426 protein-coding genes and 9 tRNA genes (2 of these 435 only partly in view) are annotated in these 445,904 nt (G+C 72.9%); 190 read left to right on the forward strand and 245 right to left on the reverse strand.

Translation table 11 applies throughout. From position 1 onward, the window contains the following. Positions 1-634: the 3' portion of a hypothetical protein gene (locus MRBLML1_RS01895; protein ID WP_364510588.1), read on the forward strand. Its footprint begins 437 nt before the window's first position; only the last 634 of its 1,071 coding nucleotides appear in the window; the start codon falls outside the window, past its left edge; the stop codon is at positions 632-634. Here MRBLML1_RS01895 and MRBLML1_RS01900 read toward each other — a convergent pair. The 6 genes from MRBLML1_RS01900 to MRBLML1_RS01925 all read right to left on the reverse strand — a co-directional run bounded on the left by MRBLML1_RS01900 (position 631) and on the right by MRBLML1_RS01925 (position 4,871). After that, a complete protein-coding gene (locus MRBLML1_RS01900) occupies positions 631-2,829 on the reverse strand; it encodes a heavy metal translocating P-type ATPase (protein WP_364513094.1) in 2,199 nt (732 codons plus the stop codon). The two genes, MRBLML1_RS01895 and MRBLML1_RS01900, sit on opposite strands and share 4 nt — an antisense overlap. Positions 2,830-2,863: 34 nt before the next feature. Continuing rightward, positions 2,864-3,724 carry a hypothetical protein gene (locus tag MRBLML1_RS01905; protein ID WP_364510591.1) on the reverse strand — a complete coding sequence of 287 codons (861 nt, stop codon included), beginning with the start codon at positions 3,722-3,724 and terminating at the stop codon, positions 2,864-2,866. Next, positions 3,721-3,927 carry a heavy-metal-associated domain-containing protein gene (locus tag MRBLML1_RS01910; protein WP_364510593.1) on the reverse strand — a complete coding sequence of 69 codons (207 nt, stop codon included), beginning with the start codon at positions 3,925-3,927 and terminating at the stop codon, positions 3,721-3,723. Before MRBLML1_RS01910 ends, MRBLML1_RS01905 begins: the two co-directional genes overlap by 4 nt. Positions 3,928-3,953: 26 nt before the next feature. Then, positions 3,954-4,262 (reverse strand): metal-sensitive transcriptional regulator, encoded by a 309-nt coding sequence (locus MRBLML1_RS01915; protein ID WP_364510596.1) that lies wholly within the window; start codon positions 4,260-4,262, stop codon positions 3,954-3,956. Between the two features lie 90 nt (positions 4,263-4,352). Further along, a complete protein-coding gene (locus MRBLML1_RS01920; RefSeq protein WP_364510598.1) occupies positions 4,353-4,505 on the reverse strand; it encodes a hypothetical protein in 153 nt (50 codons plus the stop codon). Between the two features lie 162 nt (positions 4,506-4,667). Further along, positions 4,668-4,871 carry a cold-shock protein gene (locus tag MRBLML1_RS01925; RefSeq protein ID WP_038681651.1) on the reverse strand — a complete coding sequence of 68 codons (204 nt, stop codon included), beginning with the start codon at positions 4,869-4,871 and terminating at the stop codon, positions 4,668-4,670. 304 nt (positions 4,872-5,175) lie between these two features. On the opposite strand from MRBLML1_RS01925, the gene MRBLML1_RS01930 reads away from it, so the two are divergent. After that, the gene (locus MRBLML1_RS01930; protein ID WP_364510602.1) at positions 5,176-5,739 is read left to right on the forward strand and encodes a GrpB family protein; all 564 of its coding nucleotides are present in this window, start codon (positions 5,176-5,178) and stop codon (positions 5,737-5,739) included. Between the two features lie 4 nt (positions 5,740-5,743). Here MRBLML1_RS01930 and lepB (MRBLML1_RS01935) read toward each other — a convergent pair whose 3' ends face one another. Further along, positions 5,744-6,337, reverse strand: a complete 594-nt coding sequence (lepB, locus tag MRBLML1_RS01935; protein WP_364510605.1) for a signal peptidase I — start codon at positions 6,335-6,337, stop codon at positions 5,744-5,746. A gap of 79 nt (positions 6,338-6,416) precedes the next feature. Between lepB (MRBLML1_RS01935) and MRBLML1_RS01940 the strand changes: the two genes are divergently transcribed. After that, positions 6,417-6,489, forward strand: a tRNA-Lys gene (locus MRBLML1_RS01940). Here the strand turns inward: MRBLML1_RS01940 and MRBLML1_RS01945 are convergent. Continuing rightward, positions 6,487-6,894 (reverse strand): Fur family transcriptional regulator, encoded by a 408-nt coding sequence (locus tag MRBLML1_RS01945; RefSeq protein ID WP_364510608.1) that lies wholly within the window; start codon positions 6,892-6,894, stop codon positions 6,487-6,489. The genes MRBLML1_RS01940 and MRBLML1_RS01945 overlap by 3 nt on opposite strands. Before the next feature lie 136 nt (positions 6,895-7,030). Here MRBLML1_RS01945 and MRBLML1_RS01950 point away from each other — a divergent pair, with 136 nt between their 5' ends. Beyond that, positions 7,031-7,945: a hypothetical protein gene (locus MRBLML1_RS01950; RefSeq protein WP_364510611.1), complete on the forward strand. Its 915-nt coding sequence runs from the start codon at positions 7,031-7,033 to the stop codon at positions 7,943-7,945. On the opposite strand, the gene MRBLML1_RS01955 is transcribed toward MRBLML1_RS01950, so the two are convergent. Then, on the reverse strand, positions 7,932-8,447 hold the full coding sequence (locus MRBLML1_RS01955; RefSeq protein ID WP_364510614.1) for a GNAT family N-acetyltransferase: 516 nt from the start codon (positions 8,445-8,447) through the stop codon (positions 7,932-7,934). The two genes, MRBLML1_RS01950 and MRBLML1_RS01955, sit on opposite strands and share 14 nt — an antisense overlap. Before the next feature lie 49 nt (positions 8,448-8,496). On the opposite strand from MRBLML1_RS01955, the gene MRBLML1_RS01960 reads away from it, so the two are divergent. Next, a complete protein-coding gene (locus tag MRBLML1_RS01960) occupies positions 8,497-9,141 on the forward strand; it encodes a PaaI family thioesterase (protein WP_364510617.1) in 645 nt (214 codons plus the stop codon). Between the two features lie 3 nt (positions 9,142-9,144). On the opposite strand, the gene MRBLML1_RS01965 is transcribed toward MRBLML1_RS01960, so the two are convergent. Next, a complete protein-coding gene (locus tag MRBLML1_RS01965) occupies positions 9,145-10,638 on the reverse strand; it encodes an NAD(P)/FAD-dependent oxidoreductase (protein ID WP_364510620.1) in 1,494 nt (497 codons plus the stop codon). A gap of 270 nt (positions 10,639-10,908) precedes the next feature. Here MRBLML1_RS01965 and MRBLML1_RS01970 point away from each other — a divergent pair, with 270 nt between their 5' ends. The 3 genes from MRBLML1_RS01970 to MRBLML1_RS01980 are packed head-to-tail and all read left to right on the forward strand — an operon-like array spanning position 10,909 to position 12,617. Then, positions 10,909-11,889: an ATP-binding protein gene (locus tag MRBLML1_RS01970; protein ID WP_364510622.1), complete on the forward strand. Its 981-nt coding sequence runs from the start codon at positions 10,909-10,911 to the stop codon at positions 11,887-11,889. 9 nt (positions 11,890-11,898) lie between these two features. Beyond that, positions 11,899-12,291, forward strand: a complete 393-nt coding sequence (locus tag MRBLML1_RS01975; protein ID WP_364510624.1) for a fluoride efflux transporter FluC — start codon at positions 11,899-11,901, stop codon at positions 12,289-12,291. Next, complete coding sequence (locus MRBLML1_RS01980) at positions 12,288-12,617, forward strand: fluoride efflux transporter FluC (protein ID WP_364510627.1); 330 nt, start codon at positions 12,288-12,290, stop codon at positions 12,615-12,617. The genes MRBLML1_RS01975 and MRBLML1_RS01980 overlap by 4 nt, the downstream gene beginning before the upstream one ends. 8 nt (positions 12,618-12,625) lie before the next feature. Here MRBLML1_RS01980 and MRBLML1_RS01985 read toward each other — a convergent pair whose 3' ends face one another. Next, the gene (locus tag MRBLML1_RS01985; protein WP_364510630.1) at positions 12,626-12,982 is read right to left on the reverse strand and encodes a metallopeptidase family protein; all 357 of its coding nucleotides are present in this window, start codon (positions 12,980-12,982) and stop codon (positions 12,626-12,628) included. Positions 12,983-13,036: 54 nt separating this feature from the next. Here MRBLML1_RS01985 and MRBLML1_RS01990 point away from each other — a divergent pair, with 54 nt between their 5' ends. Further along, positions 13,037-13,447, forward strand: coding sequence for an RDD family protein (locus MRBLML1_RS01990; RefSeq protein WP_364510633.1), 411 nt, complete (start codon positions 13,037-13,039; stop codon positions 13,445-13,447). A 59-nt stretch (positions 13,448-13,506) separates the two neighbouring features. Here MRBLML1_RS01990 and MRBLML1_RS01995 read toward each other — a convergent pair. Further along, a tRNA-Asp gene (locus MRBLML1_RS01995) sits at positions 13,507-13,580 on the reverse strand. Positions 13,581-13,704: 124 nt separating this feature from the next. Between MRBLML1_RS01995 and MRBLML1_RS02000 the strand changes: the two genes are divergently transcribed. The 9 genes from MRBLML1_RS02000 (at position 13,705) to MRBLML1_RS02040 (ending at position 28,881) form a co-directional block, all read left to right on the forward strand. Then, a complete protein-coding gene (locus MRBLML1_RS02000; protein ID WP_364510636.1) occupies positions 13,705-14,571 on the forward strand; it encodes a hypothetical protein in 867 nt (288 codons plus the stop codon). Between the two features lie 44 nt (positions 14,572-14,615). Beyond that, positions 14,616-14,891, forward strand: a complete 276-nt coding sequence (locus MRBLML1_RS02005) for a WXG100 family type VII secretion target (RefSeq protein WP_364510639.1) — start codon at positions 14,616-14,618, stop codon at positions 14,889-14,891. A 181-nt stretch (positions 14,892-15,072) separates the two neighbouring features. Next, on the forward strand, positions 15,073-16,659 hold the full coding sequence (locus MRBLML1_RS02010; protein WP_364510642.1) for a peptidoglycan-binding protein: 1,587 nt from the start codon (positions 15,073-15,075) through the stop codon (positions 16,657-16,659). A gap of 44 nt (positions 16,660-16,703) precedes the next feature. Continuing rightward, the gene (locus MRBLML1_RS02015; protein ID WP_364510645.1) at positions 16,704-16,967 is read left to right on the forward strand and encodes a hypothetical protein; all 264 of its coding nucleotides are present in this window, start codon (positions 16,704-16,706) and stop codon (positions 16,965-16,967) included. An 87-nt stretch (positions 16,968-17,054) separates the two neighbouring features. Further along, positions 17,055-21,311 (forward strand): FtsK/SpoIIIE domain-containing protein, encoded by a 4,257-nt coding sequence (locus MRBLML1_RS02020; protein WP_364510648.1) that lies wholly within the window; start codon positions 17,055-17,057, stop codon positions 21,309-21,311. Positions 21,312-21,426: 115 nt separating this feature from the next. Beyond that, positions 21,427-24,567 (forward strand): hypothetical protein, encoded by a 3,141-nt coding sequence (locus MRBLML1_RS02025; RefSeq protein WP_364510650.1) that lies wholly within the window; start codon positions 21,427-21,429, stop codon positions 24,565-24,567. A 31-nt stretch (positions 24,568-24,598) separates the two neighbouring features. Then, positions 24,599-25,588: an AAA family ATPase gene (locus MRBLML1_RS02030; RefSeq protein WP_364510652.1), complete on the forward strand. Its 990-nt coding sequence runs from the start codon at positions 24,599-24,601 to the stop codon at positions 25,586-25,588. A 15-nt stretch (positions 25,589-25,603) separates the two neighbouring features. Continuing rightward, entirely contained in the window at positions 25,604-26,758 is a 1,155-nt protein-coding gene (locus MRBLML1_RS02035) for a DUF58 domain-containing protein (RefSeq protein WP_364510655.1), read from the forward strand. Further along, complete coding sequence (locus MRBLML1_RS02040; protein WP_364510658.1) at positions 26,755-28,881, forward strand: transglutaminase-like domain-containing protein; 2,127 nt, start codon at positions 26,755-26,757, stop codon at positions 28,879-28,881. The genes MRBLML1_RS02035 and MRBLML1_RS02040 overlap by 4 nt, the downstream gene beginning before the upstream one ends. Here MRBLML1_RS02040 and MRBLML1_RS02045 read toward each other — a convergent pair. Together MRBLML1_RS02045 and MRBLML1_RS02050 are read right to left on the reverse strand one after the other, a co-directional pair. After that, positions 28,820-30,448 carry a protein kinase domain-containing protein gene (locus tag MRBLML1_RS02045; RefSeq protein WP_364510660.1) on the reverse strand — a complete coding sequence of 543 codons (1,629 nt, stop codon included), beginning with the start codon at positions 30,446-30,448 and terminating at the stop codon, positions 28,820-28,822. The two genes, MRBLML1_RS02040 and MRBLML1_RS02045, sit on opposite strands and share 62 nt — an antisense overlap. A 34-nt stretch (positions 30,449-30,482) precedes the next feature. Further along, positions 30,483-30,555 (reverse strand) — tRNA-Glu (locus tag MRBLML1_RS02050). A 155-nt stretch (positions 30,556-30,710) separates the two neighbouring features. On the opposite strand from MRBLML1_RS02050, the gene MRBLML1_RS02055 reads away from it, so the two are divergent. Then, positions 30,711-30,787 (forward strand) — tRNA-Phe (locus MRBLML1_RS02055). Positions 30,788-30,836: 49 nt separating this feature from the next. On the opposite strand, the gene MRBLML1_RS02060 is transcribed toward MRBLML1_RS02055, so the two are convergent. The 3 genes from MRBLML1_RS02060 to MRBLML1_RS02070 form a co-directional block, all read right to left on the reverse strand. After that, positions 30,837-31,400, reverse strand: a complete 564-nt coding sequence (locus MRBLML1_RS02060) for a hypothetical protein (protein ID WP_364510663.1) — start codon at positions 31,398-31,400, stop codon at positions 30,837-30,839. 31 nt (positions 31,401-31,431) lie between these two features. Further along, positions 31,432-32,940 (reverse strand): hypothetical protein, encoded by a 1,509-nt coding sequence (locus MRBLML1_RS02065; RefSeq protein ID WP_364510666.1) that lies wholly within the window; start codon positions 32,938-32,940, stop codon positions 31,432-31,434. A gap of 96 nt (positions 32,941-33,036) precedes the next feature. Then, the gene (locus MRBLML1_RS02070; protein ID WP_364510668.1) at positions 33,037-33,939 is read right to left on the reverse strand and encodes a formylglycine-generating enzyme family protein; all 903 of its coding nucleotides are present in this window, start codon (positions 33,937-33,939) and stop codon (positions 33,037-33,039) included. Between the two features lie 80 nt (positions 33,940-34,019). Between MRBLML1_RS02070 and MRBLML1_RS02075 the strand changes: the two genes are divergently transcribed. Continuing rightward, a complete protein-coding gene (locus tag MRBLML1_RS02075) occupies positions 34,020-35,435 on the forward strand; it encodes a sulfatase-like hydrolase/transferase (protein WP_364510671.1) in 1,416 nt (471 codons plus the stop codon). Here MRBLML1_RS02075 and MRBLML1_RS02080 read toward each other — a convergent pair. Together MRBLML1_RS02080 and MRBLML1_RS02085 are read right to left on the reverse strand one after the other, a co-directional pair. Then, the gene (locus MRBLML1_RS02080) at positions 35,426-35,737 is read right to left on the reverse strand and encodes a hypothetical protein (protein WP_364510673.1); all 312 of its coding nucleotides are present in this window, start codon (positions 35,735-35,737) and stop codon (positions 35,426-35,428) included. The two genes, MRBLML1_RS02075 and MRBLML1_RS02080, sit on opposite strands and share 10 nt — an antisense overlap. Then, positions 35,734-36,345 carry a TetR/AcrR family transcriptional regulator gene (locus MRBLML1_RS02085; protein WP_364510676.1) on the reverse strand — a complete coding sequence of 204 codons (612 nt, stop codon included), beginning with the start codon at positions 36,343-36,345 and terminating at the stop codon, positions 35,734-35,736. The genes MRBLML1_RS02080 and MRBLML1_RS02085 overlap by 4 nt, the downstream gene beginning before the upstream one ends. A 78-nt stretch (positions 36,346-36,423) precedes the next feature. Here MRBLML1_RS02085 and MRBLML1_RS02090 point away from each other — a divergent pair, with 78 nt between their 5' ends. After that, complete coding sequence (locus MRBLML1_RS02090; RefSeq protein WP_364510679.1) at positions 36,424-37,179, forward strand: SDR family NAD(P)-dependent oxidoreductase; 756 nt, start codon at positions 36,424-36,426, stop codon at positions 37,177-37,179. A 34-nt stretch (positions 37,180-37,213) separates the two neighbouring features. After that, entirely contained in the window at positions 37,214-38,590 is a 1,377-nt protein-coding gene (locus MRBLML1_RS02095) for a hypothetical protein (protein WP_364510682.1), read from the forward strand. Positions 38,591-38,602: 12 nt separating this feature from the next. On the opposite strand, the gene MRBLML1_RS02100 is transcribed toward MRBLML1_RS02095, so the two are convergent. The 7 genes from MRBLML1_RS02100 to MRBLML1_RS02130 all read right to left on the reverse strand — a co-directional run bounded on the left by MRBLML1_RS02100 (position 38,603) and on the right by MRBLML1_RS02130 (position 45,317). Continuing rightward, positions 38,603-38,788: a DUF3073 domain-containing protein gene (locus tag MRBLML1_RS02100; protein WP_278258611.1), complete on the reverse strand. Its 186-nt coding sequence runs from the start codon at positions 38,786-38,788 to the stop codon at positions 38,603-38,605. A gap of 142 nt (positions 38,789-38,930) precedes the next feature. Then, entirely contained in the window at positions 38,931-39,992 is a 1,062-nt protein-coding gene (gene purM / locus MRBLML1_RS02105; RefSeq protein ID WP_364510685.1) for a phosphoribosylformylglycinamidine cyclo-ligase, read from the reverse strand. Positions 39,993-40,009: 17 nt separating this feature from the next. Then, complete coding sequence (gene purF / locus MRBLML1_RS02110) at positions 40,010-41,479, reverse strand: amidophosphoribosyltransferase (protein ID WP_364513096.1); 1,470 nt, start codon at positions 41,477-41,479, stop codon at positions 40,010-40,012. Between the two features lie 25 nt (positions 41,480-41,504). Then, positions 41,505-42,893, reverse strand: coding sequence for an FAD/NAD(P)-binding protein (locus MRBLML1_RS02115; protein ID WP_364510689.1), 1,389 nt, complete (start codon positions 42,891-42,893; stop codon positions 41,505-41,507). A 132-nt stretch (positions 42,894-43,025) separates the two neighbouring features. Next, on the reverse strand, positions 43,026-44,378 hold the full coding sequence (locus MRBLML1_RS02120; RefSeq protein ID WP_364510692.1) for a dipeptidase: 1,353 nt from the start codon (positions 44,376-44,378) through the stop codon (positions 43,026-43,028). Between the two features lie 10 nt (positions 44,379-44,388). Further along, on the reverse strand, positions 44,389-44,754 hold the full coding sequence (locus tag MRBLML1_RS02125) for a sterol carrier family protein (protein ID WP_364510695.1): 366 nt from the start codon (positions 44,752-44,754) through the stop codon (positions 44,389-44,391). Beyond that, positions 44,754-45,317, reverse strand: a complete 564-nt coding sequence (locus MRBLML1_RS02130; RefSeq protein WP_364510697.1) for a helix-turn-helix domain-containing protein — start codon at positions 45,315-45,317, stop codon at positions 44,754-44,756. Before MRBLML1_RS02130 ends, MRBLML1_RS02125 begins: the two co-directional genes overlap by 1 nt. A 97-nt stretch (positions 45,318-45,414) precedes the next feature. Here MRBLML1_RS02130 and MRBLML1_RS02135 point away from each other — a divergent pair, with 97 nt between their 5' ends. Further along, complete coding sequence (locus tag MRBLML1_RS02135; protein ID WP_364510700.1) at positions 45,415-46,668, forward strand: MFS transporter; 1,254 nt, start codon at positions 45,415-45,417, stop codon at positions 46,666-46,668. 17 nt (positions 46,669-46,685) lie between these two features. Beyond that, positions 46,686-47,732, forward strand: coding sequence for a hypothetical protein (locus MRBLML1_RS02140; protein ID WP_364510703.1), 1,047 nt, complete (start codon positions 46,686-46,688; stop codon positions 47,730-47,732). A gap of 1 nt (position 47,733) precedes the next feature. Here the strand turns inward: MRBLML1_RS02140 and purL are convergent, their stop codons facing one another. Beyond that, complete coding sequence (gene purL / locus MRBLML1_RS02145; protein WP_364510706.1) at positions 47,734-50,010, reverse strand: phosphoribosylformylglycinamidine synthase subunit PurL; 2,277 nt, start codon at positions 50,008-50,010, stop codon at positions 47,734-47,736. Between the two features lie 45 nt (positions 50,011-50,055). After that, positions 50,056-50,451 (reverse strand): cupin domain-containing protein, encoded by a 396-nt coding sequence (locus tag MRBLML1_RS02150; RefSeq protein WP_364510709.1) that lies wholly within the window; start codon positions 50,449-50,451, stop codon positions 50,056-50,058. A 246-nt stretch (positions 50,452-50,697) separates the two neighbouring features. On the opposite strand from MRBLML1_RS02150, the gene MRBLML1_RS02155 reads away from it, so the two are divergent. After that, on the forward strand, positions 50,698-52,065 hold the full coding sequence (locus MRBLML1_RS02155; RefSeq protein WP_364510711.1) for a glycoside hydrolase domain-containing protein: 1,368 nt from the start codon (positions 50,698-50,700) through the stop codon (positions 52,063-52,065). Positions 52,066-52,069: 4 nt separating this feature from the next. On the opposite strand, the gene MRBLML1_RS02160 is transcribed toward MRBLML1_RS02155, so the two are convergent. Then, a complete protein-coding gene (locus tag MRBLML1_RS02160) occupies positions 52,070-53,596 on the reverse strand; it encodes a PucR family transcriptional regulator (RefSeq protein ID WP_364510713.1) in 1,527 nt (508 codons plus the stop codon). Positions 53,597-53,708: 112 nt separating this feature from the next. On the opposite strand from MRBLML1_RS02160, the gene MRBLML1_RS02165 reads away from it, so the two are divergent. Then, complete coding sequence (locus MRBLML1_RS02165) at positions 53,709-54,167, forward strand: nucleoside deaminase (RefSeq protein WP_364510716.1); 459 nt, start codon at positions 53,709-53,711, stop codon at positions 54,165-54,167. Beyond that, positions 54,164-55,453: a cytosine permease gene (gene codB / locus MRBLML1_RS02170; protein ID WP_364510718.1), complete on the forward strand. Its 1,290-nt coding sequence runs from the start codon at positions 54,164-54,166 to the stop codon at positions 55,451-55,453. Before MRBLML1_RS02165 ends, codB begins: the two co-directional genes overlap by 4 nt. A 12-nt stretch (positions 55,454-55,465) precedes the next feature. Here codB and purQ read toward each other — a convergent pair whose 3' ends face one another. After that, positions 55,466-56,134, reverse strand: coding sequence for a phosphoribosylformylglycinamidine synthase subunit PurQ (gene purQ / locus MRBLML1_RS02175; RefSeq protein ID WP_364510721.1), 669 nt, complete (start codon positions 56,132-56,134; stop codon positions 55,466-55,468). After that, positions 56,131-56,376, reverse strand: a complete 246-nt coding sequence (purS, locus tag MRBLML1_RS02180) for a phosphoribosylformylglycinamidine synthase subunit PurS (protein ID WP_364510724.1) — start codon at positions 56,374-56,376, stop codon at positions 56,131-56,133. The genes purQ and purS overlap by 4 nt, the downstream gene beginning before the upstream one ends. A gap of 32 nt (positions 56,377-56,408) precedes the next feature. On the opposite strand from purS, the gene MRBLML1_RS02185 reads away from it, so the two are divergent. Together MRBLML1_RS02185 and MRBLML1_RS02190 are read left to right on the forward strand one after the other, a co-directional pair. Further along, positions 56,409-56,921: a general stress protein gene (locus MRBLML1_RS02185; RefSeq protein WP_364510727.1), complete on the forward strand. Its 513-nt coding sequence runs from the start codon at positions 56,409-56,411 to the stop codon at positions 56,919-56,921. Positions 56,922-56,926: 5 nt separating this feature from the next. Continuing rightward, complete coding sequence (locus MRBLML1_RS02190; RefSeq protein ID WP_364510729.1) at positions 56,927-57,361, forward strand: GNAT family N-acetyltransferase; 435 nt, start codon at positions 56,927-56,929, stop codon at positions 57,359-57,361. Between the two features lie 15 nt (positions 57,362-57,376). Here the strand turns inward: MRBLML1_RS02190 and MRBLML1_RS02195 are convergent, their stop codons facing one another. From MRBLML1_RS02195 to MRBLML1_RS02215, 5 genes are all read right to left on the reverse strand, one after another. Further along, complete coding sequence (locus tag MRBLML1_RS02195) at positions 57,377-58,048, reverse strand: hypothetical protein (RefSeq protein ID WP_364510731.1); 672 nt, start codon at positions 58,046-58,048, stop codon at positions 57,377-57,379. Continuing rightward, positions 58,035-59,825 (reverse strand): M91 family zinc metallopeptidase, encoded by a 1,791-nt coding sequence (locus tag MRBLML1_RS02200; RefSeq protein WP_364510734.1) that lies wholly within the window; start codon positions 59,823-59,825, stop codon positions 58,035-58,037. The genes MRBLML1_RS02195 and MRBLML1_RS02200 overlap by 14 nt, the downstream gene beginning before the upstream one ends. Further along, on the reverse strand, positions 59,825-60,205 hold the full coding sequence (locus tag MRBLML1_RS02205; protein ID WP_364510737.1) for a hypothetical protein: 381 nt from the start codon (positions 60,203-60,205) through the stop codon (positions 59,825-59,827). The genes MRBLML1_RS02200 and MRBLML1_RS02205 overlap by 1 nt, the downstream gene beginning before the upstream one ends. A 266-nt stretch (positions 60,206-60,471) precedes the next feature. After that, positions 60,472-62,028: a long-chain-fatty-acid--CoA ligase gene (locus MRBLML1_RS02210; protein WP_364510740.1), complete on the reverse strand. Its 1,557-nt coding sequence runs from the start codon at positions 62,026-62,028 to the stop codon at positions 60,472-60,474. Positions 62,029-62,072: 44 nt separating this feature from the next. Continuing rightward, positions 62,073-62,972, reverse strand: a complete 900-nt coding sequence (locus MRBLML1_RS02215) for a phosphoribosylaminoimidazolesuccinocarboxamide synthase (protein WP_364510743.1) — start codon at positions 62,970-62,972, stop codon at positions 62,073-62,075. A 72-nt stretch (positions 62,973-63,044) separates the two neighbouring features. Between MRBLML1_RS02215 and MRBLML1_RS02220 the strand changes: the two genes are divergently transcribed. Continuing rightward, on the forward strand, positions 63,045-64,013 hold the full coding sequence (locus MRBLML1_RS02220; RefSeq protein ID WP_364510746.1) for a sulfotransferase family protein: 969 nt from the start codon (positions 63,045-63,047) through the stop codon (positions 64,011-64,013). A 159-nt stretch (positions 64,014-64,172) separates the two neighbouring features. Here MRBLML1_RS02220 and MRBLML1_RS02225 read toward each other — a convergent pair whose 3' ends face one another. Continuing rightward, positions 64,173-65,066 carry a hypothetical protein gene (locus MRBLML1_RS02225; RefSeq protein WP_364510749.1) on the reverse strand — a complete coding sequence of 298 codons (894 nt, stop codon included), beginning with the start codon at positions 65,064-65,066 and terminating at the stop codon, positions 64,173-64,175. An 80-nt stretch (positions 65,067-65,146) separates the two neighbouring features. On the opposite strand from MRBLML1_RS02225, the gene MRBLML1_RS02230 reads away from it, so the two are divergent. Both MRBLML1_RS02230 and MRBLML1_RS02235 read left to right on the forward strand, forming a co-directional pair. Further along, positions 65,147-65,503, forward strand: a complete 357-nt coding sequence (locus MRBLML1_RS02230) for a hypothetical protein (protein ID WP_364510752.1) — start codon at positions 65,147-65,149, stop codon at positions 65,501-65,503. A 44-nt stretch (positions 65,504-65,547) separates the two neighbouring features. Further along, positions 65,548-65,865 carry an antibiotic biosynthesis monooxygenase family protein gene (locus tag MRBLML1_RS02235; RefSeq protein WP_364510754.1) on the forward strand — a complete coding sequence of 106 codons (318 nt, stop codon included), beginning with the start codon at positions 65,548-65,550 and terminating at the stop codon, positions 65,863-65,865. A 19-nt stretch (positions 65,866-65,884) separates the two neighbouring features. On the opposite strand, the gene MRBLML1_RS02240 is transcribed toward MRBLML1_RS02235, so the two are convergent. From MRBLML1_RS02240 to MRBLML1_RS02275, 8 genes are all read right to left on the reverse strand, one after another. Next, positions 65,885-66,361 (reverse strand): SRPBCC family protein, encoded by a 477-nt coding sequence (locus tag MRBLML1_RS02240; RefSeq protein WP_364510756.1) that lies wholly within the window; start codon positions 66,359-66,361, stop codon positions 65,885-65,887. Continuing rightward, the gene (gene purB, locus MRBLML1_RS02245; protein ID WP_364510759.1) at positions 66,289-67,707 is read right to left on the reverse strand and encodes an adenylosuccinate lyase; all 1,419 of its coding nucleotides are present in this window, start codon (positions 67,705-67,707) and stop codon (positions 66,289-66,291) included. Before purB ends, MRBLML1_RS02240 begins: the two co-directional genes overlap by 73 nt. 21 nt (positions 67,708-67,728) lie before the next feature. Continuing rightward, a complete protein-coding gene (locus MRBLML1_RS02250; protein WP_364510761.1) occupies positions 67,729-68,223 on the reverse strand; it encodes a GNAT family N-acetyltransferase in 495 nt (164 codons plus the stop codon). Next, positions 68,216-68,836: a hypothetical protein gene (locus MRBLML1_RS02255; protein WP_364510764.1), complete on the reverse strand. Its 621-nt coding sequence runs from the start codon at positions 68,834-68,836 to the stop codon at positions 68,216-68,218. The genes MRBLML1_RS02250 and MRBLML1_RS02255 overlap by 8 nt, the downstream gene beginning before the upstream one ends. A gap of 16 nt (positions 68,837-68,852) precedes the next feature. Beyond that, on the reverse strand, positions 68,853-69,344 hold the full coding sequence (locus MRBLML1_RS02260) for a GNAT family N-acetyltransferase (protein ID WP_364510767.1): 492 nt from the start codon (positions 69,342-69,344) through the stop codon (positions 68,853-68,855). Further along, positions 69,345-70,616, reverse strand: a complete 1,272-nt coding sequence (gene purD, locus MRBLML1_RS02265; protein ID WP_364510770.1) for a phosphoribosylamine--glycine ligase — start codon at positions 70,614-70,616, stop codon at positions 69,345-69,347. A gap of 28 nt (positions 70,617-70,644) precedes the next feature. After that, complete coding sequence (locus tag MRBLML1_RS02270) at positions 70,645-72,543, reverse strand: PAS domain S-box protein (protein ID WP_364510773.1); 1,899 nt, start codon at positions 72,541-72,543, stop codon at positions 70,645-70,647. A gap of 84 nt (positions 72,544-72,627) precedes the next feature. Further along, complete coding sequence (locus MRBLML1_RS02275; protein ID WP_364510776.1) at positions 72,628-73,911, reverse strand: adenylosuccinate synthase; 1,284 nt, start codon at positions 73,909-73,911, stop codon at positions 72,628-72,630. 193 nt (positions 73,912-74,104) lie between these two features. Here MRBLML1_RS02275 and MRBLML1_RS02280 point away from each other — a divergent pair, with 193 nt between their 5' ends. Then, positions 74,105-74,479, forward strand: a complete 375-nt coding sequence (locus MRBLML1_RS02280) for a nuclear transport factor 2 family protein (protein ID WP_364510780.1) — start codon at positions 74,105-74,107, stop codon at positions 74,477-74,479. On the opposite strand, the gene MRBLML1_RS02285 is transcribed toward MRBLML1_RS02280, so the two are convergent. Then, the gene (locus MRBLML1_RS02285) at positions 74,472-75,905 is read right to left on the reverse strand and encodes a carboxyl transferase domain-containing protein (RefSeq protein WP_364510782.1); all 1,434 of its coding nucleotides are present in this window, start codon (positions 75,903-75,905) and stop codon (positions 74,472-74,474) included. The genes MRBLML1_RS02280 and MRBLML1_RS02285 overlap by 8 nt on opposite strands. A 24-nt stretch (positions 75,906-75,929) precedes the next feature. On the opposite strand from MRBLML1_RS02285, the gene MRBLML1_RS02290 reads away from it, so the two are divergent. From MRBLML1_RS02290 to MRBLML1_RS02300, 3 genes are all read left to right on the forward strand, one after another. Beyond that, positions 75,930-76,826, forward strand: a complete 897-nt coding sequence (locus MRBLML1_RS02290; protein WP_364510785.1) for a diacylglycerol/lipid kinase family protein — start codon at positions 75,930-75,932, stop codon at positions 76,824-76,826. A 19-nt stretch (positions 76,827-76,845) separates the two neighbouring features. Beyond that, the gene (lysS, locus tag MRBLML1_RS02295) at positions 76,846-78,531 is read left to right on the forward strand and encodes a lysine--tRNA ligase (RefSeq protein ID WP_364510787.1); all 1,686 of its coding nucleotides are present in this window, start codon (positions 76,846-76,848) and stop codon (positions 78,529-78,531) included. Positions 78,532-78,613: 82 nt separating this feature from the next. Continuing rightward, the gene (locus tag MRBLML1_RS02300; protein ID WP_364510789.1) at positions 78,614-78,787 is read left to right on the forward strand and encodes a hypothetical protein; all 174 of its coding nucleotides are present in this window, start codon (positions 78,614-78,616) and stop codon (positions 78,785-78,787) included. 68 nt (positions 78,788-78,855) lie between these two features. On the opposite strand, the gene MRBLML1_RS02305 is transcribed toward MRBLML1_RS02300, so the two are convergent. Then, a complete protein-coding gene (locus MRBLML1_RS02305; RefSeq protein ID WP_364510792.1) occupies positions 78,856-79,947 on the reverse strand; it encodes an AbrB family transcriptional regulator in 1,092 nt (363 codons plus the stop codon). After that, positions 79,907-80,329, reverse strand: coding sequence for a DUF3151 domain-containing protein (locus tag MRBLML1_RS02310; RefSeq protein WP_364510794.1), 423 nt, complete (start codon positions 80,327-80,329; stop codon positions 79,907-79,909). The genes MRBLML1_RS02305 and MRBLML1_RS02310 overlap by 41 nt, the downstream gene beginning before the upstream one ends. Before the next feature lie 56 nt (positions 80,330-80,385). Here MRBLML1_RS02310 and MRBLML1_RS02315 point away from each other — a divergent pair, with 56 nt between their 5' ends. Further along, entirely contained in the window at positions 80,386-81,858 is a 1,473-nt protein-coding gene (locus MRBLML1_RS02315; RefSeq protein ID WP_364510797.1) for a DHA2 family efflux MFS transporter permease subunit, read from the forward strand. Here the strand turns inward: MRBLML1_RS02315 and MRBLML1_RS02320 are convergent. After that, positions 81,852-83,306: an MFS transporter gene (locus tag MRBLML1_RS02320; RefSeq protein ID WP_364510800.1), complete on the reverse strand. Its 1,455-nt coding sequence runs from the start codon at positions 83,304-83,306 to the stop codon at positions 81,852-81,854. The two genes, MRBLML1_RS02315 and MRBLML1_RS02320, sit on opposite strands and share 7 nt — an antisense overlap. A gap of 128 nt (positions 83,307-83,434) precedes the next feature. On the opposite strand from MRBLML1_RS02320, the gene MRBLML1_RS02325 reads away from it, so the two are divergent. Continuing rightward, complete coding sequence (locus tag MRBLML1_RS02325) at positions 83,435-84,277, forward strand: helix-turn-helix transcriptional regulator (RefSeq protein ID WP_364510802.1); 843 nt, start codon at positions 83,435-83,437, stop codon at positions 84,275-84,277. Positions 84,278-84,286: 9 nt separating this feature from the next. Here the strand turns inward: MRBLML1_RS02325 and ilvA are convergent, their stop codons facing one another. Together ilvA and fbaA are read right to left on the reverse strand one after the other, a co-directional pair. Further along, positions 84,287-85,573 (reverse strand): threonine ammonia-lyase IlvA, encoded by a 1,287-nt coding sequence (ilvA, locus tag MRBLML1_RS02330; protein WP_364510805.1) that lies wholly within the window; start codon positions 85,571-85,573, stop codon positions 84,287-84,289. A 2-nt stretch (positions 85,574-85,575) separates the two neighbouring features. Further along, positions 85,576-86,607, reverse strand: coding sequence for a class II fructose-bisphosphate aldolase (gene fbaA, locus MRBLML1_RS02335; RefSeq protein ID WP_364510808.1), 1,032 nt, complete (start codon positions 86,605-86,607; stop codon positions 85,576-85,578). 119 nt (positions 86,608-86,726) lie between these two features. Between fbaA and MRBLML1_RS02340 the strand changes: the two genes are divergently transcribed. Beyond that, complete coding sequence (locus MRBLML1_RS02340) at positions 86,727-87,572, forward strand: hypothetical protein (protein WP_364510811.1); 846 nt, start codon at positions 86,727-86,729, stop codon at positions 87,570-87,572. Further along, the gene (locus MRBLML1_RS02345; RefSeq protein ID WP_364510813.1) at positions 87,569-88,060 is read left to right on the forward strand and encodes a SigE family RNA polymerase sigma factor; all 492 of its coding nucleotides are present in this window, start codon (positions 87,569-87,571) and stop codon (positions 88,058-88,060) included. Before MRBLML1_RS02340 ends, MRBLML1_RS02345 begins: the two co-directional genes overlap by 4 nt. A 5-nt stretch (positions 88,061-88,065) precedes the next feature. Here MRBLML1_RS02345 and MRBLML1_RS02350 read toward each other — a convergent pair whose 3' ends face one another. Continuing rightward, entirely contained in the window at positions 88,066-88,707 is a 642-nt protein-coding gene (locus tag MRBLML1_RS02350; protein WP_364513099.1) for a TrmH family RNA methyltransferase, read from the reverse strand. A gap of 85 nt (positions 88,708-88,792) precedes the next feature. Here MRBLML1_RS02350 and MRBLML1_RS02355 point away from each other — a divergent pair, with 85 nt between their 5' ends. Together MRBLML1_RS02355 and MRBLML1_RS02360 are read left to right on the forward strand one after the other, a co-directional pair. After that, positions 88,793-89,527, forward strand: coding sequence for a DedA family protein (locus MRBLML1_RS02355; RefSeq protein ID WP_364510816.1), 735 nt, complete (start codon positions 88,793-88,795; stop codon positions 89,525-89,527). Positions 89,528-89,587: 60 nt separating this feature from the next. Continuing rightward, on the forward strand, positions 89,588-90,025 hold the full coding sequence (locus MRBLML1_RS02360; RefSeq protein WP_364510819.1) for a VOC family protein: 438 nt from the start codon (positions 89,588-89,590) through the stop codon (positions 90,023-90,025). Positions 90,026-90,055: 30 nt separating this feature from the next. On the opposite strand, the gene pyrE is transcribed toward MRBLML1_RS02360, so the two are convergent. Continuing rightward, positions 90,056-90,601 carry an orotate phosphoribosyltransferase gene (pyrE, locus tag MRBLML1_RS02365; RefSeq protein WP_364510822.1) on the reverse strand — a complete coding sequence of 182 codons (546 nt, stop codon included), beginning with the start codon at positions 90,599-90,601 and terminating at the stop codon, positions 90,056-90,058. Positions 90,602-90,634: 33 nt separating this feature from the next. On the opposite strand from pyrE, the gene MRBLML1_RS02370 reads away from it, so the two are divergent. After that, on the forward strand, positions 90,635-91,813 hold the full coding sequence (locus MRBLML1_RS02370; protein WP_414691227.1) for a pyridoxal phosphate-dependent aminotransferase: 1,179 nt from the start codon (positions 90,635-90,637) through the stop codon (positions 91,811-91,813). On the opposite strand, the gene MRBLML1_RS02375 is transcribed toward MRBLML1_RS02370, so the two are convergent. Together MRBLML1_RS02375 and clpB are read right to left on the reverse strand one after the other, a co-directional pair. Then, a complete protein-coding gene (locus MRBLML1_RS02375; RefSeq protein ID WP_364510827.1) occupies positions 91,803-92,837 on the reverse strand; it encodes a hypothetical protein in 1,035 nt (344 codons plus the stop codon). The genes MRBLML1_RS02370 and MRBLML1_RS02375 overlap by 11 nt on opposite strands. 52 nt (positions 92,838-92,889) lie before the next feature. After that, complete coding sequence (gene clpB, locus MRBLML1_RS02380) at positions 92,890-95,490, reverse strand: ATP-dependent chaperone ClpB (protein WP_364510830.1); 2,601 nt, start codon at positions 95,488-95,490, stop codon at positions 92,890-92,892. A gap of 123 nt (positions 95,491-95,613) precedes the next feature. On the opposite strand from clpB, the gene MRBLML1_RS02385 reads away from it, so the two are divergent. Beyond that, a complete protein-coding gene (locus MRBLML1_RS02385; protein WP_364510833.1) occupies positions 95,614-96,159 on the forward strand; it encodes a DapH/DapD/GlmU-related protein in 546 nt (181 codons plus the stop codon). A 5-nt stretch (positions 96,160-96,164) separates the two neighbouring features. Here MRBLML1_RS02385 and MRBLML1_RS02390 read toward each other — a convergent pair whose 3' ends face one another. The 3 genes from MRBLML1_RS02390 to lepB (MRBLML1_RS02400) form a co-directional block, all read right to left on the reverse strand. Further along, entirely contained in the window at positions 96,165-97,073 is a 909-nt protein-coding gene (locus tag MRBLML1_RS02390; protein ID WP_364510836.1) for an Abi-alpha family protein, read from the reverse strand. Positions 97,074-97,086: 13 nt separating this feature from the next. Next, positions 97,087-98,409: a hypothetical protein gene (locus MRBLML1_RS02395; protein WP_364510838.1), complete on the reverse strand. Its 1,323-nt coding sequence runs from the start codon at positions 98,407-98,409 to the stop codon at positions 97,087-97,089. Positions 98,410-98,521: 112 nt separating this feature from the next. Continuing rightward, positions 98,522-99,154 carry a signal peptidase I gene (gene lepB, locus MRBLML1_RS02400; protein WP_364510840.1) on the reverse strand — a complete coding sequence of 211 codons (633 nt, stop codon included), beginning with the start codon at positions 99,152-99,154 and terminating at the stop codon, positions 98,522-98,524. 249 nt (positions 99,155-99,403) lie between these two features. Between lepB (MRBLML1_RS02400) and MRBLML1_RS02405 the strand changes: the two genes are divergently transcribed. From MRBLML1_RS02405 to MRBLML1_RS02430, 6 genes are all read left to right on the forward strand, one after another. Then, the gene (locus MRBLML1_RS02405) at positions 99,404-99,961 is read left to right on the forward strand and encodes a DUF6230 family protein (RefSeq protein WP_364510843.1); all 558 of its coding nucleotides are present in this window, start codon (positions 99,404-99,406) and stop codon (positions 99,959-99,961) included. Between the two features lie 127 nt (positions 99,962-100,088). Next, complete coding sequence (locus MRBLML1_RS02410; RefSeq protein ID WP_364510844.1) at positions 100,089-100,586, forward strand: DUF6114 domain-containing protein; 498 nt, start codon at positions 100,089-100,091, stop codon at positions 100,584-100,586. After that, positions 100,583-101,398 (forward strand): DUF6230 family protein, encoded by an 816-nt coding sequence (locus MRBLML1_RS02415; RefSeq protein ID WP_364510846.1) that lies wholly within the window; start codon positions 100,583-100,585, stop codon positions 101,396-101,398. The genes MRBLML1_RS02410 and MRBLML1_RS02415 overlap by 4 nt, the downstream gene beginning before the upstream one ends. Next, positions 101,398-101,817 (forward strand): DUF6114 domain-containing protein, encoded by a 420-nt coding sequence (locus tag MRBLML1_RS02420; protein WP_364510848.1) that lies wholly within the window; start codon positions 101,398-101,400, stop codon positions 101,815-101,817. Before MRBLML1_RS02415 ends, MRBLML1_RS02420 begins: the two co-directional genes overlap by 1 nt. Next, positions 101,814-102,734 carry a hypothetical protein gene (locus MRBLML1_RS02425; protein ID WP_364510851.1) on the forward strand — a complete coding sequence of 307 codons (921 nt, stop codon included), beginning with the start codon at positions 101,814-101,816 and terminating at the stop codon, positions 102,732-102,734. The genes MRBLML1_RS02420 and MRBLML1_RS02425 overlap by 4 nt, the downstream gene beginning before the upstream one ends. Continuing rightward, a complete protein-coding gene (locus tag MRBLML1_RS02430) occupies positions 102,734-103,558 on the forward strand; it encodes a DUF6230 family protein (protein WP_364510853.1) in 825 nt (274 codons plus the stop codon). Before MRBLML1_RS02425 ends, MRBLML1_RS02430 begins: the two co-directional genes overlap by 1 nt. On the opposite strand, the gene MRBLML1_RS02435 is transcribed toward MRBLML1_RS02430, so the two are convergent. From MRBLML1_RS02435 to dnaK, 4 genes are read right to left on the reverse strand one after another with little or no spacing between them, the layout of a single operon-like run. Next, positions 103,546-103,980: a heat shock protein transcriptional repressor HspR gene (locus tag MRBLML1_RS02435; RefSeq protein WP_364510856.1), complete on the reverse strand. Its 435-nt coding sequence runs from the start codon at positions 103,978-103,980 to the stop codon at positions 103,546-103,548. The genes MRBLML1_RS02430 and MRBLML1_RS02435 overlap by 13 nt on opposite strands. Next, on the reverse strand, positions 103,980-105,155 hold the full coding sequence (gene dnaJ / locus MRBLML1_RS02440) for a molecular chaperone DnaJ (protein ID WP_364510859.1): 1,176 nt from the start codon (positions 105,153-105,155) through the stop codon (positions 103,980-103,982). The genes MRBLML1_RS02435 and dnaJ overlap by 1 nt, the downstream gene beginning before the upstream one ends. A 34-nt stretch (positions 105,156-105,189) precedes the next feature. Further along, positions 105,190-105,747: a nucleotide exchange factor GrpE gene (gene grpE / locus MRBLML1_RS02445; RefSeq protein WP_364510862.1), complete on the reverse strand. Its 558-nt coding sequence runs from the start codon at positions 105,745-105,747 to the stop codon at positions 105,190-105,192. Further along, positions 105,744-107,603, reverse strand: a complete 1,860-nt coding sequence (gene dnaK, locus MRBLML1_RS02450) for a molecular chaperone DnaK (RefSeq protein WP_364510865.1) — start codon at positions 107,601-107,603, stop codon at positions 105,744-105,746. Before dnaK ends, grpE begins: the two co-directional genes overlap by 4 nt. Positions 107,604-107,813: 210 nt before the next feature. On the opposite strand from dnaK, the gene MRBLML1_RS02455 reads away from it, so the two are divergent. Continuing rightward, the gene (locus MRBLML1_RS02455; protein ID WP_364510868.1) at positions 107,814-108,992 is read left to right on the forward strand and encodes a CaiB/BaiF CoA transferase family protein; all 1,179 of its coding nucleotides are present in this window, start codon (positions 107,814-107,816) and stop codon (positions 108,990-108,992) included. On the opposite strand, the gene MRBLML1_RS02460 is transcribed toward MRBLML1_RS02455, so the two are convergent. Continuing rightward, on the reverse strand, positions 108,993-109,613 hold the full coding sequence (locus tag MRBLML1_RS02460) for a winged helix-turn-helix domain-containing protein (RefSeq protein WP_364510871.1): 621 nt from the start codon (positions 109,611-109,613) through the stop codon (positions 108,993-108,995). A gap of 113 nt (positions 109,614-109,726) precedes the next feature. Between MRBLML1_RS02460 and MRBLML1_RS02465 the strand changes: the two genes are divergently transcribed. Then, on the forward strand, positions 109,727-111,079 hold the full coding sequence (locus MRBLML1_RS02465) for an SLC13 family permease (protein WP_364510874.1): 1,353 nt from the start codon (positions 109,727-109,729) through the stop codon (positions 111,077-111,079). A 15-nt stretch (positions 111,080-111,094) separates the two neighbouring features. Here the strand turns inward: MRBLML1_RS02465 and MRBLML1_RS02470 are convergent, their stop codons facing one another. From MRBLML1_RS02470 to MRBLML1_RS02480, 3 genes are read right to left on the reverse strand one after another with little or no spacing between them, the layout of a single operon-like run. Further along, entirely contained in the window at positions 111,095-111,706 is a 612-nt protein-coding gene (locus MRBLML1_RS02470; RefSeq protein WP_364510876.1) for a hypothetical protein, read from the reverse strand. Between the two features lie 30 nt (positions 111,707-111,736). Continuing rightward, positions 111,737-112,168, reverse strand: a complete 432-nt coding sequence (locus MRBLML1_RS02475; RefSeq protein ID WP_364510878.1) for a nuclear transport factor 2 family protein — start codon at positions 112,166-112,168, stop codon at positions 111,737-111,739. A 1-nt stretch (position 112,169) separates the two neighbouring features. Beyond that, on the reverse strand, positions 112,170-112,739 hold the full coding sequence (locus MRBLML1_RS02480) for a nitroreductase/quinone reductase family protein (RefSeq protein WP_364510881.1): 570 nt from the start codon (positions 112,737-112,739) through the stop codon (positions 112,170-112,172). A gap of 92 nt (positions 112,740-112,831) precedes the next feature. On the opposite strand from MRBLML1_RS02480, the gene MRBLML1_RS02485 reads away from it, so the two are divergent. Beyond that, a complete protein-coding gene (locus tag MRBLML1_RS02485) occupies positions 112,832-113,725 on the forward strand; it encodes a TIGR03619 family F420-dependent LLM class oxidoreductase (protein WP_364510884.1) in 894 nt (297 codons plus the stop codon). Beyond that, entirely contained in the window at positions 113,725-114,975 is a 1,251-nt protein-coding gene (locus tag MRBLML1_RS02490) for a hypothetical protein (RefSeq protein ID WP_364510887.1), read from the forward strand. Before MRBLML1_RS02485 ends, MRBLML1_RS02490 begins: the two co-directional genes overlap by 1 nt. 66 nt (positions 114,976-115,041) lie before the next feature. Here MRBLML1_RS02490 and MRBLML1_RS02495 read toward each other — a convergent pair whose 3' ends face one another. Then, entirely contained in the window at positions 115,042-115,890 is an 849-nt protein-coding gene (locus MRBLML1_RS02495; RefSeq protein WP_364510890.1) for an aldo/keto reductase, read from the reverse strand. Positions 115,891-115,994: 104 nt separating this feature from the next. On the opposite strand from MRBLML1_RS02495, the gene MRBLML1_RS02500 reads away from it, so the two are divergent. Both MRBLML1_RS02500 and MRBLML1_RS02505 read left to right on the forward strand, forming a co-directional pair. Beyond that, positions 115,995-116,789 carry an SDR family oxidoreductase gene (locus MRBLML1_RS02500; protein WP_364510893.1) on the forward strand — a complete coding sequence of 265 codons (795 nt, stop codon included), beginning with the start codon at positions 115,995-115,997 and terminating at the stop codon, positions 116,787-116,789. Beyond that, entirely contained in the window at positions 116,782-117,939 is a 1,158-nt protein-coding gene (locus MRBLML1_RS02505) for a sulfotransferase family protein (protein WP_364510896.1), read from the forward strand. Before MRBLML1_RS02500 ends, MRBLML1_RS02505 begins: the two co-directional genes overlap by 8 nt. A 15-nt stretch (positions 117,940-117,954) precedes the next feature. Here MRBLML1_RS02505 and MRBLML1_RS02510 read toward each other — a convergent pair whose 3' ends face one another. From MRBLML1_RS02510 to MRBLML1_RS02520, 3 genes are read right to left on the reverse strand one after another with little or no spacing between them, the layout of a single operon-like run. Further along, positions 117,955-118,326, reverse strand: a complete 372-nt coding sequence (locus MRBLML1_RS02510) for a VOC family protein (RefSeq protein WP_364510899.1) — start codon at positions 118,324-118,326, stop codon at positions 117,955-117,957. Positions 118,327-118,335: 9 nt separating this feature from the next. Beyond that, complete coding sequence (locus MRBLML1_RS02515; protein WP_364510902.1) at positions 118,336-118,953, reverse strand: hypothetical protein; 618 nt, start codon at positions 118,951-118,953, stop codon at positions 118,336-118,338. Then, positions 118,950-119,384, reverse strand: coding sequence for a MarR family winged helix-turn-helix transcriptional regulator (locus MRBLML1_RS02520; RefSeq protein ID WP_364510905.1), 435 nt, complete (start codon positions 119,382-119,384; stop codon positions 118,950-118,952). Before MRBLML1_RS02520 ends, MRBLML1_RS02515 begins: the two co-directional genes overlap by 4 nt. A 138-nt stretch (positions 119,385-119,522) precedes the next feature. Here MRBLML1_RS02520 and MRBLML1_RS02525 point away from each other — a divergent pair, with 138 nt between their 5' ends. Then, the gene (locus tag MRBLML1_RS02525) at positions 119,523-120,017 is read left to right on the forward strand and encodes a hypothetical protein (RefSeq protein ID WP_364510908.1); all 495 of its coding nucleotides are present in this window, start codon (positions 119,523-119,525) and stop codon (positions 120,015-120,017) included. Here the strand turns inward: MRBLML1_RS02525 and MRBLML1_RS02530 are convergent. From MRBLML1_RS02530 to MRBLML1_RS02540, 3 genes are all read right to left on the reverse strand, one after another. Then, positions 119,965-121,380, reverse strand: coding sequence for a cytochrome P450 (locus MRBLML1_RS02530; protein WP_364510911.1), 1,416 nt, complete (start codon positions 121,378-121,380; stop codon positions 119,965-119,967). The genes MRBLML1_RS02525 and MRBLML1_RS02530 overlap by 53 nt on opposite strands. A 40-nt stretch (positions 121,381-121,420) precedes the next feature. Further along, the gene (locus tag MRBLML1_RS02535) at positions 121,421-124,408 is read right to left on the reverse strand and encodes a helix-turn-helix transcriptional regulator (protein ID WP_364510914.1); all 2,988 of its coding nucleotides are present in this window, start codon (positions 124,406-124,408) and stop codon (positions 121,421-121,423) included. 79 nt (positions 124,409-124,487) lie between these two features. Further along, positions 124,488-124,643: a hypothetical protein gene (locus MRBLML1_RS02540; RefSeq protein WP_364510917.1), complete on the reverse strand. Its 156-nt coding sequence runs from the start codon at positions 124,641-124,643 to the stop codon at positions 124,488-124,490. A 114-nt stretch (positions 124,644-124,757) separates the two neighbouring features. Here MRBLML1_RS02540 and MRBLML1_RS02545 point away from each other — a divergent pair, with 114 nt between their 5' ends. Then, on the forward strand, positions 124,758-125,450 hold the full coding sequence (locus MRBLML1_RS02545; protein ID WP_364510920.1) for a nitroreductase family protein: 693 nt from the start codon (positions 124,758-124,760) through the stop codon (positions 125,448-125,450). Between the two features lie 11 nt (positions 125,451-125,461). Continuing rightward, on the forward strand, positions 125,462-127,402 hold the full coding sequence (locus MRBLML1_RS02550; RefSeq protein ID WP_364510923.1) for an ABC transporter ATP-binding protein: 1,941 nt from the start codon (positions 125,462-125,464) through the stop codon (positions 127,400-127,402). Positions 127,403-127,422: 20 nt separating this feature from the next. On the opposite strand, the gene MRBLML1_RS02555 is transcribed toward MRBLML1_RS02550, so the two are convergent. Continuing rightward, a complete protein-coding gene (locus MRBLML1_RS02555) occupies positions 127,423-128,076 on the reverse strand; it encodes a response regulator transcription factor (protein WP_364510926.1) in 654 nt (217 codons plus the stop codon). Continuing rightward, positions 128,073-129,026 (reverse strand): sensor histidine kinase, encoded by a 954-nt coding sequence (locus MRBLML1_RS02560; protein WP_364510929.1) that lies wholly within the window; start codon positions 129,024-129,026, stop codon positions 128,073-128,075. The genes MRBLML1_RS02555 and MRBLML1_RS02560 overlap by 4 nt, the downstream gene beginning before the upstream one ends. Positions 129,027-129,112: 86 nt before the next feature. Between MRBLML1_RS02560 and MRBLML1_RS02565 the strand changes: the two genes are divergently transcribed. The 3 genes from MRBLML1_RS02565 to MRBLML1_RS02575 are packed head-to-tail and all read left to right on the forward strand — an operon-like array spanning position 129,113 to position 131,197. Further along, positions 129,113-129,445, forward strand: coding sequence for a hypothetical protein (locus tag MRBLML1_RS02565; protein WP_364510932.1), 333 nt, complete (start codon positions 129,113-129,115; stop codon positions 129,443-129,445). Next, positions 129,432-129,908 carry a TrkA C-terminal domain-containing protein gene (locus MRBLML1_RS02570; protein ID WP_364510935.1) on the forward strand — a complete coding sequence of 159 codons (477 nt, stop codon included), beginning with the start codon at positions 129,432-129,434 and terminating at the stop codon, positions 129,906-129,908. Before MRBLML1_RS02565 ends, MRBLML1_RS02570 begins: the two co-directional genes overlap by 14 nt. Further along, on the forward strand, positions 129,905-131,197 hold the full coding sequence (locus MRBLML1_RS02575) for an ArsB/NhaD family transporter (protein WP_364510938.1): 1,293 nt from the start codon (positions 129,905-129,907) through the stop codon (positions 131,195-131,197). The genes MRBLML1_RS02570 and MRBLML1_RS02575 overlap by 4 nt, the downstream gene beginning before the upstream one ends. Here MRBLML1_RS02575 and MRBLML1_RS02580 read toward each other — a convergent pair. Further along, positions 131,182-133,161 (reverse strand): hypothetical protein, encoded by a 1,980-nt coding sequence (locus MRBLML1_RS02580; protein WP_364510941.1) that lies wholly within the window; start codon positions 133,159-133,161, stop codon positions 131,182-131,184. The genes MRBLML1_RS02575 and MRBLML1_RS02580 overlap by 16 nt on opposite strands. 107 nt (positions 133,162-133,268) lie before the next feature. Here MRBLML1_RS02580 and MRBLML1_RS02585 point away from each other — a divergent pair, with 107 nt between their 5' ends. The 7 genes from MRBLML1_RS02585 to MRBLML1_RS02615 all read left to right on the forward strand — a co-directional run bounded on the left by MRBLML1_RS02585 (position 133,269) and on the right by MRBLML1_RS02615 (position 137,958). Then, positions 133,269-133,775, forward strand: a complete 507-nt coding sequence (locus tag MRBLML1_RS02585) for a DUF1992 domain-containing protein (protein WP_364510944.1) — start codon at positions 133,269-133,271, stop codon at positions 133,773-133,775. A gap of 59 nt (positions 133,776-133,834) precedes the next feature. Further along, positions 133,835-134,929 (forward strand): HpcH/HpaI aldolase/citrate lyase family protein, encoded by a 1,095-nt coding sequence (locus MRBLML1_RS02590; protein ID WP_364510946.1) that lies wholly within the window; start codon positions 133,835-133,837, stop codon positions 134,927-134,929. Then, entirely contained in the window at positions 134,929-135,795 is an 867-nt protein-coding gene (locus MRBLML1_RS02595) for an HpcH/HpaI aldolase/citrate lyase family protein (RefSeq protein WP_364510949.1), read from the forward strand. Before MRBLML1_RS02590 ends, MRBLML1_RS02595 begins: the two co-directional genes overlap by 1 nt. A gap of 14 nt (positions 135,796-135,809) precedes the next feature. Next, entirely contained in the window at positions 135,810-136,118 is a 309-nt protein-coding gene (locus MRBLML1_RS02600) for a hypothetical protein (RefSeq protein WP_364510952.1), read from the forward strand. A gap of 28 nt (positions 136,119-136,146) precedes the next feature. Next, complete coding sequence (locus MRBLML1_RS02605; RefSeq protein WP_364510955.1) at positions 136,147-136,551, forward strand: secondary thiamine-phosphate synthase enzyme YjbQ; 405 nt, start codon at positions 136,147-136,149, stop codon at positions 136,549-136,551. A 70-nt stretch (positions 136,552-136,621) separates the two neighbouring features. Next, on the forward strand, positions 136,622-136,957 hold the full coding sequence (locus MRBLML1_RS02610; protein ID WP_364510958.1) for a PadR family transcriptional regulator: 336 nt from the start codon (positions 136,622-136,624) through the stop codon (positions 136,955-136,957). Continuing rightward, positions 136,954-137,958 carry a hypothetical protein gene (locus MRBLML1_RS02615; protein ID WP_364510960.1) on the forward strand — a complete coding sequence of 335 codons (1,005 nt, stop codon included), beginning with the start codon at positions 136,954-136,956 and terminating at the stop codon, positions 137,956-137,958. The genes MRBLML1_RS02610 and MRBLML1_RS02615 overlap by 4 nt, the downstream gene beginning before the upstream one ends. Here the strand turns inward: MRBLML1_RS02615 and MRBLML1_RS02620 are convergent. Both MRBLML1_RS02620 and MRBLML1_RS02625 read right to left on the reverse strand, forming a co-directional pair. Continuing rightward, a complete protein-coding gene (locus tag MRBLML1_RS02620) occupies positions 137,939-138,826 on the reverse strand; it encodes an SGNH/GDSL hydrolase family protein (protein WP_364510963.1) in 888 nt (295 codons plus the stop codon). The genes MRBLML1_RS02615 and MRBLML1_RS02620 overlap by 20 nt on opposite strands. Then, positions 138,823-140,013 (reverse strand): PucR family transcriptional regulator, encoded by a 1,191-nt coding sequence (locus tag MRBLML1_RS02625; protein ID WP_364510966.1) that lies wholly within the window; start codon positions 140,011-140,013, stop codon positions 138,823-138,825. The genes MRBLML1_RS02620 and MRBLML1_RS02625 overlap by 4 nt, the downstream gene beginning before the upstream one ends. An 85-nt stretch (positions 140,014-140,098) precedes the next feature. On the opposite strand from MRBLML1_RS02625, the gene MRBLML1_RS02630 reads away from it, so the two are divergent. The 4 genes from MRBLML1_RS02630 (at position 140,099) to MRBLML1_RS02645 (ending at position 143,757) form a co-directional block, all read left to right on the forward strand. Beyond that, positions 140,099-141,232: a ferredoxin reductase gene (locus tag MRBLML1_RS02630; protein WP_364510969.1), complete on the forward strand. Its 1,134-nt coding sequence runs from the start codon at positions 140,099-140,101 to the stop codon at positions 141,230-141,232. Between the two features lie 32 nt (positions 141,233-141,264). Beyond that, complete coding sequence (locus MRBLML1_RS02635) at positions 141,265-142,503, forward strand: fatty acid desaturase family protein (protein WP_364510972.1); 1,239 nt, start codon at positions 141,265-141,267, stop codon at positions 142,501-142,503. 39 nt (positions 142,504-142,542) lie between these two features. Further along, the gene (locus tag MRBLML1_RS02640; protein WP_364510975.1) at positions 142,543-143,337 is read left to right on the forward strand and encodes a crotonase/enoyl-CoA hydratase family protein; all 795 of its coding nucleotides are present in this window, start codon (positions 142,543-142,545) and stop codon (positions 143,335-143,337) included. A 276-nt stretch (positions 143,338-143,613) separates the two neighbouring features. Next, the gene (locus MRBLML1_RS02645; protein WP_364510978.1) at positions 143,614-143,757 is read left to right on the forward strand and encodes a hypothetical protein; all 144 of its coding nucleotides are present in this window, start codon (positions 143,614-143,616) and stop codon (positions 143,755-143,757) included. A 3-nt stretch (positions 143,758-143,760) separates the two neighbouring features. Here MRBLML1_RS02645 and MRBLML1_RS02650 read toward each other — a convergent pair whose 3' ends face one another. The 4 genes from MRBLML1_RS02650 to MRBLML1_RS02665 form a co-directional block, all read right to left on the reverse strand. Next, entirely contained in the window at positions 143,761-145,485 is a 1,725-nt protein-coding gene (locus MRBLML1_RS02650) for a hypothetical protein (protein WP_364510981.1), read from the reverse strand. A 138-nt stretch (positions 145,486-145,623) separates the two neighbouring features. Then, positions 145,624-146,553 (reverse strand): oxidoreductase, encoded by a 930-nt coding sequence (locus tag MRBLML1_RS02655; protein ID WP_364510984.1) that lies wholly within the window; start codon positions 146,551-146,553, stop codon positions 145,624-145,626. An 8-nt stretch (positions 146,554-146,561) separates the two neighbouring features. Beyond that, positions 146,562-147,377 (reverse strand): maleylpyruvate isomerase family mycothiol-dependent enzyme, encoded by an 816-nt coding sequence (locus tag MRBLML1_RS02660; protein WP_364510987.1) that lies wholly within the window; start codon positions 147,375-147,377, stop codon positions 146,562-146,564. Positions 147,378-147,387: 10 nt separating this feature from the next. Next, on the reverse strand, positions 147,388-148,167 hold the full coding sequence (locus tag MRBLML1_RS02665; RefSeq protein WP_364510990.1) for an SRPBCC domain-containing protein: 780 nt from the start codon (positions 148,165-148,167) through the stop codon (positions 147,388-147,390). A gap of 52 nt (positions 148,168-148,219) precedes the next feature. Between MRBLML1_RS02665 and MRBLML1_RS02670 the strand changes: the two genes are divergently transcribed. Beyond that, entirely contained in the window at positions 148,220-148,684 is a 465-nt protein-coding gene (locus MRBLML1_RS02670) for an SRPBCC family protein (RefSeq protein WP_364510993.1), read from the forward strand. 69 nt (positions 148,685-148,753) lie between these two features. On the opposite strand, the gene MRBLML1_RS02675 is transcribed toward MRBLML1_RS02670, so the two are convergent. Continuing rightward, on the reverse strand, positions 148,754-150,619 hold the full coding sequence (locus MRBLML1_RS02675; protein WP_364510996.1) for an acyl-CoA dehydrogenase: 1,866 nt from the start codon (positions 150,617-150,619) through the stop codon (positions 148,754-148,756). Positions 150,620-150,813: 194 nt separating this feature from the next. On the opposite strand from MRBLML1_RS02675, the gene MRBLML1_RS02680 reads away from it, so the two are divergent. Both MRBLML1_RS02680 and MRBLML1_RS02685 read left to right on the forward strand, forming a co-directional pair. Beyond that, positions 150,814-151,272, forward strand: a complete 459-nt coding sequence (locus MRBLML1_RS02680; protein WP_364510999.1) for an RrF2 family transcriptional regulator — start codon at positions 150,814-150,816, stop codon at positions 151,270-151,272. Positions 151,273-151,528: 256 nt separating this feature from the next. Beyond that, positions 151,529-154,141, forward strand: a complete 2,613-nt coding sequence (locus MRBLML1_RS02685; protein WP_364511002.1) for a hypothetical protein — start codon at positions 151,529-151,531, stop codon at positions 154,139-154,141. Between the two features lie 17 nt (positions 154,142-154,158). Here MRBLML1_RS02685 and MRBLML1_RS02690 read toward each other — a convergent pair whose 3' ends face one another. Beyond that, positions 154,159-154,827, reverse strand: coding sequence for a hypothetical protein (locus MRBLML1_RS02690; RefSeq protein WP_364511005.1), 669 nt, complete (start codon positions 154,825-154,827; stop codon positions 154,159-154,161). A 117-nt stretch (positions 154,828-154,944) separates the two neighbouring features. Between MRBLML1_RS02690 and MRBLML1_RS02695 the strand changes: the two genes are divergently transcribed. Further along, the gene (locus MRBLML1_RS02695) at positions 154,945-155,397 is read left to right on the forward strand and encodes a nuclear transport factor 2 family protein (protein WP_364511008.1); all 453 of its coding nucleotides are present in this window, start codon (positions 154,945-154,947) and stop codon (positions 155,395-155,397) included. Between the two features lie 83 nt (positions 155,398-155,480). Next, positions 155,481-155,969, forward strand: a complete 489-nt coding sequence (locus MRBLML1_RS02700) for an FBP domain-containing protein (protein ID WP_364511011.1) — start codon at positions 155,481-155,483, stop codon at positions 155,967-155,969. Between the two features lie 7 nt (positions 155,970-155,976). Here MRBLML1_RS02700 and MRBLML1_RS02705 read toward each other — a convergent pair whose 3' ends face one another. The 4 genes from MRBLML1_RS02705 to MRBLML1_RS02720 all read right to left on the reverse strand — a co-directional run bounded on the left by MRBLML1_RS02705 (position 155,977) and on the right by MRBLML1_RS02720 (position 158,246). After that, entirely contained in the window at positions 155,977-156,606 is a 630-nt protein-coding gene (locus MRBLML1_RS02705) for a DUF2461 domain-containing protein (RefSeq protein ID WP_364511013.1), read from the reverse strand. 35 nt (positions 156,607-156,641) lie between these two features. Continuing rightward, a complete protein-coding gene (locus MRBLML1_RS02710; RefSeq protein WP_364511016.1) occupies positions 156,642-157,340 on the reverse strand; it encodes a hypothetical protein in 699 nt (232 codons plus the stop codon). A 26-nt stretch (positions 157,341-157,366) separates the two neighbouring features. After that, positions 157,367-157,442: transfer RNA gene (locus MRBLML1_RS02715), tRNA-Gly, on the reverse strand. Between the two features lie 30 nt (positions 157,443-157,472). Next, complete coding sequence (locus MRBLML1_RS02720; RefSeq protein ID WP_364511018.1) at positions 157,473-158,246, reverse strand: SGNH/GDSL hydrolase family protein; 774 nt, start codon at positions 158,244-158,246, stop codon at positions 157,473-157,475. 64 nt (positions 158,247-158,310) lie between these two features. Here MRBLML1_RS02720 and dcd point away from each other — a divergent pair, with 64 nt between their 5' ends. Continuing rightward, complete coding sequence (dcd, locus tag MRBLML1_RS02725; protein ID WP_364511020.1) at positions 158,311-158,886, forward strand: dCTP deaminase; 576 nt, start codon at positions 158,311-158,313, stop codon at positions 158,884-158,886. A 34-nt stretch (positions 158,887-158,920) separates the two neighbouring features. Beyond that, on the forward strand, positions 158,921-159,907 hold the full coding sequence (locus MRBLML1_RS02730) for a siderophore-interacting protein (RefSeq protein WP_364511023.1): 987 nt from the start codon (positions 158,921-158,923) through the stop codon (positions 159,905-159,907). Positions 159,908-159,921: 14 nt separating this feature from the next. Here MRBLML1_RS02730 and MRBLML1_RS02735 read toward each other — a convergent pair whose 3' ends face one another. The 6 genes from MRBLML1_RS02735 to MRBLML1_RS02760 all read right to left on the reverse strand — a co-directional run bounded on the left by MRBLML1_RS02735 (position 159,922) and on the right by MRBLML1_RS02760 (position 171,138). Further along, a complete protein-coding gene (locus MRBLML1_RS02735; protein WP_364511025.1) occupies positions 159,922-161,784 on the reverse strand; it encodes a CocE/NonD family hydrolase in 1,863 nt (620 codons plus the stop codon). 30 nt (positions 161,785-161,814) lie between these two features. Further along, a complete protein-coding gene (locus tag MRBLML1_RS02740) occupies positions 161,815-162,651 on the reverse strand; it encodes a DUF4097 family beta strand repeat-containing protein (protein ID WP_364511028.1) in 837 nt (278 codons plus the stop codon). Between the two features lie 23 nt (positions 162,652-162,674). Next, entirely contained in the window at positions 162,675-163,208 is a 534-nt protein-coding gene (locus tag MRBLML1_RS02745) for a pilus assembly protein HicB (protein ID WP_364511031.1), read from the reverse strand. Between the two features lie 49 nt (positions 163,209-163,257). Beyond that, positions 163,258-164,886: an AMP-binding protein gene (locus MRBLML1_RS02750; RefSeq protein WP_364511034.1), complete on the reverse strand. Its 1,629-nt coding sequence runs from the start codon at positions 164,884-164,886 to the stop codon at positions 163,258-163,260. Positions 164,887-165,031: 145 nt separating this feature from the next. Then, entirely contained in the window at positions 165,032-168,442 is a 3,411-nt protein-coding gene (locus MRBLML1_RS02755) for a (Fe-S)-binding protein (RefSeq protein WP_364511037.1), read from the reverse strand. 185 nt (positions 168,443-168,627) lie between these two features. Then, on the reverse strand, positions 168,628-171,138 hold the full coding sequence (locus tag MRBLML1_RS02760; RefSeq protein WP_364511040.1) for a hypothetical protein: 2,511 nt from the start codon (positions 171,136-171,138) through the stop codon (positions 168,628-168,630). A gap of 110 nt (positions 171,139-171,248) precedes the next feature. Here MRBLML1_RS02760 and MRBLML1_RS02765 point away from each other — a divergent pair, with 110 nt between their 5' ends. Further along, complete coding sequence (locus tag MRBLML1_RS02765) at positions 171,249-172,709, forward strand: M1 family metallopeptidase (RefSeq protein WP_364511043.1); 1,461 nt, start codon at positions 171,249-171,251, stop codon at positions 172,707-172,709. A 55-nt stretch (positions 172,710-172,764) separates the two neighbouring features. Beyond that, positions 172,765-174,282 carry a hypothetical protein gene (locus MRBLML1_RS02770; RefSeq protein WP_364511046.1) on the forward strand — a complete coding sequence of 506 codons (1,518 nt, stop codon included), beginning with the start codon at positions 172,765-172,767 and terminating at the stop codon, positions 174,280-174,282. On the opposite strand, the gene MRBLML1_RS02775 is transcribed toward MRBLML1_RS02770, so the two are convergent. Then, a complete protein-coding gene (locus tag MRBLML1_RS02775) occupies positions 174,269-174,829 on the reverse strand; it encodes an RBBP9/YdeN family alpha/beta hydrolase (protein ID WP_364511048.1) in 561 nt (186 codons plus the stop codon). The two genes, MRBLML1_RS02770 and MRBLML1_RS02775, sit on opposite strands and share 14 nt — an antisense overlap. A gap of 55 nt (positions 174,830-174,884) precedes the next feature. Between MRBLML1_RS02775 and MRBLML1_RS02780 the strand changes: the two genes are divergently transcribed. Together MRBLML1_RS02780 and MRBLML1_RS02785 are read left to right on the forward strand one after the other, a co-directional pair. Next, positions 174,885-175,256, forward strand: coding sequence for a MerR family transcriptional regulator (locus MRBLML1_RS02780; protein WP_364511050.1), 372 nt, complete (start codon positions 174,885-174,887; stop codon positions 175,254-175,256). After that, positions 175,253-176,212, forward strand: coding sequence for a sensor domain-containing diguanylate cyclase (locus MRBLML1_RS02785; RefSeq protein WP_364511053.1), 960 nt, complete (start codon positions 175,253-175,255; stop codon positions 176,210-176,212). The genes MRBLML1_RS02780 and MRBLML1_RS02785 overlap by 4 nt, the downstream gene beginning before the upstream one ends. 41 nt (positions 176,213-176,253) lie before the next feature. Here MRBLML1_RS02785 and MRBLML1_RS02790 read toward each other — a convergent pair whose 3' ends face one another. The 8 genes from MRBLML1_RS02790 to MRBLML1_RS02825 form a co-directional block, all read right to left on the reverse strand. Beyond that, positions 176,254-177,606, reverse strand: a complete 1,353-nt coding sequence (locus tag MRBLML1_RS02790; RefSeq protein WP_364511056.1) for a dihydrolipoamide acetyltransferase family protein — start codon at positions 177,604-177,606, stop codon at positions 176,254-176,256. 10 nt (positions 177,607-177,616) lie between these two features. Continuing rightward, positions 177,617-178,594 carry an alpha-ketoacid dehydrogenase subunit beta gene (locus tag MRBLML1_RS02795; RefSeq protein WP_364511058.1) on the reverse strand — a complete coding sequence of 326 codons (978 nt, stop codon included), beginning with the start codon at positions 178,592-178,594 and terminating at the stop codon, positions 177,617-177,619. After that, a complete protein-coding gene (pdhA, locus tag MRBLML1_RS02800) occupies positions 178,591-179,724 on the reverse strand; it encodes a pyruvate dehydrogenase (acetyl-transferring) E1 component subunit alpha (protein WP_364511061.1) in 1,134 nt (377 codons plus the stop codon). The genes MRBLML1_RS02795 and pdhA overlap by 4 nt, the downstream gene beginning before the upstream one ends. A gap of 123 nt (positions 179,725-179,847) precedes the next feature. After that, positions 179,848-180,711, reverse strand: a complete 864-nt coding sequence (locus MRBLML1_RS02805; protein WP_364511064.1) for a hypothetical protein — start codon at positions 180,709-180,711, stop codon at positions 179,848-179,850. Between the two features lie 10 nt (positions 180,712-180,721). Further along, a complete protein-coding gene (locus MRBLML1_RS02810) occupies positions 180,722-181,612 on the reverse strand; it encodes a DUF2510 domain-containing protein (protein WP_364511067.1) in 891 nt (296 codons plus the stop codon). Between the two features lie 72 nt (positions 181,613-181,684). After that, a complete protein-coding gene (locus MRBLML1_RS02815; RefSeq protein ID WP_364511070.1) occupies positions 181,685-182,185 on the reverse strand; it encodes a hypothetical protein in 501 nt (166 codons plus the stop codon). Further along, on the reverse strand, positions 182,182-183,150 hold the full coding sequence (locus tag MRBLML1_RS02820) for a zinc-binding metallopeptidase family protein (protein WP_364511072.1): 969 nt from the start codon (positions 183,148-183,150) through the stop codon (positions 182,182-182,184). Before MRBLML1_RS02820 ends, MRBLML1_RS02815 begins: the two co-directional genes overlap by 4 nt. Positions 183,151-183,227: 77 nt before the next feature. After that, a complete protein-coding gene (locus MRBLML1_RS02825; protein ID WP_364511074.1) occupies positions 183,228-183,428 on the reverse strand; it encodes a hypothetical protein in 201 nt (66 codons plus the stop codon). A 108-nt stretch (positions 183,429-183,536) separates the two neighbouring features. Between MRBLML1_RS02825 and MRBLML1_RS02830 the strand changes: the two genes are divergently transcribed. Further along, the gene (locus MRBLML1_RS02830; protein WP_364511076.1) at positions 183,537-184,460 is read left to right on the forward strand and encodes a hypothetical protein; all 924 of its coding nucleotides are present in this window, start codon (positions 183,537-183,539) and stop codon (positions 184,458-184,460) included. A gap of 20 nt (positions 184,461-184,480) precedes the next feature. On the opposite strand, the gene MRBLML1_RS02835 is transcribed toward MRBLML1_RS02830, so the two are convergent. From MRBLML1_RS02835 to MRBLML1_RS02860, 6 genes are read right to left on the reverse strand one after another with little or no spacing between them, the layout of a single operon-like run. Next, on the reverse strand, positions 184,481-185,356 hold the full coding sequence (locus MRBLML1_RS02835; protein WP_364511078.1) for a transglutaminase family protein: 876 nt from the start codon (positions 185,354-185,356) through the stop codon (positions 184,481-184,483). Then, entirely contained in the window at positions 185,353-187,830 is a 2,478-nt protein-coding gene (locus MRBLML1_RS02840; RefSeq protein WP_364511081.1) for a circularly permuted type 2 ATP-grasp protein, read from the reverse strand. The genes MRBLML1_RS02835 and MRBLML1_RS02840 overlap by 4 nt, the downstream gene beginning before the upstream one ends. After that, a complete protein-coding gene (locus tag MRBLML1_RS02845; RefSeq protein ID WP_364511084.1) occupies positions 187,827-191,099 on the reverse strand; it encodes a DUF2126 domain-containing protein in 3,273 nt (1,090 codons plus the stop codon). Before MRBLML1_RS02845 ends, MRBLML1_RS02840 begins: the two co-directional genes overlap by 4 nt. A gap of 60 nt (positions 191,100-191,159) precedes the next feature. Then, on the reverse strand, positions 191,160-192,113 hold the full coding sequence (locus MRBLML1_RS02850) for a hypothetical protein (RefSeq protein WP_364511087.1): 954 nt from the start codon (positions 192,111-192,113) through the stop codon (positions 191,160-191,162). Next, complete coding sequence (locus MRBLML1_RS02855; protein WP_364511090.1) at positions 192,110-192,535, reverse strand: hypothetical protein; 426 nt, start codon at positions 192,533-192,535, stop codon at positions 192,110-192,112. Before MRBLML1_RS02855 ends, MRBLML1_RS02850 begins: the two co-directional genes overlap by 4 nt. Positions 192,536-192,583: 48 nt before the next feature. Continuing rightward, positions 192,584-193,495, reverse strand: a complete 912-nt coding sequence (locus tag MRBLML1_RS02860) for a dimethylarginine dimethylaminohydrolase family protein (protein WP_364511093.1) — start codon at positions 193,493-193,495, stop codon at positions 192,584-192,586. 82 nt (positions 193,496-193,577) lie between these two features. Here MRBLML1_RS02860 and MRBLML1_RS02865 point away from each other — a divergent pair, with 82 nt between their 5' ends. From MRBLML1_RS02865 to MRBLML1_RS02885, 5 genes are all read left to right on the forward strand, one after another. After that, positions 193,578-194,279 (forward strand): GntR family transcriptional regulator, encoded by a 702-nt coding sequence (locus MRBLML1_RS02865; RefSeq protein ID WP_364511096.1) that lies wholly within the window; start codon positions 193,578-193,580, stop codon positions 194,277-194,279. A 29-nt stretch (positions 194,280-194,308) separates the two neighbouring features. Then, positions 194,309-194,701, forward strand: a complete 393-nt coding sequence (locus MRBLML1_RS02870) for a phage holin family protein (protein WP_364511098.1) — start codon at positions 194,309-194,311, stop codon at positions 194,699-194,701. Further along, positions 194,701-195,198 carry a low molecular weight protein-tyrosine-phosphatase gene (locus MRBLML1_RS02875; protein ID WP_364511101.1) on the forward strand — a complete coding sequence of 166 codons (498 nt, stop codon included), beginning with the start codon at positions 194,701-194,703 and terminating at the stop codon, positions 195,196-195,198. The genes MRBLML1_RS02870 and MRBLML1_RS02875 overlap by 1 nt, the downstream gene beginning before the upstream one ends. Before the next feature lie 59 nt (positions 195,199-195,257). Next, on the forward strand, positions 195,258-196,112 hold the full coding sequence (locus MRBLML1_RS02880; RefSeq protein ID WP_364511104.1) for a 3-hydroxybutyryl-CoA dehydrogenase: 855 nt from the start codon (positions 195,258-195,260) through the stop codon (positions 196,110-196,112). A gap of 186 nt (positions 196,113-196,298) precedes the next feature. Further along, the gene (locus MRBLML1_RS02885; RefSeq protein ID WP_364511107.1) at positions 196,299-197,348 is read left to right on the forward strand and encodes a type IV toxin-antitoxin system AbiEi family antitoxin domain-containing protein; all 1,050 of its coding nucleotides are present in this window, start codon (positions 196,299-196,301) and stop codon (positions 197,346-197,348) included. A 126-nt stretch (positions 197,349-197,474) separates the two neighbouring features. Here MRBLML1_RS02885 and MRBLML1_RS02890 read toward each other — a convergent pair whose 3' ends face one another. Further along, complete coding sequence (locus tag MRBLML1_RS02890) at positions 197,475-197,978, reverse strand: MarR family winged helix-turn-helix transcriptional regulator (RefSeq protein WP_364511110.1); 504 nt, start codon at positions 197,976-197,978, stop codon at positions 197,475-197,477. An 88-nt stretch (positions 197,979-198,066) separates the two neighbouring features. On the opposite strand from MRBLML1_RS02890, the gene icmF reads away from it, so the two are divergent. The 3 genes from icmF to MRBLML1_RS02905 all read left to right on the forward strand — a co-directional run bounded on the left by icmF (position 198,067) and on the right by MRBLML1_RS02905 (position 203,027). Continuing rightward, entirely contained in the window at positions 198,067-201,252 is a 3,186-nt protein-coding gene (icmF, locus tag MRBLML1_RS02895; protein WP_364511113.1) for a fused isobutyryl-CoA mutase/GTPase IcmF, read from the forward strand. 103 nt (positions 201,253-201,355) lie between these two features. Further along, complete coding sequence (locus MRBLML1_RS02900) at positions 201,356-201,721, forward strand: YciI family protein (protein WP_364513102.1); 366 nt, start codon at positions 201,356-201,358, stop codon at positions 201,719-201,721. A 46-nt stretch (positions 201,722-201,767) separates the two neighbouring features. Continuing rightward, positions 201,768-203,027 carry an RNA polymerase sigma factor gene (locus tag MRBLML1_RS02905; protein ID WP_364511115.1) on the forward strand — a complete coding sequence of 420 codons (1,260 nt, stop codon included), beginning with the start codon at positions 201,768-201,770 and terminating at the stop codon, positions 203,025-203,027. Here the strand turns inward: MRBLML1_RS02905 and MRBLML1_RS02910 are convergent. Continuing rightward, positions 203,024-204,340, reverse strand: a complete 1,317-nt coding sequence (locus MRBLML1_RS02910; RefSeq protein WP_364511117.1) for an MFS transporter — start codon at positions 204,338-204,340, stop codon at positions 203,024-203,026. The genes MRBLML1_RS02905 and MRBLML1_RS02910 overlap by 4 nt on opposite strands. Before the next feature lie 255 nt (positions 204,341-204,595). Here MRBLML1_RS02910 and MRBLML1_RS02915 point away from each other — a divergent pair, with 255 nt between their 5' ends. The 7 genes from MRBLML1_RS02915 (at position 204,596) to MRBLML1_RS02945 (ending at position 209,264) form a co-directional block, all read left to right on the forward strand. After that, complete coding sequence (locus MRBLML1_RS02915; protein WP_364511119.1) at positions 204,596-205,093, forward strand: thioesterase family protein; 498 nt, start codon at positions 204,596-204,598, stop codon at positions 205,091-205,093. Positions 205,094-205,115: 22 nt separating this feature from the next. Beyond that, positions 205,116-205,862: a helical backbone metal receptor gene (locus tag MRBLML1_RS02920; RefSeq protein ID WP_364511122.1), complete on the forward strand. Its 747-nt coding sequence runs from the start codon at positions 205,116-205,118 to the stop codon at positions 205,860-205,862. 102 nt (positions 205,863-205,964) lie between these two features. Continuing rightward, positions 205,965-206,195 (forward strand): hypothetical protein, encoded by a 231-nt coding sequence (locus MRBLML1_RS02925; RefSeq protein WP_364511125.1) that lies wholly within the window; start codon positions 205,965-205,967, stop codon positions 206,193-206,195. Between the two features lie 49 nt (positions 206,196-206,244). Further along, the gene (locus tag MRBLML1_RS02930; RefSeq protein WP_364511127.1) at positions 206,245-207,462 is read left to right on the forward strand and encodes an AGE family epimerase/isomerase; all 1,218 of its coding nucleotides are present in this window, start codon (positions 206,245-206,247) and stop codon (positions 207,460-207,462) included. Further along, positions 207,459-208,385, forward strand: coding sequence for a PfkB family carbohydrate kinase (locus MRBLML1_RS02935; RefSeq protein ID WP_364511130.1), 927 nt, complete (start codon positions 207,459-207,461; stop codon positions 208,383-208,385). Before MRBLML1_RS02930 ends, MRBLML1_RS02935 begins: the two co-directional genes overlap by 4 nt. 11 nt (positions 208,386-208,396) lie before the next feature. Beyond that, the gene (locus tag MRBLML1_RS02940; protein ID WP_364511133.1) at positions 208,397-208,693 is read left to right on the forward strand and encodes a type II toxin-antitoxin system VapB family antitoxin; all 297 of its coding nucleotides are present in this window, start codon (positions 208,397-208,399) and stop codon (positions 208,691-208,693) included. A 4-nt stretch (positions 208,694-208,697) separates the two neighbouring features. Further along, complete coding sequence (locus tag MRBLML1_RS02945) at positions 208,698-209,264, forward strand: LytR C-terminal domain-containing protein (RefSeq protein ID WP_364511136.1); 567 nt, start codon at positions 208,698-208,700, stop codon at positions 209,262-209,264. On the opposite strand, the gene MRBLML1_RS02950 is transcribed toward MRBLML1_RS02945, so the two are convergent. Next, positions 209,261-210,766, reverse strand: a complete 1,506-nt coding sequence (locus MRBLML1_RS02950; protein WP_364511139.1) for a potassium/proton antiporter — start codon at positions 210,764-210,766, stop codon at positions 209,261-209,263. The two genes, MRBLML1_RS02945 and MRBLML1_RS02950, sit on opposite strands and share 4 nt — an antisense overlap. Before the next feature lie 68 nt (positions 210,767-210,834). On the opposite strand from MRBLML1_RS02950, the gene MRBLML1_RS02955 reads away from it, so the two are divergent. The 5 genes from MRBLML1_RS02955 to MRBLML1_RS02975 all read left to right on the forward strand — a co-directional run bounded on the left by MRBLML1_RS02955 (position 210,835) and on the right by MRBLML1_RS02975 (position 216,368). Beyond that, positions 210,835-212,313, forward strand: a complete 1,479-nt coding sequence (locus MRBLML1_RS02955) for an FAD-binding protein (RefSeq protein ID WP_364511142.1) — start codon at positions 210,835-210,837, stop codon at positions 212,311-212,313. Positions 212,314-212,440: 127 nt separating this feature from the next. After that, entirely contained in the window at positions 212,441-213,610 is a 1,170-nt protein-coding gene (locus tag MRBLML1_RS02960; protein ID WP_364511145.1) for a pyridoxal phosphate-dependent aminotransferase, read from the forward strand. A 1-nt stretch (position 213,611) separates the two neighbouring features. Further along, positions 213,612-214,109 (forward strand): putative T7SS-secreted protein, encoded by a 498-nt coding sequence (locus MRBLML1_RS02965; RefSeq protein WP_364511148.1) that lies wholly within the window; start codon positions 213,612-213,614, stop codon positions 214,107-214,109. Position 214,110: 1 nt separating this feature from the next. Continuing rightward, complete coding sequence (locus MRBLML1_RS02970; protein WP_364511151.1) at positions 214,111-215,034, forward strand: hypothetical protein; 924 nt, start codon at positions 214,111-214,113, stop codon at positions 215,032-215,034. Then, the gene (locus tag MRBLML1_RS02975; protein WP_364511154.1) at positions 215,031-216,368 is read left to right on the forward strand and encodes a hypothetical protein; all 1,338 of its coding nucleotides are present in this window, start codon (positions 215,031-215,033) and stop codon (positions 216,366-216,368) included. The genes MRBLML1_RS02970 and MRBLML1_RS02975 overlap by 4 nt, the downstream gene beginning before the upstream one ends. Here the strand turns inward: MRBLML1_RS02975 and MRBLML1_RS02980 are convergent. Next, a complete protein-coding gene (locus tag MRBLML1_RS02980; protein ID WP_364511157.1) occupies positions 216,350-217,672 on the reverse strand; it encodes an acyltransferase family protein in 1,323 nt (440 codons plus the stop codon). The genes MRBLML1_RS02975 and MRBLML1_RS02980 overlap by 19 nt on opposite strands. Positions 217,673-217,832: 160 nt before the next feature. On the opposite strand from MRBLML1_RS02980, the gene MRBLML1_RS02985 reads away from it, so the two are divergent. Genes MRBLML1_RS02985 through MRBLML1_RS03000 form a run of 4 tightly spaced genes read left to right on the forward strand, consistent with a single transcriptional unit; the run spans position 217,833 to position 222,708 of the window. Further along, complete coding sequence (locus MRBLML1_RS02985; protein WP_364511160.1) at positions 217,833-218,831, forward strand: AurF N-oxygenase family protein; 999 nt, start codon at positions 217,833-217,835, stop codon at positions 218,829-218,831. Between the two features lie 12 nt (positions 218,832-218,843). After that, the gene (locus MRBLML1_RS02990; RefSeq protein WP_364511163.1) at positions 218,844-220,517 is read left to right on the forward strand and encodes an FAD-dependent oxidoreductase; all 1,674 of its coding nucleotides are present in this window, start codon (positions 218,844-218,846) and stop codon (positions 220,515-220,517) included. Between the two features lie 20 nt (positions 220,518-220,537). Continuing rightward, entirely contained in the window at positions 220,538-221,251 is a 714-nt protein-coding gene (locus MRBLML1_RS02995; protein ID WP_364511166.1) for a TetR/AcrR family transcriptional regulator, read from the forward strand. Further along, positions 221,248-222,708 (forward strand): flavin-containing monooxygenase, encoded by a 1,461-nt coding sequence (locus MRBLML1_RS03000; protein WP_364511169.1) that lies wholly within the window; start codon positions 221,248-221,250, stop codon positions 222,706-222,708. The genes MRBLML1_RS02995 and MRBLML1_RS03000 overlap by 4 nt, the downstream gene beginning before the upstream one ends. On the opposite strand, the gene MRBLML1_RS03005 is transcribed toward MRBLML1_RS03000, so the two are convergent. From MRBLML1_RS03005 to MRBLML1_RS03020, 4 genes are read right to left on the reverse strand one after another with little or no spacing between them, the layout of a single operon-like run. Then, positions 222,705-223,682 carry a zinc-binding dehydrogenase gene (locus MRBLML1_RS03005; RefSeq protein WP_364511172.1) on the reverse strand — a complete coding sequence of 326 codons (978 nt, stop codon included), beginning with the start codon at positions 223,680-223,682 and terminating at the stop codon, positions 222,705-222,707. The genes MRBLML1_RS03000 and MRBLML1_RS03005 overlap by 4 nt on opposite strands. Before the next feature lie 36 nt (positions 223,683-223,718). Then, positions 223,719-224,048 (reverse strand): MerR family transcriptional regulator, encoded by a 330-nt coding sequence (locus MRBLML1_RS03010; RefSeq protein ID WP_364511174.1) that lies wholly within the window; start codon positions 224,046-224,048, stop codon positions 223,719-223,721. A 4-nt stretch (positions 224,049-224,052) separates the two neighbouring features. After that, a complete protein-coding gene (locus tag MRBLML1_RS03015) occupies positions 224,053-225,453 on the reverse strand; it encodes a vWA domain-containing protein (RefSeq protein ID WP_364511177.1) in 1,401 nt (466 codons plus the stop codon). 1 nt (position 225,454) lies between these two features. Beyond that, on the reverse strand, positions 225,455-226,333 hold the full coding sequence (locus MRBLML1_RS03020; RefSeq protein WP_364511180.1) for an AAA family ATPase: 879 nt from the start codon (positions 226,331-226,333) through the stop codon (positions 225,455-225,457). 145 nt (positions 226,334-226,478) lie between these two features. Here MRBLML1_RS03020 and MRBLML1_RS03025 point away from each other — a divergent pair, with 145 nt between their 5' ends. Next, positions 226,479-226,841 (forward strand): hypothetical protein, encoded by a 363-nt coding sequence (locus tag MRBLML1_RS03025; protein ID WP_364511182.1) that lies wholly within the window; start codon positions 226,479-226,481, stop codon positions 226,839-226,841. Between the two features lie 4 nt (positions 226,842-226,845). Here MRBLML1_RS03025 and MRBLML1_RS03030 read toward each other — a convergent pair whose 3' ends face one another. From MRBLML1_RS03030 to MRBLML1_RS03045, 4 genes are all read right to left on the reverse strand, one after another. Then, the gene (locus MRBLML1_RS03030; protein WP_364511185.1) at positions 226,846-227,733 is read right to left on the reverse strand and encodes an alpha/beta hydrolase; all 888 of its coding nucleotides are present in this window, start codon (positions 227,731-227,733) and stop codon (positions 226,846-226,848) included. Between the two features lie 95 nt (positions 227,734-227,828). Continuing rightward, positions 227,829-227,918 (reverse strand) — tRNA-Ser (locus tag MRBLML1_RS03035). Positions 227,919-227,975: 57 nt separating this feature from the next. Next, positions 227,976-228,698, reverse strand: a complete 723-nt coding sequence (locus MRBLML1_RS03040) for a hypothetical protein (protein ID WP_364511188.1) — start codon at positions 228,696-228,698, stop codon at positions 227,976-227,978. Between the two features lie 124 nt (positions 228,699-228,822). Further along, positions 228,823-229,509 (reverse strand): hypothetical protein, encoded by a 687-nt coding sequence (locus tag MRBLML1_RS03045; RefSeq protein WP_364511191.1) that lies wholly within the window; start codon positions 229,507-229,509, stop codon positions 228,823-228,825. Between the two features lie 172 nt (positions 229,510-229,681). On the opposite strand from MRBLML1_RS03045, the gene MRBLML1_RS03050 reads away from it, so the two are divergent. The 3 genes from MRBLML1_RS03050 (at position 229,682) to MRBLML1_RS03060 (ending at position 232,998) form a co-directional block, all read left to right on the forward strand. Then, the gene (locus MRBLML1_RS03050; RefSeq protein ID WP_364511194.1) at positions 229,682-230,884 is read left to right on the forward strand and encodes a GAF domain-containing protein; all 1,203 of its coding nucleotides are present in this window, start codon (positions 229,682-229,684) and stop codon (positions 230,882-230,884) included. A 126-nt stretch (positions 230,885-231,010) separates the two neighbouring features. Beyond that, positions 231,011-232,534: an aldehyde dehydrogenase family protein gene (locus MRBLML1_RS03055; protein WP_364511196.1), complete on the forward strand. Its 1,524-nt coding sequence runs from the start codon at positions 231,011-231,013 to the stop codon at positions 232,532-232,534. An 83-nt stretch (positions 232,535-232,617) separates the two neighbouring features. Continuing rightward, a complete protein-coding gene (locus MRBLML1_RS03060) occupies positions 232,618-232,998 on the forward strand; it encodes a DUF779 domain-containing protein (RefSeq protein WP_364511199.1) in 381 nt (126 codons plus the stop codon). Positions 232,999-233,081: 83 nt separating this feature from the next. On the opposite strand, the gene MRBLML1_RS03065 is transcribed toward MRBLML1_RS03060, so the two are convergent. The 4 genes from MRBLML1_RS03065 to MRBLML1_RS03080 are packed head-to-tail and all read right to left on the reverse strand — an operon-like array spanning position 233,082 to position 237,081. Further along, a complete protein-coding gene (locus MRBLML1_RS03065; RefSeq protein WP_364511202.1) occupies positions 233,082-233,930 on the reverse strand; it encodes an alpha/beta hydrolase in 849 nt (282 codons plus the stop codon). Further along, a complete protein-coding gene (locus tag MRBLML1_RS03070; protein WP_364511205.1) occupies positions 233,927-234,202 on the reverse strand; it encodes a hypothetical protein in 276 nt (91 codons plus the stop codon). The genes MRBLML1_RS03065 and MRBLML1_RS03070 overlap by 4 nt, the downstream gene beginning before the upstream one ends. A gap of 10 nt (positions 234,203-234,212) precedes the next feature. Beyond that, positions 234,213-235,913, reverse strand: a complete 1,701-nt coding sequence (locus MRBLML1_RS03075) for a sodium:solute symporter family protein (RefSeq protein WP_364511208.1) — start codon at positions 235,911-235,913, stop codon at positions 234,213-234,215. A gap of 10 nt (positions 235,914-235,923) precedes the next feature. Then, complete coding sequence (locus tag MRBLML1_RS03080; RefSeq protein WP_364511211.1) at positions 235,924-237,081, reverse strand: ROK family protein; 1,158 nt, start codon at positions 237,079-237,081, stop codon at positions 235,924-235,926. 87 nt (positions 237,082-237,168) lie between these two features. On the opposite strand from MRBLML1_RS03080, the gene zwf reads away from it, so the two are divergent. Genes zwf through eda form a run of 3 tightly spaced genes read left to right on the forward strand, consistent with a single transcriptional unit; the run spans position 237,169 to position 241,113 of the window. Then, complete coding sequence (zwf, locus tag MRBLML1_RS03085) at positions 237,169-238,659, forward strand: glucose-6-phosphate dehydrogenase (protein WP_364511214.1); 1,491 nt, start codon at positions 237,169-237,171, stop codon at positions 238,657-238,659. Then, positions 238,656-240,503: a phosphogluconate dehydratase gene (edd, locus tag MRBLML1_RS03090; protein WP_364511217.1), complete on the forward strand. Its 1,848-nt coding sequence runs from the start codon at positions 238,656-238,658 to the stop codon at positions 240,501-240,503. The genes zwf and edd overlap by 4 nt, the downstream gene beginning before the upstream one ends. Continuing rightward, positions 240,490-241,113 (forward strand): bifunctional 4-hydroxy-2-oxoglutarate aldolase/2-dehydro-3-deoxy-phosphogluconate aldolase, encoded by a 624-nt coding sequence (gene eda, locus MRBLML1_RS03095; RefSeq protein ID WP_364511221.1) that lies wholly within the window; start codon positions 240,490-240,492, stop codon positions 241,111-241,113. Before edd ends, eda begins: the two co-directional genes overlap by 14 nt. 26 nt (positions 241,114-241,139) lie before the next feature. Here eda and MRBLML1_RS03100 read toward each other — a convergent pair whose 3' ends face one another. The 3 genes from MRBLML1_RS03100 to MRBLML1_RS03110 all read right to left on the reverse strand — a co-directional run bounded on the left by MRBLML1_RS03100 (position 241,140) and on the right by MRBLML1_RS03110 (position 242,757). Beyond that, positions 241,140-241,715 (reverse strand): TIGR03086 family metal-binding protein, encoded by a 576-nt coding sequence (locus MRBLML1_RS03100; RefSeq protein ID WP_364511224.1) that lies wholly within the window; start codon positions 241,713-241,715, stop codon positions 241,140-241,142. Positions 241,716-241,819: 104 nt separating this feature from the next. Further along, on the reverse strand, positions 241,820-242,254 hold the full coding sequence (locus MRBLML1_RS03105) for a nucleoside deaminase (protein ID WP_364513105.1): 435 nt from the start codon (positions 242,252-242,254) through the stop codon (positions 241,820-241,822). 20 nt (positions 242,255-242,274) lie between these two features. Beyond that, the gene (locus MRBLML1_RS03110; RefSeq protein WP_364511227.1) at positions 242,275-242,757 is read right to left on the reverse strand and encodes a tRNA adenosine deaminase-associated protein; all 483 of its coding nucleotides are present in this window, start codon (positions 242,755-242,757) and stop codon (positions 242,275-242,277) included. Positions 242,758-242,828: 71 nt separating this feature from the next. On the opposite strand from MRBLML1_RS03110, the gene upp reads away from it, so the two are divergent. From upp to pntB, 3 genes are all read left to right on the forward strand, one after another. Continuing rightward, positions 242,829-243,473, forward strand: coding sequence for a uracil phosphoribosyltransferase (gene upp, locus MRBLML1_RS03115; protein WP_364511230.1), 645 nt, complete (start codon positions 242,829-242,831; stop codon positions 243,471-243,473). A 104-nt stretch (positions 243,474-243,577) separates the two neighbouring features. Continuing rightward, entirely contained in the window at positions 243,578-245,113 is a 1,536-nt protein-coding gene (locus tag MRBLML1_RS03120; RefSeq protein WP_364511233.1) for a Re/Si-specific NAD(P)(+) transhydrogenase subunit alpha, read from the forward strand. Between the two features lie 3 nt (positions 245,114-245,116). Beyond that, positions 245,117-246,535 (forward strand): Re/Si-specific NAD(P)(+) transhydrogenase subunit beta, encoded by a 1,419-nt coding sequence (gene pntB / locus MRBLML1_RS03125; protein WP_364511235.1) that lies wholly within the window; start codon positions 245,117-245,119, stop codon positions 246,533-246,535. Between the two features lie 133 nt (positions 246,536-246,668). Here pntB and thpR read toward each other — a convergent pair whose 3' ends face one another. From thpR to MRBLML1_RS03145, 4 genes are all read right to left on the reverse strand, one after another. Then, positions 246,669-247,247: an RNA 2',3'-cyclic phosphodiesterase gene (thpR, locus tag MRBLML1_RS03130; protein WP_364511238.1), complete on the reverse strand. Its 579-nt coding sequence runs from the start codon at positions 247,245-247,247 to the stop codon at positions 246,669-246,671. Then, positions 247,247-247,990, reverse strand: coding sequence for a VIT1/CCC1 transporter family protein (locus tag MRBLML1_RS03135; RefSeq protein ID WP_364511241.1), 744 nt, complete (start codon positions 247,988-247,990; stop codon positions 247,247-247,249). The genes thpR and MRBLML1_RS03135 overlap by 1 nt, the downstream gene beginning before the upstream one ends. 138 nt (positions 247,991-248,128) lie before the next feature. Then, positions 248,129-249,274 carry an acyl-CoA dehydrogenase family protein gene (locus MRBLML1_RS03140; protein WP_364511244.1) on the reverse strand — a complete coding sequence of 382 codons (1,146 nt, stop codon included), beginning with the start codon at positions 249,272-249,274 and terminating at the stop codon, positions 248,129-248,131. A gap of 39 nt (positions 249,275-249,313) precedes the next feature. After that, a complete protein-coding gene (locus MRBLML1_RS03145) occupies positions 249,314-250,786 on the reverse strand; it encodes an MDR family MFS transporter (RefSeq protein ID WP_364511246.1) in 1,473 nt (490 codons plus the stop codon). 58 nt (positions 250,787-250,844) lie between these two features. On the opposite strand from MRBLML1_RS03145, the gene MRBLML1_RS03150 reads away from it, so the two are divergent. The 3 genes from MRBLML1_RS03150 (at position 250,845) to MRBLML1_RS03160 (ending at position 253,389) form a co-directional block, all read left to right on the forward strand. Continuing rightward, entirely contained in the window at positions 250,845-251,474 is a 630-nt protein-coding gene (locus MRBLML1_RS03150; RefSeq protein ID WP_364511249.1) for a PadR family transcriptional regulator, read from the forward strand. A 155-nt stretch (positions 251,475-251,629) separates the two neighbouring features. After that, positions 251,630-252,640, forward strand: coding sequence for an ATP-binding cassette domain-containing protein (locus MRBLML1_RS03155; RefSeq protein ID WP_364513108.1), 1,011 nt, complete (start codon positions 251,630-251,632; stop codon positions 252,638-252,640). Then, positions 252,637-253,389, forward strand: coding sequence for an ABC transporter permease (locus MRBLML1_RS03160; RefSeq protein WP_364511252.1), 753 nt, complete (start codon positions 252,637-252,639; stop codon positions 253,387-253,389). The genes MRBLML1_RS03155 and MRBLML1_RS03160 overlap by 4 nt, the downstream gene beginning before the upstream one ends. On the opposite strand, the gene MRBLML1_RS03165 is transcribed toward MRBLML1_RS03160, so the two are convergent. After that, positions 253,386-255,137: a serine/threonine-protein kinase gene (locus MRBLML1_RS03165; RefSeq protein WP_364511254.1), complete on the reverse strand. Its 1,752-nt coding sequence runs from the start codon at positions 255,135-255,137 to the stop codon at positions 253,386-253,388. The genes MRBLML1_RS03160 and MRBLML1_RS03165 overlap by 4 nt on opposite strands. Positions 255,138-255,391: 254 nt before the next feature. On the opposite strand from MRBLML1_RS03165, the gene MRBLML1_RS03170 reads away from it, so the two are divergent. Then, positions 255,392-257,482, forward strand: coding sequence for a hypothetical protein (locus MRBLML1_RS03170; protein WP_364511257.1), 2,091 nt, complete (start codon positions 255,392-255,394; stop codon positions 257,480-257,482). Here the strand turns inward: MRBLML1_RS03170 and MRBLML1_RS03175 are convergent. After that, positions 257,445-258,074, reverse strand: coding sequence for a response regulator transcription factor (locus MRBLML1_RS03175; protein ID WP_364511260.1), 630 nt, complete (start codon positions 258,072-258,074; stop codon positions 257,445-257,447). The two genes, MRBLML1_RS03170 and MRBLML1_RS03175, sit on opposite strands and share 38 nt — an antisense overlap. Further along, on the reverse strand, positions 258,071-260,239 hold the full coding sequence (locus MRBLML1_RS03180; RefSeq protein WP_364511263.1) for an MMPL family transporter: 2,169 nt from the start codon (positions 260,237-260,239) through the stop codon (positions 258,071-258,073). Before MRBLML1_RS03180 ends, MRBLML1_RS03175 begins: the two co-directional genes overlap by 4 nt. A gap of 109 nt (positions 260,240-260,348) precedes the next feature. Here MRBLML1_RS03180 and MRBLML1_RS03185 point away from each other — a divergent pair, with 109 nt between their 5' ends. Continuing rightward, positions 260,349-261,110, forward strand: a complete 762-nt coding sequence (locus tag MRBLML1_RS03185; protein ID WP_364511266.1) for a TetR/AcrR family transcriptional regulator — start codon at positions 260,349-260,351, stop codon at positions 261,108-261,110. On the opposite strand, the gene MRBLML1_RS03190 is transcribed toward MRBLML1_RS03185, so the two are convergent. From MRBLML1_RS03190 to MRBLML1_RS03210, 5 genes are all read right to left on the reverse strand, one after another. Continuing rightward, entirely contained in the window at positions 261,107-261,838 is a 732-nt protein-coding gene (locus tag MRBLML1_RS03190) for a hypothetical protein (RefSeq protein ID WP_364511268.1), read from the reverse strand. The two genes, MRBLML1_RS03185 and MRBLML1_RS03190, sit on opposite strands and share 4 nt — an antisense overlap. 39 nt (positions 261,839-261,877) lie before the next feature. After that, entirely contained in the window at positions 261,878-262,570 is a 693-nt protein-coding gene (locus MRBLML1_RS03195; RefSeq protein ID WP_364511271.1) for an NAD-dependent deacylase, read from the reverse strand. Between the two features lie 70 nt (positions 262,571-262,640). Further along, positions 262,641-263,648: an ABC transporter substrate-binding protein gene (locus MRBLML1_RS03200; RefSeq protein WP_364511273.1), complete on the reverse strand. Its 1,008-nt coding sequence runs from the start codon at positions 263,646-263,648 to the stop codon at positions 262,641-262,643. Positions 263,649-263,717: 69 nt separating this feature from the next. Beyond that, a complete protein-coding gene (locus MRBLML1_RS03205) occupies positions 263,718-264,482 on the reverse strand; it encodes an amino acid ABC transporter ATP-binding protein (RefSeq protein WP_364511276.1) in 765 nt (254 codons plus the stop codon). Beyond that, the gene (locus MRBLML1_RS03210) at positions 264,479-265,453 is read right to left on the reverse strand and encodes an amino acid ABC transporter permease (protein WP_364511279.1); all 975 of its coding nucleotides are present in this window, start codon (positions 265,451-265,453) and stop codon (positions 264,479-264,481) included. The genes MRBLML1_RS03205 and MRBLML1_RS03210 overlap by 4 nt, the downstream gene beginning before the upstream one ends. A 35-nt stretch (positions 265,454-265,488) precedes the next feature. Between MRBLML1_RS03210 and MRBLML1_RS03215 the strand changes: the two genes are divergently transcribed. Further along, positions 265,489-266,238 (forward strand): GNAT family N-acetyltransferase, encoded by a 750-nt coding sequence (locus MRBLML1_RS03215; protein WP_364511282.1) that lies wholly within the window; start codon positions 265,489-265,491, stop codon positions 266,236-266,238. Between the two features lie 3 nt (positions 266,239-266,241). Here MRBLML1_RS03215 and MRBLML1_RS03220 read toward each other — a convergent pair whose 3' ends face one another. Continuing rightward, a complete protein-coding gene (locus tag MRBLML1_RS03220) occupies positions 266,242-266,958 on the reverse strand; it encodes a calcium-binding protein (protein ID WP_364511285.1) in 717 nt (238 codons plus the stop codon). 142 nt (positions 266,959-267,100) lie between these two features. On the opposite strand from MRBLML1_RS03220, the gene MRBLML1_RS03225 reads away from it, so the two are divergent. Both MRBLML1_RS03225 and MRBLML1_RS03230 read left to right on the forward strand, forming a co-directional pair. Continuing rightward, positions 267,101-268,030: a hypothetical protein gene (locus tag MRBLML1_RS03225; RefSeq protein ID WP_364511287.1), complete on the forward strand. Its 930-nt coding sequence runs from the start codon at positions 267,101-267,103 to the stop codon at positions 268,028-268,030. Between the two features lie 111 nt (positions 268,031-268,141). After that, positions 268,142-268,321: a hypothetical protein gene (locus tag MRBLML1_RS03230; RefSeq protein ID WP_364511290.1), complete on the forward strand. Its 180-nt coding sequence runs from the start codon at positions 268,142-268,144 to the stop codon at positions 268,319-268,321. A 12-nt stretch (positions 268,322-268,333) separates the two neighbouring features. Here MRBLML1_RS03230 and MRBLML1_RS03235 read toward each other — a convergent pair whose 3' ends face one another. The 8 genes from MRBLML1_RS03235 to MRBLML1_RS03270 all read right to left on the reverse strand — a co-directional run bounded on the left by MRBLML1_RS03235 (position 268,334) and on the right by MRBLML1_RS03270 (position 272,500). Beyond that, positions 268,334-268,801: a PPOX class F420-dependent oxidoreductase gene (locus MRBLML1_RS03235; RefSeq protein ID WP_364511292.1), complete on the reverse strand. Its 468-nt coding sequence runs from the start codon at positions 268,799-268,801 to the stop codon at positions 268,334-268,336. Positions 268,802-268,821: 20 nt separating this feature from the next. After that, complete coding sequence (locus MRBLML1_RS03240; RefSeq protein ID WP_364511295.1) at positions 268,822-269,358, reverse strand: hypothetical protein; 537 nt, start codon at positions 269,356-269,358, stop codon at positions 268,822-268,824. Continuing rightward, positions 269,355-269,615 carry a hypothetical protein gene (locus MRBLML1_RS03245; protein ID WP_364511298.1) on the reverse strand — a complete coding sequence of 87 codons (261 nt, stop codon included), beginning with the start codon at positions 269,613-269,615 and terminating at the stop codon, positions 269,355-269,357. The genes MRBLML1_RS03240 and MRBLML1_RS03245 overlap by 4 nt, the downstream gene beginning before the upstream one ends. Before the next feature lie 218 nt (positions 269,616-269,833). Then, positions 269,834-270,151 (reverse strand): hypothetical protein, encoded by a 318-nt coding sequence (locus MRBLML1_RS03250; RefSeq protein WP_364511301.1) that lies wholly within the window; start codon positions 270,149-270,151, stop codon positions 269,834-269,836. Between the two features lie 42 nt (positions 270,152-270,193). Beyond that, the gene (locus MRBLML1_RS03255) at positions 270,194-270,349 is read right to left on the reverse strand and encodes a hypothetical protein (RefSeq protein WP_364511303.1); all 156 of its coding nucleotides are present in this window, start codon (positions 270,347-270,349) and stop codon (positions 270,194-270,196) included. 22 nt (positions 270,350-270,371) lie between these two features. Beyond that, positions 270,372-271,199 carry a nucleotidyl transferase AbiEii/AbiGii toxin family protein gene (locus MRBLML1_RS03260; RefSeq protein WP_364511306.1) on the reverse strand — a complete coding sequence of 276 codons (828 nt, stop codon included), beginning with the start codon at positions 271,197-271,199 and terminating at the stop codon, positions 270,372-270,374. Next, positions 271,196-271,777 carry a type IV toxin-antitoxin system AbiEi family antitoxin domain-containing protein gene (locus MRBLML1_RS03265; RefSeq protein ID WP_364511309.1) on the reverse strand — a complete coding sequence of 194 codons (582 nt, stop codon included), beginning with the start codon at positions 271,775-271,777 and terminating at the stop codon, positions 271,196-271,198. Before MRBLML1_RS03265 ends, MRBLML1_RS03260 begins: the two co-directional genes overlap by 4 nt. Positions 271,778-271,816: 39 nt before the next feature. Further along, positions 271,817-272,500, reverse strand: a complete 684-nt coding sequence (locus MRBLML1_RS03270; RefSeq protein WP_364511312.1) for a hypothetical protein — start codon at positions 272,498-272,500, stop codon at positions 271,817-271,819. Between the two features lie 105 nt (positions 272,501-272,605). Here MRBLML1_RS03270 and MRBLML1_RS03275 point away from each other — a divergent pair, with 105 nt between their 5' ends. After that, positions 272,606-273,841, forward strand: a complete 1,236-nt coding sequence (locus tag MRBLML1_RS03275) for a hypothetical protein (protein ID WP_364511315.1) — start codon at positions 272,606-272,608, stop codon at positions 273,839-273,841. A 48-nt stretch (positions 273,842-273,889) separates the two neighbouring features. Continuing rightward, on the forward strand, positions 273,890-274,675 hold the full coding sequence (locus MRBLML1_RS03280) for a hypothetical protein (RefSeq protein ID WP_364511317.1): 786 nt from the start codon (positions 273,890-273,892) through the stop codon (positions 274,673-274,675). A gap of 20 nt (positions 274,676-274,695) precedes the next feature. Here the strand turns inward: MRBLML1_RS03280 and MRBLML1_RS03285 are convergent, their stop codons facing one another. From MRBLML1_RS03285 to MRBLML1_RS03295, 3 genes are all read right to left on the reverse strand, one after another. Continuing rightward, positions 274,696-275,499 (reverse strand): DUF6881 domain-containing protein, encoded by an 804-nt coding sequence (locus MRBLML1_RS03285; protein ID WP_364511320.1) that lies wholly within the window; start codon positions 275,497-275,499, stop codon positions 274,696-274,698. 194 nt (positions 275,500-275,693) lie between these two features. Next, the gene (locus tag MRBLML1_RS03290) at positions 275,694-276,206 is read right to left on the reverse strand and encodes a hypothetical protein (RefSeq protein WP_364511323.1); all 513 of its coding nucleotides are present in this window, start codon (positions 276,204-276,206) and stop codon (positions 275,694-275,696) included. Then, positions 276,203-276,682, reverse strand: a complete 480-nt coding sequence (locus MRBLML1_RS03295) for a hypothetical protein (RefSeq protein WP_364511326.1) — start codon at positions 276,680-276,682, stop codon at positions 276,203-276,205. The genes MRBLML1_RS03290 and MRBLML1_RS03295 overlap by 4 nt, the downstream gene beginning before the upstream one ends. Positions 276,683-277,026: 344 nt before the next feature. On the opposite strand from MRBLML1_RS03295, the gene MRBLML1_RS03300 reads away from it, so the two are divergent. Further along, positions 277,027-277,368, forward strand: a complete 342-nt coding sequence (locus MRBLML1_RS03300; protein WP_364511329.1) for a relaxase domain-containing protein — start codon at positions 277,027-277,029, stop codon at positions 277,366-277,368. On the opposite strand, the gene MRBLML1_RS03305 is transcribed toward MRBLML1_RS03300, so the two are convergent. Further along, on the reverse strand, positions 277,362-278,324 hold the full coding sequence (locus tag MRBLML1_RS03305; RefSeq protein WP_364511332.1) for a 1,4-dihydroxy-2-naphthoyl-CoA synthase: 963 nt from the start codon (positions 278,322-278,324) through the stop codon (positions 277,362-277,364). The two genes, MRBLML1_RS03300 and MRBLML1_RS03305, sit on opposite strands and share 7 nt — an antisense overlap. A 71-nt stretch (positions 278,325-278,395) precedes the next feature. Between MRBLML1_RS03305 and MRBLML1_RS03310 the strand changes: the two genes are divergently transcribed. From MRBLML1_RS03310 to MRBLML1_RS03320, 3 genes are read left to right on the forward strand one after another with little or no spacing between them, the layout of a single operon-like run. Beyond that, the gene (locus MRBLML1_RS03310) at positions 278,396-278,767 is read left to right on the forward strand and encodes a MerR family transcriptional regulator (RefSeq protein WP_364511335.1); all 372 of its coding nucleotides are present in this window, start codon (positions 278,396-278,398) and stop codon (positions 278,765-278,767) included. Next, positions 278,764-279,087: a thioredoxin family protein gene (locus tag MRBLML1_RS03315; RefSeq protein ID WP_364511337.1), complete on the forward strand. Its 324-nt coding sequence runs from the start codon at positions 278,764-278,766 to the stop codon at positions 279,085-279,087. The genes MRBLML1_RS03310 and MRBLML1_RS03315 overlap by 4 nt, the downstream gene beginning before the upstream one ends. Before the next feature lie 27 nt (positions 279,088-279,114). Beyond that, positions 279,115-279,561, forward strand: a complete 447-nt coding sequence (locus tag MRBLML1_RS03320) for a nitroreductase family deazaflavin-dependent oxidoreductase (RefSeq protein WP_364511340.1) — start codon at positions 279,115-279,117, stop codon at positions 279,559-279,561. A gap of 10 nt (positions 279,562-279,571) precedes the next feature. On the opposite strand, the gene MRBLML1_RS03325 is transcribed toward MRBLML1_RS03320, so the two are convergent. The 8 genes from MRBLML1_RS03325 to MRBLML1_RS03360 are packed head-to-tail and all read right to left on the reverse strand — an operon-like array spanning position 279,572 to position 291,264. Then, entirely contained in the window at positions 279,572-280,186 is a 615-nt protein-coding gene (locus MRBLML1_RS03325; RefSeq protein ID WP_364511343.1) for an ACT domain-containing protein, read from the reverse strand. A 55-nt stretch (positions 280,187-280,241) separates the two neighbouring features. Further along, positions 280,242-282,014 carry an exodeoxyribonuclease V subunit alpha gene (gene recD / locus MRBLML1_RS03330; protein ID WP_364511346.1) on the reverse strand — a complete coding sequence of 591 codons (1,773 nt, stop codon included), beginning with the start codon at positions 282,012-282,014 and terminating at the stop codon, positions 280,242-280,244. After that, the gene (locus MRBLML1_RS03335; RefSeq protein ID WP_364511349.1) at positions 282,011-285,337 is read right to left on the reverse strand and encodes a UvrD-helicase domain-containing protein; all 3,327 of its coding nucleotides are present in this window, start codon (positions 285,335-285,337) and stop codon (positions 282,011-282,013) included. The genes recD and MRBLML1_RS03335 overlap by 4 nt, the downstream gene beginning before the upstream one ends. Beyond that, positions 285,334-288,705 (reverse strand): exodeoxyribonuclease V subunit gamma, encoded by a 3,372-nt coding sequence (gene recC, locus MRBLML1_RS03340; protein ID WP_364511352.1) that lies wholly within the window; start codon positions 288,703-288,705, stop codon positions 285,334-285,336. The genes MRBLML1_RS03335 and recC overlap by 4 nt, the downstream gene beginning before the upstream one ends. A 49-nt stretch (positions 288,706-288,754) precedes the next feature. Further along, the gene (locus tag MRBLML1_RS03345; RefSeq protein ID WP_364511354.1) at positions 288,755-289,699 is read right to left on the reverse strand and encodes a patatin-like phospholipase family protein; all 945 of its coding nucleotides are present in this window, start codon (positions 289,697-289,699) and stop codon (positions 288,755-288,757) included. Next, positions 289,692-290,267, reverse strand: coding sequence for a sugar O-acetyltransferase (locus tag MRBLML1_RS03350; RefSeq protein WP_364511357.1), 576 nt, complete (start codon positions 290,265-290,267; stop codon positions 289,692-289,694). The genes MRBLML1_RS03345 and MRBLML1_RS03350 overlap by 8 nt, the downstream gene beginning before the upstream one ends. Next, complete coding sequence (locus MRBLML1_RS03355) at positions 290,264-290,764, reverse strand: PGPGW domain-containing protein (protein WP_364511360.1); 501 nt, start codon at positions 290,762-290,764, stop codon at positions 290,264-290,266. Before MRBLML1_RS03355 ends, MRBLML1_RS03350 begins: the two co-directional genes overlap by 4 nt. After that, positions 290,761-291,264, reverse strand: a complete 504-nt coding sequence (locus MRBLML1_RS03360; RefSeq protein WP_364511363.1) for a nuclear transport factor 2 family protein — start codon at positions 291,262-291,264, stop codon at positions 290,761-290,763. The genes MRBLML1_RS03355 and MRBLML1_RS03360 overlap by 4 nt, the downstream gene beginning before the upstream one ends. A gap of 47 nt (positions 291,265-291,311) precedes the next feature. On the opposite strand from MRBLML1_RS03360, the gene MRBLML1_RS03365 reads away from it, so the two are divergent. After that, complete coding sequence (locus tag MRBLML1_RS03365; RefSeq protein ID WP_364511365.1) at positions 291,312-292,880, forward strand: adenylate/guanylate cyclase domain-containing protein; 1,569 nt, start codon at positions 291,312-291,314, stop codon at positions 292,878-292,880. Positions 292,881-292,966: 86 nt separating this feature from the next. Here MRBLML1_RS03365 and MRBLML1_RS03370 read toward each other — a convergent pair whose 3' ends face one another. Together MRBLML1_RS03370 and MRBLML1_RS03375 are read right to left on the reverse strand one after the other, a co-directional pair. Continuing rightward, entirely contained in the window at positions 292,967-293,560 is a 594-nt protein-coding gene (locus tag MRBLML1_RS03370; protein WP_364511368.1) for a TetR/AcrR family transcriptional regulator, read from the reverse strand. Further along, entirely contained in the window at positions 293,557-296,565 is a 3,009-nt protein-coding gene (locus MRBLML1_RS03375) for an MMPL family transporter (RefSeq protein ID WP_364511371.1), read from the reverse strand. The genes MRBLML1_RS03370 and MRBLML1_RS03375 overlap by 4 nt, the downstream gene beginning before the upstream one ends. 91 nt (positions 296,566-296,656) lie before the next feature. Here MRBLML1_RS03375 and MRBLML1_RS03380 point away from each other — a divergent pair, with 91 nt between their 5' ends. Then, positions 296,657-298,384: an FAD-binding dehydrogenase gene (locus MRBLML1_RS03380; protein ID WP_364511373.1), complete on the forward strand. Its 1,728-nt coding sequence runs from the start codon at positions 296,657-296,659 to the stop codon at positions 298,382-298,384. Between the two features lie 180 nt (positions 298,385-298,564). Here MRBLML1_RS03380 and MRBLML1_RS03385 read toward each other — a convergent pair whose 3' ends face one another. Together MRBLML1_RS03385 and MRBLML1_RS03390 are read right to left on the reverse strand one after the other, a co-directional pair. Further along, positions 298,565-299,716: a zinc-binding dehydrogenase gene (locus MRBLML1_RS03385; protein ID WP_364511376.1), complete on the reverse strand. Its 1,152-nt coding sequence runs from the start codon at positions 299,714-299,716 to the stop codon at positions 298,565-298,567. A gap of 7 nt (positions 299,717-299,723) precedes the next feature. Next, positions 299,724-300,356 carry a lysophospholipid acyltransferase family protein gene (locus MRBLML1_RS03390; protein WP_364511379.1) on the reverse strand — a complete coding sequence of 211 codons (633 nt, stop codon included), beginning with the start codon at positions 300,354-300,356 and terminating at the stop codon, positions 299,724-299,726. A 64-nt stretch (positions 300,357-300,420) separates the two neighbouring features. Here MRBLML1_RS03390 and MRBLML1_RS03395 point away from each other — a divergent pair, with 64 nt between their 5' ends. Then, complete coding sequence (locus tag MRBLML1_RS03395; protein ID WP_364511382.1) at positions 300,421-300,984, forward strand: TetR/AcrR family transcriptional regulator; 564 nt, start codon at positions 300,421-300,423, stop codon at positions 300,982-300,984. A 17-nt stretch (positions 300,985-301,001) separates the two neighbouring features. Here the strand turns inward: MRBLML1_RS03395 and MRBLML1_RS03400 are convergent, their stop codons facing one another. Further along, positions 301,002-302,822 carry a phosphoenolpyruvate carboxykinase (GTP) gene (locus MRBLML1_RS03400; protein WP_364511384.1) on the reverse strand — a complete coding sequence of 607 codons (1,821 nt, stop codon included), beginning with the start codon at positions 302,820-302,822 and terminating at the stop codon, positions 301,002-301,004. Between the two features lie 254 nt (positions 302,823-303,076). On the opposite strand from MRBLML1_RS03400, the gene MRBLML1_RS03405 reads away from it, so the two are divergent. Then, positions 303,077-303,964: a hypothetical protein gene (locus MRBLML1_RS03405; protein ID WP_364511387.1), complete on the forward strand. Its 888-nt coding sequence runs from the start codon at positions 303,077-303,079 to the stop codon at positions 303,962-303,964. Positions 303,965-304,077: 113 nt separating this feature from the next. Here MRBLML1_RS03405 and MRBLML1_RS03410 read toward each other — a convergent pair whose 3' ends face one another. After that, positions 304,078-304,587 (reverse strand): Lrp/AsnC family transcriptional regulator, encoded by a 510-nt coding sequence (locus MRBLML1_RS03410; RefSeq protein ID WP_364511390.1) that lies wholly within the window; start codon positions 304,585-304,587, stop codon positions 304,078-304,080. A gap of 118 nt (positions 304,588-304,705) precedes the next feature. On the opposite strand from MRBLML1_RS03410, the gene hppD reads away from it, so the two are divergent. The 7 genes from hppD (at position 304,706) to MRBLML1_RS03445 (ending at position 312,936) form a co-directional block, all read left to right on the forward strand. Next, positions 304,706-305,911, forward strand: coding sequence for a 4-hydroxyphenylpyruvate dioxygenase (gene hppD / locus MRBLML1_RS03415; protein WP_364511393.1), 1,206 nt, complete (start codon positions 304,706-304,708; stop codon positions 305,909-305,911). Between the two features lie 31 nt (positions 305,912-305,942). Beyond that, positions 305,943-307,163 (forward strand): homogentisate 1,2-dioxygenase, encoded by a 1,221-nt coding sequence (locus tag MRBLML1_RS03420; protein WP_364511395.1) that lies wholly within the window; start codon positions 305,943-305,945, stop codon positions 307,161-307,163. After that, the gene (locus MRBLML1_RS03425) at positions 307,160-307,987 is read left to right on the forward strand and encodes a hypothetical protein (protein ID WP_364511398.1); all 828 of its coding nucleotides are present in this window, start codon (positions 307,160-307,162) and stop codon (positions 307,985-307,987) included. Before MRBLML1_RS03420 ends, MRBLML1_RS03425 begins: the two co-directional genes overlap by 4 nt. After that, a complete protein-coding gene (gene fahA, locus MRBLML1_RS03430; protein ID WP_364511401.1) occupies positions 307,987-309,150 on the forward strand; it encodes a fumarylacetoacetase in 1,164 nt (387 codons plus the stop codon). Before MRBLML1_RS03425 ends, fahA begins: the two co-directional genes overlap by 1 nt. Next, positions 309,147-310,385, forward strand: coding sequence for a Glu/Leu/Phe/Val dehydrogenase dimerization domain-containing protein (locus MRBLML1_RS03435; protein ID WP_364511404.1), 1,239 nt, complete (start codon positions 309,147-309,149; stop codon positions 310,383-310,385). The genes fahA and MRBLML1_RS03435 overlap by 4 nt, the downstream gene beginning before the upstream one ends. A 421-nt stretch (positions 310,386-310,806) precedes the next feature. Then, positions 310,807-311,859, forward strand: coding sequence for a hypothetical protein (locus tag MRBLML1_RS03440; RefSeq protein WP_364511407.1), 1,053 nt, complete (start codon positions 310,807-310,809; stop codon positions 311,857-311,859). A gap of 297 nt (positions 311,860-312,156) precedes the next feature. Next, the gene (locus MRBLML1_RS03445) at positions 312,157-312,936 is read left to right on the forward strand and encodes a helix-turn-helix domain-containing protein (RefSeq protein ID WP_364511410.1); all 780 of its coding nucleotides are present in this window, start codon (positions 312,157-312,159) and stop codon (positions 312,934-312,936) included. Between the two features lie 7 nt (positions 312,937-312,943). Here MRBLML1_RS03445 and MRBLML1_RS03450 read toward each other — a convergent pair whose 3' ends face one another. Beyond that, the gene (locus MRBLML1_RS03450) at positions 312,944-314,740 is read right to left on the reverse strand and encodes a sigma-70 family RNA polymerase sigma factor (RefSeq protein WP_364511413.1); all 1,797 of its coding nucleotides are present in this window, start codon (positions 314,738-314,740) and stop codon (positions 312,944-312,946) included. A gap of 238 nt (positions 314,741-314,978) precedes the next feature. Here MRBLML1_RS03450 and MRBLML1_RS03455 point away from each other — a divergent pair, with 238 nt between their 5' ends. Next, positions 314,979-315,962 (forward strand): helix-turn-helix domain-containing protein, encoded by a 984-nt coding sequence (locus MRBLML1_RS03455; protein ID WP_364511416.1) that lies wholly within the window; start codon positions 314,979-314,981, stop codon positions 315,960-315,962. An 85-nt stretch (positions 315,963-316,047) separates the two neighbouring features. Here MRBLML1_RS03455 and MRBLML1_RS03460 read toward each other — a convergent pair whose 3' ends face one another. Genes MRBLML1_RS03460 through MRBLML1_RS03470 form a run of 3 tightly spaced genes read right to left on the reverse strand, consistent with a single transcriptional unit; the run spans position 316,048 to position 319,057 of the window. Beyond that, positions 316,048-317,289: an acyl-CoA dehydrogenase family protein gene (locus tag MRBLML1_RS03460; RefSeq protein WP_364511419.1), complete on the reverse strand. Its 1,242-nt coding sequence runs from the start codon at positions 317,287-317,289 to the stop codon at positions 316,048-316,050. Continuing rightward, the gene (locus tag MRBLML1_RS03465) at positions 317,289-318,308 is read right to left on the reverse strand and encodes a phosphotransferase family protein (protein ID WP_364511422.1); all 1,020 of its coding nucleotides are present in this window, start codon (positions 318,306-318,308) and stop codon (positions 317,289-317,291) included. Before MRBLML1_RS03465 ends, MRBLML1_RS03460 begins: the two co-directional genes overlap by 1 nt. Continuing rightward, positions 318,305-319,057 (reverse strand): SDR family oxidoreductase, encoded by a 753-nt coding sequence (locus MRBLML1_RS03470; protein WP_364511425.1) that lies wholly within the window; start codon positions 319,055-319,057, stop codon positions 318,305-318,307. The genes MRBLML1_RS03465 and MRBLML1_RS03470 overlap by 4 nt, the downstream gene beginning before the upstream one ends. A 99-nt stretch (positions 319,058-319,156) precedes the next feature. On the opposite strand from MRBLML1_RS03470, the gene MRBLML1_RS03475 reads away from it, so the two are divergent. After that, a complete protein-coding gene (locus MRBLML1_RS03475) occupies positions 319,157-319,744 on the forward strand; it encodes a TetR family transcriptional regulator (RefSeq protein ID WP_364511428.1) in 588 nt (195 codons plus the stop codon). Here MRBLML1_RS03475 and MRBLML1_RS03480 read toward each other — a convergent pair. From MRBLML1_RS03480 to MRBLML1_RS03495, 4 genes are all read right to left on the reverse strand, one after another. Beyond that, positions 319,741-320,538 carry an endonuclease/exonuclease/phosphatase family protein gene (locus MRBLML1_RS03480; RefSeq protein WP_364511431.1) on the reverse strand — a complete coding sequence of 266 codons (798 nt, stop codon included), beginning with the start codon at positions 320,536-320,538 and terminating at the stop codon, positions 319,741-319,743. The genes MRBLML1_RS03475 and MRBLML1_RS03480 overlap by 4 nt on opposite strands. Before the next feature lie 26 nt (positions 320,539-320,564). Continuing rightward, on the reverse strand, positions 320,565-321,566 hold the full coding sequence (locus MRBLML1_RS03485; protein ID WP_364511434.1) for an NAD-dependent epimerase/dehydratase family protein: 1,002 nt from the start codon (positions 321,564-321,566) through the stop codon (positions 320,565-320,567). Next, entirely contained in the window at positions 321,563-322,063 is a 501-nt protein-coding gene (locus MRBLML1_RS03490) for a hypothetical protein (RefSeq protein ID WP_364511437.1), read from the reverse strand. The genes MRBLML1_RS03485 and MRBLML1_RS03490 overlap by 4 nt, the downstream gene beginning before the upstream one ends. Before the next feature lie 740 nt (positions 322,064-322,803). After that, positions 322,804-335,049 carry a Kelch repeat-containing protein gene (locus MRBLML1_RS03495; protein ID WP_364511440.1) on the reverse strand — a complete coding sequence of 4,082 codons (12,246 nt, stop codon included), beginning with the start codon at positions 335,047-335,049 and terminating at the stop codon, positions 322,804-322,806. A 216-nt stretch (positions 335,050-335,265) separates the two neighbouring features. Here MRBLML1_RS03495 and MRBLML1_RS03500 point away from each other — a divergent pair, with 216 nt between their 5' ends. Further along, a complete protein-coding gene (locus tag MRBLML1_RS03500; protein ID WP_364511443.1) occupies positions 335,266-335,619 on the forward strand; it encodes a hypothetical protein in 354 nt (117 codons plus the stop codon). Positions 335,620-335,631: 12 nt separating this feature from the next. Here the strand turns inward: MRBLML1_RS03500 and MRBLML1_RS03505 are convergent, their stop codons facing one another. The 7 genes from MRBLML1_RS03505 to MRBLML1_RS03535 all read right to left on the reverse strand — a co-directional run bounded on the left by MRBLML1_RS03505 (position 335,632) and on the right by MRBLML1_RS03535 (position 344,715). Next, positions 335,632-335,865 (reverse strand): hypothetical protein, encoded by a 234-nt coding sequence (locus MRBLML1_RS03505; protein WP_364511446.1) that lies wholly within the window; start codon positions 335,863-335,865, stop codon positions 335,632-335,634. 122 nt (positions 335,866-335,987) lie between these two features. Continuing rightward, complete coding sequence (locus MRBLML1_RS03510; protein ID WP_364511449.1) at positions 335,988-336,926, reverse strand: AraC family transcriptional regulator; 939 nt, start codon at positions 336,924-336,926, stop codon at positions 335,988-335,990. A 77-nt stretch (positions 336,927-337,003) separates the two neighbouring features. Beyond that, entirely contained in the window at positions 337,004-338,917 is a 1,914-nt protein-coding gene (locus tag MRBLML1_RS03515; RefSeq protein ID WP_364511455.1) for a glycosyltransferase, read from the reverse strand. A 1-nt stretch (position 338,918) separates the two neighbouring features. Beyond that, positions 338,919-340,580, reverse strand: a complete 1,662-nt coding sequence (locus MRBLML1_RS03520) for a hypothetical protein (protein ID WP_364511458.1) — start codon at positions 340,578-340,580, stop codon at positions 338,919-338,921. Beyond that, a complete protein-coding gene (locus tag MRBLML1_RS03525; RefSeq protein ID WP_364511461.1) occupies positions 340,564-342,510 on the reverse strand; it encodes a cellulose biosynthesis cyclic di-GMP-binding regulatory protein BcsB in 1,947 nt (648 codons plus the stop codon). Before MRBLML1_RS03525 ends, MRBLML1_RS03520 begins: the two co-directional genes overlap by 17 nt. 111 nt (positions 342,511-342,621) lie before the next feature. Then, positions 342,622-344,367: a pilus assembly protein TadG-related protein gene (locus MRBLML1_RS03530; RefSeq protein WP_364511464.1), complete on the reverse strand. Its 1,746-nt coding sequence runs from the start codon at positions 344,365-344,367 to the stop codon at positions 342,622-342,624. Between the two features lie 275 nt (positions 344,368-344,642). Next, a tRNA-Arg gene (locus MRBLML1_RS03535) sits at positions 344,643-344,715 on the reverse strand. 100 nt (positions 344,716-344,815) lie between these two features. Here MRBLML1_RS03535 and MRBLML1_RS03540 point away from each other — a divergent pair. After that, entirely contained in the window at positions 344,816-345,817 is a 1,002-nt protein-coding gene (locus MRBLML1_RS03540) for a LuxR family transcriptional regulator (RefSeq protein ID WP_364511467.1), read from the forward strand. Positions 345,818-345,874: 57 nt separating this feature from the next. Here the strand turns inward: MRBLML1_RS03540 and MRBLML1_RS03545 are convergent, their stop codons facing one another. From MRBLML1_RS03545 to MRBLML1_RS03575, 7 genes are all read right to left on the reverse strand, one after another. Then, positions 345,875-346,012 (reverse strand): hypothetical protein, encoded by a 138-nt coding sequence (locus MRBLML1_RS03545; protein WP_364511469.1) that lies wholly within the window; start codon positions 346,010-346,012, stop codon positions 345,875-345,877. A 191-nt stretch (positions 346,013-346,203) separates the two neighbouring features. Continuing rightward, a tRNA-Ser gene (locus tag MRBLML1_RS03550) sits at positions 346,204-346,294 on the reverse strand. Positions 346,295-346,375: 81 nt separating this feature from the next. Continuing rightward, positions 346,376-346,834 carry a hypothetical protein gene (locus MRBLML1_RS03555; protein WP_364511472.1) on the reverse strand — a complete coding sequence of 153 codons (459 nt, stop codon included), beginning with the start codon at positions 346,832-346,834 and terminating at the stop codon, positions 346,376-346,378. Between the two features lie 54 nt (positions 346,835-346,888). Next, a tRNA-Ser gene (locus tag MRBLML1_RS03560) sits at positions 346,889-346,973 on the reverse strand. A gap of 47 nt (positions 346,974-347,020) precedes the next feature. Beyond that, positions 347,021-347,254: a biotin/lipoyl-binding carrier protein gene (locus MRBLML1_RS03565; RefSeq protein ID WP_364511475.1), complete on the reverse strand. Its 234-nt coding sequence runs from the start codon at positions 347,252-347,254 to the stop codon at positions 347,021-347,023. A 46-nt stretch (positions 347,255-347,300) separates the two neighbouring features. After that, positions 347,301-348,329 carry a hypothetical protein gene (locus MRBLML1_RS03570; RefSeq protein ID WP_364511478.1) on the reverse strand — a complete coding sequence of 343 codons (1,029 nt, stop codon included), beginning with the start codon at positions 348,327-348,329 and terminating at the stop codon, positions 347,301-347,303. An 11-nt stretch (positions 348,330-348,340) separates the two neighbouring features. Further along, positions 348,341-349,132, reverse strand: a complete 792-nt coding sequence (locus tag MRBLML1_RS03575; RefSeq protein ID WP_364511481.1) for a carbon-nitrogen hydrolase family protein — start codon at positions 349,130-349,132, stop codon at positions 348,341-348,343. 38 nt (positions 349,133-349,170) lie between these two features. Between MRBLML1_RS03575 and mobA the strand changes: the two genes are divergently transcribed. From mobA to MRBLML1_RS03595, 4 genes are read left to right on the forward strand one after another with little or no spacing between them, the layout of a single operon-like run. Next, complete coding sequence (gene mobA / locus MRBLML1_RS03580) at positions 349,171-349,755, forward strand: molybdenum cofactor guanylyltransferase (protein ID WP_364511484.1); 585 nt, start codon at positions 349,171-349,173, stop codon at positions 349,753-349,755. 41 nt (positions 349,756-349,796) lie between these two features. Beyond that, the gene (locus MRBLML1_RS03585; RefSeq protein WP_364511487.1) at positions 349,797-350,120 is read left to right on the forward strand and encodes a DUF6457 domain-containing protein; all 324 of its coding nucleotides are present in this window, start codon (positions 349,797-349,799) and stop codon (positions 350,118-350,120) included. Between the two features lie 27 nt (positions 350,121-350,147). Further along, positions 350,148-351,125 (forward strand): NAD(P)H-quinone oxidoreductase, encoded by a 978-nt coding sequence (locus MRBLML1_RS03590; RefSeq protein WP_364511490.1) that lies wholly within the window; start codon positions 350,148-350,150, stop codon positions 351,123-351,125. 27 nt (positions 351,126-351,152) lie between these two features. After that, the gene (locus MRBLML1_RS03595; protein WP_364511493.1) at positions 351,153-351,743 is read left to right on the forward strand and encodes a bacterial proteasome activator family protein; all 591 of its coding nucleotides are present in this window, start codon (positions 351,153-351,155) and stop codon (positions 351,741-351,743) included. Positions 351,744-351,825: 82 nt separating this feature from the next. Here the strand turns inward: MRBLML1_RS03595 and MRBLML1_RS03600 are convergent, their stop codons facing one another. The 4 genes from MRBLML1_RS03600 to MRBLML1_RS03615 are packed head-to-tail and all read right to left on the reverse strand — an operon-like array spanning position 351,826 to position 355,636. After that, on the reverse strand, positions 351,826-352,494 hold the full coding sequence (locus MRBLML1_RS03600) for a hypothetical protein (protein WP_364511497.1): 669 nt from the start codon (positions 352,492-352,494) through the stop codon (positions 351,826-351,828). Then, positions 352,491-353,339 (reverse strand): HAD family hydrolase, encoded by an 849-nt coding sequence (locus MRBLML1_RS03605; protein WP_364511500.1) that lies wholly within the window; start codon positions 353,337-353,339, stop codon positions 352,491-352,493. The genes MRBLML1_RS03600 and MRBLML1_RS03605 overlap by 4 nt, the downstream gene beginning before the upstream one ends. Then, on the reverse strand, positions 353,336-354,616 hold the full coding sequence (gene serS / locus MRBLML1_RS03610) for a serine--tRNA ligase (protein WP_364511503.1): 1,281 nt from the start codon (positions 354,614-354,616) through the stop codon (positions 353,336-353,338). Before serS ends, MRBLML1_RS03605 begins: the two co-directional genes overlap by 4 nt. Before the next feature lie 24 nt (positions 354,617-354,640). After that, on the reverse strand, positions 354,641-355,636 hold the full coding sequence (locus tag MRBLML1_RS03615) for an aldo/keto reductase (protein WP_364511506.1): 996 nt from the start codon (positions 355,634-355,636) through the stop codon (positions 354,641-354,643). A gap of 46 nt (positions 355,637-355,682) precedes the next feature. Here MRBLML1_RS03615 and MRBLML1_RS03620 point away from each other — a divergent pair, with 46 nt between their 5' ends. Next, complete coding sequence (locus MRBLML1_RS03620; RefSeq protein ID WP_364511509.1) at positions 355,683-357,260, forward strand: diacylglycerol kinase family protein; 1,578 nt, start codon at positions 355,683-355,685, stop codon at positions 357,258-357,260. Here the strand turns inward: MRBLML1_RS03620 and MRBLML1_RS03625 are convergent. Further along, complete coding sequence (locus MRBLML1_RS03625) at positions 357,257-358,393, reverse strand: hypothetical protein (protein WP_364511512.1); 1,137 nt, start codon at positions 358,391-358,393, stop codon at positions 357,257-357,259. The two genes, MRBLML1_RS03620 and MRBLML1_RS03625, sit on opposite strands and share 4 nt — an antisense overlap. A 113-nt stretch (positions 358,394-358,506) precedes the next feature. Here MRBLML1_RS03625 and MRBLML1_RS03630 point away from each other — a divergent pair, with 113 nt between their 5' ends. Together MRBLML1_RS03630 and MRBLML1_RS03635 are read left to right on the forward strand one after the other, a co-directional pair. Next, positions 358,507-359,055: a hypothetical protein gene (locus MRBLML1_RS03630; RefSeq protein WP_364511515.1), complete on the forward strand. Its 549-nt coding sequence runs from the start codon at positions 358,507-358,509 to the stop codon at positions 359,053-359,055. A 28-nt stretch (positions 359,056-359,083) separates the two neighbouring features. Further along, positions 359,084-360,256: a hypothetical protein gene (locus tag MRBLML1_RS03635; protein WP_364511518.1), complete on the forward strand. Its 1,173-nt coding sequence runs from the start codon at positions 359,084-359,086 to the stop codon at positions 360,254-360,256. A 13-nt stretch (positions 360,257-360,269) separates the two neighbouring features. Here MRBLML1_RS03635 and MRBLML1_RS03640 read toward each other — a convergent pair whose 3' ends face one another. After that, positions 360,270-360,668, reverse strand: a complete 399-nt coding sequence (locus tag MRBLML1_RS03640) for a DUF4446 family protein (protein ID WP_364511521.1) — start codon at positions 360,666-360,668, stop codon at positions 360,270-360,272. A gap of 66 nt (positions 360,669-360,734) precedes the next feature. Here MRBLML1_RS03640 and MRBLML1_RS03645 point away from each other — a divergent pair, with 66 nt between their 5' ends. The 4 genes from MRBLML1_RS03645 (at position 360,735) to MRBLML1_RS03660 (ending at position 364,361) form a co-directional block, all read left to right on the forward strand. Then, entirely contained in the window at positions 360,735-361,565 is an 831-nt protein-coding gene (locus MRBLML1_RS03645; protein WP_364511524.1) for a prephenate dehydratase, read from the forward strand. A 35-nt stretch (positions 361,566-361,600) separates the two neighbouring features. Further along, positions 361,601-362,827, forward strand: coding sequence for an arginine deiminase (locus MRBLML1_RS03650; protein WP_414691203.1), 1,227 nt, complete (start codon positions 361,601-361,603; stop codon positions 362,825-362,827). Between the two features lie 127 nt (positions 362,828-362,954). Then, positions 362,955-363,326, forward strand: coding sequence for a Crp/Fnr family transcriptional regulator (locus MRBLML1_RS03655; RefSeq protein ID WP_364511527.1), 372 nt, complete (start codon positions 362,955-362,957; stop codon positions 363,324-363,326). 18 nt (positions 363,327-363,344) lie between these two features. Next, positions 363,345-364,361 carry an adenylate/guanylate cyclase domain-containing protein gene (locus MRBLML1_RS03660; RefSeq protein ID WP_364511530.1) on the forward strand — a complete coding sequence of 339 codons (1,017 nt, stop codon included), beginning with the start codon at positions 363,345-363,347 and terminating at the stop codon, positions 364,359-364,361. 124 nt (positions 364,362-364,485) lie between these two features. Here the strand turns inward: MRBLML1_RS03660 and MRBLML1_RS03665 are convergent, their stop codons facing one another. Together MRBLML1_RS03665 and MRBLML1_RS03670 are read right to left on the reverse strand one after the other, a co-directional pair. Further along, positions 364,486-365,427 (reverse strand): DUF5926 family protein, encoded by a 942-nt coding sequence (locus MRBLML1_RS03665; protein WP_364511533.1) that lies wholly within the window; start codon positions 365,425-365,427, stop codon positions 364,486-364,488. Positions 365,428-365,437: 10 nt separating this feature from the next. Further along, positions 365,438-366,232: a glycerophosphodiester phosphodiesterase gene (locus MRBLML1_RS03670; protein WP_364511536.1), complete on the reverse strand. Its 795-nt coding sequence runs from the start codon at positions 366,230-366,232 to the stop codon at positions 365,438-365,440. 100 nt (positions 366,233-366,332) lie between these two features. On the opposite strand from MRBLML1_RS03670, the gene MRBLML1_RS03675 reads away from it, so the two are divergent. After that, entirely contained in the window at positions 366,333-366,557 is a 225-nt protein-coding gene (locus MRBLML1_RS03675) for a PspC domain-containing protein (RefSeq protein ID WP_364511539.1), read from the forward strand. A 12-nt stretch (positions 366,558-366,569) separates the two neighbouring features. Then, positions 366,570-367,355 carry a putative protein N(5)-glutamine methyltransferase gene (locus MRBLML1_RS03680; protein ID WP_364511542.1) on the forward strand — a complete coding sequence of 262 codons (786 nt, stop codon included), beginning with the start codon at positions 366,570-366,572 and terminating at the stop codon, positions 367,353-367,355. Here MRBLML1_RS03680 and MRBLML1_RS03685 read toward each other — a convergent pair. After that, on the reverse strand, positions 367,327-368,892 hold the full coding sequence (locus tag MRBLML1_RS03685; RefSeq protein ID WP_364511545.1) for a serine/threonine-protein kinase: 1,566 nt from the start codon (positions 368,890-368,892) through the stop codon (positions 367,327-367,329). The genes MRBLML1_RS03680 and MRBLML1_RS03685 overlap by 29 nt on opposite strands. 53 nt (positions 368,893-368,945) lie before the next feature. On the opposite strand from MRBLML1_RS03685, the gene MRBLML1_RS03690 reads away from it, so the two are divergent. Next, on the forward strand, positions 368,946-369,494 hold the full coding sequence (locus tag MRBLML1_RS03690; protein WP_364511547.1) for an RNA polymerase sigma factor: 549 nt from the start codon (positions 368,946-368,948) through the stop codon (positions 369,492-369,494). 7 nt (positions 369,495-369,501) lie between these two features. Here MRBLML1_RS03690 and MRBLML1_RS03695 read toward each other — a convergent pair whose 3' ends face one another. The 4 genes from MRBLML1_RS03695 to MRBLML1_RS03710 are packed head-to-tail and all read right to left on the reverse strand — an operon-like array spanning position 369,502 to position 372,677. After that, positions 369,502-370,509 (reverse strand): hypothetical protein, encoded by a 1,008-nt coding sequence (locus MRBLML1_RS03695; RefSeq protein WP_364511550.1) that lies wholly within the window; start codon positions 370,507-370,509, stop codon positions 369,502-369,504. Next, positions 370,506-371,252, reverse strand: coding sequence for a hypothetical protein (locus MRBLML1_RS03700; protein ID WP_364511552.1), 747 nt, complete (start codon positions 371,250-371,252; stop codon positions 370,506-370,508). The genes MRBLML1_RS03695 and MRBLML1_RS03700 overlap by 4 nt, the downstream gene beginning before the upstream one ends. After that, positions 371,249-371,995, reverse strand: coding sequence for a transglutaminase domain-containing protein (locus MRBLML1_RS03705; protein ID WP_364511555.1), 747 nt, complete (start codon positions 371,993-371,995; stop codon positions 371,249-371,251). The genes MRBLML1_RS03700 and MRBLML1_RS03705 overlap by 4 nt, the downstream gene beginning before the upstream one ends. Positions 371,996-372,035: 40 nt before the next feature. Beyond that, positions 372,036-372,677 (reverse strand): TetR/AcrR family transcriptional regulator, encoded by a 642-nt coding sequence (locus MRBLML1_RS03710; RefSeq protein ID WP_364511558.1) that lies wholly within the window; start codon positions 372,675-372,677, stop codon positions 372,036-372,038. A 45-nt stretch (positions 372,678-372,722) separates the two neighbouring features. Here MRBLML1_RS03710 and MRBLML1_RS03715 point away from each other — a divergent pair, with 45 nt between their 5' ends. From MRBLML1_RS03715 to MRBLML1_RS03735, 5 genes are read left to right on the forward strand one after another with little or no spacing between them, the layout of a single operon-like run. Beyond that, a complete protein-coding gene (locus MRBLML1_RS03715; protein WP_364511561.1) occupies positions 372,723-373,724 on the forward strand; it encodes an alpha/beta hydrolase in 1,002 nt (333 codons plus the stop codon). After that, positions 373,724-374,551: an SDR family NAD(P)-dependent oxidoreductase gene (locus MRBLML1_RS03720; RefSeq protein ID WP_364511563.1), complete on the forward strand. Its 828-nt coding sequence runs from the start codon at positions 373,724-373,726 to the stop codon at positions 374,549-374,551. The genes MRBLML1_RS03715 and MRBLML1_RS03720 overlap by 1 nt, the downstream gene beginning before the upstream one ends. After that, a complete protein-coding gene (locus MRBLML1_RS03725) occupies positions 374,548-375,486 on the forward strand; it encodes a ferritin-like domain-containing protein (protein WP_364511566.1) in 939 nt (312 codons plus the stop codon). The genes MRBLML1_RS03720 and MRBLML1_RS03725 overlap by 4 nt, the downstream gene beginning before the upstream one ends. Next, complete coding sequence (locus MRBLML1_RS03730) at positions 375,483-375,986, forward strand: hypothetical protein (RefSeq protein ID WP_364511569.1); 504 nt, start codon at positions 375,483-375,485, stop codon at positions 375,984-375,986. The genes MRBLML1_RS03725 and MRBLML1_RS03730 overlap by 4 nt, the downstream gene beginning before the upstream one ends. Then, positions 375,983-377,509 carry a flavin-containing monooxygenase gene (locus MRBLML1_RS03735; protein ID WP_364511572.1) on the forward strand — a complete coding sequence of 509 codons (1,527 nt, stop codon included), beginning with the start codon at positions 375,983-375,985 and terminating at the stop codon, positions 377,507-377,509. The genes MRBLML1_RS03730 and MRBLML1_RS03735 overlap by 4 nt, the downstream gene beginning before the upstream one ends. Positions 377,510-377,529: 20 nt before the next feature. Here MRBLML1_RS03735 and MRBLML1_RS03740 read toward each other — a convergent pair whose 3' ends face one another. From MRBLML1_RS03740 to MRBLML1_RS03765, 6 genes are all read right to left on the reverse strand, one after another. Beyond that, a complete protein-coding gene (locus MRBLML1_RS03740; RefSeq protein WP_364511575.1) occupies positions 377,530-379,140 on the reverse strand; it encodes an ABC-F family ATP-binding cassette domain-containing protein in 1,611 nt (536 codons plus the stop codon). Positions 379,141-379,261: 121 nt separating this feature from the next. Further along, positions 379,262-379,885: a hypothetical protein gene (locus MRBLML1_RS03745; protein ID WP_364511578.1), complete on the reverse strand. Its 624-nt coding sequence runs from the start codon at positions 379,883-379,885 to the stop codon at positions 379,262-379,264. Positions 379,886-379,902: 17 nt separating this feature from the next. Then, complete coding sequence (locus MRBLML1_RS03750; protein ID WP_364511580.1) at positions 379,903-380,430, reverse strand: hypothetical protein; 528 nt, start codon at positions 380,428-380,430, stop codon at positions 379,903-379,905. Positions 380,431-380,445: 15 nt separating this feature from the next. Then, positions 380,446-381,639: an ATP-binding protein gene (locus MRBLML1_RS03755; RefSeq protein WP_364511583.1), complete on the reverse strand. Its 1,194-nt coding sequence runs from the start codon at positions 381,637-381,639 to the stop codon at positions 380,446-380,448. 59 nt (positions 381,640-381,698) lie between these two features. Continuing rightward, the gene (locus tag MRBLML1_RS03760) at positions 381,699-382,382 is read right to left on the reverse strand and encodes a hypothetical protein (protein ID WP_364511586.1); all 684 of its coding nucleotides are present in this window, start codon (positions 382,380-382,382) and stop codon (positions 381,699-381,701) included. A 10-nt stretch (positions 382,383-382,392) separates the two neighbouring features. Further along, positions 382,393-383,625, reverse strand: a complete 1,233-nt coding sequence (locus MRBLML1_RS03765; protein WP_364511589.1) for an LPXTG cell wall anchor domain-containing protein — start codon at positions 383,623-383,625, stop codon at positions 382,393-382,395. A 146-nt stretch (positions 383,626-383,771) separates the two neighbouring features. Between MRBLML1_RS03765 and MRBLML1_RS03770 the strand changes: the two genes are divergently transcribed. Both MRBLML1_RS03770 and MRBLML1_RS03775 read left to right on the forward strand, forming a co-directional pair. Beyond that, positions 383,772-384,650, forward strand: a complete 879-nt coding sequence (locus tag MRBLML1_RS03770; RefSeq protein ID WP_364511592.1) for an Fpg/Nei family DNA glycosylase — start codon at positions 383,772-383,774, stop codon at positions 384,648-384,650. A 19-nt stretch (positions 384,651-384,669) separates the two neighbouring features. Then, complete coding sequence (locus MRBLML1_RS03775) at positions 384,670-385,008, forward strand: rhodanese-like domain-containing protein (RefSeq protein WP_364511594.1); 339 nt, start codon at positions 384,670-384,672, stop codon at positions 385,006-385,008. Positions 385,009-385,075: 67 nt separating this feature from the next. On the opposite strand, the gene MRBLML1_RS03780 is transcribed toward MRBLML1_RS03775, so the two are convergent. From MRBLML1_RS03780 to MRBLML1_RS03790, 3 genes are all read right to left on the reverse strand, one after another. Next, positions 385,076-385,720, reverse strand: a complete 645-nt coding sequence (locus tag MRBLML1_RS03780) for a hypothetical protein (protein WP_364511597.1) — start codon at positions 385,718-385,720, stop codon at positions 385,076-385,078. A 169-nt stretch (positions 385,721-385,889) separates the two neighbouring features. Beyond that, positions 385,890-386,612: a leucyl/phenylalanyl-tRNA--protein transferase gene (gene aat, locus MRBLML1_RS03785; protein WP_364511600.1), complete on the reverse strand. Its 723-nt coding sequence runs from the start codon at positions 386,610-386,612 to the stop codon at positions 385,890-385,892. Then, positions 386,609-387,229 (reverse strand): hypothetical protein, encoded by a 621-nt coding sequence (locus MRBLML1_RS03790; protein ID WP_364511603.1) that lies wholly within the window; start codon positions 387,227-387,229, stop codon positions 386,609-386,611. Before MRBLML1_RS03790 ends, aat begins: the two co-directional genes overlap by 4 nt. Positions 387,230-387,263: 34 nt before the next feature. Between MRBLML1_RS03790 and MRBLML1_RS03795 the strand changes: the two genes are divergently transcribed. Continuing rightward, entirely contained in the window at positions 387,264-387,962 is a 699-nt protein-coding gene (locus MRBLML1_RS03795) for an EcsC family protein (RefSeq protein ID WP_364511607.1), read from the forward strand. Here MRBLML1_RS03795 and MRBLML1_RS03800 read toward each other — a convergent pair. The 5 genes from MRBLML1_RS03800 to MRBLML1_RS03820 are packed head-to-tail and all read right to left on the reverse strand — an operon-like array spanning position 387,923 to position 394,737. Then, a complete protein-coding gene (locus tag MRBLML1_RS03800; protein WP_364511610.1) occupies positions 387,923-389,152 on the reverse strand; it encodes a hypothetical protein in 1,230 nt (409 codons plus the stop codon). The two genes, MRBLML1_RS03795 and MRBLML1_RS03800, sit on opposite strands and share 40 nt — an antisense overlap. Further along, the gene (locus MRBLML1_RS03805; protein ID WP_364511612.1) at positions 389,149-390,306 is read right to left on the reverse strand and encodes a hypothetical protein; all 1,158 of its coding nucleotides are present in this window, start codon (positions 390,304-390,306) and stop codon (positions 389,149-389,151) included. Before MRBLML1_RS03805 ends, MRBLML1_RS03800 begins: the two co-directional genes overlap by 4 nt. Positions 390,307-390,351: 45 nt before the next feature. Further along, positions 390,352-391,299: a hydroxymethylglutaryl-CoA lyase gene (locus MRBLML1_RS03810; RefSeq protein ID WP_364511615.1), complete on the reverse strand. Its 948-nt coding sequence runs from the start codon at positions 391,297-391,299 to the stop codon at positions 390,352-390,354. Beyond that, positions 391,296-393,101: an acetyl/propionyl/methylcrotonyl-CoA carboxylase subunit alpha gene (locus MRBLML1_RS03815; RefSeq protein WP_364511618.1), complete on the reverse strand. Its 1,806-nt coding sequence runs from the start codon at positions 393,099-393,101 to the stop codon at positions 391,296-391,298. Before MRBLML1_RS03815 ends, MRBLML1_RS03810 begins: the two co-directional genes overlap by 4 nt. 7 nt (positions 393,102-393,108) lie before the next feature. After that, on the reverse strand, positions 393,109-394,737 hold the full coding sequence (locus tag MRBLML1_RS03820) for a carboxyl transferase domain-containing protein (protein WP_364511623.1): 1,629 nt from the start codon (positions 394,735-394,737) through the stop codon (positions 393,109-393,111). A 53-nt stretch (positions 394,738-394,790) separates the two neighbouring features. On the opposite strand from MRBLML1_RS03820, the gene MRBLML1_RS03825 reads away from it, so the two are divergent. Together MRBLML1_RS03825 and MRBLML1_RS03830 are read left to right on the forward strand one after the other, a co-directional pair. After that, positions 394,791-395,246 carry a hypothetical protein gene (locus MRBLML1_RS03825; RefSeq protein ID WP_364511625.1) on the forward strand — a complete coding sequence of 152 codons (456 nt, stop codon included), beginning with the start codon at positions 394,791-394,793 and terminating at the stop codon, positions 395,244-395,246. 20 nt (positions 395,247-395,266) lie between these two features. Continuing rightward, on the forward strand, positions 395,267-395,839 hold the full coding sequence (locus MRBLML1_RS03830; RefSeq protein WP_364511627.1) for a TetR/AcrR family transcriptional regulator: 573 nt from the start codon (positions 395,267-395,269) through the stop codon (positions 395,837-395,839). A gap of 23 nt (positions 395,840-395,862) precedes the next feature. On the opposite strand, the gene MRBLML1_RS03835 is transcribed toward MRBLML1_RS03830, so the two are convergent. Then, a complete protein-coding gene (locus MRBLML1_RS03835) occupies positions 395,863-397,497 on the reverse strand; it encodes an acyl-CoA dehydrogenase family protein (protein ID WP_364511629.1) in 1,635 nt (544 codons plus the stop codon). Further along, positions 397,494-398,525, reverse strand: a complete 1,032-nt coding sequence (locus MRBLML1_RS03840; protein WP_364511633.1) for a crotonase/enoyl-CoA hydratase family protein — start codon at positions 398,523-398,525, stop codon at positions 397,494-397,496. The genes MRBLML1_RS03835 and MRBLML1_RS03840 overlap by 4 nt, the downstream gene beginning before the upstream one ends. 63 nt (positions 398,526-398,588) lie before the next feature. Between MRBLML1_RS03840 and MRBLML1_RS03845 the strand changes: the two genes are divergently transcribed. Continuing rightward, positions 398,589-399,332, forward strand: a complete 744-nt coding sequence (locus tag MRBLML1_RS03845) for a PaaX family transcriptional regulator C-terminal domain-containing protein (RefSeq protein WP_364511635.1) — start codon at positions 398,589-398,591, stop codon at positions 399,330-399,332. Here MRBLML1_RS03845 and MRBLML1_RS03850 read toward each other — a convergent pair. Then, positions 399,290-399,880 (reverse strand): hypothetical protein, encoded by a 591-nt coding sequence (locus MRBLML1_RS03850; RefSeq protein ID WP_364511637.1) that lies wholly within the window; start codon positions 399,878-399,880, stop codon positions 399,290-399,292. The two genes, MRBLML1_RS03845 and MRBLML1_RS03850, sit on opposite strands and share 43 nt — an antisense overlap. Positions 399,881-399,953: 73 nt before the next feature. On the opposite strand from MRBLML1_RS03850, the gene MRBLML1_RS03855 reads away from it, so the two are divergent. After that, complete coding sequence (locus MRBLML1_RS03855; RefSeq protein ID WP_364511640.1) at positions 399,954-400,535, forward strand: TetR/AcrR family transcriptional regulator; 582 nt, start codon at positions 399,954-399,956, stop codon at positions 400,533-400,535. Here the strand turns inward: MRBLML1_RS03855 and MRBLML1_RS03860 are convergent. From MRBLML1_RS03860 to MRBLML1_RS03875, 4 genes are read right to left on the reverse strand one after another with little or no spacing between them, the layout of a single operon-like run. Continuing rightward, positions 400,519-401,193, reverse strand: coding sequence for an SWIM zinc finger family protein (locus MRBLML1_RS03860; RefSeq protein WP_364511643.1), 675 nt, complete (start codon positions 401,191-401,193; stop codon positions 400,519-400,521). The two genes, MRBLML1_RS03855 and MRBLML1_RS03860, sit on opposite strands and share 17 nt — an antisense overlap. Continuing rightward, on the reverse strand, positions 401,193-403,964 hold the full coding sequence (locus MRBLML1_RS03865) for a DEAD/DEAH box helicase (RefSeq protein ID WP_364511646.1): 2,772 nt from the start codon (positions 403,962-403,964) through the stop codon (positions 401,193-401,195). The genes MRBLML1_RS03860 and MRBLML1_RS03865 overlap by 1 nt, the downstream gene beginning before the upstream one ends. 21 nt (positions 403,965-403,985) lie before the next feature. Then, entirely contained in the window at positions 403,986-405,302 is a 1,317-nt protein-coding gene (locus tag MRBLML1_RS03870; protein WP_364511649.1) for a hypothetical protein, read from the reverse strand. A gap of 46 nt (positions 405,303-405,348) precedes the next feature. Then, positions 405,349-406,392, reverse strand: a complete 1,044-nt coding sequence (locus MRBLML1_RS03875; protein WP_364511652.1) for a hypothetical protein — start codon at positions 406,390-406,392, stop codon at positions 405,349-405,351. 115 nt (positions 406,393-406,507) lie between these two features. Between MRBLML1_RS03875 and MRBLML1_RS03880 the strand changes: the two genes are divergently transcribed. Then, positions 406,508-408,229, forward strand: a complete 1,722-nt coding sequence (locus tag MRBLML1_RS03880) for a hypothetical protein (protein ID WP_364511654.1) — start codon at positions 406,508-406,510, stop codon at positions 408,227-408,229. 112 nt (positions 408,230-408,341) lie between these two features. Here the strand turns inward: MRBLML1_RS03880 and MRBLML1_RS03885 are convergent, their stop codons facing one another. Both MRBLML1_RS03885 and MRBLML1_RS03890 read right to left on the reverse strand, forming a co-directional pair. Further along, the gene (locus MRBLML1_RS03885; protein WP_364511657.1) at positions 408,342-410,534 is read right to left on the reverse strand and encodes a RecQ family ATP-dependent DNA helicase; all 2,193 of its coding nucleotides are present in this window, start codon (positions 410,532-410,534) and stop codon (positions 408,342-408,344) included. Positions 410,535-410,719: 185 nt separating this feature from the next. Then, entirely contained in the window at positions 410,720-412,348 is a 1,629-nt protein-coding gene (locus tag MRBLML1_RS03890; protein ID WP_364511660.1) for a LuxR C-terminal-related transcriptional regulator, read from the reverse strand. A gap of 85 nt (positions 412,349-412,433) precedes the next feature. Here MRBLML1_RS03890 and MRBLML1_RS03895 point away from each other — a divergent pair, with 85 nt between their 5' ends. Further along, positions 412,434-412,982, forward strand: coding sequence for a hypothetical protein (locus tag MRBLML1_RS03895; RefSeq protein ID WP_364511663.1), 549 nt, complete (start codon positions 412,434-412,436; stop codon positions 412,980-412,982). A 12-nt stretch (positions 412,983-412,994) separates the two neighbouring features. Here MRBLML1_RS03895 and MRBLML1_RS03900 read toward each other — a convergent pair whose 3' ends face one another. Continuing rightward, on the reverse strand, positions 412,995-413,303 hold the full coding sequence (locus tag MRBLML1_RS03900; RefSeq protein WP_364511666.1) for a DUF2470 domain-containing protein: 309 nt from the start codon (positions 413,301-413,303) through the stop codon (positions 412,995-412,997). Beyond that, on the reverse strand, positions 413,300-415,249 hold the full coding sequence (locus tag MRBLML1_RS03905) for a M13 family metallopeptidase (protein WP_364511668.1): 1,950 nt from the start codon (positions 415,247-415,249) through the stop codon (positions 413,300-413,302). The genes MRBLML1_RS03900 and MRBLML1_RS03905 overlap by 4 nt, the downstream gene beginning before the upstream one ends. 139 nt (positions 415,250-415,388) lie before the next feature. On the opposite strand from MRBLML1_RS03905, the gene MRBLML1_RS03910 reads away from it, so the two are divergent. The 3 genes from MRBLML1_RS03910 (at position 415,389) to MRBLML1_RS03920 (ending at position 417,087) form a co-directional block, all read left to right on the forward strand. After that, complete coding sequence (locus tag MRBLML1_RS03910; protein WP_364511670.1) at positions 415,389-415,916, forward strand: CAP domain-containing protein; 528 nt, start codon at positions 415,389-415,391, stop codon at positions 415,914-415,916. A 123-nt stretch (positions 415,917-416,039) separates the two neighbouring features. Then, positions 416,040-416,558: a CAP domain-containing protein gene (locus tag MRBLML1_RS03915; protein WP_364511673.1), complete on the forward strand. Its 519-nt coding sequence runs from the start codon at positions 416,040-416,042 to the stop codon at positions 416,556-416,558. A gap of 7 nt (positions 416,559-416,565) precedes the next feature. After that, complete coding sequence (locus tag MRBLML1_RS03920; RefSeq protein WP_364511677.1) at positions 416,566-417,087, forward strand: CAP domain-containing protein; 522 nt, start codon at positions 416,566-416,568, stop codon at positions 417,085-417,087. On the opposite strand, the gene MRBLML1_RS03925 is transcribed toward MRBLML1_RS03920, so the two are convergent. Beyond that, entirely contained in the window at positions 417,084-418,046 is a 963-nt protein-coding gene (locus MRBLML1_RS03925) for an NADPH:quinone oxidoreductase family protein (RefSeq protein WP_364511680.1), read from the reverse strand. The genes MRBLML1_RS03920 and MRBLML1_RS03925 overlap by 4 nt on opposite strands. 58 nt (positions 418,047-418,104) lie before the next feature. Here MRBLML1_RS03925 and MRBLML1_RS03930 point away from each other — a divergent pair, with 58 nt between their 5' ends. Continuing rightward, on the forward strand, positions 418,105-418,983 hold the full coding sequence (locus MRBLML1_RS03930) for a hypothetical protein (RefSeq protein ID WP_364511682.1): 879 nt from the start codon (positions 418,105-418,107) through the stop codon (positions 418,981-418,983). A 39-nt stretch (positions 418,984-419,022) separates the two neighbouring features. After that, positions 419,023-420,513: a hypothetical protein gene (locus MRBLML1_RS03935; protein ID WP_364511685.1), complete on the forward strand. Its 1,491-nt coding sequence runs from the start codon at positions 419,023-419,025 to the stop codon at positions 420,511-420,513. On the opposite strand, the gene MRBLML1_RS03940 is transcribed toward MRBLML1_RS03935, so the two are convergent. Beyond that, complete coding sequence (locus MRBLML1_RS03940) at positions 420,514-421,875, reverse strand: GH1 family beta-glucosidase (protein WP_364511688.1); 1,362 nt, start codon at positions 421,873-421,875, stop codon at positions 420,514-420,516. Between the two features lie 79 nt (positions 421,876-421,954). Between MRBLML1_RS03940 and MRBLML1_RS03945 the strand changes: the two genes are divergently transcribed. After that, a complete protein-coding gene (locus MRBLML1_RS03945; protein WP_364511690.1) occupies positions 421,955-422,638 on the forward strand; it encodes a pirin family protein in 684 nt (227 codons plus the stop codon). A 31-nt stretch (positions 422,639-422,669) separates the two neighbouring features. Here the strand turns inward: MRBLML1_RS03945 and MRBLML1_RS03950 are convergent, their stop codons facing one another. From MRBLML1_RS03950 to MRBLML1_RS03960, 3 genes are all read right to left on the reverse strand, one after another. Further along, on the reverse strand, positions 422,670-423,128 hold the full coding sequence (locus tag MRBLML1_RS03950; protein ID WP_364511693.1) for a MarR family winged helix-turn-helix transcriptional regulator: 459 nt from the start codon (positions 423,126-423,128) through the stop codon (positions 422,670-422,672). Then, complete coding sequence (locus MRBLML1_RS03955; protein ID WP_364511696.1) at positions 423,125-423,805, reverse strand: GTP cyclohydrolase II; 681 nt, start codon at positions 423,803-423,805, stop codon at positions 423,125-423,127. The genes MRBLML1_RS03950 and MRBLML1_RS03955 overlap by 4 nt, the downstream gene beginning before the upstream one ends. A gap of 86 nt (positions 423,806-423,891) precedes the next feature. Continuing rightward, on the reverse strand, positions 423,892-424,569 hold the full coding sequence (locus tag MRBLML1_RS03960) for a TetR/AcrR family transcriptional regulator (protein ID WP_364511699.1): 678 nt from the start codon (positions 424,567-424,569) through the stop codon (positions 423,892-423,894). Between the two features lie 98 nt (positions 424,570-424,667). On the opposite strand from MRBLML1_RS03960, the gene MRBLML1_RS03965 reads away from it, so the two are divergent. Further along, a complete protein-coding gene (locus MRBLML1_RS03965) occupies positions 424,668-425,825 on the forward strand; it encodes an acyl-CoA dehydrogenase family protein (protein ID WP_364511701.1) in 1,158 nt (385 codons plus the stop codon). A gap of 10 nt (positions 425,826-425,835) precedes the next feature. On the opposite strand, the gene MRBLML1_RS03970 is transcribed toward MRBLML1_RS03965, so the two are convergent. The 5 genes from MRBLML1_RS03970 to MRBLML1_RS03990 are packed head-to-tail and all read right to left on the reverse strand — an operon-like array spanning position 425,836 to position 429,557. After that, the gene (locus MRBLML1_RS03970; protein WP_364511703.1) at positions 425,836-426,105 is read right to left on the reverse strand and encodes a hypothetical protein; all 270 of its coding nucleotides are present in this window, start codon (positions 426,103-426,105) and stop codon (positions 425,836-425,838) included. Positions 426,106-426,112: 7 nt separating this feature from the next. Continuing rightward, positions 426,113-426,508: a hypothetical protein gene (locus tag MRBLML1_RS03975; protein ID WP_364511706.1), complete on the reverse strand. Its 396-nt coding sequence runs from the start codon at positions 426,506-426,508 to the stop codon at positions 426,113-426,115. Beyond that, positions 426,505-427,026, reverse strand: a complete 522-nt coding sequence (locus MRBLML1_RS03980) for a hypothetical protein (RefSeq protein WP_364511709.1) — start codon at positions 427,024-427,026, stop codon at positions 426,505-426,507. Before MRBLML1_RS03980 ends, MRBLML1_RS03975 begins: the two co-directional genes overlap by 4 nt. 18 nt (positions 427,027-427,044) lie before the next feature. Then, positions 427,045-427,956 (reverse strand): diacylglycerol/lipid kinase family protein, encoded by a 912-nt coding sequence (locus MRBLML1_RS03985; RefSeq protein WP_364511712.1) that lies wholly within the window; start codon positions 427,954-427,956, stop codon positions 427,045-427,047. Then, positions 427,953-429,557, reverse strand: coding sequence for an FAD-binding oxidoreductase (locus MRBLML1_RS03990; protein ID WP_364511715.1), 1,605 nt, complete (start codon positions 429,555-429,557; stop codon positions 427,953-427,955). The genes MRBLML1_RS03985 and MRBLML1_RS03990 overlap by 4 nt, the downstream gene beginning before the upstream one ends. Before the next feature lie 17 nt (positions 429,558-429,574). On the opposite strand from MRBLML1_RS03990, the gene MRBLML1_RS03995 reads away from it, so the two are divergent. From MRBLML1_RS03995 to MRBLML1_RS04015, 5 genes are all read left to right on the forward strand, one after another. Continuing rightward, complete coding sequence (locus MRBLML1_RS03995; RefSeq protein WP_364511718.1) at positions 429,575-430,186, forward strand: TetR/AcrR family transcriptional regulator; 612 nt, start codon at positions 429,575-429,577, stop codon at positions 430,184-430,186. After that, the gene (locus MRBLML1_RS04000; RefSeq protein ID WP_364511720.1) at positions 430,183-431,727 is read left to right on the forward strand and encodes a glycerol-3-phosphate dehydrogenase/oxidase; all 1,545 of its coding nucleotides are present in this window, start codon (positions 430,183-430,185) and stop codon (positions 431,725-431,727) included. Before MRBLML1_RS03995 ends, MRBLML1_RS04000 begins: the two co-directional genes overlap by 4 nt. Before the next feature lie 72 nt (positions 431,728-431,799). Next, positions 431,800-432,789: a sigma-70 family RNA polymerase sigma factor gene (locus tag MRBLML1_RS04005; RefSeq protein ID WP_364511722.1), complete on the forward strand. Its 990-nt coding sequence runs from the start codon at positions 431,800-431,802 to the stop codon at positions 432,787-432,789. Beyond that, entirely contained in the window at positions 432,789-433,361 is a 573-nt protein-coding gene (locus MRBLML1_RS04010; protein WP_364511725.1) for a TIGR03086 family metal-binding protein, read from the forward strand. The genes MRBLML1_RS04005 and MRBLML1_RS04010 overlap by 1 nt, the downstream gene beginning before the upstream one ends. 10 nt (positions 433,362-433,371) lie before the next feature. Continuing rightward, a complete protein-coding gene (locus MRBLML1_RS04015; protein ID WP_364511728.1) occupies positions 433,372-434,622 on the forward strand; it encodes a low temperature requirement protein A in 1,251 nt (416 codons plus the stop codon). Here the strand turns inward: MRBLML1_RS04015 and MRBLML1_RS04020 are convergent. Then, complete coding sequence (locus MRBLML1_RS04020; RefSeq protein WP_364511731.1) at positions 434,612-435,946, reverse strand: MFS transporter; 1,335 nt, start codon at positions 435,944-435,946, stop codon at positions 434,612-434,614. The genes MRBLML1_RS04015 and MRBLML1_RS04020 overlap by 11 nt on opposite strands. A 144-nt stretch (positions 435,947-436,090) precedes the next feature. On the opposite strand from MRBLML1_RS04020, the gene MRBLML1_RS04025 reads away from it, so the two are divergent. Then, positions 436,091-437,047, forward strand: coding sequence for an esterase/lipase family protein (locus MRBLML1_RS04025; RefSeq protein ID WP_364511733.1), 957 nt, complete (start codon positions 436,091-436,093; stop codon positions 437,045-437,047). A gap of 12 nt (positions 437,048-437,059) precedes the next feature. Here the strand turns inward: MRBLML1_RS04025 and MRBLML1_RS04030 are convergent, their stop codons facing one another. The 4 genes from MRBLML1_RS04030 to MRBLML1_RS04045 form a co-directional block, all read right to left on the reverse strand. Further along, entirely contained in the window at positions 437,060-438,529 is a 1,470-nt protein-coding gene (locus tag MRBLML1_RS04030) for an NAD-dependent succinate-semialdehyde dehydrogenase (RefSeq protein WP_364511735.1), read from the reverse strand. A gap of 420 nt (positions 438,530-438,949) precedes the next feature. After that, positions 438,950-440,842 (reverse strand): penicillin-binding transpeptidase domain-containing protein, encoded by a 1,893-nt coding sequence (locus MRBLML1_RS04035; RefSeq protein ID WP_364511738.1) that lies wholly within the window; start codon positions 440,840-440,842, stop codon positions 438,950-438,952. 43 nt (positions 440,843-440,885) lie between these two features. After that, positions 440,886-441,692 carry an SGNH/GDSL hydrolase family protein gene (locus MRBLML1_RS04040; protein WP_364511740.1) on the reverse strand — a complete coding sequence of 269 codons (807 nt, stop codon included), beginning with the start codon at positions 441,690-441,692 and terminating at the stop codon, positions 440,886-440,888. Between the two features lie 64 nt (positions 441,693-441,756). Then, positions 441,757-442,209 carry a MerR family transcriptional regulator gene (locus MRBLML1_RS04045; RefSeq protein ID WP_364511742.1) on the reverse strand — a complete coding sequence of 151 codons (453 nt, stop codon included), beginning with the start codon at positions 442,207-442,209 and terminating at the stop codon, positions 441,757-441,759. Positions 442,210-442,269: 60 nt separating this feature from the next. Here MRBLML1_RS04045 and MRBLML1_RS04050 point away from each other — a divergent pair, with 60 nt between their 5' ends. After that, complete coding sequence (locus tag MRBLML1_RS04050) at positions 442,270-443,184, forward strand: NAD(P)/FAD-dependent oxidoreductase (protein WP_364511745.1); 915 nt, start codon at positions 442,270-442,272, stop codon at positions 443,182-443,184. 34 nt (positions 443,185-443,218) lie between these two features. Here MRBLML1_RS04050 and MRBLML1_RS04055 read toward each other — a convergent pair whose 3' ends face one another. The 3 genes in view from MRBLML1_RS04055 to MRBLML1_RS04065 are tightly spaced (at most 58 nt apart) and all read right to left on the reverse strand, a layout consistent with a single transcriptional unit that may run on beyond the window. Continuing rightward, the gene (locus MRBLML1_RS04055) at positions 443,219-443,815 is read right to left on the reverse strand and encodes a transglycosylase SLT domain-containing protein (RefSeq protein WP_364511747.1); all 597 of its coding nucleotides are present in this window, start codon (positions 443,813-443,815) and stop codon (positions 443,219-443,221) included. Between the two features lie 16 nt (positions 443,816-443,831). Next, on the reverse strand, positions 443,832-445,556 hold the full coding sequence (locus MRBLML1_RS04060) for a DEAD/DEAH box helicase (RefSeq protein ID WP_364511750.1): 1,725 nt from the start codon (positions 445,554-445,556) through the stop codon (positions 443,832-443,834). Positions 445,557-445,614: 58 nt separating this feature from the next. Beyond that, on the reverse strand, positions 445,615-445,904 hold the 3' portion of the coding sequence (locus MRBLML1_RS04065; RefSeq protein WP_364511752.1) for a hypothetical protein. The gene runs 226 nt beyond the window's last position; only the last 290 of its 516 coding nucleotides appear in the window; its start codon lies beyond the right edge, outside the window; its stop codon occupies positions 445,615-445,617.

The raw sequence follows: 445,904 nt of genomic DNA on the forward strand, positions 1-445,904 counted from the left end.
CCGCGACCTCGGCTACAGCGAGCCGGACGCGGCCGACGGGGTCTGGGACGCGGGCACCGACCTGGTGTCCCGGCTCGGCGACGGCAGCCTGACGCCCGAGCTGGCGGCGCTGCAGATCGACGACGACGACCACGTGCTCTACGCGGCCGACCAGGCGTCGTACCTGCGCGGGCGCGCGGACGCCGCCCGCGGCGAGCGCGACGACGCGACCGCGACCGCCGCCGGCGCGCTCGGCGACCCGCCGAGCGCGCTGCTGCTGGGCGGCGACCAGGCCTGCACGGAGCTGGCGATGAGCGAGGCCGACGACGCCGACAAGGTGCGGGCGGCCGAGCTGGTGAAGGAGGCCGGCGGGGTGCACCCGCTGACCGGGTTCGCGATCGCGACGGAGCCAGGTGGCGGCGTACGGGTGGCGATGACGCTGGAGAAGGCGGACCAGGCCCGTGCCGACGCCGACAGCCGCTCCCAGCTCGCGGCCGGGGAGGCGCCCGGCCAGGGCGGCACCTTCCCCGACCGGTTCCGGCTGGGGAAGGTGAGCGCCGACGGCACCCTGCTGACGATGGCGCTGGAGCCGCGGGACGGCCAGTCGGTGCTCTCCGACCTCGCCGACGGGCCGCTGCTCTTCGCGACCTGCTAGCGGAAGGTCCGCAGGCGCAGGCTGTTGGACACCACGAACACGCTGGAGAAGGCCATCGCGGCGCCGGCGAGCATCGGGCTGAGCAGGGCCGCCGCGGCCAGCGGCAGTGCCGCCACGTTGTAGGCGAACGCCCAGAACAGGTTGCCCTTGATCGTGGCGAGGGTACGACGCGCCAGGCGGACCCCGTCCGCGGCCACCCGCAGGTCGCCGCTCACGATGGTCAGGTCGCTGGCCTCGCGGGCCACGTCCGTGCCGGTGCCCATCGCGATCCCGAGGTCGGCCTGGGCGAGCGCGGCGGCGTCGTTGATGCCGTCGCCGACCATCGCGACGCTGCGGCCCTCGGCCTGGCGGGCGGCGACGTAGGCCTGCTTCTCGGCGGGCAGCACCCCCGCGACCACCTCGTCGATGCCGACCTCGGCGGCGACCGCCCGGGCGGCCCGCTCGTTGTCGCCGGTCAGCAGCACCGGGCGCAGGCCGAGCGAGCGCATCCGGGCCACCGCGTCGGCAGCGCCCTCCTTGACCGTGTCCGCGACGGCGAGCACGCCGCGGGCGCGGCCGTCCCAGCCGACCACGACCGCGGTCGCGCCCTGGTCCTCGGCGGCGTCGGCCGCCTGCCGCACCGCGTCGGGCACGCTCAGCCCCTGCTCGGCCACGAACCCGAGCCGGCCGATGACGGCGGGCTCGCCGTCCACCACGCCGGTCACGCCGAGCCCGGCGACCGCGGCGAAGTCGCTCAGCGCACCCCGCTCGGGCACGGCCGCGGCGATGGCCTGGGCGATCGGGTGCTCGGAGCCGGCCTCGAGCGTGGCGGCGACGCGTCGTACGGCGGCCTCGTCGTCGGCGACGACGGAGGCGAGCCGCATCCGGCCGGTCGTCACGGTGCCGGTCTTGTCGAGCACGATGGTGTCGACGGCGCGGGCCGACTCCAGCGCCTCGGGTCCGCGGACCAGGATCCCGAGCTGGGCGCCCCGGCCGGTGCCGACCATCAGCGCGGTCGGCGTCGCCAGCCCGAGGGCGCACGGGCAGGCGATGATCAGCACCGCGACGGCGGCCGTGAACGCCACCGGCGCGCCCGCACCGGCGCCGAGCCAGAAGCCGAGCGTCGCGACGGCGAGCACGATCACCACCGGCACGAACACCCCGGAGATCCGGTCGGCCAGCCGCTGCGCGGCCGCCTTGCCGGCCTGCGCGTCCTCGACCAGCCGGGTGAGCTGGGCGAGCTGGGTGTCGGCGCCGACCCGGGTCGCCCGGACCACGAGCCGTCCGGTCGTGTTCACGGTGGCGCCCACGACGCTGTCGCCCGCGCCGACCTCGACCGGCACCGACTCACCCGTCAGAAGCGAGGCGTCCACGGCGGAGCTGCCGGAGACGACGGTGCCGTCGGTGGCCACCTTCTCCCCCGGCCGTACGACGAACAGGTCGTCCACCGCGAGCGCCGCCAGCGGCACCGCCGTCTCCGGCCCGTCCGGGCCGTCGCGGAGCACCGCGACCTCACGGACGCCCGTCTCGGCGAGCGCCCGGAGCGCGGCTCCGGCGCGGCGCTTGGAGCGCTTCTCGAAGTAGCGCCCCGCCAGCAGGAAGGTGGTCACCCCGGCCGCGGTCTCCAGGTAGATGTCGCCGAGGCCGTTGCTCGGCGCCTCTCCCCAGCCGGTGAACAGCTGGAACGGGTGCCGCATCCCGTCGTCCCCGGCGTCGCCGACGAAGAGCGCCACCAGCGACCAGCCGAGGGCGGCGAGCACCCCCATCGAGACCAGGGTGTCCATGGTCGCGGCGCCGTGGCGCAGGTTGACCCACGCGGCGCGGTGGAACGGCCAGGCGCCCCAGGTCGCGACCGGCGCGGCCAGGGTCAGCGAGGCCCACTGCCAGTGGTCGAACTGCAGCGGCGGGACCATCGCGACGAGCACGACCGGCACCGCCAGCACCAGCGACCACAGCAGCCGGGTGCGCAGCGCGTCCAGCTCGGGATCGGCGTCGGCGGCGGCGTCATCGGCGGCCCCGCGGGCCGGCTCGTCGGGCGCGGCGTGCACCCGGGCGCCGTACCCGGCTGCCTCGACGGCCTCGATCAGCGTGCCCACCTCGACCTCGGCAGGGTGCTGCACGCGGGCCCGCTCGGTGGCGTAGTTGACCGTCGCGGTGACCCCGTCGAGCTTGTTGAGCTTGCGCTCGATCCGGTTCGCGCAGGACGCGCAGGTCATCCCGGTCAGGTCCAGGTCGACGTCGACCGTGGGCTCAGTGGTCGTGCTCACCGGAGGCTCCCTCCTCGGTGACGGTCAGGCCGAAGTCCGCGCGGTGCACCGAGCCGCCGTGCTGGAACTCGAAGAACAGCCGGTAGCGCCCCGGCTCCTCCAGCCCGGTGTGGAACGCCACGGTCGGGCCGGCGGGCCCGTCCTGCGGGTGGACGTGCAGGTAGGACAGGTCGTCGACGCGGATGGCGACCAGGTGCCCGTAGGCACCCAGGTAGGGCTCCAGGTCGGTGACGTCGGCGCCGTCGCGTTGCACGTGCAGGCGCAGCTCGCCGCCGTCGCGGGTCAGGTGCACCGCGAAGCCGTCGACGTTCGCGGTGGCGTCGTCGGGCTCGGGCGGGGCCGGGACGAACTCCCCGGTCACCGCCAGGTCGGCCTCGGCGACCGACGCGCTGCCGCCCGTCGGGGTGAAGTCGGCGTAGACCCGCCAGCTGCCGGCGTCCAGGTCCAGCGGCACGCTCCACCTGCCGGTCGCGGTGTCGAGCGTGGGGTGGACGTGGCGGTAGCCGCCCAGGTCCCGTCGTACGACGACCAGGTGGAGCAGCTTCTCGTGCTGCACCTCGTAGGTGGTGATCGGCGTGCCCGCCGCGGAGCGGACGGTGAAGCTCAGGCGCTGGCTGCCGGCGGCGTACCGGGCCCGGTCGAGGTCGAGGACGGGCTGCTCGGCCCCCACCGGCTCGGCCTCGTCGTGGCTCTCCTCGTGGCTCTCCTCGCGGGCCGAGGCGTGGGCGTGGTCGACGTCCTCGTCGGTGTCGATCGGGCCGACCGCGCGGCCGGTGCCGATCGCGGCCGCGAACGCCACGACGACCAGCACGGCGAAGCCGGCGACCTTCTGCGCGCCGCTCATGCCAGTGCGTAGCCGGCTTCCGTCACGGCGGCCTCGACGGCCTCCCGCGTGACGGGCTCGGCGCTGGTGACGACGACGGTGCCGGACTCGAGGGTGACCTCGACGGACTCCACGCCCGCGATCTCCTCGACCTCCTCGCGCACGGAGGCGACACAGTGGCCGCAGGTCATCCCGGTGACGGTCCAGGTGCTGGTGCTGCTCATGACGGGTTCCTCCTGGGGGGTGGGGTTCAGGACCGCACGAGGCGGTTGATGGCAGCGATGGCCTCGGCGACCTTCTCGCGGGCCTCGGCGTCACCGGCGCGGGCGGCGTCGACCACGCAGTGGTTCATGTGCTCCTCGAGCAGGCCGACGGAGAAGGACTGCAGCGCGCTGGTCATCGCGGCGACCTGGGTGAGGATGTCGATGCAGTACTTCTCCTCCTCGACCATCCGCTGCAGACCTCGCGCCTGGCCCTCGATCCGCCGCAGGCGCTTGAGGTAGTCGTCCTTGCGCTGGATGTAGCCGTAGTGGTGGCTGTGGTCGTGGCCTTCGCTCATGCCGACACCATACCCCCCTACCCTATCTGGGACAAGGCACGAAAAAGCCGCCCGGCCTCAAGGCGGGCGGCGCGTCGTACGGCGGCGGGGTCAGGCCGGCGGGGCCACGCCCAGGATCCGGTCGATCTCGTCGAGCGGCAGGCGCTCGTCGGAGGCGGTGGCCGCGATGATGAGGTTGGTCGTGAGCTCGACCTCGACGAGCAGGTCGCGGTCCTCCAGGGTCACGTCGAACTGATCGGCCACGAAACCTCCCCTCCCGCAGAGCCCGGATCGGACAACTGATTCCATCTTCCCCCCTCCCTGGTGCCCGAAACCCTAAAGTTCAGCAAAAATTCGTAGGGCCCCGCCGACCGGCGGGGCCCCACTACTGAAGACGAGGGTCTCCTCGATCAGGCAGTGCCTGGATCAGAGGGGACGAACGTTCTCCGCCTGCGGGCCCTTCGGGCCCTGGGTGACGTCGAACTCGACCTTCTGGTTGTCCTCCAGCGACTTGTAGCCGTTGGACTGGATCGCCGAGTAGTGGACGAAGACGTCGTCGCCGCCACCCTCCTGCTCGATGAAGCCGAAGCCCTTCTCGGCGCTGAACCACTTGACGGTGCCCTGAGCCATTGTGCTCGTTACTCCTTGTGTCGGGGCGAGAGCCGCCACCTCGGCGACCCACAGCGGAGGCGATGACACGTCGCTCCGACCCGTGATGGGGACACCCCGAACCAGATACGCCGTCGGCCACAGATCTCCGCAGGCGATTGAACCTTCCGAAACTGCATCCGCTGCAGCACTGACACTACCAATCGGATCCGCCAACGGAACCTCCCTGCTGCAACGATCTCGCGTTCGGCCATGAAGGTTCCGCTACGCACACGTGACCGGCCTGCAAACAGCCCCGCCGACGGACCGGTGGCACAATCCCACGGTGCCCTCGGAGCAGATCCCCCGACGCCCGGACGTCACCGGCCTCGAGCTCGTCGGCGGCGTCGAGAAGCGCACGCTCGTCCTCGCCGAGCCCGACCCGGGCTGGCCCTCGGCGTACGCCGAGCACGAGCGACGCATCCGCGCGGCCCTCGGCCCGGCCGCCGTCCGGGTCGAGCACATCGGCTCCACCTCGGTGCCGGGCCTCGCCGCGAAGCCGATCATCGACGTCCTCGTCACCGTCGCCGACATCACCGCCGAGGAGGACCACCTCGACCCGCTGCTCGCCGCGGGCTACGTGCTGCGGGTGCGCGAGCCGGGGCACCGGATGGTGCGCACACCCGAGCGCGACGTCCACGTGCACGTGCTGCAGGCCGGCGACCCGGCCGCCGACGACTACCTGCTGCTGCGCGACCACCTGCGCGCGACGCCCACGGACCGTGCGCTGTACGAGCGGACCAAGCGGGACCTGCTCACCCGGGACTGGGCGGACATGAACGCCTACGCCGAGGCGAAGACCGACGTGATCACCGAGCTCAAGGAGCGGGCGCGACGGTCCGGGACCTAGTCGTTCACGGCAGCTCGACGACCCCGCGCACCAGGTCGACCGGCACCCAGGGACCGTCGGGGCACTCCTGCGCCGCCGGGCACAGGTGCGCCCGCGAGTCGGCGGAGTGGCCGCGGTTGTCGCCGAGGACGAAGATCCGGTCCGCGGGCGCCGGGCCGACCGTCCACCGACACTCACCGGCGATGGCCGTCCCGGGGCGGACTGCCCACAGATCGAGCAGGGCCGCGTTGCAGGCTCCCGGCTCGGAAGCGATGTAGGGCTCGTCGAGCGCCTTGCCGTTGACCGCGAGGCGTCCGCGCGCGTCACAGCAGGTGAGGGTGTCCCCCGGCACACCGATCACCCGGTGGACGAGCGAACCGTCGTCCTTGTCCAGTCCCAGCCACCCACCCGGGTCCCGGTAGACCACGACGTCCCCTGAGCGCGGGCCGTCCGCCCCGGCCTCGTGAGCGACCACCTTGTCGCCGCTGCGCAGCGTCGGCTCCATCGACTCCGCGCGCAGGGTCCCGCGGAAGGACACGTTCGGTTCCTCGCCACCGCCGAGCAGGCCACACCCGGACAGGCTCACGCAGAGCACCGCCATCCCCCAGAAGACGCGCATGTCCCGGATCGTACGACGAAGCGGGCTCCGCGGGGCGGCGCGCGCGGCGGCGGCGTACGCCAGTAGGCTTCAGAGCCCCGGGCCCCTAGCTCAATTGGCAGAGCTGAGGACTTTTAATCCTTAGGTTGTGGGTTCGAGTCCCACGGGGCCTACCCGGAGCAGTCGGCGCAGAGCCCGACGAGCTCGACCGTGTGCGCGACGTCGGTGAAGCCGTGCTCGTCGGCCACCGAGCGGGCCCACCGCTCGACGGCGGAGCCGGTGATCTCGACGGTCCGGCCGCAGGAGCGGCACACCAGGTGGTGGTGGTGCGAGGCGCTGCAGCGACGGTACGTCGCCTCGCCGGCCGGGCTGTGCCGGACGTCGACCTCGCCGGAGTCGGCCATGGCCTGCAGGGTGCGATAGACGGTGGCCAGGCCGACCTTCTCCCCGCCCTGGCGCAGCGCGTCGTGGATCTCCTGGGCGCTCTGGAAGTCGACGGCCTCGCGCAGCGCCGTGGTGATGGCGAGGCGCTGCTTGGTGGGGCGCAGCGCGGTCGGACGCTCGTCGGTGTCGGTCACCGGACCTCCAGCAGTTGGGAATCGCTCTCAATTTACCCGGTCACCGGGCGGGCCCGGCGCGGTGCTCGGAACCGGGGACGGCGGCGGCGCGGCGGAGGTACGCTCGGCGCGGGAGAGGGGAAGGGAGGACTCCGTCATGGGGAGAGATGACGAGTTCGGGCCCGACACGGAGACGATCCGTGCCTGGTTGGACAAGCGCGCCACCTACGCGAAGGACGCGCGGCTGAGCACGGCACCTGCACCCGCCCCGCCTCCCGTGACCCCGACCTCCACGCCGGCTCCGGAGCCCCCGGCCCCGGCCGCCCCGGCCGGGCCGGACACCCGGGTCGCCGGCCGTTCCGTCGTGGAGGCGCTGCGCACCCCCGAGCCCGCACCCGAGCCCGCACCCACGCCGGAGCCCGTCGCACCGGCCGTCGCACCGGCCGTCCGGGCCACCGCGAGCGAGCCGGCGAAGGGCGTGCGGGTCAGCACGCCGGTGCCCCGGGCGTCGTACCAGGCGTCGAGCCGGGAGGCGCCCGCGACGGCGGCCCCCGCACCCGTCGTACGACGTGGACGGTGGACCGAGCCGGAGGCCAACCGACTGGCCCTGGAGGCGACCACGGACGTCGACTTCCCGGTGCGTGGCGGCGCCCGCCGGGCGCTGTCCCTGGTGCTGGTGGCCTCGCTGGCGGCGACCGGCGTGACGGCGTACGTCGCGGCGCAGGACCGGGCGCCGACCACGATCGGGATCGCGGGCGTGCTCGGGTTCCTGACCCTCGTCGTGTGGGCGGTGCGCGCCGGGTGCACCACGACGCAGCTCTCGCTGCGCCGCGGCCAGCTCACGATCCGGCGGGCCGGGCACACCGAGCTCGTCGACATCGGCAGCCACCACACCCCGATCGCCATCGTCGGCGAGCCGGGGCACCGCCGCTGGACGGTCCTGCTCGAACGACCCGGCCTGCCGCTGGTGGTCATCAACGCGAGCATGGTCGACCCGCACTGGTTCACCAGCGCGCTCTACCGGCTGCGGCCCGAGCTGCGGCCCGGCCACGACGACGTCAGCCGAGGTTGATCCAGAAGCGCATCTTCGCGTCGCGCACGTCCTCGAGCACGCCACCGGCGCTCTCGATGGTGCGCCGTGAGGGCGCGTTGTCGTCGTCGCACGTCACCAGCACCCGCTCCAGACCGAGCGCCGCGGCCTCGTCCAACGCCAGCCGGAGGGCGGCGCCGGCGTGCCCACGCCGGCGCGCGGACGGCTTCACCGAGTAGCCGATGTGGCCGCCCACCTCGAGCAGGAACTCGTTGAGGACGTGGCGCAGGTTCAAGAAGCCGACCAGCTCCTCGCCGTCGGCGATCCAGAAGTACGTCGAGGGCACCCGGGTGCCGTCGAGGTCGCCCACCGAGGTCACCTCCGTCATCGTGACGAAGGCGGCGCAGCCGGCCTCTGTCGGCACGGGGTCACCGTCGAGGAACCAGGAGCCGGAGCCGTGCATCTGCGCGACGTCCCCGAAGTCCTCGACCATCGCCGCCCAGGACCTCCACCGGGAGGCGTCGGGCAGCACGAGGGTGGTCATGTGCCGATTCTGGCCGATCGCGAACAAGAACGTGTTCTAGTCTGATCGTGTGAACTGGCACCTCCCGACCGACGACCTGTCCGCCGACGACGCCCGCGCGGCCGAGCGGGAGGCCGTGACCTGGCGTCCGCTCGCGGACGCGGCCCGGGAGCTGGTCGATCTGTGCGTGATGTCCGACGTCGCCCAGGAGGAGGTCCGCGCGGCCCAGGCCGACGTGGAGGCGGCGCTGGTCCGGCTCCGGAAGGTCCGTCGTACCCAGACGCTCGGGCAGGAGCACCTCACCGGAGGCCGCCGGCGGCCGTGGGGCAACCCGGTGATCGGGCTGCGCAACCCGATCGCACCGCCGCTCGACGTGCGCACCGACCCGAGCGGACGGGCCGAGAGCGAGTTCACCTGCGGGGCGGCGTACGAGGGGCCGCCGGGGCTGGTGCACGGCGGAGTCGTCTCGCTGGTGCTGGACCAGGTGCTCGGGCACGCCGTGGGCGCGGCCGGGCGGCCCGGGATGACCGGGACGCTGACGATCGTCTACCGGCAGGGCACGCCGCTGGGCGACCTGCGCGCCGAGGCCTGGATCGACCGCGAGGACGGGATCAAGACCTGGGCCAAGGCCCGGCTGGTCGGCCCGGCCGGGGTCACGGCCGAGGCCGAGGGCGTGTTCATCCTCCCGCGCGCGATCCGCGAGCGGCTGGGCTGAGCGTCAGCCGCCGACCTTGACGCCGCGCTTGTTCTCGTCGGAGAGCCGGGCCTCCTCGGCCGCCTGCTCCTCGAGCTCGGCACGGCGCCGCTCGGCGTCGGCGAACTCGCCGGGCTGGGAGACCAGGTCGCTCGCGCCGCGGGTCAACCGCTGCAGGGCGACCCGGGCGAAGATCTGCTGCTCGGTCGCGGTCCGCTCCGAGCGGCCCTTGCCGAGGAACGAGACGGCCCAGCGCAGCACCGCGGTGACCCGGTTCTTGAAGCCGGTGAGGTAGAAGAGGTGCACGACCAGCCACATCAGCCAGGCGAGCACGCCGGTGATCCGCAGCTTGCCGACCATCGCGACCGCCCGGAAGCGGCTGATGATGGCCATCGAGCCCTTGTCGAAGTACTTGAACGGACCCTGGGCCGGCTTGCCCTTCATCCGGCCCTCGATCTCCTTGGCGGCGTACTTGGCGCCCTGGATCGCGACCTGGGCGACGCCCGGCAGGTTGTCGAGGGAGATCATGTCGCCGACGACGAAGACCTCCGGGTAGCCCGGCAGGGTGAGGTCGGGGTTGACCGAGATCCGGCCGGCGCGGTCGAGCGGGGCGCCGGTCTGCGCCGAGAGCTGCTGGCCGAGCGGGTTGGCCTGCACGCCGGCGGCCCACACCTTGGCGACGGCGTCGATGCGCTGCTCCGTGCCGTCCTTGTACTTCACGGTCAGGCCGCGCTCGTCGACGTCGGTGACCATCGCGCCGAGCAGGACCTCGACGCCGAGCTTCTCCAGCTTCTCCTGGGTCCACTTGCCGAGCTTGGCACCGAACGGCGGCAGCACCTGGGGCGCGGCGTCGACGAGGATCACCCGCGCCTGGTTGCTGCTGATGGCGCGGAAGTCGCGGGTCAGCGTGCGGTGGGCGAGCTCGGCGATCTGGCCGGCCATCTCCACACCGGTCGGGCCGGCGCCGACCACGACGAAGGTCAGCAGGTGGTCGACGTCCTCGCCGCGGGAGGCGGCGAGCTCGGCCATCTCGAAGGCGCCGAAGATCCGGCCGCGCAGCTCGAGGGCGTCGTCGATGCTCTTCATGCCCGGGGCGAACTCGGCGAACTGGTCGTTGCCGAAGTAGGACTGGCCGGCGCCCGCGGCGACGATCAGGGAGTCGTAGGGCGTCACGAGCTCGCGCCCGAGCACGTGCGAGGTGACCTGGCGGTTGGCGAGGTCGACCTCGGTGACCTCGCCGAGGAGCACCTGGGCGTTCTTCTGGTTGGCCAGCACCTCACGGGTCGGCGGGGCGATCTCGCCCTCCGAGAGGATGCCGGTCGCCACTTGGTAGAGCAGCGGCTGGAACAGGTGGTGGGTGGTCTTGGCGATCATCGTCACGTCGACGTCGGCCTTGCGCAGCGCCTTGGTGCCGAACAGGCCGCCGAACCCGGAGCCGATGACCACCACCTGGTGCTTGTCGGAGCGGGGAACGATGACGCGGTCGGACAGGTCCTGCTGGATGTCGTCTGCGGTCATGGCTTCCTCCTGGAGCGCACGTGCATCACGTGGGATCGACGGTGGGTCGGTGCGACGAAGATCGCATCGAGCCCATTCTTCCGCGTCCGCTCCCGCGTGGCCCAACCGAGGTCGCGGTCTCGTCCGTCACACTGCTGCCCCGTGGTCGGAAAAACAGCCGGGTCGAGTTGGTTTGGTTGCAGTTTTAACCGGGTATCGGATTCGGGATCAGGCCTCACCGACCGATGAGCATCGAGGAACTCGGGCACTGAAACCGTGGAAGGAACATCGGTGCAGCAACGGCAGACCCTGGAGCTGGCCCCCGGGCCGCGCAGCGTGCACGACGCACGCCGCTGGGTCGTCGCCACCTGCCGTGAGCTGGGGCGCGAGGACGTCGTCGACTGCGCCGAGCTGGCCATCTCCGAGCTGGTCACCAACGCCGTCCTGCACGGCGAGGCCCCGGTGCGGATGCAGCTCAGCGGCACGCCCGAGCACCCCCGCTTCGAGGTCCACGACGCCTCCACGATCGCGCCGCAGCCGGCCACCCAGGCGAGCGGCTTCGACCTCGACGCCTTCGACCTCGACGCCTTCGACGCCCTCGACGAGGACCAGCTCGCCGCGCTCACCACGGTCGGCCGCGGCCTCGACATCGTCGCCCGGGCCTCCGTGGCCTGGGGAGCGGAGATCGAGGAGGACGGCAAGACGGTCTGGTTCGAGCCGTCGGCCGAGCTCTCCGAGGAGTCCGGCGCGCCGTACCAGCAGACCCACACCAGCAGCCTGTTCGCCGAGGACCGCACCCGGGTCGGCGAGGTCGCGGTGCAGATCAACGGGGTCCCGGTCCGCGCCTTCGGCCACTTCCAGCGCCACTACCGCGACCTGCGCCGCGAGATCCGGCTGCTCGCGCTCGCCCACGAGGACGACTACCCCTTGGCGAAGGTGCTCTCGGAGCACTTCGACGCGCTCGAGCGACCGCTGCGCTCCAACATGGGCCGCGAGCAGGTCGACGACGCGTACGCCGAGGGCCGCGCCACCGTCGACCTCCGGCTGCGGATGCCGCGCGAGGCCGCGCGGCACATCGGCGGGCTGATCGACCTGCTCGACGCCGCCGACGAGTTCAGCCGCGCCCAGCGTCTGCTCACCGCGCCCCGCACCACCGAGCAGCGCGCCTTCCAGATCTGGTTCCTCGGCGAGTTCCGCCGCCAGTCCGCCGGCGCACCCCCGGTCCCCTGGCAGGGCAGCGCCGGGTCCGGCGCCCCGTCCCGGGCGCTCTAGCATCGCCGCATGACCCCCGGCCCCCGGCACTTCCTCGCCGTGGCCGCCGGCGGGGCGGCCGGCGCCACCCTGCGCTACGGCGCCCTCCAGGCCCAGCCCGACGGCGCCGGCTTCCCGTGGACCACCTTCGCCGTCAACGTGCTGGGCTCCGCCCTGCTCGCCGGCCTCCTGCTGCTGCCGCTGGCCCGCCGATCCCCCGTCGTCGCCGCCGGTCTCGGCCCGGGCGTGCTGGGCGGGTTCACCACCTTCTCCGCGACCTCCGAGCAGGCCCGGGCCCTGCTCGCCGACGGCCGCGCCGGGCTGGCCGCTGCCTACGTCGTGGGCACGCTCGCCGCCGGCCTGCTCGCCGTCGTCCTCGTCGGCGCCCTCGCCCCGCCGCTGCCCGCGGAGGACGAGCGGTGAGCGCGCTGCTCGTCGCGCTCGGCGGCGCGCTCGGCTCGGTGCTGCGCTACGCCCTCGGCCTGCGCTACGACGACCGGTGGCACCACGGCACGCTCGCCGCGAACACCCTGGCCAGCCTGCTGCTCGGCGCCTGCGCCGGGTGGGCGCTCACCGGCTCGCTGCTCGCCCTGCTCGGCACCGGCGTGTGCGGCGGCCTGTCGACGTACTCCTCGCTGATGGTGCAGACCCGCGACCTGGGCCCGCGCCGCGGCGCGGTCTACCTCGCCGGCACGATCGCGCTCGGGCTGGCGGCCTGCGGGCTCGGCTTCTGGCTCGCAGCGGGATAGTCCGGGGCTCAGGCGTAGCCGAGGTCGTGCAGTCGGTCGTCGTCGATGCCGAAGTGGTGGGCGACCTCGTGCACCACGGTGATCCGGATCTCCTCGGTCAGCTCCGCGGCGTCGGCGCACATGTCGAGCAGCGGGCCGCGGAAGAGGAAGATCCGGTCGGGCAGCTGGGGCAGCAGGCCGCCGTCCCGCTCGGTCAGCGCGACGCCGTCGTAGAGGCCCAGGAGGTCGTCGGGCTCGTCCGCGGGCGGCTCGTCCTCGACCAGGACCACCACGTTGTGCACCAGCCGGGCGATCTCGTCGGGGATCTCGTCGAGGGCGGCGTCGACGATCGCGTCGAACTCCTCGGGGCTCATCTCGACCGGCATCCAGCCATTGTCGCGGACGGCACCCAGCGGTCAGGTCCTGACAACATGTCCCCCATGACTGACTACCCCACCGCCCCGGCTCCGGCCCTCGTCCTGCCCGAGGGCGTCGTCCTGGCCTCGCGCGGGCGCCGGATCGGCGCCTACTTCCTCGCCATCCCGCTCTCGATCGTCACCCTCGGCATCGGCTACTTCATCTGGGGCGCGATCGTGTGGGGCAAGGGCACCAGCCCCGCCCTGCAGGTGCTCGGCATGCGCGCCTGGAAGCAGGAGAACAACAACGTCGCCGGCTGGGGCGACATGGCCAAGCGCAACATCCTCGACTACCTGGTCGTCGCGGTGACCTGCGGCATCGCCGCGATCGTGTCCTTCGTGCTCTTCCTCAGCGACGAGGAGCGCCGGCGCACCCTGGCCGACCGCCTGGGTGGCACCGTCATCGTCCACGACCCCGCGAAGCGCCTCGGCTGAACGCACGTCCGGAAACGCGAGAACCGCTCCGGTGATCCGGAGCGGTTCTCGTGCCTGTGCGACCCCGACGGGACTCGAACCCGCGGCCTCCGCCGTGACAGGGCGGCGCGCTAACCAACTGCGCTACGGGGCCTCAGCTCGCTGACGCACTCTCGTGCGCAGCGGATGGAACTCTAACCCATGCCCGACACGGGCACCCAATCGGTGGCTGTGCCTATGCTGCACCGACGCGGGGGACGCGGACGAAAGGGCTCGGGATGCTGCGGGTGACGCTGCGCGGGGCGGGACTGCCGACGGTGGTGCTCGGCTCCGGCGAGACGCTGCTCTTCGGGCGCGCACCGCACTCCGCGCTGCCCGAGGACCCCGACGCCTCGCTCGCGCTGACCGCGCTGGCGCTGCCGCGTTGCGCCCCCCACGTCTCCCGGCTGCTCGGCGAGCTGGTCGTCGGCGAGGAGACGGTCCGCCTGCGCTGGCGCGGGTCGGGCGAGACCCAGGTGTCCAGCCTGTTCGACGCTCCCGGCGGCGCGCGCCGGGTGACCGTCACCGAGGGCATGTCGCTGCTGCTCGACGAGGGCGAGAACGCGCTGACGGTGATGCGCGGACGCCAGTCCGGCCCCGCGACGTACGACGACCTGACGATCGTCGTCGACGTGAGCCCGGTCGCGCCGGTCGCCGTGCAGCGGCCCCGGGTCACCGAGGCCGAGATGGAGGGGGCGGTCACCGCGCCCGCGCCGCACCTGGTCCCCCTGACCCGGGAGTGGTACGTCGCCCTGGCGCTCGCCGAGCCGTGGCTGACCGGCACCGACGACTACCCGCGGCCGCCGTCGAACCGGGAGATCTTCGAGCGGGTGCTGGCCTGGCACGGCTACGCCTGGAACCTGGAGCGCGCGCAGCGGGTGGACGACGCGATCCGGTCGATCTCCCGGTTGGCCTTCGGCCCGCGCGACGACCCCTTCCAGGCCGGCAGCGGCCGGGCCCAGAACGTGCGCTTCGCGATCGGCCGGCGGGCCGCGGAGGTCCGGCTGGTGACCGCGGAGGACCTCGACGAGGTCGAGCGGGCGGCCGCGCGACGGCTCGCAGGACGGAAGGTTCCGCCCCCGCAGGCCTCGCCACCGGCGCCCTGACGTTCCTAGCCTCCGAGCAACCGCCACAACGCCAGGAGGCAGCGATGAGCAGCAACATCCAGGGAATGGACACCGAGTACGCCCGCGAGATGGTGCGCGGGATGAAGCAGAACGCCGGGCAGATGGCCGGGGTGCTGTCGAGCGTCTCGGGCATCGTGCAGCGCGCCAAGCAGAGCTGGACCGGGCCGGACGCCGAGGCGTTCGTCAACGACTGGGACGGCCAGTTCGCCCCGCAGGCACAGGGTGCCGTCGACTCGGTCGACGAGCAGGCGGGCGTGCTCGCCCGCCACGCCGACCGGCAGGACGCCGCCAGCGCCTGAGCGTCGCACGAAGGGCCGTCGGACTCCCCGTCCGGCGGCCCTTTCCGCTGCCCGCACGGGGCCGGTGGAGCGGCCCGGCAAGGCGGAACCTTCCACCCCCGGAAGCCTCGACGGGCCGCGAACCACCGACCTAGCGTCTGGTCGCGTCATCACCGACGACCACAGCGAAGGAGGGCCCACCATGTTCCTCGGCGCCGACACCGAAGAGCTCCAGGAAGCCGGCCAGAAGTGCCAGGAGGGGGCCGAGGCCACCGGCCAGGTCATCCAGTACCTGCGGGCCCTGGTCATCGCCCTGAAGGCCGCGTCGTTCTTCACCGGCGGGGCGAGCGCGGCCTACGCGCAGTACCTCGAGACCACCGTCATCCCCTGGCTGGAGCGGGTCAAGCAGGCGCTCGACCTGTTCGCCAAGGTGCTCCTCGCCCACGCCGACGCGCAGAACAAGGTCAGCGCCGGCGAGAGCGTCGACTGGAGCGGGCTCCCGACGTACCGGACCCCGGCGCTGCCGGCCGGCGACACCCGCGACTACCCGCCGCTGGTCACCGGTACGCCGGGGCCGGTCACCGCGAGCGCGGGCGGCTCCCCCGCCGCGCCGGCACCCGGGGCCACGACGCCGGGCAGCACCGCCGTCGAGGGCTTCGGCCCGGCCGACCAGGTGGGCCGCGACGCGGGCGTGCCCGGCGGGACCGGCACCGGCACCGCCGCGCCCGCCGGCGCCGGCGTCGGCGCCGCAGGCACGGGCGGCGCCGCAGGTGGCACGGGCGGCGGCACGGGCGGCGGCACGGGCGCCGGGGGTGGCACCCCCCTCGGTGGCGGTACGCCGGGCGGCCTGCCCGCCGGCGTACCGGGCGGCGGCGACGGGGCGAATCCCACGACCGGGTCCCCGACCATCTCCACCGGCACGGTCGACGGCACGGGCGGCGCGGCCGGCGCACCGGTCACCGAGGTGGCCGGCCGCGAGGGCGAGAGGTCCTACGGCGCGGCGGCCGGGATCGCCGGCGGCGCCGCGGCCCTCGGCCTCGGTGGCGCGGCCGCGGCCGCCCGGCGCGGCGGCTCCGGCACCGACCCCGACATCGAGCGGCTGGTCGCGACCAACGGCCGCGGCAGCCGCGGCGAGGAGGTCCGCCAGCTCCAGGAGCGGCTCACCGCAGCGGGCTACGACACCCAGGGCACGGACGGTCAGTGGGGGCGCAAGACCGAGGCGGCGTACGAGGCCTGGCGCACCGACCACCCGCTGGAGATCGCGACCGGCACGGGCTACACCTCGCCGAGCGGCTTCGACTACAACCGGGTCCGCGGCGTGGAGGGCAACGCGCACGTGACGCCGGAGTTCCTGCGTCAGATGGAGGGCGTCGCCCAACGCGTCGGCGCCCGCCCGGAGGACCTGATGGCCGTGATGGCCCTGGAGTCCAACCGGACCTTCGCCCCCGACGTGCGCAACGCCGACACCGGCGCGACCGGGCTGATCCAGTTCATGCCCTCGACCGCGCGCGGGCTCGGCACGACCACCACCGCGCTGGCGGGGATGACCGCGACCGAGCAGCTGCCGTACGTCGAGCGCTACCTCGCCCCGCGCCGCGGCCACATCGGCAACCTCGAAGGCCTCTACACCTCGATCCTCTACGGCAGCCCGCAGGACGACCCGAGCAAGGTCCTGTGGAGCCGCGGCACCGAGGCGTACGGCGACAACCACGGACTCGACCGCAACCGTGACGGTCGGATCACCGCGGGTGAGGCGGCGGACTCGGTCCGCACCTTCGTCCGCAACTGAGCACACCCACCCATCAGCAGCACCCACACCGAAGGAGAACAGCAATGGCCATCAAGGGAATGGACGTCGAGGGCGGTCGCCAGGCGGCCTCGCAGATCACGCAGGGCATGCAGGAGCTGGAGGCCCTCTCCGGGCGGCTCACCCAGTCCATCAAGAGCTTCGACTGGGTCGGCCCCGACGCCGACCGGACCCGCAGCACCTGGGACACCGACTACATGGCGATGCTGCGCCAGGTCGGTGGCGCGCTGCAGGACTTCTCGACGCTGATCCAGACCCAGGCCCAGGACCAGGAGCAGGTCTCGGCCTGATCCGGTGCTGGAGCTTGCCGGGATCCGCACCGCCGGATCCCGGCAGGCTCGACCACCGGATCGACCGGACGAGCCGAGGAGGAGCAGATGCCGAGCTGGGCCCTGTCGCTGCGGGCGTCGCCCGAGGCCGGCGTACCGTCGGCGGACGTGCGGGTGCAGGCCCGGCCGGACGCCACCGTCGCCGACCTGGCCCGGGCGCTGGGCGGCCATCTCGCCCCCGCCCAGCACGGCCTCCTGCTGGTGCCGACGGAGGGCAGCCACCCGTGGCCCGCCGACCGACCGCTCGCCGAGTGCGGGCTGCGCACCGGCGACCTGCTCGACGTGGTCTCGGCGCCGGAGAGCTGGCTCGCCCGCGGCTCGTCCGCGGAGCGGGTCCGCGCGGTCGCCCAGGTCACGACCGGGCCGGACCGCGGCAAGCGGGTCCCGGTCCGCGGCAGCGCGCTGACCATCGGCCGCGGCCCCGCGTGCACGCTGCGGCTGACCGACCCGTTGGTCTCCCAGCAGCACGCCCGGGTCGTGCTCGGCAACCGCCCGACGGTCTACGACGAGGGCTCGGCCAACGGCACCTCCGTCGGCGGCCAGCCGCTGTCCGGCCCGCGCGAGGCCGACTGGAGCACCCCCATCACCGTCGGCCGTACGACGGTCGTCCTCGACCCCGGCGAGGCCCTGCCCGCGGAGCCAGCGGTCTCGGTGTTCCGCTCCCCGCGCTTCGGCGACCCGCTCGTCGAGGACGTGCTGGAGCTGCCCGCGCCGCCGACGAAGCCGCGCCCGAGCCCGCTGCCGTGGATCGTGATGATGATGCCGGTGCTGATGGGCATCGCGCTCTACGTCACGACGCGCAGCAGCTATGCATTGATGTACGTCCTGGTCTGGCCGTTCATGGGCCTGGGCACCTGGTGGCAGCAGAAGCGCGCGGCGCAGCGGCAGTTCGCCGAGGAGCTGGAGACCTGGCAGCAGGACGTCGACGAGCTGCTCACCACCATCGACACCCAGGCGGTGGCCCAGCGCGAGCAGGCGCACGAGGACTACCCGGAGCCGCAGGTCGTCCGCGAGCGGGCCGCCGCCGGCGACCCGCGGACGTGGAGCCGCAGCGAGGACCGCGCGGGCTTCCTGGTGACCCGGATCGGGATCGGCACCGTGCCGGCGCTGCTGCGCGGCACGGTCAAGGAGGGCGGCGACCGCGCCACCCGTCGTACGACGGCCCAGGACCTGCAGCGCCGCGACGAGCTCGCCGACATGCCGGTCACGGTGGGTCTCGCCGAGCACCCGCTGGTCGCCGTGACCGGGCGCCCCGACGAGGTCGACGGCCTGGTCCGGGCGCTCGTGCTGCGCCTGGCGTGGGACCACGCGCCGACCGACCTGACCGTCGCCGGCTGCCTGGGCACCGACCGCGCCGCGCACGAGGCCTGGCTGCGCTGGCTGCCGCACGCGACCACCCGGGTCGGCGGGGAGTCGCCGGTCGCCGTCGGCACCCGCGCGGCGACCGCCCTGCTCGACCACCTCGCGAGCGAGGACGGAGGGCGCGGGCACACGATCTGCCTCGTCGACGAGGGGGCGCAGGTGCCGCGTCGTACCCTCGAGGCGATCGCGGGGATCGCCGCCGAGCGCCGGCTGCACCTGGTCTGGATGGGCACCGACCCGGACCGCGTGCCCGCCGCGACCAGCCTGCTCGTCGACGTCGACCGCGGCGTGGTCGCCCTCGCCGACCGTGGCGGCCGGCAGCGGCTGGACCGCCCCGACACGGCGGCCCTGGAGCAGGCCTGGCGGGGCGCCCGGGCGATGACCGGCAACGTCGACGAAGCGGCGGTGCTGCCCGCCAGCACCGCCGTCCCGCGGCTGGTCCGGCTGCCGGAGGTGAGCCCGGACCTCGCCGACCTCGACGACGTCGGCGCGGTGCTCCAGCGCTGGCAGCAGGGAAGCGGCCTGCGAGCCCAGCTCGGTGCGGGCGTCGACGGCGTGGTGACGATCGACCTGCGCGAGGACGGCCCGCACGGGCTGGTCGCGGGCACCACCGGCTCGGGCAAGAGCGAGCTGCTGCAGTCACTGATCTGCTCGCTGGCGCTCAACAACCCACCCTCGCGGATCAACTTCCTGCTCGTGGACTACAAGGGCGGCGCGGCCTTCCGCGAGTGCGCCGACCTGCCGCACACGGTCGGCTACATCACCGACCTGACGCCGGCACTGGTCGCCCGGGCGCTCACCTCGCTCGGCGCCGAGATCGCCGCACGCGAGCACCTGCTCGCCGAGCACGGCGTGAAGGACCTGCCCATGCTGGAGCGCGAGCACCCCGACCTCGCGCCGCCGAGCCTGCTCATCTGCGTCGACGAGTTCGCCGCGCTCACCTCCGAGGTGCCGGACTTCGTGGACGGGATGGTCAACATCGCCCAGCGCGGACGCTCCCTCGGCATGCACGTCATCCTCGCGACCCAGCGCCCCGCAGGCGTGGTGACCGGCAACATCAAGGCCAACACCGACCTGCGGATCTCGCTGCGGGTCTCCTCCGCCGACGACTCGAACGACGTCATCGACTCCCCCGAGGCAGCCCGGATCTCGCGGCGCACCCCCGGCCGCGCCTGGGTACGACGCACCGGCCACGGCACCGCCGAGCTCGTCCAGTCCGCCTGGGTCGGCGCCCGGGAGACCCTCGCCGGACCGGGCACGATGGTGCGGGTGGAGCCGTTCACGGCGACCGCCACCGGCGCGGGCGGCGAGCGCGACGACGTCCGCCTGGACCCGCGCACCGACCTCGAGCGGTGCGTGACCACGATCGGCGCGGCCTTCCGCAAGAGCGGTCTCGCCGAGCCGGCCAAGCCGTGGCTGCCGATGCTCCCCGACGAGCTCCTGCTCGACGCCGACGCGGTGTCCGCGGCGGGCCGCCGCCCCGGCCAGGTGTACGTCGGCCGGGTGGACCGCCCGCACGAGCAGCGCCAGCCGGACCTGGTCCTCGACTACCCCGCCGTCGGGCACGTGCTCGTGCACGGCGCCTCCGGGTCGGGCAAGACCGAGCTGCTGCGCACCGTCGCCCTGTCGGCGTCGCTGGGTGACGCGGCGAGCGGCGCGGCGCCGTACGTCTACGCCCTCGACTACGCCGGTGGCGGGCTCACCCCGCTCAAGGAGCTGCCGACGACGGCGGCGCTGGCCTCGGCCGCCGAGCCGGGACGGGTGCTGCGGACCATCCGGCTGCTGCGTCGTACCGTCGACGAGCGGACGCAGGCCCTGGCCGCCAGCGGCTGTGCCGACCTCGACGACCTCGCCCGCGCCGGCCACCTGCTGCCCCGCGTGCACCTCCTCGTCGACAACCTGCCCGCGCTCATCGAGTCGCTGGAGTCCGCCGGCGGGCTGGCCCGCGAGCACGTCGAGCAGCTGCAGACCGTGCTGCAGAACGGCCGCCGGGTCGGCATCCACGTGACCGCGACGGCCCCGGGCCGCACCGGGGTGCCGACCGCGATCGGGTCCAGCTTCGGCCGGCGGGTGGTGCTGCGGATGACCACCAACGACGACTACCTGATGCTCGGGGCAGCGGCCGGCGTGCTCGACGCCGACACCGGCCCGGGCCGCGGCCTGCTCGGCCGGAGCCTGCTGCAGGTCGCCACCACCGGCGGCGCCGGCACGCCGGCCCAGGCCGAGCACGTCCGGCAGGTCGCCGCGCTGCTGCTCCCCGCGGTGGCGGGCCGGTCCAGCGCCCCGGTGCCCGGGATGCCCGGGCGCCTGCCCTCCTCCGCGCTGCCGGACCCGCTCGGCGGCACGCTGCCGCTGGCCGTCGACACCGACGCGGTCGGCCTCGTCGAGGCGGACCTGCTGGCGGGCCCGGTGCTGGTCGCCGGGCGTGCGCGCAGCGGCCGGACCTCCTTCCTGGACGGGCTGGTGGAGCTGGCCGGTCGCTCGTCGGTCCCCCCGGCCGTGCTGCGCGGCGACCTCGCCACGGTGGCTCCGGCGCTCGCGGCCTGGACCGCCGGGCTGGGCTCCGCCGCGGACGACGCGTGGGCGCTGCTGCTTCTCGACGACGCCCACCTGCTCGACGTACCGGGGGCGGAGGGGCGGGAGGCCGTCGTCGCCGCCATCGCCGACCAGGCGCGGCTGCGGCTCGGCGTCGTGGTCACCGCGGACATCACCGAGGCCCGTCAGCGGGCGGCGACCGGCGGGATCGTGGAGGCCGTGAAGCGGGCCCGGCGCGGGGTGCTGCTGCAACCGGAGTGGGCCGACGGCGACCTGCTCGGCACCACGGTGCCGACCCGCACGATCGAGCCGCTGACCGGTCCGGGCCGCGGCCTGTGGTGCACGGGCGGCACGGCGGTGGGCGTCCAGGTCGTGTCCGGTCCGGGAACATCCGGTGGCCAGGGCTGACGAGGTTCGTGGAGAGGGTTTGCGGAAGGTTCCGGGTTGGGAACCAGGACTGTTTGAGAACACTGTTCGTCGTGCGAGGGTAAGGCTCGCCGACGGAGCGAAGGAGACGATGGCGATGAGGCGGATCTCGGGGCCGCGGAGGTGGCTGACGCGCGGTCGTTCGGCACGCGGCACGGCCGAGCTCTCGGTGGTCGTCGTCGCGGCCTCGCTGCTCGCCGGGCTCGTCTTCGGCAACGGTCTCGCCCGCACCTCGCTCGACCTGACGGACGGCCTGAGCTGGCTCAAGGACGAGCCCTCCGGCGAGGTGCTCCAGGTCAACCCGCTCACCGGCGAGCCGATGGGCGCGCTCGACGCGGGTGACCCCGACGACCCCCTCCAGCTCGCCCAGTACGACGGCGGCCTGGTCGTGCTCAACCGGGCGACCGGCACGATCACCTCCTTCGACCTCGCCACGATCTTGCAGACCGGCCAGAGCCGGGTGCGCGACGGCGACCAGGTCGAGCTCCTCGCCCACGACGAGCAGTTCTTCCGGCTCGACAAGCAGGAGGGCACCTTCGCGGCGCTCGACGCGGTGACGACCCGGCCCGTCGGCGAGATCTGGTTCTCCCCCACCGGCCTGGTGGACGCCAAGATCGACGAGCAGGGCACCATCTGGGTGCTCGACCCCGAGGGCCTGGTCACCGCGCTGACCTGGTCGCCGGCGTCGCAGACCTTCATCGTCGAGGACACCCGCAAGGTCGAGCACTCCGGTCCCGGGTCGGTGCTGGTGGCCCACGCGAAGGGCGTGACCCTCTTCGGCCCCGACAACGGCATCGTCGTCCAGATCGGCACCGGCCGCGACATCGTCCACGGCGGCGTCGACATCAAGGGCCACCTGGCCGGTCCGGGCGTCAGCCCCGACGACCTGGTGCCGGTCTCCTCGCCGGACAACGGCACCGTGGTCATCGTGTCCGGCGAGCGCGTCGTCCAGGTCCCGCTCGGCACGGCCTGCGAGCGGCCGGGCGCGCCGCTGGCCTTCCACGACTCGGTCTACGTGCCCTGCGCGGGCGAGTCCACGGTGCTGCGGCTCAGCCCGGACGGCAAGGTCATCGGCGCCATCCGGACGCCCGCCGAGGGCTCCGGCATCGAGCTGGTGCTCGACGACGGCTACCTCCTGATCAACGTGCAGGGCGCCGACACCGGCATCCGGGTGCTGCCGAACGGCGACACCAAGACCTTCACCCGCCGCGACCGCGGCGCCCCGGTCCGCAACGGCCGGAACGACGGCGGCTACCCCGACCTCCAGCAGAACGCCGGGCAGGACCGCGACCAGGGCCGCGACCGCGAGCCCCCGCCGCCGATCAAGGTCTCCACGCCCCCGATCAAGCTGCTCCCGCCGCCCGAGGGCGGCCGGGACCACGGCGGCAAGGACCCCGGCCGCAACCCCGGCAACGGGGACCAGGACGGTCTCGCGGCGCCGAGCAGCGTGGTCGCCACCGTCGAGGGCGGCCGGGTGGTCGTCCGCTGGTCGCACTCCGGCCGGCCCGGCGCCGAGGCGTTCGAGGTGCGCGAGGCCGGCGGTGGCCGGGTCGCCTACCTCCGCGACGGCGACCAGCGCGAGGTGCGGCTCAAGGAGCGCGCGCCGACCACGCCCACCGCCTGGACCGTCACCGCGATCAACGGCCGTGAGCGGGCGGTGTCCGCGCCGTCCAACGAGATCCCGGACGACGGCGCACCCGACGAGCTCGCGGCCCCGGTCAGCGTCCTCGCCACCGCCGAGCCCGGCGGGAAGGTGCGCATCTCCTGGGCGCAGAGCGGCGAGGTCGCGCCCGAGCACTACCGCGTCGAGCGCTCCGGCGGTGCCGTGCTGACGCAGGACCTGACGGCCGACGACCGCGACTACGTCGACGACGGCGCCGCGCTCGGCAAGCCCGTCACCTACGTCGTCACCGCGGTCAAGGGCAAGGAGCGGGTCCGGTCCGCGGCCTCCAACCCGGTGACGCCGGCCCGCGACCCCGAGCCGCTCGCGACGCCCGCGAGCGTCGTCGCGACCCCGCTGGGCGACGGCACCGTCCACCTCACCTGGACCCACGCCGGGAGCACCCCGGCCGGCCAGTTCACCGTCGCCACCGGGGCCGGCACCGACGTCACCCCCTCGGCGGGGGTGGCCGGCGGGGCCCGCGAGGCGACCGTGACGGCACCCCTGGGCACCCCGGTGACCTTCACCGTCACCGCCGTCAACGGCGACCAGCGCGCCACCTCTCCCGCCTCCAACCAGGTCACCCCGGCCCGCGACCCCGACCCGGTGACCGCGCCGACCGGCGTCACGGCCACCGCGCAGTCCAACGGGACGGTCCGGGTCACCTGGAGCCACACCGGCACGGCGGCCGCCGAGTTCGTCGTCAACGGAGGCGGCCGGGAGGTCGCCCGCGCCAACGGCACCGAGCGCGAGGCCGTCGTCAACGGGGTCGCGCCCGGCACGCCCGTCTCCTTCACCGTGACCGCCGTGCTCGGCAGCCAGTCCCGGACCAGCGCGGCGTCCAACACGGTCACGACCAGCAGCCAGCCCGGTGCCCCGCCGAACGTCCGGGTCGACGCCGAGCCGACCAGCACCCCGAAGATCTACCGGGTCAAGGTCACCGTCACCTGGGACGCCGCGGCCGACCACGGCTCCGCGATCACCGGCTACTCCGTGACCATCGGCGGCGGCGGCCTCGGCGAGCGCACCGTGGCAGCGACCGCGGACCAGCGCAGCGCGTCGGCGACGTTCGGCTGCAACTACCTGGACGACAGCTGCGGCAGCCTCGGCGAGGACTTCGTCGCGACGGTCACCGCCACCAACGCCTTCGGCACCGGCCCCGCCGGGAGCAACCAGACCGACGTACCTCCGCCGCCGCAGCCGGGCGCACCGGCGAACGTGCGGGCCGACGGCGACTTCCGGCGCACCGGCACCCCGATCTACGCCGACGGCACCTGCACGATGACCGTCACCTGGGGCGCGGCGCCCGACAACGGCTGGCCGATCGCGGGCTACGACATCACCTTCGGTGACGGCGCCGCGGCGATCACCCGGACCACCGACGGCGCCGGCCGCAGCGCGACCGCGACCAGGGACTGCGAGGCCGGCAACGGCGCCGAGGACTTCACGGTGACCGTGCGCGCCCGCAACGCCAGCGCCACCGGACCGGCCGCGAGCGCCACCGGGACCCTCAACACCGGCGCCCGCTGGAGGTGCTGGCCGGACCCGCCGGTCGGCACCAACGAGCAGTGCCGCTGATCCCCCGACGACCCCAGGAAGGCCGCCGCTCGTGACCGCCACCATCCCCACCGCCGCTCCGACCCCGCAGGACATCGCCGACTTCCGCGCGCTGCACCAGCGGGTGGGTGACGCGATCGAGCGCGCCGTGCACGGCAAGCGGCCGATCGTGGACCTCGTCCTCATCGCCACCTTCACCGGCGGTCACGTGCTCCTCGAGGACGTGCCCGGCACCGGCAAGACCACGCTGGCCCGGGCGACCGCCCAGGCCCTCGGCGGGACCGTACGACGCATCCAGTTCACCCCCGACCTGCTGCCCGGCGACGTCACCGGCACCACGATCTTCGACCCCCGCGACGGGGCGGTGCGCTTCCGGCCGGGGCCGGTGTTCGCCAACGTGCTGCTCGCCGACGAGATCAACCGAGCCGCCGCGAAGACCCAGTCGGCGCTGCTGGAGGTGATGGAGGAGCACACGGTCACCGTCGACGGCGAGGCCCACCCGGTGCCCGCGCCCTTCGTCGTGATCGCCACCCAGAACCCGGTCGACCTCGACGGCACCTACAAGCTGCCCGAGGCACAGCTCGACCGCTTCCTGGTCCGCACCGCGCTGGGCTACCCCGACATCGAGCACGAGCTCGACGTGCTCCGGCCGGGCAGCACCGCGGGCGTCATCGGCGAGGTCGCGGCGGTCACCACGCCGGCCGAGGTCGCCGACCGGATGGCCCGGCTGCGGCACCTGCACGTCGCCGACCCGATCCTGCGCTACGTCCGCGACATCGGGGCCGCCTCCCGCAAGGACCCGCGGGTCCGGCTCGGCGCGAGCACCCGCGGGCTGCGGGCGCTGGTCCGCTGCCTGCAGGTCTACGCCGCCGCGCAGGGCCGCCACTACGTCATCCCCCACGACGTGCAGCGTCTGGCCGAGCCGGTGCTCGCCCACCGGATCGTGCTCACCCGCGAGGCCGCGCTCGGCGGGCACACCGCCGACGCCGTGCTGCACGACGTGCTGCAGACCGTCGAGCCGCCGCAGCCGGACCGCGGGTGAGTCGTGGCCCTCGCCGTGCCTGAGCCGCTGGCCGTGCTCACCGCGCGCGGCCGCCTCACCCTGCTCGCCGCGCTGCTCCTGCTCGGGCTCGGCCTGTGGTGGCACTACCCCGTGCTCGCCGGGCTCGGCGGCATCCTCGCCCTGCTGGTGCTCGCCGAGGTGGTCGCCTGCCACGGCGCGCCCCGGGTCGTCGTACGACGGGAGGTGGAGCCGCGTGTCGTGGTCCGCGGCGAGAGCTGCCGCGGGCACCTCAGCCTGACCGGCCGGCCACGGACCGGGCTCGCCCGGCTCGACGTGGCCGACCAGGTGGACGGCCGGCGGGTGCCGGTGGCACTGCCGCGCGGTGCCGGCGACAGCGGGGTCGGCTACGACATCCCGACCTCGCGGCGCGGCCTGGTCGACGTCGGGCCGCTGCACGTGCGCCGCTCCGGGCTCACCGGGATGGCCGCCCGCTCCGCCGAGGCGGGCGAGGTGCTCCAGGTCCGGGTGCTCCCGCGGCGGATCCCGCTGAGCGGCATGGCGCCCGGCCACCGGCGCGCGGTCAACGCCGGCGGTGACGCGATCGAGCACGGCGGCACCGACCTGGTCGGGCTGCACGAGTACACCGTCGGCGACGACCTGCGCCGCCTGCACTGGCCGACCTCGGCCCGCACCGGCACGCTGATGGTGCGCGAGGACGCCGACCCGTCCGAGCCGCACGTCTTCGTCCTGCTCGACGACCGGGTGGCGAGCTATCCGGACGAGGCCCAGTTCGAGGAGGCGGTCGAGCTCGCCCACGCGCTGTGCCACGCCGCGGCCGAGGCCGGCCACCCGCTGCGCTTCCGCACCGCCAGCGGGCTCGCCGAGGTCGACGTCGCGGGGCGCGACGCGGGCCGGCACAGCCCCGAGGTCGAGCACCTGGAGTGGCTGCTCGCCGAGATCCAGCCGGCCGAGGAGCCCGCGCTCGCCGACCTCGGCACCCGCGATCTCGACGTCTTCACCGCCGTCACCGGCCGCGCGGCCGACCTGGCCGACCTGGCGCTCGCCGCCGCCGTCGCGCTCGGCCAGTACGTCCTGGTCGTCGACCCCGCCCCCGCCGCCGGGGTGGAGCAGCGCGCCGGGCTGGTCCTGCTCCGCGGCCGGACCTCGACCGACCTGGCCGCCGCCTGGGAACGGACCGTGGCCCGGTGAGCGCACGCGACGTCGCCACGACGGCCTGGTCCGCGGCCCTGCTCGTGGCCGGCAGCGTCTCGCTCGCGCTGGCGTGGGGGCACTGGGCACCGCCGCTCGTGATCGGGGCCGCGGCCGTCGTACCGATGCTGCTGCTGGGGCTCGCGCTCCGGCTCGGCGTCTCGCGCTGGGCGAGCACCTCGGTGCTGATGATCCTGCTCGTGCTGCTGGCCTACCTGCTGGGCGCCGAGGGCGGCACGTCGTTCACCAGCACCGTCTCCGACGCGCTGCCGCTGCTGCTCACCGAGCCGCAGCCGCTCGCGCCGAGCGCCCGGCTGCTGGCCGCGCCCGTGCTCCTCGCCGGCATCGTCAGCCTGCTGGTCGGCCTGCGCCGCGACCGGAGCGCACGCTTCGCGCCGGTCTGCGGCGCCCTGGTGCTCTACGTCGCCGGGCTGCTCCTGACCTCCGGCGACGGCGACCCGCTCGGCCTGCTCGCGGCGGCGATCGTGGTCCTCGCCCTGGCCGGCTGGACCCTGCTCGACGAGCACGCGGAGCCCACCGCCCGTCGGACGCGCGTGCTGGTGCCGGTCGCCGCCCTGGCCGTCGGCGTGGTCGCCGGCGTCGCGGCCGTGCCCGCGAGCAACGCCTTCGACCCGCGCGAGGTCGTGCACGCGCCCACCACCGAGCAGTCGGTGCCGAACCCGCTGCCCCAGATGCACGCCTGGCTGCTCGACCCCGCCGTCGAGCTGCTCCGCGTCGAGGGCACCGCCTACCCGCTGCGGCTGGTGACGCTGACCGAGCACAACGGCGCGAGCTGGGAGGCACCGACGAGCTATGCCCGGTTCGGCACGATCGGCTCCCCCGCGCTGCCCCGCGGCCCGCGCCAGGCCGTGCTCGACGAGCAGATCGACCTGCTCGACCTGACCGGTCCGTGGCTGCCGACCCCCGGGACGCCGACCGCGCTCGACCTCGACGGCGCGCTCTACGACGTCGAGACCGGCGCCGTCTACGCCCCCGGCCGCACGGCCGGCCTGCGCTACGACGTGTCCGCACAGAGCGACGCACCGGAGCCCGCCGCCCTCGCCGAGGCGGACGTCCCGGACGGGGACGCGGCAGCGCCGTACCTGCAGGTGCCCGACTTCGGCGCCTCCGGTGCCGAGCTGACGCAGACCCTGCTCGGCTACGCCCAGGAGGCGACGGCCGGGACGAGCACGCCGTACCAGCGGGCGGAGGCGCTGGAGCAGGCCGTCCGCGGCAGCCGGCGGGTCGACCCCGAGGCGCCGTCGGGGTCGAGCGGGGCCCGGATCGTGCAGTTCCTCGGCGGTGCGCCCGGCACGTGGGGCGCGCAGAGCGGCACCTCGGAGCAGTTCGCCACCGCCTTCGTGCTGCTCGCCCGGATGTCCGGCCTGCCGACCCGGCTGGTCGTCGGCTTCAAGGCCGGCACCGAGCAGGCCGACGGCACCCGGCTGGTGCACGGCCGGGACGCGCTGGCCTGGCCCGAGGTCTACTTCGAGGACCAGGGCTGGGTGCCCTTCCAGCCCACCCCGGAGGACGACACCTTCTCCCGCCCCGACGTGACGCCGCCGCCCCAGCCGGCGCCGCCGACGCCCACCCCGACCGAGCAGCCGACGGAGGCCGCGACGCCGCCGCCGACGCAGCCCACGGCCGACCGGCCGGGCGGCTCCGGCGGCGGGGGCGCGCTGCCCTGGTGGCCGCTGGCCGTCGCGGTGCTGGTCCTGCCGCTGGCGGCGCTGGGCGCGGCGCGCGGCGTGCGCTCCTTCCGCCAGCGCCGCTCCGGCGCCCGCGGGGCGTGGGCGGAGGTCCTCGACTACCTGGTGCTGGCCGGCCGGCCCGCCGCCACGCACGAGTCCGCGACCCAGGTCGCCGAGCGGGCCGCCACCGCGCTCGGCACGCCGGAGGTCCGGCCGCTGGCCGACGCCGCCGAGCAGGCGGCCTTCGGCCCCGAGCCGGTCCCGGAGCGCGGGGACGCCCCCGCCGGGCTGGCCGTGGTGCGGCGGGCGGCCCGTCGTACCGTCCCGGTGTGGCGGCGGCTGTGGTGGCCCTTCGACCCCCGGCCGCTGCTCAGGAGCGGCAGCGCGGCGCCTTCGCCGCGGCGAGCTCCCCGTCCAGCGTCGTCGCGATGACGGTGTAGCAGAGGTCCTTGGCCTCCGGGTCGACCCCGGTGATGGCGTACGACGTGGTGCCGGCGGCGAGCAGCTGTCCGAGGATCGCCCGCACCGGGCGGGTCTGCACCACGGTGAACGACGCCTCGCCGCCCGTCCGGTCGGCCCAGGTCAGGGTGAGCGTGGTGCCCTCGTCCTTCAGGCTGCGCAGCACCGGGCTGATCGCGGGGTTGTACTTCGGCGGCTGCACCGTGCCACCCGAGCTGGGGTCGAGCGTCGGCAGGGCGGTGGCGCCCTGGTCGCGGCGCTGCGGCGGGTCGTCGCCGTCGCTGCGCAGGGTCTGGGCCGCGATGCCCAGGCTGATCCCGACGATGGTCGCCACGACGCCGAGGACGAGCGCGATCCGCCGCTTGCGAGGCCGGGGCTCGTCGGCGCCGGGCAGCACCTCGCCCTCCGGGCCACGGCCGCCGTCGTCGATGCCGTGGGCCGTCGGCTCGGCATCGCGGACCTCGGCGCTGCCGGGGGCGTGGGAGAGGACCGACAGCGCGACCGGGCCGGGCTCGGCGACCGGCGTGGGCTCGGGCTCCGGCGCGTGCGCGGGCTCGGCGGGCGGCCGCTCCGCGGTGTCGTCGCGGTGCCGGCGGGGCACCGGGGCCGCCGTCGTGCCGGCCTCGGGCGCCCAGGCCCGCAGCGAGGCACGCAGGTCCTCCAGCGCGTCGCGCATCGCCGCGGCGTCCGGCCAGCGCTCGGCGGGGTCCTTGCGCAGCGCCCGCTCCACCACCGCGACCAGCCCGGCGTTGGCGTCGGTGACGGCGAGCGGCCGGTGCGGCTCGGTCCGGGCCCGGCGAAGGTAGGCCAGCGCCGTGTCGTCCTCCGGGTCGTCGGAGGCGAACGGCGGCCGCCCGTCGAGCAGCGTGAACAGCGTCGAGCCCAGCGACCAGATGTCGTCGGACGCCGTCGGCGGGTGGCCGTCGAGGATCTGCGGCGAGGCGTGCCGGTAGGTGAACCGCTCCGCCGACGCGGTGTGCTCGGAGCCGGCGAGCCGGGCGATGCCGAAATCCGCGAGGACGTACGACGTCGGCAGCACCAGCACGTTCTGCGGCTTCACGTCGCGGTGCAGCACGCCGTGGGCGTGGGCGAAGGAGAGCGCGTCGGCCAGCACGGTGCCGATCGCGACCACGTCCGGGGCCGGGATGGGACCGGTCTCGTGCAGGCGGTGGTCCAGGGACCCGCGCTCGTAGTGGTCCATCACGATCGCCGGGCGGCCCGAGGCCGTCGTACCGGTCGCCAGGACGGTCATGATGTTGGGGTGCTGGCGGCCGAGGCTGACGGTGATCTCGACCTCGCGCTGGAAGCGGGACACCGTGGTGGCGTCGTCGACGAGCAGCACCTTGATCGCGACGTCCCGGTTCAGCCGGGCGTCGCGGGCGCGGTAGACCACGCTCTCCCCGCCCCGCCCGATCTCGACGAGGTCGGTGTAGCCGGCCAGCGACTCCCCCGCCGTCGGCGGCGGGCCGGGCGCGGCCGGCTCCGCCGGCATCCAGGCGCGGTCGTCGTGCGGGTCACCGCCCGAGACCTCGCCCGCCATCCCCGTCCTCGCTCTCGCGCCACGCCGGTTGGAGCACCCCCAACCGGATTCGAACCGGCGTACCCGCCGTGAAAGGGCGGTGTCCTGGGCCGCTAGACGATGGGGGCCCGCCGTCGCCGGACCAGGCCCACGACAGCCGGGCCAGCATAGTGCGCCGCCGCTGCCCCGCGCCCATCCCGGCCCGAGGCCGGCCACCTGCCGTCCACGGGTGTCCGCCGCTTTCGTGAGAACCGGGGGGCTCTAGTAAGGTGTGCGACTGCCTGGCCAGGTAGCTCAGTTGGTACGAGCGACCGACTGAAAATCGGTAGGTCGGCGGTTCGACCCCGCCCCTGGCCACCAGCACACGAAGGGCCCCGCAGCGTGCTGCGGGGCCCTTCGTGCTCCTGGCTCAGTGGACCAGGCGGAAGTACTTGCGACGCCGATCCGTGTCCGGCGAGGCCGGGTCGACGACCTCGGCCCGCCCGGCGGCGAGCAGGCCGCTCAAGGCCCGGGAGATCTCGTCGTTGCGCAGACCGGCAGCCGCGCCCTCAGGCGACTCCGCGATGTCCTTGGGGCTGCGCGGGACCGTGCCGTCCAGCGCCGCGAGCACCACGCGCTCGACCTGCGACCGGCGGGTGCCGGTCGGCTCGGCGGTGCGAGCCGCATCCACCACGTCGAGCTGGGCCGACATCAGCTCGTTGATCGCCCACAGGGCGCCGGCGAGGTAGGCATGACCGTTGTGGCCGTCGAGCGCCTTGACGGGTTGGTTGTCGACCTCGCCGACCTCCAGCCGCTCGCGCAGTGCCGCGACCGCGGCCTGGACGTCGCGCACCTCCGCCTCGCTGCCTCGTGCCAGCACCCGGCCGAGGTCGCCCACCACACCGACGGCATCGCTCAGCCCCTTGCCTTGCTCGCGGGCCCGTGATCCGAGCGTGTCCAGCAGCAGGGCAAGGTGCGATGTCATCCCCGTCATGGACCCATCCTGCCAGGGGCCACAACTATTGTCAATCAGTGTGACCCTCAGTCGGCTCGAGCTCGGTCTCGATCCAGCGCACGGTCCGCTCGGCCGAGTCATGGATCCACACACCGCGCGCGGTCGGCGCCGGACAGGTGGCCGGGTCGTCCGCTCGGGGCAGCTCGACCAACGGCGGGCCCTCGTCGTACGGCGCGCCGAAGACCGCCTCGACCCGCGAGCCCCGAGCCGGTGCCGGTTCAGGGAGCCGCCGCACCCAGTGCGCCGGCCCCGCGACCAGCGCCACGAACGCCTGCGAGCTGGCCAGGAGCGGGGTGACCAGCTCGGTCATCGAACGGGACTTGCTCGTCATCGCCGGGACGAGCACCAGGTTGACCCCGATCTCGGCGAGCTGGTGGAGCACGTCGGTGTTCATCGCGTCCCGGCAGATGAGCACAGCGATCGTCCAGCGCTGGCCGACATGGACACGGACCTCGCTGCCGGCCTCGATGTTCTCCTCGTAGCCGTCCACCGGCGCAGGTGACAGCTTCGGAGGGGTGACGACCTCGTGGAGCACCGAGGGCCAGGTGCCGGACAGGCACAGCCAGGCCTCGTTGAGGAGCGCACCGGACTCGGTGATCCCACAGCTGCCGCCCACGACGAGACGCGGTGCGCGACGCAGGTCGCGCAGCAACGGCCGCAGGTGGTCGACGGTGTCGTCGTTGAGGGTGTACTCCGGCAGCAGCAGGACATCGGCTCCGGCCTCGCCCGCGGCGGCCGCCAGCCGAGCCACCCGCCGCGCCTGGCGTTCGGGCGCCCGAGGTCCCCGGTTCGTGTAGCGGCGAGGCTCCTCGGCGCGGTGGATGTCCAGCTCGTCGAGGGCGAGGTTCGGCTGGCCGATCGCGATCCGCAGGCTCTGGTCGCTGCCGAGCGGTCCGAGCCGGTTCCAGGAGTCGAAGTCCAGGACGTAGTCGACGGAGGTGTCCCGCAGGGCCAGCCGCAGGTGCGGCAGTGCGGTCAGCTCCCGGGTCGGCAGGTTCGAGGGACGCGAGTTCGGGCGGTGCTCACCGAGGAAGGCCGCCGGCGAACGCGGTAGGACCGGGTACGCCTCTCCGACCCGGAGCCGGTGCTCGCCGCGCGCGTGGAAGTGCTCGACGAAGGTCGAGCCGTACACCTCGTCGACCGCCCCGGCGACCGCACGAGCCACCACGGCGGCACCCATCGCGGCATCTCCTCCGAACCACGCGGGCGCCCGGTCCAGCTCGGCCGGGAGCAGGTCGGCCAACGCCGCACGAGCGGCGATCGTCGCGAAGCTGCTCACGGCCGCCTCGTCATCAGCCAGGCCGTCGGCCCGGCGCAGTCGGCCGACGACGACGGTCTGCAGGTCGGACATCGTCACCCACGGCTCACCACCCACCAGGGACCACGCCGCGGGCGCCGGTCGATGGACGTGGCAGAACCTCAGCAGCGCGCTCGCGAGGTCGAGCCACCGCGTCTCGAGCGGACCACCCGTCAACCAGGCGTCGAGCTCACGGCGCAGCTCTTCGATCTCCCCCGCCACCCACGCCTCACTTCCGCCGTCCTGGCAGGTGAGGTTATCCCGGCCGGCGCCACCGCCCACCGGTTCCTGTCGATTCTGAGACAGGGACGGGCGTCCTCAGGCGTCCCGCACGCACCGGAACCCGAGGTGCCCGGTGCTGCTCGCGAGCGCCTGACCCTGCCGGGCGCTGGCCCGGTACCGGCGGCAGTACGACGGCGCGCACAGGTGTGATCCCCCCTTGGTGACCCCGCGCGCCTCCTCCGCCGCGGGCCCGCTGGGCGCGCAGCAGCTCGCCACGAGGGAGAGCGGCGCGGGACCGTGGTCGTCGGTCCAGGGCGAGGAGGTCCACTCCCAGACGTTGCCGATCATGTCGACGAGACCGAAGGCGTTGGGGCGGTAGGAGCCGACGGGCGTCGTACCGGCGCCGCGGGGGTCGTCGTGACGCCACGGGAAGTCGCCGCGGAAGGTGTTGGCCATCGGCCGGCCGCGCGGCTCCAGCTCCTCCCCCCACGGGTACGTCGTGGTGGCGCCCGCCTGCGCGGCGTGCTCCCACTCGGCCTCGGTCGCGAGCCGCTTGCCGGCCCAGGCGGCGTAGGCGAGGGCGTCGGCGTGCGCGACGTGGACGACGGGGTGCTTGTCCCGGCCGCTCAGCGAGCTGCCGGGGCCGGCGGGGTGGCGCCAGTCGGCGCCGGGGACCCAGGCCCACCAGCGCCGCCAGTCGTCGAGCGGCACCGGGCCGGCCGGCGGGGTGAAGACGAGGGAGCCGGGGGCGAGCTCGTCGAGGCGCTCGCCGGGGACGGGCGGCGGGGGCAGCTCGGCGAGGGTGACGTGACCGGTGTCGGCGACGAAGCGACGGAACTCGGCGTTGGTGACCGGGTGCTCGTCGACCCAGAGGTCGGGGACCTCGACCCGGCGCACGGGTCGCTCCTCCGGATAGGCGTCCTCGCTGCCGATGCTGGTGGGTCCGCCGGGGACCAGGACCCCGCGTGCGGTGCGGTGCGTGCTGTCAGCGCGTCCCATCGTGGACACCCCCTCGTGCGTCGTCGGGCATGAAAACTATTATGTCGACAGGTTTAATCCACTATGCAGGAGGCTCCCCCGTGCCCGACCAGTCCACCACGCCCTCCGGTCTCTCCCGCCGCGGTCTCGCCGGTGCCGCCGTCGGCGTCCTCGGCGCCGCCGCCGTGGTCGGCGCCGGCGCGGGCGAGGCGTCCGCCGAGCAGCCGTTCCGCGCGATCGCGAGCAAGGGCCGGCGCCCGCGGCCCAACATCCTCATCATCCTCGCCGACGACCTCGGTGCCGCCGACCTCAGCGCCTACGGCTCCCCCGACATCGAGACCCCGCACCTCGACGCTCTGGCCGCCTCGGGCGTGCGCTTCACCCAGGGCTACTCCGCGGGCGCGGTCTGCTCGCCCACCCGCATCGCGCTCTACACCGGCCGTCACCCGGGCCGGATCCCCGGCGGCCTCCAGGAGCCGATCGGCCAGGCCAACGACCGTGACGGCATCCCGCCCTCGCACCCGACCCTGGCCTCGCTGCTCAAGGGCGCCGGCTACTCCACGCACATGGTCGGCAAGTGGCACGGCGGCTTCCTGCCGACGTTCGGGCCGCTCAAGTCCGGCTGGGACACCTTCTACGGCAACTACTCCGGCGGCCTGGACTACTTCAGCAAGTACGCCCACAACGGCCTCTACGACCTGTACGACGGCGAGACCCGCGTCGAGGACCCGCGCTACTACACCGACATCCTCACCGAGAAGGCCACCGCGGTGATCCGCGCCGGCGCGCGGCAGCACCGGCCGTGGCTGTTCAACCTCAACTTCACCGCCCCGCACTGGCCCTGGGAGGGCCCCGGCGACAAGGCGGTCAGCGACGAGCTCACCACCCGCCTGCGGAACGGTGACGCGCAGGCGCTCTTCCACAACGACGGCGGCTCGCTGGAGAAGTACAAGGAGCTCGTCGAGCACCTCGACCGCTCGATCGGCAAGGTCCTCGCGGAGCTGCGCCGCACCGGCCAGGACCGGGACACCATCGTGCTCTTCGCCAGCGACAACGGCGGCGAGCGGTTCAGCTACAACTGGCCGTTCACCGGCAACAAGGCCGGCGTCAACGAGGGCGGCATCCGGGTCCCGGCGATCCTGTCCTGGCCCGGCCGGATCGCGAAGCGGCAGGTCGACGACCTCCCGGTGACCACGACCGACTGGACCGCGACCTTCCTCGAGCTCGGCGGGGCGAGCCCCGACCCGGCGTACCCGCTCGACGGCACCAGCCTGGTCGGCCACCTCTTCGAGGGCGAGGACGTGCCCGAGCGCGACCTGTTCTGGCGCACCCGGAGCGGCCGGGCGCTGCGCCGGGGCGACCTGAAGTACGTGCGGCTGAACGGCACCGACCGGCTCTACGACCTCGCGGTCGACGTACGGGAGCAGGCGGACCTGGCGAAGAAGCGGCCCGCCGACCTCGCGGCGTTGCGCGCCGCCTGGGAGAAGGTGGACGCGGGCCTGCTGGCCTACGCCTGAGCGGGGACGGCGCCCGTCCGGCGCAGCGCCGGGCGGGCGACCAGCCAGTAGAGGACCGTGCCGAGCAGGCCGAGCAGCACCATGAGCAGCACGTAGACGAGCTTGCTCTGGTCGGCGGCCTCCCAGGTCGAGTCGGGGATCCGCAGCGCCTGGACCAGGACCGCGACCCAAAGCACGAAGAGACCGACCAGGACCAGCCCGGCGACGACCCCGCCGAGCACGACGACGAGCCCGAAGGCCTCGCCGGAGCGGTCGCCGCGCTCGTCGGCGGCGAGCAGGAGCAGGGCGTGGGAGCGGGTCACGCTCGCATTGTGCCGCCATCGAGCTCCCGCGGCCACCAGCTCGGCAGCAGCCGCGCGTAGAGCGCGAGCAGGTCGTCGACGCCCAGCTCGGGATGCTCCAGCCAGGCCGCGATCACGCCGACCGTGCCGTCGGCGATGAAGCGCGCGGCGGCGTCCGCGACGACCCCGTGCTCCAGCCCCGGTACGTCGAGCGCCACGTCGACGCCGGAGACCTCGCGCAGGATCCGCCCGCTCTCGCGGAAGTGCCGCCCGAGCATCCCGCGCAGCCCACGGTCGGCGTCCCCGTCGGCCAGCCCGGCCCGGTAGATCGCCGCGTGCCGGGCCACGTGCTCCAGCACTCCGCGGGTCACCGCGGTCACCGCCCGGGCCACCTCCTCGGCCGGCGCTCCGGGCACCGGGAGCCCGGCGCGCAGCTCGTCGAGCTCGGCGCCGAGGGCGGCCTGGAGCAGCTCGTCGACCGAGCCGGCGTGCTCGTAGACGGTCGAGCGGTGGACGCCGGCCGCGGCGGCGACCGCGGTCATCGAGATCTCGGCGGCCGGCCGCCGGGCCGCCAACCGGAGCACGGCGTCGTGCAGGAGGTCGCGGCTGCGCTGCTGGCGGGGGTCCACCCGCGGAATGTTATCCGACATCTGTAGGTTAACTCGCTATCCGACACCTGTCGGAGAGAACTCAGGAGGTAACCCACCATGGCCACCTACGACGTAGCCGACCGCTCCGCCATCGTCACCGGGGGCGGCTCCGGCATCGGCCGCGCGGTCGCCGAGCTGCTGGCCGCCAACGGCGCGTCCGTGCTCGTCGCCGACATCGACGCGGACGCCGCGCAGGGCGTCGTCGACGCGATCACCGCCGCCGGCGGCACCGCCGCGCCCTTCGTCGGCGACGTCGGCGACCCGGACACCGCGACCGCGATGGTCGCGGCCGCCGAGGCGCTCGCGCCGCTGCGGATCGCCGTCAACAACGCCGGCATCGGCGGCGCCAACGCACCCGTCGGGGAGTACCCGATCGACTCCTGGCGCAAGGTCGTCGACATCAACCTCAACGCCGTCTTCTACGGCGTGCGCGCGCAGGTCCCCGCGATGGCCGCCCACGGCGGCGGCGCCATCGTCAACATGGCCTCGGTGCTCGGCTCGGTCGGCATCGCCGGCTCCTCGGCGTACGTCACCGCCAAGCACGGCCTGCTCGGCCTCACCAAGAACGCCGCCCTCGAGCACAGCGCCCAGGGCGTGCGGGTCACCGCGGTCGGCCCGGGCTTCATCACCACCCCGCTGCTCGAGGCCAACCTCGACGCCGCCACCCGGCAGGCGCTCGCCGACAAGCACGCCACCGGCCGCCTCGGCACGCCGGAGGAGGTCGCCGCGCTGGTCGCCTTCCTGGTCTCCGACGCCGCCAGCTTCGTCACCGGCAGCTACCACCTGGTCGACGGCGGGTACGCCGCCTCCTGAGGCCCCGGCAGCGCCCGCGTGAGACGCTGCGCGGGTGCTGCCCCGCTTCGAGATCGTCGCGCGCCACCGCCCGGTCGACGTCGTCGGGAGCACCCTCCTCGCCGAGCGGTACGACGACCCGCGGGCTCAGCAGTCGAGCACCGGCGCGCTGCCCCTGCTGGCGCCGTTCGCGGCGGTCGAGCTGTCGCTCTCGGGCCGCGGCGGCGGCACCGCGGCGAGCCTGGCCGGCCCGGACGGCTCCCAGCTCTCCGCGGTCGTCGACCAGGGCCGGGTCTGGATCACGGTCCGCTCCGGCGCGACGGAGACGGTCCACCGCAGCCGCCGCCACGGCAGGACCCGGCGCTCGCCGGGCCGCCTGGCGCTCGCGCTCACCGGGACGCAGGTCTCGGCGCTGACGTTCGAGGCCGGCTCGTGGGTGCTCCGGGCCCGGGTCGACCTGGCGGCGGACCACGTCCGCTCCCCCGAGTGGCTCTCCGGGCTGACCGCCTCGTGGACGTCGACCGAGCCGGGCACGGTGACCGCCTGGCGGGCGGGGACGTTCGGCCAGCTGGGGCTGCGCGACATCAGGCTGGTGACGGAGGCCGACGGCTCGGCGTACCGCACGGTGGACGGGTCGGTGCTGCTGTCGGCGACCAGCGCGGGACCAGGGTTCTTCGGCACGGCACACACCTCTACGTGGACTCTTGACGCACAAGGGGGGGTGCGGCGCGGTGCCGAGCTGTACTTCCAACGACCCGATCGCCCCGGGGGCTACGGCGACCACGCGACCCACGTGGTCCGCGACGGCGATCGCTGGCTGGTCGCCACCAGCACCTGGTCGGACTTCCCCGACGACAAGCGGGCGCGCGCGGACGCCCGGGTGGCGGTGACCCTCGCCGAGACGAGCGCCGACCTGACCGGCGGGCAGCACCTGCTGACCACCCGGGCGCTCGACCTGCCGACGGACGGGCCGAGCGTGGGGGTCTGGGACCCGCACCTGGTCCGCACCGGGGAGGAGTGGCTGGTGGCCTACGTCAGTGCGCGGCGGTTCTTCGACTTCCACCCGGTGCTGGCGAGCGGCCCGTCGCTGGAGGCGCTCACGCTGCGCGCCGCCGCGGCCGGCCGTACGGCGACGGAGGGCAGCACGCTGCACCACGACGGCGCCGCGTGGCGAGTGCTCGCCAGTGACGGTCGCGACGGCCCGCGCGGACGGCGCGGACGGTTCCCGGTGCTCGACCTCGACCTGCGTGAGATCGGCACGGTGGACGCACCGTACCCCTCGAACCTGCCGTGGCCCACCGTCGTCCCGCCGGACCCGGCCGACCCGGACGACCGGTGGCGGCTGGTGACCTTCGACGGGACGCCGTCAGGCGGCGCGCTCGCGGGCTACGGGACCCACGGAGACGTGATCGTCATGCACGAGGCGCGGTGACGCGCGTCGTGCCTACCGATCACTCGGGTCGGCGTAGTCCGACCACTTCTCGAGCACCTCGGGCTCGACCTCCTCGGTGCGGCTCGCCGGCTCCCCGTGGAGCTCAGCGGCCAACGCCGAGAGATCGGTGTCGTGAGTGCGGTACTTCAGGTCGCGTGCGACCTTGGTCTGCTTGGCTTTCGCTCGGCCGCGGCCCATAGGGTCCAGCCCCCTCGCACACTTGGCCGGGAACCCTCCGGGCCCCGGACTGCTGAATCAGAGTCTCGTGGGCCTAACGGTACATGGCCGGTGGGTGTTCCCGCACGCCAGCCCACCCGAAACACGCGGTGGGAGACCCAGGTCACCAACCGGGGTGCTGACCGACCAGCTCGACGGTGCCCTGCTGCTCCGGATCGACGGCGACCTCGCCGGCGACCCAGGAGTCGACGCCGAAGTCCGCGAGCCGCGCGAGCACCGCTTCGGCGGCGTCGGGCGCGACCAGCGCGACCATGCCGACGCCGCAGTTCAAGGTGGCCTCGAGGTCGGGCTGGGCGACCTCGCCGACCTGCCGGACCAGGTCGAACACCGGGCCCGGGGTCCAGGTGCCGCGGTCCAGGGTCGCCTTCAGCTCCGGCGGCATCACCCGGGCCAGGTTGTTGGCCAGGCCGCCGCCGGTGACGTGCGCCATCGCGTGCGTCTCGGTCTCGCGGGCGATCGCCAGGCAGGGCTTGGTGTAGAGCCGCGTGGGGACCAGCAGCTCCTCGCCGAGGGTGTGGCCGAGCTCCTCGACCTGGCGGTCCACGGTCCAGCCGGCCTGGGTGAAGAAGACGTGACGGGCCAGGGAGTAGCCGTTGGAGTGCAGGCCGCTGGCCGCCATCGCGACCACGACGTCGCCGGGACGCACCCGGCCCGGGCCGAGCAGCGCGTCGGCCTCGACCACACCGGTGGTGGCGCCCGCGACGTCGTACTCGTCGGGGGCGAGCAGGCCCGGGTGCTCGGCCGTCTCGCCGCCGACCAGCGCGCAACCGGCCTCCACGCACGCCTCGGCGATGCCCTTGACGATGGCCGCGATCCGCTCGGGGACGACCTTGCCGGTGGCGATGTAGTCGGTCATGAACAGCGGCTCGGCGCCGCACACGACCAGGTCGTCGACGACCATGCCGACGAGGTCGAAGCCGATCGTGTCGTGCTTGTCCATCATCTGCGCGACGGCGACCTTGGTGCCGACGCCGTCGGTGGAGGTGGCCAGCAGCGGACGCGTGTACGACGTGAGGGCGCTCGCGTCGAAGAGGCCGGCGAAGCCGCCGAGGCCACCGAGCACCTCGGGCCGGCGGGCCTTCTCGACCCACTCCTTCATCAGGTCGACGGCGCGGTCCGCGGCCTCGATGTCGACGCCGGCACGGGCATAGGCGTTCTCAGCCACGGTTCCCCTTGGTTCGCTCACGGGTTGTTGAAGACGGGAAGCGCCTCGCCGTGCGTGCTCGGCGAGAGCGTCGCCTCCAGCAGGTGCTTGCCGAGCAGGCTCTCGTCGGGCAGCTCGATCGGGTAGTCCCCGGTGAAGCAGGCGGTGCACAGCGTGCTCTGCGGCTGGCCGGTCGCCTCGACCATGCCGTCGAGGGAGATGTAGCCGAGGCTGTCGGCGCCCACGCTGGCGGCGATCTCGTCGACGTCGAGGCCGTTGGCGATCAGCTCGGCGCGGGTGGCGAAGTCGATGCCGTAGAAGCACGGCCACTTCACCGGCGGGCTGGAGATCCGGACGTGGACCTCCAGGGCGCCGGCCTCGCGGAGCATCCGGACCTGGGCGCGCTGGGTGTTGCCCCGCACGATCGAGTCGTCGACCACCACGATCCGCTTGCCGCGGATCATGTGCTCCAGGGCGTTGAGCTTGAGGCGGATGCCGAGCTGGCGCAGGGTCTGGCTGGGCTGGATGAACGTCCGGCCGACGTAGGCGTTCTTGACGAAGCCCTGGCCGAACGGGATGCCGCTCTCCAGCGCGTAGCCGGAGGCGGCGGGCGTGCCGGACTCCGGCACCGGGATCACCAGGTCGGCCTCGACCGGGAACTCCCGGGCCAGCTGGCGGCCCATCTCGACCCGCGCCTCGTGCACGCTGCGCCCGGCGATCGCGGCGTCGGGGCGGGCGAGGTAGACGTACTCGAACACGCAGCCCTTGCGGCGCGGCTCGGCGAACTTGTGCGAGCGCAGGCCGTCCTCGTCGATGACGAGCAGCTCGCCGGGCTCGACCTCGCGCACGACGCTGGCGCCGATGGTGGCGAGCGCGGCGGACTCGCTGGCCACGACCCAGCCCCGGTCGAGCCGGCCGAGCACCAGCGGGCGGATGCCCTCGGGGTCGCGGGCGGCGTACAGCGTGTTCTCGTTCATGAACACGAACACGAAGGCGCCCTCGACCTGCGGCAGCAGCTCCAGCGCGCGCGCCTCCAGGGACTGGTCGGGGTGGTGCGCGAGGAGCGCGGTGACCAGGCTGGTGTCGTTGGTCGACGCCTCCAGGTTGCGGGCGTGGATGTCGAGCTCGCCCTCGTCGCTGGGCAGCTGCTGGACCATCTGCGCGAGCGCGGCGGTGTTGATCAGGTTGCCGTTGTGGCCCAGCGCGATCGAGCCGTCCTCGGTGGGCCGGAACGTCGGCTGCGCGTTCTGCCAGGTGCTCGACCCGGTCGTGGAGTAGCGGCAGTGGCCCACCGCGAGGTGGCCGGTGAACGACGCCAGCGCGTTCTCGTCGAAGACCTGGGAGACCAGTCCCATGTCCTTGTAGACGAGGATCTGCCGGCCGTTGCTGACCGAGATGCCGGCCGACTCCTGACCGCGGTGCTGCAACGAGTACAGACCGAAGTAGGTCAGCTTGGCGACATCCTCACCCGGGGCCCAGACGCCGAAGACTCCGCACACGGCCTCCAGCCTACCGGCGGGGAGGGGGTGAGCGTCAGTTGGCGATGGTGCGGCGAGACGTGCGCTGCACCACGGTGGCCGCGACCTGGGCCGCCTGGGCGCGGATCTCGGGGATCGCGGTGGACTCCCACAGCGTGCCCTTGCGCGGCGGGCCGACCAGGTGGAGGTCCGGCACGGGGAGCCCGGCGGCGTCGAGCACCTGGCCCTCGGGGGTCGCGTCGAGGCCGAGCGCGAGCGGGTCGGGGGCGACGGTGCCGCGGGCGAGGAGCGCCTGGATGAGCGGGTCCGCACTGCGTCGTACGTCGGACAGGGGGCCGGTGCAGTTGACCACCGCGTCCGCGTCGTGGGTCTCGGCGCCCGCGGTCACCCGGCAGCGCTCGCCGAGGTCGGTGACGCCCTCCAGGGTGCCCGGCCGCACGTGCAGGCGGCCCTCGTAGCGGTAGCGCTGCAGCCGGAGCGCGACGTCGGGGGCCATCCGGTGGCGTCGTACCTCCCAGTCGCGGGCGTAGACCTGCAGGAAGCGCTCCCGCTCGGCGTGCGGCAGCCGGCGCCAGAGGTCCTGGGTGGCGGGGCGCAGGCCGTCGACGACCGCGCGCCAGCCGACCCCGCGCTCGGCGGCGGCCTGGCACTCCTCGGTGACGGCGGCGGCGATCGCGTCGGCCGTGACCGGGCCCTCGGGGACCTTCGTCACCCAGGCGGTGTGCGCCTGCCCGACGTGCGGCTTGGGCAGCAGGCCGTGGCGGCTGAGCATGGTGACCTCGCGCTCGGGGCCGTCCTCCAGCAGCGTGATGACGGTGTCGACGGCGGTCAGGCCGGTGCCGACGACGACCACGTGGGCCTCGGCCGGGAGCGCGCGCAGCCGGGCCAGCTCCCACGGGTTGGCGACGTGCCAGGGCGCCTCGGGCACCGGGGCGCCGTCGGCGAGGGTGAGCGGGCGCGGCGGCTGGTTGCCGTGGCAGAGCACGACGGCGTCGGCGTGCGAGCGGGAGCGCTCGGTGACGATCTCGAAGCCGGCCGCCGAGGGGACGACGTCGAGCACCCGTCCGGCCCGGACCCGGAGCCGGTCGTCGGCGACGTCGGCCAGCCGGTCCTGGAGGTAGATCGCGTAGTCCGCGCGCGGCAGGAAGCCCTGCGGGTCGCTGCTCCGCCCGGTCCGCAGCGCCCAGTCGAGCAGGTCCGAGGGCGAGTCCGGGAAGGCGCTCATGTGCCGGGCGCGCACGTTGAGCAGGTGCCGCTGGTCGTTGGTGCCGTAGGCGATCCCCCGCCCCACGATGCCGCTCGCCTCGTGGATGACGACCTCGAGCGCGGGGTCGTCGGAGCGCACGAGCAGGTTGATCGCCGTGAGCACCCCGCTCGCGCCGCCGCCGATCACCGCCACCCGGGTGCGCTCGGCCACGGGTCCGCGGTGCTCGGTCAGCGTCATGCGACAAAGTCTAGAGCATCACTCGACATTGGGTTGAGTTGTGGGTTCCCACCCGCGAGTTGTGGGTTCCCACCCGCGACTTGTGCCAAGTCACCGGTGGGAAGTGCCAGCTCGCGGGTGGGAAACCCCAAGTCAACGGGTGAGGTTGCGCAGGAGGAGCGCCTCGGCGAGCAGCACCCGCTCGAACTCCGCCAGGTGCAGGCCCTCGTTCGGGCCGTGCGCGCGGGTGTCCGGGTCCTCGACACCGGTCACCAGGACCGAGGCGGCGGGGAAGCTCTCGAGGAACTCCGCGATGAACGGGATCGACCCGCCGACGCCCATGTCGACCGGGGCGGTGCCGTCCCAGGCCTCGGCGAAGGCGGCCCGCGCGGCGTCGAACGCCGGCCCGGTGGCGTCGATCTGGGTCGCCTCCCCAGTGTCGACGACCGTCACGGTCAGCTCGGCACCCCAGGCCACGTTGGCCTCCAGGTGGCGCTGCAGCGCGGCCACCGCATTGGCGGTGGTGTCGCCGGGCGCGATCCGCAGCGAGATCTTGGCGCGGGCCGCGGGCACCAGGGTGTTGGACGCGCCGTCGACCTTGGGCGCGTCGAGGCCGGTGATGCTCAGGGAGGGCTTGGTCCACAGCCGCTCGACCGCGGAGCCCTCGCCGATCCACTCGATGCCGGGCACCGCGCCGGACTCGGCGCGCAGCCGCTCCTCGGGGTAGTCGACGTCGGCGGCGGGCCCGCTGTGCAGGCCCTCGACGGCGACGTTGCCGCGGTCGTCGTGCAGGGTGGCGATGAGCCGGGACAGGGTGATCAGGGCGTCCGGGGCGAGGCCGCCCCACATCCCGGAGTGCACGGCGTGGGTGAGCGTGCGGACCTCGACGTCGACGCGGACCAGGCCGCGCAGGGAGGTGGTGAGGGCGGGGACCCCGATGTCCCAGTTGCCGGAGTCGGCGATCACGATCACGTCGGCGGCGAGCCGGTCCTGGTAGGCCTGGAGCAGCTCGGGCAGCGTGTCGGAGCCGACCTCCTCCTCGCCCTCGATGAAGATCCGCACAGTCACCGGCAGCTCGTCGCCGAAGGCACGCAGGGCCGCGACGTGCGTGATGATGCCGGCCTTGTCGTCGGCGGCACCGCGGGCGTAGAGCCGGCCGTCGCGCTCGGTCGGCTCCCACGGCGGGCTGTCCCACTCGGCGTGGTCGTTCTCGGGCTGCACGTCGTGGTGGGCGTAGAGCAGCACGGTCGGCGCGCCCTCGGGCCCCTTCTTCTCCCCGATCACGGCGGGCGGCGCACCGTCGTGCGCACGCACGATCTCGACGTCCACCCCCTCGGCGGCGAAGAGGTCGGCGGTGGCGCGGGCGCTCTCCTCGACCTGGTCGAGGCGGGCGGGGTCGGCGCTCACGGACTGGATGCGGACGAGGGCCTCGAGGTCCGATCGGACGCCCGGGAGGAGCTCGGTGAGACGCGCACGCAGGTCGGCGGTGGTGACAGGTCCGGTCATGGCCCCGACCCTAGCCCGCCCCCAGGGGGAGGTACGGCGTCAGGTCGGTCCGCTCCCCGCTCGCGCTCACCCGCCCCTCGGCCACCGCGTCGAGCCAGGCCTGCGCGCCGGTGGCGACCGCGATCCAGGTCGCCGCGTCGGTCTCCACGACGGCGGGCGGCGTGCCGCGGGTGTGCCGCACGCCCTCGACCACCTGCACCGCGGCGTACGGCGGCACGCGGACCTCCACGGAGCGGCCCGGGGCGCGGGTCTCCAGCAGGGCCAGGAAGTGCTTGACGAGCAGCTTGAGGTCGGCCCGCTCGGCGCTGCCGTCGTCCACCCGGGCGAGGGCGGTGGCGACGGCGGCGGGGTCGGCGGGCTTGAGCCGGGCGGGCATCAGTCCTCCTCGGCCAGGGCCGGGTAGGGCTGGACGAGGTTGTAGACGGAGTAGGTCTCGCGGCCTTCGGCCCCGGCGGCCCGGCCGGCGTCGCGGTAGCGCTCCACGACGGCGCCGACCTCCTCGCCGAGCGCCTGGGCCTCGTCGGGGGACAGCAGCAGGGACCACTCCGAGATGCTGCGCTTGTCCTCGGCCCCCGTGTCGGCGAAGGCCCGCTCGACGAGGTGCCGGCCCCACTCGACCGCGTTGCGGCGGAAGACGGAGTAGGCCGCCCGCCCGCCCGGCTGGGCGAGCATGTCGGCGGTGCGGAACCGGATCCCGTCGGGGTCGACCAGCCGCCAGACCCGGTCGCGCCGGTCCCGGCCGGCGTCGGGGTCTTCCTCGACCAGGCCGTACTTGGCGAGCTGGCGCAGGTGGAAGCTCGCCTGGTTGGCCGGGACGCCGAGCTGCCGGGCGATGTCGGCGGCCCGGGCCGAGCCGGCCGCGGACAGCTCCTGCAGCACCCGGTTGCGGGTGGGGTGCGCGATCGCGCGCAGCACGCGCGGGTCGTCGTACATGACCATGGGGCCAGGGTAGCCGGATTGCGCACCACAAGTTGCGCAATACATCTTGCGCAATACATCTTGCGCAATTCATATTGCGCAACATAGCGTGCGGAATATGACGTCGTACCGCTCCCTGGCCCGCAACCGCGACTTCACCGCGCTCTGGGTCGGCGCGACCATCTCCGAGCTGGGCTCCCGGGTGACCCTCTTCGCGATGCCGCTGGTGGCGTACGCGATGACCGGCTCGGCCCTGTGGGCGGCGGCGACGGAGGCGGTGTTCCTGCTCGGCATGGTCGCCGTGCTGCTCCCCGCCGGCCTGCTCGCCGACCGCCGCGACCGGCTCCGGCTGATGCGGCTGTCCCTCGGCAGCGGCACCGTGCTCTACGCCTCGCTCGTCGTCGCCGGCCTGACCGGCCACCTGACGATCCCCCACCTGCTCGTGGTCGCCCTGGCCACCGGCCTCGGCAACGGGCTGTTCCTGCCGGCGGAGCAGTCGGCCATCCGGTCGGTGGTCACCCAGGACGAGCTTCCGACCGCGCTCAGCCAGCAGCAGGCCCGTCAGCACGTGGCGACGCTGACCGGCGGACCGCTCGGCGGCCTGCTGTTCGGCCTGGCCCGGTGGGCGCCCTTCGCCGCCGACATGGTCACCTACGCCGTCGGCTGGCTCCTGCTGGGCCGGGTGCGCGCCGACCTCTCCCCCACCCCCACCGCTCCGGCCGCGCACCCGCTCGCCGACATCGGCGCCGGCCTGCGCTTCCTGTGGGGCCGGCCCTTCCTCCGGGTGCTGCTCGTCTGGTCGCCCGCCACCAACCTCACCGTCAACGCGTTGCTGTTCGTCGCCCTGCTCCGCCTCGTCGACGCCGGGTACGCCGGCTGGCAGATCGGGCTGGCCCAGACCGCGATCGGCGTCTGCGGCATCCTCGGCGCGCTCGTGGCGCCCCGGATCATCGAGCGCTTCCGCACCGGCTCGCTGACGATCGTGGTCGCCTGGAGCTTCGTTCCGCTCGCCCTGCCGCTGGCGCTGTGGAACCACCCGGCCGCGATGGCCCTGGCCGCCTCCGCCGGCATCTTCCTCAACCCGGCCGGCAACGCCGCCGCCGGCTCGTACCGGCTGACCATCACCCCGCCGGAGATGGTCGGGCGGGTCCAGTCGACGATGCAGGTCGTCGCGATGGTCGCGATGCCGCTCGCCCCGCTCCTCGCCGGGGTGCTGCTCGGCGGCCTGGGCGGCCGCGACGCGATCCTCGCGCTGACCGGCGCGACCGCCCTGGTCGCGCTGGTCCCGACCCTCTCCCGGGCGGTCCGCGCGGTGCCGCGACCGGCCGAGTGGCCCCGGCTCGCCGAACCCGCCGCGGTGCCCGTGCCCTGACTGCCACAATGGCGCCCATGCTGCTCCGCCGTTCCGCCGCCGCCTGCTTCGGGCTCCTCGCGCTCCTGCCCGCCCTCGCCGCCTGCGGCGACGACGAGAGCGGGATCAAGGTCGGCGACCTGGTGGACGCGCGCTCCGACGACCAGTTCGTCGAGGGCGGCACGGCCTCCACCATCGCGCTGCCCATCGGGCGGCTCGAGATCAGCGCCGGCAAGCCGACCACCAAGCTCGCCGCCGACGACACCCGGCAGCTCCAGGCCGTCGAGGCGCCTGCCGGCAGCACCTTCGTCCCGATCACCTGGCAGTACGACGCCGGCACCTTCGGCGACTACACCGACTTCCTCGACACCGAGGTCAACCCGGTGATCGACCTCGTGGCGGACAAGGCGTCGTACCGGCTGCCGGCGCCGGAGGCGACGGGCGAGGGCGCGGAGTCGTTCTACGCACTGGTCTCCGGCGACGGCGAGGACGCCTCGCTGTCGGTGGACTTCGACGGGGTCAAGCAGACCGTCGACCTCGCGACCGGTGAGCGCGAGGAGGGCAAGGCGGCGCCGCTCTACAAGCTCAAGCCGCGCAAGGACCGGATCGCCTCGTGCACCACCGACAGCAAGTTCAAGCTGTCGATCACGCACTCGCGCCTGCCCGACTACGCCTGCAACATCTCCCGCTCGGCCACCATCCCCTACGCCGGCGGGCAGTGGGCCGAGGCCGGCAAGTCCTGGCGCGTGGTCACGCTCAGCACCACCCTGCGCCGCTACGACCTGCTCTCCGACGACCTGAAGTCGGGCGCGATCTACGTCGCCACCTCGACCGACTCCTCCTTCACCCTCGGCAAGCTCAAGCCGACCAAGGTGATCGAGGACCGCGCGCTGACGGCCTGCCCGGACGAGGTCCAGGGCGGGTGCACGAAGGTCTACCACCTGATCTTCGCCGTGGACGACAAGGCGTCGACGACGCTGAGGATGAGCCAGACCTACGAGCTGACGCTCAGCAGCGTGTGGGGCGGCGGCGAGGGCCGCGACGGCCTGAAGCTGACCAACAAGGCCGTCATCAAGCTGCGCTGACTCAGGCGCCGAGCGCCGCCGGCAGGGTCGCGGTCCACGCGGCGCGCAGCTCGTCGAGAGCCACCTCGAAGGAGCCCTCGACGACGAGCGCGTCGCCGCCCGTCGTACCGATCTCGGTGAGGGGGACGTCGTGCCGGGCCGCGAGCGCGCGCAGCGCCTCGAGCGCGGCGGCCGGGACGGTGACGAGCGCACGGGCCGCGGACTCGGCGAAGAGCCCGACGAAGGCGTCGCCCTCCAGGGTGACCCGGGCGCCGATCCCGCTGACGATCGAGGCCTCGGCGAGCGCCTGGGCGAGACCGCCGTCGGACAGGTCGTGCGCGCTGGAGGCGACGCCGACCAGCTCCTGCAGCAGCGCGGCCAGGCGCTGCTCGGCGGCGAGGTCGACGAGCGGCGGCCGGCCGCCGAGGTGGTCGTGCACGACGTGCGCCCACTCCGAGCCGGACAGCTCCTCGCGGGTCGTGCCGAGCAGCACGACGGTCTCGTCGGCGGCCTGGAAGTGCGAGGGCGTACGACGGCGCACGTCCTCGATGACGCCGAGCACCGCGACGACCGGGGTCGGCAGGATCGCCGTCTCGCCGGTCTGGTTGTAGAGGCTGACGTTGCCGCCGGTGACCGGGATGCCCAGCTCCAGGCAGCCGTCCTTGAGGCCGCGGCAGGCCTCGGCGAACTGCCACATGACGGCCGGGTCCTCGGGCGAGCCGAAGTTGAGGCAGTCGCTGACGGCCAGCGGGAGCGCGCCGCCGGTGGCGACGTTGCGGTAGGCCTCGGCGAGCGCCAGCTGCGCGCCGGCGTACGGGTCGAGCTTGGCGAAGCGACCGTTGCAGTCGGTCGCGATGGACACCCCGAGGTGGGTCTCCTCGTCGACGCGGACCATGCCGGAGTCGGCGGGCTGGGCGAGGACGGTGTTGCCCTGCACGTAGCGGTCGTACTGGTCGGTGATCCAGGACTTGTCGCACAGGTTGGGGCTGGCGACCAGGCGGAGCAGGGTCGCGCGCAGCTCCTCGCCGGTGCTCGGCCGGGCCAGCGCCTCGGCGCCGTCGGCCTGGAGCGCGTCCTGCCAGTCGGGGCGGGCGAACGGGCGCTCGTAGACCGGGCCGTCGTGCGCCACCGTCCGCGGCGGTACGTCGACCACGGTCTCGCCGTGCCAGTCGATCACCAGCCGGCCGGTCTCGGTGACCTCGCCGATGACCGCGGCCTCGACGTCCCACTTGGTGGTGATCGCGAGGAAGGCCTCGATGTCGCCGGGCTCGACGACGGCCATCATCCGCTCCTGGCTCTCGCTCATGAGGATCTCCTCGGGCGAGAGCGTGGAGTCGCGCAGCGGCACCTTGTCGAGAGCGACGTTCATGCCGCCGTCGCCGGCGGAGGCCAGCTCGGAGGTCGCGCAGGACAGGCCCGCACCGCCGAGGTCCTGGATGCCGGCGACGACGCCGGCGCCGAAGAGCTCGAGGGTGCACTCGATGAGCAGCTTCTCCATGAACGGGTCGCCGACCTGGACGCTGGGGCGCTTGGCGGGCCCGTCGGCGTCGAAGGTCTCGGAGGCGAGCACCGAGACACCGCCGATGCCGTCGCCGCCCGTGCGCGCGCCGTAGAGCACGACCAGGTTGCCCGCGCCGGAGGCCTTGGCCAGGTGCAGGTCCTCGTGGCGCAGCACGCCGATGCAGCCGGCGTTGACGAGCGGGTTGCCGAGGTAGGTCGCGTCGAAGACGGCCTCGCCGCCGATGTTCGGCAGGCCCAGGCAGTTGCCGTAGCCACCGACGCCCGCGACGATCCCGGGCAGCACCCGGTGGGTGTCGTCGGCGTCGAGCGGGCCGAAGCGCAGCGGGTCGACGACCGCGACCGGGCGCGCGCCCATCGCGATGATGTCGCGGACGATGCCGCCGACGCCGGTCGCGGCGCCCTGGTACGGCTCGACGTACGACGGGTGGTTGTGCGACTCGACCTTGAAGCTGACCGCGTAGCCCTGGCCGATGTCGATCACGCCGGCGTTCTCACCGATGCCCGCGAGCATCGGGCCGATCGGCGTCTCCTGGGGGATCTCGCCGAACTGGCGCAGGTGCACCTTGGAGGACTTGTAGGAGCAGTGCTCGCTCCACATGACGGAGTACATGGCCAGCTCCGCGCCGGTGGGCCGGCGGCCGAGGATCTCGCGGATCCGCGCGTACTCGTCGGCCTTCAGGCCCAGCTCGGACCAGGGCTGCTCCCGGTCCGGGTCACCGGCCGCGACGGCGACCGTGTCGAGGGCGGAACGAACGGGTGCGGAAGCGGTGTCGGCCACGGGGCGCAATCCTATCCGTCCCCGCACCCCGTCCCGACCGCGCGGTCACAGGGTGTGGCTGTGGTACCTGCTGCGGAACTCCGCCATCAGCTCGGCGGTCGGCTCCGCGCCCTCGGAGACGGCACGGTGCACGTCGCGGAAGAAGTCCTCGTAGCCCCCCGGCGTGTAGAGGCAGATGGCGGTCGCCGGGGCGTCGCTCGCGTTGCGGAAGCCGTGCGCCGAGCCGCGCAGCGCGGCCACCAGCGTGCCCGGGCCGGCACCCACCTCGTCGGCGCCGGTGTGGAAGGTCAGCTCGCCGCTCACGACGTAGAAGTGCTCGTCGTGCTGCTCGTGCACGTGCGGGCGGGCGCCCATCGCGCCGGGGGCGAGCGTGAACTCCTCGAAGGAGAGCAGGCCGCCGGTCTCGGCGGCGGTGAGCTTGAAGAGATGGGGCAGCCCCATCGCCTCGATCGTGGTTCCTGCACCGGGAGGCTTGATCAACGGGGGTCGCATGCCGATGACAACCCTGTCCGTCCGGCCGGAATGCCGCCTGCCGCAAGGAATTGCGGGGATCCGATAACTACACCGTTGTAGTTCGTCCGAACCACTGTTACAGGTGTGAATGTTGTGGTTATCGTGACGTGGCTTCCGACGGTCCGCCCCACCTTCCCCTGGAGTTCCACCGCCATGTCTGCCCGGCTCGCCCCCTTGTCCGCCCTCCTCGCGACGGCGCTCGCGTCCGTGCTCGCGATCACCCTGCTGGGCGCGCCGCAGGCACCCAGCGACGACCCGGTCGACCTCACCGCGACGAGCACCAACCGGCCGACACCGGCCACCCACTTCAAGGGCTACGGCTTCGACCAGTGCCTCGCACCCACCCAGGCCAAGATGGACACCTGGATGGAGAGCTCGCCCTTCCTGGCGGTCGGCATCTACATCTCCGGGGCCTCCCGCGCCTGCCGCAGCCAGCCCAACCTGACCGCGACCTGGGTGAAGAACCAGCTCGCCCGCGGCTGGCAGCTGCTGCCGATCACGCTCGGACCCCAGGCCAGCTGCTCGACCCGCTACCCCAAGTACGGCGCCGCGGTCGACCCGAAGATCAGCGCGAACAACGCCAACGGCTACGCCACGGCCCGCAACCAGGGCCGGATCGAGGCCGACCGCGCGGTGATCGCCTCCCGTGCGCTCGGCATCGTGCAGGGCAGCACCCTGTTCTACGACCTCGAGGCCTTCGACATCGGCAACGCCACCTGCAAGGCCTCCGCGATCCGCTTCCTCGACTCCTGGACCAAGCGCCTGCACGCCCTCGGCTACAAGTCGGGCTACTACTCCAGCGCCGGCTCCGGCATCAAGATGGTCAACGACTTCAAGGCCAAGTACCCCACCACCTTCACCTACCCGGACACGCTGTGGATCGCGCGCTGGGACGGCGCGGCGAACACCTCCGTCAGCTCGTCGTACTTGGCCCCGACGGCCTGGACCCCCGGCCGGCGGATCAAGCAGTACCAGGGCGGCCACAACGAGACCTGGGGCGGCGTCACGATCAACATCGACCGCAACTTCCTCGAGCTCGGCGCCGGCATGGTGCCCGGCCGCGAGGTGCACTGCGGCGGCGTCGCGGTCGACCTGCCGGCCTACGCCACGCTGAAGATGCCCACCGCGTCGTACAAGCCCCCGGTGGCCTCGGTGAAGGCGCTGCAGTGCCTGATGGCCGAGTTCAAGGCCTACACCGGCAAGGTCAACGGCAGCTACGACCTGACCACCCGGCGCGCGGTCTACACCTGGCAGCGCCGCCGCGGCTTCGCCGCCAGCTCGACCTGGGGCAACCGCGACTGGATCACCCTGCTCTCCGCGGGTGCCCGCCCGGTGCTCAAGTACGGCTCCGCGGGGCTCTACGTGCGGCGGGTGCAGCGCGCGATGCGCGTGGCGATGCCCTCGCGCAACATCCAGATCACCGGTGTGTACGACGCGACGATGGCCGCGCACGCGGGCTACTACCGCCGCCAGGTCGGCGTCTCGTCGTACAACATCGTCAACACGGCGACCTGGCTGAAGCTGCAGACCGGCCGCTACTGAGCGGCTATCCGCCGAAGCCGACCTGTGGGTCGAGCCCGGTCCGCATCCGCCAGCCGAGCAGCGCCAGGCCCAGCCCGGTGCGGTGGTCCGCCTCGTCCAGGGAGACCCCGAGCAGCCGCTCGATCCGGGCGAGGCGGTCGTAGAGGGACTGGCGGCGCAGGCCGAGCAGGTCCGCCGTCCGTGCCTTGGACAGCGAGCACGCGAGGTAGGCGTCGAGGGTGCGCAGCAGCTCGCTGCGGTGCTCCCGGTCGTGGTCGACCAGCGGGCCGATCTGCTCGTGGACGAAGTCGCTGAGCACCTGGGGGTCGATCTCCCGGGTGAGCAGCCGGTGGGCCGCGACGTCGCGCTCCATCACGACCCCGGTACGACGCCCGTAGCGCCGCGCCGTACGGACCACCTGGCGCGCCCGCGCCACCGCGGCGGCCAGGTCGCCGGCGTCGGCGACGGGGGTGCTCGCGCCGACCAGGACCCGGCCGGGCAGTGCCGACCCGAGCCGCTCGGCCAGCCCGGCGAGGTCGTCGCGGACCTGGGTCGGGACGGCCCGGCGACCGCCCCGGCGCACCACGACGACGTGCCCGGCGGTGGTGCCGACGAGCACGCCGGGGCCCTCGTCGTGCAGGGCCCGCTCGGTGGCGGCGACGGCGTCGGTGACCGGCACGGCGGCATCCACCTCGATCGCCGCGACGACGAGGTGACGCTCCTCCAGGGGCGGCCAGCCGAGGTCGGCGAGCCGGTGCAGCACGTCGGCGCGGGAGACCACCGCTCCCGCGGCGAGGTCGGCGACGAGCGACTGCGCGGGTCCGGGACGGTGCCCGCCACCGGTCCCCCGACCGAGCTCCAGGGCGACGGCGACGCCGGCGGCGTCGGCGACCCGCTGCCGGTGCACGCTGCGCGCGCCCAGCAGCCGCAGGGTGCCGTGCACCCCGGGCTCGCCGCGGACCTGCACCTCGATGCCGGCCTCGTCGCTGACGGAGGCGATCCGGCTGCGCTCGACGGTCTGGCCCTCGGGGTCGCGCAGCTCGACGGCGCACCCGGCCAGCCGCGAGGTCTCGTCGAGCAGGGCGCGCAGCCCGCGGCCCTCGATCACCACCTGGGTGAGGGTGCGCCAGCCGGCGTCCTCGGTGCCGGCCTCGACCTTGCGTCGTACGAGCAGCTCGTGGAAGTCCTCGACCATCCGCTCGAACGGGACCACCCGGTGGAAGACGAGCACCGGTACGCCGCGGCGCCGCGCCGACTCGACGATCGGCTCCGGCACGGCGAAGAAGGTCCGGCCCACCTCCAGGCCGAGGGCGGCGACGCCCGCGTCGGCCAGCTGGTCGACGTAGGAGCGCAGGTGGTCGGCCGTGCGTCCGTGCAGCCCGAGCCCGGAGGTCAGCAGCACCTCGCCCCCGGCGAGCAGCGAGCCCATCTCGAAGACCTCCGAGGAGTGCACCCAGCGCACCCGGACCTGCTCGGGGTCGCCGTGCAGCAGCTCGGTCCCGGCAGCACGGAACGACGGAAGGGCCAGCACCTCGGCAAGAGTTGCTGCCATCAGGACATTGCGTCCGGTAGATCACGCGCCATGCCGGACAGTATGTCCCTTGTCGGCGTCGACCGGCTCTGGTGATGTGAGCCCCGACACACCCAGCACCGACGGAGGCACCATGATCGACCACGACGACCGCAGGTATCTCGACCTGGCGATCGAGCAGGCCCGGACCGGGTGGGAGGAGGGCGGCATCCCGATCGGCGCCGCCCTCGTCCACGACGGCGAGGTGCTCGCCGTCGGCCGCAACCGGCGGGTCCAGCTCGGCTCGGCCATCCGGCACGGCGAGACCGACGCCATCGAGAACGCCGGCCGGCTGCCCGCGACGGTCTACCGGGCGAGCACGCTCTACACGACCCTGTCGCCGTGCTTCATGTGCGCGGGCACCTCGGTGCTCTACGACATCCCGCGGATCGTGGTCGGCGAGAACGTCAGCTTCCAGGCCTCCGAGGAGTGGCTGCGCTCGCGCGGCGTGGTGGTCGACGTGGCCGACGACCCGGCCTGCAAGGACCTGATGGCGACGATGATGCGGGAGAAGCCCGAGCTGTGGGCCGAGGACATCGGGGAGGAGTCGTGACCGACACCGTCCGTCCCGAGGCGGCCGTCGTCGACCCGGACTACCCGGTCACCCCGGTGCCCGCGCACGCGCGCAAGTCCTTCCTGTCGCTGGCGGTCGTGCTGCTCGGCTTCACCGTCTTCACCCCGACGATGCTCGCCGGCGCCCAGCTGGGCTCGGCGTTCGCGCTCGGCGACCTGGTCCGGGTGATCCTGCTCGGCTCGCTCGTGCTCGGCACCTACGTCGCCCTGCTCGGCTGGATCGGCGCCCGCACCGGCCTGACCACCGTGGTGATGGCCCGCTACGTGCTCGGCAGGCGCGGCAGCAAGCTCGGCTCGATCCTGCTCGGCGGCACCCAGATCGGCTGGTACGGCGTCGTCATCGGCACCATCGGCGACCTCACCGCGCAGGCCTTCGAGTGGGAGTCCGACCTCGCCAAGGCCGCGGTGATGATCGCGACCAGCGTGCTCATGTGCCTGACCGCCTGCTACGGCTACCGCGGGATGTACTGGGTCTCGGCGATCTCCACCCCGCTCATCCTGGTCCTGGCCTTCTGGGTGCTCTTCCGCTCCCTCGACGAGGTCGGCGGCTGGTCCGGGCTGGCCGACGTGCAGCCGAACGCCTCGATGACCACGGCCGTCGCGATCACCACCGTCGTCGGCACCTTCGTCTCCGCCGGCACCCAGGCCCCGAACTGGACCCGCTTCGCCCGCACCGGCCGGCAGGCCCTGATCGCCTGCGTCATCGGCTTCCTCGTCGGCAACGGCCTGATGATCTTCTTCGGCGCGACCGGCGCGATGACCTTCGGCCAGGGCGACTTCGTCCTCGTGCTCTACGACCTCGGCCTGGTCACCTGGGGGCTGGTGCTGCTCTTCGGCAACCTGTGGAAGTCGAACGCCGACACGGCGTACGCCTTCGGGGTCGCCGGGGCCGAGCTCTTCGAGAAGCCCTCCAAGACCCCCTTCGTGGTCGCCGGCTCCGTGGTCGGCACCGTGCTCGCGCTCGCCGGGGTGCAGAACCACCTCGTCGACTACCTGGTGCTGCTCGGTGTCTTCATCCCGCCGCTGGGCGGCGTGGTCATCGGCGACTACCTCGCCCGCTGGCGCGACGGGATGCCCGAGGGCGAGCGGCTGCCCGCGCTCAACCTCCCCAACCTGGCCGTGTACGCCGTCGCGAGCGCCGCCGCCTACGTCGCGAAGGAGGCCGAGGTCGGCATCCCGCCCGTGATCGGGGTGGTCCTGGCCGCCGTCGGTGCGTACGCCGTGGGCCGCTCCGGCCTCAACCGCAGGCTGGACCCGGCGGCCTGAGCGGTCGCCTGGTCAGGCGAAGGCGGTCTCGACGAGCGAGGTGAAGAAGCCGAGCCCGTCGAGGCCGCAGCCGGTCAGCTCCTCGACCGCGTGCTCGGGGTGCGGCATCAGCCCGACGACGTTGCCGCGGGCGTTGCTCACCCCGGCGATGTCGCGCAGCGAGCCGTTGGGGTTGACCTCGAGGTAGCGGGCCACGACCTGGCCCTCGCCCTCGATCCGGTCGAGGGTCTCGGCGTCGGCGACGAAGCCGCCCTCGCCGTTCTTGAGCACGATCCGGATCTCCTGGCCCTGCCCGTAGGCGCTGGTCCACGGGGTGTCGGTCCGCTCGATGCGGAGCAGCTGGTCGCGGCAGACGAACTTGCGCTTCTCGTTGCGGATCAGCGCCCCCGGCAGCAGGTGCGACTCGCAGAGGATCTGGAAGCCGTTGCAGATGCCGAGCACCGGCATGCCGGCGTTCGCGGCCTCGATCACGCTGTCCATCACCGGCGCGAAACGGGAGATGGCGCCGCAGCGCAGGTAGTCGCCGTAGGAGAAGCCGCCGGGCAGGACGATCGCGTCCACGCCCTTGAGGTCGGTGTCGCCGTGCCACAGCGCGACCGCCTCGTTGCCGCCGATCCGGACCGCGCGCTGCGCATCGACGTCGTCGAGGGAGCCCGGGAAGGTGACGACGCCGACCTTCACTGCTCGACGCTCACGACGTAGTTCTCGATGACCGGGTTGGACAGGACGGTCTCGGCCATCTTGTCGACCTCGGCGAGGACGGCGTCGGTGACCTCGCCCTCGATCTCCAGCTCGAACCGCTTGCCCTGGCGGACGTCGGTGACCCCGGAGAAGCCCAGCCGGGGCAGCGCGCCCTGGACGGCCTTCCCCTGCGGGTCGAGGATCTCGGGCTTCGGCATGACAGCTACGACGACTCGGGCCACGGTGGGTAACTGTACCGGTGCACACTGGGGGCATGAGCAACCCGTCCCGCCCCGCGTTCGGCGCCGCTGCCTCGCCGCTCAAGCTCGAGTACCCGCAGTCGCTGGCGGTCTACGACGACTACGCCGCCGCCCAGCGCACCGTCGACTTCCTCGCCGACGAGAAGTTCCCCGTCGAGCAGTGCATGATCGTCGGCACCGACCTCAAGCGGGTCGAGCGGATCACCGGCCGGCTCACCACCGGCCGGGTCGCGGCCGGCGGCGTGATGTCGGGGCTGTGGCTCGGGCTGTTCGTCGGGCTGATCTTCAGCATCTTCACCGACGAGAGCACGTTCGGGATCATCGTCTCCACGATGGCCCTCGGCGCCGGGTTCGGCGTGATCATGGCGGTCGTCGGCTACGCCCTCTCCGGCGGCCGGCGCGACTTCTCCTCGATCAGCGCGGTCGTCGCGACCCGCTACGAGGTGCTCGTCGAGCACAAGGTGTCCGCCCAGGCCCGCGAGCTGCTGGCGAAGCTGCCCGGCGCCCTGCCCGACCCGTTCAGCTGAGCCGGATGGAGCTGTCCGTCGCCGGCTTCGCCGACCTCGACCCGCACACCCTCTACGACCTGCTCCGCCTGCGCGTCGACGTGTTCGTCGTCGAGCAGGCCTGCCCCTACCCCGAGCTCGACGGGCGCGACACCGAGCCGGGCACCCGGCACCTGTGGCTGGCGGACGGCGGTCCGCCCACGGCGTACCTGCGGGTGCTGAGCGAGCCGGACGGCGTCGCCCGGATCGGCCGCGTCGTGGTGACCCCGGCCGCCCGTGGCGCCGGTGCGGCCGGCCGGCTGATGAGCGCCGCCCTCGCCGAGGTCGGCGACCGCCCGGCCGTCCTGGACGCGCAGGCGCACCTGGTCGCGCTCTACGAGCGGCACGGCTTCGCCGTCACCGGTCCGGAGCACGTCGAGGACGGCATCCCGCACGTGCCGATGGCCCGCCCCGCCACCTGACCCGACGGGCCGGGCTCAGAGGCCGACCGGGTCCGAGCAGAGCTGGGTCTGCGCCTGCCACGCGGCGTTGCCGTGCCCGATCGTGGTGCCCTCGTCGTCGGTGGAGAGCCCCAGCGCCGGCGGGTACGGCGCCGCGACCACCCCCAGGCAGAAGGTCACCCGGTCCGGGTCGGTGGGCAGCGCCACCGGGCCGTCGCCGAGGTCGTCACCGAACGGCTGCCGCCGCTCGAACGGCTCGGCCACGCGCAGCTCCCGGCTCAGCGTGCGACCCGCGGCGAGCCGGGTGACGCCCACCCGGGGCGCCTGGCCCCACGCCATCCGGTCGGTGTCGGGCCACGGGAACGCCCGCTGGGACAGCAGGATCCCGGAGCCGCGGCCGGTCACGTAGGCCAGCGTGGGGTCGTACCGGGTGCCGGCGCCGGCGACCCGCGGGATCCCGTCGACGACGAGCAGCTCACCGTCGGTGGTGTTGCGCAACGTCCAGCTCACCCGGACCGCGCCGTCCTCGGCGCCCACCGTCGCGGTGAAGTCGAGGCCGGGGTCGGCGACGCCACCGTCGGGGTCGGCCGGGTCGCTCGCGCCCGGCGCCGGGTCCGGGTCGTCCCGTGCGTCCGCACCACAACCGCCGAGCGCCAGCCCGAGCACCGCCGCGACGGCGGCGAGCAGGCGCCGGTCAGTAGTGGTCACGGTGCGGCGCCCCCATCTCCTCGCGCAGCCCGTTCTCGGTGTACTGGTAGGGGTGGTCGGGGTCGATGACCTCCGGGGTCGACGGGTCGTCGTCGTGGTCGATCGGCAGGCCCGCGGCCTGGCGCTCGTCGTTCGGCGTGCCGTGGTTGAGCTGGTCGTCGCCCTGGTAGTCGCCGTCGGCACTGGTGTCGTTGGCGTAGTCGTAGACGTGCGCCAGCTCGTGGTAGAGCACCGCGATCGGCGGGCCGTCGACGCCGCCGCCCGGCGTGCGCAGGTGGTCGAGCGCGACGTTGTAGTTGATGACGAAGTTGCCGTGGCCGTCGTTGCTGGCGGTGCTGTTGTCGGGGTCGCTCGGGTCGTTGTACTCCCGGATGACCAGGGTGTCCTTGTTGAACCCGAGGATCCCCGAGTCCTCGATGTTGCCCGACAGGTTGGCGAGCATCTGCTGCCCGGCCGGCGAGGACGCGAGCAGCTCCAGGTCGGCGCGCACCCGGGCCTGGAACTCCGGCGAGCCCTCCACCTGGATCTCGCTCGGCAGGTCGCGCAGCTCGACCGTCACCCGGTGCTCGCCGCCGCGCACGACGTCGCCCGTCTCGGCGTACGTCGTGTCCGAGCCGGTGCCGGCCTCGACGGTGTCCTCGCCCTTACCGGTGTACGTCGTGTCGTCGCCGTCGCCGCCGTAGATGGTGTCGTCGTCGGTGCCGCCGGACAGCGTGTCGTCGCCCGCCCCGCCGTCGAGCTGGTCGTCGCCGGACCCGCCCTCGAGGTAGTCCCAGCCGTCGCCGCCGCTGAGGGTGTCGTCGCCGTCGAGGCCGTAGAGCGTGTCGTCGCCCGAGCCGCCCGACAGGGTGTCGTCGCCGAACTGCCCGTCGGCGTAGTCGCGCCCGGCACCGCCGGAGATCCGGTCGTCGCCGTCGCCGCCCTTGATCCGGTCGTCGCCGCTGCCGGCGAGCACCGTGTCGTTGCCGTCGCCGGTGTCGATCGTGTCGTCGTCCTTGCCGCCGAGGACGGTGACGTCGACCCGGCTGCCCTTGGGGACCGTGACGGTGTCGTTGCCCTCGCCGACCCGGATGACGACCTCCTGCCCGGCGGGCACGCGGTAGACCTTGCCGTTGATCGTCACGACCTGCTCGCCCGTCCTCGGGTCGACCGTGATCGTCACGTTGTCGTCGCCCGAGCCGGTGTTGAAGATCGTGCGGTTGCCGATGGTGATCGCGCCGACGCCGTCGGCGTCGGGCGGCAGCTCGAAGGGGTCGGCCCCCTCGGCGACGTCCTGCCAGCGGTCGGCGATCGCCCGCCACTGCTCGACGGTCGCGCGGATCGCGGCGCGGTCCTCGTCGAGGGAGGTGTCCAGCCCGTCGCGGATCTCGCGCGCCCGGCCGAGCGCGGCGGTGACCTTGGCCTGCTCGTCCTCGTCGCGCGGCTGGAAGGTCATCTCGCCGCCCGGCCCCCAGTGCACCGGCACGTTCACGATCGTCGCCCACTGGGCGTCGAGGTGGCCCTGCGCGACCCGGACCGAGCCGGCCGCCAGGGTCAGGTGCGAGGCCACCTTGCCGGCCAGGTCGCCGCCCGCGTCGAGGTCGGCGACCAGGCGCCGCTTGTGGTCGTCGAAGGAGTCGCGGGTGTCGCCCTCCCAGCCCGCGTCCATGACCGCCTTCGCACCGCTGGTGACGTCGTCGCCGGCGTCGGTGAGCGTCGTACCGACGGCGGCCCACTGGGTGGCCGCGCTGTCGAGCTTGTCGACCTGGTCGTGCAGGTCGAAGATCCCGGAGCCCATCACGCCACCCGCGCGGACGTGGGGGTCGGGGTCGGCGCGGGACCGGGCGACGGGGACGGCGTCGGGTCGGGCTTCTTGTCCGGCGTCTTCTCCGCGAATCCCGCCGCCACCGACTCGTCGGTCGTCGAGAAGTCGAAGGCGCACAGGTAGACCGCGTCCACGTCCGCCTCCAGCACCGACACCAACCGGCCGACCGCGATCGCCGCGGCGTTGCCGGCGTCGGTGTGGGCGGTGAGCAGCGGACCGCTCTCGATCGTGTTGCCGGCGGCGCCGGACGGGACCTGGAGCGCGCTCAGCGCTCCGGACCAGCCGTCGGCGACGTCCTGGGACGCCGACAGGCAGGTGTTCGCGAGCTCGGCGAGCTTGGTGGGGACCTCCACGAGCGGCCTCCTGAGGGATCGGGTCGGAGACCTGCTCCTACCCCGTCCCGTCCGCGGCCTAACCAGGGACCTGCCGCCCACCCCGCCTTGCCACCAGGCGGAGGCAGACCCTACGCAAGCCAACCGCGAGCGCGGCACCCGGTCTTGCCGCCAGGCGGAGGCAGACCCTACGCAAGCCAACCGCGAGCGCGGCAGCGCGGCGAGAGCCGCGTGACCAGCAGCTTGCTGCCGACCGCCGCGGCGAAGCCGCGCTCGCGCCAGACGACTCAGCTCAGCTCGCGCTTGAGGATCTTGCCGGTGGCCGTCATCGGGAGGCCCTCGACGATCTCCACCACACGCGGGTACTTGTACGCCGCCATCTGCTCCTTGCTCCAGGCCACGATCTCCTCGGGGGTGGCCTCGGCACCCGGCTTGAGGATCACGAACGCCTTGATCTCCTCGCCGTGGCTCTCGTGCGGGACGCCGATCACGGCGGCCAGGGAGATCGCCGGGTGGGTGAGGAGCACCTCCTCGATCTCGCGCGGGTAGACGTTGAAGCCGCCGCGGATGATCATGTCCTTGGAGCGGTCGACGATGTAGTACCAGCCGTCGGCGTCCTTGCGGCCGAGGTCGCCGGAGCGGAACCAGCCCTCGTCGTTGATCGCCTCGGCGGTGGCGTCGGGCCGCTGGTAGTAGCCCTTCATGATGTTGTGGCCCTTGATGGCGATCTCGCCGATGCCGTCGGGGTCGGTCACCTCGGTCCAGCTCTCCGGGTCGATCAGCTTCATCTCGACGCCGGGGATCGGCGTGCCGATCGAGCCGACCCGGACCGGCTCGCCGAAGCGGGAGAAGCTCGCGACCGGCGAGGTCTCGGACAGGCCGTAGCCCTCCAGGATGGTGACGCCGAAGCGCTCCTCGAACTGGTGGTGCACCTCGACCGGAAGCGCCGCGCCGCCAGCGACCGCGACCCGCAGGTTGGCGGCGATGGCCTTCACGTCGACGGAGTCGTCGAGCGCTCCGAGCAGGCCCCAGTACATCGTCGGGACGCCGGCGAAGAAGGTGACCTTCTCCTTCAGCATCAGCCCGAGCGCGGGAGCCGCCTCGAAGCGGGGCAGCATCACGACGGTGCCGCCGAAGGCGAAGGCGCCGTTCTGGATGACGGTCTGGCCGAAGGAGTGGAACAGCGGCAGCACGCACAGGTAGGTGTCCGGGTTGTCCGCGCTCGCGCCGAACAGGTCCTTGCCGGACAGCGCGTTGTCGCGCATGTTGCGGTGGCGCAGCTCGGCGCCCTTCGGCTGTCCGGTGGTGCCGGAGGTGTAGAGGATGACGGCGGTGTCGTCGTCGTCCACGTCGACGGTGTCGAACGTCGGCGCCTGGCCCGCCAGGCCCTGGCCGAGCGTCTCGGTGCCCTCGATCGGCGAGGCGGCGGTGGGGTCGGCGGTGATGACGAAGAAGTGCTCGCACCCGTCGGCGGCCTGGAAGCCGGCGTACCCCTCCTCGCCGATGGGGAGCTCGGGGGTGCCCTGGAAGGCGAAGTAGGCCTTCGCGTCGGAGTCGCCGAGGTGGTAGGCCACCTCGCGGCCCTTGAGCAGGACGTTGAGCGGCACGACGGTCGCGCCGGCCTTGAGGATGCCGTAGTAGACGATCGTGAAGTACGGCAGGTTGGGGCAGCTGATCGCGACCTTGTCGCCGGGCTTGATCCCGCGCGAGACCAGCAGGTTGGCGACCTGGTTGGCCGCACCGTCGACCTGCGGGTACGACAGGCGGGTGTCGCCCAGCACGATGGCCGTGCGGTCCGGGAAGCTCTGGGCACTGCTCTCGAGGAAGCCGGCGAGGTTCGTCATGCGGGACAACCTACTTGCCGGTCACCAGCGCCGGAACGGGTTGTTCAGAACCGCTCGCCGGTCAGGCGCTCGTAGGCCTCGATGTAGCGCGAGCGGGTCCGCTCGACGACCTCGGGCGGCAGCGGGGGCGGGGCCTCGCCCGACGCCTTGTCCCAGCCGCTCTCGGCGGACAGCGCCCAGTTGCGCACGATCTGCTTGTCGTACGACGGCTGCGCCCGTCCCGGCTGCCAGTCGTCGGCCGGCCAGTAGCGCGAGGAGTCGGGGGTCAGCACCTCGTCGGCGAGCACGATGTCGGTGCCGCCCGGCCGCACGCCGAACTCCAGCTTGGTGTCGGCCAGGATGATCCCCTGCTCGCGCGCGATCTCCTCGGCCCGGGCGTAGACGTCCAGGGTGAGCGCGCGGAGCGCGGCCGCGGGGTCGGCGCCGACGGTGGCGACGACGGCGTCGTAGGAGACGTTCTCGTCGTGGTCGCCGAGCTCGGCCTTGGTGGCCGGGGTGAAGATCGGCTCCGGCAGGCGGCTGCCGTCCTCGAGCCCCGCGGGGAGCGCGATCCCGCAGACCTCGCCGCTGGCGCGGTAGTCGAGCAGGCCGGAGCCGGTGAGGTAGCCCCGCGCGACGCACTCCACCGGGAACATCTCCAACCGCTCGCAGACCACCGCGCGGCCACGGACCGCCTCCGGCACGTCCGTCGAGAGCACGTGGTTGGGCACCAGCGGGGCGAGCTGGGCGAACCACCACTGCGACATCCGGGTGAGGATCTCGCCCTTGTCCGGGATCGTCGTCTCCAGCACGAAGTCGAAGATCGACAGCCGGTCGCTCGCGACCATGAGCAGCTTGCCGGCGTACGGGCCCTCGGTGACCTCGTAGAGGTCGCGCACCTTGCCGGAGTGCAGGTGGCGGTGGCCGGGGAGCTCCGGTGCGGGCGGGATGTTCGCGAGGGTCACGGGCGACAGCCTATTGAGGCCGATCCGTGGCGGCCCTCCCCGATGCCAACAAAACTATCTAGACTGATCTACATGACTTCGGCCCGCGAGCCCCGCCCCGACTTCCTGCTGGTCGGCGCGCCCAAGGCCGGGACGAGCGCGCTCCACCTCGCCCTGGCGGCGCACCCCGACGTCTTCGTGACCACACCGAAGGAGCCGAAGTTCTGGCTCTGCGAGGGTGCGCCGCCGCCGCACTGGGGCGGTCCCGGCGACCGGCACTCGCAGCAGGAGTGGGTCTGGCAGGAGCAGGCGTACGCCGACCTGTTCCGCCCCGCGCCACCCGGCAGCGTGCGCGGGGAGTCCACGCCGTTCTACCTCTGGCACCGCGGGGCGCAGCGCCGGATCGCGGACGCGCTGCCCGAGGTCAGGCTCGTCGCCGTCGTACGGGACCCGATCGACCGGGCCTACAGCAACTGGATGCACCTGTGGTCCGACGGCCTGGAGACCGAGGCGGACTTCGAGACCGCCTTCGCCCGGCAGGACGAGCGCGTCGCCGCCGGCCACGCACCCTTCTGGCGCTACCGCGACCTGGGCCTCTACGGCGAGCAGCTGCGCGACCTCTACAAGCTCGTCGACCCCGCCCGGGTGCTCATCGTGCGCTACCGCGACATCGTCGACCACCCCGTCGAGACCGTCGACCGCACGTGCCGCTTCCTCGGCATCCGCGAGGGCCAGGTGACCTCGATCCCGCGGGACAACTCACGGCCCTACGTCGCCCCCGGCTGGCGGCCCCGGGTGTTCGGTCCGGCCGTGCGCGGCGGCGCGTGGGCGGGCCAGTTCGTGCCGCCCGAGGTCTGGCGGCGGCTGAGCGTCCCGCTCGTCGCGCGCCTGCAGACCAGCGACGCGCACCGGCCCTCGCTCACCCCCGCGCAACGCGAGCGGCTGCTGCCGGCCTTCGCCGAGGACATCGCGCTGCTGTCGGACCTGACCGGCGAGGACTTCTCCGACTGGCTCTCCACCCGCGACCGCGGGTCCTTCGCCGAACGGGTCCGCGCCCGTTGAGCAGGGACTTCCTCTCGTCGAGTGGGGGGTTTCTCCCGTCGAGTGGGCGTTTTCCACCACCGGTCGCGGCAGGAAGTCCCTACTCGCCAGCAGGAAGTCCCTACTCGGCAGCGGGAAGTCCCTGCTCGAAGGGAGGAAGTCCCTACTCGACGGCGGGGGTCAGCGGACGACGGTGACCAGGTCGTGCGCGCCGTCGGGCCGCGCGGCCTCGACGTAGAAGCGCACCCGCCCGTCCGGCAGCGGTACGGCGCTCGCGTAGCGCCACGCGCCGTCGCTGTGCGGGGAGGCGATCGGCGGGGCGTCCTGCGCGACGTACCGCTCACCGTCCCAGGTGGCGATCCCGGTGGTCTCGAACCAGTTGGACGCGGCGTCCGGGCGGCCGTCGTAGAGGATCGTGCGGGGGGCGCCCGGACGGTCGGGCAGCACCGTGCTGGCGCGGGCACCGCGCTCGTCCCACTCCCCCGGGCGGCCGGCGAGCACCTCGCCGTGGTCGGTCCAGTCCAGGCCGTCGGTGCTGCGCAGCAGCCGGGAGGTCATCCGGTCCTCGTGGCCGACCTCGGTCAGCGGGTGGCAGCACAGCAGCATCTCCCAGCCGTCCGGGCCGTGGGTGACGACGGGGTCCTTGACCGCGACCGCGTCGTCACCGGGCAGCACGACCGTGCGGACGCCGTCCGGCAGGTCCTCGGGCGTCGCGGCGGTGAGGCTGTCGACCCACCAGTGCTTGGAGCCCGGCGTCGCGCAGGACAGGTAGAGCCGCCAGCCGATCCCGGGCACCGGCACCAACACCGGGCGCTCGAAGGACTCGCAGCCGAACGCGTCGCGGTGCACCTCGGTCACCTGCTCGAAGTGCTCGCCGTCCTCGGAGCGGGCCACCACCACGCTCACCCCGCGGCCCTCGGCCAGCGGCCGGCGCACCCGGTAGGTCAGCCAGAACGTCCCGTCGACCAGGACCGCGCTCGCGGCCCCCGCCCAGTTGCCCGCGCCGGACGCGGGAGCGGGAACGACGACCCGCGGGTCGTCGTACGTCGGGGCGGCGGGGGTCGCGAGGGTCATGCGGCGATCTTACTCGACCAAAAGACTCGACATTGGGGGTCGATGCGCGACGCCGTCGGGGCGGATGGCACAGTGTCGCCATGACGGAGTCCGCGCAGACCCCCGAGAGCACGTTCGTCCACGGCCCGATCGTGTGGGAGGACGAGGTCTGGGTCCTCGCCCGCCACGACGCCGGCGGCCAGCTCGGCCTGACGCTGCACCACCGCGACCCGGAGGCGCTCGGCCAGCTCTCCGACGACCACGCCTCGCAGCTCGGCCGGATCGGCAACCGCCTGATCCGCATCATCGAGCACCTGCCCGGCGCCGGTCGCGTCTCGCTGGGCCGGATCTCCGGCGAGCACGTCCAGCTGACCTTCGAGGTCACCGACGTGACCGAGGACCACCTGCACGACATCGCCGTCCGGCTCGCCAACTGGGGCGGCCAGGCGCGCGCCTGATCCTGGCCCGACACCGCCCGAGCCGCCCGACAGAGGGAGCAACCATGCCCGTCGTGAAGATCAACGCCATCAGCGTTCCCGAGGCCGCCGGCCCCGAGCTCGAGAAGCGGTTCGCCGCCCGGGCCGGCGCGGTCGAGGGCTCACCGGGCTTCCTCGGCTTCCAGCTGCTGCGCCCGACCGCCGGCGAGAGCCGCTACTTCGTGGTCACCCAGTGGGCCGACGAGGAGTCCTTCGCCGCCTGGCGCGACGGCTCCGCGCGCGCCGCGCACGCGACCCCCGAGGGCGAGGCCCCGCGCCCGCCGGTCTCCACGGGTGCGGACCTGCTGGAGTTCGACGTCGTGCTCGACGTCCGGCCCTCCTGACCGCTCCCCCCGCGGGGGACTATCGCGACGACGCGAGGATCCGCGCCGCCCGGCGCAGGTCGGCGGCCACCGCCGGCCGCGCGGCGAGCGTCAGCAGCGGGCCGGCGCCCAGCGCGCCGACCGTGAAGTCCGCGCGCACCCGGCAGCCGTCGCCGTCCGGGACGAAGCGCAGCTCCAGGCGCGCCTCGAAGGGGCCGAACCGGCCCTCCTCCGCCCACCGGCCCGGGCGCTCGGAGACGACCGTGCGCATCCGCGGCCGCAGCCCCGGTACGACGGTCACGTCCGTCCACGCCTCGCTGCCCGTCGCGCCCTCCACGCCGGCGACCGCGCGCAGCGAGGACTGCCACGCCGGGCGGTTGCGCGGGTCGGCGAGGTAGTCGAAGGCCCGGTCCGCGGGGACCGGGAAGGCGACCTCGATGCCGGTCAGAGGATCGCGCCCGGCTGGTACGACGCCGCGGCCGGGTGCGCCGCGACGACCGCCTCGGCCTGCCGGCACACGGCCTGGGTCTGCTCGACCGCGGCACCGGTGAAGGTGATCGGCTCGGCGACCAGCGACTGCAGCTGGTCGGAGGTCAGGCCCAGCCGCTCGTCGGCGGCGAGCTTGGCGAAGACGTCGTTCTCGGCCTGGCCCTGGCGCATCGCCAGGGCGGTGCCGACGGCCGCCTCCTTGATCGCCTCGTGCGCGGCCTCGCGGCCCACGCCGTTGCGGACCGCGGCCATCAGCACCTTCGTGGTCGCCAGGTACGGCAGGTAGCGGTCCAGCTCGCGCTGGATGACGGCCGGGAACGCGCCGAACTCGTCGAGCACGGTGAGGAAGGTCTGGAACAGCCCGTCGACGGCGAAGAAGGCGTCCGGCAGCGCCACCCGTCGTACGACGGAGCAGGAGACGTCGCCCTCGTTCCACTGGTCGCCGGCGAGCTCGCCGACCATGGAGAGGTAGCCGCGGGTGACCACGGCGAGGCCGTTGACCCGCTCGCAGGAGCGGGTGTTCATCTTGTGCGGCATCGCCGAGGAGCCGACCTGGCCCTCCTTGAAGCCCTCGGTCACCAGCTCGTTGCCGGCCATCAGCCGGATCGTGGTGGCCAGGTTGGAGGGCGCCGCGGTGAGCTGGACCAGCGCGGAGAGCACGTCGAAGTCCAGCGAGCGCGGGTAGACCTGCCCGACGCTCGTCAGCACCCGCTCGAACCCGAGGTGGCCGGCGACGCGCTGCTCGAGGTCGGCCAGCTTGCCGGCGTCGCCGCCGAGCAGGTCGAGCATGTCCTGGGCGGTGCCCATCGGGCCCTTGATCCCGCGCAGGGGGTAGCGCCCGAGCAGCTGCTCGATCCGCTCGATGCCGATCATCAGCTCGTCGGCGACGGTCGCGAAGCGCTTGCCGAGCGTGGTCGCCTGCGCGGCGACGTTGTGGCTGCGCCCCGCCATCACGGTCGTCTCGTGCTCGGCGGCCAGCCGGGCCAGCCGGGCCAGCGTCGCGACCGCACGGTCGCGGAGCAGGGCGAGGGACTGCTTGACCTGGAGCTGCTCGACGTTCTCGGTCAGGTCGCGCGAGGTCATCCCCTTGTGGATGTGCTCGTGCCCGGCGAGCGCGGCGAACTCCTCGATCCGCGCCTTCACGTCGTGCCGGGTGATCCGCTCACGGGCCGCGATCGAGTCCAGGTCGACGGTGTCGACGACCTTCTCGTAGGCCTCGACGACACCGTCCGGCACCTCGATGCCGAGGTCGCGCTGCGCCTTGAGGACGGCGATCCAGAGCTGCCGCTCGAGGACGATCTTGTGCTCCGGGGACCAGATCTCGGCGAGGTCGGCGGCGGCGTAGCGGGTGGCGAGGACGTTCGGGACGGTCACGGTGGGCCATTCTCCCACGGATCAGCGCACCGGCCGGACCAGCACCATCTCTCCGTCCTCGGTGGTGCCGCGGACCCCGGTGAACCCGGCCTTGGCGGCCACCCGCAGGCTCGCGGCGTTGTCGGGCGCGATCGAGGCACGCACCCGCACCCGGGCAGCGTCCGCGCGCTGCAGCAGCGCGCCCAGCGCCTCCGTCGCGAGCCCGTGACCGCGCGCCGAGGCGACCAGGCCGTAGCCGACCTCCACCTCCGGCGTCCCGTCCGCGGCGGCCTCGGGCGGGCCGAAGAAGCCGATCGAGCCGACCACCAGCCCCTCGTGCACGATCGAGCGCGGGCCCCACGGGTCGCCGTCGCGCCACAGGGTCGCTGCGCCGCGGTCGTCCTCGCGCGGGAAGTCCGGGTGCCACTCCGGGCGCCGGGCCTCGCCGCGGATCGCCGTCACGGTGGCCTCGTCCCACAGCACCAGGTCGAGCCGCGCGGTGCCCACCCCGCGGCGCTGCTCGGGCTGCTCAGCCATCGAGGCCCACCACCCGGCCGTCGTACGACGCCAGGGCGGTCGCGACCGTCCGGACGTCCGCGCGCCAGACGTCCTCGGGCCCCGGCGGCAGGATGTCGTCCCAGTCGACGGCGAAGGAGCCGAGCACCGACGGCAGGCCCTCGGTGCGCGCCATCAGCCACACGTGCAGGTGCTCGGCGCCGTCGCCGATGCGCTGGACGTGGCAGCGCGCGACGTTCGGCAGATCCTCGACGATCCGCGTGAGCCGGACCGCGAGCCGGCCGTACTCCGCGGCCATCGCGTCGTCGAGGTCGGGCAGGTCGAGGTGCGCCCAGGGCTCGAGGATCAGCACCAGCGGCAGGGCGCTGCGCTCGGAGAGGTGCTTGAGCCGCCACCGGTCGTTGGTCCACACGACGCCCGGCAGGTCGGGCCCGCAGGCCCGGCAGCCGACACCGCCCTCGCCCTCGCGCGGCTGCTCCGGGGCCGGCGCGGCGAGCGGCTTGGCCGCCAGCTGTCCATCGGCGACCTCCCACGGGAACACGTCCCAGGACGCCACGGACGGCAGCGGCAGCCGCCCGTCCGCGTCGGCGACCGCCCGGACCCGGGCGTGGAGGTCTGCTGCTGACTCGGCCATGGCGTCACTCTGCCACTCAGGGCTGGAGGATCTTCTGCCACCACACGACGTCGATCCACCGGTCGAACTTGCGACCCACCTCGCGCAGCTCACCCTGCCGCTCGAAGCCGCACGCGCGGTGCAGCGCCTCGCTCGCGTCGTTGGGCAGCGAGATGCAGGCCAGGGCGGTGCGGACGCCGGCGGCGCTCATCCGGGCGAGCAGCTCGTCGTAGAGCCGCCGGCCGAGGCCGCGCCCGGCAGCGGCCGGATCGAGGTAGATGGTGACCTCGCGGGTGCCGTCGTAGGCGCCCTTGGGACGGAACGACGAGGAGTAGGCGAAGCCGAGCACGGTGCCGCCGTCATCGGCGACGAGGAAGTGGTCACCCGGGTGCGAGGAGGCCAGCAGGCCCTCCCACTTCGCCCGCGGCGGCGGGTCGAGGTCGAAGGTGGCGGTGCCCTCGCGGACCTCGCGGTCGTAGATCGCGGCGACGGCGTCCAGGTCGGCGTCGACGGCGGGACGGATCTCCACTCAGTCGTCCGCGACCGAGGCGCCCTCGACGACGCCGAGCGGCTCGGCGGCGATGTCGGAGCGGCGCTGCTGGCCCTCGAAGGAGACGAGGTCGGCGGCGGCGTAGGCGCGGGCACGCGCGTCGGCGACGTCGTAGCCCAGCGCCCGGACGGCGAGCACCCGGCCGCCCGCGGTGACCAGCGAGTCCTGGTGCAGCGCGGTGCCGGCGTGGATGACGTCCACGTCGTTGACGCCGTTGGCGGCGCCGACGCCGGTGATGACGTCGCCCTTCGAGGAGGACTCCGGATAGCCCGCGGAGGCGAGCACGACGGTGACCGAGGCGCCGTCACGGAAGACCGGCGCCGGCACGGACTCGAGGTCGCCGCGGGCAGCGGCCAGCAGCAGCTCGCCGAGCGGGGAGTCGAGCAGGGCGAGCACCGGCTGGACGTCGGGGTCGCCGAAGCGGCAGTTGAACTCGATCACCCGGGGGCCGGCGGCGGTGAGCGCGAGGCCGACGTAGAGGCAGCCGACGAAGGGCGCCTCGCGCCGGGCCATCTCGTCGAGGGTGGGCTGGACGACGGTGTCCACGACGGTGGCGGCGAGGTCGGCGGGCGCCCACGGGAGCGGGGAGTAGGAGCCCATCCCGCCGGTGTTCGGGCCGCGGCCGCCGTCGTGGATCCGCTTGAAGTCCTGGGCAGGCTGCAGCGGGTAGGCGGTGGTGCCGTCGCAGACCGCGAACAGGGAGACCTCCGGCCCGTCGAGGAACTCCTCGACCACCACGGTGCCGCAGCCGGCGGCGTGCTCCTCGGCCTCGGCCCGGTCGCGGGTCACCACGACGCCCTTGCCGGCGGCGAGCGCGTCGTCCTTCACGACGTACGGCGGCCCGAAGGCGTCGAGCGCCGCGGCCACCTCGTCGGCGGTGACGCAGGTCCGCGAGCCCGCCGTCGGCACGCCGGCCGCGGCCATGACCTCCTTGGAGAACGCCTTCGAGCCCTCCAGCAGCGCGGCCGCCCGGGACGGGCCGAAGACCGGGACGCCGGCCTCGCGCACGGCGTCGGCGACACCCGCGACCAGCGGGGCCTCCGGGCCGACGACGACGAGGTCGGCGCCGATCTCGGCGGCGAGGGCCGCGACGGCGGCGCCGTCCATCGGGTCGACCGGGTGCAGGCTCGCGAAGGCGCCGATGCCCGGGTTGCCCGGAGCCGCGTGCACCTCCGTGACCGCCGGGTCGCGGGAGAGCGCGAGGGCGAGCGCGTGCTCGCGGCCGCCGGTGCCGATCACGAGGGTCTTCACGGAGGTCGATCCTAGAGCCGCGGCCGACTCACATGCGCGGCACCTGCGGGTGGCTGGGCAGCACCAGCTCGAACGTCGTCCGGCGACCCTCCCCGGGCGGGTGGTAGGTCACCTCGCCCCCGTGGCTGCGGGCGATCTCGCGCACCAGGTGCAGGCCGAGCCCGGTGCCACCGGTGGGGCCGGCGTGGGCGAAGCGCTGGAAGAGCTGGTCGAGGAGCCGCTCGTCGACGCCGTGCCCGTCGTCGGCGACCTCGATCCGCACCCCGTCCACCGTCGGCTCCCCGGTGAGCAGGACCGGTGCGCGGCCGTGCCGCAGCGCGTTCTCCAGCAGGTTGTCCAGCGCCTGCCCGAGCCGGGCCGGATCGGCCAGGATCTCGGTCTCGTCGACGACCTCGACCGCGATCCGCTCGTGCGGGTGCACGGCGCGGGCCCGGTCGGCGGCCGCGAGCAGCGAGGTCCGCAGGGAGACCCGCTCGGGCTCCAGCGCGAGCGCGTCGGCGTGCACGTCGGAGGCGGCACTCAGGTCGCTGACCAGGCGCTGCAGACGGTGGGCGCTGGTGGCCATCGCCTCCAGCAGCTGCTCGCGGGTGTCGTCCGACACCGTGTCCCCGCTGTCGCGCAGGATCGCGACCGAGCCCTCGACGACGGCGGCCGGGGTCCGCAGCTCGTGGGCGGTGATCGCCAGCAGGTGCGCCTGCTGCTCGATGGCGGCCTTGCGGTGCTCCTCGTGCTCGCGCTGCTGGGTCTGGTCGCGGGTGATCTTGGCGTAGCCGCGGTGGCGCCCGGCGTCGTCGTAGACCGCGGTGATGACGACGCTCGCCCAGAACCGGCTGCCGTCGCGACGCACCCGCCAGCCCTCCTCGGCGTACGTGCCGTGCTCCAGCGCCAGCTCCAGGTTGCGCTCCGGATGGTGGGCGGCGCGCTCCTCCTCGGGGTAGAAGAGGCGGTAGTGCTGGCCGATGATCTCCTCGGCGCCGTAGCCCTTGATGTTCTGCGCGCCGGGGTTCCAGCTGGCGACCCGGCCGTCGGTGTCGAGCAGGTAGATCGCGTAGTCGGTCACCGCGGTCACCAGCAGCCGGAACATCTCCTCGCTGCGGCGCAGCGCGATCTCGGCGGTGATGTCCTGGACCTGGGCGAAGACGTAGAGCGGCTGGCCGCGGGAGTCACGGACCGGCGCCAGGCTCACCCGCAGGGTGCCCGAGCCGTCGTCGGAGACCAGCGGGTGCTCGAAGGTGACGAGGTCCTCCTCACCCTCGGAGATCCGGGCGAGGGCCTCGTCGAGGTGGTCGCCGTGCTGCCGGGTGAGCACGCCGTAGTCGAGGCCCACCAGGTCGTCGGGCACCCGGCCGACCATGGCGGCGAGCTCGTCGTTGGCGCGCACGATGCTGCCGTTGAGGGTCATCGTCGCCATCCCGATCGCGGCCTGGTCGAAGGCCTCGCGGTAGCGCTCGCGGTGCTCGTCGAGAGCCGCCTGATCGCGGGCCGCGGACTCGTCGAGGCCGTCGGCGACGTGCAGGCCCAGCGTCCGCGGTCGTCGTACGTCGTCGGCGGGCTCCTCGACGTGCTGCCACAACAGCTCGGGGAGCTTCTCGATCGGCACCGACTTCTCGATGAAGTCCGTCGCGCCGAGCTCCCGGGCCCGGGTGGCGAGGCCGCGGCCCTCGAAGCCGGTGAACACCACGACCTTCGTGCGCGGCGAGACCGCCAGCACCAGGGGCAGCGCCTCCAGCCCGTCCAGGACCGGCATCGAGGTGTCGAGCAGCATCAGGTCGGGCGTGTGCTGGTGGGCGAGGATCATCGCCTCGCCGCCGTCCGCGCCCTCACCGACCACGTCGAAGAGACCCGACGCGGTCAGGCGCGAGCGCACCACGACCCGCAGCTCGGCGGAGTCGTCCACGATCACCACCGTCGGGCGTCCCACCACCACGCACGTCCTCCGCCCTTGAAGTCCCGCGGCGGCAGTATCCCGGAACCCCGCTTTCACACAGGTGGTTCCGGCAAATTCTTTGCGTCAGCGCAGCGGGTGCCGCACGACCGCCTGCTCGCGCTCGGGACCGACGCCGACGACCGAGATCCGGGCGCCGGAGCGCTCCTCGACGAAGGTGACGTAGTCCTGCGCGGCCTTTGGCAGGTCGGCGAAGTCGCGGCACCCGGAGATGTCCTCGCTCCAGCCGGGCAGGTTCTCGTAGACCGGCACGGCGTGGTGGAAGTCGCTCTGGTTGACCGGCATCTCCTCGTGACGCTGCCCGTCGACGTCGTAGGCGACGCACACGGGCAGCTCGGCGAGCCCGGTGAGGGTGTCGAGCTTGGTGAGCACGAAGTCCGTGACGCCGTTGACCCGCGCGGCGTAGCGGGTGATCACCGTGTCCATCCAGCCGCAGCGGCGCGGACGCCCCGTGGTGGTGCCGTACTCCCAGCCGGCCTTGCGCAGGAACTCGCCGTTGTCGTCGTGCAGCTCGGTCGGGAAGGGGCCCTCGCCGACCCGGGTCGTGTAGGCCTTCGCGATCGCGATGACCTGGTCGATGCGCGTGGGCGGGATCCCGGTGCCGGTGCAGGCGCCGGCGGAGATCGCGCTGCTGGAGGTGACGAAGGGGTAGGTGCCGTGGTCGACGTCGAGCAGGGTCGCCTGACCGGCCTCCATCAGGACCACCTCGTCGCGGTCGAGGGCCTGGCTCAGCAGCAGGCCGGTGTCGCACACGAAGGGCGCCAGGCGCTCGGCGTGGCCGAGCAGCTCCTCGACGGTCTGCTCCACCGAGGGCGCGCGGCGGTTGTAGATCTTGGTGAGGATCTGGCCCTTGAGCTCGAGCGCGCCCTCGACCTTGGCGGTGAGGATCTTCTCGTCGAACAGGTCCTGGACCCGGATGCCGATCCGGTTCATCTTGTCGGCGTACGTCGGGCCGATGCCCCGGCCCGTCGTACCGATCTTGCGGGAGCCGAGGAAGCGCTCGGTGACCTTGTCGACCTGCCGGTTGTAGTCGGCGATCACGTGCGCGTTGGCGCTGAGCTTGAGCGAGGAGGTGTCGATGCCGCGCGCCTCGAGGCCGTCGATCTCCTGGAAGAGCACGTCGATGTCGACGACGACGCCGTTGCCGATGACCGGCGTGCAGCCGGGGGTGAGGATGCCGCTGGGCAGCAGGTGGAGGGCGTACTTCTCGTCGCCGATGACGACGGTGTGGCCGGCGTTGTTGCCGCCGTTGAACTTCACGACGTAGTCGACCTGGCTGCCCAGGTGGTCGGTCGCCTTGCCCTTGCCCTCGTCGCCCCACTGGGCGCCGACGATCACGATTGCAGGCATTGGTTGCTCCTCGCCACGGACGGAGTCCCTCCGCCCCTCCTGACGGGACGGCTGCTCAACGCACCACTTGTTGTTGGTGTCTGCCAAGCAAGAAGCCCCGGCAAGACCGGGGCTCTTGCGGCGTCACGTTACCAAAACGCGATCTTCACGCTAGATTCGGCGAACGAGAACACGTTCCAGTTTGGGAGATGCGATGGGCGCCAGCCGCGAGACGATCCTCGAGACCATCCAGCAGTACGTCGACCTGGTCGCCACCGGCGCCTCGGCCGATGTCGTCGCGCTGTACGCCGACGGCGCGACCGTCGAGGACCCGGTCGGCACCGAGGTGCGTCGTACCCGCGAGGAGATCGCGGAGTTCTACGGCGCCCTCGACGGGCTGGAGCAGTCGGCGAGGCTCTTGCACGTGCGGGTCGCCGGCAACGAGGCGGCGTTCGCCTTCGAGCTCGTCACCAAGGCCGGCGACCAGACCTACACGCTCAGCCCGATCGACGTGATGACCTTCGACGACGACGGCCGGATCACCAGCATGCGCGCGTTCTGGTCCGGCGAAGACATGGTCGTCAGCTAGCTGCCAGCCGCGCCGCGACCTCCGCGACCACCGCGCGCGCCAGGGTCTCGGGGGTGTCCCCCGCCGCTTCCGGGACGACCCCGTGCACGTCGCCGTTCGCGAGCAGGTCCAGCGCCCCGACCCGCTGGCGCTCGGCCATCTCCGCGGCCCGGGAGGCATCGCCGTGCACGATCACGCTCGCACCCTCGGGGGGCAGTGGGGAGAGCCAGCCGCGCTCGGTCGCGAGGACGGTGGCGGCGGGCAGCATGGCGAGCGCGCCGCCCCCGCAGCCCTGACCGAGGATCACCGACACCGTCGGCACCTCCATCGTCACCAGGCCGGCGATGCAGCGGGCGATCTCGCCGGCCATCGCACCCTCCTCGGCGGCCTGCGAGAGCTCGGCGCCGGGGGTGTCGACGACGGTGACCAGCGGCAGGCGCAGCTCGTTGGCGAGCTCCATCGCGCGCCGGGCCTCGCGCAGCGCACCCGGCCCCATCGGGGTCGCGGGCGTCTGGCGGGAGCGGTCCTGGCCGACCAGGACGCAGGGCCGGCCGTCGAGGCGGGTGAGCGCGATCAGGACCGAGTCGTCGCGCTCGCCCTCGTCGGTGCCCTTGAGGCGGAGGGTGCTGGTGGCGCCGTACCGGAGCAGGTCGCGGACGCCCACCCGGCCCTCGGCGCGGGTCGCCTCGACGTCCTCCCACACCGGGTGGTCGAGCCGGGTGCCCGCGGCGACCGGCTCCCGTCGCTCCAGCACCGGCTCGGTCGCCGGGTCCACGAGCACGCCGAGCGCGGCGTCGACCAGGGCCGGCAGCTCCTCGGCCGGTACGACGGCGTCGATCACCCCCTTGGCGGCGAGGTTCTCCGCGAGCTGGACACCCTGGGGGAAGGGCGCGCCGTTGAGCGCCTCGTAGACCTTCGGGCCGAGGAACCCGACCAGCGCGCCCGGCTCCGCGACGGTGATGTGGCCGAGCGAGCCCCACGAAGCGTAGACCCCGCCGGTGGTCGGGTGCCGCAGGTGCACGAGGTAGGGCAGGCCGGCCGCGCGGTGGGCCATCACGGCCCGCGAGATCTCCACCATCTGCACGAAGGCGGGCGTGCCCTCCTGCATCCGGGTGCCGCCCGAGGAGGTGCTCGCGAGGACCGGCAGGCCCTCGTCGGTCGCGCGTCGTACGGCGGCGGCGATCCGGTGGGCGGCCCCGATCCCGATCGAGCCCGCCAGGAAGCGGAACTCGTTGACCACGAAGGCCACCGGGCGTCCGCGCACCGTCCCCCGCCCGGTCAGCACCGACTCGTCGGTGCCGGCCTTCTCGGCCGCGGCGCGCAGCTCGGCCTGGTACTCCTCGGCGTGCCCGCTGATGTCGATCGGCACGTCCCACGACTCGTACGACCCCTCGTCGAGGACGAGGTCGATCAGCTCACGGGCGGTCCAACGGCGTGTGCTTCCCATGCGACCGAACTCTAGGGTGGTCCTGTGCCCGCCGATCGCTCGATCCTCGTCATCACCAACTCCGGCGCCGGTACGGCGGACCAGGAGGCCCTCGACGCGGCCCTTGCCGTGCTCCGCGAGCACGCCGAGGTCGAGGTCGCCGCGACGTCCTCCCCCGAGGAGCTCGACGAGGTGCTGCGCGGCGTGGCCGAGCGGGAGGTCGTGGTCGCCGGCGGTGACGGCAGCATCCACGCGGTCGTCCAGGCCCTGCACGACCGCGGCGAGCTGAGCGGCCGCACGCTCGGGCTGGTGCCGCTCGGCACCGGCAACGACTTCGCCCGCACGCTGGGCCTCCCGCTGGAGGCCGCCGCGGCCGCCGGCGTCGTCATCGACGGCACCCCGCGCGCGACCGACCTGGTGGTCGACGACCGGGAGCGGATCACCGTCAACAGCGTGCACCTGGGCGCCGGCGCGGAGGCCGGCAAGTACGGCGCGCGCTGGAAGAAGCGGCTGGGCAAGATCGGCTACCCGATCGGCGCGATCCAGACCGCCCTCAACCCGCCGGTCCTGCGGCTGACGGTCGAGGTGGACGGCGAGGTGGTCGTCGACGTCGACAAGGGCGTGCTGATGGTGGCCGTCGGCAACGGCGCCTCGGTCGGTGGCGGCACCGAGCTGACCCCCGACGCGCAGCCGCACGACGGCCTGGTCGACGTGCTGGTGGCGACCCCGGACCGCACCCTGGCACGGCTGGGCTACGCGCTCCGGCTGCCGTTCGCGCGGCACGGCGACCACCGGGACGTCGCGATCGTACGCGGGCGCACGGTGCGGGTGACCGGCACCCCGTTCGACTGCAACAGCGACGGCGAGATCGACGGCCCGGTGGGGGCGCGGACCTGGCGGGTGCTCCCGGCGGCGTACTCGATGGTGGTCCCGGGCGCCTAGCCGCCTAGGCTTGGGCGCCGTGGCACGAGGACAGCGCGACCAGCAGCAGCACCCCACGGACTGGGTGACCCGGACCGCCGACCTGGCGCTCCGGCACGCCGAGCAGGTCAACGGCGGCACCCTGCCCGAGCTGGTCACCTGCGCGTCGGGCATCAGCCCCTCCGGGCCGATCCACCTGGGCAACCTGCGCGAGTTCCTCACCGTGCACTTCGTCGCCGAGGAGATCCGCCGCCGCGGCATCGCCGTGCGCCACCTGCACAGCTGGGACGACTACGACCGCTTCCGCAAGGTCCCGGCCGGGGTCGACCCGTCGTGGAGCGAGCACATCGGCCGCCCGCTGTCGGCCGTGCCGGACCCGACGGGTGAGTTCCCCAGCTGGGCAGAGCGCTACAAGGCGCCGCTGCGCGCCGCGCTCGCCGAGATGGGCTGCGAGATGGTCGAGGTCTCCCAGACCGAGATGTACCGCGCGGGCGCCTACCGCGAGCAGGTCCTCACCGCGATCCGCGAGCGCGCCACGATCGAGACCGTGATGGCCCGCTTCCGCACGAAGAAGGCCGACCCGGTCGAGGAGGGCGAGTCCACGGCCGAGGAGGAGGCGGGCCAGGGCGCCACCGAGGACCTGGCCCGCTTCCCCTACAAGCCCTACTGCCGCGGCTGCGGGCGCGACACCGTCACCCTCACGTCCTACGACGACGAGACCACGGACCTGGCCTACACCTGCGACGTGTGCGGCGACTCCTACGTCACCAACGTGGCGACCCAGGACGAGGGCAAGCTGGTCTGGAAGGTCGACTGGCCGATGCGCTGGACCTTCGAGAGCGTCCACTTCGAGCCTGGTGGCGTCGACCACGCCTCGCCGGGCTCGTCGTACACCGTCGGCAAGGAGGTCGTCGGGCCGGTGTTCGGCGGCTCCGCGCCGTCGTTCGTGGGCTACTCCTTCGTCGGCGTCGCCGGCATGCCGAAGATGTCCTCCTCGAAGGGCGGAGTGCCCACCGCGGCCGAGGCGCTGCGCATCCTCGAGGCGCCGATCCTGCGCTGGCTCTACGTCCGCCGCCAGCCCAAGCAGGCGTTCAACGTCGACTTCGGCCAGGAGGTCCTGCGCCTGTACGACGAGTGGGACGCGCTGACGAAGAAGGCCGCGATCCCGGAGAAGCGGGACGCCGCCGTGCTGGCCTGGGAGCGGGCGTCCGCCACGGCGGCCGCGGGCACGCTGCCGACCCCGGCGGTCGTCGTGCCGTTCCGGATGCTGTCGTCGGTCGCCGACGTGACCGCCGGCTCCCGCGAGATCACCGCACAGACGGTGGGGGCCGCGGAGGCCGACCTGGAGCCGCGGCTGACGAAGGCCGCCACCTGGATCACGTCGTACGTCGACCCGGAGGAGCGCACCACGGTCCGCGAGTCCGCCGACGCCGACCGCCTGGCCTCCCTGACCGAGGACGAGGAGCGCTGGCTGCGCCAGCTGCTCGACCGGCTGCCCGACTCCTTCGCGGACGCCGACGAGCTGACCACGCTGATCTACGGCGTGCCCAAGCTCGGCCGCGGGCTGGCCCTCGACGACCCGCCCACCGACGAGGTGAAGGCCGACCAGAAGGCGTTCTTCCGGCTGCTCTACAACCTGCTCGTGTCGGCCGAGCGCGGCCCGCGCCTGCCCACGCTGTTCGCGGCCCTCGGCCCCGAGAAGGTGCGCTCACTGCTCACCCCCTGAGGAAGTTCCTGGCGAAATCGCGTGATGATCGGCGGCGCCTCGCGTCCGGACTGGTGCAATCCCCCGGAAACGAGGAGCTCCGATGCGCACCACCGAACTGACCTCCAAGCACCGCGCCACCGTGCCCGTCCCAGCTGCCGAGCGGCCCACGCCGACCGGTGACCACCGCGCCGCCCGCGGCGTCGACCTGCCGATCGCGGGGATCCTCGGGATCCTCGTCATCCTGCTCGCGGTCTACCTCACCCTGCGGGGCTGAGCCGTGCGGCTGTGGCTGCCGTCGCTGGCCGCCGTGCTCGACACGCTGGTCCTCGACGAGCTGCGCCGCTACGTCCGACGCTGAGCGCCGCGCCGTCGTAGCCACGGCCCGAGCAACGGGGCGAACGCCAGGGCGACGAAAACCCGGACGAACTGCATCGTCAGGATCAGCCCGATCTCCTGGCCCGAGTCGACCGCCACGGCGACCACGGCGGGCAGCCCGCCCGGCGTCGTGGCGAGGTAGCCGTCGATCCGCGAGATGCCCACGGCGTCCGCGAACAGCACCCCCACGGCCGCACAGGCCAGCACGCCGAGCACGACCTGGACCAGGGCCAGCGGGAACAGCCGCGCCAGCCGGCGCAGCCGCTCCCGGGTCAGGCTGAGCCCGACGTTGGCCCCGACGACGGTGAAGCCGAGCGCGACCACCCACCCCGGCACGCTCGCGTCGGGGAACCACCCCGAGAGCGCGAGCGCGCTGGAGGCGACCAGGGTGCCGAGGATCGGTGCCGCGCTGATCCGCACGACGCGCGCGAAGAGCAGGCCGAGCAGGATCGCGGACCCGGTGTAGAGCAGCTGCGAGAGCGGGTCGCCCGGCCCGGCGTCCGGAGCGGTCGCCCCACCGGCGTCACCCAGCAGCGGCGCCACCAGCGGCACGCTGACCAGCACGAGGACCACGCGCAGGTACTGCACCGAGATCACGATCGCGTCGTCAGCGCCGTACTCCCGGGCGGCGAGGGCGACTCCCGACGCTCCGCCGGCGACCGAGGCGAAGATCGCGGTCGTGCCGTCGACGTCGCGGGACAGGCGCAGCACCTGGCCGACCAGCATCGACACGGCCAGGGTGACCAGGACGCCGCCTACCACCGCGACCGGCTCCCGGGCGACCGTGCGCAGCACGTCCGCGTCCACGCTGGCGCCGGCCGCCGTGCCGACGACCGCCATCCCCGCGGTGCGCAGCGCCTCCGGCATGGCCGGCGGCTCCGGCGCGCGGAGCGCCACCAGGACCGCGGCGACCAGCGCCGCGAAGAGCAACGGCGAGGGCGCGCCGAGCCACCACAGGCCACCACCGACGACGGCGTACGTCGCCGCGGCGGCGGCCCACAGGCCCGGACGGCCCACCTCAGCCGAGCAGCTCGTCGTACCCCGTCGCGCTGGAGTCACGCAGGAAGTCGGCGCACCGCTCCCACTCCTCGGTCTCGCCGATCGCACGGGCCGACAGCGCGAGCAGCGCCAGGGCGCGCAGGAAGCCGCGGTTGGGCTCGTGCTCCCACGGCACCGGGCCGTGGCCCTTCCAGCCGTTGCGGCGCAGCAGGTCGAGCGAGCGGTGGTAGCCGACGCGGCTGTAGGCGTAGACCGTCACGTCGTCGGCGCCCTCGTCGCGGGCCTGCTCGGCGAGGGTCGCCCAGGCCAGGGGCGAGGCCGGCAGGCGGCGTACGACGGCCCCGGGCGCCTCGCCGGCTGCGAGCAGCTCGGCGGCGGGGTCGACGGGCAGGTGGGTGGGCGGGGGGCCGGCCATCAGGTCGGCGCCGGGGGTGAGGCTCATGACGTCATTGTGTCCCCGGGGAACAGGATGTCGGCGCGCGGGTGTTCACTCGTACCGTGACCCAGAGCGCTCCCCCGCAGACCACCTCCGAGGTGGACAACCCCTGGCCGGCCCTGTGGGCCCTGGTCATCGGGTTCTTCATGATCCTGGTCGACCTGACCATCGTGACCGTCGCGACGCCGACGATCATCAAGGACCTCGACGCCTCCGTCAACGACGTCGTGTGGGTCACCAGCGCCTACATGCTGGCCTACGCCGTGCCGGTGCTCATCATGGGCCGGCTGGGCGACCGCTTCGGCTCCAAGAACCTCTACCTGCTGGGCCTGACGGTCTTCACGCTCGCGTCGCTGTGGTGCGGCCTGACGAACACGGTGGACGCGCTGATCCTGGCTCGTGTCGTGCAGGGCCTCGGCGCCTCGATGATGACCCCGCAGACGATGGCGATCATCACCCGGATCTTCCCCGTCGCCCAGCGTGGCAGTGCGATGGCCGTCTGGGGCGCCACCGCGGGCGTGGCGATGGTGGTCGGCCCGATCCTCGGCGGCCTGCTCACCGACGGCCTGGGCTGGGAGTGGATCTTCTTCGTCAACATCCCCTTCGGCATCATCGCCTTCACGATGGCGTGGCGGCTGGTCCCCTCGCTGCCCACCCACGCCCACCGCTTCGACTGGCTCGGCGTCGCCCTCTCCGGCGCCGCGATGTTCCTGCTCTGCTTCGGCATCCAGGAGGGCCACCAGAAGGACTGGGCGAGCTGGATCATCGCGATGATCGCCGGTGGCGCGGTGCTGCTGGTCGTCTTCATCGTCTGGCAGCGCTTCAACCGCGCCGAGCCGCTGGTCCCGCTGAGCCTGTTCAAGGACCGCAACTTCTCGGTCTCCAACGTCGCGATCGCCTGCATGGGCTCGATCGCCGCCGCCTTCGGCTTCCCGCTGATGCTCTACGCCCAGGCCGTGCGCGGCTACACCCCGACCCAGGCGGCGCTGCTGATGCTGCCGATGGCGGTGATGTCGATCTTCCTGGCCCAGCCGATCGGCAGGCTGACCGACCGGCTGCACCCGCGCCAGGTCACCGGCTTCGGCTTCGGCGTGAGCCTGGTCGGCTTCCTGTTCCTGATCTGGCGCTTCGAGCCGGACGTCGCGATCTGGGAGATCGGCGTGGCGATGGCCATCATCGGCGTCGGCAACGCCGCGATCTGGGCGCCGACCGCCGCGACCGCCAACCGCAACCTGCCGCTCCAGCTCGCCGGGGCCGGTGCGGGTGTCTACAACGCCACCCGCCAGGTCGGCTCCGTGCTCGGCGCCGCCGCGATCGCGGTGCTCATGGACAGCCGACTCGCGCACTACCTGCCGGGGGCGGAGGCGACCGGTGAGGCCGGGGCCGACAAGATCCCCGACCCCCACGTGGCCGCGCTGTTCAGCAACGCGATGCACGACGCCCTGTGGCTGCCTGCGGTGATGTACGCCGTCGGCTTCGTCGCCGTGATGTTCTACGAGGCGCCGAAGCACGCCGGCTACCGCGGCGCTCACTGAGCGGGTCGCTGCGTCCGGGACATCTCGTCGGTCAGGTACGCCGGGCGCAGCAGCGCGAGCACGCCCAGCGCGGCCAGCACGCACAGCCCGGCGTCGACGCCGATCGCGGTCCGCAGCGCGCCGAGCAGCTCGGGGCCCGCCGCCGCGGCACCACCCAGCGCGACCACCAGGATCGTCCCCACCACCGGGATGCCGACGGTGATCCCGACCTGGGTGCTCATGTTCGCCAGCCCGGTGGCCAGGCCCTGCTCGGTGTCGGGCAGCCCGCTCGTCGCGCTCACCATGAAGCCCACGATCGCGACCAGGTTGGCGACCCCGCCGACGAAGGTGGCGACGAGCAGCAGCCCGACCGAGGCCCGCGAGGTGCCCAGCAGCAGGAGCGAGCCGGTCGCCACCGCCTGGACCAGCAGGCCGGCGACGATCGCGGTCCGCGGTGAGGTCGCCGCGATGACGCGCGGCGCGAGCAGCCCGCCGAGCACCGTCCCGGCGCCGAGCACCGCGAAGGACAGCCCGGCCTGCAGCGGGCTGAAGCCTTGCACGTCCTGCAGGTAGAGGGTCAGCAGGAAGACCAGCGCGGTCTCGGTGGCGAAGGCGACGATGCCGGCGAGGTTCCCCCACAGCACGGCACGACGGCGCAGGACGCCCAGCGGCACGAGTGGGCTCGGTGCGGCGCCCTCGACGACCAGGAAGACCACGAACAGCACCACCCCGGCGCCCAGCGCGCCCCAGGCGAGCGCGTCGGAGGCGCCGGCCTCCCCGATCCGGGTGGCGCCCAGGACGAGCAGGAGCAGCCCGCCGGTCACGCTCACCGCCCCCGGTACGTCGAGCCGGGTCCCCCGCTCGCGTGCACCCTCCGTCAGCAGCCGGGGCCCGAGGGCCAGCACGGCGAGCGCGACCGGGAGGTTGAGGAAGAACGCCCAGCGCCAGCTCAGCAGGTCGGTGAGCAGCCCACCGAGGATGGCACCGGTGGTGAACCCGGCCGCCATCAGGGAGCCGTTCAACCCGAGCGCCCGCTCGCGCTGCGGGCCCTCCGGGAAGGACGTGGTGAGCAGGGAGAGAGCGGCCGGGGTGACGGCCGCGGTCGCCAGGCCCTGCACCACCCGCGCGGTCAGCAGCGTGGCCGGGTCCTGGGCGAGCCCGCCGAGCAGCGAGCCGAGACCGAGCGCGGCCATGCCGGCCAGGAAGAGCCGCTTGCGCCCGGCGACGTCGGCCACCCGGCCGAAGAGCAGCGTGAAGCCGGCGGCGCACAGGGCGAAGGTGGTGGCGATCCAGGGCAGGGACTCCCGCCGGAAGCCGACGTCCGCGCCGATGACCGGCAGCGCGACGTTGAGGATGGAGAAGTCGATCGCCAGCGTGAAGCTGGCGGTCAGCAGGAGCACCAGGACCAGGCGCTGGCGGGTGGACCAGACGACGGCCGTCGTACCGGAGCTGTCGAGGAGGGCGGACATGCGGGTGCCTTTCGGACGGGAGGGGATCTCCTCCACGGTCCGGCGGTCCGGGTCCGGGCACCACGCCCGGCCGTGGCTAGCACCGGCAGGGATACCCCCACCGCGCGGCACCCGGGGATACTCGGAGCATGTCCCCCTTCGGTCAGTTCCTCCGCCAGCGCCGCGCGGCGTTGCGCCCGGCCGAGGTGGGCCTGGTCGACTACGGCACCCGGCGGGTGCCGGGCCTGCGCCGCGAGGAGGTCGCGCTGCTGGCGGGGGTCTCGGTGACCTACTACACCCGGCTCGAGCAGGGGCACAGCGTGAATGCCTCGGAGTCGGTGCTCGGCTCGCTCGCCCGCGCGCTCGCGCTGACCCCGGTCGAGCGCCAGCACCTCTTCGACCTGGCCGGGGTGCGCGACCGCCCGGCCACCCGCACCGGTACGACGCCCGACTTCGCCCGCCCGGGCACGGTCCGGCTGCTCGACTCCATGGCCGCGGTCCCCGCGCTGCTGCTCGGCAAGCGCACCGAGGTGCTGGCTTGGAACGCCCTCGGACACGCCCTGGTGGCGGGCCACCTGGACCCGCGCGGCCCGGAGCAGCCCGACGTGCGCCCGAACCTGACCCGGTTGCTCTTCCTCGACGGGGCGACCCGTGCGCTCTACCCCGACTGGGCCACCGAGGCGGCCCGCGCGGTGGCGTCGCTGCGGCTGCTGTCGGGGCGCTTCGCCGACGACCCGCCGCTGGCGTCGCTGATCGGCGAGCTCACCCTCAAGAGCCCGGAGTTCGCCCGGATGTGGGCCGAGCACCCGGTCGACAGCTGCATGTCCGGCACCAAGCTGCTGCGCCACCCGGTCCTCGGCGACCTGGAGCTGGACTTCGAGGTGCTCTCGGTGCCGGACGACTCCGGCCACCGGATGCTGACCTACACGGCGGCGCCGGACAGCCGTGCCGGGCGCGTGCTGGCCCGCCTGCTGGCCAGCGACGACGCCTAGGCATCACACCTAGGAGAGCACCAGCCCGAACAGCGGGCTGTTCGGCGGCACCTTCTCCACCCGCAGCCGGGACTCCTCCATCCGGGCGAGCAGGCCGTCGATGTCGTCGCGGTGCTGCATCTCCACCCCGACCAGCGCCGGCCCGGTCTCCCGGTTGTTGCGCTTGGTGTACTCGAACAGCGTGATGTCGTCGTCCGGCCCGAGCACGTCGTCGAGGAAGCGGCGCAGTGCGCCCGGCTCCTGCGGGAACTCGATGAGGAAGTAGTGCTTGAGGCCCTCGAAGACCAGCGCCCGCTCGACGATGTCGGCGTAGCGGGAGACGTCGTTGTTGCCGCCGGAGACCACCACCACCACCCGGCTGCCCGGCTCCAGTGCGCCGCCGGCCGACTCGAGGCGCAGCGCGGCCGGGCCGAGGGCGCCGGCGGGCTCGGCGATGATCCCGTCGGACTGATAGAGGTCGAGCATCTCCACGCAGATCAGGCCCTCCGGCACCGCGACCACGGAGAGGTCGACGGCCGAGCGGGCCTGGGAGACCGCGGCGTAGGTCAGGTCCCCCACCCGGCGTACGGCGGCGCCGTCGACGAACGGGTCGACGGTCTCCAGCTCCACCGGACCCCCGGCGTCCAGGGCGGCGGCCAGCGACGCGGCGCCGAGCGGCTCGGCCGCGACGACCGCGACGCCGGGCAGCCGCTCGGCGAGGACGGTCAGGCAGCCGGCGATCAGGCCGGCCCCGCCGACCGGGAGGACGAGCGCGTCCGGCTGCCAGCCGAGGGCCGCGGACTGGGCGAGGATCTCCGCCGCGACGGTGCCCTGGCCGGCGATGATGCCGGGGTGGTCGAAGGCGGGGATGACCGTCGCGCCCGACGCGGCCGCGAAGTCCGCGGCGGCGACCGCGGCGTCGTCGTAGGCCTCCCCGGCGATGACGACCTCCACCTGCTCACCGCCGAGCGCGGCGACCCGGTCGCGCTTCTGGCGCGGCGTGGTGCGGGGCAGGAAGATCGTGGCGTGCACCCCCGCCCGGGCGCACGCGAAGGCGACGCCCTGGGCGTGGTTGCCGGCGCTCGCGCAGGTGACCCCGCGGGCACGCTCGTCGTCGGTGAGCCCGGCGAGCACGGTGTAGGCGCCACGGGCCTTGTAGGAGCGGACCGGGGTGAGGTCCTCGCGCTTGAGCCAGACGTCCAGCCCGGTCAGGGCGGAGAGGCGGGCGGCGCGCTGCAGCGGGGTCGGTGGCACGACCGACCCGAGCAGCCCCGACGCCTGGTCGACGTCGGCGGCCGTGGGGAGCGGACCGGTCACCGTCAGCCGACGGTCGTGCCGGCCGAGCGGAGGTTCTCGCAGGCCTCCACGACGCGGGCGGCCATGCCGGCCTCGGCGGCCTTGCCCCACGCGCGCGGGTCGTAGGCCTTCTTGTTGCCGACCTCGCCGTCGACCTTGAGGACGCCGTCGTAGTTGTCGAACATGTGGCCGGCCACCGGGCGGGTGAAGGCGTACTGGGTGTCGGTGTCGACGTTCATCTTCACCACACCGAAGTCGACGGCCGCGCCGATCTCCTCGGCCGACGAGCCCGAGCCGCCGTGGAAGACCAGGTCGAAGGGCCGCGAGCCCTCGGGCAGGCCCAGCTCCTTCACGACGGCGGCCTGGGCGTCGCGCAGGATCTCCGGGCGCAGCTTGACGTTGCCGGGCTTGTAGACGCCGTGCACGTTGCCGAAGGTCAGCGCCGTCAGGTAGCGGCCGTTCTCGCCGGTGCCGAGGGCGCGCACGGTCGCGAGCGCGTCCTCGGGCGTGGTGTAGAGGTGCTCGCCCAGGCCGCCGTCGACGCCGTCCTCCTCGCCGCCGACGACGCCGACCTCGATCTCCAGGATGATCCGGGCGGCCGCGGCCTTCGCCAGCAGCTCCTCGGCGATCTGCAGGTTCTCCTCCAGCGGTACGGCGGAGCCGTCCCACATGTGCGACTGGAACAGCGGCGCCTCGCCACGAGCCACCCGCTCGGCGGAGATGTCGAGCAGCGGGCGGACGAAGCCGTCCAGCTTGTCCTTGGGGCAGTGGTCGGTGTGCAGCGCGATGTTGACCGGGTAGCTCTTGGCGACCTCGGCGGCGTACGCGGCGAAGGCGACCGAGCCGGTGACCATGTCCTTCACGCTGGGGCCGGAGAGGTACTCCGCACCACCGGTGGAGATCTGGATGATGCCGTCGGACCCGGCGTCGGCGAAGCCCTTGAGCGCGGCGTTGAGCGTCTGCGAGGACGACACGTTGATGGCGGGGAAGGCGAACGCTCCCGCCTTCGCGGCGTCGAGCATCTCGGCGTACTTCTCGGGGGTGGCGATGGGCATGCTGGCTGGCTCCTGCACGGGTCGGGTGGTCGACGCGGCCAACCTACCGTGACAACCTCGCGGCGGTGGCCCGCGTATCCCCTTCCGAGTGACCATCGACCCCGACCCGGGAGGCAGACGTGCAGGACATCATCGAGCGGCTGGACGCCGAGCTGCGGACCGTCCCCGCCGCGGGGTTCGAGATCGAGCAGGCCGTGCGCACCGGCCGGACGGCCGTACGACGCCGCCGGGTCGCGCTCGGTGGCGCCGGCCTGGCCGCCGTGCTGGCCGTCGGCGGCCTGGCCTGGGCGGTCGGCCCGGGCAGCGGGCCCGACGGCGGCCCCGACGGAGGCACCGACCGGACACCGGTCGCCGGCAGCCCCACGCCCACCCCGGCGCCCGCGCCGGAGCCGTGGGAGAAGGCCGAGCTGATCCGCGTCGACGCCGAGGGGACGATCACGCTGAACCCGGCCGCCGCCGTGCTCGAGCAGACCCGGGTGACCGACCCGGAGGGCACGGTGCACCGTGCCTTCGAGCTGCGCCTGGACGGCCAGGACTACTACGCCGTCGCCGACGACGCGGGGTACGCCTCGCAGCCGTTGCCGGCCCAGGGGCTGACCCTGCGCGAGTGGGCCCAGCAGCTGCTCACGCTCGGCACGAGCGAGTCCGGCTCCAGCGACGAGGCGTGGGTGCGCATCAACGAGCGCTCCCGGGTCCGGCCCGAGCCGGGCGTCGAGATCGTCGCCTCCCGCCCCGACCCCGGCCTGGGTGACCGGTTCGCCCCCGCCGGCCAGCCGACGGCGGTGGCCGAGGTCGTCCGTGACGGCGTCACCTGGTTCCTCGCCGTCCGGCGCCTGCCCGGTGGCGCCACCGAGGCGATCCCCTACCGCAAGGACGCCACGGTCCCCACCCTGTCGGCCTTCGTCGCCTACGCCCGCACGCAGTACGCACCGAACGAGTCCGGCGGCAGCGAGGGCCTGCGGTGAGGCGCAGCCAGGAGGCGGCGTACGTCGAGTTCGCCACCAGCCGCCGCGACCAGCTGCGCCGGATCGCCTACGGCATGTGCGGCGACTGGCACCAGGCCGACGACCTGACCCAGGTCGCCCTGGTGCGGCTGTACGTCGCCTGGCCGCGGGTGACCCGGCGGGGCACGGAGGACGCCTACGTGCGCCGGATCCTGCTCAACGCCGCGATCGACGCCTCCCGGCGCGCGGTGCGCCGGGAGCTGCCGACCGACAGCCTGCCGGAGCGCGCCGCGCCCGCCGGGGCCAGCGTGGAGGAGCGGACCACGCTGGTCGCGGCGCTCCAGGTGCTGCCGGCGCAGCAGCGGGCGACGGTGCTGCTGCGGCACTGGCTGGGGCTGTCGGTGAGCGAGACCGCCGCCGAGCTGGGCATCGCGGAGGGCACGGTCAAGAGCCACACCTCGCGCGGGCTCAGCGCGTTGCGCGAGGCGCTCGCCGCCGCCGACGCGTGAGCGGCTCAGCCGCGCCAGGCCTCGTCGCTGGTGAGGTCGGCGTGCTGGCGGACCCAGGCGTGCATCGCGATGGCCGCCGCCGCGGAGGCGTTGATCGACCGCGTCGAGCCGAACTGGGCGATCGAGAAGGTGCCGTCACAGGCCTCCCGGGCCGCCTGGGACAGCCCCGGCCCCTCCTGGCCGAAGAGGAAGCAGACCCGCCGCGGGATCTCCATCGTCTCCAGGTGTGCCGAGCCGGGCAGGTTGTCGATCCCCAGCAGCGGTACGTCGCCGAGGTGGGAGCGCAGGTCGGCGACCGTCGGGTGGTGGTGGACGTGCTGGTAGCGGTCGGTGACCATCGCCCCGCGGCGGTTCCACCTCCGGTTGCCGACGATGTGCACCTCGGCGGCGAGGAAGGCGTTCGCGGAGCGCACGATGGTGCCGATGTTGAAGTCGTGCTGCCAGTTCTCGATGGCCACGTGGAAGCCGTGACGGCGGGCGTCGAGGTCGGCGACGATCGCCTCCATCGACCAGTAGCGGTAGCGGTCCACGACGTTGCGGCGGTCGCCGTCGCGCAGCAGCGCGGCGTCGTACACCTCGCTGCCGGGTCCCTCCGGCCACGGCCCGGGCCAGGGCCCGACGCCCACCTCGGCGGGCCCGTGCGGCATCGGGTCGTACGGCGCCCGGTGCTCCCCTTCCACGGATGGCACCCTAACGCTCACCTCCTTGGGCGGGGACAGGTAGCGTGACCGCGTGAACTCGCTGGTCGCGACCCCGTTCGTCGTGCCGATGCTGCTGGGCATCAAGTGGCTCGACCCCGAGTGGTTGCAGCATGAATACGGCAACACCTTCATCTGGATCGCGCTCGCGATCGTCTTCGTGGAGTGCGGCCTCTTCTTCCCGTTCCTGCCCGGCGACACCCTGCTGTTCGCGCTGGGGCTGTTCATCGCGGGGAGCAACACGACCGGCTACTCCGTCGTCGGGATCTCCAACGAGCCCGTCGAGCTCGTCATCGCCGTCGTGCTGCTGACGATCGCGGCCTTCGCCGGCAACGTCGCCGGCTACGAGATCGGGCGCAAGCTCGGGCCCCCGCTCTACGAGCGCGAGGGCAAGATCTTGAAGAAGAAGTACTTCGACAACACCAGCGCCTTCTTCGACAAGCACGGCAACAAGGCGCTGGTCATCGGCCGCTTCGTGCCCTTCGTGCGGACCTACATCACCGTGGTCGCCGGCGTCACCGAGATGGAGCGCCGCCGCTTCTTCGTGTGGAGCGCCATCGGCGCCGTGCTGTGGGTCGTCTCGATCACCCTGCTGGGCTACTTCCTCGGCGCCGCGATCCCGGCGCTCGGCGAGAACATCGACTACGTCACCCTCGCCATCCTGGCCTTCTCCGCCGTACCGCTCGGGTGGGAGTGGTGGCGCCACAAGCGCCCCGCCGCCAAGCGGCGCAAGGCGGTCTCCACGGAGTCGGTCGCCGACGAGCGATGAGTCCGGGCTGACACCACGGTCTTCCCGGCATCGGACCAACCACGACACCAGGGAGCAACCATGGCCATCAACCTCAACCCGTACATCAACTGGCGTGGACAGGCGCGCGAGGCGATGGAGTTCTACCAGTCCGTCCTCGGCGGCAAGCTCGACGTGATGACCTTCGCCGACATGGGCGGCACCGTGCGGGAGGCCGCCGAGAGGGACGGCGAGCTCGACTGGGTCATGCACGCGACCCTGTCCGTGTCCGACTCCGTGCTCCTCATGGGCGCCGACCACCCGAAGCACGTCCCGGGCGAGCCGCAGACCCAGCAGGTCAGCATCAGCGGTCCGGCCGAGGACGGCGACACCCTCCGCAGCTGGTGGGAGGGCCTCTCCGACGGCGCCACCATCCACCAGCCGCTCGAGCAGGCGCCGTGGGGCGACAGCTTCGGCATGCTGAAGGACAGGTACGGCGTCGACTGGCTCCTCAACATCGCCGGCGCGCCCGCCGAGTGAGTGCCTGCGGCTGCAGGAATCCAGGAACCCCTACGCCTGGGCCGCCGCCCGGGCCGCGTCCAGCTCGGCCTTGGTGAGGACGGCGCGGACCTCGAGGGAGATGTCCTCCAGCGGGTTCGCCGCGCCCGCGCTCCGGTCGATCGCGCAGACGACGGTGTCGACGATCGCGCCGCCCTCGCGCAGCGCGTTCGTCGCGTCGCGCACCGCGCCGCCGGTCGTGATCACGTCCTCGATGAGCACGATCCGCTTGCCGTCGAAGGCCGGGCCCTCGGCGAGCTTGGCCGTGCCGTACTCCTTGGCCTTCTTGCGCACGAACACGACCGGGATGCCGACCAGCTGGCTCACGGCGGTCGCGATCGGGATGCCGCCCATCTCCAGCCCGCCGAGCAGGTCGGCGTCGCCGGGCAGCAGCTGGGCGACCTCGCGGGCCACCCGGGCGAGCAGCTGCGGGTCCGCCTCGAAGAGGTACTTGTCGAAGTACTCGTTGCTCACCTGACCCGAGCGCAGGGTGAACTCCCCCGTCAGGCGGCAGGTGGCGTCGATGTCGGCGGCGAGGGCGGTGTCCGTGGTCGTCACGCCCCTGAGGCTATCGACTCCCGGACTAGGGTGCTGTCCGTGCCTCCTGCAGCCCGACGCGTCGCCGGCATGGGCGCGACGATCTTCGCCGAGATGTCCGCGCTCGCCGCCCGCACCGGTGCGGTCAACCTGGGTCAGGGCTTCCCCGACACCGACGGTCCGGCCGCCGTCCTCGACGCCGCGAGCGCGGCCCTGCACGGCGGTGCCAACCAGTACGCCCCCGGCATCGGCATCCCGGTGCTGCGCCAGGCCGTCGCCCGCCACCAGCAGCGTCACTACGGCATCGACCTCGACCCGGACACCCAGGTCACGGTGACGACGGGCTGCACGGAGGCGATCGCCGGTGCCCTGCTCGGCCTGGTCGACCCGGGCGACGAGGTGGTGGTGCTGGAGCCCTACTACGACTCCTACACCGCGATGATCGGCTTCGCCGGCGGCGTACGACGCCCGGTGACGCTGCGCGCCCCGGACTTCCGGCTCGACCCCGTCGAGCTGGAGGCGGCGGTCTCGCCGCGCACCCGGCTGATCCTGCTCAACACGCCGCACAACCCGACCGGCCGGGTCCTCGACGACGCCGAGCTGGCGGCGGTCGCCGACGTCGCGCGCCGCCACGACCTGCTGGTGGTGACCGACGAGGTCTACGAGCACCTCACCTTCGACGGCCGGCGGCACACCCCGATCGCGACCCTGCCGGGGATGGCCGAGCGCACGCTCACCCTCTCCAGCGCCGGCAAGTCCTGGTCGGTGACCGGCTGGAAGGTCGGCTGGGCGACCGGCCCGGCCGAGCTCGTCGCCGCGGTGACCGCTGCCAAGCAGTGGCTGACCTACACCTCCGGCGCGCCGCTGCAGCCCGCCGTCGCGGCCGCGCTCGACGACGAGGCCGGCTTCCCCGCCCGGCTCGCCGGCGACCTGGCGGCCCGCCGCGACGAGCTGGTCGCCGGCCTGCGGGCGGCCGGCCTGGAGACCTACCTGCCCGAGGGCACCTACTTCGCCACCACCGACGTCTCCGCCCTCGGCTGGGCCAGCGGCAGCGACTTCTGCCGGGCCCTGCCCGAGCGGGCCGGCGTGGTGGCGATCCCCACCGAGGTCTTCTACGACGACCCGGACGCCCCCGGCGCCGGCCGGCACCTGGTGCGCTGGGCGTTCTGCAAGCAGCCCGCGGTGATCGCCGAGGCGGTGGCGCGCCTCGGCGCGGCCGACCTCAGTGCCTGATGCCGGGGGTACGACGCAGCCGGTACCACGCCGCGACCTCGGGTCGCAGCAGCATCCGCACCCCGAGGCCGATGCTCACCACGAGGACCAGCACCGGCGGATAGCTCAGCGCCAGCAGCAGGGCGAGCAGGGCCGCGCCCACGCCCGAGACCGCCAGCACGATCCGCGCCCAGCCCTGGCCGACCCAGGCGAGGGCGGCGAGCACGGCCGCGGCCACGCACCACAGGACGAGCGCCCCACCGAGCACCCACAGCGCCGCGACCACGTCGGCCTCGGTCATCCCCGAGGACTCGACCATGTCCGGCTGCTGCTCCTTGAGGTCGGCGAAGAGCTGGCCGCTCTCGTCGACGGCGCGGAGCACCCCGAACAGCCCGCTCAGCGCGACCAGCGGGGTGAGCACCCAGGTCAGCACGCAGCCGCCCTTGAGCGCCCCCGGCCGTCGTACGACGAGCGGCCGCTCCGGCGGCAGCCCGAACGCCGGCGGGGGCGGCGGCACCTGGCCCTCCTGGTGCGGCGCGGACGGCGCCGCAGGGGGCGTGGTCGGGCTCCCCGAGCGCATCAGCGCGAGGCGCTGCTCGCGGCGCTCCTCGTAGCGCTGCGCCCACGGGCGCCCGGCGTACCAGTCCCGGGTGGGCTGGGCCCACAGCAGCGCCACCCCCAGCACGGCGAGGATGCCGAGCGGGGTGCTGGTGGCGACGCCGCCCAGGAGCAGCAGCGGCGCCAGCCCGGCGAGCACGAAGCGCGCGCTCGCCGAGCGGCGGAACACCTGGAAGCCGAGGATCGCGGCGGCCGCCGCGGCGCCCGCGCCCACGATGCACAGGACGCGGATCGTCGTGATGACCTCCTCGACGCTGAGGTCGCTGAGCTCGTTGCGGCGCAGCCACTCCTCGACGCTCTCGCGCACGTCGAGGGTGTGCAGCAGGCTGACCCGCTCCCAGGCCAGCGCGATCAGCAGGACCGAGCCGCCGATGATCAAACCGCCCGCGAGCGTGGCCTGGACCGGTCGCGCCTGCTGCTCGCTCATGGGCCCCATTCCACCAGACGGCCCCAGCCGTGCTTCTGGTGGTTTGCCTACGTCACACCGCCAGGACCAGGCCGTCCTCCCCGCGCTCGACCCGCACGGACCCGCCGTCGGTGACCTCGCCCGCGATGAGCAGCCGGGCCAGCGGGTCGCCGATGGCGGTCTGGATGAGCCGGCGCAACGGCCGGGCGCCGTACGCCGGGTCGTAGCCGACGTCCGCCAGCCAGGCCCGCGCCTCCGGGGTCACCGAGAGGGTGATCCGGCGGGCGGCCAGGCGCGCCTCGAGCGAGCGCAGGAGCAGCTCGACGATGTGCGCGAGGTCGTCGCGGGACAGCGCGTCGAAGGTGACGATCTCGTCCAGCCGGTTGAGGAACTCGGGCTTGAAGGCCTGCCGCACGATGCCCAGCACCGCCTCCTTCTGCGCCTCCGGGTCCATCGTCGGGTCGACGAGGAACTGCGAGCCCAGGTTGGAGGTGAGGATCAGGATCGTGTTGCGGAAGTCGACCGTGCGGCCCTGGCCGTCGGTCAGCCGGCCGTCGTCGAGCACCTGCAGCAGGATGTCGAAGACCTCCGGGTGGGCCTTCTCCACCTCGTCCAGCAGCACCACCGAGTACGGACGCCGGCGCACCGCCTCGGTGAGCTGGCCGCCCTCGTCGTAGCCGACGTAGCCCGGAGGGGCGCCGACCAGGCGCGCGACGGAGTGCTTCTCGGCGTACTCGCTCATGTCGATGCGCACGATCGCCCGCTCGTCGTCGAACAGGAAGTCCGCCAGCGACTTGGCGAGCTCGGTCTTGCCGACGCCCGTCGGGCCGAGGAAGAGGAACGAGCCGGTCGGCCGGTTGGGGTCGGAGATGCCGGCCCGCGCCCGTCGTACGGCGTCGCTGACCGCGCGCACGGCGTCGTGCTGCCCGATCAGGCGGGCCCCGATGACCTGCTCCATCTCCAGCAGCTTGGCGGTCTCGCCCTGCAGGAGCCGGCCGGTCGGGATGCCGGTCCAGGCCTCGACGACCTCGGCCACCTGGGGTGCGCCGACCTCCTCGCCGACCAGCTTCTCCCCGCCGGTCCCTGGGCTTGTCGAAGGGTCGGCGGCCTCGACGGCCTTGATCTGCTGCTCCAGCGCGGGGATCTGGCCGTAGAGGATGGCGCTGGCGCCGCCGAGGTCACCGTCGCGCTGCAACCGGTCGGCCTCGATCCGGAGCTGGTCGAGCTGGCGGCGCAGCGCGCCCTCACCCTCGAGCTCGGACTTCTCCCGCTCCCAGCGGACCTCGAGCCCGCGCAGCTCCTCCTCCTTGTCGGCGAGGTCGGCGCGGAGCACCTCCAGCCGCTCGCGAGAGGCGTCGTCGGACTCCTTGGCGAGCGCGAACTCCTCCATCTTCAGCCGGTCGACCTGGCGGCGGAGCTGGTCGATCTCCTCCGGCGAGGACTCGATCTCCATCCGCAGCCGGGAGGCGGCCTCGTCGACGAGGTCGATCGCCTTGTCGGGCAGCTGGCGGCCGGTGATGTAGCGGTCGGACAGGGTCGCGGCGGCGACCAGCGCGGCGTCGGTGATCCGCACGCCGTGGTGGGCCTCGTACTTCTCCTGGATCCCGCGCAGGATCTGGATGGTGTCCTCGACCGAGGGCTCACCGACGAAGACCTGCTGGAAGCGACGCTCCAGCGCCGGGTCCTTCTCGATCGACTCGCGGTACTCGTCGAGGGTGGTGGCGCCGATCATGTGCAGCTCGCCGCGGGCCAGCATCGGCTTGAGCATGTTGCCCGCGTCCATCTGGCTGTCGCCGCCGGCGCCCGCGCCGACGACCGTGTGCAGCTCGTCGATGAAGGTGATGACCTGGCCCTCGGAGTCCCGGATCTCGTCGAGCACGGCCTTGAGCCGCTCCTCGAACTCACCGCGGTACTTCGCGCCCGCGACCATGCCCATCAGGTCGAGGCTGAGAACCCGCTTGCCCTTGAGGCTGTCCGGCACGTCGCCCGCGACCACGCGCTGGGCGAGGCCCTCGACGACGGCGGTCTTGCCGACGCCGGGCTCACCGATGAGCACCGGGTTGTTCTTCGTGCGCCGCGAGAGCACCTGGATCACGCGGCGGATCTCCTGGTCCCGGCCGATGACCGGGTCCAGCTTGCCGTCCTCGGCGGCGGCGGTGAGGTCGACGGAGTACTTCTCCAGCGCCTCGTACGTCGACTCGGCGTCCTGCGAGGTGACCCGCCGGTTGCCGCGCACGGCTCCGAGCGCCTCGCGCAGGCCGTCGGCGCTCAGCCCGGCGTCGGTGAGCACCTTCTGGGCGGAGGACTCGACGGTGGCGAGCGCGATGAGCAGGTGCTCGCTGGCGACGTACTCGTCCTTCATGGAGCGGGCGAGGTCGAGCGCCGCGGCGAGCACCCGGGTGAGGGCGGCGGAGCCGGCCGGCTGCTGGACGGTGGCGCCGCTGGCGCTCGGCAGCGCGTCACGGGCGGCGGAGGCCGCATGGACGAGCGCCGGGACGTCGACGCCGGACTTGGCGACCAGGTTGGCCGCGGTGCCCTCCTCCTGGAGGAGCAGCGCGACGAGCAGGTGGATCGGCTCGACGGTGGTGTTGCCGGCGGTGGTGGCAGCGAGCTGCGCGGCCTCGATCGCCTCGCGGCTGCGCGTGGTGAACTTGTCGGCCCCGAACTGACTCATGTGCAGAGTGTCTCCTGTGTGCGGTGTGGGTGGAACGCGTCATCAGGATCAACGCGCGCAAAGTTGAGTCTGTTCCACTCAACTTTGGGAATTTCCGGGGACACCCTGCCAGGATCGGCGACCATGCGGAACGAGCAGCTGATCCCCCGTCGCACCCCCGCCTCCCGGGCCGTCGCCGAGCGGGTCCAGGTCGTCCTCGACCTCACCTCACAGCTCAACGTGCTGCCGCACTCCGACACCGCGGGCCGGGCCGCGCTGCTCGCCGAGATCCTCGGCCGGCCGGTGCCGGGGACGCTGACGCTCTACCCGCCGTTCTACTGCGACCACGGGTTGCGCCTGGACTTCGGCGAGCAGGTGTTCGTCAACCAGAACTGCTCGTTCTACGACCTGGGCGGGATCACCATCGGCGACCGCACGATGATCGGCCCCGGCGTCACCCTCGCCACGGCGGGACACCCGGTCGCGCCCGGCGAGCGGTACGACGGCATCACCACCGCGCCCATCGAGATCGGCCCCGACGTGTGGCTCGGCGCGAACGTGACCGTCGCGCCCGGCACCCGGATCGGGGCCGGGTCGGTCGTCGCGGCGGGCGCCGTCGTGGCGAGCGACGTGCCGGCGTACAGCCTGGTGAGCAGCGCCGGGCAGGTCACCCGGCGCACGCTCGGCTGAGCGGCTCAGCCCTCCATGTCCGGCGGGGCCTCGTGCTCGGGCAGCGCGTCGCTCTGCGCGGTGGCCTCGTCGACCAGGGCCAGCTTGCAGAACTCCTCGCCGAAGGGCGTGAGGTGGATGCTGCGCCGGACCACCTTGGCGAACTTCACCGAGTGCAGCGCGGACAGCACGTCCGGCTGCGCCTCCAGCACCTGGTACTCCATGTGGTCGTGCACCGGCTCCCGGGAGAACCAGACCAGGCCGAGCCGGAACAAGTTGTTCAGGTACGACGGCACCTGCTCCAGGTAGCGCAGGCCGGCCCGCGGACCGACCATGTTGAGCCCCGGGGCGATCAGCTGGCTGCTCACCACGCCGATCGGGCCGCCGGTGCGCACGTCCACGCTGGGTTGCGGGCCGTTGCGCAGCAGCATCACCAGGATCCGCGCCTCGTCGGGAGCGAGCTCGTCGAGGATCCGGTCGAAGGCCGGGTGGCGGTCGTCCTGGCTCCACACGTCGCGGGACTTGGCGAGCAGGTCGTTGCCGCGCTCGCGCAGGGTCTGCGGCCGGCTCGCGGTGACCTTGCCGTCGACGACCGGCGCGGCGATCGGCTCGCGCCGCTCGGCACCGCCCAGCGACTCCCCCGCGCGCATCAACGCGGTCGCGACCGGCACCCCGCCGGAGACCTGGCGGGCGACCTCGCCGAGCGCGCCGACGTACGACGTGACGTCGCGGATCAGCAGGGCGGCCTCGTCGCGGTTGGTGACCGCCTTGCCGACGCGCAGCCAGTTGCGGGTCGTCGTCCGCACGCCCCAGCCGGCAGTGTGCAACGCGGCGGAGCCGGCCACCCGGGCCAGCCCGGGCAGCGACTCGGCGACGGCCGGGCCGGTCAGCGCGGGCAGCCGCGGCAGGCCGTCCTTGTCGAGGTCCTCAGTCATGCCAGCCTTCCGCTCACGGGGGGAACCCGGGGATCCAGCCCCAATTGAAGATGCCGAGGTGCAGGATCCCGCCGGCGGCCCCCATCACGGCGCCGTGGGCGTAGAGCATCCACTCGTCCTCCTTGATGGCCGCGCGCATCATCTCCACGAAGTCCTTGGGCGGGAGCTCCTTGGTCCGCCGCGCGATGAGCACCCGGATCTTCTCCGACTGCTGCCGGCTGAACTCCGCGTCCCGGAACGGCGTGATGGTGCGGCCCACGGCCTCCAGCGCGAAGGAGTCCTTGATGCTGTCGTACCGCTTGCCGCCCATAGCCACGTTGACCGCGCCGCGCAGCGGCCCGGCCGCCTTGTCGATCGCGGGGCGCATCGCGGTGGCGATCATCTGGCGGGTGCGGTCGCCGCGCGGGCCGTCCATCAGGAAGTCGCCGATCCGCTCCAGCGTGATCACGTCCTCGGCGATGATCCGGGCGTAGACCTCCGCGCACTCGGACTGGCGGCGCAGGAACAGCCCCTGCACCTTGATCCCGAGGATCCGCTTCTCCTCCGGCGGGTCGAAGATCAGCCACATGCCGAGCAGGTTGGTGGTCCAGCCGACGAAGATGCCGAGGATCGGCAGCAGCCACTGCAGGTGCCAGGTCTGGTCGATGATCGCGACCGGGATGCCGAGCAGGAAGCCGAAGATGAAGCCGAAGGCCACCATCAGGTTGAGCTCGCGCTGGCCCACGTCCTTGAAGACCCGTACGACGAGGTCCGGGTTGGCCCGGAAGTGGTCGATGACCATGATCTTCGGGTCGAGCAGCTGGTCGATGTGCACGCCGATCTCGTCGGTGATCGTCTTCACGACCCCCGGGAGCTGGGCCTGGACCCGGTCGATGACGGCCTGGCGCACCGGGCGCGGCAGGTCCCGCCACAGCCGGGGGTGCTCGCGCATCATGACCTCGTCGACGAGCTCGGGGAGGTCCGGGCGGAAGACGTTGACGATGTGCTCGGCGATCTGGTCGGGCTCGAGCTGGGCGTAGAACTCCGCCGGCGTGCCGAGCTTGGCGATGACCTTGTCGACGGCGATGCTGCCCATCTTCGCGGCGCGCGCGGGCACGATGCCCTGCCAGCCGAAGCCGCCGTCCATCCAGCCGGGGATCTCCTGCAGCTTGCGCGGCAGGATGCCGGCGATCTCCTTGAGCCCGGGCACCCGGAACCCCCAGAACCCGACGGGCTTGAAGAGCATCCACAGGCCCGACCAGTTGATCAGCCAGCCCACGATCCCGGTGAAGAACGGGATCGACACGAACGCGAACCAGTCGACGTGGTCGGCCCAGTCCCTCAGCCAATCCAGCACTGCCTCCACGTGCACCTTCCGTCCTGTGAGTGCCGCAGTGCCCCCATGCCACCCGCCGGCCCCGACGGGCTGAGGTTAATGCCTCCTGTGGCGAACGGCACAGGGATCTCAGTCACGGTGTCGCAGGAACCAGCCGCACGTCGTCCTCCAGCGACCCGAAGTCGCCGAACGGCTGGAGCCGGAAGGAGACCCGCGCCTCGACCTGGTCGGCCGCGACGAAACCGAAGGTCCGCGAGTCGTCCGAGCCGCCCCAGTTGTCCCCCACGACCCAGTAGGAGTCCTCGGGGACCCTCACCCAGTCCGGCTTCGTGGTGCCCTGGACCGCCGTGCCGTCGGTGGCGCAGCAGGGCTGGGTCTTGGTGCCGACCCGCCCCTCCCAGGCCGGGTTGTCGACGACGTACTCCCGCTCGGAGCCGGTCGGCCGCACCCGTACGACGGGCGCCGCACCCGAGGCGTCCGCGCGGATCCGGTCCCCCGGCATCCCGACCACCCGCTTGACGAGCGGGATCTCGCGGTCGCCGAGCGTGGTCTCGACGATGTCGAAGCGGTGGACGTCGTCGCTCGCGAAGGGGTTGACCAGCAACCTGTCGCCCTCGCTGAGGGTCGGCTCCATCGAGTGCCCCGACACCTTCACCGAGAAGGCCAGCGCGGCGATCACGACGAGCACGCCGGCGAAGAAGAGCACGAGCGCGGTCACGCCCAGCGCGGTGCGCAGCCAGGGACGGCGATCGGCTCGGTGGGACACGGCCGCAAACGGTACGTGATCGGGTCTGCATCGGCCGGCAGGTCGTCCACCTGAGAAGAAAATCCGTGACGGGGTGTCGCGCACACCCGGAGATATGTGTCACACTCCGTCACGCTTGGCCAAGGGCATGGGGATGCGGCCAGCGTTCCGCCGCCGGTTCGGGAGGGATCGGCGGATGCCTTTGGGAGGGAAGAATTGAACATGCACGAAGAAGGAATGGGCCGCACCCGTCTGACGAGGTTCGCGGCCGTGACCGTCCCCGCCTCGCTGCTCGCAGCGGGACTCGGGGTCGCGATGCTGCAGGGCATGGTCGGCGCGGTGCTCGCCTCGGCCGACGGCTTCACGCTCAACAGCGACCGGATCACCAGCGACGGCCTCAAGGCGCGCACCGGCGCGGCCAACGTCGCGGGAGGCAACCAGGCCACGATCTACGCCGAGACGGGGTCGAACACCAACGCCAGCGGCATCGAGGTCGTCACGCCGGACGTGACCATCCCGCTGCTCAACCTGCCGGCGCACCTCGAGGTGAAGTCCACCGACACCACCATCGCCCTCGGCTCGGTCGGCCTCAACGCGAAGACCCTCGACACCCCCGACGGAGCAAAGCTCGGCACCACCACCATCGGTGTCGCGCAGTCCGAGGCGGGCTTCGCCAACAAGGAGACGTCCAGCGGGTACGTCGGCGACGCGTTCGCGCTGACCAGCTCCTCGGCAGACCTGCCGAACGTCAACGCGAAGGCCTACGCGATCACGCTGCAGAGCCTGGACCTCGACAACCTGTCGCTGTCCGTCGCGCTCGGCCGCTGAGCGCCGGCTGCTCCCCGGCGATCGGGTCCGCTCCCGCCCGGCGCCGCTGAATCCTCGTCCCACGGAGGCGCGCGCACCCCTGCGCGCCTCCGTGGGGCACCCACTCCTTGTTGCGTAGGGACACCCCATGACCGACCTGATCGACCCCGTCGCCCGTACCGCGACCACCGCCGAGCCGGCCCACCGACCGTCGGTGCTGCGCCGGGCCCGCACCGGCTTCACCCGCTTCCGTCGTACCCGCCCGTTCTGGGGGGCGCTCGTCCTGCTCGCCGGCGCCTGGTTCATCGCCAGCCCGCTGCTCGGCGAGAACCTGGAGTTCTACACGACCGTCGGCGTCCGCAGCATCACGCCGCTGCTGCTCGCCGGCGGCATGGCGGCCGCCGCGGCGATCGCCGTCGTGGTGCCCGCCCAACGGCACTTCCCCGCCCTGGTGGCGATGATGCTCGCCGTCGCCTCGCTGCCCTTGGCCAACCTGGGGGGCTGGCTGATCGGCATGGTGCTCGGCATCGCCGGGTCCGGCCTGGTGTTCGCGTGGGCGCCGTACACCGAGAAGCAGCTGGCCCGCTTCGCCGAGCGCGACGCCCGCCGGCAGGCGCGCCGCGCGGCAAAGCGAGCCGCCCGATGACCAGCCGGCGTCTCGGCCTGATGGCCCGCGCGAAGAGGGAGGCGGCCCACCGGGCCGCTGCGATGGCCACGCGGGCCGAGACCCGGCGGGGCACCCGCCGGCGAGCGCTGGTGCCGCTCGCCGGCGGGTTCGCGGCCCTCGTCGCGATGTTCCAGCTCGTCAGCAGCAACGTGCTGGCGGTGAACTTCACGACGTCCAACCAGGAGTTCCAGCTGTACTCGAACTACCTCCAGGGCGCGCAGGCCGCCGGCTTCCTGGCCACGAACGACACCGCGAGCGGCACGGACAACGGCGTCGCCGAGCTCGGCATCCGCTCCGCCAAGCTCGCCGGGCTGTGCGCCATCGCCCACGAGCAGGTGCCCGTGGTGGGCGAGGTGACGCTGATGATCCTGGCCGGCGTCCCGGTCCGGAGCAGCTTCAACACCGGCAGCAACACCACCGTCGACGGTGCCGGCAACCCGCTGACCTACGACGGCAACGGATTGCTCACCGGCGGCAACCACATCACCGCGAGCAACCTGTTCATCAACTCCCGCTCGCTCAACGGCTTCGGCAACCTGATCAGCGGCATGAACCTCGGGCAGAGCGCCGACACCGTCGACGCCACGGCGGGCATCACCTGGCCGGCCGGGCAGACCAGGCCGGACGCGGGCGACTTCGGCCTGACCGTCGACCGGATCAACGTCGGCGGGCTCGGCGGCGACACCTACGGCATCAACCTGCAGGGCGCGATCACCCTGCCGAACCTGAAGATCAAGGTCGTGCCCGGCCACAAGACGCAGGCCGACTGCCCGACCCAGGCGGCCGGCTGATGGGCGGCCGGCTCAAGGAAGCCTGGGCGTGGTTCCGCGCGTTCCGTCGTACCCGCCCGTTTTGGGGCGGCCTGTGGTGCCTGGCCGCGGGCGCCTGGATCATCCGCTCGATGTTCTTCTCGTTCGTGCTCGCGGTCAGCGGCGGGTGGAGCTACTCCGCCGGCTACATCCTCGGCGGCGGGCTGGTCCTGATCGGCCTGGTCTCGTGGTTCGCACCGCACTACCGCACGCTGCTCGGCATCATGGCGGTGCTGCTCGCGCTCGCGGCCTTCGTCGCGGCGAACCTCGGCGGCTACCTCCTCGGCTCGGTGCTCGGCATCCTCGGCGGCTCGATGGTGTGGGCCTGGGGCGAGAAGGCACCGCGGCGCGCCCGGGGCGGGCGCCGGCGGGCGAGTGCGACGGCCTCCGCGGCGTCGTGACGCTCTCGATCCGGCGCCAGCGCGGGCTGGTCCTGCTCACCGTGCTCGCGCTCGCGGGCGCCGCCGTGCTGCTGCCGCGCACCGGCGACCGGGCGCTGGGCCAGGCGCAGAGCGCGGCGATGCAGCCGTTCTCCTGCGACCAGCCCGGCAGCGCCAACCCGCAGCAGCGCCGCCAGGACATCCAGCTCGACAACGGCAGCGGCGACTTCAACGCCGCCGGGCGGATGTACCCGTGCCTGGCCGGCGTGCGCTGGCACCTGCAGTCGGGCAACGTCGCCACCTCCGACGCCAACGCCGCGATCGGGCAGATCCGCACGGCGTACGGGCGCAAGTTCCCGAACACGGTCTACTACGCCGCCGCCGGCTCGCGCACCGACCTCTACCAGGTCGCCTTCAGCGGGCTGCAGTTCTGCACCGCCAAGGGCGCGCCGGTCTCCACCTGCCCCACGGCCGGCACCACCGACATCCAGCTCTACGCCGACAGCGCGGACGCCCCCGCGCCCAAGGCCGCGAAGAACTACCGGCTCACCATCGACCCCGACCAGGCGATCACCATCGGGGGGCCGGGTGTGTGGACCGAGGTGCTCGCGACGGCGGACTCCTCGTTCACGGTGCCGGTCGCACAGCTGCCGACCGCCACGCACCTGGCCTGCGGGCTGGTCGGTGGCACCGCCCGCGGCGGCTTCCTCGGCATCGGCGGCACCTGCGAGCTGAGCGCCAGCGACTTCGCCGGCGGCCTCGCGCAGTGGCTCGGCGGCGGCAAGGACTACACCCTGCTCGGCGTGAACCTCGACCTCTACTACCTGGTCACGCACCGCGAGAACGCCAGCGACCCGTACACCCAGCTGCCCGTCGACGGCTCCGGCAACCCGCTCAACTCGGTGCAGCTGCCCAACACCACGATCTCGGTGGGCTGATGGAGCAGGTACGACGCGGGACCCGCTGGCGCCGGATGGCGCTGCTGATGGGCGCGAGCCTCGGCGCGCTCGGCACCCTGGCGACGCTCACCTTCCAGCAGGTGCTCGGCTTCGAGGCCACCCTGGTGGTCCAGGACGGCAACGCCACCTTCTCCTCCTCGCAGATCACCGCCGACGACGCGGCCTTCGGGATGGCACCGGTGCGCCTGGGCGACGGCACCTGGAAGAACGTGCTGCGCGCGGGCTTCGCCAGCGCCAGCCTCGACGGGCTGTGCGTGTCGAAGACCGAGACCGTGGTCGGCGGCATCAAGTACACGCTGAAGCTGACCTCCGGCGACTCGGGCGCCGGGCTGGAGACGAAGGCCGCGAACGCCGCCCTCGACGTCACCACGCTGCGCGGGGCGGGCATCAACCTCCAGGGCAGCACGCAGCTCGGGCAGGCCACCACCGACCTGACGACGGCGCCCGGCGCGGCGCCGTACCTCGCCAACCCGTTCGGCGTCCCCTCGACGTACGACGGCGGGTTCTTCGGCCCCGGCCAGACCGGCCCGCAGGCCTACTCCGGCACCGGCAACGGTGGGCACGTCAACGGACAGGGCTTCACCGGGATCGACGCGACCCGCGGCTCGCTGACGAACGTCTACGGCCAGCTCTGGCAGGCGCAGGTCACCGGCAACATCACCCTGCCGAACCTGAGGATCCGGGTGTACCCGTTCAAGGACGACATCGGCTTCGACGCCAACGGCACCGCGAGCACCACGCCCGACGGGATCGACGACCGGTCCTGCTGGACCGAGGCCAGGCAGGGGACCTATCCGCGCTGACGGCGCCAGACCACCACGGACTGGCCGGCCGGCGGCTGCGGCAGCGCCGGCAGCCGGCTCGGCGGCACGGCCGGACGCGCGCTGAGCGCCTGGCGCAGCGCCTCGTGCGCGGCCTCCACCTCGGCGACCAGCTCGGCGTTGCGCCCGCGCAGCGCCGCCACGGTGTTCTCCAGGTCGAGGATCCGCCGGACGCCCTCGATGCCGATGCCGGCGGCGGTGAGGTCGGCGATCTCCCGCAGCCGCTCGATGTCGCGGTAGGAGTAGCGCCGGCCGCCGCCGCCCGTGCGCCCGGGCGTGATCAGCCCGACCCGCTCGTAGGTGCGCAGGGTCTGCGGGTGCAGGCCGCTGAGCTGGGCCGCCACGCTGATGACGAAGACCGAGTCCTCCTCACCGGGCGGCCCCTGCGGCGGCAGGCCGGGCATCAGCCGGCCGCCTCGTCGAAGAGGCCGGCCCGCAGCGCGCTGCTCGTCGTCGCGGCGGCGTAGGCCTCCAGGGCGGCCTTCGCCTCGGCGTCCAGGCTGGCCGGGACCTGCACCTCGACCGTGGCCAGCAGGTCGCCCCGCGAGCCGTCGGCCTTGGCCGCGCCCTTGCCGCGGACCCGGAAGGTCCGCCCGTTGGGCGTGCCCGCCGGCACCTTGAGGGTGACCGGGGAGCCCGTCATCGTCGGCACCTTGATCTCGGCACCGAGCGCGAGCTCGGCGAAGGAGACCGGCACGTCGACGGTGAGGTCGTTGCCCTTGCGCCCGAACACGCGGTGCCCGGTGACCTTGACGGTGACGTAGAGGTCGCCAGCGGGGCCGCCGTTGCCGCCTGCCGCGCCCTTGCCGCGCAGCCGGATCCGCTGGCCATCCTTGACCCCCGCGGGGATCTTGGCCTGGATCGTGCGGGTCGCCTGGCCGGTGCCGCTGCCGTGGCAGGTCGGGCACGGGTCGTCGTAGACGAGCTGGCGGCCGCCGCAGGCCGGGCAGGTCTCGTTCATCGAGAACGCCCCACCGACCGAGGCGGTGACCATGCCGGTGCCCTCACACACCGGGCAGGCGTGCGGCTTGGTGCCGGGCTTGCCGCCGGTGCCGTGGCAGGTCGGGCAGGCACCCTCGGAGCTGATCCGCAGTGACACCGTGACGCCCTCGAGCGCCTCGGTGAAGCCGATCGTCGCGGTCGTCTCCAGGTCGCCGCCCCGGCTGGGTCGCGGCGCCCGCCGGCCGGCGCCGAAGCCCCCGCCGAACAGGTCGCCGAACAGGTCGCCGAAACCGCCGCCCCCGCCGGCGCGGTCGCGCAGCAGGTCCTCGACGTTGACGTTCCCGCCACCGCCGTACCCGCCGCCGAAACCGCCGCCGAAGCCGCCCCGGCTGAACATCTCGCGCGCCTGGTCGTACTTCTTGCGCTTGTCGGGGTCGCCGATGACGTCGTAGGCCTCGGCCACCGCCTTGAACTTCTCGTGCTTGGCGGTGTCGTCGGGGTGCGAGTCGGGGTGGTGGGCGCGCGCGAGCTTGCGGTAGGCCTTCTTGATCTCGTCCTGCGACGCGGTCTTCGCGACGCCGAGCTCCTGGTAGAAGTCCTTGCTGGCCCAGTCGGACCGGATGCCCTCGTCACTCATCGCACACCTCCCTTCCTTGCTTCGGTTCGCTCACTCAGCCCTCGACCGGGTCGACGACGAGCACCTGCGCCGCGCGGACCACGCGCTCGCCGATCTTGTAGCCGGCCTTCGCGACGACCTTGCAGGTGGTCACCTCGACCTCGGGGTCGGTGCCGATGTGCGAGAGCGCCTCGTGCACGGTCGGGTCGAAGGCGTCGCCCGGCGCACCGAACTTCACCAGGCCCAGCCCGGACACGACCCGCTCCAGCTGCTCGGCGGTCGCCTTGAAGCCACCGTCGAGCGGCTCGTGCTCCCGCGCCCGGTCGATCGTGTCGAGCACGTCGACGATCGGCGCCAGCGCGGTGTACGTCGCGTTCTCGCGCAGCAGCTCCCGGTCCCGCTCGACCCGGCGCTTGTAGTTGAGGTACTCGGCCTGCAGTCGCTGCAGGTCCAGGGTCCGCTCCTCGAGCGCGATCTTGGTGACCGTCAGCTCGTCGGCCTCGGGGGTCGCCTCGTCAGCGGCCGGCTCGGCCTCACCAGCCGGCTCGCCCTCCGGCGAGGGAGCAGCCTGGTCGGGCTGCTCCCCCTCCGGGGTGAGGTTCTCCTCGGTCACTTGGCGTCGCCCTCGGTGTCCTCGTCCACGATCTCGGCCTCGACGACGTCGTCGTCGGACTCACCGGTCGCACCGGTGCTGCCACCGGCCGCGGCGGAGTCGGCCTCGGCCGCGGCGTACATCGCGGCACCCATCTTCTGGCTGGACTCGCCCAGCTTGGAGATGGCGGCGGTGAGGTCGTCGGCGCTGGCCTCGGCGTCCTCGAGGACGCCCTTGAGCGCCTCCAGGTCCGTGGTCACCTCGGCCTTGACGTCGTCCGGCACCTTGTCGCCGTTGTCGGCCAGGAACTTCTCGGTCGTGTAGACGAGCTGGTCGCCCTGGTTGCGGACCTCGACGGCCTCGCGACGCTTGGCGTCCTCCTCGGCGTACTGCTCGGCCTCCTTGACCATGCGGTCGATGTCGTCCTTCGACAGGGCACTGCCGCCGGAGATCGTCATCGACTGCTCGCGACCGGACGCCTGGTCCTTGGCGGAGACGTGGACGATGCCGTTGGCGTCGATGTCGAAGGTGACCTCGATCTTCGGCACGCCGCGCGGAGCCGGCGGCAGGCCGGTCAGCTCGAAGTTGCCGAGGCCCTGGTTCTGCGACCAGATGGCCCGCTCGCCCTGGGCGACCTTGATCTCCACGGACGGCTGGTTGTCGTCGGCGGTGGTGAAGATCTCCGAGCGCTTGGTCGGGATCGTGGTGTTGCGCTCGATCAGCGTGGTGAACACGCCGCCCTTGGTCTCGATGCCGAGGGAGAGCGGCGTGACGTCGAGGAGCAGCACGTCCTTGACCTCACCGGCGAGCACACCGGCCTGCAGGGCGGCGCCGACGGCGACGACCTCGTCCGGGTTGACGCCCTTGTTGGGCTCCTTGCCACCGAGCAGCTCCTTGACGAGCTCGGTGACCGCGGGCATGCGGGTCGAGCCGCCGACGAGGACCACGTGGTCGATCGCGGAGACCGCGATGCCGCCGTCCTTGAGGACGTTCTGGAAGGGCGCCTTGGTGCGCTCGAGCAGGCCGGCGGTGAGCCGCTGGAACTCCGAGCGGGTGAGCCGCTCCTCGAAGTGCAGCGGGCCGTTCTCGCCGTGGGTGATGTAGGGCAGGTGGATCGTGGTGTCGCTGGACGACGACAGCTCGATCTTCGCCTTCTCCGCGGCCTCCTGGAGGCGCTGGGCGGCGATCTTGTCGGCGGCCAGGTCGACGCCGTTGGCGTCCTTGAACTTCTTGACCATCCACTCGACGATCGCGTTGTCCCAGTCGTCACCACCGAGGTGGTTGTCACCGCTGGTCGCCTTGACCTCGACGACGCCCTCACCGATCTCCAGCAGGGACACGTCGAAGGTGCCGCCACCGAGGTCGTAGACCAGGATCGTCTGGTCGTCGCCCTTGTCGAGGCCGTAGGCCAGCGCCGCGGCGGTGGGCTCGTTGACGATGCGGTCGACCTTGAGGCCCGCGATCTCGCCGGCCTCCTTGGTGGCCTGGCGCTGGGCGTCGGAGAAGTACGCCGGGACCGTGATCACCGCGTTGGTGACGGTCTCGCCGAGGTAGGCCTCCGCGTCGCGCTTCAGCTTCTGCAGGATGAACGCCGAGATCTGCTGCGGCGTGAAGTCCTTGTCGACCGGGTCGCCGATGTGGGTCGTCCAGTCGGTGCCCATGTGACGCTTGACCGACCGGATGGTCCGGTCGACGTTGGTGACGGCCTGGCGCTTCGCGACCTCGCCGACGAGCACCTCACCGCTCTTCGCGAAGGCGACGACGGACGGGGTGGTCCGGGCGCCCTCCGCGTTGGCGATGACCGTGGGCTCGCCGCCCTCGAGGACCGCGACGACGCTGTTCGTCGTACCGAGGTCGATGCCGACAGCTCGTGCCATGTGTGTTTCCTCCTGCTGTGTGCTCAGCGGCTGGTTCAAGTTAGTTGAGCCTGATGGACTCAAGTCTGACATACGGCACAACCGAGCTCCCGACCGGGTTGTTCCCGGCCCACCGAGCTTCCTCCCGTGGACGAGGGAGCAGCCGCGTGGCACACTGCTCGCACCAGTGGCTAGGCCACTGGTCCAGTGATCCCCTCGTCAGGAGTCGTCATGCCCGCATCCTCCGGCCCGCTGGCCGGGACCGTCGTCGTCGACCTCAGCCGGGCGCTCGCCGGCCCGCACGCGACGATGATGCTCGGCGACCTCGGCGCCCGTGTCATCAAGGTCGAGGCGCCCGGCCACGGCGACGACACCCGCAGCTGGGGCCCGCCCTTCGTCGGCCCCGCCGGGGAACCGGTCGCGACCTACTTCCTCTCAGCCAACCGCAACAAGGAGTCGATCGCGCTCGACCTCAAGGACCCCACCGACCGCGCCACCCTGCTCGCCCTCGTCGACCGGGCCGACGTGCTCGTCGAGAACTTCCGCACCGGCGTCCTCGAACGGCTCGGCCTGGGCATCGCGGACCTGATGACCCGCAACCCACGCCTGGTCGTGCTCTCCATCACCGGCTTCGGCCACGACGGCCCCGAGGGCGGACGCGCGGGCTACGACCAGATCGCCCAGGGCGAGGCCGGACTGATGTCACTGACCGGCACCGGACCCGAGGACCCACAACGCGTCGGCGTACCGATCGCGGACCTCCTCGCCGGGATGTACGGCGCCTACGGCGTCCTCGCCGCCCTCCACGAACGCGACCACACCGGCCACGGCCAGCTCGTGCGGACCAGCCTCCTCGCCGCGGTCGTCGGCGTGCACGCCTTCCAGGGCACCCGGTGGACGGTCGCCGGCGAGGTCGGCCGCGCCCAGGGCAACCACCACCCCTCCATCGCCCCCTACGGCCTGTTCCGCTGCCTCGACGGCGCCGTGCAGATCGCCCTCGGCAGCGAGAGCCTGTGGCAGCGCTTCTGCGCCGGGTTCGGCATCGACCCGGCCACCCCCGGCCTCGCGACCAACCCCGAGCGGGTCGGCGCCCGCGAGCACACCATCGCCGTGGTCGAGGAGGCGTTCGCCCACTGGCCGGCCGAGCAGCTCCTCGCGCGCCTGGCCGAGCTCGGCGTACCAGCAGGAAAGGTACGCACCCTGGACGAGGTCTACACCTGGGAGCAGACCGCGAGCCAAGGGCTGCTGGTCGACGTCGACCACCCGAGCCTCGGCCCGATCACCCTGCCCGGCCCGCCACTGCGCTTCTTCGACGGCGACGGCACGGAGACGACCTTCACCACGCACACCGCTCCCCCGCTGCTCGACGCCGACGGCGCCGGCCTGCGCGCCTGGGCCGCCGGCGACTGATCAGGAGCCGTCGCCGAGCAGGCCCGCGCAGGCAGTCGCCGCGGCGGCCGCGTCGCCGCGGATGATCGCCTCGGCGAGCCGGTCGAGGCTCGCCTGCAACGCGGGCGAGTACGACGGAGCCGGGGCATGGACGGCGAGGCTGTCGTCCAGCTCGGCGAGCAGCGCGGAGTCGGCGAGGCGTCGTACGCAGCGCCAGGTGTGCTCGAAGCTGCGCGGCTGGCCGTCGTCGGCGAGCATCGCCAGGCGCAGCGAGCCCTGCGGGTTGGCCGCCGCGGCGCGGGCGATCCCGGCGAGCATCGCCTCGCGCGCCGCGACCACCTCGGCGCGCGGGCGCGTCTCGACGGCGGGCAGCACGGTGGTCGACCCGGACGCGTCGCGCACCAGCGCGCCCACCCCGTGCCGCACCTCGATCCGGCCCTGGGTCTCGAGCGAGGCCAGGGCCCGCGAGAGGGTCGCCCGGCTCACGCCGAGCTCGGCGGCGAGCTGGCGCTCGGGGGGCAGCCGGTCACCGCCGACGAGCCCCTGGGCCTCGATGAAGTCCGAGATGTGGTTCGCCAGGCTCTCGTAGAGCCGCTCGCGGCGCATCGGCGGGAGCTGGGGGCGGTCACCGTTCTCGGACATGAGAAGCATCGTAGTGGTTCGGTGAGCACAGTGGACAGGTGGCCTAGCCACTGGCACACTGGCGTCCACGTCGTATGACGCCCATCACATCCCCGGTCCCACCCAGGAGCAGCATGTCCCACGAAATCATCTCGCTCGCCGTGCTGGCGGTCGTCTTCCTGGTCGCCACCGTGCGCGGCGTCAACATGGGCGCGCTGGCCCTCGTGGCTTCCTTCGTCGTCGGCCTGGCGGTGTACGACGCCACCACGGAGGACGTGCTCGCCGGCTTCCCCAGCGGCCTGTTCGTGATCCTGGTCGGGGTCACCTACCTCTTCGCCCTGGCCAAGAACAACGGCACCGTCGACTGGATCGTGCATGCCGCCGTCCGCGCCGTCGGCGGGCGGGTCGCCCTGGTGCCGTGGGCGATGTTCTTCGTCTGCGCCGTCGTCACCGCCATCGGCGCGGTCAGCCCGGCGGCCGTCGCGATCGTCGCGCCGGTCGCGATGGGCTTCGCACTGCGCTACCGGATCCACCCGGTGATGATGGGCATGATGGTCGTGCAGGGCGCCACCGCCGGCAGCTTCTCCCCCATCGGCATCTTCGGCTCGATCACCAACGGCGTCGTCGACACCAACGACCTGCCGGGCAACCAGGGCGTCCTGTTCGTGACCACCTTCTCCGCCGCCACCCTGGTCGCGGCGATCACCTACCTCGCCTTCGGTGGGCGCCAGCTCGTGGCCCGCGGCCGGGACGCCGTCGCCGTCGGCGCGATGGGCAGCGAGGCCGAGCAGGCGTCGTACGCCGCCACGCACGGCACCACCACCGCGACCCCGCACTCGGCCGTCGAGGCCCGCCGCAGCACCCGCAGCGACGAGCCCGACGACGTGACCCGGCTCAACCCGCAGCGCTCGCTCACCCTGGTCGGCCTGGTCGCGCTCATGGTCGGCGCACTGGGCTTCGACCTCGACGTGGGCTTCACGGCGCTGACCATCGCCGTCACCCTCACCCTCGCCTTCCCGGCCTCGGCGAAGGGCGCCGTCGAGAAGATCAGCTGGGGCACGGTCCTGCTGATCGGCGGCATCGTGACCTACGTGACGCTGCTGCAGAACGAGGGCGTCGTGGACTGGCTGGGCGACAGCGTCGCGAAGGTCGGCTCGCCGCTCGTCGCCGCGCTGCTCATCTGCCTGATCGGTGCCGTCGTCTCCGCCTTCGCCTCGACGACCGGCATCATCGGCGCGCTGATCCCGCTCGCGGTGCCCTTCCTGCTCACCGACCAGGTCGACGCGATCGCGCTGATCGCGGCCCTGGCCATCTCGAGCTCGGTCGTCGACTGCAGCCCGTTCTCGACCAACGGTGCCCTGGTGGTGGCCAACGCCGACGCCGACGAGCGCGAGATGGTCTTCAAGCGGCTGATGCAGTGGGGCATGTCGATCGTGCTGGTCGCCCCGGTCGTCGCCTGGGCCCTGCTGGTCGTACCGACCGCGTGAGCGGAGGGCGGGACCTCAGTTGACGGTGACCCGGATCTCGTTGCTCATCGTGCCGCTGTCGCGGTCGATCACCCGGAAGCGGTTGAGCCCGCTGACGCCGGTGAAGATGTAGCTGGAGAAGGTGCCGTTGGTGACCCCGACGCTCGCCGGGAAGTCGGCCCACGCGCCGTCCTGGAAGCGCTGCAGCCACAGGATCGCGCCCTCGCCGCCGGGGTAGACGCCGCTGAAGTAGATCCGCTCGCCGGAGCTCACCGTGGAGTCGGTGGCCTGCAGGGAGATCTGACCGGCCTTCGGCGACTCCGAGGCGGTGTCCTCGGTGGTGGCCTCCTCCGAGGGCTCGTCGGTGCCGGTGCTGCCGTCCGAGCCGTCGTCGTCGGGGTCCTCGGTGTTCAGCGTGATGAGCGGGCCGCTGGAGACCTCGGTCTCGACCGGGCTCGGCAGGTACATCGAGTCGTGCACCGTCGTACCGTCCGTGGCGCTGCCGCCGTCACCGCCGACGCCGAGCACCTTGATGCCGACGACGGCGACCAGCGCGACCAGCAGGCCGACGCCGAGGCCGACACCGAGCAGCGCCACCAGCCCGTTGAGCACGGGGCGGTCGGCGCGGGGCTCGTTCTGGTCGCTCACCCGGCCCATTCTCCGGGTCGGGGGAAGAAATCAGAAACCGCGCGTCCAGACGACCTGCTCGTGGAGCCTGCGGGAGCGCCAGCCGGCCCCGGTGCGCACGAAGGAGTGGCGGTACAGCCCACCCACCTCGACCACCCGCTCGCCACCCTGGCCGTCGGAGATCCGCATCGGGTTGTGGAAGTACGCCGTGACCTCGGCCGCGTCGCCGTCCTCGGCGAAGTCGAAGGCGACCTGGCCCACGGTGTGCAGACGGTGCCGCGAGAAGCCCGGCAGCGCCTCGGCGAGCCACGCCTTGACCACCGGGTAGGTGTCCACGACGCCACCGCTCTCGGTGTAGTCGATGTGCGCGTCCGGGGTGAACACGGTGTCGAGGCGGTCGAAGTCGCCCTCGTCGACGGCGAGGGTGTAGCGGGTGATCGCGTCGGTGATCTCGGCGCGGTCGCTCAGCTCCTGCAGGTCCATCTCACTCTCCTCCGGTGGTCGAGCCCGTGTCGGTGGTCGAGCCCGTGCCGGTGGTCGAGCCGCCGCTGGTCGAGCCTGTCGAGACCCGCGGCTCGAGGACCACGACCGGGATCTCCCGGTCGGTCCAGGCCTGGTAGCTGTCGAAGTCGGCGTAGAGGTCGACCAGGAGCGGCCACAGCCGCGCCCGCTCCTCCGGACCGGCCACCCGGGCCCGCACCGGCCGGACGCGCTCACGGGGCAGCGCGACGGTGGTGTCCGGTGTCGCGACGAGGTTGTGGAACCACTGCGGGTTCTTCGGCAGGCCGCCCTGCGAGGCGACGACCACCAGGTCGCTGCCGTGGGGCAGGTAGAGCAGCGGGGTGGTGAACCGGGTGCGGCTCTTGCGGCCGACGTGGTCGAGCAGGAGCACCGGGACGGGCTTCCTCCAGCCCGCGCCGATCCGCCACTTCGCGCCGAGCCGGCCGTTGGTGAGCCGGAAGAGCCGGACGTTCGCCTTCGCGCCGTGCTTGATCATCTTCGCGACGATCGGCTTCTCGAGCCCCTCGGGCTTGTCCTTGGGCAACGCGGGCATGGCTGCACTCTGGCAGAAATTTAGAACACGTTCTACCCTTCGACAAAGCCGGCCCGTTCCTCGCCGGCGCTTAGCGACCCGAAAGGCAGTCGATGCGCTTCTCCTTCGCCGAGGGCATGACCCAGGCCAGCTACTACGCCCCGCTCGCCCAGGCCTGCGAGGCGGCGGGCTACACCTCGATGACGATCGCGGACAGCCTGATCTACCCCCAGGAGTCCGACTCGAAGTACCCCTACACCGACACCGGGGACCGGGAGTTCCTGCTCGGCAAGGAGTTCATCGAGACCTTCATCCTCTGCGCGCACCTCTTCGCGCAGACCTCGACGCTGCGGCTGACCCCGTTCGTGCTCAAGCTGCCGATCCGCCCGCCGGTGCTCGTCGCCAAGCAAGCCTCCTCACTGGCCTTCCTCTCCGGCAACCGGCTCGGCCTCGGCGTCGGGCTCTCACCGTGGCCCGAGGACTTCGCCGCGCTCGGCGTCCCGTGGGAGCGTCGCGGCAAGCGGATGGACGAGTGCATGGACATCCTGCGTGGGCTGACGGCGCCCGGGGAGGAGCCGTCGTTCTTCGGCTACTCCGGGGACTTCTTCGACATCGAGCCGCTGCAGCAGTGCCCCGCCCCGACCGAGAAGATCCCGCTGCTGGTGGGCGGCCACTCGGACGCGGCCCTGCGGCGCGCCGTACGCAAGGGGGACGGGTGGATGCACGCCGGCGGCGACGGCGAGGAGCTCGACCGGCTGCTCACCCGGCTCGCCGAGATCCGCGCCGAGGAGGGTGACACCCGCGGCCCCGACGAGTTCGAGGTCCACGTCATCTCCTACGACGCCTACACCGTCGACGGCGTGAAGCGGCTCGAGGACAAGGGCGTCACCGACTGCATCGTCGGCTTCCGGGTGCCCTACATCAAGGGCCCCGACACCGAGCCGTTGGAGACGAAGGTCAAGCACCTGGAGCAGTACGCCGAGAACATCATCGCGAAGGTCGGCTGATGGTCTCGACAAGCTCGACCAACGGGAGCGGCTCGACCAACGGGAGCGGCTCGACCGGCGGGAGCGGCTCGACCGGCGGGAGCGGCTCGACCAGCGGGAGCCTCGGGCTGACGGCCCCGCTCCAGACGGCCATCGCGGAGGCGGAGGAGCTGATCGCCAACGCCCCGTTCATCCGGACCGAGGCGGACCGGCTGGAGGGCTACGACTACCTCGCCGGCCGGATCCGGATGGCGATGCAGACCGCCTTCGACTACGACCTCGAGCAGCCGGTCTTCATCAACCCGACCCACCAGTTCTCCCGCCAGGGCCTCGACAACCCCGACGCCGTCTACCTCCACGCCTACCTGCGCGAGGGCGTCTCGTACGTCGTCCGGGGGCGCCGCGGCACCTCGGCCGACCTGTCCTTCCAGGTGATGGGCGGGACCTACTCCGCCGACGCCGCCGCCACCTCGCTGATGGCCTTCGACGAGCGCGAGCTCGTGGTGGCGGCCGACGGGTCGTTCTCGTTCGAGTACACCGCCGAGCCCGGCGCCAAGACCCTGATCGTGCGCGAGGTCTTCGACGACTGGGACACCGAGACCCGCGGGACGCTCACCATCGAGCGGACCGACACGATCGGGCGCGCCCGGAAGCCGTTGACCGAGGACGTGCTGCGCAAGAAGTACGACGTCGCCGCCCGCTCGCTCACCGGGTCGATCCAGACGTGGTTCGCCTTCCCCCGCTTCTTCCAGTACAAGGAGCCGGTCAACACCCTCACCGTCCCGGCCTCCACCCCCGGCGGGCTGTCCTCGCAGTTCTCCTCGATCGGCCACTACGAGCTCGCCGAGGACGAGGCGATGCTCGTCACGGTGCCGCGGTGCGACGACTGCACCTACCAGGCGATCCAGATCGGCTCCGACTGGTACGCCTCGACCGACTACGAGACCCACCAGACCTCGCTCACCAGGGCGCAGGCGGTGGCGTCGGAGGACGGGCTGCTCCGCTTCGTCATCTCCGAGCGTCCGCCCGGACCGGGCGGTGCTCCCGTCGCGAACTGGCTGGAGACCACCGGCCACCGCACCGGGCCGGTCATGCTCCGTTGGCAGCAGCTCTCGCGTGCCCTCGGGCCCGAGGACGGCCCGACGGTCGAGGTGCTGCCGCTCGACGAGGTGGCGGCGCGGGTGCCGGGCCTGGTCGGGCTGACCGAGGCCGAGTACGCCGAGCGGATCGCCGCGCGGCAGCGGGCGGTGGCGCGGCGGATGATCTCCTGAGACGCCGAAGGCCGGCCCTGTCGGAGCCGGCCTTCGTGCTGTGCGACCTGACGTCGCGGCGGGTCCTCAGTCGGGGATCCAGTCGAAGGTGTCCGGGTTCGGGCCCTGACGCCCCGCCTCGCCCTTGTCGAGCGCGGCCAGCGTCGCGATCTCGTCGGCGCCGAGCTCGAAGTCGAAGACCTCGAAGTTCTCGGCCAGGCGGCTCTTGCTGAGCGACTTCGGGAAGACGATGTCGCCCCGGTCGAGCGCCCAGCGCAGGAGCACCTGGGCGGGGGTCTTGCCGTGGCGCTCGGCCAGCGCCGTCACGGCCGGGTCGTCCAGCTCGCCGCCGCCCTGGCCCAGCGGGGACCAGGCCTGCACGGCGGAGCCGTGGCGGGTGGTGGCCGCGCGGGCCGCCTCGTTGGCGAAGTAGGGGTGCACCTCGATCTGGTTGACCGCCGGCACCACACCGGTCGCCTCGACGATCCTGTCGAGGTGGTCGGGCTGGAAGTTCGAGACACCGACCGAGGTGGCCAGGCCCTCCTCCTTCAGCTCCAGGAGCGCCTGCCAGGTCGCGACGAAGTCGCCGTCGTACTGGGTCGGCAGGGGCCAGTGGATCAGGAAGAGGTCGACCTTCTCCAGGCCGAGCTTGTCGAGGGAGACCTTCAGCGAGTCCTTGGCCTGGGCGGGCTCGTGGCGGTTGTTGTTGAGCTTGGTGGTGACGTACAGGTCGTCACGGGCCAGGCCGGAGCGCGCGATCGCGGCGCCCACGCCGGCCTCGTTGCCGTACATCTGGGCGGTGTCGACGTGGCGGTAGCCGAGCTCGAAGGCGTCGGAGACGACGCGCTCCGCGTCCTCCTGCGGCACCTGCCAGACACCGAGCCCGAACTGCGGGATGGACGTGTGGTCGTTGAGTTCGATCCGAGGAATGCTCACCTCAGTCCCAACCGAGGCGAGCGCCCACTATTCCGGTGAGCCCTCGCCGAATGACCTGGCACAAACCCTTCCGCAAAACTGAAACACGTTCTACTGTGACCGCCATGGTGGATCTGCTGACCGACAAGGTCGTCGTGCTGTCCGGTGTCGGACCGGGCCTGGGCCGCTCCCTGGGCGAGGAGGCCGCCCGGATGGGCGCCGACCTGGTGCTCGCCAGCCGCACCCCGAAGCGTCTGGAGAAGGCGGCCGAGGTGGTCCGGTCCTACGGGCGCCGGGCGCTCGTCGTACCGACCGACATCACCGACGAGGACCAGCGCAAGGCGCTCGTCGACGCCGCCGTCGACGAGTTCGGCAAGGTCGACTGCCTGATCAACAACGCCTTCGGGATCCCGCCGATGGACCCGATCAGCACGCTGGACCTCGACGGCCTGCGCACCGCCAACGAGACCAACGTCTTCGCCCCGCTCCGGCTCTCGGCGCTCTTCGCCGACGCCCTCGCCGAGACCGCGGACAAGCCGGGCGGCTCGATCATCATGGTCAACTCGTGCGTCATCTACAGCAGCCAGCCGGAGTACTCCGGCTACAAGCTCTCCAAGGGCACGCTCGAGCACCTCGCCCAGTCGCTCGCCACCGAGCTCGGCCCCCGTGGGATCCGGGTCAACAGCGTCGCTCCGTCCTACATCTACGAGGACGTCAACAAGGCCTACTTCGACTGGCTCGCCCAGGAGTCCGGCCGCACCCACGAGGAGGTGTACGCCGAGAAGGCCGCACCCACCGACCTCAAGCGGCTCGCCACCCCGGACGAGGTGGCGCGGGCGACCCTCTTCCTCGCCTCCGACCTCGCTTCGGCAGTCACCGGCCAGATGCTCAACGTCGACTGCGGCGAGTTCCATGCCTGAGGAACGTCAGCGCGCCGACGTCGGCTCCTTCGAGGACATCTGCGCCGCCGCCACCCGCACCACCGGGCTCACCGACTTCGGCTTCGCCGACGCCCCCGGGCACGAGGAGGCCTTCCGGCTCCTCGTCGAGGACCTCGGCTCCCCCGAGGCCGGGCTCACCGGCACGGGCAACTACTTCATGCGCTCGCAGGTCAAGAGCGCCCTCGTCGCGCGCCTGCTCACCCAGGCCCGGTTCGCCGAGCTCCCCGAGCACGCCGAGGTCCGCATCGAGCGGCCGATCTTCGTGCTCGGCCTCCCCCGCACGGGTACGACGGCGTTGAGCCGCCTGCTCTGCGCGGACCCCGCGCACCAGGGCCTGGAGATGTGGCTCACCGAGTTCCCGCAGCCGCGCCCGCCGCGGGAGACCTGGACCGAGGACCCGATCTTCAACGCGATGCAGAGCGCCTTCCAGGCCCATCACATCAGCAACCCCGAGTTCATGGGGATCCACTACTCCGACGCCACCGAGCCCGAGGAGTGCTGGCGGGTGCTGCGCCAGACCGGCAAGTCGTTGGGGTTCGAGTCGTTGGCGCACGTGCCGGCGTACTCACGGTGGCTGGCCACCCAGGGCTGGACCGACGCCTACGAGCGCCACCGCCGCAACCTCCAGCTCATCGGCCTGCACGACACCGACCAGCGCTGGGTCCTCAAGAACCCCTCGCACCTGATCGCGCTCGACGCGCTGCTCGAGGTCTACCCCGACGCCCTCGTCGTGATGACCCAGCGGGATCCGGTCACCTCCGTGGCGTCCGCGTGCTCGCTGTCCGCGGAGGCCACCGCCGGGCACTCCACGACCTTCGTCGGCGAGACCCTCGGCCGCGACCAGCTGGGGCACCTGACCCGGCAGTGGCACGCGTTCTGGCAGGCCCGGCCGAAGTACGACGAGCGGCAGTTCTTCGACGTCGACTACCGCGACTTCGTCACCGACCCCGTGGGCACCGTCGGCGCGATCTACGACGCCTTCGACCTGACCTGGAGCCAGGCCGCGCAGGACGCCGTGCACCGCCTCGACGACGAGTCGCGCAAGGGGCCGCGCCGCCCCTCGCACCGCTACGACCTGGCGGACTACGGCCTCACCGAGGACGAGGTCCGGGAGTCCTTCGTCCGCTAGCGCAGCACACTCGCCTCACTCGGCTCCCGGGACCCGGCACAGGCAGAACGGGTGGCCGGCCGGGTCGAGGAACACCCGGAAGCTCTCCCCCGGCTGGTGCTCGTGCTTGGTCGCGCCCAGCGCGAGCACCGCGCCCTCGGACTCGTCGAGGTCGTCGACGTCGACGTCGAGGTGGACCTGCTGCGGCACGTCCTGACCGGGCCACACCGGTGGTCGGAAGTCGCTCACCCGCTGGAAGTGCACGTGCTGGTCGCCGGAGGAGACCGTCGCCCAGGACCCGTCCGGGTCGATCTTCGGCGTCCAGCCCAGGACGGCGCCGTAGAACTCGGCCAGGACGATCGGGTCCGGGCAGTCGAGGACGAACTGGGGGTTGCGTGCGATGGCCATGGCCCGACGTTAGGCGGGGGTACCGACAACCTCCCGCAGCGCGGCCACGAGCTCGCGCGGCTCGTCCGCCCAGATGCCCAGCGCGACCGCCCGCACCTCGCCCCTCGAGGTCCGGACGGCGAGCGGCACGGCCAGCTCCAGCAGCACGTTGACGCGGTCGTTGACCGGCACCAGCACCTCGGTGCCGGCGGGCGTCGCGCGCGGGCGCAGCACCCGGACGAAGCCCTCGACGTCGCGGTCGTCGTACCGGACGGCGGCGACGGCGGACCACGGCACCCGGAGGGCGGCGAACACGCCGTACCGGATGGTCAGGGCGTCGTCGTCGGCCACGTGCGGGTAGACCTTGAGGCTCGCGAGCATGCCGATCATCCAGACCAGCCCCCAGATGCCGAGCACCAGCAGCGCGAGCCGGACGCCGGGCCACGGCACGAGCACGTGCGCGAGCGGCACCTCGCACGCGGAGCCGAAGATCCACAGCCACATCACCGGCGTGACGAGGCGGCTGTAGCCCCACGCCGTCGCTCCCGCGGGTACGGCGGGCCGGCGCGCCACCCAGCGGCCGAGGGCGCCGTAGAGGCGCACCTCCAGCACCACGAAGTGCCACAGCAGGCGGGCGACGCGGCTCATCCCCACTCCTCCTCGACCCGGGCGCGCAGCCGCGCGACGACCTCGTCGAGCGTGCGGCCGAAGTCGTGCAGGCGGCGCTCGGACAGGCCACCGAAGAGGACGTCGTGCATCTCGGCGTACCCGCTCACCATGGCCGCCAGCAGGGTGGACCCGGCGTCGGTGAGGGTGACCAGGTAGGCGCGGCGGTCCGCCGGGTGCACCTGGCGGCGGACGTGCCCGCTGGCGACCAGGCCGTCGACGAGCCCGGTGACGTTGCGCGGGGTGACCCGCAGCGCGTCCGCGATCTCGCGCTGGGTGACCGGGCCGCCCTGGAGCACCCACAGCAGGTGGGCGCGCGCCTCGGTGAGGCCGTCGCGCTCGAAGGAGAGCCGCATGTCGCGGTTGAGGAGCGACACCAGCTCCAGCACGCGGTCGACGGGCCCGGGTTCCATATCGTGAATATACTTCACGATGTTGTTCCGTCCCAAGACCGTCCACCTGCTCTCCACAGGCGGCCCCGCCGGAGGAGCTGTCCACAGCAGGGCTCGGCCCCGGCCGGTCAGCTCACCTCGACGGCGCACCCTGCCGCCATGACCCAGCGCGCGGCCACCGCCCACCACGACATCGCCCTCTCCGTCCCCCGGCACTGGGTGACCCATGCCGACCCCGAGCAGGCCATCGCCCTGGCGGCGCGGGCGCCCCGGCGGCTGGCCAGCGGGTTCGCGCCCGAGCTGGTGCTCCGCGCCGTCCTCGTCCCCGGCGACCCCGGGCAGTGGCGCACCCGTGCCCTGGTCGCGCCCGGCTCCGGCCTGGAGCAGTTCGAGGTCGAGGAGATCGATGGCGACGACGAGCTCTCCGGCCGGCCGGTGGGCTACCGCCGCTTCGGCCACCGGGTGGGCGGGGTCGCCGTCGTCTGCGACCAGTGGGTGTGGGTCGACGACGGCGTCGGCGTGACCTTCACCGGGTCCGTCGCCCGGGCCGACTACGCCGACTACGCCGACGTGTTCGAGAGCATCGCCGCGACGATCGAGGTCACGCCCGTCGCGCGACCCGGATCCGCGCCCCGCGGCGAGGGACGCTCGTGATGTTGCGGACCTGGGGCACGTCCGTGCCGACCGCGTGGACGTCGTACCGGCGGAAGACCTCGCGCAGCACCTCCACGCCCTCCATCAGCGAGAAGCCCGCTCCGATGCAGCGTCGTACGCCGCCGCCGAACGGGATCCACACGTTCAGCGCCGGGGCGTCCTTGCCGAGGAAGCGCTCGGGCCGGAAGACGTCCGGGTCGGCGAAGTTCGACTCCAGCTGGTGGCTCATGATGATGGAGGGGCCGACCGTCGCGCCGGCGGGAAGGTCCCAGCCGCCGACGGTCGCCGGCTTCATCAGGGTGCGCACCACCATCGGGATGATCGGGTGCAGCCGCATCGACTCCTTGAGCACCGCCTCCAGCCAGGCGTCGTCGCCCTCGTCGGCGGCGCGCTGGGTGCGCGCCAGCAGGTCGGCGCTGCGGCCCACCTCGACCAGCGCCCAGGACAGGGCGGAGGCGGTCGTCTCGTGACCGGCGAGCAGCAGCGTCACCAGCTGGTCCCGCAGCTCGGTGTCGTCCAGCCCGCTGCCGGGCTCGTCGGGGTCGGTCGCGGCCAGCAGCCGGGAGAGCACGTCGCTGCGGTCGGCGAGGTCGGTGGCCGAGCGCCGCTCGCGGATCTCGGCGTACATCAGCCGGTCGAGCTCGACCTGGTTCTCCACCGTGCGCCGCCACGGGCCGAGCTTCTGCAGGCGGGGATAGGCCCACCCGAGCAGCACGGCCGGGTTGATCTCGACGGTCCGGTTGACGGCCGGGCGCAGCCGGGTCAGCCGGTCCTCGTCGGTCACGCCGAAGACCACCCGGAGGATCACCTCGAGGGTCAGCGCGTTCATCCGCTCCAGGGCACGGAAGGGCTCGCCCTCAGACCACCCGTCGACCTCGTCGCCGGCGACCTCCGCGACCATCCCGCGATAGCCGCGCAGCGCGTGGCCGAGAAAGGCCGGCATGAGCAGCTTGCGGGCCCGGTGGTGCTCGGTGGAGTCCTGCAGCAGGAGCGAGTGCTCGCCCATGATCGGGCCGAGCACGGCGTTGCCCTTGCCGGCGTGGAAGACCTCCGGGTCGCCGGCGAAGATCTCCTTGGTGACCTCGGGCCGGGTGAAGAGCACCAGCGGACGGCCGCCGGGGATCAGGTTGACGGTGTAGGCGTCGCCGTAGCGCTTGTGCAGCCAGGGGTGGAACCGGTGCCGGAAGCGCATCAGGGCGATCGTCTGCACCAGGGCCGGCCACCGCGGTCCGGGCGGCAGCTGGTCCATCGGCACCGGCGGCAGTCCGCTCCCGCCGACCACGCTGGTCTTCTGGAACCGGCGCATCGTCAGGTCCCGGGTGTCGCCGTCTCGCGCCGCGCTGCGCTCCGCCTCGATCGTCACGCCGCCGACGCTACGCCGCGCGGGCGAGCGCGACAGCCTCCTACGGTAGGAGATCGTCGCGGTGCGCGATCGCCGCCGCCTCGGTCCGGCTGGCGGCGCCGAGCTTGCCGAGGATGTTGGAGACGTGGACGCTCACGGTCTTCGTGCTGATGAAGAGCTGCTTGCCGATCTCCCCGTTCGAGCGACCCTCGGCGACGAGCGCCAGGATCTCGACCTCGCGGGCGGTCAGCGCCGGTACGCCGGGCGCGGACGCCGCCGCGGGACGGGCCGCGGGGCGGCTCGACCCGGGCTCCGCGACCAGGCTCGCGACCAGGTCCGGGGCGCCCAGCCGGGCGGCGAGCTCGCGGGCGACCTCGGCCTCCTCCTTGGCGCGGACCGGCTCACCGACGAGGCGCAGGACCTGGGCGTGCGCGGCCCGGACCCGGGCCTGCTCGGGCACGTGGCCCAGCTTGACGGCGGAGTCGGACGCGGCCTGCCACGCACCGACGAGCTCCTCGCGGTCCTCGGCGCCGAGCCCGGCGAGCCAGCGCACCCGCAGGTGCTCGGCGACCAGGCGGTCGGCCCACATCCGGCCCTCCGGACCCCACGGGGTGCCCCGTTCCCGGGACCAGGCGAGCACGCCCTCACCGTCGGCTCGCAGCTGGTCGGCGCGGGCGGCCAGGGTCCGGCGTTCCGCGGCGGTGGCGCGCGGCAGGGCGGCGGCGAGCGCGGCGAGGGCCTGAGCGGCGAGGCGGATGCGTCCGCCGAAGTGCTCGTGCCAGATCCGGGTGAGCACCTCGACGACGTCGTCGTAGGCGGCGAGGGCGGCGGTGGCATCGCCCCGGGCGGCGTAGACCTCGAGCTCGACACCACCGCTGAAGACCGCGATCGCGCCCTCGCTGTCCCACAGGGCGCGCAGCGGGAGCAGCTGGTCGAGGACGTCGTGGCCCCGGGCACCGAGCACCGCGAGGCGGGCGGGCTGGATGATCCCGCGCGGGATCGGCGGGGCGCTCACGCCGTCGACCCCCTCGACGAGGGCGACGACGTCGTCCCACTCACCGAGGATGTAGCTGATCCAGGTCAGCTGCCAGCGCGACTCGATGCTGAACGGCGCCCAGAGCAGCCCGGCGCTCTCGCCGAGGTCGAGCGCCGAGCGGAACCAGCGCCCGGACTGCGCCCAGTCGCCGGAGTCCTGGTACGAGCGGCCGAGCAGCCAGCGGCCACGGATCTCGGCCTGGAAGGCGCCGGCGCGGGCGGCGCTCTCGACGGCCGACTCCAGGGCGCGGCGCAGGGCGTCCTGCTCGGTGCCGTCGACGATGCGGACCCGGAGGCCGCTGAGGGTGGTGCGGATGTCGGAGGCGAGCTCGGGCAGGGCGAGCCGCTCGGCGAGGGCGAGGGCCTCGGTGGCGAGCGCCTCGGCCTCGTCCTCGCGGCCGCGGGCGTGGGTGCCGAGCACGCGGGCGTAGGCGACGAGCACCTTGGCGCGCAGCGCACTCTCCCCCTCGGGAGCGAGCTCCAGCGCCTCCGCGGCCAGTGCGACCGGGTCGAGGTCGGTCTCGACGATCGCCAGCACCTCGACGTAGGCGACGAGCAGCCGGGCGCGGGCGTACGGCGAGGCGTCCGGGCCGAGCCGGGCGAGCTGCTCGCTCAGCAGCTGTCCGGAGCGGACGGCGTCCCCGCCGGTGGTCAGCGCGGTGGCGGTCTTGACCACGAGCTTGGAGTGGTCGATGCCGAGCCGGGTGGCGCGCTCGGCGTCCTCCAGGAGCTCGAGGGCCTGCTGGTAGTGGTCGGCGGCCTCGTCCGGGCCACCGACGGCCATCGCCTCGTCACCGGCCTCGATGCTGGCGGCGAGCGCGCGGTCCAGGTCGTTGGCGCGGCGCGCGTGCAGGGCGAGCTCGGCGGCGGTCCCCCGGGCCAGGCCGTCGTCGAGCGCCGTGACGAAGCGGGCGTGGAGCCGCACCCGCTCGCCGGGGAGCAGGTCGTCGTAGACGGCCTCGCCGAGCAGGGCGTGGCGGAAGGTGTAGCGGTCGCCGCGGACCTCCAGGACGTTCATCTCCACGGCCTGGCGCACCCCGGCGTCGAGGGCGTCGACCGGGAGGTCGGCCGAGGCGGCGAGCAGCTCGTGGCTGACCCGGCGGCCGGCGACGCTGGCGACCCGCACCACGTGGCGGGCGTCGTCGGCGAGCCGGTCGAGGCGGACGAGCAACAGGTCCGCCAGGTCGCCGGGGACGTCCCCGTCGGCGCAGGAGCCGGAGGCGACGAGCTCCTCGACGAAGAAGGCGTTGCCCTCGGCCCGGGCGACGATCCGGCTGACGGACGGCTCGTCCAGCCCGTCGGCGAGCGCACGCACCAGCGCGCGGACGGAGTCCTCCGAGAGCGGGCTGAGCGCGAGCCGGCCGACCTGCGGGAGCCGCGACCACTCGGCCACCTGGCGGCGCAGGGGGTGGCGGCGATGCAGGTCGTCGGAGCGGTACGACGCCACGATGGCGACCGGGCGGGCGAAGGCCCGGGTGAACAGGAAGCCCAGCATGTCCCGGGTCGACTGGTCGGCCCAGTGCAGGTCCTCGACGACGAGCAGGACGGGGGCCTCCGTGGCGGCGGCCTCCAGGAGCGCGTGCACGGCGACGAAGATGTCGCCGCGGTCGGTGGCGTGGCCGACCTCGTCGGCGGGGTCGTCGTCCCCGGACCCGCGCGTACGACGACCGGGCTGCAGCCGGGTCAGGGCCGGGTGCACGGCGGCGACCGCGTCGACGAGCTCAGGGTGGTCAGCGACGATCCGGCCGAGCACCTCGCTGAAGGGCAGGTAGGGCAGGGCGCTGTCGGCGAAGTCGAGGCAGTGCCCGGCCAGCACCTGCCAGCCCGCGCCGTGGGCGTGGTCGCGCAGCGAGCGCAGCAACCGGGTCTTGCCGACCCCGGCGTCGCCGGAGAGCAGCAGGACCCGTTGCGGGCTGCCCGTCTTCGCCGCGCGGACGGCGTCGTCGAGCACCGAGGTCGCCTCGGCGAGCTCGTCGTCGCGCCCGACCATCGTCAGGCTGCTGTGTACGGGCACGGGCACCATCATGGCGCCGCGCGCCGACAGGGTCTGCGTCAAGGGGTCGACCGGGTCGTGGCGTCGCGGGGGCGGGCGATCAGCGGGACTGGCGCTCGACCGCGGGGTCGGAGGCCGCCAGGCGGCGCAACCAGGACGAGCGGCTGCGGCCGGCCCGGCTGGCGGCGAGGCCGCGAGCGGTCCGCTGGCGGCGGTAGTCGTTCTCTGCGGAGATGAAGTAGTCGTTGTTGCTCATGCATCGAGAGTGGTCCTCTGAGGTAGGCCCGCACATCGGGCAAGTGCCCTATTCGCGCCTTCTGAGGTAGCCACCGAGGGCGGCCGCACCGGCTCGGGTGGGAGACTCTCCGACGTGACCCATGCGACGGAGCAGGCGGCCGAGGTGATGGCCGGGATGTCCTTCGCCGACGTCGTACGACGCCGCCGGATGACCCGGTCCTACTCCTGCGAGCCGGTCGACCCCGCCGTGGTCGAGCGGGCCCTCGACCACGCGACCCGGGCGCCGAGCGCGGGGTTCTCCCAGGGCTGGGCGTTCGTCGTGCTGGACACCCCCGAGACCGTCCGGGGCTTCTGGACGGCGCAGACCGATGCCGCGCTCTCGGGCGGCGAGCCGGACCGCTGGCTCGCCGGGATGATGGCGGCGCCGGTGGTGGTCGTGCCGTGCAGCCGGCGCTCGGCGTACCTGGACCGCTACGCCGAGCCCGACAAGCGCCGGGCCGGGCTGCACGAGCACGACGAGAGCCGCTGGGCGATGCCGTACTGGCACCTCGACACCGCGATGGCCTCCCTCCTGCTGCTCCAGTCGGTGACGGACGCCGGGCTGGGGTCCTGCTTCTTCGGCCTGGTCCCCGACCGGGTCGAGGCGGTCAAGGAGCGGCTCGGGCTGGTGGACACCGCCGAGGAGGAGGCACCGCACCCGATCGGTGCGATCACGATCGGCCACCCCACCCCCGGTACGACGGGCGCGCGCGGCTCCGCGACCCGGCGCCGGCGGACGCCGTGGACCGAGGTCGCGCACCGCGGACGCTGGGGCGCGGGCTGGTGAGGCCGAGTGCCGTGGTGACCCACCTGACGCCGGAGGACCTCGACCAGCGGGAGCCGGTGCTCCCGCGGATCGCGCGGCTGCTGCGTCCGTACCGCGCGAAGATCGCACTGGTGCTGGTCGCGGTCGTGGCGGCGGCGTCGCTGACCGCGGTGGCACCCTTCCTGACCAAGGCCGTCTTCGACGACGCGCTCTTCCCGCTCGACGGCGGCGGCCCGCACCTGGACCTGCTGGCGTGGCTGGTGGCGGGCATGTGCGCCATCCCGATCGTGGTCGCGCTGATCGGCATCTGGCAGATGTGGCTCACCTCGACGGTGGGCAACTCGGCGATGGCGGACCTGCGCGGCGACCTGTTCGAGCACCTGCAGAAGATGGAGCTGGCGTTCTTCACCGCCACCAAGACCGGCGCGATCCAGTCCCGGCTGGCCAACGACGTCGCGGGCGTGCGCACGGTGCTGACCGACACCGCGACCACCATCGTGCAGAACACCGTGACCGTGTCGGCGGCCCTGGTCTCGATGGTCGTCCTTTCGTGGCAGCTGACCGTGATCACGCTGTTCCTGATGCCGCTGTTCGTGGTGCTCCAGCTGCGGGTCGGCCGGGTGCGCCAGCGGCTGGCGCGACGGACCCAGGAGTCGCTCTCGGAGATGACCGCGATCACCGAGGAAGCCCTGTCGGTGAGCGGGATCCTGCTCGCGAAGGTGTTCAACCGCGCCGACTCCGAGGTGGAGCGCTACCGGGCGGCCAACCGCCGCCAGACCCGCCTCCAGGTGGAGCAGGCGATGACCGGGCGCACCTTCTTCGCCGTGGTGCAGACCTTCTTCGCGATCACCCCGGCGCTGATCTACCTCGCCAGCGGCTGGATCATCACCGGCGGCATGCCGGTCGGCGAGGACGCGCTCACCGCGGGCACCCTGGTCGCCTTCACCACGTTGCAGGGCCGGCTGCAGATGCCGCTGCTGCAGCTGATGCGGGTCACCCTCGACGTGCAGACCTCGCTCGCCCTGTTCCGTCGGATCTTCGAGTACCTCGACCTCCAGCCGGCCATCACCGAGCGGCCCGGCGCGACCGTGCTCGACCCCGAGCGGCTGCGCGGCCGGGTCGAGCTCCGGGGGGTGCGCTTCCGCTACCCCGAGCCCCGCGCCCTGTCCGGCACATCGACGAGCGACCGCTTCGGCGAGAGCGGCGTGCGCATCGAGGGCACCGACGAGGCACCCGCCCAGGGCTGGGCGCTCGACGACGTCTCGCTCGTGGTGGAGCCCGGCGAGCTGGCCGCGATCGTGGGTCCCTCGGGCAGCGGGAAGACGACGGCGACGTACCTGGTCCCGCGCTTCTACGACGTCACCGAGGGCGCCGTCCTCATCGACGGGCACGACGTCCGCGACCTGACCCTCTCCTCGCTGGCCGACGCAGTGGGGATGGTGACCCAGGAGCCGTACCTCTTCCACGGCACCATCCGCGACAACATCGCCTACGCGAAGCCGGACGCGACCGCCGAGGAGATCGAGCGGGCCGCGCGCGACGCCAACATCCACGACCGGATCATGGGCTTCCCCGAGGGCTACGAGACGATCACCGGCGAGCGCGGCTACCGCCTCTCCGGCGGGGAGAAGCAGCGCCTCGCCATCGCCCGGGTGCTGCTCAAGGACCCCCGGATCCTGATCCTCGACGAGGCCACGTCGGCGCTCGACAACGAGACCGAGCGACTGGTCCAGGAGGCGCTGGAGCGGGCGACCCGCTCCCGCACGACGATCGCGATCGCGCACCGGCTCTCGACCATCCAGTCCGCCGACGTGATCTTCGGCCTGGAGGACGGACGGCTGGTGGAGCACGGCACGCACCGCGAGCTGCTGGCGTCGGGCGGCCTCTACAAGCGCCTGTACGACGAGCAGTTCTCCCGCGAGCCGCACGGCCGCCCGCAGTGCGACAGCCGCCGGGCCGACGTCTCCCTGTGAGCGGCTCCTGACTCCCGCGCTCAGGGCTCCACGAGACCGGCCCGGATCGCGTAGCGGGTCAGCTGGGTCCGGTCGTTCATGCCGAGCCGGGCGAGGATGTTGGAGCGGTGCTTCTCCACGGTCTTCGCGCTGATGCCGAGGATCCGGGCGATCTCCCGGGTGGAGCGGCCCTCGGCGATCAGCTTCAACACCTCGTCCTCGCGCGGGGTGAGCACGGTGGCGGGCACCCGCTCGCCGCGGGCCAGCCGGTCGAGGTAGTCGCGGACCAGGGCACCCATCGCGCCGGGGTAGACGAACGCCTCGCCGCGCATCGCCGCCCGGCAGGCCGCGACGAGGTCCTCGTCGACGACGGACTTGAGCACGTAGCCGGAGGCCCCGAGGCGCAGCGCGGAGAAGAAGTACTGCTCGTTGTCGTGCATCGAGAGCATCAGCGCCCGCGGCGGCTCGCGCCGCCGGGCGATCTCGCGGGCCGCCTGGAGCCCGGTCATGGTCGGCATCGCGATGTCGAGGACGACGAGGTCCACCTCGACCTGACGCAGCAGTGCGAGCACCTCCGCGCCGTCGGCGGCCTCGGCGACCACCTCGATGTCGGGCTGCTGCTCCAGGATCAGTCGTACGCCGCGACGGACGAGCGCGTGGTCGTCGGCGAGGAGCACCCGGATCGGGGCGGTCATCCGGGCACCCGCAGCCGGACCGTCGTACCGCGGCCCTCGGACCGGACCTCGACCGCACCGCCGACCAGGGCCGCCCGGTCCCGCATCCCGACCAGCCCGGTGCCCTCACCGGCGGACCCGCTGAGCCCGCGGCCGTCGTCGGCGACCTCCAGCACGACGTCCGTCCCGAGCCGGAGCAGCGAGAGGTCGACCCGGGTGGCGGCGGCGTGCCGGACCACGTTGGTGAGCGCCTCCTGGGCGACCCGGTAGACGACCACCTCGACGTCGTGGCCCAGGTCCGGCAGCCCCGGCCCGAAGGTACGACGCACGGCCGGCCCGCCGTACGCCGCCACGTCGGTCGCCAGCGCGGCCAGCGCCGCCTGGAGGCCGAGGTCGTCGAGCACGCCGGGCCGCAGCTCGCGCGCCACCCGCCGGATGTCGTCGAGGCCGGTCCGGGCGCTCTCCCGCAACAGCTCCAGCTCCCCGCGCAGCTCGGCCGGCGCCCGCTCCTCGAGCTGCTTGAGCCCGAGCAGGACGACGGTCAGGCTCTGCCCGACCTGGTCGTGCAGCTCGCGCGCGATCCGCCCGCGCTCGGCCTCCTGCGCGGCGAGCGCCTGGGCGCTGGCGGAGCGCCGCTCGTGCTCCAGCCGCTCCAGCATGGCGTGATAGCTGCGCACCAGCTGGGCGCCCGGTCCCTCGCCGGCCTCGTCGAGCCGCCGTCCCTCGCCCCCGAGCCGGACCGTCGCCATCTCCTGGATCACCCGGTCCACCGGCGCCAGCGCGCGCCGCAGCAGGACGGCGGTGACCACGAGCACCAGCCCGAGCCCGACCACCAGGACCAGCGCCTCGGAGACCACGACCCGCGGCGAGACCCGGGCCGGCGAGACCAGCAGCGCCGCCGTGGCGGCGCACAGCACGGCCCCGTTGATCAGGCACACCTTCCAGTACAGGGACGTGTTGACCAGGCGCACGTGTCCACCCTCCCCGAACCGCGCGCCCGAGGAAATGGGGGGTAGACCCCATACCGCGGGAGCAGCGCGGGCACTTGGCTGGAGACATGCCGCCGACGACCGTCGTCCCCCTCACCGTGCGGTCACGCACCGCGGACGGTGCGGACATCCGCCTCCTGCTGGAGGCGGACGTCGCGACGACGGGGCGCGCGTCCACGGCCGAGCTGGAGCGGATGGCGCTGGCGCTCGTCGTACCCGCCGCGGAGGAGGCGGTACGACGGCGCGAGCTCGCCACGCTCGCGATCGACCCCACGCTCGGCCTGGACGCCGTCGGCGGCCACCTTCTCTCGGTCCGCGTGGTGGCGGTCGAGCACCTGCTGCTGTCCCCCTCCGGCGAGCCGGACCTGCCGCACCCGTGGAGCGCCGATGGGCTCCGCTGAGCTGGAGCTGGCCGTCGCGACCGGCCTGCTCTGCGCCGCGATCGGCTTCGCGGTCGGGCTCGCGATCGGCCGCGGCCGGCAGCCGCGCTGGGCGGAGAAGGGCAGCTTCGTGCACAAGGTGTCGATCGGGTTCGCGAGCCTGGACCGGATCGACGGGGTGCTGCTGCGCTTCGAGGTGGAGCCGGAGTCACGACTGGCGGGCGTGGAGGTCGACGAGCTGCGCCTGCCCGAGGGCGCGGCCATCGCACTGGTGACCCGCGGCCGGACCACGCTCGTGCCGAGCGGGCGCACCGCGCTCCGCACGGGCGACCAGGTGCTCGCCGTGGCCGCGCTCGGGCAGACCGGCCTGGTCGAGGAGCGGTTGCGCGCGGTGAGCCGCTACGGGCGGCTGGCGGGCTGGTACGAGTCCCTGGAGCCACCCAACAGCGCCCGCGCGTACGGCGTGCGGAGGTCCGCGGCGTGATCCTCACGTCCGCCGCCCTGTCGATCTTCATCGTCGCCTACGCACTCATCGCGACCGAGCGGGTGCACCGGGTCGCCGCCGCGCTCGGCGGTGTCGCGGCGATGGCGGTGATCGGGCTCGTCGACGCGCAGTCGGCGTTCTTCGACCACGAGACCGGCATCGACTGGAACGTCATCTTCCTGCTCTTCGGGATGATGGTGATCGTCGGCGTGCTCAAGCAGACCGGGCTCTTCGAGTTCCTCGCGCTGTGGGCGGCGCGGAGGTCGGGTGGCCATCCCTACCGGCTGCTGGTGCTGCTCGTGCTCATCAGCGCGACGGTCGCACCGATCCTGGACAACGTCACCTGCGTGCTGCTGGTCGCACCGGTCACGCTCTCGGTGTGCCGCCAGCTCGGGCTGCCCTCGGCGCCGTACCTCATCGCGCTGATCCTCGCCTCCAACATCGGCGGCACGGCGACGCTCATCGGCGACCCGCCCAACATCATCATCGGCAGCCGGGCGGGGCTCACCTTCGACGACTTCCTCGTCCACTCGCTGCCGCTGACCGTCGTGCTGCTGGTGGTCTTCGTGGTGCAGGCGCGGTGGCTGTTCCGCAAGTACTTCGCGGTCCGGGTCGACGTCGGCGACCTGCTCGGCGACCTGCGCCCGGCCGACGCGATCACCAACGTGCGGATGCTGGTGCGCTGCCTGGTCGTCCTCGCCCTGGTGATGGTGGCGTTCAGCCTGCACACGGTGCTCCACCTCGACCCGTCGATGGTCGCGATGATGGGCGCCGGCGCGACCGTGCTGGTGTCGCGGACCGAGCCGGAGGAGTTCCTGGAGGAGGTCGAGTGGGGCACCCTCGCCTTCTTCATGGCGCTCTTCGTGCTCGTCGGCTCGCTCGTCCAGGTGGGCATCATCGGCCGGATCGGCGAGTGGGCCGCGGACGCGATGGGCGAGCGCGAGCTGCTGGCCTCGACCGTGCTGCTCTTCGGCTCCGGCGTGGTCGGTGCCTTCGTCGACAACATCCCCTACACCACCGCGACCGTCCCGGTCGTGGAGGAGATGGTCGCCGCCACCGGTACGACGGGCGCGGACAGCCCGCTGTGGTGGTCCTTCGTGTTCGGCGCCGACCTCGGCGGCAACGCCACCGCCGTGGCGGCCGGCGCCAACGTGGTCGTGCTCGGGATCGCCGCCAAGGCGGGCGAGCCGATCAGCTTCTGGCAGTTCACCAAGTACGGCGTCGTGGTCACCGTGACCACGCTCGTCGTCGCCTGGGGCTACGTCTACCTGCGCTACTTCGCGCTCTGAGGAACGCCCCGCGCGTGCCGCCCCCGCGGCCGCCGGCAGGTGCCGACCAGGGTCAGGCCCGCGGCGAGCAGCAGCGCGGCCAGGCCCATCGGCCCACCGAGCGCCGGCGCACCGGTGTCGGGCAACGCGTCCGGCGCGCCGGCCGGCGGGGTGTCGGTGCTCCCGCCCACCTCCGGCTCGCTGGGACCGTCCGGGCTGTCGGGGGTCTCCGGGGTGGTGCCGGGCGACTCCGGGGTCTCCGGCTCGGTCACCGTCGGCGCGACGATCGTCAGCGGGATCCGCGCCGGCTGGCCCAGGTGCACGCCCGCGGCGTTCGTGTGCCGGTCGACGAGCGCGCGCACGGTGTCGGTGCCCGACGTCCCCGGCGCCGTGTACGTCGCGTCGTGCGCCCGTTGCGCGTCCAGGGTCCCGCTCGCCGGCGCCACCACGCCCCGGTCGGCGCTCCACGCCACCGCACGGGCGTCGAGGAGGCCCAGCGGCGTCAGCGGGCTGCCGTCGCTGAGCTGGTCGAGGGTGACCTTCACGGCGGTGCTCGCGCCGGTCTCGAGCGTGGTGGTCGCGGCGCTCGCGCGAGGCTGGATCCACGGGTCGACGTCGACGCTGCCGGAGCCGGTGCTCCGCCACGCGGCGCAGCCGTCCTCGGCCGGCAGGGACGGGGTGGCGATCGCGGGCGGCGCCTCGACGCACCCCCACCAGTTCTCGGTGGCGTCCACCGCGGTGGCGGTCTCGTTGGCGACGCCGACCCGGTCGGCGAAGAGCCGGTTCCGTGCGACCCGGACCGCGCTCGGCGAGCGGTCGCCGTCGAGCTCGACCGAGACGCCGGTGCCCAGGCCGGGCAGGTCGTTGCCGCGCACCCGGGCATCGGTGACCAGCCCGCGCAGCTGGACGCCGATCAGCCGGTCGGTGCGATGGGTGGCGGTGACCTGGTTGCCCTCGACCACCACCGTGCCCTGGCTCGCCCGCGCCGGGTCCTGGTCGGCGGGGCGGTGGAGGTTCGAGGCCACCAGGACGCCGTAGGCCGTCTGGCCGTCGACCAGCCCGGCCGCGTCGAGGTCGATCCGGTTGCCGAGGACCTGGATGTCGTCGTACCCGCCGAAGGTCAGGCCGGCGCCCGCGGGCACCGCGTTGCGGGCACCGATCAGCCGGCCCGCGCTGTCGTTGTCGCGGACGACGACCGGGTTCGGCATCCGGCTCGGGGTGTACTCGTTCATGACCAGCACCGCGGGGTTGCGGTTGGTGCCCTCGGCGAGGTCGTTGCCCTCGACCAGCGCGTCGCCGCGCCAGGCGTCGAGGCCGATCCCGTTGAGGCGGTGGTCGCGCAGCCGGGAGCCGGTCAGCGAGATCGACGGCGCGGTGCGGTCGCCGACGGTGGCGTTCCAGCCGCCGTTCGCGTAGATCGCGTAGCTGCCCTGGCTCGGGTCGCCCGAGGCGGCGGACAGGTCGAGGTCGTCCATCTCGATGGCGGTCACCGACGTCCGGGCGAAGTTGCCCATCACGATCGAGACCGTGAACCAGACCGTGCCGGTGCTGGTGCGGCTGGGGTTGCGAGCGGTGAGGTGCTCGATCCGGATCGCGCCGGCCGGGCCGCCGGCCGTCGCGTTGGGCGGGGCGATCCGGAACAGGCCGGCCTGGTTGATCGTGGCGGGCGAGGTGGGCTTGATCGTGCCGCCGCCGTCGATGACGACGCCCGCCCGGCTCTCCCCGCGGATGGTGACCGGCCGGGTCACCAGGATCGTGGTCTCGCGGTAGGTCCCGTTGCGGACGTAGACCGTGTCACCGGCCGCCGCCGCGGCGACCGCCGCGGTGATCGAGGTGTGGTCACAGCCCGCCCCGGCCGCCGGGCACACGACCAGCGTCGCCGGTGCGGCCGCGGCCGGCTGGCCCAGCGCGCCGACGAGCGCCCCCGACGCCAGCAGGACCAACGCCCCCAGGCGCGCCACCACGCCACCCCCCAGTGCTCCCATGAGCGGACAGTACGGGCGCCCGGGCACGGCCCGGGCGGCTGTCTGACGAAGTGTCACCAGATGTGAGACTCCGGCGCCGCGCTATCGTCGGGAGCGAGGTGAGAGGGATGCCCCAGGAGCCAGCACAGGAACGCCCGCGGGACGCGGGACAGGCCGCCGCGCGTGCCCGGATGGCCCAGCAGCAGTCCTGGGTGGACCTGCAGGTGCGCCAGGCGATGGAGCGCGGCGAGTTCGCGAACCTGCCCGGCGCCGGCAAGCCGATCGAAGGGCTCGGCGCGACCCACGACCCCGACTGGTGGGTCAAGCGGCTCGTCGAGCGGGAGCGGATCACCGTGCTCCCCCCGGCGCTGCAGCTGCGCAAGGACGACGCCACGCTCGACGCGCACCTCGACACCCTCGCGTCCGAGCGCGAGGCCCGGGCGTTCGTGGAGGACTTCAACGCCCGGGTGATCCGGGCGCGCTACACCCCCGTCGACGGACCGCCCCTCGTCACCATGCCGCGTGACGTCGAGGCGACGCTCGAGGAGTGGCGCGCAAGGCAGGCCGCGCGGCGTCGTACCCGCGTGGTGGAGGCGCCGCCCCCGCGCCGGCGCTGGTGGCGTCGCCGCGGCTGACGTCTCGCGAGAGATCCGTCATACCGGAGCCGGGTGACTCGCCGGTAGGTTGTCGAACCGTGAGTCACAAGAGCGCCAAGGACTTCTTCCGACCGCTCGCCGTGGGGGCCCCGCTCCCGCTGCGCGAGATCCCCGCCCGGCCGAGCCGCGCGATCCACTTCTTCGACCCGAGCAACGAGAAGATGGCCGCGAAGATCCCCGGGATGATCGGCACGGTCGACGTGCTGCTCGGCAACCTGGAGGACGCCGTCAAGGCGGACAACAAGGTCGCCGCCCGCGAGGGCCTGGTGAAGATCGCCCAGGCCACCGACTTCGGCCCGACCCAGCTGTGGACGCGGATCAACGCGCTCGACAGCCCGTGGGTGCTCGACGACCTCACCACGCTCGTGCCCGCGATCGGCGAGAAGCTCGACGTCATCATGGTGCCGAAGGTGCAGGGCGCCGAGGACATCCACTACGTCGACCGGCTGCTGGCCCAGCTCGAGGCCAAGGCCGGCATCACCAAGCCGATCCTCGTCCACGCGATCCTGGAGACCGCGCGCGGCGTCGCCAACGTCGAGGAGATCTGCGGTGCCTCGCCGCGCATGCAGGGCCTCTCGCTCGGCCCGGCCGACCTCGCGGCCGACCGCAAGATGAAGACCACCCGCGTCGGCGGCGGCCACCCGGGCTACCTGGTGCGCCAGGACCCGCCTCGCGACGCCGAGGGCAACAGCCAGATCGACGCCCAGCGCGCGATCTTCCAGCAGGACCTGTGGCACTACACGATCGCGAAGATGGTCGACGCCTGCGCGACGCACGGGATCTACCCCTACTACGGCCCCTTCGGCGACATCGCCGACGTGGTGGCCTGCGAGGACCAGTTCCGCAACGCCTTCCTGCTCGGCTGCGTCGGCACCTGGTCGCTGCACCCCAAGCAGATCGCGATCGCCAACCGCGTCTTCTCCCCCTCGGTCGAGGACATCGCGCACGCCCGCCGGGTCGTGGCCGCGATGGGCGACGGCACCGGCGCGGTCATGATCGACGGCAAGATGGAGGACGACGCCTCCCTCAAGCAGTGCCTGGTGCTCGTCGAGCTCGCCGCCAAGCTCGCCGAGATCGACCCCGAGCTCAAGGCCCAGTACGACGCGATCCCCACCAGCGAGGTGCAGTCCTGATGACCGAGTTCAAGCCGCTGCGCTCCGTCCTCTACATGCCCAGCTCCAACGAACGGGCGCTGGAGAAGGCCAAGACCCTGGCCGCGGACGCGATCATCTTCGACCTCGAGGACGCCGTCGCGCCCGACGCCAAGCCGGCCGCGCGCGAGGCCGCGGCGGCCGCCGTGCAGTCCGGTGAGTACGGCCGGCGCCACCTGATCATCCGGGTCAACGGCATCGGCACCGAGTGGCACGACGAGGACATCCGTGCCGCCGCCGCAGCCGGCCCGGACGTCGTCCTGGTGCCCAAGGTGAACTCCGCCGACGAGGTGACGGCCCTCGTCGCCGCCCTGGAGGCCGCCGGCGCGCCCGAGCGGACCACGCTGTGGGCGATGGTCGAGACCCCGATCGGGATGCTCAACGCCCTCTCGATCGCGCAGGCCTCGGACCGCCTCACCGGCTTCGTGATGGGCACCAACGACCTGGTCAAGGAGCTGTACGCCGAGCACGTCCCCGGCCGCCAGCCGGTGATCACCGGTCTCGGCCTCGCCCTGCTCGCGGCGCGCGCCGCCGGCATCGTGATCATCGACGGTGTCTACAACGACGTGAAGAACCTCGACGGCTTCCTCGCCGAGGTAGAGCAGGGCCGCCAGATGGGCTTCGACGGCAAGACCCTGATCCACCCCGGCCAGGTCGAGGGCGCCAACTCCGGCTTCGCCCCCGACGAGAAGGCCGTCGAGGACGCGCGCGGGCTGATCCAGGCCTGGGAGGACGGCAAGGGCTCCGGCGTCGTGACCTACAACGGCAAGATGGTGGAGAGCCTCCACGTCGAGTCGGCCGAGCGGACGCTCTCGATCCACGAGGCGATCCAGGCCCTGCAGGGCTGATCGCGAGCGGGTCCGTGGCGGAGCCCGAGCACACCCCCGACGGCCGGTACGTCGTCGTCGACGGGCGTCGCTGGCGCGCCACGGACCCCGCGATCCCCGAGGAGCGGCGGGCCGAGCTGACCCGCGTCCTGATGGCCTGGCGCCGCGACGTGCGGCGCACGAAGGGCACCCCCGAGGAGGACCGCTCCCGTGCCGGCGTGCAGGCCGCGAAGGTCGCTCTCGGCGAGCGCGGGCAGCCGCCCTGGTGGGACCAGACCGACGCCGAGCGCCGCGTGCGGTGGGAGGCCGACGTACCGGTGCCGGAGGGCTTCGACCCCCGGTGACCTCAGGCGGCAGTGCCACGATGGCCGGATGGACAGCGAGACCCGCACCTACCGCACCGGCGACCGCGAGGTCGTCCTCGACCTGACCCACGACGCCGCCGCCTGGGTGGAGGGACGCGGGGACGGGCTGCTGCACGTCTTCGTCCCGCACGCCACGGCCGGGCTGGCGATCATCGAGACCGGCGCGGGCAGCGACGACGACCTGCTCGCCGCGCTCGGCGACCTGCTCCCCGCCGACGACCGCTGGCGGCACCGCCACGGCAGCCGGGGGCACGGGCGCTCGCACGTGATGCCGGCCCTCGTGCCGCCGTACGCCACGGTGCCGGTGCTCGACGGCCGGCTCGCGCTGGGCACCTGGCAGAGCATCTGCCTGGTCGACCTGAACGTCGACAACGCCGAGCGCGAGGTGCGCCTCAGCTTCCTGCCGGGCTGAGCGCCGGTCGCGCCACGCCGCGCACTTCGCCGTCGCACACTATTACGCCAGCCGTAGTAGTGTGCGACGCATGGACACCACGCAGCTCCTCCGCGGCGTGCTCGACGTCGCCGTGCTGGCGGTCGTCGAGCGCGAGGACGGCTACGGCTACGACGTGCTGCGCCGCCTGCGCACGGGCGGCCTGACCGAGGTGGGCGACGCCTCGGTCTACGGCACGCTGCGCCGGCTCTACGCGGCCGGCGCCCTCACGTCGTACGTCGTGCCGTCGGACGAGGGCCCCCACCGCAAGTACTACGGGATCACCCCCGCCGGGCGTGAGCAGCTCGCGCTCCAGGCCAAGGAGTGGACCTCCTTCGCCGACACCGTCACCTCCCTGCTTCCCCGCTCGACAGGAGCCACGTCATGACCGAGGACGACACCCTCGTCCTGCGCCCGGAGGTGGTCGCCTTCGTGGAGGAGGTACGCCGCCACCTGGCCGACCTCGACGACGAGACCCGCGACGACCTGCTCGACGGGCTCGACGCCGACCTTGCCGAGCAGCTCGCCGACGGCGCCGACCTCGGCGACCCGGCGGGCTACGCCGCGGAGCTGCGCTCGGCCGCCGGCCTGCCGGAGCCCCGCCGCCGGCGCAGGAGCATCCGGGTCGCCCCGGCCGAGCTGCTCGACGACGCCCGCGCCCGCTTCCTCGCCGTGGCCGAGTCCCCGCGCTTCCGGCCCGCCTGGGAGCTGCTCGTCACGCTGCGCCCCGTCTGGTGGGTCGCCCGGGCGTGGGTCGCGGTGACCGCGCTCGACGTCGCCGTCGGGCCGTACGAGTACATCAGCGTGGTCCCGACCCTCGCCGTCCCCGGCCTCGGGCCGCTCGCGCTGGTCGCGGCGATCGTGGTCAGCACGCTGATCGGCCTCGGCCGGCTCTGGCCCGCGTCCCTCCGGGCCTCCCAGCGACGCTACGCCGTGCTGGCCCTCAACACCGCCGCCGTGGTGACGCCGCTCTTCCTCAGCATCCCGGTGCCGGCCTACCTCGGCTACGACCACTACGACCCGGAGTACTACGGATCCGCGGGGGAGGACTACTACCAGCGCGGGCTGTTCGCCGACGGCGACCCGGTCATCAACATCTTCGCCTACGACGCGGCCGGCAAGCCGATCCCGCAGGTCCAGCTCGTCGACCAGGACGGCCGGCCGCTGTCGGTCCGGCTCCGCGACGCGGCGGTCTACGACGACGACAGCGAGGGGCTCCGCGTCCCGTGCCCGGCCCGCAACGGCGGCGCCGCGGTGACCAACGCCTTCCCGTTCGCCTACGTCCGGACGAGCATCGAGGGCCGCTGCACCGCCGCGCTGGCAGCCCGCTCCGTGCCGCCGACGCCGCCGCTGGCGTCGCTGCCGCCGATCACGCTCCCGGGCCGCTGACGGTCTCCTCGACCAGGTCCGCGACGGCCTGCTGCTCCTCCGCGTAGGGGTGGTAGGCCGTCGCGTTGCGTGTCGGCCGCACCCCCGCGATCCACGGCTCCTCGCCACAGATGTCGTGGCCCTCGGTGGCGGTCCACACGTCGACGTACTCCGCCCCGGCCTCGGCGGCGGCATCGCGCTGGGCCTCCACGAACTGCTCGATCACGCCCCGGCCGAAGGGGTAGTCACCGGCGCCGAGCGGCAGCTCCGGGCAGGTGCCGGTGGCGGGGATGATCTGTGGGTAGCCGACCACCACGACCCGCGCCTTCGGCGCGCGCTCGAGGATCTCGCCGACGATCTCCACGATCGAGGCACCGACCTCGTCGAAGATCTTGGGCAGCACGTCGGGGTTCTGCTGAGCCAGGTCGGAGCACGGCGCGCCGGTCGGGTTGCCCACCGCGAGCTGGGCGCAGGTGATGACGAGGCTGCCGTAGACCTCGCCGTTGTTCGCGCCGATGCTCAGCGTGACGAGGTCGGTCGTCTTGGTCACCGCGTCCAGCTGTGGCCGGACGGAGTCGCCACCCGCCTGCTGGCGGGTGGTCATGTTCTCCGTCTTCGCCCCGCCACAGCTCGCGTCGGTGAGCTCCAGGTCGAGCGCGGCGGCGAGCAGGTGCGGGTAGTTGCCGTCGGTCTGCAGGCAGCCGGCCGGTCCCGTCGGCGCGCCGACCCCGGGGGCGGAGGTGTAGGAGTCGCCGAGCGCGACGTAGGTGTCGCCGGCCTCGACCGGGCGCTTGTTGCCGCTCGCGTCCGGCTTGTCGTCGCTGGTGCAGGCGGCCAGCGCCAGGACCAGGGCGCAACCGGCCGCCATCCGCGCGTGCCACGCGCTCATCCGGGACTCTCCTCCACACCGAGGGCAAGGGTCAGGGCGAGCACGCTATCGGGGTCCTCCAAGCGCTCGCCGTACAGCTCGCGGAGCTGGGTCATCCGGTAGCGGATCGTCTGCGGGTGCACGAAGAGCGCGGCCGCCACCTCGTCGCGCCGGCCCTGGTGGAGCAGCCAGGCCCGCAGGGTCTCCCGGAGCTTGGCGGCGGCGGCCGGGCGCAGCTGCGCCAGCGGCGCGAGGACGACGGCCCGCAGGTCCGCCAGCGCCTGCGGGTCGGCGGTGAGCACCAGCCGGGGCAGGTGCAGCTCGGTGTCGCCGGTGACGCCGAGCGCCTGCGCGCGCAGCGCCCGGTCGTACGACGCGCGCACGTCGAGCCACGGACGCGCGGGCCCGACCAGCGCGTCCCGGTCGCGCACCGTGCGCAGCAGCGTCGCGCGGCGGCGGTCGTGGGCGTCGGGGACCATCAGCAACGCCGACCCGTCGAGCTCGGGCAGGTCGGTGGTGACGAGGGTGCCGCGGCGCAGCACCCGCAGCAGCGTGCCGGCCTGCGACTCGGGGACGATGACGGCGGTGAGCGTGCTCGGCGGTGACCACTCGGCGCGCTCCGCAGAGGCGAGCACGGTCGCCTCGGGCGCACCGGTGAGCAGGTGACGGGCCAGCCGTTCGACCATCCGCTGCCGCAGGCGGCCCTCGGTCGCGGACTCGTCGCGGTGGCCGGCGACGCTGGCGGCGGAGAGCTCGTCGATGTAGGCGAAGACGAGCTCGGCGAAGGAGGCCATCGTCGCCGGGTCGATGCCCTGCTCGACGGCCTTGGTGGACAGGTGGCGCCAGGAGACCTGCGCGCCGATCCGGTACGCCGACAGGAGCGCGTCCGCCGTACGCCCGCTGCGGACCTCGCCGCGGCCGAGCTGGTAGGCACCGTCCACCGCCGAGGCCCGGGGTGCGAGCGCGTCCGGGCCCCGCCGGTCGCTGATCAGGGAGAGGAAGCCGCCGAGGGCGACCTGCACGGCGCCGCGGATGGTCTCGCCCATCGGGCCGCTGAAGGCGTCCTCGTAGGCCGGCACCTCCTCGATGATCCGGCTGACGACGTCGTCGGCCACCACCGCGAGGTCGGTCCGGATCGCGGCGACCGTCTCCGGCGGGAGCAGCACGCTCTCGCCGGGCCGGGAGCGGCGCAGCACGCGTCGAGGCATTTTCACTCCTGCCGAACAAAAGGAGTCGGAAGATTCACCGACTGTGGTCATGAGTTTAGCGGGCGATGTTGGGAGTCTGGTTGTCGTGAGCACGACCACCGCCTCCCCCCGGACGGCCGCCCGCACCGGGCGCCTGACCTCCGGGCTGCGCAGCCTCCTCGACGCGGCGGTCACCCCGCTGACCGTCGACGACCTCCTCGACCACTTCGCGCCGCTGCGCGGGGCGGCGACCGGCCTGCAGGGCCGCATCGTCGCGGTCGAGTCCGAGACCGCCGACGCCGCGACCATCGTCGTCAAGCCGGGCCGCGACTGGGCCGGGCACATCCCCGGCCAGTACGTCCGGGTCGGCGTCGACGTCGACGGCACGCGCCTGTGGCGCACCTACTCGCTGACCCACGGACCGCGCCCCGACGGCCGGATCTCGATCACCGTCAAGGCGATCCCCGGCGGCGCCGTCTCGCAGCACCTGGTCCGCACCGCGCGGCCCGGCCAGCTGCTGCAGCTCGCCCAGGCCGAGGGCGACTTCGTGCTGACCCCGCCGCAGGCCGGCGCCCGGCAGAAGCTCCTGCTCGTCACCGCCGGCTCCGGGATCACCCCCGTCATCGGGATGCTGCGCAACCTCTACTCCCGCAACGAGGACGACGCCCGCGCGGCCTACGACATCGTGCTGGTGCACTCCGCGATGTCGCGCGACGAGGTCATCTTCGGCGCCGAGCTGCGCGCGCACGCCCAGGCCGGACGCCTGCGGCTGATCGAGCGGCACACCGACACCGACGGCCTGCTGACGACCGACGACCTCGAGGCCGAGGTGCCCGACCTGGCCGAGCGCACGGCCTACGCCTGCGGTCCGGCGGGCCTGCTCGACACCTTGGAGGCGTTCTACGACGAGCGCCGGCTCACCCTGCACACCGAGCGCTTCCGCCCGGTCGCCATGGCCGTCGAGGCCGAGGGCGGCACGGTCACCTTCTCCGGCACCACCGTCGAGGCCGACGGTGCCACCCCGATCCTCGACGCCGCCGAGTCGGCCGGCGTCCTCATGCCCAGCGGCTGCCGGATGGGCATCTGCATGGGCTGCGTGCTGCCCCTGAAGTCCGGTGCCGTGCGCGACCTGCGCAACGGCGAGCTCACCGTCGCCGTCCCCGGCGAGACGCACCCGGACGGCGTACGGATCCAGACCTGCGTCAGCGCCGCCGCCGGCGACTGCCACATCGACCACTGAGCCCCACCCGCTCCCCCGACGAAAGGCTGACGATGACCACGATCACGCACAAGCCGCAGAACCCGATCGCCCACCTGAGCCCCGAGCAGATCGAGGCGCTCGGTGCCGAGCTCGACGCGATCCGCCAGGAGGTCATCGACACCCGCGGCGAGCGCGACGCGGCGTACATCCGCAAGGTCGTCGACGTCCAGCGCAAGCTGGAGCTCGGCAGCCGCGCCGTGCTGCTGGCCAGCATCTTCCCGCCCGCCTGGCTGCTCGGCACCGCGGGCCTGAGCGTGGCGAAGATCCTCGAGAACATGGAGATCGGCCACAACGTCATGCACGGCCAGTGGGACTGGATGCGTGACCCGAAGATCCACTCGACGACCTGGGAGTGGGACAACGCCACCCCGTCGGAGGCCTGGAAGCACTCGCACAACCAGGTCCACCACACCCACACCAACATCGTGGGCAAGGACAACGACCTCGGCTACGGCATCATGCGCGTCGACGAGGAGCAGCGGTGGTACCCGCTCTACCTCGCCCAGCCGCTGTGGAACTTCATCAACGCCTGCTTCTTCGAGTACGGCATCGCGGCGTACGACCTCGAGCTCGGCCGCAACCTGTCGAAGCCGAAGGACAAGCGCCCCGAGTCGTTCCGCCAGGGCGTGAAGGACACGCTGACCAAGATCCGCAAGCAGGCCACCAAGGACTACGTCGTCAACCCGGCGCTCGCGATCCCGACCGGCTCGTTCCTGCCGGCTCTCGCGGCCAACTTCACCGCCAACCTGGTGCGCAACCTGTGGTCGCACTCGGTCATCATGTGCGGCCACTTCCCCGAGGGCGTGGAGACCTTCGAGCTGAACGCGATCCCGGAGAAGGAGACGCGCGGGGAGTGGTACCTGCGCCAGATGCTCGGCTCCGCGAACTTCTCGGGCTCCAAGGCGATGCACATCATGAGCGGCAACCTCTCCCACCAGATCGAGCACCACCTCTTCCCCGACCTGCCGAGCAACCGCTACGCCGAGGTCGCGCCGAAGGTCCGGGCGGTGTTCGAGAAGTACGAGCTGACCTACCTCACCCGCCCGTTCGTCCCGCAGGTCGCGAGCGCCTGGCACAAGGTGGTCCGCCTGTCCTTCCCCAACGGCTGGCTGGAGACGACCACCCCGAAGAACCTGCCGTCGCAGCTGGTGGCGCTCTACAAGATCACCACCGCCGACAAGCGCAAGCGCCGGGTGATGCTCAAGCTGCTGGAGCGCAAGGCGAAGCAGGAGTACGCCGAGGCGGCCTGAGGCCTCCCGGAGTCGGTTACTCACGGGTAGCATGAGCCCATGAGCAACGTCTCCTGCACGATCACCGACGGCATCGCCCACGTCCGGCTGGACCGTCCGGACAAGCTCAACGCGCTGACCCTCGACCTGCTCGACGAGCTGGTCGCGACCGCCGGCCGGCTGCGCCGCGACAAGACGCTGCGCGCCGTCGTCGTCAGCGGCGAGGGCGACGCCTTCTGCGCGGGTCTCGACTTCGCCTCGGTGATGCGCAACCCGGCGGGCCTCGCCAAGGCGTTCGTGCCGCGGCCCCTGCGGGGCACGAACACCTTCCAGGAGGCGCCCTGGGCGTTCCGCCGGATCCCGGTGCCGGTCATCGCCGCCGTGCACGGCCACTGCCTCGGCGGCGGGCTGCAGATCGCGCTCGCCGCGGACTTCCGGATCGCCACCCCCGACTCCCGCTGGTCGGTGCTCGAGGGCAAGTGGGGCCTGATCCCCGACATGTCCGGCATCCAGGCCCTCAAGGAGCTCGTCGGCATCGACCAGGCCAAGCTGCTCACCATGACCGCGGAGGTCTTCGACGGCAGCCGCGCCCACGAGCTCGGCCTCGTCACCCGGCTCGACAACGACCCGCTCAGCGGCGCACTGCGCCTGGCCAACGAGATCAGCCGCAAGTCGCCCGACGCCGTGGCCGCCGCCAAGCGGCTGTTCAACGACACCTGGAGCGCCTCGCCGCGCCGTACCTTCGCCCGGGAGCGGATCGAGCAGGCCCACCTGCTGGTCGCCCGCAACACGAAGGCCGCCCGGGAGGCGGCGTTCAAGAAGGCCGAGGCGGTCTACGGCCCGCGCGGTCGCTGAAAGCCGCTCGCCGGCGACGGGGCGCGCGCCCTATCCTGGTGCTCTCGCCCCACCCCTGGGGCGGACGGGCTACGGCAGGTTCCGATCCTGCGTGGCGACCGTGATCCGTGAACAGTGGTCCGACCACATCGGCAGGGGTTGTTCGGGTGGCCCGGCCGGGCCGGGCCGCCCGTCCTTTCGGACCCCCTTCGCAGAGATCTCTTCGAAGATGTCGTATCCAGCCGATCTCCTTCGTGGTCCTAGTAGAGAGCCGACGAAGCCGAAGGAGACAGGGCGATGTGGAACGACACCTCCCACCAGCAGCACCTCAGCCACGACCTGCCGTGCCCGGCGTGCGGGCACGCGGCGCACACCTACCTGGCGTGCAGCGACAGCTGCGACTGCCGGCCCACGGTGATGCCGGGGTCGTACGCCGCCTGACGCTCAGGCGCGCCGCGCACCCACCGGTACGACGAGCGCGACGAGCGCCACCCAGGTGGCGACCGAGTGCAGCAGCCAGTGCGCGGGCAGCGCGAGCGCGTCGAGCGCCGCCAGCCAGCCGCGCCGGCGGAACAGCGCCACGCCGGCGACGAGCACGGCCATCCCGAGCACGATGACGGCCTCGCCGATGCCCAGCCACGCGACCCGCTCGGCGAGCGAGCCGCCCTCGCCCTGGCTGCGGGCAGCCGCGAGGAGCGCCCCGACGACGGCGACCGGGTAGGCCAGGAACATCGCGAGGGTCATCAGCCGCCGCGCCACCTCCTCGGGCGGGAGCCCGCTGGACAGCGCGTCGCGCACCTCGCGCACGCTGGCCCGGGCCCGCGCGTCGGTCCAGCGGACCAGGCCGGGGTCGACGGGACGCACCGAGATCGAGTCCAGGTGCTCCACCCTCGGGCCGCCGGGCGGCAGGGTCCGGGTGGCGAGGGCGAAACCGCCGTGGCGGCGCAGCAGCCGCATGTTGAAGTGCACCGACTTCACCGCGAACCGGTGGCCGTGGTCGCCGCTGAGCCGGCCGAGGTCGAGGGCGTCGTCGATCTCGGTCATCCGGGCGAAGTGCGAGCGCCCGTCGCCGTCGGCACGACGGTCCGCACGCAGCCCGACGAGCGGCGCCGGCGCCTGGCCGAGCGGGCTGTCCAGGCCGGCGGCGAGGTCGGCGTCGAAGGCGCTGACGGCGCGGCGCAGCTGGTCGGCGGCGGGCTTCTCGTCGGGGGCGTACGCGACGACGTACCGGCCGCGGGCGAGGGTGAGGCCGTGGTCGAGGGCGAGCACCGGCTCGGCGTGCTCCTCCGCCGGCAGCCGGGCGACCCGCACCCACTCCGGCGGCGCGACCTCCCGTACGCCGTCGAGGGTGGCCCGGTCGTCGTCGGCGACGAGCAGCACGGCATCCAGCCGCGCGCTCGGGTAGTCGTAGCCGCGCAGGGTCTCCAGGGCGCGGCGGACCGCCCGCTCGCCGCCGGTGATCCGCATCAGCACCGTGTAGACCGGCAGCTCGGCGTCGTCGAGCCGCGGCGGCCGGTCGGCCTCCGCGACCGGCGGGGCGAGCGCGGACAGGCCGGAGACGGCCTGCAGCGCCGCGCCCGCCAGGAACACCACGGAGGCGACCAGCACACTGACCGCCAGCAGCCACAGCGGTACGACGAACCCCGCGCCCAGCGCGGCCAGTCCCAGCACCAGCACGGCGACGTAGTGGGCCGGCCGGATGCCGGTGGCCCGCGGACGCCGGGCGGCGGGCTCCCGCGGCCCGCGGGCGCGGCGGACCATGAGCGCGACGGCGTCCAGGTCCCGCTGGGTGCAGGCGACGAGCTCGATCGCGCGGCCGGGGTACTGCTCCTCGACCTCGGTGACCAGCTCCTCGCCGGGACGCACCGAGGTCGCCACCACGACACCGTCGCCGGTCAGCTCGCACGCGATCCAGCCCAGCTCGACGGCCGTCTCCGGGTCGAGCTCGGCGAGCAGCTCGGGCGCGGGCGGATCGGCGACGAGGTCACGCGGGGTCAGCTCCCAGTGCTCGGCGAGCGCGGCGTAGAACTCCGAGCGGGTGAGGTAGCCGGCGTCGACGAGGTGCTGGCCGACGTACCCACCGACGGTCCGCTGGCGCTCCAGCGCCCACGCCAGCTGGGCAGGCTCGACCCGGCCCGTCGCCACCAAGCGCGCACCGATGGGTCCCACACACCCTCGCTCCCCGCACCCCCCAACAGGTGCGTTCTCCCCGGTTCCCCTCGTTCGAGGGTAGGGCGGCGAGGACGGGTCGCCCACCGGAACGCGACAACCTTTGCCGAGACCGTTCCCACATGAGGGAACCTCAGGTCAGGGGTAGCGCAGGTCCACGGTCTCCTCGGAGATCTCCCACAGCGCCCTCGCCGCGGTCTCGTCCTGGCCGAGCTTGCTGCGCCCGACCCGGCGCGGGGCGCCGGACATCTGCTGGAAGCCGCTGGGACCGACGAAGGTGTTGCCGGCCAGGTCGCCGCTGGCCGCCCACAGCGTGGGCCAGGCGCCCTCGGCCGCCGACTGCGAGACCGCTCGCACGCCGGCGTCGAGGATCGAGGCGATGCCGCCGGAGGAGCGGCCGTACTGGCCGTTGGCCGCCAGGTGCGTGCCCGCGAAGCCGGGGTGGGCGGCGAGCGCCCGCACCGGCAGGTCCTTGTCCCGCAGGCGTCGGTCCAGCTCGCTGGTGAAGTAGAGGTTGGCGAGCTTGGACTGCCCGTAGACGCGCCACTTGCTGTAGCGCCCGTGCTGCTCGCGCGGGTCGCCGAGCGGGGGCTTGCCGGCGAGGTTGTGGAACATCGACGACACCGTCACCACCCGCCCGTCCTCGCTCGCCACCAGCTGGGGCAGCAGCAGCCCGGTCAGCAGGAACGGCCCGAAGTGGTTGGTCGCCATCTGCAGCTCGAGCCCGTCGGCCGTGCGGGAGTACGACGTGCCCATCACCCCGGCGTTGTTGACCAGCACGTCGATCGGCCCGATCTGGCGGGCCGCGGTGGCCGCCGAGCGCACCGACGCGAGGCTCGCCAGGTCCAGGTGCAGCGCCTCGAGCGCTGCCTCCGGCACCTCCGCCCGGATCGCGGCGACGGTCTCCTCCACCTTGGCCGGGGTCCGGCCGGCGAGCACCACCCGGGCGCCGCGGCGGGCCAGCTCGAGCGCGGTGTGGTGGCCCAGCCCGCCGAGGGTCGGGCCGGTGATCAGCACCGTCCGGCCGGTCTGGTCGGGCAGGTCGGCGATGTTCCACTTCTCAGACATCGAGGCTCCTACGGGGTGGTGGCGAGCCGGTCGAGGATGCGCCCGCCCAGCTCCTGGTCGCCCGAGATCGTGACAGCGCCCTCCGCCGCGGGGCGGCGGCCGCCGGCGAGGACGATGAAGGACTCCCGGTCCATGCGCAGGCCGACGGTGGGCTCCGCGGGCACCTCGCCCAGCCGGCGGGCACGGCCGTCCTCGCCGATCTCGACCGCGACCGGGTCGCTGCCGTCGACGGCGAGCACGGCCGTCGTACCGGCGGGTGGGGCGACGCGCTTGCCGACGACGTAGCCGAAGCCCTCGGACAGGTAGTCGGCCGTGTGCCACGCCCCGGGCGAGTCCAGGCCGCCGGGACGGCCGACCGCGCGGCGGACGTCCTGCTCGTGCATCCACACGTCCAGCGGGCGGTTGCGCAGCAGGGTGCGGGTGCTCCAGCCGATCATCCCGAAGATCCCGGGTGCCGGGGCGTCGGGGTCGGCCGGCGGCTCGGCGTCCAGCGCCGCCTTCCGCTCGCCGGTGCGCTCGCGGATCTCGGCGATGATCGCGGCCGGCTCGTGGTCGCGGCGGGTCAGCACGCCGATCTCGGTGAACTGCCCCATCGGACCGGTGATGTGGTCCGCCGGGCCGACGTCGGCCTGTTCGTCGGGACCACCGGCGAGCAGCGACTCCAGGTGCGCCGTGTGCGACGCGACGGCCTTGACGTCCCAGCCGGCGAGGTCGGTGGGCCGCGCCCAGTCGTCCGGGCCGAGCTCCTCCAGCAGGGCGAGGAGGTCCTGCACGGAGGACCACCAGGCGTCGACGTACCGGTTCAGCAGCTCGCCCTCGCTCACCTCGCCGATGCTAGCGAAGCATCCTCGCGAGCGCGGCCAATGTCTGCTCCCAGCCCAGCCGTACGCCGCCCGCCACCGCCGCACCCTCGGGACCGATCCCAGAGACCCGGAGCGTGAGGTGCACCCGGGTGCCTCCGTCGCGCTCGGTCAGCAGCACCTCCTGCACGAGGCGGAACACGGGAGCCCCGTCCGCGTCGAGCGGCGACAGCTCGACCTCCAGACGACGCAGCGGCTCGACCGCCCGCGCCGTCCCGGCAGCGCGGTGCAACGCCCCGTCACCCTCGCGCAGCACGATCTCCCACCGCCCGCCGACCCAGGGCTCGACGACTGCCTCGGCGACCTCGAAGTGCTCCGGCGCGCACCAGCGTCGTACGACAGCAGGCTCGGTCCACGCCCGCCAGGTCTCCGCCGGCGAGGCGGGCACGTCGACGTCCAGCTCGATCGTGCGTTCGGTCTCCCCCGCCGCGATCTGCTCCTCCTCGGCGGCGATCGCGCGCTCGTACTGCTCCAGCGCACTGTCCGCCGGATCGGCCACGGCGACGGCAGCGAGCCAGTCCGCGAGTCCGCGCAGTCGGGACCGGTCGAGGGCAGCCACCCGTCGTCGGCCGAGCGGGTGCACGGTCACCACACCGACCGCCTCGAGCGCCTGCACGTGCCGGGTGACCTGCGGCTGCGGGGCGCCGGTGCGTTCCACGAGCTCGCCGATGGTCCGCGGCGCGGCGGCGAGCAGCCGCACGATCTCGAACCGGGTCGGCTCCGCCAGGGCCGCCAGCATCCGCTGTTCCTCCACCAGCGCATCCTCTCAGGATTGACATATGCGTTTCAACACATATGATTGTGCCATGACGACACTCACCCGACAGATCCCGACCACCCCCGAGCACGTCTGGGAGCTGTGGACCACGGCCGCCGGCATCGCGCGCTGGTGGGCCCCCGACGGCTTCCGCACCGACGTGACCCGGATCGACGTCCGCGAGGGCGGCGAGCTGGACTACACGATGACCGCGGTCGATCCCGCGCAGGTCGCCTTCATGGAGGAGCACGGCCTGCCGCTGACCACGACCTCGCACAAACGCTTCACCGAGGTGGCCGCGCCGGCGCGGATCGACTACCTCTCGCTGATCGACTTCGTACCGGGCGTCGAGCCCTACGACCACCTGACCACCGTCGAGCTGACCGCGACCGACGGCGGCACCCTGGTCACGATGACGATGGACGACCTGCACGACGCCGAGTGGACCGGCCGTCTCGTCGCGGGCCGCGAGAACGAGCTCGACAACCTGCTCGCCCTCGCCTCCGGAGCATGAGCGGACGAGAGAACGACGACGGCCGCCCCGGAGAACCGGGACGGCCGTCGTACGGGAACGTTCAGCGGATCAGAACGCCGCCTCGTCGAGCTCCATCAGGTCCAGGCCGGTGGCCTGGGCGATCTTGAGCTCGGCCGCCACGCGCGGCAGGTTGAGCTGGGCGAACCACTGGGCCGCGGCGACCTTGCCCTCGTAGAAGGCCTTGTCGTTGCCGGCGTCGCCGCCGAGCTTCTCCAGCGCGACCTCGGCGCCGCGCAGCAGCAGCCAGGCGCACACGACGTCGCCGAGCGCCATCAGCAGGCGGGTGGTGTTGAGGCCGACCTTGTAGATGTTCTTGATCTCGTCCTGGGCGGACATGAGGTCGTTGATCATCAGGCCCACGATGGCCTCGGCGTCGGCGAGCGCGGTCGCGAGGAGCTCGCGCTCGTTCTTCAGCCGGCCGTTGCCCGCCTCGGACTCCAGGAACGCCTTGATCTCGCCCGCGACGTGGCCCAGTGCCTTGCCCTGGTCCTTGACGATCTTGCGGAAGAAGAAGTCCTGGCCCTGGATCGCCGTGGTGCCCTCGTAGAGGGTGTCGATCTTGGCGTCGCGGACGTACTGCTCGATCGGGTACTCCTGCAGGAAGCCGGAGCCACCGAAGGTCTGCAGGGACTCGGTGCCGAGCAGCACCCACGAACGCTCCGAGCCGTAGCCCTTGACGATCGGCAGGAGCAGGTCGTTGACCGCCTCGGCGAGCTCGTCGCGCTCACCGGAGGCCTTGGCCAGCTGGACCTTGTCCTGCCAGGTGGCGGTGAAGACGACCAGCGAACGCATCGCCTCGGCGAAGGACTTCTGGGTCATCAGCGAGCGGCGCACGTCGGGGTGGTGCGTGATCGTCACCCGCGGGGCCGCCTTGTCGGAGGCCTGGGTGAGGTCGGCGCCCTGGACGCGCTCCTTGGCGTACTCGAGCGCGTTGAGGTAGCCGGTCGACAGCGTCGCGATGGCCTTCGAGCCGACCATCATGCGCGCGTTCTCGATGACGTCGAACATCTGGCGGATGCCGTCGTGCACCTCGCCGAGCAGCCAGCCCTGGGCAGGCTCGCCGCCGCCGACCTGCGGGTCGCCGAAGGTGAGCTCGCAGGTGTTGGACACCTTGATGCCCATCTTGTGCTCGACGTTGGTGACGTAGACGCCGTTGCGCTCGCCGGTCAGCTCACCGCTCTGGTGGTCGAAGTGGTACTTCGGGACCAGGAAGAGGCTCAGCCCCTTGGTGCCCGGGCCACCGATGCCCTCGACGCCCTTCGGGCGGGCGAGGACGAGGTGCATGATGTTCTCCTGCAGGTCCGACTCGGCGCTGGTGATGAAGCGCTTGACGCCGGAGATGTTCCAGGAGCCGTCCTCGTTCGGGGTGGCGAAGGTCTTGCCCGCACCCACGTCGGAGCCCGCGTCGGGCTCGGTGAGCACCATGGTGGCGCCCCACAGGCGCTCGACCATGATCTCGGCGATGCGCACGTCGCGCTCGACGCCGTTGGCGTTCTTGAAGACGACCGAGCCCATCGACGGGCCGGTGCAGTACATCCAGATCGGCGCCTGCGCGCCGAGCACCATCTCGCCGGTGGTCCACACCAGCGACGGCGGCGCGGTCGTGCCGCCGATCTCCTCCGGCAGGCCCAGGCCCCAGAAGCCGGACTCCATCCAGGTGTTGTAGGCCTTCTTGAAGGACTCCGGCAGCGGGGCGGTGTTGGTCTTGGGGTCGAACACCGGGGGGTTGCGGTCGGAGTCGACGTACGACGCCGCCAGGTCCTCCCGGGCGATCCGCTCGACCTCGGAGAGGATCTCGCGCGCGGTGTCGGCGTCCATCTCCTCGTAGAGGCCGGTGCCGAGGTACTCCTGCACGTTGAAGAGCTCGAAGAGGTTGAACTCGATGTCGCGCAGGTTGCTCTTGTAGTGGCTCACTGTCCCACCATTTCTAGGGGTTCGCAGAGGTGTGGTGTTGGCTGCTACTCGCCAGTAACTTCCATGATACGGGCGGTGCTAACAGCCGGCAAGCAAATGATCGGACGAATGGCTCACACCGCCTCAGCTCCTCCTTTCGGGAGTTCGACGGGTAGGTCGAGTGAATCGATCGAGCAATCTGCGACACTGACCCCATGCGCGTCTCCGCGAAGTCCGACTACGCCCTGCGCGCCCTGATCGCGATGACGGGGCGCTCCGACGGCCGTGCCGTGAGCGCCGAGGAGCTCGGCCGGCTCCAGGACATCCCGCACGGCTTCCTCCAGGCGATCCTCGCCGACCTGCGCCGGGCCGGCATCGTGATGTCCCAGCGCGGCCAGTCCGGCGGCTGGCGGATGGCCCGCGAGGCCGACACCGTCAGCGTCGCCGACGTGATCCGCGCCGTCGACGGGCCGCTCGTCTCCGTCTACGGGCTGCGCCCCGAGGCGGTCAACTACAACGAGTCCGCCGAGGTGCTGCAGCACGTGTGGATCGCCGCGCGCAGCGCCCTGCGCGAGGTGTTCGAGGACGTGTCGATCCAGCAGCTCTCCGACGGCGCGCTGCCCGAGGCCGTCACCTCGCGCACCGCCGACGAGGACGCCTGGCAGCCTCACTGAGCGCGGCTGCCGCTGTCCAGTTTCACCACCTAGGTGGTGAAACTGGGTCCGGGCACACGGAATTCGGTGTGCTCGGACCGAGTTTCGTGCGCCCAGTGCGCCGCACGGGGGGCCTCGGGACCCCCGGCCTGATTCTCGGCTGACGCCTCAGCCCGTCTTCCCGGGCGACGATCGGGCGCGCAGACGGCCGTGTGCCCCACCGGGGTACGCCGGCGCAGGACGCGCCGGAGGCCACGTTGCCAAGGAAGGTGACGCTGTGGCCCTGCGCCGTGTGCTCGTGTCGTTCGCTCTCGGGATCGCGGTCGTCGTACCGGCCGCCTTCGGGTTGTCCCAGGCGCCGGCCCACGAGCCGCGCTGCGGCACCGGCTCGTCGCTGGACTGGGTGCTGCCCGGTGCCTGCCAGCACGTGGACGAGCCGCCGGCGGGGGTCGACGTGACCGAGCCGGTCTCGACGACCGAGCTCCGCGGCCGCGACGGCGGCGGCGCGGAGGCGTACGCCGCGGCCGAGGAGCTCGGCGTACCGGCCGCCACCCAGGCCGCCGCCGCGAGCCCGGCGGTGACCTGCGACGGCGACGGGAGCAGCGGCTACCGCGTCCAGGGCATGTACGTCGTCGAGGCGGGCCGGGCGAACCGGTACGCCGCGCTCCAGGACAGCTTCCGGTTGTGGGCGGCGGGCGTGGACGACGTGGTCAACCGGTCCGCGGCGCTGACGGGTGGGGTGCGCAAGGTGCGCTTCGTGACCGACGCGGCGGGCGGGACGTGCACCGCGCGGGTCCTCAACGTCACCGTTCCCGCGGGGGCGACGAGCTCGTTCAACGCGACGATCTCCGCCGTGCAGGCGCTGGGCTACAGCGACCCGAGCCGCAAGTACCTGATGTGGACCGACGCGACCGTGCTGTGCGGCGTCGCGTCGATGTACCCCAACGACACCGACGGGCAGGGCAACCCCAACAACGGCAGCTACGCCCAGTACGCCCGCGTCGACTCCGGCTGCTGGGGCTTCGGCGACGGCGCCGCGCAGCACTCGGTGGAGGCGCACGAGGTGCTGCACACCCTCGGCGGCGTCTTCAGCACCGCGCCGCACGGCACCCGCGCGGGTCACTGCTGGGACGAGTCGGACACCATGTGCTACGCCGACGGCGGCGGGTTCGCGATGCAGCAGGTGTGCCCGGCGCAGCGGGAGTACCTGCTGGACTGCAACAACGACGACTACTTCTCGACGTACCCCGACCCGGGCGGGTGGCTCGACGGGCACTGGAACGCCGCGGACTCACGCTTCCTCATCGGCGGCGGCAACGGCAGCGGCGGCGGTACGCCGGGCGCTCCCACCGTGCTCGGCGCCAGCATCGCGGTCAACAACCCGGCCGTGCCCGGCCTGGCGACCCAGGCCTCCGTCACGCCGGTGCTGCCGAGCGGGCGGACGGTGGCGAGCGTGCTGTGGCGGTCGGCGCGGTCGGACTGCGCCTTCAGCGCACCCCAGGCGACCCAGACCGACGTGGTCTGCAACGCCTCCGCGTCGGGCTCAACGACCGTGACCGCGACGGTCACCGACTCCACCGGCGCGACCAAGGCGGTCACCAGCCCGCTGACCTTCGCGACCGGGGCGGCACGACCGATCACGATCGCGCTCGGCGCGGCCGGTCAGCGGCCCGCGGACGGCGGCACCGCGGCGGTCTGCACCGGCGCGGCCTTCCCGCTCACCGCCACCGTCCTCGACACGGCCAGCGGCCAGCCCGTCAAGGGCCTCACCGCCGCCCTCACCAAGCAGACGGCGGCGATGCTCGCGCCCGCGAGCGCCGGGGCGCCGGTCACCGCGGCGACCGGCGTGGCGACCCAGGGCCAGACGGCGACGGTCGCGACGACGTACCGCGGTCGGGTGGCGGCCACACCGCGGTACGCCGCGGCCGGGCCCGCGACCCTCGTCGCCGCGCCAGCGCGGTGCACGACCGCGCTCACGGCGGCGCTCGACGAGACCGAGGTCTGGTACGGCGACCCGGTCGTCGCCACCGGGCGCCTCACCGCGAGCGCCGGCGGCACCGCGGTGGTGCCGTCCGGCGTCAGCCTCGCCGTGCGGCTGACCACCTCCGCCGGCAAGGTCCTCTCCCTGGGGGTGGCGAAGACCGACGCCGAGGGCCGCTTCGCCCTGACGACGAAGCCGACCGCGAGCGGCACGGTGAGCGTGGTGCTGGCCGGCGGTGCGTCGTACACGGAGGTGGGTGCGGGAGCCGGGGCGATCACCGTCCGCGAGCCCGCGACCCGGGTCACCGGCGCCGTGGACAAGGAAGCCGTCGCCTACGGTCAGTCGGTCGTGGTGAGCGGCACCCTGCGCCGCGACGCCGGCGGCGCGACCTCCGCGCTGGCGAGCCGCTCGGTCGCGATCACCGTGACGCCCACCGGCGGCACGGCCGTGAAGGTCGGCGCCGCGACGACCAAGGCGGACGGCTCGTTCAGCGCGACGGTCGCCTTGAAGGCGAGCGGCACGCTCGCGGTGTCGTACGCCGGCACGACCGGCCAGCCCGCCGCCTCCGCGACGGTCGGCACGGTCACCGCCGCCACCTGGTCCACCGCGCTGAGCGCGAGCGCGTCGGCGACCCGGGTGGCCCCCGGCGGCGCGCTGACGATCACCGGCGCGCTGTCGCGGACCTACGCCGGTGCGAGCACCCCGGCCCCGGCGCTCCGGCTCAAGGTGACCTTCCGGGCGGCCGGGAGCAGCACCACGACGGTCGTCTCGTCGGTGACGACCACGGCGACCGGGGCGTTCAGCGCGAAGGTGCTGCCGAAGGCCAGCGGCACCTGGACGGTGACCCTGTCGGACACTCCGGGCTACGCACCGGCGGCGTCGAGCGGGCTCACCGTCTCGGTGGGCTGAGCCGGCCGGGGGTGGGGTCAGGCGACCTCGCCGAGCTTGCGCTTCAGCTTGCGGCGCTTGCGGTCGAGCTCCTCCAGCCGGACCTCGAGCGAGGCGTTGCGGCGGGCCAGGCGCTCCAGCTCACGCAGCGCGTCGGGCAGGGACTCGAACACCGGGGTGGCGTGCGGGACCTCGTCGAGGCGCAGGGAGGACGTGCCGAAGCCGATGAGCTTGCCGAACGCCTTCCAGACCTGCTGGCCGTCGAGCCCGTCGGTCTCCAGGACGTGTAGCCGCTCGGGCTTGCGGACCGCGGAGGTCCAGCGGGCGACGGTGTCGGCCTCGTCGTCGATGCCGGTGGTGACGACGACGTGGAGCTGGTGGCCGGCGAGGGCGTCGATGAGCAGGGCGACCTGCTCGGGCGTGGCGTTCGCGAGCAGCGACTGGCTGAAGACGAGGTCCGACCTGGACTTCTGGGCGCGGCGCACGAGACGCACCCACTGGCCCTCGACGTCGGAACGCTTCAGGCCCCAGTCCTTGTGCGAGCGGGTCATCTCCACCGCCGCGCGGAAGCTCTCCGCCGGGGTCTGCGCGATCGACGCGACGCCGAGCTCGACGAGCGCGCCGTGGTGGTGGGCGAGCGCCGGCTCGATGACGTCACCGGCACCGGGCATGCCGACGTGGATCCACGCCTTGGGCTTCTTGGCCATGCTCGCACCGTGCCAGGGGCCGGTGAGCGCTCCGTGAACCACAGGTGTCCGGCGGGCGGGCGGGGGATGTGGCGTGCTGCACTAGAACCTGTTCTAGATTCGCCCTACGCTGGCTCCATGATCACCTCCGACGCGATCGTCTGGAACGCCCCGAACGACCCGCACCCGGCGCGCGCGGCCTCCCAGCGCTCGTACTCCGCCGTCGCCAAGGGCGACCTCGCCGAGTGGCTGACGGTGTACGCCGAGGACGCCGTCCTCGAGGACCCCGTCGGCCCGTCGATGTTCGACCCCGAGGGCGCCGGACACCACGGCCACGCCGGGATCTCGGCGTTCTGGGAGAAGGCGATCGCACCGATCGGCACCTTCGAGTTCCAGATCGACGACTCCTTCGCCAACCCCGGCAGCAACACCTGTGCCAACATCGGCCGGATCAAGACCTCCTTCCCGGACGGCTCGCACACGACGACCGACCTGATCATGGTCTACGTCGTCGACGACGAGGGCCGGGTGAAGTCGATGAAGGCGTTCTGGGAGCCCGAGCGGACGATGGCGAGCTTCACCTCCGCCTGAGCCCCGGCCTGAGCCCCGGTCTGGCCCCGGCCTGCCGGGCGCTCGGCGAAAAGGAGTGGCGCGTGCTCGTAGTGTGGATAGACGTGAGCCCCCTGACCGAGCCAGAGATCCGCGCGTCCTTCGTCAACTGCTCCAAGGGCGAGGCGAAGCGCTTGAACGTCCCCCGCGGCCTGCCCGACCAGCCGTGGGCCGACCTCGACTTCCTCGGCTGGCGCGACCCGCAGTCCCGCACCCGCGGCTACTTGGTCGCGCCGTACGACGGGGGCCTGCGCGGCATCGTGCTGCGCGCCTCGGACGGCGGCGCCGGCGTGCCCCGCAAGAACCTCTGCACGATCTGCCTGACCCCGCACCCGCCCGGCGGCGTCGTGCTGCTGGTCGCGCCCCGCGCCGGCAAGGCCGGCCAGAACGGCGACTCGGTGGGGACCTACGTCTGCGCCGACCTCCAGTGCTCGCTCTACGTCCGCGGGCGCCGCAAGCCCGACACCGAGCGGCTGCCGGAGTCGCTCACGGTCGACCAGCGGATCGACCGGCTGACCACGAACCTCGCCGCGTTCCTGGGCCGGGTCGGCTAGTCGCTCCTCAGGTGGTCGCGGCCTCCAGCCAGTTGATCAGCGGGCGCAGCCGGCGCCAGTCGTCGCGGACTCGGTCGAGCAGCTCCGGGGTGTGCACGAACGGCTCGAACCCGTAGGACCGCATGCCCAGCACCGTCTTCATGCGCAGCAGCTCGATCCGCGGGTGCTCCTTGTCGTAGCCGCGGGGCACCGTCTTCAGCCGCTCCCCCGCCACCTCGAAGCCACCGCGCTCCAGGTCGCGCAGGATCCGCTGCAGGGCCTTTCCGGACTTGTCGTCGGCCATCGCCTCGCGGATCGCGGCCAGTCGCTCGCCACCCGCCTCGTAGATGCCGCCGCCCACCCGGACGCCGGGCGCGGCCACCTCGACGTACCAACCGGTGGCGGGGCCGACCCCCACGAACGCGCCCTGGTGGGTCTTGTACGGCGTCTTGTCCTTGGCGAAGCGCACGTCGCGGTAGGGCCGGAACACCTTCGCCCCGCCGAACTCCTGGGCCAGTGCGTCCGTCAGCGCGACCATCGGTGCCTTCACCTGCTCGGCGTAGACGTCCTTGTGCGCCTCCCAGAACGACTTGGTGTTGTCGACCTCGAGGTCGTCGTAGAAGTCGAGGGCAGCGACGGGGAAACCGGAGAACTCCACGTCAAGGAGGGTACGGCGGACACCGGGCTCAGTCGTCAGCCGGCACGGCATCCCTCCTCGTCGCAGCTGATGGTGTGCTCGGGGTCGGTGGCGGCCACCCGGCGCAGGGCGGCGGCCGTCGTGTCGAGGCGCTCCAGCGCGGCACGGTCGACGTGGACGAGGTCGAGCTCCTTGGTCGCGCGGGCGGCGCCGACCACGGAGAGGTCCGGGGGCAGCTCACCCTCGCCGAGCGCGTCCAGCACGGCGAGCACGGCGGCCGCCCCCTCGGCTGGTCGAGGGGCGGCGCCACCCTCGGGCGGCCAGGCGAAGTCGACCGTCACCCACTGCTCACGGCTGACGACCCGTGCCTCCACCGTCACCGGACCGGCGTAGACGTCCGCGAGGCGCACCGCCAACGGCGCGAGCTCGCGGAGCTCGGCGAGGTCCACCCGCACCTCCCCCACCCGGATCCGCGGGGACACCTCGGCCTCGGCCAGCCGCTCGCGCACGTCCTCGACCTCGGCCACGCTCGCCCGGTCGGTCAGCCGCACCTCCCGCACGCCGGTGTCGCCGACCTCGACCGAGGCCACGACGCCCCGGCGCTCGCGCAGGTCGTCGACGAGGCGGTGCAGACGGGCGTCGTCGGAGCGGTACCACGTGGTCGCCGCGACGACGCCGAGGAGCACGAGGGCCAGCAGCGGCACCAGCGCGCGCAGCGCGGGGCGCCCCGAGGAGAGGCTCGAGTGGGAGGTCATGGCGCCCTTCGACCCGGCAGTGGTCCTGGAGCGGATGACGAGGTTCGAACTCGCGACATTCAGCTTGGGAAGCTGACGCTCTACCAACTGAGCTACATCCGCAGACCCCGGTCGCCCGGAGCGTGGAGGATGCTACCCGATGGGTGCGAGGGAAGGTCGCTTCGGCTCCACCCCGTCGCCCGAGGAGCGCCCGGTGACCCGCCGCTGGACCCACGGCGCGAGGTGGGTGCGGGCCCAGGCGATGTTGGCCGCACGCTGCTCACGCCCGCTCAGCACCGGTACGACGGCGGGCGGGATCGGCCGGAGGTCGTGAGCCACGCCCAGCGCGTCCAGCGCGGCGATCGCGATCTGCTGGTGCCCGACCGCGTTGAGGTGCAGCCGGTCCTCGTCCATCACCTCGGCGACGGTCCAGTCGCGCATCCGCCACATGTCGACGACGGTGGCGTCGTGCTTCTCGGCGATCTCGCGCACCCACTCGTTGAAGATCGCGGTGCGCCCGCGGATCACCTTGATGACCGAGTTCAGCCCCGGGTCGGCGATCGTGAACATCACGACGTGCGCACCGTCGGAGGCGAGCCGCCCCACCGCCTCGTCGTACGTCGCCGCGAGGGCGTCGATGTCGACCTTGGGCCGCAGCACGTCGTTGCCACCGCCGTGGATGGAGACGAGGTCGGGTCCGAGGGCGAGCGCGGCGTCGACCTGCTCGTCGATGATCGCGGGCAGCTTGCGTCCGCGGATGGCGAGGTTGGCGTAGCCGAAGCCGGCGCCCTCGCGGGCGGCCGCGAGCGCCAGCGCCTCCGCCGTCCGGTCGGCCCATCCCCGCAGGCCGTTGGGACGCGCCGGGTCGGGGTCACCGACCCCTTCGGTGAACGAGTCGCCCAGGGCGACGTACTTGGAGAAGGTCACTCCCGCATTGTGCGCCCGTGATCGCCACCACTCGGCACCGGTACCGGCAGGTAGGGTGCGGGACGTGCTGCTCAGCGACCGCGACATCACCGCCGAGATCGACGCCGGACGGGTCGCTCTCGACCCCTACGACCCGGCCATGATGCAGCCGTCGTCGATCGACGTGCGGCTGGACCGGTTCTTCCGGGTCTTCGACAACCACAAGTACCCCTCGATCGACCCGGCGGCGGACCAGTCCGACCTCACCCGGGTGGTCGAGCCGGAGGGCGACGAGCCGTTCATCCTGCACCCGGGCGAGTTCGTGCTCGGCTCGACGTACGAGGTCGTGACGCTGCCGGACGACATCGCGGCGCGGGTCGAGGGCAAGTCCTCGCTGGGCCGGCTCGGGTTGCTGACCCACGCGACCGCGGGCTTCGTGGACCCGGGCTTCTCCGGGCACGTGACCCTCGAGCTGGCGAACGTGGCGACGCTGCCGATCAAGCTCTACCCGGGCATGAAGATCGGCCAGTTCTGCTTCTTCCGGCTGTCCTCGCCGAGCGAGCACCCGTACGGCTCGGAGAAGTACGGGTCGCGCTACCAGGGCCAGCGCGGGCCGACCCCGTCGCGCTCCTTCCAGAGCTTCCACCGGACGACCATCTGATCCTCCGTCACCGAGGTTAGGTTAGCCTGACCTCATGACCGTGGAGAACGCGTACGTCGCCACCCTGCCCCTCATCCTCAGCGAGGTGGAGGTGGTCCGGGCCGAGCGCGTCACGCCGTCCTTCGTCCGGGTCGAGCTGGGTGGGGACGCCCTCGCCGAGTTCGGTACGCCGGGCCCGGTGCTCGACCAGCGGATCAAGATCATCTTCCCCAACGCCGCCGGCAACCTGCCGTCGTTCGCGAACGCCGACGAGTCGTGGTGGACCTCCTGGATCGAGATCCCCGAGGACGAGCGCGGCTCGATGCGCACCTACACGGTGCGCGACGTCGTCGGTGAGGGCACCGACACCCGCCTGGTGGTCGACATCGTCGTCCACGAGTCCGAGGGGCACGGCGACGACCCGCTCGACGGCGCCGGCAACACCTGGGCGCTGCAGGCCGCGCCGGGCCAGCGACTGGTCGTGATGGCGCCGCGGCGCGGGCACGAGTTCGGCGGCATCGAGTGGTCGCCCGGCGCCGCCTCGCGGCTGCTGCTCGTCGGTGACGAGACCGCGGTCCCCGCCATCCGCGGCGTGCTGCGCGACCTGCCGGCCGACGCGACCGGCGCGGCCTTCCTGGAGGTGCCGGTCGACGGCGACGTGCTCGACGACGTCGCCGCGCCGGCCGGGGTGAGCGTGACGTGGCTGCCCCGCAACGGCCGCGCCCGCGGCGAGGAGCTGCACGCGGAGGTGCTCGCGCACCTGACCGGCAGCGCGCCCACCGAGGCGGTCGAGGTCACCGACGAGGAGATCGACCCGGACCTGTGGGAGACCCCGGTCTACTCCTCCTCCGGCGAGCAGGTGGCCGCCGCCACCGCCGTACCGACCGACGGGGCGCCGTTCGCCGGCCTCTACGCCTGGATCGCCGGCGAGTCCAAGGTCGTCACCGGCCTGCGCCGCAAGCTCGTCAACGACCTCGGCCTGGACCGCAGCCAGGTCGCCTTCATGGGCTACTGGCGCCAGGGCGTCTCCATGCGCTCCTGACTCAGACCACCGGGTCAGGGCCGTACGGCGACCGTGATCGCCGACGGGTACGACGGCCCGGTCCGCACCGTCACCGGCACCAGCTGGCCCAGCAGGTCGGTCAACGGCGAGAGCAGGTGCGGGACGTCGAAGGCCTGCACGGCGACCCGCAGCCTGTGGCCGGGCTTGATCACCGCCCCCGTCGGGAACACCTCCACGTCCACCGGCGCCACCTGGCCGGCGGCCAGCCTGGCCTGCGCGGCCTTGGTGAACGGGTGGTGCGGCTGGAGCAGCTTGCCGCCGAGGTAGCGCGACCTCGTGGTGTCGAGCGCGCGGTGCGAGATGACCTGCCAGCCCCCGGTCAGCCGGCTGACCGTGCCGTCGGGGGCGACGTCCTCGACGGCGACCGACAGCATGCCGTCACCGGTCGGCGAGGAGACGTAGAGCCGGGCGTTGACCGGGCCCTGGATCCGCACCGGCGTGGTGACCGGCGCGGTGTCGAAGGTCAGGCCGCCGAGGTCGTTGAGCTTGTTGTCGGTGAAGCAGGGCAGCCCGCTCAGCAGGGTCGAGGGCAGGCCCGCGGTCCACTGGTCGGCCGAGCGGGTGCACAGCCCGGTGACCGGGAGCGGCGGGACGATCGAGGAGCCCGCGGCCGGCGTACCGGTGACCAGGCCGCCGGACTGGCCGCCGACGGCGGAGGTGCCGGAGAGCCGGTACTCCCGCGCGCTGAGGTCGGTGTCGATCCACTTCGCCTTCTTGACCCACGTGCCCGAGCCCTGCTCGTAGTAGGTCAGCGGCGCGATCTGGTCGAGCTTGCCGTCGATGCCCTTGATGTACTGGTCGAACCAGCGCAGCTGCAGCTCGGCGAGCGTGCCGTAGCCGGCCTTGCCGACCTCGGCGCCCGAGGAGCCCTGGAGGTGGTTCCACGGGCCGAGGATCAGCTTGGTGGGGACGCCGTTGCGCTGGATCCGCTCGAAGTCGAGCGGGGTGCCGCGCTGGAAGAGGTCGTACTCGCCGCCGATGAGGAAGGTCGGCACCTTCACCTTGTCGATCGCGGTGATCGGCGAGCGCTCGGCGTAGAACGGGCCGTCGTAGGCCGGCTCCCCGCCGAGCAGCGCCGTGAGCGCGAGCGGCAGGGTGAAGCCGAGCGCGCCGGCGAGGTGGTCGGTGAGGGCCTTGAAGCCCGCGGCGGGCTCCTGGACGCCGTACGCCGGCGGGATGACGCCGGTCGCGGTGACCAGGCCCAGCCACAGCGGGATGAAGCCGACGTCGATCTGGCCGCCCGAGGCGACCACGTCGCGGTAGACGTCGGCGGCGGGCACCTGCGGGAAGATCGCCTTGAGCCCCGGCGGCTGCTGCTCGGCGGCGAACAGCTGCGAGATGCCCATGTACGACGCCCCGGTCATCCCGACCTTGCCGTTGCTCCACGGCTGCGCCGCCGCCCAGTTGACGATCGCGCCGGCGTCCTTGCCCTCACGGGCGCTGAACGCGGCCCACTGGCCCTGCGAGCTGCCCGTGCCGCGGGCGTCGACGGTGAGCTGGGCATAGCCGCGCTTGACGAGGTACGCCGGGTCGGCGCCCGCCAGCACCGCGCCGGCGCCGCCCGCGATCACGGTCTTGTTGTAGGCCGTGATCGTGACGATGACCGGCAGCCGCGTGGCGACGGGCTTGCCGTCGGCACCGGCCGGGCGTTGCAGGTCGCCGCGCAGGACGACGCCGTCGTCCATCCGGATCGCGAGGTCGCGGGTGGTGACCGTGGCGGCGTACTGCTCCGGCCGCGGGGTCCAGCCGGTCGCCGCGTGCGCGGACGGGCCGGCGGGCACCAGCAGGGCGGCGGCGAGCAGGACCCCGACGAGGACGGCGACCAGGCGGACCGGACGGGACAGGCGGGTGTGCACGGCAGGTTCAACGCCCCGCCGTGACCGCGGTCACGCGGGGACGAGCGCGACGTTCCCCGATACGGTCACGGCGCGGACCTCGACGTGGTCCGCGCCGGGCTCCGGCTCGCCGGCCGAGGGCAGCGTCGAGCTGACCCGGCCGCTGACGGTGCTGATGTCGGTCCACACCGGCGTGCCGGCCGGGACGCCGACCAGGATGTTGCCCGAGGCGCCCTTCGCGCTGATCCGGCCGCGGCGGGCGGTGCGCACCGTGACCGCGCCGGAGCCGGTGGTGCTCGCGATGTCGTGGTCCGACTCCAGGACCTCCAGGTCCCCGGAGCCGGTCTTGACCACCACCGCGCCGGCCGAGCGGCCGATCCGGACGTCGCCGGAGCCCGAGGAGATCGAGGTGGTGGCGGACGTCGCACCGACCACGACGGTGCCGGACCCGCTGCGGACCTTCAGCGCGCCGGTGACCGCGCCGACCTCGACGTCGCCGGAGCCGGTGGCGACGACCGCCGCGCCGGCGACGTGCTCGAGGCGCACGTGCCCCGAGCCGGAGCGCACCTTGGTCTCGCCGACCTCGCCCGTGGCCTCGACGTCCGCGCTGCCGGTCTTGGTCACCAGCCGGCTCCCGGTCGGGACCTCGACCTCGATGTCGAGCGAGGAGTCACCGCGGAAGAGCCCGCCGCGCCCCTTCGGCGCGAGGACGCTGACCCGGTCGCGGTCGCGGGTGACGGTCGCCTCGTCGGCGCGGGCGCCGGCGACGCGGACGTGCGTGGTCGTGGTCCCGGTGGCGACGACGAGGACGCGGCCGGCGCCGTTCTCGACGTAGAGCTCGATGGGGGCGGGGGTGTCGAAGGTGCGGACGAGGGGTTCGCCGTTCATGGGGATCTCCTGAGGTGGTGGGGTCAGAGCCAGCCGGTCATCCGGCGGTTGCCGGGCTTGCCGCCGAACGGGAACTCGCCCCCGAACGGGAGGCTGGTGACGTCGACGTCGACCTGGACGGCCCGCTCGCCGGTGGCGCCGCGGACCAGGCTGACCAGCCAGGTGTTGAGGGACTGGCCGGCCTGCGCGGCCAGGTCGTCCGCGCGGGCCTTGAGCGACTCGGGCAGCCGGAGGCTGACCCGGGCCTGGCCCTCGTCCTCCGTGGCAGCGAGCGGCGTCGCGGGCACCGGCGCCGGGTCCGGTGGTGAGACGGGCTGCCCGGCGTCGACGACGAAGTCGAGCTCGCGCCCGGCCAGCCGGACGTCGACGCCCCCGCTCGCCATCGCCGCCGTGATCTCCGCGGCGGCCTGGCTGATCGCCTCCATGACCGCGAGCCGGACGGCCGGGTCGAGCGCGTAGCCCAGCCGCTCGGCGACCTGCCGGGCCTCGGGGCCGGCGCTGTCCGCGGCGGCCAGGAGGTCCCGGCGGAGGCTGTCGACGTACGGCGTGATGTCCATGTGCACCACTATGACGTCATGATGACGTCATTTCAAGTCCGATGTGACGTCAGTCCAGGCCGAGCAGCTCCGCCGACCGCTCGCGCATCTCCACCTTGCGGATCTTCCCGGTGACCGTCATCGGGAACTCCTCGACGACCAGCACGTAGCGCGGGATCTTGTAGTGCGCGAGCCTCCCGGTCGCGAACTCCTTGACGCCCGCCGCGTCGAGCGGCGCGGCGCCGGCCCGCATCCGCACCCAGGCGCACAGCTCCTCGCCGTACCGCTCGTCCGGGACGCCGACCACCTGCACGTCCTCGACGTCGGGGTGGGTGTAGAGGAACTCCTCGATCTCGCGCGGGTAGATGTTCTCCCCGCCGCGGATCACCATGTCCTTGATCCGCCCGACGATGTTGCAGTAGCCGTCCTCGCGCATCACGGCGAGGTCGCCGGTGTGCATCCAGCCGTCGGCGTCGATCGCCTCGGCGGTCTTGGCCGCGTCCTCCCAATAACCGAGCATGACGCTGTAGCCACGGGTGCAGAACTCCCCCGCCTCCCCGCGCGGCACGGTCTCGCCGGTCGCCGGGTCGACGATCTTGATCTCCACGTGCGGGGCGGCCCGCCCGATCGTCGCCGTACGACGGTCGAGGTCGTCGTCCGCGCGCGTCTGGCAGCTCACCGGGCTGGTCTCGGTCATGCCGTAGGCGATCGAGACCTCGCTCATGTGCATGTCGTCCACGCAGCGCTTCATCACCTCGACCGGGCAGATCGAGCCGGCCATGATCCCGGTGCGCAGGCTGCTCAGGTCGTAGGTCGCGAAGTCGGGGGCGCTCTGCATCGCGATGAACATGGTCGGCACGCCGTACAGGCCGGTGCAGCGCTCGTCGGCGACCGTGCGCAGCGTCGTCGCCGGGTCGAAGCCGGGAGCCGGGATCACCATCGTGGTGCCGTGGGTGACGCAACCCAGGTTGGCCATCACCATCCCGAAGCAGTGGTAGAACGGCACCGGGATGCGCAGCCGGTCCTGCTCGGTCAGCCCGATCAGCTCGGTGACGAAGAAGCCGTTGTTGAGGATGTTGCGGTGGCTGAGCGTGGCGCCCTTCGGGAAACCCGTGGTGCCGCTCGTGTACTGGATGTTGATCGGGTCGCCCGCACCCAGCCCGCGCTGCCGCTCGGTCAGCGCGTCGGCCGGCAGGCCCTCGCCGGCGGCGACCAGGTCCTGCCAGTCGTCGGTGTCGACGTAGATCGTCCGCTCCAGGCCGGGCACCTCACCACCGCCGACGACCTCCTCGACCATGCCGCGGTAGTCGGAGGTCTTGAAGGCGGTCTGCGTGAGCAGCAGGCGCAGCCCGGACTGGTTGACGGCGTACGCCAGCTCGTGGGTGCGGTACGACGGGTTGACGTTCACCAGCACCGCGCCCGCCTTGGCCGCGGCGAGCTGGACGATGGTCCACTCCGCGCAGTTCGGCGCCCACATCCCGACCCGGTCGCCCTGGTCGATGCCGAGCGCGAGCAGGCCGCGCGCGACCTGGTCGACGGCGTGGTCGAGCTCGCGCCAGGTCCACCGGCGCCCGCTCGCCACCTCGACCAGCGCCTCGCGGTCCGGCCACTGCCCGACCGTGCGCTCCAGGGCCGCCCCGATGGTCTCGTCCAGCAGGGGCGTCGTGGTCTCTCCGGCGGCGTACGACAGCTCGGTCATGGAGCCATCGTGCCTCGCCCGTGAGCGCGGTCACACCCCTCGAAAGGAGGTGGGTGCAGGAATCCCCGGTCACCCGGGACTCCTACGGTTCCTGGCCGCTGCAACAGCCAGGAACCGTCGGGAAAGGGCAGGAACCTCGCCCTGCTCAGAGGTCGAAGAGCGAGCCGGTCTCGTTGATGTCGGCGTCCGTGCGGGGCTGGTGGGCCTCGCCGGAGGACGCCGGCTTCGGAGCGGGCTTCTTCTCCTCGGGCTCGGCGGCTGCCTCCGGCTCGGGCTCGGCGGCTGCCTCCGGCTCCGGCTCCGGCTCAGCGGCTGCTTCCGGCCCGGGCTCGGGCTCCGGGGCCGGCTCCGGGGTCGCCTCCGCGGCGGGCGCCGGGCGCTCGACGGCCGCCGCCTCGGGGGCGGCGATGTCGAAGAGCGAGCCCATGGCGTTGATGTCCACGTCCGAGGCAGGCGTGGAGGCGCTCGCGGACGCGGCGGCGTCCGCCGGTGCCTCCGGTTCGGCGGCGGGCTCCGGAGCCGGCGGCTCGGCGACGGTCTCCGCCTCCTCCTCGCGGGCGTCGCCCTCGACCGGCTCCTCCTCGGGAGCGGGCTCGGGGGCGGGCGCGGGGACGTCGGCGGGCTTCGCCGGCTCCGGCTCGGCCGGGGCGGCGATGTCGAACAGCGAGCCGCTGCCCAGGTCGACCGCGGGCTCCTCGGCCTTGGGCTCCGCCTTCGGCGCCTCGGCCTCCGGCTGGGTCTCGGGGGCCTTCGCCGCGGGCTCCTCCGCCTTCGGGGCCGGGGCCTCCTCAGCCGGGGCCGCGATGTCGAACAGCGAGCCGCTGCCCAGGTCGGCCGCGGGCTCCTCGGGCTCGGACTTCAGCTCGGACTTCGGGTCGGCCTTGGGCGCCTCCGCCGCGGGCTCGGCCTTCGGCTCGTCGGCCGTCGGCGCGACGTCGAACAGCGAGCCGCCACCGTCCAGGTCGGCCGCGGGCTTCTCCGCCGCCTCCTCCGCAGGCTTGTCGGCGGGCTTCGCGGCGGCGGGCTTCTCCTCCGCAGGTGCCGGACTGTCGAAGAGCGAGCTGGAGTCGTCGAAGAGCGAGCCGCTCCCGGCAGGCTTCGAGGCGGGCTTCTCCGCCACCTTCTCCTCCGCCGGAGCCGCCTTGGCCTCGGTCGCCGCCGGCTCGTCGAACATCGAGCCCGGGTCGTCGAACATGGAGGAGCCACCGGAGGCCTTCGCGGCCGGGCCGACGTCCTCGGTGTCGACGACGGTGTCCTCGGTGACGGTGACGTCGCCCGCCTCGGGCTCCGCCTTCGTCTCGACCGGCTCGGACTTCTCCGGAGCGGCGGCGGGAGCGGCCTTGGCCTGGACCGGCGTACCGGCACCGGGCGCGAGCTTCGTGGCCATCTCGTCCTTGACGGAGGCGAGCAGCATCTGCGCGACGTCGAGGATCTCGACCTCCTCGCGCGCCTCGCCGTCGGCCTGCATCTTGGTGAGGCCGTCGGAGAGCATCACCCGGCAGAACGGGCAGCCGACCGCGACCTGGTCGGCACCGGTGCCGACCGCCTCGGCCGTGCGGTTCAGGTTGATCCGCTCGCCGATCTTCTCCTCCATCCACATGCGGGCACCACCGGCGCCGCAGCAGAAGGACTTCTCGGAGTTGCGCTCCATCTCGGCGAGCTCGGCGCCGGGGAGGATCTGCAGCAGGTCGCGCGGCGGCGTGTAGACCTGGTTGTGGCGACCCAGGAAGCAGGGGTCGTGGTAGGTGATCTTGCGGCTGTGCGCGCCCGCGCCACCGGCGACGGGGGTCAGCTTGCCCTCCCGCACCAGCCGGTTGAGCAGCTGGGTGTGGTGGATGACCTCGAGCTCGATGCCGAGGTCGCGGTACTCGTTCTTGAGCGTGTTCATGCAGTGCGGGCAGGTGGAGACGACCTTCTTGGCCTTCGCCTCGGTGAGCGTCTCGATGTTCTGCTGGGCCAGGCCCTGGAACACGAACTCGTTGCCGGCACGACGGGCCGAGTCACCGGTGCACGTCTCTCCGTTGCCCAGCACGCCGAAGGAGACGCCGGCCAGGTCGAGGAGCTCCGCGACGGCGCGGGTCGTCTTCTTGGCCCGGTCCTCGTAGGCGCCGGCGCAGCCGACCCAGAACAGCCAGTCGACGGACTCGAGGTCCTCGATCTGGTCGCCGACGACCTTGACCTCGAACGGCAGGTCCTTGGCCCAGTCCAGACGCGCCGTGGCGGACATGTTCCACGGGTTGCCCTTGTTCTCCAGGCCCTTGAAGAGGCCGTTGAGCTCGGAGGGGAAGTTGGACTCGACGAGCACCTGGTAGCGACGCATGTCGACGAAGTGGTCGACGTGCTCGATGTCGACGGGGCACTGCTGGACGCACGCACCGCAGTTGGTGCAGGCCCACAGGGCGTCCTCGTCGACGACGAAGTCGCCGCCCTCGGGGTTGTAGAAGTAGTCGAGGACGCCGTCGGACTGCTCGTGCTCGGTCTGCCCGACCAGGGCCCGCGGCTCGGCGCCACCGGCGACGGCGTAGGCCTCCTCGCGCATCGCCATCATCATCAGCTTGGGCGAGAGCGGCTTCTCGGTGTTCCACGCGGGGCACTGCGACTGGCAGCGGCCGCACTCGGTGCAGGTGGTGAAGTCGAGGATGTCCTTCCAGGAGAAGTCCCAGATGGAGCCGGCGCCGAGGGTGGCGTCCTCGTCGAGGTCGTCGATGTCGTCGAGGGTGATCGCCTTGCCGCCGGAGGTCAGCGGCTTGACCGCGCCGAGCGCCGTACGACCGCTCTCCTCACGCTTGAACCAGATGTTGAACCACGCGGTGAAGCGGTGCCAGGCGACACCCATCGTCAGGTTGCTGGAGATGACGATCAGCCAGATCATCGCGCTGGTGATCTTCACCATCGCGATGAAGAAGATGATGTTCTCCAGCGTGCCGATCGACTCGTGGCCGGTCGGGTAGAGGTTGCCGAAGAGCTGCGAGACCGGGAAGTGGAAACCGTCGGCGTGCTCGGCGGCCTCGCCGCCGTGGGCCTTGGCGAGGTTGTACTCGGCGCCGCGGATGAAGAGGATCGCGGAGCTCTCCAGGAGCACCATCGCCTCGACGAAGTAGGCCTGCCACATGGTCGAGCCGAAGAACCGGCTCTTGCGGCCGAGGCTGTCGGGTCGGTGGGTGAGGCGGTAGATGATCAGCGGGATGATCGCGAGCGTGCCGAGCAGGCCGAGCAGCTCGGCGACCCACTCGTAGATCCACCACTTGCCGAGGACCGGGATCGTCCACTCCGGGTCGAACAGCTGCGGGAACGCCGCCGCGACCGCGGTCGAGAGCGCGATGAACGCCGCGAACGCGAACCAGTGCAGGATGCCGACCCAGGTCCACTGGAGCATCCGGGTGTGGAGGAAGGTCTCCTTGAACATCGTCAGCGTGCGGCCGACCGGGTTGCCGGTGCGCCCCGGCGCGGGCTGTCCCTTCCGGATGACGCCGAGCATCGCGGCGACCGCGCGAGCGGTCAGGGCGATGGCGACGACCGAGATGGTCAGCGAGACGATGATCGCAACGGTCTGCATCTTCGGACTTCTCCACTCGTCTGGATCAGGTGCGCGCACAGGTGCGGCGGGCCGAGCCTATTGCCATCCACCGGTACGGCGAACCGAAGGCAAGCCTTACCAACGGCACCGTGCGCGGCGGATCGTCTCCGGATCCTACCGGCAGGTAACTTCTCCCGGAGCGTGACGATCACCTCAGGGATGACTCAGGAGAACACGATCCCGGTGACCGCGCCGGCCTTCGAGAAGGTGACCGCCACCGGCACGTTCGCCCGCGTCGCCGTCCTCGCGCAGAAGCGGTACGTCGTCCCGAGCCGCTCGTGCGGCTGACCCACCGCGCGCAGCACGGCCTCGGTGCTCATCCCGGCACGCACCAGGCCGCGGACCGCGGCGACGTCCTTGCGCAGGTCCGCGTTGCGGCACGAGTCGGGTCGTACGCCGTACGTCCGCTCCCACATCTGCAGGTAGGCCTCCGCGCCGCGGGCCATGTCGTCGACGATCTTGGCGCCGTCGCCGGGCTGCTGGGCGTCGGCGATCTTGCGCAGGTCCTCGACCCAGTCCGGGTAGAGGCCGTACTGCGCGACCCCGTCGACGTTGATGTCCCAGGTCCGCTGCCCGGCCTGCTGCTTGTCGACGCGCACCCCGCCGAGCCCGGTGAACGGGTAGGTGACCGGGTTGGCGACGTCCGCGCCGCGCGGGTCACCCTGGGCGCCGAGGCCGTTGATGTCGGCGCCGAAGCCGAAGCCGAAGTAGTAGCGCGGGTCGGCCCAGCCCAGGTGCCGGCGCCACTTGGCGACGAAGCCGGTCGAGTCGCCGGCGTACGGCGTGATGAAGCCGCCCGCCCGGTAGATCCGCGGGTAGGTGTCCGGCGTGGACCAGGAGTGGCTGGAGATGACGCCCGGGTAGCCGAGGTCCTCGATCACGTCCATCGATGCCGCGCGGGCCTTGACCGAGAGGTGGTCGGGGTCGAAGACCATGTTCCGCTTCGCCAGCCCGGCGATGGTGTGCACGCCGAGCTCGGTGAGCCCGCGCTTGTTGCAGTGCGCGGGCGGCCCGTAGAGCGGGGTCGCCGGGAGCAGGCCGAGGATCTTGCCCACGGCACCGAAGAGCGCGTCCTGCTGGTTGGCGTCGAGGTTCGGCAGCACCGCGATCTGCGGGTTGTCCGCGGACTCGCCGTCCGCCGGCTCGCAGTGCTCCATCGCCCAGAACGACCCGGTCTCCAGGAAGTTCGCGGTGTTGACCAGCGGCCCGATCGCACCCGAGTCGCCGGCGACCCCCGCCAGGGCGTTGTCGAACTTGTTGACCAGCTCCATCTGCCGGACCCCGAGCGCCTTCATCTCGTCGAGGTTGGCGTCGATCTCGGCGGCCGTGCAGGCCGGGAAGTCCTTGCCGAGCAGCTTCTTGTACGTGCAGCCGAACGGGATCGAGGTCTCGATGCCCATGACCACGGCCATCTTGCCGCTGTTGACGACCCGGCGCGCCTCGAAGGGGTCCTTCACGATCCGGTAGAAGCCCTTGCCCGGGCCGCCGAACTGGGCGTCGACGTAGTCCTGCATCTTCAGCATGTCGGCCGCCTGCAACCGGATCGAGTCCATGTCGTCGCAGGAGTTGCGCTTGATCGGGTAGAGCTGGCAGAGCTTGTTGTTCTCGACGAGCAGGTTGACGAAGACCCGCTGCCCGCCGCGCCAGGCGCGCTCCAGCCAGCGGTAGTAGGTGCCCTCGTGGGTCAGCGACTCCGGCGCCGGCCAGTCCTTGAAGGTCGGCCAGCCGACCGGGTCGTGCGAGGCCTTGTTCGACAGCACCGACTCCAGCAGCGCGCCCTTGCCCTGGGTGAGGGTGTGGTCCGGGCAGTCGACGAGGGCGTACGGAGCGCCGTAGGCGTGCCACGGACGACCGCAGTGCACGCTGCCACCGAGGAACTCGAAGGCCATCCCGTGGGTGTGGGCGTCGACGAAGCCGCGCACCTCCTGGTAGGTCGTCTCCCCCGCGAACGGGTCGCCGGTGACGTTGATCGCCGCCTCCGGGTACGACGGGCAGCCGCTCGCCGTGCGCAGCGCGAAGGTGGTGCCCGCACCCCGCACCAGCTTGCCGCCGGAGACGGTGAGCACCTTGCCCGCGCCGAGGTCGAAGCGGAACCCGCCGGCGACCTGGGTCGCGGTCCAGTCCGAGGCCGCGGTCGGCTTGGCGGCGGGCGCCACCGCCAGGCCCGGCGCGGAGAGCTCGCCCGCGGGCGTGTGCAGCAGGTAGCCGCCGAGCCGGGTCGCCTTGAAGTAGTAGGGCCCGAAGGTGGAGCCGGACGCGGCGAGCGTGTAGCAGCCGCCGGCCATCGCGTAGCGGTCGGCGGGCACGGCGGTCCGGGCCGGGTACGCCGGCACGGTGACCAGCCTCGGGTCGGGCAGCGCGCGCTCGCTCGCGACGTACGCCTCGGCGGCGGTGCGCTCGGCGGCCGTGGTCGGGTCGACGGCCTCCTCGCCGACGGCGAGCCCGCGGGCCACGTCGTTCTTGGTGGCCGGGTCGTCGTGCCGGTGCGGCGCGAGGTAGGCGTCGTCGTGCGGGACGCCGCGGTCGGACTTGTCCTGCTCGGCAGCGGCCGCCAGCGAGGTCGTGCCGCCGGCGCCGGTGACCGGCACCAGGGCGGCGACCCCGATGACGGACAGGGCCGCGACGACGGCCAGGCCGACCCGTCGTGACGCCTCGGTCTCGCGCACTCTGCCCATGCCGTCCTCCTGGCCGCGTGATCTCGATCACCCAACGAACGAGTCCGCGGAGGGTAACACCGGAACGTGAACTCCTGTCAGGTTCGCGCCCGGCAGGCAGAATGTCGCTCGTGACCCGCACCGCCCGCCTGCTCGCGTGCTCGGCCCTCGCGCTCGCGCTCGCCGGGTGCGGCGCCCTCGCGACCAATCCCGACGCCCTCCCGTCCGGCACCCCGACGCCGACGTCGACGGCGACCGGCACGCCGGCCGGTCCCTACGGCAGCGCCCGCAGCGAGACCCGCGAGGACTCGGTCTACCCCGACGTCGGCGACCCGCTCGTCGACGCCCTGCACTACGACCTCGGCCTCACCTGGGAGCCGGCGGAGGACCGGCTCACGGGCGACCAGCGGCTCGTCTTCCGCGCCACCGCCGACGCCGCCACCATCCCGCTCGACTTCAACGAGGACCTGAGGATCTCCGCCCTCACCGTCGACGGCGAGCCCGCCGCGCACGAGGTCGACGGCACCCACCTCACCATCCGGCACCCGGTGACCAAGGACCGGCAGTACACCCTCGCGCTGACCTACGCCGGCACCCCGCGGACCGCGCCGGCGCCGAGCCAGCGCAGCGACTTCACCCAGGGCGTCGGCTGGAGCATCAGCGACGACCACGAGACCTCCACGCTGCAGGAGCCCTACGGCGCCTTCACCTGGTACGCCGTCAACGACCAGCCCGCCGACAAGGCGCTCTACGACTTCACGCTCACCGTCGACGCGCCCTGGCAGGGCGTCGCCAACGGCGAGCTGACCCGCTCGACGAAGACGGGCGGGCGGACGACGAACCGGTGGCACCTGGCGGAGCCGGCGTCGTCGTACCTGGTGACGGTGGCGTTCGGCGACTACCAGCGCACCGACCTGGAGTCCGCCAGCGGCGTGCCGATCCAGGTCTGGGCGCCCGCCGACGGCGAGGCACTGCCCGGTGGCACCGGCACCGCGCCGGAGGCGATCGACTGGCTGGAGAAGAGCCTCGGGCCCTACCCCTTCGACACCTTCGGGATCGTCGTCGTCGACAACGACAGCGGCATGGAGACCCAGACCATGGTCACCCTCGGCGACACCCCCTACAGCCTGTCGCCCGAGGTCGTCGTCCACGAGGCCGCCCACCACTGGTACGGCGACACGGTCACCCCCGCCGACTGGTCCGACGTGTGGATGAACGAGGGCATGGCGATGTACCTCCAGGGCATGTGGGAGGCCGAGCAGGAGGGCGTGCCGGTCGCGGAGAAGATGGACGAGTGGGCCGACTTCGAGGTCTCGCTGCGCGCCGGCTCGGGCCCGCCCGCGGCGTACGACCCGAAGCAGTTCGGCGACGGCAACATCTACTACGGCCCGGCCCTGATGTGGCAGGAGCTGCGGGAGCAGATCGGCGACCGCAGGTTCTTCCAGGTGCTGCGCGAGTGGCCGGCGGCGCAGGAGAACGGCAACGCCGACCGCGAGGAGTACTGGGACTGGATCGAGGAGACCACCGGCGAGGAGCTCTCGGACTTCTTCGACGACTGGCTGCTCGGCGAGAAGACCCCGTCGCGCGACTGACGGCTTTGCCTGGCAGGCCTTCCGCCCGGACTGGAACACGTTCTACTCTCCGGGGATGCGCCTGCGCTCCCTGGCGGCCCTCGCCTGTGCCTTCGCCCTGACCCTCACCGCCACCCCGACGCACGCCGACGGCTTCACGCTGCCGGGCCTGCCCGCGCTGCCGACGGTCCCGGGCCTGCCCATCCCGCCGCTGCCGACCGACCTGCTGGTGCCACGCTTCACCGGCACCCCGGTCACCGCGCAGCCGCTCGACGCGCCGCCGGTCCCGCAGAACCCGTTCCTCGCACCCAACGGCCGCAGCAGCATGCACAACGACGCCTACAGCACCGACGCGTACGCCGTGTCCGGGCCGACCGGGCGGGCACTGACGATGCGCACCGCGTCGTACGGCATCCGGGAGTGCGCCACGATGGCCTTCGACTCCCGCGACCGGATCGTCGGCCTCTGCGGTGGGCTCGAGGGCTTCACCCTGATGGTGATCGACCCGGTCAGCCTGCACGCGATCTCGCAGCTGCAGCTCTCCGCGCGTGACCTCACCAAGGCGGCCAACCCGTTCACCGACATCTGCGGGGGCACCTACTTCTTCCTCGACGGCCAGGACCGCGCCTACGCCACGACCACCGACGCCTCGATCGCGGAGGTGCAGGTGACCGCCGCCGGCGGCCTGGTCAAGGGGCGCACCTGGCCGCTCGCCGGGCACCTGGCGAAGGGTGACTGCCTGGTCGCCACCGGCGTCGACTGGTCCGGCCGGGTCTGGTGGTTCAGCCAGCAGGGCACCGTCGGCACGCTCGACCGGACCACCGGCGCGGTGAAGGCGCTCGAGCTGCCCGAGGGCGAGGGGATCTACAACTCCGTCTCCAGCGACGAGACCGGTGGCGTCTACTTCGTCTCCACCCACCAGACCTACCGGCTCGACGCGGCGGCCGACGGCACGCCCGCGATCACCTGGGCCATCCCCTACGACCGCGGTACGACGACCAAGCCCGGCATGCTCTCCCAGGGCTCCGGCACCTCACCGACCCTGATCGGCGAGCGCTGGATCGCCATCGCCGACAACGCCGAGCCGCAGAGCCACGTCCTCGTCTACGACCGCCGCCAGGGTGTCGCCGAGCGAGCGCACTGCTCGGTGCCGGTGCTCGCCTCCGGCGCCAGCACGACGGAGAACAGCCTGGTGGCGGCGGGCGACTCGCTGATCATCGAGAACAACTACGGCTACGCCGGCGTCCAGTCCACGCTGCTCGGCAGGTCGACGACCCCGGGCATCGCGCGGGTCATGATCGACCCCGACGGCTGCCACGTCGCGTGGACCAGCCCGGTCACCGCGCCCACCTCGGTGCCGAAGGCCTCGCTCGGCAACGGCCTGGTCTACGTCTACTCCAAGCCGCCGCGGGCCGACCTGCTCGACGCCTGGTACGTCACCGCGATCGACATCCGCACCGGCCGGACCGCGTGGAGCCGGCTCACCGGGACCGGCATCCAGTGGAACAACCACTACGCGTCGATCTACCTCGGCCCCGACGGGGCGCTGTACGTCGCCACGATCGTCGGCCTGGTCCGGCTCACCGACGGATAGCGGCATCCGCCTCGGGCAGCGCCGTCACGCCCTCCGCGGCGAGGAAGTGGCCGGCGCCGGGCACCACCCGGGCGGTGACGCCGAGCTGGGCCGCGAGCCGGTCGGTGAGGCCGGTCGGCACGACCGGGTCGGCGTCCGAGCGGATCACCACGACCCGGTCGACCCGGTCGGCGACGGCGCGGACATCGGTGGGCCCGCCCACGAACTCGTCGAGCGCCGCGAAGCCCGGGACCGGCTCGGCGAAGCCCGCGACCAGCACCAGGGTGCCGAGCCGCCACTCCCCCGGCACGGCGAGCAGGTGCCGCAGCACGGTGAGCGAGCCGAGGCTGTGCGCGACGACGACCGACCCCGCCTCCGGCACGCCGATCGCGGCGCCCGCGACCTCCTGCCAGCGCGCCGCGACGGGGTGCTCGGGGTCGGGCAGCGCGGGTACGGTCGGGGTGAGGCCGTCCGCGGCCAACCGGTCGGCGAGCCAGCCGAACCAGTGGTCGGCGGGCGTGGCGCCGTAGCCGTGGATGATCGCGGCCCGGCGGGACGTTGTGGACATGCGCCGGACCGTACGGGTTGACGCCGGCGTGAAGGTCAAGCCACCAGGAGGGGACGTGCGGATCGCGGAGGCGGCACGGCGCGCGGGCGTGAGCCCGCGGGCGCTGCGGCACTACGAGGACACCGGCCTGCTGGCGCCGGCACGGACGGCCGGCGGCTACCGGGAGTACGACGCGAGCGACGTGGCGCGGGCCGCGCAGGTGCGCACGATGACCGCGGCCGGGGTCGGCACCGACCTGATCCGGCGCTACCTCGACTGCGTCGGCGAGGCCACCGTGGACCTGTGCCCCGACCTGGTGACCGAGCTCGACGCGCTCGGCGCCCGGCTCGCGGCCGAGCAGGACGCGCTCGCCGCGAAGCAGGCCCGCCTGGCCGCGATCCTCAGACCCGCGGGTCCCGCGCCGATCCAGCGAGCATGGACGTCGTGACCGCACCCGTCGAGCGCGCGCGGTGGGAGGACTCGACCGCGGTGGGCGCCGAGGCGTTCGCGGAGGCGGCCCAGCACGTGGTGGGCTACCTGAGCCGTCGTACGCCGCTGCGGGACTGGTCGGTCTCCCGGGTCGCCGGCGGGGAGCAGGTGCACGTCCACGTGCACCACGACACCCTGCTCGAGACCGGCGACCGGTTGCCGTGGGACGTGACCTTCTGCCGCCGGATGAGCGACGGCGCCGACCACGTGGTGCCCGACGCCCTGCGCAACCCCGACTACGCCCCGCTGCCCGATGCCGGAGACGTGCGTGCCTACGTCGGCTTCCCGATCACCGACGAGGGCGCCCTCTTCGGCGTCCTGTGCGGCGTCGGCGCGGAGCCGCTGCCCGGCGTCGACGCCGTGGACGCCGACCTCGTCGAGCTGCTCAGCACGTTGCTCTCCTCGCAGCTCACCATCGCCCGGACCGCCGACCGCGAGCGCCGCCGGGCCGCGCTCGCCGCCGCGCTGGCCGACACCGACGAGCTCACCGGCCTGGTCAACCGGCGCGGCTGGGAGGCGATCGTCGCCGACGCCCAGCAGCGGGTCGCGGCCTTCGGCGACCCGGTCGCCGTCGCGGTCGTCGACCTCGACGGTCTCAAGGCGGCCAACGACGTGCTCGGGCACCAGGCGGGGGACGCGTTGCTGGTCCGTACCGCCAACGCGCTGCGGAACGCCTGCACCGCCCAGGACCGGGTCGCCCGCTACGGCGGCGACGAGTTCGCGATCCTGACCAACAACGTCGCCGTCGACGACCTCCCCTCCCACTTCGCCCGGTTCGCGGACGCGCTCGCCACCGAGGGCATCGCCGCCTCGATCGGGCACGCCTTCACCGGCCCCGGTGAGCGCACCGTCGCCGACGCCTTCCGCCGCGCCGACGCGGCGATGTACGACGTGAAGCGGGCCCGGCGGGGCTGACGCCTCGCCTCGCCGCCCCGCGGCGTGTGGAGCTCCACGGACTAGAACAGCAGCGCCGTCGCCGGGTCCTCCACGATGCCCGCGACGTCGGCGAGGAACCGCGACCCCGTCGCCCCGTCGATGTGCCGGTGGTCGAAGGACAGCGCGAGGGTCATCACCTGCCGCGGCACGACCTCGTACGCCCCTTGCCCTGAGCCTGTCGAAGGGACCACCCAGGGCTGGGCCTTGATCGCGCCGAGGCAGAGGATCGCGGACTCGCCGGGGTTGATGATCGGGGTGCCGCCGTCGACCCCGAACACCCCGACGTTGGTGATCGTGAACGACCCGCCGGCCAGGTCGGCGGGCTGGGTGCGGCCCTCGCGGGCGGTGGCGGTGAGTGCTTCCAGGGCACGGGCGAGGTCGACGAGGGCGAGCGCGTCGGCGTCCTTGATGTTCGGCACGACGAGCCCGCGCGGCGTCGCGGCGGCGATGCCGAGGTTGACGTAGTGCTTGACGACGACCTCCTGCGCGGCCTCGTCCCAGGTGGAGTTCACCAGCGGCGTACGACGCAGCGCGAGCAGGCACGCGCGCGCCACCACCAGCAGCGGGCTCACCTTGACGTCGGCGAGCTCGCGGCGCGCGCGCAGCCGCGCGACGAGCTCGACCGTGGCGGTGGCGTCGATGGTGACCCACTCGGTGACGTGCGGCGCGGTCGAGGCGGAGGCCACCATGGCGGCGGCCATCTGCTTGCGCACCCCCTTGACCGGCTCGCGGGTCTCGCGGCCGGCCGGCGCGGACGCGGCGGCCGGCGCCGGGGCGGGGCCGTCGACCGCAGCGAGCACGTCCTCCTTGCTGACGGTGCCCTTCGGCCCCGTCGGCGTGATCGCGGTCAGGTCGACCCCCAGGTCGCGGGCCAGGCGGCGCACCAGCGGCTTCGCGAGGGCGCGCGGCGGCCGGACTGCCGGAGCGACCTCCTCGACGGCCGGGTCGGTGACGGCGGGCGCCATCGCCTCCGCGGGCGCCTCGGCCTTGCGGGCACGGCGCTTGAGGGCGCGCTGCTTGGGGCCGTAGCCGACCAGGGTGGCCTGGCCGGTGGGCGGGATGTTGGTGTCGATGATCTCCGGGCCCCGCGAGGGCTCCGGCGCAGGCGCCGGGGCCGGCGCGGCCGCGGACCCGTCCGGCGCGCCGATCCGGATGATCGGCGTGCCGACCTCGACCGTGTCGCCCTCGCGGACGAGCAGGGCGAGCACCTCACCGGCGTACGGCGACGGCAGCTCGACGATCGACTTGGCGGTCTCGATCTCCACGACCACGTCGTTGACGGCGACGGTGTCGCCCACCTTGACCCGCCAGGCGACGATCTCGGCCTCGGTGAGGCCCTCGCCGACGTCGGGCAGCTTGAACTCGTTGCTCATCGCGGCCTCCTCAGTAGCCGAACGTGCGGTCGACGGCATCGAGCACCCGGTCCAGGTCGGGCAGCCAGGCCTCCTCGATCCGGGCCGGCGGGTACGGCGTGTCGTAGCCGCCCACCCGCAGCACCGGGGCCTCCAGGGAGTGGAAGCACTCCTCGGTGACCCGGGCCGCGACCTCCGCGCCGACCCCGAGGGTCACGTGCGCCTCGTGGACCACGACCAGCCGCCCCGTGCGACGGACCGACTCCACGACCGGCACCAGGTCGAGCGGGGAGAGGGTGCGCAGGTCGATCACCTCGACCGAGCGGCCCTCGTCGGCGGCCACGGTGGCGGCGTCCAGGCAGGTGGAGACGGTGGGCCCGTAGCCGACGAGGGTGGCGTCGCTGCCGGGCCGCACCACACGCGACTGCCACAGCGGCGCGGGCGCCGCGTCCTCGTCGACCTCGCCCTTCGCGGAGTGGTAGAGCCGCTTGGGCTCCAGGAAGACGACCGGGTCGTCGCTGGCGATGGCCTGCTGGAGCATGGCGTAGGCGTCCGCCGGGTTGGAGCAGGCGACGACCTTGAGCCCCGGGGTGTGGATGAACTGCGCCTCCGGCGACTCGCTGTGGTGCTCGACCGCGCCGATGCCGCCACCGAACGGGATCCGGATCACCATCGGCACCTTCACCCTGCCCTGGCTGCGGAAGTGCAGCTTGGCCACCTGGCACACGATCTGGTCGTAGGCCGGGTAGACGAACCCGTCGAACTGGATCTCCACCACCGGGCGGTAGCCGCGCATCGCCAGGCCCACGGCGGTGCCGACGATGCCGGACTCCGCGAGCGGGGTGTCGATCACCCGGTCCTCGCCGAAGTCCTTCTGCAGCCCGTCGGTGATCCGGAAGACGCCACCGAGGGTGCCGACGTCCTCGCCCATCACCAGGACCTTCTCGTCGCCCTCCATCGCCGTGCGCAGGCCCGCGTTGAGCGCCTTGGCCATGGTCATGGTGGTCATGCGGTCACCTCCTCGAAGGAGGCCACCTGGGCGTCGTACGCCGCCTGCTGGGCCGCGAGCTCGGCGGTCTGCTCGGCGTGGACCAGCCCGAAGATGTCGCGGGGCTGGGGATCGGGCAGGGCATGGCACTCGCGGCGCATCCGCTCACCGAGCTCGTCGGCCTCGGCGGCGACGCTCTCGACGAAACCGTCCTCGACCAGCCCGTTGCGCCGCAGGTAGACCTCCACCCGCGCGATCGGGTCCTTGAGCTTCCAGTGCTCGACGTCGTCGCTGAGCCGGTAGCGGGTCGGGTCGTCGGTCGTGGTGTGCGCACCCATCCGGTAGGTGTAGGCCTCCACGAAGGTCGGGCCCTGTCCGTCGCGGGCCCGCTGCAAGGCGGCCTGCATGACGGCGTACGTCGCGAGCACGTCGTTGCCGTCGACCCGCACGCCGGGGAAGCCGAAGCCGTGCGCCCGGCGGTAGAGCGGGATCCGGGACTGCCGCTCGAAGGGCTCGGAGATCGCCCACTGGTTGTTCTGGCAGAAGAACACCACCGGCGCGTTGTACGACGCCGCGAACACGAACGCCTCGTTGACGTCGCCCTGCGAGGAGGCCCCGTCCCCGAAGTGCGCCACCACGGCGGTGTCCCGCTCGGGATCGCCGGTGCCCACCGCGCCGTCGCGCTGGACCCCCATCGCGTAGCCGGTCGCGTGCAGGGTCTGCGCGCCGATGACGATCGTGTAGAGGCCGAAGTTGTTCTCGTTCGGGTCCCACGAGCCCTGGTCGACGCCGCGGAACAGGCCGAGCAGCTGGACCGGGTCGACCCCGCGGCACCAGGCGACGCCGTGCTCGCGATAGGTCGGGAAGACGAAGTCCTGGGGGCGCAGCGCGCGGCCGGCGCCGATCTGCGCGGCCTCCTGGCCGAGCAGCTGGGCCCACAGCCCGAGCTCCCCGTGGCGCTGCAGCGCGGTGGCCTCGATGTCGAGGCGGCGCACGAGCACCATGTCGCGGTAGAACCCGCGCAGCTGCTCGGCGGAGAAGTCCAGGTCGAAGCCGGGATGGTGGACCCGCTCGCCCTCGGGCGTCAGGAGCTGCACGAGCTCCGGGTCAGCGGTCTGCTCCGGGGCCGGTCCGAAGACGGGGTCGGTCATCGCCACTCCTTGCGGCCACGCCGGCGGGATCACCGCGACGCGGGTCGGGGTCGTCGTGCCCCGGACCTGGCACAGGGGTGGCGTGCCTGTGACCCGGGCCACATCTCCCCGCCACGATACCCGCTAGGAGGTGGCCGGGTGACGGTCCCGCGCGGGCCAGGAGGAGCCGGCGAGCAGCACCAGCCCGGCCGGGGCCGCGAGCAGGAAGGTGCGCGCCCACGGGGTCAGCGAGCCGAGCACGGCGTCGAGCATGATCCGCACCATCGCCTGGCCGTCGACCTCCGCCCGGTCGACGACGAGGTCGGTCACCGGGTCCACCGCGAGCAGCACGAGCACCGCCCCGAGGGCCAGGCCCAGCAGGGCGAAGCCCGCGGTCCGCAGCCGCCCGCGCCAGCCGGACGCGACCACCACGGCCAGCCCGACCAGGCCGAGCCACACCAGCGGCAGCCAGCGCGCGGCACCGTGGGTCGCCCGGTACGCCGGCCCGCCCTCCGCGACCTTGGCCCGTTCGACCACGCGCACCTCCAGCGGCAGCCGCGGCAGCAGCGCCACCGGGATGCCCCGGTCCTCCAGGTCCAGCAGCACCTGGGCGAGCAGCGGCGCGGCGTCGACCGTGACGTAGCCCGAACGGTCGGCGTCGGGGTCCTCGAGGATCGCGATCACCTCGCCGTGCACGTCCTCGTTGGCCTTGCGCCAGAACTCCGGGAAGTCCGGGCTCTCCACGACCTTCCGTGCGGCCGCATCGGCCCAGCCGGTCACCGCGTCCGGCAGGCCGACGGGGATCCGCTCCTGGAGCGCCTTCACCGCGCCCGCCGCGGCGGCGTCCGCCATCACCTCCCGCACGGCGGGGTCGTCGGCGAGCGGGGCGACGGTGTCGACGTACGACTGCTGGTCGTCGACGCGCGCGCCCACCCAGGTGCTCGCGACGGCGAGCGGGGCGAGCACGGTCGCGACGACGACCAGCACGAAGACCGAGAAGGCGCGCACGGGGTGAGGACTACTCACCGGTGGTGTCGTCGACCTTCCAGTCGCCGTCCTCCTTGACGAGCTTCACCGTGCCGTCCTGCGACTCCTCGTCGTCGTCACCGCCGCACTCGTCGAGGATCTTCTTGTCGCCGGTGAACTTCGAGGTCAGCTTGAAGTCGACGTCGGCCTTGTCGCCGTTCTCGTCGGTCTTCTTGATCTCGACGTCGTAGTCGATGTCGCCCTTGATGTCCTCGAAGGTCGAGTCGCAGTCCTCGTCGAGCTTCTCGTCGAGCTGGTCGTCGAACTCCTTCTGCTGCTTGTCGGCGTAGGCGTCGCAGTCCTTGACGTCGTAGGTGTCGAGCAGGTCCTTCTGGGAGTCCTTCGACAGCAGGTCGCACTGCTTCTGGTAGTCGGGGTCCACGAAGTTCTGCGCCTCGAGGTAGTCCTTCGCCACGCTGTCCGGGCCGCCGCCGCCGACGACCTTGAGCAGCACGAAGGCCGCGACCACCGCGAGCACGACCAGCACGGCGATCCCGCCGATGATCGCGAACAGCTTGCCCTTGCCCTTGCCGCCACCGCCGGTCGAACCGGGCGGGCCCCAGCCGCCCTGGCCGCCACCACCCTGGCCGAAGCCGGCCTGGCCGTAGCCCGGCTGCTGGCCGTAGGGCGCCTGCTGCGGCTGGCCCCACTGCTGCTGCGGGGGCTGCTGCGGCTGCTGCGGCTGCTGCGGCTGGCCGAAGTCGGCGGCGCGGTTCGGCGCGACGACGGTCTGGTCACCGGGGCCGGGCGCGGCCGGCGGCGGGTCGGCCGGGGTGCCGGGCTGGGTGTGCTCGGTCCACTGCGTGCCGTCCCACCACCGCTGGCCGCCCTGGCCGTCGGGGTACCAACCGGGAGGGGTGGTGGGCTGGTTCGGGTCCGACATGAGCACTCCTTGCGCGCGTCGCCGAGCGGATGATCCGCTCTCGATGGTGCGCCATCATGCCATCCGCAAACCTCAGCCGGGATCGACTCCCGCCACCAGCCACCCGTCGTCGCCCTCGCTGAGCAGCACCGTGCCGCGGTCGACCGGGTCCGCGCCCTGCCACAGGGCGTCGAAGCCGGCGCGGTCCTCGCCGTGGTAGCGGAAGGTCAGCGCGTAGGCCACCCGGGCCTCGCCGTCGTCCTCCTCGGTGGTCTCCACCGCGACCTCGATGTCGGTGTCGTCGGCGTACGCCGCCAGGCCCCGGCTGGTGGCCGCCTTGTCGGCCGCGGCCGCGAAGGCCGCACAGTCCGCGAACGGGTGCCCCTCGAACAGCAGGTGCTGCCACGCCTGTGCCGACAGCTCGCACTCGGTGCGCGCGTCGCCCGTCCACTGCGCGCGGAGGTAGTCCGAGGCGACCTCGTCCGGCCCCGGGCCGCGGCCCGCGAGCACCAGGGCGACGACGCCCGCGGCCAGGGCCAGGACGACCACGCCGGCCACCACGACCAGCGTCGTACGACGCCCCGGGCGCCTCACCCCTCGGCCGCCAGGCTCGCCACGAAGTCCAGCTTGTCGAGGACCGGCGCCGGGATCACGAACGGGTAGACGTCGTCCTTGCCCATCGACCGGTTGATCTGGTTGAGCGCCACCGACAGCGGCACCCAGACGGCACGGACCAGGTCACGGAAGACGCTGAACGCCCGCACGTCCACGGTCGCCAGGCCGTAGGCCGCCGCGGTCTCGCAGGTGTCGCTGATGTGGAGGTAGTGCGCGAAGGTCTCCGCGAAGTCCTCGAACGGGTGCATGGTCGCGTACGTCGTGATGTACGACGCCTCCCACCCCTCCGGCGGCCCCTCGGCGTAGTGCCGGTCGATCTCGGCCTGGTAGTCGGCCGTCTCGTCGCCGAACAGCACCCGGCAGCGCGCCAGCCGCTCCGGGTGCTCCTCGGTGACCAGCCGCATCTGGAAGAAGTGGCCCACCTCGTGGCGCAGGTGGCCGAGCAGGGTGCGGTAGGGCTCGCCGAGCTGCTGCCGGATCCGCTCACGACGGGCGTCGTCGGACTCGGCGAGGTCGATCGTGATCACCCCGTCCGCGTGCCCGATCACGACGTTCTCCTCGACGCTGGAGAGCATGTCGAAGACCAGCCCGTCGAGCGAGAGGCCGAGCCCGTCGAGCTCGACGACCAGGTGGCGCTTGGCCGCCTCCGCCGCGGGGAGCTGGGCCAGGCCCTCGACGTCGTCGTCCGCCGGCCGGGTGCGGGTCAGGTCGCACGCCGCGCACTGGCCGCCCTCGACCGGCGCCAGCCAGGTGCAGCCGGTCAGGTTGAGGTTGCGGCACACGTGCCAGACCAGGCCGGCATGGTCGACGTACCGACCGCCGGGGTCGAGGGGCACGATGTCCCGCTCCTCCCGGGAGAAACCGAGCGCGGTCCCGCAGGACACGCACAGGGAGTTCTCGAAGAACAGCGGGCTGTCACAGACCCTGCAGGAGAAGGCGCGCACCCACTCAGCCTAGGTGGACGGGCGTGGCACCACCCCCGAGGTCCCACGCCCGTCCGCCTCCAGCATGACGGAAGGGGTCAGGCGGGTGCGATCCAGACCTTCACGTAGTTGTTGCCGTTCACCATCACGACGTACGTCCCGCCGGAGCCGGTGATCGTGCCGCCGTAGCGCCAGCCGCTGTCGGCGGCGTCGGCGTGCGGCGCCATCGCCACCCCGCCGAGGGTGAGCAGGCCGACGCTCGCACCGGTGACGGCGATCTTCTTCAGCAGGTTCTTCATGGTGACTCCTCGGGTCGTGGATCGGTACGACGACCACGCTAGGAAGCGCGGATCCACACACCCGCGGACCGGAAGTGTGAATCTCCGGGGCGTGATAGGGATGCGGGCATGACCACGCACCGGCCACGGGCCCGGGTCGCGCCGGAGGACGACCTGGCCGAGGTGCTGACCCGGGCGCTGCGGGAGCGGGGCCGTTCGCTGACCTGGCTGCGGGACCGGCTCCAGGCGCGTGGGGTGCGGGTCAGCCTGTCGGCGTTGAGCTACTGGCGCTCGGGTCGACGACGGCCCGAGGGGGCCGCCTCCGTCGAGGCGCTCGCCGCGATCGAGGAGCTGCTGGACCTGCGCCCCGGCGCGCTGATCGACCGCACCGGGCCCTCGCGCCGGACCGGGGCGGTGGCGCGCACCGCACCCGTCGAGGCGGTCGCCGACAACAGCAGCGCCGCGCTGCTCGCCCGCGCCCTGGACGACCTCGGCCTCGCCGACGCGCCCACCCGCGCCGCCGACGAGACGGCGTCCTTCACCGTCGACCTCGACGAGCACGGCTGCTTCGCCCGGGTGCGCGGCCGCTTCCGGGTCCGGGCGGTGCACGAGCGCGTCGACCGGGTCCCGCTGTGGCTCGTCGTCGACCGGCCGGTCCCGCGGCCGATCACGGTGGGCGAGGTCCACGGCGCCACGCCGGGCCGCCGGGTCGACGACCTGGCGGCCGGCCTGCTGGTGCAGGAGGTGGTGCTGGACCGCCCGCTGCTGAGCGGTGAGGCCACGGTGGTGGAGGCGACCTTCGACGTGCCGTCCGAGGAGGGCGCGGCCGACGTCGACACCGAGTTCGTGCTGAGCCCGCCCCGCCGGACCGGCGAGATCGAGCTGTGGGTGCGCTTCCGGCGTACCCACGTCCCGGCGACCTGCACCCTGCGCAGCGCCGCTCTCGCCGGCGCCACCACCGAGGTCGCGGTCGACCTGCGCGAGGTGAGCAGCGTGCACCACGCCGTCCGGGCCTTCGGGCCCGGCACGGTCGGCATCCACTGGACGTGGTGAGCCGGTCGGCTCGGCACGGGTCAGAGGGGCGCCACGTCCACCGAGACCGCCAGCCGCGAGGTCGTCGCCTCGGTGAAGATCACGCCCTTCAGGGGAGGTACGTCGCCGTAGTCGCGCCCCCAGGCGAGGGTGACGTAGCGGTCGTTCTGCCACTGGTCGTTGGTCGGGTCGAGGGCCAGCCACTCCGCACCGCCCAGCCACACCGCGACCCAGGCGTGCGAGGCGTCGGCGCCGACGACGCGCTCCTTGCCGGGCGGCGGCTCGGTGGCGAGGTAGCCGCTGACGTAGCGGGCAGCGAGCCCGTGGGCCCGCAGCGCGGAGAGCGTGAAGTGCGCGAAGTCCTGGCAGACCCCCGCCCGCTGGGCGAGGATCTGCGACACCGTCGAGGTGACGGTGGTGGCCGTCGGGTCGTAGTCGAAGTCGGCGTGGATGCGGTGCACCAGGTCGGTCACCGCCTCCCCGACCGGCCGCCCCGGCAGCAGCGACGCCGCGGCGTAGTCACGGGCCCCGCCGTGCACCGGCACCGCCGCGCTGGGCAGGGCGAAGTCGGTGGCCTGCCAGGCTCCGGGCGCCGCCGGGTCCACCAGCGGGCGCACGGACTCCCAGGGCCGGGCCGCCGCCGTCTCGTCCACCACCGGGGGCACGACGTCCACCTCGCCCGTGCCGACCACCACCAGCTCGGTGTGCGGTGCGGTCACCTGGAAGTAGGTGACGGTGTTGCCGTAGTAGTCCGCGTCGCTGCTCAGGTCGCCCGGCTCGGGGGCGATCGTCACGTCGTAGCCGCCCACCTGCTGCCACGGCAGGCTGCGCGGGACCAGGTGCCCGACGCCGAAGCTGTCGGTGACGTCGTCGTCGTAGGTGTACGTCGTGCGGTGCTCCACGCGGTAGCGGGTCATGCCGGCACCTCGGTCGGGGTCGTCAGCACGCCGAAGCTGCGCGGGCGCGGGCCGGTGGCGAAGTGCAGCTCGCGGATCGCCTCGGCCAGCCGCTGCAGCTGGGCGACCACGTCGTCGAGGAAGCCCACCAGGTGCGGGCGCTCCACGCCGCCGATCGCCGCCAGCGCGGACACGTCGGCGCCCTCCACCTGGGCGAGCAGGTCGTCGAGCAGCCGCTCCGGCCGGGTGGACCCGGTCGAGGCGACCTGGGCGCCGAGGTGCTCGCGCAGCCGGTGGAGGCTGAACACCAGCGAGCGCGGGTTCTCCGGGTCCATCAGCAACAGGTCGAGGACGCCGGCCGGGCGCACGTAGTCGCGGTAGCGACGACGGTGGGTCACCGAGCTCTCCGCCGCGGTCAGCACGGCGGCCAGCACCTCGCGGTCCACGTCCAGCCCCCGGCGCTCGGTGACCAGCCGGAGCAGGTGGCACAGCTGGAGCCCGCGCTCGGCGTAGCGGCCGGCGGCGGCCATGTGCCAGCCCGCGTCGCGGATCATGCTCGCCGTGACGCCCTGGAGCGCGAGCACGGCGGTGAGCATCCGGCCCGCGGACTCGGCCACCTGGTGGCTGTGGTGCGAGGCCTCCAGCACGGCGGTCGCCCGGTCCACCGAGCCCATCGCGCGCCAGGCGTCGGCCGACATCTGGTCCCGCACACCGGTGAGCGCGTCGCGCAGCCCGGCCAGCGAGTGCGCCGCCGAGCCGGTCCGGTCCTCGTCGAGCAGCACCGAGCGCAGGTCGAGGTCGTCGTCCTCGGAGGTCCGCGGGGTCAGCCGGTGCACGGCCGACATCAGCACCTCGGAGCTGACCCCGCCGGTGGTCCGGGGCCGGGTGCGGTAGTCGGTGACGAGCACGTGGGCGGCGAGCACCAGGCGCAGCATGTCCTCGGCGCGCTCGGCGTAGCGGCCGAACCAGAACATGTCGTCGAGCACGCGCGGCACCGTCGCGGGCAGCGAGCGCACCGCCGTCATCGGCAGCACCTCGGTCAGCCCCTGGTCCGGCTGCCCGGTCTCCTCCTTGAGGACCCACACGTCCTTGCTGGCGACGGTGCGCTCGCCGTCGCGGGCGGTGGCGAGCCCGCCCAGCAGGGGCCGGTACGCCGAGCCGTAGCGCAGCGTGAACGTCCGCAGCACCAGCTCCGCCGGCCGCGCCGTGCGCCCGCGCCAGGTCGGCGACTGGGACAGACGCAACCGCTGCTGCCCGACGAAGGCGTGCGGCCGGGCCCGCACGGTGAGCCGGATCCGCTCCGGGGAGGCGCCCACGAGGGTCGAGTCGGAGCCGTCGATCGAGCGCACCACCAGCTCGTCGAGGTGGCCGAGCACGTGGTCGAGCCCGTCGGGGTCGCCGCACCACCAGGTCGGCACCGACGGCAGCCGCAGCGGCTCGCCGAGCAGGTGCTCGCAGGCGGCCGGCAGGAAGGGCAGCAGGCCGGGGTTCTCCAGCACGCCCGCACCGAGCCCGTTGACCACCCGGACCCGGCCGCGTCGTACGGCCTCGGCGAGACCGGCCACGCCGAGCTGCGAGTCGCCACGCAGCTCCAGCGGGTCGCTCCACGCCGCGTCCACCCGGCGCAGGATCACGTCGACCCGTTCCAGGCGCTGCGGGGTCTTCATCAGCACCCAGCCGTCCCGCACGGTCAGGTCGCTGCCCTGCACCAGCGGGAAGCCCAGGTTGCTCGCGATCGCCGCCTGGTCGTAGTGGGTCTCCGAGTGCAGCCCCGGGCTCAGCACGACGACGCGCGGGTCCGGCAGGTCGCCGGTCGCCGACTGGAGCAGCGCCGAGCGCAGCGCCCACAGGTACGGCGCCATCCGGTGCGAGTCGGCCTCGCGGTAGAGCTCGGGCAGCACCCGGCTCAGCACGCGACGGTTCTCCAGCGCGTAGCCGAGCCCCGACGGCGCCTGGGTGCGGTCGCCGAGCACCCGCCAGGTGCCGTCGGCGTCGCGGCCGAGGTCGGTCGCGGAGAGCACCAGCGGCCGCGGGTCGGTCGTCGAGGAGCGTGCCATCACCCGGGTGAAGCCGCGGTGGCCGAGCACCACCGCCGGCGGCACGATGCCCTGCGCGAGCAGGCCCTGCGGTCCGTAGAGGTCGGCGAGGACGGCGTTCATCAGCTCCGCGCGCTGGGCCAGGCCGACCTCGAGCTGCTTCCAGGACGCGGCGTCCACCACGAGGGGCACCGGGTCCAGCCGCCAGCGGGCGGGCCGCTCGCCGGGCCGGGAGTAGGTGACGCCGTCGTCCTCCAGGAAGCGGGCGATCTCCTCGGCCACCCGGCGCATGTCGTCGGCGTCGATCTGGGTGGCGACCTCGGCGAGCCGCTTCCAGGGCGCGCGCAACGAGCCGTCCGGGCCGACCACCTCGTCGTACCGGCCGGGCTCGTCGACTCCCCCCTCGCCACCGAGCGTCGGCTGGTTCAGCCCGGCGGCGTAGTCGCGCAGGACGGTCACGGGGCGCCTCGGGGGACGCGGCGCAGGTCGAGGGTGTGCGGGTAGTCCGCCGACGCGACCTCCCGCGCCCGGCGCCGCAGCCCGGCGACGTCGATCGGTCCCGCGGTGTGCCGGCGCGGCTCGAAGCGCGCGGCCCGGCGGGCCTCGGCCTCCTGCGCGTTGACCGGTGCGGTGTCGTAGCTGCGCCCGCCCGGGTGCACGACGTGGTACGTCGCGCCGCCCAGGCTCGCGCCCGCGTCGAGGTCGACGACGTCGAGGACCAGCGGCGAGTCGACCGGGATCGAGGGGTGCAGCGCCGACCACGGCTGCCACGCGCGGTAGCGGACGCCGGCGTAGTGGGCGTCCGCGGCGGGCGAGGTGGCGGTGAGCGGCACGGGGACACCCTGGCACGTGACGAGGTGCCGCTCGGGATCGATCCCGGAGGCGGTCACCTGGATGCGCTCGACGGAGGAGTCGACGTAGCGGGCGGTGCCGGAGCCGGTCGCCTCCTCGCCGAGGACGTGCCACGGCTCGACGCCCTGGCGCAGCTCCAGGCTGATCCCGCCGGCGACCTCGGCGACGCCGATCCGCGGGAACCGGAACTCGGTGAACGGCGCGAACCACGCGGGGTCGAGGTCGATCCCGGAGGCCGCGAGGTCGGCGGCCACGGCGGCGATGTCGGCCGTGGCGCCGTGCGGCAGCAGGTGGTCCTCGTGCAGCCGGGTGCCCCAGCGCACCAGCGGCGCGGTCGACGGGTCGATCGGCCGCTCCCAGAACATCGCGACCAGGCTGCGCACCAGCAGCGCCTGCACCAGCGCCATCTGCGGGTGCGGCGGCATCTCGAAGCCGCGCAGCTCGAGCAGCCCGAGCCGGCCGCGGGTGGAGTCGGGGCTGTAGAGCTTGTCGATGCACAGCTCCGCGCGATGGGTGTTGCCGGTCAGGTCGGTGAGCAGGTGCCGCAGCGCCCGGTCGACCAGCCACGGCCGGGGCTCGCCGCCGGCCGCCATCCGCGCCACCTCGGCGCAGGCGATCTCCATCTCGTAGACCGCCTCCGGGCGGCCCTCGTCGAAGCGCGGCGCCTGGCTGGTGGGCCCGACGAAGCGGCCGGAGAAGAGGTACGACAGCGCGGGGTGCCGCTGCCAGTAGGTGATCAGGCTGACCAGCAGGTCGGGCCGGCGCAGCAGCGGGCTGTCGGCGGGCTCCCGGCCACCCAGGGTGAGGTGGTTGCCACCGCCGGTGCCGGTGTGCAGCCCGTCGAGGTCGAACTTCTCCGTCGAGAGCTGCGCCTGCCGCGCCTCGGTGTAGAGCGTCGTGGTCAGCTCGCGCAGCTCCGCCCAGGAGCCGCTGGGCTGCACGTTGACCTCGATCACGCCGGGGTCGGGGGTCACTGAGAGCTGGGTGAGCCGCGGGTCGGGCGGCGGCGGGTAGCCCTCCACCACGACGGCGGTCCCGGTCGCGGCCGCCGCGGTCTCGACGAGGTGCAGCAGGTCGGCGTAGTCCTCGAAGCGGGTGGTCGGCGGCAGGAAGACGTGCACGTGGCCCTCGCGCGTCTCGAACGCCAGCGCGGTGCGGTCGGACTCCTCGGGGTCGGCCAGGGTCACGGCCGGCAGGCCGGGGACGTGCCCGTCGGTCGCCTCCAGGTACGACGGCTGGGCCGCCGCCTCCGGGTCGCGCCAGGCGATCGAGGACAGCGGCAGCCGCAGGCCCACGGCGCTGGTGCCGGGCGAGAGCACGACCCGGCCACGGCGCAGCGCCCACACCGGGCTGGTCCAGCCCTCCTCGCCGGTCGTCAGCGGCAGCACCCAGCCGGTCGGGTCCGTCACGCCGGCGTCGAGCCGGGTGACCAGCGCGGGGTCGGGCCCGACCGTGCCGGGTCGCTCGCCCTGGGGCCGGGCGACCTGCTCGGCCAGCGCGGCGAAGGGGTCCTCGAAGGCGCCGCGGAGCTGGTCGGCGGGCAGCCCGAGCAGCCGGGTCACCTCCGCGCCCAGCGCCTGCGCGGCCGCTGCGCTCGACGTACCGGGTGTCCACGGGTCGGCCAGCAGCGCGGGCTCGGACCACAGCGGCTCACCGTCGGCGCGCCACTGCAGCGCGATCGACCAGCGCGGCAGCGGCTCCCCCGGGTACCACTTGCCCTGGCCACGGTGCACCACGCCGCCGCGGCCGTAGCGCTCGCGCAACCGGGCGGCCAGGTCCGTGGCCAGCCGGCGCTTCTCCGGGCCGTCGGCCTCGGTGCTCCACTCCGGCGTCGAGGAGTCCTCCCGGGACACGAAGGTGGGCTCGCCGCCCATCGTCAGCCGGACGTCACCCGCCTCCAGCCGGGCGTCCACGGCGGCGCCGAGCGCGTCGATCCGCGCCCACTGCTCGGCGGTGTAGGGCGCGGTCACCCGGGGGTCCTCGTGCACGCGGGTGACGCTGTTGTGGAAGGCGAAGGTCACCTCGACCGGCTCGGTCGCGCCCTCGATCGGCGCGGCGGAGCTCGGGTGCGGGGTCGCCGAGAGCGGGATGTGCCCCTCCCCGGCGAACAGCGCGCTGGTCGGGTCCATGCCCACCCAGCCGGCTCCCGGCAGGAAGACCTCCGCCCAGGCGTGCAGGTCGGTGAAGTCCTCGGTGGGCCCGGTCGACCCGTCGAGCCCCTCGGTCGCGAAGGCGTCGGGCGCGAGCTGCACGAGGTAGCCGGACACGAAGCGCGCCGCCAGGCCGTACTGCCGCAGCAGGCTCACCAGCAGCCAGGCCGAGTCGCGGCACGAGCCGATCCCGCTCGCCAGCGTGTGGTCCGGGGTCTGCACGCCGGGCTCCATCCGCACCGAGTAGGCGACGTCGCGGTGCACCGCGGTGTTGAGGTCGGCGAGGAACTGCACCGTCGGCACCCCGTCGGGCGGCAGCTCCGGGAGCCGCCGGCGCCAGGCGTCGGCCGCGCCGGCGTCCACCACCGGGCGCAGGTACGGCGCCAGGTCAGCCGCCAGCTGCTCGTCGTAGGTGAACGGGAAGGTCTCGGCGTGCTCCTCGACGAAGAAGTCGAACGGGTTGATCACCATCAGGTCCGCGACCAGGCCGACGGTGATGTCGAGCGTGGTGACCTTCTCGGGGAACACCAGCCGGGCCAGCCAGTTGCCGAACGGGTCCTGCTGCCAGTTGACGAAGTGCCCGGCCGGCTCGACCTTCAGCGAGTAGGCCTCGATCGGCGTGCGGCAGTGCGGCGCGGGCCGGAGCCGCACGACGTGCGGCGCCACCGCCACAGGGCGGGCGAACGCGTACGTCGTACGGTGCTCCAGCGCGACCTTGATGGACATGGGTTCACCCTAGGGAAGGGTCCGGCACGACAGGTTTCGCCGAGGTCACGGCGGCGCCGGTCAGTCGATGTCGCTGATCAGCCACCGACCGCCGACCTGGGTCAGCGTCACCGTCGAGCTCTCGTCGCTGCCGGCGTAGCGCAGCTTCATCGGCACGGTCGCGGTCGTGCCCTTCACCGTCGCCTTGCCGACCGTGTACGTCGCCTTGTCGCCGAAGTCCGAGGGCAGCTCCGAGACGTCGCAGCGCCCCTCGTCCTTGAGGTACGCCGGGGTGACCAGGTCCTCCGCGGTCGCGCAGTCGCCGGCGAGCGCCGAGGCCAGGAAGGCCTTCACGACGGCGCTCGGCTCGTTGGCCACCGCGCTCGCGGTGCTGGTGCCGCTGGGCGAGGGCGCGCCGCTCGTCGACGGGTCGGTCGCGGACGTGCTCGGGTCGGTCGGCTCGTCGGTCGGGTCGTCGCCGGCCTCGTCGTACGACGTCACCCGCCAGGCCCCGTCGACCTGCTCCAGCACGAACTCGTAGTCGGTGCTGCCCGCCTCGCTGGCGAAGGTCACCGGCACGGTCGCGGTGTCACCGTCGATGTCCGCGTCGCCGACCTCGGCGTCCACCTCCTCGGTGGACAGGAGCCGGAACTCCGGCGTCGAGCACGGGTCGGTGGCGGTGGCGTCCCCGGACAGGTAGGTCTTGGCCTGGTCGCAGTCGCCCTTCTCGGCGGCGTCGATGAGGTCTTCGACGACCTCGTCGGGCGCCGCGCCCGAGGCGGCGCTCGAGCGGTCGTCGTTCCCCTTCTCGGAGTCGTCGTCGCCGTTGGTGAGCACCAGGACCAGGCCGACGACGACGCCGACGAGGGCGATCACGCCGACGACGCCGAGCGCGATCCACAGGCCCTTGCCCTGGCCGGGCGGCGGGCCCTGCGGCGGGCCCTGCGGCGGGAAGCCGGGCGGCGGGCCGGGCGGCGGGCCGGGCGGCGGCGGGAACGACGGCGGCGGCGGGAACGACGGCGGGTTGGTGCTCATGGGTTCATCTGCTCCAGGAAGTCGGAGGCCCAGGACTGCCAGCCCTCCGGGTCGGTCGGGAACTGCGAGGGCAGGTCGCTCGGGAAGGTGGACGGCAGTCCGGACGGCAGCAGCGTGGACGGGATCGAGGGCAGGTCGCTCGGCACCTCGGTCGGGAAGTCCGACGGGTTGATCGTCGGGATGTCGAGGGAGGAGGTCGGGGCGTCCGGCGTCGTCGTGGCCGACGTCGGGGTGCTCGCCTGGTCGGTCTTGTCGCCCTCGTCGTCGCCCGTGCCGAGCACGACGACGACACCGATCACCACGACGGCGACCAGGACCAGCGCGCCGAGCACGCCGAGCGCGACCCGCAGCCCCTTGCCGCCGCCGACCTCGAGGGTCTGCAGCGGTCGGGTGGGCGGCTCGTCGGGAGCAGGACCGGGCACCGTCTCTCCTGGGGGGCGCGGGACGTCAGTGCCCACACCGTATCCGGATCAGGCGGCGGCTTCCCCCGTCGGCAGCACGTGGCCGCCGGTCACCACCTCGAGGTCGCGACCCAGCGTGATGTCGAGCGGGTTGGTGAGGCAGCGGATCGAGCCCCCGCCGAGATGGAACTCCGAGACGTCGACGAGCAGCACGTCGAAGCCGAGCGTGTCCAGCCAGTTGCGGACCCGGCGCGGGCACTCGGGCATCACCACGGTGCGCCCGACGACCACCGAGTTGGCGCACCAGCTGCCGATCGCCTCCTCCTCGCTGAGCACCACCGGCTGCGGCACCAGGTCGAGCAGCAGCGCCGCCGACTCCTCGTCGAAGGCCGCCGGGCACACCAGCGCGTGCTCCGCGTCGAGCGGGCAGAACGCCAGGTCCAGGTGGTACATCCCCGGGTGCGTGATCCGCACCCCGCGCACCTGCACGCCCAAGTCGTGGGCGAGCTGCTTGAGCGCCAGCTCGTCGGTGCGCGGACCGTGCCCCACCACGAGCTCTCCGCGGAAGGGGAAGGCGTCGCCGGACTCGAAGTGCGCGCCGATCCCGTCCCGGCCGACGTACGACGCGGCGAAGCCGTGGGACTCGAACCACGCCCGCGCCGCGGGTGTCTCGACCCGCCGCTGCGGGAAGCGCATGTGCGACATGACGACCGAACGGCGCCCGGGGCCGGTCCAGTCGGGGCGCAGCGCGACCAGGCCGAGGTTCATCGCGTAGACCATGTCGGGCGCCTGCGGCAGCGCCGGGATCTCCTCGACCTCGGCACCGAGCGCGCGCAGGGTGCCGGCGAGGGCCTGCCACTGCTCACGGGCGCGCACCGGGTCGGGCTGCACGGCGGGATCCATGTACGGGTTGATCGCGTAGTCGATCCGGTACGCCGCCGGGTCCACCATCGCGTAGTGCCGGCCCCACTCGAGCGTCATCGCCCCTCCCACCCCTGGTTGGTATTGTCAGACAATCTGACAGAAAGCACAGGATAGCGGTCCGACCGGCAGAATGGGACCCATGCCGGCCGTCTCCGCTCCCCGCACGGCGTTCGCGACCCTGAGCGTCGAGCACGCCTCGACCGTCTCCCGGGTCGCCGCCGAGCTGCGCCGGGCGGTCTTCGAGGGCGAGCTGGAGAGCGGCACGCCGCTGCGAGAGATCGCGCTCGCCGAGTCCCTCGGCGTCTCCCGGCCCACCGTCCGCGAGGCGCTCACCGTCCTGGTCGCCGAGGGCCTGGCGACCCGCGAGCCCAACCGCGGCGTGTCCGTGGTGACCCCGCGCGCGGACTCGGTGCGCGACGTGTGCCGGGCCCGTTGGGTGCTCGAGGGCGCCGGGGTGCAGGCCTGGACCGCCGCCGACGGCGGGCGCCGCCAGCGCGTCCGGGACACCCTGGAGGCCTACACCGAGGCGGTGCGCGGTGGCGAGGCGTCGTACGAGGAGCTGAACGAGCGGCACCTCGCCTTCCACGTCTCCCTGGTCGAGCTCACCGGCAGCCCGCGCCTGGTGCAGATGGCCGAGGCGCTGATGGACGAGCTCAAGCTGGCGCTGGCCCAGGTCGACCGGCTCCACCGCAACGCCCACAACGAGGCGGAGTCGCACGAGGGGCTGGTCGAGCTGCTGGAGGCCGGGCACATCGACGGCCCCGACGGTGCGTACGCCTTCCTGCGCCGCCACATCGACGAGGCCGAGGTCGAGGTCATCGAGGCGCTGGGCCTGGAATGAGCCTGGCGTGAGCCTGGAATGATGGCGCCATGATCGCCTTCCTCTCCCGCTGGGCCATCACCGCCGCCGCGTTGGCCTTCGCCGCCCAGCTCCTCGACGGGATCTGGTTCGAGGGCGCCACCGAGGGCAGCGCCGAGCTGGAGGACAAGATCGTCCCGCTGCTCGTCGTCGCGCTGATCTCGTGCGCGGTCACGGCCTGGGTCAAGCCGGTGCTGACCATCCTCTCGATCCCGTTCATCCTGGTCACGCTGGGCCTCTTCCTCATCGTGCTCAACGCCCTGCTGCTGCGCTTCACCGCATGGATCGCCGACGGGGTCGGCCTCGGCTTCCACGTCGACGGCTTCTGGCCGGCGGTGTGGGGCTCGATCATCATCAGCATCACCACCTGGATCCTCGACGCGATCGTCGGCGTGGACGACTGATGCTGCCGGCGCCGCGCACGCCCGGCCACTACCGGATCGCCCTGGTCTGCCTCGGCAACATCTGCCGCTCCCCGATGGCCCACGTCGTCCTCGACGCCCGGGTCGCCGACGCCGGGCTCGACGACCGGGTGAGCGTGGTCAGCGCCGGCACCGGCGACTGGCACGTCGGCGGCGCGATGGACCGCCGCGCGGCCGCCCTCCTCACCGCCGAGGGGTACGACGCGAGCCGCCACCGCGCCCAGCAGGTCCTGCCGTCCTGGCTGGAGGAGTGCGACCTCGTGCTCGCCATGGACGCCGACAACCTGCGTGACCTCCGGGCCCTCGGCCCCGACCCGGACCCGGAGCGGCTGCGGCTCTTCCGCGACCTCGACCCGGCGGGGCCCGGCGACGTACCGGACCCCTACTACGGGGGCGACGCCGGCTTCCGCGACGTGCTCGCGATGGTCGAGCGCACCTCCGAGCGGATCGTCGGCGAGGTGGCCGCGCTCGTCGGCTGACACCCCCGGGCGTAGATTGCTAGGACGTCCTAGCAATTCACGTCTGGAGGGAGACGGTCATGACGGACATCGAGCGCGTAGGGGTGGTCGGCGGCGGCCTGATGGGAGCCGGCATCGCCGAGGTCAGCGCCCGCGCGGGCAAGGACGTGGTCGTGGTGGAGTCCTCCGCCGCGGCCGTCGACGCCGCGCGCAACCGGCTGGAGACCTCGCTCAAGCGCGCCGAGAGCCGCGGCAAGATCGAGTCGGCGGACGCCGTGCTGGGGCGGGTGCGGGTGGTCGACGACCTCGCCGAGCTCGCCGACCGCCAGCTCGTCGTCGAGGCGATCGTCGAGGACGAGCAGGCCAAGACCGACCTCTTCCGCCGCCTCGACGAGGTCGTCACCTCACCCGACGCGATCCTCGCCTCCAACACCTCCTCGATCCCGATCATGAAGCTCGCGGTCGTCACCAGCCGGCCCAGCCACGTGCTCGGCGTCCACTTCTTCAACCCGGTCCCGGTGCTCTCGCTCGTCGAGCTGGTGCCCTCGCTGATGACCGACGCGGACACCACCGAGCGCGCCCGCGCCTTCGTCCAGGACGACCTCGGCAAGCACGCCATCGACTGCCAGGACCGCGCCGGCTTCGTGGTCAACGCGCTGCTGATCCCGTTCATCCTCTCCGCGATCCGGATGCTCGAGTCCGGCTTCGCCACCGCCGAGGACATCGACGAGGGCCTGGTCCGCGGCGCCGCCCACCCCCAGGGCCCGCTCGCCCTCGCCGACCTGATCGGCCTGGACACCACCAAGGCCGTCGCCGAGTCGCTCTACGAGGAGTTCAAGGAGCCGCTGTACGCCGCCCCGCCCCTCCTCGCGCGGATGGTCGAGGCGGGCCTGCTGGGCCGCAAGACCGGCCGCGGCTTCTACACCTACGGCTGAGCGCACTCGATCGCTTGTAACTCGGTGTTCGTGCATCTGCCAGGGACTCGTGACCGGTCAGGACCCCCCGGTAGATGCACGACCACCGAGTTACATAGGAACGGCCGCAATCCCACCCACCCCGGTTATCCACAGGCCGCCTTCGACCACTTGGCCGGCGCCGCCCGCCGGGGCATGCTCCGGCGCATGAGTCCACGGGTCCTGCACACCATCGCCGCGGGCTCCGGCGCCATCACCCGGGAGAAGCTGCTCGATCTCGGCGTGACTCCGTCGGAGATCCGTCGGCTGCTGAACGCGGGCGAGCTGGTGAGACTGCGCCGAGGCGTCTTCACCGACGGAGCGACCTGGGCAGCACTCGACGAGCACGTGGGCCGCCCCTTTCTGCTCGCGCGGGCGGCAATCACCACCATGCGGCGCGGCTGGGTCCTCAGCCACGACTCGGCGGCCCACGCGTGGGGGCTGCCGTTGCTCCGTCCAGCACAACCACTCGTGCACGTGACGCGGCCCGGCTTCACCAACGCCTGGACGGAGTACGGCGTGCGCCATCACCTCGCCCGATTCACTCCGAGCCAGGTCGGGCGGGCACATGGACTGCCAGCCCTGGACCTCCCGAGGACGGCCGTCGACATCGCGCGTGAGCGCGGAGTGCTGCACGGCGTCGTCGCCGCCGACGCCGTCCTGCAGCGGGGCGCGACACGGACGGATCTCGAGGCGGCGTACTCCACCATGACCAGCTGGCCGGGCGTGCGGGCCGCGCGCGAGGCAGTCGCGCTCGCCGACCACGGAGCGGAGTCGGTCCACGAGTCGTTGACCCGGCTCCTGGTCATCGAGGCCGGGATCGGCCGACCAGACACCCAGTTCCCCGTGCGGACCCGCGAAGGCATCAAGTGGTGCGACATTCGCGTCGGCAACCACATCGTCGAGGCGCACGGGCTCGTCAAGCTCCGGCCAGTCGCCGGCGGCGGTGTCGCCACCAGCCCAGCGGAGGTGGTGGCACAGGAGACGTGGCGGCGCGAGCGGTTGTTGCGCGACGAAGGACTCGGCACGAGCAACGTCTACTGGGACGATCACTGGGGGCCGCGGCGCGCCGCCGCGATCGAGCGGCTCAGACGCGACGCCGCGGAGACGACCGCCCTGCGCGGCGAGCGCCTCCACGAGCGGCTGGCGCGCGATGCGGAGCACATCCGGCGCGAGTACGGCGATCGTCGACGTACCGGTCCGGTCGAACCGGCGTAGCCATCCACCACGGCGGAACGGCATCTGCCACGGAGTCATGACCGGTCACGACTCTCCGGTAGATGCACGAACACCGAGTTACATGGGCGGCACACGCACGCACCACGTGCGGGCTGAGCGCGGGGCTCAGGCCGGGAAGTCGCCCGACGCCTGCCGCACCTTGCGCAGCAGGTCGTAGGCGTCGCCCTGCTGCCCGTCGTCCAGGCCGGTGATCGCGAACTCGATCGCGCTGACCGCCTTGGTCGCCTTGCGCACGGTCGAGCGGCCGGACGGCGTCAGCCGGGCCAAGGTACGACGCCGGTCGTCCTCGTCCGGGACCCGCTCCACGAAGCCCTGCGCCTCCAGCCGGTCGATCGCGCTGGTGACCGAGGTGGGGTGCACCATCAGCCGCTCGCCGATCTTGCTCAGCGGCAGCGAGCCGCGCTTGCTGAACAGCAGCAGCACGAGCACCTCGTAGCGGGAGAAGGTGAGCCCGAACGGCTTCAGCGCGCCGTCGAGCGCGCTCATCATCAGCTGCTGCACGCGCATCACGGAGGTCGCCAGGCGCATCGAGGTGGCGTCGCCGAAGTGCTCCTCCCACAGCTCGCCCGCCCGGTCGATCGGGTCGAAGGGCAGGCGGGGCGCGGACATGCGCCCGACCCTAAGGCATCGCGCCCACTTCACAGATTTAGTAGGACGTCCTACTATCGGAAGTCCGAACACCTTGGAGGCCTCCCGCATGCCCGACTCCACCCTGCACGTCCCGCAGCACCCGGTCCGCCTGGTGACCGCGTCCAGCCTGTTCGACGGGCACGACGCGTCGATCAACATCATGCGGCGGATCTTCCAGTCGCAGGGCTGCGAGGTCGTGCACCTGGGCCACAACCGGTCGGTGGCCGAGGTGGTCGAGGCCGCGATCGAGGAGGACGTCCAGGGCATCGCCGTGTCGTCGTACCAGGGCGGGCACGTGGAGTACTTCGAGTACCTCGTCGAGCTGCTGCGCCAGCGCGGCGCCGAGCACATCAAGGTCGTCGGCGGCGGGGGCGGCGTCATCGTGCACGACGAGATCGACCGGCTGCGCGCCTCCGGCGTCACCATCTTCTCCCCCGAGGACGGCCAGCGCCTCGGCCTTCCGGGCATGGTCAACACCGTCGTCGCCGAGTGCGACACCGACCTGTGGGAGACCGCCGCGGTCACGGCCGAGCAGGTCGTCGCCGGCGACCGTACGGCGCTCGCCCGGGCCATCACCGGCGCCGAGCTGGGCCGCCTCGACGACGCCTTCCTGGCCCGCGTCCGTGCCGCGCACGAGGGCCGCCGGGTCCCCGTCCTCGGGATCACCGGCACCGGCGGCTCCGGCAAGTCCAGCCTCACCGACGAGCTCGTACGACGCCTGCGGATCGACCAGCAGGACAAGGTCCGGGTCGCGGTCATCGCCGTCGACCCCACCCGCCGCAAGGGCGGCGGAGCGCTGCTCGGCGACCGGATCCGGATGAACAGCCTCGACCTCACCGGCCACGGCCTCGACCGCGACCGGGTCTACTTCCGCAGCCTCGCCACGCGTGGCGCGCACGAGGTGCCCGAGCACCTGACCGACGTGCTCGACGTGGTGAAGGCCGCCGGCTTCGACCTCGTCGTCGTGGAGACCCCCGGCATCGGCCAGGGCGACGCGGCGATCGTGCCCTTCGTCGACACCTCGCTCTACGTGATGACGCCGGAGTTCGGCGCCGCCTCGCAGCTGGAGAAGATCGACATGCTCGACTTCGCCGACGCCGTGGCGATCAACAAGTTCGAGCGGCGTGGCGCCGCCGACGCGCTGCGCGACGTGGGCCGCCAGATGGTGCGCAACCGCGAGGCGTTCGGCAAGCAGCCCACCGACATGCCGGTGTTCGGCACGTCCGCGGCCACCTTCGACGACGACGGCGTGACCGCGCTCTACCAGCACCTGCGCGACCTCCTCGTCCCGCAGGGCCTGCCCGCGGGCGAGGGCATGCTCGCGCCCGTCGAGAGCAAGTTCTCCACCCGGATCCAGCAGGTCCTGCCCGCCGACCGGGTGCGCTACCTCGCCGAGATCACCGAGACCGTGCGCGGCTACCACGCCGCCACCGAGGAGCTGGTCGCCAAGGCTCGCCGTGCGCAGCACTTCGCCACCGTCGCCGGCGAGCTGGTCTCGACGGGCTCGACCACCGGGGACGAGATCGCGGCGGCCGCCGCGCGCGCCCACGACGAACTGCCGCTGGACCTGCGCGACGAGCTCACGGCGTGGCCCGGTGTCGTCGCGTCGTACGACGAGGACACGGCCAGCAACGGCCGCGAGTCGCTCTCCGGCAACCGCGTCCCCCGCGTCGCCGTGCCCCGCTTCGAGGACCACGGAGAGCTGGTCCGCTTCTGGCGCCGGGAGAACCTCCCCGGGAAGTTCCCCTTCACCGCGGGCGTCTTCCCGTTCAAGCGCGCCGACGAGGACCCGGCCCGGATGTTCGCCGGCGAGGGCGACCCGTTCCGCACCAACAAGCGCTTCAAGCTCCTCTCCGAGGGTCAGCCGGCCACCCGCCTGTCCACGGCCTTCGACTCGGTCACGCTCTACGGCCGCGACCCCGACGAGCGCCCCGACATCTACGGCAAGGTCGGCACCTCCGGCGTCTCCGTGGCGACGCTGGAGGACATGAAGGCGCTGTACGACGGCTTCGACCTGCTCTCCCCGACGACCTCGGTCTCGATGACCATCAACGGCCCGGCCCCGACGGTGCTGGCGTTCTACCTCAACACCGTGATGGACCAGGCCCGCGAGCGCGGCATCGACCCGTACGACGCGATCAAGTCCGTGCGCGGCACCGTCCAGGCCGACATCCTCAAGGAGGACCAGGGCCAGAACACCTGCCTGTTCTCCACGGAGTTCTCGCTGCGCTGCATGGCGGACATCCAGGAGTGGTTCATCCAGCAGCAGGTGCGCAATTTCTACTCGGTCTCCATCTCCGGCTACCACATCGCCGAGGCCGGGGCGAACCCCATCAGCCAGCTCGCCTTCACCCTCGCCAACGGCTTCACCTACGTCGAGTCGTACCTCGCGCGCGGCATGGACATCGACGACTTCGCCCCCAACCTGTCGTTCTTCTTCTCCAACGGCATGGACCCGGAGTACTCCGTGATCGGCCGCGTCGCCCGCCGGATCTGGGCGGTCGCGATGAAGGACAAGTACGGCGGCAACGAGCGCTCGCAGAAGCTGAAGTACCACGTGCAGACCTCCGGTCGCTCCCTGCACGCGCAGGAGATGGACTTCAACGACATCCGCACCACGCTCCAGGCGTTGATCGCGATCTACGACAACGCCAACTCCCTGCACACCAACGCCTACGACGAGGCCGTCACCACCCCGTCCGCGGAGTCGGTGCGCCGCGCGCTGGCCATCCAGCTCATCATCAACCGCGAGTGGGGCCTGGCGATGAACGAGAACCCGCTCCAGGGCTCCTACGTCATCGACCAGCTCACCGACCTCGTCGAGGAGGCCGTGCTGCTGGAGTTCGACCGGATCTCCGAGCGCGGCGGCGTGCTCGGCGCCATGGAGACCGGCTACCAGCGGGGCCGGATCCAGGACGAGTCGATGCTCTACGAGCACCGCAAGCACGACGGCACGCTGCCGATCATCGGCGTCAACACCTTCCGCGCCCCCGGCGGCAGCGACGGCACGCCCGACCACATCGAGCTCGCCCGCGCGACCACCACCGAGAAGGACTCCCAGCTCGACCGGGTCCGGGACTTCCAGGCTCGCCACGCCACCGACGCGGCCGCGGCGATCGCCCGGCTCAAGGAGGCCGCGACGAGCGGGGAGAACGTGTTCGCCGTCCTGATGGACGCGGCGCGGGTCTGCTCGCTCGGCCAGGTCACCGAGGCCTTCTTCGAGGTCGGCGGGCAGTACCGGCGGAACGTCTGAGATCTTTTTCGCGGTCGATGTCGAAAGCCTGGTCGCTCGTTCGACGTAGGTTCGTAAATCACTCACCTACGAACCAGAAGGACTGATCGACATGCCCCGTTTCATGGGACTTGTGCGGATGGAAGAGGGACAGGGCCAGCCCCCGCAGGCGCTGTTCGACGCGATGGACACCTACATCGGGGAGCAGGCCGGCAAGGGCCACTTCCTCGACGGTGGCGGGCTCTACGGCCTGGAGGACGCGGTGAACTTCGTCGTCCGCACCGGCGAGGTCACCCGGGTGGACGGCCCGTACGCCGAGGCGCGCGAGGCCGTCGGCGGCTGGGCGCTGCTGCAGTACGACACCCTCGAGGAGGCGATCGCCAACCAGGAGGAGTTCGCGCAGCTGCACGCGACGTACTGGCCTGAGTGCTCGATGGTCGCCACCCTGCGCCAGGTGCCCGACGAGGCACCCACCCCGGCCGAGGGCTGAGCACCACCTGACGTCCGCGCCGTGCGGCCGGCCCTAGGCTGGCCGCATGGCCGACGCCACGACCGCCGACGCGATCACCGCCACCTGGCGCGCGGAGTCGGCTCGTCTCGTCGGCGCCCTCGTCCGGATGACCCGAGACGTCGAGCTCGCCGAGGACCTCGCGCAGGACGCGCTGGTCGCCGCCCTCGAGGCGTGGCCGGCCCAGGGCGTCCCCGCCAACCCTGCCGCCTGGCTGATGACGACCGCCAAGCGCCGCGGGATCGACCACGTCCGGCGTGCGGCGAACCTGCGCCGCAAGACCGAGGAGCTCGGCCGCGCCGCGGAGGAGGTGAGCCCGATGCCCGACCTGGATGCCCAGGTGGACCACATCGAGGACGACGTCCTGCGGCTGGTCTTCCTCTGCTGCCACCCCGCGCTCACCCCCGAGTCGCGCGCCGCGCTCACCCTGCGCCTGGTCGGCGGCCTGACCACCGACGAGATCGCCCGTGGCTTCCTCGTCCCGAGCACCACGATGGGCCAGCGCATCTCGCGCGCGAAGAAGACGCTGACCGAGGCCGGCGCGCAGCTGGAGCTGCCGACCGGCGCGGAGCGCACGCAGCGCCTCGACGACGTGATGGCGGTCGTCTACCTGATCTTCACCGAGGGCTACGTCGCCACCGCGGGCGACGACTGGACCCGCCCCGACCTCGCCCGCGAGGGCATCCGGCTGGCCCGGCTGCTCGCCGAGGTCGCGCCCGAGGAGCCCGAGGTGCACGGCCTCCAGGCACTGCTGGAGCTGCAGGGGTCGCGGCTGGACGCGCGCACCGACGCCGACGGCCAACCGGTGCTGCTCGACGACCAGGACCGCGACCGCTGGGACCAGCTGCTCGTCCGTCGTGGCCTCGCCGCGCTGCGCCGGGCCGAGGAGATCGCGGCGCGCGGCGTACCGGTCAGCCGTTACTACCTCCAGGCCGCGATCGCCGCCCTGCACGCCCGCGCCGCGAGCGCCGCGGACACCGACTGGCCCCGCATCGCCCACCTGTACGACGTCCTGGCCACCGCCGCGCCCGGGCCCGTCGTCGAGGTCAACCGCGCGGTGGCGCACGGTCGCGCGGCCGGCCCGGACGCGGGCCTGGCCGTGCTCGACGCGATCCCCACCGACGCGCTGCGCGACTCCCCGCTCGCGCCCAGCGTCCGCGGCGACCTGCTGGAGCGGGCCGGCCGCCACGACGAGGCGGCGACCGCGTTCACCGAGGCCGCGGAGCGGACCCGCAATGCAGGTGAGCGCGCGCTGCTGGAGCGCCGCGCGGCCGCCAACCGCGCCTAGCCGACGAGCCGTCCCCGCTGGTCGAGCTGGTCGAGCTGGTCGAGCTCGTCGAGACCCCGCTGGTCGAGCTCGTCGAGCTGGTCGAGCTCGTCGAGACCACCGGCCGGCGCCGGCGGCGAGAGCCGCCAGTTCACGAGCCCGGCGACGAGCACCAGCCCCGCCGCCACCAGCGGTACGACGAGCGCCGCGCCCGTCCCGAACCGGTCGGCCAGGTTGCCCGTCACCACGGACGCGGCGGCCTGCCCGACGATGACGGCCGAGCCGAGCATCGTCATCACCGTGGCCGAGCGGCCCACCGGGCTGCGCAGCGCGCCGAGGCTGTACTGCGTCACCATCGTCGGACCGACGCCGGTGCCGATCACCAGCAGCAGCGCGCACATCGCGGCCACCGAGCCGGCGAGGGGCAGCAGCGCCGTGCCGGCCACCAGCACGCCGGCGAACACCAGCCACCGGGCGCGCAGCGAGAAGGCCGAGGGCAGGAAGGCGACGCCGAGGGCGAAGGCGGCCGAGCCGATGCCCATCACGCCGTAGACCAGGCCGGCGCCCTCGGCGTTGCCGTGGTCGCCCATGAAGGCGGTGAGCGAGGTGAGCATGGAGCCGAAGAAGAGGCCCACGCCGAGGATGCCGGCGACCACGACGAGGAGCGCCGGGCGGCGCAGCTCGGCGGCCGGCGCGGGCGCCACGCTCTCCCCGCCGGGCTCCGCCAGTGCGGTGGCGGTCGGGTGCACGGCGAAGGCGGAGACGAAGACCAGGGTGACCACGGCGGCCGCCGCGACCGGCGCCCACGGGTCGAGCGCGGTGCCGAGCAGGCCGACGAGGAAGGGCCCGATGATGAACACCATCTCGTCGGCGGCCGACTCGTAGGCCATCGTCGCGTCGAAGGTGCGCTCCCGCCGGGCAGGGGAGATCCGCGCGGCGATGATCTGGACCAGCCGGCTGCGCGACATCGGCGCGATCTGCGGCGCGCTCGCACCGACCAGGAAGGCGACCGCCAGCACGGCGGCGCCGGGCAGCGGGCTGTAGACCACCCACGCCATCAGCCCCAGCGCGGTGGTGGAGGCCACGCCGGCCACGAGGAGCACCGGCCGCTGCCCGAAGCGGTCGGCAGCGGCACCGAGCAGCGGCCCGAAGCAGGCCGCCCCGATGCCGACCATCGCCGAGCTGAGCCCACCGAACGCGAGCGAGTCGCGGCCGGCGACGACGAGCGTCAGCACGCCGACGACCATCATCGCGTAGGGCAGTCGCGCGACCAGCGCGATCGGGAAGTACGTCGGACCGGTCGCCTTCAGCAGCGACCGAGCGGCTTCGACCATGGTGTCGTCCAAGGGGTCAGGTGCCGCCTTGGACCGCCGGCCGAGCCGGCGCGAGGTAGATACACACAGGTGATCTGTACGCCCCATCCTACGTCGCGCCCGCGCGGGGCGGCAATCGCCACGGCGCCCATGTAACTACGTGTCCAGACCTCTACCAGGGTGGTAGACCACCCGGGTAGATGCCACAACGCCCGGGTAGATGCCGTCGCGGGCGGGTGCGCGCACTCGGCCCGCGACGTGAGTAGGGTCCGTCCCATGAGCACGCAGCCGACGTACGACCAGCTCGTCACCCTGCCCGCCTTCGCGGTGCAGCCGGTCCCCACCGCGTTCGAGGACTTCAACGGCTTCCTCAACGTGCGCCACTACCTCGGGATCGGGAGCGAGGGCCTCGACGAGTCGCTGTACGACGTGGGCATCTCCCAGAACTGGCCGATCGCCAGCGGCTTCGCGTGCCTCTCGGCCGAGCACCACCTGACGTACCTGCACGAGCTGAAGACCGGCGACGAGATGTCGGTGCGGGTGCGCCTGGTCGGCCGTGCCGAGCGCGCGGCGCACGCGGTGGTCTACGTCCTCGACGACACCAACCAGCGGGTGGCGTGCGTCTTCGAGGAGATCTTCCTGTGCGTCAAGCTCGACGAGCGCAAGACCGCGCCGTGGCCGCCGGGCGTCGCCGAGGGCCTGGACAAGCGGGTCGCCGAGCACGCCGCGCTCGGCTGGGAGCCGGCACTGTCCGGCTCGCTCGCGCTGCGCTGAGACACCTGACCGCGGACCGCCGGTGAGCGCCGACGACCTCGGGGCCGACGTCCCGCTCCCCCGGCCCCCGCGCCGGATCGTGTCCCTGGTGCCCTCGATCACCGAGGCCCTCGCGACGGACCTGCCCGAGCGCCTGGTCGGGGCGACGGACTGGTGCACGCACCCGGCCGACCTCGACGTCTCCCGCGTCCGGGGCACCAAGAACCCCGACCTGGCGGCGATCCGCGCCCTGGAGCCGGACCTGGTGGTGGCCAACAAGGAGGAGAACCGCGCACTCGACGTACGACGCCTGCGCGAGGCGGGCGTCCCGGTCTGGGTGACCGACATCGAGACGGTGCCGCAGGCGCTCACCTCGCTGGCCCGCCTGTACGACGAGGCGCTCGCCCACGACGAGCCGGACTGGCTGCGGGAGGCGACGGCGCTGTGGTCGGGTCCGGTGCCACGGGTGCGGGGACGGGTCGCCGTACCGGTGTGGCGGGACCCGTGGCTGGTGGTCGGCCCGCGCACCTACACCGGCGACCTGCTGCGCCGGCTGGGCTGGGCCAACGCCTTCGCCGACGGCGCGGACCGCTACCCGACCGTGGACCTGGCCGCGATCGACCGCGACAGCATCGACCTGGTGCTGCTGCCCGACGAGCCCTACGTGTTCACCGCCGAGGACGGGCCGGAGGCGTTCACGCGGGTGCCGACCCGGCTGGTCCCGGGGCGGCTGCTCACCTGGTACGGACCGGCGATGGTGGCCGCGCGGCACCTCCCGCTGGCACCGTGAAAGCCCCCGCCACTTGCACTGTCGTCGGCATCACATGCCACGACACCGTTTCGTAACCGCGAGGCTTGTTCGCGGAAACCTCATCGGCTCACAGTTGTCTGCATGAAGCAGACGACCTCTCCTGAGACCCAGACCGGCCGTCACCTCGAAGCCGTCGACGCCCACCCCGTCGCGACCCCCGAGGATGCCGCCGCTCTCGCCACCGCCCGCCGCGCCGCCCTGCGCGACCGCCACGCCCAGAACCTCACCCGCCTGATGGAGCAGCGCAGCGACCTGCGCGGCGTCCACCGGCTCGCGGACTTCGTCGACGACGCGGTGCGCTGGAGCGCCTGACCTCCCTCCCCTCCCCCGGCCGGCCCTATGGCCTAGGCTCGATCGGACCATGACGTGGCTCGACGACCTGGCGCTGCGGGGCCGGCTGGCTGACGAGTACGACCGCCTCACCGGCTTCGGTACGACGCTCGTCCACCCTGCCGGTGGTGCCGCCTGGCTCGACGACGCCGGCCGCCCCGACCACGCCCGTGGGGTGCTCACCTGGATCACCTGCCGGATGCTGCACGTGCACGCGATCGCCGCGCTCACCGGCCGGCCCGGGTCACGGGAGCTCGCCCAGCGGTTGCTCGACGGGCTGTCCGGCCCGCTGCGCGACACCGAGCACGACGGCTGGTTGCACCAGCTCGACGCCGACGGCCGGCCGGACCTGGCTGCCGGGAAGTCCTGCTACGACCACGCCTTCGTCCTGCTCGGCACCTCCAGCGCCGTCCTCGCCGGCCTCGACGGCGCCGAGGACCTGCTGGCCGCGGCGAGCGCGGTCTTCCTCGACCGGTTCTGGGACGACGCCGCCGGCCGCTGCCGCGACGAGTGGTCGGCCGACTGGTCGCACCTGGAGCCCTACCGCGGGCTGAACGCGAACATGCACGCCGTCGAGGCGATGCTCGCGGTCGCCGACACCACCGGTGACGTCGCGTGGCGGCACCGCGCGGCCCGCGTCGCAGAGCTGGTCGTCGACCTCGCCGAGCGCTACGACGGCCGCCTCCCCGAGCACTTCGACGCCGCCTGGACCCCGCTCCCGGACCTCAACGCGGACCGCCCGGCCGACCCGTTCAAGCCGTACGGCGCGACCGTCGGCCACGGCCTGGAGTGGTCCCGGCTGCTGCTCACCCTCGACGCGGTCGCGCCCGACGAGCGGCTGCTGCCCACGGCCGAGGCGCTCTTCGACCGCGCGGTCGCCGACGGCTGGGCCGTCGACGGCGCCCCCGGCTTCGTCTACACGACGGACTGGTCGGGGACGCCCGTCGTACGGGACCGGATGCACTGGGTGGTGGCCGAGGCGCTCGCCGCCGCGGCGGCGCTGCGGCAGCGCACCGGGGACGACCGCTACGCCGCGCTGTTCGCGCGGTGGTGGGCCCACGCCGAGGAGGCCTTCGTGGACCGTGCGCAGGGCTCGTGGCACCACCAGCTCGACGCGGGGAACCGGCCGGCGGCGGGCGTGTGGCCGGGCAAGCCCGACCTCTACCACGCGGTCCAGGCGACCCTCCTGCCGCGACTTCCGCTCACCCCCACCCTCACCCGCGCGATCCGGGACGGAGCCTGGCTGTGACCGACGACCACCCCGTGCTCGTGGTCGGTGAGTCCCTCATCGACATCGTCCAGCGAGCCGGCCAGGAGCCGGTGGAGCTGCCCGGCGGCAGCTGCGCGAACGTCGCGCTCGCCCTCGGCAGGCTCGGCCACCACCCGCGGCTCGCGACCGTGCTCGCGGACGACGCCCGCGGTCAGGTGCTGCGGCGCTGGCTGGCCGCGAGCGACGTCGCCGTCGAGGCCACCGCGCCCGCCACCGGGCGCACCAGCACGGCCGCCGCGGTGCTCGACGCGGGCGGAGCCGCGCGCTACGAGTTCGACCTGTCCTGGGTGCCGCCGCGGATCGCCGATCACCGGTGCGACGCGCTCCACGTGGGCTCGATCGCGTCCGTCCTGGCGCCGGGGGCCGACGCGGTGCGGGATCTCGTGCGGCGGGTACGGCGGCAGGCGCTGGTCTCCTTCGACCCCAACGCCCGCCCCGGGATCACCCCCGACCGGGACGCCACCCTGGCGCGGGTGGAGGAGCTGGTCGCGCTGTCGGACGTGGTGAAGGTCAGCGACGAGGACCTGGGCTGGTACTTCCCCGGCGTCGCGCCCGTCGAGGCCGCGTCCGCGTGGGCGAGGACCGGGCCGGCGGTGGTGGTCGTGACCCAGGGCGGCGCCGGCGCGAGCGTCGTCCGTGCCGACGGCCGGGTGCTGCACGTGCCCGGCGAGCCGACCGAGGTCGTCGACACGATCGCCGCCGGAGACACCTTCACCGCCGGGCTGCTCGACGCGCTGCTCACCGCGGGGGTCGCCGGGCCCGGGGCCTACCAGCGGATCACCGGGCTCGGCGACGCCGACCTCACCGCCGTCGTACGACGGGCGCACGCCGCTGCCGCGATCACCGTCTCGCGGCCCGGCGCCGACCCGCCGACGCGCGCCGAGCTCGATGCGGGCCCGTAGACTCCGGGCCCGTGATCTTCAAGCGCGTGGGGGTCGGGCGTCCCTACCCCGACCACGGCCTCGGCTCCAAGGGCTGGGCTGCCGTGCCGCCGCGCCAGGTCCGGCTCGACCAGCTGGTCACCACCAAGGACACCCTCCAGCTCTCGTCCCTGCTCGACGAGGACTCCACCTTCTACGGTGACCTCTTCGCGCACGTGGTGTTGTGGAGAGGTGAGTACTACTTGGAGGACGGCCTGCACCGCGCACTGCGGGCCGCGCTCCAGCAGCGCAACGTGCTGCACGCGCGGGTGATCCGGATGGAGGGCTGAGGGGATGGACGCCCACGACGTCAAGGACGGCAGCCGCTCCGCGATCACCCTCGTGGTGCTCGCGGTCGTCTTCCTCGCCGCCGTCGCCTGGGGCTGGTCGCGGGTGACCTCGCCCTTCCCGGAGAAGGTCGAGGCGGCGCCCTGCACGGACACCCTCGTCTCCTCCGGCGAGGACGTCGCACCGCCGCAGGTCATGGTGACCGTGCTCAACGCCGGCGGCGCCAACGGCCTCGCCGGCACCACGATGGACAAGCTGGTCGGCTTCGGCTTCGGCCAGGGCAAGATCGGCAACGCCCCGAAGGACACCGGGCTGGTCAGTGCGCAGGTGTGGTCCGACGACCCCGGCGACCCGGCGGCGATCCTGCTCGCGTCGTACCTCGGCAAGGGCGTGGACATCGTCGACCAGCCCTCGGGCTACCCGGGCGTGACGATCGTGGTCGGCAAGAAGTTCAAGGGCGTGAAGAAGGGCAAGGCGACGGTGACGGCGCAGAAGGACTCCTATGTCTGCGCGCCGCCGCTGAGCACCGATCCCGACCTGGCGTCGTCGGCCGGGCGTCGGGGGCCGGGCTAGCGGCGCCGGTCGTCGCCGAGCCACTGCGCGAGCCGGCCGCCCCCGCTGACCTGGCGCAGCCGCTGCTCGGTGGCCTCGCGCAGCTTGCGCGGGGTGACGACGATGAGGTCGTCCCCGTGCCGCAGGACCGTACGACGCTCGGGCACCAGCGCCTGGCCGTCGCGGACCACCATCGACACGTTCGCGCCGACGGGCAGCCGCAGCTCGCCCACCTCGACGCCGTGCAGCTTGGAGACCGGGCTGATCGTCACCTGCAGCAGGTCGGCGGCGACGCGCTCCAGCGGCGCGGCCTCGAGCTCGATCCCGCGCGGCTCCGAGCGCCGGGTGACGCGCAGCAGGCGCGCGGCGAGCGGCAGGGTCGGCCCGGTGAGCAGGGTGTCGACCACGACCAGCACGAAGACGATGTCGAAGAGCCGGTCGGAGCCATCGACCCCCTCGGCGAGCGGGATCGTGGTGAGGACGATGGGCACCGCGCCGCGCAGCCCCGCCCAGGACAGGAAGGCGAGCTCGTTCCAGCGCATCGGCTTGACCAGCGCGCTGACGAGCACCGAGAGCGGGCGTGCGGCGAGGGTGAGGATCGCGCAGGCGGCCAGGGCGATGCCGACCGTGCTCCAGCTCAGCCGGCCGGGCGAGAGCAGCAGGCCGAGCATCACGAAGAGCCCGATCTGCGCCAGCCAGGCCAGGCCCTCGACGAAGGAGCGGGTGGCCGCGCGGTGCGGGAGGTCGGTGTTGCCGAGGACCAGCGCGGCGACGTAGACCGCGGCGAACCCGCTGGCGTGCACGGCCGCGGACGCGCCGTACCCGATCAGGGTGAGGCAGAGGATCGCGATCGGGTAGAGGCCCGAGGACGGCAGCGCGACCCGGCGCATCACCCAGGCGCCGCCGAAGCCGGCGACGAGGCCGAAGGCGACACCGGCGAGCAGCTCGAAGACGACGATCCCGGTCGTGCCGAGGAGCCCGTGCTCACCGACGGCGCCCGAGGCGACGAGGGTGACCAGGACGACGGTCGGGGCGTCGTTGAGACCGGACTCGGCCTCCAGCGCGCCGGTCACCCGCTTCGGCAGTGGTACGACGCGCAGCACCGAGAACACGGCCGCGGCATCGGTCGGTGAGCACACCGCACCGAGCAGGACGGCCAGCTCCCAGGGCAGCCCGAGCACGAAGTGCCCCGCCACGGCCATCACCGCGACCGAGACCATCACCCCGACGGTCGCCAGCGACAGGCCCATCCGCATGGCCGGGCGGGCGTCGCGCCAGCTCGTCGTGAGACCACCCTCGGCCAGGATGATCGCCAGCGCACCGAAGCCGAGCGCGTGCGCGAGCTGGGCGTCCTCGAACCGGATCCCCACGACCGACTCGCCCAGGACGACGCCCATCAGCAGGTAGACCAGGAGGCTCGGGAGCCCCGCACCGGCGGACAGCCGGACCGCCAGGACGGCAAGGAAGGTGACGGCGGCGCCCACGAGTACGAACTGGTCGAGCTGGTGGACGTCGAAGGTCAAAGGTCACTCGGCTTTCGTCGGGTGGCGGGTACGTAGTCTATCGGTAGAACGTGTTCTAAAATGAGTCCGTGACGACCACGAGCGACAACGTTCCCGCCGGCCTGGCTATTCCCGAGGCCCTCCCCGTCAGCGCCCTCGGCCAGGACCCGGAGAGCTACGACGTCGTCGTCGTCGGCTTCGGGATCGCCGGTGGCTGCGCGGCGCTGGAGGCCGCCCGCGCCGGGGCCCGGGTGCTGCTGCTGGAGAAGGCCGCGGTGCACGGCGGCACGTCCTCGATGTCCGGCGGGCACTTCTACCTCGGCGGCGGCACCGCGGTGCAGCAGGCCACCGGCCACGACGACTCGGTCGAGGCGATGACGGCGTACCTGATGGCGAGCACGAAGGACCCGGACGAGGAGAAGATCCGTGCCTACTGCGAGGGATCGGTCGCGCACTTCGACTGGCTGGAGTCGCTCGGCTTCGCGTTCGAGCGCTCCTTCTTCCCCGGCAAGGCGGTGATCCAGCCCGGCACCGAGGGCCTGATGTTCACCGGCAACGAGAAGGTCTGGCCCTTCCGCGACGAGGTCGCCCCCGCCCCGCGCGGGCACAAGGTGCCCGTGCCCGGCGACACCGAGGGCACCCGGATCGTGATGGACCTGCTGCGCGATCTGTGCGAGAAGGAGGGCGTCGAGGTCCGCTACGAGACCGGCGCGACCAACCTCGTCACCGACGGGGACGCCGTCGTCGGCGTGGCCTGGCGCTCCTTCGACCTCCACGGGGCGGTCCGGGCGGGCAGCGTGGTCCTCGCCGCCGGCGGCTTCGTGATGAACGCCGACATGGTCGCCCGCTACACGCCCGCGCTGGGCTCGAAGCTGTTCACCCTCGGGTCGACGTACGACGACGGGCTGGGGATCCGGCTCGGCGAGTCCGTCGGGGCGGCCCTGGAGCACATGGAGGAGCCGTTCATCACCGCGCCCTTCTACCCGCCGTCCGCGCGCTGCAAGGGGATCATCGTCAACCGCGACGGGCAGCGCTTCGTGGCCGAGGACAGCTACCACGCACGGACGTCGTACCACGTGATGCAGGAGCCGGGCGCGGTCGCGTACCTCGTCGTCGACAGCGAGCACCTCGGCGAGGACCACATGCCGCTCGTGCCGCTCAAGGACGGCTTCGAGACGATCGAGGAGATGGAGGCCGGGCTCGGCATGCCCACGGGCGCGCTGGTCGCGACGGTCGCGCGCTACAACGAGCACGCGGCGCGCGGCGAGGACCCGGACTTCCACAAGCACCCGGACTGGCTGGCCCCGCAGACCGCCGGCCCGTGGGCGGTGCTCGACCTCTCCCTCGGCGTCGCGCTGTACGCCGGCTTCACCATCGGCGGCATGGCCACGACCGTCGACGGCGAGGTCCGTCGTACCGACGGCTCGGTCGTGCCCGGCCTGTACGCCGCCGGCGCCTGCGCGTCGAACATCGCCCAGGACGGCAACGGCTACTGCTCGGGCACCCAGCTCGGCGAGGGCTCCTTCTTCGGCCGCCGGGCCGGGGCCCACGCCGCCGCCCGCCGTTGACTGGGGCCTTGCACCCCGCGAGTGGGGACTTCCGGCCCGCGAGTGGGGACTTCCGGCCCGCCTCGTGGCCGCAAACGCCTGCTCAGGGGGTAGGAACTACCCACTCGACGCGGCATAGGGTCGGGACGTGACCGACCGCTTCACCGCCGCCGCCCGGGCGAACGTCCCGCCCTTCCACGTGATGGACCTGCTGGCGGGTGCGACGGAACGGCAGCGCACGCACGGCGACCTGCTCAACCTGGTCGCCGGGCAGCCCAGCACGGGCGCACCGGCACCGGTCGCCGCGGAGGCGGTGCGCCTGCTCGGCAGCGGCGACCCGCTCGGCTACACCCCCGCCACCGGCATCGTCGAGCTGCGCGAGGCGATCGCGGGCCACCACCGCCGCCGCTACGGCGTCGAGGTCGCGGCCGACGACGTCATCGTGACCACCGGCTCCAGCGGCGGCTTCCTGCTCGCCTTCCTCGCGGCCTTCGACGCCGGCGCACGGGTGGCGATCGCCCGGCCCGGCTACCCCTGCTACCGCAACGTGCTCGCCGCGCTCGGCTGCACGGTGGTGGAGGTCCCGACCGGCCCGGAGACCCGCTTCCAGCCCACCGTGGAGCAGCTCGCGGAGGCCCACGCGCGCGAGCCGCTCGCCGGCCTCGTCGTCGCCAGCCCGGCCAACCCGACCGGCACCATGCTGCTGCCCGAGGAGCTCGCGGCCATCGCCCGCTGGTGCGAGGACAACGGCGTGCAGCTGGTGTCCGACGAGATCTACCACGGCATCCAGTACGCCGGCGCCCGCGCCGCCTGTGCCTGGGAGACCTCGCGCGAGGCGGTCGTCTTCGGCTCCTTCTCGAAGTACTTCTCCATGACCGGCTGGCGGCTGGGCTGGATGCTCGCGCCCGAGCGGCTGCGCCGGCCGGTGGACGTGCTCACCGGCAACTTCAGCATCTGCCCGCCCGTGCTGGCCCAGCGCGCGGCACTGGCCGCCTTCGACGCGGCGTCGTACGCCGAGCTGGACGGGCACGTCGAGCGCTACGCCACCAACCGGGCGCTGCTGCTGGACGGCCTGCCGCGGCTGGGCATCACCGCGCTGGCGCCGGCCGACGGCGCGTTCTACGCCTACGCCGACGTCGGGCACCTGACCCGGGACTCGATGGCCTACGCCAAGGACCTGCTCGCCCGCACCGGGGTCGCGGTGGCGACCGGGATCGACTTCGACACCGTCGACGGCGGGCGCTTCCTGCGCTTCAGCTTCGCCGGGTCGAGCGCCGACATCACCGCCGCGCTGGACCGCCTCGACGGCAACCTCTGAGGTGGAGGGAGGTTTGGACCGGGCAGATCAGGGAAGGGCGCGACTCATGTACGGCGACAGCGAGGTGATCCGGCGACGCGTGTCGGCGGTCCGGGACCAGGGTGCCGACGTGCGGGCGCTGGCCGACGAGCTGGTCGCCCGGGTCGACGGCCTGGGCTGGACCGGCCGGGCCGCGGAGGCGATGCGCGAGCGGGTCACCGAGCGGGCCCGCCACCTGCGCGCGGCCGCGGACCGGCACGTCGCCGCGGCCGACGCTCTCGCCGACCACGCGGAGGCGGTCGACACGACCGCCGACGAGATCGCCGCCACCGAGGCCCGGGTGCGCGCGCTGGTCACCGACGCGCAGGGCAGGGTCGCCGCGATCGCGGCCCGCAACGAGCGCAACGACGGCCCGCAGATCACCCCCGACCCGCTCGACGAGACCCTCGCGGCGTTCACCCCGCCCCCGGCCGGGCACCGTGACTGGCTCGCCGTCGAGGTCCCCGGGCTGGAGCGCTGACGTGCCGACCATCGACCTGACCCACGTGGCCGTCCGCGAGCCCCGGCACGCCCTCGACGCCGCCCCGCGACGGCTCGGGCTGACCCTGACCGAGCTGCAGCACGCGGCGAGCCTCGCGGGCGGTGCGCCACTGCCCTTCGAGGTCGCGGCGCCGGCGGCGGTCGACACGATCCAGTCCCGGCTCGGGCAGAGCCCGGCGGCGACCGACGACCAGGCCTACCGGGCGGCCGTCGCCTCGTTGCACGACCCCGCCGACGCGCTGGAGCGTCGCGGCCTGCTGACCGACGGTGTCCTCGACCCCGGCCTGGCCGGCGCGATCGGCCTGCTCGCCGCGCCCCGCACCGCGCTCGACGTCGACCTGCGGATGGCCGGCGTGCAGGCCAAGGTCTGGCAGCGCCAGGACGACGCCGCGGTCGCCTCGCTCGCGACCGTCGACGGCATCGTCTTCGAGATCGGCTGGTTCGCCACCGACGCCTGGGCCGGCGAGCTGGCCCGGGTCGCCGCGATCTCGGAGGACGTCACGCTCGGCACCTCCACCGTCCCGTCGTACGCCGACCTGCCGTTCGAGCTCGCCGACGCCGCCGCCGAGGCGACCCGGGTCGGCCGCGGCGACCTGCTGCCCGTGCTCGCCGCGCGGCACGGCGGCGCCGTGCTCGGCCCTGACGGCGTGCTGCCCGACGACGCGGTCGCCCGCCTGCTGACGGCGCTCGCCAGCGAGGCGCAGGGCCGGCTGCGCGCGCTCGTCGCCGACGTCTCCGGCACCGAGGTCGACACCGTCGGCGTCGTCTCCTGGACCCTGCTCGCCGACGGCTGGCGGGCCCTGCGCCCGCACCAGCAGGACGGCGTGCCCCGGCTGGAGATCCGGGCGGTGGAGCCCGCCGACCTGGCCGCCGTGGTGGCCCCGGTGCTGGAGGGAGCGCGATGACCGACCAGCAGAGCCCACGGCCGCTGAGCGCCGTCGAGTCCGCCGACCTGGCCGACAAGTACGACCAGATGATGCGGCTCGCCGACCTCTTCGACGACGCCGGCGCGCAGATGCGCGACTGGGCCCAGCTGGGCCAGCAGGTGCTCACCGACCCCGAGGTGGTCGCCTCCACCCCGCTCTCGCCGGGCACCTGGACGACGGCCGAGGAGGAGCTGCGCGCCGCGACGACCGGCAAGGACGGCCTGCTCGGGCGCTCGATCGAGCTCGACGCCGACGCGCTCGTGCTGCGCGCCACCGTGCTGACCTACCGCTGGATCGACGAGCTGCAGGCGGCGGCGTACCAGACCCTGGGCTCGATCGCCGGCAAGGCGATCGGCTACCTCGCCCCGCAGGTCAGCCTCGGCGGCGCGATCGTGGCGGCCGGGCTGATCGAGACCGACGCACTCGACCGCGACGGGGTCGCGGCCTACCTCAACGAGCTGGCCGAGGCCAACCCCGAGCTGATGGAGCACGTCACCACCGGCGGCGGCCTGCTCGACAGCCTGCAGATGCGCGAGCTGCTCACCGGTGGCCTGCGCGGCGGTGACGCCGGCCGGCAGGCCCGGGCAGGCGGGCTGCGCGCCACCGGCATCGCACCGCTCGGCGACGACTGGGGCTCCGCGCTGCGCGACGTCGCGGTCGACCTGCCCAGCCCGGCCCCGGAGACCGAGCCGGTCGCCGGCGAGGAGGAGGGCGGCGCGCCCACCGGCCTCGCCGACCTGATGACCCTGCTCAGCGGCGGCGCCGACGGCGACCCGGTCCGGATCCTGCGGGTCGGGCCCGGCCGCCTCCTCGCCTTCCTGTCCGGTACGACGGCGCCCCCGCCTGCCGCGGGCCGGCTCCGACTGGTCTCGGGCGACGCGTCGGGCCGGGCCGCCGCCGTGGTCCGCGCCCTGGGCGCCGCGGCCGCCGAGCACGACGGCGAGACCCGGGTGATGCTGGTCGGGCGGGGCAGCGGCGGCGCCGCGGCCCTCGACATCGCCACCCGCACCGACCTGCCGGGCTTCGCCGTCGACCAGGTGGTGACCGCCAGCGCACCCGCGGCCCAGCTGCCCGCCCTGCCCGGCGACGTCCGGGTGCTCTCGCTGGAGGACCGCAGCGACCCGGTGGCCCTGCTCGGCTCGTTGATCAACGCGGCGACCGCCAACCGCCTCACCGTCGTCTACGACGCGGGCGCCGAGCCCGGCGTGCCCGCCCTCGTGGCGGGGGGCCGCGCCGCCGACCGGGCCGACCACCCGGAGCTGCGGGCGGCGCTGGACCGCTGGCGGGAGCAGGGCTACCTCCGCTCGGCCTGACCGGGCGGCCGGACGATCCCGCCGAGCACGCAGGCGGCGACCGGCACCAGCGGCAGGTACCACAGGATCGCGCCGTCCTTGGCGATCCCGAGCGCGGCGAGCGCACCCAGACCGGCGCACACGCCGAGCACCGCGAGCACGGGGCGCAGCACCGGCGGCGCCGGCCGCGGGTCGGGTGCCGGGGACTCGAAGCGGCCCACGAGCGCGACCGCGCCGGCGGTGAGCAGGGCGAGGACGGCGAAGGCGAGCGGCCGGGTCGCCCACCAGCCGCCGGTGTCGGGCCGGCCGTGCAGGCCGAGCCCGCCGAGCGCCATCGAGCCGGCGACGAGCACGCCGAGCATGGTGAGGTGCCACAGGTAGATGCTCATGATCCGGCCGTTCACCAGCACCGTCGCCAGCCAGACCCGGCGGTGCGCGACGAGGCGGCGCAGCAGCGGCTCCAGGGTGAGCACCACGCCCGCCTGCAGCAGCCCGAGGAAGGCCTGGGTGACCCGAGTCGGGTAGGCGTTGTCGATCTCGTCGGTGCTCAGGCCGACCATCGACACGGCGTAGGGGCCGTGCACGGTGAGCACCCAGAGCACGCCGAGCCCGACGGCGACGAGCGCCAGTCGCCGCGCGGTGGACGCGAGCCGGCCGTCGAGCCAGGCGTAGCCGAGCAGGTGCACGGTGCTCCACACGACGACGTAGTTGAGGAAGCCCACCGCGAGCAGGTCGCCGCGCACGCTCACCAGGTCGACGAGCCCGCCGAGCGCCAGGCCGGCGCCGAGCGCCCACCAGCCGAGGCGCTCCCAGGCGAGCAGCGTGAGCGGGGCGAGCGCCACCACCACGACGTACGCCGCGAGGAACCAGGTCGGCACCAGGGACGCTCGGCTGGCGATCCGGAGCAGGTCCGGGTCGGCACCGAGCGCGTGCGCGGCGGGCGCCAGCACCGCCCAGAACGCCATCAGCGGGAGCACCGGCAGCACCAGCCGGCGCAGGCGCGCGCGCAGCCAGCCGGCGTACGGCGTGCCGCGGCGGCGGGCCGAGCGCCAGGACAGCCCGTTGGCATAGCCGCCGACGAGGAAGAAGACCGGCATCACCTGGAGCACCCAGGTCAGCGGGTGGGTCCAGCTGGCGAGGTCGAGCAGGTCGGCCCGGTGCAGGCCGCCGTCGCGGTCGACGTACACGGCGGCCATCAGCCAGTGGCCCAGCACGACCACGAGGATCGCCGCCGCGCGGAGCAGGTCGACGACCCGGTTGCGGTCCTCGGGAGTGGCGTCGGCGAGGGCGGCGGCGCGGGGCAGGAGCCCGGTTGCGGAGGTCATGGAGCGATCCTCGTCACGCTCCGGGCGCGGCACCCGGGCCCTTGTACTCAAATCCTTGACGAGTTGCTTGACAAAACGGGGGGCAATGTATGCAACATTGTGTTGCGCTAACACGGCGCACGCTCCCGCTTTCGATGATGAAACGGATCGAGGAAGAAACATGACCGCCACCGCTGACCGCGCCGCCGAGACCCTCCCGGACACCGAGGGCCTGAGCTTCCAGGACACGCTCAACGTCCTGTCCGAGGCCTCCGTGCACCAGCACTTCGACGCCTTCCTCGACATCGCGTGGGACTCCCCCGAGTTCGCCGTCGACCCGGACGACCCGCGCTGGGTGCTGCCGAAGCTCGACCCGCTCGGCGCGACCGAGTGGTACCAGTCGCTCCCGCTGGAGCGTCAGCTCGAGATCGGCCGCTACCGCTATGCCAACATCATGAAGGTCGGCCTGCAGTTCGAGCAGGTCCTCATCGGCGGCGTGATGAGCCACCTCATCGGGATGGGCAACAACCGCGCGGAGTTCCGCTACTCCACGCACGAGGTGACCGAGGAGTGTCACCACACCCAGATGTTCCAGGAGGCCGTCAACCGGATCGGCGTCGACGTCCACGGCGGCCCGAAGTGGTTCGTCAAGGTCGCGCCCTTCCTGTGCCTGGCCGGCGGCCCGCTCACCAACGTGTTCTTCATCGGCATCCTCGCCGGTGAGGAGCCGATCGACTACCTGCAGAAGATGCTGCTCCGCTCGGGTCACGAGCTGCACCCGATCGTCGAGCGCGTGATGCAGATCCACGTCGCCGAGGAGGCCCGCCACATCAGCTTCGCCCACTCCTACCTGGTGGAGCGCTCGAAGGACTACGGCCGCGCCCAGCGCTTCGGCCTGTCGCTGGCCTACCCGGTCATCATGCGGGTGCTGTGCGACGTGATCATGAAGCCGAGCCGCCAGATGCAGAAGGAGCTCGGCATCCCGCGCTCGGTCATGCGCGAGGTCTACTGGCGCAGCCCGCAGTCGGAGAAGCTGCTGCGCGACACCTTCGGCGACGTGCGCATGCTCGCCGACGAGCTCGGCCTGATGAACGTCGTCTCGCGCCGGATCTGGAGCGCGCTGGGCATCAAGGGCACCTCGTCGCGCTTCCGCAGCGAGCCCAAGTCCGCCGCGGTCTGACCCGGACACCACATGGCCTACGTCGTCACGCAGTCCTGCTGTGCCGACGCCTCGTGCGTCGTCGCCTGCCCGGTCAACTGCATCCACCCGGCTCCCGGTGAGCCCGGATTCGGCAGCACCGAGATGGTGTACGTCGACGCCGACAGCTGCGTCGGCTGCGGCGCCTGCGCCACCGCCTGCCCGGTGGGTGCGCTGGTCCCGGACGCGGCGCTGACGACCAAGCAGCTGCCCTTCCTCGAGCTCAACGCGGCCTACTACGACGCGTTCCCGCACACCGACCGCACGCCGCTCGCGCTGGTGCCGCAGCAGCGCCGGCTCACCCGCACCGGCCCGTTCCGGGTCGCGGTGATCGGCGCGGGGCCGGCCGGGCTCTACACGGCCGACGAGCTGCTGAAGCACCCCGAGGTCGAGGGGGTCGACGTCTACGACCGGCTGCGCACGCCGTACGGGCTGGTGCGGCACGGCGTCGCACCGGACCACGCCTCCACCAAGCTGGTCACCCGGCTGTTCGAGGCGATCGAGCGGCAGCCGCGGTTCCGCTACTTCCTCGGCGCCACGATCGGTGACCAGCTGACCCTGGCCGACCTGCGTGAGCGCTACCACGCCGTCGTCTACGCCGTCGGCGCCTCCGCCGACCGCGCGCTCGGCATCCCCGGCGAGGACCTGGCCGGCTCGGTGCCGGCGACGGCGCTGGTCGGCTGGTACAACGGCCACCCCGAGCAGCAGGACCTCGACGTCCCGCTCGCCCACGAGCGGGCCGTGGTCGTCGGCAACGGCAACGTCGCCCTCGACGTGGCCCGGATCCTCACCCGCGACCTCGCGGTCCTCGAGCGCACCGACCTGGCGCCCGGCCCGCTGGACCAGCTGCGCGCCAGCAGCCTGCGCGAGGTCGTGGTGCTCGGCCGGCGCGGTCCGGCCCAGGCGGCGTTCACGGTGCCCGAGCTGATCGGCCTGGCCGCGCTCGACGACGTCGACGTGCTCGTCGACTGCGACCCGGCGCTGCTGACCGGCGAGGACCAGCGCAGCCAGCTGCTGCGCGACCTCGCCGCGCGCACGCCCTCCGGTGACCCGCAGCGGCGCCGGATCGTGCTCTCCTTCGCGGTCTCCCCCGTCGAGGTGCTCGGCACTGACGGCCGGGTCAGCGGTGTCCGCGTCGCCCGCAACGAGCTCGTCACCGACGCCGACGGCACGGTCCGCGCGGTCGCCACCGACGAGACCTCCGTCCTCGACGCCGGGCTGGTCGTGCGCTCGGTCGGCCACCGCGGCCTGCCCGTGGCGGACCTGCCCTTCGACGAGCGCAGCGCGACCGTCCCGAACCACCAGGGCCGCGTCGAGCCGGGCGTCTACGTCGTGGGCTGGATCAAGCGCGGGCCGGTCGGGTTCATCGGCACCAACAAGACCGACGCGCAGGAGACCGTCGAGACGATCCTCGACGACCTCGACGCCGGGCTGCCCGAGCCCACCGGCACGCTGGCCTCCGCCGCGACGCTGGTGCGCGAGCGCTGCCCCGACGCCACCGACCTCGGCGGCTGGCAGCGTCTCGACGCCGCCGAGCGCGAGCAGGGCGCCGCCGTCAGCCGTCCGCGGGCCAAGGTCACCGACCCGGCCCTCCAGCGCTCGCTCGCCGCACCGCCCGTCACGCGCCGTCGCGGCCTGCTTCGGCGTACCGTGTCGCTCACGTCGTGACCACCCGAGGAGGTGTCGCCGTGAGCTCGCCGAAGCGGGACACCACCGACGGCCGCAAGCGGCGGTGGCAGGAGCACAACGCCGCGCGCCGTCAGGCGATCATCGATGCCGCGATCGTCGTGCTCACCCGCGACATCGAGCCCGGCGAGGAGCTCGCGGTCCAGCAGATCGCCGACGAGGCATCGGTACACCGCACCGTGCTCTACCGCTACTTCGACGACCGCACCGACCTCGACCTCGCCATCCAGCGCGAGATCTGCCTGCGGGCCGGCGAGGTGCTGCTGTCCTCGGTGACCCTGGAGGGCACGCCGCGCGAGATCGTGCAGCGCATCGTGGCGTCGTACGTCGGCTGGGTGGTCGAGAACACCAGCCTGATGAGGTACGCCGAGCGCGACGTCCCCGGCGCCACCGCGAAGCCGCTCGACGAGGCCATCTCGCAGATCGCCGAGCAGATCGAGCTCGTCATCGGTGGCTTCATCGCCGTCCTCGACATCGAGATCACCGAGGACGACCGCGACTCGCTGACCCCGTGGGTCTTCCTGCTGGTCGGCGGCGTGACCGCCGGCGTGCGCAGCTGGATGTCGCGCGACGCGCTGCGCCCGTCCGCCCCCGTCTTCACCGACCTGCTGGCCGAGGTGACCTGGCTCCAGATCGAGGCCCTGGCAGGGACCCGCAACATCGAGGTGCCCGACATCCCCGTCGAGCAGCTCCTCACCATGAAGGAAGCACCATGAGCGACACCACCCCCGAGCACCTCGACGTCCTCATCGTCGGTGCCGGCCTCTCGGGCATCGACGCGGCCTACCACGTCGGCAAGACCTTCCCGGACCGCTCCTACGCGATCCTGGAGATGCGCGACGCCCTCGGTGGCACCTGGGACCTGTTCCGCTACCCCGGCATCCGCTCGGACTCCGACATGTACACCCTCGGCTTCGGGTGGAAGCCGTGGAAGGGCAAGAAGGCCATCGCCGACGGCGCCGACATCCGCGCCTACCTGCAGGAGGCGGCGCGCGAGAACGGCATCGACGAGAACATCCGCTACCTCCACAAGGTGGTCAAGGCGGACTTCTCCACCGAGGACGCCCGCTGGCGGGTGAGCGTCGAGCGCACCGACACCGGTGAGACCACCGAGCTGACGGCCGACTTCCTGTGGTCCACCTCGGGCTACTACCGCTACGACGAGGGCTTCACCCCCGACTTCGCGGGCCTCGACGACTTCAAGGGCCAGCTGGTCCACCCGCAGCACTGGCCCGAGGACCTCGACTACCAGGGCAAGCGGATCGTGGTCATCGGCTCCGGCGCCACCGCCGTGACGCTGATCCCCTCGCTCGCCGACTCCGGCGCCGGTCACGTCACGATGCTGCAGCGCACGCCGACGTTCATCGTCCCGCAGCCGCTGACCGACCCGATCTCCTACCGGATGCTGCAGACGCTGCCCGACAAGCTCGCCAGCAAGCTGGTCCGTGGCCGCTACCTCGCGCTCACCATCGGCTTCTACGAGTTCTGCCGCGCCCGCCCCAAGGAGGCCCGCAAGCTGATCCGGGCGATGTCCGAGCGGCGCCTGCCCAAGGACGTCTCGTACGACGAGCACTTCACCCCGCCGTACGACCCCTGGGACCAGCGGCTGTGCGTCGTGCCCCGCGGCGACCTCTTCAAGGCGCTGCGCAAGCACACCGTCGACATGGTCACCGACCACATCGACCGGTTCACCGAGAAGGGCATCCTGCTGAAGTCCGGCCGCGAGCTGGAGGCGGACATCGTCATCACCGCCACCGGCCTCAACCTCCAGGTCTTCGGCGGCGCCCAGCTCGCCGTCGACGGCGCCGAGGTCAAGCTGCCCGACACCATGGCCTACAAGGGCATGATGCTCAGCGGCATCCCGAACTTCGCGTTCATCGTCGGCTACACCAACGCCTCCTGGACGCTCAAGGCGGACCTGGTCTGCGGCTACATCGTCCGGGTCATGGAGCACATGGCGAAGAGCGGCGCCCGGACCGTCGTGCCCAAGCGGGACCCGGCGGTCGCCGAGGAGCCCTTCCTCGACTTCGAGGCGGGCTACGTCATGCGCTCGATCAACCAGTTCCCCAAGCAGGGCGACGTCGAGCCGTGGCGGCTGAAGATGAACTACTTCAAGGACCTGAAGGTGTTCGGCAAGCCGGTCGACGACCCGGCGCTGGAGTACAGCCGCTAGGCCCACGGGTCGAGCGCGTGCTTGCCGCGGGTCTCCCCCGCGGCGAGCCGCGCCAGCACCCGCGGCCCGTCCGCCAGCGGGTGCACCTCGGGCGTGCCCGGCGGGACCACCCCGTCGGCGACGAGCTGCCGCAGCTCGGCCAGCAGGGGCTGCCACAGCTCCGGTACGCCGGCCAGCGCGCCCACGTGCAGGCCGATCACCTGCACGGGGTGGGTGTGCACGAGGTCGTGCGTGCTGACGGTGGCGTCGCCCGAGGCGGCGCCGTAGACGACCACCCGGCCGGTGAAGGGCCGGGCCAGCGCCAGGCTGGCCGCGAAGGTGGTGCGGCCGACGGACTCCAGCACCACGTCCACCCCACCCGTACGACAGCGCACCTCCTCGGCGAGGTCGGGGCGCCTGCCGTCGAGCACCACCTCGGCACCGAGCGCCGCGACGGCGTCGTGCTTGGCGGGTGACGCGGTCGCGACCACCCGGGCGCCGAGGTGCCGCGCGAGCCGGACCGCCGCCTGCCCGACCCCGCCCGCCGCAGCGTGCACGAGCACGGTCTCGCCGGCCCGCACCCGCCCGAGCGTGCGCAGCGCGGCCAGCGCGGTGGCGGTGTTGAGCACGAGACCGAGCGCCTCGGCGTCGCTCCACCCGGCCGGCACCGGCAGCACTGTGGCCGCCGGCATCACCAGGTGCTCGGCGAAGGCACCCGGGCCGGTCCCGATCACGTGCGTCCCGACCGGGAGCTGGTCCACGACGTCGGGGCCCACCGCGACGACCTCGCCGGCCGCCTCGAAGCCCGCCACGTAGGGCGGGACCGGCCCGCCGCCGTACCGGCCGCGGGACTGGAGGACGTCGGCGAAGTTCACCCCGGCGGCGCCGACCCGGACCAGGTACTCGCCCGGTCCGGCGACCGGGCGCGGGTGGTCGGTGAGGGCGAGGTCGCCGGGGCCGTCGTAGGAGTGCTGGACGAGGGCGCGCATGCTCATGCGAGGGACGCTAGGAGCCTGCCACTTGCGGCAGGGTCAAGCGCCGGCGTCGCGCAGGTAGGCGTCGAGTGCCTCGCGCTGGTCGCTCAGCGTGGTGATCCGGGCGTCCAGGCGGTCGCGGAAGCGTCGTACCTCCTCCAGGAAGGCGGGGTCCGGACCGTCCTCGGCAAGCACCTCGCGGATCAGCCGCACCGGCAGGCCCGACTCCAGCAGCGAGCGGATCGCCAGCACCCGGTCGACCGTCGAGGGGCAGTAGTCGCGGAACCCGTTGCCGCAGCGGCCCGGGACGATCAGGCCCTCGTCCTCGTAGTGCCGCAGCGAGCGCACGCTGACGCCGCTGACCCGGGCCGCCTCGCCGATCCGCACGGTCTCACCAGGCCAGGTCGTGGACGAACTCGCTGAGCTGGGCGAGGTTGCGGCACTCGATCATCGGCACGATGTCAGCGTACGTCGGGGCCGCGGAGTCACCGGTCCCCCAGTTGCGGGTGTGCTCGGGGTTGAGCCAGAAGGAGCGTCGTACCGAGCCCGCGAGGCGACGCAGCGTCTCCTCGTGCAGGTCGCTGTAGTTGGAGCGGGCGTCGCCGAGGATCAGCAGCGTGGTCTTGGGGGTGAGCGCGTCGGCGTGCAGCTCGTCGAACTTGGTGAACGCCCGGCCGTAGTTGGTGCGACCCCACAGCGCGGCATGGCTGGCGCTCGCCGACAGGTCGGCCAGCACGTCCACCGGGTCGGCACCGGGCCGGAAGTGCGGGGTCACCTCGTGCACGTGGTCGATGAAGGTGAAGGCCCGCATGGACTGGAAGACCTCGCGCAGCGCGAAGACGAAGAGCAGGGTGAAGGAGGCGAAGTTGGCGACCGAGCCGCTGACGTCGCACAGCACCACGAGGTCCGAGCGGTGCGGCCGCTTGGGCCGGTGGTGGGTGGTGATCGGCACGCCGCCGGTGGCGATCGAGGCCCGCACCGTACGACGGAAGTCCAGCGGCGCCGTCCGCGCGTGCCGCGAGTGCTGCTCCTTCGCCAGCCGGGTCGCGAGCCGCCGCGCCAGCGGGAAGATCTCCTTGCGCATCTCGTCGAGGTCGGTGCGCCGCGCGGCCATGAAGGCGAGCTTGTCGATGCTGGGCCGGATCGCGACCTCCGCGACGTGGTCGGGCCCCTTCTCCTCCGCGATCCGCCGCCGGGCGTCGTCCTCGACCATTTGGGTGAACGAGCCGATCCGGCGGTTGGCCCGGCGGGTGGCCTCCTCCTCGCCGACGCTCTCGCTCATCAGCCCGGCGACCAGGCGGTCCACCAGCTCCTGCGGCGCGACCCGCTGCAACGCCGTGTACGCCGACCAGGACGACAGCCCCGGACCGCGGCCGGGCATCGCGCCGAACGTGCCGACCATCTCCGCCGCCATCCGGCGCAGCTCGGCCTCGTCGATCTCGCCGGCCTCCAGCTGCTCGGCCAGCCGGTCGCGGAAGTCGGCCAGCGCCGTGGCGTTGTCGCGGACCTGCGCCGGTTGCTCCTCGCCGTCGCCCTCGCCCGCCGCGCCCTCGCCCACCATCGCGGGGAAGTAGACGTCGAAGAGCGCGTCGAAGGTCGTGCGCTGCGACTGCTTCTTGACCATCGTCGCGGCGAACGCGTCGCGCACGGTGGCGCGGTCGGTCCAGTGCAGCGCGGACAGCGCGGCCACCGCGTCCAGGTCCTCGGCGAGGGAGACGGACAGCCCGGCTCCCCGCAGCGCCTCGACGAACGCGAGGTGGCGGTCCAGGAGGCCGGAGCGGTCGGCGTTCATCTCATCGCGTCCGGTGGAGCTTGAGCTCCTTGATCGCACGCTCGTGGTCGGACTGGTGCTTGAGGACCGCGCCCAGGGTGCGGACGACGGCCTGGTCGTCGAGGTCGCGGATCTCCAGCGCGATCAGGGTGCGGGCCCAGTCGACCGACTCCGCGATCGACGGCGCCTTCTTCAGGTCCAGCTCGCGCATCCGGGCCACGGTGTCCACGAGCTGGCCGGCGATCCGGTCGTCGAGGCCGGGCACCTGCTGCTGCAGGATCTGCCGCTCGCGGGCGGCGTCCGGGTAGTCGATGTGCAGGTAGAGGCAGCGCCGCTTGACCGCCTCCGAGAGCTCGCGGCTCGCGTTGGAGGTCAGCACGACGTACGGGCGCCGGGTGGCGGCCACCGTGCCGAGCTCGGGGATGGTGACCTGGAAGTCGCTGAGCACCTCCAGCAGCAGGCCCTCCACCTCGATGTCGGTCTTGTCGACCTCGTCGATCAGCAGCACCGTCGGCTGCTCGCGGCGGATCGCCGTCAGCAGCGGCCGGGTGAGCAGGAACTCCTCGGTGAAGATGTCGTCGTGCGTGGCGTTCCAGTCCTGTCCGCCTCCCGCGGCGTTGGCGGCCTGGATGCGCAGCAGCTGCTTCTTGTAGTTCCACTCGTAGAGCGCCCGGGCCTCGTCGAGGCCCTCGTAGCACTGCAGGCGCACCAGCTCGGCGCCCGTCGCCCGCGACACGGCCTTGGCCAGCTCGGTCTTGCCGACGCCCGCCGGGCCCTCCAGCAGGAGCGGCTTCTCCAGCGCTCCCGCGAGGTACGTCGTGGTGGCCGTCGCCGCGTCGGCGAGGTAGCCCGCCGCGCCCAGCCGCTGGGCGGTGTCGGTCGGTGAGTCGAACCAGGTCATGGACCCATCCTGCCCGCCCGCGGGCCGCCGCGGTGACGGGCCTGTCCTAGATCACATCAATGGGTCGTGACCCGGACCCGGCCGCTTCGTTGAGTTCGGCAGGGACACGCACCATCCGGGACACGATCAACAGGGGGGACGCACGATGTCGGTCACCGCTGCTCCCGCCGCGTGGGTCCGGGTCGCGGTGCACTCGTTCCGCACCGCCACCACGGTCGCCGGGCTCACCCTGCTCCTCGGCTTCGGCGCGCTCGGCGCCGCCACGGAGCCCACCCCCACCGCGCCCTCGGAGAGCGTCGGCCTGTCCGCCGGCCCGCTCGAGGACCTCATGCAGCACAACCGCTGCTCGGTGACCGGCTTCGACCGCACCGTCGTGCCGAGCCAAGCCATCGTGCGCACCCCCGAGGGCGAGACCGAGCTGGTCTCCTTCGACCGTGGCTGGGCGGTGTTCAGCGGCGAGGTCGCCGGTGAGCTGGTCGCCGTCTGCCTCGGCCCGAAGCGGGCCTGACGGCTCAGCGGCCCAGCGCCTCGCCCGCGAAGCGCAGCACCCGCGGCGCGATCCGCCGCCAGTAGCCGCTGTCGTGGTCACCTCGCTCGAACCCGCCGCTCGGCGCGTCCCGGAACTCCTCGACGTAGTCCCGGGTGGTCGCGTAGAACGGGTCGCCCTTGCCGCAGTCGACCCGGACGGCGATCCCCGCCAGGTCGTCCTGCCGGCCCAGCACGGTGGTGCGGCGGAAGTCGGCGGCGTCGTCGTACGCGCCGGGGGCGGTGTCGTCGTAGGTGTGCCACAGGGCGGGTGACATCGCGGCCACCGCCCGCACCCTGCTCCCGCCGAGCACGCCGGCGAGGTGCAGCGCCCCGAAGCCGCCCATCGACCAGCCGGTGAGCGCCAGCCGGGTCGTGTCGAGCCCCTGCCGGTCCAGCCGCGGCAGGAGCTCCTCGACCACCATCGTCTCGGCGCGGTCCCCGCTCGCGCGGTCGTGCCAGTAGGTCTCGCCACCGTCGACGCTGGCGACCGCGAACGGCGGCACGCCCCGTCGTACGGCGTCGGCGAGGAAGCGGTCGAGCGCCAGGCGGCTCCGCCGGAACGCCGCCGTGTGGTCCTGCCGCCGGCCGTGCAGCGCGAGCAGCACGGGCAGCCCGGCGGTCGCACCCGCCGGCGCGGCCAGCGCCCACCCGACCCGCTTGCCGCGGGCGGCGGAGCGGAAGGCGCCGTAGCGCACCCGCGCCGGCTCGACGTCCGGTACGACGCCGTCGGGTCCGTCGGCGCCGAGGTGGTGGTAGAGCGAGGCCTTGCCGGGCAGCACCTCGAGCTCGACGCCGGCCAGCGCGGCACCTCCGGCGACGGCGGCGACGGAGCCGCCGAGGAGGAGCCGGCGGCGGGTGAGGGCGGAGGTCACGAAGGCAACGACGCGGAAGGCCCCCGATCGGTTGGCACGCCGGGTGCCGGACACCGAGAAGCCCCCGCCGGGACGAGCTCGACGGGGGCTTCTGCTGGCGGTGGCGGAGGGATTTGAACCCTCGGTGGACTTGCGCCCACAAACGCTTTCGAGGCGTTCTCCTTAGGCCGCTCGGACACGCCACCGCCGGAGAGATTACCGGAGGGTGACGGACGGCCGAAATCCGGCCGCCCGTCACCGACTCAGCGGTTGGCGCGGCCGACGACCGGGCGGCCGGGGACCTGGGCGAGGCCGGTGGTGCTGCCGGTCGTGGAGAAGACCGCGGAGACCTCGCCGCCGTAGAGGTAGGAGCCGCTGCCGGCCTCGCTGACGACGACCTGGACGGTGTGCGCCCCCTTGGCGACCGGTACGACGAGGGTGATCGAGCCGGTCGCGCCGGCACCGATGTCGTAGTAGGCCAGGGTGCGGCGGGAGTCGAGGACCTTGCCGTCGATGCGCAGGTTGTAGTTGAGCTGGCCCTGGCCGCCGAGGTCGAAGTCGTCCTCGGCGTACAGCGTCCCGGTGACGGCGAGGAAGCCGTTGGCGGGCGTGGTGAGCGACCTGGAGACCACCGGCGTCCAGTCGCCGGCGACGAAGTTGTCGGTCTGGTCCTTGTTCATCGCGCCCCAGACGGAGGCCTCGTCGGCGATGTCGACGTTGGTCAGCGAGCCGTTGGCGACGTCCGCGCCGGTGAGGGAGCCGTTGAGGACGTCGGCGCCGAGCAGGCCGTTGTTCTTGATGTCGACCGAGCCGAGCGAGCCGTTCTTGATGTCGGCACCGGTGACGGTCTCGTTCTTGATCTGCTTGCCGGTGATCAGCGCACCGGCGACGGCACCGCCGGTCGAGCCCAGCAGCAGGGCGGCCACCAAGATGGCGAGGGCGATGGGGGAGATGCGGCCGAAGCGGCCGCGCTCGGAACTGGGCATGACGGATCTCCTCGGGAGAGGGAGTTGGGAGCACTCCACACGAGCGATGTGGAGTGCTCCCGACGCTGACACGCAGCGTTGCCGCCTGCGGGTGATTGCGAGAATCTTTACCCGCGACAGCCCGTCAGCGGTTGGCCGTGCGCGGGTGCGCGGTGCGGCCGGCGACCAGGGCGAGCCCGCTGGAGCTGCCGGTCGGCGTGTACACCGCGCTCACCTCGCCGCCGTACAGGAAGGTGCCGGAGCCCTGCTCCTTGGCGACGAGCTGGACGGTGTGCCCACCCGCCGCGACCGGTACGACGATCGTGGCCGCGCCGTTGTCGCCCGCACCCGGGTCGGCGAAGCTCAGGAGCTTCCGGGCGTCGACGACCTTGCCGTCGATGCGCAGGCCGTAGGCGAGACGGCCGGTGCCGGCGAGGCTGAAGTCGTCCTCGGCGTACAGCGTGCCGGTGATGGTGAGGTAGCCGGCGCGGCCGGTGGCGAGCGCCTTCGACACCACCGGCGTCCAGGTGGTGGTGGTGAAGTTGTCGGTCTGCACCTTGGTCGCTGCTCCCCACGCGACGGGCTCGTCGGCGATGTCGAGGTGGGTGAGCGAGCCGTCGCGGACGTCGGCACCGAGCAGGCCGTTGTTCTGGATGTCGACGCTGCCGAGCGTGCCGTTCCTGATGTCGGCACCGGTGACGGACTCGTTCTTGATCTGCTTGCCGGTGATCAGCGCACCGGCGACGGCGCCGCCGGTCGAGCCGAACAGCAGGGCGACCACCACGAGGGCGAGCGCGACGGGCGAGAGGCGGGGCTTGGGGATGCTGGGCATTGCTGTCTCCTTCGGGGGATGGGACCTTCCCCGGTCGGAGCGGCGAGGCACCCCGCCTGATACGTCGAGCCGCGAAATTCTTCGGATGCAACCTCGTTGCAACCTTCCGTGGGCATCGTCGGGACGACGAGAGACGCTGGTCACACGGGGGACGACGATGTCTACTGGACTCATGACGCAGGAGCCCGCGCCGCAGCGGATGCGGGCGGAGGTCGCCGCGTCCTGGGAGCGCTCGGCCGCGGCCGGCGTCGAGGTCGAGCAGGGCTCGGCCCCGCTGACGGTGGACCTCTCGGCGCTGCACGGCCACCGCGAGGCCCACCCGCTCGCGCGGGTGCTGCCGCTGCTCGACGACGTGCTCGGCCGCGAGGTCCGCGACTGCGGCGCGGTGATGGCGCTGGCGGACGCGGAGGGCACCCTGCTGTGGGTGTCCGGTACGACGGACCGGCTCCGCCACGCCGAGCGGATCGGCTTCGTGGAGGGCAGCAACTGGGACGAGCGGCTGGCCGGCACCAACGCGCCGGGGCTCGCCCTCGCCACCGGCAGGGACGCCTTCATCACCCGCGAAGAGCACTTCCGCGAGTCCGTGCGCACGTGGAGCTGCGCCGCGACGCCGATCCACGACCCGGGCACCAGCCAGCTCCTCGGCGTGCTCGACGTGACCGGCGGCGACCAGCTCGTCGTACCGCAGACGATGGCGATGGTCCGCGCCGCCGCCCGCCTGGCGGAGGCCGAGCTGGCCCGCCACCTGCCCCCGCCGGTGCACGAGCGGCCCAGCGGGCTGCGCCTGCTGCTGGAGCTGCTCGGCCACAACGAGGCCCTGCTGACGATCGACGACGGCCGCGGCCGTCTCAACCGGCTGCGGCTCTCCCGCCGCCACAGCGAGATCGTCGCCCTGCTGGCCTCCTCCCCCGCCGGCCTCACCGGCGACGAGCTGGCCGTGCTGCTCTACGAGGAGGACGGCGGCACGTCCACGCTGCGCGCCGAGCTCAACCGGCTGCGCGGGCTGCTGGGCGAGGAGCTGCTGGCCTCACGCCCCTACCGGCTCACCGCCCCGATCGCCGGCGACTGGCTCGCCGTCGAGGCCCAGCTCGCCGCCGGCGACCTCCGCGCCGCCATGAAGGGGTACGGCGGACCGGTGCTCCCGCGCTCGAGCGCGCCGGGCGTCGTACGCCTCCGGGAGGGGCTGGCCGCCTCGCTGCGCCAGGCGCTGCTCCGCTCCGGCGCGCCCGAGCTGATGTCGGCGTGGACCCGCTCGGGATGGGGTCGCGACGACTACGACATGTGGGTGGCCCAGCGCGCCGCGGTGCCGGCCGGTGCCCCGATGCGTGCGCTCGTCGAGGGCCAGATCGCTCGTCTGGACAGGGAATTGGCCTAGGCCTCGAGTCTCGCTGCGCTCGCACCTCGACCAGCGGGGAGCTCGCAACGAGGCCGCAACGTCGCGGCTCCTAGCGTCGTGATCGCCGTCACAGACCCGGCGGCCCGACCGACACCTGGAGCACCCATGACCGTCTACGCAGCACCCGGACAGCCCGACTCGCTCGTCTCCGTCGCGAGCCGCTACGGCCACTACATCGGCGGCCAGTGGGTCGATCCCGTGAAGGGCGGCTGGTTCGAGAACATCTCGCCCGTCAACGGCAAGGCCTTCACCGAGATCGCCCGCGGCACCGCGGAGGACGTCGAGGCCGCGCTCGACGCCGCGCACGCCGCCGCCCCGGCCTGGGGCCGCACCTCCACGACCGAGCGGTCCAACATCCTGCTCAAGATCGCCGACGTGATGGAGGCGCACCTGACCGAGATCGCGGTCGCCGAGACCTGGGAGAACGGCAAGCCGGTCCGCGAGACCCTGGCCGCCGACATCCCGCTCGCGATCGACCACTTCCGCTACTTCGCCGGCGCGCTGCGGGCCCAGGAGGGGTCCATCGGCGAGATCGACGAGAACACGATCGCCTACCACTTCCACGAGCCGCTCGGCGTCGTCGGCCAGATCATCCCGTGGAACTTCCCGATCCTGATGGCGGTGTGGAAGCTCGCCCCGGCGCTCGCGGCGGGCAACGCCGTCGTGCTGAAGCCGGCGGAGCAGACGCCGTGGTCGATCCTCAAGCTGGTCGAGCTGGTCGGCGACCTGCTGCCGGCCGGCGTGCTCAACGTGGTCAACGGCTTCGGCGTCGAGGCCGGCAAGCCGCTGGCGTCGAGCCCGCGGGTCGCGAAGGTCGCCTTCACCGGCGAGACCACGACGGGCCGGCTGATCATGCAGTACGCCAGCCAGAACATCATCCCGGTGACCCTGGAGCTCGGCGGCAAGAGCCCGAACATCTTCTTCGACTCGGTGGCCGCCGAGCGCGACGCGTTCTACGACAAGGCGCTGGAGGGCTTCGCGATGTTCGCCCTCAACCAGGGCGAGGTCTGCACCTGCCCCTCGCGGGCCCTGGTCCAGCGCAGCATCTACTCCGACTTCGTGCACGACGCCGTCAAGCGGGTGGAGGCGATCAAGCAGGGCAACCCGCTCGACGACACCACGATGATCGGGGCGCAGGCCTCGAACGACCAGCTCGAGAAGATCCTGTCCTACATCGAGATCGGCAAGGAGGAGGGCGCCAAGATCCTCACCGGCGGCGAGCGCAGCGTGCTCGACGGCGACCTCGCCGAGGGCTACTACGTCCAGCCCACCGTCTTCGAGGGCGACAACTCGATGCGGATCTTCCAGGAGGAGATCTTCGGCCCCGTCGTCTCGCTGACCGGCTTCGACGACGAGGCCGACGCCCTGAAGATCGCCAACGACACGCTCTACGGCCTCGGCGCCGGCGTGTGGTCGCGCGACGGCTCCCAGGCCTTCCGTGCCGGCAAGGAGATCCAGGCCGGCCGGGTGTGGACGAACAACTACCACGCCTACCCGGCGCACGCGGCCTTCGGCGGCTACAAGCAGTCGGGCATCGGCCGCGAGAACCACAAGATGATGCTGGACCACTACCAGCAGACGAAGAACCTGCTCGTGTCCTACAGCCCCGACGCCCTGGGCTTCTTCTGAGCCGACCCGGCTCCCGCCGCCGGGGACCGTATGAGGTCCCCGGCGGCGGGCATCGAGGCAGCACCGACCACCAGGAGGACCGCGTGGCCAGCAGGGTCGACGTCACCCCCGCGGCAGCCGAGCTGCTGCGCACCCTCACCGAGGCCCACGGCCCGGTGATGTTCCACCAGTCCGGCGGCTGCTGCGACGGGTCCGCGCCGATGTGCTACCCGGACGGCGACTTCCTGCTCGGCGACGCCGACGTGCACCTGGACGACCTGGACATCGGCCTGGACCGCGCCGTCCCGGTGTGGATGTCCAAGGCGCAGCACGAGTACTGGTCGCACACGCACCTGACCATCGACGTCGTCCAAGGCCGCGGCGCGGGCTTCTCGCTGGAGGCACCGCACGGCGTGCGCTTCCTGGTCAGGTCGCGCCTGCTGACCGAGGCGGACCTGACCGAGAGCGAGGAGGTGCCCGCATGATCGCCCGTGAGCTCACCCTCCTGGTGCGCGACCTCGCGCTCTGGGCCGCCGGCGTACGCCGAGCGCCCGCCCGCTGAGCCGGGTCAGGCCAGCGCGGCCGCGATCTCGCGCGCCACGCGACCCATGGTCGCCCGGGCCCGCACCGGGTCCTCGGTGAGGAAGTAGTGGTCCACGCCCGGCGTCACGTCGTGCCAGACCTCCACCCCGGCGGCGCGCAGCCGCTCGGCGTACCGGTCGCCGTCGGGGCGCAGGGTGTCGTGCTCCCCCGTCATCACCAGCGCCCGGGGCAGGCCGCGCAGGTCGGGGGCCAGCAGCGGTGAGGCGGCCGGCTCCGTGCGAGTCGCGGGGTCCGGGAAGTAGACCCGCCGCACCAGGTCGCGCAACGACGGCGAGATCGTCCCGGCCCCACGCGGCACCTCGCTCGCGACGTCGAGCGCGGGCACGCCCAGCACCTGCAGCCGCGGCACGAACGAGCCGGCGTCGCGCGCCTGCAGGCACACCGACGCGGCGAGCCCACCGCCGCTGGAGAAGCCGCCGACCGCGACCGGTGCCGTGCCCGCCACGGCGGCGGCGACGTCGTGGCACTGGTGCTGCGCGACCGGGTAGGCGACGTACGGCCCGGCGAGGAAGTCGACGTTGAGGACCCGCACGCTGGCCGCGGCGGCGACGTAGCGGCACCACCAGTCGTCCATGCCGGGGTGGCGCATCAGCCAGGCGCCGCCGTGGAAGTGGACGTACGCCGGCCCCTCGCCGGGTCCCGCGCCCGGGGCGTCGTACTCCCAGGCGGTGACCATGCCGTGGCGGGTGCCGACGCGGACCCTGCGTGGGCGCGGGAGTCCGCGCCCCGCGAAGCGCAGCTCGGCGCCGTAGCGGACGGTGAAGCGGGCGCTCGCGTGCAGGAGGCTCGCGCGCAGTCGGTCGGCCGGTCTCACACCCCGGGTTCGGAGCCGGAGCCCTGCGCGGATGCCGGCGGCTCGTCGACGACCGTCGGCCGCAGCATCGCCCAGCCCTGCAGGAGACCCGCGACGAGCAGGAGCCCGACACCCACCCACAGGTTGACGGCCGAGCCGTCGGTCACGCTGTCGGCCGTCCGGTCCGGCCCGAACAGCCCGGCCAGCACGAGGATCACCCCGAACAGGCCGATCAGCGCGGCGATGAAGGTCCGGACGTCGAACGCGCCCGCGGTGTGCTTCTGCTCTGCCATGTCGGTCACCTCACCAGAAGATGATGTTGAGGACGATCACGAGGACCAGCCCGATGCCGGCGAGGACGCTGGGCCGCTGGTACCAGGCCGGCTCGCCCTCGGTGTCGTCGTGGAAGTCCTGCTTGGGCGTGAGGCTGTAGACCAGCCCGCGCAGCTCGGCCTCGGGCTTGGGCCGGGTCACCAGGGTGACCGCGACGCTCACCGCGATGTCGACGACGAAGGCCGCGCCGGCGGCCACGAAGCTCGCGCCCTGGCCCTTGAGGTCGAGGACGCCGAGCGAGAGCGGGCCGAGCACGTCGGTGCCGAGCACCGCCACCACGATCGCCGCGAGCGTGCCGGAGACCAGGCCGGTCCAGCCCGCCGTGGGCGTCATCCGCTTCCAGAACATGCCGAGGATGAAGGTCGCGAAGAGCGGGGCGTTGAAGAAGCCGAACAGGGTCTGCAGGTAGTCCATGATGTTGGAGTACGACGAGGCGAAGATCGCCGTGCCGACCGCGACCACGGTCGCCCCGACCGTCGCCCAGCGCCCGACCGCGAGGTAGTAGCCGTCGGGCCGGTCCTTCTTGACGTAGGTCTGCCACAGGTCGTAGCTGAAGACCGTGTTGAAGGCGGAGATGTTGGCCGCCATGCCCGCCATGAACGAGGCGAGCAGGCCGGCGACCGCGAGCCCGAGCATGCCGTTGGGCAGCAGGTCGCGGATCAGGTAGATCAGCGAGTTGTTGTAGTCGAAGTCGCTGCCGGGGTCGGCCTTCGCCGCCGCGACCGGCGCCACCACGACGCCCGCGATCATGCCCGGCAGGATGACGATGAACGGGATGAACATCTTCGGGAAGGCACCGATGATCGGCGCCCGCTGCGCGGCGCTGATCGACTTCGAGGCCATCGCCCGCTGCACCTCGACGAAGTTGGTCGTCCAGTAGCCGAAGGACAGCACGAAGCCGAGGCCGAGCACCAGGCCGAGCACCGAGAGCACAGGGTTGCCGATCTCGGTGAGGTTCGTGCCCGGCCAGGACGAGAGCTGGTCGCCGCCACCGTCGGTGGCGCTGATGCGGTCCTTGAGGCCGGACCAGCCGCCGACCCGGTGCAGGCCCACGATCGTCAGCGGCGTCAGCGCGGCCACGATGACGAAGAACTGCAGCACCTCGTTGTAGATCGCGGCCGAGAGCCCACCGAGCGTGGTGTAGGTGAGCACGACCAGCGCGGCCACGATCAGCGAGACCCACAGCTGCCAGCCGAGGATGATCTCGACGATCTTGGCGAGCAGGTAGAGGTTGACGCCCGCGATCAGCAGCTGGGCGACCGCGAAGCTGCTGGCGTTGACCAGGTGGGCCGTGGGACCGAACCGGCGGAGCATGAACTCCGGCACCGAGCGGACCTTGGAGCCGTAGTAGAACGGCATCATCACCACGGCCAGGAAGAGCATGGCCGGGACCGCGCCGATCCAGAAGTAGTGCACCGTCGGGATGCCGTACTTCGCTCCGTTGGCGCTCATCCCGATGATCTCGACCGCGCCGAGGTTGGCCGAGATGAAGGCCAGCCCGGTCACCCACGCGGGCAGCGAGCGCCCGGAGAGGAAGAAGTCGAGGCTGTTGGAGACGGCGCGCCGCGCCATCACCCCGATGCCGAGCACGAACACGAAGTAGAGACCGATGACGACGTAGTCGACCCAGTTCGTGTCGAGCCGCAGGTCCGCCGCCCATGCCGAGATCATGCGCAGGAACTTACTCCTTCGCGGCGAGCAGTGCGTCGACCGCTGCCGGAGCGAGGACCGTGTCGAGCGCCAGGGCGGCGCAACCGACGAGCCCGGCCCGGTCGCCGTACGTCGACGGGAGGAACTGCAGCTCCCGGGTCGCCAGCGCGGAGGCCCGGGCGTAGACCGCCTCACGCACGCCGGCGGCGTAGACGTCGTAGGCCCCCGCCATGTCGCCGCCGAGCACCACGGCCTGCGGGTTGAGCAGGTTGATGGCGACGGCGAGCAGCTCGCCGAGCCGGCGCCCGCTCTCGCGCAGCAGCTGCTTGGCCTCGGCGTCGCCGTGGTGGGCCTGGGCGACGAGGTCGCGGACGTGGTCGACGGAGCGGCCCTCCTCGCGCAGCCGGGCGACGAGGGCCCAGCCGGCGGCGAGGGTCTCCAGGCAGCCGACGTCGCCGCAGCGGCAGGGCCGGCCGGCGGCCTCGGGGACCTTGGTGTGGCCGAGGTCGCCGGCGCCGCCGTGCGCGCCGCTGACGATGCGGCCGTCGGCGAGCACGCCGAGGCCGATGCCGGTGGAGGCCTTGACGACGAGCAGGTCGCGGATGGTGGTGGCGTGGCCGAGGTACTCCGAGCGGGCCAGGATGTCGGCGTCGTTGGCCAGGAACAGCGGCGCGTCCGCCACCCCCGCGAGGTACGGCGCGAGCGGCACCCCGTCCCAGCCGGCCATCACCGGCGTGTCCACGCTGACCCCCCGGTCGGGGTCGACGACGCCGGGCAGCGAGACGGCGGTGCCGAGCACGGGCGGCCGGCCGGGGGCGAGCAGCGCGCGCAGCTGCTCGGCGACGACGGGCATCACCTCGTCGGGCCCGGCACCGACCTCGTGGTCGACCGCGGAGGCCGACAGCTCGGTGCCGCCGAGGTCGAAGACGGCGACCTGGGAGCGGGAGCGGCCGATCGCGGCGGCGAGCACCACCCCGGCCTCGGTGTTCAGCACCAGGCTGCCGGGCGGGCGGCCGCCGGTGGAGGCGAGCTCGGCGCCGAGCCGGAGCAGGCCGGCGGCGGCGAGCGCGTTGACCCGGGCGACCACGGCGGTGCGGGAGAGCCCGGTGACGGTGCGCAGCTCGGACCGGGTGGACGCCCGGCCGCTGCGCAGCAGGGCGAGCAGGTCTCCCGCGGTCGCCGACTCCATGAGCGGAGTCTAAGCATCTCCACTTTGATCTGAAAAAGACCTAAGTAACGCTTCTCTCGCGCCCTCTTTGGCACTAGCGTTGTCTCGGTGAGCCTTTCCTCGCCCGACCTCGACCTCCCGGCCTGCGACTTCACCGTCTTCGGTGGCACCGGCGACCTCGCGCTCCGCAAGCTGCTGCCCGGCCTCTACGAGCGCGAGCGCCAGCGCCAGCTGCACCCCGCCACCCGGATCATCGGCGTCTCCCGGCACGCCCTGGACGACGCCGGCTACCGCGACCTGGTGACCACCGCGCTCTTCGACCACGTCCCCGAGGACCACCTCGAGGCGGGCGCGGTGCACCGGTTGATCAACCGTCTGCACCACCTCGCCCTCGACGCCCACGACCCGGAGGACTGGGACCTCCTGCACGGCCTGCTCAAGGAGGAGGTCTCGACGAGCTCGACCAGCGGGACGGGCTCGACCGGCCCCACCCGGATCTTCTACCTCGCCGTCGGCTCCGACCTGTTCGGCCCGATCTGCCAGCGCCTCGACGACCTCGGTCTCGTCGACGCCGAGAGCCGGGTCGTGCTGGAGAAGCCGATCGGCGCGGACCTCGCCTCCTCCCGCGCCGTCAACGATGCCGTCGGGCAGGTCTTCGAGGAGCGTCAGGTCTTCCGGATCGACCACTACCTCGGCAAGGAGAGCGTGCAGAACCTCCTCGTCACCCGCTTCGCCAACATCTTCCTCGAGCCGATCTGGGACTCCCGCTGGGTCGACCACGTGCAGATCACCGTCTCCGAGACGCTCGGCGCCGCCGGCCGCGGCGACTACTACGACCGGGCCGGCGCGATGCGGGACATGGTGCAGAACCACCTCCTGCAGCTGCTCTGCCTGGTCGCGATGGAGCCCCCGACGTACGTCGGCGGGGACGCCCACGACGCGGTCCGCGACGAGAAGCTCAAGGTGCTCCGCGCGCTCAAGCCGCTGACCGGCGCGGCCGTCGACCGGGACACCGTGCGCGGCCAGTACACGACGTACGGCGAGGAGATCGGGCACCCCAGCACCACCGAGACCTTCGTGGCGCTGCGTGCGGAGGTGCAGAACTGGCGCTGGGCGGGCGTGCCGTTCTACCTGCGCACGGGCAAGCGGCTGGCCCGCAAGGAGTCGACGATCGAGGTCGTCTTCAAGGAGCCGCCGCACGCGATGTTCCCGCACAGCGAGGGCGTCACCACGCCCAACCGGTTGACCGTGCGGATGCAGCCCGACGAGGGCATGCAGCTGCACGTGACGGCCAAGCACCCCGGCCCCGGAGGCATCCGGCTGCACCCGGCCTCGCTCGACCTCAGCTACGCCGACGCCTTCGACGAGCGCAGCCCGGACGCCTACGAGCGGCTGCTGCTCGACGTCATGCGCGGCATCCCGACCCTCTTCATGCGCCGTGACGAGGTGGAGGCCGCCTGGGCGTGGACCGAGCCCGTCATCGAGCAGTGGCAGCGCTCGGCCGTCGAGCCGGTGCGCTACCACCCGGGCACCACCGGACCCGCCGCCGCGGCGACACTGCTGGCGCGCGAGGGCCGCACCTGGCTGGGGGAGGCATGACCCACCCTGTCCTCGCCGACGTCACCCGCCGGCTGACCGAGCGCAGCGCGCCCACCCGCGCGGCGTACCTCGACCGGGTGCGCGCCGCCGCCACCCGCGGCCCGGCCCGCGGCCGGCTCGCCTGCGCCAACCTCGCGCACGGCTTCGCCGCCGCCGACGAGCCCGCGAAGTCCGAGCTCGCCCGCGGCCAGAAGCCCAACCTGGCGATCGTCACCAGCTACAACGACATGCTCTCCGCGCACCAGCCCTACGGCGACTACCCACCCGTGCTCAAGGACGCGGTGATCCGCGCCGGCGGCCTGGCGCAGGTCGCCGGCGCGGTGCCCGCCATGTGCGACGGGGTCACCCAGGGCCGCGACGGCATGCAGCTCTCGCTCTACAGCCGCGACGTGATCGCCATGTCCACCGCGATCGCGCTCTCCCACGACATGTTCGACGGCGCGCTGCTGCTCGGCGTCTGCGACAAGATCGTGCCCGGGCTGCTGATCGGCGCCCTCTCCTTCGGCCACCTGCCCGCCGTGTGGGTGCCCGCCGGGCCGATGGCCTCCGGGCTGCCCAACAAGGAGAAGGCCGCCGTGCGGCAGCTCTTCGCCGAGGGGAAGGTCGGACGGGAGGAGCTGCTGGAGGCCGAGGCCGCGTCGTACCACTCCCGGGGGACGTGCACCTTCTACGGCACCGCCAACTCCAACCAGCTGGTGATGGAGGTGATGGGCCTGCACCTGCCGGGCTCCTCCTTCGTCAACCCGGGGACCCCGCTGCGCGAGGCGCTGACCCGCGAGGCCGCTGCCGTGGCCGTACGACGCACGGCCCAGCACTCCGGCGCGCCCGCCCTGGGCGAGATGGTCGACGAGCGCGTCGTCCTCAACGCCTGCGTGGCCCTGCTCGCCAGCGGCGGCTCGACCAACCACACGTTGCACCTGGTCGCGATCGCGCGCGCGGCTGGCATCCTGCTCACCTGGGACGACCTGGCGGAGCTGTCGGCCGTCGTACCGCTGCTGGCGCGGATCTATCCCAACGGTGCCGCCGACGTCAACCACTTCCACGCCGCCGGCGGGATCGGCTTCCTGGTGCGCACCCTGCTCGACGCGGGGCTCCTGCACGAGGACGTCGAGACGATCGCCGGGCGCGGGCTGCGCCGCTACACCGAGGAGCCGGTGCTGGTGGACGGCTCACTGACCTGGCGGCCGGGGACGGCGGAGTCGCTGGACCTCGACGTGCTGCGGCCGGCGAGCGACCCGTTCTCGCCGGACGGTGGGGTGAAGGTCGTGCGGGGTGCCCTGGGGACCGGGGTCGTCAAGACCTCGGCCGTCGCCCCCGAGCACCGGCGGATCTCCGCGCCGGCGCTGGTCTTCGACGACCAGCACGACTTCCTGCAGGCCTTCTCCGACGGCGAGCTCGACGGGCGCGACCTGGTCGCGGTGATCCGCTACCAGGGGCCCGCCGCCAACGGGATGCCCGAGCTGCACAAGCTCACCCCGGCGCTCGGCGTGCTGCAGGACCGCGGCCAGCGGGTCGCGATCGTCACCGACGGCCGGATGTCCGGTGCGTCCGGCAAGGTGCCGGCGGCGATCCACGTGACGCCCGAGGCCGCGCTGGGCGGGCCGCTCGCCCGGGTCCGCGACGGCGACCTGATCACCCTCGACGCCGACGCCGGCACGCTCACCGTCGCCACCGACCTGTCCGGCCGTACGCCGGCCGGCGCGGCTCCGTCCGGCGCCGACTGGGCCGGCACCGGCCGCGAGCTCTTCGCCGCCTTCCGTGCGACCGTCGGCCCTGCCGACGAGGGCGCGTCCGTCTTCCCCGTCCTCACCCCTGCCGCGGAGGTGCCCCTTGTCCGCTCCTGAGTCCGTCCTCGACCTCGTCCCGGTCCTGCCGGTCGTCGTCGTCGACGACCTGGCGACCGCGGTGCCCGTCGCGCGGGCCCTCGTCGACGGCGGCCTGTCCGCCATCGAGCTGACCCTGCGGACCCCCGTCGCCCTCGACGCGCTGCGGCTGATCGCGGCGGAGGTGCCCGAGATCGTGCTCGGCGCCGGCACGATCACCACCCCCGCGCAGGCCGAGGCGGCCGTCGCCGCGGGCGCGCGCTTCCTCGTCTCACCCGGCTCGACGCCGTCGCTGCTGGCGGCGATGAGCGCGACCGGCGTGCCCTTCCTGCCCGGCACGTCCACGGTGTCGGAGGTGCTGGCCGTGCTGGAGGCGGGACTGACCGAGATGAAGTTCTTCCCGGCCGAGGCGGCGGGCGGTGCTCCCTACCTGACGTCCGTGGCGGGCCCGCTCCCCCAGGCCCGGTTCTGCCCGACCGGCGGGATCCGGCCGGAGACGGCGGCGTCGTACCTCGCGCTGCCGAACGTCGGCTGCGTCGGCGGCTCCTGGCTCACCCCGGCCGACGCGCTGGCCGCCGGCGACTGGGAACGGGTCCGCACGCTGGCCGCGGAGGCGGCTGCGCTGCGCTGAGGCTCCTCCTGGTCGTCGTACCGGGCTCAGGCGCGGCGGCCCAGCAACGCGAGCAGCTCGGTGAGCGGGTCGGCGTCCGCGGGCACCGGCTGCACCTGGCCGAACGCGGTGCCCCGCTCGGCGGCCGTCTCCGGCGTCGAGAAGGGTCGGGCGAACGTCAGGCACGCGGCGACGTCCTGCTCCGCCGGGGCGTAGGGCTGGCCGAGCGCCGTCGCGAGGTCCCAGCCGTGCACGACCACCTCGTTGAGGGCGACGGCGGCGGCGATGTCTCCCGGCATCTCCACGCCGCCGGCCGAGGCGATGCCGTCGTACGCCGCCGGATCGCGCCACGCCTCGGCCAGCTCCGCGAGGTCGGCGGCGATCCGGTCGCGCCAGCCGGGCTCCAGACGGGAGGCGTCGCCGGTGCCGCCGTTCTCCGACCCGGGCACGGGCTGGCGGCGCGCCGCCCCGGTGAACGCGAGGGCGAGGCCGCCGATGTGGTCGAGCAGGTCGCCGACGGCGTACTCCTCGCACGGCGTCGGCGCCGTCAGCTGGTCGTCGTCGACCGAGCGCACCAGCTCGGCGAGGGTCGTCGTCGCAGGCCCGAGATCGAGAGTCGTCATGTCCGTACCGACCTGCCGGCGTGCCCGGACTCATCGCTTCCTCGGCGGTAGTCCCTGACGAAAAGCACTGATTTCGGCCACAGAACCGTGCTTTTCGTCAGGGACTACCCCCGGTGAGTCGCGAAGAAGGACTCCAGCAACGCCGCCGAGTCCTCCGCGAGGACACCGGCGAGGACCTCGGGACGGTGGTTGAGCCGGCGGTCCCGTACGACGTCCCACAGCGAGCCCACGGCACCCGCCTTGTCGTCGTAGGCGCCGAAGACGACACGGTCCACCCGCGACAGCACGGCCGCGCCGGCGCACATCGTGCACGGCTCCAGGGTCACCACCAGGCTGCACCCGGCCAGCCGCCACTCGCCCCGGGCGGCAGCGGCGGCGCGCAGGGCGACCATCTCGGCGTGCCCGGTCGGGTCGCCGTCGCGCTCGCGGACGTTGTGCCCGGCACCGAGCACCGTGCCGTCCGCGTCGACCACGACCGCGCCGATCGGCACGTCACCGGACCCGAGCGCCGCGGACGCCTCCGCCAGCGCGAGCCGCATCGGCTCGTCCCAGGCGGACCTCACGCGGAGGTGAGGCCCACGACGTCGTCGAAGAGCTCGCCGAAGCCCATGCCGCGGGCGATCTCGGAGAGCATCTCGTCGGGGTAGAGCTCGTCGTCGTCGAGCACCTCGGCCAGGAACATCGCGTCCACGCCGAGGTCGCTCAGCAGCTCCAGGTCGCCGGCGGGCTCGGGATCGTCCTCGTCCTCCACGGCGGGCAGGCCCAGGTGCTCGACGACCTCCGCCGCCAGCTCCCACTCGCTCGCCGCGGTGATGTCGGAGAGCATCACCCGGGTTTGCTGGCCGGCCACCCGGACCACCACGAAGAAGTCCTCCTCGACCGCGACCAGGCCGACCGCGCCGCCGTCGCCGGGGAACCGGCGCAGCGCACCGACCAGGGTCTCGACGTCGGTCGCGTGGTCGGGGGTCAGCTCGGCAAGCTGCCACACACCCTCCTCGCGGAAGGCGGCGAGCGCGAAGTCGACGGCGTCGGCTGCGGACATGGCACCAAGCGTGACACGGGAAAGCCCGCGGGGCTAGGGCGTTTCTGCGCGCACGGCTCTAAGGTGCACTCATGCGCACCATCGTCGTCGACCACCCCCTCGTCGCCCACAAGCTGACCGTCCTGCGCGACCAGGACACGGACTCGCCGACGTTCCGCTCGCTCACCGACGAGCTGGTCACCCTGCTGGCCTACGAGGCGACCCGCGACGTGCGCGTCGAGGCGTCCGAGATCGTCACCCCGGTGGCGCCGACGACCGGCATCCGGCTGGCGACGCCGCGCCCGCTCGTCGTACCGATCCTGCGGGCGGGGCTCGGCATGCTCGACGGCATGATGCGGCTGCTGCCGACGGCCGAGGTCGGCTTCCTCGGCATGGTCCGCAACGAGGAGACCCTCGAGGCCGTGACGTACGCCGAGCGGCTGCCCGAGGACCTGACCGGGCGCCAGTGCTACGTCCTCGACCCGATGCTCGCCACCGGTGGCACGCTCGCCGCCGCGATCCGCTTCCTCGTCGACCGCGGTGCCGACCACATCACCGCGGTCTGCCTGCTGGTCGCCCCGGAGGGCTGCGAGCGGCTGGAGAAGGAGCTCGCGGACCTCGACATCCCGGTCACCATCGTGACCGCGGCGCAGGACGAGAAGCTCAACGAGAAGGGCTACATCGTGCCCGGTCTCGGCGACGCGGGCGACCGGCTCTACGGCATCGCCGCGGGCTGAGCGAGCCTCGTCATAGACGTACGTCACACGTAAGACGGCCCCCGTGAGGGGGTGAGCCGTGTGTAGGTTGACCAGCGCTGTACTCACAGAAAGCTGGAGGCTCCGTGCTCATCGGTATCCCCCGCGAGTCGAAACCGGGCGAGACCCTGGTTGCGGCCACCGCCAAGACCGTATCCCAACTGACCAACCTCGGTTACGACGTCGTCGTCGAGGCCGGCGCCGGTGAGGCCGCCGACCAGCCCGACGCGGTGTTCACCGACGCCGGTGTCCGGGTCGGTACGTCGGAGGAGGTGTGGGCCGCCGACGTCGTCGTGAAGGTCAACGCCCCGTCCGAGGAGGAGATCGGCCGGCTGCGCCCGGGCGCCACGATCATCTCGATCCTCGCCCCCGCCCGCAGCCCCGAGCTGCTGGAGAGGCTGCAGGGCGCCGGCGTGACCGCGCTCGCGATGGACGCCGTGCCGCGCATCTCGCGCGCGCAGTCGATGGACGTGCTGTCCTCGATGGCGAACGTCGCCGGCTACCGCGCGGTCGTCGAGGCCGCCCACGAGTTCGGTCGCATGTTCACCGGCCAGGTGACCGCCGCCGGCAAGATCCCGCCGGCCCGCGTGTTCGTGGTCGGCGCCGGTGTCGCCGGCCTGGCCGCCATCGGCGCGGCGTCCGCGATGGGCGCCGTGGTGCGCGCGTTCGACGTACGCCCCGAGGTCGCCGAGCAGGTCGAGTCGATGGGCGCGCAGTTCGTCCACGTCGACATGGAGCAGGAGGTCTCCACCGACGGCTACGCCAAGGAGATGTCCGAGGCCCAGGTCGCCGCGACCGCCGCGATGTACGACGAGGAGGCGCGTGCCGCCGACATCGTCATCACCACCGCGCTGATCCCGGGCCGCCCGGCCCCGTCGCTGATCACCGCCGAGACCGTCGCCGGCATGGCGAACGGCTCCGTGATCGTGGACATGGCCGCGGCCAACGGCGGCAACGCCGCCGGCACCGTGACCGACGAGAAGGTCGTCACCGACAACGGGGTGACGATCCTGGGCTACACCGACCTCGCGGGTCGCCTGGCCGCCCAGACGTCGCAGCTCTACGGCACCAACATCGTCAACCTGCTCAAGCTGCTGACCCCGGAGAAGGACGGCGTGCTGACGCTGGACTTCGACGACGTCGTCCAGCGCGGCATCACGGTCGTGAAGGACGGTGAGTCGACCTGGCCGCCGCCGGCGGTGCAGGTCTCGGCCGCCCCGGCCGCCGCTCCCGCCGCGGCCGTCGAGCCGAAGCCGGAGAAGGCGCCGCTGTCCGCGGGTGCCAAGGTCGGCATCACGCTCGGCGCGATCGCCCTCTTCTGGCTGGTGAACGCGCTCGCCCCGACCGAGGAGCTGCGTCGTCACTTCACCGTGCTCATGCTCTCGATCGTGATCGGCTACTACGTCATCGGCAAGGTGGCGCACGCACTGCACACGCCGCTGATGTCGGTGACCAACGCGATCTCGGGCGTGGTCGTCGTGGGTGCGCTGCTGCAGGTGCCGAGCGACGACAACCTCGTCCTCGGGCTGTCGCTGGTGGCGATCCTGCTGGCCTCGATCAACGTCTTCGGTGGGTTCGCGGTCACGCGCCGCATGCTCTCGATGTTCAGCAAGGGAGCCTGATCCATGGACATCACCTCGATCACCGGCGCGGCGTACATCGTCGCCGCCCTGCTGTTCATCCTGTCGCTGGCAGGCCTGTCGAAGCACGAGTCCGCCAAGAACGGCCTGACCTTCGGCATCGTCGGCATGGCGGTCGCGCTGGTCGCGACCGTGGCCGGCGTCATCGACGTCAGCGAGTACGTCGACAACCGCGCCCTGGTCATCCTGCTCATGCTCGTCGCCATCGCGATCGGTGGGGCGATCGGCCTGTGGCGGGCGAAGATCGTCGAGATGACCGGCATGCCCGAGCTCATCGCGCTGCTGCACTCCTTCGTGGGTCTGGCCGCCGTCGCGATCGGCTGGAACGGCCACATCCTGGGCTCGCACGAGAGCCTCCAGAGCCTGGTCGACATCCACGAGGCCGAGGTCTCGATCGGCATCTTCATCGGTGCGGTCACCTTCACCGGCTCGATCGTCGCCAACCTCAAGCTGTCGGCGAAGATGAAGTCCGCGCCGCTGATGCTGCCGGGCAAGAACTTCATCAACCTCGGCTCGCTGGCGCTGTTCGCGATCCTGACCATCGTCTACGTCTCGCTCGACGAGGGCACCGGCCAGGACGTCATCCTGGTGGTCCTCACCGTGCTCGCACTGGCGCTCGGCTGGCACCTCGTCGCCTCCATCGGCGGCGGTGACATGCCGGTCGTGGTCTCGATGCTCAACTCGTACTCCGGCTGGGCCGCGGCCGCCTCGGGCTTCCTGCTCGGCAACGACCTGCTCATCGTCACCGGTGCGCTGGTCGGCTCCTCCGGTGCCTACCTGTCGTACATCATGTGCAAGGCGATGAACCGCTCGTTCATCTCCGTCATCGCCGGTGGCTTCGGCATCGAGGCCCCCGCCGGTGCGGACGTCGACTACGGCGAGCACCGCGAGATCCAGGCCGACGCGGCCGCCGAGCTGCTGGCCGGTGCGTCCTCGGTGATCATCACGCCGGGCTACGGCATGGCGGTCGCCCAGGCGCAGTACCCCGTCGCCGACCTCACCGCGAAGCTGCGGGCGAAGGGTGTCGACGTCCGGTTCGGCATCCACCCGGTCGCCGGCCGCCTGCCCGGCCACATGAACGTGCTGCTGGCCGAGGCCAAGGTGCCCTACGACATCGTGCTCGAGATGGACGAGATCAACGACGACTTCCCGGAGACGGACGTCGTCCTGGTCATCGGCGCCAACGACACGGTCAACCCGGCCGCGTCGGAGGACCCGACCTCGCCCATCGCCGGCATGCCGGTGCTGGAGGTCTGGAACGCCAAGGACGTCATCGTCTTCAAGCGCTCGATGGCCGCCGGGTACGCCGGTGTGCAGAACCCGCTGTTCTTCCGCGACAACAGCCAGATGCTGTTCGGTGACGCGAAGGACCGGGTCGAGGACATCGTCCGCGCGCTCGGCTGACGCACTGCTCGGAAGGCCCGGATCCCGCGTGGGTCCGGGCCTTCCGGCTTTTCGTCCTCAGCCCGGCAGCGCGGCGGGAGCCGACCGCCGGCAGCTTGCTGCCCCGCTGTCGGCGGAGACGCGCTCGGGCAGTTCAATGCAGCAGGATCTCGGCCAGCGTCTCGTAGCGGGGCGAGCGACGCGGGCCCTCGCCCAGGTGCGAGGCGACCACCTCGACGGATCCGAACGGCCAGGACGGGCCGGCGTAGGTCTCCAGCAGGCGCACCCAGCTCGTCATCTCCACGAAGCGGCCCCCGGTGCGGGCGACGGTCACGTGCGGGGTGAACCGCTGGCCGCGCCGCCCTGAGCCGGTCGAAGGGTCCACCTCGATCCCGCACGCCACGGCGGCATTGCGGGCCCGGACCGACGCCGTGCCGAGCACCTCCGCGCCGGTGACACCGGTCGCGAGGACGCGGCCCTCGCTGACGTTCGGGAAGACCACGGCGCCGGACAGCGCGAGGGCGTCCGGCGGGAGGCCGTCGAGCGACTCGGCGAGGCGGTCGACGTACTCGTCGACGCGGTGGGGGGCGGCGTCCGCCATGAACGCCAGCGTGACGTGGAGGTGCTCGGGCCGCGTCCAGCGGAAGTCGCCGGCCGCGCGGCGCGGCTCGAGGAAGGCGTCGAGGTGGTCCACCACCTCCGGAGGCGGTACGACGGCGACGAAGACCCGCATCAGACCTGGGTGCCGACCAGCTGGCCGATGCCGTGGGTGACCGCCATCGCGACCAGCCCGCCCGCCACGTTGCGCAGCACCGCGAGCCGCCACGAGCCGTAGCCCAGCTTGGCGCTTCCCCAGCCGGTGACCGCGAGGGCGACCACCACGGCGGCCACGGTGACCGGGACCCGGGCGTCGGCGACGACCAGCAGGATCGTCAGCAACGGCAGGAGCGCGCCGAGGGTGAAGGAGACCATCGACGCGAGCGCGGCGTTCCACGGGTTGGTGAGGTCGTCGGGGTCGATGCCCAGCTCCACCTCGGCGTGCGCGGCGAGCGCGTCCTTGGCGGTGAGCTGCGTGGCGACCTCGAGCGCGAGGTCGGGCTCGAGCCCCTTGTCGACGTACAGGCCGGCGAGCTCGGCGAGCTCGTCCTCGGGGTCCTCGCGCAGCTCGCGCTTCTCCTTGGCCAGCAGCGCCTCCTCGGAGTCGCGCTGGGTGCTGACCGAGACGTACTCCCCCGCCGCCATGCTCATCGCGCCCGCCGCGAGGCCCGCGACGCCGGCGATGAGGATCGCCGTCCGGTCGGTCGTCGCGCCGGCAACGCCGAGCACGATGCCGGCGGTCGAGACGATGCCGTCGTTGGCGCCGAGGACACCGGCCCGGAGCCAGTTCAGCCGGTCGTTGAAGCCCTGCTCGTGCGGCTCGTCCTCGTGGGGGCCGATGGCCTCTCCGGAGTCGGCCGCGGCGTTCACGCTGCTCACCCCGACATGATCCCCGACGGCACACCCGTCGTGCGACCCCGATTCCGCGGCGGCGGACGCATCTACCCGGGCGTTGTGGCCTCTACCAGGGTGGTCTACCACCCTGGTAGAGGCATGAACACGTAGTTACAAGTGCGCTCAGAGGCCGAGGTCGCGGCCGATGAGCTCCTTCATGATCTCGTTGGAGCCGGCCCAGATCTTGGTGACGCGGGCGTCGCGCCAGGCGCGGGCGACGCGGTACTCGTTCATGAAGCCGTAGCCGCCGTGGAGCTGGACGCAGTGGTCGAGCACCTCGGACTGGACCTGCGAGGAGAACCACTTGGCCTTGGCGGCGTCGATCGCGGTGAGCGTCTTCTGCGAGTGGTTGAGCACGCACTTGTCGATGTAGGCCTCGGCGGCCTCGATCCGGGTGACCAGGTCGGCCAGCAGGAACTTGTTGTGCTGGAAGGTGCCGATGGGGGCGCCGAAGGCCTGGCGCTCCTTGGCGTACTGGATCGTCTCCAGCAGGATCTGCTTGGCGTGCGCGACGTTGGCGACCGCGCAGCCGAGCCGCTCCTGCGGGAGCTTCTGCATCATGTGGATGAAGCCCATGTTGAGCTCACCGATGATCTCGGCGTCGGTGACGCGGAGGTTCTCGAAGAACAGCTCGGCGGTGTCGGACTCCTCCATGCCGACCTTGTCGAGCTTGCGGCCGCGGGAGAAGCCCTCCGCGGTCGCCTCGATGCCGAACAGGGTGATCCCCTTGGGGCCCTTCTCCGGGTCGGTGCGCACGGCGGTGACGAACAGGTCGCCGGAGTAGCCGTTGGTGATGAACGTCTTCGAGCCGTTGATGATCCAGCCGTCGCCGTCGCGCACGGCCGTGGTCTTCAGCGCGGCGAGGTCGGAGCCACCGGAGGGCTCGGTCATGCCGATGCCGAGCAGGATCTCGCCGGAGACGACGCCCGGGAGCCAGCGCTCCTTCTGCTCCTCGGTGCCGAGCTCGACGATGTACGGCGCGGTGATGTCGGCGTGGATGCCGTGGCAGGTCGGGTACGCCGCGCCGACCTTGGCGAGCTCCTCCTGCAGCACCGCGTTGAACCGGAAGTCACCGGCCTCCGCGCCGCCGTACTGCTCGGGGACCTCGAGACCGAGCAGGCCCTGCTTGCCGGCCTCGATCCAGAACTCCCGCGGCAGCGCCTTGGCGGCGATGTGCTCCTCGGTGTGGGGCAGGACCGAGCGGTCCACGAACTCCTTGACGGAGGTGCGGAACGCCTCGTGGTCCTCGTCGTAGATCTCACGCTTCATGAGCGCGATCCTACTCGCGGGTCACTTGGGCGTGCCGGGTCAGTCCGCGACCGGCTCGAAGCGCTTCGGCATCACCAGTCCGGCCACGACGAGCGCGAGCGCGGCGAGCGCGACACCGGCGAAGACGGCGTGCAGCGCGGGCTCCAGCACGTCGATCGGGAGGGCGTCGAGGTCCACGTCGCCTGCGCGGTGGCCCCCGAGACGGGCGGCCACGACACCGTTGGCGACGGCGCCGAAGACGGCGACCCCGACCGCGCTGCCGACCGAGCGGGCGAACATGTTGGTGCCGGTGGCGACGCCGCGGTGGCGCCAGGCGACGGCGGACTGGGCGGCGACGATGCTGGGGCTGGCGACGTAGCCCAGGCCGAGGCCCAGGACCAGGCAGCCGAGCGCCAGCAGCCACACCGGGCTCCCGGGACCGACGAGCAGCACGATCCCGGTGCCGAGCACGCCGAACAACGCACCGGCGAGCAGGCAGGGCCGGAAGCCGAGGCGCAGGTAGAACCGTCCCGCACTGCTCGCCGCGATCGGCCAGCCGATGGCGAGCGCGGCCACCGCGAGACCGGCGGTGACGGCACCGGCGCCGAGCACCCGTTGCGCATAGACCGGGACGTACGACGTGACGCCGAGCATCACCATGCCCACCACGAACGAGCCGATGGTCGCGGCGTTGAGCACCCGGTCGCGGAACACCCACAGCGGCAGCACCGGGTCCGGCACTCGTCGTTCGACAGCGACGAAGGCGAGCAGCAGCACCAGCGCGGCGGCGAAGATGCCCACCCCGACCGGCGACCACCAGGCCCAGCGGATGCCGCCCTCGAGCAGCCCGAGCAGCACCAGTCCGGCGGCGAGCGCCAGCAGGACGGCGCCGCCGAGGTCGAGCGGCCGGCGCTCGCTGCGGGCCTCGTGGGCCGCGCTCTCGTGGAACCGGCGGGCCAGCACGTACGCCGCGAGGGCGCCGAGCGGCACGTTGATCCAGAAGATCCAGCGCCAGGACAGCTGTTCGGAGAAGATCCCGCCGAGGGTCGGGCCGACGACCGCGGCGGTGGCCCACACGCCCGCGACGTAGCTCTGCGCGACGGCCCGCTCGGCGACGGAGTAGATGTCGCCCATGATCGTCACCGAGGCCGGCTGGATGGCGCCGGCGCCGAGGCCCTGGACCGCTCGGAACACGATCAGCGCGGTCATGCTCCAGGCGACGGCGCACAGCACCGAGCCGAGCACGAACAGCCCGATGCCCAGCAGCATGAGCGGCTTGCGGCCGAAGACGTCGGCGAGCTTGCCGTAGATCGGCGTGGTCACCGCCTGCGCCAGCAGGTACGTCGAGAACAGCCACGGGAACTGGGTGAACCCACCGAGGTCGTCGACGATCGCCGGCACGGCCGTCGCCAGGATGGTGGTGTCGATGGCGACCAGCGCCACGCTCAGCATCACCGAGGCGAGGATCGGGCCCCGGTCGCTGCGCAGCCCGACGCTCGATCGGCTGATCGGGGCGGCGGTCGAGGAGGTCACGTCGGGTCGCAACCGCACCGCCCCGGGCCGCATTCCCCGACGCCTAGACTCTGGCGCCATGGCGACCCACGACACCCGCATGCTGCTGCTGGGTGCGGTCGCGCTCTTCGAGCCGGTCAACGGCTACCAGATCCGGCGCGAGCTGCTGTCCTGGCAGGTCGAGGACTGGGCGCACGTCAACCCGGGCTCGATCTACAACGGCCTCGCCACGCTGGCCAAGCAGGGCCACGTCACCCGCAACGACCTGGTGGACGGTGGTCGCCCGGTCGCGGTCTACGAGCTGACCGACTCCGGCCGCGGCGAGCTGGAGCGGCTGATCCGCAGCGGGCTCGAGGAGGTGAGCACGGTCGACCGGACGGCGTTCAGCGCCGCGATCTGCCTGCTCCCGCTGTTGCCCGCGGACCGGACGCTGCGCTCGCTCACCCGGCGCCGCGTCGCGCTGGAGGAGGTGGTCGCCGAGCTCGGCACCCCGGTCGGGCCCGATGCCGCGCCACCGCACGCCCTGCGCATGGTCACCCTGTGGCTGGACCTGGCGATCGCCGAGCTGGCCTGGCTGCGCGAGACGATCGAGCAGCTCCGGCGCGGGGACCTGCCGCTCGACCCGGCCGCGTGGGCACCGCCGGCGGACGACCCGGGCTGGCAGATGAGCAGCGACCGGGACCGCTACCGCGCACTGCTCGGTCGCTGAGCGGCTCCTGGCGCGCGCTTCGGAAACCCGGTGGCCGATGATTCCTCGGTCCTGGCAGGGTCAGGACCTGCGACAGGGGTGGGCACGGCCGGTTGACGTGGTTGTGTTCAATCTTGAATACTCCGATGTTCAACGTTGACTATGAAGGGATCGCGATGATCGAGGCACGAGGGCTCGTGCAGACCTTCCACACCGGGCAGGGCAAGCAGAAGCGGGAGGTGCACGCCGTGCGCGGCGTCGACCTCGACGTGGCCGAGGGCGAGGTCGTGGGCTTCCTCGGCCCCAACGGTGCCGGCAAGACCACCACCCTGCGGATGCTGACCACGCTGCTCAAGCCGACGGCCGGCACCGCCACCGTCGCCGGGTACGACGTCGCGACCCGCCCGGTCGACGTACGCCGCAGCATCGGCTACTGCTCGCAGGTCGGCTCGACCTTCTCCGGTGCCTACGCCGGCGACGAGGTCGTCGACCACGGGATGCTCTACGGGATGTCGAAGAAGGCCGCGGTGGCCAAGGGCCAGGAGCTCTTCGACCAGCTCCAGCTCGACGGGCTCTGGCGGCGGATGCCGAAGAACATGTCCGGCGGGCAGAAGCGCCGCCTCGACATCGCGATGGCGCTGATCCACTCGCCGGGACTGGTGTTCCTCGACGAGCCCACCACCGGGCTCGACCCGCAGGCGCGGATCAACCTGTGGCAGCACATCGCCGGCCTGCGCAGCCGCGAGGGGGCGACGGTCTTCCTGACCACGCACTACCTCGACGAGGCGGACGCGCTGGCCGACCGGATCGTCATCATCGACAAGGGCGAGATCGTCGCCAGCGACACCGCCGACAACCTCAAGGCCGCCGTCGCCGGCGACCTGGTGGACCTGGAGGTCAGCACCGACGAGCAGGTGGTGGTCGCCCGCGACAAGCTCTCCACCATCAGCAGCGAGGTGGAGGTCGAGGGCCACCACGTCCGCGGCCGGGTGGCCCGCGCCGGCAAGGCGGTGCCCGGGCTGCTGCGCGACCTGGATGCCTCCGGGGTGGCGCTGGAGTCGATCGAGGTCGTCCGGCCCACCCTGGACGACGTCTTCCTCACCCTGACCGGCCGCTCGCTGCGCGACGCCGAGGCCGACGCCGCGGCGCAGGACGCCGCCCCCACCACCGAAGGAGCCGAGGCGTGACCACCTTCTTCCGCGAGTCCTGGATCGTCTTCAACCGCCAGCTGCGGATGAACCTGCGCAACCCCGCGTGGGTCATCATCGGGATGCTCCAGCCGGTGCTCTACCTGCTGCTCTTCGGCCCGCTGCTCAAGCCGGTCATCTCCCAGCTCGGCGGCAACCAGTACACCTGGTTCGTGCCCGGCATGCTCGTCCAGCTCGGCATCTTCGGCGCCTTCTTCGCCGGCTTCTCGCTCATCGGCGAGTGGCGCGAGGGCGTCATCGAGGCCGAGCGGGTCACCCCGGCGCACCGCTCGGCGCTGCTGTTCGGGCGGCTCTACCGTGACCTGCTCCAGCTGTTCGTGCAGGCGGTCATCCTCGTCGTGCTGGGCCTGGTGCTGGGGATGGACGCCTCCTTCGGCGGCATCGTCGTCGGCGTCGTGCTGACCCTGCTGCTCGGCGGGGCGTGCGCGGCGGCGTCCAACGCGCTCGCGCTGACCACCAAGAGCGAGGACGTGATGGCGCCGGTCATCAACGTGGTGATGATGCCGGTGCTGCTGCTGAGCGGGATCCTGCTGCCGATGAGCTTCGGCGCCGGGTGGCTGGAGCGGCTCAGCGACTTCATGCCGATCCGGCACGTCGTCGACGCGGTGCGCGCATCCTTCTTCGGCGACTTCGACAGCTCGATGCTGTGGGGCGTGGGCTGGACCTTCGTGCTCTTCGGCCTCGCGGTCTGGTGGGGCACCGCGGTCTTCAAGAAGGAGAACGCCTAGTCGGAGGCCTCGGCGCCCGGCAGGGCGCCGAGGCCCTTCTGGATCGTGTCGAGGTACTTGCGCAGCGGGAAGATCTTGCCGTCCGCCGGCTTCTCGATGGCGGTGTCCTCGTCGAAGTCGGCGAACTCGAAGTGGTCGACGTCGCTCTCCTCGATCCGCATCAGGTAGTGCGGCGCCGCGACCCGTACGTCGACCACCTCGCGCTGCGAGCCCTCGCTCTGCTCGATCCGGACGGTCTCCTCCCCGCCGACCCGACCGGTCCCGACCCGCTTCGCGTCGGCGTCCTCGCGGCCGTCGCGCTCGAGGAACTCGTCGAGGTCGCAGAACGACTCGGTGCTGTCGAGCAGGTCGTTCTCCACGACCCACTTGTCGCCGAGCACGGCGAGGATGATGTCGGTGGTCGACTCCTTGCCGGTGGCGTTCCAGTAGGCCCGGTCCGCACGCAGGTAGACCTGGTCGTCGACCCGCAGGATCTCCGCGGTGCCGCCCGAGGACGCCGACTTCATGCTGCCCGTGCAGTCGCCGCGGCTGGTGGCGACCACGTCGACGGTGAGCGTGTCGCCGTCGCCGCCCGCGAACTGCCCGCGGATCCGCGCGCTCTCCACGACCGCCATGTCCTTGTCGGCGGCCTGGAGCACGTCCTTCGGAGGCAGGTCCGCGAAGGCGGCCGGCTCCGGGTCGTCGCCGCCACCGGTCGCCAGCGCGACTCCGATCCCGACGGCCAGGGCGAGGGCGGCGGCGGTGCCGAGCCCCACCCACCACCCGGTACGACGGCGCGCCGGCGCCGTCACGAACGGCTCCGGCGGCGCGGCAGGTCGCGGCGCCGGGGCGGGCGTGGGCGTGGGGGTCGGCGCAGGGGTCGGCGTGGGGGTCGGCGTGGGGGTCGGCCGGTCCAGTGCCGTCAGCCGCAGCGCGGCCTGCAGGTCACCGCGCATCTCCGCGGCGGAGCGGTAGCGCTCGGCGGGGTCCTTGGCCATCGCGGTGCGCAGGATCCGGTTGGTGGCGTGCACCATCGCGCTCTCGCCGGGCAGCTGCGGGACGGGCTCGCTCTCGTGCGCGGCGATGACGAGGTGGTCGGCCCCGCGCGGGTACGGCTGCGTGCCGGTGAGCGCCACCCAGAGCACGCACCCGAGCGCGTAGATGTCGGTCGCCGGGCTGGCGAGGGTGCCGGCGTGCAGCTCCGGCGCCATGTACGACGGCGTGCCGGCCGTCGACGTCGTCCGGCTCGCCGCGGCGTCCATCCGGCGGGCGATCCCGAAGTCGGCGAGGTAGGCCCGGGTCGGGCCGGGCCGGCGGACCAGGACGTTGGCGGGCTTGATGTCGCGGTGCACGAGCCCCGCGGTGTGCGCGTCGGCGAGCCCGGCCGCCACCTGCTCGATGATCTCCAGCGCCCGCACGTGGCCGGGGGTGCCGTCGGCCCGGATCAGCTGGCGCAGGTCACCGCCGGGGACGAGCTGGCTGGCGAGGTAGAGGTGACCACCCTCCTCACCGTGGGCGTAGACCGCGACGACGTGCGCCGACTCCAGCGAGGCCTGCGCCCGGGCCTCGCGGGTGAAGCGGGCGCGGAACTCCGGGTCGTGCGCCCACAGCGGTGCGATCACCTTGAGCGCGACCTCGCGGCCGAGGTTCTCCTCCAGGGCCCGGAAGACCACGCCCATGCCGCCCTGACCGAGCTGGTCGAGCAGGCGGAACCGACCGATCCGCGAGCCCGGGACCGGGTCGCCGACGGGCGGAGGGGGAGGAGCCACGGTCCTTGTCTACCGGACGGGGCGTTCGAGGGACGAGGTGCGCCGCGCCCGGACGCCGGGGTGAGACCCCCCAGACCGTCCCCGGTCAGTCGACCATCGGACCGGCGTACGGCGGGCGCAGCGCACCTCTCGCGAAGGACCACTTCCCCCACGGAGGGCCCAGGTGCCATGGTCGCGCCGCGGCCGGGCGTGGGGAATCCCCAGAAATGGAGGACAGCCCACGCGCACGGCCGAATCCGCCTAGTGTGCGACGAATGGGGCCTCGACGTCCGGTCGCGCGCGCGTTCGGCGCCGCCGTGGAGCGCGGTCTGCACCGTGCGCTCGGCCTCGCCCTGCTCGTCGCCGCACCGGCCTTCGTGGTCCGGCTGGGACCGCTCGAGGACCTCGACGAGGTGGAGCTGCTGTCGGCGGGCGCGGTCGTGCTCTGCCTCCTCACCATCGCCCTGCGCTGCCTGGGTCGCGGGCCGGGCGGCTTCGACCTGCTGCTCGCCACGCTCGCCCTGGCGGTGGGTACGACGATGGCGCACCCGGAGCCACCGGTCGTCCCCCTGGTGACGCCGCTGCTGGTCGTCGTGGCGGCCCGCCGGCCCCGCCCGGCCGTGCCCCTCCTGGCGATCGCCGTCCTCTACGCCGTCCTGCGCTGGGCCGAGGAAGGCACGCCCGGGCTGCGCGAGGGCACCGTGGAGGCGGTGCTCGCGGGCGGCACCGCCCTCGCCTTGCTCGCCCTGGTCTCCCGGGTACGCCAGGCGGCCCTGCGCGCGGACGCCCGGCTCGACAGCCACCGCGAGGTCCACCGCGCGCACCTGTCCGCGGCCGAGGTGGAGACGACCGCCTTCCTGCACGACGACCTGGTCCCGACCCTGCTGGCCGTCGGCAGCCTGCCCGACTCCCCCGACACCCACGCCGCCGCGCGGGCCGCGCTCACCCGGCTCACCGGCCCGGCCCACGGTGAGGACACCGCCGACCTGGTCACCGCGCTCCGCGCCGCGGCGGCCCGGGAGATGCTCGACGCCCAGGTCGTCAGCCGGGGTCCGCGCACCCACCTGCCCGAGGCGGTGCGGGAGGCGGTGCTCGGCGCGGCCGGCGAGGCGCTGCGCAACGTCGCCCGGCACAGCGGCCAGCGGCAGGCGACCGTCACCGTCGTACGCCGACCGACCGCGCTGCGCGTGCGCGTCGAGGACAGCGGAGCGGGCCTGTCCGGCACGCAGGGCGTCGGCATCCGGGTGGCCATCCTCGGCCGGCTGGAGTCGATCGGCGGCACCGCCCGCGTCACCGGCTCCCCCGGCGGCGGCACGGTCGTGGAGCTCACCTGGCGGGCGCGGCTCGTCGCACGGCTGCTCGGGCTCACCACCGACCTCGAGCAGCCGGTGCGGGCCGCGGTCGGCGACCCGGGCGGGGTCGCCCGGCAGGTGGCCGCGGTGCTCGCGGCGACGTACCTGACGGCCGGGATCCTGCTGGGCCGCGACCAGCCGGCGCCGACGTGGTCGTGGGCGGCGGCTGCACTGCTCGTCGCACTGGTGCTGGTGCTCGCCACCGCGATGAGCCGGGGCGCGCCGCACCCGGCGCTGCTGGTGCCGGTCGCCGTCGTACCGGCGGGGGTGGTCGCGCTGGTCGACCCGGCGCAGGCCTGGCTCGTGGGCTGCGCGGTGCTGCCGGCGCTCACCGTGGCCTGGGTGGTGTCGGGACGGATGCTGCTCGTGCTGCTGGCGCCGAGCGGGGCGGTCCTGCTGGCGCGCGGCCTGCCGGAGCTGCTGGCCCTGCCGCTCGTCGACGCGCTCGCCGTGGCCCTCGCGGTGGCGGTGTGCCGGCGCGCCGGACGGGTGCTCACGGCGCCCGCGCGGCCGGAGGTCACCGCGCACGCCGCCGCGCTGAGCGCCGCGCTCGGTCCGATCCTGCGCCCGGTCGTCGTCGCGCTGCGGACCGTGGGCACCCCCGATGCGCCGACCGAGCCGGCGCCCGCGTTGCTGGCCCAGGCGGTGCGGGACTGCCTCTACCTGCCGGGCCCCGGCCACGAGGAGCTGCGGATCGCGATCGACCAGCTGCGTCGTGGCGGCATCCACGTCGACACGATCATCACCGACCTGCCGCCGGCGACCCGGACCCTCGCGGCGGCGCTCGCGACCGCAGGCCGGACCGGCGCGACCCGGGTGACCGTGTCGGGCAACCCGGAGGAGGTGACCGTCGTCGCCGTACCGGGGCCCGGGCCGGAGCTGGCCGAACGGCTGCCCCGACTGCTGCCGGTCGCCTGGCGGGTGGACGCCGATCCCGAGGTCGCGGTGCTCAGCGGGCCGCCCGACCTCGCGACCCTCATTCGTCGAGGTGACCGTCGGCGCGTGCGCGACTGATCAGCCCGTGCACGTTGCCGATGTCGACGCCGCCGTCGCGGTAGGCTCGGGCGGCGCGGGAGAGGTGCTCGCGCACGGTGACCTCGCTGATGCCGAGCTGGCGGGCGACGAGGCGGTAGGGCAGGCCGGTGCTGACCGCCTGCAGGATCTCGATCTGCCGCTCGGAGAGCCGGGTGCCCAGGGAGGCATCGGTGAGCAGCGCGGCGGCGACCTGGCCGGAGCAGGCGAGCTCGCCCGCGGCGGCGTCCCGGATCGACTGTGCGATCCGCTCGACCGGGTCGACCTTGAGGACCAGCCCTGCGGCGCCGGCGGCGATCGCGCGTCGTACCGGGACGGGCTTCTCCTCGGCGGTGAACAGCAGCACCACGATGCCGAGCTTGCTCAGCCGGCCGACGGTCTCCTCGGGGTGCGGCTGGCCGGGCATGTGCAGGTCGAGCAGCACCACGTCGAGCCCGTCGGGCGCCTTGGCGAGCAGGGCGTCGACGGTGTCGGCGATGGCGACCAGGCGCAGGTCCGGAGCGGACTGGGCGAGCGCCGCCCCCACCCCGGCGAGCACCACCGGGTGGTCGTCGATCGCACCGACCCTGATCACGGGACCAGTATGTCCACGCGATCGGTTCCCGTGCGGGGAATCGGAGATCCCGTCGCCTCCTCGCGGAAGCCGTGCCGCTCCCACCACCGCGCCAGCGGCGCCGGCGCCCACCAGTTCCACCGGCCGAGCAGCCTCATCGTGGCCGGCACCAGCAGCGCCCGTACGACGGTCGCGTCGACCAGGATCGCCACCAGCATCCCGATGCCCATCATCTTCATGAACACCACTCCACTGAGGCTGAAGGCACCGATCACGACGGCGAGCAGCAGGGCCGCGCTGGTGATGATCCGGCCGGTCTTCTGCACGCCGGTCTGCACCGCGAGGTCGTTGTCGCCGGTCGCGTCCCACTGCTCGCGGACCCGGGAGAGCAGGAAGACCTCGTAGTCCATCGACAGCCCGAAGAGCACGGCCAGCATCACGATCGGGTTGGTGAGGTCGAGGAAGCCCTGCGGCGTGAAGCCGAGCAGGCCGGCGAGGTGGCCGTCGCTGAAGATCCAGGTGACCACGCCGAAGGAGGCGGTGATGGAGAAGGCGTTCATCAGCACCGCCTTGAGCGGCAGCACCACCGAGCCGAACGCCAGGAAGAGCAGCACCAGCATCACGCCGACCACGATGACCCCCATCAGCGGCAGGTGGTCGCCGACGGAGGTCGCGAGGTCGACGGTGCTCGCGGTGAGCCCGCCGACCAGCGCCTCGGCACCGGGCGGCGCGTCGACCGTGCGCAGGTCCCGGACCACCTGCTGCGAGGTCCCGCTCTGGCTGTTGCCCCGCCAGGCCGCACGGAGCAGCGTGGTCTCGCCCTCGGACGCCACCGGCCGGACGTCGACCACGCCCGGCACCTCGGACAGCGCCGCGACGTAGGCGTCCAGCCCGGCGCGGTCGGCACCCTCGACGAGCACGTTCGCGGTCGAGCGCTCGGCACCGAACTCGGTGTTGAGCCGCTCCGACGCCTGGTGCGACGGAGTGTCCGCCGGCAGGACCCGGTAGTCCACGCTGCCCCACTTCACCCCGAGGAACGGCGAGGCGACCACGAGCAGCACGGTGACGACACCGACCGCGACGAGGACGGGGCGGCGCATCACGGCGCGGGCCAGCCTGGCCCAGGCGCCGTGGTCGCCCTCGGTCCGCGGCGCCCGCTGCAGGAAGGGGATCCGCAGCGCGTCGATGCGGGTGCCGAGCAGCGCCAGCGCGGCCGGGAGCACGGTCAGCGCGGCCACCATGGCGATCAGCACGGCCGCGATGCCGCCGTACCCGATGGACTTGAGGAAGGTCTGCGGGAACACCAGCAGCGAGCTCATCGCCGCGGCGACGGTGAGCGCCGAGAAGGCGACCGTGCGCCCGGCCGTCGCCATCGTGCGCACCAGCGCGGCACCCGTGTCGTCGGGTGTGCGGGCGATCTCCTCGCGGAAGCGGGAGACCACGAAGAGGGCGTAGTCGATCGCCAGGCCCAGCCCGAGCAGGGTGATGATGTTGGGCGCGAAGATCGAGACGTGGACCAGCTCGTTGAGACCCGCCACCGTCGCGCGGGCGCCGACCACGGCCGCGAGCCCCACTAGGACGGGCATCAGCGCGGCGACCACGCTGCGGAAGATGATCAGCGAGAGCAGCAGCACGATCGGCATCGAGACCAGCTCGGCGCGCAGCAGGTCGGCCTTGGTCTCCTTGTTGACGTCGACGTAGACCGCGTAGGGGCCGGCGAAGTCCGTGGCCAGGCTGCTCTCCGCGACGACCGGCTCCATCCGCTCGAAGGCGTCGCCGAAGTCGTCCTGGCTGGTGCCGACGAGGGAGACGTACACCGCGGTCGCGTGACCGTCCTTGCTGACCAGGGCGGGGTCCTGGGCGTCGTACCAGGTCTGGGCGGCGGCGATGGTGCCGCCCGGCACCGAGGCGAGGCTGCGCTCGACCTCGGCCCGGAAGGCCGGGTCGCTCGCCTTCGCCGTCGGGCTGGAGAAGATCACGATCGCGTCCACCGAGCGGTTGCCGAAGGTGGCCCGCTCCTGGGCCAGCTCGCGCGCCGACTGGCTGCTCGGGTCGTCGAAGCCGCCGGCGTCGAGCCGGTCCTCCAGCCCGACCCCGGCGACCGCGGCCGCTGCGGCGATGCCGAGCCCGACCAGCAGCACCACGACCGCCCGTCGTACGACGAGGGCGCCCCATCGCTCGATCATCGCCCTGCCCCCTGCCTGTCCGTGAAGCACCATCAGTTTCGTTAACGCCGTTAACCGTAAACGGTGTAAACTCCCCGCGTCAAGCCGTCTCGGACCTCGTAGGAGTCACGTGCCCCACCTCCCCGCACCCGCCACCCGTCGCGAACGCCAGCGGGAGGCGACGTACGACGAGATCGTGGCGGTCTCCGCACAGCTCCTCGCCGAGGGCGCGGACCTCTCCCTGCGCGCGGTCGCCGGACGGATGGGGATGACCGCCCCCGCGCTCTACCGGTACGTCGAGAGCTACCAGCAGCTCGTCGACCTGGTCGCCTTCGAGCTCGACAAGGCCGCCACCGCCGAGTGGCGCGCGGCGGCCGAGCGCTTTCCCGCCGACGACCCCGCCGCGCGGCTCACGGTCGCGTGCGTGCGCTTCCGGCAGTGGGCGCTGGCCAAGCCGCGGGAGTTCGCGCTCGTCTTCGCCAACCCGATCGCCGAGGCCGACACCCATCGCCGCGAGCTGCTCACCGTCTCCACGTCGGGGCACTACTTCACCGACCTGCTCGGGGAGATCTGGGAGCGGACCCGGTTCCCCTACCCGCGTCTCGACGAGCTCGACCCGGTCATCCGGGAGGCGGTCCTGGAGCCGCTCATCCCGGCCAAGTCCGACCACATCCCGGCCGAGGAACGGGGGCTGCTGTGGATCTACATGCGCGCCTGGTCGGCGCTCTACGGCGTGGTCACCCTGGAGTCCACCGGGCACTGCGACCCGCGGGTGATCGCGTCAGGTCAGCTCTTCCGGGCCACCCTGCTCGACTGGCTGGCCCCGCTCGGGCTCGACGACGACCGGACCCGGATCACCGGGATCCTGGACGCGGAGCTGGCGCGGGACTAGCTGCCGAGCTTGGCCAGGTCGACGACGTCGGAGGCGGCCGGCTTCTTCGCGTTGACGGGCACGTCGAACTGGCTCAGGGTGACGGCGCCTTCCTTCTTCACGTCCCAGCGCAGGAAGTAGTGGGGGTCGCTCGCCGCAACCCAGGCCACGCCGGGGTTGCCGTCGTCGGACTTGAACGAGATACCCACTGCGTCCTTGCCGGCGACCTTCTTGGTGCCGGTGACCTTGGCCCCGTCACCGCTGACGTCGTCGGACTTCAGCTCGCCCAAGAGACCGTCGAGGTCGCAGAGCTCGGAGAAGCCCTCGGTGTCGGAGGAGTCGGTGGCCCACCGGTCGCCGATCAGCTTCATCGCGGCGTCGGCGTCCCCACCGGCCTGGCTGCGCCAGAACGCCTCGTCGGCCTTGAAGTAGGAGACCCCGTCCACGCCGATGAGCCGGAACGAGCCGGTGCCGGGGATCTTCATGCTGCCCACGCAGTCGCCGCTGGTGCTGATCGAGACGTCCATGACGATGGTCTCGTCGTCGTCGACGATCTTGCCCTTGAGGTGGACCGACGTCAGGTCCTTCATCGCCGCCTCGACGTCCTCGCCGATCTGCTTGACCGAGGTCTCGGCGTAGGCCTTGGGGTCGGGGCTCGACTCGGTGTCGGTGGCGTCCTTGTCATCACCGCAGGCCGTCATGCCGAGCAGGACGAGAGGGACGAGGGCAAGGGCGCGGGCCGAGAACATGGCGTCACACTAACCCGTCACATCCGGAAAAGGTGGCCCTCAGGCCCAGAGCACCTCGCGCGTCCACACCGGGACCAGGTCGCCGGCGCGGCCCTGGCGGGCCTCGTGGAAGAAGTGGGTGCCCTCGCTGGGCTCGAGGTTCAGCTCCAGGGTGCGGGCACCGTGGCGCCGGGCGTGCTGGACGAAGCCGGCGGCGGGATAGACGGCGCCCGACGTACCGATGGAGACGAACTGGGTGGCCTCCGACAGCGCGTCGACGATGCGGTCCATCTCGTAGGGCACCTCGCCGAACCACACCACGTCCGGGCGCAGGTCGTGCACGCCGCAGGCCGGGCAGGCGGGCTCGTCGAGGAGGGTGCCCGTCCAGGGCGAGGCGACCTGGCACGCCCGGCACAGCGCCTTGCGCAGCTCGCCGTGCATGTGGACGACGTTGCGTGACCCGGCACGCTCGTGGAGGTCGTCGATGTTCTGGGTGACGACGAGCAGCGCGTCGCCCATCGTCTGCTCGAGCTCGGCCAGGGCGCGGTGCGCGGGGTTGGGCTCCACGCTCGCCAAGGCGGCCCGGCGCTCGTCGTAGAAGCGCTGGACGGTGGCGCGGTCCCGCTCGAAGCCCTCGGGCGTCGCGACGTCCTCGACGTGGTGGCCCTCCCAGAGCCCGTCCGCGTCGCGGAAGGTCGGCACCCCGCTCTCCGCGGAGATGCCGGCACCGGTCAGGACCACGATCTGAGGCACAGGCGGAGGCTACTCGCCCTCCGGGTGACGGCGGTCACCCGGAGGGCGAGGGCGAGACTCACCGCGCCGGTCACTGGTTGTCGAGCGGGAGCCCCGGCGGGTTGATCTCGGACTTCTCGACCGCCTCGTTGGAGAGGTTGTACGTCGCCAGCCACTTCTCGTACTGGCCGTTCTCGATCAGGAAGTTGATCGCGTCCGCCACGGCCTCGACCAGCCCCGAGTCCTTCTTGGTGGTCGCCGCGATCAGGCCCTGGAGGGAGGAGCCGGCGCCGGAGTAGGTGCCCGCGGTGCGGTACTTGTCGCCGGTCTGCGCCTGCTGGTAGGCGACGGCCGGGTTCGGGCCGAGGTAGGCGTCGATCTGGCCGGAGTCGAGGGCTGTCCACTGCGAGGTGCTGTCGGCGAAGTACTTGATGTCGATGCCCTTGCCGCCGGCCTTCTTCAGCGCGTTGCTGAACTCGACCAGGATCTTCTCCTGGTTCGTGCCCGCGCTCACCGCGATCTTCAGCCCGTCGAGCGGCGCCGGGTCGCCGGTGAACTCCAGCGTGCTGTCGGACTTCACCGCGAACGCGACGTCGTCCTTGCGGTAGCCCGCGAAGTCGTAGGTCTCCTTGCGCTTCTCGGTGTCGGTGATGTTGGAGAAGCCGACGTCCGTCGCGCCGCTGTCGATGCCGACGAAGAGGTTGTCCCAGGTCGCGTTGACGACCTCCGGCTCCAGGCCGAGGACCGCCGCGACCAGGCGGCCGAGGTCCGGCTCGGCACCGGTGATCGTCTCGTCGTCGTCGCCGACGTAGGCCAGCGGCGGGAAGCCGTCGGGCAGCGCGCCGACGCCGATGACGAGCTTGCCCTTGTCGAGGATCGCCTTCGGGACCTTGGCGCGGATCTCGTCCTGGACGGGCACGTCGAGGGTGGTCTGCTCGAAGTCGCCGGCGGCCCGGGCGATGGTGACCGTGCCCTCGGCGTCGCCCGACGCCTCGGCGTCGCTGCCGCAGCCGGTGAGCGTCGAGGCGAGCAGGGCGGCGACGGACGCGGCGAGCAGGGCGCGGCCGAAGGGACGGCGGAGCGGACGGGTGGCAGACATGGTTCTCCTTGGTCGAGCATCGTGGGAACGCCGGCGGGGCCGCCGGCGGGTGCTGCGGTGGAACCGTGGTCAGAGGACCTTTCCGAGGAACTCGCGGGTGCGGGCGTGCCGCGGGTGGTCGATCACCGTCTCCGGCGGGCCCTGCTCGACGACGACGCCGCCGTCGATGAAGACCACGTGGTCGGCGACCTCCCGGGCGAAGCCGATCTCGTGGGAGACGATGACGAGGGTGGTGCCGCTCTCGGCCAGCGCCTTGATGACCGCGAGCACCTCCCCGACCAGCTCGGGGTCGAGCGCGGAGGTGGGCTCGTCGAAGAGCAGCAGCCCGGGCTCCAGCGCCAGCGCACGGGCGATCGCCACCCGCTGCTGCTGGCCGCCCGAGAGCTGGCGGGGATAGGCCTTGCCGCGCTCGCCCAGGCCGACCTGGGCGAGCAGCTCCCGGGCCCGGGCGCGGGCCTGCGCCGGGGTCGCACGTTTGTGCGCGAGGAGCGGCTCGGCGACGTTCTCCTCCGCGGTGAGGTTCGGGAAGAGGTTGAAGGTCTGCGCGACGAAGCCGATCCCGGTGCGCTGCTCACGGACCGCCTTGGGTGGCAGCTCCTGGAGCCGCCCCCGGTGCTCACGGACACCGACCAGCCGGCCGTGCACCGCGACGTAGCCCAGGTCCAGGGGCTCGAGGTGGTTGATCGCGCGCAGCAGCGTGGACTTGCCCGAGCCGGACGGGCCCAGGATGACCGTGACGCCGCCGGCCGGCAGGGTGAGGTCGATCCCCTTGATGACCTCGGTGCCGGCGAAGGCCTTGTGGGCGTTGCGGATCTCGACGGCCGGGGCGCTCATCGGCGGGCCTCCGCCACGCGCAGGCGCAGGCCGGCGAGCACCCCGCGCAGCCGCTGGAGGGGAGTGGGCGGCAGGGTGCGCACGGCACCGCGGGCGAAGTAGCGCTCGACGTAGAATTGCACGACGGAGAGCACGCCGGCGATGACGAGGTACCACGCCGAGCCCGCCAGCAGGATCGGGATGATGTCGCCGGGCAGCCGCGACTTGATGATGTTGACCGCGCCGAAGAGGTCCTGCAGCGAGACGAAGTAGACCAGCGAGCTCATCTTGACCAGGCCGATCAGCTGGTTGACGTAGCCCGGCACGATCGAGCGCAGCGCCTGCGGCAGCACCACCCGGCGCAGCCGCCGCAGCGGGGAGAGGCCGAGCGCGTTGGCGGCCTCGACCTGGCCCTGGTCGACGGAGAGGATCCCGCCACGGATCAGCTCCGCGGCGTACGCCGCCTCGTTGATCGTCAGGCCCACGACACCGGCCGCGAGCGGCGCCAGCAGCAGTGGCGTCTCGGTGCTGAACAGGGCTGGCAGGAGCGGGATCTTCAGCGCCAGCGTGGGGAAGAACTGGGAGAGGTTGTAGACGATGATGAAGAGCACCGGCAGCGGCAGCGAGCGGAAGAACCAGATGTAGAGCCAGGCCAGGCCGTTGAAGAGCGGGTTGCGCGAGAGCCGGGCGAGGGCGAGCACGGTGCCGAGGACGAAGCCGAGCACGGCGGCGTAGAGCGTGAGCTGCAGGGTCAGCCGGAGGCCGTCGAGGATGACCGGCCGGGTGAAGAAGCCCCAGAAGTCCTGCCACTGGTAGTTGGCGTTGCCGGCGATGTCGAGCACCAGGGAGACGATGAGGAGGGCGATCACGGCCGTGGCGACCCACCGCACCAGGTGGGGGCGGGGCAGGACCCGCTTGCTGGCGAGCTCGGCGCGCACCGCGTCGACCGTCGGCGCTTTCGTGGCCGGCACGACCACGGGGATGCTGCTCATGGCGGTCCTCTCGGTTGGTGGGGCAATATTGACCTATGACTACTGAGTTAGTCGAGATTCTCGACAATCCTGCCTGGCACTCGCTCGTCGGTCCGCATTCCGGACTCGCCGAGGGCGACGGGCTGGCCCGGCGCTATCGCCGCGACATCTCGGTCTTCCACGCCCTCGCCGACGCCCGGGACCCGCTGGCCTGGGCCGACCTCGCCGCCCTGACGGGTCCGGGCGGCGAGGTCACGATCAGCGGCGACGACGCACCCCCGCCGCCGGGCTGGACCGTGGTGGCAGGTGGCGGTGGCGTCCAGCTGGTCGAGACACCGGCCGTCGCGGCCCGCCTCGACCCGGCGGCCGAGGTGCTCGACGGCAGCGACCCCGCGGTGGTCGCCGAGATGCTGGCGCTCGTCGAGCGCAACCAGCCCGGCCCCTTCCTCAGCGGTACGCCGAGGATGGGCACCTACCTCGGCATCCGCCGGGCCGGACGGCTGGTCGCCATGGCCGGCGAGCGGGTGCACCCCGAGGGCTGGACCGAGATCAGCGCGGTCTGCACCGACCCGGAGTTCCGCGGCCAGGGCATCGCCGCCCGTCTGGTCCGCTCGGTCACCGCCGGCATCCACGCCCGCGGCGAGCGGGCCCTGATGCACGCCGCGGCGACCAACACCGGCGCGATCTCGGTCTACCTCGGGCTGGGCTTCGAGCTGCGCCGGCACACCACCTTCCGGCTGCTGCGGGCGCCGGGCACGGCAGCGGGCCCCCACCCGGTCGAGGTGGAGGCCCGGCAGTCCGCCTGAGGCTCAGTGGAAGGTGTCGGCGGCGTTCTTGTTGGTGACCGCGGCGTCGAAGTTGTCGACGTCCACGTCGTCACGGTGGGCGGCGTCGTGCTCGACGGCGTCCTTCACGGCGAACTTGTCCTTGCCCTGTCCGCCGACGAGGTGGTCGTAGGCCGGGGTGACCTCGTGCGACTCCAGGGTGTCGTCGCCCAGCTGGCCCTCGACCCAGTCGACGCCCTCGTAGCCGTTGAGGTAGTCGTTGCCGTCGCCGCCGTAGAGCTCGTCGGAGCCGTCGGGCACGTTCGCGCCGGCATGGCTGATCAGGACGTCGTCGCCCTCCTCGCCGCGCAGCACGTCGTCGCCCGCGCCGCCGTTGACGAGGTCGTTCTCGGTGCCGGCCATGACGAAGTCGTCACCCGCCTCACCGAGGACCTGGTCGAGGCCACTGCCGGTGTAGATCTCGTCGTCGCCCGCACCGCCGTACACGGTGTCGGCGCCGGTGCCCGAGAGCACCTCGTCGTCGCCGCCGAGGCCGTAGATCGTGTCGTTGCCGGAGGTGCCGATGATCTGGTCGGCGCAGGCGGTGCCGTACGTCGTGACGCCCGGCTTGGCGAAGATCAGCTTCGGGCTGTCGCCGCAGACGGGGCCGGCCTGGGCCGCCGTACCGCTGGCGGTGAGAGCGGCGCAGGAGGCGGCGCCGACGAGGGCGAGCTGGGCGAGGCGGCGGGAGATCGTGGTCATGGCGTGTCCTTGGAGTGAGGAGTTCGGCTCCGGACGGGCGCCGGGCTCACGGGTAGGAGCGGCGGGCCCGCCCGACCTTGCAGAAAACGTTGAGTACGACGACTCACGCGCCGCCGGTGCGCCGGCTGGAACGGTGAGGGCCATGAAGCCGACCCTCCTGCTCGCCTCGATGACCTGCGCCGCGCTCCCCCTGCTCGCCGCGTGCGCCGACCCCAGCCACGCGAGCGAGGCCGACGACCTGCGGGCCCGGCTCGCCGCGCTGCCCGGGGTCGCGTCGGCGAGGCTCGACTACACCGAGCCGGTCACCCTCGACTCCGGCAAGCTGCAGCTGACCGTGCGGATGGAGCCGGGGGCCGAGGCATCGGCGCTCAGCGCCGTCGTCACCCGGACCTACGACGCCTTCGCCGGGGTCCACCACGGCGAGGAGGGTGACCTCGACATCACCTGGGGCGAGGACGTCGTGCACCTGCGCAGCTTCGAGCCGGACGCCGACGAGGCCGCCGTCGGCGCCGCGATCGAGCAGGCGCTGCCGGTGCTGGAGGGCGAGAAGGTGCGCGTCGACATCGAGACCCAGGACGTCAGCAAGGCGCCCCACGTGCGCACCCGCTTCACCGTCACCACGGCGCCCGGACCGGACGCGCTGCTCGCCGCCCTGCCCGGCCTGGACCGGCGCTTCGGCGCCCTCCCCGACGCCGACTGGACCGTCCAGGCCGCTCCCGAGGGCTCCTGGACGCTGGCCTCCAGCGACGGCTTCCCCGGTCCCGACCAGCTCGCGCTCTTCGGCCGGCTCCGCGCCGGGCTCCCGCAGGGCGCCACGGTCTGGCTCGGTGACGACGAGGCGACCAGCCTCTCCCTCCCCGCCGGTACGACGCCCGCGGCCGCCGCCGCGCTCGCCGACCGCCAGCTCGCCCTGCTCGGCGGACCCGGCCGGGCGTCGTACGACCTGATGGTGGGCGACAGCCTCGACGTCTCGATCGTCGACGGCGAGTGCTCCTTCGACACCGGGCCGGTCGGCGAGCGGATCCAGCTGACGCACGGGCCCCGCTGCCGCGCCGTCGTGAGCGCGGGCTGACCCGTGACGTATGACACGAGCGGCGCGGGGTACCGCGCACCCAGCCCCGTCCAGCAGCGGCGGGACACCGGACGCGCGGGAAGCCCGCGCGACACCGCCAGGAGAGTCACCGTGACTCAGGAAACCACCATCTCCCGCGACGAGGACCGCGCGACGGTCCACCACTACATCCGGCTGTTCGGCCGCACGCCCACCGACGAGGAGCTGCTCCGCTTCCGCGAGGCGCGGGCGCGCGTCGTACCGGTGCGGGGGGTGCGACGCCGGGCCGCGCGGTTGATCGTCCGGCTCTGACGGTCCCCCGCCTCAGCCGTCGGCGAGGCGTGCCGGGAAGCCGCCCGTCGCGACCGGGCTCCACCGGGTCGGCGTGATCCGGAGCAGCGACTTGCCCTGGTCGAGCATCGCCTGGCGGTACTCGTCCCAGTCGGGGTGCTCGCCGGAGATGGTGCGGAAGTAGTCAACGAGCCCGTCGAGCGCTTCCGGCACGTCGAGCACCTCGCACGTGCCGTCCACCTGCACCCACGGTCCGTTCCACTCGTCCGAGACCACCACCACGCTCACCCGCTCGTCGGCGCGCGCGTTGCGCGTCTTGGCGCGCTCGGGGTACGTCGCGACCACCAGCCGCCCCGCGTCGTCGACCCCGCCGGTCACCGGCGAGGCCTGTGGGGAGCCGTCCGACCGGCGGGTGACGAGCAGGAAGCGGTGGCGCGGGCGGACGAAGTCGAGGAGCTCGTCGAGGGCGACGTCGGTGTTCGTGGCGATCGTGCGGGGCATGGTCCAGTCGTACCAGGCGCTCAGTAGTCTCGGCGGCGCTCGTCGACCAGCGGTGGAACGTCCTGCTCGCGGAGAGCGCGCAGATGTGTCCTGATCTGCTCATCGATCACGATTCGACTTTCTGCGTCGTCGTCCCACGCCCGGAGCATCGCGGTCAGGTCCACACCACCTCCCGGGCCCCATAGGTCCTCGTGGTCGCCGATGATCTCGAGGACGTACTGTGCCGCCGCGTAGGGACGATGGGTGCGATCTATCCGGTCGACTGCCCAGCAGATGTCCTCCCACTGACCGCGCCACGCGACCTGCTCGTACGGAACATCAACGAGCCGGGGCGCGTGGCCGAGCTCGGCGAGGACGTCACCGAGCCGCACTTCGGCCGCCAGCGCTTGTCGTGACGTCAGCGACGCCAGCTCCCGGAGGAGGGGCGAGTCGTACCCCTCGACCAACCACTGCGCCGCGACCATCGGCAGGTCGCGGTCCGGGATGACTCGACCGCGAGCCACCTGCTCCGGCGTCGGCGTCGGCGTCGGCGTCGGCGTCACGTCGTAGTCGGTCATCGGAACTCACGAACGACTTCGATCAGGCCAATTATGTGCCGGTTGAGGAAGTCCTTCTCGACCTCGAAGCGCGTCACGTAGCCGACACCACCGGCCCTCACGTTCCAGCCGCGAGCGATCTTGACGGCGTAGTCCTCGTTGTGGACCGGGTAGAAGATCGGCTGGTCACGCAGTCGCGGCCACGCGCGCCACCCGGTGCGCTCGAGCAGCGCAAGCTCCTCGGGGCCGGTCGGGCGCCAGAGGACAACCGTCTCCATGCGGGCATCTTCCCCCGTGCCGCGCCTCGGCGCAGGTCGATGAGCTCCGGCCGCGTGCAGCCGATCAGTAGTACCAGGGGAAGCGCGGCACGCTCAGCGGCTGTTGATGGTCGGTGACGGCATTGTGCGGTTGACCTGCGCAAAGCGTTGGCGGTCGTTGATCGCGGACGGCCGCTGACGACTCTCCTGCCACGTTTTTGCCACGCATCGCGCCATTGTCAGGACCGCTCCCAGGGCGGCGGTCCGATGTCGGCGTGTGCGCTGTCGAGCCAGGGCGCGGGGATGTGAGCCCATCCGCCGATCTGCTCGTGCGTGCCGTCGGCGAGGGTCGCCCAGACCTCGGTGTCGGGCGGTCGCCAGATCGTGAGGTAGTCCGGACCGTGCACGACCTCGAACTGAGCGTCTGCAACAGGCCCGCGGAAGGTCAGCAGAACCCGCTCCTGTGGAGGGAAGTCGTACGACATCGCCTCCGGCTCAACCATCACCGAGAACGAAGTGTCAGCCTGCCCTTGGACAAGCATGCGGGTGACCTGCACGCGGTCGCGCTTGGTCCTCCGTCGCCCAATCCCCACCACGGCCTACCCCGGCTCGCCCGGACGCGACTCGTCGACCGCTTGCCGCGAACCCGCGTCCTTGACCTCCAGGGACTCGAGGAGGCGCATTCCGAGGTTCCAGCGCTCGCGCGGGGGCAACGCCATCGCGAGCCGAAGAAACTCCTCTTCGGTTTCGTCCACGCCAGCAACCGTAACCCGACCGTCAGGCATCGGCGATACGCCTTATGAGCTCGTTGCCCCACGCGACGGCTGCCTGGATGTCAGGGAGTACGTCGACGCCCTCGATCGCTCCCTCGTAGAGATCGCCCCAGCCGGCGCCGACCTCCATCACCGGCGGCCATGCCTGCCGCCGTCTGTAGTCGAAGAGCCGAATACACGTCGCCTTGACCTCAGCCATGTCGAGGTTCTCGCCCCTGTCCAGGAGCTGCAGGTCGACGAGATCGCGCACTCGCTCGCTGCCCGGCTCCGAGATTGCGTGGATCTTCTGGGCGACCTGATGATCAGCACGCATCACCGGAATCGGTCCCGGTGCGGGGAGTCCGAGGTCGGTGAAGAGCTCGACCAGATCGGCCGCGATCCGGAGTTCGGGTTCCAAGGCGTCGTCGATCTCGTTGTGACCGAGCTCGAACTTGACGGTCCGCCACGACCGACCGAGGTAGTCAAGCTTCAGGTCGAAGGGCTGCATGACGTAGGCCGGTGGAATGCCCGGCGGACGCGGCGGCTGACGGTCGACCACTCGACCTGTGAAGCCTGCCCAGCCCTGGTTGAGCGAGGCTTCGAAGTCGTCGAGGAACTCGCTCAGCGGATGGACCCGCGCGGCGTCGAGGTCTTGCGTGAATCGACTCTCAGCACGCCCATAGCGAAGCGCCATCGCGGTGCCGCCCTTGACCGCACCCTCAGGGAGCAACTGTCCGACGACAACCATCGCCATCGTCACCTGGCGGCGCACTGTGCTGGTGTCGTCGGTCTCCAGGTTGCGGATCCGCTGCTCAAGCGACCTCAGGTTGGGAGGCGGGGTCGAGTACGTCACGACGCGCTTCTCTCCGCCGGGCCAGGGGCGGGCTTGCGCAGCTCGCCTTGAAGCTTCGCGTATTCGGCACGGGTCACCAGACCCTCCTTGCGAGCGTCACGGGCCGCCTTGAGCAAGCGATCCCGCTCGATTCGACCTCGGCAGTCAAGGATCGCGTCGGCAACGCGCATTGCCAGCAGACCTTCGTAGCGCGTGAGGTTCGGCGCCTCACCACGCGGCGGAGCAGCCACTTCCATGATGGCCGGCATCTTGGCGCGCGTCCGTTTCGGCGCGACCACGCGGATCTTGCGGGGATTGACGTCAGCAAGACCGAACAACGCCAGCACCGAGTCGCCCCGCAGGTAGGCACCGTCACCCGCCCTCAGCAATGCTTCGGCGAACTGGTCGAAGGGCGAGCCGGGGGCATCAGGTACCCGGTAGATCCCGTACGCAACGTGGACCAGCGCTCCTCGTGCCGCCAGCTTGCGCAGCTCGACCGCCGGAACACCCGCCGCGACCGCATCCTTGGTGGTGATGAAGCCGTACTCGCCCAGCGCGATCTCACGCACCAGGTCTCGGTACTTCACCTCGGCAGCCATGGCACAACCGTACCGAAAACGGTACGGTTGTGCCAGCCATCACATGGGACCCATGGCCGACTGGCTACCCACCGCCCACCTCCGCCACTTCGGGGCTCCCTGATGTGCCGCACGCTGGGCATCGACACTGAGCCGCTCGTCGTGTGCGTACAAAGCGTCCCATTGGCGAACGCCGTCAGCGATGAACGTCTCGATGGGAATCTCGCGCGCTTCGGCATCGAGCACCAAGAGGTCGTCGAAGGTGACCGTGCCCTCGATGCAGAAGGCCTCGGTCTCGCCGTCCCTCTCGACGCCGCATTCGTTGAACCAGTAGAACGAGTGCGCGCCGCTTTCGGTTCGAACCGGGATGCGCAGACTCGGATCCGCTGGCCAGTCTCTGGTCAGTCCGGGCTCATCGAAGAAGCGCCAGCCGTAGATCGAACCGCCCCAGGCGAGCGAGTCGAAGAACGTCTCGACCGCAGCCTCGTCAGCCAGAGGGATGGCGGGCTGGGTCGCCGCCTGCTCGCCGAGTGGATCCCGCCGCAGCAAGAACCGCAACTCGGCAGGCCGCTTCAGCCGCATGATCCGGCGACCGTCCTTCATGAGTGGGCCAGACTCTGGAAGTGCGATCACGTGAAGCAGAACCTCGACGTACGCACGGGCAGGGTCGAGCCGTACTCCGACCACGTCGGACTCGTTGAGCGCGACCTCAAGCCTCTCCCGGGTGACGTCGTCCCATTCCATGCGGTCCATCCTCACGCAGAAGCGTCGTCGCCTGCGACCGAGATTGGCGCCGGCAGCGCCGTAAAACGGTCGGGGCTTCACGGCCGTCCGCCGTAGATTGCCGCCATGGGATTCGGGCGCGAGGCAAGGCGGGTGCGTGACGAGACGCTGCCGCACGGCCGGCGCCTTCGAGCACTCGCCCATTGTCTGGAGTGGGCGCAGCCAGTTGGATTCCACCCCTCGTGGCACTACTTGGAAGCCAAGCTCGGCGCGCCGCGCGAGAGTATCGAGTTCCTGGCCCCGGCGATCGACCTGCTCGAGCGGGAACGCAACCTGCATCTCGAACTAGTTCAGCGCTATTCGACCCTTCGCAGACGGCAGAAGATGCGGGGCTCAAGATCACCGCGGCCCGACGCGGTCACTCCGCGTTCGCCAGCTCGGTGGCATGGAGACGAACGAGAGGCAGCCGCGCACGCCTTGCGGTGGTGGCTCCAACGTCATCCGTTGGAGGACTTCGTCGACCGGCCCGAAGCCAAGCTCGCCGTCGACGTCGCGCGCGTCCTCGCGCCTGGTCCAAGTCTCACGTCGTTCGACCCGGCCGCCCTGCAACAGAGTCTCGACTGGGCACGGGATGGAACGCGTGCTGTCGCGAACCAAACAATGGCGGAACGTCGACGTGCCCACCAGGTGCTCGATCTTCTCGGGCAGATCTACATCGTGCTCAACGGCGCTCCCTTGGTGGGCAGTCCTTGGAACTTCACCGCTTCGCCCGATGATCAGGCACGCAGGGCGGCAGTTGCACGCACGTACTTCCGTACGCCGCTTGGGCTCTGGCGCAGCACTCCCCAGGACGGCGTGGGTGACCTCAACGACGCGGCCGCTGACCTGCTGGTGCTCGGATACGACACTCCTGCGCTGCGGCAGCTCGCTGGTCTGTCACCAGGCGACTCGTTCTACGAGGTCGAGCCTGCTGTGACTGCTGCCCTCGACGAACTTGAGATCGGTGACCTCCTCGACATCAGCGCTGACCGGGCGGGGCTCGAGGCCCGACTCGGACTCTTCCTGGACGGCAAACTGACGCTGCGCGAACTCTCGACCTGGGCTCACCAGATGATCGGACACGAGGGCGAAGACGACCTGCAACCGTTCGTGATGCTGGACGACATCTACGACGACTGGGAGTACGCGGGTCAGGACCTTCCTTATCTCGATCAGGTGACTCGCAAGGCCGCCCGCGACTTCCTTGCCGGCCGTCGGGTCACTCGACTCGACTGGCTTGAACCGCCCGCCCAAGAAGGCGTCCAAAGCGCCACCGTGCGCCGGCCGAGTTGGCGCGATCGACTACGCCGCCGAGGAAGGTAGGTCGTGACGAAGCGGAGGGGAAGGCGAGACATGAGGTTTGCTAGGAAGGTGAGCCGTGCCATGCCCATGCCAGTCCCGTTGAAGGCCGACGCCGTCGGGCCCTGTCGGTTGACGTTCGGGCACCTCTCCGTGGCGGGTGCCGATGAAGTGACGAGGAGCCCGGCCGACAACGCACTCTTCTTTGAGACCGCTGAAGGCAGCCTGGGGCGGGTCACCTTCGAGGGCCTGGACGCGATGCGCGCAAGCCGGGGTGAGGTCGCACCGTACGACGACGGTCACGACTTCTCCAGCTGGGTGTACAACGTCCTCGACTCGACCTGGCTCGCCGAACGACACGCCTACGAGTGGAGCAACTACGAGACTCCGCTGCTGGAGACCCACCAGCACTACCTCTTCCGCTTCCATGACGAGTTCGTGGAAGCCATCGCACAGGGCATCTGGGTCGACACAGTTCCCGCGTCTGACCCGTTCACAGTGAGGACAGACCATCCGGGCAGCACGCTCCCGTTGGGCGACGTCGTCGATCAGGGCGAGGCTCACGGCCTCTCATGGCAGGTTCGGTCCACCGAGGTCGACCAACAGACCCTGGTCGTCAACTCGGAGCTCTGTTCACAGCGTCTTTTCGAGTTCTCACTGAGCCTCGATGGCAAGGACAGCGTTTGCGCGTCAGCACTCGTCCGCACCCGCGACGGTCGAACGAGCACACATCTGACCCGCCCGTGGGCGGGTGTCGTCGCCTCGGTGCGGGGCGTAGCGAAACCTCAGGACTTCGCCAAGGAGTGGGACGAGTATTGCCACGGCGTCGCCGAACGACGCCGGGAGATGAGGAAGTAGCTCCATCGACGCGCGCTCGCTCAAAGCAGTCGCAGCACGACGCTGTCCTCCGCCTCCCTTCCGCCGACGCCGTGGGCTTCGACGATCTCTACGATCCAGTCGAAGAGCGTGGTGCCCTCGCCCCGCCTGGCCGCCTCCAGTTGGGCGGTCACCGCTGTCACGTTGGACGGGTGACAGCGGGCGAGTGTGCCCTCAAGCCACCGCACAGTCGCGGGCCAGCCGAGCGCCTCACGCGAACGCGACGAGTTCAACCAACGCAACTCGAAGCCGCCGTCCGGAGTTCCGCACCCACCCCGCAGGATGTCGTTGAACGCGTCCAGGCTGCCGTTCCACTCGAAGTCCGCCAGTAGCGCCGAGAATCGCCCCACGAAGCCTTCGAAGTCGTCGAACCGATCGCCGTCGATGACGAGCACAGGAAGCCCGACTGGAACCGCCTGTCGCCATTTCTCCTCGAACGTGTCCGCATCGAGATCGACGATTTCGAACTCATCGTTCGCCGCGATCTCCGCCACGCTCGGCGTCGGCTCCCAGCTCAGCGAAGTGCTCACCTCTGTGATTCGGTCGGCGCGCTCCAGGCGGCCATCGGCGAACTGGTGGATCTTGCGAACCTCGTAGCGCGCCGCGTCGAGCTCGGAGAGGATCGATGTCGGCTCGTCGCTGGTTGAGTGGCTCCACTTGCAGGCCAGATAACTTCGCGGCGGCGCGAACTCCTCCCGGAACTCGTCAGCGGCAAGGACTGCGTCCGCGAGGTTCCCCAGACCCTCGAAGTACGCTGCATCAGTCGAATCCACCAGCAGCCTCGCGACGCGGTACGCCTCGTCCATGCACTGAGCAAGGATCGGATGCGCTCCACCGTCGAGCCTGCCGCTCGAGAGCCAGGTCGATACGTACCCAGCGATGTCCGAATCAAGAAGGACAACTTCGACGCCACCAACATCCACCCCCCGAAGGTCAGGCGGGAACGGCCGAGCAAGATGCTCAGCCCAAAGCCGCTCGATTGGACGCCGCCAAGGGCTCGTCATTCGTCCCGCCCCTCCGGCAGCCCGAGGGGCGGCACATCGTCTTCGCGAAGCTCGCGGAGATGCCCACGGATCTGCTCGTCGATCGCGGGCCGCAGGTCCGGATTCTCGTCCCAGGCCCGGAGCATCGCCATCAGGGCCTCGCCGCCGCCAGGCTCCCAGAGACCTTCGTAGTCGCCGATGATCTCGAGGACGTACTGCGCCGACGCATAGGGCCGATGGGTGCGATCCATCCGATCAACGGCCCACCAGATGCCCTCCCACTGGCCGCGCCACGGCAGCTGCTCGTACGGAGAATCGAACTCGCGGATCGGATGGCCGAGCTGAGCCAGGACGTCGGCCATCTTCACCTCTCCTTCGAGCGCCTGCCGTGATGTCAGCGAGGCCATCTCCCGCAGAAGCGGCGAGTCATAGCCATCGACCAACCACTGCGCGGCGACCATCGGCAGATCGCGGTCCGGGATGACCCGATCGTGAGAAGCCTGCTCGGGTGTCACGTCGTAATCGGTCATCGGAACTCGCGAACGACCTCGATGAGGCCGACGATGTGCCGGTTGAAATCGTCGAGGTCCTCGGCGGGGATCCAGTACTCGAGGATCGTCTGGCCGCCGGCCTGCTGAACCTCGTACTGGTCGAGGTACGCCTTCTCGACATCGAACCGGGTCACGTAGCCGACGCCACTCGCCTTGACGTTCCAGTCGCGGGCGATCCGGACGGCGTAGTCCTCGTTCAGGACCGGATAGAAGATCGGCTGGTCGGGCAGCCTCGGCGGCCACTCACGCCAGCCGGACGCCTCCACGAGCGCAAGCTCCTTGGGGCCGGTCGGGCGCCACAGGGTGACCGTTTCCATCCGCGCATTCTCGCCCACATCCCGGTCCGCTGCCGATCGACTTTCCGTTGCCACCTCCGTCTCCCCGACCCCCATCCCTCCGCCTCTTTCAAGCCTCCATCCCTTTCCACCAACCACCATCACCTCCCCTTCAACCACCCACTTTTCCTCCCCTTTCACACCCCCATTTCAGTCGGCACGCATGCTACGAAGGATCGAAGCGATCAGAGTTGAGAATGGCCTGTGACCTGCGGATATGTGGTTATCGACGGTGGTCGACGGACGCTTGAGCGGGGTGGTTCGCGTGCACGGCGGAGTGAAGTTCTACCGCGGCGCGGCGAAGGCTGCCCGTGCATATGTCGAGCGCGACCGATCCCGTGCCGATGACTACTACCTCGGCGAAGGGACCGGTGTGGCCGAGCGCTTGGCTGCTACTCCCGGCGCCGTAGAGCATGCGGGCTCGATGGACGGCGACACCTACGAGCAATGGGTCGCCGGGATCGATGTCGAGACTGGCGTCAACAAGGGAAGGCCTGCTCAAGGACGAGCACGCGCTGCGGTTCGTCGAGGTCACCGTCAACGGACCCAAGACCTGGTCGCTCGCAGCCGCGCTTCACCCCGAGATCTCGACGGCGTTGAATGCTGCCCAGGACAATGCGGCGCACGAGATCGTCGGCTGGGTGGCCGCACACGCGGCGACTCGGGTCGGGCCGCGCGGACGGCAGGTGCAGGTTCCGACAGAGAGGATCGAGGCAGCCGTCATCCGGCATTACACGTCCCGCGCCGGAGATCCCTCACCGCCACCTCCATGGCCTCTGACCTGCACAAACGCGTTGAATCAGTAGTACCAGGGGTACGGCGACCAGTCCGGCTCCCGCTTCTCCAGGAACTGGTCGCGCCCCTCCTGCGCCTCGTCGGTCATGTACGCCAGTCGCGTGGTCTCGCCGGCGAAGAGCTGCTGGCCCACCAGGCCGTCGTCGAGCAGGTTGAAGGAGTACTTGAGCATCCGCTGGGCGGTGGGGCTCTTGCCGTTGATCAGGCGGCCCCACTCCAGGGCGGTGGCCTCCAGCTCGGCGTGGGGCACGGCGCGGTTGGCGGCGCCCATCCGGACGGCGTCGTCTGCGTCGTACTCCTGGCCGAGGAAGAAGATCTCGCGGGCGAACTTCTGGCCGACCTGACGGGCGAGGTACGCCGAGCCGTAGCCGCCGTCGAAGGAGCCGACGTCGGCGTCGGTCTGCTTGAACTTGGCGTGCTCCTTCGACGCGAGGGCGAGGTCGCAGGTGACGAAGAGGCTGTGGCCGCCACCGGCCGCCCACCCGGGGACGACGCAGATGACGACCTTCGGCATGAAGCGGATCAGCCGCTGGCACTCGAGGATGTGCAGGCGGGCGAGCTTGGCCTTGTCGATGACGCTGGGCTCCTCGGCGCCGGTGTCGCCGGCGCTCACCGTCCCTTGGGTCGAGCTCGTCGAGACCTCGTACTGGTAGCCGGCGCGACCGCGGATCCGCTGGTCGCCGCCGGTGCAGAAGGACCACTTGCCGTTCTTGACGCTGGGGCCGTTGCCGGTGAGCAGCACGCAACCCACGTCGGCGGACTGGCGCGCGTGCTCCAAGGTGCGCAGCAGCTCGTCGACGGTGTGCGGGCGGAAGGCGTTGAGGACGTCGGGCCGGTCGAAGGCGATCCGGACCGTGCCGTGCGCCTTCGCCCGGTGGTAGGTCAGGTCGGTCAGGTCCTCGAAGCCGGGGACGAGGTCCCACTGGCTCGCGTCGAACGTCTCGCTCACGCCCTCGATCGCACTCATGGACCGAACGCTAGCGGCTCGGGGAGAGCAGGCTTGACCTTGACCCCGGGGGCAAGGTCTACGGTCGGGCCGTGCTCATCAAGGACCTCGCCGAGCGGGCCGGCGTCAGCGTGAAGGCGGTGCGCTACTACGAGTCGCGCGGGCTGATCGTGCCGGAGCGGGCAGCCAACGGCTACCGGGAGTACGACGACGCCGACGTCCTCGTCGTGCGCGAGATCCGGGCGCTGCTGAGCCTCGGGCTCACCGCCGACGAGACCGTCCCGTTCGTGGAGTGTCTGCGCGCCGGCAACGACCGGGCCGACGTGTGCCCGGCTTCGCTCGACGCGTACCGGCTGCGGATCGCCGAGATCGACCGGCGGATCGAGGAGCTGAGCCGGCTGCGTGGCGAGCTGTCCGGGCTGCTGGACGACGCCGAGAGCTATCGACCCCAGGAGGAAGCATGACGCTGCAGGAGATCACCGACGCCGACTTCGAGCACGAGGTGCTCGCCTCCGACGCGCCCGTGCTGGTGGAGTGGTGGGCGACCTGGTGCGGGCCGTGCCGTCAGGTCGGGCCGGTGCTGGAGCGGATCGCCGACGAACGGGCGGGCTCGCTGCGGGTGGTGAAGATGGACCAGGACGCCAACCCCGTCCAGTCCGCCGCCCACCGCGTGCTGGGCGTGCCGACGATGATCCTCTTCCGGGACGGGGCGCCGATCCTGCAGTTGACGGGCGCGCGCACCAAGGCGGCGATCGAGAGGGCCGTCGACGCGGCGCTGGAATAGCGCCCGCGGTCGTGGTCTTGTGGAGGCATGACTCTTTCCGGTGAGTACGAGCCGAGCAGCCAGCAGTGGGTCCGCGACCAGGTCGCGGCGTACGAAGCATCCGGCGGCCGGGAGGCCAACACCCTCCAGGGCGGCAAGGACCCGATCGTGGTGATCACCAGCGTCGGCGCCAAGTCCGGCAAGCTCCGCAAGAACCCCGTCATGCGGGTGGAGAAGGACGGGACGTACGTCGCGATCGCGTCCAAGGGCGGCGCCCCCGACAACCCGAGCTGGTACGCCAACTTCGTCGCGCACCCGGTCGTCGACCTCCAGGACGGGCCCGAGCCCAAGCCCTACCGCGCGCGGATCGCCGAGGGCGAGGAGCGGCAGCAGTGGTGGGACCACGCGGTGGCGACGTGGCCGACCTATGCGTCGTACCAGGAGAAGACGGACCGGGAGATCCCGGTCTTCCTGCTGGAGCCGGTCGAGGACTGACCCGGCCGGGTCAGTCGTTCGCGGTCGCGATCGTGTTGGCGAGGCCGCACAGGTGGCCGAGCCGCGCGATCTCGGAGTCCGCGAACTCCGGTCCGCCGCGGCGGCCGATGACGACGACCTCGTTGCCGTCGAGCCGCGCGGCGGCGTAGAGGGTGACCTCGTCCTCGGGCACCTCGAGGCGCACCGGCGCCTCGATCTCGACGAACTCCAGCTCCTCGGGCGCGGCGCTGGTGCCGTAGACGACGCCCTTGGCCCGGTGCAGGCGCGCGGCCCAGTCGACCCGGAAGGTCGCGGGCAGCAGGTCGACGAGCCGGTCGAAGGCGCGGTCCGGGGCAGCGGTCAGCTCCTCCACGGCCTCCAGGTCCATCACCAGGTTGCCGCCGGCGGGGTAGCGGCTGATCCAGAGCACCTCGACGCCCTCGACCGCGCTGCACGCCGAGACCACCGAGTCCGGCATCGTGCCCGCCGCGACGTCGAGCAGGACGTCGTCGACGACCGTGCCGTCGTCACGCTTCTCCACGATCTCGATCGCCTCGATGTCGCCGCCGGACATACCGATGGCCGTGGCGACGCGACCCAGCGAACCGGGGACGTCGGGCAGCAGCACACGCAGCAGGAACGGCATGCTTCGACACTAACCCGCACGCGTTTCGGGCTCGTTGCGGGCCCACCGGTTGGTCTCAGGCGCCGGCGAGGCGCTGGCGTAGACCGGTCGCGCGCTGCGCGGTCGTCCCCACCGCCGCCCGTACGGCGGCCTCCGAGCCCACCACGACCACCCTCTCCTCGGCCCGGGTGACCGCGGTGTAGAAGAGCTCGCGCGTCAGCAGCCGCGAGTCCGCGTCGGGCAGCAGCACCACCACCTCGCGGGCCTGGCTGCCCTGGCTCTTGTGGATGGTCATCGCGTGCATGGTCTCGATCGCGCCCAGCCGGGCGGGGGCGAACGCGCGCGGGCTCTCCGCCCCGGCGATCCACGCGCGGGGCCGGCCGGCGGCGTCGGGGACCACCACGCCGGTCTCGCCGTTGTAGACGTCGAGGGCGTAGTCGTTGGTGGTGACCAGGAGCGGCCGCCCGGCGTACCAGGCGGAGCCGAGCGAGGTGCCGAGCTCGGCGGCCAGCCACTGCTCGGCGTGGCGGTTCCACGCGCGGACGCCGTAGGGACCCTCGCGGTGCGCGCAGAGCAGGCGGAACCGGTCGAGCGCGGCGAGCGCCGCCTCGGGTCCCGCCCCCACGGCGGCCGTCCGGACGGCGAGCGCGGCGGCGGTGCAGCGATCCCGCAGCGCGGTCACGGGGTCGTCGGTCTCGACGTACTCGACCTCGCCGGTGCCGGCCCGCAGCGCCGCGAGCACGCCCTCGGCCGCGTCCGGCCCGTCCTCGCGCAGCGCGGCGGCGAGCGCCTTGATCTCCTCGGTGGAGCGGTGGTTCTCGGTGAGCGCGACGACCGGGGAGTCGGCGTGCCCCGCGAAGCCCACGACCAGGTCCGAGAGCACCGCGCCCGCGCCCACCGAGGTGAGCTGGCGCGGGTCACCGACGAGCACCAGCCGGGTCTCGGGGCGGACCGCGTCGAGCAGCCGGGCCATCATCGTCAGGTCCACCATCGACGCCTCGTCGACGACGATCAGGTCGTGCTTGAGCCGGTTGGACCGGTCGTGCGCGAAGCGGGTGGTGTTGTCGGGACGCCAGCCGAGCAGACGGTGCAGGGTCATCGACTCAGGAACGGCGAGCCGGCCCGGCCCGTCGCCGAGCGCGTCGAGCCCGGTCAGCTCGCGCTCCACCGCCTCCCGCAGCCGGGTCGCCGCCTTGCCGGTCGGCGCGGCCAGGGCGATCGACATCCGCCGCGGGTGCTCGGCGGCGAACTGGTCGGCCAGCGCGAGCACCAGCCGCGCGACCGTGGTGGTCTTGCCGGTGCCGGGGCCGCCGGTGAGCACGGTCGTGCGGTGGCGGGCGGCGTGGGCGACGGCCGCCTCCTGCTCGGGGCTCAGGTGGGTGTCCCGGACCCGGTCGAGGGTCGCGGCGAGCACCCCCTCGTCGACCGCGGGCGCGCCCAGCGCGATCCGGGCCCGCAGGTCGTCGGCGACCTGGCGCTCCAGCCGGTGGTAGCGGTCGAGGTAGACCAGCCCGAGCTCGCGCCGCACCGCGCCCGCCGCGACCAGCGGCGAGGCGTCGATCGCGGCGGACCAGCCGGCGGCCTCGGGCCAGGCCAGGGCGAGGTCGCCCAGGTCGGGCAGCGCCTCCAGGTCGAGCCCGACCGAGCCGCCGCGGACCGAGCGGACGGCGAGCGCCACCGCCAGCCGGACCCGGTCGTCGTCCTCGCCGGCCAGCGCGGCCACCCGCTCGGCCACCCGGACGTCGGCGGCGTCCACCAGTCCCGCCGCGTTGAAGTCGGCGAGCAGTCCGCTCGCGCCCCGCGCGACGCGGGGGTCGTGCGGGGAGGTCGCCTCGAAGCGGTCGATCACGGCTTCGCCCCGTCCAGCAGGTCGGACAGCTCGGTCACCAGCGCCGCCGGAGGCTCCCACGAGAACACGCCCGCCGGAGCGCCGTCGACCACCGGGGTGTCCGGTCCGCACATGCCGCGCAGGTAGAGGTAGGCCACCCCGCCGAGGTGCACCGCCGGGTCGTAGCCGGGTTGGCGCCAGCGCAGGAAACGGTGCAGCACGACGGCGTAGAGCAGGGCCTGGAGCGGGTAGTCCGAGTGGCCCATGGCCTCGTCCAGCGCCGCCTTGTCGTACGACGCCGCCGTCAGCGGCTCCTCGGCCGGGCCCAACCAGTTGGTCTTGTAGTCGACCACGACGTAGCGGGGCTGGTCCGCGCCGGGCACACGCAGCACGACGTCGACCGACCCGGTGAGGTAGCCGCGCAGCACCTGGCCGCCGAGCAGCGGGTTGTCGAGGGTCTCGGCGTACCCGCGCACGGGGTCGCCCTCGGGCAGGTGGCGGCGGAGCAGGGTCGCGACGTCGCCCAGCAGCACGGTGTCGTCGGCGGCCGACCAGTCGTCACCGCGCGCCAGCGGCAGCTCGAAGTCGAGCTCGCACAGCCGGTCGCGCGTGCCGATCCGGCGCAGCGTGACGTCGTCCATCAACGGGCCGAGCGGGGAGTCGAGGACGGCGACGAGCGCATCGGCCAGCACCTCCCGGTCGAGCTCGACCGGCCACCAGCCGAGCTGCTCGTCGACGTGGGCGAGCAGCTCGGCGCGCAGGTCGGGAGCACCGGGGTCGGCATGCTCCAGCACCGCGTGGACCAGCGAGCCGAAGGTCGCCCCGACCGGCAGCTCCGCCATCGGCGAGGGGACACCCGCGCCGGGCCCGGCGGGCCTCACCTCCAGCTCGACGTCCTCGTCGTCCTTGACGACGACCTCGGGCTCGCTCGCGACGCCGGGCAGCGCCTGGGCGGTGGCGAGGTCGACGTTGCTCAGCGCGGAGTACGACGTGCGCCGCCACTCCACGTCGACCGTGCGGGTGAACTCGCGGGCACCCAGCGCCGGCTCGTCCTCGCGCGGGAAGCCACCGGTGTCGTCGGCCGGCACGGCCACCTCGGGCTGGGGGCCGCCCCGGTCGCGCCAGGTGGCGAAGAGCGCGGTGGCTGCGTCCTCGTCGGGCACCGGCGGGGCCGGCGGGACCTCGCCGCTCAGCCCGCCGTCCTCGGCGGCGCGCCGCATCAGCAGCCGGTGGAAGGGCGACGCCTCGGCGTTGCGGGTGGGCGCCCACCACGCGACGACCTGGCTCTGCGCGCGGGTGAGCGCGACGTAGAGCAGCCGGAGCCACTCGCCCGCCTCCTCGTCGGCCCACCGGCGGCAGTGGTCACCCCAGTCGGGGCCGGAGCCGCCGACGTCGAGGCAGCGCTGCCCGGTGGCGTCGTGGAAGAGCGGCCGCTTCGGCTTGCCGACGTGGCGGTCGGCGAGCGCGGGGACGTAGACGACGGGATACTGCAGGCCCTTGCTCGCGTGGATCGTCACCAGCTGCACCGCGGCCGCGTCGGAGTCGAGGCGCCGGGTCCGCTCGGCCCCGCGGCCCTCGCGTGCCTCGACGACCTGCTCGCGCAGCCAGGCGAGCAGGGCGACCGCGCCCATCTGCTCGCGCTGGGCGACCTCGTGCAGCACCTCGCCGATGTGGCGCAGGTCGGTCAACGTGCGCTCGCCGCCGACCCGGCCCAGCAGCCGCTCGGGCAGGCCGCCGGAGACCGCCGCCTCGACGACGGCCGCGACCCCGCGGCGGGCCAGCGCCTCGGACCACGCACGGATCCGGTCGCCGAGCTCGTCGGTGAGCTCGTCGCCGCCCGCGTCGAGCCCCGCGGCGTCGTGGCCGAGGAAGCAGGTGAGCGCCGCCGCCCGGACCCGCAGCGTGCGGTGCGGCTGCTCCAGCGCCTCCAGCAGCGCCAGCCACTCGCCGGCCGCCGGGGTCGCGAACACGCTGCCGCCCCCGGCGATCACGGCGGGGACGCCGACCTCGCGCAGCGCGGCCTGGGCCGCGGCGAGGTCGGAGTGGCGGTAGCAGATCACCGCGACGTCACTGGGCCGCAGCGGCCGGCCGTCGAAGGTCGCCGTCGGCGAGGTGACCAGGGCGCGGATGTCGTGGGCGAGGTCGCGGGCGATCCAGGGGCGCACCTTCGGCATCGGCAGCGTGGCAGAGCCGCGCTTGCCGAAGGACTCGCGGCGCACCACCCGCACCCGGAACGGCTCGGCGTTCGGCACCCCCGCGAGCCGGGGCTCCTGGTGGTGGGCGCTCACCTCGTGCACGACGATCTGCGGGTCCCCCAGCTCGGCGCCGCCCAGCAGCGCCTGGAAACGGGCGAGCAGGCCCGCGTCGCTGCGTCGGTTGACGTCGAGGGTCTGCTGGGTGGTGGCCGTCCCCGCAGCCGTGAGGTATGTCGTGACGTCGCCCCCGCGGAAGGCGTAGATCGCCTGCTTCGGGTCACCGATCAGCACCATCGTCGCGTGGCCGGTGAACGCCCGGTCGAAGACCTGCCACTGCACGGGGTCGGTGTCCTGGAACTCGTCGACGAGCACGATCCGCCAGCGCTCGCGCATCCGCACCCGGGCCGGGGAGTCGGCGGGGGCGAGCGCGTCGGCGAGCTGGCTGAGCAGGTCGTCGTAGGACAGCACGCCGAGGCGACGCTTGCGCCGGTCGAGCTCGGCGCGGACCGCGGCCGCGAAGGCCACCCGGCGCCCGGCCGGGTCGGTGCGCGGCTGGCCGGCCGGCTCCAAGCGGGCCTGCGGGTCGCGGACGACGTCGCGGGCGATGGCCAGCGCCTCGCCGTGCGAGAACGCCGGGCCGTCGGCGCCCTGGGCGAAGGCGCGGAGGTAGAGGTCGTCGACGACCTCGACCAGCACGTCGTCGAGGTTGTCGCGCAGCTCGGCGCGGGCGTCGGTGTCACCGGCGACGCCGAGCGAGTCGAGCACCAGTGAGCAGAACTGGTGGATCGTCGCGATGGTCGCCGCGTCGAAGTCGGCGAGCGCCTGCACCACCCGGCGGTGCCGGAGCCGCCGCTCGGCGTCGTCGCAGTCGAGCAGCAGCCGGATCAGGTCGGTGGGTGTGACGTCGGGCGCGGGCTCCTCGGAGAGCGCGCGCTCGGCCTCGACGAGCTGGTGGCGCACCTGCTCGCGCAGCTCCTGGCTGGCCGCGCGGCCGAAGGTGACGACGAGGAGCTGCTCCAGCGCGACGTCCTCCTCGGCGACGTAGCGGGTCACCAGGGCGCCGATCGTCCAGGTCTTGCCGGTGCCGGCGCTGGCCTCCAGCAGGGTGGTGCCGGTCGGCAGCGGTCCGCGGATGTCGAAGGGGCTCACAGCGTCGCCACCTTCTCCGCGCCCGCCAGCAGCGGCTCCCACAGCCGCCAGGCCAGGTCGGGCAGGCCTGCGTCGAGGAGCACCTCGACCGGCGCGTCCGGGCCCCAGATCCGCCGGTGGGAGGCGTCGTCGTCCTCGCCGGTGATGCCCCACTCGTTGTAGGGGTCGGTCGTCCACGCCCGCGCCGCGGCCTCGCGCGGGTCGACGTCCATGCCGCGCAGCTCCTTGGCGTGCGCGTCGGCCCAGGCGTACGCCGTGTCGAGCGGCATCGGCAGCGGCCGGGTCAGCCCGGCGTCGTGGAGGTCGACGAGCCCGCGCAGCCACTCCAGCGCGCGGTGGTCGAGCGGACCGGCGAGCGCTCGCTGCGGGCCGGCCTTGGCGCGGGCGACGGCGTGCCCGGTCCAGCTCTCGTCGGGACGGGCCGCGCTGAGCGCCAGCACGTCGAGCCAGGAGGTCAGCCGCTGCTTGGGCTTGAGCCGGGAGTAGGACAGCGAGACCACCTGGTTGCCGTGCACCCGCGGCACGGTGCCGGTGAGCCGGCGCCCGTCGCCCAGGTCGACGTCCACGTCGACGGTGCGCGGCGTGCCGGTGCGCACCGGCGCGCTGCGGGCGAACAGCTCCTGGCACTCCTGCACCACCTTGGTCAGCTCGTGCCGGCCGAGGTCGAACGGCGGCAGCGAGCCCCGGAGCTGCTCGGCGGTCATCACCGCCTGCGCGGTCGCGCCGGGGTCGTCGGAGGCGAGCACCTCCTGCAGCAGCCGGTCGCCGATCTGCCAGACCGCCAGGCCGTCGAGCGCCACCGGGATGGCGTCGGCGACCTGGTCGGGCTCGAAGGCGGTGGAGACCTCCAGCCGGCGCAGGAAGGTGCGCGCGGGGTGGAGCAGCATCTGCCGCAGCTCGGCCAGGGTCACGTCGCCGGACGGCACGGGAGGCAGCGCGCCGTCGAGGAAGGGCGGGGTCGGCGTGCGCTCGCGCAGGCTCGCCCGCGCGCCGGCGAGGGAGGCCTGGTCGAAGGAGAACGGGCGGGTGCCGCCGAGGGCACCGGGCAGGTGGTTGCGGGCGTCGTAGGACTGCAGCGGGTGGCGGACGACCACCGCGTCGCGAACCGGCGCCGCGGCGGTGCGGTCGAGGGCGTCCACCAGCTCTCCCAGCGGTACGGCGGGCGGCCGCACCGCGCCCGTGTGCTCGGTGGCCCCGGTGTAGGTGATCACCAGCCGCTCCCCCGCCGCGAGGACCGCGTCGAGCAGCAGCTGCCGGTCCTCGCCGCGCCGGTCGCGCTCGCCGACGAGCGGGTCGCGGCCGAGCACGTCGTCGCCGTCGACACCGCTGCCCCGCGGGAAGACGCCGTCGTCGAGACCGATCAGGCAGACCACGCGGTGCGGCACCGAGCGCATCGGCACCATCGTGCTGACGGTGAGCATGCCGGTGCGGAAGTTGCCGCGGGTGGGCCGGCCGGCGAGCCGGGCCTGCAGCAGGGCGCGGACGTCGGCCAGCCGCAGCGGCACGCCCGGGGCGCTCTGCTCGGCACTCGCCCGGGCCCGGGCCAGCTCGCGCTCGAGCTGCGGCAGCTGCCAGGCGTCGTCGTCCTCGACCTCGCACAGGTCACGCACCCCGGTCGCCACCGCGTCGAACCAGGCGTCCGCGGCCTGCGCCCGGTCGAGCTCCGTGAGGCAGGCGCCGAGCCGCTCCAGGGCCTCGGCGAGCCGGCCGACCAGCTCGATCTCGCCACTCGCGACGTCGTCGACGGGCAGGCCCCGGCCCAGGTTGCGGTGCTCGTCGCCGCTCATCGCGACGCCGAGCAGCAGCCGGTCGAGGCCGGCGCGCCAGGTGTTGTGCTCGAACTGGTCCATCGCGTAGGCCGCGCGCTGGGTGCCGTCGATCCCCCACCGGACGCCGGCCTCGGCCACCCACCGGGTGATCCGCGCCAGGTCGTCGTCGCCGAACCCGAACCGGCGGCGGCACACCGCCCGCGACAGCAGGTCGATCACCTGCGAGGCGGTGGCCCGGCCGCCGGCCAGCTCGACGAGCGCGACCGCGACCGACAGCAGCGGGTTGGTGCTGCTCGCCGCGCGGTCGGCCAGCCGGACCCGCAGCCGGTGGGCGGGATGGAGGCCGTCGTCGCTGCCGGCGTCGGTGATCAGCTCACCGAGCCCGAAGCCGGCGGAGACGAGCGGGGCGTAGGTCTCGATGTCCGGGCACATCACCACGATGTCGCGCGGCTCCAGGGTGGGGTCGTCCTCGAGCAGGCCGACGAGCACCTCGCGCAGCACGTCGACCTGACGGGCCGGTCCGTGGCAGGCGTGCACCTGGACGCTCCGGTCGTCGTCGGCGAGCACCCGGGCGGCCCGGGTCGCGGCGTCCGGCGCGGCGTTGGCGCGGAGGTCGCCCTGCAGCCAGCCGAGCAGGGTGTCGGGGGCCGTGGGCTCCGGCGCGGAGCCGGCGTCGAGTGCCTCGCCGGCGGCCACCCGGGCACCGAGCACGGTCGCCAGCTCGCGGGAGTCACGGCCCAGTGAGGCGAGCAGCGGGTGGTGCGCCAGGTCGGCCGAGGCCGCCTCCGCGCGCGGGAGCACCGCGGCCCCCGCGGCGAGCACCGCGTCCCACAGCGCCGCCGACGGCTGCGCCAGCCACAGGTGCACCTCGCGGTGCGCGGCCAGCGCGACCAGCAGGTCGATCTCGGTCTGCGGCAGCCGGGTGTGCCCGAACAGGGACAACCGGTCGGGCAGGTCGAGGCCCTCGACCTCCCCCGCACGCAGCGTGGCGCAGACCCGGGTGTGCCGCACGTCCGGTGGCTCCGCGTCGACCCGGTCGAGCAGCCGCCGCCACAGCTCGGCCTCCCAGGCCAGGTCCGGCGCCAGCGCACCACCGCGGCCGTCGGTGTCGCGGCCCTCGCGCCAGTCGGTGACGAGCGCCGGCCGCTGGACGGCGTACGACGCGAAGAGCTCGGCCAGCCGCCGCGCCACCGACCACCGCCGGCTCCGGCGCAGCTCGCCCTCCTCGCCGTCGAGCCCGTGCCCGAGGTGGGTCGCCAGGGTCGCGCACCACGCCTCGCCCAGGCTGTCGTCGATGGTGGCCAGCAGCGGCCACACCAGGCGGTCGGGGTGCCACGGGTCGTCGGCCTCGCGCCCCAGCAGCAGGCCCACCAGCGACGCCGGGTGCAGGAAGTCGACCCCCGCGCAGACCCCGTCGCCGCCGCGCGGACCGGTGCCGAGCCGGTGGGAGAGGCGCTGGGTCAGCCACCGCTCGACGCCCCGCGCCGGCACCACGACGACCTCGCTCGCGAACGGGTCGCCCGTCGGGCGCGCCAGCAGCGCACCGAGCTCGTCGGCGAGCAGGTCGGTGCGCGGAGCACGATGGAGGTGGAGCGTCATGACGGACCCGAGGTTAGTGGTGGGGTCCGACCCCGCCGTCCGACAGAGGTCAGGGCAGCAGCCCGGCCATCGTCGCGCGGCCCAGCTCGATCGCCGCGGCGATGCCGTCCAGGTCGCTGCTCAGCCGGGACACGTCGGGCGCGCCGAGCGGCGGGCGCACCTCCAGCAGCAGCGCCACCTCGGCGGCGCTCGCCTCGGCGAGGTGGACGTCGTCCGCGGTGTAGCTCTGGTGGCGGCGCACGTGCGCGGCCCCGGCAGCCCGCCCGTGCCGCAGGAAGTACGGCGCCAGCACGATCCGCTCCAGCCGCGACGGCGGCTCGGCCGACTGGTCCGAGCGGCGGGTGCGCAGCACCAGCACGTGGGTGGCGCCCTGGGCCAGCGCGGTCCGGTAGGGCACGCCCTCGGAGAGCCCGCCGTCGACGTAGGTCCGGCCGCCGACGCGCACCGGGCGCCCGGCGAGCAGCGGCATGCAGGCACTGGCCCGCAGCGCCGTCTGCAGGCTGAGCCGGTCGGTGACGTACGGCGCCAGGTCGGCCGCCTCACCCGTGCGGGAGTCCGTCGCCATCGGGTGGAACCCGATCGGGTTGGCGAGGATCGCGGCGAAGTCCATCGGCGTGATCGACTCGTAGACGTGGTGCACCAGCCGCCGCAGGTCCACCAGCGGCCCACCGCGCAGCATCCGCCGCACGTCGGTGATCTTGGCCGCCGCGACCTCCGGCCAGGCCCAGCTGCGCATCCAGCGCTGGGCCTCGCCGCTGAGCAGCCAGGCCGCGTTGAGCGCCCCGCCGGAGGTGCCGTAGACGTCGTCGAAGGCGTCGGTCAGGCCGGCCTCGTCGAGCGCGAGCGCCATCCCCGCGGAGTACGCCGACCGGTTGCCGCCGCCCTCGACGGCCAGCGCGATCCGCAGCCCGTCGGTGCGCTCGCCCGGCCGGCTGCCCGCCTCGCGCCGAGCCTGCAGCGCCGCCAGCAGGCCGACCTGCGTCAGGTCAGTCAAGGTCGCGCACCACACGAGCCGGGTTGCCGAGCGCGAGCACCCCCGCCGGCAGGTCCTTGGTGACGACCGCACCGGCGCCGACGACGGTGTCCGCGCCGATGGTGACCCCCGGGCAGACGATGACGCCGCCGCCGAGCCACACGTTGTCACCGATGGTGATCGGCTTCGCCGCCTCCCACTTGTCGCGGCGCGGCCCCGACTCCAGCGGGTGGATCGGGGTGAGCAGCTGGACGTTCGGGCCGATCTGCACGTCGTCGCCGATCACGATCTCGGCCACGTCGAGCGCGACCAGGCCGAAGTTGGCGAAGGTGCGCGCGCCGACCCGGATCTGCGTGCCGTAGTCCACCTGCAGCGGCGGCCGGATCGCGGTGTCCTCGCCGACCGCGCCGAGCAGCTCCCGCAGCAGCTCGCTGCGGCGGTCCTTCTCGCGCGCGGTCGTCGCGTTGTAGGCCGTGGTGAGGTCCACCGCGCGGAAGTAGGCCTCCTCCAGCTCGGCGTCGTCGGCGACGTACCAGTCACCGGCGAGCATGCGCTCCTTCATGGAGCGCGGGTCGTCCACGTCACTCACTCGTCGATCCCCTCCAGGTGGTGCTTGCGGTCGTCGGCCTCGCTGATCTCGCCCTCCAGCGCGGCACGCGCCTCGGGCTTGCCGTGGAAGCGGCGGTAGGAGTAGACGATCAGGCCGAGCGCGATCAGGCTCGACAGGACCAGGGTGACACCGGTCCACGGCCCGCCCACCAGCCACCACCTGTCGGCGACCGGCCACCACGACGGGACGTCGGGCCGGATGATCCACAGCGCGCCGAAGCCACCCAGCGCCAGCGCACCGAGCGTCGAACCGATGATCCGCGGCCAGGTCTCGACGCCGTCGGCCGCCGCGCGCAGGGCACGCAGCAGCACCGGGTCGAGCAGCCGCTCCGCCCAGGTGTACTGCTGCGAGAGCACCCCCAGGCCGGCCGCCATGAGCAGCAGCCCCGGTCCGGGCAGCACCAGGGCCGCGATCCCCGCGAGCAGCAGCAGCCACCCGAGGATCTCCAGCAGGACCCGCTTCGCCGTGCCGGTCATCGTCCGCCTCCCCACTTCTCCAGCCAGGCCAGCACGTCGTCGTCGGCGTTGCCGTGCTCGGCCGCGATCCGGGCCCACCGCTGCGCCATCGCGTGGAAGCGCAGCGGGTTGTAGACGTCCTCCTCGCGGGAGAAGAGCCCGTCGCCGGCGTACGTCATGATCGTGATGTTGGGCTCGACCAGCATCGTCCCGTCGCCCGGGTCGGGCATCGGGTTGAGCACCTCGCAGACCAGCCGGCCCTGCTCGGCGTCGACCACCTGCCAGCTGATCGGGAAGCCGGTCATCACCCGGCCCGGGTACGACGTCATCGTGCGCACCGCCCAGTCACGGATCTCCTCACGACCGGTGAACGTGCCCATCGCGTGCTCGACGTACACCGCGTCGGGGGTGAACAGCTCGGCGTACCCGGTCCAGTCGCCGGACGCGACGATGCCGGCCACCTGCTCGTGGAAGGCGGCGTAGGCCTCGGTGATCTCCGCGGCCGGGAAGGAACCGGTCATGTGCCGATCCAATCAGGTCCGGACAACGGGGGCACTACGCTTCGCCCATGCCGCGCAGGAGGGGTGCCAGCCGCCGGAGCCCCTTCGGCTCCCGGCTGCTCGGGCCGCGCGACCAGTCGCCGCGCGGGCTGCGGGTCCGGATCCAGGTGCTGCTGACCGTCCTGCTGCTCAGCACCAACGTGATCGGCGTGGTCCTGGTCTTCGCGATCAACGTCTGGGTGATCCCCTCGCCGCCGCCCACGCACGGGATGATCCTGGCGCTCGCGATCGCGGTGCCGGTCTACGTCGCCGTCGCGGTCGTCGTCGGCACGGTCTGGGGAACGACCAGCTCGCTGGGCGCGCTGCGCTGGGCGACCGACCCCACGATCGACCCCGACCGCTCCCAGCGCGAGCGCGGGCTCCGGGTGCCGATGGTGCTCACCTCCGTGCAGCTCGCGCTGTGGACCACCGGCACGATCCTGTTCACCGTGCTGACGGTGATCCTCCAGCCGAGCCGGACCCTCGGCACCGGGCTGACGATCGGGATCACCACCGTCGTGGTGGCGGGGATCGCCTACCTGCTCACCGAGTTCGCGCTGCGCCCGGTCGCGGCCCGCGCGCTGAGCGACGTCCGGGTCACCGGTCGGCTGCGCGGGATCGGCGTGGGGCCGCGGCAGGCGATCTTCTGGTCCCTGGGCACCGGCGCCCCGATCGTCGGGCTGCTGGTCGCCGCGATCCTCGCGCTGACGCCCCGCAACGACGCCACCCTCACCCAGCTCGCCGTGGTGACCATCGTGGTCTGTGGGGTGGTCCTGGTCTTCGGCTTCCTGCTCACCGATCTCAACGCCCGCTCCGTGGTGGCACCGATCATCTCGGTGCGCGACGCCATGCGCGCGGTCGAGAACGGCAACCTCGACACCGACGTCGTCGTCTACGACGGCACCGAGCTCGGCCAGCTGCAGAGCGGCTTCAACGCCATGGTCAGCGGGCTGCGCGAGCGCGAGCAGATCCGCGACCTGTTCGGCCGCCACGTCGGCCAGGAGGTGGCGGCGGCCGCCGCCGCGCTGGGCGCGGGCGAGATCGAGCTGGGCGGGGAGACCCGGGTGTGCTCGGTGCTCTTCGTGGACCTGGTGGGCTCGACGACGTACGCCACCGAGCACGGGGCGGCCGAGGTGGTCGCCGTGCTCAACCGCTTCTTCGGGGTGGTCGTCGACGAGGTCGACCGCCACCACGGGCTGGTCAACAAGTTCATCGGCGACGCGGTGCTCGCGATCTTCGGCGCGCCCGTCGAGCTCGACGACCACGCGAGCGCGGCGCTGTCCGCGGCCCGGGCGATGGCCGCGCGGCTGGCGGTCGAGGTGCCCGAGGTGGGCGCCGGGATCGGCGTCGCCACCGGGCAGGTGGTGGCGGGCAACGTCGGGCACCGGCAGCGCTACGAGTACACCGTCATCGGCGACGCGGTGAACTCCGCCGCCCGCCTCACCGACCTCGCCAAGGACGTGCCCGGCTGCGTGCTCGCCTCCTGGGACAGCGTCGAGGCGGCCCAGGCGCCCGAGGCCGAGGCGTGGGTCGCGCACGGCGAGACCACGCTGCGGGGACGCACGCAGCCGACCCGGCTGGCGGTCCCGCGGGACTGACCGGCGCCATCTACCCGGGTGTTGTGGCCTCTACCCGGGTGGTCTACCACCCTGGTGGATACACGAACACGTAGTTACAAGCGCGCTCAGGCCAGGGCGTCGAGGGCCCGCGCCACCTGGCGCAGCAGCTGGGCCGCGTCGACCTCCGGCAGCACGTCGGCGAGCTGGGCGTCGCGGTGCAGCACGGCGAGCCCGTGCACCGAGGCCCAGCCGACGACGGCCAGCTCCTCGGTGGGCACGGCCGTGCCCCAGCCGGCCTCCTGCGCGGCCGCGACCGTGCCGACCATGAGCTCCAGGTGCATCCCGCGGGCCTCGCGCAGCCGCGGGTGGTCGGCGTGCAGCAGCTCGGGCCGGAACATCACGTCGAACATCACCGGGTGGCCCAGCGCGAACTCGACGTACGCCGCCCCGGAGGCCACGACCCGCGCCCCGGCGTCCGCGTCGTCGGGCACCGCGTCGATCGCCGCGGCGATCTCCTCCAACAGCAGCTCGAAGCCCTCGACGGCCAGTGCGGTGAAGAGCCCGGCCCGGTCCTCGAAGTGGTGGGCCGTCGCCTGGTGCGAGACGCCGACCCGCCGGGCGATCGCGCGCAGGCTGGCCTTGGCCGGGCCGGCGGACCCGATCTCCTGCTCGGCGGCACGGAGCAGGCGCACGCGCAGGTCGGCGGTGGACCGGGTCATGCCCCCGATTCTGCCGCAGCCGCCTGCGGCTTCTGCGGCCACCACAGCCGCGGGCCGAGCAGGGTCGCGAGCGCGGGCACCAGGAGCGAGCGGACCACGAAGGTGTCCAGCAGCAGGCCGACCGCGATCGTGAAGCCCACCTGGCCGATCGTGGTCACCCGGCCGGCCATCAGCGCCAGCATGCTGACCGCGAAGATCACCCCGGCCGAGGTGATCACCCCGCCGGTCGCCGCGGTCGCGCGGGCGATCCCGGACGCGGAGCCATCAGGCGCCTCCTCGTGCATGCGCTTGGTGAGCAGCAGGTTGTAGTCCGCGCCCACCGCCACCAGGATCACCAGCGCGATCGCCGCGACCGTCCAGTCGAGCTGGATGCCGAGCCCGTACTGCCAGACCAGGACGGAGAGGCCGATCGCGGCGCCGTACGACAGCACGACGGTGGCCATGAGCGCGAACGCCGCCACCAGGCTGCGCAGCAGCAGGAGCAGCACCAGGAAGACCGCGAGCAGGGCGCAGGCGCCGATCACCTCGAGGTCGGAGACCGAGTAGCCGCGCAGGTCCTTGTTGGTCGCGGCCATGCCGGTCACCGAGACCTTCGCGTCGGCGAGCCGGGTGTCGTTGAACGACGTGGCGACCAGGTCGCGGACCTCGTGCGAGCGCGTCGACGCCTCGGGCCCGAAGGCGTCGGTGCTGCCGAGCACCGCGATCCGCGCGGTCCGGCCGTCGGCGGAGACGAAGAGCTTGCTGGCGGTGGCGAAGGACTGGTTCGTCAGCGCCGTCGGCGGCAGGTAGAACCCGCCGCCGGCCGGGGTGCTCGCCTCGCGACGCGTCGTCCGCAGGTGCCGTACGGCGGAGGCGAGCCCGTCCTCGAGCTGCGGCAGCGACGCGGCGACCTCCTCGGTGCCACCGCGCAGCTGCCCGGTGCCGTCCGCGAGCCGGTCGGCGCCGGTGGAGAGCTGGTCCAGCTTGCGCGCGAAGGTGCGCTGGCCGGTGCTGAGCTGCTGGGAGCCGGTGCGTGCCTGGGCGAGCCCGGCGCGCAGCCGGGTCAGCCCGGTGCGCAGGTCGTCGGTCCCGGTCGCGAGCGTGCGCGCGCCACTGGCGGCCGTGCGCAGGCCGGGCAGGAGCTGGTCCCGCTCGGCCTCCCAGATCTTCTTGATCCCGGCCCGGGCCTGGCGGCACGCCGGGTCGAGGCCGCAGGTCAGGCTCTTGGTGGTCAGCGCGTCGTGCACGAGGCCGAGGGAGTCGACGGCGAGCTGGACCTGGTCGGCGGCGGTCGTCAGCCCGTCGGCGAGCGAGCTCGCGCCCGTGCGGAGGTCGCCGGTGCCGGAGATCGCGGCGTCAGCACCGGTGAGGAGCTGGTCCATGCCGCGGGACAGGCGGCTGCTGGCGGTCGCGATCTTCCGCGCCCCCACCACCGCCTGGTCGGCACCGCCGGCGAGCGCCGTGGCGCCGTCGTCGAGCCGGTCCGCTCCGTCGGCCAGTCGGTCCGCGCCGCCCGCGCCCTGGGCGACCTTCTGCTTCGCCTCGTCGAGGCGGTCACCGACCGCGCCGGACTGGTAGGCCAGGGACGCCTGGGTGATCGGCTTGCCGGTCGGGCGGGTGATGGTGCGCACCAGCGCGACGCCGTCGTGCTGGGCGGTCGCCGCCGCGGCCCGCTCGATGAGCGCGAGGTCCTTGGTGTTGCGCAGGTCGTGGTCGGCCTGGATCAGCACGTAGTCGGGCAGCACCTCGTTGACCGGGAAGTGCCGCGCGAGCAGGGCGAAGCCCTGGTTGCTCTCCGCGTCCTCCGGCAGCGGGTCGCGTACGTCGTACGACAGGTCGGCGAGGGGGAAGAGCGCCGCCAGCAGGGCGAGCGGGACCAGCGAGGCCGTCAGCATCCGCACCGGGTGGGTGGCGACGAGGTTCGCGACCCGCTGCCAGGCGCCGGCGGCCTTGGACTCCCGCGGCTCCGCCCAGCCGCGGCGGCCGGCGAGGGCGAGCAGCGCGGGGGTGAGGGTCAGGCTGAGCACCAGGTTGACCGCGATGCTCACCGCGATCGCCGGGCCGGTGGTGTTGAAGATGCCGAGGTCCGCGACCACCATGCACAGCGTCGCCAGCACGACGGTGACCGCCGAGCCCGCGATCACCCCGCCCACCCGGGTCGCCGCGAGGGCCGCGGCCCGGGTCGGCTCGACGCCGAGGCGGCGCTGCTCGTGGTAGCGGGCGACCAGGAAGACGGCGTAGTCCGTGCCGGCGCCGAGCACGATCGCGGTCAGGAACGAGCCGCTGAAGGTGGAGACCGCGAACAGGTCCTGCAGGCCGCACCAGGCGACCACCGCGCGGCCCACGCCGAGGCCCAGCCCCACGACGCCCAGCACGATGAGCGGGACGGCCACCGCGCGGTAGATCAGGAACAGGATGAGGGCGATCAGGCCGATCGTGACGACGGTGATCCGGACGACGCTGTGCTCGGTCTCGGTCGTCAGGTCGACCACCGTCGCCGTCGGCCCGGTGACCTGGACCGTCAGGCCCTCCGGCGCGTGCTCGCGGACCAGCTCGCGGACCGCGGTGACCTGGCGCATCGAGGCCGGCGCGCCGGTCGCGCCGGTGATCCCGACGAGGAGGTAGCGCGCCTGGCCGTCCTTGCTCGTCAGGGCCGTGCGCAGCTCGGGCTTGCGGATGTCCTGGACGAAGACGACGTCGTCCTTGTCGCGCTGCAGCTCACCGACCAGCGACTCGGCGTAGCGCCGGTCCGCCGTGGTGAGCCCGGCCGTGCGCTCCATCGCGACGACGACGAAGCTCTCGCTCCCGCCGTTGCCGAAGGCCTCGTCCATCGCCCGCACGGTCTGCGTGGACGGCGCGTCCTCGGGGACCATCGGCGAGGAGTCCTGGCCGGCGATCACCTCGAGCTGTGGGACGGCCACGTTCATCACGACGGTGAACAGCAGCCAGGCGCCGACCACCCAGCCCGCTCGTCGTACGGCGAACCGGGCGTAGCCCGCGACCTTGCCGTCGCTCGTCCCACTCACCCGAGGAACGTAGGACCGGTTCCTTGCCAGTGGCAAGGAACTGTGGTGGGCGCCACGCGCTGCCGCTGGCGCGGTGTGGCAGGCTGCCCGCGTGAGCGAGGGAGTGACCGTGGACGCAGTGGACGCCGGCTTCGTGCCGGACGCGATCGTCGTGGGAGCCGGCCTGGCCGGGCTCGTCGCGACCTACGAGGCGACCCGCGCAGGCAAGCGCGTGCTGGTCCTCGACCAGGAGAACCGCGCCAACCTCGGCGGGCAGGCCCACTGGTCGCTCGGCGGGCTCTTCTTCGTCGACTCCCCCGAGCAGCGCCGGATGGGCATCAAGGACTCCCCCGAGCTCGCCTGGCAGGACTGGCAGGGCTCCGCGGCGTTCGACCGGATCGGCGACCCCGACGACGAGGGCCCGGACCGCGGCGAGGACCACTGGGGCAGCCGGTGGGCGCGGGCGTACGTCGACTTCGCGGCCACCGAGAAGCGGGACTACCTGCGCGGGCTCGGCCTGAAGTCGCTCACGTTCGTCGGCTGGGCCGAGCGCGGCGACGGCTCCGCCAGCGGCCACGGCAACTCCGTCCCGCGCTTCCACCTGACCTGGGGCACCGGTCCCGAGGTCGTCCGGGTCTTCCGCGAGCCGGTCGAGGCCGCGGAGGCCACCGGCCTGGTGCGCTTCGCCTTCCGGCACCAGGTCGACGAGCTCCTCGTCGAGGACGGCGTGTGCGTCGGGGTCCGCGGCTCGGTCCTCGCGCCCTCCGACCTGCCGCGCGGCGAGAAGTCCTCGCGGGAGGTGGTCGGCACCTTCGACCTCCGCGCCCCCGCCGTCGTGGTGACCTCCGGCGGCATCGGCCACAACTTCGAGCTGATGCGCGCCAACTGGCCCACCGACCGGGTCGGCCCGGCGCCGGAGCACATGATCGCCGGCGTACCGGCGCACGTCGACGGACGCATGCTCGCCATCACCGAGTCGGCGGGGGCGAACCTCGTCAACAAGGACCGGATGTGGGCCTACGTCGAGGGCATCCACAACTGGGACCCGGTCTGGCCGGACCACGCGATCCGGATCCTGCCCGGCCCGTCGTCGATGTGGTTCGACGCCGACGGCCACCGGCTGCGGGGCATGTCGGGCGTGCCGGGCGCCGACTCGATCGGCTCGATGAAGCAGATCCTCGCCACCGGCGCCGACTACTCGTGGTTCGTCCTCACCCAGTCGATCATCGAGAAGGAATTCGCCCTCTCCGGCTCCGAGCAGAACCCGGACTGGACCGACAAGGACATCCGGATGATGCTCAAGGAGCGGCTCGGCAAGGGCGCCACCAGCCCGGTCGAGGCGTTCAAGGAGCACGGCGAGGACTTCGTCGTCGCCACCTCCTTCGAGGAGCTCGTCGCCGGCATGAACAAGATCGCCCGCGGCGGCCGGGTCCTGGACGCGGCGCTGCTGCGCCAGCAGATCGAGGACCGTGACCGGCAGGTCGCCAACGCCTACACCAAGGACGCGCAGGTCATGGCGATCCACAACGGGCGCAAGGACCGCACCGGCAAGATCATGCGGGTCGCCAAGCCGCACCGGATCCTCGACCCCGCGCACGGCCCGCTCATCGCCGTCCGCCTCAACATCTTGTCCCGCAAGACCCTCGGCGGCATCGAGACCAACCTCGACAGCCAGGTCGTGCGCCCCGACGGCTCGGCGTTCCCGGGGCTGTACGCCGCGGGCGAGGTCGCCGGCTTCGGTGGCGGCGGCGTGCACGGCTACAACGCGCTCGAGGGCACCTTCCTCGGTGGCTGCATCTTCTCCGGACGGGCCGCGGGCCGGGCGATCGCCGCTCGTTGACGTGGGGGTTCCCACCCGCCAGTTGGTAGTTCCCACCCGTCAGTTGGGGGTTCCCACCCATCGCGAACTCCCAAGTCGTGGGTGGGAAACCCCAAGTCGTGGGTGGGAAACCCCAAGTCGCGGGTGGGAAACCCCAAGTCGCGGGTGGGAAACCCCAAGTCGTGGGTGGGAAACCCCAAGTCAACGGGTGGGGTCGACCAGGATCTTCGCGTGCCGCTCCGGGTCCGCCAGGTCCGCGAAGGCTCCGGCCACGCCGTCGAGCCCCACCGTGCCGGTGATCAGCGGCCGGACGTCGACCTTGCCGGAGGCGATCCACTGCAGCGTCTGGTGGAACTCGCTGGGGTCGTAGGCGAAGGCGAAGCGCAGGTCGATCTCCTTGTTGATCGCCATCGACGGGCGGAACGAGTCCTGGCCCATGCAGACGCCGACGACGACCACCCGGGTGAGCAACGGCGCGTTGGCGACGACGTGCTCGATCATGCCGGGGACGCCGACGCACTCGAAGACGACCGGCCCGCGCGGGGTGGCGCCGACCTTCTCGGCGGCCCGCATGACGTGCGCCCACGGCAGCATCGGTACGGCGCGCAGCTTGTCCATCGCGTCGAGGCCCAGCTCGGCCAGGGCGATCGCCTCGGTCAGGTAGCGCTTGGACTCCGCGAAGGACGCCCAGGGCGAGTCGGTGGCGGGGTCGACGACGACGTCGGCGCCCATCTGCTCGGCGAGCACCCGGCGGCCGGGCGAGAAGTCGCTGGCGATCACGTGACGCACCCCGGTCGCCTTGAGCATCGCGATCACGGCGAGGCCGATCGGGCCGCAGCCGATGACGACGGCGACGTCCTTGGCCCCGACCTGACCCCGTCGTACGGCGTGCAGGGCGACCGCCATCGGCTCGGTCAGCGCGGCGGCGTCGGCGTCGAGCTCGTCGGGCACGCGCATGGTCATGGAGGCGGTGACGAGCACCTGCTCGGCGTACCCGCCGGAGGCCTGCTCGCTCAGCCCGGTCAGGTGCACGGAGTCACCGGAGCGCAGCACCGGCAGCGAGACGACCCGGCTGCCGACGGGGAAGGCCTTGCGCGAGGCGCCGGGGCCGTGGTCGAGGACGGTGCCGACGAACTCGTGACCCATCACGACGTGGTCGGTGGAGCGCATGAAGTGGTCGTAGCCGAGCTCGGCGACGTCGGCGGCGGTCTCGTCGCAGTGCGTGCGGGCGTGCAGGTCGGAGCCGCAGATGCCGCAGCGCTCGACCTCGACCAGGACCTGCCCCCGCTCGGGCGTCAGGTCGGGCAGGTCCTCGACGGTGAGCTCGGCCTGGTGGCAGACGACGGCGCGCATGGGGCCATCATGCCGCCCGCCGGACCGGGTAGTGCGCGAGCGGCCGCTGGCCGGTCAGCCCGCCGATCGCCACCATCAGCCGGTCGGTCGCCTCCCGCACCTCCCCCGCCCGTACGTCGACCGGCGCGCCGACCACGACCCGCACCCGCCCCCGCCGCCACCGGCTGACGGCCTCGGCGCCGGACAGCCCCACCGGCAGCACGGTCGCACCGGGCACCGAGCGGGCGACCCGGACCACGCCGGTGTGCCCGCGGTAGAGCCGGCCGTCGGGCGAGCGGGTGCCCTCGGGGTAGATCGCCCACACCCCGCCCTCGCGCAGCACCCCGGTCGCGGCCCGCAGCGCGGCGCCGGCCGCGTCCCCGCCGCGCCGGTCGACGGGGATCTGCCCGGTCACGGTGCACAGCCAGCGCTCGACCCGCCCGCGCAGGCCGTGACCGGCGAAGTACTCCGCCTTGGCGACGAAGCGCGGCGGGCGCGGCAGCACCAGGCAGAGCACGAGCGAGTCGACCTCGGCCCGGTGGTTGGCCGCGACGACGACCGGCCCGGTGGCCGGGAGGTGCTCCAGCCCGCTCACCCGCGGACGGGTCCACCAGCGCACGGCCGGCCCGAGCAGGACGTGCTTGAGCCACCAGAACCACATGCCGGACCTCCTGCGTAGACACTGTCTACTTCCAGTCTGCCCCGAGAAGGTAGACACTGTCCACATGAGCGCGCGCGACCGGCTGGTGACCGTGGGGACCGAGCTGCTGGAGGAGCACGGCCTCGCCGGCATCTCCCTGCGCTCCATCGCGAGCGCCGCCGGCGTCTCGCACGGCGCGCCGCGCCGCCACTTCCCGACGTACGACGCCCTGCTGGCCGCGATCGCCCGCCGCGCCCTGGAGGAGCTGGACGAGCGGGTCGCGCCGGCGCTGGCGGCCGACGACCTGCGGGCGGCGGCCGCGGCCTACCTGGACTTCGCGCGCCGACGGCCCGAGCTCTTCGCGCTGATCGCGCGCCACGACCTGCTGGAGGGCGCGGGGGGAAACCTGCGCGAGATCACCGGGCGCTGGTTCGCCGACCTCGGCGCCGCCCTGGCCCGCACGACCCGGCGCACCCCCGCGCCCGAGGAGGTGCTGGCGCTGTGGTCGGGCGTGCACGGCCTCGCCGCCCTCACCAGCCGCCGGGCGACCGAGCCGACGGGCATCGACCCGGACCGGGCCCTCGTCGTCCTGCTCGACAAGCACAGCACCCCGGCTCCGAGGAGCCGGGGTGCTGCGAAGAGCTGGTGAGACGGAGCCGCTGAGGCTCAGCCCTCGAGCGCCTGGGCGACGCGGCGGTGCGCCTCCCAGATCTCCTCGGGCAGGCCGTCGAACTGCGCGAGGTGCTTCTCGCGGTGGCCCATCTCCTCCTGCCAGCGCGCGACGTCGATGCTGAGGAGCGTGTCGAGGTCGGCGAGCGCCTGCTCGTCGAGACCCTCGAGGTTGAGCTCCTCGCGCTTCGGCAGCACGCCGACGGGCGTCTGCACGCCCTCGACCTCACCGTTGAGGTACTGCATCAGCCAGTTCAGCGGGCGCAGGTTCTCGCGGTAGCCGGGCCACAGGAAGCGGCCGTCCTCGCCGCGCTGGAACCAGTTGACGTGGGCGAAGATCGGCTTCGTCGTCGCCCGGCCGATGACCTCGAGCCAGTGCGCGGCGTAGTCGGCCTCGGAGTAGGACATGAACGGGCGCATCGACATCGGGTCGTAGCGGAGCACGCCCTCGAGGCCGTCGGCCGCGGCGGTCGCCTCGGCGCCGAGCGTCAGGCCGTCGTAGACACCCTCGGCGACGTCGTTGATCGCGCGGATCAGCGGCTCGCGGTCACGGGTGCGGCCACCGAAGATGATGCCGTGGATCTCGACACCCTTCGGGTCCTCGAAGTCCTTGGCGACGTTCGGGACGTTGGCCAGGGTGGTGGTGAAGCGGCTGTTCGGGTGCGCCCACGGGTCGTCGGCGTGCTCGGGGGCCCGGTCGGCGATGATGTCGCCCTTCCAGTCCTCCCAGCCGTCGAGGTCGGTCGGCTTGTCGCCCTTGCCCTCCCACCAGACCTCCTGGGTCTTGGGGTTGTAGGCGACGTTGGTGAAGATCGCGCCGGTGCCGGGGACGATCGAGTCGATCGCGGTCGGGTTGGTCTTCTCGTTGGTGTCCTTGGCCACGCCGAAGACGCCGTTCTCCGGGTTCATCCCGTAGAGCTTGCCGTCGTCGCCGACCCAGATCCACGCGATGTCGTCGCCGTAGAACTCGACGTAGTAGCGGTCGCCGAGGGCGTCGGGGGCGAGCGTCATCGCGAGGTTGGTCTTGCCCGAGGCCGACGGGAAGCCACCGCAGATGTTGTACTTCGTGCCGGTCTGCTTGTCGGTGATGCCGAGCAGCATGAACTGCTCCACGAGGAAGCCGTTCTTCCAGCCGTCGTAGGCACCCTGGCGCAGGCCGTGGGCGATCTTGCCGAGCAGCGCGTTGCCGCCGTACGACGAGCCGAAGTGCAGGATCGTGCGCTCGTCGGCGACGGTCACGAAGTAGCGCTTGTCGTCGGGCGTGCCCTGGCCGAGGTTCTCCAGGTCGCCGGTCACGTGGACGGCCTTGACGAAGGAGTCGCCGAGGTCGTTGATGTACTCCACGCCCACGCGCGCCATGCGGATCATCTGCAGCACGACGTTGCGGTTGTCGGTCAGCTCCACACCCGCGGCGAACTTCTCCACCGGCGAGCCCTTGGGCGACATGAGGTAGGGGATGACGTACATCGTCTTGCCCGCGGAGGCGCCGGTCATCAGCTCGATGAGCTTCGGCTTCATCTCCGCGGCGGGCTTCCAGTTGTTGTAGATGCCCTTGTCGTTCTCGTCGCTGGTCGCGACGATGGTGCGCTCCTCGGCCCGCGCGGTGTCCTTGTAGTAGGAGCGCGAGTAGTAGAGGCCCTCGCCGGCAGGGAGCAGCTCACCCGCGTCCAGCGACTCCTGGACGAGACGCGCGTCGTCGGCCGCGGACACGACCTCGACGCGCTCTGCTCCCGTGATGTTGGCCCAGTGTGCGACGTACTCACGAACGTGGGGGTTGGTCAGCCCCGCTTCGTCGAGCGCCCGCTCCACATCAACCATGCTCTTCGCCAGCCTTTCGGTCCTTGTCAAGGTGTGGGCACGCTACCCCACAGCCCACCCGGCAAATACCGGGGTTCGAATCACCAGATCCGGGGACACCGTCGTCCGCGTGGAAGCCACCATGACACCGCTCGCGCGCTGACGCACATCGGCGCCACCAGCCGAGATCGCGCCCGCGCGAGGCGGCCCGATGATTGGATCGATCGAATGACGCCCAGGGTTGGCCGCCGGTACGACGGGGTAGGGACCCGCGCATGAGCCACCCTCCCCAGCCACCTCCCCCAGATCCCCCCGGCTGGGGCCCGCCCCAGGGTCCGCCCCCGGGTCCGCCCACCGGGCCGCCGCCGCCCGGCTGGGGCCCGCCGCCGGGGCCTCCGGGCCCGCCGTACGGCGCTCGGCCGAAGCGCAACGTCGGCCTGGTCGTGGGCCTGGTGGCCGTGCTGGTGCTGCTGGCCGGCGGCATCGCGACGACCGCGATCCTGCTGGCGAACGGCGACGACGGCGACGAGAAGGCCGGCGACGACCCGACCTCGCAGACCACGTCCGCGACGTCGAGCCCGTCGGAGAGCCCGACCGAGCGCCCGACCGAGGCGACGAGCGAGGGCGTGCCGGCGCCGCCGACGAGCCCGACCGGCCCGATCACGCCGTACTCCCCCACCGACGACACCGGCGACGACATCCACACCGACGTCAAGGCCGCCGACTTCCCCGGCGACTGGAACTTCAAGCTCGGCGACGTCGAGCAGCACGCGAAGCTGCGCGGCTCCTGGGACTACGACAGCTGCAGCCAGGTGGAGGCCTCCTCGGCGCTCACCCAGCAGCGCTGCGACTACGCCGTGCAGTGGAACTTCAGCGCCCTCGGCGGCAAGGCCCGCGTGGTCCACCTGTTCCTCGTCTTCGACACCCAGCCGCACGCCAAGGCCGCTGCGGCGAGCCTGGAGGACAAGGACTTCGACCTGCGCGACGGCTCGCTGTTCGCCGACTTCAAGCAGGGCAAGTGGCACAAGAGCACCTACGGCAACGTCATCGCCGTGACCATCGGCACGACGAACGCCACGGTGCCGGACAAGGACCTGCAGTCGCTGGTCAGCTACATGAACACCGACTACCGGGTGGCGCTGAGCTTCAAGGGCGGCTTCTGAGGGTCAGGCCGCAAAAAGAAAGATGCCGCCGCAGGCGTCTCGGGTCACCTGCGGCGGCAGCAGAAGGATGCCAGAGAACGGCGTCCGATGTCACCCCGGAGAAAGTAAAGTTTTCAACCTCGGTACGCCGGTGCCCGGCGGCTCGGTGCCGGCTCGGCGCTCGCGAGCAGCGGCAGCACCCGGGGCGCGATGAGCGTCGAGAGCACCATCACGCTCGTCGAGCGCACCACCGAGGAGGACTGGTCGATGCGGACCAGGGTGGCCTGCAGCTCGGGGTGCGAGCGGGTCGCGACCCGGCACAGCACGTCGTAGGAGCCGGTGGTCACGTAGGCCTCGAGCACCTGCGGGATCGCACCCAGGTCGCGGGCGACCTCGTCGAGCGCGCCCTGGGAGATCTCCAGGGTGACGTAGGCCTGCACCTCGTAGCCCGCGGCCGCGACGTCGAGGGTCGGGTCCCAGTCGGCGATGACACCGGCCTCGTGCAGCCGCCGCAGCCGGCTCTGCACGGTCGCGCGGGCGACCGAGGTGACCCGCGACAGCTCCAGGTCGCCGGCTCGCGGGTGCTCGGTGAGCGCGGTGAGCAGGGCGAGGTCGATCTGGTCGAGCGCGAGCGGGCCGGGCATGGCTCGATGGTAGTCAATCTGCCCACCTCGAGCAGGCCCCAGCCAGCAGAACTGCCCGATCTGACTACCTCCGGATAGGCAGGTTGTGAGGTCCGCGACGACCTGTTGTGCTCCTCACATGTCCCTCCAGGAGACCCTGACCAGCGAGGAGCGGCTCGCCGAGCTCGACCTCGACACGTTGAAGCAGCTCGTCGGCCTCGTCGAGCACGACGACCACGAGGACCCCTTCCCGGTCACCGGCTGGGACGCGGCGGTGTGGGCCGTCGGCAACGCCACCCAGTCCGCGCACTTCTTCGTCTCCGCCTTCGGCATGGAGCTGGTCGCCTACTCCGGCCCCGAGACCGGCAACCGCGACCACGTCGCCTTCGTGCTCAAGTCCGGCGCGGTCCGCTTCGTCCTCAAGGGCGGGGTCGACCCGAGCAGCCCGCTGCTCGACCACCACCGCAAGCACGGCGACGGGATCATCGACATCGCGCTGGAGGTGCCCGACGTCGACAAGTGCATCGCGCACGCCCGCTCCGTCGGCGCCACGATCCTCGAGGAGCCGCACGACGTCAGCGACGAGCACGGCACCGTGCGCACCGCCGCCATCGCGACGTACGGCGACACCCGGCACACCCTCGTCGACCGCAGCGGCTACGACGGCCCCTACCTGCCCGGCTACGTCGCCCGGACCTCGTCGTACCAGCGCCGGGAGGGGGCGCCGAAGCGCCTGTTCCAGGCCCTCGACCACATCGTCGGCAACGTCGAGCTGGGCCGGATGGACGAGTGGGTGGAGTTCTACCGCAAGGTCATGGGGTTCGTGAACATGGCCGAGTTCATCGGCGACGACATCGCGACCGACTACTCCGCGCTGATGTCGAAGGTCGTGGCCAACGGCAACCACCGGGTGAAGTTCCCGCTCAACGAGCCGGCGATCGCGAAGAAGAAGTCGCAGATCGACGAGTACCTCGAGTTCTACGACGGCCCCGGGGCCCAGCACCTCGCGCTGGCCACCAACGACATCCTCGACACCGTCGACCGGCTGCGCGCCGAGGGCGTGGAGTTCCTGGACACCCCGGACTCCTACTACGAGGACCCCGAGCTGCGCGCCCGGATCGGCGAGGTGCGGGTGCCGGTCGAGGAGCTGCAGAAGCGCGGCATCCTGGTCGACCGCGACGAGGACGGCTACCTGCTGCAGATCTTCACCAAGCCGCTGGGCGACCGGCCGACGGTCTTCTTCGAGCTCATCGAGCGGCACGGCTCGCTCGGCTTCGGCAAGGGCAACTTCAAGGCCCTCTTCGAGGCGATCGAGCGCGAGCAAGAGCGTCGCGGGAACTTCTGACCCGTCGACAGGCTCAGGACCGGAGACAGTCATGACGTACTACCAGCGGATCGGGTTCGTGCCGCCCAAGCGGCACACGCAGCACCGCGCCGAGGACGGCGCGCTCTACTTCGAGGAGCTGATGGGCGAGGAGGGCTTCTCCTCCGACTCCTCCCTGCTCTACCACCGTCACCTGCCCTCGGCCGTCGTCGAGGCGCGGATGTGGGAGCTGCCGGACCAGTCGACCGTGCCCAACCACCCGCTCGTCCCCCGCCACCTCACGCTGCACGACCTCGTCGAGGAGGACGGTTGGCAGCAGACCGACGCGGTCACCGGTCGGCGCCTGGTGCTCGGCAACGGCGACGTCCGGATCTCCTACGTCGCGTGCGGTGCGGCCTCCCCGCTCTACCGCAACGGCATCGGCGACGAGTGCGTCTACGTCGAGGCCGGCACCGGCGTCGTGGAGACGGTCTTCGGCGCACTGGAGGTGGGCCAGGGCGACTACGTCGTGCTGCCGCGCGCGACCACCCACCGCTGGGTGCCGACCGGTCGCGAGCCGCTGCGGCTCTACGCGATCGAGGCCAACAGCCACATCACCCCGCCCAAGCGCTACCTCTCGCGCTTCGGGCAGCTGCTCGAGCACGCGCCCTACTGCGAGCGCGACCTGCGCACCCCGGCCGAGCCGCTGCTCGCCGACACGGCCTCGGCAGGCTCGACCGGCGAGGGGTTCGAGGTCTACATCAAGCACCGCGGGAGCGGCGCCGGCGGTCTCGCCGGCACGGTGCACGTCGTGCCGGAGCACCCCTTCGACGTCGTGGGCTGGGACGGCTGCCTCTACCCCTACGTCTTCAACATCGCCGACTTCGAGCCGATCACCGGCCGGGTGCACCAGCCGCCGCCGGTGCACCAGGTCTTCGAGGGGCACAACTTCGTGATCTGCAACTTCGTGCCGCGCAAGGTGGACTACCACCCGCTGTCGATCCCGGTGCCCTACTACCACTCCAACGTCGACTCCGACGAGGTCATGTTCTACGTCGGCGGCGACTACGAGGCCCGCAAGGGCTCCGGCATCGGGCCCGGATCGATCAGCCTGCACCCGGGCGGTCACGCGCACGGCCCGCAGCCGGGTGCCTACGAGAAGTCGATCGGTGTGGAGTTCTTCGACGAGCTGGCCGTCATGGTCGACACCTTCCGGCCCCTCGAGCTCGGCGAGGCCGGGCAGGCCGTGGACGACGGGGTCTACCTCACCTCGTGGGTGCGGGGGCAGCGATGAGGTTCGCGCACCTGCTCGACGACGCCGCGATCTTCCCGCCCGGCAACCTGCCGCTGGCCGCGGCCGTCCGCGCGCACCTCGCGCACGGGCTCGCGCCGCACGCCGGCCTGGTCGGCCCGCTCGTCGTGGCGGCGGCCGACCTGCCGGCGCTGGCCGAGGCCACCGCCGGGCTGCCGGCCGGCAGCATCGAGCTCAGCGTCACCGTGCCCGAGCCCGCCGCGACCGGCGACCTGCTCGACGCGGTGCGCCGGATCCGCGCCGTCCGCGCGGTCGCGATCGAGGTGGCCGTGCCCGAGCACCTCCGCGCCGAGGACGTGGTGCCGATCCTGACGGTGGCGATCGGGCAGCCGCCCGGCGTCACGGTGTACGTCGAGCTGCCGCGCGACGCCCGCCGCGAGCTCTTGCTGGGGGAGCTCGCGGGGACGTCGTACCTCGCCAAGATCCGCACGGGCGGGGTGCGCGCCGAGCTCTACCCCGACGAGGCCGAGCTGGCCGGCACCGTCGTCGCGGCGGTCCGCGCCGGGGTGGCGTTCAAGGCCACGGCCGGGCTGCACCACGCGGTCCGCAACACCGACCCGGCCACCGGCTTCGAGCAGCACGGCTTCCTCAACCTGCTCGCCGCCACCGACGCCGCACTCGCCGGCGCCGGCAGCGACGAGGTCCGCGGCTGGCTGGCCGAGCGCGACGGCGCCCGGCTCGCGGCGCGCGTGGGCGAGCTGTCCCCCGCCGCGCGGGACGCCTTCCGCTCGTTCGGCACCTGCAGCATCGCCGAGCCGGTCGCCGAGCTCGGCGCCCTCGGCCTGCTCACCCCGGAGGAGGTGTGATGGAGCTCTTCGGCACGACCAACCTGCCCTACGGCGTCTACTCCGTCGACGGAGGGGCGCCGCGCTGTGCCACCCGGCTCGGCGACCAGGTCGTCGACCTGGCGGACCTGCTCGGCGACGACGTGTTCGCGCTGCCCACCCTGGACGCCTTCCTCGCCCAGGGCCGCGGACGCTGGGACGAGGTCCGGGCCGGGCTGCGCGCGCGGCTCGCGGACGGCGTACCGGCGGGGACGACGGCGCACCCGGTGGACGCGGTGCGGATGCACCTGCCGTTCACGGTCGCCGACTACGTCGACTTCTACGCCTCCGAGCACCACGCCTCGAACCTCGGCCGGCTGTTCCGTCCCGACAACCCGAACCCGCTGCTCCCCAACTGGAAGCACCTGCCGGTCAGCTACACCGGCCGCGCGGGCTCGGTCGTCGTCTCGGGCACGGACGTGGTCCGGCCCAGCGGCCAGCGGGCCCCGGCGACCACCGACGGGAGCGCGCCGGTGCCGACCTTCGGCCCGTCCACCCGGCTCGACATCGAGGCCGAGCTGGGCTTCGTGGTCGGCGTCGGCAACCCGATGGGGACGCCGATCGAGGCGGCCGACGCCGAGGAGCACCTGTTCGGCGTGGTGCTCTTCAACGACTGGTCGGCGCGCGACATCCAGGCCTGGGAGTACGTCCCGCTGGGCCCGCACCTGGGCAAGTCCTTCGCCTCCACGATCTCACCGTGGGTGGTGCCGCTGGCAGCGCTCGACGCGGCCCGGGTGGACACCCCCGTCCAGGACCCGGCGGTGCTGCCCTACCTCTCCCTCGGCACCGACCGCGCGCCCTGGGGGCTGGACATCGACCTGGAGGTCGAGCTGAACGGCGAGGTCGTCAGCCGGCCGCCGTACGCCTCGATGTACTGGTCGCCCGCCCAGATGCTCGCCCACCTCACGGTGAACGGCGCGCCCACCCGGACCGGCGACCTCTTCGCCTCCGGCACCATCTCCGGCCCCGGCAAGGACCAGGTCGGCTCGCTGATCGAGCGCGGCGAGGGCTTCCTCGAGGACGGCGACGAGGTCGTCCTGCGCGCCGCCGCACCCGGACCCGACGGCACCCGGATCGGCTTCGGCGAGTGCCGCGGCCGGATCGTGACGTCTCGACAGCTCGACAACCGAAAGGCACAGCAGTGAAGGACCTCCTGGACCGCTTCGAGGCGAAGGCCCCCGAGATCGTCTTCGAGTGGCACGACGCCGAGACCGAGGCCAAGGGCTGGGCCGTCATCAACTCGCTGCGCGGCGGCGCGGCCGGCGGCGGCACGCGGATGCGCAAGGGCCTGGACCGCAACGAGGTCGAGTCGCTGGCCAAGACCATGGAGGTGAAGTTCACCGTCTCCGGTCCCGCCATCGGCGGCGCCAAGTCGGGCATCGACTTCGACCCCACCGACCCGCGCCGTGAGGGGGTGCTGGCGCGCTGGTTCAAGGCGGTCACCCCGCTGCTGAAGACCTACTACGGCACCGGCGGCGACCTCAACGTCGACGAGCTGCACGACGTCATCCCGCTCACCGAGCGCTACGGCCTGTGGCACCCGCAGGAGGGCATCGTCAACGGGCACTTCGCCGCCGACGAGCGCGAGCTGGTGCAGCGCGTCGGGATGCTGCGCCTCGGCGTCTCCAAGGTCGTCGAGGACCCGCGCTACACGCCGGACCGGGAGGCGAAGTACACCATCGCCGACATGGTCACCGGCTGGGGCGTGGCCGAGTCGGTGGTGCACTACTACGCGACGTACGGCGCCGCGCAGGGCCAGCGCCTGGCCGGCAAGCGGGTCATCGTCCAGGGCTGGGGCAACGTCGGCTCCGCGGCGGCCTACTACCTCTCCCGTGCGGGCGCCCGGGTCGTCGGGATCATCGACCGCGACGGTGGGCTGATGAACGCCGAGGGCTTCACGCCCGAGGAGGTGCACGCGCTCTTCGTCGGCAAGGACGGCAACGCGCTGCGCGCCGAGGCGATGGTGCCCTTCGCCGAGCTCGACGACGCGATCTGGGACATGGGCGCGGAGATCTTCCTGCCCTGCGCCGCGTCCCGCCTGGTCACCGTCGAGCACGTCAAGCGGCTCGTCTCGGCGGGCCTGGAGCTGATCTCGGCGGGGGCGAACGTGCCCTTCGCCGACCCGGAGATCTTCTACGGCCCGACGTACGAGTTCGCCGACCAGCACGTCGCGGTGATCCCCGACTTCATCGCCAACTGCGGGATGGCGCGCACCTTCACGCTGCTCATGGAGGGCATCGGCGAGGTGTCGGACGAGCTGATCCTCGGCGACGTCTCGCGCACCATCCGGACCGCGCTGGAGCGCTGCCACGAGCGCTCGCCGCACCCGACCCTGGTCGCCGCGACGGCGTTCGAGATCGCGCTCGACCAGCTGGTCTGAGACCCGGACGGTGTGGCGTGCGCCACGTCGTCCTCCTTCGTTACCTCATGCGGTAATTCCGGCGTTCGGCCGCCTCTGCTCGGTGGTTCCATAGCCAGGTGCCGGTCGGGGCGGCTTCGTCCCCGGCCGCCGTGCGCTCGGTCTGCGAGCAGGAGGTGCCTGGGGGGCGGCTCCTGGCCGCGGTCGACCACGACGACGCCCTGCTGGGTCGGCTCTGGGCCGACCTGGCGGGGGGCGGCGACCACGGGCAGGCCCGGGTCGCCACCGGGACGGTCCAGGACCGCCCACCTCCGGACCAGGTCCGACGGCGAGAGCCCTCCTCCGGGCCATCGCGGCGATCTATCGTGGGCACCGTGTGAGAATCGGCGCGCGCGAACGTCCCCAACCCGGGGACGAGCCGCCGGACATCTGAGGGGACACCATGGACATGGCCGCCGACGACGGACGCAACTTGGGCGAGACGACGCACCGCGAGGATCGCCGGGAGGACCTCGGCTTCTCGGTGCCGAGCGAGCAGCCCGCGGCCCCGCAGCCGCACGACGTCCTCGACGGCCCGGCTCCGGTGGACCCGCTCGACGCGAGCGTCCCGGCTCCCGGTGGACCCGAGCCCGCCGACACGTCGGCGCCTGCCGCCGCGGCGCCTGCCGCCGCGGCGCCGGCCGCGCCCTCCGCGCAGACCTTCCAGGACCTCATCGCGCTGCGCCGCGAGGCCGAGGAGTCGGCGGCCGCTGCGCTGGTCGAGCGGCGCGAGGCCACCACCCAGGCCTCACGGATCATCGAGGAGGCGATGCGCGCCGCGGAGAGCCTGCAGGCCGAGTCGCAGCGCAGCCTCGACGAGCAGCGCGCCACCGCCGAGGCGGAGGCCGCCACCATCGTGGAGCGGGCCCGCGCCGAGGCCGCCCAGATCGTCAAGGCCGGCGAGAACGACGTCCTGGAGGCCCAGCGGCTGCGGGCCGAGGCCTCCGCCGAGCGGGAGCGGCTCAACAGCGAGCTGGAGAAGATCCGCCGTACGGCGCAGGAGGAGCTCTTCGCCGAGGCCAACCGGCACGCCGCGCGGATGGACGAGATCCGCACCCGCGTGCTGCACGGCGTCGAGGCGGCGACCGACGGCCTGCGCGACGCGGTCCGCGACAGCGCCGCGCGCAGCGACGCCGCCTTCGAGGGCGCGTCGGCGTCCTTCCTGCAGCCGGTCGAGCCGGCCCCGGCGATCCCGGCCGGCCCGGTGGTCACCGCAGCGCCCGCCGCCGTCGCCGCGGAGCCGGCGCCCGCGCCGACGCCGGAGCCCGAGCCCACGCCCGCCCCGTTCGTCCCCGAGCCCCCGGTGTGGGAGGTCCCGGCCGCGCCGGTCACCCCGCCAGCCGCGCCGATCACGCCCTACGAGCCCGGCGGCGCCGGTGCCCGGAGCCTGCCCTCGGCGGTGGACACCCCCGAGGAGCAGCCGCGCCGGCGCGGGTGGCGCAGCCGCCGCGCCTGAGCCTCGGCGGGGCGGCGCCCGGGGCTCGTCCCCCGGATTCTCACATCAGATACGGACGACCGAATGGCCCGTGCCTGCGACACGCAGTCTGCCTAACATTACCTCCCGTAGTGGCGACGCGCCGGCAGGTGGGAGCACGAGCACGGCGTGCAGGAGTCACCGGGGTATGGGGGTCCGGCGGACCGCACTTTCGAGAACAGGTCATGAAACGCGATGTGGGGGATAGTCGCGCGCTTCGAGGAGCGCGTCACGGGCGACACGAGCGCACGCGCTGCGTGGCAAGCCGGGCAGTCGTCGATGCGCCGGGCGGAGGGCCGGGCGCAGGCCGTCCGGTCAACCGTGCTCGCCAACGCGCTCGCCCTGGTCCACTTCGACGACGACACCGACGTCCGCGACCTCGCCCGGCTGCGTGAGGAGCTCGGGCTCGGCAACGTGGTGACGCTGCAGGACGAGCTGCTCGCGCCGGTCGACGACGAGCCCGGCCGGCCGCTGACCACCCGGCTGGTCCGGGTCCTGGGCCAGCGCGCCTGGGGCGACGCCGCGCGCACCCCCGGCCGGCTCACCGCGGAGGTCCCGGCGCTCGCCGAGCTGTGCGGCGAGGCCGCGCTGCGGCTGATGATGGTCGACGACGGCGACGACACCCCCGCCGCCCCGCTCGGCTCCGAGCGGGCCCTGGTCAAGGTCTTCGGCAAGGGCGACCTGGAGCTGTGGCGGCGCCTGGTCACCGCCGCGCTCGCCGACCCGTGGGCGGGCCGCACCGACGAGATGCTCGGCCTGCTCGACCCCGAGCGCCGGCCCGGCGAGCACGCCGCGGTGAGCGCGCTGGCGGACCTGGCCCGGCGGATGGCCGAGGAGGACGAGCGCCGCGCGGTGGCCGACCACATCCGCACCACGATCGCCGGCACCGGGCTCACCCAGCGGCAGTTCGCCACGCTGGTCGGCACCTCGCCGTCGCGCCTGTCGACGTACGTCACCGGCAGCGTCACGCCGTCGGCGGCGATGCTGCTGCGGATCAACCGGATGGCCAAGCGGGCGCGCACGCTGCCGCGCCGCGGCCACGCCGACGAGCCGGTCTGAGCCCGGCTCAGCCCTGGAAGCGCTGGCTGCCGGCCGGGGTGTCACCGGCGAGCAGGGAGACCGTGCCTCCGGGCGCCAGCAGGCTCTGCACCCGCACCGTCACCGGCGGCGGTGCGGTGCCGGTGTAGTCGAAGGTGCACACGATCGAGGTGCTGGACGTGCAGGACCAACCCGCGCCGCTGACCTGGTTGGCGTCGAGCACGATCCCGCCGACGTCGAAGACCACCCGGGCGGTGATCGTGCGGGACGGGCCGCCGAGGACCTCCGGCACGATCTCCACCGACCAGGGCTGCAGCAGGGCCGGCGGCGGGCCCACGTTGACCGCCGCGAGCCGCACGCACTGCTCGTAGGCGCCCAGGTCGCCGCGGAAGGTCCGCGCCGTGCCGCTCTTGAGCACGTAGCCGGGCCGGGCGCTCGCCTCGACGGTCCACGCGCCCGTACGGCCGTCGCCGCCCGTGCGCTGATAGCTCACCCCGCGGGTGGTCGGCAGGTCCAGGCTGCCGTAGGTCTCGCAGGAGGTGATCGGGTGGGCGCTCGGCGCGACGGCGACCACCGGGACCGGCGACGGCTGCTTCGGGGTGGCCGGCTCCGGGCTCTCCCCGGTCGCGGGCGCGCCGGGCCCGGCGGGCACGCTCTCGTCGGTGGGGTCCGGGCTGTCCGTGCCCTCGGCGTACGACGGCGGGTCGCTGGCCCGCGTGACGGGCGCCGGGTCGGTGAGCCGCGGCACGGACGGGTCGGCCTTGGCACGCGGGCGCGGCGCGGCCGAGGAGGCCGGCGCGTCGGTGGCGGGCGCGGCGCTGGTGGCGGCGTCCGCGGCGGTCGGCTCGGTGTCGCGGGCGTTGACCACCCAGGTGACCCCGCCGGCCGCGACGGCGACGGCGGCCGCCGCCGCGGCGACGGTGGTGGCCGCCGCGCCGAGGCCGCCACCGGCGGCACCGCCGCCGCTGCCCGAGGAGGACCCGGCACCGCCGGCACCGCCGGAGCCGGCACCGGCCGCGCCGGTCAGGCCGACCAGCCAGGCCAGGCCCTTGCCGGAGGCCGGCAGCGCGCCGAGCAGGACGACCGGGAAGATCCAGGCGGCGAGCTTGCGGTTGACCCGCTCGACCTGGAGGTAGGCCGCGAGGCAGTCCTCGCAGGAGCCCAGGTGGGCGCTGACCTTCTCCTCCGCACGGGTGGAGAGGTCGGTGCGGACGTACTGGCTGAGCCGGTCGCGGGTCCACCGGCAGTCGGCGGGCGCGGAGGAGGCGATGACGTGCTGGTCGAGGTAGGCCCGGCGCAGGCCCTCACGGGCGCGGTGGGCAAGCGAGGAGACCGCGCCGGCGCGCATGCCGAGCAGGTCGGCCACCTCGCCGGGCTTGCGGCCCTCGACCTCGACGTGCCACAGGACCTTCTGCCAGGACTCGGGCAGCGTCGCGAAGGCGTGCGCCGCGGTGTCGGCCTCGAGGTCCTCGACGAGCTCCTCGGCCGGCGGCTGGGCGTCGTCGAAGATCCACGGCTGGTCGGAGACCGGCGCCTCCCGCGGCCCGCGCAGCGAGTCGCGGAAGCCGTTGCGGATGGTGACGTGGAGATAGGCGCGGAAGTTGTCGCGCGGACCGCGGCCCGCACGGAGCTGGGCGAGCACCCGGGCGAAGGACTCGGCGACCAGCTCCTCGGCCTGCTGGGGGCCGACCAGGATCGTCGCGAGGCGGCGGGCGTCGTCGACGTGCTCGACGTAGAGATCCTCGAAGGTGTCCTCCGACGGGGTCACCGAGGGCAGCACGGACTCCGTGCTCTCCTCCGACGACCTCTCCGCCGACACCTGCATCCCCAACCCTTCGTCGCCCTCCACGCACCCCGCGTGGACCGCTGCCCACCCTGCTGGCACGCAGAACGACCCTGACGATCGTAGGTCGGCTCGGCAAGATCCGCCTCCTTCCGAAAAAGATCGGGATCAATTCTGAAAACGGCGTGATGTTCCGCGTGCTGCTCCGTCTGGGTTCGTGACAGGCGCCGCTCGGGACGGTGCCTTCGCTCCCGGATCGACTTTCAGCAAGGACGTGACGATGCCCACCACACTCGCCGCTCGCCCCTCGGCCACGCCGACGACGACGCCGACCCCGGCACCCGACCTGCGCAGCCAGTTCGCGAGCCACCCCATCCCCGTCCACGCCGGTACGACGCTGCGCCGGATCCTGTTCGCCACGCTCGACCGCGCGGACCGGGTCGGCCCAGAGCACGCCGAGATCTGGGACCAGCTCGTCCGGGTGCTGGACCAGAACCGCACCGACCCCCGCTCGACCGCGCGCTGCGCGGTGCTGGCCAACCTGGCCGCCATCGTCGTCTTCGACGAGCCCAGCGACTACGCCGCGACCGTCGAGCTCGCGAACCAGCTCGGCCAGGACCGGCTCGCCCGGCTCCAGCACCGCGCCGGCGTCGCGCTCGAGACCGAGTCCTCGATGCCGTGGACCACCACCGTGATCCGCCGGCTCATCCACTGGGACCTCCAGGCCCGCCTGGAGGGCAAGCCGTCGGAGGAGGTCACCGAGGACGTGGCCACCACCTGCGCGGTCATCGCCCAGAACCTGCTCTTCGCGGACATCGACCCCGACCGGGTCACCGCGCCGATCACCGCGGTCGACGAGCTGCACCGGCTGCTCGACGTGGGCACCGTCGTGGAGTGGCGCGCGCACCTGAGCACGATCGCGTCCAGCCCCTGGGGCCCGTACGCCGACGACCTGCTCGCCCTCGGCCAGCGCTCCGACCGGCCGGCCGCCCTGGCCGCCATCGCCAGCTCGATCGCCCAGTGCCAGGAGTGGTGCCGCGACCGTGAGCGCGACCAGGTCGCCCGCGAGATCCGCCACCTGGTGGCGGTCAGCGGTGCCTCGCAGCGCGAGTTCGCCTCCCGGATCGGGACCTCGCCGTCCCGGCTCTCCACCTACGTCCGCGGCACGGTGACCCCGTCCGCCGCGATGCTGCTGCGCATCCAGCGGGCCTCCCGCATGCTGCAGCGCCAGGCCACGCGGCAGGTGCTCGCACCACGCCGCTGACCTCCGAAGCCACCACGACGGGAGCGTGGTGGGACTGGCCGGGACCGGGAGCTGGGGGGCTTCGGGTCCCGGCCAGGACCGCTTCTCAGGCCTGCCGGCGCGCGGCCTGGCGGGCCAGCTCGGCCTTGGCGAGCGCGTTCTTGTGCACCTCGTCGGGGCCGTCGGCGAAGCGCAGGGTGCGCAGGCCGGCGTAGGCGTTGGCGAGGTCGAAGTCCTGCGAGAGCCCACCCGCGCCGTGCACCTGGATCGCCTTGTCCAGGATGTCGAGCACCGTGGCCGGGGTGGCGATCTTGATCGCCTGGATCTCGGTGTGCGCGCCGCGGTTGCCGACGGTGTCCATCAGCCAGGCGGTCTTGAGCACCAGCAGCCGCAGCTGCTCCAGGCGCACCCGCGACTCAGCGATCCAGTCCCGGACCACGCCCTGCTGCGCCAGCGGCCGGCCGAACGCGACCCGGGACTCAGCGCGCGCACACATCAGCTCGATCGCCCGCTCCGCCACGCCGATCGAGCGCATGCAGTGGTGGATCCGGCCCGGCCCGAGCCGCGCCTGCGCGACGCCGAACCCGCCGCCCTCCTCACCGATCAGGTTCGCCACCGGCACGCGGACGTCGGTGAAGGACAGCTCCGCGTGCCCGCCGTGCTCGTGGTCGTCGTACCCGAAGACGTGCATCGGGCGGACCACCTCCAGGCCGGGGGTGTCCCGCGGCACGAGGACCATCGACTGCTGGCGGTGCCGCTCGGCGGACGGGTCGGTCTTGCCCATCACGATGAAGATCTCGCAGCCGGGGTTCATCGCGCCGGTGATCCACCACTTGCGGCCGTTGAGGACGTACTCGTCGCCGTCGCGCACGATGCTGAGCTGGATGTTGGTGGCGTCGGAGGAGGCGACGTCGGGCTCGGTCATCGCGAACGCGGAGCGGATCTCTCCGGCCAGCAACGGCGTCAGCCACCGCTCCTTCTGCTCCGGGGTGCCGAACATGTGCAGCACCTCCATGTTGCCCGTGTCCGGCGCCGCGCAGTTGAGCGCGGCCGGCGCGAGGTGGAGGCTGCGCCCGGTGATCTCGGCGAGCGCGGCGTACTGCAGGTTGGTCAGGCCGGCGCCCTCCACACCCGCGTGCTCGCCGGGCAGGAAGAGGTTCCACAGCCCGCGGCGCCGGGCCTCGGTGCGCAGCTCGCCCAGCACCGGCGTGCTGTCCCAGGCCCAGCGGTCGTCGAGCTGCGCGAGCTGCTCGTGGAAGACCGGCTCGGCCGGGTGGACGTGGGTGTCCATGAGGTCGAGCAGGTCGGCGCGCAGCTCCTCGGTGCGGGCGTCGAATCCGAAGTCCATCAGTCGTTCTCCTTCAAGGCGGTGAGGCCGGCGTCGAGCAGGGGATGGATCGCCTCGCCGATCCCGGCGAAGCCCTCGCCGACGGTCTGGCCGGCGAGGTGGCGGTGGTGGATGCCCTCCAGGATGGCGGCCAGCTTGAAGGCGGCCAGGCCGCGGTACCAGCCGAAGCGGGAGAGGTCGCGGGCACTGCCGGCGGCGTACCGCTCGATGATGGCGGCCTCGTCCAGGAAGCCCGGCGCCTGCGCGGCGTCGGTCACCACGGCACCCAGCGGCCCGGCGCCCAGGCGGTGGTAGGTCAGCATCAGGGCGAGGTCGGTGAGCGGGTCACCGAGGGTCGCCATCTCCCAGTCGAGCACCGCCGCGGCCCGGTCGTCGGCGTCGACGAGCAGGTTGTCGAGCCGGAAGTCGCCGTGCACGATCCCCGTCGCCGACTCGGCCGGCACGTCCGCCGCGAGCCGGTCGTGCAGCTCCTCGGCCGCGGGCAGGTCGCGGGTGCGCGAGGCGTCGAGCTGCTTCTTCCAGCGCGCCACCTGCCGGCCCAGGAAGCCCTCGGGCCGGCCGAAGTCGCCCAGCCCGACGGCGGCCGGGTCGATCCGGTGCAGCGCCGCGAGGGTGTCGACGAGCGTGGTGGAGATGGCCGCGGTCCGCACGGGGCCGAGCGCGGCGAGCTCACGCCGGTCGCGGTACGGCGTGCCGGTCACCCGCTCCATCACGTAGAACGGCGCGCCGAGCACCTCGGTGTCCGCGCAGAAGGCCAGCATCGCGGGCACCGGCACCTCGGTGTCGCGCAGCGCCGCCATCACCCGGTGCTCGCGGGCCATGTCGTGGGCGGTGGCGAGCACGTGGCCCAGTGGCGGGCGGCGCAGCACCCAGGTGCCGGTGCCGTCGGTGACGAGGTAGGTGAGGTTCGACTTGCCGCCCGCGACCAGCTCGGCGCGCAGGTCGGCTCCCGCCCCCGGGACGGCGGCCGGGAGCCACGCGGCGAGCCGGGCCAGGTCGAGGCCGGGCAGCTCGCTCACACGCCACCGCCCAGCAGCACCCCGCCGTCGACGACCAGCGTCTGGCCGGTCATCCACCCCGCGTCGGCGCTGAGCAGGAAGGCGACCACGCTGCCGATGTCGTCAGGGACCCCCAGCCTCTTGAGCGGGTACGCCGCCGCGACCTCCTCCTCGCGCCCGTCGTACAGGGCGGTGGCGAAGCGGGTCTTGACGACGGCCGGCGCGACGGCGTTGACCCGGATGTCCGGCCCGAGCTCGACGGCGAGCTCCTCGGTGAGGTGGATGAGCATGGCCTTGCTGGCGCCGTAGAACGCGATGCCGGGCGCGGGCCGGCGGCCGGCGACGGAGGCGACGTTGACGACCGCACCGCCGTGCTCGGCCATCCAGGCGCGGTGGGCGTGCTGCACCCAGGAGACCGCGGCGATGCAGTTGACGTCGACGATCTTGCGCGCGGCGTCGAGGTCGATGTCCATGAGCGGGCCGTAGACCGGGTTGATGCCGGTGTTGTTGACGAGCAGGTCCGCGCCACCGAAGGTCGCGACCGCGCGTTCGACGACCTCCGCCTGGTGGTCGGTGTCGTCGGCGTGGCCGGCGATGCCGAGGGCGACCTCGGGCCCGCCGAGCGTCTCGACCGCCTCGACCAGCGCGGCCTCCTTGCGCCCGGTCACCACGACCCGTGCCCCTTCGTCGACCAGGCGCTGCGCGATCGCCAGCCCGATCCCGCGGCTGGCCCCGGTGACGATCGCGGTCTTTCCCTCGAACCTGCTCATGCTCACTCCTGACTAAGCGCTTGCTTAGTTGATAGCCTGCCTCCTGTCCGCCCGTCCGTCAACCAGCCGCCGACCAGCCGCCGACCAGGAGGTACGACGATGGCCGCTCCCTCCCGCGCCGAGGCCACCCGCGCCCGGCTGCGCGACGCCGCCGTCGCCGCCTTCGCCGAGAAGGGCTTCCACGCCACCACCACCCGCGACATCGCGGCCGCCGCCGGGATGAGCCCGGCGGCGATGTACGTCCACCACCGCTCCAAGCAGGAGCTGCTCCTGGTCATCTCGCGCGAGGGCCACCAGGCCGCGCTGGACGTCGTCCGCTCGGCCCGGGCGGCCTCGGCCGACCCCCGCACCCAGCTCACCGCGGTGGCCCGGGCGTTCGCGCTCTTCCACGTGGACCACCACACCGTCGCGCGGATCCTCAACTACGAGCTGGCCGCGCTCAGCCCCGAGCACCGTGCCGAGATCGACGAGCTGCGCACCGGCATCGACCGCGAGCTCCGCGCCCTGGTCAGCGAGGGCGTCGCCGCGGGCGTCTTCGACGTCCCCGACCCCGCGCTGGCCGCGACCGCACTCGCCTCGATGGGCATCGACATCGCGCGGTGGTACCGCGAGGACGGCGAGTGGACCCCCGAGCAGATCGGCGACTACTACGCCGACCTGGCGCTCCGCCTCGCCGGCGCTGCCTAGACCTGGAGGTCGACCAACAGGGCGCGGTGGTCGGAGACCTCCGGCGTCGCCACGACCTCGAAGGAACGCACCGACGCCGGGTCGGAGACCAGCAGGTAGCTCGCGTGCCGCACCGGCTTCGGATAGCTGCTCGTCCGGGTGTCCGCCTCCCCCACCAGGTCCGTCAGCCCGATCCCGCCCAGGACCGCGAAGGTCTCGCTGTCCGGCAGGAGGTTGAGGTCGCCGCAGACGACGACCAGGTCCCCGGGCTCACGCACCTCCTCCACCAGGGCCACCAGGCGCTCCGCCTGGTCGCGTCGCGCCGGGCTGTCGCCCTTGCCCGCGTCGTCGCGCAGCCCGTGCAGGTGGCCGAGGGTCACGAACGCCTCGCCGTGCGCGAGGCGGGCGACCTGGGCCGCGCGCGGGCGGTCGCTGTGCGGCCACGCGGCGCCGTGGTCGGCGTACCGGCCGTGGACGTGGGCGGCCGCGCTCCGCACCGTCACCACCCCCGGCGCGGTGAACAGGCCCAGCCCGAAGTGCTGGCGGTGCACCCTGCCCGCGTCGTCGGCCACCGGGCCGGTGTCGCTGACGGCGAACCAGCCGTCGTGCTCCGGCAGGGCCGCCCGGACGTCGGCCATCAGGTCCGCGCGCTGCGGCAGCGCCCGCGCCTGGTCCTCGAAGCGGGTCCACCCGCCCAGCCCGGGCGTCCGGGTGACCTCCTGGAGGCAGACCACGTCGGCGGCCACCGTCGGCAGCCAGGCCACGAGGTCGTCGTACCGGGCTCCGCCCCAGGCGTTCAGCGACACGATCCGCACCCGGGGAACCCTAGGGGCTCGGGGCGCTAGGGGTGCAGGGGCGGGGTCCGCGAGCCCGCCGGCATCGCCGCGCCGTCCACCATCTGCCCCACCGCCTGGCCGGCCGTTTGGCGCGGGGTCCACGCCAGCTCGGTCCGCGCGCGAGTGGTGTCGAGGAGCGGTACGCCGAGCAGGGCCGCCAGCAGCGAGCCCGGCACCGGCAGCAGACGGGCGTGCCACGCCGCGTCCATCGCCGCCCGGGCCACCCCGGCCGGCACCTCGATCGTCGGCGCCCCCATCAGCTCCCCCAGCTCGGGCCGGCGCAGCACGTCGTCCGCCGCCAGGTTGAACGCCCCGCTCACCGGGCGCTCCACCGCCGCCGCGACAGCCCGCCCGACGTCGCCCGCGTGCACGGCCTGCAGCCGCAGCCCACGCGGCACCGGCAGCACCGGGACGAGCCGGCGATCCAGCATCCGCGGACGCACCAGCGCGCCGCCGAAGATCCGGCGCTGCTCGCTCGCCGCCGAGCGCTGGAACACGAACGCCGGGCGCAGCCGCACCACCCGGGTGCCCGGCGTCGCCGCCTCGAAGGCGTCCAGCACCCGCTCGTTGTAGGCCTTCTCGCGGCAGTACGCCGCCTCGGACGTCCCGTCCGTCTCCGCGCCCTCGTCGACCGGCCGGTCGTGGTCGACCGGGGAGTACGCCGCCACCGACGACGCCGCCACGACCACCGGGACGCCCCGGCGTCGTACCGCCGCCAGCAGGCGGCGGGTGCCGACCGCGTTGGTCCGCCAGGTCTCGCGCGGACCGTGCGTCGGCTGGAACTTCCACGCCAGGTGCACCACCGCGTCGGCTCCCGTCAGCACGGGGTCCAGGTCGTCGTACCCGACGTCGCCGGGATGCCAGCTCACCGACGCCAGCGGGCTCGCCCGCTCCAGGTCCGGGCGCCGCCGCGCGACGCCCACCACCTGGTGCCGGCCGTCAGCGGTCAGCGCGCGCAGGCACGCCGTACCGATGTTGCCGCTGGCCCCGGTGACGACGACCTTCATCGCGCGGGATCGCCGCCCGCCACGATCCGCTCTCGCGAGACCTGCACGTGCAGGCGCTCCAACGTGCGCTGGTGCTCCTCCGCGCGGTCGAGCAGCCGGTCGATCTCGTGCGCGTCCAGTCGGCCGTCCGCGTCCGCCGAGGCGCGCAGCACCTCGAAGCCGGCACGCTTGCCCGTCACCGCCAGCCGCAGCGCCTCGAGCTCCACCACGTCCGTCAACGGCCCGCGCGTGAACAGCCGCCCGTTGGGCTTGAACCGGCCGGCGATCTCCCCCGCCCGGGCCATCGTCGTACCGATCAGGCTGGGCTTGGCGCCCACGCTCAGCATGATCCGCCGCAGGGCCTCGCGATCCGAGGCCACCTCGCTCGCGAGCTGGCGGATCTCCGCCGCCGCGCCGGGGTCGTGGTGGTTGCGTCCCACCCGCCTGAAGGCCGCCGCACCCGCGGTCGAGCCAGCCCAGTGGTGCTGGAGGTAGCCCTTCAAGACCTCGTCGTTCAACGCCGATCACTCCTCAGTCGCTGGGGCCCATCGAGGTACCCAGGGGCCCTAGGCTCACACTGCGGCGCATTGTTCGTCGGCCAGTTGCGGTGCTCCATCCGGCTACGGTGAGGGTGGTCGTGTTGCTGCCGGGAGTACGTGACACTCGACGTCGGCGCAACGCCTGCTTCATGTCTGAGCGCCATGAGTGATGTTCTTCCGAGACTGGCGTTTTCGGAGACCTCGGTCACGACGCCGCGCAGTACACGCGCAGCCAGTTGAGCACCCCGTTCGCCAAGTCGGATCACGCGCCCATTTGGTTCTGACAGCGCTGCTCACTCGCTCCTCGGTCTCGGACCGAGGCGGGCGAGCGAGCTCTGAGCTGCCTCTCGGACAAGGACAGCGGGATCGCGAGCAAGCACCTCGAGCACGTCGCGAGGAGCTTTCTTGTTGTAGGCGATGCGGGCTCGAACCGACTCCTCGGGGTCAGCCGACAGCCTTCCGAACAACTCCAAGGTGAGTTTCCGTCGATCTGCGACGACTGACCTGACCGCAGGGTCCTGATCTCCCGAAAGAAGGTCGAGAATCTCGAGTGGCACTGACTTGTTGTGCGCGACCCACGACCGCATACGTGGATAACGATCGACGACCTCGAGCCAGACGTGGGTTGGAGCGGCTTCCCAAGCGGCCCGCTGATACTCGTCAGGGAGATTGCTTGTTCGGAGTCTTACAAACTCATCTGCGGACTCAATCATGAGAGGTCACCACCGAACGGACTTACCCGCGTTGCTCTTGTGCTTGAGCGCCGGGTCGATGTAGTTCCCGTACTGGTCCGCGTCTCTGTACCACTCCAAACCACCAGGCACCTCCTTATAAACCTTCCAAGCCGACGCATGACCAGCAGTATCTCTTGACCACCACGTGCCATCTGCTTGCTTGGAGTACTTGTGCGTGCCAACCACCTTGGTGTCAAGGCTCCTTGCGTCGGTGATCTGCCAGATTCGCCTTGGGCATACGTCGCTGTTGTGGACAAGAAGGTCGAGCGCGCCGACGTGGTAGGTGTGAAGCCCGTCGACCGTGAGGTTGTATGCGAGTCCGCGATGAGTGGTGGCGAGATCCAGACCTAGAGCCTCCAGCTCACCCCACTGCGCGCTCAGCACGCGGTCGCCAGCGTCGAACTCCTGCGGCCCTTCCCAAGCACGGTCCGTGGCGTTCCAGAAGGGATGGTCCTCGGTGGTGACCAACCGGTCCAAGACACCGTCGCGGTCACCGTCTGCGTTGAGAACCAGCTCGGTTAGGTCATCCCAGTGCACCCACAGATGGCTGACGCGCCTGGCGCCCTGCACATGCGTGATGGGGTCACTCGCCAGGACGAGGTCATCGACACGGATGTCCTTGATCGGTTTGCGAGTGCCGTCGGCCATCAAGACCAAAGTGTCCCCGGAGAATGAGCACACCTTCGCCACGTCGCTCGCATGCTCGAGATCGGCGCTCGCCTCCACGAGCTTGTCGAGCTTGCGCAGCTTCGCGATCTTACCTGCGGATGGAGCCAGTGCAGCGACCTCGAGCGCACATGACGCCACGGAAGCATCGGCGCCCACACAGGCGCTCGGATCTGGCACAAGCATCGTCCGCGCGACCAACGCCGTCGTGGTGATCAACTCACCCACGGTGTAGTCGACACCATCCGTGTCACACATCGGCCGCCCCCGCGGGCCAATGCGCGGAGTCAGACAACTGAGGGACGGCAACGTGACCGTCGTAGTGAAATGCCGCTCGAACCAGTTCCTGTCGTCCTTCTGGCGCTCCGCCTCGGCGAGTTCCGAAACCATCTGGTTGATCTCAAGCCCCCGAAACAGAGCCGAGGTGGGATCATCACTGGTGCGATAGTCGGTCGTCGATGCCGCCGACCGTGTCCCGCGGAGCCCTCGCTTGTACTCTCCCAACCAAGCTGAGGACCCCCCTCCCGCCTTGAGCGTCGTCTTCCCCGGCGCAACCGGTGCACAAGAGCTGGGTCTGATGACACATGGCGACACCTCGTCGCCGCTGGTGTCGACCGCACGGTGGCCATCCGGGTCACCGAAGTTGAGGGGGTTGCCGTTGACGTAGGTGTAGGTGTTCGCCGTCAACGGATCGGTGCCGACCCCCAGGTCCGTCGACGGCGAGGACACCCGGTAGGCGTCCGGGGTCGTGAACGCCGCCTTCGTCGGGTCATAGGTACGTGTCCCGAGCTGATAGTTCCCGGTCGAGGCGTCCCGGACCTGGCCCCGGTACCAGTACGAGTTCCCCGTCGTCGTCGCGGCGCCACCGGTGTGGCACACCCCGTTGCTGTCCGCACCGGTCTGCGCGTCGACCGCGTTGCCGAACGGGTCGAACCGGGCAGCACAATCGATGGTCTGCGCGGTCGAGACGACCGCGGTCACGTTGCCCCTGCCGTCGGTGTCGAGGAACGACTTCGTCGGCCCCGCACCGGTCTGCTCGAACGCGACCGCCGCACCGGCAGCATCGAGCTGATAGGTGAGATCAGGCTTGTTCAGCGTGCCGTTGACCGCGTCCAGCTGCCCCACGACCGTAGTGGACAGACCGTCGTAGGTGTTGCGCATCGTGCCGTTCGCATCACCCGCACCACTGACCGTCGTCGCCCGCTGACGGTCCAACCCGTCATAGGCATACGACGTGGTCCGGCTCTTCGTCCCGCACAGCGTCCCGCTGGTCAAGACCTGCTTCTCGACCCGGTCGAACGCGTCGTAGGTGTAGGCGTTGCACCCATCGTTCGTCATCCGGCCCGCACGGTCGTAGACATAGGACAGCGTCCCCGACACACCACCACTGACCACGGCCTGCTTGATCGCGTTGTCCTGGCCGTACGACGTCGTGGTCGTCGACCCACCCGAGGAGGAGTCGGTGACCTTCGTCCGGTTGCTGTTGCGGTCCCACTCGTAGTCCACCGTGCGATCCGTGCCGCCACCGCTGACCGCGTCGTGGGTCCACTTCTTCACCTGCCGCGCAGGCGTGTACTCGTAGTCGTTGGTGTACCCACCCCCCGACCCCGTCACGGTCTGCTTCTTCACACTGCGGTCCGCAAGGTACTGGTACTTGTACTCCCCGACCACGGTCCCGTTCGCCGTCGTCTTCGCACCCGCCAGGACATCGTTGGGCTGCCACGACCACTCGTCGTAGTGCGAGCCCGTCTGCGCCGTCGTCAGGCGGCCCGCCTTGTCCCACGAGTACGACGTCGGCACGTCCAGCACGTCGGAGTACATCGCCTCCGGCAGACCCGCCTGGTTGTACCGGTACGACGACGCCACCGTCGCACCATTCGTCACCCCCGAGGCACCGGTCTTGTCGGTGCGCACCGTCACCGCACCACCACCGTTGTAGGCATAGGTGTTCGAGCTCCCCGAGCCCGCCAGGCCCGTGCCCGACTCCGTCACGCTCCGCGTGGTCCCGTCGAGGTAGTAGCCCGCCTCGACCGTGATCCCGCTCGTCGGGTCGATCACCTTCACCGGCGTCCCCTGCTGGGAGTACGTCGTCGTGATCGACGTCGTCGGCCCCTCCGTCGGGTCACGGTCCCGCCCGACCTGCGAGGCCGGCCGCCCGTTCGCCCCGTAGGTCAACCGCACGAAGCCCGCGGACTGATAGCTCCCGTTGCCCGGCACGCACTGCGACCAGTCCCCCGACGCGCACCGCGCCGACTCCGTCGAGACCTTGAGCCCGGCGGGCGAGTACGCGTAGCGCACGGAGCGGTAGCTGTTGTCGTCGATCGGCGTGTGCGTGGCAGCGAGCAGGTTGTCGTCGGTGAACTCGTTGCGCACCGGGTGCCAACCGCCCGCCTGCGCGTTGGGCTGCCAGGTCTGCGTGGTGTTGCCGACCGCGTCGTAGCCGTAGCGGGTGGTCGCCGTCTGGCCGGACACCGGCCCGGGCGCGTCGATCCGCGACAGCAGGTCGTCGCTGGTCCAGGCCTGGGTGGTGATCCGGCTCTCCGGGTCGGTCGTCTTCACGACGTGGCCGCCCGCGTCGTACTCGATCGTGGTGACCTCGTCGACCTGCGCCAGCGGCCCGCTGCCGTCCGGGTCGTAGGCCTGGCCGATGGTCTTCGCGGCCAGGCCGTCCGCGGTGTACTCCGTCTGGGTGCCGTTGCCGTTCGCGTCGGTCACCCGCGTCGCTCGGCCCATCCCGTCGTACGACGTCGCCGACAGCGTCACCCGGCCGGCTCCGCTCGGGTCGGGACCGGAGACGCTCGCCACGAGGGCGTCGTCGGTGTAGGTGTAGTCGAGGTAGGCGTTGTCGGAGCCGCTCGACGTGGGCAGCCAGGCGCGCTTCACCTTCCCGATCGGGTCGTAGCTGCTGCGGATCGCGCAGACCCCCACCTGGCTGCCGTACGACGACGGGAGCACCGTGTAGCTGGCCGGCGTCGCGCCGTTCCCCGGCCCCGCCGCCTGGTCCGGCACCCGGTTGGTCGTGCACTGCGCGGTCTGCTGGTTCGTGGTCCCGCCACCGTCGGCGCCCGCGCCGACGGAGGTGGTCGCACTGCTCGCGGAGTTGTCGAACCGGGGCGTGTAGGCCGCGACCGGCAGGCCGTCGAGGTCGAAGTCCACCCGGCGCACGGTGCTCAGGTTCGGCGCCGTGAGCGAGGCGGCGTCGCTGAAGGCCTGTGGGGGCAGGGTCGCGACGACGTGGCCGTCGGCGTCGTAGATGTTGCGGGTGCGGGTGTTCGACAGGCCGTTGGCGTTCGGCACTGCGGACGCGGTCGCGTCCAGCGTCGGGTTGGCCTGGGTCGTCTGCGCACCTTCGACGGTGTCGACCGGCCGGTTCGCGGCGTCGTACGACACCGCGGTGACCATGGCCGCCCGGGTGCGGTCCGTGCCGGCCGGCACGTTGCTCACCGTGTCGGCGTCGATCCGGATGCGTCCGACCGCGCCGTTGCCGCCCTGTCGGTCCGTCGGGCCGGCGCCACCGTCTCCACCGGTGACGTCGAGGACGTTCGCCGAGGCGAGGTCGATGTCGGGTGCGGCCAGCCAGATGCCGCCGCCGGCACCACCGCCACCACCACCGGAGCTGTTGATCCCGGATCCACCGTCAGCGCCGGAGGCGTCGATGGTGCCGTTCACCACGATCTTGGAGGCGGTGATGCGGACGTAGCCGCCGCCGTTGCCGCCGGCGCCCGCGGTGCCGAGGAGGTTCTTGCCGCCACCTCCACCCCCGCCGCCGGAGCCCTTGACGTAGTCCGTGCCCACCGTCGCGAAGTCCGGGGTCCCGGATGCCTTGCCCGGCGCACCGGGCGTCGTGCCCGCCGGACCGGCGGCACCGCCGTCGGTCCTGTGTCCACCGCCGCCGCCCCCTGACGGGTCCAGGCCGAGCAGCCCGCCGGAGCCGCCCTTGCCTCCCGGACCGGGGTTGGGGGTCGCCGCGTCCGAGCCGTTGCCGCTGTCGGCACCGGTGCCGGCCGCCCCGCCGGCACCGCCCTTGCCGCCCATCTGCACGACACAGGTCGAGCAGATCGACACCGTGCCGGACGCGTGCAGCATCAGCCCGTTGGCGACCGCGGAGGTGATGACGGCTCCGTTCTGCAAGGTCACGCTGCGGTACTGCGCACCGTCAGGCACCTGGAACGGGTTGCTCGCACCGTGCGCGATGCCGTCGGTCGAGCTCGCCGCCGTGGTGCCGTCCACGACCAGGTGACCGTCGGCGCCCGAGCCGGTGTTGATCGAGCCCGGCGCCCGCACGGCCGTCACGTTGCCGGACGCGTCATAGCTCCAACCGGTCGTGAAGGTCTTCGTGCCCGAGCGCGGCACCGTCTGGCTGGTACGACGCGCGAGCAGGTCGTAGGCCGTCGTGGTCCGGTGACCGTTGGCGTCGGTGACGGCGACCTGGTTGCGGTCCGCGTCGTACTCGAACGACGTGGTCAGCGCCGAGGGGGTGTCACCGATGCGGTGCTTGGTCGCCGTGACCACGTTGCCGGCGGCGTCGTACGAGGTGTGGGTCGCGTACTTGCTGCTGGCGTCGCAGCTGCCGTCGGCCTGGGTCTCGGTGGTGTCGGCCTGCCGCGGTGAGCAGGCCGTGGTGACGTGGCCCTCGCGGTCGTAGACCGAGCGCGAGACGACCCAGGCGTTGGCGCCGGTGAAACGCCCGCTGTTGCGCGGCGTGTCCACCCGGATGTTGCGGCCGCCCGCGTCGAAGCGGGTCTTGGTCACCTGGCTGTTGGCGTCGGTGACCGCGATCGTCTGGCCCAACCCGTCGTAGGTCGTGCTCGTGGTGCAGATCCGGTGACCAGCCTGGGCCGCGGTCCAGTCCGCGCTGGTGGCCGAGCCCGCACAGGCCGTGGACGTCTCCCGGGTGCTCTGGCTCGTCAGCGGCCGGTTGAGCGCGTCGAAGGTCGCCCGGAACGCGATGCCCCGCGCGTCGACCGTCTTGACCGGGTTGCCGAACGGGTCGTACGTCGTCCGCGCGACCGAGCTGGACGAGCGGTGCTGGGCGCCGCTGCTCCACACGATCCGGCCGGCGGCGTCGTAGCCGACCATCTTGTCGAAGGCGGAGGTCGTGATGTCGTTGCCACGTCCGGTGCGGGTACGCCGGGCCTGGCCCAGCTTGTCACGGGTCGTCGTGGTCAGGTTCCCCGTCGCGTCCCGGGCGCCGAGCACTGCCCAGAGCGCCGTCTTGTAGGGGGAGATGCCCAAGCCCGCGACGGTCGGCGTCGCGGTCGAGGTCGGCGCGGTGCCGTTGGCGAGCTGGTTGTTGGAGGTGGCACCCCAGACCTTGATCCGGCCGGCCTGGTCGGCGGAGGCCAAGGTGGCCCACCCGCCGGCGACCGCGACCTGCCCGGTGAGGTCGGGGACCTTGACCGGGCTCGGCATGGTCGGGCTCGAGGAGCCGCCGCCGGACTGGCCGGCGTTGTTGATGCCCCACACCCGCACCGTGCCGTCGGCCATCAGCGCGACCGCACCGTAGGCGGCGCCGACGACCTGGCGGACCGGGCCGGCCGTCGTCCCGGGGCCGAGCGTGGTGATCCGCACCGGCGTGGTGCGGGTGGTGGCCGTGCCGTCGCCGAGGTCGCCCTGGCTGTTGTTGCCGAAGGCCCACACCCGGCCGTCGCGCCCGATGGCGTACGACGCCGCGTAGCCGCCGGAGACCTGTCGGATCCCGGCATCGTCGAGCGCGGCGACCTGGGCCGGCGCGGTGCGGTTGACGGTGTCGCCGTGGCCGAGCTGGCCGGAGCCGTTGTAGCCCCACGACCACGCCTTGCCGTCGGTGGTGACGGCGAGCGAGTGCACGAAGCCGGCACCCATCGTGGCGACCTTCTGCAGCACCTTGACCGGTGTCGCGACGTACGTCGAGGCGGTGCCGTTGCCCACCTGACCGTAGTTGTTCATCCCCCACGACCAGAGGTTGCCCTCGGCGTCGAGCGCCAGGAAGTGGCAGCCGCCGGAGGCGATGGAGATGATGTCGGAGAGCGGCTCGACGGGCTCGGGGGTGCTCTTGCCGCCGCCCGCGGTCCACACCTTGCCGTCCCCGGTGAGGTAGTGGGTGTAGGCACAGCCGGAGTACGCGCCGGTCGAGGACTGCGCGACCTGCACCACGTTGGTCATCGGGTCGGCGCGCACCGGCGTGGCCCGGGTGCTCGTCGTGCCGTCGCCGAGCTCGCCGGAGGCGTTCGCGCCGGCACCGTTGACCGTGCCGTCAGGATTGATCGCGACGAGAGCGGTGTTGGACACGCTCAGCCCGTCGGAGGTCACCGGGTTGCCCGAGACGGAGTCGGTGAACTTCGTCGACGGCGGCGCCGCCGCGTCGGCCCACACCGCGGCGAGGTCCTTGCCGTCCGCGGCGTTGCGGTCCCAGGTCCGCGCGACGTTGCCGGCGACGTCGTAGGCGTAGACGAGCTTCTTGCCCTCGGGGTCGACGACGGCCTTGAGCCAGCCGCCGGCCGAGACCGTGCCGGACAGGTCGCACGCGGCCCGGTTGTCCCCCGCACAGTCGGCGACGATCGGGTAGTACTTGTACTCGAACGCCGCGCTCCTCCCCTCCGAGTTGGCCTTCGGCGTCCGCATCACGGTGCGCTGGCCGCGGGCGTTGTACTCGTACGTCGTGCACGACGACGCGTACCCGGACGAGGCCGGCGCGACCGGGCTGCCAGCAGGCAGCCTCGCCGTCGAGGCGGTGCAGGCCGCGCCCCGGGAGACGCCCGCAGCGGCCGGGGTGTCGACCTCGCAGACGACGCCCGTGTTGCCGCGCGGTGCGGACCCGCAGATGCTTGCTCCGGCGGCCTTGTTGGTCGACGTCGCCGCGTCGCCGTCGGACGGTATGTCGCGGCGGGTGCTGGTCAGGAAGTCGCCCCATGAGCCGGCGTTCGCAGCCGCGTTGCCGCGCGGCGAGAGCTCCTGGGTCTCGTCGATGACCGCGTAGAGGGTGTCCGGCTTGACCCGGGTCGCGCCGAGGGCTGCGCTGTAGTGGCGCTGGATCTGATCGGCGGACAGCACCGACGAGTACAGCGCGACCTCGTCGAGCGTCTCCGCGCCCGAGGACAGGCCGACGTAGCCGGTCGTGGTGGCCGGTGCGAACTGCCCGGCGAGGGCGTCGGCGTAGACCGCGGTCGGCGCCTTGACCCCGTCGATCCAGATCTCCACGCCGTCGGCCTTGCCGTTGCCGTTGTAGCGGTAGACCACGTGGTGCCACGTGTCGTCGTTCACCGCGGCCGTCGTGTAGACGAGCAGCTGCTTGCTGGAAGCGGCGTCCGACACCAGGCTGACGAACGGCAGGCCGCCGGCCAGCCGGCCGACGAGGCCGTACGCGTTCGCGCTGCTCCCCCACTGCAGCGTGTACTCAGCGCCACTGCTGGCCGTCTTCGTCCAGGTCTCGACGGTGAAGTCGGAGTCGCCTGCGGACGTGCCCGATGCGAAGCCGGACAGCCCGGTGACCGCGGCCGACCAGCCGCTCGGGCTGGAGCCGAGCGCGGTGTTCCCGTGCACGACACCCGGCCTGCCGAGGACGGTCCCCGCGCCGTATCCACCGTTGTTCGTGCCGGTGGCGCTCCCCATCGGCGGCAGGGGGCTGGCCGGGTCCTCGTCCATCCGCCAATAGGCGACGGGGCCGTCCGCGACCACCGCTTGACGGTAGGTGCCCCCGGCCGCGGTCGCCTTCACGACGCCGTTGCCGCGGACGTGGTTGTTGAAGAAGCGCCGGTTGCCGTTGGCGTCGAAGTACTGCTCGTGGCTGCCCCACGTGGTGACCGCGGAGTTCGCGTCGGTCCACTGCTGGGTGGCGTCGAGGAGGACCCGCTGACGCAGCCGCTGGCCGAAGTCGCCGTACAGGTAGTCGACCGCCTGGTCCTGCACGGGCGCTCCGTCCACCGTCCCCGTCCCGGCCCCGCCGGGCACGAAGGCGGCGTTCGACGGCGCAGCGCGCTTGATGACCTGGCAGAGGTTGTGGTTCATCGCGACCGTCGGCTGTCCGCACGACGCGATCCCTCCGCTGTCGCCGAGACCGTCCCAGAAATAGCCCGTCTGCGCGTAGTAGAGGCCGTCCTCCGCGCCACCGGTCGTGCCCTGGGCGACCTGCGCGACGCGACCCCAGCGGTCGATGCCGCTGTAGCGGACCCGGTGGCAGGTGGTGCCGCACGAGGCGAGCGTGCTCGGCGCCGCCATGTCGGCGATCGCCTTGACCACGCCGCCCTGCGGGTTCGTCGACGGATCGGTCCAGGTGTACGACGTGGCGAGGCCCTGCGTCGCGCCGTCGCCGGGCTCGCTGGCCCGCCGGTCCTTGACGAGCTTGACCCGGTCGGGTCCGAGCGGCGCCTTCTCGTAGCCGATGGTGGTGGTCTTGCCGTTGGCGTCGGTGACCGAGCAGAGCTGGCCCGAGGTGAGGGCGCCGCCGACGGAGGCCGGACAGGGGTGGTCCGCCGTCGCATAGGTGTACGACGCGGTGGGCGTTGCCCTGGACGAGGCCGAGTACGGGTTGCCGGGCTCCCAGACCTGCTTGAGCAGCGGGAGCAGCGGATCCCTGGAGACGACGTAGGTGGTGACCCGGCGCGCCGGGTCGGTCACCTCGACGATCCGGTCGGCGGCGTTCGGGTCCTTGTTGTACTTGATCTTCACCGAGGGGCAGGCGCCATCGACCTCGGGGCAGGACTGGGTGCGGATGGTCTGCGGGCCGTAGGTGTCGTAGTCCTCGTAGACCAGCTGCTGGCCGGCGGGGTCGGTGACCCGCATCAGGCGGCCGAGCAGGTCGAAGTCGTAGCGCACCCGGTCGGGTCGCACCAGGGACCAGCCGATCGACTGGTTCGAGCTGGTGCCGCCCGTGCACGAGGTGCCGCTCAGCCCGACGTAGCGGAACAGGAACATGTTGGAGCCGGGTGGGCCGGAGTAGGCCTGGTCGATGCAGAGCCGGCTGTAGTCGGTCGGCTTGTCCTCGTTGCGGGACAGGGCGAAGGGCAGGCTCGCCGGGTTGAGCAGGCTCAGGATCTGCCCGCCCGAGGCGCTGGAGAGGTCGATGGGAAGGCTGAGGCCACCGACGGTCGTCGTGATCGAGCGCAGCTTGAAGACGTGCCGGGTGCCGTCGCGGTCGATGTAGGGCATCGACAGCGGTTGGGTCAGGGTCTGCAGGTTCAGCAGGCGCAGGCCGAAGAGTCCGAACCCACCGGCGCTCTCGCCGGTGTCGCCGAGATCGAACTGCCAGCCGGCGCCGATCGGCCCCGCGCCGGACATGTTGTCCTGGGAGTTGTAGACGCGGCCCAGGCCGAGCGCCAGCCGCCCCGGCATCTGGACCGGGTCGGTGTCGTACTGCTTCACGACGAGGTTGCCGTTGGCGACGTTGACGCTGGCGCTACCGCCCCCACCGAGGTCGGTGGTGTCGTAGGTCCACCAGTCCTCCAGGCCCAGTCCGCCGCCGCAGACGGTGATCCGCGTCGACACCTGTGCGGAAGGCCCGGTGAGCAGGGACGCCACGGCCGGGATGTCGATCAGCTCGCAGCCCTTCTGCGTGCCGGCGACGGTGGCGATGAACTCGCCGGCCGTCGTACCGCCGATCGGGATGGTGACGTTGCTGATCGAGGCGCTCAGGTCCTGGACCAGACCGCACATCGCGGTCTCACCGGTCACGCACTTCGCGAGGCCGGCGAGTCCACCCGACGCGCCCGGGTCGCCTCCGAGGAAGCCGGTCCCGGCGGCCAACAGGCTGTCCTGGAGCGCCGACACCAACGACAACGGGTTGCCGCCCCCACCGATCGGCGCCACGGCGCTGACGTTGGCGGCCGTGATCCGGATGGTGATCTTGTCGCCGGCCCAGTAGACGCCGCCTGCTGTGGGCTGGTCGGATGCAGGCCGGGTCACGTCGATCTTCAGGACGGGCACCGCGGTGTCGTAGGTCCAGGTCTCGTCGTAGCTCTGCGTGCCGTTGGCGCCGATGCCCCCGAACAGGACGACCTGCCCCTTCGGGTCGGCCGCCATCGCCGCCGAGTAGCGCGCGACGGGTGAGGCGATCCCCTTGGCCTCGGCCCAGTCCTCTCCCGTCCACGCCCAGGTGTCGTTCAGGACGGTGACCTGTGAGGTCGCGCTGTCGTACTGGAACCCCCCGAACATCACGACGGCTCCGGTGCCGCCACTGCCGGAGGTCACCCCGCCCAGACCCGGGTCGTAGGTGATCGCCGCGCGGGTCCGCTTCGCCGGCTTGTGCGCCGGCGCCTTCGCGGTCCAGGTCGACTGTCCGGGCTCGAGGACCCAGGTGTCGTCGAGGATCGTGCACGAGCTGTTGCACGGACCCTGGGTGCCGCCGAAGAGCACGAGCTGGCTGGTGGAGACCGAGTAGGCCAGCTGGGCGTCGAAGCGTACGCCGGGAGCGCCCGCCGCGCCGCCCGCCTGCACCTGCGTCCAGGCGTTGCCCGTGAGCAGCCAGGTGTCGTTCAAGTTCCCGGACGGCGCGGTCCCACCGAAGACGACCATGCCGCCACGGACCGGGTCGAAGGCCATCGACGAGCCGGTCCGCGCGATCGGCGCGGTGCCGGTCGTGGTCACCAGCGCCCAGGTGGTGCCGTCGAAGGACCACACCTCGTTGCTCGGCGTACCGCCGGTCGTCTGGCCGCCGAAGAGCAGCAGCCGCTGGCCGACCGGGTCCCAGGCCATCGAGGCGCGGATCCGGGGACTCGGGCTGGTCGCGGGGCTCAGCTGCTGCCAGGTGGTCCCGCTCCACGCCCAGGTCTGGTTGAGGTAGACGTCGTTGAGGGTGCGCCCGCCGAACATCACGATCTTGTCGAGGTTGTCGTCGTAGGCCATGACCATGTTGGCCGTCACACCCGGGTGCGTCAGCGGCAGCGCCTTGATCCAGTTGGGCGAGAGGTACTCGCCGGCCGGCGCGGCCTTCGCCGCGACGGCCATCGCGGGTTGGACACGCAGCGATCCACCGGGGCGGCCGGTTGACGGGCTGGCCGAGCCAGAGGGAGCAGGTGTCGAGGACGGCGGGGTGGACGAGGGCGGCGGGCTGCCCGGGGACTCTCCCGGCTCGTCGGACGGCTCCGCCGAAGGGGTGCCGGAGGACTCCTCGGTCGGCTGGTCCGACGGCGGGTCGGTGGGTTGCTCGGTCGGCTGCTCGGTGGGCGCCGGAGTCGGCACCGGCGCCGGGCGGTGGCCGCCGGCGAGGGTGAGCGGCGGCGCGTCGACCGCGTCCGGGGACTGCGCGGTCGCGGAGGAGGAACACGCCTGCTCCGCCTTCGGGGGCACGGACTCGGTGCCGTCCAGACCGCCGCGCCCGGGGGCGGAGCGCTCGTCGTCCTCGATGTCGCGGCATGCCTTCTTCGCCGTCGTCGGCAGCGCGTCGTCCCTCGCGACGGCCGGCTCCTCCGGCGCCTCGAGCGCGACACCCTTGGCGCCCTTCGGACGCGGCATCGGGTCGAGCGGGTCGGTCGCGGTGTCCACCCGCTTGCCGGCCACGTCGAAGGGCACGTACGGCGCGCGGCGCTCGCCGTTGAGCGCGACGACGGCCAGCACGGAGGCCAGCAGGGCGACCACCACGAGGGCGGCCACCGTCCCGATCCGACGCCGGGCGGCACCGCCTCGCCGACGAGCGCCTCGTCGAACGGATCGCAGCGGACTGGTTGCCATCGTGCCTCCCCATGCAGTCGAATGACTGACGAGACCGGATCAAACGCCCTCACGAGGTGCCAGGTCCATACTTTCGGGTGACATTCCTTGTCTCGTTGCGAGATCCGATAACTAACTGGCCGTTTCACTGGGGGAAACATGACCGAACCGACACCGTCCAGGGCGATCACCGGACGCCCGCCGCTGCTCGCACTGCTGCTGCTCGCGGCACTCGTGGTCGCGCTCGCGAGCGCGCTCTACCTCGCGGGGCGCTCCGGAGCCGATCCGGCGGAGGTGGACGCGCTCGCCGAGAAGTACACCTCGTCCGAGAACGCTCTCGGCGTGCCGCTCTCCGAGGACCAGGCACGCTGCCGCGCGCGGGTCTACCTCGGCTCGCGGCTCTCGGACGGGGCCCTCGCCGACGTACGGGCGGGACGGGAGCCGCGGGCGCGCTCGGAGCGGGACGTCACCGAGCTGGCCGCGCTCGCCAGGCGGCTCGCGGGCTGCCTCTGAGACCAGGCCGGCTCAGCCGACGGTGTTGCTCTCGCGGCACTCCGCGCAGGTCCACCACTGCACCAGGAGCGTGCCGTCCCGGCCGATCGTGGCGGGGCCGCGGACGTGGTCGGTGACCCGCTCGCAGGCGAGGCACTCCAGACGTCGACCCGGCTCGGCGCCGGGAGCGGGCAGGGCCTGCCGGTCGGGGCGGCGGGCGAGGTCGCGGGGCGAGGGGACGGGAGGCGGGGGCGTGTCGGTCGTCATCGGCGTACGCCGGACGTCGGCGCGGCGATGTCGGTCATGTCTCGACGGTAGGCAGCCGCGCAGTCCCGGGAGTATCCGCTGAGCGCCGACTTCGCTATCCCGGCAGCGCAGGCCGGGGCCGGTCAGCGACGCAGGGTGGCGCCCGGCGTCTCGCCGTAGGCGCGGCGGTAGGCCTGGCCGAAGTGCCCGTGGTGGGAGAAGCCCCAGCGGCCCGCGATCTCGGCGACGCTGTCGCCGCCGGGCACCGTGCCGGAGGTGAGGTCACGGTGGGTGCGGGTCATCCGCACCTCGCGGACGAAGGCCATCGGGGTGGTGTCGAGATGGCGACGGAAAGCGATCTGCAACGAGCGGATGCTGACGTGGGCCGCGGCCGCGATCTGGGCCGGCGTGATGTCGTCGGCGGCGTTGTCCTCGATGAACGCGATCGCCCTGCGCAGCGCGGCCGGGTGGGCGTCGCGGCTGTCGCCGACGACCTCACCGACGGCGGTGGTGGCGAAGGTGGCGAGGACGTGGGCGGCCACGTAGCGAGCGGCGTGGCCGAGGATCAACGGGCTGCCCGCCGCCACCGGGTCGCCGAGCACGGCGGCGTCGAAGTGGTCGATCGCCACGCGCAGGCGCGCCGCTGCGGCCGCGTCGGTCGGCCGGTGGTCGAGCAGCGCGACCGGGCCGTCCCCCTGGCCCGTGGCGACCTCGTCCAGCACGGCCGGGTCGATCATGGTGACGGTGTAGCGCGCCCGGTTGATGGTGCCGGCGTACGCGCGGTCGGCCGGTGCCAGCACGAACATCTCCCCGGACCCGAAGGTCTCCTCGGTGGCGCCCTCCGGCGCGTGGTCCTCGACCGTGCCGGTGGCGACGTCGCAGAGCCCGATCCGGCCGAGCGGGTCGACGTCGTAGGACATCTCGAAGGCGAAGTCGACCCGGTCCACGCTGATCAGGTCGGAGGCCACCCGGGAGATCCGGGCGCTGGAGTCCGCCGTGGTGCTGCCGATCCGCATCGGCGCGTAGTGCGCGCTCAGGAACTCCTCGGTCTCCTCGAGGTCCTGGCTCTCGAACTGCAGCATCCGTGGTCACCTCCGACCCGTCGACCCACCCACAGTAACCTGCACCGGCGACAGCGAGCCTCCCCGACCGCGGCGGCCTAGACGTGGGCGGCGCTCTCGTAGTCCTCGGAGATGCCGTGTGGTGTCTTCTCCCAGTGGTGCGGGCTGAAGATCGTCTGGAACAGCGCGCGCCAGGCGGCGTAGGAGTGCAGGCACCAGTAGAGCGGGTTGAGCAGGGCGAAGATGCCGATCCGCCAGTTGTACCGGCGGGTCGCGACCACGCCGGAGACCAGGATCATCAGCCCGTTCCCGGCGATCGCGGTGACCATGCTGCTCACCACCACCCAGTGCGGGAGGTCCAGGCCGATGAACTGCACGCCGACGTAGGTGATGACGGTGAAGCCGAGCACGAGGGGGTAGGCGAGGAAGGTCAGCGGGGTGCCCATGATCAACCCGACCATGCCGACCATGCCGAGGGGCCCCACCCGCCGCAGGAACTGCACCGGGTGCCGCAGGTTGACGGCCGCGGTGATCATGTAGCCCTTGATCCACCGCGTGCGCTGGGGGATCCAGGCCGGCACCGTGGCGCAGGCCTCCTCCCCGGTGGAGGAGTCGAGCACGTCGACCCGGTATCCCTCGACGGAGGCACGCAGGCCCAGGTCTGCGTCCTCGGTGACGTTGTAGGGGTCCCACGCGCCGAGCTGCTTCAGCACGGCGGTGTCGAAGTGGTTCGACGTGCCGCCCAGGGGCAGCGGGACGCCGCTGCCCTCGATCCCCGGCAGCATCGACTCGAACCAGTGGGCGTACTCGATGGCGAACATCCGGGTCAGCACGTTGTAGTCGGCGTTGAAGTAGTGCAGCGCCGCCTGCACGCACGCGAGCCGCGGCCGGGTCGAGCCGAGGTGCTCGTGCTCGAAGGCGTCGCGCTCGAAGGCCGCGACGGCCTTGCGCAGCTGGAGCGGCTCGGGCTTGTCCTCCGCGTCGTAGATGACGACGTACTTCCCACGCGCGAAGGCCAGTCCGTAATTGCACGCACGGGGCTTGGTCTGCGGGTGCCCGGCCGGTACGACGAGCAGGCGGACGTAGTCCGGGGGAGCGACCCGGCGCGCCGCGTCCACCGTCTCCGGGTCGTTCTCCTCCATCAGCACGATCACGTCGAGCTTGGCGCGGGGGTAGTCCAGGGCGCCCAGGTTGGCGATCAGCTTGGGGATGATGTTCGACTCCCGGAAGGCCGGGATCAAGATGGTGTACACCGGCAGGTCGGTGTCGGCGGTGTGCGGCGCCCAGACCGGCGGCAGCCCCCGGCGTGCCCGTTCGCGCATCTCGTCCAGCCGGCGCCGCTCGCGAGCGGCGCGCACCAGTGGTGAGCGGATGCTGGACCCGACCTTGAACAGGATGCTCAGCAGGAACACCACGTTGGTCGCCGACAGCAGCAGCACGAAGCCCTTGCGCGGCTCCAGCACGGCGAAGGCGAGGAAGGCTCCGGCGATCACGAGCGGGAGGTAGAGCTGGACCCGGGTCAACCCGCGGCGGGCCGAGTGCTCGGGCTTCTGCTCGGCCAGCTCGTCCTCGGCGAGGCGCTGCAGCTTGGCCCGGTTCGCGCCCTCGGTGGCCCGGAAGACGTCCCAGTGCGTGCTGGCGACGAACTCGACCTGGTCGGTGCCGAAGCGGGTCCGCACGTCCTCGATCAGCGCCACCGTGGGGCGGACCGAGGTCGCCACGACGAGCGTCCCGTCGGGCAGCTCCTCGCACGGGACCCAGCCCAGCGAGCTGATGTCGTCGAGCGCGATCCGGCTCGCGAGCGCCGGGTCCGGCGGTTCCGCGAGCAGGTCGCGCGAACGGGTCTCCCACAGCTCGGCGAGCGCTCGGTAGAGCTCGCGCCGGTCGAGCGCGCCGGCCAGCACGAGCTGCTGCCCGAGCTGCCCGCCCTCGGCCTGCTGCCCCGCCAGGGCCTCCTCGAGCTGGGCGCGGCTGATCCGGCCGGTGGCGACGAGGTGCTCGCCGATCTGCACGTCAGCCTCCGATCCGGCGGTAGACGCCGAGGTCGGCGACGGAGTAGACGAGGTCGTAGTCCGCGAGGAACTGAGGATCCTCGGCCAGCGCCGTGGTGACCAGGTCCAGCGCTGCCTTCGTCGCGTACGTCGTGACCTGGGTCCGGTGCATGACCACCCAGCGCACCCGGCCCTGCGGGTCGTCGAGGGCGTCGTCGAAGGCGTCCCCGGCCGCGCGGTTGTAGACCTCGTCGAAGTCGATCGCGATCACCGGGGCCACCGCGAGCTTGTCGGCGCTCTCGTCGATGAGCAGCCCGCCGCCGTCGTAGTGGTCGTGCAGCCAGTGCGCCATCTTCTTGACGTCGGTGAAGTTGCGCTGGCCGAGCTCACCCTCCTCGATGACGGTCATCCGCCCACCGGGATCGCCGGCCCACCACAGGTTCTGCGCGGCCAACCCGACGGCACAGGCGCCGACGACGAGGACCGCGACGGAACGCCGGACCGAGCGCGACCACCGCGCACCGACCACCTCGTGGGCGAGGTAGGCCACCAGCAGCGCAGCCCACGGCGCGGCCGAGAGCACGTACCGGTTGTTGTAGGCGCCGGACGGCATCGAGACGTCGTTGACCATGATGTGCTGGCCCGTGGTCAGGCTGAACAGCAGGAAGGCGCTGGACGTGCCGGCCAGCCAGATCGTCAGGGATCGGTCGTCGATGCCACGGCGCCACGTCACCAGCGCCAGCCCCGCGCCCGCGAGGACCACCTGCACCAGTCCGATCGACTCGACGATCGCCCAGCCCAGCACCTTGAAGGACAGCCCGAAGTTGCCCTTGGTGGTCAGCTGGCCCTGCTCGACGAAGACCTCGGTGAAGGCCGCGGCGGAGTAGGGGCCGGTGAGGAACTCGACCGGGTTGCCGTACCAGGCGGTGTTGTAGGCCAGCCACCACCCGATGGCGGCTCCCGGGACCGCGGCGAAGGCGGCGGCCAGGGTGATCGCGCGGCGCAGACCGTCGCCGCGGCGCACGACCACGAAGACGACGTACACCGCGCCGGAGACGACGAGCGCCCAGCCCTCGTAGCGGGTCAGCACCGCACACGCGGCCGGGATGCCGGCGAACACCGCGAGCTCCCCACCGCTGAGCCGGCGCGGGCTGAAGGCCCAGCCGGCGAGGCCGGCGATGCAGCTGAGGATGGCGGCGATCAGCACCGGTTCGGTGAGTGCGGTGGTGTAGGCGTAGAGCAGGCTGGGGTTCGCGAGGAGCACGGCGAGACCGACCACGCGGGCCGTCGTGCCGAGCTCGAGGCGGGCCATGATCCGGTAGAGGGCGGCCGCGGAGATGCCCAGGCACAGCGCGCCCAGGATGCAGGCCGCGATGCCCGTGCGGAACAGGAACATGCTCTGCACCATGGGCATCAGCAGCAGGTGCGGGAGCGGCAGCCACACCGTGCCCAGCTGCTGCAGCCCGGGCGTCTGGCCGTCGAGCACGCGTCGCGCGATGGTGAGGTGCGCCATCGCGTCGCCGTAGTCGAGGTTCGTCCCCTGGTGGACCGTGTACGCCGAGGCGAGGGCGCCGACCGCGCAGCCGAGCGCGAACACGCCGAGCGTCCCCGGCACCCTCCGTGGGGAGCGTGCCGGGGCTGTCGAGGCCGCCGTCGACGTGACCGGCTCAGTCGCGGTGGTCACCGTCGGCGTCCGCGTCGGCCGCCTGCTGGGCGTCCACGATCTCGGCGATGTCGCGCTTGCGGCGCCGGGCCACCAGCCACCGGCCCGCGAGCAGGAGCAGCAGCACCGCGACGCCCGCGACGAACCACAGCCCGAAGGAGCGTTCCTCCTCGACCCGCTGCGTCTGCGGCACGACCGCGTTGGAGTCGATCGAGAACGCGTCCTTGCCGGCGGTCTGCACCAGGAGGTCGGCGCTCAAGGAGTCCCAGCCGTCGGTCGCGACGTGCTGGGCCGCGGTGCGCTCCAGGACGTTGCCGGCGTCGCCGGAGGCGGCCCAGGAGCCGAGCACCAGCACGTCGTTGCCGCGGTGGTGCACGGCGACCAGGGCGGCGTAGGGCTTGTCGCTGCCGACCTGGAAGGTCGCCTCGGCGTAGTCGAGCAGTCGCATGCCCGACAGGCGCAGGGGTGCGGCGAGCTTCGTGGAGTCCTCCTCGCCGGCCCCGACGAGCAGGCCGGACGCCTTGCCGTCGAGCAGGCGCCCGGGCTCCACGAGGCTGACGGCGAGCGGGCGGGCGGCCTGGCGCTGCAGCGCCGCCACCAGGTACGACGCGTCGACCGCCGCCGCGACCCGGTCCGTCGCCCGGTCCGAGATCGCGACGGACAGCTCGCCACCGAGCGCCTGCGGGTACACCGCGAACCCGGTCGTCGTCGCCCCGCTCCGGTCGGCGTGCACCGTGGAGCGGCTCGTGTCGAGGTGGACCTCCATCGGCAGCTGCCGGTCCGTCGCCGTGCACCGCTCACGCGGCGGCAGTGCGCTGAGCACCACGACCAGGCCGTTGTCACCACGGACGTCCTCGGCCGGCACCTCGATCTCGCGGTCCAGCGCAGGGTCGTCGTCGAGCTGCGTGGAGTCGACCAGCTTGTCGTTGACGTAGACGTCGAGCTGGGCACGGGCGCCCTCCGGCACGGCCGTGTGCGTGCCCACGAGCGAGATCGTGAGCGCACCGACGGGCCCGCCGAAGGCGTCCTGGCGGATGCCGACGTACTGCTCCACCCGGCCGTAGCCGGCGAGCACCGCTCGCCGGGTGCCCAGGTCGTCGAGCGACAGCTCGTCCACGACCGGCGTCCTCGCCCGCTCCGCGGTCAGGCCCTCGGTGGTCGTGTCGCCCGCGATCGGCAGCGCAGGATCGCCCAGGGCACGGGCAGCCGCCAGCAGCTCCCCGTCGCCGCCGGCGAGCACCAGTGTCGGCACGGTGGCCCCGGCGTCGAGCTTCGTCGTCGCCGGGCCGGTGCCGGCCTCGATCCGGACCACCCGGTGGCCGGCGCGCGCCCTGCCCGGCGCGGAGGCCGCGTCCGACGGGGTCGCGAGCCGGACCACGGTGTCGGAGGGGTACCGGCTGCTGATCGCGGCCACCGCCGCGAGGCCCGCGGCGATCTCCGCGTCGCCGGCGTCGTCGGGCACGAGGACGTCCACCTGCCCGGCGTACGACGAGAAGAAGTCGGCCAGCGACGTCGGCGCCTGCTCGGTGCCCTCGTAGTCCAGCCTCACCTGGTCGAGGGTCGCGGCCACGTCGTCCACCTGCAGGCACACGTTGCCCGCACCCCGGCCCGTCTGGTCGATGCGCACCTGGACGGACAGCTCGTCGCCGGAGACGTCGGCGGCGGTCACCGGGATCGTGACGCGCGCGTCAGGACGGGCCGGCACCCGCAGGGCCAGCCGTCCGCCGACCACGAAGGCCACGGTCGCGTCGAGGTCGGTGTCGACGCGCAGCCGCCCGGTCACCCGGGTCGGCGAGACCCCCGGGGGCACCGGGACGGTCACGGTGGTGGCCGCACCGCTCGTCGCCGTGCCCGACCCGGGGACGGTGATCGTCTCGGCGTGAGCGGGGTGGACGGCAAGAGGCCCGATCGAGAGGAAGCAGATCAGTGCGGTGGCGGCGGGTCGCGTCAACCGTGGGAACAAGGTGGGGGCCTCCGGGCGGCGTCTTGACAGTCTGTCGGCAGGCTATCGGCTGCCGGTGGGCGAAACCGAGGTGATCCGTGAAGAGTGGTCCCGTGCGCGTCATCCCCGCAGCCTGGGTGAGCCGCAGTCCATCGGCGGCTGGGCGTTGAGGCTGACGTCGGAACCACCGAGCTTGACGCCCGTCAGCGAGAGCAGGGGCAGGAAGACCTTGTTGGTGAGGCTGTTGGCATCGGTCCGGTCGAACGCGACGGCGACGACCCGGTCGACCACCGCCTGGGCGATCCTCAGCCGGTCAGCGGTCGAGACGAGCAGGCCGACGTCCGCACCGGCGTACAACCCGAGCAACGGCAGGCTCACGGTCGGGGAGATCCTCACCGACACACCGGCCTTCAGGGTCGCGGTGGCGGTCAACCCCCCGGCCTGGGTGGGGTAGGGCGTGTCGTAGGCCTTCGGTGGGACGTCGATCGAGAACGGCACGGTCCCGGTCGCGCCGAGGGCGACCTGGATGGAGGAGGCGTTCGCGTTGCCGACCACGATCGCCACCGAGACGTTGGTCCCGAGCAGCTTGATCGTGGAGGTGAAGGAAGCCTCCGAGAACTGGACGTCGGTGAGCGTGAGGTTCGCGAGCCGATTGGCGACCGTGAGGTCGATGCCCGAGGACGCCCCGCACCGTACGCCGGTCATCGTGGTCTCGGTCGCGGCGACCGACAGCGAGAACGGCATCGTGCTCCACATCGGCGCCGACAACGTGGCCGGCGCCAGGGTGAGACCCGGGATGACGTCGAGGGTCGTGGTCACGGTCACCGGGTTCAGCGTTCCCTGACCGGTGACGTTCAGCTGCTCGGTCTGGGCAGCCGAGCCGGTGGTGAACCGTGAGCCGGGGCGCCCGCAGTAGAGGTGCGGCCCCTGGATGGCCTTGACCTTGACCCCGAGGTAGCCCAGGCGCCCGAGCACGTTGTTGAGGTAGAGGTCGACGCCGTTGGTGCCGTTGACGACGTACAACGACCCCAGGACGAGGTCGAGGACGTTGGCCCGCAGCGCCGCGAGCGATCCGGAGCCGCTGTCGATCCCGAGGAGCTGGCCGACGTTGATCGAGCGTCCGGCATTGGCCGAGGAGGCCATCACACCGAGCATCTGCACCGCCGCCGCGTTGCCCGGCCCGATCGCGGCCTTCACTGCGTTGTAGAAACGGCCCAACGACACGGTGGCCGCTGCCAGGTCCTTGACCGACGCCAGGCCCAGGGAGGTCGCCACCGGCCCCAGCTCGGCCGAGGCCGAGGCCAGGCCCTGGTAGCCGATGGCCTGCCCGACGGCGTAGCCGTTGGAGAAGGCGCCGGTCTGCTCGGCCAGCTTGTCCAGCAGCGGGTCGAGCAGGGCCGAGCTGCCCGAGCTCACCGCCGCGGCGTACGAGCCGACGGTGTAGCAGGCCGAGCGCACGGCATTGGCGACCGCGCTCCGTGTCGCCGTGCCGGAGTCGGCGCCCGTCACGCCGGCGAAGGCGAAGGGGACATCGGTGCTCGCCACCACCCGCACGGCGGTCGGCACACCGCTCTGGACCCGGGCGAAACCGCCGGTCAGCGTGACGTCACCGACCTCGACCCGGAGCCGGACGTCGCCGGTGCCCAGGACGTCCTTGTTGCGGCGACGGCTGCGCAGGGCCGCCGCATCGAGGGCGGGCGTGACCTCGGCGACGGTACGTCCGTCGAGCTCACGGGACAGGTCGAGCGCCACGACGTCGGCCACGGCCTGCAGGTCGGCACGGGCGACGCGCTGCATCCCGACGTCGACGACGAGGGCGGCGGCGAACATGAGGATGCCCGTCACCACGGCCATGAAGAGGGTCACCGACCCCCGCTGGTCGGGCTGCCGCTGGCCAGAGGGTCGCGAGGCTGGGCGCCGTCCCGACGCTGGTCGCCTCATGCGGCTCTCCGATCCCTCTCGGGGACCGTTCGGCAGCTGGTCGGCGGAGCAAAGGCTCCGCGGGCAGGTCGGGACGAAGTCCCGGCGGTTCGAAGCCATGTCCCACCGGACCGGCGGGGTCGAGCCGAAGAAGGCCCACCTCCGCGGGGGAAGTGGGCCTCTGGACCTGCTGGCACAGGTCAGGTGGTGTATCCGATCTGCGCGCCTGTAGGGATTCGAACCCCAAACCTTCTGATCCGTAGTCAGATGCTCTATCCGTTGAGCTACAGGCGCTCGTCGCTCGCGGCGACCGGTCGAGAATAGCCGAGCCGGGTGCCGGATGCCGAATCAGCGCGATCCGTGGGTGTGGGCCGCGGTGTGGAAACATTGCTCCATGACCGGATATCGCCCCGAGGACAGGGAGCTCTTCGAGCGCGAGGCGACCGGCCTGTACGAGCAGCTGCTCACCGAGGGCGGGGTCCCCGTGGAGGACCCGCGGATCGCCGAGGGAGCGCCTCTCCGGCGGGCCTTCGACCTGTTGGTGGAGCTCGGCCTGCTCCAGCTCGACGACGCCCGTACGACGTGGCGACCGCTCGAGCCGAGCAACGCCCAGTCCCGCGTGGTGACCCCGCTGGGCACCGAGGGCGCGCGGCTGATCGAGGAGTCGGCGCGCTGGGCGAGCGCGTTCGCGGGGCTCAACCAGAGCTGGCGGCGCTCCCCCGCCGCCGCCGAGTCCGGGCTCTTCCTCTACCTGCACGGCGACGCGATCAGCCCCTTCCTGACGACCTTGATCAACGAGGCCCAGGAGGAGATGCTCACCGCGCAGCCCCAGGCCAACCGCAACGCCAAGGCGCTCAGCGAGGCCGCCGTGCGAGACATCGCCTTCATCAAGCGCGGCCTGTCGATGCGCACGCTCTACCAGCACAGCGCCCGCCGTCACCCGGCCACCCACCGCTACGTCGCCGAGGTCACCAAGCACGGTGCCGAGGTGCGCACGCTGGACGAGTTCTTCAACCGGATGATCGTCGTCGACCGGCAGGTCGCGCTGATCCCCGCGGCCGACAACCAGGCGACGGCGGTCGTGGTCCGGGAGCCGGCGATCGTGGCCTACCTCGTCGACATCTTCGAGCGCGCGTTCGCCCGCGCCCGGCCGTTCTCGACCAGCGAGTCACGGGTGATGAAGGAGATCGCCTCGGAGCAGCGCTCGATGACGATCCGGATGCTCATCGAGGGGCACCCCGACGCGGGCAGCGCCAAGCGGCTCGGCGTCAGTCCGCGGACGTACGCCGGCTACGTGGCCGACCTCAAGGAGGAGTACAACGCGGAGACGCGTTTCCAGCTCGGCTACACGATGGGTCAGCTGGGCATCGCCGGGCAGGACGACGACGAGGCGTGAGGCCCCGTCCGGCCACGGGGGCCGGCGGGGTCAGCCGGAGAGGTCAGCCGGTGCGGTTCAGCGCGTGACGTGCGGGACGACGACGCGGGTCGGCCAGGAGCTGTCGGCGTCGGCCGCCGAGGGCAAGGACACGACGCCGAACGTCGCGATCAGTGCGACGGTCCCGAAAGCGAGCCGGCGTGCAACCTTCTTCATTGCTCTGTCTCCTGTCCGCCGGATCACGGCGCGATCTGGATAACAACCCTCTGACACCTCAGGGTGAACTATCGGGGGCCGGAGGGCAAGGAGCGGGCCCGAGTTATCAGAACCGGTACGTCGGACCGTCGTACCCGCCCGGGCGACGAGCGAGACCCCCGGGACTCGTCCCGGGGGTCTCGTGCTGTCGGCGGAGGCGGAGGGATTTGAACCCTCGATGGGGTTGTAGCCCCAAACCCGCTTAGCAGGCGGGCGCCATAGACCAGACTAGGCGACGCCTCCTCCGCTCACCGGGCCGCGAGGCACCAGCCAGCGGAGCAAGGTTACAAGGACCCGCGTGCGGCACCCAATCGGGTGGCCCGCTCAGCGCGCGGCGCGCTTGAGGTGGTCGCGCACGTCGCGCGCGAAGTCGTCCTTGTCGGCGGCGACGAGCTGCACCGGGATCGTCGTGGAGCGCCCGTCGCGCAGCCGCAGCACGAGGCACTCGACGTCGCGCGGGGACGCGGCGACGGCGTCCTCGACCTCGCTCCACCGCGCCTCGGTGACACCGGCGACCCGGATCATCCGCACGGCGTAGCCCGCCTCGGTCAGCCGGACCACCACCAGCCGGCTGCGCAGCCACCAGGCCACCCCGATCAGGCCGAGCACGCCGAGGGCGAGCACGACGACGAGCAGGTCGGCGTTCAGGTCGAGCGCGACGGCGGCGACGGTGACGGCGAGCAGGACGAGCGCGAGCAGCACGAGGTAGGCGCCGACGAGGCGTGCCATCACGGGGGGCGCCAGCCGGTAGTCGGTCACCGACGGGGCGTACGGGCTGCTCATGGGCCCATTGTCCTGGAGCCGCACGGGTGCGCCCAAGTCGCCGCGGACCCAACGCAGAGGGGGCGGGATTCGAACCCGCGGTAGGTCTCCCTACGACCGCTTTCAAGGCGGTTCCGATCGGCCACTCCGGCACCCCTCCTCGCCGCGACGCCAGGCGCGCGGCCAGCCCGAGTCTAGGGGCGAGGCTCAGCCGAGGGTGATCTGCACCAGCACGTCGCCCTCCTGGACGACGTCGCCGGCCTCGACCTTGACGGCGCTGACCACGCCGCCGGTCTCGGCGATGACCGGGATCTCCATCTTCATCGACTCCAGGAGCACGACGGTGTCACCGGCCGCGATGGTGGCGCCCTCGGCGACCTCCACCCGGAGCACGTTGGCGACCATCTCCGCAACCAGCTCTGCTGTCGTCACCCGGGCCATGGGGTCGACGCTAGGCGTTACCGGGCAGTAGTCGAAACGACGGACGTCACAGCAGCGGGGCGAACCGCCCCGGCTCCGGACGTACGGCGGCCGCCTGCTCCGCCACGCGGCTGCGCCGCCCGCGGTTGCCGGTCAGCATCAGGTCCAGCCGGATCAGCAGCCCGCCGAGCAGCAGGCCCACCACGAGGCCGTAGACCACCGACAGGGTGGCCTCGGTGACCGAGACCGCGGGGTTGGCGAGCGCGGTCGCGGTGGAGGAGGTGGCGGCCACGCCGAAGGCGCACACCCACCAGCCCTGCCGGCGCCGGGCCCGCATGTGCACGCCGTAGACGAGCGCGGGGACGCCGAGCACGGTCTCGACCGGGCGCGGGAAGGCGCCCAGGGTGTCGCGGCTCCAGCGCACCCATGACAGCAGCTCGTCGACCAGGCCGGTGGAGCCGTAGCGGCGCAGCGCCTCGGCGTAGAGCAGGGTCGCCATCAGCACCACCCCGCCGACCGCGACCACGGCCAGTCCGCGGCGGCCCAGGCCGTGCAGGCCGGCCCCGAGACGGTAGACGAGGACGAGGGCGCCGAGGAGCGCGAGCCCGAGCCCGACGTACTCGAAGCGCTCCTTCTGGATGGCCGGCTCGAAGCCCACCGTCGCCAGGGCGCCGACGCCCGCGCAGACGAGGGCGACCGCACACTCCCGCGCGGCGGCGAGGAAGCCGCTCGCAGGCACGGTGATCATCACGCCGAGCACGGCCGCCAGCGCGGACGTGCTCACCGCGGCGCCGGTGAGCAGCACGTCCTGGTCGCTGAGGACGGCGACCAGCCCGCAGAGCAGCGCCAGCGCGCCGAAGACGAGGGGACGGCCGCCGGTGCGGGCCGCCAGCAGCGAGGTGTACGTCGTCGCGACCACCAGCGACCCGGTGACACCGAGCCAGTCGGGACCGACCGGGACCATGGCCGCGACCAGCGCGGCGGTCCCCAGGGCGACCAGCACGGCACACGCGATGCCCGGCACCCGCGAGCCGCCGAGCCTGCTGATCCGCTGCTCGAGCGAGGCTCGGGAGGGGGCGGTGGCGGCGCGGGACACGGGGAGGCAGCCTACAGACGGCGGTTGCGGAGTGACGGATTGACCCGACGGGCCTCGTCGAGCACGGAGCGGTCGGCCGTGGCGCGGATCACCTCCGGGGCGTCCGGCTCACCGGGACCGGCCTCGGCGAGCAGGTCCCCGAACGGGTCGACGACCAGCGAGTGCCCGCTGTAGCGGGGCGCCGGCTGGGCGGCCGCGGCGACGTAGACGGTGTTCTCGATGGCCCGCGCCCTCAGCAGGGTGCGCCAGTGCTCGACCTTGCGCTGCCCGGCGACCCACGCCGCCGGCAGCACCAGCAGCTCCGCCCCGCGGTCGACGAGGGCCCGGGCGAGCTCGGGGAAGCGCAGGTCGTAGCAGGTCATCAGACCGACCCGCCAGCCCGCGACCTCCACCAGGGTCGGCTCGGTCGGGCCCGCGGTGAGCCGGTCGGACTCACGGTGGCCGAAGGAGTCGTAGAGGTGCACCTTCCGGTACGACGCCTCCGCGCCCCCGCGCACGACGAGCGTGTTGTAGGGCCGCTCCGGCTCGGGGCCCTGCTCGAACATGCCGGCCACCAGCGTCGTACCGACCCCGGTCGCGGCAGCCAGCGCGGCCGTCGCGAACGGCCCGTCGAGCGGCTCGGCGTACCCGCTGACGTCCGAGCCGGCCTCGCCGAAGTCGCGGGCGAAGGCCTCGGGGAAGACGAGCAGGTCGGTGTCGGGGCCGTGCTCCGCCGTGAGGTCGGTGAGCGCGGCGCGGTTGGCCGCCGGGTCGAGGCCCGAGGCGGCCTGCACCAGCGCGATCCGGAGGGATTCTGCGGTCACGCTGCCAGCCTAGGCCGGGAGTTGGGAGACTGGTCGGCGTGATCGAGCTGGGACTGTCCGGATTCGCCGCCGTGATCCTCGCCGGCGGCCAGGCCTCGCGCCTGGGCGGCGCCGACAAGGCGAGCATCGAGCTCGGCGGCCGCTCGCTGCTGGAACGGACCCTGGACGCGGTCGTCGACGCCGGCGAGGTGGTCGTGGTGGGCCACCAGGTGCCGACCGAGCGGCCGGTGACCTTCGTCCTGGAGGACCCGCGGCACGGCGGTCCCGCGGCGGGCCTGCTCACCGGCCGCGACTCGCTGCTGCGGCGGTTCCCCACGATCGCGGTGCTCGCCGTCGACATGCCGCACCTGACCTCCTCCACCCTCCGGCGGCTGCACGAGGCGGCGGTCGGGCATGAAGGGGCGGTGCTGACCCGGGAGGGCCGGCGGCAGCTGGCGTTCGTGGTGGAGACGGCCCGCCTCGACGCCGTACGACCGGACCGGGAGGCGCAGCACGGGCTGGCGATCCGGGCGCTGCTGGAGCAGCTGGACCTGGTCGACGTGGCGTCCGTGGGGCCCGAGGCGCGCGACATCGACACCTGGAGCGACCTGCGCGACCTGGCCTCGGAGGCCGAAGGCCGCTGAGGGCCTTGTCAGGGCCGGTCCGAGTGGATCACCCTGGGGAGGTGAACCTCCACGACTGGATCGACGAGTTGTGTGATGTCCTCGACATCGAGGCCGAGGCCGACGAGGGCCTGCTGGTGGACCTCGCCGGGATCACCCACGACAACGTCCACCCCGCTGCCGGACCCGTGACCGCCTTCCTGCTGGGCTACGCCGCAGCGGAGCAGGGTGCCGACCCCGAGGCGGTGGAGAGGCTCGCCGCGAAGGCGCAGGGGCTCGCCGAGTCGTGGGACCGGCCGGCCGGCGCGCCCACCGCGGAGGACGACGACGTCGAGTTCGAGGAGCTCGCGGACGGCGACTACGAGGACGCCGACTCGCTGGTCTGACTCGTCCGGCCCCGGCAGACTGGCGGCATGCGTGCTGTCACCCAGACCAGCCCCGGAGGGCCCGAGACCCTCGTCGTCACCGAGCTGCCGGACCTCCGGCCCGGCGCCGGGGAGGTGCTCGTCCAGGTCGCGGCCACCGCGGTCAACCGGGCCGACCTGCTGCAGCGGCAAGGGTTCTACCCGCCGCCGCCCGGCGCCTCCGAGGTGATCGGGCTGGAGTGCAGCGGCACGATCGCCGCCGTCGGCGAGGGCGTGACCGGATGGGCCGAGGGTGACCGGGTGTGTGCCCTGCTCGCCGGAGGCGGGTACGCCGAGCAGGTCGTCGTCCCCGCCGGCCAGGTGATGCCCGTGCCCGACGGCGTCGACCTGGTGACCGCCGCGGCGCTGCCGGAGGTCGCGTGCACGGTGTGGTCGAACGTCTTCATGGTCGCCGGGCTGCGACCCGAGGAGGCCTTCTTGGTGCACGGGGGCGCGGGCGGCATCGGCACCTTCGCCATCCAGCTCGCCGCGGCGTCCGGGGCGCGGGTGTTCGCGACCGCCGGCAGCGTCGACAAGCTGGAGCGCTGCCGCGAGCTCGGCGCGGAGCGGGCGATCAGCTATCGCGACGAGGACTTCGTCGAGGTGCTGCGCGAGGCGACCGACGGGCGCGGCGCGGACGTCGTGCTCGACAACATGGGCGCGAAGTACCTCGGCCGCAACGTCGAGGTGCTCGCCGACGAGGGACGGCTGGTCATCATCGGCATGCAGGGCGGCTCGAAGGGCGAGCTGGACATCGGCCGGCTGCTCTCCAAGCGCGGCGCCGTGATCGCCACCGCGCTGCGCTCCCGGCCGCTCGACGGCAAGGCGCGCATCTGCGCCTCGGTGGTCGAGCACGTGTGGCCGCTGGTGGCCGACGGCTCGGTGACCCCGGTCGTGTCCGCCGTGCTGCCGCTGGCGGAGGCGGGCGACGCCCACCGCCTGATCGAGTCCGGCGACAACGTCGGCAAGGTGCTGCTCACCCCCTGACTTCGGCACGGGTCTAGGTTGGACGCCATGAGCGAGAACGCCGAGGAGCAGATCGTCGTCGTGGGCCCGGACGGGCAGCCGATCGGCACCGTCCCCGCCTCTGCCGTCCAGCAGGGCGCGGCGGCCGAGGACGGCGACGACGACGGCGAGCGGGCGCTCACCGACCTGGTCGAGCAGCCGGCGAAGGTGATGCGGATCGGCAGCATGATCCGCCAGCTCCTCGAGGAGGTGAAGGCCGCGCCGCTCGACGAGGCCAGCCGCAACCGCCTCGCCGCGATCCACCGATCCTCCATCGCCGAGCTCGAGCAGGGCCTCGCCCCCGAGCTCGTCGAGGAGCTGGAGCGGCTCTCGCTGCCGTTCTCGGAGGAGGCGACCCCCTCGGAGTCGGAGCTGCGGATCGCCCAGGCCCAGCTGGTCGGCTGGCTGGAGGGCCTGTTCCACGGCATCCAGACGGCGATCTATGCCCAGCAGATGGCCGCGCGGGCGCAGTTCGAGCAGATCCGGCGGGCGCTGCCGCAGGGCATGCCGATGGGCGCTCCCGGGGTGCCGGGACAGCCGCAGCCCGGCGGGCCGGTCGAGCAGCCGGAGGAGCCCCGCTCCGGCGGGATGTACCTCTAGAACTGGCCGAGCGTGTCTCCGGCGTCATGAGCGGTCAGCACGCCGCCGTCGAGACGCCTCCCGCCACGCGGCCGGCTGGTGGCTACCGCCGGCGGCCGACGCGCGAGAGCAGCACCAGGCCGAGGATCCCGACCAGTCCGACCGCGGCGCCGGGCGCGACCACCCGGCCGAGCTCGGGCGGGCCGTCCGAGCCGCCCGCGGGCGCGGAGAGCTTCGCCTCCGCCGGCGTCGTGTCCGGCGTCAGCGCGTCGCGCAGGGTGTCGACGGTGACCGCGGTCAGGCCGCGCGCCGAGGTGTAGCCGTCGCAGCCGTCGGCCCGCAGGGTGGCGGTCGCGCCGGTGGTGAAGAAGACGTAGCTGGCGTTGAGCCGCAGCTGGGTCTGCTTGCCGCCGACGACCGAGAAGACCACGCGCACCGGCTCGCCCGGGTGGAGGTCGCCGGTGAGGGCGTCCTCCACGAGGACCTCGTGGCGCACCGCGCGGCCCGCGCCCGGGGTGGGCGTGCCGGTCGCGGTGGGCGACGAGCCGGGGTCACCGGTCGTCGTACCGCTGTCGATGCCGACGACCCGGCCGATGAACACGTCGGCGGCGCCCTTCGCGTTCGCGACGACGGCGGCCGTGTCGGTCAGGTCGAGGCGACCACACGTTACCGGAGGAGGCGCGGCGCCCGCGGCACCTACCGGCAGCAGGAACGCGGCGGCCAGCGCGGCCAGCGGCGCGGCCGGGAGCAGACGACGGGGGGCGGGCCTCACGCGTCCATCCCACCAGATCCGGCGGCCGGGAACCAGCGCCCGAGCTCGACGGCCGCGCCGTCCTCGTCGACGGACACGGTCACGTCGTCGGCGGCCTCCTTGACCTCGTCGACGGCCTGGCCCATCGCCACACCGCGCCCGGCCCACTGCAGCATCTCGATGTCGTTGCGGCCGTCGCCGATCGCGAGCACGTCGGCGCGGTCGACGCCGAGCTGCTGGGCGACGTGCTCCAGCCCGGAGGCCTTGGAGACCCCGACCGGGGCCAGGTCGAGCCAGGCGGTCCAGCCGACGACGTAGTCGGTGCCGTGCAGGCCCAGGCTCGCGGCGAGCTTCACGAAGTCCTCCGCGGTGGCCTTGGGGTCGCGGATGATGACGCGGCTGACCGGCTCGGAGACCATCTCCTCGACCGCGGCGACGATCGACTCGCCGCCCAGCTCGCCGTCGGGGAAGGGCGCGGAGACGCGGTAGCCGACGCCGCGCTCCTCGACCGCGACCAGTGCCTCCGGGTGCTGCTCCAGCACCGCGGCCACGGCGGGCGCGGCGTCGAAGGTGACCTCGTGGACGACCTCCGCGGGCGGGTAGCGCAGCACGACGGCGCCGTTGGCCGCGACGATCCACAGCCGCTCGCCGTGGCCGTGCAGGTCGAGCATGTCCGCGACCTCGGTCATGTTGTGCGGGGCGCGGCCGGAGGAGAGGACGACGTGGGCGCCGGCGTCGAGCACGCGTCGTACGGCGTCGTGGACCGCGGGCGTGACCTCCTCGTGGCTCATGCCCAGCCCCGCCACCCAGCGCAGCAGGGTGCCGTCGATGTCGAGCGCGACCAGGCGCGGCTGCCAGGCGCTCATCGCGCGACCGGCTCCAGCACCTCGAGGCCGCCGAGGTAGGGCCGCAGCGCGACCGGCACCCGGACCGAGCCGTCGGCCTGCTGGTGCGTCTCCAGCACGGCGACGATCGCCCGGGTGATCGCGGTGAGGGTGCCGTTCAAGGTGGCGACCGGACCGGTCTTGTCGCCCACGCGGACACGGGTGTCGAGGCGCCGGGTCTGGAAGTCGGTGCAGTTGGACGTCGAGGTCAGCTCGCGGTACTTGCCCTGGGTCGGGATCCACGCCTCGCAGTCGAACTTGCGGATCGCGCTGCCGCCCAGGTCGCCGGCCGCGATGTCGACGACGCGGTAGGCGAGCTCCAGCTTGCCGAGGAACTCCTTCTCCCACGCCAGCAGCCGCGCGTGCTCGGCCTCGGCGTCCTCCAGCGTGGTGTAGACGAACATCTCGACCTTGTCGAACCAGTGGACCCGGATGATGCCCTTGGTGTCCTTGCCGTGCGAGCCGGCCTCCTTGCGGAAGCACGGGCTGAACGAGGCGTAGCGGCGCGGGAGCGAGGCGCCGTCGAGGATCTCCTTGGAGTGGTAGGCCGCCATCGGCACCTCCGAGGTGCCGACGAGGTAGAGGTCCTCGCCCTCGATCCGGTAGATGTCCTCGCCGCCGCCCTGGTCGAGGTAGCCGGTGCCCTCCATCGCCTCGCCGCGCACCAGCGAGGGCGCGATGACCTGGGTGAAGCCGGCCGCGCGGGCCTGCTCCATCGCGAGGTTGACCAGCGCCAGCTCCAGCTGCGCGCCCACCCCGGTGAGGAAGTAGAACCGGCTGCCGCTGACCTTGGCGCCGCGCTCGAGGTCGATCGCCCCGAGCAGCCGGCCGAGCTCGATGTGGTCGCGTGGCTCGAAGCCCTCGGCCGCGAAGTCGCGCGGCGTACCGACCTCCTCCAGGACGACGAAGTCGTCCTCACCGCCGGTCGGGGTGGCCTCGTGGACGACGTTGGGGATGGCCTTGAGGGCGTTGGTCCAGGCCTCGTCGGCGGCGGTCTGCGCGGCCTCGAGCTCCTTGACCTCGGCGGAGAGCGTCTTCACCTGCTCCAGCAGCGCCTGCTTCTCCTCGCCCTTGGCCTGCGCGACCTGCTTGCCGAAGGCCTTCTGGGCGGCGCGCTTCTCCTCGAAGTCCGCGATGGCGGTACGACGCGTGGCCGCCGCCTCCAGCGCCCGGTCCACCACGTCCGCGGACGCGCCGCGCTTGGCCTGCGAGGCACGGACGCGGTCGGGCTCGTCACGGAGGATGCGCGGGTCGATCATGCCGCTCAGGCTAGCCGCGGAGCCTCAGAACGGCGCGATCGGCTCCGGCGCGGGGAACAGCTCGTCCAGCTCGGCGAGGTCCTCGGCGGTCGGGACCCACTGGTCGGCGGCGGCGTTGGCGGCGACCTGCTCGACCGAGGTGGCCCCGGCGATCACCGACGCGACGGGCTCCTGCGCGAGCAGCCAGCCGATCGCGACCGTCACCTCGGAGACGCCGCGGGTCCGGGCGAAGGCGGCGTAGGCCTGCAGGGCCGGGGACACGGCGTCCTCCAGCAGGTGCTGGCGGGTGCGGGCGAGCCGCGAGCCCTCCGGCGCGGAGCCGGAGGCGTACTTGCCGGTGAGCAGGCCGTTGGCGAGCGGGAAGTAGGGCAGCACGCCGAGGCCGTAGGCGCGGGAGGCGGGCAGCACCTCGAGCTCGGCGCGGCGGTCGGTGAGGTTGTACTGGTTCTGCGCGGAGACGAAGCGCTCGACGCCGAGCTCGCGGGCGACGTGCTCGGCCTCGGCGATCTGCCAGCCGGCGCGGTTGGAGTGGCCGACGTAGCGCACCTTGCCGGAGCGGACGAGGTCGTCGAGGGCGGACAGGGTCTCCTCGATCGGGGTCGCCGGGTCGGGGGTGTGGAACTGGTAGAGGTCGATCCAGTCGGTGCCGAGCCGGCGCAGCGAGGCCTCGGCGGCCGCGACGATGTAGCGCCGGGAGCCGCGGGCGCCGAAGTCGGGGCCGTCGACCCCGCCCATGTCCATGCCGAACTTGGTGGCCAGCACGACGTCCGCGCGGCGCGCCCCCAGCGCCTTGCCGAGCCGCTCCTCGGCGAGACCGGGCGTGGCGCCGTAGGTGTCGGCGACGTCGAAGAGGGTGATGCCGGCGTCGATCGCGGCCCCGACCACCCGGTCGGAGCCCTCCTGCGACTCGGTCGCGGCGCCCGGGCGGCCCAGGTTGTTGCAGCCGAGGCCGACGGCGGAGACGACGAGACCGGAGCGGCCGAGCCGCCGCTGCGTGGGCTGGTACGACGAGGAGGTCATGCCGGCGACGGTAGCCGGGCGCCCGAGGTGCCATAAACTCCGGCGAGTGCTCGACCGCCCGCGCCGGACCCCGCTCCTGGCTTCGCTCGTCCTCCTCGCGCTCTTCGTGGCGGTGGCGCTGACCGTGGCCGCCGACTGGTCCTGGGTCGCCGACCTCGACCACGAGGGCTCCGACGCCCGCGGCTGGGCCGACGGCCAGGGCTGGCTCGACCACCCGCTGCGCGCGATCGAGATCGCCTTCGGCACCGCCTGCATGACCGCGGCCACGACGGTCTTCGCGGTCGTGATGTGGATCAAGGGGCACCGCCGGGCCGGGATCCTGATCGCCGTGGTGATGGCGGTGACCGCGCTGGTCACCTACGTCACCAAGGTGCTCGTCGGCCGCGGCCGGCCGGTGTGGCAGGACCCGGAGTACGTCCTGCACTCCAACGCCTTCCCGTCCGGGCACACGTCCGCGGCCGCGGCGTTCAGCGGGCTGGTGATCCTGCTCGCCGTGATGCTCGTACGACGCTCCGGGATCCGCCGCCTGATCACCACCGTCGCGGTGCTGGCCTTCGTGCTGGTCGCCGCGGACCGCATCCTGCTGGGCCGGCACTACCCCAGCGACGTCGTCGGCGGCACCCTGCTCGGCGTCGGCGTCCTGCTGCTCGGCGTGGCCGTCTACAGCCCGCTCCCGCGCAGCCACGCGCTCAAGGCGGAGCCGCTGCCGGAGCCCTTCCCCTCCTCGCGCCGGCTCGCGGTGGTGCTGAACCCGATCAAGGTGGAGTCGGTCGAGCAGTTCCAGGCGATCGTCACCCAGATGGCGGTGGCGTCCGGCTGGCGCGAGCCGCGGTGGTACCTCACCACCGTCGAGGACTCCGGCACCGGCCAGGCCGAGCAGGCCGCCGTCGAGGGCGCGGACCTGGTGATCGTGTGCGGCGGCGACGGCACCGTGCGCGAGGTGTGCGCGGAGCTCGCCGGCACCGGGATCCCGGTGGGCGTCGTACCGGCCGGGACGGGCAACCTGCTCGCCCGCAACCTGGAGATCCCGCTGTTCATCCGGGCCGCGATCGACATCGCGCTGACCGGCCAGGACCGGGCCATCGACATGGTCGCCGTGGAGGGCGACGGGATCGAGCCGAGCCACTTCATGGTGATGGCCGGGATGGGCTTCGACGCCGCGATCATGGAGGGCGTCAACGAGGACCTGAAGAAGAAGGTCGGCTGGATCGCCTACGTGATCTCCGCCTTCAAGGGCCTGATGTTCCCGGCGATGAAGCTGGAGATCTCGATCGACGACATGCCCTTCACCAAGCACCGCGCGCGCACCTGCGTGATCGGCAACGTCGGCAGCCTCCAGGGCGGGATGGTGCTGCTGCCGGACGCCGCGATCGACGACGGCCAGCTCGACGTGGTGCTGCTCTACCCGCGCCGGTTCCTGAGCTGGATCCCGCTCGTGCTGCGGGTCGTGAGCCGTCGCGAGCACAACGCGGGCGAGTCGGTGGCCCGGATGACCGGGCGCAAGGTGGTCGTCCGCGCGGCCGGCGGGGTGCCGCGCCAGCTCGACGGCGACACCATCGGCGAGGGCACCGAGCTGACCATGGAGTGCATCCACGGCCGGGTGCTGGTGCGCGTCCCCCGCTAGTCCGCGAGCACCCGCTCGACCAGGTCGGCCACGAAGTCCTTCGCCCACGCCGGCTCCTGGCGCTCGGCGTCGAGCACCTCGACGCGCAGGAAGCCGCGCTCGTCGGTCGTCGTGAGCGCGACCTCCCAGGTCCCCGACCGCTCGTCGTGGTAGGCCGGGTGGCCGGCCACCTCGGCGTCGGCCTTCGTCTCCAGCGGGTCGCGCCGCGCCGCCACGATGATCGTGGCCGGGTTGCCGTCGACGTCCTCGTCGTCCTTGGCCGCCAGCAGCGTGCACTGCCTCTTGCCGTCGTACGACGCCCGCTCGGCGCGGTCCTGCGGGCCGGTCGCGGTGGTCATCGCCACCCAGGACCGGCCCTTGCTGGCGGCGCTCGCCCGCGCCGACTCCAGCGCGGGGACGCACAGCACCGCCGGGTCGGCCTCGCCGTGGCGGATCAGGTCGACCGGGTCGCCGGGCACGTCGACGTCGCCGACCGGGGCGCACAGCCACGCGATCTGGCCGCCGAGCTCGGCGCAGGCCCCTTCGCCACCGGGGCCCGGCTCGTCGGCGGCGTAGAAGACCGGCGCGGTGAGGCCCCGGCCCGGGCGGGTCACGGCGGGGAGGTCGGCGAGAGCGGCCGCGGCGACCTGCTTCGCGGTGGCGCAGTCGTCGTCCGCGTCGACGATCGCGAGCGCCAGGTCCAGGCTCGCCGGCACGACGACCGCGCACCCGGCCGGGTCACCACCGCTCGTCACCGGCCCCGGCCCGACCCAGGTGGCGACGCCGGCCACCTCGGCGCGCTCGCGGGTGTCGAGCGCGTTGACGGTGTCGGGGCCCGAGCCCTCCACGAGGTAGCGCGCGGCGGTCAGCACCTCGACGGTGCCGGCGCCGCGGTTGACCGTGCAGGAGCCCGGCTCCTCGCCCGGCTCCCGGAGGGCGCCGCCCTCGCCGACCGCGCCCACCGCGCAGGGGTCGAGCGCGCCGAGGTTGGCCCGGGTCAGGGCGAGCGCGGGGTCGCGCACCTGCGGGACGCCTGGCGCGGCGGCGTCGACGGCCGACCAGTCCCGGTCGTCGTACGACGGCTCGCCCGAGCACCCGGCGAGCACGAGGGCGAGCGGCAGGGCGGCAACGATCCAGCGCGGGGTCGGCGACACGAGTGCGACCTTCCCACACCGAGACCTCACCAATCACATGCATGAACCGCCGTGCGCGGGGAATGCACCAGACATCTCCCGCGGATGCGGTGCCCCCGGACGAAGGACCAGTGATGTCGGACGAGATCTACGTGCCGATCGTGAAGATCTACACGGCGGCCCGTCAGGGCATCCCGGACCAGGCCGAGGACCTCTCCCTCATCGCCGGTCGGCTGACCTCGATCGTGACGACCCTCGACATCCAGACCGCCAAGGCCGGGGACCCGCCCGCGCTGCGCGACGCGCTCGACATCGCCGGCCGGATCCACGACGGCATCCGGCGCGGGATCACGACGCTCAACCACGCGGCGTTCGCGCTGGAGGCGACCGGCGACGACTACGTCGAGCACGACACCCAGGCGCGCGACGAGTTCAACAAGTGGGGTGGCGCGCTCAAGAACGTCGACCCGACGCGGACCGCCCCGCCCGCCGACATCGGCAGCCCGGAGGCGCCCGGCGCGGTGCTGATCGACCCGACCGGCCACTCCTACCCGCACGTCATCTACTCCTCCGACTACGACCCGGAGGCCCCCAGCGAGGACAAGTCCGACCGCGACGAGACCGCGGGCGAGGACAAGTCGGACCTCGGGCTGCCCTACGACCCGACGGCCCAGTACCGATGAGCCAGCACGCCGAGGACAGGAGCCACCGATGAGCTTCGACTACTTCGAGCTCTCCGAGCAGTTCGACAAGATCGAGGAGAAGCTCGGCTACCTCAAGGGCAACGAGCTGGCCTGGGAGTACCTCGTCTCCGCGCGCGACCAGCTCGGCGGGATGTCCGCGCCCGGCGACGGCTACATGCCGAGCTCGTGGTGGCTCGAGGACTGCAAGTTCCCCGTGCCCGGGCACGAGGTCGACCCGACCCGCTGGTTCGAGTTCATCTTCTGGGTGCCCTTCGACGCCATCCACGACTCCCCCGACCCGTCCAAGATCGGCGCCGCCAACGAGAAGTACATGAAGGACGTCGCCAAGGGGGCGATCGAGGCGTGGCACAACGGCGCCTCGTGGGCGAGCGGGCTCGCGTCGTACTGCCGCCAGGTGACGGACTCCTTCACCCGCGCCGACCCGACCGCGATCGCCAGCGCCCTGCAGGACCTGCACACCTACGTCACCAGCGACTTCTCCGTCAACGTGCTCGACGACCCCTACGGCATCGAGACGATCCGCACCCAGTGGACCGGCAAGTCCGGCAGCAGCTTCAACACCTTCTACGCCAACTACGACGGCCAGGTCGCCCAGATGGCCTGGGCCAGCGTCCAGGTCGCGCAGACCTTCGCCGCCGCCGCGCACGTCATCCACGGCACCCAGCAGGGCGTCCTGGAGTTCGCCAAGAGCATCGTGAAGATCATCGACCAGCAGCTCGAGGCGTGGGCGCCGATCGGGCCGCCGCCGCGGGACGCGCCCGAGACCCCGGCGTGGGTCGCCGACGTGACCAAGATCGTCACCTCCGGCTGGAAGGTGCTCGGCCACGTGCCGGTCGTCAAGGACGTCAAGAGCCAGTTCGACGCGGTGATCAGCGCCGGCCAGGACGTCAGCGACTTCGTCAAGACGATCGCGGACGTGACCGGCACCGACCTGCCCAAGCTGGAGAAGACCCTCGACGCCGCCGACTCCGACGAGATCTACAAGCTGCTGACCGACACGCTCTACGACGACTACCAGCAGAAGTACGTCGCCGCGATGGACTCGCTGCAGAAGGGCACCTCGATCGACCCGAGCGACTCCGGCTACCAGCCGCCGATCAACACCTCGGACGTCATGGACGACATGCCGCCGCCGTGGTTCCCGCCCGGGGACATGCCGAGCGAGGAGAGCATGCGCTGAGCGGGCCCTCGGCTCACATCCGCGCCATGCGGGCGTGCGCGACCGCCTCGTTCTCCTCCGGGGAGAGCTCCTGGTCGCTGCTCCACGCGGCGACGGACTTGGCGTAGGTGCGCGCCTCGTTGCGTCCCCGGATCGAGGTCAGCACGACCCCGTCCCCGGCGTCGTCCAGCAGCGCCAGCGACCAGGACAGCCGTCCGCCCATCTCGTCGAAGGCGTCGTAGCGCACGACGGCGAGGTGGCGCAGCGCCCCGGCCGCCTCGGCCCGCAGCGCGGCCACCTCCCGGCGCAGGCCGGCGGCGTCCGCGGGCAGGCCCTCCTCGCCGGGCGCCGGGCGCGTCGTACCCGAGCGGAGGGCGACCACGAGGGCGGCCGCGGCGAGCAGCAGGGCGAGGATCGAGAGGGCGACGGCCATGCGGAAACCGTACGGAACGCGAACGCCCCGGCGGGTGACCCGCGCCGCCCGCACTAGGCTCGGCGCATGCCGCGCATCGCGTACCAGGGGGAGCCCGGGTCCAACTCGCACATCGTGTGCCGCCAGCACTACCCCGACGCGGAGGCCGTCGCGTGCGCCTCGTTCGAGGACGTCTTCGCGGCCGTGGCGAGCGGCGACTGCGACCTCGCGCTGATCCCGATCGACAACTCGATCGCCGGCCGCGTGGCCGACATCCACCACTTCCTGCCCGACTCCGGGCTGCACATCATCGCCGAGCACTTCCTGCGCATCCAGTTCCACCTGATGGTCAACCCCGGGGCGAGCCTGGACACCATCCGCACCGTGCACAGCCACGTGCACGCGCTCGGCCAGTGCCGCAAGGTGATCCGCGAGCTCGGCCTCACCCCGCTCATCTCCGGCGACACCGCCGGCGCCGCGCGCGAGGTCGCCGAGGCGGGCGACCCGACCCAGGCGGCCATCTCGCCGCCGCTGGCCGCGGAGATCTACGGGCTGCAGATCCTGCGCGAGGACGTCGAGGACGAGGACCACAACACCACCCGCTTCGTGCTGCTCTCGCCGGAGTACGTCGAGGCACCCGCCGGCAACGGCCCGGTGGTGACCAGCTTCGTCTTCAACGTGCGCAACCTGCCGGCCGCGCTCTACAAGGCGCTCGGCGGGTTCGCGACCAACGGGATCAACATGACCAAGCTGGAGAGCTACATGGTCGGCGGGAAGTTCACCGCCACCCAGTTCCTCGCCGAGGTGGACGGCCACCCCGAGGACCCCGGCCTCAAGCGGGCCCTGGAGGAGCTGGCCTTCTTCACCACCGAGATCAAGGTCCTCGGCGTCTACCCCGCCGACCCGTTCCGGGGCTGACCCGCCGGCGACCGGCGGGCGCCTAGGGTGTCCGCATGGTGAACTCCCCGTTCGGAGCCGACAGCGAGGTCGGCCGGCTGCGCTCGGTCCTGCTGCACCGGCCCGGCCCCGAGCTCCAGCGGCTGACCCCGCGCAACAACGACCGGCTGCTCTTCGACGGCATCCCGTGGGTCGCGCGGGCGCAGGAGGAGCACGACGCGTTCGCCGCCGCACTGCGCGAGCGCGACGTCGAGGTGCTCTACCTGACCGAGCTGCTCACCGAGACCCTCGCCCTCCCGGCGGCCCGGGCCGCGGTCACCGACACCACCCTCACCGGCACGAGCGGGCGCGACCTGGGCGACCCGGTGCGGGCCTACCTGCGCTCGATGTTCGAGGCCGCCTCGCCCGAGGAGCTGACCTACCTGCTCACCGCCGGTGTCCGCAACGACGAGGCGCGCGCGGGGCTGGCGAGCGGGACCCTGGTCACCTCGCTGCTCGCCGACGAGACCTTCCTGGTCGCGCCGCTGCCCAACCTGCTCTTCACCCGCGACTCCTCGGTGTGGTTGCGCGACCGGGTCGCGATCACCTCGCTCGCGATGCCGGCTCGGCGCCGGGAGACCCAGCTGACCGAGCTGATCTACCACTTCCACCCGCGCTTCGCCGGCACCGGCCGGATCCACGGCCACCACCTGGAGCACGTCGAGGGCGGCGACGTGCTGCTGCTCGCACCGGGCGTGATCGCCGTCGGCGTGGGCGAGCGCACGACGCCCGCGGGGGCCGAGCGGCTGGCCCGGCAGGTCTTCGCGGCCGGCCTGGCGACCACCGTGCTGGCGGTGCCGATCGCGCAGGAGCGGGCCACCATGCACCTCGACACGATCTGCACGATGGTCGACGTCGACAAGGTCGTGATGTACCCCAACATCGCCGACTCCCTGACGGCGTACGCCGTGACGGCGCGCGAGCCGGGCTCCACCGTGATCGACGTCGCGGCCCCCGAGCCGTTCCTCGTCGCGGCGGCGAAGGCCATGCAGATCGACACCCTGCACCGCATCGACACCGGCCTCGACCCGGTGACCGCCGAGCGCGAGCAGTGGGACGACGGCAACAACACCCTGGCGCTCGCGCCGCGGCTGGCGGTGGCCTACGAGCGCAACGAGGGCACCAACGCACGGCTGGAGGAGGAGGGCATCGAGGTGGTCCGGATCGCCGGCTCCGAGCTCGGGTCCGGACGAGGTGGTCCGCGCTGCATGAGCTGCCCCATCTCCCGGGACGACCCGGCGTGATCTCCGGCGCCGGTAACCCGCGGTAGCCGGACACGTTGTAACGGTTGTCGCGGAGACGCCTCCCGCTCGCGCCCGCGGACGGCTAGGGTCGGCTCCGACGCGGAGCACAGGCGAAAGGGTCCACGCAATGGCAACGTTCTTCGAGCACTTCACCCCTGAGGAGATCGCGCGGATCAGCGCGACCGGACGGCGGGTGAAGCTCCCCGAGGGCTGGTCGCCGATCTGGGAGGACACCCCGGCCGACAAGGCCTACATCCTGCTCGCCGGCACCGTCTCGGTCCGTCGCGACGGCCAGGAGATCGCCCAGCTCGGCCCCGGCGACATCGTGGGCGAGGCCGCCATCGTCGGCCAGAAGCTGCGCACCGCCTCGATCGTGGCGCTCACCCCCCTCGACACCATCCACCTCACCGACGAGACCCTGCGCGAGCTGGACTCGGAGTGGCCGGCCTTCCACCAGGCCCTCGTCGAGGTCGCCCAGTCGCGCTTCGGCAACGCCTGACCGACCCGGTACGACGGCGTGGAACCCCCGCTCGACCCCGCCGGTGACGGCGGGGTCGTCGGCGCGCTCGAGGAGCACCTGCTCGGCGAGACACCGCGGCTGACCCAGCAGGAGGTCGCCGACCAGGCGGGCCTGTCGGTCGAGACCGCCCGCGAGCTGTGGCACGCGCTGGGCTTCGCCCACGTGCCCGAGCAGGACGCCGCCTTCACCAGCGCCGACGTCCAGGCGCTGCGGCTGACCAACGACCTGATCGGCCTCGGCATCCTCAGCCAGGAGCGCCAGGACGGACTGGTCCGCACCTGGGGCCGCAGCTTCGCGCGGCTGGCCGACTGGCAGGTCGCACTGCTGGCTGACGTGGCCGGCGAGCTCGGCGCGGACCCGGCCGAGGGCCTGCTGGCGATCTCCGACGAGGTGATGCCGCGGGTCGAGCAGCTGCAGTCCTACGTCTGGCGCCGCCACCTGCTCAGCGCCAGCGCCCGGATGCTCGCCGAGTCCACCTCCGGCGAGGGGACCACGCTGGCGGTCTGCTTCGTCGACATCGTCGGCTACACCTCGCGCTCGCGGACCCTCACCGACCGCGAGCTGGTCTCCTGGCTGGAGTCCTTCGAGTCCGCGGTCCTGCAGATCACCGTCGACCGCGGCGGCCGGATCATCAAGAACATCGGCGACGAGCTGCTCATCGTCACCGACTCCCCCGAGGCGATGGCCGACATCGCGCTCGAGCTCACCGCCCGCGGCGCCGACCCCGAGGACGCCTTCCCGGCCGTCCGCGCCGGGGTGGCGTACGGCGAGGTGGTCACCCGGCTCGGCGACGTCTTCGGTCCCGTGGTCAACATCGCCGCCCGGCTGACCTCGGTGGCCCGCCCGAGCACGGTGCTCGTCGACCTGGGGACCTACGAGGCGTTGTCCGGGCGCACCGTGGAGCACGACGACGACGAGACCCGGGGTGCGTCGTACCGTTTCCGGCGGCTGCGGCGGATCTCGGTGAAGGGCTACTCCCGGCTCAAGGTCTGGGCGCTGCAGCCGGCCCGCTGACGGCGGACCGGGCGCGGCGCTGCGCCTGTAACTCGGTGTTCGGGCATCTACCAGGGGGTCCTGACCGGTCAGGAGTCCACGGTGGATGCCCGAACACCGAGTTACATGGCCGTGCGAGCGTGAGTCAGCGGATGGTGACCTGGCGGTTGGCCAGGCCGTTGCGCGCCGAGCGCTGCTCGGTAGTCAGGTCGGAGTCGTCGGCGAGCGCCTCGTCGAGCTTGGCCTTGAACGCCGTCGCGGCCTCCTCCAGCGGCTCGGGTCCGGTGCCGACCTCGAGGTCCCACACCGGCGCGAGCAGTCCGTGGGCACGGAACATGCCGACGAAGCGGGCGTCCGGGACGATCACGTCGTCGCCGGTCACGTGCAGCCGGGCGAGCGCGTCGAGCAGGGCGTCCTCGGGCTCGGGCATCACCCAGCGCAGGTGCTCCTTGGCGCCCATCCGGGTCCAGTACGCCGCGGTGACCTCGGTCAGCCGCGCGGTGGGCGAGGCCGCCCCGTCCGCCTGCTCCAGCGCCTGGGCGAGCTCGGAGGAGGCCTCCATGTCGGCGACCCAGAAGTCGAAGCCCTCGTGCACCTCGATCTTCAACGGGTCACCGGCGACCAGGTCCTGCAACCGGGGTACGTCGGCCGCGGGCGGGCTGGTCAGCCCGACCATCCCGGCGCCGGGCTCGGCGGCGAGCGCCTCGAGCAGGACGGCGCCGAGGTCGCGGGCCGGGTCGCCGAAGGCGTGCTGGACCTGCAGCCCGAGCCAGATGTCGCCGCTCTCGCGGACCAGCGCGGGCGCGGCCATCGGGAGCAGGGTGCACAGCTGCACGGTGCGCCCGGCGTGCTCACCGGTCAGCGGCAGCGACGCCGTGGCCGCCGGCACCAGCTCGCGCAGCGCGACGACGTCGGTCTCCGAGGGCATCCCCTCGAAGGGCCGCTTCACGAAGACCTGGCCGCCGCCGGGCGCGCCGTGACAGGCCTTGTAGCGCTTGCCGGAGCCGCAGGTGCAGGGCTGGCGGGGACCGACCTCGCCGGCCGGGGTCGCGGTCGCGGTCGCCTTCGAGCGGTTCTTCTTCGCCATGCGGCGAAACCTACTGCGTCGGCCCGAACCTCGCGTCGAGCAGGTCCAGCATCAGCCGCGGCCGGTCGCTGATCACGGCCTTCACCCCGAGGTCGAGGCAGAGGTCGAGGTCCTTCTCCTTGTTGACCGTCCACACGTGGATGTCGCGCTCGCTGCGCACCAGGCTCTCGCGCAGCCGCTCGTGCTGGCGCAGCATCTTGATGCCGGGGCCGACGATCCACTCGCGGCCGATCACCCGGCGCAGCATCGGCCACGAGTTGGGCCGGTCGAAGAGCTGGACCAGCTGGACCTCCGGCGCCAGCCGCTCGACCCGCTGCAGCGCGGTGAACGAGAAGGACATGATCCGCACCGGCGCGCCCGCGCGGTCCCAGCCGAAGTCGCGCAGCATCTCCACGAGACGCTTCTCGACCAGTCCGCCGTACCGGGTGGGGTGCTTGGTCTCGATCGCGACCTCCACCCGCCGGTCGTAGTCGGCGACCGTCTCCAGCAGCTTGCGCAAGGTGAGCACGCCGCGCTCGTCGTCGTCCTCCTCGGCCTCGTCGTCGAGGTCGGACCAGGGGTTCTTCCACGAGGCGAAGTCGAGGTCGGAGAGCTCGGCGAGGTCCATCGTGGAGACGAGCCCCTTCTTGGCCGCCGTACGACGCAGGTCCCGGTCGTGCACGCAGACCAGGTGCCCGTCGGCGGTGAGCCGGACGTCGCACTCCAGGCCGCCGGCGCCGGTGTCGAGCGCGGCGGTGTAGGCACCCAGGGTGTGCTCGGCGATCTCGTGACTGGCGCCCCGGTGGGCGACGACCTGTGGTCGCATGGCTGCATCATGTCAGCCGCCCCGGGCTCAGGGTCGGATCCGGGTCGGACCAGGGTCGATCCCCGATGTCCGGAGCGCGCGGACCGGGCACCGTGGAGGCATGAGCAACTACGAGAGCTACCCCGCCCCCCAGTCCTCCGGCCGGCGCAGGCTGACCCGGCGCAGCCACGACAAGGTCGTCGCCGGCGTGTGCGGCGGTCTCGCCGACCACTTCGGCGTCGACGCCAACCTGGTCCGGCTGCTGCTGGTCGCCGCCGTCGTGTTCGGCTTCGGCGCCGGCATCGTCCTCTACATCGCCGGCTGGCTGCTGATGCCGCAGGCCTGACACCCTGACCGGGTGCCCGACCTCGTCACCCGCCTGCGCGCCGCCGGCTGCGTCTTCGCCGAGGAGGAGGCCGCGCTCCTGCGGGAGGCCGCCACGGAGCCGGACCTCCTCGAGGCCCTGGTACGACGCCGCGTCGCCGGCGAGCCGCTGGAGACCGTGCTCGGCTGGGCCGGCTTCGACGGGCTGCGGGTGGCGGTCGACGCGGGCGTGTTCGTCCCGCGCCAGCGCACGGTGTTCCTGGTCGAGGTCGCCGACGCGGCCCTGTCCCGGCTCACCGGCCCGGACCGACCCGGCACCGCGGTCGACCTGTGCTGCGGCAGCGGGGCGCTGGGCCTGGCCCTCGCCACCCGCCGCCCCGGCCTCACCCTGCACGCCACCGACGACTCCCCCGCCGCGGTGGCCTGTGCCGCCCGCAACCTCGCCGGGATCGGCACGGCCCACCTCGGCGACCTCGCCACGCCGCTCCCGGTGGACCTGCGCGGCGAGGTCGACTGCCTGCTCGCGAACGTGCCCTACGTCCCCTCCGGTGCCGTCTCCGCGATGCCGCCGGAGTCCCGCGACCACGAGCCGCGCAGCACCGTCGACGGCGGGGCCGACGGGCTCGACGTGCTGCGCCGGGTGGTGGCGCTCGCGCCGCACTGGCTGCGCCCCGGCGGCTCGGTGCACTCGGAGGTGTCGCGCGGCCAGGTGGACGCGGCGCTGGCCGCGCTCGGCGCGGCCGGGCTGGAGCCGCGGGTCGATCGCGACGAGGAGCGGGACGCGACCGTCGTCAGCGGGACTCGGTCCGGGCGCCGGTAGCGACCCGGTCCAGCAGCGCCTCCAGGCCGGCCTTGTCCGCCGCGCGGCCGGTCACCGAGATCTCCAGGGTCGCGGCGCCCGTGACGTTCGGGACCCACCGGAAGAAGTTGTAGCGCAGCCGTCCGAGGCTGTCGCGGAAGGTGAAGTAGACCGCGTCGTCACTCGCCTCGTAGACGTCGACGTCCTTCAGGTCCTTCGACTTCCGCAGCTCGTCGGCCTTGACCGCGACCAGCTCCTGGACGCTGCCGGCCGTGGCCCGCGCCTGCACCCGCAGGCCGTGCCCGCCGACGAGCGGCTCGCCCTCCGGGCGCCACCAGACCTGGCCACGCTTGTCCACGGTGGCGGGGTCGACCGCGGCGTTCTCGCCGTCGTAGGCGACCCAGCCGGCGGGCACCGGGTAGGACCACACCTGCGTGCCCGCGCGGACCACGTGCGGGTCGTAGACCTGGTCCTTGGTGATCCTCAGCGCCGGGAAGTCGATGTCGGCGGCGGTGCTGGCACCGTCGGCGCCGCCGGCCGCGCCGGGCTCGTCGCCCGCGACCACCCGGGTCACGCCGTACGCCGCGCCGAACGTCAGCAGCAGGACCAGCAGGGCGAGCAGCACGACACGCAACGGACGGGTCGGCGGACGGTCGTCGGGGCGCTCGACCGAGATGGCCTCGGTGGCCTGGACGACGAGCGGCGCCCGGCGCTCCACGGTCCCGGTCATCGCGTCGTCCTGCACCGAGCGGCGCTCGGCCCACCGCAGCGCCGCCACGAAGGACGGTACGTCGGGCCAGCGCTCCTCCGGGTCCGGCGCCAGCGCGCGCAGCACCACCGCGTCGAAGGGCGAGGGCACCGCCGCCACCTCCGACGGGGCCGGCGGCAGCACCGGCTGGGCGAGCGAGCCGATCCCGCCCTCGCGCACCAGCCGCCCGGTCATCAGGTGGTAGGTCACCGCCCCCAGCGCGTGCACGTCGGCGCGCAGGTCGAGGCCGAGGCCGTTGGCCTGCTCCGGCGCCATGTACGCCGGTGTGCCGACCACCTGGGTCAGCCCGCTCGCGTGCAGCATCGCCTTGGCGACCCCGAGGTCGGCGACCATCACACGCTCGCCGCCGTCGGGCGCCGAGCGCAGCAGGAGGTTCTGCGGCTTGATGTCGCGGTGGATCACGCCCGTGCGGTGCAGCTCCGCGACGCCGCCACCGGCCTGCGCCATCAGGTCGACGACCCGGGCCAGGCCGGGGGCGGGCCGGCCGGGCTCGACCAGGTCGGCGACGGTGCCGCGGTCGGCGTAGGTCATCACGAAGTACGGCGTCCCGTCGGCCTCGCCGATGTCGTAGACCCGCACCACGTGGTCGGAGTCGGCCCGGCGCAGGAAGCGGGCCTCCTCGAGGAAGCGCTCGGTCACGTCGGCGCGCTGCGCCCAGTTGTCGGCGAGCGCCTTCACCGCGACCGGCGAGTCCAGCTCGTCGTCGTGGTAGAGCCACACGGTCGCGAAACCACCGGCTCCGATCCGGTCGACACGGCGGAGCCTCCCGAGTCGCTCCGGCAAGGACACGCTGCGTATTGTGCCTGAGCCCGGGTCCCCGGGCTGAGCGGGAGGATGTCCTCATGGACGACGAGATCGACCTCGACGAGCTCGCGCTGCGCGCGGCGGCGGGCGACCGCGCCGCGCTGGAGGACGTGCTGGCCGCCGTGCAGCCACGGGTGCGCCGCATCTGCGGGCGGATGCTGCTGCACCCGCAGGACGCCGAGGAGGCCACCCAGGACGCCCTGCTGCTGGTCGCGACGAAGATCGGCAGCTTCGCCGGGCGCAGCAAGTTCACCACCTGGCTGCACGCCGTGGCGTCCAACAGCGCCCGCTCGACCTACCGCTCCCTGAAGCGGCGCGCGGCCGAGACCGCGGTCGAGGAGCTGCCCACCTACGCCGACCCGCGCACCACGAGCGTCATCGCCGGCAGCCGGCTGGACCTCCTGGAGGCGCTCGAGGTGCTCGCCGGCAGCCACCCCGAGCTCGTCGAGCCGCTCGTGCTGCGCGACGTCCAGGAGCTCGACTACAACGAGATCGCGCGACTCCTGGACACCCCGCTCGGCACCATCAAGTCGCGGATCCACCACGCCCGCCAGGCCATCCGGCCGCTGCTGCGGGTGCACGACTGAGCGGTCCCTACGGGCTGCCGCCCAGCACGCCGATGCCGCTCGCGGTGCCGGACTTGTCGCACCGGCCGGACAGCTCGCAGGTGTAGACGGTCGTCGTCTCGGCGCCGGTCGGCCCGGTGACCGTCAGCACCGCGACCGCGTCGGCGGACACCATCGTCATGTCGAGCGTGACGTCGCCGGGCAGGTCGAAGTCCGCGACCGCCTTGCCCGTCGTCGCGTCGCGCACCACCGCACGGCCGGTCCCGCCGCCGCCCTCGCCCGAGGCGTAGGCGACGAAGCGCGTGCTGTCCGGGGCGTACGCCGGCGCCGACGGCAGCGCGCCCGGGCACTGCTTCCACAGCGTGGCCTCCTCGTCGGCGGCCCCGCCGTACAGGCACTGGTCGCCGAGGCCGGTGCGCACGCCGACGTACCGCTCCCGGTCGGGGGCGAACTGGGCGTCGACGGGGTCGCGCCCGACGATCCGCAGGCCGGTGCCGTCGAGGGCGGAGCGGTAGTACGTCGTACCGACCGGGGACCAGCCGGTGATCACGTCGTCGCCGTCGAAGAGCGCCGTGCCCTCGGGCGGTCCGGGGTCCGGCGGCGGGGGCACCCGGGTCCGCTTGCCGGTGCGCAGGTCGGTGACGACGTAGCTCTGGTCGTCGGCCGAGAGCCCGACGTGGTGGGTGCCGGAGGCGTCGATGTCGCCGTGCCCGTGCACGTCCGCCAGCGGGGTGACCGTGCCGTCGCGGTCGACCCGCAGCACCCGGGGCGAGGCGGCCGCACCGTCCGGCACGTCCTGGAGGATCCAGGAGTCGCCGACGCGCTCGATGCCGGTGACGAAGTCCACCCCCTCCAGCGGTACGACGACGTTCCCGTCGTGCAGCTCCTCGGCGGTCGCCCACAGCGGCGCCGCCGCCTCGACCGGGTCCGCCACCGGCGTGCCGTCCGGTCCACCGAGGCTCAGCGCCGTGCCGATCCCGCCGGTGATCCCGACGGTCGCGGCGACGCTCAGCGCGATGGTCAGCCGGCGGTTCACGAGCGCACCCCCGGCACCAGGTTGCCCTCGGCCTCCAGCACCGGCGTGCACCGCTGGCCGGCCAGCTCGCACCGGCTGAGCACCACCGTGGTGGAGGTGTCCGTGCCGGTCACCACGTCCACGGCGTCCGCACCGGCCCACTCGGCGTGCAGCCGCTGGCTGCCCGCCGGGTCGAGCCGCCCGCGCACCGCGCCCGTCGCCGGGTCACGCAGCAGCAGGCCGGGCGCGGCGGGCCCGTCGTCCACGACCTCGGCGGTGAGCAGCAGCGAGCCGTCGGGGGCGTACGGCGACGACGACGCCGGGCCCGTCCCGCACTCCCGCCACCACCGCTCCCGCGCGCCGGCCGGCCCGCCGCTCAGGCAGCCGCCCTCCTGCACGATCGCGTGCGCGCCGTCGGGCGAGCTCGTCCGCACCGGCGGCTCGCGCACCGGCCCGGTGTCCCGGGTGGAGCCGTCGGTGGCGACGTAGGTGCCGCGCAGGGTGTCCCCGTCGGCGGCGTAGGAGACGACGAGGTAGCCCTCGCCCTCACGTCGTACCTCCACCACCTGGTCGGCGTCGACACCGGGGACGTCGAGCTCGGTGGCGTCGTCGTGGATGGTGCCGTGCAGGAAGTAGAAGAGGCCGTCGCCGGCCGGGTCGCCGGACGTGGGCTCCGCGGAGCCGGAGGAGAGGGCGTAGCCCACGCCGCCGGCCGTGCCGAGCACGGTGGCGGTCGCGACGGCGGCCAGGACGACACGGTTCATGGATGCTGTGATGCGCGCGGGAGCACGTTGGTTCTGCCGAGCACCGGGTCGATGATGCGCAGCGCCGGCCGGGACAGGGTCTGGCCGTGCGTGGCGAACAGCTCGTCGCGGCTGTCGAAGTGGCCCAGGTCCTCCTGGACGAGCGCCGACAGGTCGCACGCGGCGACCCCGGTCCGCCCACCCCAGTCGACCGCGGTGCGGCCGATGGCGTCGAAGAGCGTCTCGCCGTCGGTGTTCGAGAAGCCGATGCCGCAGGCGGCCATCTCGTCCAGCGGGCCGAACAGCTCACCCGTCTCCAGCCACGCGTCGTCGACGCGGAACTCCGGCCACGCGAGCACCACCCGCTCCGGCACCAGCCAGGTCCAGCGCGGGAAGCGGGCGTACCAGAACTCCCCGTCGGCCACGATCCCGCGCACCCGGGTGGCGATCCCGGCGCTCCGCGCGCAGGCCTCCAGCACGGCCAGCCGCTGGCTGCAGCAGCCCCGGCGCACTGCCAGGGTCCGCGAGACCCGCTGGAGCTCGTCCATCGCGTAGACGGGGCGGACCGTCGCGGCGATCCGCTGGTGCGCGGCGCGCAGGTAGCCGCCGTCGTCGGGCGCGTCGAGCCCCGCGACCAGTGCGGTCACCTCGGGGGCGCGCCAGTCGAGGATCGCGGTCGCCTCGCACCCGCCGCCGATGGCCTCGCTCGGCCGCGCGACCCGGGGCGTCGTACGACGGCGGGGGGCGAGCAGCGAGGAGGTCACGGCGGAGAGTCTTGCACCGCCGGCGGTCCCGGAAACCCGGTCAGTCGCGGACGAAGCGCGGCGCCAGCCCGGCGCCGATCGTCATCAGGTGCTCGACCAGCTCGTCGGTCCCCGCCTCGACGACACCGGCCCGCCAGGCGTGGATGGTCTCCACGAAGCCGCCGATCCCGGTCAGCACGGTGACCTGGAAGCCGACCTCGTCGACGTCCTCGCGCAGGTAGGGCCGGGCCAGGTCGATCATCAGCCGGACCGTCATCTGGATCGTCTCGCGGCGGCGCTGCTCCAGCACGGCGCTGCCGGCGTGGTCGCCGAAGACGATCTGCGCGCGTTGCGGCTCGTCGCCGATGTGGTGCACGACGGCGTGGACCGCCGCCCGCAGCTGGTCGAGGGGCGGCGCGTCCGCGTGCGGCAGGATCGCCGCGAGCAGCATCTCCAGGGTCTCGTCGCGCATCTGCTCCCAGATGGTCGCGAGCAGGGCGTCGCGGTCGGCGAAGCTCTCGTAGAAGTAGCGGTCGGTCAGGCCGGCACGGGCGCAGACGCCGCGCATGGTCACCGCCGCCCAGCCGCTCTCCTGCCAGATCTCGACGGCCGCGGTGAGCAACGCCTCCCGTCGCTCCGCACGCCGCTGCTCGGCGCTCTTGCCGCCGTAGCGGCGGCGCGGGGCGGGCAACGGGTTTTCCACGGGAACATCTTGACGGCACCCGCCCTCAGAATGCAATGTGAGGGCATGCGCCGTCAGAATCAGCGTCCGGCCCGCGGCTCGCTCCGCAGCCGGATCGCCGCCGAGGCCACCTCCCGCACCCTGCGCCCGTTGACGGCCTTCGTGCCGGCCAACCCGCGCGGCGTCCGCTTCGCGCGGCACCTCGTCGCCGGCAGCCTCGCCGTGTTCGGGCCCGGCCTGCCGGGCAGCAAGGTGGTCCGCGTCCTCCGGCCCGCCGGCAGCGGCCCGACGCCGCGCGGGGAGTGGGTGCGCGGACCGGGTGCCGAGCGCGAGGACGCGGTGATCCTCTACATCCACGGCAGCGCCTACACGATCTGCTCGGCGCGCACGCACCGCGGGATCACCACCCGGCTCTCGCAGCGCACCGGCCTGCCGGTCTTCGCCTGCGACTACCGGCTCGCACCGCGGCACCAGTTCCCGGCCGCGGCCGACGACGTGCGCGCGGCGTACGACTGGCTGATCGGCGAGGGCCACGACCCCAGCCGGATCGTGCTCGCCGGCGACTCCGCCGGCGGGCACCTCGCCGTCGACCTGGCGCTGGAGCTGATCCGCCAGGACCGGCCCGCGCCCGCCGCGCTGGCGGCCTTCTCCCCCGTGCTCGACCTGTCCATGTCGCTGGCCGCGGCCCGCGAGCGGATGCGCCCGGACCCGATGATCTCCGCGGCCCGCGCCGCGCGCCTGCTCGACCTCTACCTCGTCGGCCAGGACCGGGCCGCGCCGCGGCTGCGGTTCTCCTTCGACGGCGCCGACCGGTTCCCGCCGAGCCTGGTCCAGGCCGGCGGCCGGGAGATGCTCGCGGCCGACGCGATCGAGCTGGCCCGCGGCCTGGAGTCCGCCGGCGCCTCGGTCCGGCTGGAGGTCTGGCCCGACCAGATGCATGTCTTCCAGGCGCTCTCCCGGATCGTGCCCGAGGCCGACCGGGCCCTCGACGTGGCCGCGGAGTTCGTCGACGAACAGCTCGAGGTGCAGCGCCGACGGAGCGCGCTGACCCTGGTGAAGGAGGCCTGATGAGCCGTCGTACCAAGCACGCCGACGCGGTCGTCACCGGTGCGGGCAGCGGCATCGGCCGCGCGTTCGCGACCGAGATCGCCCGGCGGGGCGGGCGTGTGGTCTGCGCCGACCTCGACGAGACCCGTGCCAAGGAGACCGTCACGAGGATCGAGGCCGCAGGCGGCGAGGCGATCGCCGTCGGCTGCGACGTCTCCGAGCTGGGCCAGGTCGAGGCGCTGCAGGGCACGGCGGTCGACTGGCTGGGCCGCTCGCCGAGCCTGGTCGTCAACAACGCCGGCATCGGCGCCGGCGGCAAGGTCGTCGGCGAGGCGCCGCTGGCCGACTGGCAGCGCACCCTCGGCGTCAACCTGTGGGGCGTGATCCACGGCTGCCACGTCTTCGCACCCGCGCTGCGCGAGCTCGGGCACGGCGGGATCGTCAACGTCGCCTCTGCCGCGGGCTTCACCGCCGCGCCGCGGATGGCGGCCTACAACGTCAGCAAGGCCGGCGTCGTCAGCCTCTCCGAGACGCTGGCCGCCGAGCTCGCCGGCACCGGGATCGCGGTCACCGTGCTCTGCCCGACGTTCGTGAAGACCAACATCTTCGACGGCGAGCTGATCGACGCCGGTGCCGCCGGGCTGGCGCGGAAGATCGCCCGGGTGGCGGGCTTCTCCGCCGACCGGGTCGCCCGCACAACCCTCGACGCCCACGACAAGGGCCGGCTCTACGTCGTCCCGCAGCTCGACGCGCAGCTGCTCTGGCGTACCAAGCGCCTGCTGCCCGTGCCCTACACCCGTGCGGCCGGCCTGATGGGCCGGTTCGTCCCCGAGGAGGAGACCCGATGAGCACCACGACCTACGACTTCGACGGCATGCTGCAGACCATCAAGGACAAGCAGTGGTCGCTGGCCGACATCGACTGGGACGCCCCCGGCGCCGAGACGATGACCGACGAGGTGCGCGCCAAGATGAAGCCGTTCATGGCGGACCTGGTGTGGATCGAGCACGTCGGCGCTCGCGGTTTCGCGGCGCTGGCGACGAAGGCGCCGACGCCGACGATCAAGCGGATCTACGAGTACTTCCACGCCGAGGAGCAGAAGCACGCCAATGCCGAGCTCGCCCTGATGAAGCGCTGGGGCATGCTCGACGAGGAGGGCAACCCGCCCGAGCCGAACATCAACGTCAAGCTCGCGATCAAGACCCTCGACACCTACGGCGAGTCGCTGCCGCTCACCGGCCTGGCGACGCTGATCCCGCTGCTGGAGTGCGCGCTCGACGGTGCCCTCGTGAAGTTCCTGCTCGACGAGGTCCAGGACCCGCTGTGCCACGAGGTGTTCCGGCACATCAACTCCGACGAGGCGCGGCACATCACCGTCGACTTCCAGGTGCTGGAGCTGATCGGCGCGGGCCCGCTGCACAAGCTGCTCATCGAGTCGATGGGCAACCTCAAGCCGCAGGTCGTGCTCGGCCTGATCGTCGTGTTCACCCCGCTCATCAACAAGATGCGCGACAACATCGTCGCGATGGGCCTGCCGGAGCAGAAGCTCTACAACGCGGTGAAGCGCTTCAACTCGATCGGCTCGCGCGGCGAGCACACCAGCCGGATCCCGGCCTTCCACGTGCTCCGCGCCCAGGCCGCGATGGTGATCGACCGGACCTCGCCGTACCACAAGGTCCTCGCCGACCCGATGGTCAAGCTGACCTCGCTCATCCCCGCCAAGGCGCTCGGCAAGCACCAGTCCTGGGTCGACGAGCTGACCCACGAGCCGGTGGCGTCGTGACCTACGACGGCGCGCTGCTGCGCGGCAACCAGTGGCGCGGGCGCGCCTTCACCGGCCAGCGGGTCGCCGTCGTCGCGCCCGGGCGCGAGGCCGCGGTGATCGTGCCCGAGGTGGTCCGCACGGCGAGCGCGGTCAAGGTGTTCCAGGAGGAGCCGGACTGGCTGGTCCCGCTGCCCCTGCCGCTGCCGTCGGTGCTGCGGCGCCCGGTCGCGCGGCTGCACCTGCGGCTCGCCGTACCGGACCCGTGGCTGCGGCACCGGCTCACCCCGGACGGCCGGTTCAACCGGCGCCGGCCGTGGGTCGACGGCCGCTACTACGCCGCCCTGCAGGAGCCCACCTGCACCCTCATCTCGTGGCCCGTCTACGCGCTCGTGCCCCAGGGCATCCGCACCGCGGAGGGCATCGAGCACCACGTCGACTGCATCATCCTGGGGGCCTCGTCGGTGCTGAACCGGCCCGGCGGGCTGGTCCCCCTCCAGCGAGAGGACTCCTGCGCATGACCGGCACCACCGCCCGGACCCTGCCCCAGCCCGACCACGAGGTCGTCATCATCGGCGGCGGCTTCTCCGGCATCGGCGCGGCCATCCTGCTCTCCCGGGCAGGCTTCGACGACTACCTGCTGCTGGAGGCCGGCGACGGGCTCGGCGGGGCGTGGCACTGGAACACCTACCCGGGCGTGGCCGTCGACATCCCGTCGTTCAGCTACCAGTTCTCCTTCGAGCAGGTCGCCGGCTGGTCGCGGGTCTACGCGCCCGGCCGCGAGCTGAAGGCCTACGCCGAGCACTGCGTCGACAAGTACGACGTGCGCCGTCGTACCCGGCTGCGCACGAGCGTCACCGCCGCCACCTTCGACGACGAGGCGCACCTGTGGCGGCTGGAGACCCAAGGCCCTTCGTCGGGCTCAGGAAGCGGGACGATCACGGCGCGCTACGTCGTGGGCGCGACCGGTGTGCTCACCCAGCCCAAGCTGCCCGACATCGAGGGCCTGGCCGACTACACCGGAACCGTCATGCACACCGCGCGCTGGGACCACTCCGTCGACCTGACCGGACGCCGGATCGCGATCGTCGGCACCGGCGCCTCGGCCGTGCAGGCGATCCCGCACCTGGCCCGCACGGGTGAGCACCTCACCGTCTTCCAGCGCACCCCGATCTGGTGCCTGCCCAAGCCGGACGCTCCGCTGCCGGGGCTGGCCCGCACGGCCCTGCGGGCGATCCCGGGCGCTCGCAGGGTGGGCCGCCTCGCCAGCCAGACCTACGTCGAGGTGACCTTCCCGATCGCAGCGCACTTCGCCGGCCTCCTGCCGGTCGCCGCCGTCGGCGCGCGGATCGGGCACGCCCACCTGCGCCGGGTCGTGAAGGACCCGGAGACGCGTGACCAGCTCACCCCGCGCTACGCGCTGGGCTGCAAGCGGCCGAGCTTCTCCAACTCCTACCTGCAGACCTTCAACCGGCCCGACGTCACCCTGGAGACCTCCGGCATCGCGGCGGTCACGCCCACCGGCGTGCGCACCGTCGACGGCACCGAGCACACCGCCGACGTGCTGATCCTGGCGACCGGCTTCAAGGTCTTCGAGAAGGGCAACATGCCGCCGTTCACCGTGCGCGGCGCCGGCGGGCTCGACCTGGAGAAGTGGTGGGAGGAGAACCGCTTCCAGGCCTACCAGGGTGTCTCGGTGCCGGGCTTCCCGAACTTCTTCTCCATCCTCGGGCCCTATGGCTACAACGGCTCGTCGTACTTCAACCTGATCGAGACGCAGAGCGCGCACATCGTCCGGGCGCTCAAGCAGGCCCGCAAGGTCGGCGCCACCCGGGTCGAGGTCACCGCGGAGGCGAACGCCGAGTACCTCGCCGGTGCGATGAGCCGGCGCAAGCACCAGGTCTTCTTCCAGGACTCGTGCGGGATCGCCAACAGCTACTACTTCGACGACAACGGCGACGTGCCCTTCCGGGCGGCGACGACGCTGGAGACGATGTGGGCGGCGAAGACCTACCCGCTCGACGCCTACGCCTTCACCGGCTGAGTCCCTCTCGCAGCTCCGGTTCAGCCCAGGGCGAGCGAGGAGCCGGCCCAGCGCCGCCGCAGCCAGCGGTCGTGCGAGGCGACCACGACCGTGCCCGGGCTGGTCCCGATCGCCTCCTCCAGCTCGGTGACCAGCGCGAGCGAGAGGTGGTTGGTCGGCTCGTCGAGCAGCAGCAGGTCCGGCGCGGTGGCGACCGCGATCGCCAGGGCGAGGCGGCGGCGCTGCCCGACCGAGAGCAGCACGACGGGCTTGGGGTGCTCGCGCGCGGGGAGCAGCCCGAGCGAGCGCAGCGGCCGGGCCTCCGCGAGGTCGGGGCCGACCGCCGCGGCATACGTGTCCGCTGCCGTGGCCGTGAGGTCGGGGAAGACCGGGTCCTGGGTGAGCTCGACGACCCGCCGCGCGGCGACCTGCACGCTGCCGCTCGTCGGCGCGACCCGGCCGGCGAGGACGCCGAGCAGGGTGGACTTGCCGGTGCCGTTGGCGCCGGTGACGAGCAGGTGCTCGCCGCTGTCCACGTCGAGGATGGGCACCCGGAGCCGGTCGGCCACGACGAGGTCCCGCACCGTGACCACCCGTCCGCCGGCGGCCGCGCCGGTCAGCCCGGTCGCGAGACGCAGCGGCACCGGCGGCTTGCGGACCTGGGTCCGCTCGGCCTCGTCGAGGCGGCGCTCGGCGTCCTTCTTGCGCCGGGCGAGCGCGCGGTCGACGTTCTGGCCCTTGAAGGCGTGGATGAACTTGTCGTTGTCGCGAGGCCCTCGGCCCGGCGCGATCGTGCTCTTCTCCACCCGGGTGGCGGCGCGCAGCCGGTCGAGCTCCTCCTGCTGCTGGGCGTAGGTCTCCTCCCAGCGGCGCCGGGCGGCGGCCCGCTCGGCGGCGTAGGCGCTCCAGCCGCCGCCGTACCGGCGTCCGCCGCGGCCGTCGGTGCCCAGGCCCACCGGGTCGAGGTCGACCAGGTCGGTGCAGACCTCGTCGAGCAGCACCCGGTCGTGGCTGGTGAGCAGCACGACGCCCGGCAGGTCGCGCAGGAAGCCGACGAGCAGCGCGACCGCCTCGTCGTCGAGGTGGTTGGTCGGCTCGTCGAGCAGCAGGCAGGCGGGCCGCCGCGTCATCAGGGTCGCGAGCGCGAGCCGGGTGCGCTGGCCGCCGGACAGGCTGCCGACCGGCCGGTCGTCGTCGAGCCCGTCGAGACCGAGCTGCTCGGCGGCCAGCAGCGCCCGGCGATCGGCGTCCCAGGCGTCGGAGGCGAGGGCCCGGTCGAGCGCGGCGACGTACTGCTCGGCGACGGCGGGGTCGTCGAGCCGGTCGGCCAGCCCCTCGACGTCCGCGACCGCCTGGCGCAGCGGCGCGAGCGTGGTCGCCAGCACCTCCGCGATCGTGGCCCCGTCGGCGAACGGCGGCTCCTGCGTGAGGAACGCCCGGTCCGGCGGCGCCTCGATGCTCCCGCTCACCTGGGCGGTGGCGGGCAGGCTGCCGTCGATCGCCCGCAGCAGCGTGGACTTGCCGGCGCCGTTCTCGCCGATGAGGCCGATCCGCCGGCCCGGCTGGGCGAGCAGGTCGATCCCGTCGAGGACGGTACGACGGCCGAAGGTGACGGTGAGGTCGCGGACGACGATCGGGGGGAGTGCGGACATGACGGTGCCTTCGGTGACGAGGTCGGACTCGCCGGGCGGGGCCGCGGACGCGAGTCGGGTCAGGCAGTCATGAGCATGATGGGAAGAGCCTACGACGTGCCCGGTGGGCGGCGCCAACGATTTACAGCGTGCCGAGGATCCGGGCGCGCGCGTCGTCGTACTCGTCCCGGCTGACGAGGTCCTTGCGCAGCAGCTCGTCGAGCTCGGCGAGGCGCTCGGCGGCCGGGCGTTCGTCGGTGGCCGTCACCACCGGAGCGACCGGGCGCGCGGAGGCCCAGTCGATCTCCCACTCCTCGGTCTCCGGGTCGATGAGCACCGGCAGCTCCCCGGCGTGCAGGAGCGGGATGTGCACGTCGGAGACCACGGTCCGGCTCTGCACCTCGAAGGGGGTGATGTCCGCGCCCTCGATCCGCAGCCGCAGCACCAGGACGGGCTGGTCGTTGATCCGGACGTTGGTCTGCTCGAAGGACAGCACGCGGGCGCGCGCCCTCCGCCCGCGCACCCGCAGCCGGTGCATCCGCTGCTGCATCCGGGTGCGCCCGCGCGCCACGAGCACCGCGATCACCACGTCCAGGGCGGTGATCGCGATGCCGGTCGGCAGCAGCCAGCCGGTGTCGGGCTCGTCGACGACCAGGCCCATCACCAGGAAGATCGGGCCGACCACGCCACAGACCAGCATGAAGGCCAGGGTCGGCACGAGGTTGCGCAGGAACGAGCGCGGCTTCTCGATCGGGGCGTCGCTCACCCGCTCAGCGTAGGGCCTCAGGTCTCCGCGGTCAGGTGGTCGAGCAGGTCGTCCAGGTCGTCGAAGACGACGGTCTCGGTCTCGTCCCGCAGCACCGCCGCGGCACCGTCGACCTCGAGGTCCTCGACCTGGAGGTCGTCGTCGAGCTGGACCCGGATCGCGCCCCCGGGGAACTGCTCGGCGGCCTCGAAGGAGAGCAGGACCGTGTCGGCGAAGACCACGACCGAGCGGATGACCAGGTCGTCGCGCAGGTCGGTGCGCTCGGCGACCGGCTCATCACCGACCGCGTCCTCGATCTCGCTCGCGACCTGCTCCACGACGCCGCGCCACTGCGCGGCGGTGATGGCGAGGACGCCGGCGGCTCGCTCGACGAGCGCGCCCACCTCGGCGTCCGGGTGCTCGTCGAGCTCGGGGTCGACGTTGAGGTTGACCTCGGCGTCGGCGCCGGGGAGGTAGGTGCGCCCGTGCACGAAGGTGTCCTCGGCCGTGGGGTCGGTGACCAGGCCGGCGTCGGAGAGAGCGTCCGCGAGTCGCTGCAGTTCCACGAGCAGGAGACTAGATCACGCCTGGGTGCGGAGGTAGCGCCCGAAGTGCGGGACCGTGAACGCGATCCGCCCGCGCTCGCCGGAGTAGATCAACCCCTTCTTCAGCAGCGAGTCCCGCGCGGGTGAGAGCGACTGCGGCTTCTTCCCCAGCACGGCGGCCACGTCCGCCGTCGCGACCGAGCCGACCGGGTCCTCGTCGTCGCCGGCCGCGTCGGCCATCGCGCGCAGGTAGTCGCGCTCGGCGGGGGTCGCCCGCTCGTAGCGGGACCCGAAGAAGCCGACCGCCAGCTCGCGCTCGGCCTCCGGCCCGGCGACGGCGACGTCGTCGGCGGTGATCGGCGAGCGCGGCGCCAGGTCCCAGGCGGAGCGGCCGTAGGCCTGGATGAAGTACGGGTAGCCGCGGGTGGCGTCGTACATCACGGCAAGGGCGTCGGCGGTGAAGGCGGCCTCCTCCTCGGCGGCCGGCGCGACGAGGGCGCGGTCGGCGGCGTCGCGGGAGAGGCGGTCGATGCGCTGGTAGGAGAACAGCCGTTCGGAGTAGGACTTGCTGGCCGACAGCACCGCGGGCAGGTGCGGGAGACCGGCACCGACGACGATGACGGGCAGGCCGTTCTGGCTGAGCTCGTGGCAGGCGGCGCAGAGCGCGCTGATGTCGTCGGCACCGAGGTCCTGCATCTCGTCGATGAAGATGCCGACGCCCTTGCCGACGTCGGCCGCGAGCCCGCCGACGTCGGTGAACAGCTCGACGAGGTCGATCTCGACGTCCCCGGAGTCGGCCCGCCCCCGCACCACCGGCGCGTCGATGCCCGGGCTCCACCGGTCGCGCAGCTTGGCGTCGGTGCCCGCCTCCCGCTGGGCGAAGGAGCGGATCACGCCGAGCACGTGGTCGGTCTCCGCCGGCTCGGGGTGGCCCAGCTCGCGGACCGCCTGGTGCAGCGCGGAGGACAGCGGCCGGCGCAGCGACTGGTCGGGCCGCGCCTCCAGCTTGCCGGTCCCCCACCCCTTGCGGACCGCGGCCGAGCGCAGCGCGTTGAGCAGCACCGTCTTGCCGACCCCGCGCAGCCCGGTGAGCACCAGGGAGCGCTCCGGACGGCCGCGGGCGACCCGCTCCAGCACCACGTCGAAGGCGGCCAGCTGCTCGTCGCGGCCCGCCAGCTCGGGCGGGCGCTGGCCCGCGCCGGGCGCGTAGGGGTTGCGGATCGGGTCCATGATCCGACGCTATCGGGATCTCTAGTGCGAGCCCTAGATCCACCTAGCGTGTCGGAGAGTCAGGAGGTGTTGACGATCCGCTCGTCCGGCGGCGCGGCGACCTTCGCGCCACTGTCGTGCGCGACCAGCTCGAAGCTGCTCGTCCCGCCGCGCTCGGTCTCGACCGCGAGCAGCAGCGGTGGGCCCTGGGTCGCGACGGACACCGTCATCGCCGAGCCGTCGTCGTCCTTGCCGGTGAACCGGCGCACCGCGGCTCCCCGGACCTCGCCCGAGCCGGCGGCCTCGAAGTCCTCGTAGCGCGCGTCGTCGGGCAGCAGCTCGGCCAGGTCGCACGACCGTGAGCTGGGCCGCGGCGCCGCCTGCCACTTGCCCCGCAGCTGGGCGACCTTCTCCGCGTCGTACCGCAGCGGGCCGCGCATCATCGCCACGTCGGCGTAGACGTAGACCGTGTTGCCGACCGTCCGGGTCACCAGCGAACCGCGGTCGGCGTGCGCGAAGGAGGACTGGCAGGTGCCGTCGTCGGTCACCACCAGCTCGCCGTTGCCCGCGAGCGGGCCGGCCGGCCCGGTCACGGTGGTCGTGCCGCGGTAGGTCACGTCCGCCAGGTCCCGCATCGCGTCGTGGGTGGCGCGCAGCGCCTGCGCCGGCTCCATCCCCTCGATCCCCGACGCCTCCGGCGCCGGGTCGCCCCCGCAGCCCGTGGCGAGGGCGAGCACGAGCGCGGCCAGCGCGGTCCTCCTCATGGGAGGGACGCTAGTGGGTGCGGGTACGACGCCCGCGGACCAGTCCGACCCCGGCGGCCACGCTGGCCGCACCCAGGCCGACCAGCCACGGGTCGGCCGAGGCGCCGGTGGCGGGCAGCACGGCGGCCGGTGCGGCCGCGGCGCGGGTGTCGGCGACGCCGGCGACCTCGCCCTCGTCGCTCAGGACGACGTCCACGACCGCGTCCTCCTCGCCGCCGACCTCGCCGCCGACCTCGCCGCCGACGTCTCCGTCGACCGGGTCCACCGGGTCCGGGTCCAGCACGACCGGCTCCTCGACGGGCAGCTCCGGCTCCTCCTCGTCGCACGGCTCGGTGGCCGCCACCGCGGGGCTCACCAGCACCTGCTCGGTCCACGCGGGGACGTCGACGCGGTCGTGGGCCGCGGCGTCCACGACGGTCACCTCGGTGCCGGGCACCTGCGTCCAGCCGGCGCCGGCAGGCGCGACGGCCGAGGTGCCGGCGGGCTGCTCCAGGAGGGGTGCCCCGGCCCGGGTGGCGCCGGTGGCGACGTACCCGGCCGGGGCGGGGTCACCCTGCGGCAGCCAGATCTCGTCGGTGACCGCGGCGGCGGTCTGCGTCCAGGCGCCGCGGGTCCAGCCGGCACCGGCCGGAGTGTCCCCGTCGGGCAGGTCGACGTCCTCCAGGATGCTGCCGGCGACCCGGGTGGCCCCGGTCGCGGTGGCGCCCGCCGGCGCGTGGTCGCCGTCCTGCACCCAGGTCGTCTCCTGGTGCGACAGCTCGGTCACCGCGGGGGTGACGACGTCGTCGCGGGTGAGCCCGGTGGGCGACCAGCCGTTGCCGTTGGCGCCGGCGTTCCAGCCCGCGCGCTCCCAGCGGAGGTTGCCGTTCTGCTGCTGGACGTACTGCCACATCGTCACCACCACCGCCGGTACGGCGGCGCGGTCGACCACGGTGCGCGTGAGCTCCCGCTCCAGCACGTCCACCGAGCGGCTCCACGTCCAGCGCCCGGTCGCCGGCGTCACCACCCGGCTGTGCTCGGCCTCGGTCGTCGCGACGGTGCGCTGCCAGGCCCACTCCCGGTGGGTCACGACGGGCACGGTCGTGGTGAGCGCGGGGTGCACGACGGCGTCGTACACGGCGGGGATCGCCGGCTGCCCGCAGGTGGCCGGGTCCGCGGCGTGGGCGGAGGGACCGAGGCCGACGACCGCGGCGGCCGCGAGGGCGACGGGGGCGACGACGAGACGCGGAAGGTGGCGGCGCATGGGGACGGCCTCTCAGCTGGTGCGGGGGGGTGGGCCGCGTCCCGAGTGCGACATGGCGACCAACAGCCGGGCGCCGCGCGAGGTCACTGCCGGTCGGCGCAAACAGGACGAAGTCCCGGGTCGGAGCACTGTTCTAGGCTGGGCGCGTGCCCGAGCTGCCCGAAGTCGAGGCGCTGGCCCTGGACCTGCGGGGCCGGCTCGAAGGTCGCGCCATCACCCGCGTCCACATTGCGGCGTTCAGCGCGCTCAAGACCTACGACCCGCCCCTGTCCGCGATCGAGGGCACCCTCGTCGACGACGTACGACGGCACGGGAAGTTCCTCGACATCGAGGCCAGCGGCCTCCACCTGGTCCTCCACCTGGCCCGGGCCGGCTGGGTGCGCTGGAAGGACGAGGTGCCCGCGCTGCCGCCGCGCCCCAGCACCAAGTCCACGCTCGCGGTGCGGGTCGTGCTCGACGAGCAGGACGGCACCACCCCCGGCCTCGACATCACCGAGGCCGGCACCAAGAAGTCGCTCGCGCTCTACCTCGTCCGCGACCCGCTCGACGTGCCCGGCATCGCCAGCCTCGGCCCCGACCCGCTGACCGAGGACTTCACCCAGGAGCGCCTGGCCGGGATCCTCGCCGAGGCCGGCCGCAAGCAGATCAAGGGCGTGCTGCGGCACCAGGGCACGATCGCCGGGATCGGCAACGCCTACTCCGACGAGATCCTGCACGCGGCCCGGATGTCGCCGTACAAGCCGGCGGACGGGCTCTCGGAGGAGGAGCTGACCACGCTCTACACCGCCATCCGGGAGACCCTCGGCGACGCCGTCGAGCGCTCCCGCGGGCTCGCCGCGAGCGAGCTGAAGAAGGAGAAGAAGTCCAACCTCGCGGTCCACGGCCAGACCGGGAAGCCGTGCCCGGTGTGCGGCGACATCGTGCGCGAGGTGTCCTTCGCCGACTCCAGCCTGCAGTACTGCCCCACCTGCCAGACCGGCGGCAAGCCGCTGGCCGACCGGCGGATGAGCAAGCTGCTCAAGTGACCCGGCCTAGAGTGGCCGCATGATCCCCTCCATCGAGATCGACAACGTCCCCGACCCGCTGCCCCAGGGCCTGGTGGTCCTCGACGTGCGCGAGGACGAGGAGTGGGCGGCGGGCCGGATCCAGGGCGCGGTGCACATCCCGCTGATGGAGCTGCCGGCCCGGCTCGGCGAGTTCGTGGAGCTCGAGGCGCCGCAGACGCTGGTGGTGTGCAAGGCGGGCGGACGCTCCGCGCGGGCGGCGGCCTACCTCGCCCAGCAGGGGTACGACGTGGTCAACCTCGTCGACGGGATGATGGGCTGGGAGCGGGCGGGACGCCCGATGGTCGCCGACGGCGACCAGCCGCCCACCGTGGTCTGAGGCACGACAGCGAGACGCCCCCGCCCACCGAGGTGAGCGGGGGCGGTCGCGCGCCGGAGGCGGTGGGTCAGCCGGCGTTGGCGGTGTAGCTCTCGAGCAGGCTCTGCAGCTCCGAGGGGTCCGTCGGGATCTCCGTCGGGAAGTCGGAGGGCAGGCCCGTCGGCATGTCGGTGGGCAGCGTCGGCATGTCGGTGGACTCCGAGCTGGACTCCGAGCCCTCGTCGGAGCTGCCGGAGCTGTCGGAGCTGTCGGAGCTCTCGTCCGAGCTCTCGTCCGAGCCGCCGCCGAGCGCGTCCTGGCAGGTCTCGCCGGCGTAGGTGAAGAACTTCTCGGCGTCCTTCTGGTCGTCCTTCGAGACGCCGGGGACGTCGCTGGAGCCGTCCTTGTCGCCGAACGACTTCTTCGCCTCGTCGTAGTCGAGGTCGCCGATGGCGTCGGTGATGACCTCGAAGCCGTTGCGCTCGTCGTCGCCGATGCCCTTCGGCGTGCCGGTGTCGCCGAGGTCCTGGTAGGCCTTCTGGATGTCCTTCCACTCGTCCTCGGTCGGCTCGTCGCCCTTGACCGAGGTCGCCGCGGAGACGGTGTCCTTGAGGCTCGCGCAGAAGTCGTCCTCCGAGGCGTCGGTCGGCGAGCTGCCACCGCAGGCGGTCAGCGAGAGAGCGAGCAGGGCGGCGGCGCCGACGGCGGCCAGCGGGCGCTTGATCGGAGTCATGGAGGGGTCCTTTCCTGGGAGGTACGGGACACGCGTGTGCCTCGCGGACGAGGCGCCGAGCAGGCGCCAGCCAGGTCGACCTTTCCCCGTCACGTTCAGACTATTCACAGGTCCGGGAAACTCCGGGTGGCCGTCCGGTGGCCGGAGCGCGAGGACCGTGTCTCGGTCCTCAGACGTCCCACATCCGGGAACGGGGCACCTCGAGCAGCTCCGCCAGCCCCTCGACGTACGTCGCCCGGGGGATCGCGCGCACGCCCAGGCTGCGCAGGTGCGGGGTGGCCCACTGCACGTCGACCAGGCGCGAGGCACCGTCGGCGCGCAGGCCCTCGACCAGACCGAGCAGGGCCACCTTCGAGGCGTCGGTCTCGGTGTGGAACATCGACTCCCCCGCGAACAGGCCACCGATCGCGACGCCGTACAGGCCTCCGACCAGCCGGCCCTCGCGCCAGGTCTCCACCGAGTGCGCCCAGCCCAGCCGGTGCAGCTCGGTGTAGGCGCGGGCGATGCGCCGGTCGATCCAGCCGTGCGGGCGGCGCGGGTCCGCGCAGCCGGCCAGCACCTCGGCGAAGGCGGTGTCCACCCGCACCTCGAACCGGCCGGCCGAGCGGCGCAGGGAGCGGGACACCCGCAGCTCGTCGAGGTGCAGCACCCCGCGGTGGGCGGGGCACCACCAGCCGACCGAGCGGCCCTCAGGCATCGGGAACAGCCCCGCCCGGTACGCCGCCAGCAGGGTGCCCGGCTCGAGGTCGGCGCCGACGGCGACGAGGTCGCTGACGTCGTACCCGTCGGGGTCGGGCCCGTCGAGCTGCTCACCCGCCGGGAGCGCCGCCAGCTCCTCCCGGCCGGGCAGGACCCAGGGCGTCGGCGGCGGCTCGACGGGCGGCCGGCTCACTGGGCGGAGACCGAGGCCTCCGGGGCGCTGGCGGTCGCGGCGGGGCCGGCGGCGGTGGGGCACTTCTGGCCGGCCCAGGTGAAGAAGCCCTCGGCCTTGGTGGTGTCGGCGGCGGAGACGCCCGGGATCTGGCCGTTGCTCTCGCCGGAGAACGCCTTGAGCGCGTCCTGGTAGCTCATCGAGGTGATGGCGTCGACGACGACGTCGCGCCCGTCCTTCTGGTCGGCAGTCGCGCCGGGGAGGTCGACGTCCTCCAGGGAGCCGTAGGCGTCCTGGATGTCCTTCCACTCCGCCTGGGTGACCTTCGGGCCCTTGACCTTGCCGACCACCTTGATGATGTCGGTGACCGCGGCGCACAGGTCCTCGGCACCGGGCGCCGGGCTGAGCGAGGCGCCACTGCTCGCGGAGACACTGCTCTCGGAGGACACCTCGCTCGACGCGCTGGCATCGGTGGTGGGCGAGGAGCTCGTGGACTCGCTCGGGCTCTTGTCGTCGTTCGCCTTGTCGTCGCCTCCGTCGCCGCAGGCGGCGAGCGAGAGCGCCAGCAGCGTGCTGGCGGCGAGGGTGGCGAGCGGGCGGGTGATGGAGCGCATGGAGGTCCTCACGGTCGGTGTCATCGGACCCAGCCTACGGTTGCCTACGATGGACGCCATGGCTTCCCGTCTGCGGAAGGGCCTCGCCGTCGAGGCGGCCCGCCAGCTCGCTCCCAAGGTCACCCAGCTCGCCCCCGGGCTCACCCAGTCGTTCGTGCGCGAGGCCCTGCGCCGCGCGATCACCGGCGTGGGCCCGCTGCCGCCGGCCGCCGAGGCGGCCGAGGCCCAGCTGCGCGAGCAGCACGGCAACGTCGACAAGGCGGTGCGCGAGGTCATCCAGAACCACGTCGCGTACGCCGGCGTCGAGGGCTTCGCCACCAACCTCGGCGGCCTGGTCACGGCGGCCGTGGTGGCACCCGCCAACATCGCCGGCCTCGCGCTCATCCAGAGCCGGATGGTGGCCGGCATCGCGCACCTGCGCGGCTACGACCTCGAGGACCCGCGGGTGCGCAACGCGATCCTGGAGACGATCCTCGGCGAGGACACGGTCGTGAAGATGGTCAAGAAGCACCAGCTCCCCGCGCCGCCGATGGCCGTGGCGACCGCGCCCCAGCACGACCCGGCGCTGGACCAGACCATCTCCACGGTGCTGGCCAACGAGCTGATCGGCCGGGTCATCGGCAAGCGGCTCGCGATCACCGTCGGCAAGCGGGTCCCCGTCGTCGGCGGCGCGGTCGGCCTGGTGGCCGACGGCTGGAGCACCTGGAAGGTCGGCCGCTACGCCGACAAGGAGCTCCTGCCCCGCGCCTTGCGGTAGACCCCGAGCGCCCGGCGCCCCGGGCCGCTCGTCTCCAGCTGCTGCACGGTCCACTCCATGGTGCGCATCAGCCGGGGCGTGCGGGCCCGGATCAGCTCGCGCCGGGCCTCCTCGAGCTTGACCCGCAGCCGGTCGGCCTCGGCCTGCCGGTCCGCGGCCTCGACGAGGAGCGCCCGGATCGCCTCCAGGGAGGCCTGGGCGACCTGTCGCTCGGCAGGCTTGTCGGGGTCCGCCCACTGCTCGCCGGCCGGCGCGTCGCCGCGGAGGTCGGCGAGGTCCCCCACCACGTCGTACCCACGCTGGGTGAGCTCGTCGATCCAGGACTCGGTGACCTCGGAGATCCAGGGGTACTCGCTCGGCGGCAGGCTCAGCCGCGGCGACCTGGTGCGCTTCGACAGGGTCTGGTGGGCGAGCAGCTCGCGCACCAGGGGGCGGTAGTGCACCGGCGGCAGGTCGCGGGTGGCGGCCTTGTTGATCCGGCGCAGCAGCGCCGACTCCGGTACGCCGAGGCTCGGGTTGGCCCGCTCCGTGCCGAGCTCCAGGTCGAGGTCGTGCAGGTCGAAGGCGGTGCTGAAGCGCTGCCACAGCTCCTCGCGCGGCCCGCCCGGGCGCGGCACGGTGACGATGTGCACCCGCTCCGGCGGGATCGTCGCGCCCCAGCGAGCCAGGATGTCGGGGATCTCCTGCACGCCCCAGAACCACGCGCCGACCCGGTTGTCGCGCTCGGGGTCACGGATCCGCTCCAGGAACTGGGCGTAGGAGAAGGTCGCGCGGTGCTTGACGTTCTCCTGCCACTCCGCGGGGATCTGCCGCACCAGGTCGCGCACGGAGACGATCAGGTGCACCTCGGTCCCACCCGTGCCGCCCGGCTCGTGGCCGAGCGAGGCGAGCGCGCGCTGGACCTGCGTGCGCGAGGCGGTCGCCAGGATCTCGTGGCTGATGATCGAGGTGCCGTCGTGCTCGCGGACCCGCTCGGCGAGCCGGTCCCAGGCTCCGACGGCCTCGCGCTCCAGCCCGCCCCAGCGCAGCCGCATCAGGTCGAGCGCGGCGAGGAAGTGCTCGTCGAAGCGCTCCGCCGGATAGCTCACGCCCTGCTTGAGCAGCCGGGACCGGTTCTGGAACAGCACGTCCTGGAGGTACGACGTTCCGGTCTTCGGGGTGCCCACGTGGAGCAGGACGCGCGAGCTCATCGCGGCGGATCCTCCTTCGTCGTCGCCGTCACCGGGTCGAGGAGCAGCCCGAGCGCGAGTGCCAGCACCTCGGCGTCGACCGGGACGACGGGCTCCGCGGGCAGCGGGCCCGGCACCAGCCGGTCGAGATCGCCGAGGACAGGGTAGCCAGCGGCGGCGAGGTCGTGCCGGGTGCGCTCGGCCTGCGTGCTCAGCCAGCTCTCCCAGCGCCGCGGGATCGTCGGGGCCGGCCCGCCCTGGCCGTCGAGCCGCCGGCCGAGGGTGGCGCGCAGCAGGCCCGGCCGGGCGTCCTGGTCGACCAGCAGCCCCAGCGGCTCGCCGACCCGGCGGACCAGGTCGATGGCGTGCACGCCCAGCCGGGGCGGCTCGACGAGGGCGCGGGTGCCGAGCTCGGCGGCCAGCGCGTCCGGGTCGAGGACGACGGTGACCTTGCCGGCACCGAACTTGTGGGTCGCCGAGCGCGCCATCCGCGGCAGGTCGGCGCGCGGCGGCAGGTGGCCGAAGCTCGCGGAGTTGCCCAGGAACTCGGTCCAGCCGGGGCCGCCCTGGTCGAAGGCCCGCGCGGTCCAGGCGTCGGCGAGGACGGTGGCGAGGTCGTCGGCGAGCAGGTACGCCGACGGGCGGCGCCCGCCCGGACGGTGCCCCTGGGCGACCAGGCCGTCACGGACGTACTCGGCGCGCCACTGCACACCGACCACGACGAAGGCACGCACCCACGGCCGGCGGGCCGACCGGGCCCGCTCCAGCAGGGTCCGCTCCGGCGCGGGCTCGCCCGCGGTCGCGGCCACGTCGTCGGCGACCAGCCCGGCGGCCACCCGCAGCAGCTCGTCGTCGGGCAGCGCGTCCGGGTCGACCGGCCGGGGCCCGAAGCGTTCCGGCTCGTCGCTCGCGCCGAGCACCGGCAGCTCACCGCGCCCGCGCCCGGAGACCCCCGCGGCGAGCACCCGGTCGGCGGCGGCGAGCGGCACACGCCTGCCAGCGCTCTCGGCGGCGGCGTTCAGGCGGCGCAGCAGGCCGAGCTGCTGCGCGCCGGGAAGGTCACCGGCGAACGGCTCGGCCTCCGCCGTACCGTCGGACGGCCAGTCCTGCCATCGCGTCGTGGAGCCCTCCCGCAACGCGGCCGCCCACCCCCAGGCGCGTCGTCGACCACTCATGCGTCAACGGTAGAGGGGGGATCCACCCACCCGGCCGGCTGGTCCTCAGGAAACGCTGGGCGTGAGGGCCCTCACCACCGCCGAGGGGCTGGGCCGGCCGAGCTCGCCGGCCATCCAGGCGCTGGTGGCGACGACGGCGCCGAGGTCGACACCGTGCTCGATGCCGAGCCCGGTGAGGAACCAGACCAGGTCCTCGGTCGCGAGGTTGCCGGTCGCGCTCTCGGCGTAGGGGCAGCCACCGAGGCCGCCGGCCGAGGCGTCGTACGTCGTCACACCGGCCTGGAGGCCCGCGTGCACGTTGGTGAGCGCCTGGCCGTAGGTGTCGTGGAAGTGCAGCGCGAGCCGGTCGGCCGGCACGCCCGCCGCGGCGAAGGCCCCGACGAGCTCCCGCACGTGGCCGGCGGTGGCGACGCCGATGGTGTCGCCGAGGCTGAGCTGGCCGACACCGAGGTCGAGCAGCCGGGTCCCGACGGTGACGACCTGCTCGACCGGGACGGCGCCCTCCCAGGGGTCGCCGAAGCACATCGAGACGTAGCCGCGCACGTCCATGCCCTGCTCCCGCGCCCGGCTGATCGTCGGGGCGAACATCTCGAACTGGGTGTCCAGCGTGCGGTTGAGGTTCTTCTCCGCAAAGGTCTCGGTCGCCGAGGCGAACACCGCGACGTGGCGCAGGCCGAGCTCGATCGCGCGGTCCAGGCCGCGCTCGTTGGGCACCAGCACCGGCAGCTCGCGGGCGGCGTCGCCCAGCGCGGCGGTGAGGCCGGACATCAGCTCGGCGGCGTCGGCGAGCTGGGGCACCCACCGCGGGTGCACGAAGCTGGTCGCCTCCACGACCGGCAGCCCGGCGGCCAGCAACCGCTGGACGAAGGCCGCCTTGGTCGCCGTCGGCACGGCGGTCTTCTCGTTCTGCAGGCCGTCGCGCGGGCCGACCTCGTAGATCGTCACCCGGCCCGGCAGACCGGGCTCGGGGACCACCATCGGCAGCCCGCTCATGCGCTCTCCCCCTCCGCCTCGACCACGAACAGCACCGCGCCGAGGGCCACCTGCTGACCGGTGCTCGCGCCGACCGAGGCGACCTGACCGTCGTACGGCGCCTTGAGGGCGAGCTCCATCTTCATCGCCTCGACCACGCCGAGCACCTGCCCCTCGCTCACCTGGTCACCGGCGGCGACCCGGACGTCGAGCACGGTGCCGGGCATCGGCGCGACGATCGTGCCGTCACCGGCGGCCGCACCGTGGTCGGCGCTCGCGTCGGGCCGGGTGAAGACGTGGCGCTGGCCGTGGTGGGCCAGCTCGACCTGGTGCGGGGTGACCCGCGCGACGGTGCCGGCCGGCACCCGGCGGGCCGGGGTGGCCGGCTCGTCCAGCTCGACGACCGGGGCGACCGGGGCGGCGCCCATCCGGAAGCCGTCACCGGCGAACGGGCCGGCCGGCGCGGTGTGCGCGTCCAGCCACAGCCGGGCCGCGATCGCCCGGGCCGGCGCGGGATCCGGCGCGGGGACCTCGTTGCGGTCCAGCCACGCGGTGTCGATCCCACCCGGCTCGGCGAACTCGGTGCCCGCCGCGAGCACCCGCAGGAAGCCGGTGTTGGTCGTCAGCCCGAGGATCGCGGTGTCGTCGAGCGCCTCGACCAGCGCGCGGCGGGCGGCCTCGCGGTCGCGGCCGGCGACGATGACCTTGCCGAGCATCGGGTCGTACGACGTGCTGACCACCTGCCCGCTCTCCAGGGCGTGGTCGACGCGTGCCGCCGCCGGCCAGTGCACCGTGGTGGCTCGGCCGGCCTGCGGCAGGAAGCCGCCGAACGCGTCCTCGGCGTAGATCCGCGCCTCGATGGCGTGGTCGTAGAAGCGCAGCCCCGCCTGGTCGAAGGGCAACGGCTCACCCGCCGCGACGGCGAGCTGGAGGGCGACCAGGTCGGTGCCGCTGTGGATCTCGGTGACCGGGTGCTCGACCTGGAGGCGGGTGTTCATCTCCAGGAAGTAGAAGTCTCCGGTGCTCGCGTCGAGGAGGTACTCGATGGTGCCGGCGTTCTCGTAGCCGACGGACGCGGACAGCGCGACGGCCGAGGCGTGGATCCGCTCGCGCAGCCCGGCGTCGAGCGCAGGGGCGGGCGCCTCCTCCAGCACCTTCTGGTGACGGCGCTGCACCGAGCACTCGCGGGTGCCGAGGTGGACGACGTGGCCGTGGCTGTCGCCAAGCACCTGGACCTCGATGTGGCGCCCGCGCTCGACGTACTTCTCGATCAGGACGGTGTCGTCGCCGAAGGCGGTGGCCGCCTCCCGCTTCGCGGCGGCGATCCCCTCGGGCAGGTCGGCGGCCGAGCGCACGACGCGCATGCCCTTGCCGCCGCCACCGGCCGCGGCCTTGACGAGCACCGGGTAGGCGAAGCCCGCCGGGTCCTCCTCCAGCCCGTACGACGGCACGACCGGCACTCCCGCCGCGACGGCGAGGTCGCGGGCTGCGTCCTTGCGCCCCATCTGCTCGATCACGGTGGGGCTGGGGCCGACCCAGGCGATGCCGGCGTCGGTGACGGCGCGCGCGAAGGCGGCGTTCTCCGACAGGAAGCCGTAGCCGGGGTGGATCGCGTCGGCGCCGGCCTCGCGGGCGGCCGCCAGCACCGCCTCGGCGTCGAGGTAGCTCGGCACGAGCAGCGCCTCGTCGGCGTCGCGCACGTGCAGCGCGTCGGCGTCGAGGTCGGTGTGCACGGCGACCGTGCGGATGCCGAGGGCACGGCAGGTGCGGAACACGCGGCGGGCGATCTCGCCCCGGTTGGCGACGAGGACGGTGGTGATCATCGGTGCCTCACATCCGGAAGATGCCGTAGTTGGGATCGGGCGTGGGCACGGCCGTGGTGACCTCGAGCGCCATGCCCAGGATCCGGCGGGTGTCGGCGGGGTCGATCACGCCGTCGTCCCACAGCCGCGCGGAGGCGTAGTAGGGCGAGCCCTGGGTCTCGTACTGCTCGCGGATCGGGTCCTTGAACTCCTCGTCGTCCTCGCGTCCGGCGACGGTCGCGAGCACGTTCGCCGCCTGGTCGCCGCCCATCACCGAGATCCGCGCGTTGGGCCACATCCACAGGAAGCGCGGGTCGTAGGCCCGACCGCACATGCCGTAGTTGCCCGCCCCGAAGGAGCCGCCGATCACGACGGTCAGCTTCGGCACGACCGAGCACGCCACCGCGGTGACCAGCTTGGCGCCGTCACGGGCGATGCCACGGTTCTCGTACTCGCGGCCCACCATGAAGCCGGTGATGTTCTGCAGGAAGAGCAGCGGGATGCCGCGCTGGTTGCAGAGCTCGACGAAGTGGGCGCCCTTGAGCGCCGACTCGCTGAACAGGATGCCGTTGTTGGCGACGATCCCGACCTGGTGGCCGTGGATGCGGGCGAACCCGCAGACGAGCGTCTCGCCGTAGAGCTGCTTGAACTCCTGCAGCCGGCTGCCGTCCACCAGGCGCCGGATCACCTCGCGGACGTCGTACGGCGTGCGGGTGCTCGACGGCACGACGTCGTAGATCGTCTCGGGGTCCTCCAGCGGCTCCTCGACCACCGCCCCGCTGGTCGAGCCTGCCCCGCTGGTCGAGCCTGCCCCGCTGGTCGAGCCTGCCCCGCTGGTCGAGCCTGCCCCGCTGGTCGAGCCTGTCGAGACCGGCAGCGTGTCGACGATGCCGCGCAGGATCCGCAACGCGTGGGCGTCGTCGTCGGCGAGGTGGTCCACGACGCCCGACCTGCGCGCGTGCACGTCGCCGCCGCCGAGGTCCTCGGCGCTGACGACCTCACCGGTGGCCGCCTTCACCAGCGGCGGGCCGCCGAGGAAGATCGTGCCCTGCTCCTTGACGATCACGGTCTCGTCCGACATCGCCGGCACGTAGGCGCCGCCGGCGGTGCAGGAGCCCATCACGGCGGCGAGCTGGGGGATGCCGCGCGCGGACATGTTCGCCTGGTTGAAGAAGATCCGGCCGAAGTGCTCGCGGTCGGGGAAGACCTCGTCCTGCATCGGCAGGAAGGCGCCGCCGGAGTCGACGAGGTAGACGCAGGGCAGGTTGTTCTCCGCGGCGATGGTCTGCGCGCGCAGGTGCTTCTTGACGGTCAGCGGGTAGTAGGTGCCGCCCTTGACCGTCGCGTCGTTGGCGATGACCAGGGCGTTACGGCCCTGGATGCGGCCGATGCCGGCGACGACGCCGGCCGACGGGACGGCGTAGTCGTCGCCGGGGGCCTTGCCGTACATGCCGTACGCCGCCAGCGGGGCCACCTCGAGGAACGGGCTCCCCGGGTCGAGCAGCCGGTCGACGCGCTCGCGCGGGAGCAGCTTGCCGCGGTCGGTGTGCTTGGTGCGGGCGGCCTCGCTGCCGCCCTGGCGGACCCGGGCGAGGCGCTCGCGCAGGTCGGCGCTGAGCTCGCGCAGGCTGGGCTCGGTGCTCGGAGTCTCGGACACGTCGCTAGGTTAACGATCATTAACCTGGGCTGTAAAGGCCTAGGCTGCTGCGCGTGAAGCGCTCCCTCGCCGTGGCCGCCGTCCTCAGCCTCACCGTGCTCGCCGCCGGGTGCGACGACGGAGACGACACGTCCTCCGGCAAGCCCTCGGCGGGCGCCTCCTCCGAGGCGTCGGCGGAGTCCCCGGGGGCCGGCGAGGTCGAGAACGAGACCTACCCCCGCGGCGCCGACATCACCCGCTTCTGCGCGGTCGTCGGCGAGATCGACGACGCGATCGACGAGGCCGAGCCCGGCAACAAGGACCACTGGGACCGGATCCTGTCCTCCTTCGAGGCCCTCGACGCGCTCGGCGTCCCCGACGACCTGCCGGAGGCCGGCGCGGCCGAGCTGGTGCACGTCGAGCTGCTCGTCCAGGAGAGCACCTCGGTGGCCGACTTCAACGCCGCGGTCGAGAAGTCCCCGCCCCAGGGCCGCACGCTGGACGACTACATCGACGAGCAGTGCGGGTGAACGACCGCTAACCTTCGGGGATGACCGCGACCCGCCGTGAGCAGATCCTGGCCACCGCGGCCGACCTGTTCGCCGCCCGCGGCTTCCACGGCGTCTCCGTCGCCGAGCTGGGCGCGGCCTGCGGCATCTCCGGTCCCGCGCTCTACAAGCACTTCCCCTCCAAGCACGCCATGCTCGCCGAGATGCTCACCTCGATCAGCGAGCGCCTGCTCGCCGTCGGCCGCGAGCGGGTCGACGCCGCGCCCGGTGACCCCGCCTCCGCACTGCGCGGGCTGGTCGAGTGGCACGTGGAGTTCGCGCTCGCGCACCGGCCCCTGATCGTCGTACAGGACCGGGACTGGGAGTCCCTGCCCGAGGACGCCCGGGCGCAGGTACGACGCCTCCAGCGCTCCTACGTCGGCCTGTGGGCCGACCAGCTCCGCGCCCTCGATCCCGGGTTGGACAAGGCGGGGGCGCACGCCACCGCCCAGGCCGCCTTCGGCCTGCTCAACTCCACCCCGCGTGCCGGGCACGGGATCCCGGACGCGCGGCTGCGGGAGCTGCTCGGGTCCATGGCGCTCGCTGCCCTGGGGGTCTCCGCGCCGGGCTCCTGATCCCGTCGTACCGGACAGGAGCCTCAGAAGCCGGGCGCGGTGCGCTCCAGGACCGGTGCCAGGTCCAGCCCCGCGGGCAGCGTGCCGAACGCGCTGCCCCAGTCCCGCGCGAGCCGGGTCGCGCAGAAGGCGTCGGCGACGGCGGTGGGGGCGTGGCGGAGCAGCAGGCCGGCCTGGAAGACGACGGCGATCTGCTCGACCAGGCGGCGGGCGCGCAGCTCGATGTCGTCGAAGTCGGTGAGCTCCTTCTTGAGCGCGGTGACCGCGTCGTCGTACCGGGCATCGGCGCCGAGGGCGAGGTCGGCCTCGGCGAAGAAGGCGTCCAGGGACTCGGGCTCGCGGCCGATCGCGCGCAGGGCGTCGAGGGCGGCGACGTTGCCGGAGCCCTCCCAGATCGAGAGCAGCGGCAGCTCGCGGTAGATGCGGGCGAGGTCGAAGTCCTCGATGTAGCCGTTGCCGCCGAGGCACTCGAGGGCCTCGTTGGCGAGGACCGGGCCGCGCTTGCAGACGTAGTACTTGGTGGCGGCCAGGGCGAGCCGCCGCAGCGCCGCCTCACCGGCGTCGCCGTGCACGGCGCGGTCGTTGGCGCCGGCGAGGCGCATCATCGCGGTGGTGGCGGCCTCGGACTCGACGGCGAGGTCGGCGAGCACGTTGCGCATGAGCGGCTGGTCGATCAGCAGCTTGCCGAAGGCGGAGCGGTGGCGGGCGTGGTGGGCGGCCTGGACCAGGGCGGAGCGCATCCCCGCGGCGGAGCCGATGACGCAGTCCAGCCGGGTCATGTTGACCATCTCCACGATGGTCTTGACGCCCTTGCCCTCCTCGCCGACGAGCCAGCCGACGGCGTCGTCGTACTCGATCTCCGACGACGCGTTGGACTTGTTGCCGAGCTTGTCCTTGAGCCGCAGGAAGCGGATCGGGTTGGCCTCGCCGCCCGGCAGCACCCGCGGCAGCAGGAAGCACGAGAGCCCGCCCGGCGCCTGGGCGAGGGTCAGGAACATGTCCGACATCGGCGCCGAGGTGAACCACTTGTGGCCGACGATCCGGTAGGTCCCGTCGGGCTGCGGGGTCGCCGCCGTGGTGTTCGCGCGTACGTCGGAGCCGCCCTGCTTCTCCGTCATCGACATGCCCGCGATCAGGCCCTGCTTGGTCTCCGGGTCACGCAGCCCGAAGTCGTAGACGCGGTTGGTGAGCAGCGGCTCGAAGCGCGCGGCCAGCTCGGGGTTGGCCCGCAGCGCCGGTACGACGGCGTAGGTCATCGAGATCGGGCAGCCGTGCCCCGCGTCGACGTTCCAGGAGTAGAACTTGGCCGCGCGGGCGACGTGCGCGCCGGGCCGGTCGTCGGCCCAGGGCGCGGCGTGGATGCCGTGGGAGACGGCGGTCTCCATGAGCTGGTGGTACGCCGGGACGTACTCCACCTCGTCGATGCGCCGCCCGTAGCGGTCGTGGGTCAGCAGCCGCGGGGGCACGCGCTCGGCGAGCCGGCCCCACTCGATCGCCTCGGCGGTGCCGGCGAGCCGGCCGACCTCGCGGATCTCGGGCAGCGCCCAGCCGGCGCCCTCGCGCTCGATGCCGTCGAGCAGGGCGGGGTCGGCGGAGGTGTCGTGGCCGACGAGCGGCGGCACCTGGTTGAAGATCTCGTGGGTGGTCATCGTGCTCATCCCCTGTCGGTGACGTTGCTGGTGGCGGGTCCGGCGTCGTCGTACGGCGCCCCGTCGCGCTCGCGCACGGCCTGGCGGAAGCCGGCCTCGGCGGCGCGCTGCTGGAAGGCGTAGCCCTCGCGCGTGTGGCGGGAGATGCCGTCGAAGACGGTGGAGATCATCTGGCTGTTCTGCACGCCCTGGGCGAGCAGCGCGGAGTTCAGCGCGAGCTTGGTCATGATCAGCTGGTTGAGCGGCATCGCGGCGATCCGCCGGACCAGTGCCTCGGTGCGCTCGGCGAGCCGCTCGGGCTCCGGCGCCTCGATCGCCAGCCCCCACTCCGCGGCCTCGCGGCCGGTGAGGGTGTCGCCGGTGAGCAGCAGGCGCTTGGCGCGCTGGTCGCCGAGCCGGTGCGCCCACAGGCCGGCGGAGGGCACGCCCCAGACCCGCGTGGGCGGGTAGCCGATCTTGGCGTCGGCGGCGATCACGATCTGGTCGCAGTGCAGCGCGATGTCGGTGCCGCCCGCGACGCAGAAGCCGTGGATGCTCGCCACGGTGGGCTTGTTCGCGTGCAGCAGGCTGGCGAAGCCGCGGGTGAAGCGGCTCATCATCGCGTAGTCGACCATCGGGTCCCAGGTGCCGGCCGGGTCGTGGTTGTGCATCTGCACGCTCGCGTCGAGCACGGTGCCCTCGCGCGGGACCGGGCCCACCCTGTGGTCGAGCCTGTCGAGACCCCCCTCCATGAGGCCCTCCGCGGACGCCGCGAGGTCGTAGCCGCCGCAGAAGCCCTTGCCGCGCCCGCTCAGCACGATCACGTGCACGCGCGGGTCGAGGTCGGCGCGCTCGACGGCGTCGGCCAGCTCGGCGGGAGTGTCCGGGGTGATCGAGTTGCCCTGCTCGGGCCGGTCGAAGGTCAGCCGCGCGACCCGGCCGTCGACCTCGTAGGTCAGCGTCCGGTACGACGGCGCGGGCGCGACCTCGCCCGCGTCCCGGTACGGCGAGTCCGCGCCCTCGTGCGTGGGACGACGCCAGGGTGCCGGTTCGCTCATGCCAGTGACGTTACAGGTTCGCTAACAGTTGTGTCGAGATCTGTAGCGTGGGAGGCTGGGCGGGTGCCCGCCGACCTCGCCCCGCTCCCGGCGCGCTCGGTCATGCTCAGCCTGCTGCTCGGCTCCCACCCGGACCGGATGAGCGCGGCCGACCTGGTCCGCGCCGGCGAGCACTTCGGCATCCCGGCGGCCACCAGCCGGGTCGCGCTGACCCGCGCCGTCGCGGCCGGCGACCTGCGCCGCGACCCGTCGGCGGGCTCCGGGCAAGGCGCGTACGCGCTCGGCGAGCGGCTCGCGCGGCGGCAGCGCCGCCAGGACGAGGCCGTGCTCGACGCCGAGACCCCGTGGGACGGCACCTGGGAGCTGGCGGTGGTGACCGTCAGCGGGCGACCCGGGCCGGAGCGCGCGGCCCTGCGGGAGCGGCTGGCGTCGTACCGGCTGGCGGAGGCGCGGGAGGGCGTGTGGACCCGGCCGGCCAACCTGCGCCGCCCGCGGGCGTACGCCGGCGACGCGGTCCTCAGCACGTTCCTCGCCACGCCCGACGAGGACCCGGCAGCCCTCGCCGCCAGCCTGTGGGACCTGCCGGCCTGGGCGCGCGAGGGCACCGCCCTGCTCGAGCGGCTGTCGAGCACAGGCGAGCCCGCGCTCCGCCTGGCGGTCGCCGCGCACGTGGTCCGCCACCTCGCGGGAGATCCCCTGCTCCCGGCCGCGCTGCTGCCGGACGACTGGCCCGCGGCGGCGATGCGCTCGGCGTACGCCGCCTATCAGGACGAGCTGCGCGCGCTGGCCTTCTCCTCGCTGTCCTGACGGGAGCTGGGCAGCTCCCACACCGGCCCGAACAGCAGCCAGAGGCCGACGACCACCCACGGCCGTCCCAGGCCGGCCAGCAGCACCTCGTCCTGGGCGGGATCGGCGACGAGCAGCACCAGGCCGATCAGCACGACGGAGGCGATGGTCGCGGCGTTGACCACCCGGAACCACTCGCGCCACAGGGCCGCGAGCCTCTCCGGGCCGTGCTTCGGCGGCTTGACCGGCGGCGGGCCGCCGGCGAAGCGGTGGGCGAAGCGGACGTCGGCCCACCGCACCAGCGCGGGACCGAAGGCGACCGAGAAGCCGAGGTAGATCCCCGCCAGGGTGTGCGTCCCGCCGGCCTCGGCGCCACGGTGCAGGTCGACGGCGACCGCACCGACGAGCAGCACGTCGAGCAGCGGGATCGCCGCGAGGGTGAGGGTGCTGGCCAGCCTCCAGCGGAGCAGGTAGCGCAGCGTGAGGCCGGCGCCGAGCAGCACCCACAGGCCGATCTCGCAGGCGACGATGAACCCGGCGACCGGGTTGTCGGAGAGGAAGTCCAGCATCAGGTGTCCCGAGGTTCTAGCGCGAACGTGCTAACAACGAGCAAACGTAGCACAGTCGTGCTAACGTCACCTCGTGCCGCGGACCATCGACCACGAGGAGCGCCGGCAGCGGATCGGCGAGGCCGTGTGGCGGATCGTGCTGCGCGAGGGGGTCGGCGCCGTGTCGCTGCGGACCGTCGCGGCGGAGGCCGAGCTGGTGCTCGGCTCGCTGCGGCACAGCTTCCCGACGAAGGATGCGCTGCTCGCGTTCGCCATGGAGCTCGCCCACGAGCGGGCGGCAGCCCGGGTCGGGCGGCACGCGGGGGTGCGGGACCCGTGGCGTCGCGCCCGCGCCGCGCTGCACGAGGTGATGCCGCTCGACGACGAGCGCCGGGTCGAGATGCGGGTGCACCTCGCGCTCATGGCCGAGAGCCCCGCGCACGAGCGGCTGGCCGAGCTGGCCGGCGCCGCCCACGACGCCATCCGGGGGCTCTGCCTCGAGGCGCTGACCGTGCTCCGCGACGCGGGCTTGGTGCGCGCGGACCTCGACCTCCGGCGGGCGACCACGACCCTGCACGCGCTCGTCGACGGGCTGGCCCTGCACGCGATGCGGGACCCGCGGCAGCGGCGGGCCGTCGTACGGGCGCTGGACGAGCACCTCAGCTCTCTGCGCTGACCTCCGACTCGAACGCGGCGATCATCGCGCGGGCCCGGACGGCCGCGTCCACGGCGAGCTCGACGTCGTCGGCCAGGTCGCCGACCCGCGGCTCGCCCGGCGCGGGGTCGCCCGCCGCACGCGCGTGCAGCGCGGCCAGCAGCTGCTCACGGTCCAGGCCGCGGATCGCCAGCAGCACCAGCGGATCGGCGTCGACCAGCCAGCCGGCCTGGATCAGCACCGCGACCGCGTGCGCACAGGGATCCAGGTAGTGGGGGCAGGTGCAGGTGGCGGCCAGCTCGCCGCCGTAGGGCAGCAGCTCGACACCGAGCTCCTCGGCGTGCTCGACGAGGTCGTGCGGCAGGTTGCCCGCGAGCAGCTCCGCGATCCGGCCGGACTCGGCCGCGACCGCCTCGACGAAGCCGTCGCGGGCCGCCTCGTCCAGCTCCGGTACGGCGACCTCGACCGTCCACGCGTCCTCCCCGTCCCGCACGGCGGCCACCAGCGAGCCCCCGTCGACGGTGATCCCGCCGACGTCGCCGCGCCGGGCGGCGGCACGGCCGGGGCGCAGCTCGGCCTCGGAGTAGGTCGCCTCCTCGACCGCCCGCAGCCATGCCTTGCCCCACCAGGAGCGCACCCCGCGCGGCGGGGAGGTGCGGCGGGTGAAGGTGGTGCGCATCAGTCGTCCACCGCCGCGCTCTCCCGGGCCGCGCGGCGCAGGGTGACCAGGTCGCGCAGCTCCTCGTTGCTCAGCTCGGTCAGCGCGGCGTCGCCGCGGGCGAGCACCGCGTCGGCGAGCTGGCGCTTGCGGTCGAGCAGCTGCGCGACCCGCTCCTCGATGGTGCCGCGGGTGACCATCCGGTGCACCTGGACCGGTCGGGTCTGGCCGATCCGGTAGGCGCGGTCGGTCGCCTGCTCCTCGACCGCGGGGTTCCACCAGCGGTCGAGGTGGATGACGTGGTCGGCCCGGGTGAGGTTCAGCCCCGTGCCGCCGGCCTTGAGCGAGAGCAGGAAGACCGGCACCGCCGCGTCGTCCTCGGCCTGGAATCGCCGGACCATCGCCTCGCGCTCGCGCACCGGCGTGCCGCCGTGGAGGAACTGGTGCGGGACGCCGGCGGCGGCCAGGTGCTGCTCGACCAGGCGGGCCATCGCGACGTACTGGGTGAAGACGAGGACCGCGCCGTCCTCGGCCAGCACGGTGGCGACCAGCTCGTCGAGCAGCTCCAGCTTCTCCGAGCGGCCGGTGAGGCGCACCGCCCCGGACTGCTTGAGGAACTGGGCCGGGTGGTTGCAGATCTGCTTGAGGCCGGTGAGCAGCGCCAGCACCAGGCCGCGGCGGGCGTCCGGGTCGGAGCGCTCGATGCGCTCCATGGAGTCCTTCACGAACGCCTCGTAGAGCACCACCTGCTCGCGGGTCAGCCCGAGCAGGTGGTCGGTCTCGGTCTTCGGCGGCAGCTCCGGCGCGATGCCGGGGTCGGACTTGCGGCGGCGCAGCAGGAAGGGCCCGATCAGGTCCGCGAACTGGCGCGCCTTGGTCGGCTCCGCACCGGACTCGATCGGCGCCGCCCACACCCGCCGGAACGCCAGCCTGCTGCCGAGCAGGCCCGGCACGCACCAGTCGAGGATCGACCACAGCTCGGTGAGGTCGTTCTCGACCGGCGTGCCGGTCAGCGCCACCCGCGCGTTGTTGGGCAGCTGGCGCAGGGCGCGCGCGGTCGACGTACGGGAGTTCTTGACGTGCTGCGCCTCGTCGGCCACGACCAGGTCCCACGAGACGGCGGCGAGGGTGGCCGCGTCACGGCGCAGGGTGCCGTAGGTCGTCAGCACGAACCCCGCGCCGAGGTCGTCGAGGGAGCGCGACCCACCGTGGAAGCGGCGGACCGGCACGCCGGGCGCGAACCGCTGGATCTCGCTCTCCCAGTTGCCGAGCAGGCTCGCCGGGCAGACCACGAGCGTCGGCGCGGCCGCAGCCCGGTGCAGGTGCAGCGCGATGAGGGTGATCGTCTTGCCGAGCCCCATGTCGTCGGCGAGGCAGGCGCCGAGGCCGAGCCCGGTGAGGTCGGCGAGCCAGGTGAGCCCGTGCCGCTGGTAGTCGCGCAGGCTGGCGGCAAGACCGGGGGGCTCCGGCAGCGGGTCGCGGGTGGCGGCGGACAGCACCTGCTCGCGGACCTTCAGCAGGCTGGCGCCCACGACCACCTGCGCGGTCTCCGGCTCCTCGTCCGCCGGGGCCGGCAGCTCGGTCACCCCGGTCAGCGCGGCGGCCAGGGCCTGGGCACCGGTGGCCTTGCGGATCAGCCGCTTGCGGGCGCGCTGCGCGGTCGTCGGGTCGACCACGGTCCAGGCACCGCGCAGCTTGATGACCGGGCTCGCCGCCTGGGCGAGCTCGGTCATCTCCTCCTCGGTCAGCGGCTCGCCGTGCAGCGCGACCTGCCAGGAGAAGGAGAACAGCCCCTCCGCCGAGAACGGGCTGTCCTGCAGCGGCAGCTCGGTGCCCCTCGGGCCCTTCTCCCGCTGCGTGCCGAGCACCGCGCGGGTGGTCAGCTCCGGGCCGAGGGCGCGCGGCCAGTGCACGTCGACACCCGCCGCCCGCAGCGCGCCCACCCGGTCCAGCAGCGCGGAGATCTCCTCGCCGTCGAGGGTGAGCTGGTCCGGCACCGAGAGCGCGAGGAACCGGTCCAGCGCCGGCCACACGTCGGCCGCGGCGCGCAGCGCGATGCTCGCGTGGATGCGGGCCCGGCCACCGAAGCCGTGCTCCTCCTCGCCCGCCGTCCACAGCACGGCCGCGTCGCACACGTGCAGCGGGTCGCGCTCGTCGTGGACCTGGAGCACCACCCGGACCGAGCCCGCGACCAGCTCCTCCTCGTCGGCCTCCACCCGCAGCGAGATCCGCACCAGCTCGGGCAGCTCGTCGCGGCGGCGGGCCCGGGCGGTCGCCTCCTCACGCGCCGTCCGCTCCGCCAGCCGTCGGCGCACCCGCTCGGCGAAGTCCTCCGAGGACCCCGGCTCCCTGGCCTGCCTCGCCTCCGCCGGCCGGGCCCGGAGCGCCGGGGCCGCCCGCGGCATCGCGTCCGCGACGGCGTCGAGGACCTGGCGGACCAGCCGGACCGCGGCATCGGGGTCGAGGTCGTCGTGGGCGCGGGCGGTCGCCAGGCGTCGTACGGCGTCGTGGTCGCGCTCGTCGAGGCCGTCCACCCGCCACCCGGCCGGCCCGTCCGGCACGGGCGCGACCTTGCCGGCGGCGACCAGGCGCAGGCCGAGCAGGGCGGCGCCGCTGAGCAGCGCGACGCTCGGGTGGGTGCCGTCCGCGGTGTGCGCCCGGCTGAGCACCGGCAGCGCCGCGCGGACCGGCAACGCGACCGTGCGCACGGCCGGCACCGCGTCGGTGAACTCGATCAGTGCCGGGTCACCGGCCCGGAAGGTCGCCGGGCCGGTGACGGGAACGAAGCTCACATGGGGACGTTAACGCCTACCTCAGACAGTGAGTTCCGAGGCGGTACGACGTTCCCGCAGCCGCGCCACGAACCACGCCCCGAGCAGCAGCACACCACCGGCCGCTGCCAGGATCGCCGCCCACCAGGTCGGGTGCTCGGCCGCCAGCGCGAACGACGCCAACGGGACCAGGATCGCCGGGGCGGCGATGGCGAGGATGGTGAAGCCGGAGTGGTTGGTGATCGACGCGGCCGCCGCCCAGAGGACGACGAGCAGAGCAGCGATGACCAGCAGCCACCAGACGTCGCCCTCGTGGAACCCGGCCTCCATGCTCCCCGGACCGAAGTCGTCCGGGGACCCCTCGTCGAGCGAGGTGAGCTCGGGCATCCCGAACAGGAAGCCGAAGAAGAAGCGGGACACCAGGAACACCGCCAGGATCCCGGTCAACCCCGCCAGACCGACCGCGCCGACGACGACCCCGGTGACCGCACGGCTCGGGAGCGCCCAGCCGAGCAGGGTGATGACCACGACGAAGACCGCGATGAGCACCGCACCGGTGACCTCGGGGTGCCCCTCGCCGAGGCTGTCGGCGACGAAGTCCTCGAAGGCGACCATGTAGACCAGGGCGAGGCCCAGGATCCCGACCACCACGAACGCGGCGCGGCGCGCGGCGACGTAGCCGATCGCCGCGAGCACCGCCATGGTGCCGCCGATGACGTAGGCCAGCCACGAGCCGTCGTCGTCGACGCCGACACCGATCACCAGCGCGGTCGCCAGGATGCCGACCGTGCCGGGCCAGGTGATCACCTCCTCGCGGGCGCGGCCGCCGGAGCGGCGCGCCGCCAGCGAGCCGAGGATCGCGATGACGAGCAGCACGGCGGTGGCGCCGACCGCGACGCCGTAGTTGGACCAGTCGAGGTCGGCCTCGTCACGACTGCGGATCGAGCCGATCACCACGGCCGCGCCGAGCAGGCCGGTGCCGATGGCGACGATGGCGGCGGTGATCCCGGCCTTGGTCGCGCGGTGCGGGGAGTCGGGCTCGTCGGCGCCGGCCGCGTGCGCCGGCGGGCCGGCGTCGCCGCCGCCGATCCAGGCCGCGGTCCGCGGCTCCTCGGTCAGCACGGCGGACCGGCCCTGCTCGTCGGTCCCCACGTCGGCCTGCGTGGTCGCGGGCGGCGGAGGCGGCGGCGCCTGGGCACGGACCGGCTCGGTCTCGGCGGGGCCGTCGCCGTCGTCGATCGCGCCCGCCGGCGGCTGCGGCTCGTCCGGCCGGATCGCCGTGTGCTGCGGGTCGATCGGCTCCGAGGCGGCGTCCCCGGGGTCGCCGGCGTCGGGGGAGTTCTGCGCGTCGTCGGTCATGGCACCACGGTAGGCCCGGCGGGCCGGAGAAGCCGGGAGGCGAGCCTCAGGGCAGGACGCGTCCGGTGATGGGCGGCAGGTCGGCGAGGGTGACGATGCCGGGCTCGGCGGCCACGACGTACGGCACCGCGTTGGTCACCGGCAGCGCCGTGTAGATCATCCCGAGGCCCATGTAGCCGGGCTCCGACCAGTCCTCGGGCGGCAGGCACTGCACCACCGTGCGCATGTTCGGGCGGCCGAAGACCTGGATCACGTGGCCGTGGGCCAGCGGCTTCGGCGGGGTGACGTGCGCGCCCATGGTCCAGTTGAAGCCGACGCTCACCACGTTGCGCTCCCCCACCCAGCCGCGGTGGTAGCCGAGCACGCCCGCGACGGTGCCCTCGGGGATCGTCATGAAGCCCAGGTCCGTCGTACCGGTCGCGGGGGTGAAGGTCACGTCGAAGCTCATCCGGTCCAGCCGTACGCCGAGCGCGTCGGCCATCATCGCCGCGGACTCCGCGAACACCTCGCTCTCCCGGCGCACCGACTCCGCCAGGCCCGGCGTCTCCGGGTCCAGGGAGAAGCCCATCGCGCGCTGGGTCTCCGCCGACTCGTACGTCGAGCAGTCCACCGACTCGGTGATCCGGATCTCGTCCACCCGCTCGCACGACCCGCTCAGCACCATCCCCACCAGGTTGGTCATGCCCGGGTGGGCGCCACTGCCGAAGATCGTCGACCGCCCCTGCGCACAGGCCTTCTCGATCCGCGCCCGGTCCTCCGGCGACTGCTTGCCGCCGGTGATCCAGGCCGCGCTGGTGCACACGTTGACGCCGTTCTCGAGCAGCCGGACCAGCTCGTCGACGTCCGGCCACAGCGGGTTGTAGCAGCACGCGTCGGGCGCGAGCGCCAGCAGCGCGTCCACGTCGTCGGTGGCGAGCACCCCGGTCGGCTCCGGCCAGCCGCACAGCTGCGCCGCGTCCTTGCCGACCTTCTCGGCGCCGTGGGCGTAGACGCCGACCAGCTCCAGGTCGGGGCGGGCGAGGATCGCGTGCGCGGAACGGCTGCCGATGTTGCCGGTCGTCCACTGGACCACGCGGAGGGGTGCGCTCATGCGAGCGAGATTAGAACCTGTTCTATTTTATGTCGAGGGTCGACCCCCGCACTCGGGCCTGCGAGTTTGCTGGCGAGCACGCTGCCCTGTCGGGCCCGAGCACTAACGTCGAGGCATGCCAGGGATCGATTGGGCTTACCTCGGAGCAATCGGCGGCGAAGGACTGGAGGACTTCGCCGCCACCTGCCTGCGCCAGCTCTATCACGACGCGCGTCAGACCCGACCGGCCAGCGGCGATGGAGGCGTTGATGTGTACCGCGAAACACCCGCCGGGCTCGTCGTCTGGCAGATCAAGAAGTTCACGGCGCCGGTCGGACCAGGCCAGAGAAGGCAGATCAAGCAGTCGTGGCGACGATTCTGGGACGCCAACGTGGCGACCGGGAAACCCATCATTTCGTATTCCCTAGTAACGCCCTGGACGCCGACCAGTACTGCGCTCACCTGGTTCGAGAATCAAGTCACGAGTGACGCGCCATTCGATACAGCCTGGGAGGGTGCAGCCTTCTTCAACATGCTGGCAGCTCGGTTTCCAGGGACGCATGATCGGTTTTTCAAGGGACCCGACGTGCTAGAGGGCATGACGCTCGCGAAGGCCACGCTTGCTTCGTCGCCGGTCGAGAGTGCCGACAGCATCACAATGCTCGAGGCGATTAATGCCCGCGAAACAGCCTTGCGCGAGATCAAGGACATGATCAGCGACAACTATCAGATCGATTCCGGAACCTTTCGGCTGCCGCGGGGCGAGGCTCCCACCGTTGCCAACATGCGGGGACGTATCCGTGGCCAAACACGGTGGACACGCATCGACGACACCCGGTGGCAGGCAGAGACGGTGGTCCCGACCAACGCTCAGTCCGCAGAGGTTGAACCGATCACAATCAACATGCGATTCCTCGTCGAGCCGGGTAGCCCTGAGGCTGAGGCAGTTGCGGATTGGAACCGTTGGGGCGTGCCCCTGGAGGGCATCCCTGCTGAGTCTCAGATCGTCGGCGGCCCATTCGACGAACCCGAGCCGAGCAGGGGAAGGCTGTCATTCGGCGCTACCGAGGCTCCGCCTGATCTGCCCCGTCTGTTTCTGCGTGCACGACCGCCTTTTCAGGACAGCCTCTCTCCGACTGAGGACGTAGCGTTCGTCGTGCGCGAAGCAACTGTCGGGCGGCTAGGCGGTGGGCTCCGCATTGTCGCGAGCACCCGTAGCGGAGCGCTCACGCTCGAAGCTCGCGTTCGGTCGGAGGAGGCTGAGCCCAGCTTCGTTCTGCGACTCTCAGTAGAAGCAGGTCAGAACCCGGCCGCGGTCGCTCGTGACCTCACGCGGGTCCAAGCACTCGAGGCCCACGGCGCATTTGAGTGCGTGATCGAAGACGGTCCCGTCGTAGCTGCTGGCACTGACCTGGGCTCTCCGCGGCTGGCCGCGACGATCAGTCGATTAGCAGTGGACCTCGCTCGATTACAGCCCCACACGACCTCGAAACTCCTGATGCCAGACGTATGGCAGACCACCGATCGTCAGGCCGAGGAGCTGCACCGCCTCGCCGTCATCTATGACGAGGGGGCGCTCACCGAAACCTGGGACAAAATGAACCTCACGATCGAGGATCCCGACCTCCTGCGCAACCCAAAACTCCTCAACGGCGAAGGCGCGCTGCTGAGCCCCAGCGAACCCACCTTCACGCTTGGCGGCACGGACTACACGATCACCCGCCAGTTGGTGGTGTCCGTGCTGAGCCCAAAGCTCGCTGACTGGGTAGACCGGACGAAGGTCACTCGTGGATCGGAGATCGAGATCGTCCCGGCGTCGGACAACCGAATCGTGTGGGCGCCGTTAGCTGAGGAATGACTGCATGGAGAGAGTCGGGATTGCACTCCCTGATCACACCCAGGCATTCGCCCTTGCGGCATGTGCACGACAGCACCACGCCCTCTCGGCGGGACGCGTCGCCGTCATCTACCTACCCGGATAGGCCCAGCACCAGGGGCAGCACCGCCGCGGCACCGGCGTCGTGGAGCGCGGCCGCGGCGAGGGTGAGCGACCACCCGGTCACCAGCCGGTCGTCGACCACCAGCACCCGGGCGTCGCGGACCGCCTCGGGCTCGTCGAGACGCAGCGCGCAGCGGCGGGAGACCGCGGCGACCCGCTGGGCTGAGTTGGTTGCGCCGCGGTCGGGACCCACGTCCGGGTCCACGACCGCCCAGCGGCCGACGACCGGGAGCCCCAGGAAGCGGGACAAGCCGGCGGCCAGGTCGGCGGTCAGCTGGGGCTTGCGCTCGGACTCGGCGACCACGATCGCGTCGACCTTCGGCTGCCAGTCCTGCAGCAGGGTGACCATCGCCCGGGCGAGCGGGTCGGGGACCGGGCCGTCGGGGGCGTCGGCCGCGAAGAGCCCGCGCAGCGCGGCCCCGTGGCCGAGGTCGGTCAGCCGCGCGATCGCCCGGCCCGGCTCCGCGGGCTGCTTGATCTTGCCGGACAGCCCGACTCCGATCGCGGCGAGCCCGGTGGGCCACAGCTTGCGGGGCTCGATCGGCACGCCCGGCCGGGCCAGCCGGTCCGCGGCCTCCTCGACCGCGGCCGCGGAGACGTCCGTGGACAGGGCCAGGCCACCGCAGTTGTCGCAGCGACCACACCGCCAACCGGGGTCGGCGAGCACCTCGGGGTCGTCGAGCTGGCGGCGCAGGTAACGCATCCGGCACTCGTCGGTGGCGAGGTAGTCGAGCATCGCGCGCTGCTCGACCTCGCGCGCCTCGGCGACCCGCTGGTAGCGCTCGGCGTCGTAGGACCAGGGCTGGCCGGTCGCCTCCCAGCCGCCCCGGACCCGGCGGACGGCACCGTCGACGTCGAGCACCTTGAGCATCGTCTCCAGCCGGTTGCGGGAGAGGTCGACCCGCGGCTCGATCGCGGCCGTGCTCAGCGGACGGCCCTCCTCGGCGAGCACGGCGAGGGTGTCGCGGACCAGCTCCTCGCGCGGGAAGGCCAGCGAGGCGAAGTAGGCCCAGATGTCGCGGTCCTCGATCGCCGGCAGGAGGACGACGGAGGCACCGTCGGGCGGCAGGTTGCCGCCACGGCCGGCACGGCCGACCTGCTGGTAGTAGGCGACCGGGCTGTTGGGCGCCCCGAGGTTGACCACGAAACCGAGCGAGGCGTCGAAGCCCATCCCCAGCGCGCTGGTGGCGATCAGCGCCTTGACCTCGCCGTCGATGAGCGCCTGCTCGAGGGCGAGCCGCTCGGTCTGCTCGGTCTGGCCCGAGTAGGCCGCCACCTGGTGCCCGCGCGAGCGCAGGTAGTCGGCGACCTCCTGGGTCGCGGCGACCGTCAGGCAGTAGACGATGCCGCTGCCGGGCTGCTCGGACAGGTGGTCGGCCAGCCAGGCCAGCCGTTGCTCCGCGGTCCTCAGCCGGACCACGCCGAGCCGGAGCGAGGCCCGGTCGAGGGTGCCGCGCAGCACCAGGGGGCCGGTCCCCGGTCCGGCAGCACGGCGGGAGGAGGACTGCCGCAGCTCGCTGCCCTCATGTCCTCCGGAGACGGGCTCGGACGAAGCCAATTGCTCGGCGACGTCCGAGGTGACCCGCTCGTTGGCGGTGGCGGTGGTCGCGAGCACCGGGATGCCTGATGGGAGGTCCTGCAGCAGCGTGCGGATCCGGCGGTAGTCGGGACGGAAGTCGTGGCCCCAGTCGGAGATGCAGTGCGCCTCGTCGACGACCAGCAGGCCGCAGGTCGCCGCCAGCCGGGGCAGCACCTCGTCGCGGAAGCCGGGGTTGTTGAGCCGCTCCGGGCTCACCAGCAGCACGTCGACCTCGCCCGCCTGGATCGACGCGTGGATCTCCTCCCACTGCTCCATGTTGGTCGAGTTGACCGTGACCGCCCGGATCCCGGCCCGCTCGGCGGCGGCGATCTGGTTGCGCATCAGGGCGAGCAGCGGCGAGATGATCACCGTCGGCCCGCTGCCCTGCTCGCGCAGCAGCAGGGTCGCCACGAAGTAGACCGCCGACTTGCCCCACCCGGTGCGCTGCACGACGAGGGCGCGCTGCCGCTCGACGACCAGCGCGGCGATGGCCGCCCACTGGTCGTCGTAGAGCCGGGCGTCGGGTCGGCCGACGAGGGCCTGGAGGTGCTCCTCTGCCCGGTCCCGGGTCGCATCGGTGCTCATGCCGACGTGTCTACCAGCGACGCCCGACACAATCCCGTCGTCGTCCCCACCGTCATCCACAGTTGCTGTGAATCACCTATGAGTGGGCCCGAATTCCGGGATTCCTGCGACAACCCCCGTCGGCGCGGGCTAGTGTCGGAGACGCAGCCGCTGGTGACCCGAGACGCCGGCGGCTGCACCTTTTTTCAGGCCCGCTCCGCCCACCACGTCCGGGCCACCTCGAAGCGCGAGCCGACCTGCCACCGGGCCAGCACGTCGCCGACGTGCTTCTCCACGCCCTTGACCGAGATGCCGAGGGCGTCGGCGACCTGCTGGTTGGTGGCACCGGCCGCGACCAGCCCGGCCACCTCGGCCTGCCGGGCGCTGAGCGGCGCCGCGGGCACGGCGTCCGGGCGACGGAGCCGCTCGGGCCCGACAGCGGCGAGCAGCCCGATCCGGGTCGGTACGCCGAACGCGCACAGCACCCGCGACACGTGGGTGCGCACCGTGGCCGGGGAGAGGAACAGCAGCCCGGCGATCTCGTCGACCTCGCGGCCGTCGAGGACGTGCTCGGCGACCTCGCGCTCCCGTTCCGAGAGCACCTCCCAGCCACCTCCGGCGACGGGCGGCAGCCGGCGGCGGGCGGGCTGGAGGGTCGAGGCCGCGGAGCGTCGTACGGCGTGGTGACCGGTCGCGTCGCTCGCCTGCACCAGCTGCCGCAGCTCCCGGCTGGCGCCGGCGACGTCGTGCGCGGCGATCCGGGCCCGGGCCAGCACGATCTCGCCCTCGGCCGCCTCCACCCCGCGCCCCTCGCGCCGGCAGGCGGCGATGCTGGCGGACAGCTCGGTCACGGCGGCGTCCACGTCACCGGCCTGCAGCAGCAGGCGCGCCCGGGCGCGTCGTACGGTCGGCCGGGAGACGGGGTGCTCGCCCAGCCGTTCCAGCGCCGCGAGCCAGGTCTGGGCGGCGGCGAGGTCGTCCTCGGCGAGCGCCGCGACCAGGAACAGCTCGAAGCCCAGGGCCCGGTCGATGATCGTGCAGCGGCCGAGGTCACCGTCGTCCCCGGCCCGGAACACCAGGCTCGCGGCCGCACCCGCGTCGCCCACGGCGATCGCGCCGAAGGCCAGCAGGAGCAGCACGCCGCGGTCGACGAAGTCGCGCTCCCCGCCCGCCGGCCCGGCGGCGCCGGCGACGCTGCGTCGTACGCCGGCGGGGTCGTCGGCGTTGCCGAGCACGAGCCCACCGACGGCCTCCACCGCCGTCGCGAGCCGCTCCCCCGGCGAGACCGAGGACCGCATCGCGGCGAGCAGCGCGGTGGCCCGGCCGATGTCGCCGGCGAAGGTGGCCGACCGGACGCCGCACACGTGCATCATCGGCGCGAACGGGTGTCCTTGCCAGGCGTCGGCGGGCGGCGGCCCGTCCGCGAGCACCGCACCGGCGTCGACGACGCGGGCGGAGACGAGGGCGGCCTCGGCGAGGAGGTAGCGCACCAGCGACCACCAGGGTGCGGCCGGCTCCGGCGCCGCGGCCAGCAGCGCCGTCCCCTCGGCCCAGGCCGGACGCCCGTCGGCGGTGAGGTCGCCGGCGGCGGCCAGCGCGGTCACCGCGAGGGCCAGGGCCCGCGCCTCGTCGTCGCGGGCTCCGTCGCGGGCCCGCTCGGCCCACCCGGACGCGGCGGCGAAGTCACCCCTCCAGAACTGCGTCAGCGCACCCAGGCCCGCGGCCACCGGGTCGGCGGCGGGCTCCCACCACGTCACGCACGCCTGCTCCGCGCCGGCCACCTCGCCCCGCGCCAGACGGGTGAGCACCTCGCCGGCCCGGTCGGTGCGCTCCATGACCGGCAACCTAGTCGCGCGCGGCGCGCGATTACGCCGATTCCCTACTTACCGCGCCCGCTGCCGCCGCGGGAGAGTCGCGTCCATGACGCGTGCACTGTTCGCCGGCCTCCTGCTCGTGGCCGCCCTCGCGACCGGTTGCGGCGACGACGGGGACGCCGGCGACGACGACAAGAAGAGCGCCGCCACGGCGGGTGGCGAGGAGAGCGCGGGGCTGCCCAAGTTCTGCGACCTCCTCACCGCCGAGCAGGTCACCGGGGCCGTGGGGGCTCCCGTGACCCTGACGGCCGCCGCCTTCGACGCCTGCGAGATCGACCAGGAGGACCCGCGGGCGCTCAGCGGCTCGCTGGGCGCCGTCGCGGTCGACAACGGCAACGGCGGGTACGACGCCTACCGCTCCGGCAGCAAGGCCACGCTCGAGGGCGCCGTCGAGCACCCGGTGGACGGCGTCGGCGAGCAGGCCTACGTCACGACCGGCACCTTCGGTGGCGGCGAGAGCCTCCAGGCGTCCGGCGGCGCGCTGGTCGACGGGAACGTCTACACGGTGACCCTGACGCAGAGCCGGGGGATGACCGAGGACGCCCTCGTCGAGGTCAGCCGGAAGCTGCTCGAGCTCCTGGTCGACGCGGCCTGAGCCGGGCCGCCGCTACGCGTCCGGCTCGCCGAGGGTCGCCCGCGCGGCGTCGTAGAGCGCCACGACCTCGCGGCGGATCTCGCCCCGCTCGGTGATCGGCCCACCGGGCCACCGGATCCGGCGCTCGCCGAGCGGGCCCTCCGGACCGATCACCGTCCAGGTGCCGGCCTCACCGTCGACGTCGCTCATCGACGCCGCGGTCGCCTCCGGGACGCCGGCGGCGCGGACGATGAGCAGGTTGTCGTCGAGGTGGTCGCCGTTCATGTGGGCGAGCACCGCGTCGACGACCTCGGGGTCGAAGGCGTGCGGGACGCGGGTCACCAGATCCGCACCCGGTCGGCCGGGTCCAGCCAGAGCCCGTCGCCGGGCGCGGTGCCGAAGACCTCGTGGAACTCGTCGAGGTTGCGCACGATGTTGGCGCGGAACTCCGGCGGGCTGTGCGGGTCGATGGTGAGGTACTGCTGCTCCTGCTCCAGGCGGCGCTTGGTGCGCCACACGTAGGCCCAGTTGAAGAACAGCCGCTTGCGGTCCTCGACCGACGCCTCGCCGCCCTGCGCGATGAGGAAGGCGGTGTGGGCGATGGTCAGGCCACCGAGGTCGCCGATGTTCTCGCCGACGGTGAGCGAGCCGTTGACCGTCTCCTCCGGCAGGTTGCGCGGCGAGAAGCCGTCGTACTGGTCGATGAGCGCCTTGGACTTCACCTCGAAGGCGGACTTGTCGTCCGCGGTCCACCAGTCGTTGAGGTTGCCCTCGCCGTCGTACTGCGCGCCCTGGTCGTCGAAGCCGTGGCCGATCTCGTGGCCGATGACCGCGCCGATGCCGCCGTAGTTCTCGGCCTCCAGCGCGTCCGGGCTGAAGAACGGCTTCTGCAGGATGCCCGCGGGGAAGCAGATCTCGTTGGTGCCCGGGTTGTAGTAGGCGTTGACCGTCTGCGGCAGCATGAACCACTCGTCACGGTCGACCGGCGCGCCGATCTTCGACAGGTGGCGGTCGGTCTCGAAGGCGGAGGCGGCCTGGGCGTTCGCCACCAGGTCGTCCGGTACGACGACGAGCGCGCTGTAGTCGCGGAACCTCACCGGGTAGCCGATCTTCGGCCGGAAGGTGTCGAGCTTGGCGTAGGCGCGCTCCTTCGTCTCCGCCGTCATCCAGTCGAGCTTGCTGATCGACTGGCGGTAGGCCGCGAGCAGGTTGGCGACCAGGTCGTCCATCTTCGCCTTCGACGACGGCGGGAAGTGCCGGGCGACGTACTCCTTGCCGACGGCCTCGCCGATGGTGCCCTCGACGAAGGACACCGCCCGCTTCCAGCGCGCCCGCAGCTCGGGCGTGCCGGACAGCGTGCGGCCGTAGAAGTCGAAGTTGGCCTGCACGAAGGCCTCGGAGAGGTACGGCGCGGCGGAGCGCAGCACCCGCGAGAGGAACCAGTCGCGCCAGCTCTCCACCGGGGTCGCCTCGAGGACGCCCGAGAGGTGCTGGAGGTACGACGGCTGCCGCACGACCACCTCGGCGATGGTCGCCTGCGGGCCGCTCAGGTGGCCGCCCAGGTTGGTGACGTAGGCGTCCCAGTCGAAGGAGGGGCACAGCGCCTTGAGCTCGTCGGCGGTGAGCCGGTTGTAGGTCTTCTGCACGTCGCGGGTCTCGGCCCGCTCCCAGTGCCCCTTGGCGAGGTCGGTGTCGAGCTCGAGCACCCGCGCGGCCGCGCCGGCCGGGTCCTCGTGGCCACCGAGGGTCAGCAGCGTCCGCAGGTAGGCGAGGTAGGCCTGCCGGATCTCGGCGAACTTCTCCTCGCGGTAGTAGGACTCGTCGGGCAGGCCGAGCCCGCCCTGGGTGATGTGGAAGAGGTAGCGGTCGGACTGGCGGTCGTCGGTGTCGACGTAGGAGCCGAACAGGCCGTAGCCGCCGATCCGCTCGAACTCGCCGAGGAAGGCGGCCACGTCGCGCACGTCGCGCAACCCGGCGACGGCGTCGACGAGCGGCTGCGCGGGCGCCAGCCCGGCGGCCTCGACCCGCTCGGTGTCCATGAAGGAGTTGTAGAGGTCGGCGATCTTGCGCGCGTCCTCGTCACCGGAGGGCGAGGCGGCGAGCTCGGTGATGATCACCCGCACGTCCTCCTCCGCCTGGTCGGCGAGCTGGACGAAGGGTCCCCAGCTGGAGCGGTCGGAGGGGATCTCCGTGTCGCGCAGCCAGGTGCCGTTGACGTGGCCGAAGAGGTCGTCCTGCGGGCGGGTTCCGGGGTCCATGCCCGGACGGGCGTCGTCGAGGATGCTCACGCAGGCGAGCCTAGGACGTGTCACCCAAATCGGCGTCGTCCCGAGCGGCGTTGCGGCCGACCCGGGCCTGCCTGGGACGGGGGTCCCCATTTGCAGGCCCCTTCCTCAGCCGGGGTCGCCGGGGCCCGATCGGGCTCGCATGACCAAGATCTTCCGACTGGTGCCCTGCCTCCTGCTGGGCCTCGTGTTCAGCATGGCCGCCGCGCCCGCGGGGTCGGCCGTCACCGCTCCCGCCCCCGCGCAGCGGGTCCAGGACGTCGTACCGACGCGGCTGCTGGTGCAGCGGCTGCTCGAGGACCGCGTGCTGGCCCTGACGAACGTCGAACGACGCAAGCATGGCTGCGCGCCGCTGCGGTCGAACGCCTACCTGCGCAAGTCCGCCCGCGGCCACACCGTGACCATGGCGCTCAACAACCTGATGTCCCACCAGCTGCCGGGCGAGCCGTTCTTCAGCAAGCGGATCACCCGGGCCGGCTACACCGGCTGGAGCCTCGTCGCGGAGAACGTCGCCCGCGGGTTCAGCGGGCCGACGTCGGTCGTGCGGGCCTGGATGAACAGCCCGGGCCACCGTCGCAACATCCTCAACTGCTCGCTGCGCGACCTCGGTGTCGGCGTCGTCCTCCAGGGCGGCCAGCTGTGGTGGACGCAGAATTTCGGCCGGCGCTGATCAGATCTGATCACCTCCGTCCGATTCGGTCCGGACGCGACGAAACGGTGGCCCGTTCGGACTAGACCAGGCCGCACGGAGCAACGATGTGACGCCCCGGGGCGCTCGCCGACCATCGATGACATGAACCGGGGGATTCACCGCATCGTCATCAGCGCGCTCGTCGCGGCCGCCGTCCTCGTGGCACCGTCGGGCGCCACCACCGCCGAGGCCGTCACCACGACACCGCGCGCGGCCGCCCTGACGCTCAGCGTCAACAACCTGCTCGAGAACACCGTCGTGGTGCTCACGAACACCAAACGGGTGCTGGCCGGCTGTCCGCCGCTGCGGATCAACGGCGACCTGCGCCAGGCCGCGCGGGCCCACGCCAAGCGGATGGCGACCTCCGGCGTGATGAGCCACCAGCTCGCGGGCGAGCCGGCGCTGGGCCGGCGGGTCACCCTCGCGGGCTACCTGCGCTGGACCCGGGTCGCGGAGAACATCGCCGCCGGCTACACCTCCGCCACCCTGGTCCTGCGGGCCTGGTGGAACAGCCTGTCGCACCGTCGCAACCTGCTCGACTGCTCGCTGCGGGAGATCGGCGTCGGCGTGGTGTGGACCGGCCGGACGATGTACTGGACGCAGGACTTCGGCCGGCGGTAGGACACCGGTGGTTGACAGGCCCACCATGATGAGCGGCGTGCGCCTCGGCTTCCCCGCCTTCCTCCTGGGCCTGCTCCTCACGACCGGCCTGCTCGCCCCGGCCGCGACGGCCGACGCCCGCCCGGCCCGCAGCACCACGACGCTGCGCCTGGAGAGCGACACGATGGCCCAGGTCAACCGGGTCCGGGCCCGGGCCGGCTGCCCGGCCCTGCGCGTCGACAGCGGACTGCGCTCGGCCGCGCGCCGGCACAGCGCGCTGATGGCGCGGCAGCGCAGCCTCAGCCACCGGCTCGCCGGCGAGGCGACCCTGCAGCGCCGGATCGCGACCGCCGGCTACACCGGGGCGACCATGCTCGGTGAGGTCATCGCCTACGGCCCCCGGTCGGCGTACGACGTGGTGAGCACGTGGCTGCGCAGCAAGCCGCACCGCGCGATCCTGCTCGACTGCCGGTTCCGGCAGGTCGGGGCGGGGCTGGTCGTCGACGGCGCCGGTCGCTACTGGTGGACCGTCGACGTGGGCCGTCGCTAGCGGATCCGGACGACGGACTTGCCCAGCGTCGCGCGGGCGTCCATGTCGGCCAGCGCCTGACCGAGCTCGTCGATCGCGTAGACCTTCCCGATCGGCGGCTTCACCGTGCCCGCCTCGATCATCGGGACGAGCTGCGCCCACTGCTGGGCGAGGTAGCCGGGCCGGGCGAAGGCGTAGGCGCCCCAGCCGACGCCGCGCACGTCGACGTTGTTGAGCAGCAGGCGGTTGACCTTGACCTCGGGGATCCCCTCGCCGGCGGCGAAGCCGACGACCAGGACCCGGCCCTGCGGCGCGAGCGAGCGCAGCGAGTCGGTGAACAGCGAGCCGCCGACGACGTCGAGCACGACGTCGACGCCCTGACCGCCGGTGAGCTCGCGGACGGCGTCCTTGAAGCCGTCGGACAGCACCGCCTCGTCGGCACCGGCGGCGAGCGCGAAGGCGCGCTTCTCCTCGGTGCTGACCACGGCGATGGTGCGGGCGCCGAGGCCCTTGGCGACCTGGATGCTCGCCGTGCCGACGCCGCCGGCCGCGCCGTGGACCAGCACGGTCTCGCCCTCCCGCACGCCGCCGCGCTCGTCGAGTGCGAACAGCGCGGTGAGGTAGTTCATGGGCAGCGCGACGGCCTCGTCGAAGGAGACCGCGTCGGGCAGGGCGAAGAGGTTCTCCGCCGAGCCGAGCACGAGCTCGGCGGCCCCGCCGTACGGCCCGACCCCGGCGACCCGTTGGCCCGGCGCGAACCCGTCGCCGGAGACCACGACGCCGGCGAAGTCCACGCCGAGTGTGAACGGCGGCTCGGGCTTGAGCTGGTACTCCCCCTTGCTCAGCAGCAGGTCGGGGAAGGAGACCCCGACCGTGTGCACCTCCACCAGCACCTGGCCGGGGCCGGGCGTCGGCTCGGGCACGTCGGTGACGACGACGTCGGAGGGGCCGGTGGTGGTGAGGACCTGGACCGCGCGCATGGAGCGCAGGCTACGCCGGGGCGGGTTCCGCGAGCGGAGACGGGGGTAGGAGGCAGCCATGTCCCCCGTGCACCCCGTGACGGCGTTCCTGGCGTCCCTGCTCCTCATCCTCCCGACGTACGGCGCCCTGGGCACCACCAGCAACGGCGGGCTCTGGGCCTGGTTCGCCGGCGGTGTGGCGGCGGTGGCCCTCCTCGGTGCGCTGCTCCGGCTGTTCCTGCCGCGGGCGCTGGCCCTGGTGCTGCTCGCCACGAGCGGCTACCTCGTCGTCGCGCTGGCCGGCCTCTTCGCGGTGGCCGCGGCGGGCGACCCGCCGGGCGACGCCGTGCTCGCGCTGCTCGTGGGCATCCCGGCGGCCGCCGTCGGGTCGCTGCTGGCGGCGGCGCTCACCGAGCACCTGGGTGCCGACGCGATGGCGCCGGCGGTGATCGCGATCGTGCTGGTCGGCCTGACCGGGGTGTCCGTCGCCCCCGCGGCCGGCGACGCGATCACCGACGCGCGCGACCGGGCAGCGGAGGTCGCCGACCTCGAGGCGTCGGGCCTCACGCCGTACCTGCCGGAGATCGCCGACCTCGACGTACGCCGGTCGGGGACCTCGCGCAAGGACGACCGGGTCGTCGGCTACTCCTACCGCTACGAGGTCGACCCCGACGCGCCCGCCTCGGCGGCGATCGTCCTGGACGTCAGCACGGAGCTGGCGATGTACCGCGACTGCGACACCTCCACCCGCGCGATCTACCAGTGCCGCGACGAGGGCGGCTACTACGTGCTCTCCCAGAACGGCGAGGACCAGTACGTCGTGGCGGAGCACGGCGGCAGCTATCTCCTCGCCTGGTACGTCGAGCCCGGCGAGGGCCTGCCCGACGCCGACGTGGTCGGCCGGGCGCTCGCGGACGCCGAGCAGGTGGAGTGGTCGGACGTCGTCGGCCTCGACTGACCTGTTTGGCGAGGCACCGGGCGGGGCAGATCGAGTCGCGTGAGTGACTGGACCGACTGGACGCAGAACCGGCGCATCGCCGATGCCGAGGAGGCCCTCGACGCCGAGCGCCGCGCGCGCAGCCGGCTCTCGGAGCAGATGCGCCAGCAGCAGGGCAACCTGCAGGGCCAGCTCGACCGGCTCACCCGGGCGATGGTCGCGCTCATCGAGCACGAGGACATCCGCGCCGAGCTCGGCCAGCACGCCGACGCCGCCACCTGCCGTCGCTACGCCCGCGAGGTCGTCGCCACCGTGGTGGTGACCGGTGGCGCGGCCCTGCGCGAGACCGCGGAGCCGGGCGACGTCCCGGGCTACTGGCTGGCGGCCGCCGCCCGCGGGGTCGCCGCCGTCGCCAACGGCGAGACCTCGGGCCACGGCCTGCTGGAGGCCGCCGCCCAGCGCGACCCGGCCCGCACCGCGCTCTTCCTGAGCCTGCTCGCCGCGCAGACCCGCGACCCGCGCTGGGCCGTCGGGCCCTTCGAGCGGGTGGTGCCGGACCAGGCCGAGGTGAGCGTGGCCCAGCGCCAGCTGTGGCTGGCCGTCGCCGACGACCGGCTGGCCGCCGCGGAGCCCGCCCTGGTCGCGGCGCTCACCCGCCTGCTCGACGCCGACCGCGACGCAGCCGCGCAACGGGTCGCGGAGTGGCTGCGCGGCCAGGTGCCGTCCGGCACCGGCCGCCTCGACAGCGAGCGCGCGGTCGCCCAGCTCCAGGTGCTGCAGCGCCTGCTCACCGGGGAGCGGCTGCCGGGCGACGAGCCGGCCGAGCCCGGCGAGACCCCCGAGGACCCGCTGGCCGACACCCTGCGCGCGCTGGTCGACGAGGGCTCCCCCGCCGAGGGCGACATCCTCGACCGGATGGCGGCCGCCCGTGCCGACCTCGGCTTCCTCGACGAGCGGGTCGGCGCCCGGGGCGCGACCTGGTCCACGCCGGCCGGCGACGTGCTCGACCTGCTGCTGGCCGACCTGGCCGAGCCGGCGGACTCCGGCCGCCACCGGCTCGCCCGCCGCGTCCTGAGCCCCCTCCTCGGCACGACGGCCGACCGGCTCGCCACCGAGGCGACCGCCGGCGTCGCGCCGACCCGCTCGGTGAGCGTCGTCGGGCAGACCATCGACGTCGAGGCCGGGGGTGCCCTGCGGGACTGGCGTCCCGACGTGCTCGCCGCGGCCGCGCGCCGCTCGCCCCGGCAGCCCTGGCTGCTGCAGGGCGGGCTGGCGGCGCTCGCCGTGGGCGTGGTGGCGATCGGGCTCGCGTTCGTCGCGGGCGCCTTCGCCGTGCTGGCCGTCGCCGCGCTGCTCGGGGGCGCGGCGGCGGTGGTCACCGCGCTCAACCAGGCCCGTCGCCAGCGCACCGCCCAGGAGTCCGCGGTGCGCTCGGCCGATCGCCAGGTCACCCAGCTCGCGGCGACGATCACCGACGAGACGGCACGCTCCACGAGCGCCGCCACCACCGCCAGCGCGCTGCGCGAGGCGGTCCGGGCCCAGCTCGGCTGATCAGGTGGCGTGCTCGGCGCGGTGCCGGGCCACCAGGTCGGCGTACCAGGTGAAGGAGCGCTTGGGCGTGCGCGCCTGGGTCTCGTAGTCGACGTGCACGAGGCCGAAGCGCTGGGTGTAGCCCTCGGCCCACTCGAAGTTGTCGACGAGCGACCACGCGTAGTAGCCGCGCACGTCCACGCCCCGCTCGATGGCCTCGGCGACCGCGGTCAGGTGCGCGTGGTGGTAGTCCACCCGCTGGTGGTCGTCGACCACCCCGTGCTGGTCCGGTCCCTGGTTGTAGGCGCAGCCGGACTCCGTGATCACGATCGGCGGTACGGCGGCGCGGAGCCGGGCGCGGAACATGATCAGCCACTCCCGCAGCGCGTCCGGCACCACCGGCCAGCCGAAGTCGGTGAGCGGGTAGCCGAGCACGTCGCGGAACTCGAAGGGCAGCTCGGCGGTCTCGTCGGCGGCCGCGATCCGCATCGGGTTGTAGTAGTTGACGCCGTAGAAGTCGAGCGGCTGGCGCATGGTGGCGAAGTCGCCGTCGCGCACGTGCTCCTCCAGCAGCATCGTCATCTCCTCGGAGTAGCGCCCGAGCAGCATGCCCTCCAGGTAGTGCCCGTTCCACAGGGCGTCGAAGAGCTTGGCCGCGCCCACGTCGGCCGGGTCGTCCGAGGCCGGCCAGATCGGGGCGTGGTTGTTGGCGCAGCCCACGCTCTCGGCGCCCGCGGCGCGCAACGCGATCGCGGCCCGGCCGTGCGCGACGAGCAGGTGGTGGCCGACGGGGAGCGCATCGAAGAGCAGCGCCTTGCCCGGCGCGTGCATCCCGACGGCGTACCCCATCATCGTGACGACGTTGGGCTCGTTGACCGGCACCCAGTCGGCGACCCGGTCACCGAGCCGCTCGGCGACGATCGCGGCGTAGTCGGCGAAGCGGTCGATGGTGGCGCGGTTGAGCCAGCCGCCGTCGTCCTCCAGCGCCTGGGGCAGGTCCCAGTGGAACAGCGTGGCCATCGGCCGGACGCCCGCCTCCAGCAGGCCGTCGACGAGGCGGTCGTAGAAGTCCAGCCCGGCCGCGTTGGCCGGCCCGGAGCCGGTCGGCTGGACGCGCGGCCACGCGATCGAGAAGCGGTAGCCCGGGGCGCCCAGGCGGCGCATCAGCTCGATGTCCTCGGCGTAGCGGTGGTAGTGGTCGCACGCGACCGCGCCGCTGGAGCCGTCGACGATCCGGCCGGGCTCCGCGGTGAACGTGTCCCACACCGACGGGCCGCGGCCGTCCTCGGCCACCGCTCCCTCGATCTGGTACGACGCCGTGCTGGTGCCGAAGCGGAAGCCTCCCGGCAACCGCGCGGCCAGGTCCCTCTCCCTGTCCTCCATCGGGCCCACCCTCCCACGTGGGCGTCCAGGGCACGGCCAGCTGCGCGTGCCCGACGACCCACGAGCCACAATCTGACATGTGAACGTCGAGATCCGCAGAGGTTCGAGCAGGTTCGCCGAGCGTGTCCCGGGTCGGCTGACCCAGCACGCCTTCTCGTTCGGGCCGGACCTGGACCCCGAACGGCTGTCCTTCGGGCCGATGGTGTGCCACGACGACCACCTGCTCGGCCGGGGCCAGGGCTTCGAGGACCACCCGCACGCCGGGCTGGAGATCGTGTCCTGGGTGCTCGCCGGCTCGCTGGTGCACACCGACGGCACGGGCGCCGCGGTGACGCTGGGCGCGGGCGAGTGCGGCGTGCTGACCGCCGGCGCCGGGGTGCGGCACAGCGAGCTCGCCGGCGACGGCGCCACCCGCTTCGTGCAGGTGTGGCTGACGCCGGACGACCCGGACGCGACGCCGTCGTACCGGACGGCGTCGGTGGAGCCGGGAGCCGGGCTGGTGCGGGTGGTCGGCGAGGGCGGTCCGCTGGCCGTCGGAGTCGCCGGCGCGGCCCTCGACGTCGCCCGGCTGGAGGCCGGGGGAAGCGTCACGCTGCCCGCCGCCGCGAAGGTGCACGCCTTCGTCGCGACCGGCGCGCTGCTGCGCTCCTCGCTCGCCGAGCCGCTGTCGGCGGGGGATGCGTTCTGCCTGACGGGCCCTTCGTCGTACGAGGTGACGGCGGCGGTGCCGACCGAGCTGCTCGTCTGGTCCTTCGCGGCCTGAGCCGTTCTGGCGCCGGGTCCTCGACGTTCCCCTACGCCTCGCCGAGCTCGTCGTTCCCGACGATCGTCGCCGCGATCTGGGCCAGCTGGCGGACCTGCTCGGGGCTGAGCCGCGAGAAGACCAGGTCGCGCACGTGCTCCACGTGGCTGGGCGCGACCCGGTCCAGCAGCTCCTGGCCGGCGTCGGTGAGCGTCACGAACTGGCGGCGCTTGTCCTCCGGGCACTGCTTGCGCACGACCCAGCCGCGCTGCTCCAGGCCGGTGACCGCGTGGCTGAGCCGGGACGGGCTGGAGGCGGTGAGCCGGGCCAGCTCACCCATGGTGAGCGTGCGGTCGGCCCTGGCGGAGAGGGTGGCGAGCATCCCGTAGTAGTTGTGCGGGATGCCGGCCTCCTCGCGCAGCCGGCGGTCGAGGGCCTGCGGGAGCGCCTGCACGATCCGGATGAGCGGCAGCCACGCTGCCATCTCGTCCTCGTCGAGCCACTCGGTCACGCGGACAAGTCTCCCAGGTCCAGGGTGTGCGCCGTGTGGTCCCTCTTGACCGCGAGGTAGCGCCGGTTGGCGGCGGAGAGGTGCACGCCCGTGGGGACCCGCTCGTCCACGCCGATCCCGTGGGCCGCGAGCTGAGCGGCCTTGTCGGGGTTGTTGCTGAGCAGCCGGATCCGGTCGGCGCCGACGGCGAGCAGCATCTGCGCGGCGGCGCGGTAGTCGCGCTCGTCCTCGCCGCGGCCGAGCGCCCGGTTGGCCTCGTAGGTGTCGAGGCCGGCGTCCTGGAGGGCGTAGGCGTCGAGCTTGGCGTACAGGCCGATCCCGCGCCCCTCCTGGCGCAGGTAGAGCAGGAAGCCACCCGCCTCCGCGATCCGCTCGACGGCCTCGCGCAGCTGCGGGCCGCAGTCGCAGCGCTCGGAGCCGAACACGTCGCCGGTCAGGCACTCGCTGTGCGGGCGCACCAGCGGCGCCTCGCCGCCCTCGGCCAGGCCCGCCAGCCGGCCGCGCCAGTCGCCGAGGCCGAGCAGCAGGTGCTCCTTGCCGTCGGCCAGGCCGGAGAAGGTCACCACGTCCGCGGTGGCGGCGTACCCGTCGGGGAAGCGGAGCGGTACGACGACCTGCGTGCGCACCTCGGCGGCGGGGGTGCGGGTGCTCGGCACCCGGGTCAGGCATGCGGTCATCGTCGTCTCCGTCCAGTTGTTTCAAGTTTGAAACTTCTGGTCCAAGGCACGCTGACGCCGCGCTATTCCGCCGGCCCGGGAAAATCTCAGTCGGCCGGGCGGAGCACGACGTCGTCGGGCACGACGAGCCCGTACTGAGCGACGGCGTCGACGAGCACCGCCGTCACCTGCCGGGTCAGTCGCTCGACCAGCTGCTCCTGGGACTCGTCGTGGTGGTCGAACCACCAGATGATGCTCGCGTCCACCATCCCCATCACGCTGACGAGGACGCCCTCGGGCGGGTCCGTGGGCAGCGGGGTCTCCCGCAGGTAGGACCGGGTGGCCTCGACGATCTCGCTCAGCAGCCGGGTCCGGCCCAGCCGGGCGCGGTGCAGCGCCTTGGTCTGCTGCTGCGCGGCGAGGAAGCGGAACAGGTGCGGGTGCTCGGCGGCCCACGCGACGCAGGGCCCGATCAGGCCGCGGATCACCTCGGCCGGCGTACCGGACCGGGACAGGTGGGGGCGCACCCGCCGCAGCAGCTCGGTGGCGGCGTAGCGCGCGACCTCGGCGTCGAGCTGCTCCTTGCTCGCGAAGTGCCGGTAGACGTTGGGCCGCGGGATGCCGGCGCGCTCGGCGATCTGCGCCATCCCGACGGCGGCGCCGCCGTCCTCGATGGCGTCGATGGCCGCCTGGACGACCTGCGCCCGGCGCGCGTCGCTCTCCAGCGCCTCGTTGGCGTTGCGCCGGCGCACGGTCGAGTCGACCCACTTCACCACGTCCACCACGAGACCGAGGTTACCTTGGACAAGCGGTCTTGGGTACAACTAGTATCCAGTAGCCGATACACCCTGTATCCCGACCTCGTGACCCGACAAGGACCGCCATGCCCCAGCGCCGCTCGCCGTGGATGAACACCGACCTCGACGACTTCCGTGACCTCGCCCGGACCTTCTGCGAGAAGGAGATCAAGCCGAACGTCGACACCTTCATCGCCAACAAGCAGGTCGACCGCGAGCTGTGGAACAAGGCCGGCGAGGTCGGCCTGCTCTGCCTCTCCATCCCCGAGGAGTACGGCGGCGGGGGCGGCACCTTCGCCCACGAGGCCATCCTCATCGAGGAGCAGGCCCGGGTCGGCGACAGCTCGTGGGGCGTCTCGCTCCACAACGGCATCGTCGCGCACTACATCCTCAACTACGGCACCGAGGAGCAGAAGCACGCCTGGCTGCCCAAGCTCGCCAGCGGCGAGGCCGTCGCCGCGATCGCGATGACCGAGCCCGGCACCGGCTCGGACCTGCAGAACATCAAGGCCAAGGCGATCCGCGAGGGCGACGAGTACGTCGTCAACGGCTCCAAGATCTTCATCACCAACGGTGCCCAGGCCGACGTCGTGGTCACCGTCGTCAAGACCAACCCCGAGGAGGCCGCAGCCGGCATCTCGCTGGTCATCGTGCCCACCGACACCCCCGGCTTCTCGCGCGGCAAGGTCCTCGACAAGGTCGGCATGAAGGGCCAGGACACCTCCGAGCTGTTCTTCGAGGACGTCCGGATCCCGGTCACCAACCTGCTCGGCAGCGAGGAGGGCCAGGGCTTCATCCAGCTCATGGAGCAGCTCCCGCAGGAGCGGCTGATCGTCGCGGTCTCCAACGTCGCGGCGATGGAGTTCTGCTACGACGAGACGATGCGCTACGTCCACGAGCGGCACGCCTTCAACCGGCCGATCTGGGGTTTCCAGAACACCAAGTTCAAGATGGCCGAGGTCGCCACCGAGGCCCGGGTCGCCCGCTCCTTCGTCGACGAGTGCATCACCCTGCACCTCGAGGGCCAGCTCGACATCCCGACCGTCGCGATGGCCAAGCTGTGGTGCTCCGAGCGCGCGCAGAAGGTCGCCGACAAGTGCCTGCAGCTGCACGGCGGCTACGGGTACATGAACGAGTACCCGATCGCCCGCGCCTGGGCCGACCTCCGGGTCTCGCAGATCTACGCCGGCACCAGCGAGATCATGAAGGAGATCATCAGCCGGTCGCTGCCCGCGCCCAGCTGACCCTCGCCCGTCAGCCCGCCGGCTCGCAGGTCACCGGGAGGTCGCCGTCCGGCTCGGGAGCACCGACCTCGCACCTCCAGGTGACGCCGCCGCCGTCGTAGCACGTGGCCATGACGGTGGTCGCGAAGGCCTCGTCGCGGCCGCCGAGCTCCTCCGCGGGGATCGTGTACGACGCGCAGGTGTAGCCGACCGAGGTGCTGCCGGTGTCGAGGTCGCCGGCGACGATCCCGGCGGCGGCCAGGGTCGTCAGCGCCAGCACGGCGCGCCGGGTGCGGTGCACGGGTCGCTCAGTCCGCGCAGCTCACGGTCGCGGCGTAGGCCAGGCTCGGGTCGGGGACCTCGTGCGACACGGCATCGGCCCTCGTCAGCGCCGCGGTCAGGTCGGCGCAGGTCACCGACCCGCAGCCCGGCCCGCTGAACACGCCCCAGCCGTCGTCGTCCCGCGTGACGACGTAGGGCTGGTCCTGGCCGCGCACCTGGAGCATCACCGCGCCCGGTGCCAGCGGGTCGGTCCGGGTGACCTGCGCGCGGGGTGCGGCATCGAGCAGCGCGGCCTTCGCCGTGTCACCGCGCGCCGAGGCGCACTCCCCGGCGTCCGGGTCGTTCTCGTGGCTGCACGCCGCCAGGCCCCACCCGGCCACCGTGAGCAGGACCGCGGTCGCGGCGCTCCCCCGGCGGCTCACTCGACACCCGGCGGCAGGTCGGTCGGCATCATCGCCTCTTCGCCGGGCCCGGGGTCGTCGACGATCCCGGTGCAGGACATGAAGACCTGGCCGAAGTCGTCCGGCGGCGCGGTCGCGCAGTCCATGTCCTCCGGGTCCATGTGCGGCCAGCGCGCCGGCACGATGCCCGTGGCGCAACCGTCGCCGCTCATCACGACCCAGCCGCGCCGCTGCTTCACGACCTCGTAGACGCCCTTCTGCCCGTCCCGCTCGACCGCGACCCGGGTCACCTCGGGCTTCCGCTCGAGCACCCCGGTGATCTCGGTCTCCGCGTCGGCGGTGGCCAGCACCGCCGCCTCGGGCGTCCTGCCGACCTCGGCGGTCACGACGTAGTCCGGGTTGCGCGACCACGGCAGCTCGGCACAGTAGTCGGGCCCGGCCTCGACCAACGGCAACCCGTCGTTCTCGTGGCCGCACGCGGTGAGCCCCCACGACGCCGCCACCAGCACGGCCGCAGCGGCCCCTCTCCCCCTCAGCATGCGCCGACCCTAGGCGGATCAGGCGAGGATCCGCAGCGCTTCCGGCATCAGCTCCACGACCAGCGGCTCCGCACCCGCGCCCGGCAGTGCCCCGAGCGCCTCGCCGTCGGCGCCGACGGGCACCGCGGCACCACCGGCGTACGTGCCCGACAGGGTGACCCGGCGGCCGGTCAGCACGCTCACCTCGTCGAGGGCGACGTGGCCGCCGTCGTACACCTTCGGCAGGGAGCGGATCAGGTCCAGCCGACCGGCGGCCTCGATCACCACGACGTCGAGCAGGCCGTCGGAGACCGAGGCCGTGGGCGCGATGGCCATGCCCTTGCCGTAGTAGCGGGAGTTGGCGACCACGACGGTCGCGGCCTGGTGGGTCGAGCGGGCGCCGTCGACCTCGAGCACGCAGTCCACCGGCCGGTACGTCGCCAGCGCCCGGACCGCGGCGACCGGGTACTGCAGCCTTCCGGGCAGCCAGTGCGAGCGGTCCACGATCTCCGCGGCCCGGGCGTCCACGCCGGCGTACACCGACCCGGCGACGACGCTCTGCACCCCGCCGACCGTCGCGCGGAGCAGGTCGATCCGCCGTTCCTCGGCGTCGAGCAGCAGCGCGGCCTGGGCGGCCGTGTCCTGCGGGACCTCCAGCATCCGCGCGAAGTCGTTGCCGCGCCCGGCCGGGACGACGGCGAGCACCCCGTCCGCCTCCGCCACCGCGCCGGCGACCGAGGAGAGCATCCCGTCGCCGCCCACGGAGACCACGACCGCGTCTGCCCCCACGGCAGACGCGACCAGCGCAGGGGTCTCCGCGGCCGAGGTCGTGTAGGTGACCTCGACGGTGGCGCCGGCCTCGCGCAGCGCCCGGGCGAGCGGTACGACGACCCGCGGGGCCGCGCCCCCACCCGAGCTCGGGTTGACGAGGAAGGCGAACGAGCGGGTCACGGGACCAGCACCCCGGGGTTGAGGATCCCCGCCGGGTCGACGGCCTGCTTGACCGCACGCAGCACGGTGGCGCCGACCTCGCCGATCTCCGCGGTCAGGTAGGGCCTGTGGTCGGTGCCGACCGCGTGGTGGTGGGTGATCGAGGCGCCGGCGGCGACGATCGCCTCGCAGGCCGCGGCCTTCGCGGGCAGCCAGGTCGCGAGCGGGTCGTCGCCGCCGGGCGCGGCGACGGTGAAGTAGAGCGAGCAGCCGGTGGCGTAGACGTGCGAGACGTGGCAGAGCACCATCGCGCCGGGCAGTGCGGTCTCCAGCGCGGTCTTCACGCGGGTGTAGAGGTTGTCCCGGTTGCTCCAGAAGGTCACCGTCTCCAGGGTCTCGACGAGGACGCCGACGTCGAGCAGGCTGTCGCGCAGGTACGGCGCGTTGAAGCGGCCCTCGGCCCACTTCTCGCCCGGGGCGGCTCCGAGCGCGGTGCCGCCGAGGCCGGAGAGCACCTCGGTGACCGCGGCCTTCTTCGCCGCGACCGCGGCGGGGGTGCCCTCGTAGCCGACGATCATCAGGCAGCCCGGTCCCTCCCCGTCGGCAGCGTCGTCGCCGCCGATGGCCTCGGGGTCGGCGAGGTTGATCGCGGTCTCGTTCTCGTCGGACAGCCGCAGCACGGTGGGCAGCAGGTCGGACTGCGCGAGCGCGCGCATCGCGTCGGCGCCGGCGGCGAAGGAGGACCAGCGCCAGCCCTCGTACTCCTTGACCTCCGGCAGCGGGCGGACCCGGACGGTGACCTCGGTGATCACGCCGAAGGCGCCCTCGGAGCCGAGGAAGAGCTCGCGCAGGTCGGGCCCCGAGGCGTTGGCGGGCGAGGCACCGAGCCGGACATCGCCGACCGGGGTGGCCACCCGTAGGGCGACGACCATGGCGTCGAAGCGCCCGTAGCCAGCACTGGACTGGCCGCTGGAGCGGGTGGCCGCGAAGCCGCCGATCGAGGCGTACTCGAACGACTGCGGGAGGTGGCCGAGCATCAGCCCGTGCGCGGCCAGGAGCGCCTCGGCCTCGGGGCCGCGCAGACCCGGCTCCAGGGTCGCCGTCGAGGAGACCGGGTCGAGGGCGAGCAGTCCCCGCATCCGGCCGAGGTCCAGCGAGACCACCCCGGCGAGGCCGGCCGGGTCGGCGACCAGGCCGCCGGTGACCGCCGTACCGCCACCGAAGGGGACGACGGCCACCCGGTGCTCCTGGGCCCAGGACAGGACCGCGACGACGTCGTCGTGCCCACCGGGCCGTACGACGGCGTCGGGCGCGTCACCGAGGTCGCCGCCGCGCTGCCGGAGCAGGTCGGGGGTCGACTTGCCGCGGGTGCGCAGGCGTCGTACCTCGTCGTCGACGAGCACGTGATCCTCGCCGACGACCGCGCGGAGCCCGGCGAGGAGCTCCTCGGAGAGCCGCGACGCCGGGACCGTCACGTCGTCGCGGGCCGGGGTGTCGGCGACCGGGAAGACCATCGCGACGAGGTCGCGCACGCCGTCCGGCAGGCCGTGCGCGGAGGCCGGGTCGCCCCACCGGGTGGCGGGCATCTCGGGCTGCAGGACGGAGGGGCGCTCGATCGTCATGTGTTACAGTGTTACACATGACGTCACATCGTCACAACAACGAATCCGAGGCCGGCCCCCGCGACGGCTACCTCGACGCGGCCCGCGAGTGCATCCTCGACGTCGGCTGGCGGCGCACCACGCTCACCGAGGTGGCCCGCCGGGCCGGGGTCTCGCGGATGACGATCTACCGCGCGTGGTCGGACATGCCGGCCCTGCTCGGCGACCTGATGACCCGCGAGTGGGGCGGGTTGGTCGCCGGGCAGGTCGACCTCGCGGGGGCGCCGACGCCGGAGCGGATCGCGGACGCGGTGACGGCGACGATCGAGGCGCTGCGCGGCAACGAGCTGTTCACCCGGATCGTCGAGCTCGACCCCGAGCTGATCCTCCCCTACCTGCTGGCCCGCCGTGGTCGCTCGCAGGAGCTGATCATCGGCGTCCTCTCCGGCGCCGTCGCCCAGGGCCAGCAGGCCGGGACGATCCGCGCCGGCGCGCCGGTCGCCATCGCCCGCGGCCTCGTCCTCGCCGCTCACGGCTTCGTCCTGTCCGCCCACACGATGCTCGACACCGACGGCCGCGACGACGCCGTGGACGCCGCGGCCCTCGACGCCGAGCTGCGCACCCAGATCGTCCGGAGCCTGAGCCGATGAACCGCATCACCCCCGGCCTCGCCGCCGCGCCCACCGACGTCGACGTCGTCGTGGTCGGCCTCGGCGTCACCGGCGCCGGGGTCGCCCTCGACGCCGTCTCCCGCGGGCTGTCGGTGCTCGCGGTCGACGCCCACGACCTGGCGTTCGGCACGTCGCGCTGGTCCTCCAAGCTCGTCCACGGCGGCCTGCGCTACCTCGCCTCCGGGCAGGTCGCGATCGCCCACGAGAGCGCCGTCGAGCGCGGCATCCTGATGGACACCACCGCGCCGCACCTGACCCACGCGCTGCCGTCGCTCATCCCGCTCGCCGCCGGTGTCAGCAAGCCGATGGGCGCGCTCGCCGGTGCTGGCTTCCTCGGCGGCGACCTGCTCCGCCGGGCCGCCGGCACCAGCCGCGACACCCTGCCCCGGCCACGCCGGCTGACCGCCGCGGAGACCCGCCGGCTCGCGCCGCCGCTGCGCACCGACGGCCTGCGCGGCGGGCTGCTCGGCTGGGACGGCCAGCTCGAGGACGACGCCCGCCTGGTCACCACGATCGCGCGCACCGCCGCCGAGCGCGGCGCCGCCGTGCACACCCACGCCCGGGTCGTCTCCGCCTCCGGCACCCGGGTCCAGCTGCGCGACGAGCTCACCGGCGCACCGCTCACGGTGACGGCGCGGACCGTCGTCAACGCGGCCGGCGTGTGGGCGGGCGACCTCGTCGAGGAGGTCCGCCTGCGGCCCTCCCGCGGCACCCACCTGGTGCTGCGGGGCGAGGCCCTGCCCGGGCTCACGGTCGCCGTCTTCGCGCCGATCCCCGGTGAGACCAACCGGTTCGTGCTGGTCCTCCCCCAGCCCGACGGCCAGGTCTACGTCGGCCTCACCGACGAGCCCGTCGAGGGCCCGGTCCCCGACGTCGCCGAGCCGACCGAGATCGAGATCGGCTTCCTGCTCGACGTCGTCTCCGCCTCCTTCACCCGGCCGCTGCGCCGCTCCGACGTGGTCGGCGCGTTCGCCGGCCTGCGCCCGCTGCTCGACAGCGGCGACGAGTCCACCGCCGACCTGTCGCGCAAGCACGCCGTGCTCACCTCGCCCTCCGGTGTGGTCACCATCGTCGGGGGCAAGCTCACGACCTACCGCCGGATGGCCGAGGACGCGGTCGACGCGGCCGTCGCGCACGCCGGCCTGAGCGCCGGGCCCTGCGTCACCGCGACCCTCCCCCTCGCCGGCGCCGCGCCCCGCGAGGCCCTCGCCGAGCAGGCGGCCCGGTCGGGCCACCCCGGCCGCGCCCGCCTCGTCCGCAGGTACGGCGCCGACGCCGCCCTCGTCCTGACCGCCGCCGCCGAGGCGTCCGGGTGGGCCGAGGACGAGCTGGTCGCGCCGATCCACCCGGAGCTCCCGACGGTCTGGGCGGAGCTGTTCTTCGGGATCACCCACGAGGGGGCCGCGGACGTCGCGGACCTGCTCGACCGTCGTACCCGGATCGGGCTGGTGGCCGCGGACCGGGCGCTCGCCGTACCGGCGGCGGAGCGGGCGCTGGAGGTCGTGCGCGCGCACCGATGAGTTTTCCCGTCGCCCCCGGTCCAACGTTTCAGGCAGACTGGCGAGACCACAGGGGCAGGGATGGGAATCACGGTGACCGAGCAGGCAACCGCGAGCGACGAGCTCGCCGACTTCGACACCCTCACGGGGCGCTACCAGCGTGAGCTGCTGGCGCACTGCTACCGGATGAGCGGCTCCGTGCACGAGGCCGAGGACCTCGTCCAGGAGACCTTCCTGCGCGCGTGGAAGGCCTCCGCGAGCTTCCAGGGCCGCAGCTCCGTGCGGACCTGGCTCTACAAGATCGCCACCAACGTGTGCTTGACGAACCTCGAGGCCAAGCCCCGCCGGCCCCTGCCCACCGGGCTCGGCACGGCGGACTCGGCGCCCTCCGACGAGCTGCTGGAGGACCACGAGGTGCCGTGGCTGGAGCCGATCCCCGACGCGGCGGTCGAGGTCGCCGAGCGGGACACCATCCGGCTCGCCTTCGTCGCTGCGCTCCAGCACCTGCCGGCCCGGCAGCGCGCGGTGCTCATCCTGCGTGACGTGCTGCGCTGGTCGGCCGCGGAGACGGCGACCGCGCTCGACACGACGACGGCCGCGGTCAACTCCGCCCTGCAGCGCGCGCACGCCCAGCTCAGCGAGCGCGGGCTGACCCCGGACACCGTCGAGGCCGACCTCGACGCCGACCAGCGCGGCCTGCTCGACGCCTACCTGGCGGCGTTCTGGCGCAAGGACATCGACCAGATCGTCCAGCTGCTCAAGTACGACGCCACCTGGGACATGCCGCCCTTCCTCAACCACTTCCGCGGTGCCGACGCGATCGGCCAGCTGATCGGCTCCAAGTGCCCCGGCGGCACCAACGACATGCCGATGATCGAGACGGTCGCCAACGGACAGCCCGCGTTCGGCCTCTACATGCGCCAGCCGGGCGGGCACTTCGAGCCCTTCCACCTCCAGGTGCTGCAGATGACCGGCAGCGGCGAGGACCTCCGCGTGGAGCACGTGAGCGCGTTCTTCGACCCGCGGCTGTTCGCGCGGTTCGGGCTGCCGGAGCGGCTGCCGGCCGACTACGTGCCGGTCTGATGTCCGCCGAGCCCGCACCGGCCGGACTCGTCGCCGGGCTGGACGTGCTGCAACGCGCGCTCGACTACACCCGCGGCACCCTGGCCACCATCACCTGCGCCGACATCGACCGGCCCACGCCCTGCGCGGGCTGGAGCCTCGCGGACCTGCTCGCGCACATGGAGGACGCGCTCGACGCCTTCGCCGAGGCCGCCGAGGGCGCCGTCGGGCTGAGCAGCGCCGCGCCCTCCCCGCTGGAGCAACGGGTCCAGCGGCTGGAGGCCAAGGCGTGCGGGCTGCTCACCTCCTGGATGTCGGCCCGGGCGCCGTACGTCGACGTCGGCGGCCACCCGCTCCCCGTCGACACGGTCGCGCGGATCGCGGCGCTCGAGATCACCGTCCACGGCTGGGACGTCGGCCGGACGACGGGCCGCGGCGGTCCGCTCCCCGAGCCGCTCGCCGCCGGGCTGCTCCCCACCGCGCTGCAGGTCGGGCTGAGCGACGACCCGCGCTTCGCGCCGCCGGTCCCGGTCGACGTCCGGGCGCCGGCCGCCGTGCACGTGCTCGCGCTGCTGGGACGCCGGGCGACCTAGACTGCGCCGCATGTCGGAGACGCAGGCCCCCGCCGTCCGCCACCGCACCCGCCGGATGTCCGGCCGCGACCCGCACGAGTCGGGCCGCGCGTCGACCCCGCTGGAGCTGCTCTTCGACCTGACCTTCGTGGTCGCCTTCGGCACGGCCGCCAACGAGCTGGCCCACGCGCTGGCCGAGGAGCACATCGGCTCCGGCATCGCGGCCTTCGCCTTCGCGACCTTCGGCATCTCCTGGGCGTGGATCAACTTCACCTGGTTCGCCTCGGCCTACGACACCGACGACTGGGTCTACCGGCTCACCACGATGCTGCAGATGGTCGGCGTGCTGATCTTCGCCCTCGGGATCCCGCCGATGTTCGAGTCGGTCACCCAGCACGGCGAGACGCTCGACAACGACGTCATCGTGTGGGGCTACGTCGTGATGCGGGTCGCGATGCTCTTCCAGTGGTGGCGCGCCGGCCAGCACGACCCCGACCGTCGTCCCGCCTGCCACACCTACATCGTCTCGATCGCGATCGCCCAGGTGCTGTGGTGCGTCCTGGCGCTCGTCGACCTGCCCGTCGGCACCACCTTCGCGCTGATCGTCGTCCCGTTCCTCGTCGAGATCGGCGGCCCCGCGCTCGCCGAGCTGCGCCGCGGCGGCACCCCGTGGCACGCCCACCACATCGCCGAGCGCTACGGGCTGATGGTCATCATCACCCTCGGCGAGGGGATGATCGGCACGATGGCGGCGATCAACGTGCTCGCCGAGGACGGCCTGTCCTGGGAGATCGCGGTGTTCACCCTCGCCGGCACCGCGCTGACCTTCGGCACCTGGTGGTGCTACTTCGCGGTCCCCACCGGGGAGGTGCTGCACGCCCGCCGCGAGCGCTCCTTCGGCTTCGGGTACGGCGCGATGCTGCTCTTCGGCGCCATCGTCGCCATCGGCGCCGGCCTCCACGTCGGCGCCTACTACCTGGAGGGCAAGTACCACCTCGGGCTCACCGGGACGGTGCTGTCGGTCGTCGTACCGGTCGCACTGTTCCTGGCGGTCTTCTACGCCGGCTACTCGCTGCTGACCCGCTCGATGCACGCCTTCCACCTGGTGCTGCTGGCGATCACGGCGGTCGTGCTCGTCGTACCGGTGCTGATGGCGCAGGCCGACGTCGGCCTGGTCTGGTGCCTGCTGGTCGCCTCGCTGGCGCCGTGGGTGACGGTGGTCGGCTACGAGGTCTTCGGCTACCGCCACAACCTCGAGGTGCTCGACAGCCTCACGGACTGACGGGCTCGGCCGGCTCGGCCGGCTCCTCGCGCAGCGGGTGTGCGAGCTCGTCGGCGGGCAGCCGCGCGGCGGTGACCGCGAGCACCGCGGCGAGGACCGGCACGACCGCGGCGATCGCGAAGGTCGCCTTCAGCCCGATCAGGTCCGCGACCGGCCCGGCGATCGCCATCGAGATCGGCATCAGGCTGACCGAGACGAAGAAGTCGAGGGAGGCGACCCGGCCGAGCAGCGCGGGCGGCACCCGGCGTTGCAGCAGGGTGCCCCAGATGACCATCGGCGCCGAGAACAGGATGCCCATCACGAAGGCCGCGGCCGCGACCTGCCACACGGCCGTCGCGAAGCCGATCGCCAGGAACGGCAGGCAACCGGCGCCCCACATCAGGTTCATCCACGTCAGGTAGCGCCGCGGCATGGGCAACGACCCGGTCACCAGCGAGCCGACCGCGCCGCCGATCCCGAAGCAGGCCATCACCACCGCGTGGTCACCCGGCCCGCCGCCGAGCTCGTCCTTGATGAGGAAGGGGACGAGCACCTCCAGCGGGCCCATCATCACCAGCACCATCACCGAGGCGAAGAGCAGCGTGGCCAGCAGCCACGGCGTGCGGACCATGTAGGCGAAGCCCTCCCGCATGTCCGCCAGCGCCGTCGCGACCGCGCTGCCGGGAGCCTCCTCGGCAGCCACCTCCCGTCGTACGGCGGTGAGCGGCACCAGCGCCAGCACCAGCAGCCCACCGAGGTACGCCGCCGCCGCGACACCGATCGCCGCGGACGAGGAGGCCGCGCCGACCACACCGCCGGCGACCGCGGGGCCGAGCGCCTGGCCGATGGTCGGGCGCACCATGCCCTCGAAGCCGTTGACCGCGAGCAGGTCCTCCTCGGGGACCAGCGCCGGCAACCAGGCGGAGTACGCCGGGTAGTAGAACGCCATCGCCATCCCGGCCGTCAGGGCGACGGCCGCGAGGTGCCACAGCTGGGTCAGGTCGGCGAAGGACAGCACCGCGATCACGCTCATCCCGGCGAGCTCGACGGTCGTCGTGCCGAGCAGGATCAGCTTCTGCGGCACCCGGTCGGCCACCACCCCGCCGAGCAGCGCCGGCAGCAGCACCCCGACCGCACCCGCGGTGGTGACGATCGACAGCGCGCTGGCGCCGCCGCCGATCCGGATCACCTCCCACACCAGCGCGACGACCCAGACACCACCGCCGAAGCTGGTGAGCACCAGCGCCGCGCCGAGGCGGCGGTAGGCCGCGTGCCGGAACGGCGTGAAGGCGCGCGGCAGCCGCCGCACGGGCGTCGGCGGGAGGGGGGTGAGCTGGTCTGTCATGACGTCCTCCAGTCTGCAGAGGACGACCGGAACCGGCCACCGAATTCATCGTGCGGGCCCTGTCCGATGTGACGCCCGCCACCTACCCTGCTGACAGGACCGTCACCAAGGTCCGGTCCACACCACTCGGGAGGAAGAGACCCCATGCTCATCACCAGGTTCCGGGCAGCCGCCGTCGCGGTCGCCACCAGCGTCGTCGCCGTCGCCGGCCTCGCCTCACCCGCCTCGGCGGACCCCGCGCCGATCCCCGACGGGACGCTCGTCGAGACCGGCTACAACTACCTCGCCCGGCCGGACTACACCGCCGGCGCCAACGACTGGTCCTGCCGCCCGCAGGCCGGCAAGAACCCCGTCATCCTGCTGCCCGGCAGCTTCGCCAACGCAGGCGCCAACTTCACCAAGCTCGGTCCCCGGATCAAGAACGCCGGCTTCTGCACCTTCACCCTGAACTTCGGCCAGACCGCCGCCTCGTTCGGGCGGATCGGCGGCCTCGCGCCCACCGAGGACTCCGCCCGCCAGCTCGCGGCCTTCGTCGACCGGGTGCTCACCGCGACCGGGGCGACCAAGGTCAACGTGGTCGGCCACTCCCAGGGTGGCCTCATCCCGACGTACTTCATCAAGCGTCTCGGCGGCGCCACCAAGGTCGACAAGTACGTCGGCCTCGCCCCCAGCAACCACGGCACCGAGCTGTTCGGGATCGCCGCGCTCGGCCGGGCGCTCAACCTGCTCGGCATCGCGGAGGACTTCGCCGCGCTCGCCCAGTTCCCCGGCGTCACCTCGCAGGCGGTGGGCAGCCGGGCGCTGCAGACGCTGTGGGCCGACGGTGACGCGATGCCGGCCGGACCGTCGTACACGGTCATCAGCACGCGGTACGACGAGGTCGTGCACCCGGTCGCCAACCAGCGTCTGGACGGCCCCGGCACGCGCAACATCCTGCTGCAGGACCTGTGCCCGTTCGACACCACCGGCCACGTCGGGATCGCCTTCGACGAGCCCGCGCTGCAGCTGACCGTCAACGCGCTCAAGGGTGGGTCGAGCAGCTTCCGCCCGAGCTGCGGCTTCGGGACCCAGCGCGGGATGTTCGGGATCCCGTTCGCCTGAGCCCCCGCTCGATCAGCCGGCCGGGAGGGCGACGTAGGTCGTGTCGAGGTACTCCTCGATGCCCTCGAACCCGCCCTCCCGGCCGAACCCGCTCGCCTTGACCCCGCCGAACGGGGCGGCCGGGTTGGAGACCAGGCCGGTGTTGATGCCGAGCATGCCGGTCTCCAGCCGCTCCGCCAGCCGGATGGTGCGGGCCAGGTCGCGGGTGTAGGCGTAGGCCGCGAGGCCGTACTCCGTCGCGTTCGCGTGCGCGATCGCCTCGTCCTCGCTGGTGAAGGTGGTGATCGGCGCGACCGGGCCGAAGGTCTCCTGGGTGACCGCATCCGCCTCCGCCGGTACGTCGACCAGCACCGTCGGCGGGTAGAAGAACCCCTCGCCCTCGGGCCGCTCGCCCCCGGTCAGCACCCGCGCGCCGCGCTCCACCGCGTCGGCGACCGTCGCGGACACCGAGTCCACGGCCTTCTCGTCGATGAGCGGGCCGACGTCGACACCCTCGTCCTGGCCGCGCCCGACCCGCAGGGCACCCATCCGCTCGGCCAGCTTGGTGCCGAACTCCTCGGCCACCGACGCCTCGACGAGGAACCGGTTGGCCGACGTGCAGGCCTCGCCCATGTTGCGCATCTTCGCGATCATCGCGCCGTCGACGGCCGCGTCCAGGTCCGCGTCGGCGAAGACCAGGAAGGGCGCGTTGCCGCCGAGCTCCATCGACACCCGCTGCAGCTCGCCGGCCGACTGCTCGACGATCCGCTTCCCGACCCCCGTGGAGCCGGTGAAGCTGACCTTCCGCAGCCGCGGGTCGGCCTGCAGGGTGCTGCTCAGCCCACCGGAGTCGCTGGTGGTCACGATGTTGAGCACGCCGTCCGGCAGCCCGGCCTCGGCGAGGAGCCGGGCCAGGTAGAGCATCGTCAGCGGGGTGAGCGCCGCCGGCTTGACCACCATCGTGCACCCGGCCGCGATCGCCGGGCCGATCTTGCGGGTGCCCATCGCCAGCGGGAAGTTCCACGGGGTGATGAACAGGCACGGGCCGACCGGCTTGCGCACGGTCAGCAGCCGGCTGCCGCCGGCCGGGTTGTGCATCCAGCGGCCGTGCACGCGGACCGCCTCCTCGGAGAACCAGCGCAGGAACTCGGCTCCGTAGGTCACCTCGCCCTTCGCCTCCGCCACCGGCTTGCCCATCTCCAGGCTCATCACCAGCGCCAGGTCGTCGGCCTGCGCGGTCACCAGCTCGAACGCCCGCCGCAGGATCTCGCCCCGCTCGCGGGGCGCCGTCGCCGCCCAGTCCGCCTGCGCCCCCGCTGCCGCGTCCAGCGCGGCTCGCGCGTCGTCGAGGGTCCCGTCCGCGACGTCGGTCAGCACCGACCCGTCCGCCGGGTCGATGACGTCGATCCGCCCACCCCCGCTCCCGGGCACCCACTGCCCGCCGACGTACAGCTGGCGGTGCGACGCGGGAAGCAGCTGGTCAAGACGCTCACGCAGGCTCATGGGACCACTCTGGCACGCCCCGGAAACCCCACAGGAGGACCCGGCACCGGGCGGCGACCACGCGGCGAGAGCCGCATGAACAGCAGCTTGCTGCCGACCGCCGCGGCGAAGCCGCGCTCGCCCCGACAACCCAGTCTTGCCGCCAGGCGGAGGCAGGACCTACGCAAGCCAACCGCGGGCCGGCAGCACGGCGAGAGCCGCGTTGATCAGCAGCTTGCTGCCGCCCCACGCGGCGAAGACGAGCTCGGCCAGTCCAAAACGGAGCGAGCCCCACATTGCATGGGGTCAACGTGGGGCTCTTGTCGCGTTCGGTGCTCCCTCCGATTACGACTCCCTTACTCTAGCGCGGCCATAGCGCGGGTCAAGGAAGTATCGCCAGATTCCCCTTCTCGGTTGTCGCATCTGGGATCAAAGTCCCGGTCAGCGTGCGCCGCGCAGGAACTCCTGCAGCAGCGGACCGGCGGTCTGCGAGCCCGAGGTGCCGGTCTGGACGAACACGGCGACGGCGAGGTCGTCCTGGGCCGCGATCATCCAGGCGTGGGTGCGGATGGTGCCTCCGTCGGCGTACTCCGCGGTGCCGGTCTTGGCAATCACCGGACCTCCGGGAAGGCCCGCGAGCCCCCGCCCGCTGCCGTTGGTGACCACGCGGCGCAGCAGGGCCTTGAGCTGGCGGGCCTCGGCGGCGGTGAGCGGCTTGGCCGTGGCGGGCACGGAGGTGTCGGCCCCCGCCACCAGGTGCGGTACGACGGTCTTGCCGGCCTGGATGCTCGCGACGACCGTCGCCATCGCCATCGGCGAGGCGAGGACCTTGCCCTGGCCGATCAGGTTGGCGGCGCCCTCGGTCTCGCTGGCGGGCTTGGCGGGGACCTGGCCGAAGTAGGCGGGGAACCCGAGGTCGTGGTCGATGCCCATGCCGAGGCTGCCGGCGGCGTCGGCGAGGGCGCCGTCCTTCACCTTGTCGCGGGCGTTGATGAGCGCGGTGTTGCAGGACTGGGCGACGGCCTCCTGCAGCGCGATGGTGCCGACGGCGGAGGCCGGGTAGTCGGAGTAGTTCTTGAAGCTCTTGCCGTTGACGGTCACCGTCGGGGTGCAGCGCACGGGGGTCTGCGGGGTGAGCCCGGCGCGGAGCAGGGCGAGCGAGGTGACCGACTTGAAGGTGGAGCCGGGGGCGAACTGGCCGAAGGTGGCGTAGTTCTGGCCGCCGGTGCCGGCGCCGTTGGCGGCCGCGAGGATCGAGCCGTCGCTGGGCCGGATCGCGACCAGGGCGCTGGCCGGGGTCACGCCGCCGAGGATCCGCTCGGCGAGGGTCTGCAGGCGGGTGTCGAGGGTGGTGGCGAGCGGCTTGCCCGCGGCCGGCTCGCTGAGGAACAGCTCGCGCCGCTCGGTGCCCTTCGTCGCGGGCACGGCGTAGACGGCCCGGCCGGGGGTGCCGCGCAGCTGCTTGTCGTAGCGCGCCTGCAGGCCGGTGAGCCCGGCGGTGTCGCCCGAGCGATAGGTGGCGGGGTCCTTCTTCACCATCTCGGCGGTCACCGGTCCGACCTTGCCGAGGATGGGCGCGGCGAAGTCGCGGGTCGGGGCGAGCGCCAGCTGACCGTCGACGCTGCGGCTGCCGGTGACCCCGGGCAGGCCGGCGCGCACCGCGGCGGGGATCTCGGCGGCGCGGTAGGTGATCGCCTCGACGAAGGCCTTGGGCCCGGCACCCGTCACCGCCTTGACGTACGGCGCCACGTCGATCCCGACGAGAGCGGCGAGCCGGCGCGCGGACGCTGGCGCCTGGGCGGCCGGGACCAGGGTGCGGTCGATGCCGACCCGGACGACGGGTCGCTCGGTGACGAGCTTGGCGCCGCCGGCGCCGGTGATCTCGCCCCGCTGGGCGGCCTCGGTCGTCACGTCGAGGGTCTCCCCCTCGGCCAGGCTGGGCTCGACGAGCGCGGGCGACCAGGTGACCGACCACGCGTCGCCCGACTGGGTCAGCGGCGCGGTGGTCTCGTAGGTCCACGCGTCGCCGCCCTCGACCACCGGCCAGGACCACTCCAGGGTCGCGGACGGCTTCTCGCCGTCGGTCGAGACCTTGCCGACCTCGACGGTGGGGGTGAGGCCGTCCATCCCGGCCACGACCGCGTCGTAGTCCCGGGCGACCGCGGCACCCTCGGCACCGCTCCACGACACCTTGTCGAGGCCCTTGCCCTCGGCGAGCGCGCCGGCGAGGGCGGTGGCGGCGTCGCGCGCACCGTCCTCGTCGGAGCCTCCGGAGCAGGCGGCCAGCCCGCTCGTCAGGACGAGCAGGCCGACCGCCACCGAGATTCGCCTCATGCGAGGAGTTCTACCAAAGGGGTCCGAGGGAGACCCCGGGCGACTATCCGACGAGCAGCCCGGAGACGAGCGGCTGGTAGCCGGAGGAGTGCCCGAGGCGGTTGGGGTGGTAGCTCTCGCTGATCGGGCTGGAGAAGCCGTTGAGCCACTCGGTGCTGTCGCAGACGGCGTGCCCGGTGAAGCGCGAGGTGGGGTTGGCCCACTTGAAGCCCTTGGCGCTGGCAGCGGCCGAGAGCTTGCTGTTGAGCAGGTCGGCGGTGGCGTTGAGGCGGGTCTCCTCGGCCGGGGAGAAGAACGTGGCGGCGTTGCAGTCCTCACCCATGAACACCCGCGGGTAACCGACGACGACCACGACGGCGTTCGGCGCCTTGGACTTGATCGAGGAGTACAGCGTGCTCAGCCGGCCCGGCAGCGTGTTGTTGATGAACGACTGGGCGGTGTTGATCGAGCCGTCGCAGTCCGACATCCAGCCCGGCTGGGCGCACTCGGTGAGGACGCTGCTGAAGCCGGCGTCGTTGCCGCCGACCGAGATGGTGACGTAGCGGGTGGTGCTGGTGAGCGCGCTGAGCTGGCCGCTGGTCACCGTGCTGACGGTGGCGCCGGAGCAGGCCTTGAAGTTCAGGGAGTAGCCCTTCGCGGCGGCGACCAGCTTGGGGTAGGCGTAGTTCGAGCGCTGGCAGCTGGTGCCGTCGTCGATGTAGCTGCGGGTGCCGACGCCGGAGGAGTAGGAGTCGCCGAGCGCGACGTACGACGGGCCGGCGGCGTGGGCGGGTGGGATCGCGACGAGGCCGACGAGGGCGGCGGCCAGGACGGACCCGAGGGACAGCAGGAAGCGGAGCGACCGAGACATGTGCGACTGCTTTCAGGACGTTCGGATGTGAGCCAGGTCACTCAACCACGAACGTCCGCCCACGTCACCTGTGCCCGGGAGAATGTCCGGCCAACAACGGGAGTCCGCGCCGGGTCCCGTCGACGATGTCGGCCACGTGCGCCTGGAAGCCCGGGCAGGTGGTGATGTCGTGCGCGCGGCACTCCAGCGCGTGCGCGGTGAGGTGGCGCGAGCGCTCCAGGTCGGCCTGCCGCCGGTCGAGCTCGGCGAGGTGCGCCTTGAGCGCGTCGCGACGGCCCTCGGTGGAGGCGTCGACCAGGGTGCGGATCTGCTCCAGGCTCATCCCCGACGCCTTGCTGGCGAGGATCGTCGCCACCCGGTAGGCGTCGTCCTCGCCGTAGACCCGGCGGCCCGCGCCGTCGCGCTCGGGGCGCAGCAGGCCCTTGTCCTCCCAGTGCCGCAGCACGTGCGTCTCGAGGTCGAACCGCTCGGCCAGGTCCCCGATCGACCAGCGGATGTCGTGCCGGCTTGACTTCATGTCTACATGAACTCACATGCTTCTGACCTGCGCAAGTCCACGATCCCGAGAGGAAAACCCATGAACGACTATGACGTCGCCGTCGTCGGTGCCGGAGCCGCCGGCCTCCAGGCCGCCCAGACCCTGGGCCGCATGCACCAGAGCACCGTCGTGCTCGGCACCGACCGCTACCGCAACGACCCGACCGGCCACATGCACAACTTCCTCGGCCACGACGGCACCCCGCCCGCCGAGCTGCGCACGGCCGCCCGCAAGGACGCCGAGGCCTACGACGACGTGACCTTCCGCGACGCCGAGGTGCTCTCGGTCTCCGGCAGCCTCGGCGACTTCGTCCTCGAGCTCGCTGGCGAGGAGCCGGTCCGGGCCCGCCGCGTGCTGCTCGCCTCGGGCGTGCGCGACACCCTGCCCGCCGTCCCGGGCGTCACGGAGAACTTCGGCGACCTCGTCGCGCACTGCCCGTTCTGCCACGGCCACGAGTACGCCGGCACCCGGGTCGGCATCCTCGGCTCCGCCCCGCACGTCGGCGCGATGGCCTCGATGCTCGGCCCGATCGCCTCCGAGCTGGTCGTGCTCACCGACGGCGGCGCGCTGGAGGAGTCGGTGGCGCAGACGCTGGCCCGGCTCGGCGTACCGGTCGTGGAGGCGGGGGTCCGCGAGGTCCGCCGCGAGGGCTCCGGGCTGGTCGTCGACCTCGCCGACGGGGCCACCGTGGACCTCGGCGGCCTGCTGGTCAAGACGGACTGGGCGCTGGCCGGCCCCTTCGCCGAGCAGCTCGGCCTGGAGGTCTCCGAGATGGGCGCGGTCGTGGTCGACGCCTTCGGGCGCACCAGCGTGCCCGGCGTCTTCGCGGCCGGCGACATGGCCCAGGGCCCCGGCCTGCCGATGCCGATGGCGTCCGTGCTCGTCGCCGCCGCGAGCGGGCAGATGGCGGCCGCGGGGTGCGTGCAGGACGCCGCGCTCGCGCGGATCGCCTGAGGGAGCAGGCGGGTCCCCTCGCGATCGTCGCCGCTCAGTACCAGCCGACCTGCTCGGAGTGCGCCCACGCCTTCTGCGGCGTTCCGTAGCGGGCGCCGATGTAGGCCAGGCCCCAGTTGATCTGGGTCTCCGGGTTGGTCCGCCAGTCGCTGCCGACGACGGCCATCTTGGTGCCGGGCAGCGACTGGGGGATGCCGTAGGCGCCGGAGCTGGCGTTCTCGGCGAGATGGTTCCAGCCGGACTCGCGGTGCCACAGCGCGTCGAGGTAGGGCCACTGGTCCTCGGGGAAGCCGAACTCGATCATCAGCTGGTAGCCGAGCGCGCGGTTGGAGCCGCGGTCGACGTCGGCCGGCACCCGGACAGGCGGGAGGTTCTTCGCGATCCGCTCGGCCCGGCGGGCGAGCTGGGCCATGATCTGGGCGTCCGGTACGTCGGCGCGCGCGCCCGAGGAGCGGGAGAGCTCGGTCGCCCGGTCGCTCGGCGTGGCCGTCGGGGAGGCCGTCGGACTGGCCGTCTGACGGGCCGACGGCGAGCCGGACCGAGCGGGTTCGGCCGCAGGGGTCGTCGTCGTGCCGCACGCGGTCGCGAGCAGCGCGACGGCGGCGCACAGCACCGGGCGAGGACCCCCCATGGGGTCCGACCCTAGGTCAGTCCCGCGGCTTGCGCGAGCGGTTCGGCGGACCGTAGTCCTTCGCCAGCTCGATCAGCTTGCCGGAGATCCGGGTGCTCTTCAGCCGCTCCCACTGCTCGTCGGTCAACCGCGCGGGCAGCTCGACGATGGAGTAGTCGGGGCGGATGGTGATCTTGCCGAAGTCGCGCCGGTCGAGGCCGCCCTCGTTGGCGAGCGCGCCGACGATCTGGCGGGGCTCGACGCGGTGCCGCTTGCCGACCTGGATCTTGTAGGCCTGGAAGCTGCCGCCGCCGCGCGGCGCCCGGTCCCGGCCGCCGCGGTCGCCGCGGTCGTCGGCGCCCCACGAGTCGCGCTTGCGGTGCTCGCCACGCTCGGGACGGTCGCGGTCGAAGCGCTGGCGGGGCTCGGGCTCCGGCTCCAGCAGCAGCGGGGTGTCACCCTGCATCACGATCGCCAGGGCGGCGGCGACGTCGACCTCGGGGACGTCGTGCTCCTTGATGTAGTGGCTCACCACGTCGCGGAAGAAGGAGATGCTCGGCGACTCCAGCGCGGCGGTGATCTGGTCGTCGAAGCGGCTCAGCCGCGACTCGTTGATCGCGTCGACGCTCGGCAGCTGCATCTGCTCCAGCGTCGTGCGGGTGGCCTTCTCGATGTGCTTGAGCAGGTAGCGCTCGCGCGGGGTGATGAAGGAGATCGCGTCGCCGCTGCGCCCGGCCCGGCCGGTCCGGCCGATGCGGTGGACGTAGGCCTCGGTGTCGGTGGGGATGTCGTAGTTGAAGACGTGGCTGATGCGCGGTACGTCGATGCCGCGGGCCGCGACGTCGGTCGCGACGAGGATGTCGAGCTTGCCGTCCTTGAGCTGGTTGACGGTGCGCTCGCGCTGGGCCTGGACGATGTCGCCGTTGATGGCGGCGGCGCTGTAGCCGCGGGCGCGCAGCTTCTCCGCCAGCGTCTCGGTCTCGTTCTTGGTGCGCACGAAGACGATCGCGCCCTCGAAGTTCTCGACCTCGAGGATCCGGGTGAGGGCGTCGACCTTCTGCGGGTAGCTGACGATGAGGTAGCGCTGGCGGATGTTCTCCGCGGTCCGGGTCTTGCGCTCGATGGCGATCTCGACCGGGTCGTTGAGGTACTTCTGCGACAGCGTCTTGATCTGCTTGGGCATGGTCGCGGAGAAGAGCGCGACCTGCTTGTCGCTCGGGGTGTCGGCGAGGATCGTCTCGACGTCCTCGGCGAAGCCCATGTTGAGCATCTCGTCGGCCTCGTCGAGGACCAGGAAGCGCAGCTCGGTGAGGTCGAGCGTGCCCTTCTCCAGGTGGTCCATGATCCGGCCCGGGGTGCCGACGACGATGTGCACGCCGCGGCGCAGCGCGGACAGCTGCACGCCGTAGCCCTGGCCGCCGTAGACGGGCAGCACGCTGACGCCGCGCAGGTTGGCGGCGTACTTCTCGAACGCCTCGCAGACCTGCAGGGCGAGCTCGCGGGTCGGCGCGAGCACCAGTGCCTGCGGGGTCTTCTGCGAGGTGTCGAGCTGGTCGAGGATCGGCAGCGCGAAGGCGGCGGTCTTGCCGGTGCCGGTCTGCGCGAGGCCCATCACGTCGCGGCCCTCGAGCAGGTGCGGGATCGTCTGGGCCTGGATCGCGGACGGCGACTCGTAGCCGACGTCCTTCAGCGCCTTGAGGATCCGCTCCCCGAGTCCGAGGTCGCCAAAAGTCGTCGTCTCGTTCTCAGCGGTGTCACTCACCCGTCAAGGGTAGTGGCGTGAGCGATTTCACGCCCGATCGTCGGCGCGGTGCCGTGCGTCACTCGCTGTCGAAGAGGTCCTTCACACCGCACTCGGAGTCGGCGTGCTCGCCGATCGCCGTCATGTCCTTCTCGTCGAGCTTCTGGAACGGCCCGAGCATCTCGGTGAAGAGGGTCTCCATCCGCTCGTCCTCGGACTTCTTCTTGAACGCCGCCGCGTAGTCGGGGTCGAGGAACTTCTTCGCGTTCTCCGCGACGGCCGCCTGGACGTCGACCAGCGACTGCCACTCCTCGGAGAGCTGCTCCGGCGCCGCGTCGGCGACCTTCTGGCTGAACGCCAGCTCCTTCG

Source organism: Nocardioides sp. LML1-1-1.1 (assembly GCF_040676175.1).
Taxonomy (GTDB): Bacteria; Actinomycetota; Actinomycetes; order Propionibacteriales; family Nocardioidaceae; genus Nocardioides.

Excerpts from the sequence above, each read along its gene's own strand:
- MRBLML1_RS01900 (WP_364513094.1), bottom strand. The coding sequence starts at position 2,829 with ATGACCTGCGCGTCCTGCGCGAACCGGATCGAGCGCAAGCTCAACAAG.
- MRBLML1_RS01905 (WP_364510591.1), bottom strand. The coding sequence starts at position 3,724 with ATGAGCGGCGCGCAGAAGGTCGCCGGCTTCGCCGTGCTGGTCGTCGTG.
- MRBLML1_RS01910 (WP_364510593.1), bottom strand. The coding sequence starts at position 3,927 with ATGAGCAGCACCAGCACCTGGACCGTCACCGGGATGACCTGCGGCCAC.
- MRBLML1_RS01915 (WP_364510596.1), bottom strand. The coding sequence starts at position 4,262 with ATGAGCGAAGGCCACGACCACAGCCACCACTACGGCTACATCCAGCGC.
- MRBLML1_RS01925 (WP_038681651.1), bottom strand. The coding sequence starts at position 4,871 with ATGGCTCAGGGCACCGTCAAGTGGTTCAGCGCCGAGAAGGGCTTCGGC.
- lepB (WP_364510605.1), bottom strand. The coding sequence starts at position 6,337 with ATGCGCGTCTTCTGGGGGATGGCGGTGCTCTGCGTGAGCCTGTCCGGG.
- MRBLML1_RS01950 (WP_364510611.1), top strand. The coding sequence starts at position 7,031 with ATGGGGAGAGATGACGAGTTCGGGCCCGACACGGAGACGATCCGTGCC.
- MRBLML1_RS01955 (WP_364510614.1), bottom strand. The coding sequence starts at position 8,447 with ATGACCACCCTCGTGCTGCCCGACGCCTCCCGGTGGAGGTCCTGGGCG.
- MRBLML1_RS01965 (WP_364510620.1), bottom strand. The coding sequence starts at position 10,638 with ATGACCGCAGACGACATCCAGCAGGACCTGTCCGACCGCGTCATCGTT.
- MRBLML1_RS01975 (WP_364510624.1), top strand. The coding sequence starts at position 11,899 with ATGACCCCCGGCCCCCGGCACTTCCTCGCCGTGGCCGCCGGCGGGGCG.
- MRBLML1_RS01985 (WP_364510630.1), bottom strand. The coding sequence starts at position 12,982 with ATGCCGGTCGAGATGAGCCCCGAGGAGTTCGACGCGATCGTCGACGCC.
- MRBLML1_RS01990 (WP_364510633.1), top strand. The coding sequence starts at position 13,037 with ATGACTGACTACCCCACCGCCCCGGCTCCGGCCCTCGTCCTGCCCGAG.
- MRBLML1_RS02000 (WP_364510636.1), top strand. The coding sequence starts at position 13,705 with ATGCTGCGGGTGACGCTGCGCGGGGCGGGACTGCCGACGGTGGTGCTC.
- MRBLML1_RS02005 (WP_364510639.1), top strand. The coding sequence starts at position 14,616 with ATGAGCAGCAACATCCAGGGAATGGACACCGAGTACGCCCGCGAGATG.
- MRBLML1_RS02010 (WP_364510642.1), top strand. The coding sequence starts at position 15,073 with ATGTTCCTCGGCGCCGACACCGAAGAGCTCCAGGAAGCCGGCCAGAAG.
- MRBLML1_RS02015 (WP_364510645.1), top strand. The coding sequence starts at position 16,704 with ATGGCCATCAAGGGAATGGACGTCGAGGGCGGTCGCCAGGCGGCCTCG.
- MRBLML1_RS02020 (WP_364510648.1), top strand. The coding sequence starts at position 17,055 with ATGCCGAGCTGGGCCCTGTCGCTGCGGGCGTCGCCCGAGGCCGGCGTA.
- MRBLML1_RS02025 (WP_364510650.1), top strand. The coding sequence starts at position 21,427 with ATGAGGCGGATCTCGGGGCCGCGGAGGTGGCTGACGCGCGGTCGTTCG.
- MRBLML1_RS02045 (WP_364510660.1), bottom strand. The coding sequence starts at position 30,448 with ATGGCGGGCGAGGTCTCGGGCGGTGACCCGCACGACGACCGCGCCTGG.
- MRBLML1_RS02060 (WP_364510663.1), bottom strand. The coding sequence starts at position 31,400 with ATGACGGGGATGACATCGCACCTTGCCCTGCTGCTGGACACGCTCGGA.
- MRBLML1_RS02070 (WP_364510668.1), bottom strand. The coding sequence starts at position 33,939 with ATGGGACGCGCTGACAGCACGCACCGCACCGCACGCGGGGTCCTGGTC.
- MRBLML1_RS02090 (WP_364510679.1), top strand. The coding sequence starts at position 36,424 with ATGGCCACCTACGACGTAGCCGACCGCTCCGCCATCGTCACCGGGGGC.
- MRBLML1_RS02100 (WP_278258611.1), bottom strand. The coding sequence starts at position 38,788 with ATGGGCCGCGGCCGAGCGAAAGCCAAGCAGACCAAGGTCGCACGCGAC.
- MRBLML1_RS02115 (WP_364510689.1), bottom strand. The coding sequence starts at position 42,893 with ATGACGCTGACCGAGCACCGCGGACCCGTGGCCGAGCGCACCCGGGTG.
- MRBLML1_RS02120 (WP_364510692.1), bottom strand. The coding sequence starts at position 44,378 with ATGACCGGACCTGTCACCACCGCCGACCTGCGTGCGCGTCTCACCGAG.
- MRBLML1_RS02125 (WP_364510695.1), bottom strand. The coding sequence starts at position 44,754 with ATGCCCGCCCGGCTCAAGCCCGCCGACCCCGCCGCCGTCGCCACCGCC.
- MRBLML1_RS02130 (WP_364510697.1), bottom strand. The coding sequence starts at position 45,317 with ATGGTCATGTACGACGACCCGCGCGTGCTGCGCGCGATCGCGCACCCC.
- MRBLML1_RS02135 (WP_364510700.1), top strand. The coding sequence starts at position 45,415 with ATGACGTCGTACCGCTCCCTGGCCCGCAACCGCGACTTCACCGCGCTC.
- MRBLML1_RS02140 (WP_364510703.1), top strand. The coding sequence starts at position 46,686 with ATGCTGCTCCGCCGTTCCGCCGCCGCCTGCTTCGGGCTCCTCGCGCTC.
- MRBLML1_RS02150 (WP_364510709.1), bottom strand. The coding sequence starts at position 50,451 with ATGGGGCTGCCCCATCTCTTCAAGCTCACCGCCGCCGAGACCGGCGGC.
- MRBLML1_RS02160 (WP_364510713.1), bottom strand. The coding sequence starts at position 53,596 with ATGGCAGCAACTCTTGCCGAGGTGCTGGCCCTTCCGTCGTTCCGTGCT.
- MRBLML1_RS02165 (WP_364510716.1), top strand. The coding sequence starts at position 53,709 with ATGATCGACCACGACGACCGCAGGTATCTCGACCTGGCGATCGAGCAG.
- MRBLML1_RS02185 (WP_364510727.1), top strand. The coding sequence starts at position 56,409 with ATGAGCAACCCGTCCCGCCCCGCGTTCGGCGCCGCTGCCTCGCCGCTC.
- MRBLML1_RS02190 (WP_364510729.1), top strand. The coding sequence starts at position 56,927 with ATGGAGCTGTCCGTCGCCGGCTTCGCCGACCTCGACCCGCACACCCTC.
- MRBLML1_RS02200 (WP_364510734.1), bottom strand. The coding sequence starts at position 59,825 with ATGGGCTCCGGGATCTTCGACCTGCACGACCAGGTCGACAAGCTCGAC.
- MRBLML1_RS02210 (WP_364510740.1), bottom strand. The coding sequence starts at position 62,028 with ATGACGAACCTCGCCGGCTTCCTCGAGAGCAGTGCCCAGAGCTTCCCG.
- MRBLML1_RS02220 (WP_364510746.1), top strand. The coding sequence starts at position 63,045 with ATGACTTCGGCCCGCGAGCCCCGCCCCGACTTCCTGCTGGTCGGCGCG.
- MRBLML1_RS02225 (WP_364510749.1), bottom strand. The coding sequence starts at position 65,066 with ATGACCCTCGCGACCCCCGCCGCCCCGACGTACGACGACCCGCGGGTC.
- MRBLML1_RS02230 (WP_364510752.1), top strand. The coding sequence starts at position 65,147 with ATGACGGAGTCCGCGCAGACCCCCGAGAGCACGTTCGTCCACGGCCCG.
- MRBLML1_RS02235 (WP_364510754.1), top strand. The coding sequence starts at position 65,548 with ATGCCCGTCGTGAAGATCAACGCCATCAGCGTTCCCGAGGCCGCCGGC.
- MRBLML1_RS02250 (WP_364510761.1), bottom strand. The coding sequence starts at position 68,223 with ATGGCTGAGCAGCCCGAGCAGCGCCGCGGGGTGGGCACCGCGCGGCTC.
- MRBLML1_RS02255 (WP_364510764.1), bottom strand. The coding sequence starts at position 68,836 with ATGGCCGAGTCAGCAGCAGACCTCCACGCCCGGGTCCGGGCGGTCGCC.
- MRBLML1_RS02275 (WP_364510776.1), bottom strand. The coding sequence starts at position 73,911 with ATGCCTGCAATCGTGATCGTCGGCGCCCAGTGGGGCGACGAGGGCAAG.
- MRBLML1_RS02280 (WP_364510780.1), top strand. The coding sequence starts at position 74,105 with ATGGGCGCCAGCCGCGAGACGATCCTCGAGACCATCCAGCAGTACGTC.
- MRBLML1_RS02285 (WP_364510782.1), bottom strand. The coding sequence starts at position 75,905 with ATGGGAAGCACACGCCGTTGGACCGCCCGTGAGCTGATCGACCTCGTC.
- MRBLML1_RS02300 (WP_364510789.1), top strand. The coding sequence starts at position 78,614 with ATGCGCACCACCGAACTGACCTCCAAGCACCGCGCCACCGTGCCCGTC.
- MRBLML1_RS02310 (WP_364510794.1), bottom strand. The coding sequence starts at position 80,329 with ATGAGCCTCACCCCCGGCGCCGACCTGATGGCCGGCCCCCCGCCCACC.
- MRBLML1_RS02320 (WP_364510800.1), bottom strand. The coding sequence starts at position 83,306 with ATGTCCGCCCTCCTCGACAGCTCCGGTACGACGGCCGTCGTCTGGTCC.
- MRBLML1_RS02325 (WP_364510802.1), top strand. The coding sequence starts at position 83,435 with ATGTCCCCCTTCGGTCAGTTCCTCCGCCAGCGCCGCGCGGCGTTGCGC.
- fbaA (WP_364510808.1), bottom strand. The coding sequence starts at position 86,607 with ATGCCCATCGCCACCCCCGAGAAGTACGCCGAGATGCTCGACGCCGCG.
- MRBLML1_RS02350 (WP_364513099.1), bottom strand. The coding sequence starts at position 88,707 with ATGCCGCACGGGCCCGCCGAGGTGGGCGTCGGGCCCTGGCCCGGGCCG.
- MRBLML1_RS02360 (WP_364510819.1), top strand. The coding sequence starts at position 89,588 with ATGGCCATCAACCTCAACCCGTACATCAACTGGCGTGGACAGGCGCGC.
- MRBLML1_RS02375 (WP_364510827.1), bottom strand. The coding sequence starts at position 92,837 with ATGAGCGAGCAGCAGGCGCGACCGGTCCAGGCCACGCTCGCGGGCGGT.
- clpB (WP_364510830.1), bottom strand. The coding sequence starts at position 95,490 with ATGAGTCAGTTCGGGGCCGACAAGTTCACCACGCGCAGCCGCGAGGCG.
- MRBLML1_RS02385 (WP_364510833.1), top strand. The coding sequence starts at position 95,614 with ATGCGGAACGAGCAGCTGATCCCCCGTCGCACCCCCGCCTCCCGGGCC.
- MRBLML1_RS02390 (WP_364510836.1), bottom strand. The coding sequence starts at position 97,073 with ATGACTGAGGACCTCGACAAGGACGGCCTGCCGCGGCTGCCCGCGCTG.
- MRBLML1_RS02410 (WP_364510844.1), top strand. The coding sequence starts at position 100,089 with ATGACCGACCTGATCGACCCCGTCGCCCGTACCGCGACCACCGCCGAG.
- MRBLML1_RS02415 (WP_364510846.1), top strand. The coding sequence starts at position 100,583 with ATGACCAGCCGGCGTCTCGGCCTGATGGCCCGCGCGAAGAGGGAGGCG.
- MRBLML1_RS02420 (WP_364510848.1), top strand. The coding sequence starts at position 101,398 with ATGGGCGGCCGGCTCAAGGAAGCCTGGGCGTGGTTCCGCGCGTTCCGT.
- MRBLML1_RS02430 (WP_364510853.1), top strand. The coding sequence starts at position 102,734 with ATGGAGCAGGTACGACGCGGGACCCGCTGGCGCCGGATGGCGCTGCTG.
- MRBLML1_RS02435 (WP_364510856.1), bottom strand. The coding sequence starts at position 103,980 with ATGCCCGGCCTGCCGCCGCAGGGGCCGCCCGGTGAGGAGGACTCGGTC.
- dnaJ (WP_364510859.1), bottom strand. The coding sequence starts at position 105,155 with ATGAGTGACGAGGGCATCCGGTCCGACTGGGCCAGCAAGGACTTCTAC.
- dnaK (WP_364510865.1), bottom strand. The coding sequence starts at position 107,603 with ATGGCACGAGCTGTCGGCATCGACCTCGGTACGACGAACAGCGTCGTC.
- MRBLML1_RS02455 (WP_364510868.1), top strand. The coding sequence starts at position 107,814 with ATGCCCGCATCCTCCGGCCCGCTGGCCGGGACCGTCGTCGTCGACCTC.
- MRBLML1_RS02460 (WP_364510871.1), bottom strand. The coding sequence starts at position 109,613 with ATGTCCGAGAACGGTGACCGCCCCCAGCTCCCGCCGATGCGCCGCGAG.
- MRBLML1_RS02465 (WP_364510874.1), top strand. The coding sequence starts at position 109,727 with ATGTCCCACGAAATCATCTCGCTCGCCGTGCTGGCGGTCGTCTTCCTG.
- MRBLML1_RS02475 (WP_364510878.1), bottom strand. The coding sequence starts at position 112,168 with ATGGACCTGCAGGAGCTGAGCGACCGCGCCGAGATCACCGACGCGATC.
- MRBLML1_RS02480 (WP_364510881.1), bottom strand. The coding sequence starts at position 112,739 with ATGCCCGCGTTGCCCAAGGACAAGCCCGAGGGGCTCGAGAAGCCGATC.
- MRBLML1_RS02485 (WP_364510884.1), top strand. The coding sequence starts at position 112,832 with ATGCGCTTCTCCTTCGCCGAGGGCATGACCCAGGCCAGCTACTACGCC.
- MRBLML1_RS02490 (WP_364510887.1), top strand. The coding sequence starts at position 113,725 with ATGGTCTCGACAAGCTCGACCAACGGGAGCGGCTCGACCAACGGGAGC.
- MRBLML1_RS02500 (WP_364510893.1), top strand. The coding sequence starts at position 115,995 with ATGGTGGATCTGCTGACCGACAAGGTCGTCGTGCTGTCCGGTGTCGGA.
- MRBLML1_RS02505 (WP_364510896.1), top strand. The coding sequence starts at position 116,782 with ATGCCTGAGGAACGTCAGCGCGCCGACGTCGGCTCCTTCGAGGACATC.
- MRBLML1_RS02510 (WP_364510899.1), bottom strand. The coding sequence starts at position 118,326 with ATGGCCATCGCACGCAACCCCCAGTTCGTCCTCGACTGCCCGGACCCG.
- MRBLML1_RS02515 (WP_364510902.1), bottom strand. The coding sequence starts at position 118,953 with ATGAGCCGCGTCGCCCGCCTGCTGTGGCACTTCGTGGTGCTGGAGGTG.
- MRBLML1_RS02520 (WP_364510905.1), bottom strand. The coding sequence starts at position 119,384 with ATGGAACCCGGGCCCGTCGACCGCGTGCTGGAGCTGGTGTCGCTCCTC.
- MRBLML1_RS02525 (WP_364510908.1), top strand. The coding sequence starts at position 119,523 with ATGACCCAGCGCGCGGCCACCGCCCACCACGACATCGCCCTCTCCGTC.
- MRBLML1_RS02540 (WP_364510917.1), bottom strand. The coding sequence starts at position 124,643 with ATGAGCAACAACGACTACTTCATCTCCGCAGAGAACGACTACCGCCGC.
- MRBLML1_RS02555 (WP_364510926.1), bottom strand. The coding sequence starts at position 128,076 with ATGACCGCCCCGATCCGGGTGCTCCTCGCCGACGACCACGCGCTCGTC.
- MRBLML1_RS02565 (WP_364510932.1), top strand. The coding sequence starts at position 129,113 with ATGCCGCCGACGACCGTCGTCCCCCTCACCGTGCGGTCACGCACCGCG.
- MRBLML1_RS02570 (WP_364510935.1), top strand. The coding sequence starts at position 129,432 with ATGGGCTCCGCTGAGCTGGAGCTGGCCGTCGCGACCGGCCTGCTCTGC.
- MRBLML1_RS02580 (WP_364510941.1), bottom strand. The coding sequence starts at position 133,161 with ATGGGAGCACTGGGGGGTGGCGTGGTGGCGCGCCTGGGGGCGTTGGTC.
- MRBLML1_RS02585 (WP_364510944.1), top strand. The coding sequence starts at position 133,269 with ATGCCCCAGGAGCCAGCACAGGAACGCCCGCGGGACGCGGGACAGGCC.
- MRBLML1_RS02595 (WP_364510949.1), top strand. The coding sequence starts at position 134,929 with ATGACCGAGTTCAAGCCGCTGCGCTCCGTCCTCTACATGCCCAGCTCC.
- MRBLML1_RS02605 (WP_364510955.1), top strand. The coding sequence starts at position 136,147 with ATGGACAGCGAGACCCGCACCTACCGCACCGGCGACCGCGAGGTCGTC.
- MRBLML1_RS02610 (WP_364510958.1), top strand. The coding sequence starts at position 136,622 with ATGGACACCACGCAGCTCCTCCGCGGCGTGCTCGACGTCGCCGTGCTG.
- MRBLML1_RS02615 (WP_364510960.1), top strand. The coding sequence starts at position 136,954 with ATGACCGAGGACGACACCCTCGTCCTGCGCCCGGAGGTGGTCGCCTTC.
- MRBLML1_RS02620 (WP_364510963.1), bottom strand. The coding sequence starts at position 138,826 with ATGAGCGCGTGGCACGCGCGGATGGCGGCCGGTTGCGCCCTGGTCCTG.
- MRBLML1_RS02625 (WP_364510966.1), bottom strand. The coding sequence starts at position 140,013 with ATGCCTCGACGCGTGCTGCGCCGCTCCCGGCCCGGCGAGAGCGTGCTG.
- MRBLML1_RS02635 (WP_364510972.1), top strand. The coding sequence starts at position 141,265 with ATGACCACGATCACGCACAAGCCGCAGAACCCGATCGCCCACCTGAGC.
- MRBLML1_RS02640 (WP_364510975.1), top strand. The coding sequence starts at position 142,543 with ATGAGCAACGTCTCCTGCACGATCACCGACGGCATCGCCCACGTCCGG.
- MRBLML1_RS02645 (WP_364510978.1), top strand. The coding sequence starts at position 143,614 with ATGTGGAACGACACCTCCCACCAGCAGCACCTCAGCCACGACCTGCCG.
- MRBLML1_RS02655 (WP_364510984.1), bottom strand. The coding sequence starts at position 146,553 with ATGTCTGAGAAGTGGAACATCGCCGACCTGCCCGACCAGACCGGCCGG.
- MRBLML1_RS02670 (WP_364510993.1), top strand. The coding sequence starts at position 148,220 with ATGACGACACTCACCCGACAGATCCCGACCACCCCCGAGCACGTCTGG.
- MRBLML1_RS02680 (WP_364510999.1), top strand. The coding sequence starts at position 150,814 with ATGCGCGTCTCCGCGAAGTCCGACTACGCCCTGCGCGCCCTGATCGCG.
- MRBLML1_RS02690 (WP_364511005.1), bottom strand. The coding sequence starts at position 154,827 with ATGGCCAAGAAGCCCAAGGCGTGGATCCACGTCGGCATGCCCGGTGCC.
- MRBLML1_RS02695 (WP_364511008.1), top strand. The coding sequence starts at position 154,945 with ATGATCACCTCCGACGCGATCGTCTGGAACGCCCCGAACGACCCGCAC.
- MRBLML1_RS02710 (WP_364511016.1), bottom strand. The coding sequence starts at position 157,340 with ATGACCTCCCACTCGAGCCTCTCCTCGGGGCGCCCCGCGCTGCGCGCG.
- MRBLML1_RS02730 (WP_364511023.1), top strand. The coding sequence starts at position 158,921 with ATGACCGTGGAGAACGCGTACGTCGCCACCCTGCCCCTCATCCTCAGC.
- MRBLML1_RS02740 (WP_364511028.1), bottom strand. The coding sequence starts at position 162,651 with ATGAACGGCGAACCCCTCGTCCGCACCTTCGACACCCCCGCCCCCATC.
- MRBLML1_RS02745 (WP_364511031.1), bottom strand. The coding sequence starts at position 163,208 with ATGGACATCACGCCGTACGTCGACAGCCTCCGCCGGGACCTCCTGGCC.
- MRBLML1_RS02750 (WP_364511034.1), bottom strand. The coding sequence starts at position 164,886 with ATGACCGAGCTGTCGTACGCCGCCGGAGAGACCACGACGCCCCTGCTG.
- MRBLML1_RS02755 (WP_364511037.1), bottom strand. The coding sequence starts at position 168,442 with ATGCAGACCGTTGCGATCATCGTCTCGCTGACCATCTCGGTCGTCGCC.
- MRBLML1_RS02760 (WP_364511040.1), bottom strand. The coding sequence starts at position 171,138 with ATGGGCAGAGTGCGCGAGACCGAGGCGTCACGACGGGTCGGCCTGGCC.
- MRBLML1_RS02770 (WP_364511046.1), top strand. The coding sequence starts at position 172,765 with ATGCGCCTGCGCTCCCTGGCGGCCCTCGCCTGTGCCTTCGCCCTGACC.
- MRBLML1_RS02775 (WP_364511048.1), bottom strand. The coding sequence starts at position 174,829 with ATGTCCACAACGTCCCGCCGGGCCGCGATCATCCACGGCTACGGCGCC.
- MRBLML1_RS02790 (WP_364511056.1), bottom strand. The coding sequence starts at position 177,606 with ATGAGCAACGAGTTCAAGCTGCCCGACGTCGGCGAGGGCCTCACCGAG.
- MRBLML1_RS02795 (WP_364511058.1), bottom strand. The coding sequence starts at position 178,594 with ATGACCACCATGACCATGGCCAAGGCGCTCAACGCGGGCCTGCGCACG.
- pdhA (WP_364511061.1), bottom strand. The coding sequence starts at position 179,724 with ATGACCGACCCCGTCTTCGGACCGGCCCCGGAGCAGACCGCTGACCCG.
- MRBLML1_RS02810 (WP_364511067.1), bottom strand. The coding sequence starts at position 181,612 with ATGTCGGACCCGAACCAGCCCACCACCCCTCCCGGTTGGTACCCCGAC.
- MRBLML1_RS02825 (WP_364511074.1), bottom strand. The coding sequence starts at position 183,428 with ATGAAGAACCTGCTGAAGAAGATCGCCGTCACCGGTGCGAGCGTCGGC.
- MRBLML1_RS02830 (WP_364511076.1), top strand. The coding sequence starts at position 183,537 with ATGACCACGCACCGGCCACGGGCCCGGGTCGCGCCGGAGGACGACCTG.
- MRBLML1_RS02835 (WP_364511078.1), bottom strand. The coding sequence starts at position 185,356 with ATGACCCGCTACCGCGTGGAGCACCGCACGACGTACACCTACGACGAC.
- MRBLML1_RS02845 (WP_364511084.1), bottom strand. The coding sequence starts at position 191,099 with ATGTCCATCAAGGTCGCGCTGGAGCACCGTACGACGTACGCGTTCGCC.
- MRBLML1_RS02850 (WP_364511087.1), bottom strand. The coding sequence starts at position 192,113 with ATGAGCACCAACCCGCCGTCGTTCCCGCCGCCGCCGTCGTTCCCGCCG.
- MRBLML1_RS02860 (WP_364511093.1), bottom strand. The coding sequence starts at position 193,495 with ATGACGCTCGAGTGGGGCCGGCACTACGCGATGGTGGACCCGGCGGCG.
- MRBLML1_RS02865 (WP_364511096.1), top strand. The coding sequence starts at position 193,578 with ATGCCGGCCGTCTCCGCTCCCCGCACGGCGTTCGCGACCCTGAGCGTC.
- MRBLML1_RS02870 (WP_364511098.1), top strand. The coding sequence starts at position 194,309 with ATGATCGCCTTCCTCTCCCGCTGGGCCATCACCGCCGCCGCGTTGGCC.
- MRBLML1_RS02875 (WP_364511101.1), top strand. The coding sequence starts at position 194,701 with ATGCTGCCGGCGCCGCGCACGCCCGGCCACTACCGGATCGCCCTGGTC.
- MRBLML1_RS02880 (WP_364511104.1), top strand. The coding sequence starts at position 195,258 with ATGACGGACATCGAGCGCGTAGGGGTGGTCGGCGGCGGCCTGATGGGA.
- MRBLML1_RS02885 (WP_364511107.1), top strand. The coding sequence starts at position 196,299 with ATGAGTCCACGGGTCCTGCACACCATCGCCGCGGGCTCCGGCGCCATC.
- MRBLML1_RS02890 (WP_364511110.1), bottom strand. The coding sequence starts at position 197,978 with ATGTCCGCGCCCCGCCTGCCCTTCGACCCGATCGACCGGGCGGGCGAG.
- icmF (WP_364511113.1), top strand. The coding sequence starts at position 198,067 with ATGCCCGACTCCACCCTGCACGTCCCGCAGCACCCGGTCCGCCTGGTG.
- MRBLML1_RS02900 (WP_364513102.1), top strand. The coding sequence starts at position 201,356 with ATGGGACTTGTGCGGATGGAAGAGGGACAGGGCCAGCCCCCGCAGGCG.
- MRBLML1_RS02905 (WP_364511115.1), top strand. The coding sequence starts at position 201,768 with ATGGCCGACGCCACGACCGCCGACGCGATCACCGCCACCTGGCGCGCG.
- MRBLML1_RS02910 (WP_364511117.1), bottom strand. The coding sequence starts at position 204,340 with ATGGTCGAAGCCGCTCGGTCGCTGCTGAAGGCGACCGGTCCGACGTAC.
- MRBLML1_RS02915 (WP_364511119.1), top strand. The coding sequence starts at position 204,596 with ATGAGCACGCAGCCGACGTACGACCAGCTCGTCACCCTGCCCGCCTTC.
- MRBLML1_RS02925 (WP_364511125.1), top strand. The coding sequence starts at position 205,965 with ATGAAGCAGACGACCTCTCCTGAGACCCAGACCGGCCGTCACCTCGAA.
- MRBLML1_RS02930 (WP_364511127.1), top strand. The coding sequence starts at position 206,245 with ATGACGTGGCTCGACGACCTGGCGCTGCGGGGCCGGCTGGCTGACGAG.
- MRBLML1_RS02945 (WP_364511136.1), top strand. The coding sequence starts at position 208,698 with ATGGACGCCCACGACGTCAAGGACGGCAGCCGCTCCGCGATCACCCTC.
- MRBLML1_RS02975 (WP_364511154.1), top strand. The coding sequence starts at position 215,031 with ATGACCGACCAGCAGAGCCCACGGCCGCTGAGCGCCGTCGAGTCCGCC.
- MRBLML1_RS02980 (WP_364511157.1), bottom strand. The coding sequence starts at position 217,672 with ATGACCTCCGCAACCGGGCTCCTGCCCCGCGCCGCCGCCCTCGCCGAC.
- MRBLML1_RS02985 (WP_364511160.1), top strand. The coding sequence starts at position 217,833 with ATGACCGCCACCGCTGACCGCGCCGCCGAGACCCTCCCGGACACCGAG.
- MRBLML1_RS02990 (WP_364511163.1), top strand. The coding sequence starts at position 218,844 with ATGGCCTACGTCGTCACGCAGTCCTGCTGTGCCGACGCCTCGTGCGTC.
- MRBLML1_RS03000 (WP_364511169.1), top strand. The coding sequence starts at position 221,248 with ATGAGCGACACCACCCCCGAGCACCTCGACGTCCTCATCGTCGGTGCC.
- MRBLML1_RS03005 (WP_364511172.1), bottom strand. The coding sequence starts at position 223,682 with ATGAGCATGCGCGCCCTCGTCCAGCACTCCTACGACGGCCCCGGCGAC.
- MRBLML1_RS03015 (WP_364511177.1), bottom strand. The coding sequence starts at position 225,453 with ATGAACGCCGACCGCTCCGGCCTCCTGGACCGCCACCTCGCGTTCGTC.
- MRBLML1_RS03020 (WP_364511180.1), bottom strand. The coding sequence starts at position 226,333 with ATGACCTGGTTCGACTCACCGACCGACACCGCCCAGCGGCTGGGCGCG.
- MRBLML1_RS03025 (WP_364511182.1), top strand. The coding sequence starts at position 226,479 with ATGTCGGTCACCGCTGCTCCCGCCGCGTGGGTCCGGGTCGCGGTGCAC.
- MRBLML1_RS03040 (WP_364511188.1), bottom strand. The coding sequence starts at position 228,698 with ATGCCCAGTTCCGAGCGCGGCCGCTTCGGCCGCATCTCCCCCATCGCC.
- MRBLML1_RS03045 (WP_364511191.1), bottom strand. The coding sequence starts at position 229,509 with ATGCCCAGCATCCCCAAGCCCCGCCTCTCGCCCGTCGCGCTCGCCCTC.
- MRBLML1_RS03050 (WP_364511194.1), top strand. The coding sequence starts at position 229,682 with ATGACGCAGGAGCCCGCGCCGCAGCGGATGCGGGCGGAGGTCGCCGCG.
- MRBLML1_RS03055 (WP_364511196.1), top strand. The coding sequence starts at position 231,011 with ATGACCGTCTACGCAGCACCCGGACAGCCCGACTCGCTCGTCTCCGTC.
- MRBLML1_RS03070 (WP_364511205.1), bottom strand. The coding sequence starts at position 234,202 with ATGGCAGAGCAGAAGCACACCGCGGGCGCGTTCGACGTCCGGACCTTC.
- MRBLML1_RS03075 (WP_364511208.1), bottom strand. The coding sequence starts at position 235,913 with ATGATCTCGGCATGGGCGGCGGACCTGCGGCTCGACACGAACTGGGTC.
- MRBLML1_RS03080 (WP_364511211.1), bottom strand. The coding sequence starts at position 237,081 with ATGGAGTCGGCGACCGCGGGAGACCTGCTCGCCCTGCTGCGCAGCGGC.
- edd (WP_364511217.1), top strand. The coding sequence starts at position 238,656 with ATGACCCACCCTGTCCTCGCCGACGTCACCCGCCGGCTGACCGAGCGC.
- MRBLML1_RS03100 (WP_364511224.1), bottom strand. The coding sequence starts at position 241,715 with ATGACGACTCTCGATCTCGGGCCTGCGACGACGACCCTCGCCGAGCTG.
- MRBLML1_RS03105 (WP_364513105.1), bottom strand. The coding sequence starts at position 242,254 with ATGCGGCTCGCGCTGGCGGAGGCGTCCGCGGCGCTCGGGTCCGGTGAC.
- MRBLML1_RS03110 (WP_364511227.1), bottom strand. The coding sequence starts at position 242,757 with ATGTCCGCAGCCGACGCCGTCGACTTCGCGCTCGCCGCCTTCCGCGAG.
- upp (WP_364511230.1), top strand. The coding sequence starts at position 242,829 with ATGCGCACCATCGTCGTCGACCACCCCCTCGTCGCCCACAAGCTGACC.
- pntB (WP_364511235.1), top strand. The coding sequence starts at position 245,117 with ATGGACATCACCTCGATCACCGGCGCGGCGTACATCGTCGCCGCCCTG.
- thpR (WP_364511238.1), bottom strand. The coding sequence starts at position 247,247 with ATGCGGGTCTTCGTCGCCGTCGTACCGCCTCCGGAGGTGGTGGACCAC.
- MRBLML1_RS03140 (WP_364511244.1), bottom strand. The coding sequence starts at position 249,274 with ATGAAGCGTGAGATCTACGACGAGGACCACGAGGCGTTCCGCACCTCC.
- MRBLML1_RS03150 (WP_364511249.1), top strand. The coding sequence starts at position 250,845 with ATGGCGACCCACGACACCCGCATGCTGCTGCTGGGTGCGGTCGCGCTC.
- MRBLML1_RS03155 (WP_364513108.1), top strand. The coding sequence starts at position 251,630 with ATGATCGAGGCACGAGGGCTCGTGCAGACCTTCCACACCGGGCAGGGC.
- MRBLML1_RS03170 (WP_364511257.1), top strand. The coding sequence starts at position 255,392 with ATGGGGCCTCGACGTCCGGTCGCGCGCGCGTTCGGCGCCGCCGTGGAG.
- MRBLML1_RS03180 (WP_364511263.1), bottom strand. The coding sequence starts at position 260,239 with ATGATCGAGCGATGGGGCGCCCTCGTCGTACGACGGGCGGTCGTGGTG.
- MRBLML1_RS03190 (WP_364511268.1), bottom strand. The coding sequence starts at position 261,838 with ATGTTCTCGGCCCGCGCCCTTGCCCTCGTCCCTCTCGTCCTGCTCGGC.
- MRBLML1_RS03200 (WP_364511273.1), bottom strand. The coding sequence starts at position 263,648 with ATGTCTGCCACCCGTCCGCTCCGCCGTCCCTTCGGCCGCGCCCTGCTC.
- MRBLML1_RS03205 (WP_364511276.1), bottom strand. The coding sequence starts at position 264,482 with ATGAGCGCCCCGGCCGTCGAGATCCGCAACGCCCACAAGGCCTTCGCC.
- MRBLML1_RS03210 (WP_364511279.1), bottom strand. The coding sequence starts at position 265,453 with ATGAGCAGCATCCCCGTGGTCGTGCCGGCCACGAAAGCGCCGACGGTC.
- MRBLML1_RS03215 (WP_364511282.1), top strand. The coding sequence starts at position 265,489 with ATGACTACTGAGTTAGTCGAGATTCTCGACAATCCTGCCTGGCACTCG.
- MRBLML1_RS03220 (WP_364511285.1), bottom strand. The coding sequence starts at position 266,958 with ATGACCACGATCTCCCGCCGCCTCGCCCAGCTCGCCCTCGTCGGCGCC.
- MRBLML1_RS03225 (WP_364511287.1), top strand. The coding sequence starts at position 267,101 with ATGAAGCCGACCCTCCTGCTCGCCTCGATGACCTGCGCCGCGCTCCCC.
- MRBLML1_RS03235 (WP_364511292.1), bottom strand. The coding sequence starts at position 268,801 with ATGCCCCGCACGATCGCCACGAACACCGACGTCGCCCTCGACGAGCTC.
- MRBLML1_RS03240 (WP_364511295.1), bottom strand. The coding sequence starts at position 269,358 with ATGACCGACTACGACGTGACGCCGACGCCGACGCCGACGCCGACGCCG.
- MRBLML1_RS03245 (WP_364511298.1), bottom strand. The coding sequence starts at position 269,615 with ATGGAGACGGTTGTCCTCTGGCGCCCGACCGGCCCCGAGGAGCTTGCG.
- MRBLML1_RS03265 (WP_364511309.1), bottom strand. The coding sequence starts at position 271,777 with ATGGCTGCCGAGGTGAAGTACCGAGACCTGGTGCGTGAGATCGCGCTG.
- MRBLML1_RS03270 (WP_364511312.1), bottom strand. The coding sequence starts at position 272,500 with ATGGAATGGGACGACGTCACCCGGGAGAGGCTTGAGGTCGCGCTCAAC.
- MRBLML1_RS03275 (WP_364511315.1), top strand. The coding sequence starts at position 272,606 with ATGGGATTCGGGCGCGAGGCAAGGCGGGTGCGTGACGAGACGCTGCCG.
- MRBLML1_RS03285 (WP_364511320.1), bottom strand. The coding sequence starts at position 275,499 with ATGGACGAGGCGTACCGCGTCGCGAGGCTGCTGGTGGATTCGACTGAT.
- MRBLML1_RS03290 (WP_364511323.1), bottom strand. The coding sequence starts at position 276,206 with ATGACCGATTACGACGTGACACCCGAGCAGGCTTCTCACGATCGGGTC.
- MRBLML1_RS03300 (WP_364511329.1), top strand. The coding sequence starts at position 277,027 with ATGTCGAGACTGGCGTCAACAAGGGAAGGCCTGCTCAAGGACGAGCAC.
- MRBLML1_RS03305 (WP_364511332.1), bottom strand. The coding sequence starts at position 278,324 with ATGAGTGCGATCGAGGGCGTGAGCGAGACGTTCGACGCGAGCCAGTGG.
- MRBLML1_RS03315 (WP_364511337.1), top strand. The coding sequence starts at position 278,764 with ATGACGCTGCAGGAGATCACCGACGCCGACTTCGAGCACGAGGTGCTC.
- MRBLML1_RS03320 (WP_364511340.1), top strand. The coding sequence starts at position 279,115 with ATGACTCTTTCCGGTGAGTACGAGCCGAGCAGCCAGCAGTGGGTCCGC.
- MRBLML1_RS03325 (WP_364511343.1), bottom strand. The coding sequence starts at position 280,186 with ATGCCGTTCCTGCTGCGTGTGCTGCTGCCCGACGTCCCCGGTTCGCTG.
- recC (WP_364511352.1), bottom strand. The coding sequence starts at position 288,705 with ATGACGCTCCACCTCCATCGTGCTCCGCGCACCGACCTGCTCGCCGAC.
- MRBLML1_RS03355 (WP_364511360.1), bottom strand. The coding sequence starts at position 290,764 with ATGACCGGCACGGCGAAGCGGGTCCTGCTGGAGATCCTCGGGTGGCTG.
- MRBLML1_RS03360 (WP_364511363.1), bottom strand. The coding sequence starts at position 291,264 with ATGACCGGTTCCTTCCCGGCCGCGGAGATCACCGAGGCCTACGCCGCC.
- MRBLML1_RS03365 (WP_364511365.1), top strand. The coding sequence starts at position 291,312 with ATGCCGCGCAGGAGGGGTGCCAGCCGCCGGAGCCCCTTCGGCTCCCGG.
- MRBLML1_RS03370 (WP_364511368.1), bottom strand. The coding sequence starts at position 293,560 with ATGACCCGGTCCACCGCCGACCTGCGCGTGCGCCTGCTCCGTGCCGCC.
- MRBLML1_RS03385 (WP_364511376.1), bottom strand. The coding sequence starts at position 299,716 with ATGCGCGCCGTCGTCTGCCACCAGGCCGAGCTCACCGTCGAGGACCTG.
- MRBLML1_RS03390 (WP_364511379.1), bottom strand. The coding sequence starts at position 300,356 with ATGTGGTTCTGGTGGCTCAAGCACGTCCTGCTCGGGCCGGCCGTGCGC.
- MRBLML1_RS03395 (WP_364511382.1), top strand. The coding sequence starts at position 300,421 with ATGAGCGCGCGCGACCGGCTGGTGACCGTGGGGACCGAGCTGCTGGAG.
- MRBLML1_RS03400 (WP_364511384.1), bottom strand. The coding sequence starts at position 302,822 with ATGGTTGATGTGGAGCGGGCGCTCGACGAAGCGGGGCTGACCAACCCC.
- MRBLML1_RS03405 (WP_364511387.1), top strand. The coding sequence starts at position 303,077 with ATGAGCCACCCTCCCCAGCCACCTCCCCCAGATCCCCCCGGCTGGGGC.
- MRBLML1_RS03410 (WP_364511390.1), bottom strand. The coding sequence starts at position 304,587 with ATGCCCGGCCCGCTCGCGCTCGACCAGATCGACCTCGCCCTGCTCACC.
- hppD (WP_364511393.1), top strand. The coding sequence starts at position 304,706 with ATGTCCCTCCAGGAGACCCTGACCAGCGAGGAGCGGCTCGCCGAGCTC.
- MRBLML1_RS03420 (WP_364511395.1), top strand. The coding sequence starts at position 305,943 with ATGACGTACTACCAGCGGATCGGGTTCGTGCCGCCCAAGCGGCACACG.
- MRBLML1_RS03425 (WP_364511398.1), top strand. The coding sequence starts at position 307,160 with ATGAGGTTCGCGCACCTGCTCGACGACGCCGCGATCTTCCCGCCCGGC.
- fahA (WP_364511401.1), top strand. The coding sequence starts at position 307,987 with ATGGAGCTCTTCGGCACGACCAACCTGCCCTACGGCGTCTACTCCGTC.
- MRBLML1_RS03440 (WP_364511407.1), top strand. The coding sequence starts at position 310,807 with ATGGACATGGCCGCCGACGACGGACGCAACTTGGGCGAGACGACGCAC.
- MRBLML1_RS03445 (WP_364511410.1), top strand. The coding sequence starts at position 312,157 with ATGCGCCGGGCGGAGGGCCGGGCGCAGGCCGTCCGGTCAACCGTGCTC.
- MRBLML1_RS03450 (WP_364511413.1), bottom strand. The coding sequence starts at position 314,740 with ATGCAGGTGTCGGCGGAGAGGTCGTCGGAGGAGAGCACGGAGTCCGTG.
- MRBLML1_RS03455 (WP_364511416.1), top strand. The coding sequence starts at position 314,979 with ATGCCCACCACACTCGCCGCTCGCCCCTCGGCCACGCCGACGACGACG.
- MRBLML1_RS03460 (WP_364511419.1), bottom strand. The coding sequence starts at position 317,289 with ATGGACTTCGGATTCGACGCCCGCACCGAGGAGCTGCGCGCCGACCTG.
- MRBLML1_RS03470 (WP_364511425.1), bottom strand. The coding sequence starts at position 319,057 with ATGAGCAGGTTCGAGGGAAAGACCGCGATCGTCACCGGGGCCAGCCGC.
- MRBLML1_RS03475 (WP_364511428.1), top strand. The coding sequence starts at position 319,157 with ATGGCCGCTCCCTCCCGCGCCGAGGCCACCCGCGCCCGGCTGCGCGAC.
- MRBLML1_RS03485 (WP_364511434.1), bottom strand. The coding sequence starts at position 321,566 with ATGAAGGTCGTCGTCACCGGGGCCAGCGGCAACATCGGTACGGCGTGC.
- MRBLML1_RS03500 (WP_364511443.1), top strand. The coding sequence starts at position 335,266 with ATGACCGAACCGACACCGTCCAGGGCGATCACCGGACGCCCGCCGCTG.
- MRBLML1_RS03505 (WP_364511446.1), bottom strand. The coding sequence starts at position 335,865 with ATGACGACCGACACGCCCCCGCCTCCCGTCCCCTCGCCCCGCGACCTC.
- MRBLML1_RS03510 (WP_364511449.1), bottom strand. The coding sequence starts at position 336,926 with ATGCTGCAGTTCGAGAGCCAGGACCTCGAGGAGACCGAGGAGTTCCTG.
- MRBLML1_RS03540 (WP_364511467.1), top strand. The coding sequence starts at position 344,816 with ATGACCGGATATCGCCCCGAGGACAGGGAGCTCTTCGAGCGCGAGGCG.
- MRBLML1_RS03545 (WP_364511469.1), bottom strand. The coding sequence starts at position 346,012 with ATGAAGAAGGTTGCACGCCGGCTCGCTTTCGGGACCGTCGCACTGATC.
- MRBLML1_RS03555 (WP_364511472.1), bottom strand. The coding sequence starts at position 346,834 with ATGAGCAGCCCGTACGCCCCGTCGGTGACCGACTACCGGCTGGCGCCC.
- MRBLML1_RS03565 (WP_364511475.1), bottom strand. The coding sequence starts at position 347,254 with ATGGCCCGGGTGACGACAGCAGAGCTGGTTGCGGAGATGGTCGCCAAC.
- MRBLML1_RS03590 (WP_364511490.1), top strand. The coding sequence starts at position 350,148 with ATGCGTGCTGTCACCCAGACCAGCCCCGGAGGGCCCGAGACCCTCGTC.
- MRBLML1_RS03595 (WP_364511493.1), top strand. The coding sequence starts at position 351,153 with ATGAGCGAGAACGCCGAGGAGCAGATCGTCGTCGTGGGCCCGGACGGG.
- MRBLML1_RS03605 (WP_364511500.1), bottom strand. The coding sequence starts at position 353,339 with ATGAGCGCCTGGCAGCCGCGCCTGGTCGCGCTCGACATCGACGGCACC.
- serS (WP_364511503.1), bottom strand. The coding sequence starts at position 354,616 with ATGATCGACCCGCGCATCCTCCGTGACGAGCCCGACCGCGTCCGTGCC.
- MRBLML1_RS03615 (WP_364511506.1), bottom strand. The coding sequence starts at position 355,636 with ATGACCTCCTCGTCGTACCAGCCCACGCAGCGGCGGCTCGGCCGCTCC.
- MRBLML1_RS03630 (WP_364511515.1), top strand. The coding sequence starts at position 358,507 with ATGTCGGACGAGATCTACGTGCCGATCGTGAAGATCTACACGGCGGCC.
- MRBLML1_RS03635 (WP_364511518.1), top strand. The coding sequence starts at position 359,084 with ATGAGCTTCGACTACTTCGAGCTCTCCGAGCAGTTCGACAAGATCGAG.
- MRBLML1_RS03640 (WP_364511521.1), bottom strand. The coding sequence starts at position 360,668 with ATGGCCGTCGCCCTCTCGATCCTCGCCCTGCTGCTCGCCGCGGCCGCC.
- MRBLML1_RS03645 (WP_364511524.1), top strand. The coding sequence starts at position 360,735 with ATGCCGCGCATCGCGTACCAGGGGGAGCCCGGGTCCAACTCGCACATC.
- MRBLML1_RS03650 (WP_414691203.1), top strand. The coding sequence starts at position 361,601 with ATGGTGAACTCCCCGTTCGGAGCCGACAGCGAGGTCGGCCGGCTGCGC.
- MRBLML1_RS03655 (WP_364511527.1), top strand. The coding sequence starts at position 362,955 with ATGGCAACGTTCTTCGAGCACTTCACCCCTGAGGAGATCGCGCGGATC.
- MRBLML1_RS03665 (WP_364511533.1), bottom strand. The coding sequence starts at position 365,427 with ATGGCGAAGAAGAACCGCTCGAAGGCGACCGCGACCGCGACCCCGGCC.
- MRBLML1_RS03670 (WP_364511536.1), bottom strand. The coding sequence starts at position 366,232 with ATGCGACCACAGGTCGTCGCCCACCGGGGCGCCAGTCACGAGATCGCC.
- MRBLML1_RS03675 (WP_364511539.1), top strand. The coding sequence starts at position 366,333 with ATGAGCAACTACGAGAGCTACCCCGCCCCCCAGTCCTCCGGCCGGCGC.
- MRBLML1_RS03690 (WP_364511547.1), top strand. The coding sequence starts at position 368,946 with ATGGACGACGAGATCGACCTCGACGAGCTCGCGCTGCGCGCGGCGGCG.
- MRBLML1_RS03700 (WP_364511552.1), bottom strand. The coding sequence starts at position 371,252 with ATGAACCGTGTCGTCCTGGCCGCCGTCGCGACCGCCACCGTGCTCGGC.
- MRBLML1_RS03715 (WP_364511561.1), top strand. The coding sequence starts at position 372,723 with ATGCGCCGTCAGAATCAGCGTCCGGCCCGCGGCTCGCTCCGCAGCCGG.
- MRBLML1_RS03720 (WP_364511563.1), top strand. The coding sequence starts at position 373,724 with ATGAGCCGTCGTACCAAGCACGCCGACGCGGTCGTCACCGGTGCGGGC.
- MRBLML1_RS03725 (WP_364511566.1), top strand. The coding sequence starts at position 374,548 with ATGAGCACCACGACCTACGACTTCGACGGCATGCTGCAGACCATCAAG.
- MRBLML1_RS03735 (WP_364511572.1), top strand. The coding sequence starts at position 375,983 with ATGACCGGCACCACCGCCCGGACCCTGCCCCAGCCCGACCACGAGGTC.
- MRBLML1_RS03740 (WP_364511575.1), bottom strand. The coding sequence starts at position 379,140 with ATGTCCGCACTCCCCCCGATCGTCGTCCGCGACCTCACCGTCACCTTC.
- MRBLML1_RS03755 (WP_364511583.1), bottom strand. The coding sequence starts at position 381,639 with ATGGACCCGATCCGCAACCCCTACGCGCCCGGCGCGGGCCAGCGCCCG.
- MRBLML1_RS03760 (WP_364511586.1), bottom strand. The coding sequence starts at position 382,382 with ATGAGGAGGACCGCGCTGGCCGCGCTCGTGCTCGCCCTCGCCACGGGC.
- MRBLML1_RS03765 (WP_364511589.1), bottom strand. The coding sequence starts at position 383,625 with ATGCGCCGCCACCTTCCGCGTCTCGTCGTCGCCCCCGTCGCCCTCGCG.
- MRBLML1_RS03775 (WP_364511594.1), top strand. The coding sequence starts at position 384,670 with ATGATCCCCTCCATCGAGATCGACAACGTCCCCGACCCGCTGCCCCAG.
- MRBLML1_RS03780 (WP_364511597.1), bottom strand. The coding sequence starts at position 385,720 with ATGACTCCGATCAAGCGCCCGCTGGCCGCCGTCGGCGCCGCCGCCCTG.
- MRBLML1_RS03790 (WP_364511603.1), bottom strand. The coding sequence starts at position 387,229 with ATGACACCGACCGTGAGGACCTCCATGCGCTCCATCACCCGCCCGCTC.
- MRBLML1_RS03795 (WP_364511607.1), top strand. The coding sequence starts at position 387,264 with ATGGCTTCCCGTCTGCGGAAGGGCCTCGCCGTCGAGGCGGCCCGCCAG.
- MRBLML1_RS03800 (WP_364511610.1), bottom strand. The coding sequence starts at position 389,152 with ATGAGCTCGCGCGTCCTGCTCCACGTGGGCACCCCGAAGACCGGAACG.
- MRBLML1_RS03805 (WP_364511612.1), bottom strand. The coding sequence starts at position 390,306 with ATGAGTGGTCGACGACGCGCCTGGGGGTGGGCGGCCGCGTTGCGGGAG.
- MRBLML1_RS03810 (WP_364511615.1), bottom strand. The coding sequence starts at position 391,299 with ATGAGCGGGCTGCCGATGGTGGTCCCCGAGCCCGGTCTGCCGGGCCGG.
- MRBLML1_RS03815 (WP_364511618.1), bottom strand. The coding sequence starts at position 393,101 with ATGATCACCACCGTCCTCGTCGCCAACCGGGGCGAGATCGCCCGCCGC.
- MRBLML1_RS03830 (WP_364511627.1), top strand. The coding sequence starts at position 395,267 with ATGACCGCGACCCGCCGTGAGCAGATCCTGGCCACCGCGGCCGACCTG.
- MRBLML1_RS03835 (WP_364511629.1), bottom strand. The coding sequence starts at position 397,497 with ATGAGCACGATGACCACCCACGAGATCTTCAACCAGGTGCCGCCGCTC.
- MRBLML1_RS03840 (WP_364511633.1), bottom strand. The coding sequence starts at position 398,525 with ATGAGCGAACCGGCACCCTGGCGTCGTCCCACGCACGAGGGCGCGGAC.
- MRBLML1_RS03850 (WP_364511637.1), bottom strand. The coding sequence starts at position 399,880 with ATGCTGGACTTCCTCTCCGACAACCCGGTCGCCGGGTTCATCGTCGCC.
- MRBLML1_RS03860 (WP_364511643.1), bottom strand. The coding sequence starts at position 401,193 with ATGCGCACCACCTTCACCCGCCGCACCTCCCCGCCGCGCGGGGTGCGC.
- MRBLML1_RS03870 (WP_364511649.1), bottom strand. The coding sequence starts at position 405,302 with ATGACCGACGACGCGCAGAACTCCCCCGACGCCGGCGACCCCGGGGAC.
- MRBLML1_RS03875 (WP_364511652.1), bottom strand. The coding sequence starts at position 406,392 with ATGAGCGCACCCCTCCGCGTGGTCCAGTGGACGACCGGCAACATCGGC.
- MRBLML1_RS03880 (WP_364511654.1), top strand. The coding sequence starts at position 406,508 with ATGCCAGGGATCGATTGGGCTTACCTCGGAGCAATCGGCGGCGAAGGA.
- MRBLML1_RS03885 (WP_364511657.1), bottom strand. The coding sequence starts at position 410,534 with ATGAGCACCGATGCGACCCGGGACCGGGCAGAGGAGCACCTCCAGGCC.
- MRBLML1_RS03890 (WP_364511660.1), bottom strand. The coding sequence starts at position 412,348 with ATGGAGCGCACCGACCGGGCCGGCGAGGTGCTCACCCGTCTGGCGCGG.
- MRBLML1_RS03895 (WP_364511663.1), top strand. The coding sequence starts at position 412,434 with ATGACGCGTGCACTGTTCGCCGGCCTCCTGCTCGTGGCCGCCCTCGCG.
- MRBLML1_RS03910 (WP_364511670.1), top strand. The coding sequence starts at position 415,389 with ATGACCAAGATCTTCCGACTGGTGCCCTGCCTCCTGCTGGGCCTCGTG.
- MRBLML1_RS03915 (WP_364511673.1), top strand. The coding sequence starts at position 416,040 with ATGAACCGGGGGATTCACCGCATCGTCATCAGCGCGCTCGTCGCGGCC.
- MRBLML1_RS03925 (WP_364511680.1), bottom strand. The coding sequence starts at position 418,046 with ATGCGCGCGGTCCAGGTCCTCACCACCACCGGCCCCTCCGACGTCGTC.
- MRBLML1_RS03930 (WP_364511682.1), top strand. The coding sequence starts at position 418,105 with ATGTCCCCCGTGCACCCCGTGACGGCGTTCCTGGCGTCCCTGCTCCTC.
- MRBLML1_RS03940 (WP_364511688.1), bottom strand. The coding sequence starts at position 421,875 with ATGGAGGACAGGGAGAGGGACCTGGCCGCGCGGTTGCCGGGAGGCTTC.
- MRBLML1_RS03955 (WP_364511696.1), bottom strand. The coding sequence starts at position 423,805 with ATGACCGCATGCCTGACCCGGGTGCCGAGCACCCGCACCCCCGCCGCC.
- MRBLML1_RS03965 (WP_364511701.1), top strand. The coding sequence starts at position 424,668 with ATGCCCCAGCGCCGCTCGCCGTGGATGAACACCGACCTCGACGACTTC.
- MRBLML1_RS03980 (WP_364511709.1), bottom strand. The coding sequence starts at position 427,026 with ATGCTGAGGGGGAGAGGGGCCGCTGCGGCCGTGCTGGTGGCGGCGTCG.
- MRBLML1_RS03990 (WP_364511715.1), bottom strand. The coding sequence starts at position 429,557 with ATGACGATCGAGCGCCCCTCCGTCCTGCAGCCCGAGATGCCCGCCACC.
- MRBLML1_RS03995 (WP_364511718.1), top strand. The coding sequence starts at position 429,575 with ATGACGTCACATCGTCACAACAACGAATCCGAGGCCGGCCCCCGCGAC.
- MRBLML1_RS04000 (WP_364511720.1), top strand. The coding sequence starts at position 430,183 with ATGAACCGCATCACCCCCGGCCTCGCCGCCGCGCCCACCGACGTCGAC.
- MRBLML1_RS04010 (WP_364511725.1), top strand. The coding sequence starts at position 432,789 with ATGTCCGCCGAGCCCGCACCGGCCGGACTCGTCGCCGGGCTGGACGTG.
- MRBLML1_RS04015 (WP_364511728.1), top strand. The coding sequence starts at position 433,372 with ATGTCGGAGACGCAGGCCCCCGCCGTCCGCCACCGCACCCGCCGGATG.
- MRBLML1_RS04020 (WP_364511731.1), bottom strand. The coding sequence starts at position 435,946 with ATGACAGACCAGCTCACCCCCCTCCCGCCGACGCCCGTGCGGCGGCTG.
- MRBLML1_RS04025 (WP_364511733.1), top strand. The coding sequence starts at position 436,091 with ATGCTCATCACCAGGTTCCGGGCAGCCGCCGTCGCGGTCGCCACCAGC.
- MRBLML1_RS04030 (WP_364511735.1), bottom strand. The coding sequence starts at position 438,529 with ATGAGCCTGCGTGAGCGTCTTGACCAGCTGCTTCCCGCGTCGCACCGC.
- MRBLML1_RS04035 (WP_364511738.1), bottom strand. The coding sequence starts at position 440,842 with ATGAGGCGAATCTCGGTGGCGGTCGGCCTGCTCGTCCTGACGAGCGGG.
- MRBLML1_RS04040 (WP_364511740.1), bottom strand. The coding sequence starts at position 441,692 with ATGTCTCGGTCGCTCCGCTTCCTGCTGTCCCTCGGGTCCGTCCTGGCC.
- MRBLML1_RS04045 (WP_364511742.1), bottom strand. The coding sequence starts at position 442,209 with ATGAAGTCAAGCCGGCACGACATCCGCTGGTCGATCGGGGACCTGGCC.
- MRBLML1_RS04050 (WP_364511745.1), top strand. The coding sequence starts at position 442,270 with ATGAACGACTATGACGTCGCCGTCGTCGGTGCCGGAGCCGCCGGCCTC.
- MRBLML1_RS04055 (WP_364511747.1), bottom strand. The coding sequence starts at position 443,815 with ATGGGGGGTCCTCGCCCGGTGCTGTGCGCCGCCGTCGCGCTGCTCGCG.